General features: G+C 34.9%; 461 protein-coding genes, 3 other RNA genes, 21 pseudogenes, 6 riboswitches and 5 other annotated features (2 of these 496 only partly in view). Of the genes and pseudogenes, 377 read left to right on the plus strand and 108 right to left on the minus strand.

Going from position 1 to position 461,373, the window contains the following annotated elements; all coding sequences use genetic code 11:
* Positions 1–711 carry the 5' portion of an inorganic phosphate transporter gene (locus ACFVQC_RS12070; protein ID WP_002149443.1) on the minus strand. Its footprint begins 288 nt before the window's first position, so the window shows 711 of its 999 coding nt (coding positions 1–711); the start codon lies at positions 709–711; the stop codon falls past the left edge of the window.
* 11 nt (positions 712–722) lie between these two features.
* Positions 723–1,343: a DUF47 domain-containing protein gene (locus ACFVQC_RS12075; protein ID WP_000231445.1), complete on the minus strand. Its 621-nt coding sequence runs from the start codon at positions 1,341–1,343 to the stop codon at positions 723–725.
* A gap of 311 nt (positions 1,344–1,654) precedes the next feature.
* Between ACFVQC_RS12075 and ACFVQC_RS12080 the strand changes: the two genes are divergently transcribed.
* On the plus strand, positions 1,655–3,697 hold the full coding sequence (locus tag ACFVQC_RS12080; protein WP_377898428.1) for a transglycosylase domain-containing protein: 2,043 nt from the start codon (positions 1,655–1,657) through the stop codon (positions 3,695–3,697).
* Between the two features lie 118 nt (positions 3,698–3,815).
* Here the strand turns inward: ACFVQC_RS12080 and ACFVQC_RS12085 are convergent, their stop codons facing one another.
* The 3 genes from ACFVQC_RS12085 to ACFVQC_RS12095 all read right to left on the minus strand — a co-directional run bounded on the left by ACFVQC_RS12085 (position 3,816) and on the right by ACFVQC_RS12095 (position 7,584).
* Positions 3,816–4,244: a hypothetical protein gene (locus ACFVQC_RS12085; RefSeq protein ID WP_016094467.1), complete on the minus strand. Its 429-nt coding sequence runs from the start codon at positions 4,242–4,244 to the stop codon at positions 3,816–3,818.
* A gap of 197 nt (positions 4,245–4,441) precedes the next feature.
* The gene (locus ACFVQC_RS12090) at positions 4,442–6,061 is read right to left on the minus strand and encodes a Gly-Xaa-Xaa repeat protein (RefSeq protein ID WP_377898429.1); all 1,620 of its coding nucleotides are present in this window, start codon (positions 6,059–6,061) and stop codon (positions 4,442–4,444) included.
* Positions 6,062–6,312: 251 nt separating this feature from the next.
* Positions 6,313–7,584 (minus strand): ATP-binding protein, encoded by a 1,272-nt coding sequence (locus ACFVQC_RS12095; RefSeq protein WP_002064486.1) that lies wholly within the window; start codon positions 7,582–7,584, stop codon positions 6,313–6,315.
* 160 nt (positions 7,585–7,744) lie between these two features.
* Between ACFVQC_RS12095 and ACFVQC_RS12100 the strand changes: the two genes are divergently transcribed.
* Positions 7,745–8,593 carry a DUF72 domain-containing protein gene (locus ACFVQC_RS12100; RefSeq protein WP_016094464.1) on the plus strand — a complete coding sequence of 283 codons (849 nt, stop codon included), beginning with the start codon at positions 7,745–7,747 and terminating at the stop codon, positions 8,591–8,593.
* A 210-nt stretch (positions 8,594–8,803) separates the two neighbouring features.
* On the opposite strand, the gene ACFVQC_RS12105 is transcribed toward ACFVQC_RS12100, so the two are convergent.
* The 4 genes from ACFVQC_RS12105 to deoD all read right to left on the minus strand — a co-directional run bounded on the left by ACFVQC_RS12105 (position 8,804) and on the right by deoD (position 12,485).
* Entirely contained in the window at positions 8,804–8,998 is a 195-nt protein-coding gene (locus ACFVQC_RS12105; protein WP_016082292.1) for a DUF3924 domain-containing protein, read from the minus strand.
* Between the two features lie 122 nt (positions 8,999–9,120).
* Positions 9,121–9,651 carry a tyrosine-type recombinase/integrase gene (locus ACFVQC_RS12110; protein WP_000806236.1) on the minus strand — a complete coding sequence of 177 codons (531 nt, stop codon included), beginning with the start codon at positions 9,649–9,651 and terminating at the stop codon, positions 9,121–9,123.
* A gap of 107 nt (positions 9,652–9,758) precedes the next feature.
* On the minus strand, positions 9,759–11,576 hold the full coding sequence (locus tag ACFVQC_RS12115) for a sensor histidine kinase (RefSeq protein WP_242237067.1): 1,818 nt from the start codon (positions 11,574–11,576) through the stop codon (positions 9,759–9,761).
* Between the two features lie 204 nt (positions 11,577–11,780).
* On the minus strand, positions 11,781–12,485 hold the full coding sequence (gene deoD, locus ACFVQC_RS12120; protein WP_002149423.1) for a purine-nucleoside phosphorylase: 705 nt from the start codon (positions 12,483–12,485) through the stop codon (positions 11,781–11,783).
* A 173-nt stretch (positions 12,486–12,658) separates the two neighbouring features.
* Between deoD and ACFVQC_RS12125 the strand changes: the two genes are divergently transcribed.
* A complete protein-coding gene (locus ACFVQC_RS12125; protein ID WP_002149422.1) occupies positions 12,659–13,453 on the plus strand; it encodes a hypothetical protein in 795 nt (264 codons plus the stop codon).
* Between the two features lie 4 nt (positions 13,454–13,457).
* On the opposite strand, the gene mprF is transcribed toward ACFVQC_RS12125, so the two are convergent.
* A complete protein-coding gene (mprF, locus tag ACFVQC_RS12130; protein ID WP_016094461.1) occupies positions 13,458–16,046 on the minus strand; it encodes a bifunctional lysylphosphatidylglycerol flippase/synthetase MprF in 2,589 nt (862 codons plus the stop codon).
* Between the two features lie 186 nt (positions 16,047–16,232).
* Between mprF and ACFVQC_RS12135 the strand changes: the two genes are divergently transcribed.
* The 14 genes from ACFVQC_RS12135 to ACFVQC_RS12200 all read left to right on the plus strand — a co-directional run bounded on the left by ACFVQC_RS12135 (position 16,233) and on the right by ACFVQC_RS12200 (position 29,278).
* Positions 16,233–16,622, plus strand: coding sequence for a hypothetical protein (locus ACFVQC_RS12135; protein WP_002064489.1), 390 nt, complete (start codon positions 16,233–16,235; stop codon positions 16,620–16,622).
* Between the two features lie 22 nt (positions 16,623–16,644).
* On the plus strand, positions 16,645–17,136 hold the full coding sequence (locus tag ACFVQC_RS12140) for a YpuI family protein (RefSeq protein ID WP_002158618.1): 492 nt from the start codon (positions 16,645–16,647) through the stop codon (positions 17,134–17,136).
* A 105-nt stretch (positions 17,137–17,241) separates the two neighbouring features.
* Complete coding sequence (locus ACFVQC_RS12145; RefSeq protein ID WP_002064491.1) at positions 17,242–18,156, plus strand: superoxide dismutase; 915 nt, start codon at positions 17,242–17,244, stop codon at positions 18,154–18,156.
* 112 nt (positions 18,157–18,268) lie between these two features.
* Entirely contained in the window at positions 18,269–19,393 is a 1,125-nt protein-coding gene (locus ACFVQC_RS12150; protein ID WP_377893279.1) for a serine hydrolase, read from the plus strand.
* Positions 19,386–19,982: a spore maturation protein SpmA gene (gene spmA, locus ACFVQC_RS12155; protein ID WP_016094459.1), complete on the plus strand. Its 597-nt coding sequence runs from the start codon at positions 19,386–19,388 to the stop codon at positions 19,980–19,982. Before ACFVQC_RS12150 ends, spmA begins: the two co-directional genes overlap by 8 nt.
* Positions 19,979–20,509, plus strand: coding sequence for a spore maturation protein SpmB (gene spmB / locus ACFVQC_RS12160; protein ID WP_002086660.1), 531 nt, complete (start codon positions 19,979–19,981; stop codon positions 20,507–20,509). The genes spmA and spmB overlap by 4 nt, the downstream gene beginning before the upstream one ends.
* Before the next feature lie 289 nt (positions 20,510–20,798).
* Positions 20,799–21,527, plus strand: coding sequence for a 23S rRNA pseudouridine(2605) synthase RluB (gene rluB / locus ACFVQC_RS12165; RefSeq protein WP_002064494.1), 729 nt, complete (start codon positions 20,799–20,801; stop codon positions 21,525–21,527).
* A 94-nt stretch (positions 21,528–21,621) separates the two neighbouring features.
* Positions 21,622–22,143, plus strand: coding sequence for a thiol-disulfide oxidoreductase ResA (resA, locus tag ACFVQC_RS12170; RefSeq protein WP_002064495.1), 522 nt, complete (start codon positions 21,622–21,624; stop codon positions 22,141–22,143).
* Between the two features lie 124 nt (positions 22,144–22,267).
* The gene (gene resB, locus ACFVQC_RS12175; RefSeq protein ID WP_016094458.1) at positions 22,268–23,890 is read left to right on the plus strand and encodes a cytochrome c biogenesis protein ResB; all 1,623 of its coding nucleotides are present in this window, start codon (positions 22,268–22,270) and stop codon (positions 23,888–23,890) included.
* 14 nt (positions 23,891–23,904) lie between these two features.
* A complete protein-coding gene (gene resC, locus ACFVQC_RS12180; RefSeq protein ID WP_002064499.1) occupies positions 23,905–25,062 on the plus strand; it encodes a cytochrome c biogenesis protein ResC in 1,158 nt (385 codons plus the stop codon).
* A 301-nt stretch (positions 25,063–25,363) separates the two neighbouring features.
* Positions 25,364–26,080 carry a DNA-binding response regulator ResD gene (gene resD / locus ACFVQC_RS12185; protein ID WP_002064500.1) on the plus strand — a complete coding sequence of 239 codons (717 nt, stop codon included), beginning with the start codon at positions 25,364–25,366 and terminating at the stop codon, positions 26,078–26,080.
* Positions 26,080–27,855 (plus strand): sensor histidine kinase ResE, encoded by a 1,776-nt coding sequence (gene resE, locus ACFVQC_RS12190; RefSeq protein ID WP_002064501.1) that lies wholly within the window; start codon positions 26,080–26,082, stop codon positions 27,853–27,855. The genes resD and resE overlap by 1 nt, the downstream gene beginning before the upstream one ends.
* A 141-nt stretch (positions 27,856–27,996) precedes the next feature.
* Positions 27,997–28,578 carry a cob(I)yrinic acid a,c-diamide adenosyltransferase gene (locus ACFVQC_RS12195; RefSeq protein WP_002149412.1) on the plus strand — a complete coding sequence of 194 codons (582 nt, stop codon included), beginning with the start codon at positions 27,997–27,999 and terminating at the stop codon, positions 28,576–28,578.
* A gap of 85 nt (positions 28,579–28,663) precedes the next feature.
* Positions 28,664–29,278, plus strand: a complete 615-nt coding sequence (locus ACFVQC_RS12200) for a peptidoglycan DD-metalloendopeptidase family protein (protein ID WP_377893275.1) — start codon at positions 28,664–28,666, stop codon at positions 29,276–29,278.
* A 163-nt stretch (positions 29,279–29,441) separates the two neighbouring features.
* On the opposite strand, the gene ACFVQC_RS12205 is transcribed toward ACFVQC_RS12200, so the two are convergent.
* Positions 29,442–30,128: a hypothetical protein gene (locus ACFVQC_RS12205; protein ID WP_002149409.1), complete on the minus strand. Its 687-nt coding sequence runs from the start codon at positions 30,126–30,128 to the stop codon at positions 29,442–29,444.
* A gap of 247 nt (positions 30,129–30,375) precedes the next feature.
* Positions 30,376–30,515, plus strand: a riboswitch (FMN riboswitch).
* Between the two features lie 163 nt (positions 30,516–30,678).
* On the opposite strand from ACFVQC_RS12205, the gene ACFVQC_RS12210 reads away from it, so the two are divergent.
* On the plus strand, positions 30,679–31,257 hold the full coding sequence (locus ACFVQC_RS12210) for an ECF transporter S component (RefSeq protein ID WP_377893272.1): 579 nt from the start codon (positions 30,679–30,681) through the stop codon (positions 31,255–31,257).
* Positions 31,258–31,370: 113 nt separating this feature from the next.
* Here ACFVQC_RS12210 and ACFVQC_RS12215 read toward each other — a convergent pair whose 3' ends face one another.
* Positions 31,371–31,619 (minus strand): ferredoxin, encoded by a 249-nt coding sequence (locus ACFVQC_RS12215; RefSeq protein ID WP_001151994.1) that lies wholly within the window; start codon positions 31,617–31,619, stop codon positions 31,371–31,373.
* A 297-nt stretch (positions 31,620–31,916) separates the two neighbouring features.
* Here ACFVQC_RS12215 and ACFVQC_RS12220 point away from each other — a divergent pair, with 297 nt between their 5' ends.
* The 12 genes from ACFVQC_RS12220 (at position 31,917) to ACFVQC_RS12275 (ending at position 41,926) form a co-directional block, all read left to right on the plus strand.
* Positions 31,917–32,978 carry a YpbB family protein gene (locus ACFVQC_RS12220; RefSeq protein ID WP_002149404.1) on the plus strand — a complete coding sequence of 354 codons (1,062 nt, stop codon included), beginning with the start codon at positions 31,917–31,919 and terminating at the stop codon, positions 32,976–32,978.
* Positions 32,968–34,497: a RecQ family ATP-dependent DNA helicase gene (locus tag ACFVQC_RS12225; protein ID WP_377893270.1), complete on the plus strand. Its 1,530-nt coding sequence runs from the start codon at positions 32,968–32,970 to the stop codon at positions 34,495–34,497. The genes ACFVQC_RS12220 and ACFVQC_RS12225 overlap by 11 nt, the downstream gene beginning before the upstream one ends.
* On the plus strand, positions 34,497–35,060 hold the full coding sequence (locus ACFVQC_RS12230) for a CPBP family intramembrane glutamic endopeptidase (protein WP_002149398.1): 564 nt from the start codon (positions 34,497–34,499) through the stop codon (positions 35,058–35,060). Before ACFVQC_RS12225 ends, ACFVQC_RS12230 begins: the two co-directional genes overlap by 1 nt.
* A 22-nt stretch (positions 35,061–35,082) precedes the next feature.
* Positions 35,083–35,562, plus strand: coding sequence for a LysM peptidoglycan-binding domain-containing protein (locus tag ACFVQC_RS12235; RefSeq protein WP_002149396.1), 480 nt, complete (start codon positions 35,083–35,085; stop codon positions 35,560–35,562).
* Positions 35,563–35,631: 69 nt separating this feature from the next.
* Positions 35,632–36,408, plus strand: a complete 777-nt coding sequence (locus tag ACFVQC_RS12240) for a metallophosphoesterase (protein WP_377893267.1) — start codon at positions 35,632–35,634, stop codon at positions 36,406–36,408.
* On the plus strand, positions 36,408–37,283 hold the full coding sequence (locus ACFVQC_RS12245; protein ID WP_377893265.1) for a MerR family transcriptional regulator: 876 nt from the start codon (positions 36,408–36,410) through the stop codon (positions 37,281–37,283). Before ACFVQC_RS12240 ends, ACFVQC_RS12245 begins: the two co-directional genes overlap by 1 nt.
* A 77-nt stretch (positions 37,284–37,360) precedes the next feature.
* Positions 37,361–37,969, plus strand: a complete 609-nt coding sequence (locus ACFVQC_RS12250; RefSeq protein ID WP_002011786.1) for a genetic competence negative regulator — start codon at positions 37,361–37,363, stop codon at positions 37,967–37,969.
* Between the two features lie 372 nt (positions 37,970–38,341).
* Positions 38,342–39,604 carry an NAD-specific glutamate dehydrogenase gene (gudB, locus tag ACFVQC_RS12255; RefSeq protein ID WP_377893312.1) on the plus strand — a complete coding sequence of 421 codons (1,263 nt, stop codon included), beginning with the start codon at positions 38,342–38,344 and terminating at the stop codon, positions 39,602–39,604.
* Between the two features lie 80 nt (positions 39,605–39,684).
* The gene (locus tag ACFVQC_RS12260; RefSeq protein ID WP_377893264.1) at positions 39,685–39,894 is read left to right on the plus strand and encodes a hypothetical protein; all 210 of its coding nucleotides are present in this window, start codon (positions 39,685–39,687) and stop codon (positions 39,892–39,894) included.
* Between the two features lie 94 nt (positions 39,895–39,988).
* Positions 39,989–40,225 carry a DUF3961 domain-containing protein gene (locus ACFVQC_RS12265; protein WP_002149379.1) on the plus strand — a complete coding sequence of 79 codons (237 nt, stop codon included), beginning with the start codon at positions 39,989–39,991 and terminating at the stop codon, positions 40,223–40,225.
* Between the two features lie 80 nt (positions 40,226–40,305).
* The gene (locus ACFVQC_RS12270) at positions 40,306–40,836 is read left to right on the plus strand and encodes a peptidoglycan recognition protein family protein (RefSeq protein WP_002149378.1); all 531 of its coding nucleotides are present in this window, start codon (positions 40,306–40,308) and stop codon (positions 40,834–40,836) included.
* A 109-nt stretch (positions 40,837–40,945) separates the two neighbouring features.
* Positions 40,946–41,926, plus strand: a complete 981-nt coding sequence (locus ACFVQC_RS12275) for a YpdA family putative bacillithiol disulfide reductase (RefSeq protein ID WP_377893263.1) — start codon at positions 40,946–40,948, stop codon at positions 41,924–41,926.
* Between the two features lie 32 nt (positions 41,927–41,958).
* On the opposite strand, the gene ansA is transcribed toward ACFVQC_RS12275, so the two are convergent.
* On the minus strand, positions 41,959–42,933 hold the full coding sequence (gene ansA, locus ACFVQC_RS12280) for an asparaginase (RefSeq protein ID WP_080019176.1): 975 nt from the start codon (positions 42,931–42,933) through the stop codon (positions 41,959–41,961).
* A 212-nt stretch (positions 42,934–43,145) separates the two neighbouring features.
* Here ansA and ACFVQC_RS12285 point away from each other — a divergent pair, with 212 nt between their 5' ends.
* From ACFVQC_RS12285 to ACFVQC_RS12305, 5 genes and pseudogenes are all read left to right on the plus strand, one after another.
* Positions 43,146–43,319 carry a DUF5359 family protein gene (locus ACFVQC_RS12285; protein ID WP_377893261.1) on the plus strand — a complete coding sequence of 58 codons (174 nt, stop codon included), beginning with the start codon at positions 43,146–43,148 and terminating at the stop codon, positions 43,317–43,319.
* Positions 43,320–43,450: 131 nt separating this feature from the next.
* Entirely contained in the window at positions 43,451–44,128 is a 678-nt protein-coding gene (gene cmk / locus ACFVQC_RS12290) for a (d)CMP kinase (RefSeq protein ID WP_002149374.1), read from the plus strand.
* 335 nt (positions 44,129–44,463) lie between these two features.
* Positions 44,464–45,612, plus strand: coding sequence for a 30S ribosomal protein S1 (gene rpsA / locus ACFVQC_RS12295; RefSeq protein WP_002030757.1), 1,149 nt, complete (start codon positions 44,464–44,466; stop codon positions 45,610–45,612).
* A gap of 12 nt (positions 45,613–45,624) precedes the next feature.
* A complete protein-coding gene (gene fni / locus ACFVQC_RS12300) occupies positions 45,625–46,674 on the plus strand; it encodes a type 2 isopentenyl-diphosphate Delta-isomerase (protein ID WP_377891531.1) in 1,050 nt (349 codons plus the stop codon).
* A 411-nt stretch (positions 46,675–47,085) separates the two neighbouring features.
* A pseudogene (locus ACFVQC_RS12305) lies at positions 47,086–47,874 on the plus strand (hypothetical protein).
* A 132-nt stretch (positions 47,875–48,006) separates the two neighbouring features.
* Here the strand turns inward: ACFVQC_RS12305 and ACFVQC_RS12310 are convergent.
* Complete coding sequence (locus ACFVQC_RS12310) at positions 48,007–48,141, minus strand: YpzI family protein (protein ID WP_113937048.1); 135 nt, start codon at positions 48,139–48,141, stop codon at positions 48,007–48,009.
* A 117-nt stretch (positions 48,142–48,258) separates the two neighbouring features.
* On the opposite strand from ACFVQC_RS12310, the gene ACFVQC_RS12315 reads away from it, so the two are divergent.
* The 31 genes from ACFVQC_RS12315 (at position 48,259) to ACFVQC_RS12465 (ending at position 74,534) form a co-directional block, all read left to right on the plus strand.
* The gene (locus ACFVQC_RS12315) at positions 48,259–48,870 is read left to right on the plus strand and encodes a YphA family membrane protein (protein ID WP_377891529.1); all 612 of its coding nucleotides are present in this window, start codon (positions 48,259–48,261) and stop codon (positions 48,868–48,870) included.
* A complete protein-coding gene (locus tag ACFVQC_RS12320) occupies positions 48,863–49,756 on the plus strand; it encodes a YIEGIA family protein (RefSeq protein WP_002135269.1) in 894 nt (297 codons plus the stop codon). Before ACFVQC_RS12315 ends, ACFVQC_RS12320 begins: the two co-directional genes overlap by 8 nt.
* Complete coding sequence (locus ACFVQC_RS12325) at positions 49,753–49,938, plus strand: capping complex subunit for YIEGIA (RefSeq protein WP_002086624.1); 186 nt, start codon at positions 49,753–49,755, stop codon at positions 49,936–49,938. The genes ACFVQC_RS12320 and ACFVQC_RS12325 overlap by 4 nt, the downstream gene beginning before the upstream one ends.
* 124 nt (positions 49,939–50,062) lie before the next feature.
* The gene (gene der, locus ACFVQC_RS12330; RefSeq protein ID WP_002011811.1) at positions 50,063–51,373 is read left to right on the plus strand and encodes a ribosome biogenesis GTPase Der; all 1,311 of its coding nucleotides are present in this window, start codon (positions 50,063–50,065) and stop codon (positions 51,371–51,373) included.
* 18 nt (positions 51,374–51,391) lie between these two features.
* Positions 51,392–52,414 (plus strand): NAD(P)H-dependent glycerol-3-phosphate dehydrogenase, encoded by a 1,023-nt coding sequence (locus ACFVQC_RS12335; protein WP_002149360.1) that lies wholly within the window; start codon positions 51,392–51,394, stop codon positions 52,412–52,414.
* 119 nt (positions 52,415–52,533) lie between these two features.
* Positions 52,534–52,785, plus strand: coding sequence for a stage VI sporulation protein F (locus tag ACFVQC_RS12340; RefSeq protein WP_000369753.1), 252 nt, complete (start codon positions 52,534–52,536; stop codon positions 52,783–52,785).
* A 232-nt stretch (positions 52,786–53,017) separates the two neighbouring features.
* On the plus strand, positions 53,018–53,221 hold the full coding sequence (locus tag ACFVQC_RS12345; protein WP_002117663.1) for a DUF2768 domain-containing protein: 204 nt from the start codon (positions 53,018–53,020) through the stop codon (positions 53,219–53,221).
* 48 nt (positions 53,222–53,269) lie between these two features.
* Positions 53,270–53,983, plus strand: a complete 714-nt coding sequence (locus ACFVQC_RS12350; protein WP_002149356.1) for a hypothetical protein — start codon at positions 53,270–53,272, stop codon at positions 53,981–53,983.
* A gap of 241 nt (positions 53,984–54,224) precedes the next feature.
* On the plus strand, positions 54,225–55,703 hold the full coding sequence (gene spoIVA, locus ACFVQC_RS12355; protein ID WP_098499108.1) for a stage IV sporulation protein A: 1,479 nt from the start codon (positions 54,225–54,227) through the stop codon (positions 55,701–55,703).
* 298 nt (positions 55,704–56,001) lie between these two features.
* Positions 56,002–56,274 carry an HU family DNA-binding protein gene (locus ACFVQC_RS12360; RefSeq protein WP_001043860.1) on the plus strand — a complete coding sequence of 91 codons (273 nt, stop codon included), beginning with the start codon at positions 56,002–56,004 and terminating at the stop codon, positions 56,272–56,274.
* Between the two features lie 121 nt (positions 56,275–56,395).
* A complete protein-coding gene (folE, locus tag ACFVQC_RS12365; protein WP_001151479.1) occupies positions 56,396–56,965 on the plus strand; it encodes a GTP cyclohydrolase I FolE in 570 nt (189 codons plus the stop codon).
* Between the two features lie 271 nt (positions 56,966–57,236).
* Entirely contained in the window at positions 57,237–57,989 is a 753-nt protein-coding gene (locus ACFVQC_RS12370; protein ID WP_377891522.1) for a heptaprenyl diphosphate synthase component 1, read from the plus strand.
* Positions 57,990–58,018: 29 nt separating this feature from the next.
* On the plus strand, positions 58,019–58,732 hold the full coding sequence (gene menG, locus ACFVQC_RS12375) for a 2-heptaprenyl-1,4-naphthoquinone methyltransferase (RefSeq protein WP_002158591.1): 714 nt from the start codon (positions 58,019–58,021) through the stop codon (positions 58,730–58,732).
* A 45-nt stretch (positions 58,733–58,777) separates the two neighbouring features.
* Positions 58,778–59,740, plus strand: a complete 963-nt coding sequence (gene hepT / locus ACFVQC_RS12380; protein WP_002011823.1) for a heptaprenyl diphosphate synthase component II — start codon at positions 58,778–58,780, stop codon at positions 59,738–59,740.
* Positions 59,741–59,864: 124 nt separating this feature from the next.
* Positions 59,865–60,311: a nucleoside-diphosphate kinase gene (gene ndk / locus ACFVQC_RS12385; protein ID WP_002064527.1), complete on the plus strand. Its 447-nt coding sequence runs from the start codon at positions 59,865–59,867 to the stop codon at positions 60,309–60,311.
* Between the two features lie 301 nt (positions 60,312–60,612).
* Positions 60,613–61,785: a chorismate synthase gene (gene aroC, locus ACFVQC_RS12390; protein WP_377891518.1), complete on the plus strand. Its 1,173-nt coding sequence runs from the start codon at positions 60,613–60,615 to the stop codon at positions 61,783–61,785.
* Positions 61,785–62,870: a 3-dehydroquinate synthase gene (gene aroB / locus ACFVQC_RS12395; protein WP_002149345.1), complete on the plus strand. Its 1,086-nt coding sequence runs from the start codon at positions 61,785–61,787 to the stop codon at positions 62,868–62,870. The genes aroC and aroB overlap by 1 nt, the downstream gene beginning before the upstream one ends.
* A gap of 118 nt (positions 62,871–62,988) precedes the next feature.
* A complete protein-coding gene (hisC, locus tag ACFVQC_RS12400; RefSeq protein ID WP_002149344.1) occupies positions 62,989–64,101 on the plus strand; it encodes a histidinol-phosphate transaminase in 1,113 nt (370 codons plus the stop codon).
* Between the two features lie 157 nt (positions 64,102–64,258).
* The gene (gene aroA, locus ACFVQC_RS12405; RefSeq protein WP_002149343.1) at positions 64,259–65,533 is read left to right on the plus strand and encodes a 3-phosphoshikimate 1-carboxyvinyltransferase; all 1,275 of its coding nucleotides are present in this window, start codon (positions 64,259–64,261) and stop codon (positions 65,531–65,533) included.
* A 107-nt stretch (positions 65,534–65,640) separates the two neighbouring features.
* Entirely contained in the window at positions 65,641–66,903 is a 1,263-nt protein-coding gene (locus ACFVQC_RS12410) for a tetratricopeptide repeat protein (RefSeq protein ID WP_377891515.1), read from the plus strand.
* Positions 66,904–66,976: 73 nt separating this feature from the next.
* Positions 66,977–67,513, plus strand: coding sequence for a ReoY family proteolytic degradation factor (locus ACFVQC_RS12415; protein ID WP_002086615.1), 537 nt, complete (start codon positions 66,977–66,979; stop codon positions 67,511–67,513).
* Positions 67,514–67,666: 153 nt separating this feature from the next.
* Positions 67,667–68,125, plus strand: a complete 459-nt coding sequence (locus ACFVQC_RS12420; RefSeq protein ID WP_377891513.1) for a YpiF family protein — start codon at positions 67,667–67,669, stop codon at positions 68,123–68,125.
* Positions 68,126–68,266: 141 nt separating this feature from the next.
* Positions 68,267–68,779, plus strand: a complete 513-nt coding sequence (gene qcrA, locus ACFVQC_RS12425) for a menaquinol-cytochrome c reductase iron-sulfur subunit (RefSeq protein WP_001290417.1) — start codon at positions 68,267–68,269, stop codon at positions 68,777–68,779.
* The gene (qcrB, locus tag ACFVQC_RS12430) at positions 68,780–69,454 is read left to right on the plus strand and encodes a menaquinol-cytochrome c reductase cytochrome b subunit (protein ID WP_000932700.1); all 675 of its coding nucleotides are present in this window, start codon (positions 68,780–68,782) and stop codon (positions 69,452–69,454) included.
* Positions 69,455–69,497: 43 nt separating this feature from the next.
* Complete coding sequence (gene qcrC / locus ACFVQC_RS12435) at positions 69,498–70,265, plus strand: menaquinol-cytochrome c reductase cytochrome b/c subunit (protein ID WP_377891510.1); 768 nt, start codon at positions 69,498–69,500, stop codon at positions 70,263–70,265.
* A 71-nt stretch (positions 70,266–70,336) separates the two neighbouring features.
* On the plus strand, positions 70,337–70,540 hold the full coding sequence (locus ACFVQC_RS12440) for a group II intron maturase-specific domain-containing protein (RefSeq protein WP_377891508.1): 204 nt from the start codon (positions 70,337–70,339) through the stop codon (positions 70,538–70,540).
* Positions 70,541–70,768: 228 nt separating this feature from the next.
* Positions 70,769–71,359, plus strand: coding sequence for a lipoprotein heptaprenylglyceryl N-acetyltransferase LhaT (lhaT, locus tag ACFVQC_RS12445; RefSeq protein WP_377891506.1), 591 nt, complete (start codon positions 70,769–70,771; stop codon positions 71,357–71,359).
* Between the two features lie 25 nt (positions 71,360–71,384).
* A complete protein-coding gene (gene lit / locus ACFVQC_RS12450) occupies positions 71,385–72,071 on the plus strand; it encodes a lipoprotein intramolecular transacylase Lit (protein ID WP_377891504.1) in 687 nt (228 codons plus the stop codon).
* A 107-nt stretch (positions 72,072–72,178) separates the two neighbouring features.
* Positions 72,179–72,964: a sporulation protein YpjB gene (ypjB, locus tag ACFVQC_RS12455; protein ID WP_377891502.1), complete on the plus strand. Its 786-nt coding sequence runs from the start codon at positions 72,179–72,181 to the stop codon at positions 72,962–72,964.
* A gap of 105 nt (positions 72,965–73,069) precedes the next feature.
* Positions 73,070–73,750, plus strand: a complete 681-nt coding sequence (locus tag ACFVQC_RS12460; protein WP_002149330.1) for a zinc metallopeptidase — start codon at positions 73,070–73,072, stop codon at positions 73,748–73,750.
* A 133-nt stretch (positions 73,751–73,883) separates the two neighbouring features.
* Positions 73,884–74,534, plus strand: coding sequence for a uracil-DNA glycosylase (locus ACFVQC_RS12465; RefSeq protein WP_377898430.1), 651 nt, complete (start codon positions 73,884–73,886; stop codon positions 74,532–74,534).
* A gap of 28 nt (positions 74,535–74,562) precedes the next feature.
* On the opposite strand, the gene ACFVQC_RS12470 is transcribed toward ACFVQC_RS12465, so the two are convergent.
* Complete coding sequence (locus ACFVQC_RS12470; RefSeq protein ID WP_002149325.1) at positions 74,563–75,444, minus strand: YitT family protein; 882 nt, start codon at positions 75,442–75,444, stop codon at positions 74,563–74,565.
* Between the two features lie 391 nt (positions 75,445–75,835).
* Here ACFVQC_RS12470 and ACFVQC_RS12475 point away from each other — a divergent pair, with 391 nt between their 5' ends.
* The 17 genes from ACFVQC_RS12475 (at position 75,836) to ACFVQC_RS12555 (ending at position 90,899) form a co-directional block, all read left to right on the plus strand.
* A complete protein-coding gene (locus ACFVQC_RS12475; RefSeq protein ID WP_377891540.1) occupies positions 75,836–76,180 on the plus strand; it encodes a nucleotide pyrophosphohydrolase in 345 nt (114 codons plus the stop codon).
* On the plus strand, positions 76,177–76,977 hold the full coding sequence (dapB, locus tag ACFVQC_RS12480; protein ID WP_033718201.1) for a dihydrodipicolinate reductase: 801 nt from the start codon (positions 76,177–76,179) through the stop codon (positions 76,975–76,977). Before ACFVQC_RS12475 ends, dapB begins: the two co-directional genes overlap by 4 nt.
* 14 nt (positions 76,978–76,991) lie before the next feature.
* Positions 76,992–77,387, plus strand: a complete 396-nt coding sequence (gene mgsA, locus ACFVQC_RS12485) for a methylglyoxal synthase (protein WP_002149322.1) — start codon at positions 76,992–76,994, stop codon at positions 77,385–77,387.
* Between the two features lie 11 nt (positions 77,388–77,398).
* Entirely contained in the window at positions 77,399–78,103 is a 705-nt protein-coding gene (gene bshB1, locus ACFVQC_RS12490; RefSeq protein ID WP_377891496.1) for a bacillithiol biosynthesis deacetylase BshB1, read from the plus strand.
* Positions 78,100–79,245 (plus strand): N-acetyl-alpha-D-glucosaminyl L-malate synthase BshA, encoded by a 1,146-nt coding sequence (gene bshA / locus ACFVQC_RS12495; protein ID WP_002086596.1) that lies wholly within the window; start codon positions 78,100–78,102, stop codon positions 79,243–79,245. Before bshB1 ends, bshA begins: the two co-directional genes overlap by 4 nt.
* A complete protein-coding gene (locus ACFVQC_RS12500) occupies positions 79,232–80,425 on the plus strand; it encodes a CCA tRNA nucleotidyltransferase (protein ID WP_377898431.1) in 1,194 nt (397 codons plus the stop codon). The genes bshA and ACFVQC_RS12500 overlap by 14 nt, the downstream gene beginning before the upstream one ends.
* The gene (locus ACFVQC_RS12505; protein ID WP_377891538.1) at positions 80,410–81,390 is read left to right on the plus strand and encodes a biotin--[acetyl-CoA-carboxylase] ligase; all 981 of its coding nucleotides are present in this window, start codon (positions 80,410–80,412) and stop codon (positions 81,388–81,390) included. The genes ACFVQC_RS12500 and ACFVQC_RS12505 overlap by 16 nt, the downstream gene beginning before the upstream one ends.
* A 341-nt stretch (positions 81,391–81,731) precedes the next feature.
* Positions 81,732–82,568 (plus strand): 3-methyl-2-oxobutanoate hydroxymethyltransferase, encoded by an 837-nt coding sequence (gene panB, locus ACFVQC_RS12510; RefSeq protein WP_002149314.1) that lies wholly within the window; start codon positions 81,732–81,734, stop codon positions 82,566–82,568.
* On the plus strand, positions 82,568–83,416 hold the full coding sequence (gene panC, locus ACFVQC_RS12515; RefSeq protein ID WP_377891491.1) for a pantoate--beta-alanine ligase: 849 nt from the start codon (positions 82,568–82,570) through the stop codon (positions 83,414–83,416). The genes panB and panC overlap by 1 nt, the downstream gene beginning before the upstream one ends.
* A 12-nt stretch (positions 83,417–83,428) precedes the next feature.
* On the plus strand, positions 83,429–83,812 hold the full coding sequence (gene panD / locus ACFVQC_RS12520) for an aspartate 1-decarboxylase (RefSeq protein ID WP_000490176.1): 384 nt from the start codon (positions 83,429–83,431) through the stop codon (positions 83,810–83,812).
* 130 nt (positions 83,813–83,942) lie between these two features.
* Positions 83,943–86,747, plus strand: coding sequence for an ATP-dependent DNA helicase DinG (gene dinG / locus ACFVQC_RS12525; RefSeq protein WP_377891489.1), 2,805 nt, complete (start codon positions 83,943–83,945; stop codon positions 86,745–86,747).
* A gap of 250 nt (positions 86,748–86,997) precedes the next feature.
* Positions 86,998–87,168 (plus strand): YpmA family protein, encoded by a 171-nt coding sequence (locus tag ACFVQC_RS12530; RefSeq protein WP_377891487.1) that lies wholly within the window; start codon positions 86,998–87,000, stop codon positions 87,166–87,168.
* Positions 87,169–87,175: 7 nt separating this feature from the next.
* The gene (locus ACFVQC_RS12535; RefSeq protein WP_078181044.1) at positions 87,176–87,679 is read left to right on the plus strand and encodes a cell wall elongation regulator TseB-like domain-containing protein; all 504 of its coding nucleotides are present in this window, start codon (positions 87,176–87,178) and stop codon (positions 87,677–87,679) included.
* An 18-nt stretch (positions 87,680–87,697) separates the two neighbouring features.
* Positions 87,698–88,885, plus strand: coding sequence for an aspartate transaminase AspB (gene aspB / locus ACFVQC_RS12540; protein WP_377891484.1), 1,188 nt, complete (start codon positions 87,698–87,700; stop codon positions 88,883–88,885).
* A gap of 121 nt (positions 88,886–89,006) precedes the next feature.
* Positions 89,007–89,714, plus strand: coding sequence for a DNA replication protein DnaD (gene dnaD, locus ACFVQC_RS12545; protein WP_000728546.1), 708 nt, complete (start codon positions 89,007–89,009; stop codon positions 89,712–89,714).
* A 15-nt stretch (positions 89,715–89,729) separates the two neighbouring features.
* Positions 89,730–90,377: an endonuclease III gene (gene nth, locus ACFVQC_RS12550; RefSeq protein WP_377891482.1), complete on the plus strand. Its 648-nt coding sequence runs from the start codon at positions 89,730–89,732 to the stop codon at positions 90,375–90,377.
* A gap of 3 nt (positions 90,378–90,380) precedes the next feature.
* Positions 90,381–90,899 carry a YpoC family protein gene (locus ACFVQC_RS12555; RefSeq protein ID WP_377898432.1) on the plus strand — a complete coding sequence of 173 codons (519 nt, stop codon included), beginning with the start codon at positions 90,381–90,383 and terminating at the stop codon, positions 90,897–90,899.
* A 20-nt stretch (positions 90,900–90,919) separates the two neighbouring features.
* Here ACFVQC_RS12555 and ACFVQC_RS12560 read toward each other — a convergent pair whose 3' ends face one another.
* Both ACFVQC_RS12560 and recU read right to left on the minus strand, forming a co-directional pair.
* On the minus strand, positions 90,920–93,613 hold the full coding sequence (locus tag ACFVQC_RS12560) for a PBP1A family penicillin-binding protein (protein WP_377891476.1): 2,694 nt from the start codon (positions 93,611–93,613) through the stop codon (positions 90,920–90,922).
* A 66-nt stretch (positions 93,614–93,679) separates the two neighbouring features.
* Positions 93,680–94,282, minus strand: coding sequence for a Holliday junction resolvase RecU (gene recU, locus ACFVQC_RS12565; RefSeq protein WP_002030800.1), 603 nt, complete (start codon positions 94,280–94,282; stop codon positions 93,680–93,682).
* Between the two features lie 103 nt (positions 94,283–94,385).
* On the opposite strand from recU, the gene ACFVQC_RS12570 reads away from it, so the two are divergent.
* Positions 94,386–95,411 carry a DUF2515 domain-containing protein gene (locus ACFVQC_RS12570; RefSeq protein WP_377891471.1) on the plus strand — a complete coding sequence of 342 codons (1,026 nt, stop codon included), beginning with the start codon at positions 94,386–94,388 and terminating at the stop codon, positions 95,409–95,411.
* Positions 95,412–95,602: 191 nt separating this feature from the next.
* Here the strand turns inward: ACFVQC_RS12570 and ACFVQC_RS12575 are convergent, their stop codons facing one another.
* Positions 95,603–95,749, minus strand: a complete 147-nt coding sequence (locus ACFVQC_RS12575) for a phage portal protein (protein WP_377891536.1) — start codon at positions 95,747–95,749, stop codon at positions 95,603–95,605.
* Between the two features lie 118 nt (positions 95,750–95,867).
* Between ACFVQC_RS12575 and ACFVQC_RS12580 the strand changes: the two genes are divergently transcribed.
* Both ACFVQC_RS12580 and ACFVQC_RS12585 read left to right on the plus strand, forming a co-directional pair.
* Positions 95,868–96,110, plus strand: coding sequence for a hypothetical protein (locus ACFVQC_RS12580; protein WP_002117753.1), 243 nt, complete (start codon positions 95,868–95,870; stop codon positions 96,108–96,110).
* A 15-nt stretch (positions 96,111–96,125) separates the two neighbouring features.
* The gene (locus ACFVQC_RS12585; protein WP_377891462.1) at positions 96,126–96,470 is read left to right on the plus strand and encodes a YppE family protein; all 345 of its coding nucleotides are present in this window, start codon (positions 96,126–96,128) and stop codon (positions 96,468–96,470) included.
* A 25-nt stretch (positions 96,471–96,495) separates the two neighbouring features.
* Here the strand turns inward: ACFVQC_RS12585 and ACFVQC_RS12590 are convergent, their stop codons facing one another.
* Complete coding sequence (locus ACFVQC_RS12590; protein WP_002030817.1) at positions 96,496–96,687, minus strand: YppF family protein; 192 nt, start codon at positions 96,685–96,687, stop codon at positions 96,496–96,498.
* A gap of 177 nt (positions 96,688–96,864) precedes the next feature.
* On the opposite strand from ACFVQC_RS12590, the gene ACFVQC_RS12595 reads away from it, so the two are divergent.
* The 13 genes from ACFVQC_RS12595 (at position 96,865) to pbuX (ending at position 108,509) form a co-directional block, all read left to right on the plus strand.
* Positions 96,865–97,479, plus strand: a complete 615-nt coding sequence (locus tag ACFVQC_RS12595) for a YppG family protein (protein WP_377891460.1) — start codon at positions 96,865–96,867, stop codon at positions 97,477–97,479.
* A gap of 157 nt (positions 97,480–97,636) precedes the next feature.
* Entirely contained in the window at positions 97,637–98,047 is a 411-nt protein-coding gene (locus ACFVQC_RS12600; RefSeq protein ID WP_002149285.1) for a CotD family spore coat protein, read from the plus strand.
* Between the two features lie 56 nt (positions 98,048–98,103).
* Entirely contained in the window at positions 98,104–98,658 is a 555-nt protein-coding gene (locus ACFVQC_RS12605) for an SLOG family protein (RefSeq protein ID WP_002149284.1), read from the plus strand.
* Positions 98,659–98,755: 97 nt separating this feature from the next.
* Positions 98,756–99,091, plus strand: a complete 336-nt coding sequence (gene gpsB / locus ACFVQC_RS12610; RefSeq protein ID WP_377891455.1) for a cell division regulator GpsB — start codon at positions 98,756–98,758, stop codon at positions 99,089–99,091.
* 87 nt (positions 99,092–99,178) lie between these two features.
* Positions 99,179–99,571, plus strand: an RNA gene (gene rnpB, locus ACFVQC_RS12615) — RNase P RNA component class B.
* A 180-nt stretch (positions 99,572–99,751) separates the two neighbouring features.
* Positions 99,752–100,891, plus strand: coding sequence for a THUMP domain-containing class I SAM-dependent RNA methyltransferase (locus ACFVQC_RS12620; protein ID WP_002149278.1), 1,140 nt, complete (start codon positions 99,752–99,754; stop codon positions 100,889–100,891).
* 61 nt (positions 100,892–100,952) lie between these two features.
* Positions 100,953–101,135 carry a DUF3921 domain-containing protein gene (locus tag ACFVQC_RS12625; protein ID WP_000376895.1) on the plus strand — a complete coding sequence of 61 codons (183 nt, stop codon included), beginning with the start codon at positions 100,953–100,955 and terminating at the stop codon, positions 101,133–101,135.
* A 138-nt stretch (positions 101,136–101,273) separates the two neighbouring features.
* Positions 101,274–103,211 carry an ATP-dependent DNA helicase gene (locus tag ACFVQC_RS12630; protein WP_002158552.1) on the plus strand — a complete coding sequence of 646 codons (1,938 nt, stop codon included), beginning with the start codon at positions 101,274–101,276 and terminating at the stop codon, positions 103,209–103,211.
* Between the two features lie 118 nt (positions 103,212–103,329).
* Positions 103,330–104,847, plus strand: a complete 1,518-nt coding sequence (gene ypwA, locus ACFVQC_RS12635; RefSeq protein ID WP_002202592.1) for a carboxypeptidase — start codon at positions 103,330–103,332, stop codon at positions 104,845–104,847.
* A gap of 48 nt (positions 104,848–104,895) precedes the next feature.
* On the plus strand, positions 104,896–105,369 hold the full coding sequence (locus ACFVQC_RS12640; RefSeq protein WP_002201111.1) for a GNAT family N-acetyltransferase: 474 nt from the start codon (positions 104,896–104,898) through the stop codon (positions 105,367–105,369).
* A 154-nt stretch (positions 105,370–105,523) separates the two neighbouring features.
* A complete protein-coding gene (locus ACFVQC_RS12645; RefSeq protein WP_002149273.1) occupies positions 105,524–106,270 on the plus strand; it encodes a type I methionyl aminopeptidase in 747 nt (248 codons plus the stop codon).
* A 116-nt stretch (positions 106,271–106,386) separates the two neighbouring features.
* A riboswitch (purine riboswitch) is annotated at positions 106,387–106,488 on the plus strand.
* Between the two features lie 107 nt (positions 106,489–106,595).
* Positions 106,596–107,189, plus strand: a complete 594-nt coding sequence (locus ACFVQC_RS12650) for a xanthine phosphoribosyltransferase (RefSeq protein WP_377891448.1) — start codon at positions 106,596–106,598, stop codon at positions 107,187–107,189.
* A gap of 3 nt (positions 107,190–107,192) precedes the next feature.
* Entirely contained in the window at positions 107,193–108,509 is a 1,317-nt protein-coding gene (gene pbuX / locus ACFVQC_RS12655) for a xanthine permease PbuX (protein ID WP_377891446.1), read from the plus strand.
* A gap of 15 nt (positions 108,510–108,524) precedes the next feature.
* Here pbuX and ACFVQC_RS12660 read toward each other — a convergent pair whose 3' ends face one another.
* Positions 108,525–109,688 carry a DUF418 domain-containing protein gene (locus tag ACFVQC_RS12660; protein ID WP_377898433.1) on the minus strand — a complete coding sequence of 388 codons (1,164 nt, stop codon included), beginning with the start codon at positions 109,686–109,688 and terminating at the stop codon, positions 108,525–108,527.
* Positions 109,689–109,788: 100 nt separating this feature from the next.
* Between ACFVQC_RS12660 and ACFVQC_RS12665 the strand changes: the two genes are divergently transcribed.
* Together ACFVQC_RS12665 and ACFVQC_RS12670 are read left to right on the plus strand one after the other, a co-directional pair.
* Entirely contained in the window at positions 109,789–110,046 is a 258-nt protein-coding gene (locus ACFVQC_RS12665; RefSeq protein WP_002149265.1) for a hypothetical protein, read from the plus strand.
* Between the two features lie 218 nt (positions 110,047–110,264).
* Positions 110,265–113,924, plus strand: a complete 3,660-nt coding sequence (locus ACFVQC_RS12670; protein ID WP_377898434.1) for a dynamin family protein — start codon at positions 110,265–110,267, stop codon at positions 113,922–113,924.
* Positions 113,925–113,927: 3 nt separating this feature from the next.
* On the opposite strand, the gene ACFVQC_RS12675 is transcribed toward ACFVQC_RS12670, so the two are convergent.
* The gene (locus ACFVQC_RS12675; RefSeq protein ID WP_000369740.1) at positions 113,928–114,182 is read right to left on the minus strand and encodes a DUF3931 domain-containing protein; all 255 of its coding nucleotides are present in this window, start codon (positions 114,180–114,182) and stop codon (positions 113,928–113,930) included.
* Between the two features lie 71 nt (positions 114,183–114,253).
* Between ACFVQC_RS12675 and ACFVQC_RS12680 the strand changes: the two genes are divergently transcribed.
* From ACFVQC_RS12680 to ACFVQC_RS12720, 9 genes are all read left to right on the plus strand, one after another.
* Complete coding sequence (locus ACFVQC_RS12680) at positions 114,254–114,715, plus strand: GNAT family N-acetyltransferase (RefSeq protein ID WP_377898435.1); 462 nt, start codon at positions 114,254–114,256, stop codon at positions 114,713–114,715.
* 27 nt (positions 114,716–114,742) lie between these two features.
* Positions 114,743–115,015 carry a DUF2533 family protein gene (locus tag ACFVQC_RS12685; RefSeq protein WP_002149260.1) on the plus strand — a complete coding sequence of 91 codons (273 nt, stop codon included), beginning with the start codon at positions 114,743–114,745 and terminating at the stop codon, positions 115,013–115,015.
* Between the two features lie 2 nt (positions 115,016–115,017).
* Positions 115,018–115,851, plus strand: coding sequence for a sulfurtransferase (locus ACFVQC_RS12690; RefSeq protein ID WP_377891437.1), 834 nt, complete (start codon positions 115,018–115,020; stop codon positions 115,849–115,851).
* Positions 115,852–115,967: 116 nt separating this feature from the next.
* Positions 115,968–116,150, plus strand: a non-coding RNA gene (gene ssrS / locus ACFVQC_RS12695) — 6S RNA.
* A gap of 21 nt (positions 116,151–116,171) precedes the next feature.
* Positions 116,172–116,355: non-coding RNA, 6S RNA (gene ssrS / locus ACFVQC_RS12700), on the plus strand.
* A gap of 313 nt (positions 116,356–116,668) precedes the next feature.
* Positions 116,669–116,834: riboswitch (M-box (ykoK) riboswitch) on the plus strand.
* 349 nt (positions 116,835–117,183) lie between these two features.
* Entirely contained in the window at positions 117,184–117,909 is a 726-nt protein-coding gene (locus ACFVQC_RS12705; RefSeq protein ID WP_377891435.1) for a P-type ATPase actuator domain-containing protein, read from the plus strand.
* 134 nt (positions 117,910–118,043) lie between these two features.
* Positions 118,044–118,910 (plus strand): 5'-3' exonuclease, encoded by an 867-nt coding sequence (locus ACFVQC_RS12710; RefSeq protein WP_377891433.1) that lies wholly within the window; start codon positions 118,044–118,046, stop codon positions 118,908–118,910.
* 201 nt (positions 118,911–119,111) lie between these two features.
* Complete coding sequence (locus tag ACFVQC_RS12715) at positions 119,112–119,252, plus strand: FbpB family small basic protein (protein ID WP_193645936.1); 141 nt, start codon at positions 119,112–119,114, stop codon at positions 119,250–119,252.
* Between the two features lie 91 nt (positions 119,253–119,343).
* Positions 119,344–120,192 carry a GNAT family N-acetyltransferase gene (locus tag ACFVQC_RS12720; protein ID WP_377891430.1) on the plus strand — a complete coding sequence of 283 codons (849 nt, stop codon included), beginning with the start codon at positions 119,344–119,346 and terminating at the stop codon, positions 120,190–120,192.
* A 42-nt stretch (positions 120,193–120,234) separates the two neighbouring features.
* Here ACFVQC_RS12720 and ACFVQC_RS12725 read toward each other — a convergent pair whose 3' ends face one another.
* The gene (locus ACFVQC_RS12725; RefSeq protein ID WP_377898436.1) at positions 120,235–120,795 is read right to left on the minus strand and encodes an isochorismatase family protein; all 561 of its coding nucleotides are present in this window, start codon (positions 120,793–120,795) and stop codon (positions 120,235–120,237) included.
* 182 nt (positions 120,796–120,977) lie between these two features.
* Here ACFVQC_RS12725 and ACFVQC_RS12730 point away from each other — a divergent pair, with 182 nt between their 5' ends.
* Complete coding sequence (locus ACFVQC_RS12730; RefSeq protein ID WP_001195212.1) at positions 120,978–121,238, plus strand: DUF6123 family protein; 261 nt, start codon at positions 120,978–120,980, stop codon at positions 121,236–121,238.
* A gap of 2 nt (positions 121,239–121,240) precedes the next feature.
* On the opposite strand, the gene ACFVQC_RS12735 is transcribed toward ACFVQC_RS12730, so the two are convergent.
* The 3 genes from ACFVQC_RS12735 to ACFVQC_RS12745 form a co-directional block, all read right to left on the minus strand.
* Entirely contained in the window at positions 121,241–122,146 is a 906-nt protein-coding gene (locus ACFVQC_RS12735; RefSeq protein WP_377898437.1) for a DMT family transporter, read from the minus strand.
* A 13-nt stretch (positions 122,147–122,159) separates the two neighbouring features.
* A complete protein-coding gene (locus ACFVQC_RS12740) occupies positions 122,160–122,546 on the minus strand; it encodes a reverse transcriptase-like protein (protein WP_002149250.1) in 387 nt (128 codons plus the stop codon).
* Between the two features lie 145 nt (positions 122,547–122,691).
* Positions 122,692–123,564 carry an aldose 1-epimerase family protein gene (locus tag ACFVQC_RS12745; RefSeq protein WP_377898438.1) on the minus strand — a complete coding sequence of 291 codons (873 nt, stop codon included), beginning with the start codon at positions 123,562–123,564 and terminating at the stop codon, positions 122,692–122,694.
* Between the two features lie 223 nt (positions 123,565–123,787).
* Positions 123,788–123,832: riboswitch (PreQ1 riboswitch) on the plus strand.
* Between the two features lie 6 nt (positions 123,833–123,838).
* On the opposite strand from ACFVQC_RS12745, the gene ACFVQC_RS12750 reads away from it, so the two are divergent.
* The 3 genes from ACFVQC_RS12750 to ACFVQC_RS12760 all read left to right on the plus strand — a co-directional run bounded on the left by ACFVQC_RS12750 (position 123,839) and on the right by ACFVQC_RS12760 (position 125,300).
* Positions 123,839–124,324 carry a QueT transporter family protein gene (locus tag ACFVQC_RS12750; protein ID WP_002149248.1) on the plus strand — a complete coding sequence of 162 codons (486 nt, stop codon included), beginning with the start codon at positions 123,839–123,841 and terminating at the stop codon, positions 124,322–124,324.
* 127 nt (positions 124,325–124,451) lie between these two features.
* Positions 124,452–125,111, plus strand: coding sequence for a ribonuclease H family protein (locus tag ACFVQC_RS12755; RefSeq protein WP_377898439.1), 660 nt, complete (start codon positions 124,452–124,454; stop codon positions 125,109–125,111).
* Positions 125,112–125,123: 12 nt separating this feature from the next.
* Positions 125,124–125,300: a zinc-finger domain-containing protein gene (locus tag ACFVQC_RS12760; RefSeq protein ID WP_080019173.1), complete on the plus strand. Its 177-nt coding sequence runs from the start codon at positions 125,124–125,126 to the stop codon at positions 125,298–125,300.
* 33 nt (positions 125,301–125,333) lie between these two features.
* Here the strand turns inward: ACFVQC_RS12760 and ACFVQC_RS12765 are convergent, their stop codons facing one another.
* On the minus strand, positions 125,334–125,582 hold the full coding sequence (locus tag ACFVQC_RS12765) for a DUF2564 family protein (RefSeq protein WP_002011905.1): 249 nt from the start codon (positions 125,580–125,582) through the stop codon (positions 125,334–125,336).
* 119 nt (positions 125,583–125,701) lie between these two features.
* On the minus strand, positions 125,702–125,899 hold the full coding sequence (cspB, locus tag ACFVQC_RS12770; RefSeq protein ID WP_002011904.1) for a cold shock-like protein CspB: 198 nt from the start codon (positions 125,897–125,899) through the stop codon (positions 125,702–125,704).
* A 260-nt stretch (positions 125,900–126,159) separates the two neighbouring features.
* Between cspB and ACFVQC_RS12775 the strand changes: the two genes are divergently transcribed.
* The 8 genes and pseudogenes from ACFVQC_RS12775 (at position 126,160) to ACFVQC_RS12810 (ending at position 132,968) form a co-directional block, all read left to right on the plus strand.
* Complete coding sequence (locus ACFVQC_RS12775; protein WP_377898440.1) at positions 126,160–126,888, plus strand: YqcI/YcgG family protein; 729 nt, start codon at positions 126,160–126,162, stop codon at positions 126,886–126,888.
* A gap of 139 nt (positions 126,889–127,027) precedes the next feature.
* Entirely contained in the window at positions 127,028–127,660 is a 633-nt protein-coding gene (locus ACFVQC_RS12780) for a LysE family transporter (RefSeq protein WP_002030886.1), read from the plus strand.
* 19 nt (positions 127,661–127,679) lie between these two features.
* Positions 127,680–127,973 carry a hypothetical protein gene (locus ACFVQC_RS12785; RefSeq protein WP_002149211.1) on the plus strand — a complete coding sequence of 98 codons (294 nt, stop codon included), beginning with the start codon at positions 127,680–127,682 and terminating at the stop codon, positions 127,971–127,973.
* An 83-nt stretch (positions 127,974–128,056) separates the two neighbouring features.
* Positions 128,057–128,686, plus strand: coding sequence for a sterol desaturase family protein (locus ACFVQC_RS12790; RefSeq protein ID WP_377898441.1), 630 nt, complete (start codon positions 128,057–128,059; stop codon positions 128,684–128,686).
* A gap of 349 nt (positions 128,687–129,035) precedes the next feature.
* Entirely contained in the window at positions 129,036–129,377 is a 342-nt protein-coding gene (locus ACFVQC_RS12795) for a DUF485 domain-containing protein (protein WP_377891414.1), read from the plus strand.
* Between the two features lie 2 nt (positions 129,378–129,379).
* On the plus strand, positions 129,380–130,930 hold the full coding sequence (locus tag ACFVQC_RS12800) for a solute symporter family protein (RefSeq protein ID WP_377891412.1): 1,551 nt from the start codon (positions 129,380–129,382) through the stop codon (positions 130,928–130,930).
* Between the two features lie 348 nt (positions 130,931–131,278).
* Positions 131,279–132,628 (plus strand): aspartate aminotransferase family protein, encoded by a 1,350-nt coding sequence (locus ACFVQC_RS12805; RefSeq protein ID WP_377898442.1) that lies wholly within the window; start codon positions 131,279–131,281, stop codon positions 132,626–132,628.
* Between the two features lie 61 nt (positions 132,629–132,689).
* A pseudogene (locus tag ACFVQC_RS12810) lies at positions 132,690–132,968 on the plus strand (DUF3986 family protein).
* 63 nt (positions 132,969–133,031) lie between these two features.
* On the opposite strand, the gene ACFVQC_RS12815 reads toward ACFVQC_RS12810, so the two are convergent.
* Positions 133,032–134,195: a cation:proton antiporter gene (locus tag ACFVQC_RS12815; protein ID WP_377891408.1), complete on the minus strand. Its 1,164-nt coding sequence runs from the start codon at positions 134,193–134,195 to the stop codon at positions 133,032–133,034.
* Positions 134,196–134,464: 269 nt separating this feature from the next.
* On the opposite strand from ACFVQC_RS12815, the gene ACFVQC_RS12820 reads away from it, so the two are divergent.
* Complete coding sequence (locus ACFVQC_RS12820; RefSeq protein ID WP_264540480.1) at positions 134,465–135,295, plus strand: MerR family transcriptional regulator; 831 nt, start codon at positions 134,465–134,467, stop codon at positions 135,293–135,295.
* A gap of 89 nt (positions 135,296–135,384) precedes the next feature.
* Complete coding sequence (locus tag ACFVQC_RS12825) at positions 135,385–136,740, plus strand: MATE family efflux transporter (RefSeq protein WP_033718198.1); 1,356 nt, start codon at positions 135,385–135,387, stop codon at positions 136,738–136,740.
* A gap of 37 nt (positions 136,741–136,777) precedes the next feature.
* Here the strand turns inward: ACFVQC_RS12825 and ACFVQC_RS12830 are convergent, their stop codons facing one another.
* Positions 136,778–137,443, minus strand: a complete 666-nt coding sequence (locus ACFVQC_RS12830; protein ID WP_377898443.1) for a DUF421 domain-containing protein — start codon at positions 137,441–137,443, stop codon at positions 136,778–136,780.
* Between the two features lie 160 nt (positions 137,444–137,603).
* Here ACFVQC_RS12830 and ACFVQC_RS12835 point away from each other — a divergent pair, with 160 nt between their 5' ends.
* From ACFVQC_RS12835 to ACFVQC_RS12855, 5 genes are all read left to right on the plus strand, one after another.
* Positions 137,604–138,182, plus strand: coding sequence for a YdcF family protein (locus ACFVQC_RS12835; RefSeq protein ID WP_377898444.1), 579 nt, complete (start codon positions 137,604–137,606; stop codon positions 138,180–138,182).
* A 147-nt stretch (positions 138,183–138,329) separates the two neighbouring features.
* Complete coding sequence (locus ACFVQC_RS12840) at positions 138,330–138,647, plus strand: magnetosome magnetite crystal formation protein family (protein ID WP_078181280.1); 318 nt, start codon at positions 138,330–138,332, stop codon at positions 138,645–138,647.
* Between the two features lie 199 nt (positions 138,648–138,846).
* Positions 138,847–139,581: an oxygen-insensitive NADPH nitroreductase gene (gene nfsA, locus ACFVQC_RS12845; RefSeq protein WP_377898445.1), complete on the plus strand. Its 735-nt coding sequence runs from the start codon at positions 138,847–138,849 to the stop codon at positions 139,579–139,581.
* A gap of 177 nt (positions 139,582–139,758) precedes the next feature.
* Positions 139,759–140,304 (plus strand): sigma-70 family RNA polymerase sigma factor, encoded by a 546-nt coding sequence (locus tag ACFVQC_RS12850; protein ID WP_377898663.1) that lies wholly within the window; start codon positions 139,759–139,761, stop codon positions 140,302–140,304.
* Position 140,305: 1 nt separating this feature from the next.
* On the plus strand, positions 140,306–140,917 hold the full coding sequence (locus tag ACFVQC_RS12855) for a flagellar motor switch protein FliG (RefSeq protein WP_377898446.1): 612 nt from the start codon (positions 140,306–140,308) through the stop codon (positions 140,915–140,917).
* Between the two features lie 33 nt (positions 140,918–140,950).
* Here ACFVQC_RS12855 and ACFVQC_RS12860 read toward each other — a convergent pair whose 3' ends face one another.
* From ACFVQC_RS12860 to ACFVQC_RS12880, 5 genes are all read right to left on the minus strand, one after another.
* A complete protein-coding gene (locus ACFVQC_RS12860; RefSeq protein WP_377898447.1) occupies positions 140,951–142,171 on the minus strand; it encodes an MFS transporter in 1,221 nt (406 codons plus the stop codon).
* A gap of 182 nt (positions 142,172–142,353) precedes the next feature.
* Complete coding sequence (locus tag ACFVQC_RS12865; RefSeq protein ID WP_042889389.1) at positions 142,354–142,797, minus strand: ArsR/SmtB family transcription factor; 444 nt, start codon at positions 142,795–142,797, stop codon at positions 142,354–142,356.
* A 128-nt stretch (positions 142,798–142,925) separates the two neighbouring features.
* Complete coding sequence (locus ACFVQC_RS12870) at positions 142,926–144,140, minus strand: MFS transporter (RefSeq protein ID WP_377895923.1); 1,215 nt, start codon at positions 144,138–144,140, stop codon at positions 142,926–142,928.
* Between the two features lie 6 nt (positions 144,141–144,146).
* Entirely contained in the window at positions 144,147–144,614 is a 468-nt protein-coding gene (locus ACFVQC_RS12875) for a VOC family protein (RefSeq protein ID WP_377895921.1), read from the minus strand.
* Between the two features lie 192 nt (positions 144,615–144,806).
* The gene (locus tag ACFVQC_RS12880) at positions 144,807–144,923 is read right to left on the minus strand and encodes a YjcZ family sporulation protein (protein ID WP_000007805.1); all 117 of its coding nucleotides are present in this window, start codon (positions 144,921–144,923) and stop codon (positions 144,807–144,809) included.
* Between the two features lie 337 nt (positions 144,924–145,260).
* Between ACFVQC_RS12880 and ACFVQC_RS12885 the strand changes: the two genes are divergently transcribed.
* Together ACFVQC_RS12885 and hfq are read left to right on the plus strand one after the other, a co-directional pair.
* Positions 145,261–145,479, plus strand: a complete 219-nt coding sequence (locus ACFVQC_RS12885) for an aspartyl-phosphate phosphatase Spo0E family protein (protein WP_002149180.1) — start codon at positions 145,261–145,263, stop codon at positions 145,477–145,479.
* A gap of 54 nt (positions 145,480–145,533) precedes the next feature.
* Complete coding sequence (gene hfq / locus ACFVQC_RS12890; RefSeq protein ID WP_002012071.1) at positions 145,534–145,722, plus strand: RNA chaperone Hfq; 189 nt, start codon at positions 145,534–145,536, stop codon at positions 145,720–145,722.
* A 38-nt stretch (positions 145,723–145,760) separates the two neighbouring features.
* Here the strand turns inward: hfq and ACFVQC_RS12895 are convergent, their stop codons facing one another.
* The gene (locus tag ACFVQC_RS12895; RefSeq protein ID WP_219917811.1) at positions 145,761–146,363 is read right to left on the minus strand and encodes an HD domain-containing protein; all 603 of its coding nucleotides are present in this window, start codon (positions 146,361–146,363) and stop codon (positions 145,761–145,763) included.
* 172 nt (positions 146,364–146,535) lie between these two features.
* Between ACFVQC_RS12895 and ACFVQC_RS12900 the strand changes: the two genes are divergently transcribed.
* From ACFVQC_RS12900 to ACFVQC_RS12935, 8 genes are all read left to right on the plus strand, one after another.
* Positions 146,536–147,369, plus strand: coding sequence for a flagellar motor protein MotP (locus ACFVQC_RS12900; RefSeq protein WP_377895918.1), 834 nt, complete (start codon positions 146,536–146,538; stop codon positions 147,367–147,369).
* Positions 147,370–147,391: 22 nt separating this feature from the next.
* The gene (locus tag ACFVQC_RS12905) at positions 147,392–148,069 is read left to right on the plus strand and encodes an OmpA family protein (RefSeq protein ID WP_002012067.1); all 678 of its coding nucleotides are present in this window, start codon (positions 147,392–147,394) and stop codon (positions 148,067–148,069) included.
* A gap of 150 nt (positions 148,070–148,219) precedes the next feature.
* Positions 148,220–148,588 (plus strand): response regulator, encoded by a 369-nt coding sequence (locus ACFVQC_RS12910; RefSeq protein ID WP_000940577.1) that lies wholly within the window; start codon positions 148,220–148,222, stop codon positions 148,586–148,588.
* Between the two features lie 129 nt (positions 148,589–148,717).
* Positions 148,718–150,688 carry a chemotaxis protein CheW gene (locus ACFVQC_RS12915; RefSeq protein WP_377895916.1) on the plus strand — a complete coding sequence of 657 codons (1,971 nt, stop codon included), beginning with the start codon at positions 148,718–148,720 and terminating at the stop codon, positions 150,686–150,688.
* 208 nt (positions 150,689–150,896) lie between these two features.
* Positions 150,897–152,543, plus strand: a complete 1,647-nt coding sequence (locus tag ACFVQC_RS12920; RefSeq protein ID WP_377898448.1) for a flagellar motor switch protein — start codon at positions 150,897–150,899, stop codon at positions 152,541–152,543.
* Between the two features lie 29 nt (positions 152,544–152,572).
* A complete protein-coding gene (locus tag ACFVQC_RS12925) occupies positions 152,573–153,937 on the plus strand; it encodes a transglycosylase (protein ID WP_377898449.1) in 1,365 nt (454 codons plus the stop codon).
* A 27-nt stretch (positions 153,938–153,964) separates the two neighbouring features.
* Positions 153,965–154,681, plus strand: coding sequence for a hypothetical protein (locus ACFVQC_RS12930; protein WP_377895912.1), 717 nt, complete (start codon positions 153,965–153,967; stop codon positions 154,679–154,681).
* A gap of 68 nt (positions 154,682–154,749) precedes the next feature.
* Positions 154,750–156,095, plus strand: a protein-coding gene (locus tag ACFVQC_RS12935) for an IS3 family transposase (protein ID WP_215574701.1) whose coding sequence is annotated in 2 segments (ribosomal slippage) — positions 154,750–155,191 and positions 155,191–156,095 — 1,347 coding nt in all. Because the reading frame shifts where the segments join, the coding sequence is not laid out codon by codon here.
* Positions 156,096–156,195: 100 nt separating this feature from the next.
* Here the strand turns inward: ACFVQC_RS12935 and ACFVQC_RS12940 are convergent.
* Entirely contained in the window at positions 156,196–156,978 is a 783-nt protein-coding gene (locus tag ACFVQC_RS12940; RefSeq protein WP_215574702.1) for a CheR family methyltransferase, read from the minus strand.
* Positions 156,979–157,017: 39 nt separating this feature from the next.
* Positions 157,018–157,515, minus strand: coding sequence for a flagellar motor switch protein FliG (locus ACFVQC_RS12945; protein WP_215574703.1), 498 nt, complete (start codon positions 157,513–157,515; stop codon positions 157,018–157,020).
* Positions 157,516–157,658: 143 nt separating this feature from the next.
* Here ACFVQC_RS12945 and ACFVQC_RS12950 point away from each other — a divergent pair, with 143 nt between their 5' ends.
* The 39 genes and pseudogenes from ACFVQC_RS12950 (at position 157,659) to ACFVQC_RS13140 (ending at position 194,996) form a co-directional block, all read left to right on the plus strand.
* Entirely contained in the window at positions 157,659–158,123 is a 465-nt protein-coding gene (locus ACFVQC_RS12950; RefSeq protein ID WP_000946323.1) for a YaaR family protein, read from the plus strand.
* Positions 158,124–158,138: 15 nt separating this feature from the next.
* On the plus strand, positions 158,139–158,591 hold the full coding sequence (locus ACFVQC_RS12955) for a hypothetical protein (RefSeq protein WP_215574704.1): 453 nt from the start codon (positions 158,139–158,141) through the stop codon (positions 158,589–158,591).
* 17 nt (positions 158,592–158,608) lie between these two features.
* Positions 158,609–159,907 carry a flagellar hook-associated protein FlgK gene (gene flgK, locus ACFVQC_RS12960; protein WP_215574705.1) on the plus strand — a complete coding sequence of 433 codons (1,299 nt, stop codon included), beginning with the start codon at positions 158,609–158,611 and terminating at the stop codon, positions 159,905–159,907.
* Between the two features lie 297 nt (positions 159,908–160,204).
* A complete protein-coding gene (locus ACFVQC_RS12965) occupies positions 160,205–161,068 on the plus strand; it encodes a flagellar hook-associated protein 3 (protein WP_215574706.1) in 864 nt (287 codons plus the stop codon).
* 19 nt (positions 161,069–161,087) lie between these two features.
* Positions 161,088–162,464, plus strand: a complete 1,377-nt coding sequence (locus ACFVQC_RS12970) for a flagellar hook-associated protein 2 (RefSeq protein WP_215574707.1) — start codon at positions 161,088–161,090, stop codon at positions 162,462–162,464.
* Positions 162,465–162,486: 22 nt separating this feature from the next.
* Complete coding sequence (locus ACFVQC_RS12975; protein WP_002135382.1) at positions 162,487–162,855, plus strand: flagellar export chaperone FliS; 369 nt, start codon at positions 162,487–162,489, stop codon at positions 162,853–162,855.
* Positions 162,845–163,117: a flagellar biosynthesis protein FlgG gene (locus tag ACFVQC_RS12980; RefSeq protein ID WP_215574708.1), complete on the plus strand. Its 273-nt coding sequence runs from the start codon at positions 162,845–162,847 to the stop codon at positions 163,115–163,117. Before ACFVQC_RS12975 ends, ACFVQC_RS12980 begins: the two co-directional genes overlap by 11 nt.
* Positions 163,118–163,479: 362 nt before the next feature.
* A complete protein-coding gene (gene flgB, locus ACFVQC_RS12985) occupies positions 163,480–163,887 on the plus strand; it encodes a flagellar basal body rod protein FlgB (RefSeq protein ID WP_001113113.1) in 408 nt (135 codons plus the stop codon).
* A 20-nt stretch (positions 163,888–163,907) separates the two neighbouring features.
* On the plus strand, positions 163,908–164,321 hold the full coding sequence (flgC, locus tag ACFVQC_RS12990) for a flagellar basal body rod protein FlgC (protein WP_000484680.1): 414 nt from the start codon (positions 163,908–163,910) through the stop codon (positions 164,319–164,321).
* A 16-nt stretch (positions 164,322–164,337) separates the two neighbouring features.
* Positions 164,338–164,637, plus strand: coding sequence for a flagellar hook-basal body complex protein FliE (gene fliE, locus ACFVQC_RS12995; protein WP_215574709.1), 300 nt, complete (start codon positions 164,338–164,340; stop codon positions 164,635–164,637).
* A gap of 22 nt (positions 164,638–164,659) precedes the next feature.
* The gene (locus tag ACFVQC_RS13000) at positions 164,660–166,234 is read left to right on the plus strand and encodes a flagellar M-ring protein FliF C-terminal domain-containing protein (protein WP_215574710.1); all 1,575 of its coding nucleotides are present in this window, start codon (positions 164,660–164,662) and stop codon (positions 166,232–166,234) included.
* Positions 166,235–166,247: 13 nt separating this feature from the next.
* Positions 166,248–167,252, plus strand: a complete 1,005-nt coding sequence (fliG, locus tag ACFVQC_RS13005) for a flagellar motor switch protein FliG (protein ID WP_000883357.1) — start codon at positions 166,248–166,250, stop codon at positions 167,250–167,252.
* On the plus strand, positions 167,239–167,928 hold the full coding sequence (locus tag ACFVQC_RS13010; protein ID WP_002135390.1) for a FliH/SctL family protein: 690 nt from the start codon (positions 167,239–167,241) through the stop codon (positions 167,926–167,928). The genes fliG and ACFVQC_RS13010 overlap by 14 nt, the downstream gene beginning before the upstream one ends.
* Complete coding sequence (gene fliI, locus ACFVQC_RS13015; protein ID WP_215574711.1) at positions 167,925–169,229, plus strand: flagellar protein export ATPase FliI; 1,305 nt, start codon at positions 167,925–167,927, stop codon at positions 169,227–169,229. Before ACFVQC_RS13010 ends, fliI begins: the two co-directional genes overlap by 4 nt.
* A 116-nt stretch (positions 169,230–169,345) precedes the next feature.
* Entirely contained in the window at positions 169,346–169,756 is a 411-nt protein-coding gene (locus ACFVQC_RS13020; RefSeq protein WP_088039108.1) for a cytoplasmic protein, read from the plus strand.
* A gap of 10 nt (positions 169,757–169,766) precedes the next feature.
* Positions 169,767–170,876, plus strand: a complete 1,110-nt coding sequence (locus ACFVQC_RS13025) for a flagellar hook-length control protein FliK (protein WP_377898450.1) — start codon at positions 169,767–169,769, stop codon at positions 170,874–170,876.
* A 3-nt stretch (positions 170,877–170,879) separates the two neighbouring features.
* Positions 170,880–171,452: a flagellar hook assembly protein FlgD gene (locus ACFVQC_RS13030; protein WP_215574713.1), complete on the plus strand. Its 573-nt coding sequence runs from the start codon at positions 170,880–170,882 to the stop codon at positions 171,450–171,452.
* Positions 171,453–171,473: 21 nt separating this feature from the next.
* Positions 171,474–172,787: a flagellar hook protein FlgE gene (flgE, locus tag ACFVQC_RS13035; RefSeq protein ID WP_215574714.1), complete on the plus strand. Its 1,314-nt coding sequence runs from the start codon at positions 171,474–171,476 to the stop codon at positions 172,785–172,787.
* Between the two features lie 49 nt (positions 172,788–172,836).
* Entirely contained in the window at positions 172,837–173,172 is a 336-nt protein-coding gene (locus ACFVQC_RS13040; RefSeq protein ID WP_088039111.1) for a DUF3964 family protein, read from the plus strand.
* A gap of 464 nt (positions 173,173–173,636) precedes the next feature.
* The gene (locus tag ACFVQC_RS13045; protein WP_012260675.1) at positions 173,637–174,122 is read left to right on the plus strand and encodes a hypothetical protein; all 486 of its coding nucleotides are present in this window, start codon (positions 173,637–173,639) and stop codon (positions 174,120–174,122) included.
* A 141-nt stretch (positions 174,123–174,263) separates the two neighbouring features.
* On the plus strand, positions 174,264–175,172 hold the full coding sequence (locus tag ACFVQC_RS13050; RefSeq protein WP_219917833.1) for a chemotaxis protein: 909 nt from the start codon (positions 174,264–174,266) through the stop codon (positions 175,170–175,172).
* A gap of 697 nt (positions 175,173–175,869) precedes the next feature.
* Positions 175,870–176,817 carry a DNA-binding domain-containing protein gene (locus tag ACFVQC_RS13055; protein ID WP_002135401.1) on the plus strand — a complete coding sequence of 316 codons (948 nt, stop codon included), beginning with the start codon at positions 175,870–175,872 and terminating at the stop codon, positions 176,815–176,817.
* An 83-nt stretch (positions 176,818–176,900) separates the two neighbouring features.
* Positions 176,901–177,142: pseudogene (locus ACFVQC_RS13060) on the plus strand (Ger(x)C family spore germination protein); the annotation flags it as partial.
* A gap of 448 nt (positions 177,143–177,590) precedes the next feature.
* Positions 177,591–178,823, plus strand: a complete 1,233-nt coding sequence (locus tag ACFVQC_RS13065) for an N-acetylmuramoyl-L-alanine amidase (protein WP_377896329.1) — start codon at positions 177,591–177,593, stop codon at positions 178,821–178,823.
* Between the two features lie 626 nt (positions 178,824–179,449).
* Positions 179,450–182,170: a sensor domain-containing protein gene (locus ACFVQC_RS13070; protein WP_377898451.1), complete on the plus strand. Its 2,721-nt coding sequence runs from the start codon at positions 179,450–179,452 to the stop codon at positions 182,168–182,170.
* Positions 182,171–182,341: 171 nt separating this feature from the next.
* On the plus strand, positions 182,342–183,118 hold the full coding sequence (locus tag ACFVQC_RS13075) for a TerC family protein (protein WP_002012018.1): 777 nt from the start codon (positions 182,342–182,344) through the stop codon (positions 183,116–183,118).
* A gap of 104 nt (positions 183,119–183,222) precedes the next feature.
* Positions 183,223–183,415 (plus strand): annotated as a pseudogene (locus ACFVQC_RS13080) (hypothetical protein).
* The gene (gene fdhF / locus ACFVQC_RS13085) at positions 183,384–186,323 is read left to right on the plus strand and encodes a formate dehydrogenase subunit alpha (protein ID WP_377898452.1); all 2,940 of its coding nucleotides are present in this window, start codon (positions 183,384–183,386) and stop codon (positions 186,321–186,323) included. Before ACFVQC_RS13080 ends, fdhF begins: the two are co-directional and overlap by 32 nt.
* A gap of 15 nt (positions 186,324–186,338) precedes the next feature.
* On the plus strand, positions 186,339–186,821 hold the full coding sequence (locus ACFVQC_RS13090) for a helical membrane plugin domain-containing protein (RefSeq protein WP_377892698.1): 483 nt from the start codon (positions 186,339–186,341) through the stop codon (positions 186,819–186,821).
* Positions 186,822–186,974: 153 nt separating this feature from the next.
* Positions 186,975–187,319: a Na-translocating system protein MpsC family protein gene (locus tag ACFVQC_RS13095; protein ID WP_000041502.1), complete on the plus strand. Its 345-nt coding sequence runs from the start codon at positions 186,975–186,977 to the stop codon at positions 187,317–187,319.
* 16 nt (positions 187,320–187,335) lie between these two features.
* Positions 187,336–188,136 (plus strand): formate dehydrogenase accessory sulfurtransferase FdhD, encoded by an 801-nt coding sequence (fdhD, locus tag ACFVQC_RS13100; RefSeq protein WP_377892700.1) that lies wholly within the window; start codon positions 187,336–187,338, stop codon positions 188,134–188,136.
* Between the two features lie 16 nt (positions 188,137–188,152).
* Positions 188,153–189,169 (plus strand): GTP 3',8-cyclase MoaA, encoded by a 1,017-nt coding sequence (gene moaA, locus ACFVQC_RS13105; protein ID WP_377892702.1) that lies wholly within the window; start codon positions 188,153–188,155, stop codon positions 189,167–189,169.
* Positions 189,170–189,376: 207 nt separating this feature from the next.
* Positions 189,377–190,171 (plus strand): formate channel, encoded by a 795-nt coding sequence (locus tag ACFVQC_RS13110; RefSeq protein ID WP_377892704.1) that lies wholly within the window; start codon positions 189,377–189,379, stop codon positions 190,169–190,171.
* A gap of 43 nt (positions 190,172–190,214) precedes the next feature.
* Positions 190,215–191,231 carry a molybdopterin-synthase adenylyltransferase MoeB gene (locus tag ACFVQC_RS13115; RefSeq protein ID WP_377892706.1) on the plus strand — a complete coding sequence of 339 codons (1,017 nt, stop codon included), beginning with the start codon at positions 190,215–190,217 and terminating at the stop codon, positions 191,229–191,231.
* Between the two features lie 19 nt (positions 191,232–191,250).
* Positions 191,251–192,547: pseudogene (locus ACFVQC_RS13120) on the plus strand (molybdopterin molybdotransferase MoeA).
* Positions 192,528–192,992: a molybdenum cofactor biosynthesis protein MoaE gene (locus ACFVQC_RS13125; protein ID WP_377892708.1), complete on the plus strand. Its 465-nt coding sequence runs from the start codon at positions 192,528–192,530 to the stop codon at positions 192,990–192,992. The pseudogene ACFVQC_RS13120 and the gene ACFVQC_RS13125 overlap by 20 nt, the downstream one beginning before the upstream one ends.
* 4 nt (positions 192,993–192,996) lie before the next feature.
* Positions 192,997–193,233: a molybdopterin converting factor subunit 1 gene (gene moaD, locus ACFVQC_RS13130; RefSeq protein WP_377892710.1), complete on the plus strand. Its 237-nt coding sequence runs from the start codon at positions 192,997–192,999 to the stop codon at positions 193,231–193,233.
* A 48-nt stretch (positions 193,234–193,281) separates the two neighbouring features.
* On the plus strand, positions 193,282–193,803 hold the full coding sequence (gene moaC, locus ACFVQC_RS13135) for a cyclic pyranopterin monophosphate synthase MoaC (RefSeq protein ID WP_377892712.1): 522 nt from the start codon (positions 193,282–193,284) through the stop codon (positions 193,801–193,803).
* Between the two features lie 140 nt (positions 193,804–193,943).
* The gene (locus ACFVQC_RS13140) at positions 193,944–194,996 is read left to right on the plus strand and encodes a P-loop NTPase (RefSeq protein WP_377892713.1); all 1,053 of its coding nucleotides are present in this window, start codon (positions 193,944–193,946) and stop codon (positions 194,994–194,996) included.
* An 80-nt stretch (positions 194,997–195,076) separates the two neighbouring features.
* Here the strand turns inward: ACFVQC_RS13140 and ACFVQC_RS13145 are convergent.
* The 4 genes and pseudogenes from ACFVQC_RS13145 to ACFVQC_RS13160 form a co-directional block, all read right to left on the minus strand.
* Positions 195,077–195,854, minus strand: a pseudogene (locus ACFVQC_RS13145) (flagellin N-terminal helical domain-containing protein).
* A 253-nt stretch (positions 195,855–196,107) separates the two neighbouring features.
* The gene (locus tag ACFVQC_RS13150) at positions 196,108–196,947 is read right to left on the minus strand and encodes a flagellin N-terminal helical domain-containing protein (RefSeq protein ID WP_377898453.1); all 840 of its coding nucleotides are present in this window, start codon (positions 196,945–196,947) and stop codon (positions 196,108–196,110) included.
* Between the two features lie 57 nt (positions 196,948–197,004).
* Entirely contained in the window at positions 197,005–197,841 is an 837-nt protein-coding gene (locus ACFVQC_RS13155) for a flagellin N-terminal helical domain-containing protein (protein WP_377898454.1), read from the minus strand.
* A 77-nt stretch (positions 197,842–197,918) separates the two neighbouring features.
* Positions 197,919–198,761 carry a flagellin N-terminal helical domain-containing protein gene (locus ACFVQC_RS13160; RefSeq protein WP_377896388.1) on the minus strand — a complete coding sequence of 281 codons (843 nt, stop codon included), beginning with the start codon at positions 198,759–198,761 and terminating at the stop codon, positions 197,919–197,921.
* Between the two features lie 256 nt (positions 198,762–199,017).
* Between ACFVQC_RS13160 and ACFVQC_RS13165 the strand changes: the two genes are divergently transcribed.
* From ACFVQC_RS13165 to ACFVQC_RS13245, 17 genes are all read left to right on the plus strand, one after another.
* Positions 199,018–199,809, plus strand: a complete 792-nt coding sequence (locus ACFVQC_RS13165) for a lytic transglycosylase domain-containing protein (protein WP_377892719.1) — start codon at positions 199,018–199,020, stop codon at positions 199,807–199,809.
* Between the two features lie 62 nt (positions 199,810–199,871).
* Entirely contained in the window at positions 199,872–200,096 is a 225-nt protein-coding gene (locus tag ACFVQC_RS13170; RefSeq protein ID WP_000775712.1) for a flagellar motor switch protein FliN, read from the plus strand.
* A gap of 14 nt (positions 200,097–200,110) precedes the next feature.
* Positions 200,111–201,097, plus strand: a complete 987-nt coding sequence (gene fliM / locus ACFVQC_RS13175; RefSeq protein ID WP_002086450.1) for a flagellar motor switch protein FliM — start codon at positions 200,111–200,113, stop codon at positions 201,095–201,097.
* Between the two features lie 10 nt (positions 201,098–201,107).
* Positions 201,108–201,467 carry a flagellar motor switch protein FliN gene (locus tag ACFVQC_RS13180; RefSeq protein ID WP_377892720.1) on the plus strand — a complete coding sequence of 120 codons (360 nt, stop codon included), beginning with the start codon at positions 201,108–201,110 and terminating at the stop codon, positions 201,465–201,467.
* A gap of 12 nt (positions 201,468–201,479) precedes the next feature.
* Positions 201,480–201,800, plus strand: coding sequence for a hypothetical protein (locus ACFVQC_RS13185; protein ID WP_000121176.1), 321 nt, complete (start codon positions 201,480–201,482; stop codon positions 201,798–201,800).
* Positions 201,797–202,555, plus strand: coding sequence for a flagellar type III secretion system pore protein FliP (locus ACFVQC_RS13190; protein ID WP_002135432.1), 759 nt, complete (start codon positions 201,797–201,799; stop codon positions 202,553–202,555). The genes ACFVQC_RS13185 and ACFVQC_RS13190 overlap by 4 nt, the downstream gene beginning before the upstream one ends.
* Before the next feature lie 33 nt (positions 202,556–202,588).
* A complete protein-coding gene (locus tag ACFVQC_RS13195; protein WP_002011993.1) occupies positions 202,589–202,864 on the plus strand; it encodes a flagellar biosynthetic protein FliQ in 276 nt (91 codons plus the stop codon).
* Between the two features lie 15 nt (positions 202,865–202,879).
* Positions 202,880–203,641, plus strand: a complete 762-nt coding sequence (locus tag ACFVQC_RS13200) for a flagellar biosynthetic protein FliR (RefSeq protein WP_001055697.1) — start codon at positions 202,880–202,882, stop codon at positions 203,639–203,641.
* 10 nt (positions 203,642–203,651) lie between these two features.
* A complete protein-coding gene (flhB, locus tag ACFVQC_RS13205) occupies positions 203,652–204,698 on the plus strand; it encodes a flagellar type III secretion system protein FlhB (protein WP_002086445.1) in 1,047 nt (348 codons plus the stop codon).
* A gap of 23 nt (positions 204,699–204,721) precedes the next feature.
* Positions 204,722–206,788: a flagellar biosynthesis protein FlhA gene (flhA, locus tag ACFVQC_RS13210; protein WP_377898455.1), complete on the plus strand. Its 2,067-nt coding sequence runs from the start codon at positions 204,722–204,724 to the stop codon at positions 206,786–206,788.
* A gap of 14 nt (positions 206,789–206,802) precedes the next feature.
* Positions 206,803–208,113, plus strand: coding sequence for a flagellar biosynthesis GTPase FlhF (flhF, locus tag ACFVQC_RS13215; RefSeq protein ID WP_377898456.1), 1,311 nt, complete (start codon positions 206,803–206,805; stop codon positions 208,111–208,113).
* Between the two features lie 43 nt (positions 208,114–208,156).
* Positions 208,157–208,930 carry a flagellar basal-body rod protein FlgG gene (locus tag ACFVQC_RS13220; RefSeq protein ID WP_002064667.1) on the plus strand — a complete coding sequence of 258 codons (774 nt, stop codon included), beginning with the start codon at positions 208,157–208,159 and terminating at the stop codon, positions 208,928–208,930.
* Between the two features lie 170 nt (positions 208,931–209,100).
* On the plus strand, positions 209,101–210,399 hold the full coding sequence (locus ACFVQC_RS13225) for an NtaA/DmoA family FMN-dependent monooxygenase (RefSeq protein WP_377898457.1): 1,299 nt from the start codon (positions 209,101–209,103) through the stop codon (positions 210,397–210,399).
* Positions 210,400–210,577: 178 nt separating this feature from the next.
* A complete protein-coding gene (locus ACFVQC_RS13230) occupies positions 210,578–211,414 on the plus strand; it encodes a TrmB family transcriptional regulator (protein ID WP_283747325.1) in 837 nt (278 codons plus the stop codon).
* Between the two features lie 13 nt (positions 211,415–211,427).
* On the plus strand, positions 211,428–212,132 hold the full coding sequence (locus tag ACFVQC_RS13235) for an AzlC family ABC transporter permease (protein WP_372708546.1): 705 nt from the start codon (positions 211,428–211,430) through the stop codon (positions 212,130–212,132).
* The gene (locus ACFVQC_RS13240) at positions 212,123–212,434 is read left to right on the plus strand and encodes an AzlD domain-containing protein (RefSeq protein ID WP_367963217.1); all 312 of its coding nucleotides are present in this window, start codon (positions 212,123–212,125) and stop codon (positions 212,432–212,434) included. The genes ACFVQC_RS13235 and ACFVQC_RS13240 overlap by 10 nt, the downstream gene beginning before the upstream one ends.
* A gap of 62 nt (positions 212,435–212,496) precedes the next feature.
* Complete coding sequence (locus ACFVQC_RS13245) at positions 212,497–212,667, plus strand: DUF3951 domain-containing protein (protein ID WP_000602235.1); 171 nt, start codon at positions 212,497–212,499, stop codon at positions 212,665–212,667.
* Between the two features lie 24 nt (positions 212,668–212,691).
* Here the strand turns inward: ACFVQC_RS13245 and ACFVQC_RS13250 are convergent, their stop codons facing one another.
* From ACFVQC_RS13250 to ACFVQC_RS13260, 3 genes are read right to left on the minus strand one after another with little or no spacing between them, the layout of a single operon-like run.
* Positions 212,692–213,051, minus strand: a complete 360-nt coding sequence (locus ACFVQC_RS13250) for a hypothetical protein (protein ID WP_377898458.1) — start codon at positions 213,049–213,051, stop codon at positions 212,692–212,694.
* Between the two features lie 11 nt (positions 213,052–213,062).
* The gene (locus ACFVQC_RS13255; RefSeq protein WP_377898459.1) at positions 213,063–213,656 is read right to left on the minus strand and encodes a dienelactone hydrolase family protein; all 594 of its coding nucleotides are present in this window, start codon (positions 213,654–213,656) and stop codon (positions 213,063–213,065) included.
* A 2-nt stretch (positions 213,657–213,658) separates the two neighbouring features.
* Positions 213,659–213,994, minus strand: coding sequence for an antibiotic biosynthesis monooxygenase family protein (locus ACFVQC_RS13260; protein ID WP_377898460.1), 336 nt, complete (start codon positions 213,992–213,994; stop codon positions 213,659–213,661).
* Between the two features lie 216 nt (positions 213,995–214,210).
* Between ACFVQC_RS13260 and ACFVQC_RS13265 the strand changes: the two are divergent.
* A pseudogene (locus ACFVQC_RS13265) lies at positions 214,211–214,321 on the plus strand (class C sortase); the annotation flags it as partial.
* On the opposite strand, the pseudogene ACFVQC_RS13270 reads toward ACFVQC_RS13265, so the two are convergent.
* Positions 214,275–214,636 (minus strand): annotated as a pseudogene (locus ACFVQC_RS13270) (transposase). The pseudogenes ACFVQC_RS13265 and ACFVQC_RS13270 sit on opposite strands and share 47 nt — an antisense overlap.
* A 112-nt stretch (positions 214,637–214,748) precedes the next feature.
* Here ACFVQC_RS13270 and ACFVQC_RS13275 point away from each other — a divergent pair.
* Positions 214,749–215,042, plus strand: a complete 294-nt coding sequence (locus ACFVQC_RS13275; protein ID WP_377898461.1) for a hypothetical protein — start codon at positions 214,749–214,751, stop codon at positions 215,040–215,042.
* Positions 215,003–216,106: pseudogene (locus tag ACFVQC_RS13280) on the plus strand (RNA-guided endonuclease TnpB family protein); the annotation flags it as partial. The gene ACFVQC_RS13275 and the pseudogene ACFVQC_RS13280, both read left to right, overlap by 40 nt.
* An 83-nt stretch (positions 216,107–216,189) precedes the next feature.
* On the opposite strand, the gene ACFVQC_RS13285 reads toward ACFVQC_RS13280, so the two are convergent.
* Both ACFVQC_RS13285 and ACFVQC_RS13290 read right to left on the minus strand, forming a co-directional pair.
* Positions 216,190–216,369: an H-type small acid-soluble spore protein gene (locus ACFVQC_RS13285; protein ID WP_002064678.1), complete on the minus strand. Its 180-nt coding sequence runs from the start codon at positions 216,367–216,369 to the stop codon at positions 216,190–216,192.
* Positions 216,370–216,435: 66 nt separating this feature from the next.
* Positions 216,436–217,650, minus strand: a complete 1,215-nt coding sequence (locus ACFVQC_RS13290; protein ID WP_002064679.1) for a transcriptional regulator — start codon at positions 217,648–217,650, stop codon at positions 216,436–216,438.
* A gap of 118 nt (positions 217,651–217,768) precedes the next feature.
* On the opposite strand from ACFVQC_RS13290, the gene ACFVQC_RS13295 reads away from it, so the two are divergent.
* Positions 217,769–219,037 carry an MFS transporter gene (locus tag ACFVQC_RS13295; RefSeq protein WP_377898462.1) on the plus strand — a complete coding sequence of 423 codons (1,269 nt, stop codon included), beginning with the start codon at positions 217,769–217,771 and terminating at the stop codon, positions 219,035–219,037.
* 109 nt (positions 219,038–219,146) lie between these two features.
* A complete protein-coding gene (locus tag ACFVQC_RS13300; RefSeq protein WP_016094368.1) occupies positions 219,147–219,671 on the plus strand; it encodes a COG3014 family protein in 525 nt (174 codons plus the stop codon).
* A 40-nt stretch (positions 219,672–219,711) separates the two neighbouring features.
* On the opposite strand, the gene ACFVQC_RS13305 is transcribed toward ACFVQC_RS13300, so the two are convergent.
* Positions 219,712–220,605: a LysR substrate-binding domain-containing protein gene (locus ACFVQC_RS13305; RefSeq protein ID WP_377898463.1), complete on the minus strand. Its 894-nt coding sequence runs from the start codon at positions 220,603–220,605 to the stop codon at positions 219,712–219,714.
* 163 nt (positions 220,606–220,768) lie between these two features.
* On the opposite strand from ACFVQC_RS13305, the gene ACFVQC_RS13310 reads away from it, so the two are divergent.
* Genes ACFVQC_RS13310 through ACFVQC_RS13330 form a run of 5 tightly spaced genes read left to right on the plus strand, consistent with a single transcriptional unit; the run spans position 220,769 to position 226,560 of the window.
* Positions 220,769–221,761: an ABC transporter ATP-binding protein gene (locus ACFVQC_RS13310; protein WP_377898464.1), complete on the plus strand. Its 993-nt coding sequence runs from the start codon at positions 220,769–220,771 to the stop codon at positions 221,759–221,761.
* Positions 221,739–222,764 (plus strand): ABC transporter substrate-binding protein, encoded by a 1,026-nt coding sequence (locus ACFVQC_RS13315; protein WP_286098004.1) that lies wholly within the window; start codon positions 221,739–221,741, stop codon positions 222,762–222,764. The genes ACFVQC_RS13310 and ACFVQC_RS13315 overlap by 23 nt, the downstream gene beginning before the upstream one ends.
* A 12-nt stretch (positions 222,765–222,776) precedes the next feature.
* Positions 222,777–224,447, plus strand: a complete 1,671-nt coding sequence (locus ACFVQC_RS13320) for an ABC transporter permease (protein ID WP_377898465.1) — start codon at positions 222,777–222,779, stop codon at positions 224,445–224,447.
* Positions 224,444–225,706 (plus strand): MBL fold metallo-hydrolase, encoded by a 1,263-nt coding sequence (locus tag ACFVQC_RS13325; protein WP_377892749.1) that lies wholly within the window; start codon positions 224,444–224,446, stop codon positions 225,704–225,706. Before ACFVQC_RS13320 ends, ACFVQC_RS13325 begins: the two co-directional genes overlap by 4 nt.
* Positions 225,707–225,726: 20 nt before the next feature.
* Positions 225,727–226,560, plus strand: coding sequence for a hypothetical protein (locus tag ACFVQC_RS13330; protein WP_377898466.1), 834 nt, complete (start codon positions 225,727–225,729; stop codon positions 226,558–226,560).
* A 53-nt stretch (positions 226,561–226,613) separates the two neighbouring features.
* Here the strand turns inward: ACFVQC_RS13330 and ACFVQC_RS13335 are convergent, their stop codons facing one another.
* Complete coding sequence (locus ACFVQC_RS13335; RefSeq protein WP_131231730.1) at positions 226,614–227,036, minus strand: YfmQ family protein; 423 nt, start codon at positions 227,034–227,036, stop codon at positions 226,614–226,616.
* Between the two features lie 41 nt (positions 227,037–227,077).
* Between ACFVQC_RS13335 and ACFVQC_RS13340 the strand changes: the two are divergent.
* The 5 genes and pseudogenes from ACFVQC_RS13340 to ACFVQC_RS13360 all read left to right on the plus strand — a co-directional run bounded on the left by ACFVQC_RS13340 (position 227,078) and on the right by ACFVQC_RS13360 (position 230,113).
* A pseudogene (locus ACFVQC_RS13340) lies at positions 227,078–227,267 on the plus strand (hypothetical protein).
* A gap of 50 nt (positions 227,268–227,317) precedes the next feature.
* On the plus strand, positions 227,318–227,479 hold the full coding sequence (locus ACFVQC_RS13345) for a hypothetical protein (protein WP_002158451.1): 162 nt from the start codon (positions 227,318–227,320) through the stop codon (positions 227,477–227,479).
* Between the two features lie 379 nt (positions 227,480–227,858).
* Entirely contained in the window at positions 227,859–228,950 is a 1,092-nt protein-coding gene (locus ACFVQC_RS13350) for a serine hydrolase (RefSeq protein WP_377898467.1), read from the plus strand.
* 123 nt (positions 228,951–229,073) lie between these two features.
* Entirely contained in the window at positions 229,074–229,649 is a 576-nt protein-coding gene (locus ACFVQC_RS13355; protein WP_377898468.1) for a histidine phosphatase family protein, read from the plus strand.
* 89 nt (positions 229,650–229,738) lie between these two features.
* Positions 229,739–230,113 carry a hypothetical protein gene (locus tag ACFVQC_RS13360; protein WP_000461761.1) on the plus strand — a complete coding sequence of 125 codons (375 nt, stop codon included), beginning with the start codon at positions 229,739–229,741 and terminating at the stop codon, positions 230,111–230,113.
* A gap of 39 nt (positions 230,114–230,152) precedes the next feature.
* Here the strand turns inward: ACFVQC_RS13360 and ACFVQC_RS13365 are convergent, their stop codons facing one another.
* The 3 genes from ACFVQC_RS13365 to ACFVQC_RS13375 are packed head-to-tail and all read right to left on the minus strand — an operon-like array spanning position 230,153 to position 231,748.
* The gene (locus ACFVQC_RS13365) at positions 230,153–231,073 is read right to left on the minus strand and encodes an alpha/beta fold hydrolase (protein WP_377898469.1); all 921 of its coding nucleotides are present in this window, start codon (positions 231,071–231,073) and stop codon (positions 230,153–230,155) included.
* On the minus strand, positions 231,025–231,354 hold the full coding sequence (locus ACFVQC_RS13370) for a DUF3147 family protein (protein ID WP_219917877.1): 330 nt from the start codon (positions 231,352–231,354) through the stop codon (positions 231,025–231,027). Before ACFVQC_RS13370 ends, ACFVQC_RS13365 begins: the two co-directional genes overlap by 49 nt.
* A complete protein-coding gene (locus ACFVQC_RS13375; protein WP_377892758.1) occupies positions 231,338–231,748 on the minus strand; it encodes a MarR family winged helix-turn-helix transcriptional regulator in 411 nt (136 codons plus the stop codon). Before ACFVQC_RS13375 ends, ACFVQC_RS13370 begins: the two co-directional genes overlap by 17 nt.
* Before the next feature lie 124 nt (positions 231,749–231,872).
* On the opposite strand from ACFVQC_RS13375, the gene ACFVQC_RS13380 reads away from it, so the two are divergent.
* A complete protein-coding gene (locus tag ACFVQC_RS13380; RefSeq protein ID WP_377892760.1) occupies positions 231,873–232,700 on the plus strand; it encodes a PP2C family serine/threonine-protein phosphatase in 828 nt (275 codons plus the stop codon).
* Between the two features lie 45 nt (positions 232,701–232,745).
* On the opposite strand, the gene asnB is transcribed toward ACFVQC_RS13380, so the two are convergent.
* Positions 232,746–234,569, minus strand: a complete 1,824-nt coding sequence (asnB, locus tag ACFVQC_RS13385) for an asparagine synthase (glutamine-hydrolyzing) (protein WP_377892761.1) — start codon at positions 234,567–234,569, stop codon at positions 232,746–232,748.
* Between the two features lie 271 nt (positions 234,570–234,840).
* Here asnB and ACFVQC_RS13390 point away from each other — a divergent pair, with 271 nt between their 5' ends.
* Together ACFVQC_RS13390 and ACFVQC_RS13395 are read left to right on the plus strand one after the other, a co-directional pair.
* Positions 234,841–235,407 carry a sigma-70 family RNA polymerase sigma factor gene (locus ACFVQC_RS13390; RefSeq protein ID WP_002149029.1) on the plus strand — a complete coding sequence of 189 codons (567 nt, stop codon included), beginning with the start codon at positions 234,841–234,843 and terminating at the stop codon, positions 235,405–235,407.
* The gene (locus ACFVQC_RS13395; protein WP_377892763.1) at positions 235,404–236,501 is read left to right on the plus strand and encodes a DUF4179 domain-containing protein; all 1,098 of its coding nucleotides are present in this window, start codon (positions 235,404–235,406) and stop codon (positions 236,499–236,501) included. The genes ACFVQC_RS13390 and ACFVQC_RS13395 overlap by 4 nt, the downstream gene beginning before the upstream one ends.
* A gap of 38 nt (positions 236,502–236,539) precedes the next feature.
* On the opposite strand, the gene ACFVQC_RS13400 is transcribed toward ACFVQC_RS13395, so the two are convergent.
* Positions 236,540–237,613, minus strand: coding sequence for a beta propeller repeat protein (locus ACFVQC_RS13400; protein WP_377898470.1), 1,074 nt, complete (start codon positions 237,611–237,613; stop codon positions 236,540–236,542).
* Between the two features lie 189 nt (positions 237,614–237,802).
* Here ACFVQC_RS13400 and ACFVQC_RS13405 point away from each other — a divergent pair, with 189 nt between their 5' ends.
* From ACFVQC_RS13405 to ACFVQC_RS13415, 3 genes are all read left to right on the plus strand, one after another.
* A complete protein-coding gene (locus ACFVQC_RS13405) occupies positions 237,803–238,702 on the plus strand; it encodes a cation diffusion facilitator family transporter (RefSeq protein ID WP_377892766.1) in 900 nt (299 codons plus the stop codon).
* Between the two features lie 193 nt (positions 238,703–238,895).
* Positions 238,896–239,060, plus strand: a complete 165-nt coding sequence (gene fbpA, locus ACFVQC_RS13410) for a Fur-regulated basic protein FbpA (RefSeq protein WP_002149020.1) — start codon at positions 238,896–238,898, stop codon at positions 239,058–239,060.
* Positions 239,061–239,101: 41 nt separating this feature from the next.
* The gene (locus ACFVQC_RS13415) at positions 239,102–239,404 is read left to right on the plus strand and encodes a DUF3784 domain-containing protein (RefSeq protein ID WP_002149019.1); all 303 of its coding nucleotides are present in this window, start codon (positions 239,102–239,104) and stop codon (positions 239,402–239,404) included.
* Between the two features lie 38 nt (positions 239,405–239,442).
* Here ACFVQC_RS13415 and ACFVQC_RS13420 read toward each other — a convergent pair.
* Positions 239,443–239,572 (minus strand): annotated as a pseudogene (locus tag ACFVQC_RS13420) (cobalamin biosynthesis protein); the annotation flags it as partial.
* Positions 239,573–239,787: 215 nt separating this feature from the next.
* Here ACFVQC_RS13420 and ACFVQC_RS13425 point away from each other — a divergent pair.
* From ACFVQC_RS13425 to fumC, 3 genes are all read left to right on the plus strand, one after another.
* Positions 239,788–240,447, plus strand: coding sequence for a class I SAM-dependent methyltransferase (locus ACFVQC_RS13425; protein ID WP_002149018.1), 660 nt, complete (start codon positions 239,788–239,790; stop codon positions 240,445–240,447).
* Positions 240,448–240,843: 396 nt separating this feature from the next.
* Positions 240,844–242,247, plus strand: coding sequence for a Na+/H+ antiporter NhaC (nhaC, locus tag ACFVQC_RS13430; protein ID WP_377898471.1), 1,404 nt, complete (start codon positions 240,844–240,846; stop codon positions 242,245–242,247).
* Between the two features lie 125 nt (positions 242,248–242,372).
* Positions 242,373–243,761, plus strand: coding sequence for a class II fumarate hydratase (gene fumC / locus ACFVQC_RS13435; RefSeq protein WP_377898472.1), 1,389 nt, complete (start codon positions 242,373–242,375; stop codon positions 243,759–243,761).
* 478 nt (positions 243,762–244,239) lie between these two features.
* On the opposite strand, the gene ACFVQC_RS13440 is transcribed toward fumC, so the two are convergent.
* Together ACFVQC_RS13440 and ACFVQC_RS13445 are read right to left on the minus strand one after the other, a co-directional pair.
* Entirely contained in the window at positions 244,240–244,659 is a 420-nt protein-coding gene (locus ACFVQC_RS13440) for a hypothetical protein (RefSeq protein ID WP_377898473.1), read from the minus strand.
* Between the two features lie 133 nt (positions 244,660–244,792).
* Entirely contained in the window at positions 244,793–245,212 is a 420-nt protein-coding gene (locus ACFVQC_RS13445) for a PH domain-containing protein (RefSeq protein WP_377898474.1), read from the minus strand.
* A 132-nt stretch (positions 245,213–245,344) separates the two neighbouring features.
* Here ACFVQC_RS13445 and ACFVQC_RS13450 point away from each other — a divergent pair, with 132 nt between their 5' ends.
* Complete coding sequence (locus ACFVQC_RS13450; RefSeq protein ID WP_377898475.1) at positions 245,345–245,536, plus strand: hypothetical protein; 192 nt, start codon at positions 245,345–245,347, stop codon at positions 245,534–245,536.
* 37 nt (positions 245,537–245,573) lie between these two features.
* On the opposite strand, the pseudogene ACFVQC_RS13455 reads toward ACFVQC_RS13450, so the two are convergent.
* Positions 245,574–245,717: pseudogene (locus tag ACFVQC_RS13455) on the minus strand (MBL fold metallo-hydrolase); the annotation flags it as partial.
* Between the two features lie 247 nt (positions 245,718–245,964).
* Here ACFVQC_RS13455 and ACFVQC_RS13460 point away from each other — a divergent pair.
* The 3 genes from ACFVQC_RS13460 (at position 245,965) to ACFVQC_RS13470 (ending at position 248,377) form a co-directional block, all read left to right on the plus strand.
* The gene (locus ACFVQC_RS13460; protein ID WP_377892775.1) at positions 245,965–246,729 is read left to right on the plus strand and encodes a DUF2087 domain-containing protein; all 765 of its coding nucleotides are present in this window, start codon (positions 245,965–245,967) and stop codon (positions 246,727–246,729) included.
* Positions 246,730–246,791: 62 nt separating this feature from the next.
* The gene (locus tag ACFVQC_RS13465; protein ID WP_002149011.1) at positions 246,792–246,971 is read left to right on the plus strand and encodes a hypothetical protein; all 180 of its coding nucleotides are present in this window, start codon (positions 246,792–246,794) and stop codon (positions 246,969–246,971) included.
* Positions 246,968–248,377 carry an MATE family efflux transporter gene (locus ACFVQC_RS13470; protein WP_377898476.1) on the plus strand — a complete coding sequence of 470 codons (1,410 nt, stop codon included), beginning with the start codon at positions 246,968–246,970 and terminating at the stop codon, positions 248,375–248,377. The genes ACFVQC_RS13465 and ACFVQC_RS13470 overlap by 4 nt, the downstream gene beginning before the upstream one ends.
* Positions 248,378–248,433: 56 nt before the next feature.
* Here the strand turns inward: ACFVQC_RS13470 and ACFVQC_RS13475 are convergent, their stop codons facing one another.
* The gene (locus tag ACFVQC_RS13475) at positions 248,434–249,132 is read right to left on the minus strand and encodes a peptidase E (RefSeq protein ID WP_377898477.1); all 699 of its coding nucleotides are present in this window, start codon (positions 249,130–249,132) and stop codon (positions 248,434–248,436) included.
* A 541-nt stretch (positions 249,133–249,673) separates the two neighbouring features.
* Between ACFVQC_RS13475 and ACFVQC_RS13480 the strand changes: the two genes are divergently transcribed.
* The 6 genes from ACFVQC_RS13480 (at position 249,674) to ACFVQC_RS13505 (ending at position 253,449) form a co-directional block, all read left to right on the plus strand.
* Positions 249,674–250,072 (plus strand): DUF3942 family protein, encoded by a 399-nt coding sequence (locus ACFVQC_RS13480; protein ID WP_377898478.1) that lies wholly within the window; start codon positions 249,674–249,676, stop codon positions 250,070–250,072.
* Positions 250,073–250,179: 107 nt separating this feature from the next.
* Positions 250,180–250,596: a BlaI/MecI/CopY family transcriptional regulator gene (locus ACFVQC_RS13485; RefSeq protein WP_002149004.1), complete on the plus strand. Its 417-nt coding sequence runs from the start codon at positions 250,180–250,182 to the stop codon at positions 250,594–250,596.
* Between the two features lies 1 nt (position 250,597).
* Positions 250,598–251,410 (plus strand): M56 family metallopeptidase, encoded by an 813-nt coding sequence (locus tag ACFVQC_RS13490; protein WP_002148997.1) that lies wholly within the window; start codon positions 250,598–250,600, stop codon positions 251,408–251,410.
* Between the two features lie 54 nt (positions 251,411–251,464).
* Positions 251,465–252,178 (plus strand): cytochrome c-type biogenesis protein CcdA, encoded by a 714-nt coding sequence (gene ccdA, locus ACFVQC_RS13495; protein WP_377892781.1) that lies wholly within the window; start codon positions 251,465–251,467, stop codon positions 252,176–252,178.
* Between the two features lie 18 nt (positions 252,179–252,196).
* Entirely contained in the window at positions 252,197–252,751 is a 555-nt protein-coding gene (locus ACFVQC_RS13500; RefSeq protein ID WP_377892783.1) for a TlpA family protein disulfide reductase, read from the plus strand.
* A gap of 14 nt (positions 252,752–252,765) precedes the next feature.
* A complete protein-coding gene (locus ACFVQC_RS13505) occupies positions 252,766–253,449 on the plus strand; it encodes a prolipoprotein diacylglyceryl transferase family protein (protein ID WP_377898479.1) in 684 nt (227 codons plus the stop codon).
* Positions 253,450–253,508: 59 nt separating this feature from the next.
* On the opposite strand, the gene ACFVQC_RS13510 is transcribed toward ACFVQC_RS13505, so the two are convergent.
* Positions 253,509–254,054, minus strand: coding sequence for a helix-turn-helix domain-containing protein (locus tag ACFVQC_RS13510; RefSeq protein ID WP_377898480.1), 546 nt, complete (start codon positions 254,052–254,054; stop codon positions 253,509–253,511).
* Between the two features lie 143 nt (positions 254,055–254,197).
* On the opposite strand from ACFVQC_RS13510, the gene ACFVQC_RS13515 reads away from it, so the two are divergent.
* Complete coding sequence (locus ACFVQC_RS13515) at positions 254,198–255,532, plus strand: D-serine ammonia-lyase (RefSeq protein WP_377898481.1); 1,335 nt, start codon at positions 254,198–254,200, stop codon at positions 255,530–255,532.
* 929 nt (positions 255,533–256,461) lie between these two features.
* Positions 256,462–257,709 (plus strand): DUF445 domain-containing protein, encoded by a 1,248-nt coding sequence (locus ACFVQC_RS13520; protein ID WP_377893662.1) that lies wholly within the window; start codon positions 256,462–256,464, stop codon positions 257,707–257,709.
* Between the two features lie 30 nt (positions 257,710–257,739).
* Here the strand turns inward: ACFVQC_RS13520 and exsE are convergent, their stop codons facing one another.
* The 4 genes from exsE to ACFVQC_RS13540 are packed head-to-tail and all read right to left on the minus strand — an operon-like array spanning position 257,740 to position 260,741.
* Positions 257,740–258,696 (minus strand): exosporium protein ExsE, encoded by a 957-nt coding sequence (exsE, locus tag ACFVQC_RS13525; protein WP_377898482.1) that lies wholly within the window; start codon positions 258,694–258,696, stop codon positions 257,740–257,742.
* Positions 258,693–259,763: a hypothetical protein gene (locus ACFVQC_RS13530; protein ID WP_377893658.1), complete on the minus strand. Its 1,071-nt coding sequence runs from the start codon at positions 259,761–259,763 to the stop codon at positions 258,693–258,695. The genes exsE and ACFVQC_RS13530 overlap by 4 nt, the downstream gene beginning before the upstream one ends.
* Positions 259,756–260,199: a hypothetical protein gene (locus ACFVQC_RS13535; protein ID WP_377893657.1), complete on the minus strand. Its 444-nt coding sequence runs from the start codon at positions 260,197–260,199 to the stop codon at positions 259,756–259,758. Before ACFVQC_RS13535 ends, ACFVQC_RS13530 begins: the two co-directional genes overlap by 8 nt.
* Positions 260,196–260,741 (minus strand): RNA polymerase sigma factor, encoded by a 546-nt coding sequence (locus ACFVQC_RS13540; protein ID WP_377898664.1) that lies wholly within the window; start codon positions 260,739–260,741, stop codon positions 260,196–260,198. The genes ACFVQC_RS13535 and ACFVQC_RS13540 overlap by 4 nt, the downstream gene beginning before the upstream one ends.
* A 219-nt stretch (positions 260,742–260,960) precedes the next feature.
* Here ACFVQC_RS13540 and ACFVQC_RS13545 point away from each other — a divergent pair, with 219 nt between their 5' ends.
* The 5 genes from ACFVQC_RS13545 (at position 260,961) to ACFVQC_RS13565 (ending at position 266,072) form a co-directional block, all read left to right on the plus strand.
* On the plus strand, positions 260,961–261,599 hold the full coding sequence (locus ACFVQC_RS13545) for a response regulator (protein ID WP_377898483.1): 639 nt from the start codon (positions 260,961–260,963) through the stop codon (positions 261,597–261,599).
* A 4-nt stretch (positions 261,600–261,603) separates the two neighbouring features.
* Complete coding sequence (locus ACFVQC_RS13550) at positions 261,604–262,704, plus strand: sensor histidine kinase (protein ID WP_377893655.1); 1,101 nt, start codon at positions 261,604–261,606, stop codon at positions 262,702–262,704.
* Positions 262,705–262,840: 136 nt separating this feature from the next.
* Positions 262,841–263,779, plus strand: a complete 939-nt coding sequence (locus tag ACFVQC_RS13555; protein WP_002148977.1) for an ABC transporter ATP-binding protein — start codon at positions 262,841–262,843, stop codon at positions 263,777–263,779.
* Positions 263,780–263,815: 36 nt separating this feature from the next.
* Positions 263,816–264,925 (plus strand): ABC transporter permease, encoded by a 1,110-nt coding sequence (locus ACFVQC_RS13560; protein WP_377893654.1) that lies wholly within the window; start codon positions 263,816–263,818, stop codon positions 264,923–264,925.
* 1 nt (position 264,926) lies between these two features.
* Positions 264,927–266,072, plus strand: coding sequence for an ABC transporter permease (locus tag ACFVQC_RS13565; protein ID WP_377893652.1), 1,146 nt, complete (start codon positions 264,927–264,929; stop codon positions 266,070–266,072).
* Positions 266,073–266,116: 44 nt separating this feature from the next.
* On the opposite strand, the gene ACFVQC_RS13570 is transcribed toward ACFVQC_RS13565, so the two are convergent.
* Positions 266,117–267,055, minus strand: coding sequence for an esterase/lipase family protein (locus ACFVQC_RS13570; RefSeq protein WP_377893650.1), 939 nt, complete (start codon positions 267,053–267,055; stop codon positions 266,117–266,119).
* A gap of 118 nt (positions 267,056–267,173) precedes the next feature.
* On the opposite strand from ACFVQC_RS13570, the gene cls reads away from it, so the two are divergent.
* The gene (cls, locus tag ACFVQC_RS13575; protein WP_377893648.1) at positions 267,174–268,385 is read left to right on the plus strand and encodes a cardiolipin synthase; all 1,212 of its coding nucleotides are present in this window, start codon (positions 267,174–267,176) and stop codon (positions 268,383–268,385) included.
* Positions 268,386–268,442: 57 nt separating this feature from the next.
* On the opposite strand, the gene pyrH is transcribed toward cls, so the two are convergent.
* On the minus strand, positions 268,443–269,183 hold the full coding sequence (pyrH, locus tag ACFVQC_RS13580; protein ID WP_377893647.1) for a UMP kinase: 741 nt from the start codon (positions 269,181–269,183) through the stop codon (positions 268,443–268,445).
* Between the two features lie 378 nt (positions 269,184–269,561).
* Here pyrH and ACFVQC_RS13585 point away from each other — a divergent pair, with 378 nt between their 5' ends.
* From ACFVQC_RS13585 to ACFVQC_RS13610, 6 genes are all read left to right on the plus strand, one after another.
* Positions 269,562–270,833 (plus strand): cation:dicarboxylate symporter family transporter, encoded by a 1,272-nt coding sequence (locus tag ACFVQC_RS13585; protein ID WP_377893645.1) that lies wholly within the window; start codon positions 269,562–269,564, stop codon positions 270,831–270,833.
* A 24-nt stretch (positions 270,834–270,857) separates the two neighbouring features.
* Complete coding sequence (aspA, locus tag ACFVQC_RS13590; RefSeq protein ID WP_078180912.1) at positions 270,858–272,297, plus strand: aspartate ammonia-lyase; 1,440 nt, start codon at positions 270,858–270,860, stop codon at positions 272,295–272,297.
* A gap of 74 nt (positions 272,298–272,371) precedes the next feature.
* Complete coding sequence (gene malS / locus ACFVQC_RS13595; protein ID WP_377893643.1) at positions 272,372–274,084, plus strand: oxaloacetate-decarboxylating malate dehydrogenase; 1,713 nt, start codon at positions 272,372–272,374, stop codon at positions 274,082–274,084.
* Between the two features lie 65 nt (positions 274,085–274,149).
* A complete protein-coding gene (locus tag ACFVQC_RS13600; protein ID WP_377893641.1) occupies positions 274,150–275,448 on the plus strand; it encodes a sensor histidine kinase in 1,299 nt (432 codons plus the stop codon).
* Positions 275,449–275,450: 2 nt separating this feature from the next.
* Positions 275,451–276,383 carry a response regulator gene (locus tag ACFVQC_RS13605; protein WP_377893639.1) on the plus strand — a complete coding sequence of 311 codons (933 nt, stop codon included), beginning with the start codon at positions 275,451–275,453 and terminating at the stop codon, positions 276,381–276,383.
* A gap of 119 nt (positions 276,384–276,502) precedes the next feature.
* Positions 276,503–279,709, plus strand: coding sequence for an SNF2 helicase associated domain-containing protein (locus ACFVQC_RS13610; protein ID WP_377898484.1), 3,207 nt, complete (start codon positions 276,503–276,505; stop codon positions 279,707–279,709).
* Between the two features lie 135 nt (positions 279,710–279,844).
* Here the strand turns inward: ACFVQC_RS13610 and ACFVQC_RS13615 are convergent, their stop codons facing one another.
* Entirely contained in the window at positions 279,845–279,976 is a 132-nt protein-coding gene (locus tag ACFVQC_RS13615) for a DUF3934 family protein (RefSeq protein ID WP_000047589.1), read from the minus strand.
* Between the two features lie 408 nt (positions 279,977–280,384).
* Positions 280,385–280,644 (plus strand) — a binding site (T-box leader).
* 70 nt (positions 280,645–280,714) lie between these two features.
* Between ACFVQC_RS13615 and asnA the strand changes: the two genes are divergently transcribed.
* Entirely contained in the window at positions 280,715–281,698 is a 984-nt protein-coding gene (asnA, locus tag ACFVQC_RS13620; RefSeq protein ID WP_377893636.1) for an aspartate--ammonia ligase, read from the plus strand.
* A gap of 143 nt (positions 281,699–281,841) precedes the next feature.
* Complete coding sequence (locus tag ACFVQC_RS13625) at positions 281,842–282,291, plus strand: helix-turn-helix domain-containing protein (protein ID WP_377898485.1); 450 nt, start codon at positions 281,842–281,844, stop codon at positions 282,289–282,291.
* A gap of 189 nt (positions 282,292–282,480) precedes the next feature.
* Here ACFVQC_RS13625 and ACFVQC_RS13630 read toward each other — a convergent pair whose 3' ends face one another.
* Entirely contained in the window at positions 282,481–283,710 is a 1,230-nt protein-coding gene (locus tag ACFVQC_RS13630) for an aspartate kinase (RefSeq protein ID WP_002148936.1), read from the minus strand.
* A gap of 202 nt (positions 283,711–283,912) precedes the next feature.
* Positions 283,913–284,099: riboswitch (Lysine riboswitch) on the minus strand.
* A 192-nt stretch (positions 284,100–284,291) separates the two neighbouring features.
* Here ACFVQC_RS13630 and ACFVQC_RS13635 point away from each other — a divergent pair.
* The 3 genes from ACFVQC_RS13635 to ACFVQC_RS13645 are packed head-to-tail and all read left to right on the plus strand — an operon-like array spanning position 284,292 to position 287,447.
* A complete protein-coding gene (locus ACFVQC_RS13635) occupies positions 284,292–285,200 on the plus strand; it encodes a DoxX-like family protein (protein ID WP_377898486.1) in 909 nt (302 codons plus the stop codon).
* A 4-nt stretch (positions 285,201–285,204) separates the two neighbouring features.
* A complete protein-coding gene (locus ACFVQC_RS13640; protein ID WP_377898487.1) occupies positions 285,205–285,816 on the plus strand; it encodes a DUF4166 domain-containing protein in 612 nt (203 codons plus the stop codon).
* Between the two features lie 5 nt (positions 285,817–285,821).
* A complete protein-coding gene (locus ACFVQC_RS13645; protein WP_377898488.1) occupies positions 285,822–287,447 on the plus strand; it encodes a YndJ family protein in 1,626 nt (541 codons plus the stop codon).
* A gap of 28 nt (positions 287,448–287,475) precedes the next feature.
* On the opposite strand, the gene ACFVQC_RS13650 is transcribed toward ACFVQC_RS13645, so the two are convergent.
* Positions 287,476–287,961: an 8-oxo-dGTP diphosphatase gene (locus ACFVQC_RS13650; protein ID WP_377898489.1), complete on the minus strand. Its 486-nt coding sequence runs from the start codon at positions 287,959–287,961 to the stop codon at positions 287,476–287,478.
* A gap of 223 nt (positions 287,962–288,184) precedes the next feature.
* Between ACFVQC_RS13650 and ACFVQC_RS13655 the strand changes: the two genes are divergently transcribed.
* Together ACFVQC_RS13655 and ACFVQC_RS13660 are read left to right on the plus strand one after the other, a co-directional pair.
* Positions 288,185–289,447, plus strand: a complete 1,263-nt coding sequence (locus ACFVQC_RS13655) for an MFS transporter (protein WP_377898490.1) — start codon at positions 288,185–288,187, stop codon at positions 289,445–289,447.
* A 29-nt stretch (positions 289,448–289,476) separates the two neighbouring features.
* Complete coding sequence (locus ACFVQC_RS13660) at positions 289,477–289,755, plus strand: hypothetical protein (RefSeq protein ID WP_377893629.1); 279 nt, start codon at positions 289,477–289,479, stop codon at positions 289,753–289,755.
* Positions 289,756–289,774: 19 nt separating this feature from the next.
* Here ACFVQC_RS13660 and ACFVQC_RS13665 read toward each other — a convergent pair whose 3' ends face one another.
* Positions 289,775–290,239 (minus strand): hypothetical protein, encoded by a 465-nt coding sequence (locus ACFVQC_RS13665; RefSeq protein WP_377893628.1) that lies wholly within the window; start codon positions 290,237–290,239, stop codon positions 289,775–289,777.
* A gap of 465 nt (positions 290,240–290,704) precedes the next feature.
* Here ACFVQC_RS13665 and ACFVQC_RS13670 point away from each other — a divergent pair, with 465 nt between their 5' ends.
* The 4 genes from ACFVQC_RS13670 (at position 290,705) to ACFVQC_RS13685 (ending at position 295,478) form a co-directional block, all read left to right on the plus strand.
* Complete coding sequence (locus ACFVQC_RS13670; protein WP_002148908.1) at positions 290,705–291,517, plus strand: polyphosphate kinase 2 family protein; 813 nt, start codon at positions 290,705–290,707, stop codon at positions 291,515–291,517.
* A gap of 179 nt (positions 291,518–291,696) precedes the next feature.
* A complete protein-coding gene (locus tag ACFVQC_RS13675) occupies positions 291,697–292,236 on the plus strand; it encodes a PadR family transcriptional regulator (protein WP_042889377.1) in 540 nt (179 codons plus the stop codon).
* A gap of 36 nt (positions 292,237–292,272) precedes the next feature.
* Positions 292,273–294,027, plus strand: coding sequence for an MFS transporter (locus tag ACFVQC_RS13680; protein WP_377898491.1), 1,755 nt, complete (start codon positions 292,273–292,275; stop codon positions 294,025–294,027).
* Positions 294,028–294,209: 182 nt separating this feature from the next.
* Complete coding sequence (locus tag ACFVQC_RS13685; protein ID WP_377898492.1) at positions 294,210–295,478, plus strand: MFS transporter; 1,269 nt, start codon at positions 294,210–294,212, stop codon at positions 295,476–295,478.
* A 55-nt stretch (positions 295,479–295,533) separates the two neighbouring features.
* On the opposite strand, the gene ACFVQC_RS13690 is transcribed toward ACFVQC_RS13685, so the two are convergent.
* Positions 295,534–296,517, minus strand: coding sequence for a ketoacyl-ACP synthase III (locus tag ACFVQC_RS13690; protein ID WP_377898493.1), 984 nt, complete (start codon positions 296,515–296,517; stop codon positions 295,534–295,536).
* 182 nt (positions 296,518–296,699) lie between these two features.
* Between ACFVQC_RS13690 and ACFVQC_RS13695 the strand changes: the two genes are divergently transcribed.
* From ACFVQC_RS13695 to ACFVQC_RS13720, 6 genes are all read left to right on the plus strand, one after another.
* Positions 296,700–297,251, plus strand: coding sequence for a cobalamin biosynthesis protein CbiN (locus ACFVQC_RS13695; protein WP_377898494.1), 552 nt, complete (start codon positions 296,700–296,702; stop codon positions 297,249–297,251).
* A gap of 480 nt (positions 297,252–297,731) precedes the next feature.
* Positions 297,732–298,991 carry a GTPase HflX gene (hflX, locus tag ACFVQC_RS13700; RefSeq protein ID WP_377893619.1) on the plus strand — a complete coding sequence of 420 codons (1,260 nt, stop codon included), beginning with the start codon at positions 297,732–297,734 and terminating at the stop codon, positions 298,989–298,991.
* A gap of 288 nt (positions 298,992–299,279) precedes the next feature.
* Positions 299,280–300,491: an MFS transporter gene (locus ACFVQC_RS13705; RefSeq protein WP_377893617.1), complete on the plus strand. Its 1,212-nt coding sequence runs from the start codon at positions 299,280–299,282 to the stop codon at positions 300,489–300,491.
* Positions 300,492–300,501: 10 nt separating this feature from the next.
* Entirely contained in the window at positions 300,502–301,419 is a 918-nt protein-coding gene (cysK, locus tag ACFVQC_RS13710; protein WP_002158380.1) for a cysteine synthase A, read from the plus strand.
* A 94-nt stretch (positions 301,420–301,513) separates the two neighbouring features.
* A complete protein-coding gene (locus ACFVQC_RS13715) occupies positions 301,514–302,026 on the plus strand; it encodes a GNAT family N-acetyltransferase (protein ID WP_377893616.1) in 513 nt (170 codons plus the stop codon).
* Between the two features lie 93 nt (positions 302,027–302,119).
* Positions 302,120–302,944 (plus strand): DUF4037 domain-containing protein, encoded by an 825-nt coding sequence (locus ACFVQC_RS13720; RefSeq protein ID WP_002158378.1) that lies wholly within the window; start codon positions 302,120–302,122, stop codon positions 302,942–302,944.
* Between the two features lie 38 nt (positions 302,945–302,982).
* Here ACFVQC_RS13720 and ACFVQC_RS13725 read toward each other — a convergent pair whose 3' ends face one another.
* Positions 302,983–304,617: a putative polysaccharide biosynthesis protein gene (locus ACFVQC_RS13725; RefSeq protein WP_377893615.1), complete on the minus strand. Its 1,635-nt coding sequence runs from the start codon at positions 304,615–304,617 to the stop codon at positions 302,983–302,985.
* A gap of 220 nt (positions 304,618–304,837) precedes the next feature.
* Positions 304,838–305,060: a binding site (T-box leader), on the plus strand.
* Positions 305,061–305,366: 306 nt separating this feature from the next.
* Between ACFVQC_RS13725 and ACFVQC_RS13730 the strand changes: the two genes are divergently transcribed.
* The 4 genes from ACFVQC_RS13730 (at position 305,367) to ACFVQC_RS13745 (ending at position 309,101) form a co-directional block, all read left to right on the plus strand.
* Positions 305,367–306,710, plus strand: coding sequence for a sodium-dependent transporter (locus tag ACFVQC_RS13730; protein WP_199660785.1), 1,344 nt, complete (start codon positions 305,367–305,369; stop codon positions 306,708–306,710).
* A gap of 312 nt (positions 306,711–307,022) precedes the next feature.
* Entirely contained in the window at positions 307,023–307,286 is a 264-nt protein-coding gene (locus ACFVQC_RS13735; RefSeq protein WP_002202437.1) for a CD3324 family protein, read from the plus strand.
* Positions 307,287–307,422: 136 nt separating this feature from the next.
* Positions 307,423–308,061, plus strand: coding sequence for a FusB/FusC family EF-G-binding protein (locus ACFVQC_RS13740; RefSeq protein WP_377898495.1), 639 nt, complete (start codon positions 307,423–307,425; stop codon positions 308,059–308,061).
* 143 nt (positions 308,062–308,204) lie between these two features.
* Complete coding sequence (locus ACFVQC_RS13745) at positions 308,205–309,101, plus strand: RCC1 domain-containing protein (protein ID WP_377894472.1); 897 nt, start codon at positions 308,205–308,207, stop codon at positions 309,099–309,101.
* A 90-nt stretch (positions 309,102–309,191) separates the two neighbouring features.
* Here the strand turns inward: ACFVQC_RS13745 and msrA are convergent, their stop codons facing one another.
* Together msrA and ACFVQC_RS13755 are read right to left on the minus strand one after the other, a co-directional pair.
* Complete coding sequence (gene msrA, locus ACFVQC_RS13750; protein WP_128281457.1) at positions 309,192–309,728, minus strand: peptide-methionine (S)-S-oxide reductase MsrA; 537 nt, start codon at positions 309,726–309,728, stop codon at positions 309,192–309,194.
* Positions 309,729–309,818: 90 nt separating this feature from the next.
* Positions 309,819–310,577, minus strand: coding sequence for an SDR family oxidoreductase (locus ACFVQC_RS13755; RefSeq protein ID WP_377898496.1), 759 nt, complete (start codon positions 310,575–310,577; stop codon positions 309,819–309,821).
* Positions 310,578–310,836: 259 nt separating this feature from the next.
* Positions 310,837–311,082: a binding site (T-box leader), on the plus strand.
* Positions 311,083–311,185: 103 nt separating this feature from the next.
* On the opposite strand from ACFVQC_RS13755, the gene ilvD reads away from it, so the two are divergent.
* Together ilvD and ilvA are read left to right on the plus strand one after the other, a co-directional pair.
* A complete protein-coding gene (gene ilvD / locus ACFVQC_RS13760; protein ID WP_016094300.1) occupies positions 311,186–312,859 on the plus strand; it encodes a dihydroxy-acid dehydratase in 1,674 nt (557 codons plus the stop codon).
* A 31-nt stretch (positions 312,860–312,890) separates the two neighbouring features.
* Positions 312,891–314,153, plus strand: coding sequence for a threonine ammonia-lyase IlvA (gene ilvA, locus ACFVQC_RS13765; RefSeq protein WP_377894469.1), 1,263 nt, complete (start codon positions 312,891–312,893; stop codon positions 314,151–314,153).
* A gap of 99 nt (positions 314,154–314,252) precedes the next feature.
* On the opposite strand, the gene ACFVQC_RS13770 is transcribed toward ilvA, so the two are convergent.
* Together ACFVQC_RS13770 and ACFVQC_RS13775 are read right to left on the minus strand one after the other, a co-directional pair.
* Positions 314,253–314,480, minus strand: coding sequence for a hypothetical protein (locus ACFVQC_RS13770; protein WP_377894467.1), 228 nt, complete (start codon positions 314,478–314,480; stop codon positions 314,253–314,255).
* 52 nt (positions 314,481–314,532) lie between these two features.
* Positions 314,533–315,636 carry a CapA family protein gene (locus ACFVQC_RS13775; RefSeq protein ID WP_377894465.1) on the minus strand — a complete coding sequence of 368 codons (1,104 nt, stop codon included), beginning with the start codon at positions 315,634–315,636 and terminating at the stop codon, positions 314,533–314,535.
* Positions 315,637–315,933: 297 nt separating this feature from the next.
* On the opposite strand from ACFVQC_RS13775, the gene ACFVQC_RS13780 reads away from it, so the two are divergent.
* The 3 genes from ACFVQC_RS13780 to ACFVQC_RS13790 all read left to right on the plus strand — a co-directional run bounded on the left by ACFVQC_RS13780 (position 315,934) and on the right by ACFVQC_RS13790 (position 318,917).
* Complete coding sequence (locus tag ACFVQC_RS13780; RefSeq protein ID WP_377898665.1) at positions 315,934–316,653, plus strand: DUF554 domain-containing protein; 720 nt, start codon at positions 315,934–315,936, stop codon at positions 316,651–316,653.
* Between the two features lie 15 nt (positions 316,654–316,668).
* On the plus strand, positions 316,669–317,535 hold the full coding sequence (locus ACFVQC_RS13785) for a GNAT family N-acetyltransferase (RefSeq protein ID WP_377898497.1): 867 nt from the start codon (positions 316,669–316,671) through the stop codon (positions 317,533–317,535).
* Positions 317,536–317,702: 167 nt separating this feature from the next.
* Positions 317,703–318,917 (plus strand): multidrug efflux MFS transporter, encoded by a 1,215-nt coding sequence (locus tag ACFVQC_RS13790; protein ID WP_377894463.1) that lies wholly within the window; start codon positions 317,703–317,705, stop codon positions 318,915–318,917.
* Positions 318,918–318,971: 54 nt separating this feature from the next.
* Here the strand turns inward: ACFVQC_RS13790 and ACFVQC_RS13795 are convergent, their stop codons facing one another.
* Positions 318,972–319,733: a DODA-type extradiol aromatic ring-opening family dioxygenase gene (locus ACFVQC_RS13795; protein WP_377894462.1), complete on the minus strand. Its 762-nt coding sequence runs from the start codon at positions 319,731–319,733 to the stop codon at positions 318,972–318,974.
* A gap of 207 nt (positions 319,734–319,940) precedes the next feature.
* Here ACFVQC_RS13795 and ACFVQC_RS13800 point away from each other — a divergent pair, with 207 nt between their 5' ends.
* Positions 319,941–320,864, plus strand: coding sequence for an alpha/beta fold hydrolase (locus tag ACFVQC_RS13800; RefSeq protein ID WP_377894461.1), 924 nt, complete (start codon positions 319,941–319,943; stop codon positions 320,862–320,864).
* A gap of 56 nt (positions 320,865–320,920) precedes the next feature.
* Positions 320,921–321,526: a pentapeptide repeat-containing protein gene (locus tag ACFVQC_RS13805; protein WP_002148857.1), complete on the plus strand. Its 606-nt coding sequence runs from the start codon at positions 320,921–320,923 to the stop codon at positions 321,524–321,526.
* A 53-nt stretch (positions 321,527–321,579) separates the two neighbouring features.
* Here ACFVQC_RS13805 and ACFVQC_RS13810 read toward each other — a convergent pair whose 3' ends face one another.
* Positions 321,580–322,560 carry a serine hydrolase domain-containing protein gene (locus ACFVQC_RS13810; protein WP_377898498.1) on the minus strand — a complete coding sequence of 327 codons (981 nt, stop codon included), beginning with the start codon at positions 322,558–322,560 and terminating at the stop codon, positions 321,580–321,582.
* A 223-nt stretch (positions 322,561–322,783) separates the two neighbouring features.
* On the opposite strand from ACFVQC_RS13810, the gene ACFVQC_RS13815 reads away from it, so the two are divergent.
* The 4 genes from ACFVQC_RS13815 (at position 322,784) to ACFVQC_RS13830 (ending at position 326,767) form a co-directional block, all read left to right on the plus strand.
* Complete coding sequence (locus ACFVQC_RS13815) at positions 322,784–323,212, plus strand: GNAT family N-acetyltransferase (RefSeq protein WP_377898499.1); 429 nt, start codon at positions 322,784–322,786, stop codon at positions 323,210–323,212.
* A 27-nt stretch (positions 323,213–323,239) separates the two neighbouring features.
* Positions 323,240–323,599 (plus strand): YunG family protein, encoded by a 360-nt coding sequence (locus ACFVQC_RS13820; protein WP_377894456.1) that lies wholly within the window; start codon positions 323,240–323,242, stop codon positions 323,597–323,599.
* Positions 323,600–323,652: 53 nt separating this feature from the next.
* On the plus strand, positions 323,653–324,978 hold the full coding sequence (locus tag ACFVQC_RS13825; protein WP_377898500.1) for a bifunctional S-methyl-5'-thioadenosine deaminase/S-adenosylhomocysteine deaminase: 1,326 nt from the start codon (positions 323,653–323,655) through the stop codon (positions 324,976–324,978).
* A gap of 160 nt (positions 324,979–325,138) precedes the next feature.
* Positions 325,139–326,767 carry a peptide ABC transporter substrate-binding protein gene (locus ACFVQC_RS13830; RefSeq protein ID WP_377898501.1) on the plus strand — a complete coding sequence of 543 codons (1,629 nt, stop codon included), beginning with the start codon at positions 325,139–325,141 and terminating at the stop codon, positions 326,765–326,767.
* 66 nt (positions 326,768–326,833) lie between these two features.
* On the opposite strand, the gene ACFVQC_RS13835 is transcribed toward ACFVQC_RS13830, so the two are convergent.
* Entirely contained in the window at positions 326,834–327,364 is a 531-nt protein-coding gene (locus ACFVQC_RS13835) for a GNAT family N-acetyltransferase (protein ID WP_002148852.1), read from the minus strand.
* 147 nt (positions 327,365–327,511) lie between these two features.
* Here ACFVQC_RS13835 and ACFVQC_RS13840 point away from each other — a divergent pair.
* From ACFVQC_RS13840 to ACFVQC_RS13850, 3 genes and pseudogenes are all read left to right on the plus strand, one after another.
* A pseudogene (locus ACFVQC_RS13840) lies at positions 327,512–328,217 on the plus strand (response regulator transcription factor).
* Entirely contained in the window at positions 328,183–329,283 is a 1,101-nt protein-coding gene (locus ACFVQC_RS13845; RefSeq protein ID WP_377898502.1) for a sensor histidine kinase, read from the plus strand. Before ACFVQC_RS13840 ends, ACFVQC_RS13845 begins: the two are co-directional and overlap by 35 nt.
* Positions 329,284–329,354: 71 nt before the next feature.
* Complete coding sequence (locus ACFVQC_RS13850) at positions 329,355–330,215, plus strand: M23 family metallopeptidase (protein WP_377898503.1); 861 nt, start codon at positions 329,355–329,357, stop codon at positions 330,213–330,215.
* A gap of 59 nt (positions 330,216–330,274) precedes the next feature.
* Here ACFVQC_RS13850 and ACFVQC_RS13855 read toward each other — a convergent pair whose 3' ends face one another.
* Positions 330,275–331,570 carry an Nramp family divalent metal transporter gene (locus ACFVQC_RS13855; protein ID WP_377898504.1) on the minus strand — a complete coding sequence of 432 codons (1,296 nt, stop codon included), beginning with the start codon at positions 331,568–331,570 and terminating at the stop codon, positions 330,275–330,277.
* A gap of 495 nt (positions 331,571–332,065) precedes the next feature.
* Between ACFVQC_RS13855 and trhO the strand changes: the two genes are divergently transcribed.
* A complete protein-coding gene (trhO, locus tag ACFVQC_RS13860; protein WP_377894445.1) occupies positions 332,066–333,025 on the plus strand; it encodes an oxygen-dependent tRNA uridine(34) hydroxylase TrhO in 960 nt (319 codons plus the stop codon).
* A 48-nt stretch (positions 333,026–333,073) separates the two neighbouring features.
* On the opposite strand, the gene ACFVQC_RS13865 is transcribed toward trhO, so the two are convergent.
* Positions 333,074–334,549, minus strand: coding sequence for a hypothetical protein (locus tag ACFVQC_RS13865; protein ID WP_377894444.1), 1,476 nt, complete (start codon positions 334,547–334,549; stop codon positions 333,074–333,076).
* 175 nt (positions 334,550–334,724) lie between these two features.
* On the opposite strand from ACFVQC_RS13865, the gene panE reads away from it, so the two are divergent.
* Positions 334,725–335,669 carry a 2-dehydropantoate 2-reductase gene (gene panE, locus ACFVQC_RS13870; protein ID WP_377898505.1) on the plus strand — a complete coding sequence of 315 codons (945 nt, stop codon included), beginning with the start codon at positions 334,725–334,727 and terminating at the stop codon, positions 335,667–335,669.
* Between the two features lie 62 nt (positions 335,670–335,731).
* Here the strand turns inward: panE and ACFVQC_RS13875 are convergent, their stop codons facing one another.
* Entirely contained in the window at positions 335,732–335,860 is a 129-nt protein-coding gene (locus ACFVQC_RS13875; RefSeq protein ID WP_000038255.1) for a hypothetical protein, read from the minus strand.
* Positions 335,861–336,000: 140 nt separating this feature from the next.
* Positions 336,001–336,146, plus strand: a riboswitch (cyclic di-AMP (ydaO/yuaA leader).
* 144 nt (positions 336,147–336,290) lie between these two features.
* Between ACFVQC_RS13875 and ACFVQC_RS13880 the strand changes: the two genes are divergently transcribed.
* The 5 genes from ACFVQC_RS13880 to ACFVQC_RS13900 all read left to right on the plus strand — a co-directional run bounded on the left by ACFVQC_RS13880 (position 336,291) and on the right by ACFVQC_RS13900 (position 343,207).
* A complete protein-coding gene (locus tag ACFVQC_RS13880) occupies positions 336,291–338,117 on the plus strand; it encodes an APC family permease (RefSeq protein ID WP_377894441.1) in 1,827 nt (608 codons plus the stop codon).
* 601 nt (positions 338,118–338,718) lie between these two features.
* Positions 338,719–339,879 (plus strand): non-hemolytic enterotoxin NHE subunit A, encoded by a 1,161-nt coding sequence (nheA, locus tag ACFVQC_RS13885; RefSeq protein ID WP_377898506.1) that lies wholly within the window; start codon positions 338,719–338,721, stop codon positions 339,877–339,879.
* 43 nt (positions 339,880–339,922) lie between these two features.
* A complete protein-coding gene (gene nheB, locus ACFVQC_RS13890; protein WP_002148834.1) occupies positions 339,923–341,131 on the plus strand; it encodes a non-hemolytic enterotoxin NHE subunit B in 1,209 nt (402 codons plus the stop codon).
* A gap of 135 nt (positions 341,132–341,266) precedes the next feature.
* The gene (gene nheC, locus ACFVQC_RS13895; protein WP_377898507.1) at positions 341,267–342,346 is read left to right on the plus strand and encodes a non-hemolytic enterotoxin subunit C; all 1,080 of its coding nucleotides are present in this window, start codon (positions 341,267–341,269) and stop codon (positions 342,344–342,346) included.
* Positions 342,347–342,580: 234 nt separating this feature from the next.
* On the plus strand, positions 342,581–343,207 hold the full coding sequence (locus ACFVQC_RS13900; RefSeq protein ID WP_377898508.1) for a LysE family translocator: 627 nt from the start codon (positions 342,581–342,583) through the stop codon (positions 343,205–343,207).
* 451 nt (positions 343,208–343,658) lie between these two features.
* Here the strand turns inward: ACFVQC_RS13900 and ACFVQC_RS13905 are convergent, their stop codons facing one another.
* A complete protein-coding gene (locus ACFVQC_RS13905) occupies positions 343,659–344,417 on the minus strand; it encodes an NAD-dependent epimerase/dehydratase family protein (RefSeq protein WP_377898509.1) in 759 nt (252 codons plus the stop codon).
* A 142-nt stretch (positions 344,418–344,559) separates the two neighbouring features.
* On the opposite strand from ACFVQC_RS13905, the gene ACFVQC_RS13910 reads away from it, so the two are divergent.
* The 7 genes and pseudogenes from ACFVQC_RS13910 to ACFVQC_RS13940 all read left to right on the plus strand — a co-directional run.
* Positions 344,560–345,447, plus strand: coding sequence for a LysR family transcriptional regulator (locus ACFVQC_RS13910; protein WP_377894434.1), 888 nt, complete (start codon positions 344,560–344,562; stop codon positions 345,445–345,447).
* A gap of 147 nt (positions 345,448–345,594) precedes the next feature.
* Positions 345,595–345,831 (plus strand): annotated as a pseudogene (locus ACFVQC_RS13915) (GNAT family N-acetyltransferase); the annotation flags it as partial.
* Positions 345,832–346,010: 179 nt separating this feature from the next.
* Positions 346,011–346,685: a response regulator transcription factor gene (locus tag ACFVQC_RS13920; protein ID WP_001142154.1), complete on the plus strand. Its 675-nt coding sequence runs from the start codon at positions 346,011–346,013 to the stop codon at positions 346,683–346,685.
* A complete protein-coding gene (locus ACFVQC_RS13925; RefSeq protein WP_377898510.1) occupies positions 346,682–348,049 on the plus strand; it encodes a sensor histidine kinase in 1,368 nt (455 codons plus the stop codon). Before ACFVQC_RS13920 ends, ACFVQC_RS13925 begins: the two co-directional genes overlap by 4 nt.
* 186 nt (positions 348,050–348,235) lie before the next feature.
* Positions 348,236–349,216, plus strand: coding sequence for an alpha/beta hydrolase (locus ACFVQC_RS13930; protein WP_377898511.1), 981 nt, complete (start codon positions 348,236–348,238; stop codon positions 349,214–349,216).
* An 817-nt stretch (positions 349,217–350,033) separates the two neighbouring features.
* Positions 350,034–350,282 (plus strand): annotated as a pseudogene (locus ACFVQC_RS13935) (transposase); the annotation flags it as partial.
* A gap of 23 nt (positions 350,283–350,305) precedes the next feature.
* Positions 350,306–350,470 (plus strand): annotated as a pseudogene (locus ACFVQC_RS13940) (transposase); the annotation flags it as partial.
* A gap of 390 nt (positions 350,471–350,860) precedes the next feature.
* Here ACFVQC_RS13940 and ACFVQC_RS13945 read toward each other — a convergent pair.
* Positions 350,861–350,962, minus strand: a complete 102-nt coding sequence (locus ACFVQC_RS13945; RefSeq protein WP_000505688.1) for a YjcZ family sporulation protein — start codon at positions 350,960–350,962, stop codon at positions 350,861–350,863.
* Positions 350,963–352,900: 1,938 nt separating this feature from the next.
* Between ACFVQC_RS13945 and ACFVQC_RS13950 the strand changes: the two are divergent.
* Positions 352,901–353,015: pseudogene (locus tag ACFVQC_RS13950) on the plus strand (Holliday junction resolvase RecU); the annotation flags it as partial.
* Positions 353,016–353,167: 152 nt separating this feature from the next.
* The gene (locus tag ACFVQC_RS13955; protein WP_002148824.1) at positions 353,168–354,115 is read left to right on the plus strand and encodes a DNA-binding transcriptional repressor DeoR; all 948 of its coding nucleotides are present in this window, start codon (positions 353,168–353,170) and stop codon (positions 354,113–354,115) included.
* 48 nt (positions 354,116–354,163) lie between these two features.
* Here ACFVQC_RS13955 and ACFVQC_RS13960 read toward each other — a convergent pair whose 3' ends face one another.
* The gene (locus tag ACFVQC_RS13960; RefSeq protein WP_377898512.1) at positions 354,164–354,526 is read right to left on the minus strand and encodes a hypothetical protein; all 363 of its coding nucleotides are present in this window, start codon (positions 354,524–354,526) and stop codon (positions 354,164–354,166) included.
* A gap of 156 nt (positions 354,527–354,682) precedes the next feature.
* Between ACFVQC_RS13960 and deoC the strand changes: the two genes are divergently transcribed.
* The 6 genes from deoC to ACFVQC_RS13990 all read left to right on the plus strand — a co-directional run bounded on the left by deoC (position 354,683) and on the right by ACFVQC_RS13990 (position 359,482).
* Positions 354,683–355,354, plus strand: coding sequence for a deoxyribose-phosphate aldolase (gene deoC, locus ACFVQC_RS13965; protein WP_002012110.1), 672 nt, complete (start codon positions 354,683–354,685; stop codon positions 355,352–355,354).
* 105 nt (positions 355,355–355,459) lie between these two features.
* A complete protein-coding gene (locus ACFVQC_RS13970) occupies positions 355,460–356,641 on the plus strand; it encodes a NupC/NupG family nucleoside CNT transporter (protein ID WP_002035026.1) in 1,182 nt (393 codons plus the stop codon).
* Positions 356,642–356,677: 36 nt separating this feature from the next.
* Complete coding sequence (locus ACFVQC_RS13975; RefSeq protein ID WP_002148821.1) at positions 356,678–357,979, plus strand: pyrimidine-nucleoside phosphorylase; 1,302 nt, start codon at positions 356,678–356,680, stop codon at positions 357,977–357,979.
* A 33-nt stretch (positions 357,980–358,012) separates the two neighbouring features.
* Entirely contained in the window at positions 358,013–358,408 is a 396-nt protein-coding gene (locus ACFVQC_RS13980) for a cytidine deaminase (RefSeq protein WP_002148820.1), read from the plus strand.
* 180 nt (positions 358,409–358,588) lie between these two features.
* Positions 358,589–358,984, plus strand: a complete 396-nt coding sequence (locus ACFVQC_RS13985) for a DUF2871 domain-containing protein (RefSeq protein WP_002148817.1) — start codon at positions 358,589–358,591, stop codon at positions 358,982–358,984.
* Positions 358,985–358,999: 15 nt separating this feature from the next.
* Positions 359,000–359,482 (plus strand): CcdC family protein, encoded by a 483-nt coding sequence (locus ACFVQC_RS13990; RefSeq protein ID WP_002148816.1) that lies wholly within the window; start codon positions 359,000–359,002, stop codon positions 359,480–359,482.
* A gap of 50 nt (positions 359,483–359,532) precedes the next feature.
* Here ACFVQC_RS13990 and ACFVQC_RS13995 read toward each other — a convergent pair whose 3' ends face one another.
* Positions 359,533–359,763: a DUF896 domain-containing protein gene (locus ACFVQC_RS13995; protein ID WP_002148814.1), complete on the minus strand. Its 231-nt coding sequence runs from the start codon at positions 359,761–359,763 to the stop codon at positions 359,533–359,535.
* A 269-nt stretch (positions 359,764–360,032) separates the two neighbouring features.
* Between ACFVQC_RS13995 and ACFVQC_RS14000 the strand changes: the two genes are divergently transcribed.
* Positions 360,033–360,947, plus strand: coding sequence for a hypothetical protein (locus ACFVQC_RS14000; RefSeq protein WP_377898513.1), 915 nt, complete (start codon positions 360,033–360,035; stop codon positions 360,945–360,947).
* 71 nt (positions 360,948–361,018) lie between these two features.
* Here ACFVQC_RS14000 and ACFVQC_RS14005 read toward each other — a convergent pair whose 3' ends face one another.
* Complete coding sequence (locus tag ACFVQC_RS14005) at positions 361,019–361,726, minus strand: alpha/beta fold hydrolase (protein WP_377898514.1); 708 nt, start codon at positions 361,724–361,726, stop codon at positions 361,019–361,021.
* Positions 361,727–361,868: 142 nt separating this feature from the next.
* Between ACFVQC_RS14005 and ACFVQC_RS14010 the strand changes: the two genes are divergently transcribed.
* Positions 361,869–362,744, plus strand: a complete 876-nt coding sequence (locus tag ACFVQC_RS14010) for a LysR family transcriptional regulator (RefSeq protein ID WP_377898515.1) — start codon at positions 361,869–361,871, stop codon at positions 362,742–362,744.
* Positions 362,745–362,794: 50 nt separating this feature from the next.
* On the opposite strand, the pseudogene ACFVQC_RS14015 reads toward ACFVQC_RS14010, so the two are convergent.
* Together ACFVQC_RS14015 and ACFVQC_RS14020 are read right to left on the minus strand one after the other, a co-directional pair.
* Positions 362,795–363,524 (minus strand): annotated as a pseudogene (locus ACFVQC_RS14015) (urease accessory protein UreH domain-containing protein).
* Positions 363,525–363,539: 15 nt separating this feature from the next.
* A complete protein-coding gene (locus ACFVQC_RS14020) occupies positions 363,540–364,526 on the minus strand; it encodes a F510_1955 family glycosylhydrolase (RefSeq protein WP_377898516.1) in 987 nt (328 codons plus the stop codon).
* A gap of 261 nt (positions 364,527–364,787) precedes the next feature.
* Between ACFVQC_RS14020 and ACFVQC_RS14025 the strand changes: the two genes are divergently transcribed.
* Positions 364,788–366,071 carry an aminopeptidase P family protein gene (locus tag ACFVQC_RS14025; protein WP_377898517.1) on the plus strand — a complete coding sequence of 428 codons (1,284 nt, stop codon included), beginning with the start codon at positions 364,788–364,790 and terminating at the stop codon, positions 366,069–366,071.
* A 102-nt stretch (positions 366,072–366,173) separates the two neighbouring features.
* Here the strand turns inward: ACFVQC_RS14025 and ACFVQC_RS14030 are convergent, their stop codons facing one another.
* Both ACFVQC_RS14030 and ACFVQC_RS14035 read right to left on the minus strand, forming a co-directional pair.
* Complete coding sequence (locus ACFVQC_RS14030; protein WP_377895448.1) at positions 366,174–366,809, minus strand: pentapeptide repeat-containing protein; 636 nt, start codon at positions 366,807–366,809, stop codon at positions 366,174–366,176.
* A 282-nt stretch (positions 366,810–367,091) separates the two neighbouring features.
* Positions 367,092–367,637, minus strand: a complete 546-nt coding sequence (locus ACFVQC_RS14035; RefSeq protein WP_377895446.1) for a hypothetical protein — start codon at positions 367,635–367,637, stop codon at positions 367,092–367,094.
* A gap of 438 nt (positions 367,638–368,075) precedes the next feature.
* Between ACFVQC_RS14035 and topB the strand changes: the two genes are divergently transcribed.
* Positions 368,076–370,220 carry a DNA topoisomerase III gene (gene topB, locus ACFVQC_RS14040; protein WP_377895444.1) on the plus strand — a complete coding sequence of 715 codons (2,145 nt, stop codon included), beginning with the start codon at positions 368,076–368,078 and terminating at the stop codon, positions 370,218–370,220.
* Positions 370,221–370,705: 485 nt separating this feature from the next.
* Here the strand turns inward: topB and ACFVQC_RS14045 are convergent, their stop codons facing one another.
* Positions 370,706–371,374 carry a YczE/YyaS/YitT family protein gene (locus tag ACFVQC_RS14045; RefSeq protein WP_002200884.1) on the minus strand — a complete coding sequence of 223 codons (669 nt, stop codon included), beginning with the start codon at positions 371,372–371,374 and terminating at the stop codon, positions 370,706–370,708.
* A gap of 138 nt (positions 371,375–371,512) precedes the next feature.
* On the opposite strand from ACFVQC_RS14045, the gene ACFVQC_RS14050 reads away from it, so the two are divergent.
* Together ACFVQC_RS14050 and ACFVQC_RS14055 are read left to right on the plus strand one after the other, a co-directional pair.
* Positions 371,513–372,388: a LysR family transcriptional regulator gene (locus ACFVQC_RS14050; RefSeq protein WP_002148786.1), complete on the plus strand. Its 876-nt coding sequence runs from the start codon at positions 371,513–371,515 to the stop codon at positions 372,386–372,388.
* A gap of 702 nt (positions 372,389–373,090) precedes the next feature.
* Positions 373,091–374,338, plus strand: a complete 1,248-nt coding sequence (locus ACFVQC_RS14055) for a DUF4153 domain-containing protein (protein ID WP_377898518.1) — start codon at positions 373,091–373,093, stop codon at positions 374,336–374,338.
* Between the two features lie 130 nt (positions 374,339–374,468).
* Here ACFVQC_RS14055 and ACFVQC_RS14060 read toward each other — a convergent pair whose 3' ends face one another.
* A complete protein-coding gene (locus ACFVQC_RS14060; RefSeq protein ID WP_377898519.1) occupies positions 374,469–375,434 on the minus strand; it encodes an arsenic resistance protein in 966 nt (321 codons plus the stop codon).
* Between the two features lie 293 nt (positions 375,435–375,727).
* On the opposite strand from ACFVQC_RS14060, the gene ACFVQC_RS14065 reads away from it, so the two are divergent.
* The 7 genes and pseudogenes from ACFVQC_RS14065 (at position 375,728) to ACFVQC_RS14095 (ending at position 382,911) form a co-directional block, all read left to right on the plus strand.
* A complete protein-coding gene (locus ACFVQC_RS14065) occupies positions 375,728–376,420 on the plus strand; it encodes an FMN-dependent NADH-azoreductase (RefSeq protein WP_002148771.1) in 693 nt (230 codons plus the stop codon).
* Between the two features lie 238 nt (positions 376,421–376,658).
* Positions 376,659–378,017, plus strand: coding sequence for a branched-chain amino acid transport system II carrier protein (gene brnQ, locus ACFVQC_RS14070; protein WP_377894533.1), 1,359 nt, complete (start codon positions 376,659–376,661; stop codon positions 378,015–378,017).
* Positions 378,018–378,101: 84 nt separating this feature from the next.
* Positions 378,102–378,521: a VOC family protein gene (locus tag ACFVQC_RS14075; RefSeq protein WP_085310475.1), complete on the plus strand. Its 420-nt coding sequence runs from the start codon at positions 378,102–378,104 to the stop codon at positions 378,519–378,521.
* Positions 378,522–378,828: 307 nt separating this feature from the next.
* Positions 378,829–379,842 carry a CgeB family protein gene (locus tag ACFVQC_RS14080; RefSeq protein WP_377898520.1) on the plus strand — a complete coding sequence of 338 codons (1,014 nt, stop codon included), beginning with the start codon at positions 378,829–378,831 and terminating at the stop codon, positions 379,840–379,842.
* 60 nt (positions 379,843–379,902) lie between these two features.
* A pseudogene (locus tag ACFVQC_RS14085) lies at positions 379,903–380,010 on the plus strand (glyoxalase); the annotation flags it as partial.
* Positions 380,011–380,453: 443 nt separating this feature from the next.
* Positions 380,454–382,103: a copper resistance CopC/CopD family protein gene (locus ACFVQC_RS14090; RefSeq protein WP_377898666.1), complete on the plus strand. Its 1,650-nt coding sequence runs from the start codon at positions 380,454–380,456 to the stop codon at positions 382,101–382,103.
* Between the two features lie 187 nt (positions 382,104–382,290).
* Entirely contained in the window at positions 382,291–382,911 is a 621-nt protein-coding gene (locus ACFVQC_RS14095) for a YcnI family copper-binding membrane protein (protein WP_377898521.1), read from the plus strand.
* A gap of 123 nt (positions 382,912–383,034) precedes the next feature.
* Here the strand turns inward: ACFVQC_RS14095 and ACFVQC_RS14100 are convergent, their stop codons facing one another.
* Positions 383,035–383,811: an alpha/beta fold hydrolase gene (locus ACFVQC_RS14100; RefSeq protein ID WP_377898522.1), complete on the minus strand. Its 777-nt coding sequence runs from the start codon at positions 383,809–383,811 to the stop codon at positions 383,035–383,037.
* 183 nt (positions 383,812–383,994) lie between these two features.
* The gene (locus ACFVQC_RS14105; RefSeq protein ID WP_377898523.1) at positions 383,995–384,900 is read right to left on the minus strand and encodes a DMT family transporter; all 906 of its coding nucleotides are present in this window, start codon (positions 384,898–384,900) and stop codon (positions 383,995–383,997) included.
* A 97-nt stretch (positions 384,901–384,997) separates the two neighbouring features.
* Here ACFVQC_RS14105 and ACFVQC_RS14110 point away from each other — a divergent pair, with 97 nt between their 5' ends.
* The 4 genes from ACFVQC_RS14110 (at position 384,998) to ACFVQC_RS14125 (ending at position 387,849) form a co-directional block, all read left to right on the plus strand.
* Positions 384,998–385,867: a LysR family transcriptional regulator gene (locus tag ACFVQC_RS14110; RefSeq protein WP_002148756.1), complete on the plus strand. Its 870-nt coding sequence runs from the start codon at positions 384,998–385,000 to the stop codon at positions 385,865–385,867.
* A 120-nt stretch (positions 385,868–385,987) separates the two neighbouring features.
* Positions 385,988–386,419: an Rrf2 family transcriptional regulator gene (locus ACFVQC_RS14115; RefSeq protein ID WP_002148752.1), complete on the plus strand. Its 432-nt coding sequence runs from the start codon at positions 385,988–385,990 to the stop codon at positions 386,417–386,419.
* 103 nt (positions 386,420–386,522) lie between these two features.
* A complete protein-coding gene (locus ACFVQC_RS14120; RefSeq protein ID WP_078173167.1) occupies positions 386,523–387,173 on the plus strand; it encodes a DsbA family oxidoreductase in 651 nt (216 codons plus the stop codon).
* A 73-nt stretch (positions 387,174–387,246) separates the two neighbouring features.
* Complete coding sequence (locus tag ACFVQC_RS14125) at positions 387,247–387,849, plus strand: nitroreductase family protein (RefSeq protein ID WP_002064868.1); 603 nt, start codon at positions 387,247–387,249, stop codon at positions 387,847–387,849.
* Positions 387,850–388,060: 211 nt separating this feature from the next.
* Here the strand turns inward: ACFVQC_RS14125 and ACFVQC_RS14130 are convergent, their stop codons facing one another.
* On the minus strand, positions 388,061–388,477 hold the full coding sequence (locus ACFVQC_RS14130; RefSeq protein WP_016094260.1) for a GNAT family N-acetyltransferase: 417 nt from the start codon (positions 388,475–388,477) through the stop codon (positions 388,061–388,063).
* 207 nt (positions 388,478–388,684) lie between these two features.
* On the opposite strand from ACFVQC_RS14130, the gene ACFVQC_RS14135 reads away from it, so the two are divergent.
* On the plus strand, positions 388,685–388,819 hold the full coding sequence (locus ACFVQC_RS14135) for a hypothetical protein (protein WP_002064871.1): 135 nt from the start codon (positions 388,685–388,687) through the stop codon (positions 388,817–388,819).
* Positions 388,820–389,105: 286 nt separating this feature from the next.
* Positions 389,106–390,125, plus strand: coding sequence for an AI-2E family transporter (locus ACFVQC_RS14140; protein ID WP_377898524.1), 1,020 nt, complete (start codon positions 389,106–389,108; stop codon positions 390,123–390,125).
* A gap of 46 nt (positions 390,126–390,171) precedes the next feature.
* Here the strand turns inward: ACFVQC_RS14140 and ACFVQC_RS14145 are convergent, their stop codons facing one another.
* Positions 390,172–390,456 carry a YesK family protein gene (locus ACFVQC_RS14145; protein WP_377894542.1) on the minus strand — a complete coding sequence of 95 codons (285 nt, stop codon included), beginning with the start codon at positions 390,454–390,456 and terminating at the stop codon, positions 390,172–390,174.
* A 112-nt stretch (positions 390,457–390,568) separates the two neighbouring features.
* Positions 390,569–391,513, minus strand: a complete 945-nt coding sequence (locus ACFVQC_RS14150) for an L-lactate dehydrogenase (protein ID WP_002012312.1) — start codon at positions 391,511–391,513, stop codon at positions 390,569–390,571.
* 200 nt (positions 391,514–391,713) lie between these two features.
* Between ACFVQC_RS14150 and ACFVQC_RS14155 the strand changes: the two genes are divergently transcribed.
* The 7 genes from ACFVQC_RS14155 (at position 391,714) to ACFVQC_RS14185 (ending at position 399,121) form a co-directional block, all read left to right on the plus strand.
* Positions 391,714–393,162 (plus strand): flavin monoamine oxidase family protein, encoded by a 1,449-nt coding sequence (locus ACFVQC_RS14155; RefSeq protein ID WP_377894543.1) that lies wholly within the window; start codon positions 391,714–391,716, stop codon positions 393,160–393,162.
* Positions 393,163–393,266: 104 nt separating this feature from the next.
* Positions 393,267–394,184, plus strand: coding sequence for a CobW family GTP-binding protein (locus ACFVQC_RS14160; protein WP_377894545.1), 918 nt, complete (start codon positions 393,267–393,269; stop codon positions 394,182–394,184).
* A gap of 285 nt (positions 394,185–394,469) precedes the next feature.
* On the plus strand, positions 394,470–395,687 hold the full coding sequence (locus tag ACFVQC_RS14165) for a substrate-binding domain-containing protein (RefSeq protein WP_377898525.1): 1,218 nt from the start codon (positions 394,470–394,472) through the stop codon (positions 395,685–395,687).
* Between the two features lie 92 nt (positions 395,688–395,779).
* Positions 395,780–396,553, plus strand: coding sequence for an ABC transporter ATP-binding protein (locus tag ACFVQC_RS14170; RefSeq protein ID WP_002135736.1), 774 nt, complete (start codon positions 395,780–395,782; stop codon positions 396,551–396,553).
* Positions 396,531–397,235, plus strand: coding sequence for a branched-chain amino acid ABC transporter ATP-binding protein (locus tag ACFVQC_RS14175; protein WP_002200863.1), 705 nt, complete (start codon positions 396,531–396,533; stop codon positions 397,233–397,235). The genes ACFVQC_RS14170 and ACFVQC_RS14175 overlap by 23 nt, the downstream gene beginning before the upstream one ends.
* A 22-nt stretch (positions 397,236–397,257) precedes the next feature.
* Positions 397,258–398,118: a branched-chain amino acid ABC transporter permease gene (locus ACFVQC_RS14180; protein WP_377894548.1), complete on the plus strand. Its 861-nt coding sequence runs from the start codon at positions 397,258–397,260 to the stop codon at positions 398,116–398,118.
* Between the two features lie 49 nt (positions 398,119–398,167).
* Complete coding sequence (locus ACFVQC_RS14185) at positions 398,168–399,121, plus strand: branched-chain amino acid ABC transporter permease (protein ID WP_377894574.1); 954 nt, start codon at positions 398,168–398,170, stop codon at positions 399,119–399,121.
* 137 nt (positions 399,122–399,258) lie between these two features.
* Here the strand turns inward: ACFVQC_RS14185 and ACFVQC_RS14190 are convergent, their stop codons facing one another.
* Complete coding sequence (locus tag ACFVQC_RS14190; RefSeq protein ID WP_377898526.1) at positions 399,259–400,047, minus strand: LysR family transcriptional regulator; 789 nt, start codon at positions 400,045–400,047, stop codon at positions 399,259–399,261.
* A 120-nt stretch (positions 400,048–400,167) separates the two neighbouring features.
* Here ACFVQC_RS14190 and ACFVQC_RS14195 point away from each other — a divergent pair, with 120 nt between their 5' ends.
* The 12 genes from ACFVQC_RS14195 (at position 400,168) to ACFVQC_RS14250 (ending at position 411,771) form a co-directional block, all read left to right on the plus strand.
* Complete coding sequence (locus ACFVQC_RS14195) at positions 400,168–400,713, plus strand: DUF4865 family protein (RefSeq protein WP_377894552.1); 546 nt, start codon at positions 400,168–400,170, stop codon at positions 400,711–400,713.
* A gap of 44 nt (positions 400,714–400,757) precedes the next feature.
* A complete protein-coding gene (locus ACFVQC_RS14200; protein WP_377898527.1) occupies positions 400,758–401,177 on the plus strand; it encodes a tautomerase family protein in 420 nt (139 codons plus the stop codon).
* Complete coding sequence (locus ACFVQC_RS14205; protein WP_377894556.1) at positions 401,167–401,490, plus strand: carboxymuconolactone decarboxylase family protein; 324 nt, start codon at positions 401,167–401,169, stop codon at positions 401,488–401,490. Before ACFVQC_RS14200 ends, ACFVQC_RS14205 begins: the two co-directional genes overlap by 11 nt.
* A gap of 152 nt (positions 401,491–401,642) precedes the next feature.
* On the plus strand, positions 401,643–402,086 hold the full coding sequence (locus ACFVQC_RS14210; protein WP_002148721.1) for a MarR family winged helix-turn-helix transcriptional regulator: 444 nt from the start codon (positions 401,643–401,645) through the stop codon (positions 402,084–402,086).
* A gap of 54 nt (positions 402,087–402,140) precedes the next feature.
* Positions 402,141–403,082 carry a ring-cleaving dioxygenase gene (locus ACFVQC_RS14215; RefSeq protein ID WP_377898528.1) on the plus strand — a complete coding sequence of 314 codons (942 nt, stop codon included), beginning with the start codon at positions 402,141–402,143 and terminating at the stop codon, positions 403,080–403,082.
* Between the two features lie 16 nt (positions 403,083–403,098).
* Complete coding sequence (locus ACFVQC_RS14220) at positions 403,099–404,154, plus strand: LLM class flavin-dependent oxidoreductase (RefSeq protein ID WP_002148719.1); 1,056 nt, start codon at positions 403,099–403,101, stop codon at positions 404,152–404,154.
* A gap of 626 nt (positions 404,155–404,780) precedes the next feature.
* Positions 404,781–406,184: a cytochrome ubiquinol oxidase subunit I gene (gene cydA / locus ACFVQC_RS14225; RefSeq protein ID WP_377898529.1), complete on the plus strand. Its 1,404-nt coding sequence runs from the start codon at positions 404,781–404,783 to the stop codon at positions 406,182–406,184.
* A complete protein-coding gene (cydB, locus tag ACFVQC_RS14230; RefSeq protein WP_002148716.1) occupies positions 406,171–407,187 on the plus strand; it encodes a cytochrome d ubiquinol oxidase subunit II in 1,017 nt (338 codons plus the stop codon). Before cydA ends, cydB begins: the two co-directional genes overlap by 14 nt.
* Positions 407,187–408,908, plus strand: a complete 1,722-nt coding sequence (gene cydD, locus ACFVQC_RS14235; protein WP_377898530.1) for a thiol reductant ABC exporter subunit CydD — start codon at positions 407,187–407,189, stop codon at positions 408,906–408,908. The genes cydB and cydD overlap by 1 nt, the downstream gene beginning before the upstream one ends.
* Complete coding sequence (gene cydC, locus ACFVQC_RS14240; protein ID WP_377898531.1) at positions 408,905–410,629, plus strand: thiol reductant ABC exporter subunit CydC; 1,725 nt, start codon at positions 408,905–408,907, stop codon at positions 410,627–410,629. Before cydD ends, cydC begins: the two co-directional genes overlap by 4 nt.
* 192 nt (positions 410,630–410,821) lie before the next feature.
* Positions 410,822–411,043, plus strand: a complete 222-nt coding sequence (locus ACFVQC_RS14245) for a hypothetical protein (protein ID WP_033718184.1) — start codon at positions 410,822–410,824, stop codon at positions 411,041–411,043.
* Between the two features lie 278 nt (positions 411,044–411,321).
* On the plus strand, positions 411,322–411,771 hold the full coding sequence (locus ACFVQC_RS14250) for a DUF6376 family protein (protein WP_377894566.1): 450 nt from the start codon (positions 411,322–411,324) through the stop codon (positions 411,769–411,771).
* Positions 411,772–411,806: 35 nt separating this feature from the next.
* Here ACFVQC_RS14250 and ACFVQC_RS14255 read toward each other — a convergent pair whose 3' ends face one another.
* The 3 genes from ACFVQC_RS14255 to ACFVQC_RS14265 all read right to left on the minus strand — a co-directional run bounded on the left by ACFVQC_RS14255 (position 411,807) and on the right by ACFVQC_RS14265 (position 413,680).
* Entirely contained in the window at positions 411,807–412,145 is a 339-nt protein-coding gene (locus ACFVQC_RS14255; protein WP_002200850.1) for an EamA family transporter, read from the minus strand.
* A complete protein-coding gene (locus ACFVQC_RS14260; RefSeq protein WP_002086172.1) occupies positions 412,138–412,479 on the minus strand; it encodes an EamA family transporter in 342 nt (113 codons plus the stop codon). Before ACFVQC_RS14260 ends, ACFVQC_RS14255 begins: the two co-directional genes overlap by 8 nt.
* 199 nt (positions 412,480–412,678) lie before the next feature.
* The gene (locus ACFVQC_RS14265; protein ID WP_377894568.1) at positions 412,679–413,680 is read right to left on the minus strand and encodes a S66 family peptidase; all 1,002 of its coding nucleotides are present in this window, start codon (positions 413,678–413,680) and stop codon (positions 412,679–412,681) included.
* Positions 413,681–413,899: 219 nt separating this feature from the next.
* Here ACFVQC_RS14265 and ACFVQC_RS14270 point away from each other — a divergent pair, with 219 nt between their 5' ends.
* Together ACFVQC_RS14270 and ACFVQC_RS14275 are read left to right on the plus strand one after the other, a co-directional pair.
* Positions 413,900–414,853, plus strand: coding sequence for a D-alanyl-D-alanine carboxypeptidase family protein (locus ACFVQC_RS14270; RefSeq protein ID WP_377898532.1), 954 nt, complete (start codon positions 413,900–413,902; stop codon positions 414,851–414,853).
* A 243-nt stretch (positions 414,854–415,096) separates the two neighbouring features.
* Positions 415,097–415,696, plus strand: coding sequence for a nitroreductase family protein (locus tag ACFVQC_RS14275; protein ID WP_377894575.1), 600 nt, complete (start codon positions 415,097–415,099; stop codon positions 415,694–415,696).
* Positions 415,697–415,740: 44 nt separating this feature from the next.
* On the opposite strand, the gene ACFVQC_RS14280 is transcribed toward ACFVQC_RS14275, so the two are convergent.
* Positions 415,741–415,911, minus strand: coding sequence for a hypothetical protein (locus ACFVQC_RS14280; RefSeq protein WP_002158267.1), 171 nt, complete (start codon positions 415,909–415,911; stop codon positions 415,741–415,743).
* Between the two features lie 596 nt (positions 415,912–416,507).
* Between ACFVQC_RS14280 and entFM the strand changes: the two genes are divergently transcribed.
* A complete protein-coding gene (entFM, locus tag ACFVQC_RS14285; protein ID WP_377898533.1) occupies positions 416,508–417,779 on the plus strand; it encodes an enterotoxin EntFM in 1,272 nt (423 codons plus the stop codon).
* A 99-nt stretch (positions 417,780–417,878) separates the two neighbouring features.
* Here entFM and ACFVQC_RS14290 read toward each other — a convergent pair whose 3' ends face one another.
* A complete protein-coding gene (locus ACFVQC_RS14290; RefSeq protein WP_377898534.1) occupies positions 417,879–418,643 on the minus strand; it encodes an alpha/beta fold hydrolase in 765 nt (254 codons plus the stop codon).
* A gap of 240 nt (positions 418,644–418,883) precedes the next feature.
* Here ACFVQC_RS14290 and ACFVQC_RS14295 point away from each other — a divergent pair, with 240 nt between their 5' ends.
* From ACFVQC_RS14295 to ACFVQC_RS14360, 14 genes and pseudogenes are all read left to right on the plus strand, one after another.
* Entirely contained in the window at positions 418,884–420,644 is a 1,761-nt protein-coding gene (locus tag ACFVQC_RS14295; RefSeq protein ID WP_377898535.1) for an ABC transporter ATP-binding protein, read from the plus strand.
* A gap of 86 nt (positions 420,645–420,730) precedes the next feature.
* Complete coding sequence (hitR, locus tag ACFVQC_RS14300; protein WP_377896008.1) at positions 420,731–421,408, plus strand: envelope stress response regulator transcription factor HitR; 678 nt, start codon at positions 420,731–420,733, stop codon at positions 421,406–421,408.
* On the plus strand, positions 421,405–422,484 hold the full coding sequence (gene hitS / locus ACFVQC_RS14305) for an envelope stress sensor histidine kinase HitS (protein WP_377896009.1): 1,080 nt from the start codon (positions 421,405–421,407) through the stop codon (positions 422,482–422,484). Before hitR ends, hitS begins: the two co-directional genes overlap by 4 nt.
* Positions 422,485–423,035: 551 nt before the next feature.
* On the plus strand, positions 423,036–424,475 hold the full coding sequence (tyrP, locus tag ACFVQC_RS14310) for a tyrosine-tyramine antiporter (RefSeq protein WP_377898536.1): 1,440 nt from the start codon (positions 423,036–423,038) through the stop codon (positions 424,473–424,475).
* 207 nt (positions 424,476–424,682) lie between these two features.
* The gene (gene tdc, locus ACFVQC_RS14315; RefSeq protein WP_377896011.1) at positions 424,683–426,566 is read left to right on the plus strand and encodes a tyrosine decarboxylase; all 1,884 of its coding nucleotides are present in this window, start codon (positions 424,683–424,685) and stop codon (positions 426,564–426,566) included.
* Positions 426,567–426,760: 194 nt separating this feature from the next.
* Positions 426,761–428,023: a tyrosine--tRNA ligase gene (gene tyrS, locus ACFVQC_RS14320; protein ID WP_377898537.1), complete on the plus strand. Its 1,263-nt coding sequence runs from the start codon at positions 426,761–426,763 to the stop codon at positions 428,021–428,023.
* Positions 428,024–428,728: 705 nt separating this feature from the next.
* On the plus strand, positions 428,729–429,448 hold the full coding sequence (locus ACFVQC_RS14325) for a 3-ketoacyl-ACP reductase (protein ID WP_377898538.1): 720 nt from the start codon (positions 428,729–428,731) through the stop codon (positions 429,446–429,448).
* Positions 429,449–429,594: 146 nt separating this feature from the next.
* Positions 429,595–429,777: pseudogene (locus tag ACFVQC_RS14330) on the plus strand (hypothetical protein); the annotation flags it as partial.
* A gap of 80 nt (positions 429,778–429,857) precedes the next feature.
* Positions 429,858–430,355 (plus strand): annotated as a pseudogene (locus ACFVQC_RS14335) (IS607 family transposase).
* Positions 430,356–430,379: 24 nt separating this feature from the next.
* Positions 430,380–431,537: an RNA-guided endonuclease InsQ/TnpB family protein gene (locus ACFVQC_RS14340; RefSeq protein ID WP_201039396.1), complete on the plus strand. Its 1,158-nt coding sequence runs from the start codon at positions 430,380–430,382 to the stop codon at positions 431,535–431,537.
* 127 nt (positions 431,538–431,664) lie between these two features.
* On the plus strand, positions 431,665–432,183 hold the full coding sequence (locus ACFVQC_RS14345) for an O-methyltransferase (protein ID WP_377898539.1): 519 nt from the start codon (positions 431,665–431,667) through the stop codon (positions 432,181–432,183).
* A 133-nt stretch (positions 432,184–432,316) separates the two neighbouring features.
* On the plus strand, positions 432,317–433,189 hold the full coding sequence (locus ACFVQC_RS14350; protein ID WP_377898540.1) for an aminoglycoside 6-adenylyltransferase: 873 nt from the start codon (positions 432,317–432,319) through the stop codon (positions 433,187–433,189).
* A 117-nt stretch (positions 433,190–433,306) separates the two neighbouring features.
* Positions 433,307–434,137, plus strand: a complete 831-nt coding sequence (locus ACFVQC_RS14355; RefSeq protein WP_016094238.1) for a peptidoglycan-N-acetylglucosamine deacetylase — start codon at positions 433,307–433,309, stop codon at positions 434,135–434,137.
* A 72-nt stretch (positions 434,138–434,209) separates the two neighbouring features.
* The gene (locus ACFVQC_RS14360; RefSeq protein ID WP_016094237.1) at positions 434,210–434,548 is read left to right on the plus strand and encodes an SdpI family protein; all 339 of its coding nucleotides are present in this window, start codon (positions 434,210–434,212) and stop codon (positions 434,546–434,548) included.
* A 49-nt stretch (positions 434,549–434,597) separates the two neighbouring features.
* Here the strand turns inward: ACFVQC_RS14360 and ACFVQC_RS14365 are convergent, their stop codons facing one another.
* Positions 434,598–435,206, minus strand: a complete 609-nt coding sequence (locus tag ACFVQC_RS14365; RefSeq protein ID WP_016094236.1) for an NUDIX hydrolase — start codon at positions 435,204–435,206, stop codon at positions 434,598–434,600.
* 81 nt (positions 435,207–435,287) lie between these two features.
* Here ACFVQC_RS14365 and ACFVQC_RS14370 point away from each other — a divergent pair, with 81 nt between their 5' ends.
* From ACFVQC_RS14370 to bcbE, 19 genes are all read left to right on the plus strand, one after another.
* Positions 435,288–435,926: a pyridoxamine 5'-phosphate oxidase family protein gene (locus ACFVQC_RS14370; protein ID WP_219302041.1), complete on the plus strand. Its 639-nt coding sequence runs from the start codon at positions 435,288–435,290 to the stop codon at positions 435,924–435,926.
* Positions 435,927–436,160: 234 nt separating this feature from the next.
* Positions 436,161–436,392, plus strand: a binding site (T-box leader).
* Positions 436,393–436,506: 114 nt separating this feature from the next.
* Positions 436,507–436,738: a binding site (T-box leader), on the plus strand.
* Positions 436,739–436,893: 155 nt separating this feature from the next.
* Positions 436,894–438,189, plus strand: coding sequence for a homoserine dehydrogenase (locus ACFVQC_RS14375; protein WP_377898541.1), 1,296 nt, complete (start codon positions 436,894–436,896; stop codon positions 438,187–438,189).
* Positions 438,182–439,240 (plus strand): threonine synthase, encoded by a 1,059-nt coding sequence (gene thrC, locus ACFVQC_RS14380; protein WP_377898542.1) that lies wholly within the window; start codon positions 438,182–438,184, stop codon positions 439,238–439,240. Before ACFVQC_RS14375 ends, thrC begins: the two co-directional genes overlap by 8 nt.
* Positions 439,237–440,130, plus strand: coding sequence for a homoserine kinase (gene thrB, locus ACFVQC_RS14385; protein ID WP_377898543.1), 894 nt, complete (start codon positions 439,237–439,239; stop codon positions 440,128–440,130). The genes thrC and thrB overlap by 4 nt, the downstream gene beginning before the upstream one ends.
* Positions 440,131–440,279: 149 nt before the next feature.
* Complete coding sequence (locus ACFVQC_RS14390) at positions 440,280–440,492, plus strand: DUF6366 family protein (RefSeq protein ID WP_000095426.1); 213 nt, start codon at positions 440,280–440,282, stop codon at positions 440,490–440,492.
* Between the two features lie 215 nt (positions 440,493–440,707).
* A complete protein-coding gene (locus ACFVQC_RS14395) occupies positions 440,708–443,011 on the plus strand; it encodes a glycoside hydrolase (RefSeq protein ID WP_377898544.1) in 2,304 nt (767 codons plus the stop codon).
* 332 nt (positions 443,012–443,343) lie between these two features.
* Positions 443,344–444,345: an LCP family protein gene (locus ACFVQC_RS14400; protein ID WP_377898545.1), complete on the plus strand. Its 1,002-nt coding sequence runs from the start codon at positions 443,344–443,346 to the stop codon at positions 444,343–444,345.
* A gap of 458 nt (positions 444,346–444,803) precedes the next feature.
* Positions 444,804–445,625, plus strand: a complete 822-nt coding sequence (locus ACFVQC_RS14405) for a peptidoglycan-N-acetylglucosamine deacetylase (protein ID WP_377898546.1) — start codon at positions 444,804–444,806, stop codon at positions 445,623–445,625.
* A gap of 15 nt (positions 445,626–445,640) precedes the next feature.
* Positions 445,641–446,297: a YkyA family protein gene (locus ACFVQC_RS14410; protein ID WP_002202330.1), complete on the plus strand. Its 657-nt coding sequence runs from the start codon at positions 445,641–445,643 to the stop codon at positions 446,295–446,297.
* Positions 446,298–446,468: 171 nt separating this feature from the next.
* Positions 446,469–447,149, plus strand: a complete 681-nt coding sequence (locus ACFVQC_RS14415) for an MgtC/SapB family protein (RefSeq protein WP_002200827.1) — start codon at positions 446,469–446,471, stop codon at positions 447,147–447,149.
* An 85-nt stretch (positions 447,150–447,234) separates the two neighbouring features.
* Positions 447,235–447,771: a GNAT family N-acetyltransferase gene (locus ACFVQC_RS14420; RefSeq protein ID WP_377898547.1), complete on the plus strand. Its 537-nt coding sequence runs from the start codon at positions 447,235–447,237 to the stop codon at positions 447,769–447,771.
* A 248-nt stretch (positions 447,772–448,019) separates the two neighbouring features.
* On the plus strand, positions 448,020–449,828 hold the full coding sequence (locus ACFVQC_RS14425; RefSeq protein WP_377898548.1) for an IucA/IucC family protein: 1,809 nt from the start codon (positions 448,020–448,022) through the stop codon (positions 449,826–449,828).
* 67 nt (positions 449,829–449,895) lie between these two features.
* A complete protein-coding gene (locus tag ACFVQC_RS14430; RefSeq protein ID WP_377898549.1) occupies positions 449,896–451,737 on the plus strand; it encodes an IucA/IucC family protein in 1,842 nt (613 codons plus the stop codon).
* On the plus strand, positions 451,724–452,962 hold the full coding sequence (locus ACFVQC_RS14435; protein WP_377898550.1) for an AMP-binding protein: 1,239 nt from the start codon (positions 451,724–451,726) through the stop codon (positions 452,960–452,962). Before ACFVQC_RS14430 ends, ACFVQC_RS14435 begins: the two co-directional genes overlap by 14 nt.
* Complete coding sequence (asbD, locus tag ACFVQC_RS14440) at positions 452,959–453,234, plus strand: petrobactin biosynthesis protein AsbD (RefSeq protein WP_377898551.1); 276 nt, start codon at positions 452,959–452,961, stop codon at positions 453,232–453,234. Before ACFVQC_RS14435 ends, asbD begins: the two co-directional genes overlap by 4 nt.
* Before the next feature lie 24 nt (positions 453,235–453,258).
* Entirely contained in the window at positions 453,259–454,242 is a 984-nt protein-coding gene (locus ACFVQC_RS14445) for a DUF6005 family protein (protein WP_377898552.1), read from the plus strand.
* A 39-nt stretch (positions 454,243–454,281) separates the two neighbouring features.
* The gene (locus ACFVQC_RS14450) at positions 454,282–455,124 is read left to right on the plus strand and encodes a sugar phosphate isomerase/epimerase family protein (protein WP_377898553.1); all 843 of its coding nucleotides are present in this window, start codon (positions 454,282–454,284) and stop codon (positions 455,122–455,124) included.
* A gap of 122 nt (positions 455,125–455,246) precedes the next feature.
* On the plus strand, positions 455,247–455,453 hold the full coding sequence (locus tag ACFVQC_RS14455) for an alpha/beta-type small acid-soluble spore protein (protein WP_000113539.1): 207 nt from the start codon (positions 455,247–455,249) through the stop codon (positions 455,451–455,453).
* A 217-nt stretch (positions 455,454–455,670) separates the two neighbouring features.
* Entirely contained in the window at positions 455,671–456,921 is a 1,251-nt protein-coding gene (gene bcbE, locus ACFVQC_RS14460; protein ID WP_377894359.1) for a bacillibactin exporter BcbE, read from the plus strand.
* Between the two features lie 48 nt (positions 456,922–456,969).
* Here bcbE and ACFVQC_RS14465 read toward each other — a convergent pair whose 3' ends face one another.
* On the minus strand, positions 456,970–457,587 hold the full coding sequence (locus ACFVQC_RS14465) for a LysE/ArgO family amino acid transporter (RefSeq protein ID WP_016104587.1): 618 nt from the start codon (positions 457,585–457,587) through the stop codon (positions 456,970–456,972).
* Positions 457,588–457,709: 122 nt separating this feature from the next.
* Here ACFVQC_RS14465 and ACFVQC_RS14470 point away from each other — a divergent pair, with 122 nt between their 5' ends.
* Together ACFVQC_RS14470 and ACFVQC_RS14475 are read left to right on the plus strand one after the other, a co-directional pair.
* Positions 457,710–459,152: an aminotransferase-like domain-containing protein gene (locus ACFVQC_RS14470; RefSeq protein WP_377898554.1), complete on the plus strand. Its 1,443-nt coding sequence runs from the start codon at positions 457,710–457,712 to the stop codon at positions 459,150–459,152.
* Positions 459,153–459,164: 12 nt separating this feature from the next.
* On the plus strand, positions 459,165–459,332 hold the full coding sequence (locus ACFVQC_RS14475; protein ID WP_000816387.1) for a DUF3933 family protein: 168 nt from the start codon (positions 459,165–459,167) through the stop codon (positions 459,330–459,332).
* A gap of 95 nt (positions 459,333–459,427) precedes the next feature.
* On the opposite strand, the gene ACFVQC_RS14480 is transcribed toward ACFVQC_RS14475, so the two are convergent.
* Both ACFVQC_RS14480 and ACFVQC_RS14485 read right to left on the minus strand, forming a co-directional pair.
* A complete protein-coding gene (locus ACFVQC_RS14480; protein WP_002148634.1) occupies positions 459,428–460,393 on the minus strand; it encodes a patatin-like phospholipase family protein in 966 nt (321 codons plus the stop codon).
* 87 nt (positions 460,394–460,480) lie between these two features.
* Positions 460,481–460,639, minus strand: coding sequence for a YjcZ family sporulation protein (locus ACFVQC_RS14485; protein WP_002118476.1), 159 nt, complete (start codon positions 460,637–460,639; stop codon positions 460,481–460,483).
* A gap of 225 nt (positions 460,640–460,864) precedes the next feature.
* On the opposite strand from ACFVQC_RS14485, the gene ACFVQC_RS14490 reads away from it, so the two are divergent.
* Positions 460,865–461,373 carry the 5' portion of a YwqG family protein gene (locus ACFVQC_RS14490; RefSeq protein ID WP_377894336.1) on the plus strand. 244 nt of this gene lie beyond the right edge of the window, so the window shows 509 of its 753 coding nt (coding positions 1–509); its start codon is at positions 460,865–460,867; its stop codon lies beyond the right edge, outside the window.

Genomic DNA, 461,373 nt, shown 5'->3' on the forward strand with positions numbered 1-461,373 from the left:
CCATCCACCGACAGAAGTACCAAGACCCATTGCGATTGCACAACATAATTGTACCCAGAACGGGATGTCGTCAGAAGTATGATAGTTATTGGCCATAAGAGCCATCGTAATGATTCCCATTGCTTTTTGTGCATCATTCGTACCATGTGTGTAAGCTTGTAATGCTGCAGTGAAGATCTGGAATATACGGAAGTTCTTGTTCGTTTTCGTTAAGTTAAAGTTTTTAAAGACCACTTTGAAAATACTATATACGATGTAACCAATAACAAAAGCGATAATCGGTGAAATGATTAAAGCTTCAAGAATTTTTATAAACCCTTTATAGTTTAATGAGCTAATACCAGCAGCAGCAATTGCTGCACCAGCGATTGCACCAATAATTGCATGCGAAGAACTACTTGGAATGCCATAGTACCAAGTGAGCAAATTCCAGACTATTGCCGCAAGCAAAGCAGCTAAAATTACAAGAGAACCATTTGGCAAGGCAAACGGGTCAACGATATCTTTTGTAATAGTTTTTGCTACACCTGTAAATGTCATCGCACCTAAAAAGTTCATAATAGCTGCCATAACAATTGCATGTCTAGGCTTTAGAGCTTTCGTTGAAACAGCCGTTGCAATAGCGTTTGCTGTATCGTGAAATCCATTGATAAAGTCAAAAGCTAAAGCGCAAATGACTACTAAAACGGTCAGTATCAAGAGTGTATCCATGATCAAACTCCTTACGCGTTCTTCATAATGATTGTTTCTAATACGTTTGCAACGCTTTGACAGCTATCAGCTACTTCTTCAAGCTCTTCGTAAATCTCTTTAAATTGAATAATCTTAATCGGATCTTTCTCACGAGAGAATAAGTGCTTAATCGCATGACGGCGAATATCATCACATTGTGACTCGTAATCCTTAATCTTAATCGCATTTGTACGAATATCGACTAATTTCTTTTTAGATAGTAATTCAACAGAGTTTGCAATTTCAATCGCACATTGATTAATTGCTTCTACAAATTTAATCATGTATTCATCAGCTTCTGTAATAGAATACATTTCGAATAGACCAGCACTATGATCTAATCCGTCTAATACATCATCCATACTCATTGCAAGCTGTAGGATGTCTTCACGTTCAATAGGAGTAATAAACGCTTTGTTTAGCTCCATAATGATTTCGTGAATGAATGAGTCACCTTTTGACTCATACTCTTTCATGCGCATAGAAAATTCTTTTAAATCGCTAGCATTTTTAATTTTATACTCCACGAAAAACTGCGCGCCTTCTTTTAAATTTTCGGAAACATTCATTAGCATTTCAGAAAATTTATCTTTCTTTGATTTAAAGACCATTATTGTTACCCCCACAAAAGTAATATATGTAAAATATATTGGCTAATCAATTCTAACAAAAAACTGTCGTTTTTTAAAACATTTTATCGAAAAGTTTACAAAAACTTAACATAACTCTCATTGTTGTATTAATAATATTAATACTGAATAGTGAATATCTTACTTGTAGAATGTCCTTTTCTTGTGAAAAGTATGAATGTGAAAGAAAAGCTTTACACTATAGGAACGACTACGTTATTATAATGAATTTAAAAGGAGGTATATTCTTCCTTTTAAAAAGAAGAGTGTAAACAAATGAAGGAAGTGAACCAATGAAATTGAAGAACACTCACTTAAAAAAAACGCTTGAGTGGTTCAATAAGAGGAAGAAACTACGCAATTCATTAATTGTATTGGGAAGTTTAGTTGCTACTCTATTTATTGTTGTAAATATAATAATTTCCATTCAAGATATATCTGAATTAAAACAAGCTGTTCCACAACCAACTTTAATTTATGATGCAAATAATGAAGTTGCGACTAAATTAGCTTCTTCTAAAACAGAAGGAGTTAAAAGGAAAGATATTCCTGATATTATGGTTCAAGCAATTGTTGCAGTAGAAGATAAGGAATTTTTTAGTCATCATGGTATTTACTATAGTGGAATCATAAGTGCTGTATTTAAGAACATTACAGCTGGTGAAGTTGTGGCAGGTGGTAGTACAATTACACAACAACTTGCAAAAAATGTATTTTTGACACAAGATCGCACATACTCACGTAAAATAAAGGAATATTTTTTAACAAAAAAAATAGAGCGTACTTATTCAAAAGATGAAATTATAGAAATGTATATGAATCAAATTTATTTTGGTGAAGGTGCTTGGGGGATAAAAAGAGCAGCTAAATCGTATTTTGATAAAGAGGTAAAAGACTTAACAATTTCAGAAGCTGCAACGATTGCAGGATTAATTAAAGCGCCATCTGCGTATTCGCCGTATAAAAATTTTAATAAATCAATTGAAAGACGTAATGTCGTATTAGGTTTAATGAAGGAGCAAGGATATATTTCTGAAGAACAATATAGTCAGGAGAAAGAATCAGGTCTTGTATTACGACGTGGTGTTGACGATAAATATAAGGGGAAATATTCTCAATACGTAGATTATATTGTTAGAGAAGCGATGGACAAGTATGAATTAACACAAAATGAAATTTTAGCAGGTGGTTATCGTATTTATACGGAACTTGACCCGAAAAAACAACAAGCGGTTGAAGATGTTGTGAATAATGATAGTTATTTTAAAGATAGTGGTTCAGATCAGCTTATGCAAACTGGAGTGGTCCTTATGAATCCAAAAACTGGCGGTGTTCCGGCTTTAGTTGGAGGTAGAGGTCCTTATCAATTTTTACAGTTTAATCATGCAACACAATTAAAAAGACAGCCAGGTTCAACGTTAAAGCCTCTTGCAGTGTATGTACCAGCATTAGAGCAAGGATATGAAGTATACGATGTATTAAAAGATGAACCGTTTAATATTAAAGAATATGCACCACAAAATAGTGATCATACGTTCCATGGTAATGTGACGATGTATGAAGCTGTGGCAAAGTCATATAATGTTTCAGCAGTTTGGCTATTAGAGCAAATAGGGTTAGATAAAGGATTGAAATCTTTAGAGCGGTTTGGTATTCCATTAGAGCCTGAAGACCATACGTATCCGATTGCTTTAGGCGGGATGCATGTAGGTACATCTCCATTTGTAATGGCCCAAGCATATAGTACATTTGCAAATGATGGTGTTCAAGTGGAGGCTCATGCAATTAGAGAAATTCAAAACGCTGAAGGTGAAACGATTGGGAAATGGTATAAGAAAGAGACACGAGTGACGAGTGAGAAAATTGCTCAAAAGATGACATATTTATTAAAAGGTGTTGTCGAAAAGGGAACAGGTGAAAAAGCGAAAGTTAATAATGTTGATACGGCGGGTAAGACAGGTACTACTCAAATTGTAAATGGTCCAAGAAATGGTGCAAAGGATTCATGGTTTGTTGGATATACGCCAGATTTAGTAGGTGCGATTTGGGTAGGATATGATAAAACTGATAGCGAGCATTATGTTCCGGGAGGGAGTCAAATTACGACGACGATGTTCCGGGATATCATGAAAAAAGCAAATGTAAATCCAGCTCAAAAAGCATTCCAGTTATCGCTAATACCTGAGGCTGACTACAAAAAACAATTGCAAACAATCGAAGAGGAAAAACGAAGAAAAGAAGAAGAGAAGCGAAGGAAAGAAGAGGAACAACAAAGAAAACAAGAGCAGCAAGAGTGGTTTGATAAAGTGAAAGAGTGGATTCCATCATTTTGGTAAAAGAAAGAGGCGAATAACGAAATTCGCCTCTTTTTCGTATGAAAAATAAAGTGAAACTTCAATCATTAGGGGGGTTATCCACCACTAATGATTAGCCCATACTAATCGGGAAATGATATTACTCGTTTAGTATAATGTTCGTACTGCCAAAGGATTGAGAATCGTATGTGATAATGATTTTGCCTTTACTAATAGGTTCGTAAGGTAATTCTTCTTCATAACTACCATTATTTTCATTATGGATAGAAAGCGTGATTTCATCAATTTCTCTATTTATATACTGATCTTTAATCGTTTCAGCAATTTGAAGTAGCGTTTCGTAACTAGAAGCTTTCGTAATAAGCATTCCTTTTATAACCTTTTTTTCATTATTTGTTGCATTGGAATAAGGGATGTTGCTTTGTTTTGTATACAAAAGCTTGTATGGAACTGTTTTTCTCTCTGCTTTTGATATAGTGGAATATTTTAGAGTTAAAAAAAATCCTACACATAAAATAATGCATACCATAAGAGCAATCCAAATGCGTATCAGTGACATAACTCTCATTTTCATCCCTCTTTCATATCTTTGACTTCACTATTTATCATACAAAATGAGGATTAAGATAGAGTAAATTTGAGGTAAAGAAACGTAAAGAAGGAGCACTTATCCTCCCAAATAAGTGCTCCTTTCTATATAAAAGGAGAAATTTAATCCACAGTCAAATGATGCATATTATTATAAATACGCTTATTTAGTGAAAATTAGTAAATTCGGAAGACAGTTAGTACAGCAGTTGTTTCACCTGTGTTTGGAATAGAGATAGTATTTGCTGTAGGTTGTACAGATATTGTTGTGCCAGCTGTTAAAGTGATAATCGTTGAGAAAGAAACCGCACTACCGATAACGTTAGTTGAAAAATTACGACTAGGTGGTTGGCCGTTAAACGAAAGACCGAAGCCAAATGGTGAAGAACCTGGGAAAGTTGTAGATGCAGAGAAACTAATATCGTATACACCAGTTTCTAAAACAGTTAGAGTATCAGAACCATTATAGGAGATGTTTGTTAATTCGAATGTTTCATTGAATTGTATATTGCTTCCTGGTGATACTGTTTGTGCATTTGTGTTTCCTAATACAGCTGTAGTTACAGGAATTGGAGTACCCGCTGGTCCAGTAGCACCAGTAGCACCTTGAGCACCCGCCGCACCTTGAGCGCCCGCTGAACCTTGAGCACCAGTAGCACCTTGAGCGCCCGCTGGACCTTGAGCACCCGCTGGACCTTGAGTACCAGTAGCACCTTGAGCGCCCGCTGAACCTTGAGCACCAGTAGCACCTTGAGCACCCGCTGAACCTTGAGCACCAGTAGCACCTTGAGCGCCCGCTGAACCTTGAGCACCAGTAGCACCTTGAGCGCCCGCCGCACCTTGAGCACCAGTAGCACCTTGAGCGCCCGCTGAACCTTGAGCACCCGCTGGACCTTGAGCACCAGTAGCACCTTGAGCGCCCGCCGCACCTTGAGCACCAGTAGCACCTTGAGCACCTTGAGCGCCCGCCGCACCTTGAGCACCAGTAGCGCCTTGAGCACCCGCTGGACCTTGAGCACCAGTAGCACCTTGAGCACCAGTAGCACCTTGAGCACCAGTAGCACCTTGAGCACCCGCCGCACCTTGAGCACCCGCTGGACCTTGAGCACCCGCTGGACCTTGAGCACCAGTAGCACCTTGAGCGCCCGCAGAACCTTGAGCACCAGTAGCACCTTGAGCGCCCGCAGAACCTTGAGCACCAGTAGCACCTTGAGCGCCCGCAGAACCTTGAGTACCCACCGGACCTTGAGGTCCAGTCGCGCCTTGAGCACCCGCCGGACCTTGAGGTCCAGTCGCACCTTGAGGACCGGTTGCGCCAGTCGCGCCAGTTGCCTCTCCGCCAAGACAACCAGACCCATATTGAACTAGGATAGTTTGGATCTCTGTAATGAGTTTAACTAGTTTGTCGATAGTACAGCAATCTACTTTGAATAACTTAGCGATATATAATAAATAGTTAAGCAGGATTTGCAGTTCAACGTATAATGCTCCGCATGAGAAAGGTTTTGTTTTTAAAATAGTTAATAAGTTAGCGATAATAGAATTTCCAATCTTTTCTTGACCGGGTGATAAATCTAAGCAATTGAGGAATTTTTGTAGGTTATTTAGGGTATCGATAAGTTTACCGATATTAGCTTGAGAAGGATTTTGGAATACAGCTTGAATATTTTCACCAAGGGCTTGAAGAAGTCGAACAAACTCTTTCAGTCCGGACTTAGAGATGTTAATAAAACTGCAAGCTCTTACTTCGCAACAATCATTACCATAGAATACTTTCCCTTTATTTTTGTTGTTCATCTTTTCATTCCTTTCTATATATAGAGTAAATAGACATTACTATATATATAGAAAGGAATGAAAATTAAACTAAATTTGTAATGGACAATCTACCATTTCCCAAAAAATAAGAAGTTTACCTACTTAGCAAGAATAATTAAGAGATAGAGAAAAATTTATATCATTTCAAGAAGATTAAGTTAAAATAAAAAACTGCAAACCAATTGTTATATATTCCGTAACAATTGGTTTGCAGTTCGTGGAACAGTCCATCATTTGTATTGATTCATTCTTTCATGGTTTGTTTTAGATAAAGTTGGAATAGAAATAGTGAAAGTTGTACCGGCTGGATTACTAGTCATTTTTAATGTACCGTTATGATTTTGAATAATTTTCTTCGTTACTGATAGGCCCAGTCCTGTTCCTGAATCTTTTGTTGAGAAGAATGGGTCAAAGATATATTCTTGAATAGCTGGAGGAATACCAGTTCCGTTATCTGTGAAAGTAATCCGAACAAAGTTATCTAGGCGATAACTAGTGATTTGAATAGAAAGAGGTTTTTCGCCTTGAGCATCAACAGCGTTTTGAAATAGGTTTAAAAACACTTGAACAAGTTCATGGCGATCAATATGGACTAAAATATCATCTAATTCATTAGAAAAATTATAATCAATTGAAATGTTATGCAAGAAGACCTCACTTGCTAGTAGCTGTTGAATATATTCACGTAAAAATGTATTAATGGGAAACGGTTCTCTTTTAAATTCGCGTGTTTTCGATATAGATAAAAATTTTGTAATAATACTATTTGCACGATCTAATTCAGGAATAAGTAAGTTTTTAAATAATTCTTTATTTGATGGAGACACGCTCTCTTGTAAAAATTGTAAGTATCCCCGTACTGTTGTAAGAGGGTTGCGTACTTCATGTGCAATCCCGGCGGCGATTCGTCCTGCTAATGAAAATTTCTCTGCATCACGTTCTGTGTTTAAATAATGAAAAACGCTAATAACTCTAAAAATTTCTCCATTATAATCGCGAATAATTCGATTATTAATAATGCCATAGTTTTTGTCTAAAACCTCTTCATTATATATTTCGATTCCTGTTTTTAAGGTTTCAATAGCTTTAATTTTTTCTTCAGGTAAGTTAAGCAATTGTTGAATTGGCTTTCTAATTATTTCGTTTCGTATTACACCAAAATCATCTGCAGCAGCTTGATTACATAATGTAATATTCCCTGTATTATCAATAAAGGTTACATGATGTGAAAAAGCATCAAAAATATGAACAAAGTGTTTTTCAAGTTGTTCAAATAAAAATAATGAATCGCAAGTAAGTTGAAAATCAGCTTCTTTATTCTCTTTTCGTATGCTTTGAATAAAATGGTTCGTTCTTGTTTTCTTTATTTGCAAACCAATAAGTGGATTTTTATATGTGAAATGATGCGGCAATTGATTCACAAGTTCTTCATAAAAACGTACTTTATTTTCTAGTTCTTCTATTCGTTTTTCATGAGATAAAATATCATCGGTTGGAAGCATAAATAAATAACCCCTCAATTTAAAAATTCTTCCATTTAGTATATCATATTTTTATACAGATACTCTTAAAGAAAGAGCTACTTAATGAATTTGATTAGCCAAGATGATTGGGAAGCCAGTGGAATGAATATCAGATGAAAGTTGAAAAGGAGGAATATGATTGTTTTTCATTGGAGTGACAGGTTGGGGAGATCATGATTCTTTATATATAGATCCCTATGAAAATAAAAATAAATTACGAACATATAGTGAACATTTTCCTATTGTCGAAGTGGATAGTTCATTTTATGCGATGCAACCGGCACGAAATTATACAAAATGGGCGATGGAAACACCGAAAGACTTTTCTTTTGTCGTAAAAGCGTATCAAGGAATGACAGGGCATATGAAGGGAGAAACTCCTTTTTCGACGTTTGATGAGATGTTTGATGTGTATAAACAATCGATTCTTCCTTTAATAGAAGCGAATAAATTAAAAATGATTTTATTTCAATATCCACCATGGTTTGATTGCAAAAAGAAAAATGTAGATTTCCTTCGATATACGAAAGACAAAATGGAGGGTTTGCCGTGTGCTATAGAGTTTCGAAATCAAACATGGTTTTATCCAAAAATGAGAGATAAAACGCTACAATTTTTAGAGAAGGAAAAATGGATTCATACAATTTGTGATGAACCGCAAGCGGGACTTGGTTCGGTTCCGCTCGTATTAGAGGCGACGGATTCAAATATAACATTAATTCGCTTTCATGGTCGAAATATTCATGGCTGGCTGGATAAAGGAGAAAATTGGAGGGCGGTTCGCTGTTTATATCGCTACAATAATAAAGAATTGGAAGAATGGGCAGAACGACTAGAGCAATTAAAAAAGAAGTCAAAGGACATATACGTATTATTTAATAATAATTCGGGCGGGGATGCAGCGGATAATGCGAAACAACTTATGAAAATAATGAACATTACATATGGTGAGCCCAAGCCTGAGCAATTAAATTTATTTGAACGATGATAAACAAGAAAGGCACTGTACAAACAGGGGGAATGTACAGTGCCTTTCTATATGAAAAAGAGGGGTAACAATGTTACTGAGCGTTTGGTTGATTCAATTGTTGGCTTCGTAATAAATGATAATGGTTATCATTATCATTGTCAATGGTTTTTCGGAAAATATGTAAAAAATTTTTTATATTTATTTTTTGAAAAGAAAAAAGAACAGCGATTAATGCTGTTCTTTTCCATTGACGAATTGTTGTAAATCAAAAGGAGTTATCGCTTGGATAAATTCTTTTGAGATAAGTGTTTGAACAAGAGTGCTCTCAGAAATGCTAGCACCTGTTTTCTTTTCATAAGCTTGTTTTAATAAATCGAGTTTTTCAGCCGTTTCTTGCGGTAATTCAATTGTTAATGTGTTCATAATTTCTCCCCCTTACTATTAGAGTACCACTACAGTATAGGAGAGACAAGAAAAGAGAATATGAAACAAAAAAAAGGTTACCAAATTTACAAATGGTAACCTTTTTTTTTGTATAAGAGTTATTAAGCAATACCGATATACTTTAAAGTTTTTGATGGAGTACTGTGATCAAAGAAGTGTTGTAAAAATGCAATATCAACACCTGATTTGTATGCACAATAGCCCCAAGTTTTTCGAAGTGTATGTGAGCTAATCCCTTCTAATCCAACTTCTTTTGCAGCTTTGTTTAAAATGTACCATGCATGTTGTCTCGTAATAGACTTTGTTCCTTTTTGAGACTTTAATAATGGTTCATTACGTTTCCAAGTTTTACGTTCTTTCATGTAGTCTTCGATTGCGTGCTGTAAGTCTTCATTTACAGCAAACCATTTATGTTTCTTTACTTTTTCATTGTAAAATAAAATGGAATGGCGAACATTTTCGTTTTCATCGATTACATCACTAACTTTTAATTGTAAGATTTCACTTACTTTTAAGCCAGAATTTACAGCTAATACGAATAATAAGCCATCACGTTTCGAAGATTGTAAAAGTATATTTTTGATAGTTTCTAATTGTTTTTCATTTTGAATAGGTTGTCCTGCTTGTTTCATTTCACGCACTCTCCTCTTTTATATGTGTAAAGGAAAGGATTAACTTGTTTCTTACTATAAAGGGAGAGTGTGAATTTCATGTGAACTCCTAGTGAAATTAAGACAAATTATTTGACTTCTTTCACTTTTTGTAAATTAAAATAAAATACAACGCTATTAGTGGTATTATACACACCGTATTCGGCGCGATGGAGATCTAAAATGTTTTTCACAATGGATAACCCAAGGCCAGTACCTCCAGTATGACGGCTACGAGAAGCGTCTAAACGGTAGAAGCGATCCCAAATTTTTTCAAGGCTTTCTTCTGGAATAGGATTGCCTGTGTTTTCAATTTCGATTTTTACTGTATCTTCCGTTTCTACAACAGAGACGTGTATTTTTTCACCATCTGGAGTATATCGAATTGCATTGCTAAGTAAGTTTACAACGACTTGCTCAATACGGCTACGATTTGCTTTAACAAATAGAGAAGAGTCAGCATGGATGTCCACTTGTAAATGTTTTTCCTCCATACTAAATAATAATTTTGTATAGACTTGTTGAATTAATTCACCGATCGAGAATGTTGACATTTCTAGTTTGTACGTACCTGATTCTAGTTTTGCTAATTCTAACATTTCAACAATGAGCCTGTTCATATTATCTGTCTCTTCCAAAATAACATTTGTATAATATGTCGTATCTTTACTTACGCCATCTTGAATACCTTCAGCGAAGCTACGAATAACACTAAGTGGTGTTTTTAATTCATGAGATACACCAGAAATGAATTCTTTTCTGGTTTTTTCTAATTGACGTTCGCGTTCAATATCTTGTTGTAATTTTGTATTGGCAACATTTAATCGGTCGATTCGATCTTTTAAATTTACAGAGAGTGTATTAATACTACTTGATAACCCGCCAATTTCATCGTCTGCTGTAACAGGTAACTTCTCGCTAAAATCAAAGTTGGCCATTTTTTTTGTAACGCGATTTATCTTAATTAATGGTTTAACAATGATTTTTGAGTAGTAGAAGGATAACAAAATAATAACGAGAAACACGATAATTAAGGCATAGACATAATAATCTTTTAAAACGAGCATCGCTTCATTAACAGGTTGTAAAGATGCTATCACAAAAGCGTACTCCTTAATTTCTCCGTTTTCCATAATAGGCTTTACAAAGACACTGTTTTTTATATTTTCCCCACTATCTAAAATATACGTGTTTAATTGATTTGAATTAGAAGTACCTTGTCTAATAGTTCTTGCAAAATATTGAACAGCTTGTAATGTTTCAAAATCCTTTGCAAGACGAACCTCAGCCTTGGAAGGAAGCTGTAATTTAGATATTACCCCAGTAAAATGGATTGGAGAACCAGTATTATCATATCGATTTTTAAGTTTATTTTTAGATGGATTACCACTAATGGATTGAAAATCTGAATTGAATTGTTCATTTTCCCATCTAGTATTATTAGTTATTAATTCTTGAGGTGTTATTATATTATTCGGTTGGAGTAGTCCGTCTACATAAATTATTCCATCTTTTTTTAATCCTAAGTTTGCGAATTTATTATATTCTTCTGGTGTTAAAAGATTGTTAAGGGGGATGGAATAGGTTTTATTATTGTTAGGGTTAATCACATCAATGTAAAAACTGTATTCACTTTTAATAATTCCGTTAGAATCTAAAAATTGGATTTCGGCATTTGTTTTATCGTGAAATTCTTGTTTTAATTTTCTAGTTTCCTCAAAGCCTTGGTCGCTTTTCTCGTAATTATCTACGAATTTTTCAAAAGCCGTTTGAACGGTTTTTACTTTCTTATTAATATAGAACTTCTCTAAAAATAGAGATTGTCCAAGGAAAAAAAGGAGAAATATGATTGTAAATAAAGTTGATGTTAATAAAAATAGTTTAAAGACGATGCTTCTGTTCTTCACTGTTTCACCTCGTATGAAAAATACTGTAATATAAATGATTTCTTAATTATAACAAAGGTTACAAAAAAGTAGAGGGGATAAATCTGTCTCTCTCTAAAGTAGTTTTTTATAGAAAGTCACATAAAGAGAAGGTGCAGTGACTGTCGAAGTATTTTAGCATAAAAAAGAACTCGCCAGACGTATGACAAGTTCTTTAATGTACTGTTACTGAATTGCTGCATCTAAAGCGATTTCAATCATTTCGTTAAATGTAGTTTGACGTTCTTCAGATGTTGTTTCTTCACCAGTGAAGATATGGTCGCTTACTGTTAAAACAGATAATGCATTTACACCATATTTAGCTGCTAATGTGTAAAGAGCAGTTGTTTCCATCTCTACTGCTAATACACCGTAATCTCCAAGTTTTTTAACCATGTCCATGCTCTCACGATAAAATACATCTGCTGTTAATACGTTACCAACACGAACGTGTAATCCTTTTTCTGTTCCAGCATCGTAAGCTTTCTTTAAAAGATCAAAGTTTGCAGCAGGAGCAAAATCAAAACCTGGGAATGTTAAGCGGTTCATATTAGAATCTGTACAAGCCGTCATCGCAATAATAACGTCACGTACCTTAACATCTTTTTGAATTGCACCACATGTCCCAACACGAATTAAATTTTTCACTCCGTAGCTTTGAATTAATTCGTTTACATAAATAGAAATAGAGGGAACACCCATGCCTGTACCTTGAACAGATACACGCTTTCCTTTGTAAGTTCCAGTGAAACCTAACATGCCACGCACGTTGTTATAACAAGTAACATCCTCTAAAAATGTTTCAGCAATATATTTTGCACGTAATGGATCACCAGGTAATAGAATAGATTCAGCAATTTCGCCTTGTTTTGCTTCAATATGTACACTCATGAAAAATCCTCCTTATAATGTATTGATAGAAATCAATATCATTTGCATTATACACTACGATTCCTTTCAATTAAAATCTTTTTTATTTGTAATATGTGCAAAAGAGGAGGATTTCATAAATCATAATCTAGAATATATATTTAAGAGGTTTTGCATGGATAAAGACAATAAAAATGGTAGGTGATATTTTGAAAAATCTTGTCATTGGGCTTATTGCACTAGTACTTATTGTGGCAGGAGGATTTTACATAAAAAAATATCAAGAAACTGTAGAAACGACCGGAGATGTTCAAGAAGTGAACTGGGATGTAAAAAATAAAAAGGGAAATGAAAAAGTCGATATTTCGTTTCAATTGCTAAATAAAATGAATAATGAAGTTCGTGGTGTGAACGATCAAATTCGAGCAGTGATAGTGGATGGGAATTTGAAAAACATACAACAAACGAAGCCTATATTTGCTGGAAATGGATCGTATAAGCTATCTTCAGATGTAGCAAAAGGTGAAGAGTACACGATATTTTTGTATGAAGATGAAAACAAGTCCGTGGAATCATTTTCTAAGAAAGATTTTGGTGAAGAAAAAAAGGAGAAAAACAAGGACAAGAATAAAAAGAAACTACCTGTCGATACTGTACTTACAAAAAATATAGGAGAGCATCAAGTGTCTCTTTTATTTGGTGCATTACATCCGAATGAGGCAACGACATTAACATTTCAATTTCAAGCGAAAAAGGGAGAAAAGCTGAAATTAAATTCAGGGAGAGGTGAAGTCAACGCTCTATATATCGTTGATGAAACGAGGAAACATCTTTTATATGCCATTCCTGTTGATACGGATGAACAATTACAATATCGTATTACATTTCCAGAAGAAGGAACATATAAAATATGGGGGGATTTCTATATAAATGGTAAGAAGTATGAAAAGGAGTTTAGTATACAAGTGCAAAAACGAAAAAACAGCTAAGTACTTAGCTGTTTTTTCGTTTTCCTATTAATTTTGTTACAGAGAGCATTGTAATTGGTAAAGAATGATTCTTTCGAAATGCTAAATATTTTCCACTCCATGCAGGTTTGTATTTTTCTTTGAAATGTCGTAAACCGCTGAAGCTATATGTGTAACGAACGTTATTAAATATTGCAGCAGCAACTCGTTCAGACCAGAACGATTGCGTTGATAAACCGACATTTGAGAGTGGTGCCATACCAATATTAAAGGAATGGTATTCATTTTCTTTTGCCCAGTGGAATAAGTGGATAAAAATTGCATCCATAATTCCGCTAGGGGCATCTGGATAATAACGCATTAAATCAACAGATAATATGCCACTTTGATATACTGGCATAAAGGTTGTGAATGCAATGATTTTTCCCTCTGCATCAGATAATGTAGCGATAGGGGCACGACTAATATACTCACGATCGAAGTACCCAAGTGAAAATCCTTTCTCTTTTTTTCCGCCGAGCCAAGCATCAGACACTTTCTTTAATTCCTCGTATAATTCGTCTGAGAATGGTGGCTCATGAATAGAGAATGTATAACCTTCTCGTTCAAAACGGTTGAAAGTAGCTCGCATACCAGCACGTTTTTTTCCTGTTATTGTAAAGGTATTTAAATCAACGACAGCCTCTTCGCCAAGTTTAAAGAAGTTGTAGCCGAAATCGTGGTATAAGCTCATCCATTTGCTTTCAATTTGATAGAATACGCAAATATACCCAAATCGATCAGCCTCAGCTAAAAATTCTTGCAACACAGTGCGGTAGGAGGATGGATCACCAATTGGATCACCTAGTACAACAAGACGTTTTCCAGTAATTGAAAAGAGAAGAAGTGCTTTTCCGTCACTACTGAAGAAGAACTGTTTATCTCCTAAAAAACCTAAATGACTAAGTACGTTCCCACCATGTTCATCTAAGAAGTTTTCTAACCTTTTATCATTTGCTGGTTGCCCGGGAAATTGACTACGGTAACGATTGGCAATTAGTGAACCGATAAGTAAAAAAGTAGGAACGAAAAAGGCTGCTGCTAATGCACTTCGTTTAACTTGTGTAATATTTCGAACGACAAAATCAGGTTGGAATGCTTCTTTTGCACCCGCAAATAAAATACCTAAGTTTTTATATAAATATAACGTAAGTAATAAGAAGATAAAAACTTTTACGATGTCAGAAAGAGAGACTTCCATTTTCTCGCGTGCAAATCTTTTACGAAGCATATACAACACAGCAAGTACGATTAATAAAATAAAGGTTTCTTCAATATCAATTCCTTTTAGGGTATTAAAGATTGCTGCTCCAATTAAAGAAACAATCGTCATATAGTAAGAACGCTTTGTTCCATAATATATGCCTCGCGAAAGAATCAGGAGGAGAATACCGAATGTTAATGATAAGCTAAAAGAAAATTGAATAAGGTGCTTTGGAGCTAAAATATGTAAGGCGTGAGCTCGATTTATACTAGTCGGTAAAATTGTTGATAGAATAACCATTAAGCCAGCGAATACGGTTAAAGCGGCGGATGCCCAGGAACCTAATTTTCCTAAAAAATCACGTTGTAAAGTCCAAATTACACCAGTTGTTTCTAATGCAGGTGCAATAAATGGTTTGTCTTCAATTTTTTTTATGGCCGCTCCTGTCATTTCAAATGCTGCAAAAATGAGACCAAGGCAGAATGGTAAGATGTAATAGACAAGTCGATATAATAACATAGCGGGTAGTAATACGCCTGTATCAACTCCGTATTGTCCTAGTCCGGTTAAGAAAACAAGATCAAATGAACCAAGGCCACCAGGGACAAGGCTTACGACACCAGCTAAAGCAGCAATTACATAAACACCTAAAAACTTTTGAAATTCGATATCAATTCCAAACAATATTAAAATGACGTACATAACGATACCAGCCGATATCCACTCGACTAATGAAACTAATGAATATAAAACAGTTGGATTTTTCTCTTCTTCTTCTTCATCATCTTGTCCGTCTGTCTGTTTTGTTTTTCTATTTTTAATTTTAGAAAACCCAATATATATAGGAACGAAAAGAGCAAAGAAGATAAGAACAGGCCATAACCACGGTTTTTCGTGCAGAATAAAACTAGTGTCTAATATTCCAATAAGGCCGAGGAATGACAGAATGGCTAATCCGTTAATAAAAGCGGTTGTCATCCAAGCAATGCTTTTAATAAGTTTCCCATTCTCTTTTATATGTGGGCGATATAGCATTGTACGTACACCGGCACCAACAAGACCACCAAAACCGATAAATCCATTTAAAGTGTTTGCAATCCATGAGATACGGAAAATCTTTTGTACAGGTATATCTGCTTTTAAGTAACGAAGCATAACAAAGTCATAAAAGAACATTGTTGAAACGGCAAATGCACCGAGTGTAATCGCTAAAAATACCCCACCAGTTGGAATGTTTTTAATTGTTTCAATTGCTTCTAAAAAAGAAATGCCAGCTAATTCTTTTTTAGCTTGAAAGAAAACAATTGTTAAGACAACAAATGGGAAGATTATTTTCCCGATTTGTAAGAAACGTTTCCATGAAAACGACATAAATACAACTCTCCTTGTGTAAGAAAACTGAGACAATAATATTATTATGACAAACTTCAAGAAAAATAAAAAGGTAAATTCCTGTATAGGGAAGCTATTTTTTATATAGGTTATATTTAAAAGAATATTTCGTTTATCGGAAAATTAAGTTAATATAAGATAAAAGAAGGAAGAGAGGGGAAGTAGATGATTATAATAGGTTATGCAGGATATGAGTTAGAAAAAGCAAAACCGAATACATCAGAAGATTTTTTTAATAGATCTGAAGTGACATATATATTAAATAATCAAGAGAAAACCTTTTCTGTCTTATATGTTCGATATTTTGAAGAAATTTTACAAGAAATTATCCCTTTTGAAGGAAATCCAGTTTATAAAGTAGAAGAACAAGACGTATATTTACGAGATATTGTAGCGATTGCTTGTTTAGTGAACAATAAAGAGCTACGGACGCAGAAACGCTTGTATCTCAATGAAGTAACAGACTTTCAACGATACTTTGACGAGGGAACAGTGGTGAAAGTACAAGAAATATTAGCTGAATTACATAAAAATAAAAGAGTAGAAATAGCGTAAAACGGCAAAGGAGAGAGAAGCCATGTCTAATTTGATGGTTGAAAATCAAACAGAACAAGTTTCTATATTTTTAGAAGATGTAATTTCCTTGATAACTAATTATGTGAATTATCATACGTTACCTTCTTTATTGGAGGAGACACCAACAGGAAACGAGCAATATTATAAAGGTATATTAGCATCAATAAGAAGACTTCTTGTTTTTTGTGAAGAAGGACTTGATGCATGTTTTGTTTTGTTGAATGGCCAACCATTTCGAAAGACCGCAGCTGAAAAAGTTTTATATAAGATTTACCATCAAGTAATTGCAGAGTTTTTTTCGCCAAAGAATGATCATTGGTATGAAAATAGTCGTTCTGCTTATACAGGGAAAAATTCTATTGTTTTTCAGCAAATCCCTCCTGGATCTATAGAACGAGTGATGAAGGAGTTAGAAGGGAAATTTCAATTGATGCGTGAAGAACTAGAATATTATGAGACAGATTACCAAACAAAAATGTTGCACAAATATTAATTAAGGAAAAGAAGCTAGGGAGACTTAGCTTCTTTTCCTTTTGTACAGTTATATAAGGGATTTTCATTGAATATATTTAAGTGGATAGCAATAAGGAGGTGTAACATGAGTCAGCAAGGTGTATTTACAGATTACTTTCATGAAGTAGAAAGTTGGTGTGAAAGTGTTCTTCACGTATTAGATAGCCGTGCAATGGAAGTGTATGATGTCCATATGCTTGCTTATAAAATTCAAACGTTATTAGAGCGTATGAAAGAGCATGAATACGACACAGATGCCGAGTTTATGTATGAAATAAGTGAGGATGTAGAACATATTCAACACCATTTACAGGAAGTGTTTATGCAAGAAGGAGAGGAATATGAACTATGTGAAAGAGGGGATAGTGAACGAGCTGTTCCGATTGGGGGGCATACCCTTCCGCCATTACCTTATCCATATAACGCGCTAGAACCGTACATTTCACGAGAAATTATGATGTTACACCATGATAAACATCATCGTAGTTACGTGGAAGGATTAAATAAAGCAGAGAAGATGATGGAAGAAGCGAGAAAAACAAATCAATTTGATTTAATTAAGCATTGGGAAAGAGAAGCGGCTTTTCATGGATCAGGTCATTACTTACACACGATATTTTGGAATAATATGAAAAAAGATGGGGGCGGGGGTCCACGAGGGGCATTATCACAAGAAATTGAGAAGGATTTTGGGAGTTACTTACGTTTCCAAAAACATTTTACAGAGGCGGCCTCGAAAGTTGAGGGGTCTGGATGGGCAATCCTTGTATGGGTGCCTCGGTCCGGAAGATTAGAAATTTTGCAAAGCACGCTTCATCAATTGTTTACACAATGGGATACGATACCGCTCCTTGTACTAGATGTATGGGAACATGCGTATTATTTACAATACCAAAATCGAAAAGATGAATATATTAAAAACTGGTGGAATGTTGTAAATTGGCCTGATGTAGAAAAAAGATTTGAAACTGCGAAACAAATTGAATGGACACCATATTAGACGCAAATTCCCTGCGTCTTTTTTAATGGAAGCAGCAGGAAGATTTCGTTCATATTTTAAAAGGCCAAGCATACACTTGTACAAAAAGTGCCAAAAGGACGTGGGGGGAAATATGAGACGAATTTGTATAATAATTACGCTAATTATAATGTACGCAAGCGTTATACCGATTCCTGCATATGCAAAAATGAACGGTGGTGTCAGTGCTCGTAACGCAGTCTTAATGGAGCAACAATCCGGTCGTGTGCTATATGGAAAATTAGAACATGAGCCACAAAAAATTGCTAGTATAACAAAAATTATGACAGCATTGTTAGCTGCTGAATCAGGAAAAATGAAAGAGTTAGTATCGGTTAGTAATGAAGCGGTACGAGTAGAAGGATCGGCAATTTATTTAAAACCTGGACAAAAAGTGAAGCTAGAAGATTTAGTTTACGGATTAATGCTTAGATCTGGTAATGATGCAGCACAAGTAATTGCTGAAAATGTGGGAGGGAGTATAGAAGGGTTCGTATATTTAATGAATGAAAAGGCGAAAGAAATCGGAATGAAAGATACACATTTCTCAAACCCGCATGGCTTGGATGGGGATGGATCGCATTATTCGTCGGCTTATGACATGGCATTATTAACGAAATATGCAATGGGGAACGAGACCTTTAAGAAGATTTTTGGAACAAAAACGTATAAATCAGATTCTTGGGATTATCCGTGGAAAAATAAACATAAGCTTGTGACATCTTATTATGAATTTGCAACAGGGGGAAAGACAGGTTTTACGAAGAAAGCAGGACGGACGCTTGTCACAACAGCTTCAAAAGATGGACTAGATTTAATTGTCGTAACTTTGAGTGCTTCTAGTGACTGGGATGATCATATGAATTTGTTTGATAAAGGCTTTGAACGCTATAAGCAAGCGAAAGTTTTAGGACAAGGAGCAATCACTGAAATAAATGAAAAGAAATATGCCAATCATGTTTATACGAAAAATAGTTTTTCTGTACCTTTAACTGAAGAGGAAAGAAAGAGCGTGTTATTGAAAGTTGAGCTCGATAAAAGTGAAAAACTTACGGATGGAGTAAAGATTGGGAAGACAGAAATTTATGTAGGGAACGAGAAAGTTGGAGAACGAAATTTGTTTTACAGTAAACGAAAGTTAGTAGCTACAACGGGAATGTATTGGAATAACGTAAAAGAAATCTTCTCTTACATGATAGGTGTTGGGATAGATGGTTAATCTCGTATGGGCAGCGATGGCAGTTATAGGGATTGTGTATGCCATGATAAATGGAACGATGGAAGAAGTGACCAAAGCAATATTTGAAGGGTCAAAAGATGCTGTAACGATTTGTATTGGACTTATTAGTGTTTTAGTATTTTGGCTCGGTTTAATGAAAATTGCTGAGGAAGCTGGATTGTTAAAGAAGTTAGTATCACTTTTTATGCCGATAGTAAAAAGATTATTTCCAGAAATACCGAAGGATCACCCGTCAATGGGATTCATTTTATCAAATATGATGGCGAACTTTTTTGGGTTAGGTAATGCAGCAACACCTTTAGGTATTAAAGCAATGGAACAATTGAAAGAGTTAAATGGTGGAAAGGATTCAGCAAGTCGTTCTATGGTGACGTTTCTAGCATTAAATACTTCAGCAATTACATTAATTCCGACTACTGTCATTTCAATTCGAATGACTTATGAATCAGCAAACCCTACTGAAATCGTTGGCGTAACATTTATAGCACAAGTGTTATCGATGATTGGAGCGATTTGGATTGACCGCTATTTTTACCGGAGAAGGAGTAGAAAGGGGCGGAAAAAATGAGTATTGTAAATACAATTTCATTATGGGTAATTCCTTGTGTAATTGGTTTTATCCTTTTGTATGGCACGATAAAGAAAGTTCCAACGTATGAATCGTTCGTTGAGGGCGGAAAAGAAGGGATTCAAATTGCGGTTTCCATTTTGCCGTTTATGGTTGGAATGCTTGTATCTATTTCTATTTTCCGGGCATCAGGTGCTTTAGATGCGATGATATCGGTAATGAAGCCGATGTTAGACTTTATTCATGTACCAGCCGAAATCGTTCCACTTGCACTTATACGTCCGATTTCGGGATCTGCTGGTTTAAGTATTACGACCGATTTAATCGCTACATATGGGCCAGACTCGTTTATTGGTAGGTTAGCTTCAACGATGCAAGGTAGCACAGATACGACTTTTTATATATTAACAGTATACTTTGGGGCTGTCGGTATTAGAAAAATGGGAGATGCATTAAAGGTAGGACTTTTTGCAGATTTAATCGGAATTATTTGTTCGATTGTGTTTGTTTCCCTATTGTTTCGGTAATGCTATTCATTTTTTGCGCTATTTCGCTTATAATACGTATACGACCACTATTAACGTGTAGTTTAATAGTGGTTTTTTTATGCGGTATTTTTGACAAAATGGTGAACTTTTATCGTGGACAACATGAAAAAGTGTAAATAATAATAAAGGGTGAAAACGTGGTATAGCCTTTATACGTTTATTATCATTGCTATGTTGTTAAAGGTAGGCGAAGTAAATGGCATAAAGCTTAGGCGGTTGCCAAGTCTTTCTAATGTAAGGTAAGATAAATTTGAGGTGAAAAAAAGAAATGGAACGATTACAAAAAGTGATTGCGCAAGCAGGTATTGCATCGAGAAGAAAGGCTGAGGAATTAATTCAGCAAGGGAAAGTGAAAGTTAATGGAAAAATAGTGAAGGAGTTAGGAACAAAAGTAACTCCTCAAGATAAAGTGGAAGTAAATAACATCCCTCTTGAAAAAGAAGAACCTGTTTATTTTTTACTATATAAACCAACTGGTGTAATTTCAAGTGTATCAGATGATAAAGGAAGAAATGTTGTAACAGACTTTTTCCCTGAAATTAGACAACGTTTATTCCCAATCGGACGCTTAGATTATGATACGTCTGGCGTATTATTGATGACAAATGATGGTGAATTTGCAAATGTATTAATGCATCCGAGATATAAGGTTGAAAAAACGTATGTTGCGAAAATTAAAGGGCCATTAACAGGTGATAAAATTCGCATGTTAGAACGAGGTGTTGCATTAGAAGATGGGAAAACAGCACCAGCACAAGTGAAAATTATTTCTTGGGACAAGCGTAAAGAGATGGCGATTGTACAATTAACGATTCATGAAGGACGTAACCGTCAAGTACGCCGCATGTTTGAAGCGTTAGATTGTAAAGTAATGAAACTAAAACGTGAACGTTATGCCTTTTTAGAAGTTGGTAGCTTGCGTCCTGGTGATGCAAGAGAATTGACACCACATGAGGTGAAACAATTACGTGCATTGGCTTCTACAAAGCCTCGTTAATCTATAGTGTGAAACTTTCACCAGTGGAATGCTCCGCTGGTGATTTATTAAAAAATACATATATTTATCACTCGTCGAAGAGAGGGGAGACAATATGAAAAAAAATCGCTTATTATTTCGTGTTATCATTTTGCTCATTTTAAGCGGTGCGGTAGGGTTTACGCTATATCAAGGATTTTTTACTGATAAAGAGAAAATGCAAATTGGAAAAGAAGCACCTAACTTTGTTGTAACTGATTTAGAAGGAAAGAACATTGAATTAAAAGATTTAAAGGGAAAAGGTGTATTTTTAAATTTTTGGGGAACTTGGTGTAAACCTTGTGAAAAAGAAATGCCTTATATGAATGAGTTATATCCGAAATATAAAGAAAAAGGCGTTGAAATTATTGCCTTAGATGCAGATGAAACGGATATCGCAGTGAAGAACTTTGTGAAACAATATGATTTGAAATTCCCAGTTGCAATTGATAAAGGGCAAAAGATCATAGGTACATATGGAGTAGGCCCATTACCAACAACCTTTTTAATTGATAAAGAAGGCAAAGTAGTAGAGCAAATTATAGGTGAGCAAACGAAGGAACAATTGGAAGAGTACTTAAAGAAAATTACTCCATAATTAAGAAAGCCTTTACATAAGAGGTGCTTACGTATAGCGCCTTCGTTTTAAGAATTCTGAGTATTGCGGTAACTCTGAGCTGGAATATACAATAGTACATATAGATAAAAGGGCGGTGAGAGCTTTGAAAGAGATTAAGTGTGAATGTGGACATGTTAATCCGATAGGAACCATTTTTTGTGAAGCATGTGGGAAACCATTTGAAAGTAATGAAAATATGAAATTATTGGATATGAGATATGAGGGGAGTGCCCGGAGATCTCTCACACATACAAAAACGATAGTCGATAAAATTTGGAGTTTTTTCTCTTCTGTAAAAGTAGGTGTATGGTTAATTGTAATAACTTTAGCTGCATCGGCAATAGGAACTATCTTTCCCCAAGAAATGTACATAACTCCAGGAATCGAACCAGCTGAATATTATAAGACCGAGTATGGATTTTTAGGACAATTATACTATCAATTAGGATTTAATAATTTATATGGATCATGGTGGTACATGATTTTAATTGCTTCCATTGGTATTTCACTTGTTATATGTAGTTTAGACCGTGTCATTCCTCTTTATAAAGCTTTAAAAAAACAAGGGGTGAAAAGACACCCAAGTTTTTTAAAAAGACAGAGAGTGCACGGGACTGGTACGCCGCATGAAGGTGACTTAGAACGAGTTCAAATTAATTTAAAGAAACGTAATTATAATGTGAAAGTGGAAGACGGGAACGTTTTAGCGGAAAAGGGACGTTTTTCCCGTTGGGGTCCATATATAAACCATATTGGTCTTATTATCTTTCTATTCGGTGCAATGCTACGTTTTTTACCGAGTATGTATGTAGATGAAGCACTTTGGTTACGTGACGGTGAAACGAAAGAAATACCAGGAACAGATGGTCAATACTATTTGAAAAACGAAAAGTTTATCAAGGAAGTTTATGATAAGAGTAAGGATAAAGAAGTTTTTGATGAAGCAATTGATCGTGTTGGTGATAAAATGATTGCGAAAAACTTCCAAACAAATGCTGTATTATATAAAGCGGTAGGAGAAAATATAGCGGGTCAAAAACCAAAATTAGAAAAGGTAAAAGAAGCTGAAATTCGAGTGAATGAGCCACTGAAATTTGATCAATTTGCTGTTTATCAAGTGGATTACAAAGAAAGTGAATTTAAAAGCATGTCTTTCCATTTGCAAAACAAAGAAAATAATCAAAAGTGGGGACCGATTAAAGTAGATTTAGCGAATCCTACAGAAAAATATGATTTAGGAAATGGGTATTCTCTAGAACTATTAAGCTATTTTCCTGATTTTTATTTTGATGAGAATGGAAGGCCGAATACGAAAACAAAATTACCGAATAATCCTGCATTCGTCTTTAAAATGTTTACCCCGGAAACACCAGATGGTGAAGTTAGTTTCGTCGGTATTCAGCAAAACATAGAGCCTGACGGGAATAATAAATATAAAATGTCATTTGCAGGTGTGGAAATGCAAAATGCAACAGCTCTTACAGTAAGAAAAGATTTGACGCTTTGGATTCTCGGTATTGGAGGATTTATATTTATGGTTGGTGTGATTCAAGGTATGTATTGGAACCATCGCCGTATTTGGATACAACGTGTTAATGATGAATGGTGGGTTGCAGGCCATACGAATAAAAATTGGTTCGGCTTAAAGAAAGATATTGAAAGAGTACTAGAAGGAACAGCGATTCCACAACCACACGATAAAATAAATGATAAAAAAACTAGTTAAGGTGGGGAAACGATATGGTACAAATAAGTAGTAATTTTCTGTTCGCCGCGTTCATCTTATATTTAATTGCAACTTTATTTTTTGGAGGAGCAATTAAAGAAAAAGGTCATAAATGGGCAAATATAGGTATAACTATAGCAATTTTAGGATTTATTGCGCAAATAGTATATTTTGTTACAAGATGGATTGCATCAGGACATGCACCAGTTAGTAACTTTTTTGAATTTGGTACATTTTTCGGCATGATGCTTGTGGGAGCTTTTATCATTATGTACTTTGTATATCGTGTAAGTATTATTGGTTTATTTGCTTTACCGGTAGCTCTTTTATTAATCGCTTATGCAAGTATGTTCCCGAGAGAAATTTCGCCGCTTATCCCATCTTTAAAGAGTAATTGGCTACATATTCATGTAACGACAGCGGCAGCGGGACAAGCAATATTAGCAATTAGTTTTATTACAGGCGTAATGTATTTACTGAAAAATGTAGATCAATCAATAAGAAGTAAGCGTACATTTTGGTTAGAGACAGTAGTTTTTACACTTGTTTGTACAGTTGGATTTATTGGAATCACAACGGTATTTTCTAGTATGAAATACGAAGCGAAGTTTCAATGGGTTGATAAAAATGAACAACAAGTTGAGATGAAGTATAATCTCCCTGCTTTAGTTGGACCGCATGAAGGGAAGTTAATGACAGAAAATAAATTAGAGCCAACAGTTGAAGTCCCCGCGATTGTAAATGCGAAAAAATTAAATACTGTTATTTGGTCAGTGTTAGTCGGAACACTACTTTATATTGTATTAAGACTTGTTTTACGTAAGCGAGTGTCAGCGGCACTTCAGCCGTTAGTAAAGAATACGAATAGTGATTTATTAGATGAAATTGGGTATCGTTCTATTGCGATAGGATTCCCAGTGTTTACATTAGGAGCATTAATCTTTGCAATGATTTGGGCTCAAATCGCTTGGACGCGCTTTTGGGGTTGGGATCCAAAAGAAGTTTGGGCGCTTATTACTTGGCTCTTTTATGCTGCGGTATTACATTTACGCTTATCTAAAGGATGGCATGGAGAAAAATCCGCCTGGCTTGCAGTAATTGGTTTTGCAATCATTATGTTTAACTTTATTGTAGTAAACTTAATTATCGCGGGTTTACATTCATATGCATAGAGAAATAAAATAGGAGAGTGTATGTCACTTTCCTATTTTATTTTTGTCAAATTTTCTTCTTTTTTGAGAAAAACATGACAAAGTAGCGGTTGATTCTGTAAAATGATGTCGAGGACCAAATATACTGTTCAAAAAAAATACATAGTTTTGGAAAAAAAATGAACAAACTTTATTATTCTTGTGAAGCATAATATGGGAAGTAGAACGTTAAAAAATGCTTAATTAAGCGAGGATAGGTGCAACATTATATTGTAGAAGGGTAGGTGTAAACCGTTGTGGTAAAAGTACGCAGCGGGTAGAAATGGAAAATGAATCAAGAATTTTAATTGTAGACGATGAGGATCGTATTCGTCGTTTATTAAAGATGTATTTAGAAAGAGAGCAATACACAATTGAAGAAGCGGATAATGGTGATACAGCTTTAGAAATGGCGTTACAAAATGATTATGATTTAATCCTATTGGATATTATGATGCCTGGTAAAGATGGTATCGAAGTGTGTAAAGGGATTCGTGAGAAGAAAGCGACACCAATTATTATGCTGACAGCAAAAGGTGAGGAAATAAATAGGGTACAAGGGTTTGAAGTTGGAACTGATGATTATATTGTAAAGCCGTTTAGCCCGCGTGAAGTAGTACTTCGTGTGAAAGCGGTATTACGCCGCGCTGTACCAACGACATTCTTTACACAAGATACAACGACGAAAGATGTTACTGTGTTCCCTCATTTAACAATTGATAATGATGCGCACCGCGTTACAGCGGATGGTAATGAAGTAAACTTAACACCGAAAGAATATGAATTACTATTATTTTTAGCGAAAGCACCGGATAAAGTTTTTGACCGTGAGCAATTGTTAAAAGAAGTATGGCAATATGAGTTCTTCGGAGATTTACGTACAGTTGATACGCATGTAAAGCGTTTACGTGAAAAGTTAAGTAAACAATCACCAGATGCAGCGAAGATGATTGTTACCGTTTGGGGCGTTGGTTACAAGTTTGAGGTTGTGAACGACTGATGCTTTGGAGAAGTGTAGTAGGGAAGTTATGGATGACCATATTACTTCTCGTTTCGTTTGTTCTTGGATTTGTTGCTATTTTACTTTCACAGTTTTTTAGAACGTATTATGTTGATATGAGTCAAGCTAGGCTTCAGAAAGTTGCAACAAGTGTCACGGAATTAATTGAAGAAGGTGCCGATGTAAAAACGATTGAGGATATTGCTTACAAATTTTCTGATCCACTTTCAAGGATTATCATTGTAGAAGATGGTAAGGAAATTTCTTCTTCGCCGAAACAAGAAGGATTAGTTACTCTTACAATAGATGATCTGAAAAATGATAAAGAATTAGCAGCTGTTTTTACAGATAAAAAGGATATTAAGAATAATATTAGAAAAGCTTCCAATAGTAGGAAGAATAAGAACACTGAAAATGATATTATGATCGTCGGTAAACCAGTACAGTCAAAAAATCAAAGTGCGGTGTTTGTATATGAATCATTGCAAGTTCCAATACAAGGTATGGAGAGAACGACTGATTTTATTTTCTTATCAGCTGGGATTGCGATTATTTTAACAACTTTCTTTGCATTTTTCTTATCTACTCGAATTACGGCACCGCTTCGCAAAATGCGTGAGGTTGCATTTGAGGTAGCGCGCGGGAAATTTGATACGAAAGCCCCTATGGTGTCGCAGGACGAAATTGGTGAGCTTGCAACTGCTTTAAATCAAATGGGGAAACAGTTGAAGTTTAATATGAATGCCCTGCAGCAAGAAAAGGAGCAGTTAGCTAGCATTTTGAGTAGTATGGCAGATGGTGTTATTACGTTAAACCAAGAAGGTGAAGTCGTTGTTATCAACCCACCGGCAGAACATTTCTTACAAGTTTGGCAAGAAGAAAAAGAAGTGGAGTTAAGTAAAAAACTGCCTTCTGAACTTGTTGAACTATTCCATCTCGTTGTAGAAAGTGAGCAACAACAAGTTGTTGAAATTAATTTGCAAAAAGGTAACTACGTAGTTCTTATGACACCGCTTTACAATCAGACAAAAATTCGTGGAGCTGTAGCAGTATTGCGAGATATGACGGAGGAGCGTCGTCTGGAGAAAATGCGTCAAGACTTTATTGCAAATGTATCACATGAACTCCGTACACCGATGGTAATGCTTCAAGGATATAGTGAAGCAATTTTAGATGATATTGTGCAAACGAAAGAAGAAATTAATGAGTTTGTTCAAATTATTTATGATGAATCTGTTCGTTTAGGTAAACTTGTAAATGAGTTATTAGATTTAGCCCGTATGGAAAGTGGGCATGTAGAGTTACATATAGGTGAAGTAGATATTCATCCATTTGTCGAAAAAATTGGCCGTAAATTCCAAGGGATTGCAAAGGATAAAGAAGTCCAATTAACAGTGGATTTCCAAAGTCCAATTGAACAATATCCGTTTGATGCAGACCGTATGGAACAGGTACTGACGAATTTAATTGATAATGCAATCCGTCATACAAATGCAGGTGGACATGTTACACTTGTAATTAATACGAAAAATAGTGGCCTTACTTTCGAAGTGCAAGATTCAGGTGCTGGTATTCCAGAAGAAGATATTCCGTTCTTGTTCGATCGATTCTATAAAGCTGATAAAGCAAGAACGCGCGGGAAAAAAGTTGGAACAGGACTCGGGCTTGCTATTGCTAAAAATATTGTTCAAGGTCATGACGGAAAGATTTTTGTATCAAGTGTCGTTGGAGAAGGAACTATATTCTCTGTATATTTACCAAATCGTATAATTTAGATGTATAAGTTTTTTAAAGTTGATCATGAATAAAAGCTTTACTGTTTTTTTATTTTTTTGTAAGTGCAATTAAATAAAGAATGGTAAAGTTTTTTTCTTTAATAATCAGAATGAAAATAAAAAGAGAGGTGCCATAATGAAATGAAACTTTATACAAAAACAGGTGATAAAGGGGAAACGAGTGTCATAGGTGGCCGAGTGGATAAAGATCATATACGTGTAGAAGCTTATGGCACAATTGATGAGGCGAATTCTCATATCGGATATGCCATGTCTAAATTACAAGAGGAATGTTTTCGTAACATCTATAACGAACTTGAAAATATTCAACATGAACTATTTGATTGTGGAGGGGATTTAGCAATAGTAGAGAAGAAAATCCCTTATAAAGTAACGATAGAGATGGTCGAGTATTTAGAGAGACGAATTGATTCGTATACAGAAGAAGCGCCGCCGTTAGAGCGTTTTATTTTACCAGGCGGTAGCGAGGTATCGGCTGCACTACACATTGCACGTACAGTTATAAGAAGAGCAGAACGTTGTATAGTGTCATTGCAAAAAGAAGGAGAAACTAATGAAATTGTTCTAAAGTATGTAAATAGGTTATCTGATTATTTATTTGCGCTTGCTAGAGTAATAAATGCACGTTTACAAGTGAAAGATGTGGAATATAACCGCAGTGCACTTGTTTTTCGTAATAAAGAAGAGAAGGAAGTGGAGTAATTCACTTTCTTTTTTTTGTATACTTTTTTCTGTAATATCCCACAATAGAGAAGGTATGACGGTTATTAGAAAACGGAGGATGTATATGAAAGCGTTAAAATGTGGCGTGGTGATATTGAGTATATTATTTTTATCTCAATTACATGTTTACGCTGAAGAGAATCAGTGGTTATGGCCTGTTGATGGGCAGCTAAGTGATTATTTTGGGACAAGACATGGGAAACACTATGGTATTGATATAGCTGCGCCTATTGGAACGCCTGTTGCAGCTATTCAAAATGGTAAGGTGACAAAGTCTTATTTTTCAAGTAGTTATGGAAATGTTGTGTTTATTAAACATGGAGAATATGAGGCTGTTTATGCGCATTTAAATAAGAGATATGTAGTTCAAGGGGATAACATTTCAAAAGGAGAGCTAATTGGAGAGGTAGGGAATACAGGAGAATCGCGAGGAGCGCATTTACATTTAGAAGTGCATCAAGGGAGATGGACGATGGAGAAAAGGAATGCGATGAATCCGTTGCTTGTTTTAAATGAACAAAAAAATCAAGTTGTGTCATCATCGCTATATGTTGTACAAAAAGGTGATACTTTAGTTGGCATTGGTCGGAAATTTAGTATGACAGTTGAAGAAATTAAAGTGAGGAATGGATTGCGACAAGAGCAAATCTATCCGAATCAACAACTATACGTTAAGTAAAGGAAACGTCCCCAAAGCATAACTTTTGAATAGATTTATTTTCTTCTTAGTTAAGATTACGATAGTAAATGAAATTATATCGACTTAATAACAAAATGCGACAATAAGAGCAATCTATTACTAACGAAAAACCGTCCCAAAAGATCTTTTGGGACGGTTTCTTTTACCAAAAAATAAAGACACATATAAATCCAGAAATAGCTAAGTAGCTATATAAGTAAAAGACTTTTGTTCTTGTTTTTTCTTTTGTCCGAAATAGTACGATAGTTGGTTCGATTAGACCAATTGTAAGACAAAGTAAACCAAGAAGCATAAAGCCAATTGAAAGAGAATACAGGGCGATTTGTGGTGCTTGAAATGGAATCATCCATTTTAATAAAAATGCAATAAGTGCAGTGTAACAAATGCTACCGATGTATTTATTCAATGGTGTATCAGAACGGAAACCAGGAAGTTTCTTGGAAAAAGGACGGGAAACAACTTCTGTTTGTAAAGATGTATGTTCTTCAATTATTTTTTGAGCTTCTTTTCCTTTTTGGAAAAGGGATAAAATCCAGTTTCGCTCACCTTGGAAAATAAATTGAGAAGTTGTTAAATAGTGATCAACTTTTACCTTATTCCAACTCTTCCATGGATGACGCTCACACAATTTTAATTTACTTTCTGTTTTTTTATCATACTGATAAATACTTATGCCATCTTGGTCAAAAGTAGCGTAGTATGTCTCTCTTGAGAATGTGCCTAGATCAATTGGACAGTAGAAAAGTAATTCTTTTTTCAAATAAAAGTATTCTTTTCTTAAGTTCTTTTTCATTGCTTCTCGAATAGAGTGTCTTTTATCTTTCTTCATGACATTTCCTCCATAATTCAGAAAATGTTCTTATCTTAACAATTCAACATCTTATCACTTTTGACGACATATGACTAGGGGATTCATAAGAGAAATACCGAATTATAAAAAATATGGGTTGTATTGTAAAATATAGTGATTGCTTCTTTAATAATATAAAATAAATAACTTATTTATAATAAGTTACACTTTTTTTGTTCACAATACGATCATGTTGTTGTATAATGAAGTGGAAAATAGAATATCGGTCTATCTTCGGGGCAGGGTGAAAATCCCGACCGGCGGTGATGAACAGTTAATAATTTCGTTCTAAGCCCGCGAGCCGTTAAGGCAGGATTTGGTGTGATTCCAAAGCCGACAGTACAGTCTGGATGGGAGAAGATGGAGGTTCAAGCGTTCAAAAAAGATAAGTATTTGAACGTCTGTTTGATGTGCCTTAAAATTCTCCCTTTGTGTAAATCACAAAGGGTTTTTTCGTTCTATGAAAAAATGGGCATAGCAGAACCTTTCCACTTTCCATGAGAAGATCGATGGAAAAGGAGAGAGAAAGATGAAACAAAAAAACAGTGTAGTGCAGATGGTGAGTGTAGCGATGCTAAGTAGTATTGCGTATTTACTAATGATGTTGGATTTTCCATTCCCAGGGCTTCCGCCATTTTTAAAGATTGATTTTAGTGATGTGCCAGCTTTAATTGCGGCGATAATTTTTAGTCCAATTGCAGGTGTAATTGTAGAAGCGATAAAAAATATTTTGCATTACGGGATTCAAGGAAGTTTAACGGGAGTACCAGTAGGAGAAGTAGCAAACTTTATAGCGGGATGTTTATTTATTGGTCCAGCAGCATTCTTATTCCGAAAGTATCGCACAGTAAAAAGTTTAACGACAGGATTAATGCTAGGCACAATTACTATGACAGTTATTATGAGTGTGTTAAACTACTTTATTATTTTACCAGCGTACACTTGGTTTTTAAATTCACCAGCTATGTCTAATGATATTATGCGACAAACTATTGTAACGGCGATATTACCGTTTAATGTAATTAAGGGGATTGTTGTAACAATTGTATTTGTAGCATTATTTTCACGCTTGAAAGTATGGGTATTTACAAAAATGAAAAATGCTTAAAAATATTAAACCATTAGCAGTTACGCTGCCAATGGTTTTTTTGTTAGTGAGAATGAAAAAGAGAGCAAAAACCCCCCTCATACTTATGAGGGGGGTTTGAAGTTAATAAAAGACTATTCGAATTTTAAAGAGTCGCCATCAAATGATTCGTCAGCAACTTTAATTGAGTCAGTTGGACAACCTTCGAATGCATCCATCATATCTTCAATTAATACATCTGGAATTTCAACGATACCTTGGTTATCGTCTAATGTTACAAATGCAATACCTTCATCATCATAGTCATAAATGTCTGGTGCAGCAGCACCACAAGCACCGCATGCGATACAAGTATCTTTGTCAACGATTGTATATTTTGCCATCTTTTTTCCCTCCTGATAATATGTATGTGAAAAGTTCGCCAAAAAATTATAACCTTATTGTAAAACGGTTTTTAAAACTTTTCAACATAAAATTATAATGATAATGCTTATCAATTAGAGTGTCAACTTATTTTTGAATTATTTCATAAGATTTTCAAAATACTTAAATGTTATTTCGTTTGATACAATAGAATATATACAAGCATGTAGTGTGAATATGATAAGTTAAATGAATAGCAGTTAATGTGCAATCGTATTGAAAAAGGAATGAAGTTAGACAGAGAGGTGGAAGCGGTAATGCAGCTACAATATACTTTATTATATTGTTTAAAACAATTGAATGGTGAAAGAACCGTTTCTTCGATTTATTATTTATTAAAAGGAAAGAGATCGTCGCAAACATTACAAGATGGGAATATGTTTCAAATTTCTTTTTTGTTTGGGATTTATAAGTCATTAAATAGAGCTGATTATGATCAAGAAGTTGCAAGGTTGTTACGAACGGATTTAGTTCAAGGTATACATGATAATACATATGTGTTAACGACTGCTGGTAACATGCAATTAAACAAATGGGAAGGTGACTTTGCCTTTCCAACGTATTTAAATGGTTTACACTATGGTGAAATAGGTGAAACGTTTTGGAGGAGATTATCATTGATAGTTCAAACCATTTCGAATTTACAACAGGCGAATACGAAATTTATTCCAATTCAACAGGATACAGAAATAATGATGTGGGTGAAACGCTTCCTCACTGGAATACCATATATGAGAAGTGAATTGGCTAAAAGATTATGGAAGGAAATGCATACTCTTTTACAAAAAAATAATCCAGTAGAGGCGACAATCGTAACATATCGGTTAACTGGGTATGAACGCATTGGGTGTACTTTACAACAATTAGCGGAAATTACGAAACAAGATATATTTCGAGTTTATTTTTTATTTTGGGGTACAATTCATTTCCTTATTCAAGAAGTTCGCAATAAAGAAAATGAGTTTCCATTATTAGCTGAAATTATATCTTATCCAAATGAGAAAGCTGATTTATTTAGCTTATCAACGAAAAAAACATATAATCTTTGGAAACAAGGACGCTCTTTAGAAGAAATAGCAACAATTCGGAATTTGAAGGTTGCCACGATAGAAGACCATTTTGTAGAAATTGCTTTACGAGAAAAAGAATTTTCTATTGAGATGTTTATGGAAAAAGAAAAAATAGAAAAAGTAACAAAAGTAATTGAAGCATTACAAACACGTAAATTGCGTGTGTTGAAGCAAGCGGTTGGAGAGGAAATCTCTTATTTTGAAGTCCGTCTTGTATTGGCGCGGATGGAGGGTATAAATGAAGCTTGAGGAATATTTATATAAGTGGTTTGGATATTCTGAATTTCGTCCGGGGCAAAAAGGAGTTATTACGGACTTATTGGAAGGGAAAGATGTTGTAGCGATGCTTCCGACTGGAAGGGGAAAGTCAATGTGTTATCAACTTCCGGGGCTTCTGCAAGAGGGTACGGTGCTTGTTGTATCACCATTATTATCTTTAATGGAAGACCAAGTTACGCAATTAAAGTATGTCGTGAAAAATCGAGTTATTGCATTGAATAGTTTTCGGACGTTAATTGAAAAAAGAGAAGCAATGAAAAAGCTATCTTTTTATAAATTTGTTTTCGTATCACCAGAGATGTTGCAGTCGGAACTTCTAATAAGAGAATTGAAAAAAATTCATATTTCATTATTTGTCGTAGATGAAGCGCATTGTATTTCACAATGGGGCTATGATTTCCGGCCAGATTATAAAAAATTAGATAAAGTAATTGAGAGTATCGGATCTCCGAAAGTACTAGCATTAACAGCAACTGCGACAAAGGATGTACTGCGAGATATAGCGGTAAGTTTAAATCTAAAAAATATCGCTGAGCATGTGTACTCAATTGATCGTCCAAATATTGCGATGGAAGTGCAATTTGTGGAAACAATAGAAGAAAAAAAAGAGGCGCTTTTTGAGCATGTAATGTATTTGCAAGGGCCTGGTATTGTTTATTGTTCAAGTAGGGCCTGGACAGAGCGTTTAACCGAGTATTTAAGAGGAAAAGGAATTACAGGTGTAGCTTTTTATCATGGTGGTATGGAACATGAAGAGCGTATGTTAATTCAACAACAGTTTATGAATGACCAGTTGCAAATTGTAATATGTACAAGTGCTTTTGGGATGGGGGTAAATAAGGCGAATACAAGATATATTATTCATTTTCAATATCCGACAAATGTAGCTTCCTATTTACAAGAAATTGGAAGAGCGGGAAGAGATGGAGAATTGAGTATAGCCATTTTATTATGTAGTCCATTGGATCACGATTTGCCAATTTCAATCATTGAAGATGAATTACCAAGTAAATCGCAAATACAATTTTTATTTTCGTTACTACAAGAAAGAATGTTTCAAACGAAAGTATTACCATTAGAAGATGTAGAAGAAATTTGTTATAATGCAGCAAGATTTAATGAACAGTATTGGCGTTTTACACGTTATCATCTCGAACATCTTGGAATCATACAACAGCGAAATCTCATGCTAGAGAGCTTGTCAGATGAAATAATGCACAGATTAATAGCGGAAGTGGAAGTGAGACTGCGTAATAAATATAGTGAGCTAGAAAATATGAAGTCATGGATACAAGTTCAAGGATGTAGACGTGAATATTTATTACAACAATTCGGTTATAGAAAAGAAAAAGAGATAGAAAACTGTTGTGATTACTGTGGTATTACAAAAACGGATTATAAAAAAAGACGAGCGCAACAGTTAGTTTTCGACTATAATTGGGAAACAGAGTTACAAAAGCTTTTCGGCCTAGGGAAGATGGAGGAATGATGAACATTCAAAGGCATAATGTTGAAGATATGAGTCCGAGAGAAATAAGACTGAATCTCTACATAACACAACTAATCATTATTGGTATCGGTTGTTTACTAGCATATATATTATTTCAAGATAAAAGAGAAGTTTATAGTTTGTGGAAATGGGAACCGGTTTCTATACTTGTAATAGGTAGCTTGTTAGCGATCTGTATTGTGTTATTAGATTATGTTGCAATGCGAGTCTTTCCAGAATCTTGGTTTGATGATGGTGGTATTAACGATAGAATGTTTCAAGGGATTTCTGTCATGCATTTACTCGTTATCACGTTTATTATTGGCTTTGCGGAAGAGTTTTTATTTAGAGGTGTAGTGCAGACTCATTTCGGAATTGTAATAGCGAGTTTAATTTTTGCTGTGTTACATATTCGGTATATAACGAAGCCTTTTTTGTTTTGTTTCGTCTGCTTTATTAGTTTTGTTTTTGGCTATGTATTCGAGTGGACAGGAAATTTATTTATAACAATCTTTGCACACTTTCTTGTTGATTTTATAATGGGGCTCCAATTAAGAAAATAAATGGAAGGTGGTGGTGAACAACGTGAGAAAACGAATTCCTGATTTTGAAGAGGAGTTAGAAGTTGAGCGAGTGGAAGAAGATGAAGGTTTACCGCCGCGTAGTGAAATTCATAGAAATAAAGAGAACAAACCAAAGTTTAAAATGAATCACATTTTCGTCCGAGTGTTAACATTTTTATTCATATTGTTACCTATTAGTATCCTATGGTATACGGATAAGTATATACAGGTAAAAAGTGATAGTAATAATGCTGAGAAAAGTGCGTTTGAAGTGATTTTTTTTGATTCAGCTAAGACTGAATCAAAGAAGCAGTCTGAGAAAGTAGCAACTCATGTTGTGAAAGATGGAGAAACTTTAGAAAGTATAGCGAAGCAATATTTCTCGGATGAAAATGGGATAGAAATAATAAAAAAGTATAATGATTTACAAGAAGACGAAGTGAAAGTAGGACAAGAATTGAAAATTCCTATAGAAGATAAGTCCACGAAGTATGAGAGCTAGCTAAATGAGTGATATAGCTGCACATAAAATTAAGGACTATACTTTACGAGGAGGGAGAGTAAAAAATATATGTCATGGATTATATTATTATGTACTCTCATATGCATTGGTTTTGTATGTCTTCTTGGAATGTATAAAGAAGCGATGCGTAATACAGTGTTGGAACATACTTTAGTATTCGAAGAATTTCCGGAAAGTTTTCAAAAAGTTAATGTTTTTTTTATTTCGGATATTCATAGAAGGGTCATTTCTAGCGCGCTAATTGAACGAGTAAAAGGAAAAGTAGATATCGTAATTATTGGCGGCGATTTAGCTGAAAAAGGAGTACCTTTATCACAAATCTCTTTAAATATTCAAAAATTAAGAGAAATAGCCCCTGTATATTTTGTATGGGGAAATAATGATTATGAAATTGAATATCACGAATTAGATGCTTTATTAATAGAAAATAATGTGAAGGTATTAGATAATACAAGATTTGTATTTGAGTCTGAATTAGGAGAGAAAATTTGCTTACTCGGTATCGATGATGTTGGATTAGAACGAGATCGTTTAGATTTAGCGTTGTCTGATTGTAAAGAAGAAGGTTTTCGCATTTTAATTAGTCACAACCCAGATATAATAAAGAAAATGTCTGGTAACGAACAAATTTCGCTCGTATTAAGTGGACATACACATGGAGGTCAGATTCGGTTGTTTCCATCTGAAAAGTATTTAAAGGGTGGTGTATATAAGCATTCTAATACGACTCTCTTTGTTAGTAATGGGTATGGAACAACATTATTCCCTCTTCGTTTTCGGGCACCTTCCCAAACACATATCATTACGTTATGCGGAGGAAAATAATGCCGACTTTAAATGGGACATATAATATAAAAGCTGTTTCGAATATACTCGGAATTCAACCGAGTACACTTCGCGCATGGGAAAGACGCTATCATATTATTGCCCCAAAGAGAAATCGTGCGGGGCATCGTTTATATACAGAAGAGCATATTCATATTTTGAAATGGTTAATGAATAAAGTTTCTGAGGGGATGATGATTGGACAAGCAGTTCAGTTATTAGAAGGGAATCGGTTGCAGAACAACGTTCAAAAAGAAAAAATTACTGATACAGAAGTTGTTTTAGTGGACGATATACTACAAGCTTTGTTAGAATTTGATGAAATTACAATTTCTGCATTATTAAACGAGGTTTTTAGTATATATTCAACGGAAAAGGTTGTTGCAAGCATCATTCTTCAAGTGGCAAACAAGTTGTTAACTTTAAAAAGTAATAATGAGATTACAATGTCGCAATTCAAATATGTTGTATCATTCTTACAAACACGTTTAGGAATGATCTATCATAATGCGTCGGTGTATTCTTCCGTTAACAAAGTTTTCGTTTTAGAAAATAATATATTAAAAGGATTTATTTTCGCGACGTATTTACGACTAAAAGGATATCAAACAATGTATATGGGGACAAGTTTAGATGAAGAAGGTATTTTACTAGCTATTGAACAATTACAACCTAAATATTTGTTTATATCTTTTGATGATGAACGAGAACTTGAAGAGGCAGTAGAATTTATTGACTTGTTGCAAGAAAAAAATGAAAACATCTCTGGTGGTTTTATAGGAAGAAAAGGCATTGGAGATCAATTAAATCTTCAAAATATCCTAATTGGTAACACGAAAGAAGAATGGGATGGATGGTTAAAGATGTCGGAATAGTCGTTCGAAAAGAACCATCTATTTTCTATTTCATATAATAAAAATTAGATGCAATGGTTACGTAGGGAGGGTATGAGATGAGACTGGAACGTTTAAATTATAATAAGATTAAAATTTTCCTAACATTTGATGATTTATCTGAACGAGGATTAACGAAAGAAGATTTGTGGAGAAATGCACCGAAAGTACAGCAACTATTCCGTGATATGATGCAAGAAGCAAATACAGAATTAGGGTTTGAAGCGGATGGACCGATTGCTGTTGAAGTATTTTCTCTACAAGCTCAAGGTATGGTTGTAATTGTAACAAAAGAAAATCACGAAGTGGACACAGAAGATGAGTTCCGTGACGAGTTTATTGAAATGCAAGTGACTCTTGATGAAAGTGAACATATACTTTACGAGTTTGCTACATTAGATGATGTAATCAATTTGTCAAATCGCTTATATAACCTTGGTGTAACTGATGGGAAGTTGTATACGTGGGATGATCGTTTTTATCTTTGGATAGAAGAAGAAGAGCAATTTCAATTATTGAAGGCGGATTTTATAGCTATTTTAGCGGAGTACGGTAATCCGTCAACAGCAACAATTTACCGCGTAATGGAATATGGTAAAGAATTAATGGATTCTCAAGCGATTGAACAAATATACAATTACTTTGTGAAAAAACAAAACCTCAGCTAATGTAACGTAGCTTGAGGTTTTATTTTTATTCAGCTGAAAATCTAAAATCTATAAAACGAAGTGTAGGTAACAAGACTAACCGATCTGTATGTTAAAATGTAATCAGTATTTCTTGATGAAATAATTGTTTTATCGAATGTATTTTGATGAAAATAAAAAATATTTAAATATTTAAGTATTTTACTTTTCTAAAAGCAATAAAAGGACTATAATAATAGTGAAAACGCTTGCAATGCAAAATAGTTTGTATATATTTGTTAGCGTTTTCTATTGCATTCCAAATTTAACGGTGTATACTAGGCAATGAAGGTTTACTAAACAAGTGAAATTACAGGGGGTTTACTTACTATGGTAGCCGAAAAGGGAACTCAAATGAAAACACAACAACAAGGGGAACAACATTTTGAATTGTTAAATTCAACACAAATTGTAATTAATGAAGCATTAGAAAAATTGGGTTATCCAAACGAAGTATATGAATTATTGAAAGAACCAATTCGTATGATGACAGTGAAAATTCCAGTTCGTATGGATGACGGGACTGTTAAAATATTTACAGGATATCGTGCACAACATAATGATGCTGTTGGTCCAACGAAAGGTGGAATTCGCTTCCATCCAAACGTAACAGAAAATGAAGTGAAAGCACTTTCTATTTGGATGAGCTTAAAATGTGGTATTGTTGATTTACCATATGGTGGAGGTAAAGGTGGAATCATTTGTGACCCACGTGAGATGTCTTTCCGTGAATTAGAAAGATTAAGCCGCGGTTATGTACGAGCAATTAGCCAAATTGTTGGTCCGACAAAAGATATTCCAGCTCCAGATGTATTTACAAACTCACAAATTATGGCATGGATGATGGATGAGTATAGCCGTATCGATGAATTTAATTCACCAGGATTTATTACAGGTAAACCACTTGTATTAGGTGGATCACACGGACGTGAAACAGCAACTGCAAAAGGTGTAACAATTTGTATTCGTGAAGCTGCGAAAAAACGTGACATTGATATTAAAGGTGCACGCGTTGTTGTTCAAGGATTTGGTAATGCGGGTAGCTTCTTAGCTAAATTTATGCATGATGCAGGCGCGAAAGTAATTGCAATTTCAGATGCTTACGGTGCACTACATGATCCGAATGGATTAGATATTGACTACTTACTAGATCGTCGCGATAGCTTCGGTACTGTAACAAAACTATTTAATAATACAATTTCAAATACAGAACTGTTAGAACTTGATTGCGACATTTTAGTTCCAGCTGCAATTGAGAACCAAATTACAGAAAAAAATGCTGATAAGATTAAAGCGAAAATTGTAGTTGAAGCTGCAAATGGTCCAACTACATTAGAAGCAACAAAAATCTTAACAGATCGTGGTATTTTACTTGTTCCAGACGTATTAGCAAGTGCTGGTGGCGTTACGGTATCTTACTTTGAGTGGGTACAAAATAACCAAGGTTACTACTGGACTGAGGAAGAAGTAGAACAACGTTTAGAAAAAGTAATGGTAAGATCATTCGATTCAATTTATGAAACATCACAAGTTCGTAAAGTGAACATGCGCTTAGCTGCGTACATGATTGGTGTTCGTAAAATGGCTGAGGCTAGTCGCTTCAGAGGTTGGGTATAATATATAATGTTTTGAGAAAACGTGATTTCCTTTCGAGGGAATCACGTTTTTTTGTTGAAGTATTAAATGAGGTGTTGTATATGGGGAATGAAATGATGGAACGAGTAGACCAATTAGAAGAAAAGGTTAAGGTGTTAGAGGGTGAACTTGCAAGAGCTAAGAGAGCCCGAAAAACAAGTATCGTTCGGGTGTTCGGTGAAGGATTATTGTTTTTAATATTTGGTGCATTTGTAGTTGGACCAATTATCGCGTTTATATTCACAATTATTACTTGGCTTGTTGAAAAATAGAATAAAAAATAAAAAAGAACGCTTGTTCTACACGAACAAACGTGCTATACTTTCCTTAGATAAGCAAAACGGAAACGATTTTAAGGAGAGATAAATGATGAAAATGACAGTAGACCAAAGATTTATGATGCCAGCAGATGTTGTGGAACGAGTGGAAGTTTTACGAAATAATCATAGTAAGCGTGGATCATTATTACAATCAGTAAATAAGTTTTTCGGTTTAGATACGAAAGAAGATTGTGTTTGGTTTTACGGTTTTTACGGAGTGGCTGTAAGTATTGTATTATTTATGGTATTCACATCAAATATTTTCGATTTTCTCTTCGCATAAGAAATAATGCCATAAGGACATTGCCACCGAATACATATATAAGGAAGTAAGGTAATTTTTTAGAGCGGGAGTTGGTAGTAATGGCGATGTTCCCTATTGAGCGTAATTATATTGGGTATGGAAATTCACGACCAGGAATTCCTCTTTCAAAAGTAAGATTTATTGTAAGTCATGACACGGGGAACCCTGGTAGCAATGCGATAGGAAATCGGGATTACTTTAATGAAATACAACCGAAAGCTTCAGCGCATACATTTATTGATGATAAAACAATATTAGAAATTGTCCCTATAAATGAAGTTGCGTATCATGTTAGATACAATGTGCCAACGGATAATGATTTATTCGGTTATGATGCGAATAAGGCCGCAATTGGGGTTGAACTTTGCTATGGTGGCGACGTAAACTTTTGGGAGGCATATACTCGTTTTACATGGTATCATGCTTATTTATGTCAAAATTTCGGTTTAAATCCTAAAAAGGCTATTGTGTCACACAAAACGTTGGATCCTACTCGGAAAATCGATCCTGAAAATGTATTAGGGCAACAAGGAATTAAATTTCAGCAGTTTTTAGCAGATGTCTATCGGATGTATGTTTCGTTTAGATGACAAATATATGAAAAATGAATACAATAAAGATAGGTGCCTACTGCTGTAAGTAGGTTTTTTCTTGTTTATATAAATAAAGCAGAGGTAGAAGACTAGGAGTGAACCGAGTATGCAAAAAGAAACAGTTATTATTATCGGAGGCGGTCCATGCGGATTAGCAGCGGCGATTTCGTTGCAAAAAGTGGGGTTAAATCCGTTAGTAATCGAAAAAGGAAACATAGTAAATGCAATTTATAATTATCCAACTCATCAAACATTTTTCTCCTCTAGTGAAAAATTAGAAATTGGTGAAGTTGCTTTTATTACAGAAAATCGTAAGCCATTTCGTAATCAAGCGCTTGCGTATTATCGTGAAGTAGTAAAGCGTAAATCTATACGTGTAAATGCATTTGAACGAGTGGAACAAGTTCAAAAAGATGGTGATGTTTTTAAAGTTGAAACGAAGAAGCGTGATGGAAACAAAGAAATATATGTGGCGAAATACATTGTTGTCGCAACTGGATATTATGATAACCCGAATTATATGAATGTACCTGGTGAGAAACTTGAGAAAGTAGCTCATTATTTCAAAGAAGGACATCCTTATTTTGATCGAGATGTCGTCGTAATAGGTGGTAAAAATTCAAGTATAGATGCGGCGTTAGAGCTTGTTAAATCGGGTGCACGTGTAGCAGTTCTATACCGTGGCGGGGAATACTCGCCAAGTATTAAGCCGTGGATTTTGCCGGAATTTGAGGCGCTAGTACGAAATGGGACAATTCAAATGCATTTCCATGCGCATGTAAAAGAAATTACTGAGCATACGTTGACGTATACAGTAGATGGTGAGGCAAATACAATTCAAAACGATTTTGTATTTGCTATGACGGGTTACCATCCAGACCACAGCTTCTTAACAAAAATGGGAGTTCGGATTGATGAAGAAACAGGACGCCCGATTTATACACAGGGTAGTATGGAAACAAACGCTGAAAATATTTTTATTGCAGGTGTAATTGCTGCGGGGAATAACGCAAATGAAATATTTATCGAGAACGGTAGATTCCATGGAGATGCGATTGCGCAAACCATTGCATCAAGAGAAGAATAAAAAGAAGCTGTCGAAATTCGACAGCTTCTTTTTTAATCGTGCATATACATATTTTGGATTGCTTCATGAGAATTTGTATTCTCTAATGCGACTAATAATTTAATACGCGCCTTTTGAGCATTTAAACCGTATGTGAATATAACGCCCATATCTTTCAATTGCTTGCCGCCACCTTCATACGAATATACATCTTGAACGATACCGTTGAAACAGCGAGACACTAATACGACAGGAATTCCTTTGCCTATTAATCGTTCTAGACTTGGAAGTGTTCTTGGAGGTAAATTACCTTGTCCAAGTGCTTCAATAACAATTCCGTCTACTGGTAGTGTTTCAATTGCTGATAATAATGTATCATCCATACCTGCGTATGCTTTTAGAACGACAACGTTTTTAGAAATTTGTCGTACTGTGCATGTTTCGTGATGCACTAAAGCATGATGGAAAACAACACCACGTTTTGTTACCATGCCAATTGGTCCGTACTGTGGACTTTGGAATGTCGCGACATTACTTGTGTGCGTTTTTGTTACATTTGTAGCACAATGTATTTCGTCGTTTAATACGACTAGAACGCCTTTTTTAGCAGCTTCATTACTACTAGCAACTTTTACAGCTGATAAGAAATTATATAGACCATCAGCGCCTAATTCATTACTAGAACGCATTGCTCCTGTCACAACGATTGGGATCGTTGCTTGAACTGTTAAATCAAGAAAATAAGCTGTCTCTTCTAATGTATCGGTACCATGCGTAATGACTACGCCGTGAATATCATCTTGTCTTACTCTTTCGTCAATGATGACTTGTAATTGTAGCATTTCGCTAGGAGTCATGTGAGGAGATGGAAGATGGAACACATCTTCGACAATTAAATCAACATCGCCTTCTAAATCAGGAATAAATTTTAAAAGAGGATTCTTTTCACCTGGTTGTACGACCCCGGTTTCTTTATCTTCCTCCATTGCAATTGTTCCACCTGTGTGTAAAACTAGGATTCTTTTCAATGCTTATACCCCTTTCAAGTTGAAAAATACATTTAGAACATAACATGTTTTGAGTAAATTCGACAATGAAAATGTATAAAAGTATGGTTAGAAAATGACAATAAAATAAATTACTTTAAGTGTGCTTCGGTAAGTGGTTATTAGGTTAGGTTTTGTTTGTGGAAAATTATAGGAGACGATGTGTAAGTGTAGAGAGGGAAGGAGTGAGTTTTTTGAAAAAAGTGGAGAAAATTATAATTCGTATATTACTGATTCAATTTATTTGTCTTTCTGTCGTCCAACTGCTTTTTATACATAAATCTTCAGTGAAATATTTATCGAAAATTGTTTATTACGAAGGTGTCGTCACGCGAAATAAGGCGGAAATCTTACAGGTGAATAAGTAGTTTTCATTTTCTTCTATGATGGATTATGCTACAATAATTGAGGATTTAATGACGTGAGGCAAATGAGAAGAAGCAGGGGGAGAATACCTGCTTTTCGTTTTGTTTTTATAAGTGAAAAATGAGGTGTTACAATGGATAAACAAATTTCGATTGCTATAGATGGTCCAGCGGCTGCTGGGAAAAGTACAGTTGCAAAAGTTGTTGCGAAAAAACTTTCATATGTGTACATTGATACAGGCGCAATGTACCGTGCTATTACATATGCAGCCCTTGAACAAAAAGTGGATATTGAAAATGAAGAAAAGTTAATGGAAGTTGTAAAAAATGTAAATATTGAATTTCAGCAAGGGGAAAATACACAACTTGTATTTTTAAATGGACAAGATGTTTCTGAAGTGATTCGTACGCCAGATGTGACGAATCGAGTATCTATTGTAGCAAAGCATCGTCTTGTTCGTGAAGAAATGGTACGTCGTCAACAAGAGTTAGCTAAAAAAGGCGGCGTAGTAATGGATGGTCGTGATATTGGTACACATGTACTACCAGATGCTGAAGTGAAAATCTTTATGCTTGCTTCTGTAGAAGAAAGAGCGGAAAGAAGACATTTAGAAAATATGAATAAAGGTTTCGATTCTAATTTAGAGCAGTTAAAAGAAGAAATTGCTAGGCGTGATAAATTAGATTCAGAACGCGAAGTTTCTCCTTTGAAAAAAGCTGATGATGCATTGGAATTAGATACAACTTCTTTATCAATTGAAGAGGTTGTCCAAAAAATTATGGGGATTGTTTCAGGAGTGTTTGCGAAATAAAGAAAGGGGGATTATCCTCTTTCTTTTTTTGTTTGTTTAGAATTGTAAAGGATAAGTGAATTATGAGTTGCTTTTCTTGACAAATGAGTCAATTTATTAGAAGTTAGTTAAAGAGGAATGAAACTGTCAGAATATATTCGCTATTATATTTCAAAACATACTTTATTCAAGACGATTTTGCTGTATACTATTTATATAGAATTAATATATTTTCTTATAAAATATATTAAAACTGAGTATGTGATGATAAATTCTTAAACATGCAAATGAAAATATTTGTTTTCATTTCGTATATACATAAAAATGCTTTGTCAATTCTGTAGGGAGGTATTTCCATGGTAGAGAAAATGAATGAAGAAGTTATGAATTCAAAAGAATTACAAGTCGGTGATGTTGTTACAGGGTCTGTAACGAAAGTTGAAGAGAAACAAGTGCTTGTAAATGTTGGATACAAAACAGATGGCGTAATTCCGATTAGTGAATTAGCTAACGTTCATATTGAAAAAGCAAGCGATGTTGTAGAATTAGATCAAACACTTGAATTGAAAATTATTAAATTAGAAGATGATGATCTTGTTTTATCTAAGAGAGCTGTTGACGCAGAAAAAGCGTGGGTAGAATTACAAGAAAAATTTAATTCTGGTCATGTATTTGATGTTACTGTAAAAGATATTGTGAATGGTGGGTTAGTTGTGGACCTTGGTGTTCGTGGTTTTATCCCGGCTTCACTTGTAGAGGTACATTATGTAGAAGACTTTGCTGACTATAAAGGAAAAACATTAGCGGTGAAAATTGTTGAATTAGACCGTGAAAAAAATCGTGTTATTCTTTCACATAAAGCGGTAGTAGAACTAGAACTAGATTCTAAGAAAAAAGAAGCAATCTCTTCGTTAAAAGAAGGGGATATTGTTGAAGGAACAGTACAACGATTAACGGATTTTGGTGCTTTCGTTAACGTTGGTGGTGTGGACGGTTTAGTTCACATTTCACAAATTTCACACGAACGTGTAGAGCAACCTTCTGAGGTATTAGAGCAAGGTCAAAAGGTAAAGGTAAAAGTGTTATCTGTTGATGCTGATACGCAACGTATTTCTTTATCAATTAAAGCAGCTCAGCCGGGACCTTGGGAAAATGTTGCTGGCGAAATAAAGGCTGGAGATATTCGTGAGGGCGTAGTAAAACGCCTTGTTACATTCGGTGCATTTGTTGAAATTTTACCTGGTGTTGAAGGGCTTGTGCATGTATCTCAAATTGCAAATCGTCACGTGAAAAATCCAAATGAAGTATTGGAAATGGGACAAGAAGTAAAAGTGAAAGTACTTGAAGTCCATGTAGCAGAAAAACGTATTTCTTTAAGCATAAAAGAAACGCTTGAAGAAAATAATGTAACAGAAGATTATAGCCAATATGAGCCAAATGCTGATTCTGCTACTTTCCAGTTAAGTGATATTATTGGTGAACAACTGAAAAAATTAAAGAAATAAAGAGGGGTACAAGTGGTAAGGGCAAAACGTAAATTAGATCATATTGAATATGCTCTTTCTACTGGTCAGTCTCGTACGCATGGCTTTCATGATATTGATTTTGTGCATCAAAGCTTACCAAATTCAAGTTATGATACTGTAACATGTGAAACAAAAATCGGCGAACTTTCACTAAGTTCGCCGATTTTTATCAATGCGATGACTGGTGGTGGAGGAGAGCAAACATTACATATTAATGAGCAATTAGCATATGTAGCGAAACATCATAACCTTGCTATGGCTGTAGGGTCGCAAATGGCAGCTTTAAAAAATGAAAGCGAGGCGGCTTCTTATAAGATCGTCAGAAAGGTAAACCCAAATGGTATTTTCTTTGCTAATTTGGGGAGTGAGGCAACTGTCGAACAGGCAGAGCGTGCCGTTGATATGATTGAAGCGAATGCACTGCAAATTCATTTAAATGTCATACAAGAGTTAACGATGCCAGAAGGAGACCGTGATTTTACTGGTGTACTTCGGCGAATTGAACAAATTGTTTTAAACAGTAAAGTTCCTGTCATTGTAAAAGAAGTGGGATTTGGAATGAGTAAGGAAACAGTACAACAGTTAGCGAGTATAGGTATAACAGCAATTGATATTGGCGGACAAGGTGGTACGAATTTTGCTGCTGTTGAAAATGAAAGAAGACAGCGAATGCTTTCTTATTTTAATAACTGGGGCATACAAACAGCTACCTCGATTATTGAAGCAACCTCTACAAATAATAACCTCTCTTTTATTGCATCTGGGGGTATACAAACAGCAATTGACGTGGCGAAGGCAATCGCATTAGGGGCGAATACAACTGCGTTTGCTGGATACTTTTTACGTATTTTAATGCAAGTTGGTGTTGAGAAGTTAGTGGATGAAATCGATCTTTTACATACAGATTTAAAATTTATTATGACAGCTCTTGGCGTGAAGACGATAGAAGAGTTGCAATCTGTACCTCTTGTTGTAAAAGGCGAAACATATCATTGGTTAGCGCAGCGAGGGATTGACACTGCACATTATAGTAGGCGATAAAAAATCAACCGTCCGGTTGATTTTTTTCAGAGTGTTGAGAAACCCTTTAGGGTTTCCAACACTCTGATATCTTTTAAATTTTATTAAATGAAAACAATAATAAATGATAGAAACTAAGAAAATAGCCCTTCACCTGATCCAAAAGGGTCAGGTGAAGGGCTATTTTTTTCATGTTGACACAGAACGGAAAAAGAGGTTAAGACACAGTCTGTAAAAAATCAAGGGTCCGGGCGGGAAGTTATAATTCTATAAATGGAAAAAAGAGAGAATTTATATCGCGATAAATGTATATATGAATATTATACGAAAAAGCTATGATTGAAAAAGGGGTTATAAAAATGAAGAAATGTAGAAAATGTGCTGCTGAATTATTGGAGGGTTCTTACTTTTGCCATGTTTGTGGAGAGAAACATGGCAAAAGTAAGAAAGTATTCCTCTCTATATAGCTGGTTAGCGATAAAACAAGATAAGAGATTGCTATTTAAGAGTCAAAAGAAACAAGAAAAAAATTACGATAATTTAGGGGATGAGGGTGTTAATAAAAAAGGAGATAATATATCTTCAAATAGTAAAAATACGATAGGACGCATTACATATAATAGTGAAGATGTTAATATCCATGCACGAAATATAAGAGAAGATACAGCGATTTCTGCATATAATAAAAAGGTTGAAATTTCATTAACTTCAAATGTAAGAGAAGGGGATTCTAGTTCAACAACAGTACAATCAACAATTAAAACGGCGAATATTGCAATCGCAGTCGGGAATAAATTGTATAGGAATCCAATGGTGAATGCAGGAAGTGGAATAGAAGCACTAATTTTGCCAAGGGAATTAGGAGAAGACAAAAATCCATCGGAAGATTCGCATGTGAATTACTATTTTGATATATCAAGTGAGGTGAGTTTAAGTAATGCTGAAGTAGTATTACTTTCTGATCAAGGAAATACCATTATGAGTCGGGAAATTAAAGAGGAAAAAGAAGATATTGTAGGCGTAAAAAAAAGAGGTTGAGCGAAAGTTAAATGAAATAGGAGAGACGGATTATGTACGTGTTGAGGTAAAGAGTAAAACTCCTTCTCTTCATACGTATTATGTTATTACATATTCTAAAAACCAACAGGCATAGTTACGATTGATGCCTCATCAAGTGATAGGGTTTATAATGCGAAAACAAAAGAATTATATTACGAGTAGAAATAAAATAATTGTGTAAAAAGACGGTTTCGTACATTATCGAAACCGTCTTTTTGTATTGCCCGTAAAAGCCCGATTGGTGTGGGCTAATAATCAGTGGGATGGATCCTACTCACTGAAGTTTCACTTTATTTAATGCTGATTCTGTTTTCGAGCTTGCTCCGGTGTATCAAGACTTGTTGCACCGGGATATTGAAGTGATCGGTCGCGATCAGATTCAACGCGGCGTGATTCTCTTAGTTTTCGTTCTTGGCGATCTTTACCCATTGTGAGTTACACCTCCTTATTAAAAGTTTTGCTGTTATGAGAAAAACTATGCACAAAGAAAAGGGGGATTAACTTTCATAAAAAGTTCCCATAATGGAAAACATAGGAGGTGAAGTGATGGATGGGAGTACTTTTTATTTTGTTGCTTGGATAGGGTGGATTGTCGTGACCTTTTTTATGAAAAAAGAATCTATTCGTTGGAAGATAAGTGCTTGTATATTAATTTTTATTATTTGTTCTCCGTTAAATGTGACGATTGCGTCTTTCACGATATCGGTAAATGCCCTTTTGCTTTGTATTATTTCTTTTGTAGGCATCACGTTATATTCTATTTGGAAAAAATTATATACCTTACTTTCGGCACTTATTATTGCAATGTTATATACAAGCTTTCATTTGTTAGAAGTATATGATCCAATTTGGATTGTGGTTGATAGGTTGTTGCTGTTAAGTGGTGCACTTGTGTATGCATCGGTTTTATTGCACGGGGATCGCATATTACGATTATGCTCCTTATATATAGGGATGTTACAAGGTGAATTGTTGGTGACGCTTATTTTTCGTAAATTACATTTTCCTTATGAATATGGCAGTTTAGCTTTTTTAGATGTTGCTGCTGTTTCCACTTTATTTATGGCGATGTTACTTTGGATTACGAAAGCATCAGTATATATGGAACAATTTAAGAGGAAAACACGTAAAAGAAAGGCGAGGGTAATACATGACTGAATATACACCAGCTATTTTATGTGGCGTAATTGCAGGTACAATAACTAGGTTGTTAATGCTTCGTACCGATACGAGGCAATATCCGACGAGGCTCCACGGGAAAATTATTCATATCGCGATGGGATTAATTGCGGCTGCCTTAGGAGCAATTGCGATTCCGTCTGTTTTGAAAAAAGATTTCTCTGCAATTACATTTCTTACGTTAGCAGCGACGCAATTTCGTGATGTGCGCAATATGGAAAGAAATACGCTTCAACAATTAGATGGATATGAGCTCGTACCACGTGGTAATACATACATTGAAGGAATTGCATTAGTATTTGAAAGTCGTAACTACTTGGCGATGTTAACGTCGTTTGTAACAACGTTTGCGTATATAGGATTCGATTCATGGATTGCCGGGGTAATTACTGGTATAGTAAGTTTTTTCATTGCGAAAAAATTAATGTCAGGTAAAAGACTTCATGACCTTGTAGAAATAGAGCACGTTCCACTTCGTTTTGAAGGAGCGGGACTTTATATTGATAATATTTACATTATGAATATTGGATTGCCAGCAAGGCAAGAAGAAATTATGAAATATGGAATGGGATTTATTTTAAAACCGAAATCGATAGATGCGATGGTTACAATCTCAAACTTAGGACAACGGCAAGCTATTTTACATGATGTTTCGGTTGCTTTAGGAATATATAGAGATTCTGGAACGCCGGCACTTGTACCGTTAGCGAAGCGTGATTTAGAGGATGGGAGAGTTGGGGTTTTTGTTCTGCCGCAAGATCAAGATGCAGAAAAAGCGATAGGGGTAATCGGAAATGTACCAACATTAGAGAGTGCTGTTCATATGTCATCAGAAGCTCCGAAAGGAAGGGGAGATAAGAGATGATGTTAGAAAGTGTTATTCTCGCAGTCATTACAACAACGCCAGAGAAATTTGCAGGTGGTGCCCCTTTATTTATTTGCGAGTCGACAGAGGAACTGGAATTTGTTGCAAATAATTTAGAGGCTATTTTAGATGGTATTGCACATCGCTTACAAGATAATGTATATATTATTGTGAAACATTAGTAACGTGTGGTATAATGTGAGGTGTTTTGATACGTTGAGAAATATTCTGGAATGCAAATCCCTTCTTGCACAAAGAAGGGTTTTTTACATAATAAACAGAAGCAAGTTGAAAGGATGAAAGTATATGCCGAAACCAGTAATAGCGATAGTAGGCCGCCCGAACGTAGGGAAATCTACTATTTTCAATAGAATTGTTGGAGAAAGAGTTTCAATCGTAGAAGATATACCAGGTATAACGCGAGACCGTATTTATAGTGCGGGAGAATGGTTAAATCATGAGTTTAACATTATTGATACAGGTGGAATTGATATTGGAGACGAGCCGTTCTTGACACAAATTCGTCAACAGGCGGAAGTAGCGATTGATGAAGCAGATGTTATCATTTTTATGACGAATGGTCGCGATGGTGTAACTGCAGCAGATGAAGAAGTTGCTAAAATTTTATACCGTTCTAAAAAACCAATTGTACTTGCGGTAAATAAGGTTGATAATCCAGACATGCGTAGTGATATTTATGATTTTTATGCATTAGGATTTGGCGAGCCGTTCCCGATTTCAGGTACACACGGTTTAGGACTTGGTGATTTGTTAGATGAAGCTGCAAATCATTTTCCAAAGATTGAAGAAGAAGCGTATGACGATGAAACAATCCGTTTCTCTTTAATTGGACGTCCAAACGTAGGGAAATCATCACTTGTAAATGCACTTCTTGGTCAAGAACGTGTAATTGTAAGTAATATAGCGGGGACGACACGTGATGCTGTCGATACACCATATAGTAAAGATGATCAAGATTATGTAATCATCGATACAGCTGGTATGCGTAAAAAAGGGAAAGTATACGAAAGTACAGAAAAGTATAGTGTACTTCGTGCACTTAGAGCGATTGAACGTTCTGACGTTGTTTTAGTCGTTTTAGACGGAGAAGAAGGAATTATTGAGCAAGATAAAAAAATCGCTGGATATGCTCATGATTCAGGACGAGCTGTTATTATCGTTGTAAACAAATGGGATGCAGTGAAAAAAGATGAAAAAACAATGAAAGCATTTGAAGAAAACATCCGTGCTCATTTCCAATTTTTAGAGTATGCACCGATTGTATTCTTATCTGCGAAAACGAAAAAGCGTACACAAACGTTATTACCGGTTATCAATGAGGTAAATGAAAGCCATAGCATCCGTGTACAAACGAATGTATTAAATGATGTAATTATGGATGCGGTAGCGATGAATCCAACGCCGACACATAATGGTAGCCGTCTGAAAATCTTCTATGCGACACAGGTTGCGGTAAAACCACCAACATTTGTTATATTTGTAAACGATACAGAATTAATGCACTTTTCATATGAGCGCTTCTTAAAGAATCGTTTACGTGAAGCATTCGGTTTTGTAGGAACGCCGATTCACATTATCGCTAGAGCAAGAGACTAATGGAGAGGATGTGATTTTATGACAAAAATCACAGTAATAGGAGCAGGTAGCTGGGGAACAGCGTTAGCGATGGTATTAGCTGACAATGGGCATGATGTACGTATTTGGGGAAACCGTCCTGAACTCATGAATGAAATTAATACGAAGCGTGAGAACAGTAGATATCTTCCAGGGATTACATTGCCAAGCACAATCGTAGCCTACTCTTCTTTAGAAGAAGCATTAGTAGATGTAAATACAGTACTGCTAGTAGTACCGACGAAAGCGTACCGAGACGTATTGCAAGAGATGAAAGAAATTGTTACAGAGCCAATTACTTGGATTCATGCAAGTAAAGGAATCGAACCAGGTACGTCAAAACGTATTTCGGAAGTGATTGAGGAAGAAATTCCAGAGAGCTTGATTAAGGATGTTGTTGTACTATCTGGGCCGAGTCACGCTGAAGAAGTTGGATTGCGTCAAGCGACAACTGTTACGTCTGCAGCAAAGCGTATGGAAGCGGCTGAGGGAGTACAAGATTTGTTTATGAATAGCTATTTCCGTGTATATACAAACCCAGATATCGTTGGAGTTGAACTTGGTGGTGCTTTAAAAAATATTATTGCACTAGCTGCGGGGATAACTGACGGGCTTGGATTAGGTGATAATGCGAAAGCGGCATTAATGACACGTGGTTTAACAGAGATTGCTCGTTTAGGAAGAAAAATGGGCGGAAATCCGTTAACGTTTGCTGGTCTAACTGGTATGGGGGACTTAATTGTAACTTGTACAAGTGTGCATAGCCGAAATTGGCGTGCTGGAAATATGCTTGGAAAAGGGCACTCTTTAGAAGAAGTATTAGAAAGTATGGGTATGGTTGTAGAAGGTGTAAGAACAACGAAAGCTGCTCATGAATTGGCAGAGAAAATGGAAGTTGAAATGCCGATTACAGCTGCTTTATATGACGTGCTGTTCAATGGGAATAATGTGAAAGATGCAGTAGGCTCATTGATGGGACGTGTCCGAAAACATGAAGTTGAAGCGATACCTGATTTGTTATAAAGGAAGCGGTAGAAGTACATTTCGTACTTCTACCGTTTTTTTTTATTTTTTATGGGTCTTTTCACCAATTTTTCATCTCTGCATAGGATGAAGAGTAACTTGAGGAGAGGGTGAAAAGAATGGATAACAACATTTTTAATAACATTGAAAAAGAAGCGAAAGTGAATAAAGAAGATATTTTTAAATTAGCGTCGTCTGTTCAAAATGCGAACTTACGTGATGAGACAGTGCTTCGCCAATTGATTCATCAAGTTGCTCTAATGGCAGGACGTGAAGTGCCAAAAGAGCAAGAGGATCAAATTGTAAAAGCAATCATTAACAATAATATGCCCGCTGATTTTGGTTCGTTAAGTAAAATGTTTAAAAAGTAAAATATGGGAAACAAAGAGTTTAGCGAATGCATATGATAGTTATGAAAGAATGGGAATAGAGCTGTTAAGGGCATATTTGGTCAACCGAAGTGCGAGAAAACGTGCTTCGGTTTTATTATTTTATTGTATTTAAATTTTGTTAATTCACGGTAAAATGATGATTTCTATTTGTTTAAAGATTTTAATTTGTTAAAATAGTATAAAAATAGTTAGAAAGTAAAGGGGGGTATATATGTCGGAAGGGCTTATAAAAATGTGGTTTTCCTTAGGGGCAATGGGATTTATGTTTGTTGCAGTAGCTTTTATTTTATTAAGTAGACATAAAATGAAGAATAAATTTCTGAAGGGGATTACAGCGTTAGTAGCGTACACCCTCATGATTGTGTCGGGTATTGTTATTTTTCTTGTTGTATTTAGTGGACCTGTGGAACAATAAAGGACGTTATAGGAAACAATCTATACTCGCATGAAAAGGTGATTGTCAGTGAAAAAAATCCATATTATTTTAATATTTTGTTGCATGAGCATTTTAACAGGGTGTATGTACCCGAAAGAAAATATGAAACAAAATGCGATTCCTTATGAAGATCAGTTGCAAGTTGTACAAAAAGCCATTACTACATATAAGGAGCAAACAGATGGTTTATTACCAATTAAGACGCGTGATATGAGTACGCCGATTTATCAGAAGTATCCAATTGATTTTCAAAAAATTGCTCCAAGGTACATACAAGAGGCACCAGGGAATGCGTATGAAAGTGGTGGAGTATATCAATATGTATTAATAGATGTTGAAAAAAATCCGACAGTAAAGTTAATTGATGTGAGAATGGCGGAACAAATTCAAGAAGTGGCATTGAAGCTAAGGATGTATCGTGATGAACATCAATATCCACCTTTTAAAAAAGTGATTACAGATGGTGTTTATGAATTAGACTTCAAAAAACTAGGATATAAAGATGTGCCACAAGTGACAAGTCCGTACTCAGGAAAAGGTCTCCCTCTTGTAATCAATGAAAAAGGAGAATTGTTTGTTGATTATAGAATCGACTTATATGAAGCGTTGAAAAAAAATGAAGGGCAATTTAAAGAAGGTGAAGATATCCGGGGTATACTATCGAAGGATTCCCCGTTTGTTCCTGCATATTCTTTGCCGTACACAGTAAAAAATGGAGAACCAATTTTTTTAAAATCATAAGTCATGAACCTTTCTTTTAGTGAATAAGTTCTAGAAGAAAGGTTTTTTATGTTATACAACTTGCGATGCAAACAAAGGTATTTTTAAATAGTCATATGAAATTGGACAAAATTATATGATATATTGTCCGAACTTCTAGAATACCATTATATTATATCAGATATTATAGGCAACGTTAGAGAAGGTATTAGTTGACTATAGATGTGGAATTATTCCCAAAAATATTGAGGGAGGGAATCACTTGGAAAAGGTAGATATTTTTAAAGATATTGCGGAACGCACAGGCGGTGATATTTATTTTGGAGTTGTAGGAGCTGTTCGAACAGGGAAATCAACATTTATTAAAAAATTTATGGAACTTGTTGTTATTCCCAATATTGAAAATGAGTCAGACCGTCAAAGAGCGCAGGATGAATTGCCTCAAAGTGCTGCTGGTCGTACAATAATGACGACGGAACCGAAGTTTGTTCCAAACCAAGCGGTTTCTATCGAAGTAGATGAAGGTCTTGAAGTGAATATTCGATTAGTAGATTGTGTTGGATATACGGTTCCAGGAGCAAAAGGCTATGAAGATGAGAATGGTCCGCGCATGATTAATACTCCTTGGTATGAAGAGCCTATTCCATTCCATGAAGCTGCAGAAATCGGAACACGTAAAGTAATTCAAGAGCATTCAACAATTGGTGTCGTTATTACAACAGATGGAACAATTGGTGAAATTCCAAGAAGAGATTATATAGAGGCAGAAGAACGCGTTGTAAATGAGTTAAAAGAAGTAGGAAAGCCTTTCATTATGATTATCAATACTGTACAGCCATATCATCCAGATACGGAGCAGTTACGTCAAAGTTTATCAGAAGAATATGATATCCCAGTAATTGCGATGAGTGTAGAGAGTTTAAGAGAAACAGATGTGTATAACGTACTTCGAGAAGCGTTATTCGAGTTCCCGGTTTTAGAAGTGAATGTAAACCTGCCGAGCTGGGTAATGGTGCTGAATGAAAGGCATTGGTTACGCCAAAGTTATCAGGAAGCGGTTCAAGAGACTGTAAAGGATATAAAACGTCTTCGTGATGTGGACCGTGTCGTTTGGCAGTTTAGTCAATATGAATTTATTGATCGAGCAAGTCTAGCTGGCATCGATATGGGGCAAGGTGTGGCAGAGATTGATTTATATGCGCCAGATGAATTGTATGATCAAATTTTAAAAGAAGTAGTAGGAGTAGAGATTCGAGGAAAAGATCATTTATTGAAGCTTATGCTCGATTTATCTCATGCGAAAACAGAGTATGACCAAGTGGCAGATGCCCTGCGTATGGTAAAACAAACCGGATATGGAGTAGCAGCGCCTGCATTAGCTGATATGAGCTTAGATGAACCGGAAATTATTCGTCACGGTTCAAGGTTCGGTGTTAAATTAAAAGCGGTTGCGCCGTCTATTCATATGATTAAAGTGGATGTAGAATCAACATTTGAACCAATTATCGGTACTGAAAAACAAAGTGAAGAACTAGTTCGCTACTTGATGCAAGATTTTGAAGATGACCCGCTATCAATTTGGAATTCTGATATATTTGGGCGCTCTCTTAGCTCTATTGTTAGAGAAGGAATTCAAGCAAAGTTATCTCTAATGCCAGAAAACGCTCGTTATAAGTTAAAAGAAACGCTAGAAAGAATTATTAATGAAGGATCTGGCGGATTAATTGCGATTATATTATAAGAAAAAAATCCCTCTAATTGCAGAGGGATTTTTTTCTTTTTGAGTACGTAATAGAAAAATAAACAGTCATTATCTAATATTTTGTTGTAAATTGTCAAGTTTCATCAGAATTTCACATTTTAAGAGTAACAATTTCCTTAAAAATATTGAATTATAAAGGAGAATCGTATAATATAGGCGTTGATAATGATTTATCTACATCTTTGTAGTATAGAATTTGTAAAAATTGCCTACAAATGAAAGTAAGACTCATTTTATGATCATTATACAGTCTTATCTTTGGGAGGAGGTGAATGGCATGAACAAGACAGATTTAATCAATGCTGTTGCAGAAGCAAGTTCCCTTTCTAAAAAGGACGCAACAAAAGCAGTGGACGCTGTTTTTGATTCTATCTTAGAAGCTTTAAAACAAGGTGATAAAGTACAACTAATCGGATTCGGTAACTTCGAAGTTCGTGAGCGTGCGGCTCGTAAAGGTCGTAACCCACAAACAGGTGAGGAGATTGAAATCGCTGCAAGTAAAGTACCTGCATTCAAACCTGGTAAAGCGTTAAAAGATGCGGTTAAATAATCCTTACATATTAACAGGGAAGAAGAGTTTCCTTTTTGGAAACTCTTCTTTTTGCTTTTAAAAACATAAATATGCTAGAATGTGTTCGTATCACTTTTAGGTTTTTCGGGAGGGCTAGCGGATGGCAAAAGTTAATTTAGAACAAATTGAACATGCAGTACGTCTTATTTTAGAGGCAATCGGAGATGACCCAAATCGCGAGGGAGTACTTGATACACCGAAACGTGTTGCGAAAATGTACGCAGAAGTATTCTCGGGGATGCATGAGGATCCGAAAGAGCATTTACACAAAGTATTCGGAGAAGACCATGAAGAGCTTGTACTAGTAAAGGATATACCATTCTATTCGATGTGTGAGCATCATCTTGTTCCGTTTTATGGAGTTGCTCACGTTGCATATATTCCGCAAGGTGGAAAAGTAACAGGGCTAAGTAAATTAGCCCGTACTGTAGACACAATTGCGCGTCGTCCACAACTACAGGAACGAATTACATCAACAGTAGCTAACTCTATTATGGAAGTACTAGAGCCGCATGGTGTAATGGTAGTAGTAGAAGCAGAGCATATGTGTATGACGATGCGTGGTGTGAAAAAGCCTGGTGCGAAAACAATAACGACTGCGGTGCGCGGCGTGTTAGAAAATGATGCAGCAGCACGTAGTGAAATTTTATCGTTTATTAAGACGAAGTAAAGAAAAGCGGGAAACTGCTTTTCTTTTTTTTATATACAAAAAAATGATATAGTTTTAGTGTTAAAGAGCAAGAATATAAAGGTTGGAAATTACTTCTGCCTTTTGTGGAAATGAATGTTTGTAGTTGTTAGAGACGAAGATAACTCGTATGAATGAAAGGTGAGGCTTTATTCGGGGACAGTTTGGCAGAAGTAGCCAAGTTTTGATTATAGAAAATAGAATGTATGTGTTATAATAAATTTTATGAATTAGAAAACAAGGGTGATTTTTTGTGTGTGACATCTACGGAGGGTATGCGGGTATTAAAGAGAAATTGATGGAGAAATTACGCCATCCTTATTTTATAAACTATATTGAAGAACCATTTATTGATGAAGAAAAAATAGCGCTGTTATACGGTGCATTAAAAGGTGCAAATATACATAAAGAACAAATTGATCATTATGTAGTAACGATTATGCTTGTACAAATTGCTCTTGATACACATGAAAAAGTATCAAATAAAGCAAACGAAGAGACGAGTGGATTCCATAAGCGTCGTCAATTGACAGTTCTTGCAGGGGATTATTATAGTGGTCTATACTATTACTTATTGTCAATGAATTGTGATATTATCTTAATTCGTGCACTTGCTGAAGGAATTAAGGAGATTAATGAACATAAAATTATGCTATATCAAAAAGCACATGTGGCGATTCAAGACATAATGGAAAGTGTAGTAATAATTGAATCTGCGCTTTTGCAAAAAACATGTGATCATTTTCATTTATCTAATTGGAAACCATATATAACTTATGTGTTAGGAAAAAATCGTCTTCAAAAAGAGTGTCAATTGTATGCTGATAAACAAAATTCACCTGTTTTTCAAGCGGTCCAAAAAATCTCATTGGATGACGATAAAAATCTAGAAACAGTTATTAATGGATGGCTTATGGAAATGAGAAAGCAGGAAGAAAGTTTTTTAGAGAATCATACAGAAGTTAATGAGATAATTTCTATGTTAAGAGATAAATCAAGGACATAAGCAACTTTACATTGGAAGAAGGTACGAGCATGCAACAATCAAAAGAAGAAAGAGTACATGACGTATTTGAGAAAATTTCTGATAAATACGATGTGATGAATTCTGTAATTAGTTTTCAAAGGCATAAGGCATGGCGTAAAGAAACGATGCGAATTATGGATGTGAAACCTGGGAGTAAGGCACTTGATGTATGCTGCGGGACGGCAGATTGGACAATTGCACTAGCGGGAGCTGTAGGGGAAGATGGGAAGGTTTACGGTTTAGACTTTAGCGAAAATATGCTAGCTGTCGGTAAACAAAAGGTAGAAGCTTTAGAATTAAAGCAAGTAGAACTTATGCATGGAAATGCAATGGAACTTCCTTATGAAGATAATACGTTTGATTATGTAACGATTGGTTTTGGGTTACGTAACGTTCCGGATTACATGCAAGTATTAAAAGAAATGACGCGTGTAGTAAAGCCTGGTGGAAAAGTAATTTGCCTGGAAACATCCCAACCAACGATGATAGGTTTTCGTCAAGGATATGTCTTATACTTTAAATATATCATGCCGTTATTTGGAAAGATGTTTGCGAAAAGTTATAAAGAATATTCATGGCTTCAGGAATCTGCTAGTACATTCCCAGGGATGAAAGAGTTAGCAAATATGTTTGAAGAAGCTGGGCTTAAGAATGTGCAAGTGAAACCATTTACTTTTGGTGTAGCAGCTATGCATTTAGGTATTAAACCAGAATCAAAATAGAAAAAAGAAAAAAGAAAAAAGACGTTTTAGGTTAAGGTGAACAATATGAAGTTACAACTTATGTACTCTTTTTTACGATCGGATATTAATGTTATAGAAAAAGAATTGAAGAAGACAGTTGCTTCTGAGCAGCCGTTAGTAGAAGAAGCGGCATTACAGCTTATTGAAGCAGGTGGGAAGCGGATTCGCCCTGTTTTTGTTTTGCTTGCAGGGAAATTTGGGGATTATAAGTTAGATGCAATTAAGCATGTTGCGGTTGCATTAGAACTTATTCATATGGCTTCGCTTGTTCACGATGATGTCATTGATGCTGCGTTTTTACGACGCGGTAGCGCAACAGTGAATGCGAAATGGGGAGATCGTATTGCAATGTATACAGGAGACTACTTGTTTGCGAAGTCTCTTGAATGTATAACAAATATAGAAATTCCAGATGCACATCAAGCGTTGTCTCATACAATTTTAGAAGTTTGTAAAGGTGAAATCGAACAAATTAAAGATAAGTATAACTATGATCAAAATTTAAGAACGTATTTAAGAAGGATAAAACGAAAAACAGCATTGTTAATCGCCGCGAGTTGTCAGTTGGGAGCGATTGCTGCTGGTGCTAATCGTGATACTGTAAATCGTCTATTTTGGTATGGATATTTTGTTGGTATGTCTTATCAAATTATTGATGATATTTTAGATTTCGTATCGACAGAAGAGAAGCTTGGAAAGCCTGCTGGTGGTGATTTATTACAAGGTAACATTACATTACCTGTTTTGTATGCTATGGAAGATCCAGTTCTTCGTCAGAAAATTACATCTGTGCATGAAAATACAACAGCAAGTGAAATGAAAGAAATTATTGATGATATTAAAGCGAGCGAAGCTATTGATAAAGCATTTTCGTTTAGTGAACGTTATTTACATAAAGCATTAGAAATAATAAAACCACTCCCTCGTGGACAGGCGAAGTACGCATTGCAAAATGTTGCAAAGTATATTGGAAAACGAAAATTTTAGTGATTTTTCTAAAAAATAAAATAATCTCTCTATTTCAAAACTATTGCACAATTGTGATAAGGGTGTTACTATGTGTGTGGGGATATACAATTACATACATAATTCAGAAGTGGAGAGATTTTTTATGGAAAAAACATTTCTAATGGTAAAACCAGACGGTGTACAACGTGCCTTCATTGGGGAAATCGTAGCTCGTTTTGAGAAAAAGGGCTTTCAATTAGTTGGTGCAAAATTAATGCAAGTTACTCCGGAAATTGCTGAACAACACTACGGTGAGCATAAAGAAAGACCTTTCTTTGGTGAATTAGTAGACTTTATTACATCTGGCCCTGTATTCGCAATGGTATGGCAAGGTGAAAATGTAGTAGATACAGCACGCAATATGATGGGTAAAACACGACCACATGAAGCTGATATGGGAACAATTCGCGGAGATTTCGGTGTAACTGTTGCGAAAAACATAATCCACGGTTCGGATTCTTTAGAAAGTGCAGAGCGCGAGATTGCTATTTTCTTTAAGGAAGAAGAATTAGTAGACTACTCAAAATTAATGAATCAATGGATTTACTAATTATTTTGAAATAATTTGTAAACGCTTTAATAACTGTGATAATAGTAAAAAGTGCAAGAAGAATAGGGGTATTCTTCTTGCACTTTTTTTTATTTCGATCAGTTACGAAGTTAGGACTGTTATGATATATTGGTATGTAAAGTAAAAGGTCTACTATTATGAAAATAATAGAATAATTACAAGTAGGGAAAGCAAATACTCGATGTACTATATAATTTCTTTGTATTTTAAAGAGTGATGGAAGATAATATAGCTACTTTATGTAGCGGTATAAATACATATGCGAAAAGAGGAATAACGTATGCGATATATTACAGCTGGTGAATCCCACGGTCCGCAACTTACGACAATTTTAGAAGGTGTTCCGGCAGGATTATCTTTAGTGGCGAATGATATAAATGAAGAATTAGCTAGAAGACAAAAAGGATATGGACGCGGTAGACGCATGCAAATTGAGAAAGACCAAGTGCAAATTGTAAGTGGTGTTAGGCATGGGAAGACGATGGGGTCCCCGATTGCACTTGTTGTTGAAAATCGTGATTTTACACATTGGACAAAGGTTATGGGTGCAGAGCCATTAACTGAGCAGGAAGAGAAAGAAATGAAAAGGCAAGTTACGAAACCTAGACCTGGACACGCAGATTTAAATGGTGCGATTAAATATGGTCATAGAGATATGAGGAATGTATTAGAGCGTTCTTCCGCACGTGAAACGACAGTTCGTGTTGCAGCTGGTGCAGTTGCAAAAAAAATATTAGCGGAATTAGGTATACAAGTAGCGGGACATGTTGTTGAGATTGGTGGTGTCCAGGCAGAAAATATTAAATATAACTCTATTGCGGAATTACAAAGTACTACAGAAGCATCTCCTGTACGTTGTTTAGATGAAAAGGCCGGTAAAAAGATGATGCAAGCAATTGATGATGCGAAGGCAAATGGTGATTCTATCGGCGGTATTGTTGAAGTAGTTGTAGAAGGAATGCCAATCGGAGTAGGTAGCTATGTACATTATGATAGAAAATTAGATGCAAAATTAGCAGCGGCAATTATGAGTATTAACGCTTTTAAAGGTGTTGAAATTGGAATTGGTTTTGAAGCAGCACATAGACCTGGAAGTGAAGTGCATGATGAAATCCTTTGGGATGAAGTGCAAGGGTACAGAAGAAAAACGAACAATGCAGGTGGATTAGAAGGTGGCATGACAACTGGTATGCCGGTTGTTGTGCGCGGTGTTATGAAACCGATACCGACATTATATAAACCACTTCAAAGTGTTGATATTGATACGAAAGAACCTTTTACAGCGAGTATTGAACGTTCAGATAGTTGTGCAGTGCCAGCAGCTAGCGTTGTGGCTGAAGCTGTTGTGGCTTGGGAGCTCGCGACAGCTTTAATTGAACAATTTGGATTAGATCGTATCGATCTTATACGTGAAAATATTGAGAAACATAATGAATATGCGAGGGGATTTTAATGGAGAACATACATATTCAAACGAAATCAAAAGAATATGATGTACATGTTGGAAGGGAGGCGTTGTTACATTTAACAACGCTTATTCAAAAAATGAATCCTGCGGTATCTAACATAATGATTATTTCTGATGAAGCTGTTGCATCACTGCATTTACAGACAGTTGTTGATGCATTGCAAGTAGAGCAAAAAGTGTTTTCGTTTGTTGTACCGAGTGGCGAAAAAGAGAAGTCTTTTGAAAATTTCTATGAGGCTCACACTTCGGCCCTTGAAAATAAATTAGATAGAAATTCTTTAATCATCGCACTTGGAGGCGGAATGATTGGAGATTTGGCTGGATTTGTTGCCGCGTCGTTTATGCGTGGTATTCGCTTTGTCCAAGTTCCAACGACTTTATTAGCTCACGATAGCGCAGTAGGCGGGAAAGTAGCAATTAACCATCCACTAGGAAAAAATATGATTGGAGCGTTTCATCAGCCAGAAGCTGTTGTATATCATACGCCATTTTTACATTCACTTCCTGAAAAAGAGTGGCGATCAGGTTATGCAGAGGTGATAAAGCATGCTCTTATTGGTGATGTAAAGCTATATCATTGGTTAAAAGAAGAAGTGCAAACGTTAACGGATCTTCGTGATGAAAAGTTAATTCATATATTAATGAAGGCGATTCCTGTGAAAGCGAATATTGTGTCGCAAGACGAAACAGAAAAAGGTGTACGTGCCCATTTAAATTTTGGGCATACGTTAGGACATGCTCTTGAAAAAGAGTTAGGATATGGAAATATTACTCATGGTGATGGAGTAGCGGTTGGTATGCTATTTGCCATGTTTTTAAGTGAGCAAGTGTACAAAATTGATCTTTCTTATGAAGCAATGAAGCAGTGGTTCTTGAAATACGGTTATCCAAAAATGCCAAGCGACTTGAATGTAGAACGTCTCGTTCAGTTGATGAAACAAGATAAAAAAGCAAATGCTGGAACAATTCATATGGTGCTTATGCAGGAATATGGGGGAGTGAATGTCGTATCTATTTCAGATGAGACTGTTCATATTGCGTTAGAAGCATTTCAAAAGGATATGGTCTAAAAAAGTTGGTAGAACAGGTATGAAATGCATATTTAAAGGTATTCTCGTAATGGTGACGGTTATGATTAAAGATGACAGTAAGGAATTATAAATCATATCAATGACTGGGGGAAGAAAAGTGAGAGTAAAAGAGCAATTGTTAACTTTGAGAGCATATGTACCTGGGAAAAATATTGAAGAAGTAAAAAGAGAATATGGATTGTCAAAAATTGTGAAGTTAGCATCGAATGAAAATCCGTTTGGCTGCTCTGCGCGTGTGACAGAAGCATTAACTTCGTTAGCCAATCAATATGCACTCTACCCGGACGGGGCGGCTTTTGAGCTTCGTGAGAAAGTAGCAGAGCATTTAAGTGTAAAAGCGGAACAACTTTTATTTGGTAGTGGGTTAGATGAAGTCATTCAAATGATTAGTCGCGCTTTGCTACATAACGGAACAAATGTTGTAATGGCGAATCCTACGTTCTCACAATATTATCACCATGCTGTTATTGAAGGAGCGGAAGTTCGGGAAGTACCACTTGAAAATGGTATTCACAATTTAGATGCAATGTTACAGCAAGTAGATGAGAAAACGAAGATTGTATGGATTTGTAATCCGAATAATCCGACAGGTACATATGTAGAAAAACAAAAATTACTTTCATTTTTAGAATCAGTTCCAAAGTCAGCGCTCGTTATTATGGACGAAGCATATTATGAATATGCTGGGGCAGAAGATTATCCGCAAACATTACCTCTTCTTGAAAAGTACGAAAATCTTATGGTGCTACGCACATTCTCAAAAGCATATGGATTAGCTGCTTTTCGTATTGGATATGCGATTGGTGATGCAAAGCTTATTGGGCAGCTAGAGGTAGCAAGACTACCATTTAACACATCAACTATCGCCCAAGCGGTAGCATTAGCGGCAATAGAGGATCAACAGTTTTTACAAGAGTGTGTGAAGAAAAATGCCGGAGGATTAAATCAATATTATGCATTTTGTAAGGAATATAACGTATTCTACTATCCATCTCAAACGAATTTCATTTTCTTGAAACTTGGTATACCTGGTAATGAAGCTTTCGAACGATTAATGAAAAAAGGATATATCGTTCGTTCTGGTGCAGCATTTGGTATGCATGATGGTATTCGTATTACTGTTGGATTAAAAGAAGAAAATGATGAGATTATTGAATTACTTACGGAACTTGTAAAAGAACAAGTGAAGAAAGAAGAAACGTATTCTTAAGAAATGGTGAAGGCTCCTGTTATAGGAGTCTTTTTCATTTGAACTGCAATAAGGGGAGTTGTTTGCACGTTCAAGAAAGAAAACGTTACAATAGAAGTAGACGTATAAGAAGAACTATTGTACATATAACTTATTTAAAATGTGAGGAGGATACAGTTTGAAACTAGTAGGACGAAAAAATAGTTTGAATGGGAAAATTGTTGTTCCAGGAGATAAATCTATTTCGCATCGCTCTGTTATGTTTGGAGCGATAGCGGAAGGGACGACGAAAGTATCAAATTTTTTATTAGGCGAAGATTGTTTAAGTACAATTGCATGTTTTCAAAAACTAGGTGTCCAGATTGAACAGAGTGGTAACGATGTCACGATTTACGGTAAAGGATTAGCAAATTTGCAAGAACCGAAAGAAGTATTAGATGTGGGGAATTCAGGGACGACTATTCGTCTTATGCTTGGAATTTTAGCAAATACGCCGTTCCATAGTACGATAATTGGGGATGCATCAATTGGAAAACGTCCTATGAAACGTGTTACAGACCCGCTTAGTAAGATGAATGCTCAAATTGATGGTAGAGAAAACGGACAATATACACCTTTATCTATTCGCGGTGGTAAGGTAAAAGGTATGCATTATCATTCACCAGTAGCAAGTGCACAAGTGAAGTCAGCGGTTTTACTTGCGGGTTTGCAAGGGGAAGGCGTAACTACAGTAACAGAGCCTATGCAATCTCGTGATCATACGGAAAGAATGTTACGTGCATTTGGTTGTACCGTAGATGTTAATGGACGGACCGTTTCATTACAAGGCGGACAACAACTTAAAGGTGCAGACATAGAAGTTCCAGGAGATGTTTCTTCGGCGGCATTTTTCTTAGTAGCTGGTGCAATTGTCCAAAATAGTAAGCTTGTATTGGAAAACGTTGGTTTAAATCCGACGAGAACAGGGATTTTAGATGTATTAACAAAGATGGGTGCACGTATTTCTATCAATCATATTAGAAATGAAGAGTTTGAGCCGTGCGGAGATATTACGATTGAAACATCTAAACTAAAAGGAATAGAAATTGGTGGAACTCTTATTCCAAGATTAATTGATGAAATTCCTGTAATTGCTTTATTGGCAACGCAGGCTGAAGGAATTACTGTTATTAAAAACGCTGAGGAGTTAAAAGTAAAAGAAACAAATCGTATCGATACGGTTGTAGATGAATTAGGCAAATTAGGTGCGAAGATTGAAGCTACACCAGATGGTATGATTATATATGGTAAACAAAGTTTAAAAGGAAATACTGTTAATAGTCACGGAGATCATCGTATTGGGATGATGCTTGCAATCGCATCGTGTATTATAGATGGAGAAGTGAAAATAGAGAATAGTGATGCGGTCGCTGTATCGTATCCGGAATTTTTCGAACAATTAGCTGCGCTATAAGAGCAAGTATAGGAAGAGGCAGTTCACTCAAAAGGTTGCGTTCTTACACCTAGTTGCTTATGATAAATGAACAGAAGAGAATATTTTTTGAATTAAAGGAGACGTTTATGCAAAAGTTTGAACAAGCTGTTTCTTATATTGAAAACGGTGAAGCAGAAAAAGGATTACAATTATTAAAAGAACAATTACGAGTTGCTAATGATGAAGAGAAGTATGATATCGCTCGTTACTATCATACACTTGGGTTTATGGATGAGGCGTTAGCAATTATTGATGATTTACGCTTGTTATATCCAGAAGAAAGTGAATTTACATTATTTTTAGCAGAATTATATATTGATTTAGATAAAGAAGATGAAGCGATTGAAGCGCTTCATGATATTCCAGAAAATGATGATCTATATGTTCAATCGCTATTACTTGTTGCAGATCTATTCCAAATGCAAGGTTTTGATGATGTAGCAGAACAAAAACTATTAAAGGCGAAAGAAATGATGCCAGACGAACCTGTTATTACGTTTGGATTAGCAGAATTATATAGTAGTAAAGGTGAAGAGAAAAAGGCGATCACTTATTATGAATCGTTACTAGCAGACCATAAAGTTATGGGCGGTGTTGTCATTGCGCTTCGTCTAGCAGAAACTTTAAGTGCTATTGGAAACTGGGAAGAGGCAATCTCTTACTATGAGGCGGGGTTAGAAGAGCAAAAAGATATTCACTCACTATTTGGATATGCCTTCACATTATACCAAGGGGAAGAATATCAAAGAGCAATTGGTGCTTGGCAAGAATTAAAAGAATTAGATCCTGAGTACGCATCGTTATACATGTATTTAGCGAAAAGCTATGAAAAAGAAGGCATGCTTCAAGAAAGCTATGAAACACTTCAAGAAGGAATTAAAGTAGATGAGCTTTCTGTTCCTTTCTATGTAGAATTAGCGAATATTGCGGCGAAATTAGGTAAAATAGCGGAGGCAGAAGAAGTGCTTCAAAAAGCGCTGGAGCTAGATCCGGGACATTTAGGTGCGACATTAAAATATGCGTATATCTTAAAAGAACAAGAGAAATACGAAGAGCTAATTGCAGTTGTAGAGCGTACAATTGACAGTGGAGAACCAGATACACAACTACTTTGGGATCTTGCATTTGCAAAAAAACAATTAGAAATGTATTCGGATGCATTAAAACACTATGAAAGTGCATATACTTCTTTTAAGAATCATCCAGATTTCTTGGAAGAGTACGGTTATTTCTTATTAGAAGAAGGAATGCGAAAAGAGGCGAAAGAAGTATTTACGCAGTTAATACAACTAGACCCGACACAAATTCATATTGAAGAATTGTTATATAATTTAGAGGATTTTTCGTAAGTTGGAAGGAAACTGAATGCCGCTTCTTGAATCTAAAAAGAAAAGAGAAAGACAGAGGAGGGACTTAATCGCTATGAATACCCCTGTTTCTGTAAACGAGAAGAAGGATTTTGTAAAATGGTTTTTGAATAATTACCAACTGAAACAGCGTGAATGTGTATGGATTTTGAATTATTTAATGAGTCACGATCAATTAATGCATAAAGTCCACTTCGTAGAACATGCAAAATATTGTCCGCGTGGCTTAGTAATGTCAGCGAATTGTGTGAAAGACACACCGTTTCACTTTTTTAAACAAAATGTAATGACAACAGATGCAGAAAAGTCGTTTCATGATATTCGTTTGAATCGAGATGAGGATATTTATATTCAGCTTAATTTTAAATCATCGTTCCAAAATGCAAACTATGTAGCTGTATTAGAAGAAAATCCATATTTACCAAAGCATATTGAAGTGAATGAAAAAGATCGATTGCTTGCAGAACGATTTTTAGAAGAAAGTGTATTCTCATTTAGAAGAGAGCGTCTTTTGAAACAAATTGATGAAGCTTTGGATAAGCAAGATAAGGAAGCATTTCATAGGTTAACAGCAGAGTTGAAAATTTTATAGAATTCATTTTGATTATGTAATCTTTACGAATTTCAGACTTTTTAAGAAAAACTACTTAATAATAGGTAGTTTTTCTTTTTTTACCTCTTTTAGTATGGTTTAATATATATAAAGTGAAAGTTCTGTCATTTAAGGTGAAGGAGGGGAGAAAAGGTGAAATGGATTGTAAAAGATGTGGAACAGTTTGAGCAAGCGAGGGAGTATGTAGATACAGGGATTATCCCCCTTTTGTCTATTTCGGCAGCAAAAGAAATGAAAATGGTTGTAGAGCAAGGTGAATTTATTGAGGCTTTGAGTATGGAGTTGGAAAGGGAGTATAAAGGAAGAGTGCTTTTACTGCCCGCATTTACGTATTTGGTAGAGAGCCAAAAGAATGAAAAAGACCGTTTGCAAGAATGGACAGAACATTTGCAAAGGCAAGGTTTTAAGCATATTGCCTATGTGACAAGTGATTTTTCATGGAAAGAAGATATGCAAGAGTTGCAGGGTGATTTATTTTGGTTTCCATCGTTATCATTAGAGCAGTTTAGTGATCAAGGGAAAAGGGAAGTTATTCGTGCTCACATAAAAAATATTATGGTAATGTTGGAAGAAAGATGGATAAATAATTAATAAGCAGAAAGTTCTTATTATTATGAGTAGTATGATATTGACCTATACAAGAGGGTATTATATCATGATAGTGTCCTAGTATTTATTTTTTATATAATTTTTTCACGAGGGGACAATTTCTGATAGAGGGGGGAAATTTTCGTGAGCGAGAAAGAACATCGTGTGTCAAGAAGACAGTTTTTAAATTACACACTTACAGGGGTAGGAGGCTTTATGGCGGCGGGTATTTTAATGCCGATGACGCGGTTTGCACTTGATCCGGTGTTAAGAAAAGAAGCGGGAACAGATATGGTTGCTGTTGCACAAGTGAAGGATATTACAACAGAACCGAAGCGTTTCGACTTTAAGGTGAAGCAGGTTGATGGTTGGTACAAGTCTGACGAGCCAAAATCAGCTTGGGTTCATAAAGATGAAAGCGGAGACATTGTTGCGTTCTCTCCAGTATGTAAACATTTAGGATGTACAGTGAACTGGAATTCAGACAAAGCACATCCGAATCAATTCTTTTGCCCGTGTCACGGGGGGCGTTACACAAAAGATGGGGTTAACATTAAAGGCACACCGCCCCTTGCTCCGCTTGATGTGTACGAGTCTAAAGTGAAAGATGGAACATTGTATTTAGGAAAAGCGAAGCCAAGAGGGGGTGCAAAGTAGATGCTAAATAAAATTTATGATTGGGTAGACGAGCGGTTAGATATTACACCAATATGGCGCGATATCGCTGATCATGAAGTACCTGAACATGTAAACCCGGCACATCACTTTTCTGCATTCGTCTATTGCTTTGGAGGGCTTACCTTTTTCGTTACTGTAATTCAAATTTTATCTGGAATGTTTTTGACAATGTATTATGTGCCTGATATTAAAAATGCTTGGGAATCGGTTTACTATTTACAAAATGAAGTTGCGTATGGACAAATTGTTCGTGGTATGCACCACTGGGGTGCTAGTCTTGTAATTGTAATGATGTTTTTACATACACTCAGAGTTTTCTTCCAAGGTGCATATAAAAAGCCTCGTGAGCTAAACTGGATTGTTGGTGTTCTTATTTTCTTTGTTATGTTAGGTCTTGGTTTTACCGGATATTTATTACCGTGGGATATGAAAGCGTTATTTGCTACGAAAGTAGGGATTCAAATCGCAGAGCAAACGCCGCTCATTGGTCCTTATATTAAAACATTACTTGCTGGCCATTCCGAAATTGTTGGCGCTCAAACATTAACTCGCTTCTTTGCTATTCACGTCTTCTTCTTACCAGCAGCACTTCTAGGTTTAATGGCCTTCCACTTCATCATGATTCGCAAACAAGGTATTTCCGGTCCGCTATAAGAGATTGCTAAATTAAAGGGGAAAGAACAAAAGGAGGGAGATTATGCATCGCGGCAAAGGGATGAAGTTTGTAGGAGATTCTCGGGTACCAGTAGCCCGGAAACCAAATATTCCAAAAGATTATTCTGAATATCCAGGGAAAACAGAAGCGTTTTGGCCGAATTTCTTGTTAAAAGAATGGATGGTTGGTGCAGTTTTTTTAGTCGGTTATTTATGTTTAACAGTGGCGCATCCGTCACCGCTTGAGAGAATGGCGGATCCTACAGATGCAGGATATATACCACTTCCAGATTGGTATTTCTTATTCTTGTATCAGTTATTAAAGTATTCGTATGCTTCAGGCTCATTTACTGTAATTGGTGCGTTTATTATGCCCGGGATTGCGTTTGGAGCGTTACTATTAGCTCCATTTCTTGATCGAGGCCCAGAAAGACGCCCTTTGAAGCGTCCTGTAGCAACTGGATTTATGCTTTTAGCAATTGCATCGATTATCTTTTTAACTTGGGAATCTGTAGCACACCACGACTGGGAAGCTGCAAAAAAACAAGGAGCAATTGTAAAAACAGCACCAGTTGATAAAAATGATGACGGTTATAAATTAATGCAAAAAAATACTTGTTTAACATGTCATGGTGACAACTTACAGGGCGGGGCAGCAGCACCAGCTTTGCAAAACTTAACTTTAAAGCCAGAAGAAATCGCTAAAATTGCGAAAGATGGAAAAGGTGCAATGCCTAAAGGCGTATTTAAAGGAACGGATGAAGAACTGAAAAAACTTTCGGAATTCGTTGCAAAGTATAATAAAAAATAATAGAAAAGCTGACTACAAAATCTGTAGTCAGCTTTTTATTTTGCGTGCCCAGCTAAGCTGGGCACTGTTTGATGGTGAAAGGTTTAAATAGAATTCTACAAGGATTCAAAAATTATTATAGCCTATCTTCAATTGGACAGAAGTGGCTCGGTAAAATAGATTGGTACGTCTTAGAACGGCTCTGGAATAAGAAAAGAAATGTTCGAAAGAAACATGGTCGTATCAAGGACTTGATGAAGAAAATAACATACACACTCGTGAAAGTAGGAAGCTAGAACAAACTGAAAGCTAAAGAAGGAAGAGCATCGGAAAGCCGGATGCGGGAAAACCTCATGTACGGTTTGATGAGGGGAAGCTGAAACAGAAAAGGGATAGCAAAGCCATCCCTAAAGAAAATTTAATCTGTTTCAGTTTTCTACTCTACGATGACGGAAAGTTTGCTATATAATAGAGTAGAGTTCGATGAAAGAATTACTTTGTTTGAAAGGTGTTGGACATACAGCTTGGTTTACTTGTATGCAATGTTAAGGCAACGTTCGGTACTATTATTTTTATTGGTTGTTAACATATTAGGTACAATTTACGGATTCATATGGTATGGAAATCAATTAAAAGAAACCTCACCTATATTTTGGCCGTTTGTACCAGATAGCCCTATAGCGACTCTCTTTTTTGTCTTTGTTTTAATTGCTTTTTTGATGAAGAAGAACTGGGGGTTAATAGAAGCGTTAGCGATAGTTACTTTAATAAAATATGGTGTTTGGGCTGTTGTTGTAAATGCAATTACGATTTATGTAAAAGGTCCTATTGGCCTTATGGGATATATGTTAATGTTATCTCATTTTGCGATGGCAGTGCAGGGAATGTTATATGCTCCGTTTTATCGGATAAAAAAATGGCACTTCACTGTAGCTGGCATATGGACATTACATAATGATGCAATTGATTATTTATTTTGGCAAATGCCGAGATACGGGATTATGCATTTGTTTGTAGAGAAAATTGGTTATTTTACGTTTTGGTTAAGTATTGCTGTACTGTGTATTACATATTATTATTGCTTACGTGAGAACCGAAAACAGTTTTCTTTATGATGGTGAGGACATTTAGGGGGAGAAAATGAAGAAAAATAAGAGTGGTATAAACATATTGGATCGATTGATCACTTTAGTAGTTTCCTATAGCATAGCATTTTCTGTTTTCGCTCTCGCGACAACGGTAGTTGTATATGGAAAATGGTTGTATTATTTTGAAATTGATTTTTTAAATATTCCAGATTTAGCGGATATGACGAAAGATGAAATTAAGAGAAACTATGACGTGCTTATTACATATTTATCGCCGTTTTATGAAGGTGCATTACAATTGCCGACATTAGATATGTCCACAAATGGACGCATTCATTTTGTGGATGTTAAAAATATTTTAGTAAAGATTCAATATATAATGTATGGAACGATTGTAATTGCTGTATTAGGAGGAGTGTATTTATTAAAAAAGAAAAAAGAAAAGTTTTTACTTCACGGAGCGATTCTTACAATTATTTTTCCAATAGCTCTTACGTTACCAATTGCTATTAATTTTGAAAAGAGTTTCGTATTATTTCATAAGCTTTTATTTAGCAATGATTATTGGATGTTTGATATTGAAACAGATCCGGTTATTTTAATGTTACCGGAAGAATTCTTTATGCATGCTGCATGTGTTATTTTATTATTGATTTTAGGCAGTAGTATACTTTGTTACGGTGTGTATAAATATTTAGTGAAAAAGAAAAGGGTTTCAAAGGAAAAATTCTCTGTTTAAAGAGAATTTTTTTGTTTTCATAGAGATAATATATTTTTTGATTTTGTTCTGTTCTATTCTTGTCCAATTCCACATATTTTGTACTAGTAGTTATAGGGGGGACCGGGATGAAGAGAACATTAATTGGACTGATAGCATTTCTAATTATAATGTTTCCAGTACGTATATATGCTGAAGAGTGGAGTGAACTAACTGGATTGCTAGATGACTCTTTGCAGTTAGTGAAGAAAAAAGAAGATGAGAAGGCAATGCAAGTACTGCACCATTTCTCAGCGCAGTTTCTATCAAAGGAAAATGAAAATAATTCAAAAGTAACTCCGGGACAAATTAGAGTCGTTTCTTTAGCATATGATAAGGCGAAACAATCTCTCGCGGAAGATTTAGATAGGCAAGTTAAAGTTGATAATATGTTAGCGTTACAACTTGCTGTTGATGCACAAGTATCTAAATATCAGCCACTTTGGATGGAAAGAGAAAGAAAGATAATGAATGCTTTTTCTCAAGTAGAAAAAGCGATGGAAAAAGACGATGATGGACAGTTCCAACAGACGCTAAATACACTTTTAAATGAATTTAATATTATTTATCCTAGTTTAATGATTGCTCTGCCAGAAAACGAAGCGCAGCGTGTAAATGCACATTTATCTTATTTGGATGAATTTCGTAACGTTATGTTAAAAACGAAAGGTGGACAAATGCAACTAGGGATTATTAAAGGTGATTTGCAAAAAATATTTCATACAGTAAAAAAAGATGAGATAGCTCCCTCTCTCATTTGGTTTATGACAATTACTGGAGGACTTATTTTGTTCACTTTAACGTATGTTGGATGGAGAAAGTATAAAGGGGAGAGAGAAAAGCGGAGAAGTAGCTTGCATTCTAAAGATAGATAATGCGTATAAATAAAGATACGGATTGTAAGGTTTATTTATTGACAACGGTGGAAGAAAAAAATAGAATGAGAAGTACTATAATTAAAACTTCACTGGAGGTTTATGATGTTTTATTTAATTTACTTCGCGATCATTTTGATCATACCGTTGTATGCACAGTCAAAAGTACGTAGTGCCTATAGCAAGTATTCACAAGTTTATTCAACATCAGGTATGACAGGAGCGGAAGTGGCTCGGAAAATTTTAGATGAAAATGGATTGTACAATGTAGCCGTAGAAGAAACGCCAGGTCATTTGTCAGATCACTATGACCCGCGTGTAAAGACGGTTAGATTATCGACAGATAACTATTATGGTCATTCAGTTGCTGGTACAGCTGTAGCAGCACATGAAGTAGGACATGCAATTCAAGATGCAAAAGATTATAACTTTATGCGTGTTCGTCATTCATTAGTGCCAGTTGCTAATTTTGGCTCGAATATGTCTTGGGTTTTTGTCCTAATTGGTGTATTTGCACAAATGTCTGGTTTGTTGTTACTAGGAATTATTTTAATGGCAGCAGGTGTTGTGTTCCAACTTGTTACATTACCAGTTGAGTTTGATGCATCAAAACGTGCAATGCAACAAATTGAAGCGCTTGGTATCGTATCGACAGATGAGTACGGTCAAGCTCGTAAAGTATTAAATGCAGCAGCATTAACATATGTAGCAGCAGCTGCTGTAGCAGTATTTGAATTATTACGTCTCGTATTAATTTATACTGGTATGCAGCGTAGCGACGATTAAAGACTATCAATTATGATAGTCTTTTTTTGTTTTGTGGATTGAATCTTATAATATGTTACAAATGGAAATAATAGAGAGAATATGGGGTATAGAACTAGTTAAAATAAAGGTAAGTATGGAATGATGAAAGAAGGTGACAGACATAGAATATCCAGAGCATTTAGTTAAACAAGTGAGGGAGCGAAGTGCTACATACCAATTAGAAGGTTTTTTAAGTGGACAGGGCCCTAGAAGTCCGAAATTAATGCTTGTTGGAGAAGCACCTGGTGAAACAGAAATTCATAATGGGATTCCGTTTAGCGGGAAAGCTGGAAAACATTTAATGGAGTTTTTAGAACGTATTCACGTTACAAGGGAAGAAGTATATATTACGAGCGCGGTTCGGAGTAGACCTTATAAATGGAGAGAGAAAAGGGAACGAAATGGCGAAATAATACAGAAGAAGTACAATAGAACACCGAATCAAGGTGAGATACTTGCCCATGCACCTTTGTTAGATTATGAACTGGAATTTATACAGCAGTCGGTTATTGTCACACTTGGTAATATTGCATTACAGCGTTTAGTTGGTAAAAATAATAAAATTACGGATGTTCATGGAGAATTGTTAAAGCAACCTGTGCAGCGATTGAAAGATAGCAGCGGTACAGAATTTATATGGACTGAAAAAGAATATAATATATTTCCTACTTTTCATCCGGCTTCAATTTTTTATAATCGGAGTTTATTGGAGCTCATTTATGAGGATTTGGAGAAACTTAAAAGATATGTAATAAAAAACTAGAAAAGCTAAAGAGCTTTTCTAGTTGAATTTAATTATGTAACGGATTTTTATTTTCATCTAGTGTAAATCCTTCGCCGACGACATCATGTACATCACTAACAGCAACAAAGGCGTGAGGGTCTACAGAAGTAATGATATTTTTTAATTTCACGATTTCGTTTTTTGCAACAACACAATATAGTACATTTCGTTCAACTTTTGTATAGGATCCAACTGCTTTTAAAAAGGTTGCTCCGCGCTCCATTTCGGATAAAATTTTTGACGCAATTTCATCGTTTTTATCAGAAATAATAGTTGCTCCTTTTGCTGCATAAGCTCCTTCTTGCATAAAATCAATAACCTTAGCCCCGATAAATACAGCAACTAACGTATACATGCCTTCTCGATATGATAAATATGTAAGAATAGAGACAATGATAACGACGGCATCAAACATAAACATCGTTTTTCCCATACTCCAGCCAACATATTTGTGAGCTAGCCTTGCGATAATATCAACACCGCCAGTAGTCCCGCCGTATTTAAATATAATTCCAAGTCCAATACCAATAAATGCCCCAGCGAATAAAGCAGCCAGTGTCATATCATTTTGCAAGTTTAAATGTAAGTTAAGTACTTCGTAGCGCTGGAAAATCCATAGGAATAGAGAGACGCTAAATGTACCGATTAATGTGTATAAAAATGTTGTTCGGCCGAGTAACTTCCAACCAATAAAAAATATAGGGATATTTAAAATTAAGTTTGTATAGGAAGGGTCAAGCGAAAATAGAAAATATAATAATAGCGTAATGCCGGTAAATCCACCCTCTGCAAGATGGTTTTCAATATTGATATTTACAATACCGAAAGAAAAAATAGCGGAACCGATTAAAATGAAAATGATATTTCGAATCTTCAAGTTTGCTTTCATATAGAAATCCCCCTAGTTACGTAATGATTTGGAATTGCTCCGCTTAAACGGTAAGACATAATAATAAGTTATTTCTAGTTGCTAGTAAAAATAGAGAATAGTATAAGGGCCTAATTAGTTCAGGCTAATCTTTTGCAAAAATCACGCAAAAGAAGTTTCACTTTACCCCGCTCAAACGGCTGGTAGGAGATAAAGCAGAGAAGACAGAGCAAACCAGCGGTAAGAGCCCGATTGGTTCAGGCTAATCTTTTGCAAAAATCACACAAAAGAAAGTTTCACTTTATTATAGTCTATCCCAAAAAGAGTCGTAAATAGTGATATGAGAGAATAATATTTGTCAAATCGCGATGAATTGGCTAACATGAAAGAGGAAGGAATAGAGGTGACTAGTATGGAAGCAAAAACGATGAAAGATATGCAGAAGGAAGTAGATGCATATATCGGTCAATTTAAAGAAGGTTATTTTAGTCCGCTTGCAATGATGGCCCGTTTAACTGAAGAAATGGGAGAGCTTGCAAGAGAGGTTAACCATTATTATGGTGAGAAACCGAAGAAGACGACTGAGAAAGAACGCAGTATTGAAGAAGAGCTTGGAGATGTTTTATTTGTTATGATTTGTATGGCAAATAGTTTAAATATTGATTTAGAAACAGCACATAACATTGTTATGGATAAATTTAATACACGTGATAAAGATCGCTGGACACGTATTGATGAGGGAGAGAAAGAAGCATGAAAGAAATTAAAGTAATTATTGCTGGACCAAGAGGACGTATGGGACATGAAGCAGTTCTTCTAATGGAAAGAACAGAACATTTCAATTTAGTAGCAGCAATTGATTATAAGCATGGCGGAGAGAAAATAGCTGATTTACCTGGAATGCCAGCGCTAGATGCACCTATTTATGCGGATTTACATACTTGTTTAGATGAAGTAGAAGCGGATGTATTGTTAGATTTAACAACACCAGAAGTTGGAAAGAAACATGTGACACTTGCAGTTGAACGTGGACTTCGATCTGTTATTGGTACAACTGGATTTACTGAAGAAGAACTAAAGCAATTAACAGAAAATGCAAAAGAAAAAGAAGTAGGAACAATTATCGCTCCAAACTTTGCAATTGGTGCAGTTCTTATGATGAAATTTTCACAAATGGCAGCAAAGTACTTCCAAGATGTTGAGGTAATTGAATTACACCATGATCAAAAATTAGACGCACCATCTGGTACAGCTGTAAAAACAGTAGAATTAATCCGTCAAAATCGTGTGCCAAAAGAGCAAGGACACCCTAATGAAACGGAACAATTAGAAGGAGCACGTGGTGCAAATGTGGATGGTATTCACATTCATAGCGTACGTCTACCAGGGCTTATTGCACACCAAGAAGTAATGTTCGGCGGAGATGGACAAATGTTAACAGTTCGTCATGATTCATTCAACCGTGCATCATTTATGTCAGGTGTCAAACTATCAATTGAAACGGTAATGAACCTTGATCATCTTGTGTATGGTTTAGAAAACATTATCGACTAAAGGGGAGACAACGGATGAAAATTGCCTTAATCGCACATGACAAAAAGAAAGATGATATGGTTTCGTTCGCGTACGCATATAAACCAATCTTTGAAAAATATGAACTTTTTGCAACAGGAACGACAGGACTTCGTATTATGGAGGCAACTGGTTTAGTTGTAACAAGATATCAATCTGGTCCTCTTGGTGGCGATCAAGAAATTGGTGCAATGATTGCAAAAAATGAGATGGATATGGTGATTTTTTTCCGAGATCCACTAACAGCGCAGCCGCATGAACCTGATGTCAATGCGTTACTTCGTTTATGTGATGTATATGCCATCCCACTAGCAACGAATATGGCAAGTGCTGAAATGCTAATGCATGCATTAGAGCGGGGAGATTTAGATTACCGAAAGTTAAGAAAATGAGGGGAACAATTATGAGTGGATTACATATATTAGCGTTTGGTGCTCATGCCGATGATGTTGAAATCGGCATGGCAGGTACCATTGCAAAGTATACGAAACAAGGATATGAAGTAGGCATTTGCGATTTAACAGAAGCTGATCTTTCTTCAAATGGAACGGTAGAACTGAGAAAAGAAGAAGCAAAGGCTGCAGCTCGTATTATGGGAGTAAAAACGAGAATTAATTTAGCGATGCCAGACCGTGGTTTGTATATAAAAGAAGAGTATATACGTGAAATTGTAAAGATTATTCGTACATATAAACCAACACTAATTTTCGCACCATATTACGAAGATCGTCATCCAGACCATGCTAATTGCGCGAAACTTGTGGAAGAAGCCATCTTTTCAGCGGGAATTCGTAAATATATGCCTGAACTTCCGCCGCACCGTGTAGAGTCTTTTTATAATTATATAATTAATGGTTTTCATAAACCGAATTTTTGTATAGATATTAGTGAATACCTTTCTAAAAAGGTGGAAGCGTTAGAAGCGTATGAAAGTCAGTTTTCAACAGGGAGTGATGGTGTTAAGACGCCATTAACTGAAGGATACGTTGAAACTGTAATCGCTCGGGAGAAGATGTTTGGGAAAGAAGTTGGAGTGCTGTATGCCGAAGGATTTATGAGTAAGAAACCCGTTTTAATACATGCTGATTTAATAGGGGGATGTAAATGAAATTGAAAATAGGTATTACATGTTATCCTTCTGTAGGTGGTTCTGGGGTTGTTGGGACAGAGTTAGGAAAGCAATTGGCGGAACGCGGGCATGAAATTCATTTTATTACATCGGGTGTACCATTCCGGTTGAATAAAGTGTACCCGAACATTTATTTTCACGAAGTAACAGTAAATCAATATTCTGTTTTTCAATATCCACCTTATGATTTAGCATTAGCGAGTAAAATGGCAGAGGTTGCTCAAAGAGAAAACCTTGATATTTTACATGTGCATTATGCAATCCCTCATGCTATTTGTGCATATTTAGCAAAACAAATGATTGGGGAGCGTATTAAAATTGTTACAACCTTACATGGAACGGATATTACTGTGTTAGGTTCCGACCCTTCGTTAAATAATTTAATTCGCTTTGGTATTGAACAATCTGATGTTGTTACAGCTGTGTCACATTCGTTAATTGAAGAAACAAATGAACTTGTAAAACCAGATAAAGAAATTGAGACGGTATACAATTTTGTAGACGAACGTGTTTATTTCAAACGTGATATGTCTCAATTAAAAAAAGAATATGGTATACGAGAAAATGAAAAAGTATTGATTCATATTTCAAATTTCCGAAAGGTTAAGCGTGTACAGGATGTTGTGCAGTCATTTGCCAAAATTGTAAAGGAAGTAGATGCGAAATTGCTTCTTGTTGGTGATGGACCAGAGTTCTGTACTATTTTACAATTGGTGAAAAGTTTACATATTGAGGAACGTGTCTTATTCCTAGGAAAGCAAGATAATGTTGCAGAGCTTCTTGCGATGAGTGATTTAATGCTACTTTTATCAGAAAAGGAAAGTTTTGGTCTCGTTATATTAGAAGCAATGGCGTGTGGTGTGCCTAGTATCGGAACGAGGGTTGGGGGCATTCCAGAGGTCATTCAACATGGTGAAACAGGATATATATGTGAAGTTGGAGATACAGATGGAATAGCTAAGCAAGCAATTCAACTACTAGAAAATGAAGAACTTCACCGTAATATGGGAGAGCGAGCGATGAAATCTGTATATGAGCAGTTTCGTTCGGAAAAAATCGTTTCACAGTATGAGGCGATTTATTATGACATACTAAGGGATGACAAGAATGGAAAGATTTAAAAAAGCTAGTTCAATTATTGAGGTATTAAAACAGCACGGACATGAGGCTTACTTCGTTGGTGGAAGTGTACGAGATCTTATTATCGATAGACCGATTGGAGATATCGATATCGCAACATCTGCTTTACCAGAAGAAGTAATGGCTATTTTCCCAAGACATGTTCCGGTTGGTCTTGAGCATGGAACTGTAATTGTTATAGAAAATGGTGAACCGTATGAGGTAACTACTTTTCGAACAGAAAGCGAATATGAAGATTTTCGGAGACCTAGTAGTGTTCAATTTGTCCGTTCATTAGAAGAGGATTTAAAACGACGTGATTTCACGATGAATGCAATTGCAATGACAGAGGAAGGCGAAATGGTTGATTTATTTGCTGGGAAAGAAGCGATTCGTCTGAAGGAAATTACAACGGTTGGAGATGCTGCAGACCGTTTTCAAGAAGATGCACTGCGAATGATGCGTGGTATTCGGTTCGTAAGTACGTTAGGTTTCTCTTTGGAAATAAAGACGAAACAAGCAATTGAAACGTATGGGCATTTGCTCGAACATATAGCGATTGAAAGAATTACAGTTGAATTTGAAAAGTTGTTGACCGGTACATATTGTGTGAATGGTCTTCAAGAGTTAGTAGAAACGAAGTTATTTTCTCATCTGCCATATTTGCAAATGTCAGAAGAAAGACTCTTGAAAGCTACGCAGTATAAATGGGATTCTTTCGAAACAGATGTTGAGGCGTGGGCATTTTTCTTATATTGTATCGGAGAAGAGCATCCATCTGTCTTTTTGCGTCAATGGAAGTTCTCGAATAAAAAGATCAAAGATATCGTAGCGGTTTTATTAGCAATTCGTTCTAGAAAGGAGAAGGAGTGGGATACAATCCTTCTTTATAAAACTGGGATTCGCATCGCTGAGATGGCGGAAAGAGTATATGAAGCGATAATAGAAAGTTATAATAGTGCGTCTGTTAAGCAAGTACAATCATTATTTCATGCATTGCCGATAAAAAATCGTCAAGAAATGAATGTGACTGGTAATGATTTATTAAGCTGGGCAGATAAAAAGCCAGGTCCGTGGGTTGCCGAAATGCTTCAAAATATTGAAGAAGCAATCGTACAAGGAGATTTAGTTAATAAGAAAGAGGATATAAGGGAGTGGCTACAAAGATGCAATCTACTATAAGAAAGCAGTTATTACAAGTTTTTTCTGAAGCAGATGGTGCATTTGTATCTGGTCAAATACTTAGTGACAAACTTGGTTGTTCGAGAACCGCTGTATGGAAGCATATGGAGGGTCTTCGTAATGAAGGGTATGAACTAGAAGCTGTACGCCGCTTAGGTTATCGAATTGCTAGTAAACCAGATAAAGTAACTGCGAATGAGATTCAATTAGGATTACAAACAGAGCGTATCGGTAGAACGGTTTATTTTGAAGAATCGGTTGAGTCTACTCAGCATATTGCAGCGAGACTTGCTTATGAAGGCGCAGAAGAGGGAACAATTGTCGTTGCTGAAGAACAAACAGCAGGTAGAGGACGTTTAAGTAGAAAATGGTATTCCCCAAAAGGAACAGGAATTTGGATGAGTATTATTTTGCGTCCCTCGATTCCAGTTCATCATGCACCACAGCTTACTTTATTAGCAGCTGTTAGCGTAGCGCAAGCAATTGAAAAATGTACCGGTGTAAACGTAGGGATTAAATGGCCGAATGATATTTTAATTCAAGGTAAAAAAGCTGTCGGTATATTAACGGAGATGCAAGCTGATCCAGATAAAATTAATGCTGTTATTATGGGAATTGGCATTAATGCAAATCAGAAACAAGAACATTTTGATGAGGAAATTCAGCAAATTGCAACTTCATTAGCAATTGAATCGGGTAAGCCGATTGTTCGTGCGGAACTTATGCAACAAATTTTCTTGCAACTAGAGAAATTGTATGAAGAGTATTTAAAAAATGGCTTCTCTGTTATTAAAATTCTTTGGGAAAGTTACGCAGTAAGTATCGGAAAAGAAATTACAGCTCGAACGATGAGGGAAACTATTAATGGGCTAGCAAAAGGGATTACGGAGGATGGTGTATTGTTACTTGAGGATCATCAAGGACAAGTGCACCACATTCATTCTGCTGATATAGAAATTAAGTAAAAGAAGTTCCTATTTTGGAGCTTCTTTTTGTCATTTAGATACTAATAAATTTCACATACCGTAATAGGGATAGAAAATTATTTTTTCGAAAAAATGTAGCAATTCCTTTTCAGAGTTTGCTATAATTAGTTCGAATATGGGCAGTATCAAAGCGAACTGCACCATTATTTTACGCAGTATGAAAAAAATAATTTGGATTCTGCCTTGATCCAATAACGGACTGGGACAGAGGGATGAATAATGCCGACTAACACACAACCCTTCTGCCCTTTTATGGCCAGAGGGGTTTTTTTATATGATTTCGGCCATCTCCTCTCTCCTGCATAAAGGAGGAGTAGTTTTTGAAAACAAAAACAGATTTTTTGAAAATGAAAGAGCAAGGTGAGCCGATTACAATGCTAACGGCGTATGATTATCCATCTGCTAAATTAGCAGAAGAAGCTAAAGTCGATATGATTTTAGTAGGTGATTCTCTAGGAATGGTTGTACTTGGGTATGATTCAACAGTTCCAGTAACTGTAGAGGATATGATTCATCATACGAAAGCTGTACGCCGCGGAGCGAAAGAGACGTTTATTGTAACTGATATGCCATTTATGTCTTATCATGTTTCATTGCAAGATACGATGGTTAATGCACGTCGCATTGTTCAAGAGAGCGGGGCACATGCATTAAAGGTAGAAGGTGCTGGAGAAGTTATATCAACTATTCACTACTTAATGAATGCGGGAATTCCCGTTGTGGCGCATTTAGGTTTAACTCCTCAATCTGTAGGAGTGCTAGGTGGGTATAAAGTACAAGGGAAAGATGCTGAAAGTGCAAAAAAATTAATAGAAGATGCAAAGAAATGTGAGGAAGCTGGTGCGATAGCACTTGTGTTAGAGTGTGTGCCAATGCAATTAGCAGAACTTATTTCAGCGCAGTTAACAATTCCTACAATCGGAATTGGAGCAGGACAAAAAGTAGATGGGCAAGTTCTTGTATATCATGATCTTATCTCGTACGGCGTAAATCGTGTTCCGAAATTTGTGAAGCAATATACGTCTGTTCAAGAGGAGATTGTGCGAGGGATTTCACAATACGTTACTGAAGTAAAGACAGGACAATTTCCTGAAGAAAAACATTCATTCACAATGAAAGAGGAAGAGTGCTTAGCGTTATACGGAGGAAAACAATAATGAAAATCATAACTACAGTGCAAGAGATGCAGCAAATTACAAACGAACTTCGTACAAATGGAAAAAGTATCGGTTTTGTTCCAACGATGGGGTATTTACACGAAGGCCATGCTACGTTACTACGTAAGGCAAGGGAAGAAAATGAAATTGTAGTGTTAAGTGTATTTGTAAATCCACTACAATTTGGACCAAATGAAGATTTAGATCGATACCCACGTGATATTGATAGAGATGAAAATGTAGCAAAAGAAAATGGTGTTGATTATTTATTTTATCCGAGTGTAGAAGAGATGTATCCAGCAGAACAAACGACAACAGTAGAAGTTTTGAAGCGTACCGACGTATTATGTGGTAAACAAAGACCTGGTCATTTCGCTGGTGTTGCGACTGTACTAATGAAACTATTTAATATTATATTGCCAACGCGTGCTTATTTCGGTATGAAAGATGCACAGCAAGTAGCTGTAATTGAAGGATTCGTAACTGATTTTAATATTCCCGTTACGATCGTACCAGTTGATATTGTAAGGGAAGAAGATGGATTAGCGAAAAGTTCTCGTAATGTGTATTTATCACAAGAAGAACGCGAAGAAGCTCTTCATTTATACGGCAGTCTATGTATAGCGAAAGAACGAATTGAGGCAGGCGAACGTAATCCGGAAATCATTATGAATCTTGTGCAAGAGCATATTGAGAAGTATACGAAAGGCACTGTAGATTATGCTGATTTATATGCATATCCTTCATTAAAAGCAATAGATAAAATTGAAGGAAGAATCATTTTAGCGATTGCAGTTAAGTTTGAAAATGTACGATTAATTGACAATATAACATTAATGGGGAAATAAGGGGGAGCATCTATGTTTCGCACAATGATGAGAGCGAAGTTACATCGCGCAACTGTTACAGAAGCAAATTTAAATTATGTAGGTAGTATTACAATTGATGAAGATTTAATGGATGCGGTAAATATTGTAGAAAATGAAAAAGTACAAATTGTAAATAACAACAATGGAGCTCGCTTAGAGACATATGTTATTAAAGGAGAGCGCGGTAGCGGTGTTGTGTGTTTAAATGGTGCAGCTGCAAGGCTTGTACAACCGGGTGATAAAGTTATTATTATTTGCTATGGTTTAGTGGCAGAAGAAAATATTCATAAACAAGAGCCGAAAATTGCAGTATTAGACGATGATAATCAAATTATTGAAATGTTAGGTGCTGAAAAAGCTGGCACGATATTATAAGTAGGAAGGCTATCTCTAATTAAGGAGATAGCTTTTTTGTGCATCTTTTCATTAAGATGAGGTAAAACGTGGTATAGTAACATTATATAATTTTTGTGTTTGATAGGTAAGAAATTGAGGTGTTACATATATGAGTAAGCGTTATGTCGTTGTTGATTTAGAGACGACAGGGAACTCCTGGAAGGATGGGAAGGATAAAATCACCCAAATTGCAGCTGTTGTAGTGGAAGATGGAGAGATATTAGAGATTTTTTCATCTTTTATTAATCCGAAGAGAGAGATTCCCCTATTTATTACAGAATTAACTGGGATTGATGCAGATCTTGTAAAACAAGCCCCGTTATTTCGAGATGTAGCCCCGATGATTGTTGAGCTATTACAAGGTGCGGCTTTTGTTGCACATAACGTTCACTTTGATTGGAATTTTTTAAATGAAGAATTAAGGCAGGCTGGATATACAGAAGTATATTGTCCTAAAATTGATACAGTTGAATTGGCGCAAATTCTTTTGCCGACAGCTGATAGTTATAAATTACGTGATTTAGCTAAGCAACATGAACTAGAGCACGATCAACCACATCGTGCGGATAGTGATGCTCTTGCAACAGCGGAGTTGTTTTTACAATTTTTAAGTGAAATTGAAAAGTTACCACTTGTCACATTACAGTCGCTTTATGAATTAAGTGATGTTTTCCAAAGTGATATAGCTGATGTACTTTCTGAAAATATTTTAAAGAAAATGATGCATGGTAAAGAAATGGCAGAGGAGTATGAAGTGTATCGAAATATTGCGCTTCGAAAGCGGAATTATTCTTTAAGCCTCAGTGAAACATGCGCATCTAAATTTGATGCTTTCTTACATAAAGCAATGGATAAACTTGAATTGAATATGCCAAAGTTTGAAAAAAGAGAAAGCCAACAAATTATGATGAAGGAAATATATACAGCGCTAAGAGATTCTAGGTTTTCACTGATTGAAGCAGGAACAGGTACGGGGAAGACGCTTGCATATTTACTTCCAAGTATTTATTTCGCAAAGAAAAAAGAAGAACCTGTCATTATAAGTACACAGACTGTACAATTGCAACAACAAATACTAGAAAAAGAAATTCCATTATTACAGAAAATAATGCCATTTTCATTTGAAGTGGCTCTTCTGAAAGGAAGAAAGCATTATCTTTGTCTACATAAATTTGAATATGCTTTGCAAGAGGAAGAGAAAAATTATGATATGGCGCTCACAAAGGCAAAAATTTTAGTATGGTTATTGCAAACGGAAACCGGCGATCGTGATGAATTAAATATTCCTGAGGGCGGAAAGTTACTTTGGAACCGTATTTGTAGTGATGCATATAGTCCAGGCGGGATGCAAAGTAACTGGTTTAGTCGTTGTTTTTATCAACGAGCGAAGAATAAAGCATTGTTTGCAGATATTGTTATTACAAATCATGCGTTATTATTTCAAGATTTTTCAAGTGAAGAACCACTGTTTGCTTCATGTGAACATATTATTTTTGATGAAGCTCATCATATCGAAGAAGCGGCGAGTAGAACATTTGGTGAACAGTTCTCATGTATGTATTTTCAATTAGCTTTATCTCGTCTTGGTACGCTAGAAACAGATGATGTGCTTTCTAAAGTATATAAAATGATGAAAAAATCAGAGCAAGCCTCTCGTTCGACTTTCCGTATGGTGAGTCATAGTTTGAAGGAACTTAAATTTGATGCGGATGAACTATTCCAAATGTTACGTGCTTTCATATTTAAACAAACAAAGCAGGAACAAGGGATGAGCAATATGCCGCTCATTTATCGATATAACACGGAAGTAGAGACAGGTAAGTTATGGGATAGCATTACCGAGTTAACAAATCGTTTTGTATATGATGTAAGAAAATTAGTGACTACACTTGAGAAGCAAGTTGATATATTGCAAAGTAAATTAGAATGGGAGATGCATGTTGTTACAGGTGAATTTATGCACTTAATTGAGTTGTTGAGAAAGATGGTACAATCTTTACAATTACTCATTTTAGAAAAAAATTCATACGTGACATGGATGGAGACTGAAACGAAGGGGACGATTCATTCAACAGTTTTATATGCGCAGCCTGTTCATATTAGTGAAAGATTTGCTGATGAATTTTTAACAGAAAAAAAGAGTGTTATTTTCACATCAGCAACGTTAACAGTTAGTGATTCATTCGACTATATAAAAGAAGAGCTAGGTTTGCATGATTTTGCGCCCAATACATTAAAAGTTCCATCACCATTTCGTTTTGAAGAACAAATGAAATTAATGGTTTCAACTGATGTGCCTTTTATTAAGCAAGCAAGTAATGAGGAATATATTGAATCTGTATCGGCACATATTGCGAAAATAGCGAAAGCTACAAAAGGTAGAATGCTTGTTTTATTTACTTCGTATGAAATGTTGAAAGAAGCGTATACGAATTTGAAAAGTGATGATGCATTAGAAGGATATTTATTATTAACACAAAGTGTGAATAATAAGAGCCGAAGTCGCCTCATTCGTAAATTTCAAGAGTTCGACAAATCGATTTTGTTAGGAACAAGTAGTTTTTGGGAAGGGATAGATATACCTGGAGATGCTCTGAGTTGCCTTGTCATTGTCCGTCTGCCCTTTACGCCTCCTAATCAGCCGATGATGGAAGCAAAAGGAGAGTGGCTAAAAAATCAAGGAGAAGACGTATTCGCTAAGTTAGCGCTCCCACAAGCGATATTACGTTTCAAACAAGGATTTGGTCGTCTTATTAGAACAAATACAGATACGGGAACGGTATTTGTTCTAGATCGCCGTTTGACAAGTTCTTCCTATGGAAAACGTTTTTTACAATCAATCCCAACTGTCCCGCTCTATGAAGGACCTTTAGAAGAATTGTTAGAGCAATTAAAGGAACGACCAAATAAATAAAATTGGAAGAAAAATACGCCTGAAGTACACTTAAACTTCAGGCGTAAAAAATGTGGGTAGGAGGAATTTTATTTTTCTTACTTCTTGTATACAAAATATATTGCTTTTCGATTTGAAACCTTTTTTTGCTGTACATGTCCTGCTATAATAGATGGGTGATGAAGCAGGGGTTGTAAAGAATGTACTCTTATTGTAACCGTATTGCGTTCTTCTATAATTAGAAATTTTTGTGTAACGGAGGAGTTTTTTCATGGATAATAAAATCGAAGTCCTATCAACGACGCGTATTAAATATTCGTCTGACTTGTATAAAATTGTTGATAGCTTGAATCGTACGTTAAAAGAGCAGGACCTCATGTTCGGATTAGCATTAGACGAAAAAGATAAAGAAATAGCTGTATTTACGATTTACAGAACGTAGTGATTCAATGAAAAAGTGGATCTTTGCAATCATTATCGTAATCGTTGCTAGCGGAATATATGGGGCGTATGTTTATAATAAAGCGATGGAAAAGAAAATTCCCAAAGAGTCAAAGTCTGTAGAAATTGCAAAAGAAAAAGCAAAGCTTACAAATGTGAAATCTGTAGATTATTATAACGGAAAATCTTCATATACAGTCGTGCAAGGTGTAGATGAAAAAGGAGAACAAATTATTGTTTGGGTGCCTGATAAAAAAGGAAATGTCCTTGTGAAGAAAAAGAGTGAAGGTATTTCTGAAAAAGAAGCTTTGCAAAAATTGGCTGAACAGGCGACTGGAGAAGGTGCTGAACCTAAGCCGAAGCCAAAACAAATTGTAAAAGTAAAATTAGGTGCTGAAAACGATATTCCGTTGTGGGAAATTACATATATTGATCAGGAAGATCGTTATACGTATTATTATCTAGAAGTTCAAAATGGTGCATATGCTGGACACTACAGCATTGAAAAATAGATGTAGGGGGAACTACAAATGAAATTAGCAAAGCGAGTAGCTGCTTTAACACCGTCTTCAACTTTAGAAATTACAGCAAAGGCACAAGCATTAAAAGCAGAAGGTCATGATGTAATTGCATTAGGGGCAGGAGAACCTGACTTTAATACACCAGAACATATTATGGATGCTGCGCATAAAGCGATGTTAGAAGGACATACGAAGTATACACCAACAGGTGGATTGCAAGCGTTAAAACAAGAAATTGCGAAGAAGTTTACTCGTGATCAAGGAATTGCGTATGATCCATCTGAAATTATTGTATGTAATGGTGCCAAGCATGCATTATATACATTATTCCAAGTGTTACTTGATGAAGGAGATGAAGTTATCATCCCAACTCCTTATTGGGTAAGTTATCCTGAGCAAGTAAAGCTTGCTGGTGGTAAGCCAGTTTATGTAGAAGGTCTAGAAGGCAATGAGTACAAAATTACAGCAAAGCAGCTGCGTGAGGCAATTACAGAGAAAACGAAAGCAGTTATTATTAATTCACCGAGCAATCCAACAGGGATGATTTACAGCAAAGAAGAATTACAACAGCTTGGAGAAGTATGTTTAGAGCATGATATCTTAATCGTTTCAGATGAGATTTATGAAAAATTAATTTATGGTGACGCGGAATATACTTCAATTGCCCAGCTTTCTAATGTATTAAAAGAACAAACACTTATTATTAATGGTGTATCTAAATCACATTCTATGACAGGTTGGCGTATTGGATATGCAGCAGGAAATAAGCAGCTTATTAAAGCGATGACGAACTTAGCGAGTCATAGTACGTCAAACCCTACTTCAATTGCTCAATACGGTGCAATTGCTGCGTATGCAGGCTCACAAGAACCTGTAGAAACAATGCGTCAAGCGTTTGAAGAAAGATTGAACATTATTTATGATAAATTAATTCAAATTCCTGGTTTCACTTGCATTAAGCCACAAGGTGCTTTTTACTTATTCCCAAATGTAAAAGAAGCCGTAGCGTTAGCTGGGTATGATACAGTTGATGAGTGGGCAAAAGCATTATTAGAAGAAGAAAAGGTGGCTCTTGTTCCAGGTACAGGATTTGGTGCACCAAATAATGTTCGATTATCGTATGCGACATCTCTTGAGCAAGTTGAGAAAGCATTAGAACGAATTCATACGTTCATGAAAAGTAAAGTACAGGCTTAATCGTCTGTTTCTTGTAGTAAATGGCAAAAAACCTCCCTATATATAGGGAGGTTTTTTTGACGAATTGTGGCAAAAAGAAATGGCTAAAGGTGTGTTATACTAGAAAGCGAGGTGTTTGGTGATGAAAAAGAAAATGATGTTACAATGGTTTGAACAGGGAAGCATAGCGATTCCTAAATTGCTTATGATGCATTATAAAAAGCTAGGTTTAAATGAGACGGAATTTATGGTAGTACTTCATGTACACACATTTTTAGAATCAGGTAATTCGTTCCCGACTCCTTCAGAGATTTCAGAACGGATGACGATAACAGAAATGAAATGCATGGAAGTGATTCAGACTTTAATCCAAAAAGGTTTTTTAGCACTAGAAGGTGGACGAAGATCTGAAGCGATGATGTGTGAAAGTTATTCTTTACAACCACTGTGGGAAAAAATATTGCACTTTTTAATGAATGAATCTATAGAGGAAGAGCAAAAAGAACAAAAACAAATTCAAGTAAATTTATATACAGTATTTGAAAAAGAATTCGGAAGACCACTTTCGCCATTTGAATGTGAAACATTAGGGATGTGGGAAGATCAAGATCAACACCATCCGAATTTAATTCAAGCGGCTCTTCGTGAAGCTGTTATGAGTGGCAAACTTAATTTCCGGTATATTGATCGTATTTTGTTTGAGTGGAAAAAGAACGGAATTAAAACGGTAGATCAAGCGCAAAATCAAGGCCAGAAATTTAGAGCGAATCAACAACGCACACAACAAACGACAAAACAAGAGACGAAATTTACTGGGAAAGTACCTTTTTATAATTGGTTGGAGCAGTAGTGTAGGAGGAAAGATATGTTGAACAAAACGCAAATTCGTTATTGTTTAGATACAATGGCGGATATGTATCCAGAAGCGCATTGTGAATTAATTCATGATAATCCATTTGAACTTGTAATCGCAGTGGCATTATCTGCACAATGCACAGATGCACTTGTGAATAAAGTGACGAAAAACTTATTTCAAAAATATAAAACACCAGAAGATTATTTAAGTGTGTCTTTAGAAGAATTACAACAAGATATACGTTCCATCGGATTGTTTAGAAATAAGGCGAAAAATATTCAAAAATTGTGCCGGATGTTACTAGATGATTATAACGGGAAAGTTCCAGAAGACCGTGATGAGCTGACGAAATTACCAGGAGTAGGGAGAAAGACAGCGAATGTAGTTGTTTCGGTAGCGTTTGGGATTCCAGCGATTGCTGTTGATACGCATGTAGAGAGAGTGAGTAAACGGTTAGCAATTTGTAGATGGAAAGATTCTGTGTTAGAAGTGGAAAAGACATTGATGAAGAAAATTCCAATGGATGAGTGGGGAGTTACACACCACCGTATGATTTTCTTTGGACGTTATTACTGTAAGGCGCAGCGACCACAATGTGAAGGGTGTCGATTACTAGAAATATGTCGCGAAGGAAAGAAACGAATGAAGGGGAAATAAAGGATGGAGCGAGTTATAGAAATACCGAAAGAGTTTCGGTGCGTACCATTTTTTAAAGAGAGTGCAAATTCGATTACGTATCACACAGACCAATCTTTTGAAGAAATAATACAAAATACTTACTTTATATTTGATATTGAAAGACAATATGAGCCATGGAATGAAATTGAAACAAGTATTCCAGCGGTGTTAAATATATGGAAAAGCAAGCATGAAGAAATTGCTATACTATTTCGGAACAGAAAAAAACAAGAAGCTGAGGGTCCGATGATTCTTTTTGCAGCTCATATGTTATCAGTCGTATATTGGTTAAATGAACAACCTGTGCCTAGTTTGCATGAGATACAAAAACATATAGATAAATTAGAAATGAAACCTGTTAATTTTATGGAACGATATTCATTTGTTATAAAGAAACCAGGACATTATCATTCTTATATTCAATTAGCACAGTTATACATCGAAGTAGAAAAGCTATATGCGAAGAAAATCATAACAAAAAAGAAGTCCATTTCTCATTAGGAGAAATGGACTTCTTTTTATTATGATTCTGTTGTAACAACATTTCCATCTGCGTGCGGAGTAGTATCTCCGCCGTGATTCTGTTGTTCTTGTTGGTGATTCTGTTGTTCCTGTTGTTTACGCTCTTCTTCAGCTTTCTTTTTAGCTTCTTCTTCAGCTTTTTTTCTAGCCTCTTCTTCAGCTTTTTTCTGAGCCTCTTCTTGCTGCTTACGCTGTTCTTCTGCAGCTTTCTTTTGAGCTTCGTCTTGTTTTAATTTATCTTCTGCAGCCTTTTTCTGAGCTTCGTCTTGTTTTAATTTATCTTCTTCAGCTTTTTTCTGAGCTTCGTCTTGTTTTAATTTATCTTCTGCAGCCTTTTTCTGAGCTTCTTCTTCAGCTTTTTTCTTAGCCTCTTCCTCAGCTTTTTTCGCGTCTGGAGTTCCTCCAGGAGCGGTAAAGGATGCACCGACTGCTGGACTTGTTCCAGTACCTTTTTTCGCTACTACAGAGAAGCTGTAAGTAACACCTGGTTTAATGCCTCCAAGAGTAGCTGTCGTACCGCTTACTGATAAGCTACCACTACTACCGTCAGTAGCTTTATAGCTTGCAGCATACGCATCAACCTCTGATGGTCCAGACCAATTTAGTGTAACTGTGCTAGCGCCATCGAAAGCGACATTAAGGCCGCTTGGCGAATCTACTTTAATTTCTTTAACTGCATCTTTTTTCGCGCCTTTAATGTACAGTTCTCCATTTAATTCTTGTACAGAAGAAGGGCGCTCGAAACGAGATTTATCCGTAGCAAATTTGCTCATCATTGTTTGGAACATTTGCTGAGCAATTCTAGTAGAACGATCTCCAATGTAATTTTCTGGGCTATCTTTTTCATAACCAGTCCATACAGCCATTGTATATTGTGGTGTATATCCTGCGAACCAACTATCTCTGTTGGCATCTGCTGGAATACCGTATTTTTTAATAACAGATTCATCAAAGTTTTGTGTTCCTGTTTTACCTGCTACGTCTACTCCTGGAACATACGCTGTCGGACCTGTACCACCAGAGCCAGGTTTTACTACGTCGCGAAGAACATCAGTAATCATGTAGGCCGTATAGTCATGCATCGCACGTTGTTCTTTCGGCTTAAAGTTTTTCTTTTTCCCATCTGGGAAGATAACTTCTTTTACGAAGTGAGGTTTATTATAAACACCGTCATTTCCGAATGCTGCATATGCACCAGCTACTTCTAATGGAGAGCTGTCATTACTACCAATTGCAGTAGATTCATATACCTTGCCCTCTTTAAATGTCATTCCTAAGCCTTGAGCAAATTCTTGTGACTTATTGAGGCCAACTGCTTGAGCTGTCTTTAAAGCAGGAATATTTAATGATTTTTTCAATGCTTCACGAAGTGAAACGTCACCTTTATAACTATTTGTTGCATTTCGTATTTTTTTACCGTTGGAATACGTATACTCTGAGTCGTTTAATTGATGATACGTAGACCATTGTAGGTTTTCTATTGCTGGACCATAGTCGAAAATTGGCTTCATTGTTGAACCTACTTGGCGTTTTAAATCGATTGCCATATTATGACCTTTGAAAGTAGATTTACTTTCTTTACGACCAGCGCCGATTGCTCGAACTTCTCCAGACTGAGTATCCATAAATACGAATGATCCTTGGAATTGATCGTTTGGATACTTGATGAGATTCCCATCCATTATTTTATCAGCATAGTCTTGAGCATCAAGATCAAGAGTCGTTTGGATCGTTAAACCGTCCGAACCGATATTTATATCAGGAATTTCTTTTTCAACTTCTTTTACAACTGCATCTAAAAATGCTTGGTATTTCATTTCAGTTACTTCTGAAGAGGGAAGAAGTCCTTGTGTTACAGGGATTTGCATTGCATCATTCATTTCTTGTTTCGTTATATACCCGTGTCGGTTCATTAATGTTAATACGATATTACGACGTTTCGTTGCTCTATCAACGTTATCTGGTTTTGTTGGATCATAAATGTTAGGACCTTGGGGTAAACCAGCGAGCATTGCGGCTTCGTGTAGTTGTATGTCTTTTAAATCTTTGCCGTAATATTTTTTGGCAGCTGTGGAAATACCATAAGAGCGATTACCTAAGTTAATCTTATTTAAGTACATTTCTAAAATTTCATGTTTTGAGTACTGTTGCTCTAACTTATAAGATAAGTACCATTCCTGCACTTTTCTTTTTGCAGTTTTGTCCATCGTTAGAAAATAGTTTTTAACTACTTGCTGTGTAATCGTACTACCACCTTGTGAGCCAAAGCCACCAGTGACATTTTCCATGACTGCCATTCCAGTACGTCTAAAATCAATTCCATTATGATCGTAGAAACGAGCATCCTCAGTCGCAAGGAATGCACTTTCAATTACTTTTGGAATTTGATCGTATGTAACATGGGTTCGTTTTTCAGCACCGTATTCATAGAAGAAATTCCCGTTTTTATCAAGGAATTTTGTTGATAAAGGATTGACTAGCTTTGATTTGTCTAGTTTTGGAGCGTCCTTTACCATAACAAAGAAGGCCGAAACGCCAGCTACGAGACCGACGATACCAAGAAGTAGACAACCTATAAGAAATCTCTTGAAAAAGGAACCTTTTTTCTTTGGTTTTTCTTCTTTATTATTTGTTTCTTTCGTTTGATTTTTTACATGATTTCGTTCTGTACGAGAACGATAATTATCTGACATTATACTTTCTCCTACCTTTCATTCTCTCCCCCAAAAGTCGAAAAAAGAGCCTTAGTGATGACTCTATCACGAAAAATAAACCGTGTCTAGTACGCGGATATAATCAATTCGAGGGTGATAACCGCATGATAATAAAGACCCATGCTCTTCTATTTCTTGTTTTGTAATCGATTTACGTCCACCAGTATTTTGACGATTCCAAAATGCAATAATATGTTTTGCATCTAATAAATAAAATTCATCAAAAAGTGTAAATTTAATAATAACAAATGCAATTCCATTATGAGCGACTACTTGCTTCATATGTTCAATTTGATGAAGGTGGAAGTTTTGAAGTGGAAAACTGGTTTTATTTTTAGTTTCTTTCGCTTCAAAATCGATGTATTTCCCTTTGTATACACCGTTGTAATCTGTTGTAGAAGGTTGTTTGAAATACGCTTCTTTTACCACTGCAGCACTTCGAGCGGGGTAATCTACTTTTACAATTTGAAGAGGTGTAGGTTTTTTATGTACGCATGCAATATTATGGGTTAAGTAATATTGATTGGTGTCATTCAATTCCTCTTCAAGGGACATACCTCTATTACTGTAAGTATGTTTTTTTATTGGTGTTTTATGAGGTTGTGAAGCTTGATCGTACCTTTTTCCATTTGGGTAACGAATGGTCATATTTTGTCCACTCCCAACTTGATAAGATTTACTTACAAAGGTGATTATATCAAAAAATGAAAAAAGATGTGACCTTTTTCAAGAAAGGTATGGTGACTTACTCATGTTTCGATGGAATGATTACGAAAAAATTAAACAGACCCGTAATGATATTTTTTGTACAGAAGAGGAAAAAGCTATAGTTCTTAATATTAAGGAGAGCACGGATGTAGCTAACGTAGATAATATTTCACGTACACAATCTTACCAAGAATATTATTTGAGAAATAGAGAAATTAGATGGTCTTTTTTAGCAAGCATGGTTTCAAGGAATGGGGGATGGAACATGACAGATTTAGAAGGAGAATATTATTCTAATCTTTTATCTCAAACAGTTAAGAGACGATTATTTCATTTGTATGAGAAAGCCAATTGGCTCATCTTCTTAGATGCATTTCCTCAACTATTACTGTATGAGGAAAGTAAAAAGAGATGTGCGCCGCTCTTCCATTTGTTACAATTTTTCAACATATCAATTTTTATGGAAAAAGAATGGGTCGCGTTTTGGGAGAAAAAAGATATAAATAGGCTTATGACGGCACTTATTATTAATGAACAAAATAAAATTCAAAAACCAGTAATTGAGAATGCATACTTTCAAAAACATGTATTTGATACTGCACTATTCAAATTTCAAGAAATATTTCACGTTAGTGCAGTTATTTTTCCAATGGTGGAAGGGGAAATGTATGGATTTTCAGTTTATCAATTTGAAACGTTGCAAAAACGTATAGAACTTGGGAAGCAATTAGCTTGGTTATTATTTCATTTAAAGTATAAGGCTTCTTTTTATAAATTTGCAGTGCAAACTAGGCATACAGGATCAAGGATGGATTATGAATGTAATATAAGGGGAATTAGAAAATCATGTACGCCGGCTCTTCGGGATGTGTATTCTATTGTCACTCATGAAAAATTAATTGAAAAAGATTGGTTTAGTGAAGGGTTGGAAATAGATTCATTATTTTTACTTGAAAAACCTAAGGGGGAAATTAATATAACAGAATGGTATAGAAAGAAGAGGGAGCAAATACATACTCTTTCTATATTAAGTAGTTTTGTTAAAAGAATAGATGAGTTCATGATATAATAAAGAAGTCCCGCCTTCCTAAATGAAGGCGGGGCTTCTTTATTAAAAGTAATATGCTCTACAACAAATTACTTTCTAATCCGCTATTTGCCGGCAGTACGACTTTAGCTTCAACACTTATCGAAAGCGAAGAGGTAAAGTTAGACTAGAAAATAGCTGTTTGTAAAAGCCACTTTGATTAAAGTTTCACTTTATGTAGCGGGGAAATTTGGACCATCAAGCTTTGGATTACCAGTCTCAGGTTTGTTTTGTTGTTTGTTTTGCTTTTTATTTTTTTCGTTTTTATTTTTTGCCATCGTAATACACCTCCTTTTTGTATTGTTACCATTTCTAAAAATGGCATACTAAATGATTTCTTTGACGAATATCAACTAGTTTTGTCATGTGAGAAGGAGTAATCAATCAATCGGCGAAATTACATGACAAAGGAAAGGCAAAGAAGGGGGCGTTTTAAATATGGCGATGGTTCAGAAGGAAGATGTTATGAAAAAAATGGATCAAATGTTAAGTTCTCTCGATTTGCTGGAAATGAATATTGGGATTAGAATGAATCATGCATTAAAGGATAAAGGTGAAAAAATATGCAATAAGATAGAAATAACAGAAATGCATATAGAACATATGGAAAATAAATTAGTGCATCACGAAGAAAAAGGGAGCTGGGTAAAGACATTTCAAAACGTCGTAGTGAGTGCATAATAAGGTGGGAACAAAATGGGATATGAAGCATTAATCCAGTCCTCGGAGAAGTTAATGCAGTATAATGATGAAGCGAATGTGAACAAAAGAGAAATGGTTGAATATGATTTTTATAAGGATATGAAGCCATTTGTTGATATTGTAGATGCGGAGTTAGAGATGTGGAAAGAATTAGCTTATAGGTGGATAAAGGAAGAACGACCTAAGTATATACATGTACAACAAATTGATCAAGTGTATGATAATTTACAAACTAATGTGCTACAATGTTTTGTTAATAAGGGAAAAGGTAAACGTTTCTTTGAAACACATCAGGCTATTTCGTATACTTTGCAAAATATCGTAGATCAATGTAAGTAACAAGAGGGAAAACCCTCTTGTTTTTTTATGCCTCTGTCACTGTTGTAGGTTTTGTTGCACCGTTTATTTCTAACTCTCGTATTAATGTTCGGTAATCTGATATGCATACTTTTCCTTCAAGATAACAATGTCTCGCAAAGTCTAACAGTTCATTCGAATTTTCTGTGTAATACCCCTTTTTTTGAGAAAACGCTTGTTTTAAATCCCCTAATACCATGTTGATTCCTCCCCAATGAGAATCTTCTTCCTTATTATCATAGCATGGAAGGGTTTACTTTCTAATTTTTTTAAAAATTTAAACTTCCGACAAAAAAAGACAGATACTCCGTCACACATTTTATTTTATAGGTACATATTCTATATGTAGAAACTTATGCGAAGGAGGAGAGAATGCATGTTTCAACAACCTAATGTATATCAGCAAGCAAATCCATATGCACAGCAAAATATGTACCAATATAATGAGGATACATATTTACGATATAATATGTATCCTTTCGAGCCTCATTATGGAAACCAAAATTATTATCAACCATTTGAAGTGTCGTTTGGGAATCAACCGCAACAAGCGTATACGAATCAACCGCAGCAACCGCATATGAATCAGTCGCAACAAGCGTATACGAATCAACCACAGCAACCGTACATGGATCAGTCGCAACAACCACATATGAATCAACCGCAACAACCGCATATGAGTCAGCCGCAGCAAATGTATACGAATCAACCACAGCAAGCGTATATGAATTCACAAAACTACATGTCACCAGCTCAATATGTAAATCAACAAGCTATGTTTTATCCACCAAAACAACCATATCCAACGATGAATAAACAAAAGCAACAGCAACAGCAACCAAGTCAGTTTTCTAGTTTTGTTTCACAATTTAAATCATCAGATGGTAACTACGATGTAAATAAAATGATGAACACAGCTGGACAAATGATGAACGCGATGAATCAAGTAACAGGAATTGTTAAGCAAGTCGGGGGCTTTTTTGGTAAATAATAGTAGGGGGTTGTCTATAATAGGTATTACGTATGAAATTGGATACTAGACAAATTTCCATGAAATAAATGGGTGTATATAACAAGCGTCTTTACCTCTTTTCTCATATTGTAAAGTGTAGTCAGATTTTTTTAAATGAGAGAGGAGAGAAAAAACTATGCATCATTGTCATCCTTGCTTTGGAGGGCATAAGCCTGTAGGACCTATTTGTACAACTGCTCCTGTCATTCATCCGACAAAACAATGCGTAACACATTCTTTTTCAACAACGGTGGTGCCACACGTTTTCCCAACGCATACAACACACGTACATCATCAGCAAATTCAAAATCAAAGCTTCTTCCCACAAACAAACTCGAACGTAAATGTTGTAGACCCTGGTGATCCAGGATTTGTTGGTGGATTTGGCGGCGGGTGTGGACCATGTGGTCATGGCCACCACCACCACGGGCATCAAATATCTCCATTTGGACCAGGACCGAATGTATCCCCATTTGGACCAGGACCGAATGTGTCACCGTTTGGACCGAATGTAGGACCAAATGTTGGTGGAATGTTTAAAAGGTAAATGATATGTTAGAACTAGCGAAATGCTAGTTCTTTTTTTGTAATTGGAGTGTTGATATGAAGGTCGTTGCTGTAACAGGGTATAAGCCATTTGAACTTGGAATATTTAAAAATGATCACCCAGGAGTAGAGTGGATAAAAAAGTTGTTGCGTCGTAAATTAACTGCTTTTGTAGAAGAAGGTTTGGAATGGGTTATTATTAGCGGCCAGTTAGGAGTAGAGCTATGGGCTGCTGAAGTTGTTTTTGAAATTCAAATAGAATATCCAGATTTAAAATTAGCGGTATTTACTCCTTTTTTAGAACAAGAAGAAAATTGGAAGGAAGATAACCGTGAATATTACGAATTTATTCTTTCGCAAGCAGATCACATTGATAGTATTACGAAACGGAAGTACGAAAGCCCAGAGCAATTTAAATTAAAGAATCAATTTTTTATTGAAAAAAGCGATGCACTTTTAGCTGTATATGATGAAGAAAAGCCTGGGAGCCCTAAATATATTGTAGAAGCAGCTAAGAAAAAAGGAGAAATAGAAAATTATCACAGTTATTTCATTCTTTTTTCTGATTTACAAGATATAATGGAAGAGGAACAGTGGAATAATGCAGAGTAATATGTAATATAGTACTCGTATATTTGATTGACAAAAGGCATTGTTTCTGAAAAAATTTAGTTAATGAAAGCTTTGGCAAAAATTTGAGGTGAAGAAAATGATTTCGGATAAAATTAAATTAACAGCGAAAGATATTTTAGAAAAAGAATTTAAAACAGGTATGAGAGGTTATCAACAAGAAGAAGTAGATAAGTTTCTTGATATGATTATTAAAGATTATGAAGCGTTTCATAAGGAATTTGATCAATTAAAACAACAAAATGCTCGTTTGAAACGTGAATTAGAAGAGCAGAAAGTAGCGGCAACACAAGTTCCGCAGCAACCAGTACAAACACCAGCTGCACAACCAGTATATAACAATACGAATACGGATATTTTAAAACGTCTATCTAATTTAGAAAAAGCTGTATTTGGAAGTAAGTTATACGAATAAATTAAGGTAACAAAAAGATTAAAGCATTTTACATAGAAAAAAACATTGCAAAATCTTTTTGTTTCCACTATACTAATGGATGTCATAACGTTTGGGTAATCGCTGCAACGCCAACGTTGTAGAGGAAAGTCCATGCTCGCACAGCCTGAGATGGTTGTAGTGTTCGTGCCTAGCCAAGTCATAAGCTAGGGTATTCTGGCTGTGAGGCTGGTTTAACGGCAGGGAAAAAACCTAAGTCCTTTCGGATATGGTTTGACTACCTTTAAAGTGCCACAGTGACGAAGTCCTTGAAGAAATGATAGGAGTGGAACGAGGTAAACCCCACGAGCGAGAAACCCAAATAATGGTAGGGGAATCTTTTCCAAGGAAATGAACGATGGGAAAGGACAGGTTTTCATTAACCTGTAGATAGATGATTACCACCGGAGTACGAGGCGTGGGCCGTTTGCAGTACAAAGGAACAGAACATGGCTTACAGAACGTTATGAACCAACTATGAAATAACTCAGCTCTCCTTTGTTAGAGGAGGGCTTTTTATTTGTATGAAGTTATAAATTGTGAGTTAAAATGGTAAATGAGAATATTCTTCGTAATATGTGATAATTAATAGGACAACATGTTATTAATTATTGTTTGATTATACATAAGAGGTGAATGCAAATGGGAAAAGTTACTTTAATTGCAACAGCGGCAATGGGTATTGAAGCGTTAGTTGCCCGAGAAGTTCGCGATCTTGGTTATGAATGTGAAGTGGAAAACGGAAAGGTGACGTTTGAAGCGGATGAAAAAGCGATTTGTCGTACGAATTTATGGTTACGTACTGCAGACCGTGTGAAAATTAAAGTCGGCGAATTTAAAGCAACAACATTCGATGAGTTATTTGAAAAAACAAAAGCGTTAAACTGGGGAGATTATATTCCAGAGAACGGAGAATTCCCTGTTATTGGGAAATCTTTAAAATCAACATTATTTAGCGTTTCAGACTGCCAACGTATTGTTAAAAAGGCTGTTGTTGAAAAATTAAAAACAACGTATAGACGCACAACTTGGTTTGAAGAAGATGGTCCGTTATTCCGTATTGAAATTGCAATGCTCAAGGATATTGCAACGTTAACAATCGATGCGAGTGGTGTAGGTCTTCATAAACGTGGATACCGTCTTGAGCAAGGTGAAGCGCCTTTAAAAGAAACATTAGCTGCGTCTTTAATTAAGTTAACAAACTGGAAGCCGGATCGTCCTTTCGTTGATCCTTTCTGTGGATCTGGTACAATTCCGATTGAAGCTGCATTAATTGGACAAAATATCGCACCAGGATTTAACAGAGGCTTTGCATCGGATGAATGGGGCTGGGTTGGTAAACAAAATTGGCGCGAAGCTCGTCAAGAAGCTGAAGATTTAGCAAATTATAATCAACCATTGCAAATCATTGGATCAGATATCGATCACCGTATGATAAGAGTTGCCCAAGATAACGCAGATGAAGTTGGATTAGGGGATCTTATATCATTTAAACAAATGCAAGTAAAAGATTTCACGACAAAAGAGGAATATGGCTATGTTGTAACGAATCCTCCATACGGAGAACGTTTAAGTGAAAGAGCGCTTGTTGAAAAATTATATAAAGAAACGGGAGAGGTATTCCGCCCATTAGATACGTGGTCAATGTATTTATTAACAAGTTATGAAGCATTTGAGAAGTGTTACGGAAAAGATGCATCGAAAAAGCGTAAACTGTTTAACGGATTTATCCGTACAGATTACTATCAATACTTCGGAAAACGTCCACCGCGTAATTCATAGTATAAAACTCCTCCAGCGCGCATATACTGGCTATTATGTAATGCGTAAAGGAGGAAGTGGTATGGATAGTTTCCAATTATCAATGATTCAAAAAGCTATTCACCGTACGTATGATGAGCTCGGAAAAGAAGTGGATAGTCAAGGTGCGATTGTAGATGAAATACAAAAAGCGCAGGAAGAATATTTGTCAGCTCTTTCACATGAAACAGCGATTGATAAACGGTATTTAAAGTCATTAATATAGAAAAAAATTTTCCTTTTTCGAAAGGGAAATTTTTTTTCGTGTATTTCTATGTATTGCAACAGGGGAAAGTGGCTGCACACATGTGAGTAGCAGTTGCTATATCTTTTTATAGAAAAACTGTTTGGTTGGAGGCTAAGGATGTTTACTGAGAATAGGTTACCATTTGAAGTAGGAAAACAAGATAATTTTTATGATAAGTTGAATGAGTGGATTGGAGATGTGTTTTACGACATTCTTCCGGAAAAAGGCTTTGAAGAGCGTGATGAACAGATTTTTATGGCGTTTCAGTTAGAGCGCGCTTTCCAAGAGAAGAAAGTTATGTTTGCAGAAGCAGGTGTAGGAACAGGGAAAACAATTGTATATCTTCTATATGCAATTTGTTATGCACGTTATACAGGGAAGCCAGCTATTATCGCTTGTGCAGATGAAACGTTAATTGAGCAGCTTGTGAAAGAAGAAGGAGACATTGCTAAGTTATCTGAAGCATTAGGGCTATCTGTTGATGTTAGACTTGCAAAATCAATGGATAATTATTTATGTTTGCGTAAACTTGAAGATGTTATGAGTGGACGAGCTCCAGAAGTAATTGAAGATGTATATTACGAATTACCTCAGTTCGTATTCGATCATGGTACGATGCAGAACTTTACTCACTATGGTGATAGAAAAGAATTTCCACTGTTAAATGACGAGGAATGGTCAAAGGTAAACTGGGATTACTTCCAAGATTGCTTCACTTGTGATTCTCGTCATCGTTGTGGTCAAACACTTTCTCGTGAACATTATCGTAAAGCTGCAGATTTAATTATTTGTTCTCAAGATTTCTATATGGATCATATTTGGACATATGATGCACGTAAACGTGAAGGGCAAATTCCGTTATTACCAGAAAGTAGCTGCGTTGTATTCGATGAAGGACATCTTGTAGAGTATGCAGCTCAAAAAGCTTTAACGTACCGTTTAAAACAAACGATGATGGAGCAACTTTTAACGAGATTATTACAAAACGATATTCGTGAAGAGTTCGCACATTTAGTAGAAGAAACAATTTGGCAAACTGAACAATTCTTTGGGGTACTACAAGAGAATAAAAAGGAAATTGAAGGTTCTGATCGTTTAGAAATTACTGTGACAGAAAAGGTAACTGCAGAAGCGAAAAGACTTTATGCGAAAATCGGTGAAGTCGGTGATGCATTAGTATTTGAAAGTGAAATGCATACAGTAAACACATACGATTTAAATATTGTTGATGAGCATTTAGATGTGTTAGAGCATTCACTTCGTCTTTTCATGCACGAGAAAAATGTAATTACGTGGGGTGAAGAAAGTGATGGTGCTTTCACGTTAGTTATTATGCCACGTGCAGTTGAAGAAGTGTTACAAGAAAAAGTATTCTCGAAGAAAATTCCGTACATTTTCTCATCTGCAACATTATCGGATAACGATTCGTTCGCATTTACAGCAAATAGTCTAGGGGTAAAAGATTATTTATCATTCTCAGTTGCCTCACCGTTTGATTATGAAGAGCAAATGGCAGTAAACTTACTATCGCATACGAAAGAAAATGAATGGGAAAGAAAGTGTCAATATACACTTGAAAATATCCAGAAAACAAATGGACGTACGCTTGTATTATTCCGTACAATGCAAGAACTTGCAGCGTTCAAAGAGTATGTAAGTAAAGAGCAAATGTCGGTTCCGTTCTTATATGAAGGGGATCAGGAAATTAGTCAGCTCGTTTCTCGTTTCCAAAATGAAGAAGAGACTGTACTTTGTGCTGTGCATTTATGGGAAGGTTTAGATATTCCTGGTTCATCATTATCACACGTTATTATTTGGTCATTACCATTCCCTCCAAACGATCCTGTGTTTGAAGCGAAACGTAAACATGTAAATGATCCGTTCTGGGATGTAGATGTGCCTTATATGATTTTACGTCTTCGTCAAGGAATTGGACGTTTAATTCGTACAAGTGAAGATAAAGGTGCTATATCATTATTCTTATCAGATAATGAAGATGAAAAAGTGATAGAAGCAGTGAAGAAAGTGCTTCCGGTAGAAGGAAAAGTACTTTAAGCGAAAAAATGTTGTAGGGAAAAGTTTGGCACTTGCCAAGCTTTTTTTCTATTAGAAAAGGAATTTATGTTTTAATGTCGAAATAAGGTTGAGGTAGAAAAAGGAGGTTTTTTATACTATGACAGTTGCTACATATGAAGTAGAAAAACAATTTTTAACATATGTGAAGAAGATAGAGAATTACGGAGAAGCATTAAGCTTAATGTTTTGGGATTTAAGAACAGGTGCACCAAAGCAAGGAGTAGACCAGCGTTCAGAAGTAATTGGAATGCTTTCATCCGAAGTGTTTGCGATGTCGACTTCAGATGAGATGGGGAACTATTTAACTGAACTAGAATCTTTAATTGTTGAAAATAAACTTTCTGAAACGACAAAGAAAATGGTTGAAGAGTGTCGGAAAGAATATGATAGAAATAAGAAAATTCCACAAGCGGAATATGAAGCGTATGTGAAATTAGAAGCGAAAGCGGAAAGTGTATGGGAAGAAGCTCGCGAAAAATCTGACTTCGAAATGTTCCGTCCGTATTTAGAAAAAATTGTTGAATTCAAAAAGAAGTTTATTACATATTGGGGTTACGAAACGTACAAATATAACACGCTATTAGACATGTATGAGCCGGGAATCACAGTAGAAGTGTTAGATCATGTATTTGGTCAACTGCGTGAACGTATCGTTCCGCTTGTGAAAGAAATTTCTGAGTCTAAAAAAGAATTAAAAACAAATGCTTTAGCTGAACATTTTTCAAAAGAAAAACAAAAGAATTTTACTTTAGAGTTATTAAAACAATTGAACTATAACTTTGAAGCGGGTCGTCTTGATGAAACGGTACATCCTTTTGAAATTACATTAAATAGAGGGGATGTTCGTATTACGACTCGTTACGATGAGAAAGACTTCCGTATGGCTGTTTTCGGCACGATTCATGAATGTGGTCATGCTGTATATGAGCAAAATGTTGCAGAGGAACTAGAAGGAACACCGCTTTGCAGTGGAACATCAATGGGAATTCACGAGTCACAATCGTTATTCTTTGAAAACTTCATTGGCCGTAATAAGTCGTTCTGGAAGAAAAACTATGATTTGTTAAAGCGATATAGTGACGGTCAATTTGACGGCGTATCAGTAGACGAGTTTTATGATGCGATTAATGAGTCAAAACCATCCTTTATCCGTATAGAAGCAGATGAACTTACATATCCGCTTCATGTTATGGTTCGCTATGAGCTGGAGAAAGAATTATTTGATGGCACACTGCAAGTAAAAGACTTACCAGCGGCATGGAATGATAAGATGGAAACTTATTTAGGTATTCGTCCAGAGAATGACGCACAAGGTGTATTACAAGATGTTCACTGGGCTGGTGGTTCGTTTGGATATTTCCCATCTTATGCGCTTGGTTATATGTATGCAGCGCAATTTAAACAAAGGATGCTAAAGGATATTCCAAACTTTGATGCATTACTAGAAGAAGGAAACGTGACGCCAATTCGTGAATGGTTAACAGAGAATATTCACCAATACGGCAAAACGAAAAAACCACTTGAAATTTTAAAAGATGTGACAGGTGAAGGTTTAAATGCAAACTACTTAGCTGATTATTTAGAAGCTAAATATAAAGAGATTTATGAGTTATAAAACAGGAGCTGCTTAATTGCAGCTCTTTTTTATGAGGGAGTGAGAGAAATGGGCTATATGTTTACAGTAATGTCGCAAACGGAAGCGGAAGAAATTGCATACAACTGGCATTATGAAGGGGAGTATTCTTTTTATGATATAGAGGCAGATCAAGAAGATTTAGTGGAGTTTTTAAATGCTCATATGAGAGGAAATACTACATTTGTCGTGAAAGAAAACGATAGTATAATTGGCTTCTTTAGTTTTGGTAAAATAAATAATCAAACGATTGATATAGGGCTTGGAATGAGACCTGATATAACAGGAAATGGATTAGGTTTACAGTTCGTAAAAGCTGGGTTAGATTTTAGTAAAGAAAAATATAAATGTGACTATATAACATTATCAGTAGCGGCATTTAACGAAAGGGCAATCAAAGTATATAAAAAAGCAGGGTTCGAAGCAGTTGGAACGTTTATTCAGAAAACAAATGGTAGTTGTTTTGAGTTTCTGAAAATGAATTATATATGTAAAAATGATTAAGAAACAGAAGGGGGCTTCTGTTTTTTTATTTTGATGTAGAAATAAATGATTTTTGTTTTTGTACTTGTTGTAATTAGAAGTTTTGAAATTTTGGAAGAGGGTGTGTATGATTGAAGTTTAGTAGCAAATAGCAAGTTTAGTAAGGAGAGGTAGTATGATTACAATTAAAACGAAAAATGAAATAGATTTGATGCATGAATCTGGGAAGTTACTAGCTTCTTGTCATAGAGAAATTGCAAAAATGATGAAACCAGGTATCACTACACAAGAAATCGATACGTTTGTTGAAGCATATTTAGAAAAGCATGGTGCCAGGTCCGAACAGAAAGGGTATAACGATTATCCATACGCAATATGTGCATCTGTGAACAATGAAATGTGTCATGGGTTTCCAACAGATGTTCCTTTAAGTGAAGAAGATATTGTGACAATTGACATGGTAGTAAACTTAAATGGTGCGCTCTCGGATTCTGCATGGACGTATATAGTTGGAGATATTTCTGATGAAGCAAAAAGGTTATTGTTAGTAGCAGAGAGTGCTTTATATAAAGGAATTGAGCAAGCGATAAGTGGTAACCATGTTGGAGATATTGGATACGCAATTGAAAGTTATGTAGCTTCTGAAGGGTTTTCTGTTGCAAGAGACTTTACTGGACATGGAATTGGTAAAGAAATTCATGAGGAACCAGCAATTTTTCATTTTGGTAAGCCAAGGCAAGGGCCAGAATTACAAGAAGGAATGGTAATTACAATTGAACCTATTGTAAATGCCGGTATGCGATATTCTAAAGTAGATTTAAACGGATGGACTGCACGGACGATGGATGGAAAATTATCTGCACAATATGAGCATACAATTGCGATTACGAAGGATGGGCCTATCATATTAACGACGTTGTAATATGATAGGTAAGAGTTTGTAAAAATCGAACGAAAACGGTGTTTTCATAAAATTTGTACGTGTTTTTACGATAAATGCTTTTCAAAGTGAAAAAAGTGCGTTATAATCCTTCTATAAATAAATAAGTTAGCTACACTCATATAATCGCGGGGATATGGCCTGCAAGTTTCTACCGAAGTACCGTAAATACTTTGACTATGAGTGAGGACGAATATATTTGCTTGTTTAGCATTCTTTTTTGCGAAACTCCAAAAGCACGTCTCTCACTTGTAACGAGTGGTGGCGGCTTTTGGAGTTTTTTATTTGCATAAGAGGAGGAACTAACATGAAAGTATTACAAGAAAAGATTTTGAACGAAGGAAAGGTTTTATCTGGTGATGTATTAAAGGTAGATGCATTTTTAAATCATCAAATTGATCCAGTACTTATGCAAGAAATCGGAAAAGAATTTGCTAAGCGTTTTAAAGAAGAGAACATTACAAAAATCGTAACGATTGAATCTTCAGGCATTGCACCAGCGGTTATGGCTGCTTTAGAGCTTGGTGTAAAAGTAGTTTTTGCAAGAAAGCGTAAATCGTTAACGTTACAAGATAATATGTATGTTGCGAAAGTATACTCATTTACAAAACAAGAAACGAACGAGATTTCATTATCTCGAAATCATATCGATGAAAATGATCATGTACTAATTATTGATGACTTTTTAGCAAATGGTCAGGCTGCTTTAGGTTTAATGAGCTTAGTAGAGCAAGCCGAAGCAAGTATTGCGGGAATTGGCATTGTTATTGAAAAAGCATTTCAAGATGGAGGAAAGAAGCTGCGTGAACAGGGTGTTCGTGTTGAATCACTAGCAGAAATTGCATCACTTGATAACGGCACAGTTACATTTGTACAGCAAGAAACTGCGGAGGTGAAATAAGCGATGAAGCAACATCCATTTAAAATCGCATCGCTAGGTATGCAGCATATGCTTGCTATGTATGCGGGTGCAATTATCGTTCCACTTATTGTGGGCGGCGGACTTGGCTTAAATCAAAAAGAGTTAACATATTTAGTCTCAATTGATTTATTAATGTGCGGCGTTGCAACAATTTTACAAGCATTATCAAATCGCTTTTTCGGTATTGGACTTCCAGTTGTACTAGGTTGTACATTTACAGCGGTTGGGCCGATGATTGCAATTGGGAAACAATACGGCGTGTCTTCTATTTATGGAGCAATTATTGCTGCCGGTTTGTTTGTTGTTATTTTTGCGAAATTATTTGGAAAGCTTGTAAAATTATTTCCCCCTGTCGTAACAGGGTCTGTTGTTACCGTAATTGGAGTTACACTTGTTCCAGCAGCGATTAATGATATGGCTGGCGGAGTAGGAAGCAAAGATTTCGGAAGTCTTGAAAACTTAGCGTTAGCATTTGGAGTATTATTATTTATTATCATTATGTATCGTTTCTTTGACGGATTTATCCGTTCAATCTCTATTTTACTAGGTCTTTTGTTCGGTACAATCGTTGCAGCTTTTATGGGGAAAGTAAGTTTGCAAGCGGTTGGAGAGGCTGATTGGTTTCATGGTATTCAGCCATTTTACTTCGGTACACCAACATTTGAATTAACGCCAATTATTACGATGATTCTCGTTGCTTGCGTAGGGATTGTGGAAGCAACAGGTGTATATTTTGCATTATCTGATATTTGCAATAAAAAGATTGGTGAAAAAGAATTAACAAAAGGATATCGTGCAGAAGGATTAGCGATGGTGTTAGGTGGTATTTTCAACGCATTTCCATATACAACATACTCTCAAAACGTAGGACTTGTTCAATTAACTGGAGTTAGAAATCGCGTTATTATTTATACTTGCGGCGGTATGTTAATTGTTCTTGGGTTCATTCCAAAAATCGCAGCTATTACAACAATCATTCCGAAATCAGTACTTGGTGGTGCAATGCTCGCAATGTTCGGTATGGTTATGGCGTATGGCATTAAAATGTTAAGTAGTGTTGATTTTGGTAAACAAGAAAATTTATTAATTGTTGCATGTTCTGTCGGAATCGGACTTGGTGTTACAGTCGTTCCAACTTTATTCTCACAGCTTCCTGAAAACATTCGAATTTTAACAGATAACGGGATTGTACTTGGAAGTGCATCAGCAGTACTTTTAAATATTGTATTTAATATGGTGCCGCAGCGTAAAGTGAAAGAAGAGCCAGTTCCGATGCAAAATGCAGTAAGAGAAGCATAGAAAAGCAAGGTCTCATTAGGAGACCTTGCTTTTCTTTTTAAGTGGCATCATTTTACCGTACGTACCAAGGCGCCAAATGTACTCAAGTGGCCCGTATTGGTAACGTGAAAGCCACCAACGGCTAATAAAAATTTGTAATATGTAGAAGCTAATGCAAAATAGTGGTCCCACCCATAATGGAGCAGGATAATAATTTTTGAACACTAGACCGAATACAAGTAATGTAATAATTGTATGTGAGATGTAATTTGTTAACGCCATTCGTCCAACGTATTGGAATGGACGTAATAATGCTTGCCATTTTTCTTTTTGTAATAAGCGCATCAGCGTGAAAATGTAGAAGATGAATAATGTTTTCCCGCTAAACATTGTAAAGGCCTGCATATAAAATGGTTCATAAGATGGTTTTGATAAGAAGTAACGGACCATGAAGAACCACATTGGTAATGTCAAAATGAACATAATGATTTGCCATTTTTTAAGCTTTGGATCTAACTCTTTCGTGCGGCGGAAAATATCTTTTTTGCCGGCGTATAAACCAAGTAAAAATAGTCCAACTGTTTCTGGGAGCATGAATACATTTAGTCCAATTCCTTCAGAATAAAATGCATGGAAACGATTTTGTATTTGTGACACCCAGTCTTCAAGTGGCATGATCGGTAAGGAAAACCCTAACTCTGCCTTTGGTACTAATGCAACCACTATACTAGCGATTAGCATGAAAAATTGAAAAATACTTAGTAAAACTAATGCCCAAATCAAAATAGTACGAGGTTCTCTCTTATAAAATAACAATAAGAAAAATCCAGCGATTGCATAACTATGTAAGATGTCTCCGTCCCATAAAAGAACGTAATGCAAGAAACCAAATAATAATAAAATGAGCAAGCGGCGAACAAATAAAGTTTTCGGACGATCTGTTTTCGCCTCAGCACGATTCATAAAGATATAAAAACCTAATCCGAATAAAAATGAAAAAATAGTATAAAACTTCGTTTGAATAAACATGTCATAAAATAAGCGAATATAGCTGTCTAATCCATCATAAACGCCGGAAATGTCCCGAGAATCAACACCAGCGATAACTGGCCAGTTAACAAGAAAAATACCGAGTACAGCTATTCCTCTAATAATATCAATTGAGTGTATCCTCTCGCCTTGCGTGAGATTTTGTGTCATTATTTTCCTCCTTGTTAAGTAATTCCCTTTTATTATACAAAATGTAAAGGAGAGGGTATATAGGTTATTTCCAATTTTTAAAACTGTTAAGATGTGTATTATGAGATATAATAAGAGTGCACAGCAAGTTTTAAACTTCTTTAAAACAGGCAGTAAAGCTCCTTTTCCCGAAGGAGCTTTCTTTTTTAGAAAATTGTTGATAATGATTCTCTTTAATGATAAAATGTATTCAAAAGTGATAATCATTATCAAAAAAGGTTGGTGTGTTAATATGGTGTATGCACTTGTTGCAGGAACGATTGCTATATATGTTGGTGTTACAAAGTATGTATTAAATGGAGTAGGAACAACAAAATGAATAATATTACATAAAATCCCTTTCATTTGTAAAAAGAATGAAAGGGATTTTTTATTTTTGATGTGAATATGCTGAAAATTTAGTATGATAATAAAGTGAAACTTTAATCAGCGGGGAGGTCTATCCCTCACTGATTATTAGCCTGCACGAAACGGGTTTTTACTGCCCACAAATAGCGGGATAAAGTATATACATCTTGGATAAAGGGGAACAAGGGGATGACAAACATAGTACAGACAAACGGTATGAAAAAACTTGTTTGTTTTTATGAAGAGTGGCAAAAAAACGGCGATGTAGAGAATAGTTTGAAGTTGTTTGAAGTGATTCAAAAATATAAACAAGAGCAGCTTATGCTAGCTTTTTGTGGTCATTTTTCTGCTGGGAAATCGACAATGATGAATCACCTATATAAAGCGCAATTATTACCGACAAGTCCGATTCCAACGAGTGCTAACGTTGTTAAAATTGAAAGAGGATCTGATCGCGTAGTTGTAACGATTAAGTCTGGAGAACAGTATGAATATGACGGCGCATATTCAGCAGAAGAATTAAAACAAATATGTAAAGACGGTGATGAAGTAATTGGTGTTCATATTTATCGAAATGATGCGCCAATTCCTGATGGGGTTATGTTAGTTGATACGCCCGGAATTGATTCTACGGATGATGCCCACCAATTAGCGACAGAATCAACACTGCATCTAGCAGATGTTATTTTCTATATGATGGATTATAACCATGTCCAATCAGAGGTTAACTTACAATTTGTTAAAGAATTGAAACAACGTAATAAAACGGTTTATCTCGTTGTAAACCAAATAGATAAACATAAAGCAAATGAGTTATCGTTTGAAGAGTATAGAGATAGTGTAAAACAGTCTTTTTCTAACTGGGATATTGAAGTAGATGGGATTTTTTATACATCATTGCGAATGATGAACCATCCATACAATGAAATTCAAAGTTTAGAAGCATTAATCTTTTCTATCATGAAAGAAAAAGAGCAGTATGTAAGAAAGGGAATGGAGCGAGAAACAGAATATTTACTGCAAGAACATTGTTCGTTTATTCTTTCTGAAAATGAAAAATATCTCATGAAATATGAAGAAGAATTAACATCACCATTGTCACTTTCAGAGATAGTTGAAAAAAAGGAAGAGTTAACTGAAAATAAAAATCGCGTGGCTAGTAAAGAATCTGATGTGAGAAATGAATTTATAAAAGGTTTACAAGCCATATTAGATAACGCGTATTTAATGCCATTTGAAATGAGAGAATTGGCAAATAAATATTTAGAAACGAAATTAACGAAGTTTAAAGTTGGTTTGTTATTTGCGAAAGGCAAGACGGAGCAAGAAAAACAGAGACGTGTAGATGCTTTTTATTCTGCTCTTCAAAAGACTGTTGAAACGCAACTTGATTTTCATGTGAAAGAATTTATTGTAGCCTTCTTAAAAGAAGAAGGGTTATTTACAGAAGAAATAGGGAAAGACATATATGCGTTAGAGATTGCTTTCGGACCGGAAGTGTTGGCTGAAACAATTAAACAAGGGGCTGGATTTACCGGTGATTACTTACTTCTTTATACTGCTGACGTTGCAAATGAGTTAAAGAAAAGATACTTTATGAAATCTCAGCAAATCTTTGGGAAAAGTACGGGTATATTGCAGAAGAAAGTGAAGATAGAGATTGCTCGTATTGAAGAAGAGATTGAAAAATACACGATGTTACAAACAGCCAAAGAAACAAAACTACAATACATTAAGACATATGAGGAATATGAGAGCTATTTAGGAGATATTTGGAATGAACATGTTTCTATACCAGATGGATTGCAAATAGACGAAATATTACAAAGTAAAAAACAAGTTGTTAGTGAGAAGTTTACACTACAAGAGCAAGAAATTGTAAATGATAACGTAGCGGCTAGTGAAGAAGAGATTAAAGGAACGAAAGTTTTAAATATTCAGCGTATATTAGAAAAAGTGAAGAAAGCTGAAACGATATTAGATCCATTGCCTACACTGAAACATTTACAGCAAGAAGTAGTTGGAAAAAGACAGCGTGTAGAAACGAAGCAATTTACAGTAGCGTTATTTGGAGCTTTTAGTGCTGGAAAATCATCATTTGCTAACGCATTGCTCGGTGAAAAGGTACTTCCTGTATCGCCAAACCCAACGACAGCAACAATAAATCAAATTTTGCCAGTTACAGAAGAGAAACCACATGGAACGGTAATTGTCCAGTTTAAGTCAGAGCAAGCGCTGTTAGAAGATATGAAAGCTGTTTATAAAATGTTTCACTATGAAATTGCCACATTGGAAGAAGCGTTAACGCAAATTGATAAAATTATGAAATATCCTTCACCAAGCGGGAAGCAAAAAACAACATTTAGCTTTTTACGAGCGGTACAAAAAGGATATGAGGCAGTTGCTGATCATTTAGGGGAACAAGTACAAGTTACGTTAGAGGAGTTCTCTGATTATGTAGCTAATGAAGAAAAATCATGCTTTGTTGAGTATATGGAGCTTTATTATGATTGTGCTTTAACAAGGCAAGGAGTAGCTCTTGTAGATACACCAGGGGCGGATTCTATTAACGCGCGCCATACGGATGTTGCATTCCAGTATATTAAAAACGCAGATGCTATTTTATTCGTAACATACTATAATCATGTTTTCTCTCGTGCAGATCGTGAATTTTTAATTCAGCTCGGTCGTGTAAAGGATACATTTGCACTTGATAAAATGTTCTTCTTAATAAATGCTGCCGATTTAGCACAATCCGAAGAAGAACTTGAAATGGTAAAAGGCTATATTGCGGATCAACTCTTGCAATACGGTATTAGAAATCCACGTTTATTTGCAATTTCAAGTTTATGTGCGCTTGAAGAAAAGCAAGGGAAAAGTATTGATAAAGAAAAATATGGTATTTTACAAAACTCTGGGATTGCTAAGTTTGAAGAATCATTTACGTCCTTTATGATGAGGGATTTAATGCTTGTATCTGTGCATGCTTTATATGGTGCATTGCAAGGAGCGAATCAGCTTCTTGTAAATATGATAAATGGCGCGAAGCAGGGAAATGATGAGAAAGAGAAGCAAACAAAAAAATATGAAGCAGAGCGTGATCAGCTACTTCATATTATTTCATCATATAGTGTACTTGCTGAAGAGCAAGCAATGCAAAATGAAGTGAAAGAATTGCTTTACTATGTACACCAACGTCTATTTTTACGCTATAACGATGTGTTTACTGAATTTATTAATCCGGCTTCGTTACGAACAGATGGAAATGTGAAAATGCAGTTGCAACAATGTGTAATGGAATTAGTTTCATTTATTCAACATGATTTATTACAAGAAATGCGTGCGACATCATTACGTCTTGAAAAATGGATAGATGAAGCGATGAAGTGTGCAAAGAATGAAATTGTTGTGAATTGCAAAGTGGAAAATGAATCGATTTCTCTGGGTGGAACAGTGGATTATGAATATAAAGTTATTACACATAAAGAGCCGTTTCCTTCAATAGAAATAAAAGATTTTAAAAAGGCACTAGCACATTTTAAAAATGAGAAAAGCTTTTTTGAAAAAAATGATAAAGCTTTTATGCAAGAAGACGCTAAAGGAGTGTTAGAACCTTTCGTATCAAACTATGTAGTTGATGAAGAAGATTTATTCGTTCATCATTATAAGCAAGAGTGGGATGCAAAATGGAAGCTACTCCAAAAAGTGATGCAGCAAGATGTTGAGAATTATTATGAAAGTATATTATTCGCTTTAGCTGAAACAATTGATGTATCACTATACGAACAAAGTAAAGAAGAGCTACAAAAGCAGTTAGTAGAAATTGAAAAAGAAATTTATATTAAATAGCTGTTATGAAAAAAAGATTCGTTCAATTTTCTTTTGTAGTACAGTATCTAAAGATTTTACAAACCCTGCAAACTCATCAGTAGAAATCATATGGGTAAGAACTAAGCGTCTGCCGTCTGGTGTTTCACCGCATAAGACGAATGAAGAAAACTCATACGTTTTGTTTTCTACTACTAATTTTGGATAGGAATATGTGTCGCTCTTCTTTTTCTTTCCATCAATAGAGATGACGTTGCATTTTTTCTCATTGTTGTCCATGGTGAATCCCTCCTTTCTATTATCTATGGTAGACAAGGGGGGTTTAGAACAATAGAGAAGGAGGAATTTTTATGGATGTTGTATTAGATCGTGTTTCCAAAGATAATGTGCCAAAGTCTTTACTCTTGCTTGCTGATCCAAGCGAGCGACAAATTGCTACATATATACAGAGAGGAATGATATATGTAGCCAAAGTAGAGGGGAAAGTGGTTGGTGTATATGTGCTTTTGGAAACAAGACCAAAGACAATGGAAATTATGAATATTGCGGTTGTAGAACATATGCAAGGAAAAGGTATTGGTAAGGGGTTATTGTTGCATGCAATAGAAAAAGCTAAAGAATATAATATGTACAAGCTTGAAGTTGGTACAGGTAATTCTAGTATTTCACAACTTGCGTTATATCAAAAATGTGGATTTCGTATTTTTTCTATTGATTTTGATTACTTTTCAAAGCATTATGAAGAAGAGATTATTGAAAATGGAATTGTATGTCGTGATATGATTCGGCTTGCAATGAAATTAAACAAATAAGTATAAATTATTTAGGGGGAAGAGAAGATGGAAGTACATAAAGCAATTACAGCACATTCTCGTAAACAAAATGAGATTGTAAAAATATTTTTACAATTAGATGCGCAACGCGAAGCAGCGATTGAGGCTGCGATCGCACTTGCATCAAATGGAAAACATTTCTCAGTTGATGCAATTAATATGGTAACAAAGCAAATTAATGACCTTGCAAAACGCGGCGTTGCGCCGCAGCGTAAACTTGTTACAACAGATATGGTTATGGAGTATGTAGGTCGCGTGAACGAGAAAGAAGGGCGTTAAGGATGATTGTTACAGTCGAATGGTTGCGTGAGCATTTAGAAGATGAACATGTCCGTATAGTCGATTGTCGTTTTGATTTAGCGAATCCAAATTGGGGTAAAGAGAAGTATGAGGAAGAACATATTCCTCATGCGTTATATTTTGATTTAAATTTAGATTTATCAAGTTCTGTAATAGAGCATGGTGGTCGCCATCCATTACCAAATATAGAGCAGTTTGCAGACAAGCTTTCACAAGCCGGGATTGATGAACATACGACAGTGATTGCGTATGACAGTCAAGCTGGTGCAAATGCTTCTCGTTTATGGTGGTTAATAAACTATGTAGGACATGAGAAAGTATATATACTAGATGGTGGCTTTCCTGCTTGGAAAGAGAATGGATTACATACAACAACGGAAATTCCTGTTGTTGCACGAAAAACATTCAAAGCAAACATACAAGATAATATGCTTGTAACGATGGAAACGGTCAAAGCGAATATTCATGCAGGTGCAGATATTACGTTAATTGATTCTAGAGAGCCAAAACGTTATGCTGGTGAAGAAGAGCTTGTTGATCCGAAGGCAGGACATATTCCGACAGCAGTAAACTGTTTTTGGAAGGATGGAATTCTAGAATCAGGACAATTTAAAAATGAAGCCCAGCAACAAGAACGTTTCAAAACTCTTTCGAAAGATAAGGAAACAATTGTATATTGTGGCTCTGGTGTTACAGCATGTCCAAATATAGTTGCATTAAAATTAGCTGGTTTTCAAAATATTAAATTGTATGCAGGTAGCTGGAGTGATTGGATTTCTTATCCAGAAAATCAAATTGCAAAAGAAGAAGATTAATCACTTGCATGCAAAAATAATTTGTATTAAAATAAGGTCACAAGCAAGAGATTGCTTCAAAAATATTATATTTTACACATTGGAAACAATGTGATAATATAACGACAAGTAAATAATACATCCTGCGGTGTGCGTAACTTATTTATGTCTAAAACCGATGTTAGTTTTACGGAAGCTCAATATTTAGTGACCATTATCAAGCCTTCCTTGTGGAGGAAGATATACGGTAACTGTGAGGGCATCCACCTGCGAGTAGCGGGTTTTTGGACATTTACGAGGGACGGCACTTGCGGGGGTCTTATTTCAACTAACATTATATAAAATTCCTACGGTGTACGTAGCTTGTGTATGTCTTAAACCAATAAGTATAATATGGAAGTTCAATATTTAAATGTAGATAGCAGGCCATCTTTTTAAGAAGGAAGTTACAAACATTTGTGAGAACATCCACCTGTGAGAGCAGGTTTATGGACATCTATAGATAACGGCATATGTGGGACTATATAAAAAACCTTACGTTTTATACGTAAGGTTTTTTTGTTGAATAAATATGCTCATGTTATCTCGATTTACCTGTAAAGTTCCCATAATAAATATAGCACTTGCGGTCTTCATCAATTTCTCTTGAATCTAGGGTGAATTCCAAATGTATTCCATCCCGTTGAATATATATAATATCTGAATGGAGAGAGGGTAAGGTTTCCTCGTAATTCCACACATCTTTACTTTCTGTCATAATTGAACTTGTAAGGAAAAGTTTCCATACAAAGTGTTGACATCTATTTTAAATAAGAGTAACATTTTCTATGTAATTAAAATAAGTCTCTGTTAGGTGAGGCTCCTGTATAGAGAAATGCTACTGCCCAAAAATGTCGAGAGACGCCAATGGGTCAACAGGAATGATCGAATTAAGGTTTTTCTTAACGTAGCTGGTAATGAACCTATGCTATACAGTGCTAAAACTCGGCGAGGGAGAGGTCCGTAGATTTCTAATTATATTAGGAATCGCTTATTTGTGTATGCAATGACCTTTGCTCTCTTATGAGTAAGGGTCTTTTTTGTTAGCAAGCTATGAGTAATTTCATAGTATAGATTATAACTAAAAAATAAACGAGGAGGTGAGGAGCATGTCAAATTCTGACTCGGTTCCGTTACCCATATGCTTCAAATCAAAAATATATGATGTAGGCAGGAAACGACTTGTTCCTCCCTCTATATTTATCATGATGTAGCGGTCATTCGAGTATTTGAGCGCTAGACATTTTCACGGTAAAGTGGATAAATCGAGAAACAAAGCGTTTCTTCCTATGTTATAAAGGAGGAGACGATAATATGTTATATGCAAACAAAACTGTGGGTAACACGTCATATAAACTAAGTAAAAAATCAATAAAAGAACAAATAATGCTCCAAAAAAATAAAGATTTATTAATTGAAATTGCAACGAGAGATGTAAAATCTGTATTTGCGTATTTTAAAACAACAAGAGACGGACTATCTGTGAAAGAAGCACAAAAACGTATTCAAGTATACGGCCGAAATGAATTAATTTCAAAAAGAGCGCTTCTTGCAGAAGTGATGATAAAGCTAAGTGGAATGATTCCAGGTCTTTCTAAACAAAATGTACGTGATGAATTACAATGTGAAACAGTTACTGTTTCTAGAGTAGAAGCCTCTAGCGTAACAGGGTTAAACAGTGAATTAAAAATGATGAAATTGCCAGTACAAGAGCTTGTACCTGGAGATATGATCTTTCTTGCAGAAGGTGAGATAGTACCGGCAGATGTACGTATTATTTATGCAAATGATTTATTAGTAAATGAATCTGTGCTGACAGGAAACGATGCGAGTATTGAGAAATTTGAAAGTTGCTATCATATTGAACGTAAACGATTTATTCCATTAAAACGGATGAAAGACTATAATCCACTGGAGCTTGAAAATGTTTGTTTCAAAGGTACGTATATTGTTGGTGGCAATGCAAAGGCTGTCGTTGTTTCGACAGGTAAGAATACGTATTCAGGAATACTTCATACTTGTTGTGGTAGAACGTCTTAATGTGTTAATGATGCTAAATATACAAAAACAATGTATAATAGACAAAGTTGAGCAAAAACGTAGAATGGTAATCTATTTATGTAACCTTACGTGATAACGTGAGGTTATTATTTTTTGTTAGTAGGAGAGGAATTATGAAAAAAGTATTATTAGTTGATGGTATGGCACTATTATTTCGTGCTTTTTACGCAACAAGTGTATATGGACAATTTATGAAACGACAAGATGGTACCCCGACGAATGGGATTCATGGTTATATGAAGCATTTATTAACAGCAACACAAGCAATTAAACCAACGCACATTGTAACGTGCTGGGATATGGGAAGTACGACATTTAGAACGGAATCGTTCTCGAATTATAAAGCGAATCGTGCAGCACCGCCAGAGGAATTAATTCCGCAATTTGATTTAGTGCAAGAAATGACTGCGAAACTATCTATGCCTGTCATCGGTATGAAAGGTTACGAAGCGGATGATTGTATCGGTACGCTTGCAAAACAATATTGCAATGAAGCGGAAGTTTATATTTTGACAGGTGATACAGATTTACTTCAACTTGTTGATACGAATGTTACAGTTATGCTTCTTCGTAAAGGAATTGGAAATTACGAGTATTACACACCGGAAAAAATCATGGAAGAGAAAGGTGTAGAACCTTGGCAAATCGTGCATGCGAAAGCTTTCATGGGAGATACAAGTGATAATTATCCAGGTGTAAAAGGTATTGGTGAAAAAACAGCGTATAAGCTTATTCAAGAATACGGCACAGTATCGGCAGTACTAGAAAATATAGCATCATTAACGAAAGCGCAGCGCACAAAAATTGAAAGTGATCTAGAGAATTTAAATATCTCTTTACAATTAGCGCAAATTCATTGTGAAGTTCCAATTACATGCTCGTTAGAAGAAGGGTTACACACAATGGATGAAGAAAAACTACGATTCGTTTGTAACGAAATGAATTGGGGAAGACCTGAAATATTAATAAACATGTTATAAATACTAGAAAGACCGATTTAGAATGAATCGGTCTTTCTTTTTTTGTTCACAAAGTTGTCAGAAAATAGACGGAATTTTCATGTGAAGTTCAAATGGAATTCACAACAATCAATTATTATAAGTCTACACAGATAATTACTTATCTTTTAAATAAACCATCCTTTGATAAGTTATTTGTAATCGTTAAGGAGGAAACTAACAATGAGAAAAAAAGTGAGAAAATCTTTCAAACAATTATTAATAGAAAATAAACAATCACTATTAAGTAATAAAGAAAATATGAAAGAAATTGAAGAACGGATTGAGAAACGGCATGTGTCGTATAGTGGATCTAGTAATTGAATGAAGAGTGAGTTATAACACCCCTCCAAGTTGTGAGGGGTGTTATATTGTAATTGAAAGAGTAGGGTTTAAAAAAGGAGGCTGTTGCTATATGAATGTAGTGGAGAGGCTTGGAGCAAACGATATACCATGTCTTGTTGGCCTATCTGAAGTAATAGGCTGGGATTATAGTTTAGAAGAAATTGAAATAATATTAAATTCAGGTATTATATATGGCGTGCGGAATGAAAAAGGAGAAGTTATTGCTAGCGCGGCAAGTATATTATATGGGGAGACATTAGCATCTATTGGTATGGTTATTGTTCATCCTAAGTATAAAGGGAGAGGAATTGGCAAAATGATAACGGAGGCGTGTATAGGAAGTGTTTCAGAAAAGACACCTATTATGCTTATTGCTACGGAAGAAGGAAAGTATTTATATGAGAAATTAGGATTTCAAGTTGTGAGTCATGTTTCTAAATACATATGTATTGAGTATAATTCAGCCTGTAAGGGTGGAGAGGACAAAGAGTATATTTTCAATTATGAAGAAAAGGATTTAATTGAGATTATAAAAATAGATAAAGCCGCATTTGGAGCAAATAGAAGTGGTTTTTTGAAGAACAGAATTGAGCAAAGTCAGCAAAGTATAGTTTTAAAAAATAAAGAGAACCGTGTAATCGGCTATGGAATGCGTATACAAACGCCAGAAAATAAAATAATAGGACCAATCGTTGCTGAAAATGACACAATGGCAATGGAAATTGTTCATTCTTTAGCAAAAGGGCATAATGGAAAATTAAGAATTGATGTACCAGAAGGAAAGAAAGATTTCATGAAAGAATTAGAGATTACTGGTTTTCAAAAGGTTAATAAACCGCCAATAATGATGAAAAATAGTGATCAATTATTAAAAAGGAATAATGGGCTCTATAGTATTGCGGCGCAAATTTTTGGATAAAAAAGAATCCTTTCGTGAAAAGGATTCTTTTTTATAGTTAATTTAATCACGATATTGGTCATGGGTTGGTTGAAAGAGGTCTTCCTCGATATCTCTCACTATAGAAAAATGATCAACATTATAATGACCGTGTAGAGTTTTATTATGATGCTCGATAATTTGCTCTGCCGCCAACACGTTAGAATCAGTTGTTGAATGACCATTTTTAATTAATGTAACGTCAAAGCCTTGTACAGTTGCTGTTCTAACGGCAGTGTCAATACAATGTTCTGTTTTACATCCACCTATAACGAGATGATTCATTTTTTCTTCTTTTAAAAGTTCAAGTAAAGAAGTGCCATAGAATGAATTCGTTGCCGCTTTATTAATAAGGATTGCAGACTGAGGTACTTGAATTTGATTATGTACCTCAAAGCCCACGCCGCTACCAGAAGCAACATCGGTATCTCTTACGAAAACAATAAGGGCATTTGAATCAATTGCTTTCTGTACAGCTGTATTTAGTGTAGCTAATAACTCGGTTTTACGGAACACTTCATTTTCTTGTTCATTTCCATCAATAAGTTCTTGCTGAGCATCTATAATTAATAGTGCTTGTTTCATCGTGTCTCCCCTTTAATATAAAATAAGTGCCACTGTACATATTCCTTCATGTTGTAAGGAAATCCTCCATTGTTAACGAAGTAGACGATTGCTTTACAAAGTTGTCAAAGAAATTTCATTCTCATAGCATGTAAAAACATGTATGATAAGAAGTGGAGAATTTTTGAGTAGGTGGGAATATCATGCAAACAGTAGAAGATTATCTTTCATTCTTACATACGAAAGGATTTAAATTATCAGAGGAAGCACAAGGGTTTATTATGTTCGGACAAGGATATACTGGTGCATCTGATGGAATTGTGAACGCAGCAATAGAAGCGACAATTAAACATCAATTACAGTTTGATGGCAGTTATTTTGTTGCGTTATTAGAACGATTGAAAGAAGAAGAAATTACAGATAAAAAAAGCGCTAAGGCTTTTATGCGGAAGTTACAAGCGTAACTTCACGCAGCCTGCGCTTCTGTTTTTGTTTTGGAAGGTAGTTCAACAAAAAACATACCTAGGAAAATACATAAACATCCGATAATAGCAGAAATAGAAAGTTGTTCGTTTGCAACGAGAACGCCTGTTAATGCAGCGAAAACGGGCTCCATTGCGAAAATAATTGCTACTCTCGTTGGCGAAGTATGTTTTTGTGCCGATGTTTGAATGAAAAAAGCAATGGATGTCGCAAACAGAGAAGTTAGAAAGAGAGCGAATAAAAAGGAATGATTCGTCCATAGTGATACTGAAAATATTTTTTCCCAATCTTCAAACAAAAAAGCGCAAATAGAAGAAAATATACCAACAGCTAATACTTGAGATGTGCTTAATAATAAAGGAGAGATTCTTTTAGAAAAGAAGCCGTTAACAAGAATATGGGCAGCGAAAGCGACTGCGCAACCGAGAACGAGTATATCTCCAATGTTTAATTGGAAAGAATCGCCAGCAGTTAATAAATACAAACCTGCTGTCGCTATAGCAATACCAAGTACGATGAAAATTGTAGCTCGCTGTTTTAAAAAGATAAAAGACAGGATTGGAACCATAACGATACTAAGTCCAGTTAAGAAACCAGCTTTTGAAGAGGTTGTATAAAGTAAGCCGAATGTTTGTAATAAATAGCCAACACACAAAAAGAATCCAACAATCAATCCAGCAAGACTACTCTGTTTTATATCTTGTTTTGAAGTTTTTTGTGAGAAAATCATTTGAACGAATAATAAAATAATTCCGGCGAATAAAAAGCGAATAGCATTAAAAGTAAATGGTCCAACAAAAGACATAGCATTTTGAACGACAACAAACGTAGCTCCCCAAATAAAAGAGACGAATAATAATGCGAGAGGAGCAATCCACCCTTTTTTCACACTCATACCCCCGTTAATTTTGTGAAATAGCTTTTCTAGCTAATTCATCAGCGACTTTATTTTGACTACTTGGAATCCACTTAATAAAAAAGAGATCGAAATTTTTTATGTACTGCAGTGCTTCTTCTAGAAGCGGTGCAAACATTTTATTTTTTGCGTATTCTTTTTCAACAGCCCGCTCAACAAGTTGGGAATCTGTACGAAAAGATACAATGCTATAATTATGCGCTGCGCAATACTTTAATGCTGCAAGTAAAGCGTGGTATTCTGCTTCATGGTTTGACATTGTCCCAAGTGGTAATGACAATTGTACAGGTGGCTGTACCCCTTTAATAAAAACTCCGGCACCAGAAGGTCCAGGATTTCCTTTTGATGCACCATCGATATATACTTCAATCAAAATGAGAAACCTCCAGTTATAAGGTTATCCCCTACTTGAAAATGGTTTTAGAAGTAGGGGATAGAGTACTTATCCCGCGTTAACGCCCGATTGGTGTGGCTAATAATCAGTGGGGATGAACAACCCCACTGATTAAAGTTTCACTTTATCCAATTGTAATGCTATAACGACATGTAAATGTTTCATTCGCTTGTAAAGATTGAATTCCTTTTTTTTCCTTAAAATCTTTTGCTGGATTTATTTCATCAGCAATTCCGTACCAAGGTTCAATACATAAGAAAGGTGCGTTATCTCCTGGTGTCCATACGCCGACAAAAGGGAATCCATCAAATGCTACTTTTACAAATTTATTATGTTTATGTGAGCGAATAGAAATTTCATTCGTATTCATATGTTCAAAAATAAGCGCGTCATTTTTGAACAAATCATATGTAAGTGGCAATTCTTTCGTATTTTCAGCGATTAGTTGCTTTTCATTTGAAAGAAAAGGACCTTCTAATATGCTAGTTTCTAAACGTTCAGATCCGTTAAATGATAGATGATAATCTGTAAATGATTCACCTTCTAATAAAGGACAGTTGAATCCAGGATGTGCTCCGATTGAAAAGAACATCTCTTTTGATGAAGGGTTGTTTACTTCATATGTAACATGTATATTTTGTTCGTCTACTTCATAAAAAACGAGTAATTCAAATTCATATGGATATTTTTGTAACGTCTCTTCATTACTAGTAACGACATAAGTGATTTTTGTTTCACTTTGTTCTTTAACAGAGAACGAAAGGTCACGGGCAAAACCATGCTGTGTTAAAGAATATGGTTTACCATCTACGTAGTATGTATTATCTACTAATCGACCGACGATTGGAAACAAGATTGGTGCACGACGTCCCCAATAAGTAGAATCACCTTGCCATAAATATTCTGTGTTATCTTCTTTTAAGCGAACGCTTTGTAATTCTGCACCTTTGTCAGAAATGGAAACGATCACTTTTTTATTTTGAATTGTTGCTGTCATGAAGTGAAACCTCCTAAATCTTTCATATGTTTTATCCAGTAGTAACTGTCCGTAAAAACCCGATTGGTGCGGGCTAATAATCAGTGGGGAATGGACAAAACTCCCGCTGATTAAAGTTTCACTTTATTATACGTTGTCTAAAAGAAAAAAGGTAGTAAATGATAGGAATCTATTGACGAAAGAGCGCCTATTGCGTAAAATATAATCTTGTTGCTTAAAAACGAATAACGTGGTTCGAAACCATCCCACGTAAAAAAACTAAGGAGATTTTGTCATGAATATAAGAACATTAGTCGGTAATGGTATTTTAGCGGCATTATATATTGCTGTTTCTATGCTTATTCAGCCATTTGGCTTTACGAGTGTACAATTTCGTATTTCAGAGATGTTTAATCATCTCGTTGTATTCAATAAGAAAGCAATTTACGGGATTGTATTAGGTGTATTTTTGACGAATCTCTTTTTCTCACCTATGATCGCTTATGATTTAGTATTTGGAGTAGGGCAATCAATTCTTGCACTACTTGCAACTATTATTTCTATGCGCTTCATTAAAGGTGTTTGGGCTCGTATGATTTTTAATACAGTTATTTTTACAATTACAATGTTTATGATAGCAATTGAACTTCATCTTGCATTTGATCTGCCATTTTTATTGACATGGCTAACTTGTGCAGTTGGTGAATTTGTTGTAATGACAATTGGTATGCCTGTAATGTACTGGATTAATAAGCGAGTGCAATTTGAAAGATTTATGTAATAGATGAAAGAGCCGTCCTTGTTTAGGATGGCTCTTTTTGTATGTGATTATATTGAATATAATGCTGTGACTCTTGATAAAATATAATAAAATAAATATAAAAAGTCTTATAAAAGGGGAATCTAGTATGAAATATAAGATACATTGGTTGTATAAAACGAAGCGTGGTTTACAAACTGAATTAACAACAGATTATATGAACATAGAAGAAGTGCTTCAATTTGCGGAGGATTTTGAGAAAACAGGTAGGGTGAAAGAACTTTTATTTTACGATGAAATGGATGCAGAATGGTCATTAAAAGAAATGAAAAAACTGAGTAAGCAAGTGGAGGAAGATCTTCAAGAAATTCAAGTTTATTTTGATGGTGGCTATGATGTGCAGACGAAAGAAGCTGGGGTTGGCATATGTGTATACTACAAAAAAGGAAATACAAATTATCGAATTCGTCGCAATGCATACATAGAAGGCATATATGATAATAACGAAGCGGAGTATGCCGCATTATTATACGGGATGAATACACTCGAGGAATTAGGAATTAAGTATGAAGCAGTTACACTTCGTGGAGATTCTCAAGTTGTACTGCAACAACTAGCTGGTGAATGGCCTTGCTATGATGAACATTTAAATCATTACTTAGACAAAATTGAACAAAAAGCGAAGCAAATGAAATTAAAACTTGTTTGTGAACCGATATCTAGAAAACAAAATAAAGAGACACATCAATTAGCAGCGCAAGCATTAGAAGGGACGACAATTGATAGTCATAAAGAAATAACCGAATAGAGAGGTGCACACGTGAAGAAGAAGCAACTCATTACAGAGGTAAATGACTTATTAGAGACGTATTGTGAAGGATGTTTCCTGCAGGAACATAATCGGAAAAATCATAGTAAATACTATGCCCATTCTTTTTGTATACGGCAATGTACGGTTGGAGAGACGTTGAAAAAGTATGGGGAGCAATTGTCATAAAAAACATCCAGAGAATTTTCTCTGGATGTTTTTTTAGTGCTTCGCTTCGTGTAATTGATGCTCGCATTTACTTAATTTTTTTTCTTCATTCATTAGAAATGGCTCATCTAAATCCGTTGCAACGGATTTCATGATTTCAAGCTGAGAACGAGCCGATTCTACTGCAGTAGTGGCATGCTCTAATGTGTCTGGATCCATTGAAATTGTTGCAGAACCTACCATTTTTTGTGCAGTTTCTACACGGAATTTTACTTCTTCAAAATCATTTACATGTGACCCCATTGTTATTGCCTCCTTTGTATTTTGCGCATTTCACATAGTTTTTGCTCTGTAAAACGGAAATATACAAAGGAATAACAAAGGAGGTTACCAAGAAAGGTAACCTCCTGTCATATGTGGGATTAAAGTTTTGCTACGTTAGCAGCTTGAGGTCCACGGTTTCCTTCAGTAATGTCGAAAGATACTTCTTGACCTTCCTCTAAAGCTTTGTAGCCGTCGCTTTGAATAGCAGAGAAATGTACGAATACATCTTCAGAGCCTTCCATTTCGATAAATCCAAAACCTTTTTCATTGTTAAACCATTTTACTTTTCCTTGCATGTCACAATTCCTCCTAAAAACGATTCCTTTTTTCATTTAGTGAAATTCATTAAAAAATAATATAAATAAAAAATGCTATATTCTCGAATATTCTGCCAAATGATTAATTTAAATATACATGAATTGGTAGAATTTAGTCAAGTGAACGTTTTGAAAATTTAGTATTTTAAATTAATTTTTTCTCGAATTTTTAAAAAGGTATAGGACAAGCCGAGTATGTAATATTCTTAAGTGAATGCTGTACATAATGAGGTGAAAGAATGGATGAGTCTTATTTATTAGATAATGAAGGAATGAAAAATAGAGTCGACATACCGAATTGGGTTGCAAAAGAATTTCATGATTTTTCGAGTATTGTGTTAGAACCAACCTTCCCGTGTTATTTCGGTTTAACAGCATTGAAGAAGAATGAACTTCGTTATTCATTTCTCTCTCATAATGATTGGGGTCATTTGCCCAATACAATGTTAACTTTTTTGGAGCTAATGAAAGAGCGGCCGATTGTAAGAAGGGGCTTTTTTCTTTTTGTGGAACCAGAATGTGAAGAAAAATCATTGGAATATTCCCGTGATTACTTTTGGAAAGTACTACAGTATTTACATGAAAATGATAACCAAACATGGCCGAAGCAAATTCCAGCAGATCCTGACCATCATTTATGGGAATTTTCATTTGGTGGTGAACCAATATTTGCATTTGGGAATGCGCCAGCTTATAAACAGCGAAAGACTAGGCATTTAGGAAATTCTCTCGTTATTGGATTCCAGCCACGAACTATTTTCGATGGACTAGAAGGAGATCGTCCTAAAGGGTCGTATTCAAGACAAATGGTTCGTGAACGAGTTGAAAAGTGGGATCAGTTGCCGACGCACCCTAACATTAGTCACTACGGCGATCCTAATCATCGTGAATGGAAACAATATTTCATAGGAGATGATATTGAGCCGATTAAAGGTAAATGTCCTTTTCATCATAAAGTAGAGAAATAAGAGCCATCAACTGGATGGCTCTTTTGCATATTTTGGATAAAAAAGGGTATTGTATTAGTGAATAATTTTTATGAAAGCTAGTCTATTTTCTATATTTGCATCATTACTTAATAGTAAAAGAAGTAGAAAGGATAGAGCGATGTTTGGAGCAATTATACAACAAATAGTATTAGGTATTTCATTAGCTGCACCTGTAGGTCCGATTAATATTGAAATGTTAAAACGAGGGATTGAACGTGGATTTTGGCATGCGTGGATTGTTGGAATCGGAGGAATGACTGCTGATATTTTGTTTATGCTGCTTATTTATTTTGGTTTATCTTCTGTGTTTATGTATACATATGTACAAGCTTTTATGTATTGCGCTGGTTTTTTCTTGTTGTTTTATTTAGGGTTTCAAAGTGTAAAACAAGGAATTTCTCACTCTAATATGGAATATAAACAAGAAGAGATAGGTGGACTTAAACAATCGTTTATGGCAGGATTTCTAATTGCGATATCCAATCCATTAAATCTCGTTTTTTGGTTTGGTATATATGGAAGTACACTTAGCTCGTTGCTTACAAAGGTAACGAAACAAGAAGCTTTTTTGTACAGTCTTTGCATTATTGTTGGTATTATTTTGTGGAATTTAAATATTGCTTTTTCTGTACATTTTGGAAGAACTTTATTAAAGAAAAAAGCACTTGGCTATATTACAGCCGGAGCAGGTATTATTTTAGTAGGATATTCTATCCATTTTGCATACAAAGCTTTACAGTTGTTCATATAAGATTGAAGGGGAGATTTTTATGTATCGAACCACTATTGACGGAAAAGAAATTATCATCACTTTAGCACCAAAAATCCGAAAAGAAATTACTGATAGGAATCCACTATATGAAGCGGTATTTAAAAATGCAGCAAGGTTACTGGAAACGAAACAACCAACGTTTGCGGTAAATCATGAAGTATTTGGGCTCATTATTGGAGAAGTACAAAGGGGTGAAGTAACAGTGTTTGCAGTAGAACACATTATCCCGAAGCAAAATATATTTGGTCCGAACACTTTTTTCTCGACAATAGAACAGCAGGCAAATTTGTAAAGTGAATAGAATAAGAATAAAATAGAAAAGAAATGGTCGTAACGATATGTTGCGGCTGTTTTTGGGGAGAAGGGGGAAGAAAGATGAAGAGAGTGGGGAAAGAGTTCTTTTTACAACATGATATTGTTATTATGTATAGTGTTCTATTAATTTTTATTATTATTTTAAAAATGCAATTTTTCACATTGATTGGTATGTTAGCGTGTATGTTTGGGATTGTTTTTTATACGTTTAACGAATATATGACGCACCGTTTTTTATTCCATTTAAAGCCGCCTAAAAACGCATTTTTATTAAAAATGTTAAGAAGATTACATTATGATCATCACGTATATCCAGATGATTTAAAACTTTTATTTTTGCCTGTATGGTTTAGTATACCTAGCTTTACTATATATTTACTTATATCATATGGTATTACAAAAAGCGTTACTGTTACACTTTCATTCGGAATCGGAATGATTATCATGCTCCTCGTTTATGAATGGAAACATTATATTGCACATAAACCGATTCGTCCCTTCACTAAGTTTGGAAGATGGCTAAAAAAACAGCACATATTACATCATTATAAAAGTGAAAAGTTTTGGTTCGGAGTTTCAAATCCAGTATTCGATTTTATATTTGGAACGCTTAAAGATGGAAAAGACGTTGAATTAAGTGAAACAGCTCGTAATTTAGAAAAAGAGACAAAGACAGAAGTAGTGCGATAAGCGCTACTTTTTTTATCCCGCTATTTGCGAGCAGTAAGACCCCCACTTCAAAATTCGGCGAATACGAGGAAGTTAGGTGGGAGTCGGGCTGCCCGTAAAACCCCCACTGATTAAAGTTTCACCTTATTCTGTTTTAACGGGAATAAAAGTTTAATCGAATCAATCAAATTTTATGTTGAAAAAGTATATTGAAAATTTAGGAGAAAATGACGAAAAATGTCTATCGAAAAATCTTTGCAGGAATGTACGGATTGTCTAAAATGAAAATAAATTTCTGAATATTTATAAAATTTAGTCTTTAGGTATGCAAGGTTGAATTGTATTTTAAGTTAAGAGAGGGGACCAGAGAATGAAACGAGATGATACGTCAGCACGTAAGTTACAAAATGAGGTGAATTATACAGAAGTTGTTCAGTCTGAAGAGTTTCAATTGTTATTAAATACGAAAAAGAAGTTTATCATTCCGATGAGTATTTTCTTTTTTAGTTTTTTTATTACATTACCTATTTTAACATCGTATTCAAAGGTGCTTAATACACCGGTATTTGGTGATGTTACATGGGCGTGGGTATTTGCTTTTGCGCAATTTATAATGACATGGGCATTATGTATGATTTATAGCAAAAAAGCAGAATCCTTTGATGAAATCTCGCAAAAAATTCTGCAAGATATGCAACAAGGGAGGGGCTGACTTTGAATACAACCGCTTTTGCGCTATTTTTAATTATCGTCCTTGGTACACTTGTTATAACTTATTTCGCATCGAAAAAAACGAAAAATGCGAGTGAATTTTATACGGCTGGAGGGGGATTAACTGGTTGGCAAAATGGTCTGGCTATTGCCGGGGATTACATGTCTGCTGCGTCATTTCTTGGTATAGCCGGAGCGATAGCATTAACAGGGTTTGATGGATTCTTTTATAGTATAGGTTTCTTAGTTGCTTACTTAGTTGTATTATACCTAGTTGCAGAACCGCTTAGAAATTTAGGGAAGTATACGTTAGCGGACATGATTGCGGCGCGTTTTGATGCAAAAAAAGTTCGCGGTATTGCAGCACTTAATACGATGACGATTTCGATTTTTTATATGATTGCACAATTAGTTGGGGCGGGTGCACTTATTAAATTATTATTAGGAATTGAATATACGACATCCGTATTAATTGTTGGTACACTTATGACCGTGTACGTTATTTTTGGAGGTATGACTGCTACGAGTTGGGTACAAATTGTGAAGGCTGTACTACTTATGGCAGGTACATTTATTATTTCTGTTATTGTTTTCGCAAAATTTGATTTTAGTGTGACAGAAATGTTCGCTCAAATGAAAACAGCTACTCCATTGAAGGAATCGTTTTTAAATCCAGGAGTAAAGTATAAAGATGGTCTTGATACACTTTCTTTAAATTTAGGACTAGTTCTTGGTACGGCAGGATTACCGCATATTCTTGTCCGTTTTTTCACAGTACGTGATGCAAAAACTGCACGTCAATCAGTTGTGTACGCTACGTGGTTAATTGGTGCATTTTATATTATGACGATTTTCTTAGGATTTGGTGCGGCGGCGTTTGTAGGGAATGAGGCAATTATTCAAGCAAATCCAGCCGGTAATATGGCTGCACCTTTGTTAGCTAAAGCGTTAGGTGGTGATTTCTTATTCGCATTCGTATCGGCGATTGCTTTTGCAACAATTTTAGCTGTAGTAGCAGGTCTTGTATTAACAGCGGCTTCCGCATTTGCTCATGATTTTTATAACGAGATTATTCGAAAAGGAAAATCAACGGAAAAAGAACAAGTTTCAATGGCTCGTTATGCGTCTATTGGAGTAGCGATAGTATCTATTATACTTGCTTTATTTGCTCAAACATTAAACGTAGCATTTTTAGTATCACTAGCATTTGCCGTTGCAGCGAGTGCAAATTTACCAGTTATATTATTTACAATATATTGGAAGCGTTTTAATACAACGGGTGCAATTTGTGGTATGATCGTTGGTCTTGTATCAGCAATTGTTCTTGTTGCATTAAGTCCAAACGTTTGGAATCCTGTGGCAGGGAAAGCTATATTTGTTGGAGAGGCGATATTCCCATATACGACACCTGGAATTGTTTCTATTCCGCTTGGATTCCTTGCAGCATATTTAGGAACTGTTTTCTCTAGTAAGAAAGAAGATGCAGCGAAGTTTGATGAAATTCTTGTGAAATCTAATACTGGTCATGGTATTAGTGATACTTCTTCACATTAAAAAAAGAGGAGCTTTTCGAATTAAAAGAAAAGCTCCTCTTTCTTTTGACATTTTCTTATAAAGTGAAACTTTAATCAGTGTGGGGGATTGTTCGTCCCCCCACACTGATTATTAGCCCTCACCAATCGGGCGTTTATGGGCAGTTAATCTCCCACCTAACTTCTTTGCTCCAGCTGAATTTTTGGGTGGGAGTTTTACTGCTCGCAAATAGCGGGATAAATATTACTTTATTTTTGGTAGGATTTGTCTTGTATTTGTGGAATGAAAATAGGCAGGGAGAAATTTAACTCATCATGGCACCAGCGCAGCTTTGTGAAAAATAAGTTGTTATGGAAGGTGGAAGAAATGATGAAGACAAAACAAACCGATGAATTATTAGCAAAAGATGAGCAATATGTTTGGCACGGAATGCGTCCTTTTAGCCCGAGTAGTACAATGGTAGGGGCAAAAGCAGAAGGGTGCTGGGTTGAAGATATACAAGGAAAAAGATATTTAGACGGTATGAGTGGTCTTTGGTGTGTAAATAGCGGATATGGAAGAAAAGAGCTCGCAGAGGTAGCTTATAAGCAATTACAAACGTTATCGTACTTTCCGATGTCACAATCACATGAACCAGCAATTAAGCTCGCTGAAAAGTTAAACGAGTGGCTTGGTGGAGAGTATGTTATATTCTTCTCTAATAGTGGATCAGAAGCGAATGAAACAGCTTTTAAAATAGCAAGACAATATTATGCTCAAAAAGGTGAACCACATCGTTACAAATTTATGTCACGTTATCGTGGTTATCACGGAAATACAATGGCAACGATGGCGGCAACTGGCCAAGCACAACGTAGATATCAATATGAGCCATTTGCTTCAGGTTTTTTACACGTAACGCCTCCAGATTGTTACCGCATGCCAGAAATGGAATCGCAAAATATTTATGATGTAGAATGCGTAAAAGAAGTAGATCGCGTTATGACATGGGAATTAAGTGAAACGATAGCCGCATTTATTATGGAGCCAATTATTACAGGCGGAGGTATTTTAATGCCGCCACAAGACTATATGAAAGCAATTCACGAAACATGTCAAAAACACGGAGCACTACTTATAAGTGATGAAGTCATTTGTGGTTTCGGGCGTACAGGAAAAGCATTTGGGTTTATGAACTATGACGTTAAGCCTGATATCGTTACGATGGCAAAAGGTATTACGAGCGCATACTTACCATTATCAGCAACAGCTGTAAAAAAAGAAATTTATCAGGCATTTAAAGGAACAGGAGAATATGAATTCTTCCGTCATATTAATACATTTGGTGGAAATCCAGCGGCTTGTGCATTAGCGCTTAAAAACTTAGAGATTATGGAAAATGAAAATTTAATCGAGCGATCCGCACAAATGGGTTCCCTTTTACTAGAGCAATTAAAAGATGAAATCGGAGAACATCCACTTGTTGGAAATATTCGAGGGAAAGGGCTATTAGTTGGAATCGAACTAGTAAATGATAAAGCGACGAAAGAACCAATTGATAACGACAAAATTGCAAGTGTTGTAAATGCTTGTAAAGAAAAAGGGCTTATTATTGGGCGTAACGGTATGACAACAGCGGGGTATAATAACGTTTTAACATTAGCGCCGCCGCTTGTTATTTCAAGTGAAGAAATTGCCTTTGTTGTTGGAACGTTGAAGACAGCGATGGAACGTATTTAATAAATAGGAGAGGAGCGAGCTGTAATATAGGCTCGCTTTTGTTTACTAGGAGGAGCTTTTAATGGAGAAATATGATCCTAATAAACATTATCATATCGGATATTATGAAGACTGATATGATTTAGAAATAACAGCTTACAAAAGAATAAAAAAACCAGTTTGGGATACTTATATTCCACACTATGAGGTAGACAATTTTTATAAAAAGGTGGAGAAAATGAAGCTAGGTGAATATATAGATGATTATGGCATTAAAGTATATTCATTTAGTGATGATATCGATGATGAAGAAGCACGGACTATTTTTGAAAAATGGTTAAAGACGAATGAGATTGTTTAAAGAGAAAATGAAAAAGGAGATTACTATTTTATAAAATAGTAATCTCCTTTTATTATAGTAAACTTATTTACTTGCTTTCATTGCTTTATCTTTTGCACCAAAAGTGTATTTTAACATTGGTGGTGTAATCATCGTAGTTAAAATAACGACAATAACGATTGCTGTAAAGTAATCTTGTGCTAATAGGCCAGAAGAAAGTCCTGTTCCTGCGATGATAAGTGCAACCTCACCACGAGAAACCATACCAGCACCGATAATTGCAGAAGACTTTGCATCAAATCCAGTCATTCGTGCACCAAATCCACAACCGATTAGTTTCGTTAATACAGCGATAACTGTTAACGCTAAGATGAACCAAATTTGATTACCAATACCATCAAATGTAATATTCATACCGATACTAACGAAGAATACTGGAACGAACATAGCGTAAGCAATCGGTTCTACTTTCTTTTCTACTTCATGTTTGTAGTTCGTTTGAGAAATTGCGATACCAGCTGCGAAAGCACCGATAATACCAGCAATTCCTAATAATTCGCCGAAATATGCGAATGAGAAACAGATAATAAGAGCTGCGCTCACGATAGACTCAGATACGCGTAGTGGTGATAACCAACGCATAATTGCTGGAACACCTTTCCATCCGATTAAAATAATAGAAGCAAAGAATACTACTTTTTTCAAGATAACCATTGTTAAGTTAACGTCATCTGTACCTAAGAAGCTCATTGCAAAGGCTAATAAAATAACAACAAGAATGTCATCAAATACAGCTGCTCCAAGCATCGTCGTACTTTCACGTGTTTTCATCTTACCTAAATCACGAAGTGTTTGTACGGAAATACTAACACTTGTCGCACATAGAAGTAATCCTAAAAAGACAGCGTTCCCTTGTTCCATTCCCATAACAAGACCGGCAACGTAACCACCTACGAATGGAAGAACGATACCTCCGAGTGCAACTGCTAAAGAAGAATTACGATTTGCATTTAATTCTTCTAAGTCTGTTTCAAGTCCAGCCATAAACATTAAAAGAATAACCCCGACATTACTTAATTGTGTTAGAAGCTCTGAATTTTCAATCCAACCTAATATAGCTGGACCGATAACGATACCGACAATTAATTTACCGAGTACAGAAGGTTGCCCTAATCTAACGCTAAGGTCGCCAGCAAGCTTTGTACTTAATAGAATTAGTGCAATTTGAAAGAAAAATTCGAATTCCATCTGATCCTCTCCTCATCATTTTTAGTTTTATCATACGATTTCTCGGAATTTGCCTAATGAAAATATGTAAAAACCCATTAAACAAAGGGTCTTATTACAAGTTCTTTTGAACTCGTAATTTGAACCTGTAATCAATATATAATAAAATTTATAAAAAATCAATGAAAAAATAGCAGATTTTCATGATAGGATTCGATTTAGGGATGAAGGGAATCACTATATAATAAGAAGAAATAAGGTTACATTTTTAACGAATTGGAGAAGGGAATATGTTATTAAATAAACGCTTTACAATTGGAGAAATGGCAAAAATGCATAATATAGCGGAATCTACATTACGCTATTATGATGAAAAAGGAATTTTTCATCCGTCCATTGTGGACCCGCAAACGAAGTATCGCTATTACACAATTGATCAGTTTTCACTATTAGACACAATTAAATTTTTACGCCAGTTAAATATTCCGTTAAAGGAAATAAAGAAATATATTGATGAACGAAATCCATCATATGCGCTGAATTTACTTGAAAAACAACAAGAAATGATGCTGAAAAAGCAAAGAGAAATCGAGTATGCTTTGGCAAAAATGCAACATAAAATCCATTTAATGAAGAAAGCGACGAAATCAGAAGCGAACCAAATTATTTTTAAAAAGATACCGAAGCGAAAAATAACAGCGATTGCAGTTGCACCTAATACAACGGATGATATGTTTGAATATTATATCCATTCACTGCAAAAAAATATGAAGCAAATTGATAATAGTTTATTTTCAGGAGATATCGGTGTAACAGTTTCAAAAAAAGCATTAATTCAAAATGAGTTTCAAGCGTATAATAGTGTGTTTATTTTATTGGATTATATGCCTTTTCAAGTGCATACTTCAGATGAAATAAAAGAAGGGATATTTGCTTGTTCTTATCACCATGGATCATATGAAGAAACGGATGAAACGTATACGAAATTATTAAAACACATTGATAAGGAAGGATACGAAGTATGCGGAGATGCAATTGAGATTGCGTTAATTGATTGGTCTGTAACGGAAAATCCGAAGGAGCAAGTAACGGAAATTCAAATACCTGTTGTTAAAAAATAGGCTTATATATTTTTCGATTCTCTATTGACCTTCAAGTAACTTTAAGGTTTAAACTGTGAACAGAGCATTGAAAAAGGAGCATTTATATGATGGAAACAACAGAGAAATTAAGAGGAACACCTATTAAAAGCTTATTTATTACTTATTTAATACCAGCTGTTCTTGGGATGGTATTAATGTCGGTTAATATTGTGATTGATGCAGTCATGATTAGTAGAGGAGTTGGCGCAAACGGTTTGGCTGGAGTGAACGTAGCTATTCCAGCGTTTTCAATTTTCTTTTCTATTTCATTATGGATTGGAATGGGCGGAGCAACGTTATATTCCATTGCATTAGGGGAAAACAAACTGGAAAGAGCAAGGTCTATCTTTACTCAATCTATGACAGTGGCAGTTATTATCGTAGGCATTTTAGCGGCTATTTGCTTATGGAGAATAGAAGATTTAGCATATCTATTCGGTGCAAATGAAGTGATTTTGCCATATGCGTTAGACTATTTACAAGTGTTATTAACATTTGGAATGATATACGTTTTAGAAAATATTTTAAGTACATTTATACGTAACGATGGAAATCCTAATTTAGCAATGGCAGGCCTTGTCGTAACGGCTGTATTGAACATAGTGTTTGACTATATCTTTATTTTTATCTTTGGATGGGGCGTAACAGGTGCTGCCTCAGCAACTATTCTTTCGGCGGCAATTGGTTTCCTTGTATTATTAACTCACTTCTTTAGAAAAAGTAGTGTTTTAAAGTGGACGAAATTCCATTTTGAATGGGATACGGTTAAACAAATTATGGTGATCGGTTTCCCAAGTTTTACAGCAGAAAGTACAGTTGCAATTGTAACGATCGGTTTTAACATTGCGTTCGTTCAATATGCAGGAGAACTAGGTGTAGCTTCTTATGCGATGGTGAATAGTATTCATGCAATGACATTACTATTATTCTTCGGTGTTGGTGCAGCATTACAACCAATTGCTAGTTTCCATTACGGTGCAAATTTATCAGAAAGATTGCGTGAAGGATTGCAGTTTGCTGTAAAAATTGCGGTTGTACTCGGGGGCGTTGCGATAATTGTCGGATTATTCTTCGGGAAATATATCATTGGTCTATTTGATGTCCAATCGCCAGAACTATTGGAGTTAACGTTAACAGGTATTAGTTTATTCTTTATTCAATATGTATTTTTAGGCTATAACATTGTGTATGGAGAGTACTTCCAATCAGTGCGACAAACAAAGAAATCCGTACTTATTATAATGAGCCGAGGGTTACTATTTATTATTCCATTGTTATGGATTATGCCAAAGTTATTTGGGATAAACGGAATTTGGCTCGTTATGCCAGTAGCTGAAGTATTGACAGCAATTATCGTATTTACGATGAATCGTATGAAACATCCTGTTCCGTTAAACATGGCGAGAGAGAAAGAAGCAATATAGTGAAGAAAATCCCCTTGAACAAGTTAAGGGGATTTTCTTATTCTTTTAAACTAATCGCAAAAGATCCATCTGTCTCCTGCACAGAAGCGAAAGCCACATTTTTAATGTTTGTGATGCCTTTTTCTTTTAACTCTTTATATAACCACTTTTCGTCTTTATGGATCAACTTTAAGTTATCGTATTGAATTTGTGAATCGACAATAAGGGTGATTGGTAATCCAGCATACTTAACATCTATATTCATATCTTTTGGAGTCAATGGTACAAGTTCTCGCTTTGGTAAAATGCTAATGGCTCCATTTGCTTCTAAAATAGCGTATTCAATTTCATGAACACTTGGATATCCGGCGACGCGAAGATTAGAAAGCAATTCAGGGATCGGATATCTACTTTTTTGTAAGTTCTCAAAAATAATATCACCATGTTTAATTAAAATAATGGGGTGTCCGAGAATGAAACGATTTAATTTATTGAATAAGCTTAGTTTTGTAAGAAGTAGATGTAAGCATGTAATGGTAACCATGCCGAAAAATGCTTGTAAAGCACCGGCGACTGGTATCGCTTGAAAGGCTAAATAAGATAAAAAAATAATAGCCCCAAAATCATGAGGGGTTAGTTGTGCTAATGCAGATTTACCAAGTAGCTTAAGTGATAGTAAAAATAAGATAAAAAAGAACGATACATTAAATAAAAAGAGAAGCAAGAGGGACACTCCTTCGTGTGAAGTTGTACTTACTATTCCCAAAAGTAATATAAATATTACCTTTTATAGGATAAATTAGGGTGAATTGGAATTTGGCTGTATACAAACAAATAAATGGATATTATGATGAAGGAAGTAAAGGGAATAGGAGTATATGGATATGAGAAAGAAGAAAATAATTAAGTACATTTTAGTTGTTATAATGATATTCGCCGTGTATGCGGGGTTTTTACAATATAACATCTATAAGCATGGGCATATGAATGCAATTGACGATGCGGATTATATAATTGTACTAGGATCGAAAGTAAATGGAACGAAACCATCTTATTCATTGCAATATCGTATTGATAAAGCAGCTGAGTATTTAAAATCACATGATAAAACAATTGCTATCGTATCTGGAGGCCAAGGAAAAGGTGAAGATATTACAGAAGCATTAGCGATGAAACAAGGGTTAATGAAACAAAATATTGCAGAAGACCGCATTATAATGGAAAATCGTTCGACGAGCACAGATGAAAATATTAAATTTTCAAAACCTCTTATCCCTGAACATATGAAAAAAGGGATGATTGTAACGAACGATTTTCATATGTTCCGAGCAAAAAAGATTGCAGAAAAACAAGGATTGACATTAGAAGGTCTTCCGGCGAAAACACCGAAGCCAATTATTATTCAATCGAACGTTCGAGAATATTTAGCGATTACGCAATATTGGTTTATGAATCGAATATAGTGAAAGTGATCCCGCCTGAAATTCCAGGCGGGATTTATTTTGAGGGAAATCTTACAAATATGTCATGTTTATGAAAGGTAAAGCGATAGTTTCTAAAGTGGTTTCCTGACATAATGAAGGTAACAAAAAACTTTAGAGGTGAATCGGATGAAAGGAAATAATATTTTATCTTCGTTATGTTACTTTAGTATCTTTTTTGCACCGTTTTTACTGCCAATTATCGTTTACTTCGTTGCGGAAGATGAAGTAAAACATCATGCGAAAAAAGCATTTTGGTCACATGTTTTTCCATACGCAATTTTATTTGGAGGATTAGCATTATCAGGGGTATACGGTTTAAGTTTCAATCAGTCTGAGAGCGTTGGAATTGGGATGGTTATAACGTATGCAGTGTTTATTCTTGTAGGAATTTATTACTTCATTTGGAATATCGTAAAAGGTATTAAAGTTTTGAAAGCAGCTTAACAAAATTGAATTACAGGAATTAACATTGCATTATTCTGTTGCTATTTGTCTACAGTCGATATAATTTCATATACCATATTAATATGTATAAAAAAAAAGGGCAATTCGCAAAGAATTGCTCTTTTTGTGCTTATAAGTTGTGAATAATGAAAAAGATATGTTAATTTTTCATTATGAAGAGAAAGAAGGAGTGATTTTCATGAATGAGATGATACATAAAATGGAGCAACACGTTTCAGTTCGTAAATATAAAGAAGAACCAATTTCAAAAGAGATAGTTGAAAGAATGGTGCAAGCAGCACAACATGCGGCTTCCTCACATTTTGTACAGGCGTATTCTCTTATATATGTAACAGATCAGGAACTAAAGGCTAAACTAGCTGAATTATCCGGGAATCGTCACGTGAAAGACTGTGCAGCATTCTTTGTATGCTGTGCGGATTTAAAACGTTTAGAAACTGCATGTGAGAAACATGGAACAGAAATTAAACATGAGGGAGTAGAGGACTTTATTGTAGCAACAGTAGATGCCTCATTATTTGCACAAAACTTAGCACTTGCAGCTGAATCTTTAGGATACGGCATTTGTTATATTGGCGGAATTCGTAATAACCCGAAAGAAGTGAGTGAATTGCTTCATTTACCGGATAAAGTATATCCGGTATTCGGAATGACAGTCGGCGTACCAGATGAAGATCATGGAGTAAAACCACGATTACCAGTAGCAGCAATTCTTCATGAAAATGGATACGATGAAAAGAAATATGATGAATTATTAAACGAATATGATGAAACGATGAGTGCGTATTACAAAGAAAGATCGTCAAATCAAAAAAACGTAACATGGACAGAATCAATGAGCACATTTATGTCCAAAGAGAAGAGAATGCATATGAAAGAGTTTTTAAGTGAGAAAGGATTAAATAGAAAATGATTGAAAAGACAAACCTGAGATGTGGGTTTGTCTTTTTTTTTGAGGAGAAATATATTTTGTTTGCTATCATATATGTAGAAATGAAAATTAATAAATTTTTACAAAAGTGATAGAAAATGAGAATGAAATGCCAATAGTAAGTAAAAGCAGCTGCTAAAGGGGAACTGAGGAAGGATGATGTTTATGATTTTCAATTCTGAAGAGGATTTAATTATAGCTATGAAAAAACGCGATCAAGATGCTTTGAAAGAAGTGATTGATCAATATGGAAAATTAATTTTATACATTATTCATAAATCATTAAGTACCCCTATTGAGAAACAATATGTAGATGATTGTTATAACGATGTATTTACTGTCATTTGGTTTCATATCGACCAATTTGATATAGAAAAGGGAAACTTAAAATCTTGGATGATTGGTATTACTAAATTAAAGGCATTGGAATATAAAAAGAAAGTATATAGAGAGAACAAAATGGATAAAGACGTAGAAATAGATACAGGTATCCATGATAGGTATGAAATAGAACAAGAAGAAGAGATTATGGAAATAGTGCAAGATTTAAATGAAAAGGATCGATATATCTTTTTAAAGAGGTATATTGATGGATATTCCATTGACGATATTGCAAAAGAATTAAAAGTAACAGCGGATTATATATACAACCGAATTTCTCGAGGGAAGAAAAAACTTCAAAAACTGTGGAAGGGGAGTGTGTAATATGGATAAAAGACTATTATCGATGTTAAACGAACTCCAATATTCAGATGAAGAAATTAAACGTTTAGAGCAAGAAGCGGAAGTTTCTATAAATATAGATAAGTATTATGTGAGAAATGGTGAACTGCTAAAAAAATTAACTTTACAAATGCTTGAAGAATCAATTCGCGAAGAGTTACAAGAAGATGAAGAAATCGAGAATGAACTGTTAGTAGAAGAGGGATGCATGGTAAATACAAAAGTAATACCGAATATTTATACTGTAGGTGCAACTTTTTACTATTATATCGTTTTAACAAATAAAAGGTTGCTGATGAAAGGATTAGATTGTTATTTTAAAAAGGTAAATGAATACAGTATGTTAATAGAAAATATTCAAGCAATTTCACAACATAAAAAAATGAAAAACGTATACGGGATTAAATATAATAAAAAATATATACAATTTGGAAGTATAGAGCACGAACAAGAACTAGCTATGATTATTATGAAATTAAAACAGCATGGAGTAAAAGAAGAGAAATATAAAGATTTTGAGAAAGGCTGGATGATTTATTTCAATGTTCTTGTCATAGTAACATCCGGTCTTTTATTTTTAAAATATTTAATGTAAAAAGCGGCATAATAGCCGCTTTTTATCGTGCAATTAATATTCTAGTGAAGATTCTGTAGTTTTAAAATATTTTTCTCGTGAAGGAGTCATTACCCGGATTGCTAATAAGCAGGAAAGAGCAAAAATTAATAATGAACTGCTTATTACAGCAATTTGAATTGAAATAAATTGTGCGGATGCTCCAATTGCTAAAATGAAAAAGATTTGGATGAAATTTTTTATTGAATCAAATACGCTATCGATACGTCCTATCATATGTACTGGGATGTTATTTTGATAAAATGTTATAAATCCAGTACCAGCAAATGATGAAGCGATCCCAAGTAAAATGAAACCACTTGCTGCGACCGTAAATGAATTTGAAAAGGCGAAAATCACATAGCCTATTGCTGTGAAAATCATACCTAAACCGATGCAATATTGAATCGGTAATCGTTTTGCAAAGAGAGAGACAAGAAATGAACCACAAACGTAAGCTGCCCCGGTTATACTAACAAGCATGCTATATTCTACATCGGATAAAAACAGTACTTGTCGTGTAAAAACAACTTCTTGTGAATCAAGTGCCATAGAGACAAGCATTGTAGCTTGAAATAAAACGAATACGAGAATAATGTAAGTTTCAGTTCGTGCGAATGAAAAAACTTGTTTCCAATCACTTCGTAACGTTTGTACGAAAGTATTTGCAACCTCTTCGTTTTGCTTTGTTTGTAATGTGATGTTTGGCAAGAAGTAAATGAGAATGGTAGAAAGTAGAAAGGAAATTGAGTTGCAGTAAATAACAAAAGCTGCCGAGTATGTAGTGAGAAGTATTCCAGCAAGAGCCGGACCGATAATAAAAGCCCCATTTGTACATAGGCTATTCCAAGCATTAAATTGAGCACGTTCTTCAGCTGGTATGAGCAGTGTTTTATAAGTGAATGAAGCTGGATCGAAAAATGATGTAGCAATGCGAGTCAAAAAGATAAAAATATAAATTGCCCAAATAGAATCAAATAGTGGAATACAGCCAATGAGAGCGGCTCGAATAATATCTGTGATGAGCATAATTGACCGTTTATTTAATCGATCTACAATACTACCAGACCATGTTTTTGTAACAACGGTGGCAATTGGCCCGACAATCCATAGGCCTGCTACAGCAGCGGGAGAGTTTGTACTATTTAACACCATTAAGTTTAGAGCTATGAGGTACATAAAATCACCTAAACGAGAAATGCCTGTGCCCGACAATAATAATAGTTTATTTTTCATGTGTATATGGACCTTTCTTTCATTGTTTTTTTATCCCGCATTAACGGGCAGTAAGACTCCCACCTCAAAATGTGGCTGTAAAGCAAAGGAGTTAGGTGGGGGAGATCAACTGCCCGTAAAAGCCCGATTGGTGAAAGCTAATAATCGGTGGGGGATGAACAAAACCCCCACTAATTAAAGTTTCACTTTATCCGGCAGGAAATAGCGTATTCTTCCTCTGAGGCTGATTGACGAGCGGTTTTGCTTTCCCAGCGTAATAAAACTTGTGAGATCTCCCAAGTGAGTTGTTGTAATTCCTCTGGAGTTAAAAATAAATGAGATACAATATGGCTCCCTGTATTTGTTCCTTCCGTGCCTGCTTCTTCAATATAGAAGTGAGCAGATTTTGCTTTATAGTACTTTTCAATAATCCCCCGTTTTTCCTTTGTATCTACTAATTCAAGTAAGCCTCCGTCAAATAAAATTTGGATGTGATAGTGAACGCTACCAGCAGATTTATTTAGTTTAGTAGATACTTGTTTTGCAGTGAGTGTTTCGTCTTTTAAAAGGTGAAGAATTTGAATGCGAGTTGCATTGGAAATTAGCTTTTGTTGTTCTGCTGAAATGGTAAGTCGATCCTCAAACATTTTGTTAGCTCCTTTCTTATAATCTAAATTTATTGTACGTTCTAAAAAATTAGAATGTAAGAGAAATAAATCGCCTTTTTCTTGTAAATTTCGACATAAATAAAAATGGCATGTACATATACATGCCATTAAGTGATAGTAGATTCTTCACTAAGCTCCCCATGATAAAACAAGAAAAGCCATATAAAACTAACGGAAATACAGCATATAGCTAACAGGCTACCAATAACTTGCGGAGAAAGAATTTCTAAAAGCCATCCTGTTATAAACATAGATAACTGAATAAGAGATCCGTAAATGGAATAATGAAATGAAAAAACTTTACCAATCATGTTTTCTTCTGTATACATTTGTAGCAATGTCGTATCAAGTGGAACGATGATTCCTCCTGCTATACGCATACAGAGTAATGTAATGATACCGATAATAAGTTGATCGGATAGAATGAATCCGAGAAAGAAAATTCCTTGTAGTAAATAGGCCCAACCAAATGCTCTTTTCATTTTGTCTTCATTTTTAGATATATACAGGTTAACGAGAAGGCTACCAATCATAAGGCCAGCCCCTTGAACCGTATATAAAATTCCAATGTTAGAGTGGAAAATTCTTTCGGCATAGATTGTTAAGAGTAGTTGATAAGCACCTCCAATAGTTCCCCATGAAATTCCGACGAGAATTAATGATAAAATAATTTTTCTTTGTAATATGTATGTATAACCATCTTTTATATCAGTAAAAAATGCTTTTTTCGTGCTAAAAGCGCCACGAGAAGGGAACTTTATTTTATAAATAATATAGGCTGAAATAAAGTATGATAGGCTATTAATAAAAAAGGCAATCTCGATACTTAAAGATTGTGCAATGAGCCCACCTAAAGAGGCTCCCATAATAGACATAAAACTATTGATTGTACTAGAAAGAGAGTTAGCGGTTACTAAATGCTTTTGATGTACGATATTTTTTAGGGTTGATTGCTTAGCAGGCTCGAATAAGCAAGAGAGTACCGCTAAACATATATTAGAAACGAAAATAATTTCAATCTTGTAGAATGCTAATAAATAAGTGAGGACGATAATTCCTCGTAAAATATCGGTAAAAATCATAATTTTCTTTTTTGAAAAACGGTCTACAATTCCGCCTATGAATGGGCTCAGAAGAAGTTGAGGTAACCCTTTGCTCATAAAGGTGAGTGCTAACATAAATGAAGATTCTGTTATGCTATAGACGAGTGTTAATAAAGCGACAGTATGAAACCAATCCCCAAGTACACTTAATGTTTGACCATAAAATAGTCTTTTGAAGTTTGTATTTGTTTTAAGAAGCCTGTAATAAGAAATTGACATGAAAAATTAAACCTTATCTATAAGTGATGCCTGTACTTGTTTTTTCCATTCACTTAAATACATTTTCTCTGCTTTAGGTAGTCCAACAGGTAATTGTGCAATGAATTCTAAACTATTTCCATCAGGATCATTAAAATATATAGAGGCGTGTGCTAGCTCGGGAAAAACGATTGGCTCAATTGGCTCCATTCCAAAGTCTTTTCGCACTGGAATTCCTTTCTGTTTGAGCCAGTGTATCGCGTTTTCTAAATCGTGTAAGCTTACTTGGAAAGCGATATGTCGTAAGGATGGATGATAATTAACTTTGTATTCTTTTCCTTCCCAAAGACCAATCCAACTTTCATTTTCTACAATCCAAAAGAATGCGATATCTTTGTCTCTTTTATATAATTTTAGCCCTAGTGATTTATAAAAAGGTATCGAAAATTCTAAATTACAGACAGGTAAATGTGCTTCATAAAGACCTTTAATCATTATAATCCTCCTTAGTAAAAATGTTTCTTATTCAATAGTAAACGATGTTTTGTTTATTGAAATCGCAAATAAGAGGGATATAAATTCATACGAAAGTATGAAAAAACAGCTCAAATATGAGCTGTTTTCATATAGTTTTTAGTTAACATATTTCATTCATTTAGGGTCTAGCGAAAAGGATACGTATTATATTTAAAACCCTCCGCCGCCACCCCAACAGCTACATCCGATAATAATTAGAAGGATGAATAGCACGATGAGTAAAGCAAATCCACCACCGAAACCAGCGCAACTACCACCAAAGCTCATGTTTTTTCCTCCTTTTTTATTAAATTAATCTATATAACCAATGGATTACTTTATAGGATATGTTTTTATTTGGAAAAGGAGCAAGTCTTACTTTTAATTAGACAAGAGCCTGGGAGCTAATTTAGATATGATACTTACTTTGTTTTATAGTGCTTTTTTGAAAAGGGTGTATTACTGATTACAAATGTGGGGAATATGGTAAAACAATATGGAAGTGTATACTAGGTGAATGTATTGTAAATGAAAGGGGTATGTAACTTACAATTACATTAAAATTTCTTTTCATAAATATAAAATTTGTAAAAAAAACCATTTTTTTATTTTTTTACGAGTAAAAATGTACTATAATTTTACAAGTAATATTATGGGAAAAGGGAGTTTTAGTATAGAGATGGAGATGGGACAATTACACAATAAAATAGAACACAAAAAGAAAGAGTTAATGCAACTTGTTGCTAGGCATGGATTAGGTCATAATAAAGTTTTGTTATTTAGTCGAGATTTAGATATACTAATTAATAAGTTTATGAATATAAAAGACAAAGTATATAAGTGATTAATCTTTATTTTTTCATATTAAGATTATTTATTTGTAAAGGGGAAAACAGTTATGGAACACTTACAAGAAGAGTTGTATAAACAAATAAAAGAAGAAAAAGGTGCAGTTACTATATTTTTAAAGAGCGGAGTAAGAATAGTAGGGGAAGTAGTTGGAGTAGATAGATTTACAGTATTAATATTAGTAGATGGAAAACAACAACTTATTTATAAGCAGGCAATATCAACAATTATGAAATAAGACACTCAAGATGAGTGTCTTATTTCATAATTAAATGGTTACTTTTTGCATGCTTCAACATCAATGCCGGCAGCGATCAATTTTTTTTCTCCGTCTTGTTCAATGATTTTTTGTAATTTAGACAAGAAAGAGTCAAAATCTGTATGTTTACCAACTTGGAAAGTCATTTTATGCTCAATTGGTAACCAAGTATCAATATCAGCTTCGTTATGCTGAATTTTCACTTCAAGTTTATCAAGTGCGTTAGCAACTTTTGCTTCATACGTTTCTTTCGCTTCGAACTCCATCCATAAATCGTATAATTCCACGCCGAGAGAACCTTCTAGTGTATGTTTAATATTTAAAATAGCCTTTTGCTCATTTTTTTGTTTTTGTAATTGTAATTCACGGCTATTCATCGTATCAAAGGCAGGAATATCACCAGCTTCTGCTTCGACAAGGTCATGAATAATAACCATTTTAAGTAATTTTTCTATATTTACTTTTTGATCTAAATAAGGCTCAACTAAGATAGCCATTAGGGACATACGCCACGTATGTTCAGCAACACTTTCTTGACGTCCGTTAGAAAGCCAACTATGTCGCATTTCATATTTTAGTTTTTCTGCTAATGCAATGACTTGTAAAATGTTATGTTCCATCGTGATCCTCCTCATATTTCCATACTATAATTCTAATATAGAAATGAAATGTGTCAATTTAATGAGTATATTGCGATAAATAGATGATACGCGTATAATGATTGTTATATGTGAAAACGCATTATTAAAATAAAAAAATGTTTTACGAAAACGAAAAAGGAAGGGCAGGAATATGGGAGACGAAAATCAAGGATTAGCTAGACCGCAAAGGAAAAAAAGGAAGTTTGATATTTCTAGCCCCTTTGGCATTGTAGTAGGTTTCGTTATTTTAATTGCAGCGATCATGCTTGGCGGTGGTGGAATAAAAGCTTTTAAAAATTTCTTAGATGTTTCATCTATTTTGATCGTTATAGGGGGAACAACAGCGACAATTGTTGTGGCATATAGATTTGGAGAAATAAAAAAATATACGAAAAGTATTTTTGCTGTTTTACATAGAAGAGAAGAAGATTTAGAACAGTTAACGGATTTGTTCGTTGATTTTTCGAAAAAGTCTAAAAAACACGGCTTACTTTCTTTAGAAGTTGATGGAGAGCAGGTAGACAATCCTTTTATTCAAAAGGGAATTCGTTTAATGTTAAGCGGTTATGATGAAGCGGAATTAAAAGAAGTATTAATGAGAGATGTTGAAACAGAAGTGTATGAGTTAAGAAAAGGAGCGACATTATTAGATAAGATTGGTGATTTTGCTCCAGCATGGGGTATGATAGGAACGTTAATCGGTCTTATTATTATGTTGCAAAACTTACAAGATACTGCACAAATTGGTACAGGGATGGCCGTTGCAATGTTGACGACTTTATATGGATCTATTATTGCAAATATGATTGCAATACCGCTATCTGAAAAAGTGTATCGTGGCATTGAAGATTTGTATACAGAGAAGAAGTTTGTAATAGAAGCAATTTCAGAGCTGTACCGAGGACAAATTCCTTCTAAATTAAAGTTAAAACTTGATACATATGTATATGAAACGAAGATAAAAAAAGAAAAACGAGCAGCCTAATATTTCAAGGAGTGGTATGGTGATGATAAAACGACCGCAAAAAGGATCGCCTCGTTGGATGACGACTTTTACTGATTTAACGATGTTGTTATTGACTTTTTTTGTACTATTAGTTGCTACATCAAAACAAGATACAGTAAAATTATCGAAGATGCTTGAAAAGTTTAGTGATGCAGAACAAGTGGATGCGAAAGTAATGGAAGGTACAATACCAGATATTTCACATGAAAAAAATGATGAAAAAGCAGTTTCAAAAAAACGAATGGATGAATTGTATAAAAAGTTAAAAGCATATGTAGATAATAATGGTGTTAGTCAAGTGAATGTATATCGAGAAGATACAGGTGTTAGCATCGTTATAGTAGATAACTTAATATTCGATACAGGTGATGCGAATGTAAAGCCGGAAGCAAAAGAAGTAATTAGTCAATTAGTAGGGTTCTTTCAATCGGTACCAAACCCAATTGTTGTAGAAGGACATACAGATAGTAGACCGATTCATAATGAAAAATTTCCTTCCAACTGGGAATTATCTTCAGCACGAGCAGCTAATATGATTCACCACTTAATTGAAGTGTATAATGTAGATGATAAACGATTAGCAGCGGTAGGATATGCGGACACAAAACCAGTAGCATCAAATGATTCACCGCAAAATTGGGAGAAAAACCGGCGCGTTGTAATATATATTAAAGAATAATATATTACTATTTTATTAATAAAATAATAAAAATACAGAAATTCTTTTAAAAAAATATTAAATTTTCTCGTTTTATTTTGTATAATGAGTGAGAATGATAAGGTGAAATATTAAGATATATTTATACATAAAAGGAGAGAACCGAAAAGAATGGCACATAAAATTTTAGTTGTAGACGATGCGATGTTTATGCGAACAATGATTAAAAACTTATTAAAAAGTAATTCTGAATTTGAAGTTATCGGTGAAGCAGAGAATGGGGTAGAAGCGATTCAAAAGTATAAAGAACTTCAACCTGATATTGTAACACTAGATATTACTATGCCAGAAATGGACGGACTTGAAGCATTAAAAGAAATTATGAAAATTGATTCGAGTGCAAAGGTTGTTATTTGTTCTGCAATGGGACAACAAGGTATGGTATTAGATGCAATTAAAGGCGGGGCAAAAGACTTTATTGTAAAGCCATTCCAAGCCGATCGTGTTATTGAAGCTTTAACAAAAGTAGCAAATAGCTAATATAGAAGGGATGCCACAAAGAATCAAATCAATGATAGCGGATAGACGTGTGGCCCCCTTTTTTCTCGTTATAAAACACTAAATTGTTATACATAAATGAAATGTTTGTTAGACAGGTAGGGGATTAAAATGCAAACAGATCTATTAAATATATTTTTTGAAGAAGCAGAAGAACATTTACAGTCGCTAAATGAAAATGTGCTAAATTTAGAACAGAATCCTGCCGATATGGGTGTTGTAGGAGAAATATTCCGCTCAGCTCATACATTTAAAGGTATGTCTGCGAGTATGGAATTTACAGAAATGGCAGATTTAACCCATAAGATGGAAAATGTTTTAGACGAAATCCGTCATGGAAATATGATGGTGAATGCTAATATTATTGATGTTATTTTTGAGTGCATTGATAATTTAGAAAAGATGGTTGCAGATGTGCAGCAGGGCGGAATGGGTAATATTGATGTTGTATCTACAAAGCATAAATTAGAAGCGTTATTAAATGGGAATGTAGAAGCTTCTATGGAACAAGTAGAGCAAAGTAGTATAAACAATGATGATACAGTTTCACATGAAGTATATATAACCGTCGAACAACAAGCCATTTTAAAAGCAGTACGTGCCATTATGTGTATTGAAGCATTACAAAATGTAGGGGATATACAAAAAACGGTTCCAAGCATTGAAGAAATCGAAGCGGATGCTTTTGGATTTGAGTTTACAGTATATATGGATACTGATCGTAGTGTTGAAGAATTGAAACAGGTAGTGCTTCACGTTTCTGAAATTGAGAAAGTAGAAGTGAAGCAAGGAAATATAGCTGAAGAAGGAATCGTACAATCTATTGCAGCAACGCAGCTGGATCCATCTCTAGAGGCACGAACTACAACAGCTAGTACTACACCGGCTAAAAGTACTACAAAAACGAAAAATGCTAAAGTAGAGAATCGTTCTATTCGTGTTCAGTTAGAAAAAATCGAAAGATTAATGAATATGTTTGAAGAAAGTGTAATTGAGCGTGGACGGATTGATGAATTAGCAGAAACGATTCAAAATAAAGAGTTAATCGAGCATTTAAATCGATTAGGGGATATTTCAAAAGATATCCAAAATGTATTGTTAAATATGCGTATGGTACCGATTGAAACGGTCTTCAATCGTTTCCCGCGTATGGTACGTATGTTAGCGAAAGATTTAGGTAAAAAAATCGATTTACAAATTAAAGGTGAAGATACTGAAGTTGATAAAATTGTTATTGACGAAATTGGTGATCCACTCGTTCATTTAATTCGTAATGCAATTGATCATGGTATTGAAACTGTCGAAAACCGACGTGATGCCGGGAAGAATGAGACAGGTACTATTAAATTAGAGGCGTTTCATAGTGGAAATCATGTCGTAATTCAAATTACTGATGATGGAAATGGTATTCATAAAGGAAAAGTATTAGAAAAAGCGATAAAAAATGGTGTTGTAACGGAATCAGAGGCAAATAAATTAACGGATCGTGAAGTGTTTGATCTTATTTTTCAACCGGGATTTAGTACAGCGGAAGTTGTATCTGACCTTTCTGGACGTGGAGTTGGATTAGATGTTGTTAAACATACGATTCATAGTTTAGGTGGGCATTTAATTATTGATTCTGAAGAAGGAAAAGGAAGTACATTCAGAATTGAACTTCCTTTAACATTGTCTATTATTCAATCAATGCTTGTTCAAACAAGTGATAAGCGTTATGCGTTGCCTCTTGGCAATATTGTTGAAGCCATTCGAATTAAGAAAGAAGACATACAATCGTTACAAGGAAAAGACGTTTTAAACTACCGCAATCAAATTATTGAAGTGAAACATTTAAGTACTGTATTTGGTGAAAAAACAGTAGATGAGGCGTTCGCATCATATGATAGTCAAATGGTTCCTGTGTTAATTGTTCGTAATACACATCGTAGCTATGGACTTATCGTAAACACAATTATCGGTCAAAGAGAAATAGTCTTAAAGTCATTAGGTGATTTCTTTGCAGAGAGCTCTAACTATTTCTCTGGTGCGACAATTCTCGGTGATGGACGAGTGGTCCTCATTTTAAACCCAGAAGGTTTATAATAGGAATGAAGGAAGCTCCCCACTTGTATACAATTGGGGAGCTTTTTGGATAGAACTAATAATATAAGTATATGAAAACCGTCGTTTACACATATTGTGGAAATAAATACATGTTCACAATTCGGATGATAAGTTTGGTAAAATATAACGAGTGTAATAGAGAGTTTAAATCATTTGATAGAAAAACAAAAATGAGGAGGCAGGAAAAATGCCTGAGCAACACACAAAAGGGGATACTGGCACAATTGTGCTAGAAAAAGAAAATGAACATTTAACGCCTCAAGAATGCGATATTCTTGGTGAGATTGCTAATATATCATTTGGTTCAGCTTCGACTGTATTATCAACAATTTTAAATAGGCAAGTAAGTATTACTGCTCCTCAAGTAGAATTGGTAGATTTATATGATACAAGTGATGTTGAAATTCCACATGTTGTATTAAATATCCATTTCACAAAAGGATTAGATATGGAAAATCTTCTTGTTTTAAAGCAAGATGTTGCTTTATCTATTGCTGATTTAATGATGATGGGAACAGGTGAAGTTGAAGAGGGAAAAGAGCTTGGTGAATTAGAGCTAAGTGCAGTACAAGAAGCTATGAATCAAATGATGGGATTCGCAGCAACATCTATGTCAGAATTCTTCCAAGATACGGTAGACATGTCTCCGCCAACAATTAAAGTTGTGCAACTTACAGAAGAGATGGAGAAGATTTCTGGTATTAATGGGAATAATATGGTTGTTAAAGTATCGTTTGAATTAAAAATAGATAATCTTGTGAATTCTCAGCTTGTACAGGTTGTTTCAGTTGAACATGCGAAGCGAATGATAAATAAATTGTTACAATTATCTGGTGGTGTGGAAGAAGGAATAGATGAGCAGGCGGAAGTGCAGGAAACTGAGATTGTAGAAGAGCATGTGGAAAAAGAACAGTTAACACAAGAAGAGAAAGATGTACTTGGTGAAATTGCGAATATTTCAATTGGTTCGGCTTCAACAGTACTATCGACGCTTTTAAATCAGCCTGTCACTATTAGTACACCAAATGTAGAGGCGATTAATGTTCGTCATTATGAAGGAGTACCGGTTCCGTTTGTTATTTTAAATGTCGATTTTGTTGAAGGACTAAAGAATGAGAACGTATTCGTATTTACGAAAGATGTTGCTTTAACAATGGTAGATTTAATGATGATGGGAACGGGTGAAATTGATCCGGAGAAAGAGCTAAGTGAATTAGAGTTAAGTGGCATTAAAGAAATTATGAACCAAATGATGGGGCATGCTGCAACAGCAATGTCAGAAATGTTTAAAGAAAAAATGGATATGACACCACCAGACGTTAAATTTGTTTCTTTAAAAGAAGAAATGGAATATTTGGGAGAGTCGATGGCAGTTGACGAACTCGTTCAAATTACTTTTAATCTTGAAATTGGTGATCTCCTTCAATCAAAGATGTATCAAATACTACCAATATCAGAAGCGAAAGAGATGGTTAGACGACTTCTATATCCGATGGTGGAAGAGCAAGAAGAAATAGTTGAGGAAGTTGTTGAAGAGGAAGAAATTCCTGCACCAGTCGTACAGCCAATTGAATATAAAGAAGTCAAGCAAGTTGAGCCAGTATATATGGATGCATCTATTCTACAAAATGTAGAAATGAATGTTAAATTTGTATTTGGAAGTACAGTGAGAACAATTCAAGATATTTTAAGTCTACAAGAAAATGAAGCGGTCGTACTTGATGAAGATATTGATGAACCGATTCAAATTTATGTGAACGATGTATTAGTGGCGGATGGAGAACTTGTAAATGTAGATGGATTTTTCGGAGTAAAAGTGACGAAATCGCTATAAGGCGTCAAAATAGGAGTTTGAACAGATAGATGAAAAACGTAAAGTTTTTTCTAATTAGTTGGCTATTCTTACATATATGTATATTTTTCCCATTACAAGGGCAGGCAGAAGAAAAAAGTGTGCAAAATCAAAATATAAGCGAAGTGAATGACCAAGAGGGAAAAAATAAAGAAGTTCAGGAAAAGCCGGAACAAGTGAAAATGCCCTCGGTTGAAGATGAAAAAAAAGCAGTAGAAAATGAGCAAGGGAAAGAACAAAAAGAAGAAAGAACGATAGAAACAGACCGAGGGGTTATTACAGTTAATAAGCAGGAGCTAAAGGTTGGCGAAGAAGTGTGGATTGCTGTAGAACCAAATGAAAAAAACATTCAAAGTGTAAAAGGTATATTACAATTACAAAAAAATGGTGAGCAGTACAGACAAGAGAGAATAATATCTTTTGAGTATGAAGAAGAAACGAAGCGATGGATCGCTAATTATAAGGCCGGAATATATGATTTACAAGGTGATTGGAACCTTAGGCTCGTTGAAAGCTATAAAGAAGATGAGAAGGAAGAAGTAATAGAGAACGAATTAAATGTCCCGCTCATTCGTATAAACAATGAAGCACCAACTATAGATAAAGAATTGCCAAAGTTAGAGAAAGTTAGTATTGATGAGGCAAAAGGGAACTTAATTGAACGGAAAAAGGGAGAATCCGTTCATATACGAGTACAAACGGTAGATATAGAATCGGTTGTTAAAGAAGTGCGCGTTATATTAAAAGGAAAAGAAGACGGTAACGATATTACTTTTTTATTAGACTATAATAAACACGACATGGATTGGCAGAAAATATTTGAAATAACAGAAGCTTTACCTGTTGGGCCGCATCAACTTATTGTGGAAGTAACAGATGGGGCAGGTAACAAACTTGTGACAGAGAGTGAATATATCGTTTCTATTATCGAACAAAAAGTGAAAGATGATGAAAAGATAGAAGAACATGAGAATGAAAATGAAGTAGAAGATAAGAAAGAAATTGAGAAGCAGGAAGATCCGAAAATAGAGATGCCGCTTCCAGAAGAAAAACTTCCAGTTGTTCAAATTCCAAAGCAAGAGGAGAAAGTGAACTCTTATATAAAAGAGCCGTTGAAAGAAAAAGAGGAAATCAACTACGTTATAAAAGAGTCGTTAACAGACAATAAGGAAGTAAATAATGTGAAGGTTCATAAAGAGAAAAAAGGCGAAAATGACAATCAAGTCGTTTCTAAAAAGAAAGAGAAAATAGAAGAACAACAAGAAAAGAAAGAGGAAAAAAGTGAGCAGGGAGTACAGGCTTCTAATGTGTTTGCTGTTATGTCAGGATTATTTGTACTGTTTTTAGTTTTAAAGAGTAATAAAGAATGGGGCTAATAATTTGATAGTAGTGGAGGCGCTTAAATGGAAATTAAACGTACGACAATTGAAAATAAGACGCTACAACCATTAAAACAGCCTGCAGCTATTTCAGAACATGAAATTCAGAAAGAACGAAAGCATAGTAATTTAGTGTTTAGTGGGCAGTCTAAAATTATTTCGAAAAATAATGAAATAGGCATTTTACTTGCAAGTTTAGGCGATGGAAAGATTATGAAGGAAATACTTTCTAAAGAGATGGATACAGTGTTACAACTCTTTAAAAAGTTACATACGTTATCTGGAGAAGGTAAGCAAACAGAAAAAATATTTGAACAAGTAATTAGAAGCTTACAAGGACTTGTTAAGCAGGCACATATAAAAGATCTTCCTTTATTAGATGGAACGTATGATTTCGCTGAAGTACAACTATCATTTGGTAGAAAGGTACATATTCCGTTACTAGATGTAAGTGCACTTATCTCTAGAGTGGAGAGTGATTCTTCAGAAGGAAATATAAATTTAATGGTAACGGTTATTACTGCTTATATAACGAAATTGTCTAACGAAACCATGTTAATTAGCGTTACAGACCGCACGGCAAAAGATCGGGATGTCAGTGTATGGAGAGCGCTCGCAGAAATGAATATGACACAATTGTCCCAGACGTTGAAACGTACAATGCAAGAACATAAATGGTCTATGACGTTTCTTTTTCTCTTTATATGGATTGTTGGTATCATTTTAATTCGAGTTATATAAAAGGTCGTCACTTCATGAAGTGCACCCCAATTGTTAGACATGGTCTAACAATTGGAGGTGCATTTTTTATGGCTAAATTTTCTTCAAAAGAAAAAATCCAAGCGGTGAAACGATATTTAGATGGTTCAGAGAGTGGAAAAACAATTGCTAAATCTATAGGAGTTACTCCTGTTTTAATTCGTGAGTGGATTAGACGATATGAATCTTCAGGTGAAAGGGCCTTTGACAAGTGCTATACATTATACCCAGCTCAGTATAAACTAGATGTACTTTATTATATGAATGAACACGGGACATCTATCAGAGAAACAGCGGCGCTTTTCAATATTCCGTCTTATGAAACACTTCGGAAATGGAAAATAGCCTATGAAACAGGAGGATTGGATGCCCTACAATCAAAGAAAAAGGGGCGTCCAACCATGAAAGATAAAAAAATAAAACCAGTAGTAGAAGGTTCAATAGAAGCACTACAAGCCGAAAATGAGCGTTTACGGATGGAAAATGCATATTTAAAAAAGTTGAATGCCTTAGTTCAAAACAAGGAAAAATCACCAAACAAGACAAAGCGCAAGTAATCTATGAGTTAAGGCATGAATTTCCTGTCAAGGAGTTACTTCAACTCGCAAACATTCCACGTAGTACGTACTATTACTGGATGAAACAGTTCAATCGTCCTGATCCAAATGCGGAGGTAAAAGAACTGATTCAAGCTATTTATAATGAACACGATGGGTGTTATGGGTATCGTCGTATTCGTGATGAACTTATGAATCGTGGACACAAAGTAAATCATAAAAAAGTGTATCGCCTTATGAAAGAATTAGGGTTAAAATGTCTTGTTCGTATGAAAAAATATCGCTCTTACAAAGGGACAGTTGGGAAAATTGCGCCAAATATTTTAAATTGCAACTTCCAAGCTGTAAAACCAAATGAAAAGTGGGTTACAGATATTACGGAGTTTAAGTTATTTGGGGAGAAGTTATACTTATCACCAATGTTGGATTTGTTTAATAGTGAAATTATTACCTATACAATTGGTTCAAGACCGACCTATTCCCTTGTTTCAACGATGTTAGATCAAGCTTTTGAACGTATAACAGATCAGGATAAACTCCTCATTCATTCTGATCAAGGTTGGCACTATCAAATGAAACAATACCGTCATTCACTTAAGAATTGTGGCATTACTCAAAGTATGTCTCGCAAAGGAAACTGTTATGACAATGCCGTTATTGAAAATTTCTTTGGTATCATGAAATCAGAATTTCTGTATCGAAAAGAATTTGAAAGTATAACACATTTCAAACAAGAATTAGCAAAGTATATAGAATACTATAATCATAAAAGAATTAAGGCAAAATTAAAGGGTATGAGCCCGGTACAATACCGGGCTCATACCCTAGAGGCTGCCTAATGAAACGACCTGTCTAACTTTCAGGGGTCACTTCATTCATTGTGACGACCTTTTTTATCCCGTAAAAGCCCGATTGGTATGGGCTGATTAAAGTTTCACTTTATATTTTTTCATAGAAGAATGTATCGAATCGCTGAAGATTGTAACGTTCGGGTGTTAAAATTTGTTCAGTACTACCAACAAATAATACGCCACCTTTTCGTAAGGAACGACTAAACTTTTCATAAAGTTTTACTCGTGCTTCTTCTGTAAAGTAAATCATAACATTGCGACATATAATTAAATCGTAATTTGTATCAAATGACTGCATTAAGAGGTCATGTTGTTTGAACGTAACGTTTTGCTTAATGTTTTGATGCAATGAATATGTATCATTATCTTTTGTGAAATGACGCTCTTTCAAATCGATAGGTAATTCTTTTAAAGAACGTTCTGCATAACGACCACGTTTTGCAGTTTCTAAAATATGAGAATCAAGATCTGTTGCTTGAATTTCATAGCGAAATGGAGATAGATGTTTCGATAAAATTAAAGAGAGTGTATATGGTTCTTCACCGGCAGCGCAAGCAGCACTCCATACTTTTAATTTCCCATTATTTTGTTCAAGTAATTTTGGTAGTGCTTTCGTCTCTAACGTTTGCCAGCGTTCTTTATTTCTGAAAAACTCTGAAACGTTAATTGTAATATAGTCTATAAAACTTAAAAATAAATTTTGATCGGCACGTAAATGATTTAAGAAATTTGCGTAGTTGTCAAATCCTTTTCTTGAAATGAAAGCATCGATTCTACGGCGCATTCTATCTTGTTTATACGAAGCGATATCCATATTGAATTGTTGTTTAAAACTCGCGATAAAATGATCATAATCTTGTTCAATTATCATATTTATAATAGGCACAATAACGATATTGTGCCTCCCCCTTTACATCATACGAATTTTTTGTTCAAAGCTTTTTTTCATCTGCTTTTCATGTAAGCCTGGTAAATCATAAATAACAGCATCAATTCCTGCTTCTTTTGCAACGTCAACGGGAATGACAGATGTATGTTTGTCCCCGTTATAAAAACAGAGAACTAAATCGGTATCTTCAATAATTTGTTTTACAAAAAACATAAAATCTGATCGATAAATGGAGTCGGAAGGGTGATCAAAAGCAACATACTCGGCTCCGTGTTTTTTTAAGTAATGAACGACTTCTTGAAATTCATCTGTTAATGCTTGTAACGGTTGTAGCGTGTAAAGGCATAAATTTTGAGCGAGTCTTTCGTTTTCGATGAAAAAACGAAGAACTTCATTTTCGATAGATTTATAACATAATATGTAAATTTTATGTTTGTGAGCATAGTCAGTTAAAAATTTTTTAATTTCATCTTGATCTAATGCTGTTAATTGATTTGAACCACAAAGAAAAATATTCATAGAATTGTGCCACCTCATGCTAAATTGTAACATATCTTTTATAAAAAATAACTGCAAAATATTACTGTTCAGAGTATAATTATAAATAACTGGATTTTACGATTAAGTTTAGGAAGAAATAAAAAAATAAATAGGTGATATATATGCTACGTTCTATCTCGCATAATCCAATTTTATCGCATATACCGCCTGCTACTCAAATGCCGAAAGAAGCAAATGTCAGGACAGGACTTGCATTTTCGGATAATTTGCATGCAGATCCGAAAAAAGATAAATTGCTAGAACAAATGGAAGCGTTTGTCGATAATATTGGAGAAATAAAAGAGAAAATTGAAATGGAATTAACGCTTGATAATGTCATGGAATACAAAAATACAGTGAAATCATTTTTGAATTTTTACGTAGATAATGTATTGCAATATAAAGACGTTATGTCTCGTCATCCGCGTTACGGATATTCACAGAAAATGACGATTGTGAAACAAGCAGAAATGGGATTAAATGAATTAGAAGATGTGATGAACTTAATTAATACAAAAACTGGACATTTAGAAATGTTAAATCAAATTGGAGAAATCCACGGTTTAATTGTAAATTTAGTCTTGTAAAAGGAAGGAAGCTATATGTACATACAATTATATGAGAAGCTCGTTATTATTCAAAAAGCATTTGAAAACATTCAAACGCTTGGAGAACAAATATATGAGAATTTAAAACATAAAAATGTAAATGCAGTTCAAAAATTGCAAGTAGAGCAATTGCAGTACATTGATGGTTTAAAAGGATTATCGAGCTCATTTGAAGAAATGGTTATTCAGTTTTGTAAAGAAAAGAGCGTTGAACCATCTCGCGTGAGTACATTATTTTCGTATTTTTCTCATGAAGAAATTGAAAAAATGGAAAAAACACAAAAAAACTTAGTTGAATTAGAAGAGAGTGTAAAAATGATTCTTTTAAAAAATCAATATTACTTAAACGTACTATTAAAAACTACAGAAAGTATTGTGGATTCCGTTTCTGAATATAATTTGGAGAGAAACAATAATTCGCAAATCTTTATGAACGTACTATTGTAAAGGAGAAGTGAAGCTTTATGAGATTATCTGATTATAATACGCCGTTATCTGGTTTATTAGCAGCTCAAATGGGGTTACAAACGACAAAACAAAACTTATCTAACATTCATACACCAGGTTATGTGCGTCAAATGGTGAATTACGGATCTGCTGGGGCAAGTAATGGGAGTTCACCTGAACAGAGAATTGGTTACGGTGTGCAAACATTAGGCGTTGACCGTATTACAGATGAAGTGAAAACGAAACAATTTAACGAGCAAGTATCTCAACTCTCGTACTATAATTATATGAATTCTACTTTATCGCGTGTAGAGTCTATGGTCGGGACGACAGGAAAGAATTCATTAGCTAGTTTAATGGATGGATTCTTTAATGCGTTTCGGGAAGTAGCGAAAAATCCAGAACAGCCAAATTACTACGATACATTAATTTCTGAAACTGGAAAGTTCACAAGCCAGGTAAATCGTCTTGCGAAAAACTTGGATACAGTGGAAGCACAAACGAAAGAAGATATTGAAGCGCATGTAAATGAATTTAATCGTCTCGCAGCTAGTTTAGCAGAGGCGAATAAAAAAATCGGACAAGCTGGTACACAAGTGCCAAATCAGCTTTTAGACGAACGTGATCGCATTACTACAGAGATGTCTAAGTACGCCGATATAGAAGTATCTTATGAATCAATGAATCCAAATATTGCAAGTGTTAGAATGAATGGTGTTTTAACAGTAAATGGACAAGATACATATCCACTTCAATTAAATAAAGAAAAAGAACCAATGTCTGTCGGGATTTATGGCTCGGTTATTCCTTTAACTAGCGGAGCTATTTTATCAGCGATAGATACGAAAGCCAAGGTTGCTAGTTATAAGAAAAACCTTGAAGAATTAATGAGTTCTGTAAAAAATCAAGTGAATACAGTGATGGGAAAAGAGTTCTTCGTTGTAGATCAAGCGAAAGATATTAAGTTAAACCCTGAATTCGCAAAAGATATTTCGAAAATGAAAATTTCTGCTGAAACGGCAAATGAACTGGCAGGGATTACAGATGAAAAGTATAAAGAGGGCCTTTCTTATAAACAAGCATTAGATCAATTTATCGTTGGGGTAGCTTCTGATAAAAGTGCAGTGAATGCGTATCAAAATATCCATAAAGATTTATTAGAAGGTATTCAGCAAGAAAAAATGAGTATTGAAGGCGTCAATATGGAAGAGGAAATGGTTAATTTAATGGCCTTTCAGAAATACTTCGTGGCGAACTCTAAAGCTATTACAGCGATGAATGAGATGTTTGATAGTTTGTTTTCGATTATTAGATAATGAGGAATAAAAGCGCCCCCTCTTTCTTTTATGGTTGGAGAGAGGGCCTGCGAAGGATAGAGGCGGTCGGTGCCTATTAGTGGCCCAATCGATGTGAGACCAGAGATGGTTGAAGGGTAAGTTAGCTGAGAGGAAAGCCATGTTTAGTAAATGTATCGCCCTCGTGTTAAATAAAAATGACAAAGCTCTCTTTTATGAGGGAAAAGAGTATCCGTCGTAGGGTGGAAGCGGAGAGCCGTATATAGTTGCGGTTTCTTCTTCACGCCAATTCAAATATAGATAAAGGAGAAGATGGAGATGAGAGTATCTACGTTTCAAAATGCAAACTGGGCAAAGAATCAGATGATGGATTTAAATGTGCAACAGCAATACCACCGAAATCAAGTAACTTCAGGGAAGAAAAACCTTCTTATGAGTGAAGACCCACTTGCAGCAAGTAAATCATTTGCGATTCAACATTCATTGGCAAATATGGAACAAATGCAAAAAGATATAGCGGATTCGAAAAATGTGTTAACACAAACTGAAAATACTTTACAAGGTGTTTTGAAATCTTTAACAAGAGCAGATCAATTAACAGTACAAGCATTAAATGGAACAAATAGTGAAAAAGAATTGAAGGCTATTGGTGTAGAAATTGATCAAATTTTAAAACAAGTTGTATATTTAGCGAATACGAAAGAGCAAGGCCGTTATATTTTCGGTGGTGATAGTGCAGAGAAGCCACCGTTTACAGAAGATGGTACATACCAAGGTGGAAAAAATGATGTGAACTGGCAACTAAATGACGGTTATGAATTCAAAGCGTTCCGTAACGGAGAAGCATTATTATCCCCAGTTATAAAAACGTTAAAACAGATGAGTGAAGCGATGCAAAACGGTGACCCAAAAGCGTTAAAACCGTTATTAGAAGGAAATAAGCAAAACTTAGATGGCATCATTAATCGTACAACTGAAGTTGGTTCGACAATGAACACAATGGAGACGTTTAAAACAATTTTAAGCGAGCAAAATGTAGCACTTCAAGAAAATCGTAAAGAAATTGAGGATGTTGATTTAGCGGTCGCAATTTCTGATTTAGCTTATATAAACGCAACGTACGAAGCAACATTAAAAGCTGTTAGTACGATGAGTAAAACGAGTATTTTAGATTACATGTAAATGATAAGGAGTGAAAAATATGGCAGGGACAATATCTAATTATGGTGACAGACAGCAAATATGGAATTTAGGAAATAATATGATAGATACAAAGAAGTTAGTAGATTTAGAGTTACAAGCATTGGAAATGAAAAAATCACCATATACTACACAAAAACAAACGTTAACAAATGAAAACAAAGTGTATGCGAGCATGAAAAAAGAGTTTGCAAATTTTGTGCAAGTATTCAAAGATTTAAACACATTTAAAGGTGATGAAAAGAAAACAACTCTATCCAAAGATGGTTTTATGACAGCACAGGCGGATGCTGCTGCAATTCCTGGAACATACACAATTACAGTAGAGCGAGTAGCAGAAAGGCATCAAATAACTACAGCTCCACTTACTCCCCCAAAAACTCCTGAAGGTACGGAGCAAAAATTCAGTTTAGATTTAAAGCTTGGAGTAGATGATGTATTTCAGATAAATGGAAAAGAAGTTAAAATTTCGGAAGATATGACGTATAAAGATCTTGTCAATAAAATTAATAATGGAAATTATGGTGTATCCGTATACACATTAGGGGATCAACTATTTTTCACATCTACTATTGCAGGAAAAGAGGGAGAGCTGAAATTAACGGATGGTGCCAATGGCTTTTTACAAAATATAGGGCTGGTTACTTCTGCGAAAAATACGGATGGAACGAATGCCATTGCACATCAAGTGACAGGAGCAGTAAATGCAGAATATACAATAAATGGAATTAAGGGAACTAGTAAAACAAATAAGATTGATACAATTCCAGGATTAACTATTAACTTAGAAAAGGTAACTACAGAGCCAATTAAATTAACTATCGAAGATTCAGATATAAAAAATTCGATAGATTTAATCAAAAAAATGAAAGATGAGTATAATAACGCTGTTAAAAGTTTAGATTTGTTTTCTGGTGAAAATGGAGTAATGCAAGGGAATAATGTTTCATTTGCTATCAGTAATGCAATGACAAGCATTTTTAGATTTTCCCAAGATGATAAGTATTTATTTTCTTTTGGGATTCAAATTGATAAAACAGGAAATATGACTCTTGATGAAGAAAAATTGAAAATAGCTTTTAAAGAGAATCCAGAATCTACAAAACAATTTTTCTTTGGTTTTGATGGCATTGGTCATGATATAGATAAAAAGCTCGAGGGAATCTTTGGAGATGAAGGGATTATTGGAAAACGCTCTAAAAGTATTGAAAAGCAAGTAACTGATTTAGAGAGAAAAATTCAAGATATTGATACAATTAATAAGAAAAAACAAGAATCAATTATTGATAAATATGCAAAGTTGGAAAGCCAGCTAGCATTGCTTGATAGTCAGCTGCAGACAATCAAAGCAATGACAAAAACAAAAAGTGATGATTAATGAAAGCTGAGGAAGTGATTATATGCAAGCATGGCAACGTTATATGCAAAACGATATTATGACGAGTAATCCGATTAAAAATACAATATTTATTTATGAAAGATGTATCGTGGAGTTTCGTAAATTAGAAGAACTTTTAAATACATTTAAACTTCAAGAAGGAGACGACCTTCTTGAAAAGTTAGAACGTATATTTGAAGAGTTGAAGCTTCAATTAAATCCTGATATTTCGAAAGATTTATATGACAGCCTATTCGGTTTATACGATTGGGTTAGCATTCAAATTCAAACGATGAAAGTAACGCGTGAAGCAAAAGACATTGATGCGATTGTACAAGTGTTACAAGATTTAATAGACGGTTACCGTGGAGCGCTCGAAAATGAACAATGATATTTATCGAACGTTTGTCAGTTGTTTTAATAGAATCGGTGAATTGCAGGTTTCAGATGAAGAATTTGCTGAGAAAAGTGAGATGTTAAATCGTTGGATGATGACATTGGATGAAGAAACGCGCACGCAAGTTGCAACGGAGGTTACCCCGTGGATTATTAAGGCAGCGCAGCATATTCGAGATAAGCAAAAGATTTTGGAAGAAATGATTATGGAAAATGATGGGCGAATGAAAGCTAATTCATTTTATGGTAAATATTAATGATAAAGTATGGAAACGGATTCCCCTTTTTAAAAGGGAATCCATTCCTTGTTTAAATAAAGAGTTCCGCTGATTGAGGTTTCACTTTATGCCTGTAATGAGAAAGTAATCTAAAAAATATAAAAATTGACTTTGATTTGTATTTCATATATCGAAATATTTCATGGATTACTACGTGTATACATTTTTTTGTATTCTTTTTTATATTTTTGTATTTTTCTAAAGACAACAATGGAAAAATGGAATAAAATATGTAAGGGTACATGATAGTTAATATTTTAATAAACACATATAAGAAAATAAATAATGAAGTGAAACTTCCATCAGTGGATCATTAAGGTAGAAAAGGAAGGGTGTGGAATATGCCAGATTTAGTGAGTGATGTAAGCCATTATATGAATTATTTAGTGACGAAACGAAATACTGTTTCTAGTAATATTGCAAATGCGAATACGCCTGGCTATAAAGCACAAGATGTAACATTTGCTGAGCAGATGAGTAAGAGTAGTGCGTTATATAAGAACAATGCGGCTGATTTAAAGAGTAATCCAGATTTATATCAAACGAATGAAATGCACTTACCGACAGTAAATATGAAAAATACATATGCAAAGATTCAAACGAAATCAATGCAAACGAATCAAGATGGAAATAGTGTGGATGTGACGACAGAAATGCTAGATTTAATGAAAGCAAATCAGTTATACGGTATTTCAATTAATGCAATTAATACACAATACGCAATTAACCAAGCAGCACGTGGACGTTAAAGGTAGAAGGAGAGACAACGATGTTTCAGGCAATCAATGCAAGTGGCTCAGGCCTAACGACAGCGAGAAAGTGGATGGAAGTTACTTCAAACAATATTGTAAATGCGAATACGACAGCGGCTCCGGGGGCAGATTTATATGAGCGTCGTAGTGTGGTGCTAGAATCAAATAATAGTTTTGCAAGTATGTTAGACGGGGCTCCTACTAACGGAGTGAAAATAAAAAGTATTGAAGCAGACAAAACGGAAAACTTAGTGTATGATCCGACGCATCCGCACGCAAATGAAGAAGGATATGTACGTTATCCAAATATTGATGTAACTGCTGAAATGACGAATGTTATGGTTGCTCAAAAAATGTATGAAGCAAATACAAGTGTATTAAATGCGAACAAAAAAATGCTCGATAAAGATTTAGAAATTGGACGAGGATAAGGGGGAAGATAGGGATATGAAAATTCAACCAATGTTAAATACACAGCCATTTGGAGCAATTCAGTCAATTGGTGCACCGAAAACTTCGGAAAATTCTGTGGTTGAGGGAAAAAAGTTTATTGATTTATTGGAAGATATGAATCAAACGCAAAATAATGCGCAAACAGCAGTATATGATTTATTAACAAAAGGGGTAGGAGAAACACATGACGTTTTAATTCAGCAAAAAAAAGCTGAATCTCAAATGAAAACGGCTGCTCTCGTACGTGATAATCTTATTGAAAATTATAAGTCACTAATTAATATGCAAATTTAGGAAAGTGGACGGGTGTGTTTAAATGGAAAAGATAAAAAATGTTATCCAATCGTTAAAAACGTGGCATAAGTTAGTAATCGGTGCTGCACTTTTAGCGGTTGTAACAGGAGCACTTTTATACTTCACCTTGCCAGATAAATATGTTGTTGTATATCAAAATTTAAATGATGCAGATAAGCAAGAGATTACAGCAGAATTATCGAAGTTAGGTGTCGATTACCAATTAGCGGCCGATGGTTCAATTCGTGTGCAAAAGAATGATGCTCCATGGGTTCGAAAAGAAATGAATGGAATGGGCTTACCGTTTAACTCTAAGAGCGGCGAGGAAATTTTATTAGAAAGCTCACTCGGGTCAAGTGAGCAAGATAAAAAAATGAAGCAAATTGTCGGTACGAAAAAACAATTGGAGCAAGATATTGTACGAAATTTTGCGACGGTTGAAACGGCAAATGTTCAAATTACATTACCTGAAAAAGAAACAATTTTTGATGAAGAAAAAGCAAAAGGAACAGCGGCGATTACTGTTGGTGTGAAGCGTGGACAATTATTAACAGCTGATCAAGTTGCTGGTATACAGCAAATGATTAGTGCGGCAGTTCCTGGCGTGAAAGCAGAAGAAGTAAGTGTTATTGATAGTAAAAAAGGTATCATCTCAAAAGGAGCAGATGAAGCGCATTCTAACAGTTCCTCTTCTTATGAAAAAGAAGTAGAGATGCAGCATCAAATTGAAGGTAAATTAAAACAAGATATTGACGCAACGTTAATGACGATGTTTAAGTCAAATGAATATAAAGTGAATACGAAAGTGTCTGTAAACTACGATGAAGTTACACGTCAGTCAGAAAAATATGGTGATAAAGGTGTACTTCGTAGTAAACAAGAGCAAGAAGAAAGCTCTACTGCGCAAGAAGGAGCAGATACGAAGCAAGGTGCTGGTATTACAGCAAACGGTGAAGTGCCGAACTACGGTACGAACAATAATCAAAACGGTAAAGTTGTCTACGATAATAAAAATGGTAACAAAATTGAAAACTATGAAATAGATAAAACAGTTGAAACAATTAAGAAACATCCAGAATTAACGAAAACAAATGTTGTTGTATGGGTAGATAATGATACGTTAGTAAAACGAAGAATTGATATGACTACATTCAAAGAAGCGATTGGCACAGCAGCTGGGCTTCAAGCTGATCCGAATGGAAACTTTACAAACGGTCAAGTTAACGTTGTAACTGTTCAGTTCGACCAGCCGAAAGTTGAAAAAGAGAAAGAGCCAGAAGAAAGTGGTATGAACTGGTGGTTATTCGGTGGAATTACAGCTGGCTTGTTAGCGTTAATTGGCTTAATATGGTTCTTCTTAGCAAGACGTAAGAAAAAGAGAGAAGAAGAGGAATATGAAGAATACTTAGCAGAAGAGGAAATTGCTGCAAGCAATGAAAGTATCCTGGAAATTCCTGAAGAAAAAATAGTGCCAGAGCCAACACCGGAACCAGAAGAACCGAAAGAACCAACGTTAGATGATCAAGTGCAGGAAGCTACGAAAGAACATGTAGAAGGTACTGCAAAAGTAATTAAAAAATGGTTAAACGGACAGTAAGGGAGGAACAACGATGTTAGATGAAATCTCCTCCAAAGAAAAAGCTGCCATCCTCATTCGTACATTAGACGAAGGGGTGGCAGCAAAAGTCATTGAATATATGACAGCTGAGGAAAAAGAAGTATTACTTCGTGAAATTGCGAAGTTTCGTGTATATAAACCAGAAACGTTAGAAAATGTGCTAGGGGAGTTCTTGTATGAATTAAATGTAAAAGAATTGAACTTAGTCACTCCAGATAAAGAGTACATTCGTCGCATATTTAAAAACATGCCAGAAGACGAGCTGGAAAAATTATTGGAAGACCTTTGGTATAACAAAGATAATCCGTTTGAGTTCTTAAATTCACTTACAGATTTAGAACCACTTCTTACAGTGCTCAATGATGAATCACCGCAGACGATTGCGATAATTGCTTCTTACATTAAACCGCAACTTGCTTCTCAATTAATTGAGAGATTGCCAGATCATAAACGAGTAGAGACGGTAATGGGTATTGCAAAACTAGAACAAGTTGATGGTGAATTAATTAATCAAATTGGTGAGTTGTTAAAAACGAAATTAAATAATATGGCATTTAGTGCAATTAATAAAACTGATGGCTTGAAAACGATCGTGAACATTTTAAATAATGTTTCACGAGGTGTTGAAAAAACAGTCTTTCAAAAGCTGGATGAAGTCGATTATGAGTTATCTGAAAAAATTAAAGAAAATATGTTTGTCTTTGAAGATTTACTTGGTCTTGAAGATCTTGCGCTTCGCCGTGTATTGGAAGAAATTACAGATAACGGTGTTCTTGCGAAAGCACTTAAAATTGCAAAAGAAGAAATTAAAGAGAAATTATTTACATGTATGTCTTCAAACCGTAAAGAGATGATTCTAGAAGAATTAGATGGCTTAGGACCGCTTAAGATGACGGATGCTGAAAAAGCGCAGCAAACGATTACAGGTACAGTTAAAAAGCTAGAAAAAGAAGGAAGAATTATCGTTCAAAGAGGTGAAGGGGATGTCCTTATTTAAAAACAGAATTCCGAAGAATTCTGTTTCTTTTTCTGAAGAAACGTATGAATTACAATTTCCAAAACTAGCTTCAGTCCAAATAGAAGAGGAAGAATTACAAGCTGATCATGCAGAGCTTCGCGCCCAGCAAGAATCATTACATATGGAAATGAATCAGTTAAGACAAGGGCAGCAAATGCTAGAACGAGAGCGTCAGCAGCTAGTACAAGATAAAGAACAATTTCAAATGCATATTCATGAACAAATGGAACAGATGGAAGCAGCACGTATGCAGTTTCAAAAAGAACAGCAAGAAACAGCATACGAATGGACAGAGTTATTGTGGGATCAATCTTTTCATCTAGCAGAAAAAATCGTAAACCAAGCGGTAGATTCACGATTACTTGATGTGTTACCAATTTTAACTGGCATCGTTCAAACGTTGCCTACTTCATTTGAAAAATTAATAATAACAGTACATCCAGAAACGTTTGAACGTATTCAAGAAGAGAAGGAAAATACGAAAGAGTATTGGTTACTACAATTAGTAGAATGGAAATATGATTTCTCCCTGCAGTTCGGTGAATTTGTTTTGGAGGAAGAGAAAGAGTTTTTTGAATTTAAATTTGCACCTATATTTGCGAAACTTCGTCAGAAATGGGAAGAAGAGAAGTTGTTTGAGGAGCAAAATGTATGAACAACAAGCTCATAAATGAACAGTATAAGTGGAATACGTTTATCGAAACACCGTTTTATACGAAAATTGGTAAAGTTCATAGTGTACAAGAACAGTTTTTCGTAGCGAAAGGACCGAAAGCAAAAATTGGAGATGTTTGTTTCGTTGGAGAACATAATGTTTTATGTGAAGTAATTGCGATTGAAAAAGAGAATAATATGTTACTGCCATTTGGACAGACAGAAAAAGTATGTTATGGGGATTCAGTTACATTAATTGCAGAAGATGTTGTTGTACCTCGTGGTGATCATTTACTTGGAAAGGTGTTAAGTGCGAATGGTGAAGTGTTAAATGAGAACGCTGAAAACATTCCACTACAGAAAATAAAATTAGATGCCCCTCCTATTCATGCATTTGAGCGTGAAGAGATTACTGATGTATTTGAAACGGGAATAAAATCAATTGATTCTATGTTAACAATTGGTATCGGTCAAAAGATTGGTATTTTCGCTGGATCAGGTGTTGGTAAATCTACTTTACTTGGAATGATTGCAAAAAACGCAAAAGCGGATATTAACGTTATTAGTTTAGTAGGAGAACGTGGCCGAGAAGTAAAAGACTTTATTCGAAAAGAATTAGGCGAGGAAGGAATGAGGAAAAGCGTTGTTGTTGTGGCGACGTCAGATGAAAGCCACCTTATGCAACTTCGCGCGGCAAAGCTTGCAACATCTATTGCTGAATACTTCCGTGATCAAGGTAACAACGTACTACTCATGATGGATTCTGTCACTCGTTTTGCTGATGCGCGCAGAAGTGTTGATATTGCAGTGAAAGAGTTACCGATTGGTGGTAAAACACTGTTAATGGAAAGTTATATGAAGAAGTTGTTAGAGCGATCTGGTAAAACACAAAAAGGATCTATAACAGGTATTTATACCGTACTCGTTGATGGAGACGATTTAAACGGTCCTGTACCAGATTTAGCACGTGGTATTTTAGATGGACATATTGTATTAAAGCGTGAGCTTGCTACGCTTAGTCATTACCCTGCTATTTCAGTGTTAGATTCAGTAAGTAGGATTATGGAAGAAATTGTGTCGTCTAACCATTGGCAACTTGCAAATGAAATGAGAAAAATCTTATCTATTTATAAAGAAAATGAATTGTACTTTAAATTAGGGACGATTCAAGAAAATGAAGAAAATGCTTATATTTTTGAATGTAAAAATAAAGTAGAAGATATAAATACGTTTTTAAAGCAAGGTCGATCGGATAGTTTCCAATTTGATGATATCGTTCAAGCGATACACCATATAATATAAGGCCTCGTACGCGGAGGCCTTATTTTTTTGTTTTTTAATATTTCACAGATTTTTTTAGAAAAAAACTATATAATAGAAAAAGAGAGCGTTATAATAGGAAGGGGCTATGAAAACAGGTGGATAAACAGCAGTACGACACGATAAAATTGCAGATTAATCAAGAAAAAGAACATATTTTAAAAGAAGTGTACGAATTAACAGCTGAAAAAAGAAAAATAGAACAAAAAAAAGAATATGATTTATATGTTGTGAAATCACGTAGCAAAGTCGTACAAACTGGGCAACGTATTATGGCTGGCATGCTTTCTTCACATACGTTTTCACCTGAAAGAATAGAAGAATGGAATCGAAAAATTAAAAAAACAGAAGGTTTTATTCAAAAAAATGAAAGCCTTTTAGAACAAGTAAAAGAAAAAGAACGTGTCATTGATGAAATGTATCAAGAAGATTGTAAGAAGCTTGCGAAAGTAAAAGAAAAGCTGGAAGAAAAAATGCTTCTTGATTTAAAAATGTGTATGAACGGATGAGGTGGATGTAGTGATACAGTTTGTATTACCGGTGCAGCAAAGTTTACCTCCGCAAAAAGAAAAAGGGCTAGAAGTACAATCGAAAAATGAAAATTCTTCATTCGATAATACAATGAGAATTGAAAATAAAAAACAGCCGAAAACGGAGAAACCGAAACGAGAAGAAGCACCAGAAGAAGAGAAGAAAGAATATATTCTCGCAAAAAAAACGGTAACGAAAGAAGAGCCGATTGTAAAGAAAGAAGAAAAGAAAGAGACAGAACAGTTATTGTTAGCTGTATCTGAGCAGATGGTTGCAATTGAGCAATTACGTGTGCAGCCAGAATTGTTATATCAATACATACAAAAAATACAAGAGTTGTATAAAGAATATGGAAATATAAAACTTAACGAATTGCCTGCAGCTGAATTACAACAATTACAAGAGCTCCTTTCAAACATGAATATTAAAAATGCCATATGTTTAGAAGATACAATGCAAATGGTGTTAGACAAAGTGAAGATGCCGGAGCAAACGATGCACGCATTGAAAGTTGTAGAAACAGAAACTTGTAATATCGCAAAGAAACAAGAAGAGTCTAAAGACGTAGACCTTCCGAAATCAGAGAGTGATGATGTAAAGATAGAGTTGCCAGAAGTTGATTCGTTAAACGATTCGAATTCTGCGGGTGCGGAATTATTAAATAAAGCAACGAATACCGATCAAATAGGAAAATCAAATAGTGGCGCTGAGAAGGTTTCGTTGCCTGACTTAGGAAAGAAAATGGAAGCGCAAGTAGAAGCACTGCAAAAATTTGTAGTGAAACAAGAACGTGTTTTATTCCAGCTAAATCCAGAAAAACTTGGTACGTTAACTGTGTTTATGAAAAAGCATGGAGATCAAATTGATGTTCACGTAGAAATGGAAAAACACGATGCGAAAAAACGTGTTGAAATCATTTTTGATGAATTGAGGCTAAAGTTAAAAGAAAAAGAAATTAATATTCAAATTAGCTATTCTGATAAAGATGAAAACCGTAAAGAACAGCGAGAACAAGAACAAAGGCAAAAGCAGAAATCAGTAAGTACGCAACATGAGAAACAACAATCAAAAGAATTTGCGGGATTATTGGAGGAATAAAGCGTGCCAACAGTTGGGTTAAATACAACGAGTACAAATCATATTCCGTTACAAGCAGGAGCACAAACAAAAAACGCATCTGTTAATGGTGTGCAATCGCCAGTTCAACAAACAAACGGAGTTTCAGCAGGAGAGCAAAAGACTCCTGGGATAATGGGGAAAGATGATTTCCTAAAATTGTTTTTATCGAGTTTCCAACATCAAGATCCATTTAATGCAATGGATATGAATCAAATGATGAACCAGACAGCGCAACTATCGCTTATGGAGCAAGTACAAAATATGACGAAAGCAGTAGATAAACTGCAATCAACGATGTATACGACAGCTCTTGATGGCGGGATGAAATTTTTAGGGAAGTATGTTAGAGGTGTAAACAATAAGGGAGAGCAAGTGACTGGTCAAGTGGAAACAGTTCGACTTGCCGAAAATAACGATGTACAACTTATTGTTGATAATCAAGTTGTCACACTTCGTTTTGTAGAAAGGGTTTCAGATAAACCGATAGCAGAAACAAATCCAGAAGATGAGAAGAAAGATGATATAGAAAAGAATGAAGAGGTTAAGAAAAATTAATAAAAGGAGTGTACATAGATTATGATTAAAGCGTTATATACAAGTATTACAGGGATGAATGCAGCACAAAATGCATTAAGTGTTACTTCAAATAATATTGCAAATGCACAAACAGTTGGATATAAAAAGCAAAAAGCTATTTTTGATGATCTGCTATATAATAATACGGTTGGTTCACGTGGTGACGGTGCTTATGCTGGTACGAATCCAAAGAGTATTGGTAACGGTGTAAAGTTTAGTGGGACATCTACAGATTTTAGTGATGGTTCTATTACTTTAACTAGTGATAAGATGGAGACAGCCATAGAGGGAAACGGCTTATTTTTAGTTGGGGATCGTAATGGTGGAAATGTAGAGTATACGAGAAAGGGGTCTTTTGGTGTATCGAAAGATAACTATGTTACAACTACAGGTGGACAGTATGTGCTAGGTTATGGTGTGAAAACAGGAACACAAGAAATAGATTTTTCTTCACGACCAAGTCCAATTCATATTCCGATGGGATCAGCTGTTGGTGGGATTCAAACAGATAAGGCAACAATAGGTGGAAACCTTCCTAGAAACCAAAATGCATTAGCTCACGAATTCACAGTTTTTGATGAGGAAGGAAACTCGTTAACGTTACGTGTAAATATTAAGCAAAAGACTACAAAAGAGACTGTAGACGGAAAAGAAGTTGAGAAGCCGGTGCCAGGTGAATATACATATACAGTTTCTGTAAGAAATGATTCTAAAAACGAAAAAGAATTTAAGCCTGTTGAAGGCATGACGGGCGAAAAAAATCTTAAATTTGATACATTAGGAAATTTAAAGGAGACAGATGAATCTGTACAAAAAGATCCAGTAACTGGTGAAATTACTAAAGGTGGAACGGTTAAAATTCCTTTTGGTAAGGGACTGACACTGGATTTAAGTGGTTTAACAAATTATCCGACAGGGAAAACTATTTCTACAACAGAAGTAACGGGGCGTCCAGCTGCAATTGCAAATGACTATTCTATTTCTGACGGTGGTTTTGTTATGATGAGATATTCGGATGGTAGTATGAAGGTTGTAGGACAACTAGCTGTAGCTACATTCCCTAATTCAGGTGGATTAATGAAAACTGGGAATGGAAATTACATTGCCACACCATCAGCGGGTATTCCAGGGGTAGGTGTTGCTGGTGAGAATGGTGCAGGTAATGTACGGGGGTCAGCAAAAGAAAGTTCAAACGTAGATTTATCTGTAGAATTCGTTGACTTAATGCTGTATCAACGTGGATTCCAGGGGAATGCGAAAGTAATTAAAGTGTCAGATGAAGTATTAAATGAAGTTGTAAACTTAATTCGATAATATAGTATAAAGAAAAATTGTAATGTAGTAGAAAGGGTTTTTTATTCGTATGACAAGACAAGAGCGAATTTTACAATTGCCTTTTTTCGAAAATAAACGTGAACTTGCCGAGCAAGTGTTAAACATGGAACGAGAAGAGCATGCATATTTACCGGATCAATTTGAAATTAAGCAAGTGCCTCCGTATTCATTTGGTGAAAAGGAAGCAATCATTGGTCGTATTCATGAGTTTTATTTCGTAAGTGTTGGTAGTGATGGTGTTTGGAAGTATCAACTGTTTAAAGATGAGATGAAGTGCCGTGAGTTTTTCGTTATGTTGCCGGATATTACGGATCAGCAGCTTGCTTTTTGGTTCAATAACATTGAGCTGTTGAAAGGGGCGTAAAAGCTTTCTTTTTAGGTTTTGAGAGAGGGCGCGATGAGTAGTAGCGGTCAGTGCCTATGTGTGGTTCGTGCATTGTGAGACCAGAGATATGGAGTGGTACTAGGTTAGCTTAAGATGTGTGAAACGATAGTTTAGATGAATAACGATTGTAGTTGTGTTCATTTAAAGTTTTGAGAGAGGGCCTAGCGATGAGTAGTAGCGGTTAGTGCTTATGAGTGGCTCGCATGTTGTAAGACCAGAGATATGGAGAGGTTCTAAGGTAGTTGAAGAGGCGAGGAGCCATGAATAAGATTGATAGGTTCTAGGTTAGTTGAGGAGGCCGAAAGTCAATTGTGGTGGCGCCTCTTCTCTTTTTGAAGATAGGGTCTATAAGTAGTGATTTGAAATAGAGTTAGATTAATTTAAGATAGTTGTGCTATATTGTACAATTAGACTAAGTTTATATAAAAGGAGAGGTGAGGAGGATGGCGCAGAATAAGTATCGCGTTACATTCATTTCGCCAAGTGAGGTTGAGCAACGTACTGTAATGGCGGCGAGTAGTTTACCTAATTTAATACGTCAAGTAGAGAGTATTATTGCAGATCCGAACGGTTATTTTGTAAATGATAAAAAAAATAATTGCTATTTTAAAGTTATTAAAGAAAATGTTACGTATATTCAATATGAGTTACTATTTTCTGATAAGGAAATTCACATTGAAAAATTAAAGCATATGGCGCCTAGTGTACTGAAGAAATTATTTGAGAAAATAAATGATCCTGAACTATACGCTCTTTCGCTTATCGATGTTGATATAGCGACGAAAGAATATGTGCTAGGAGAAATGGGTCCAGAGCTAAGAATGAGAGTGGAAACAGAGCTTTCAAAAAAGTGGGAAGCGATGCCGACAGAAATTGTAGGAGCACAAGAAGTGTTACTAGAGGCACTTGCTTCGTTTATACAAGATTAAGTTTTACCGGTAGTATTTCTACTTTAAAACTGTGAGGATCACTCAACTATCTATATTTTTCATATAGGTAGTTGACTTTTTGATTTTAATAAAGCTTAATAATTAAATATACGGAATTATTGGAAGGGGAGCGACACCTTTATGTCACAAGCACAAAGTATTTTATTAGAAAGCGGAACAAACGAATTAGAAATCGTAACGTACACTGTTGGTGAAAATTTATTTAGTATTAATGTAATGAAAGTGCGTGAAATTATTAATCCATTCCCTGTTACAACTGTGCCAGAAGCTCATCATGCAGTTGAAGGTGTTGTTCAAGTACGTGGTGAAATTTTACCTGTTATTAACTTAGCAACCGCTCTTAATTTAAGATCGACAAAGCCACTTGATCAAACGAAATTTATCATTTCAGAATTAAACCAAATGAAGGTTATTTTCCGTGTTGATGAAGTACATCGTATTCAACGTATTTCGTGGGAACAAATTGATGAACCAGCTTCATTATCTATGGGACTAGAAGAAACGACATCTGGTATTGTAAAACTAGATGGGAAAATCATTTTACTATTAGATTATGAAAAAATTGTATGTGAAATTAGCGGTACTGGTTATGACAATAAATCACTTGCAGGATTAGAGCAAAAAACAGATCGAGCTGAAAAGGTGATTTATATTGCGGAAGATTCAGCGATGCTTCGCCAAATATTAGAAGAAACATTATCATCAGCTGGATATACGAAAATGAACTTCTTCAGCAATGGTGCAGAAGCGTTAGCACAAATTGAAAAACTAGCAAAAGAGCAAGGTGAAAGAATGTTTGAACATATTCATCTGCTTATTACAGATATTGAAATGCCAAAAATGGATGGACACCATTTAACGAAAGTAATTAAAGATAGTGAAGTAATGAAGCAATTACCAGTTATTATTTTCTCTTCATTAATTACGAATGAGTTGTTCCATAAAGGTGAGGCAGTTGGAGCGAATGCTCAAGTGAGTAAGCCTGATATTCAAGAGTTAATTGGTTTAGTTGATAAGTTAGTGTTGTAAAGAGGTTTTGAAAAGCTCTTTTTTAGTTGGGAGAGAGGCTCCAGCCAAGAGAGGAAGCGGTTAGTACTTAAAAGTGCCCTGTGCGTAGTAAGAACAGAGATATGAAGTGGGTTTTAGGTAAGTTAAAGAAGAGGGAGGCCGAGTTGTTGATGAACAGGCTTACATTCTTTTCTTATTAGCTAAAATTGAGGAACTAGCCATTGTAGTAGTACTGGTTAGTTCCTTTTTAGTATCCCATGTTCTATAAAGGCAGAAAAATTGAACGTTTCTAATGTAGTCGCGGCTGTGTATATTCATAGTTTCTTTCGTCTTTTTAGTTGTTTTTATATTTGGAAATATAGATAGGTTTAATTGTTTTTCTCATCTTTACTACTTGAAAATATAAGAGATAATGTCACTGGATTGTAGAGTGAGATTTCGTGATAGCGCAAACTTTTTCGGTGAAATTAAATTGGGAATACCATATAATATAATTAAACATATTTTATCAATATAATATTATGTTGTATTGCATTTTTTAATATTTTCTCAAAAAATTTTTCTATTATTTATAGACTTTTCATACCTTTTTGTATGTTAATTATTTGACAGATAATTTCGAAATGTTATAATATGGATATGTAGAAATTTCTATTTTCTTAAAAGACATGGGAGTCAGATGAGAATTGTGAAAGGATGAGGGGGAGTGACACATATTATGTATCACCACACAGCAATCAATGTATTAAGTCTTTTACAAAACATGTCAAATAATAAAACGAACGATATGAAATTAGAGGCGGAATTTAAAAAAATAGAGAAACAATTCCAAATCGGGTATGAAGAGCTAATCGATTTATATAATAGAATGGTATTATTTCAAATAGATATAGAAAAAAATGGCGGTATGCGAGAATATGAAAAATCAGCGATTACTTGGTTGAAGTCTGAACTAGAATTATTGTATGAAGTGTATCAATTTTGTCAACGTCATGGCTTAAACATCGCAAATATTTCAAAATATGTTAGTAAAAATGAATTGAATCTTTTTCGAAAAACGGAAAGTCAATTGCAAAATACGTATTATAAATTAAAAAAACAAGAAATCCCGTTTGAAAATATTGAAAAACAAAAGCCGGGGCGAAAACGTAAATATGCACCTGTAAAAGAGACAATTGCTGAGACAAAACAAGAAAGTAAGCAGGAAGTAATTGAAGACGTTCGAAATGAAGATGATGAAAAAAGCCTCGTAACAGTTATATCTGGCATCGTGGATAACTTTGAAACAATTAGTCAATGTAGTGACAAGAAAGAACACGAATTGCATCAGTTCATGGAGGGAATCTATAAGCTTTCCAGTATGGCAGCAGAGCGTTCAAAAGATGAAAAGAATGCACGTGGTCTTGAAGGTGAATTACATTCATTACGAGCTGAAAATGAAAGATTAAAACGAGAGAAGGAAGAACTCGTTCATGATATTAAAGAGATGACGCATCATTTAATTCATTTTATTACGAGCTCTGATATCGATCAAATTCGCACATTGCCTTACTTTGTAAAAGAATGCAAACAAGATCTACATAAGCTAGGGTTATATAACGCTCAAGACGGAAAAATGAAAATTATGGTTGACCGTAGTGGACAAGTTATGACCGTAACACAATAAAAAAATTGGGTACAAAATAAAAGGGAGATACATAGTGTATATGTATTTCCCTTTTGTTTTGTATGGAATTGTTTCGGACAGAGGAAAAGTTACAATTAATTTTAGTAAATCAAAAATTTTTACAAAAGGAAGGAGCTAGGTCTTACTTTGTAGTATTGTCATCAGAAAAATACTGGGAATATGCGTATTGTCACTGTGAAAGGACTTAATACATAATGATTTTAAAGATAAACCGACTCTTCCTCAATATTTAACTGATTTAATTGAGGTGAATAAGTTGTATAATCGTACAGTTGTTATTACATTTCATCAACAAACTTTTAATACGGAGAATTGAAGAGTAAAGTAGGATTCCAAAGCATAGCCAAAAAGGTGGCTGTTATAAGTTATTTGCCTACCAAGATAATTAATATTTGTTTAAAATATAAGATTACTATTTTATTATACCGAGTAATTATTCACGTTATATAATAATTACTTACTACATAATTAACATGGTTATCTTACAAAAATGTAAGTTTTTTTTAATTGACACTCGTACATATAAGTAACTATACTGGTTACACGACGTTGGTGAATATATTTAATAGTTTCTATCTATAAGTGTATGTCTCAGGATTCTTTTCGGAATAATAGTTCGATTTGTATTTGGTATCTTTAATATAGGGATAACGCGGATTTAATCTATTCTTTATTCTAAGTCGTATTATTTAAAGATTAACTATAAATGATATATTTACCAAGTTGTAATAATTTTTTAGAGGTGTTACATTTTGAAATACAAATTAATTGCTACAGGAATTCTTGCTGGAAGTCTACTATCCTACTCATCTAGTGCATTTGCAAATACTCATAAATTCCCAGATGTTCCTGCATGGGCTGACAAATCCGTTAATTATTTAGTTGATAAAAAAGTATTGAGTGGTTATCCAGATGGAACTTTTGGTTCAAGTGATACATTAGATAGGGCTTCTGCGGCAACAATTATGACAAAGGCCCTTGGTATACATATTGACTTAAATGCAAAACCATCTTTTACAGATTCACAAAACCACTGGGGAACGCCGTATATTGCTGCTGCTGAAAAAGCAGGAATAATTAAAGGTGAAGGAAATGGAATATTTAATCCTTCTGGAAAAGTTACTCGTGCTGCAATGGCAACAATGTTAGTAAATGCATATAAGCTACAAGATAGAACAAATAGTAATGGACAAAGTAAATTTGAAGATTTAAAAGGACATTGGGGTGAAAAGTTCGCCAATATTTTAATTGATTTAAAAATTTCAGTTGGTACAGATAACGGTTGGCAACCAAATAAATTCATAACACGTGCAGAAGCCGCACAACTTACTGCAAAAACAGATACCCTTCAATACAGTCCGAAAAACCCTTTAGAAAGTAAAACAATCATTATTGATCCTGGACATGGTGGTGCAGATCCTGGAAAGTCCACAAAAGGATTGCCTGAAAGTAAAATCGTATTAGACACTTCCTTACGCCTACAACAATTGCTCGAAAAACATACACCATTTACAGTTTTACTAACTCGTGAATCTGATACTAGACCTGGACATGACCAAAAAAGCTCTTTACAGGAACGTGTTAAATTTGCTAAGCAAAATGAGGGGGATATCTTTATAAGCATTCATGCAAATGCTTTTAATGGTAATGCAAAAGGGACAGAAACATACTACTATAAATCTTCTGAATCCGAAAAAACAAATCCTCATGTGGAAGAAAGTCGTGTGTTAGCGGAAAAAATTCAAACACGTTTAGTAGAGGCTCTTCAAACACGTGATAGAGGCGTTAAACATGGAGATCTTCATGTTATAAGAGAAAACGACATGCCAGCTGTGTTAACGGAACTGGCTTTTATAGATAATGGTATCGATTACAGTAAACTATCTACGGCAAAAGGCAGACAGATTGCAGCAGAAGCCATTTATGAAGGGATTTTAGATTATTATGAATGGAAAGGAAATAATGTATCTGAATATAGATTGTAATAGGTAAAAGAAAGTTTAGTAATTCTAGGAATATGAAATTTATAAATTGCTAAAGTATAGTTTTGTTATTTGTAATGTGTTTTAGTTTTATAGTGTATACTGGTGCCGACTTATTAAGGATTATAAATAAGTCGGTGTTTTAATTAGCATCCTTAATAAATACTATAGAAAGTTATGAATAAAAAACGATAAATAGTTACTATTAGAAATTTTGTAGGTACTTTCATGTCTAAATAATTTAGGGTTTTTTTCTTTGTTTAACATCACAAAAAATAGATAGAGGCATACACCTACATTCATTATTTTTACGTGAAATTTTAATTTGAAAATAGTTAAGCTATATGATTCAGATGGGCAGTATCTAATTAGTTCAAAGAAAACATTCGTTAAACTAATTAGCTATTAAATCAACTTGTTGCATAAATAGTTCGTATAACAATAATTGATATTGTTAAGGACATAGCTGCAGATATTTGTTGTAATTCCTGTTATGGAATTTTTAAATATCTGCAGATGTAATATAAGGGTGCTTTATTTTGAAAGAAATCTTTTGAAATGGTCATAATATGAATAATAATTAGATACAAATTTTTAAAAATGATGAAAGACTTAAGAAGGTGAATATATTGCTTAAACATTCACATTGGCAATTTATCTTATTAACAATAGCTCTAATATTCTATATAAGCTTTTGCTATATATTTTTATTTGTTTTTCCAAATCAATATTTCGTATCAGATTTTAATATCCGACTATCATCCTTAGTTGTTGAAACTACTGTATTTATCTCATTACTGTATTCTATATTATCCAGAAAAATTAAGTTAGGAGTATTCTGGGTTTGCGTTACTATTGCAATAGGGTGTTTCTTGATAGGGAATTTTATATCCGCTTTTCAAGTGCTTAATGTAGAATTACCAATACAAAATTTTAATATCTCTGATGTGTTTTTGTTGTTTTTCTTATTCTTCTTTCTCTTTGCATTCTTTTATAAAATCATTATGGAATGTAACAAGTGGGAAAAGGCGTATTTACTTTGTGATTTATGTATTGTTGTTACTGCTATTTTTACATTAGAGTGGTACCTATTTAATAAACCTTCTGCAAATATCTTATTCTTATCAATTGGAGATGTTTTTCTTTCATTTATTTTTCCGATTATAGATTTATTGCTTCTTTTACTAGGAATTAGCCTGATCTTTCGACCAGCTATTTTTAATGCGAAAAGTAAATTATTTATTTTTATTCTCGTATTAACTGGATTGGCTATTACGGACTACTTGTATTTTTACTTACAAGATGATTTGTCAGATCGTTCACTTATATTATTAAGGTGTTTGTATAGAGTTTTCCTATTATTAATTGCTATTGCTGCTGCTATACCGAAGAATGCTTCTTCTAGAAGAAATTATTTTATTATTGATCCGACATTCGGAAAGAAACTTCTTGTCATATTTCCTTATCTTGCAGTTGCAGTCTTAATTGGTTTTACTCTTAAAGAGCAAACTTCCTCGGCTACACTTATTACTGGAAATTGTATTGCATTTGTATTTGTGCTGATTCGTCATACAATCGTACGAATGCAAAACAGAGATTTAACCGAGATGTTAAAAGTGTTTAATAATCAATTAGAACAAAAAGTATCTCAAAGAACAGAAGATTTAATAAACAAATCCAATGACTTGGTCAAAAATCAAGAGAGATTTAAGTCATTATATGAGTATCATCCGGATCCTATATTAACGATTGATTCAAATGGTACTGTGTTAAATATAAACCAGGCTGGAAGTATGTTATTAGGAAAAAACAGTGATGAATTAATAGGTAAAGAGTGCTTCTCAATTTTTTTAGATGAAGATAGATCTGAATTGGAAGCGGCTCTACAGGAAGGGAAACGATGCAGTTCGGCTTCGTTACAATTACGTGTGAAAAATAATAATGAGAAGGACATTCATTTTTGGTACGTCACCATTGTTCCTATTATGATAGAAGGGCAAACTTTTGGGAGTTATGTAATGGTAAAAGACATTACGAGAATGAAGCAACAACAAGATGAGATAAACTATCTAGCATTCCATGATACAGTGACGGGGATTGGAAATCGAATATTCTTCCAACAAGAATTAGAAAAATCCATTGGGCGTGCACAAAAAACGCAGGATGAATTTGGACTCTTGTATATAGATTTAAATCGTTTTAAGACTATTAATGATACACTGGGACATTCAATTGGTGACAGTGTTTTAAAAGAAGTTGCTAAACGTTTTAGGACATGTCTGTTACCGGCTATTCCTCTAGCGAGAATAGGGGGAGATGAGTTTGCAATCATAGTCCATAACCATACAGAGCAACAGCTATTGGATTTGTGTGAAACTCTGTTTCGTATAACTGAAGAAGCATTTGTAGTAAATCAGCATAGCTTTTACTTATCTCTTAGTATAGGAATAGCAGTGTATCCGTTTGGAGGAATAAATACTACTACACTTTTACAACATGCTGATATTGCTATGTATAGTGCAAAGGAAAAAGGTAATAATGCTGTTTGCATGTATGACGAGACATTATCAAAAAAAATAACAAGACGATTACGATTAGAACAGGATTTACCTAATGCATTAGAAAATAATGAGCTGTTTCTATTATATCAACCACAAGTTGATAGTAAGGCTGGTATGGTTATTGGTGCAGAGGCTTTAATACGTTGGCAACATCCAGAGCTGGGGCTGATTTCACCTTTTGAGTTTATACCTATCGCGGAAGAAACATCGCAGATTATTTCAATTGGGAAATGGACGTTACAGGAAGCGTGTCGACAACTGAAAGAATGGCATTCTGCGGGCTATTCAAATCTAAAAATGGGGATAAATTTATCAGCTATAGAGTTTGAACAGAAGGACTTTGTTCAAACAATCATATCTACTATAGAAGAAGTAGGGGTACCTGCTAGTTCGATCGATTTAGAATTAACTGAGCGGATAGCAATGGTAGATGAAAAAGAAACGTTAGCGAAGTTAAAAGCATTAAAATCATATGGTGTACATTTATCAATTGACGATTTTGGCACAGGGTATTCTTCATTAGCATATCTCCCTTTGTATCCAATTGATACCTTGAAAATCCCAAGAGAATTTGTTAATAGGATCGGAAATTCTACTGATGGAAATGAAATTATTCATACCATTATTTCACTAGCGCATACTTTAAACATGAAAGTGATCGCAGAAGGGGTAGAAACGAAGGAACAATTAACAGTGTTACAACGTAATGCATGTTATCTAATTCAGGGCTATTACTACAGTAAACCTGTAAGTGAAGATGAATTCATCAAATTTTTAGGCACAATGTAGCGTCACCCTGTCTAAGAAAAATACAATCTAGACTTGTTTTTTGTTGAAATTATAACAAATAGAGGACAGCAAATTAACTGTCAAAATGTTTTAGCATTTAATTTGTCTCAATAGGAAATTCTATTGAGCAAAGACCTTATCTGATTTTAGTTTTAGAAAGGAGAGAAGCGGATGGATTCAATATGGCTAGAGTATGCGTGGGCATTATTAATTTTAATCGGATTAGAAGGTTTGTTATCAGCTGACAATGCCCTTGTACTAGCAGTTATAGCGAAACATTTACCCGAAGAAGAGAAAAAAAGAGCTATAAATTACGGAATCATTATGGCCTTTGTTTTTCGATTTGCAGCTCTGTTTGCCATATCATTTATTGCAAATGTTTGGCAAATACAAGCGATAGGAGCAGCCTATCTTCTTTATTTAGGATTGAAGCATGTCATTCAGGCGCAATTCGGAAAAGACAATCAAAATATTCATAAGGACGATGAAAAGGAAGCGGCAGGTAAAAGCTACTGGTTCACAGTAGGAAAGATTGCATTAGCTGACCTTGCTTTCGCAATCGATTCAATATTAGCCGCAGTTGCTCTTGCCCTTGGTCTTCCAGATTCACCGCTAGAAGATTTCGGTGGTATGGATGGAGGCCAGTTCATAGTTGTACTTCTCGGAGGGATTGCCGGGCTTATTTTAATTAAATTTGCGGCAACTTGGTTTGTACAATTACTTGAGAAACGTCCAGCATTGGAAACGACAGCATATGCAATTGTTGCCTGGGTCGGTGTAAAACTCGCTGTAATTACACTTGCCCACGAGGATATTGGTATCTTAGACCATGATTTCCCGCACAGTACAACTTGGACTTTAATCTTCTACGGAGTATTAGTTGCTATTGCACTTATTGGTTGGTTTGCACCGGGAAGTAAGTCATCTCAGAATAATTCTAAAATGTAATACAAAGGTCAGAGCATTATGTGCTTTGTCCTTTGTAATGATATTTATATTGTGTATTTTTGGATTTAACGCTATAATTATAGTGTTAAAGATGGAATCGTGATATGACCTGTTATGAATCTATCATTTTATTTATGAATAAATGGACTGGTATTTTAGCAAGATGTGCTAATAAACTACTCCACCATGATGATAACGTGCCAAAAATGTGGTGCGTATATTTTCGTGGTGGAGTTTTTTTTATTCTCAAAAAGGGGGAGTAACCATGAACGACAGCATGGTTCATATTACAATTAACGGCAAAGAATATAGTGCTGAGCTTGGTTCAACTATACTAGGCATTATTAATGAGAACGAAATTGAACATCCACAAATTTGTTACGTGCCGGAAGTGGATCCTATTCAAACGTGTGATACTTGTATTGTAGAAGTAAATGGAAAGCTAGTGCGATCGTGTTCTACAGTAGTGACGGACGGCATGAATATCGAGTTGTCCTCTATTAGTGCGAAGGCAGCACAACATGAGGCGATGGACCGTTTACTAGAAAATCATTTACTGTACTGTACGGTATGTGACAACAATAACGGGAATTGTAAATTGCATAATACGGCAGAATTAATGGAAATTGAGCATCAAAAATATCCTTATGAGCCAAAAGTTGATGTAAGTGAAGTTGATATGTCTCATCCATTTTATCGCTATGATCCGAATCAATGTATCGCGTGCGGTCAATGTGTAGAAGTGTGTCAAAACTTACAAGTAAATGAAACGTTATCTATTGATTGGGAGGCAGAGCGCCCGCGTGTTATTTGGGACGAAGGAGTAGATATTAACGATTCTTCATGTGTAAGCTGCGGTCAATGTGTAACAATTTGTCCTTGTAATGCATTAATGGAGAAATCGATGCTTGGTGAAGCTGGATTTATGACTGGGCTGAAGCCGGATATTCTTGAGCCGATGGTCGATCTTATTAAAGAGGTTGAACCTGGATATAGCGGTATTTTCGCTGTGTCAGAAGTAGAAGCTGCAATGCGAGACACTCGTACGAAGAAGACGAAAACAGTATGTACGTTTTGTGGTGTAGGTTGTTCATTTGAAGTGTGGACGAAGGGCCGTGAAATTTTAAAAGTGCAACCATCTTCTGAAGCACCAGTTAATGCGATTTCTACTTGTGTAAAAGGAAAGTTTGGTTGGGATTTCGTGAATTCCGAAAAACGAATTACGAAACCTTTAATTCGTAAAAATGGAGTGTTCGTGGAATCAACTTGGGAAGAAGCGCTTCATGTAGTAGCGAATAAATTGGGCTCTATTAAAGAAGAGTACGGTAAAGGTTCTATCGGCTTTATTTCTTCTTCTAAAATTACGAATGAAGATAATTATGTTATTCAAAAATTAGCACGTCAAGTGTTCGAAACGAATAACGTTGATAACTGTTCACGCTATTGTCAATCACCAGCGACAGATGGATTGTTCCGTACAATTGGTATGGGCGGAGATGCGGGGACGATTAAAGATATTGCGCAATCCGGTCTCGTTATTATCGTTGGTTGTAATCCAACAGAAGGTCACCCGGTATTAGCGACTCGTGTGAAACGCGCGCATAAACTTCACGGTCAAAAGCTAATTGTTGCAGATCTTCGTAAAACTGGAATGGCAGAGCGTTCAGATATCTTTATTAGTCCAAAGCAAGGAACAGACCAAGTATGGTTAATGGCCATTACGAAATATATGATCGATCAAGGTTGGCATGATGAGCAGTTCATCGACGAGAATGTAAACTTCTTTGAAGATTTCAAAGAAAGTCTTAAAGAATATACGCTTGAATATGCAGAAGAGATTACAGGTATTTCAAAAGAAACTCTCGTTCAAATGGCCGAGATGATTCGTGATGCAGATGGTACGTGTATTCTTTGGGGTATGGGTGTAACGCAAAATACGGGTGGTTCAGATACTTCCGCTGCGATTTCAAACTTACTTCTTGCAACAGGAAACTATCGCCGCCCAGGTGCTGGTGCATATCCACTTCGAGGTCATAATAACGTACAAGGTGCTTGTGATATGGGAACTCTCCCAGGTTGGCTTCCGGGATATCAACACGTTACTGATGATGTAGAACGTGCGAAATTTGAAATAGCTTACGGAGTAAAAATTGATAACAAACCAGGTCTTAATAACATTGAAATGCTTCACGCAATTGATGAAGGTAAAATGAAAGCTATGTATCTTGTTGGAGAAGATATGGCTCTTGTAGACTCTAACGCAAATCACGTACATGAAGTGTTATCAAGCCTTGAATTTTTTGTCGTTCAAGATGTGTTTCTTTCTAAAACAGCTCAATACGCTGATGTAGTATTACCAGCAGCGCCATCTCTTGAGAAAGAAGGTACTTTTACAAATACTGAGCGTCGTGTACAAAGGTTATATCAAGTGCTTCCAACGCTAGAAGATGCGAAACCAGACTGGTGGATCGTGCAGGCAATTGCGAATAAGTTAGGCGCGAACTGGAACTACAGTCATCCAAGTGAAATATTTGCTGAAATGGCAAATTTATCTCCTTTATTCGCACACGCAAACTATGAAGTGCTTGAAGGATGGAACAGTTTCCACTGGGGAAGTTTTGATGGAACGAATACGCCGCTTCTATTCAAAGATGGATTTAACTTCCCAGACAAAAAGGCTCGTTTTGCGATAGCTGATTGGGTACGTCCTGCTGCATTCCCAGCAGAATACGATCTTCACATTAATAACGGTCGTATGCTTGAACATTTCCATGAAGGGAACATGACAAATAAATCAACTGGTATTCAATCGAAAGTACCAGGTGTTTTCGTTGAAGTTTCTCCAGAACTTGCAAGGGAACGTGGAGTGAAAACCGGATCGTTAGTACGCCTTGTTTCTCCATTCGGAGCACTTAAATTACGTGTACTTGTAACGGATCGTGTAAAAGCGAATGAACTGTATTTACCGATGAATTCGACTGATAAAGAATCGGCAATTAATTTCTTAACAGGTCCTGCCGTTGACTTGCGTACAAACACGCCTGCATATAAACAAACGAAAGTGCGTATGGAAGTGTTACAAGTAGAAGGTGAAAATCCGATGCCAAAAACGAACCCACGTAATAAAAAGCGTCACCCTCAAAACGGCATTGAGGTAAATCGCAAGTGGACTCGTCCAGGATACGTACACTTAACGGATAACTAAGGGGGAGAAAAGAATATGGCAGCACCTATTCAAGCGATCCAGAAGCAGGAGCTAACCGAGGAAGAAATTAAACAACAAAAACTCGAAGACTTAAAAGAACTGCTAGCTAATAATGAAGATGCTTTAAATCAAATGTTTAATATAGTAGGTGAACTAAATGACATCGGGATGCTGGAAGCTGCAAATTCTATGCTGAAAGCGAAAGAACCAATCGCAAAAATCGTTCTAGGTCAAGTCACTCGTGAACCAGTTACAAATTTAATTAATAATATGATGGGCGCTGCAGGAGCTTTAACAGAACTTGATCCGGAACTTACTAAAAAACTTATAGGTAGTGTATTAATAGGTATGGATGAAGGGAATCAGCATCTGCAAAGTAATAAGAAAGTAGGAATATTAGACCTTATGAAAGTACTGAAGGATCCAGATATTAATCGTGCTATCGGATTCGGTCTTCATTTCTTAAAAGGTATGGGTAAAGGGTTAAAAGAAGAATAGATAAGCAACAATAATAGTATTTCATATGTTGTTTGCGTACTTGAGATAATTGTCTAAGATGATCCATTTCGTCTCATTATTAAATAGTTTAGGCGACGAAATGGTCATTTTGTTAAAATAGTTGTGATGGAATAACTAGGAAGGAATGAGAGTATGTCAAAAATGGTACATGAATTTAATGATATGATCCGAAAGCTTCGCAAAGAGTTGTTCGGGAAAGGACCGGAACGAATTCATACTGTATTTACTGAAAACATGGCGATTGCTACACTTTATGGGAATTTGACACCTACAGAGAAATTTATTTCAGGAACTATGGATGGGGCGGAAATGGTTCATATGGCTCGAACAAAAATGATTCAAGAAGTGTATGCGGCTAATCCTCATGAACATTTAGAAGAACTTGTTGGGGCGAAGTTAGTTCATCTATTTTCTGATATGAAAGTAGATGAAGATATTGCAGTTTCCGTGTTTGTTTTTGATAAAAATATAACGTGAGAGAAGGATGCTCATCGTGAAATCGATTCAGGTGGAACGGGAAATTTTTAAATATGAGCAAGGGGAATTTAAACTTATAGAGGACAGCATTGTAACAGAGTTTCCTGTTACGGTTAAAATTAACGGCCAGGAATTTGTTACAATGGTTAGTACTCCAGAGTATATTGAAGATATGGTAATTGGCTTTTTAGCTTCGGAAGGCATTATCCGAAAGTATGAAGATATTGATGAAATATGGGTGCAAGAAAAAGAAGGCTATGTACATGTGAAAACGACGAAAATCAACCCTTATTATCGTGACATGCAAAACAAACGTTATATTACTTCGTGCTGTGGAATGAGTAGGCAAGGGTTTGTTTTCGCAAACGATGCGCTGACTGCGAAAAAAATGAATGATATTCGCGTAAAAATCTCTGCCGAGGATTGTTTTCGGTTAATGAATGATATGCAGCAATCTGCGTCTACGTTTCAACATACAGGCGGCGTTCATAATGCAGCTTTATGTGATGTGAACGGAATTGTTTTAAGCCGCATGGATATAGGAAGACATAACGCTTTAGATAAAATTTACGGCTATTGTTTAAAAAATAACATTTCGATTGGTGATAAAATTATTGTTTTTAGCGGACGTATCTCTTCTGAAATTCTATTAAAAGTTGCGAAAATTGGCTGTGAAGTAATATTGTCAAAATCAGCTCCAACTGAGTTAGCATTAGAGCTAGCGGAGCAGTTAGGGATTACTACAATAGGCTTCATTCGTAATAAATCTTTAAATGTATATACGCATCCAGAGCGAATTGTAAATATAAATAAGTAGAAACGAGGCAATAAATATGAAATCTGTTACATTAGACAAATTGGATCGTCCTTTAAAGGACTTGCGTATTTCTGTTACTGATCGTTGTAATTTTCGCTGTCGATATTGTATGCCGGAGGAAATATTTGGTCGTGATTATTCTTTTTTGTCTAATGATAAAATTTTATCTTTTGATGAAATTGAAAGGATTACACGTATTTTCGTTTCTTTAGGTGTAAGAAAGTTACGCATTACTGGGGGAGAGCCTTTACTCCGAAAAGGCCTACCTGAACTCATACAACGGTTAAACGAAATTGAAGGAGTAGAGGATATTGGTTTAACGACAAATGGATCATTACTTAAAAAATTTGCTCCGGATTTATATAAGGCGGGTTTATCTCGTGTGACAGTTAGTTTAGACTCGTTAAATGAAGAGCGATTCTCTTATTTAAATGGGAATAGAAGTAAAGTGAAAACGGTTCTTGCAGGAATACAGGCTGCAGCGGAAGCCGGAATGAAAATTAAAATGAACATGGTTGTTCAAAAAGGGAAAAATGAACAAGACATCGTTCAGATGGCAGAGTACTTTAAAGAGAATAAGCATATCCTTCGGTTCATTGAATATATGGATGTCGGAAATTTTAACGGCTGGGAATTAGGCGAAGTAGTTTCTAAACAAGAAATAGTAGAGATGATTCATAAAGTTATGCCGCTTGAACGTATTGAAGCGAACTATCCTGGTGAAGTTGCGACACGTTATCGCTATATCGGTAGTGATGAAGAAATAGGAATTATTTCATCTGTAACAGATTCGTTCTGTTCATCATGTACAAGAGCACGTATTTCCGCAGAAGGAAAATTGTATACATGTTTGTTTGCTTCTAAAGGAAACAATCTTAAAGAATTACTTCGTTCTGGATATACGGATGAGGAAATTACTAATATTATTCGTGACATTTGGAATAATCGTTCAGACCGTTATTCAGATGAACGGTTAAGCAATACGAATAAAAAAACATCTCGAAAAATTGAAATGTCGCATATCGGTGGCTGAGAAACTACTATAAATGTAGATTCTCTTTGTTAAAGTAAATAGTGGACAGTGTGCAAATTTTGTACACTTTCTATGAGTATAGTAAAAATGATGATTGATATTTCTGTAAGAGATATGCAGAGAGATTAAGCAGCATTCAAAAATCCTTACGATGTTAAGGTTTTTTGGTGCTGCTTTTTTTAGATGAGAAAAATGGAGGAATTGGTTATGGCATTTCATAAACCGGAACAAATCGCGGCGCTTGTGATTGAATCCGGTGTTCAAAAGGTAAGGCAACCGCTATCCGCAATGCTTATTCTTGGTTTTTTAGGAGGAGCATTCATTTCGTTAGGATTTTTACTTAATATTCGGGTTCTAGGTAATGTACCGGAGCAATGGGGGAGTTTAGTCAATTTTATAGGGGGAGCGGTTTTTCCTATTGGACTTATGCTCGTTGTTTTAGCAGGAGGAGAATTAATTACGGGAAATATGATGTCAATGGCTATGGCCCTTTATGCGTGGAAAATTTCATTGAAGCATGTGTTAAACAATTGGGCTTGGATCACTTTGACTAACTTTGTAGGTGCGCTTTTCGTAGCGTATTGTTTCGGTCATCTTGGTGGGCTAACTGAGGGTGCGTATTTAAATAAAACGATAGCGATAGCTCAAGATAAGTTACATGAATCTTTCGGGAGAACGTTAATTTTAGCAATTGGTTGTAACTGGCTCGTTTGCCTTGCGATTTGGTTAGCTTACGGAACGAACGATTTGATCGGGAAGATTGTTGGAATTTGGATTCCGATTATGGCCTTTGTCGTAATTGGATTTCAGCAAGTGGTAGCGAATATGTTTGTCATTTCGGCAGTTATTTTTGCGGGACACCTTACATGGATGGATCTTGCGAAAAACTTTGTTCCTGTCTTTATCGGAAATGTAATTGGCGGAGCTGGATTTGTTGGATTCGCTTATTTTTCTTGTTATCAGAAACAAAGTGCTACCGAAGAAGATGTATTGAAAAAATAATAGTAATTGAAGCGGATTTTCTAAATGAAAGGAAGGATACCTCATGATAGAACGGTATTCACGACAACAGTTGTTCACTCCTATTGGAAAAGAAGGGCAAGAGAAGATTAGAAATAAGCATGTATTAATAATAGGGGCAGGTGCATTAGGAAGTGCCAGTGCAGAGGCGTTTGTACGTGCAGGTATCGGGAAATTAACGATTATTGATCGTGATTACGTAGAATGGAGTAATTTACAGCGGCAACAACTTTACGCTGAAAGAGATGCGATAGAAAAGTTGCCAAAAGCAATTGCAGCGCAGAATCGTCTCAAACAAATTAATTCAAACGTGCAAATTCAAGCTCTTGTAATGGATGCAAGAGTAGATAATATGGAAGCTTTATTAGATGGTGTTGATGTCATTATTGACGCAACAGATAATTTCGATATTCGTTTTGTGATCAATGACCTATCACAAAAACACAATATTCCTTGGATTTACGGTTCTTGTGTCGGATCGTATGGCATGAGCTATACGATTATTCCAAAGAAAACACCGTGCTTACATTGTGTGCTGAAAAGTGTTCCTGTTACAGGAGCGACATGTGACACAGTTGGAATTATTAGTCCAGCTGTGCAAATTGTCGCAGCCTATCAAGTAGCAGAAGCATTCAAAATTTTAGTAGAAGATTACGCAGCAATTAGAAAAACTTTTTTAATGTTTGATATATGGAGTAATCAACATCATTCTATCAAAGTAGGAAAAATCAAAACAGAAGACTGTCCTTCGTGCGGAACAAATAGAACTTATCCTTATTTATCTTACGAAAACCAAACGAAGACAGCTGTTTTATGTGGAAGAAATACAGTTCAAATTAGACCGGTGCATAATAGTCATTACAACTTTGATGATTTAGAAAAAGTATTAAAAAAACACGGGAAAGTAGAGCGGAATCCGTATTTGCTCTCTTGCCAATTAGAAGAGTATCGCATCGTCATTTTTCATGATGGTCGTGTATTTATTCATGGCATGAATGAAATTCAAAAAGCGAAACAACTATACTATCGGTTATTAGGGTAATAGAGAGGGATTGGTAATGATGGAAAGAAGAGTGCCAATTACAGTTGAAGAGGCTGTTCGTAAATTGTGGTGTAAAAGAACTAGTACCACTGGAATTAGCATACGGACGTACGTTAGCAGATGATTTAATAGCGGATCACGATGTCCCTTCCTTCGATCGCTCGCCATATGATGGATTTGCTATTAGGGCAGAAGATACGAAGTGGGCAAGTCGTGAGAATCCAATTGTATTTGAAGTAATTGGTGAAATTGGAGCAGGTTCTGTATTCGATAAAGAAGTAGAAGCGTTGCAAGCAGTTCGAATTATGACAGGGGCACAAATTCCGAAAGGATGTAACGCGGTTGTCATGCTAGAACTCACTCGTCATCGTCAATATGAGAATATCGGAAAAAGCTATATGGAAGTGAGGCGCTCATTTAAAGAAGGGGACAATATGTCCTTTCAAGGTGAAGATGCATGTAAAGGAACCGTTCTCGCAAAAAGGGGTTGTTACATTAATCCAGGTATTTCTGCTCTTCTTGCTACATTCGGTTATAGCGAAGTGCCAGTAGCGAAAAAGCCTGTAATCGGACTATTAGCGACAGGGAGTGAACTTCTCGATGTAAATGAAGAACTACAACCTGGGAAAATTCGAAATAGTAATACGTATATGATATCGTCTCAAATTCGAAGAGCTGGTGGAAGAGTAAAATACTTCGGGAAGTTTAGCGACGATTTGAATACGTGCTATGAAGCAGTGAAAAGAGCGTTAAGCGAAGTTGATATGCTAATTACAACTGGCGGTGTTTCAGTGGGAGATTACGATTATTTGCCAGTGATATACGAAAAATTAGGTGCATCAGTTCTTTTCAACAAAGTTGCCATGCGGCCGGGAAGCGTCACAACAGTAGCGCAATTAAATGGGAAATTGTTATTCGGATTATCAGGTAATCCATCTGCTTGTTACGTAGGTTTTGAGTTGTTTGTAAAACCTAGCATTCGTACGTATATGTTTAGCGAAACACCATATGTAAAACGAGAAAAAGCAATGCTCGGAGAAGATTTTCTAAAACCTAATCCATTTACAAGATTTGTACGAGCGAAGCTGAAGTATAACGAAGGACGACTAGTCGCTTATCCTTCAGGGTTTGATAAATCTAGTTCCGTTTCTTCATTAGCAGAATCAAACATTTTTATTGTACTACCGGGCGGTACGAGAGGATATGAGAAAGGGATGTTTGTAGACGTTCTTTTATTAGAAGATAACGAAGGTAGTGAATGGCCTTGGACATTCCGAAAAGTGGGGAGAGGTTTTGATGGGACAAGCACAATTTGAAATTGTAGATACTCCGATTGTAGTGGAAGAAGTAACGAATAAAGTAGCAAGACGAGAAGCAGGAGCCATTACAGCTTTTATTGGAACGGTTAGAGAATTAACGAAAGGAAAAAGAACGTTACACCTTGAGTATGAAGCATATAAACCGATGGCGGTAAAAAAGCTTACTGAAATTGGAGAAGAAATTAAGAAACAGTGGCCGGATGCGAAAATAGCAATCACGCACCGAGTAGGCCGACTAGAAATAATGGATATCGCAGTTGTCATTGCAGTATCGTCGCCACATCGTAAAGTGGCATATGAAGCGAATGAATACGCAATTGAACGTATAAAGAGAATCGTCCCAATTTGGAAAAAAGAATTTTGGGAAGATGGAACGGAGTGGATTGGAGATCAACTTGAAAATACTCCCTATCCAGAAGGAAAACCAAAGAAAGAAGAATGAGAGAATGATTACAATTTTACTGTTCGCAAATTTACGAGAAGAAGTCGGCTCAGAGAGATTAGTAATAATAGAAAAACGAGAGATGAATGTTCAGCAATTGAAAAAATGGCTGAAAGATCACTATCAATTACAGACGCTAGATAAAGTTATGGTAGCGATTAATGAAGAATTTGTAACGGACGAAGATATCGTAAAAGCCGGAGATACAGTAGCGTTTATCCCCCCTGTAAGTGGAGGTTAATTCTTTCTATTTGAATATCAAATCTTTCATACGTTAAGGAGGATTATTATGAGTGAGTTTTCGCACTGGAACGAAGAAGGAAGAGCAAAAATGGTTGATATTTCTCAAAAAGGTATTTCAACACGTACAGCTGTTGCGCAAAGTACAATTTCTTTATCAAATGAACTATTTGAAGCAATTCAAAGTGGTGGATTGAAAAAAGGAGACCCGCTCCAAGTAGCACAAGTAGCTGGAATAATCGGTGCTAAAAAAACAGCGGATATTATTCCGATGTGTCACCCGATATTAATCCAAGGAACAGACTTTACGTTCCATTATGAAAAGAAAACTGATGGCTATGAATTAATCATACGAGCGACAGTAACATGCAGCGGTAAAACAGGTGTAGAAATGGAAGCATTAACGGCCGTATCAATCGCCGCCCTTACTTTTTACGATATGTGTAAAGCTGTTGATAAAACGATGGTTATGAAAGAAACATATTTAGTTCAAAAAACGGGCGGGAAAAGCGGAGACTTTTTTCATCCCGCATTAACGGGCAGTAAGACTCCCACCTCCAAATTCGGCTGAAGCAAAGAAGCTAGGTGGGAGATCAACTGCCCGTAAAAGCCCGATTGGTTCAACTAATAATCAGTGGGGGATGGACAAAAACCCCCACTGATTAAAGTTTCACTTTATAACGTGAAATAATTACAATGGAAGGAATGTGTATGATGATTACTCACGAACAAATTATGAACGCGTTAAGCCATGTAGACGATCCAGAGTTACACAAAAGTATTGTGGAATTAAACATGGTCAGAAATATAAAGATAGATGGTACAGAAGTTGGGCTAGAAGTAGTTTTAACGATACAAGGTTGTCCGCTAAAGGCGAAAATTCAACAAGATATTGAAGACTCACTTCGAAACATTGGAGCATCGAAAGTTTCTTTAACATTCGGCTCGATGACACCGGAAGAACGAGCAACATTAACAGCATCGTTAAAAAAAGAGGCTAGAACAGAAACAGGTATGCCTAGTATGCTCCGACCTGATTCAGGGGTGCATTTTATTACTATAACGAGCGGAAAAGGGGGAGTCGGAAAATCAACTGTGACGATTAACCTCGCTACTGCGTTAGCTCGTATGGGGAAAAGGGTTGGGATTTTAGATGCAGATATATACGGATTCAGTATCCCAGCTATGATGGAAACGAATGAAAAGCCAATAATGATTGATCAAACAGCAATTCCCGTCGTTAGTCACGGTGTTAAAATTATGTCGATGGGATTCTTTACAGAAGGTAATAACCCAGTAATGTGGCGCGGACCGATGTTAAACAAATGGATACAAAACTTCCTTGCGAACACGCACTGGGGAGAATTAGACTATCTCCTTCTTGATTTACCACCTGGAACAGGAGACGTTGCAATAGATGTCGCTGCAATGATTCCGCAGGCAAAGGAAATTATCGTTACAACGCCTCACAATGTAGCTTCATTTGTCGCGTCTAGAGTAGGAGTCATGGCAAAACATACGAAACACGATATTTTAGGTATCGTTGAAAATATGGCATATTACGAAGAACAAGATGGCTCAAGAAACTATCTCTTCGGAAAAGGCGGTGGTGAAATGTTAGCAGAACAACTGCAAACAGAAGTAATCGTCCAAATACCGTTTGCGAAGCGTGAAGAAAATAATGGCTCATGTGTATATGATGAAGATTCACTCGTTGGAGAGATGTTTACTTCTTTAGCGGAAGATCTCATTTATAATGGCTAGGTTGATAGAAAAGAGGGATACATAGTACGCATGTATCCCTCTTTTTATTTTTTATGGAGTTATTTCAATAGTTTTAAAGATTATATTAAAGACTGCAATAACTTCGAAACCATTTGCGGAATTTGATTTGCTTGTGAAACCATAGTAAGTGCAACTTCAGTTAATAATTTAAACTTTAAAAAGTCGCTCATCTCTTGCGCCATATCCGCATCTTCAATTCGAGAAGCAGCATCTATTAACGCTGTACTTTGGCTATTTAAATTTTCTATATTAAACTGTAAACGGTTCATCATAGCGCCAAGATCGGCACGATGAAGTGATACATTTTGCAAAGCCTCTTCAATTTTACAAAACACCGTTCTTGCATCTTGTTCTGTTGAAATGTTGATGTCATGTTGTGTAGGGGAAGGGGGAATATGTTTCGTGATATCTACTGTATGACCAATATCATCTAACGTAACAGGACGGTTTTGACCGTCAAATACAGATAATTGCCTCACCAATACAGCCAATTTGTTCAGTTAAAGATTGAAACTCTTTATTCAGTGCATCCCGGTTTGTATTTGAATTTGTACCGTTCGCAGATTGAACAGCTAAATCACGCATCCGCTGCAAAATATTCGTAACAGTTTGAAGGGCATCTTCTGCCATGCGAAGCATCGATATCGCATTCTCATTATTACGAATCGCCACTTGTATACCACTCGCTCCCGCATGCATACGAGTCACAATAGCTACATTCGCTGGAGTATCAGAAGCAGTATTTAACTTCTTACCAGTCGCCATCTTCATGCGCTTCTCATTCTCATACAACGACTGGCTAGCATTCATACTCAAAACATTCGTACCAATACGCATAATAGACACTCCTTATAGATTGATATAGTTAGTGTTCTAAAAGTAATAAACGGCTATGGAAGGATAAGAAGACTTATGCTTATTTTATCTTTTTGTTTTAATACAAGGGATGAGGGTAAAGTAAGCCCTGGCCGCTACTAAATATGGCTAGAGCTTCTATTTAAGCAAAAGAGAAGTCTTTAATCTGTTTATATAGAAAAAATAAACCTCTCCGCAAGCAGAGAGGTTTATTCATGAAACTAATTCAAATGGCTTATTGTAATAATTTAGAAACCATTTGTGGAGTTTGATTTGCTTGAGAAAGCATGCTGATGCCTGCTTCGTTTAAAATCTTGAACTTGGTCATGTTAGACATTTCTTTTGCCATATCAGCATCTTCAATTTGAGAAGCAGAAGATGCCATATTAGTAGCTTGGCTCGTTACGTTGTTTAAGTTATGGTCTAAACGGTTTAATTGAGAACCGAAAGTTGCTCTTGCGTCAGCAATACCTTGAATAGCAGTGTCAAGAGCTGTGATTTCAGCTGCTGCAGTTGTAGCAGTTAAATTCTTAACTGCATCATCTGGATCAGGTCCAACTGCTAACTTATCAGTTGTTATAGACTTTGTTTGGATAGCTGCGATTGTCATTGTATCACTTGAAGCATCAGAAAGTTGAATCGTGATATCTTTCCCACCAGGACCACCTAAAAATGCGTTACCATTGAAATTTGTTTTATCAGCAATATGATTAATTTCTTGTGCTAATGCTTGATACTCTTTGTTCATAGATTTGATATCTTTATCGTTGTTAGTACCGCTTGATGCTTGTGTTGCAAGATCACGCATACGAAGTAAGATGTTTGAAACTGAACCTAATGCAGCGTCACCAGTACGTAAAGCAGACATAGCGTCTTGTGTGTTACGTGCTCCAACGTTTAAGCCGCCTTCTTTCGCACGCATACGAGTAGCGATAGCTAAACCAGCTGCATCGTCAGCGGCACTGTTAATTGATTTACCGCTAGATAAACGGTTCATAGATGTATTCATTTTGTCTTGGTTTTGTCGCATGTACTCTTGTGTACGCATGCTGTTAATGTTTGTGTTAATTCTCATGTTAAGAACCCCCATTAGTTTTTAATTGTTTATAAGAAATCTCTCTTTTTAAATGGCTTATTGTAATAATTTAGAAACCATTTGTGGTGTTTGGTTAGCTTGAGAAAGCATGCTAATACCAGCTTCGTTCAAGATTTTAAACTTTGTCATGTTAGACATTTCTTTTGCCATATCAGCATCTTCAATTTGAGAAGCAGAAGATGCCATATTAGTAGCTTGGCTCGTTACGTTGTTTAAGTTATGGTCTAAACGGTTTAATTGAGAACCGAAAGTTGCTCTAGCGTCAGCAATTTCTTGAATAGCAGTGTCAAGAGCTGTGATTTGAGCTGGTGCAGAAGCTGCATTTAAAGCCTTATCTGTGCCTGTAGCTGTAGGTGTAGCTAAAGTTGCAGTTGTTATAGCTTTTGTATCGATAGCTGTGATTTTCATTGTATCACTTGAAGCATCAGAAAGTTGAATCGTGATATCTTTCCCACCAGGACCACCTAAAAATGCATTACCATTGAAATTTGTTTTGTCAGCAATATGATCAATTTCTTGTGCTAATGCTTGATACTCTTTGTCCATAGATGCGATATCTTTATCGTTGTTTGTACCGCTTGATGCTTGTGTTGCAAGGTCACGCATACGAAGTAAGATGTTTGAAACTGAACCTAATGCAGCGTCACCAGTACGTAAAGCAGACATAGCGTCTTGTGTGTTACGTGCTCCAACGTTTAATCCGCCTTCTTTCGCACGCATACGAGTAGCGATAGCTAAGCCAGCCGCATCGTCAGCTGCACTGTTGATTGATTTACCGCTAGATAAACGGTTCATAGATGTATTCATTTTGTCTTGGTTTTGTCGCATGTACTCTTGTGTACGCATGCTGTTAATGTTTGTATTAATTCTCATGATAAGAACCCCCATTAATTTTTAATTATTTAAAAGAAAACTCTTTATATACTACAGAGAGTATATGTTCAAATGGCTTATTGTAATAATTTAGAAACCATTTGTGGTGTTTGGTTAGCTTGAGAAAGCATGCTAATACCAGCTTCGTTCAAGATTTTGAACTTCGTCATTTCAGACATTTCTTTCGCCATATCAGCATCTTCAATTTGAGAAGCAGAAGCTGCCATATTAGTAGCTTGGCTCGTTACGTTGTTTAAGTTATGGTCTAAACGGTTTAATTGAGAACCGAAAGTTGCTCTAGCGTCAGCAATATTTTGAATAGCATCGTCAAGTTTTGTGATTTCACTTGCTGCATTTGTAGCATCTAATTTCTTTGTTCCATCAGTTGAAGCTGCTAACTTATCAGTTGTTATAGACTTTGTTTGGATAGCTGCGATTGTCATTGTATCACTTGAAGCATCAGAAAGTTGAATCGTGATATCTTTACCCTCATCAGGATTCGTACCTTTATTTAAAAATGCATTACCATTGAAATTTGTTTTGTCAGCAATATGATCAATTTCTTGTGCTAATGCTTGATACTCTTTGTCCATAGATGCGATATCTTTATCGTTGTTTGTACCGCTTGATGCTTGTGTTGCAAGGTCACGCATACGAAGTAAGATATTTGAAACTGAACCTAATGCAGCGTCACCAGTACGTAAAGCAGACATAGCGTCTTGTGTGTTACGTGCTCCAACGTTTAATCCGCCTTCTTTCGCACGCATACGAGTAGCGATAGCTAAGCCAGCCGCATCGTCAGCTGCACTGTTGATTGATTTACCGCTAGATAAACGGTTCATAGATGTATTCATTTTGTCTTGGTTTTGTCGCATGTACTCTTGTGTACGCATGCTGTTAATGTTTGTATTAATTCTCATGATAAGAACCCCCATTTTTTTATATTGATTTTTCTGTTAATTGATAAACGTAAATATGCAAAAAAATCAATTTCGAGATTAATTGTAATCCTTGGTATATATCGTGTCAACGATTAATTGTAATTATTGAATATAAAAAAATGATAATTTTCTATTTGTTCATTTTTTTATTACAATATTATCAAAAGGATTATTGCAAACTTTTAAAAAAAACTCTAATATATAGAATATCTTTGTTTACTGAAAAGGTGATATTATGGTAGTTGGAAATATAGTAAAAGAAGTTCTTGCATATAAAAAAGGACAAATTCAGCAGAAGCTAAGCAGTCCACAAGCATTCGTTAGTAGTCGTTTTCAAGAGAAGTTGCAGAGTGAACCTGCGAAGGAGTCGAAGGTTACTACGCAGCCGGCAAAAGTAGAAGATATGAGTCAGCCGGTACAATCTATGAAAATAGAAACGGTTGTTAATAAACCAGAAGAATCTATTAATAAAGTAGAGGAAGCGAGTAAGCCTGAGGAGACGGAGAAAGCTGAAACGAAGCAAGTAGATGAAGTGCAAGTTGCACAAAAAGAGTTTGAACGACGTTTCCCAGAAACGAAAAATGAGCCTGCTGATATGTGGGAATTAACGAAGAAGTATAATATTCAAAAAATACGTTCTTCCAATGAAGGTAAGTATGAGGATATTATTGATCGTGTAAGTAATACATATGGAATTCCGAAAACGTTAATTCAAAAAATGATTGAAGTGGAGTCTAATTTTAATCCGAAAACGGTGTCACATGCAGGGGCGATGGGGTTAATGCAGCTTATGCCAGCGAATGTGAAAGAGATGGGTATAAAAAATCCATTTTCACCAGCTGAAAGTATTGAGGGCGGTGTGAAAGAGTTAAGTGGTTATTTAAAGAAAAATAACGGTGATCTCGTATTGGCGCTTGCTTCTTATAATGCTGGTCCTGGTAATGTGAGAAAGTACGGAGGCGTACCGCCATTTAAAGAAACGCAAGGATATATTAAAAAAATATTAAATATCGACGTTTCAAAATAAGAAATTTCATATATAGAGAGAACATGAAATTTTTGTGAACATGATATGGGAGTTGGCTAGATTTGAAATTACAAGATGATATTCCGTTAACAATTTATTTTGAAATCGGAAATACGAAAAAGAAAATTGAAGATCTGCTTCATATTACGAAAGGTACATTGTATCGTCTTGAAAATTCAACGAAAAATACGGTGCGTCTTATGCTTGAGAATGAAGAGATTGGAACCGGAAAGATTTTGACGAAGAATGGGAAAATGTATGTCGAAATCGTTGAATTGAAAAGGTAGGGAAGGGGATTATCATGAGTGGCGAAAAATTAAGCCAAGAGCAAATTGATGCCCTGCTGAAGGCGGTAAATGAAGGCGAGGAAATGCCAGCTTTCGCACAAGAAGCAGGGAAGCAAGATAAATTTCAAGAGTATGATTTTAATAGACCGGAGAAGTTCGGTGTTGAGCATTTACGTAGTTTGCAGGCGATTGCGTCTACATTTGGAAAGCAGACGTCACAGACGTTGTCAGCTCGTATGCGTATTCCAATTGAACTCGAGCCTTCAACGGTTGAGCAAGTTCCATTTACGAGTGAGTATGTAGAGAAAATGCCGAAAGATTATTATTTATATTGCGTGATAGATCTAGGTTTACCAGAACTTGGAGAAATTGTTATTGAGATTGATTTAGCGTTCGTTATATATATTCATGAATGCTGGCTTGGCGGAGATAGTAAGCGTAACTTTACGATGCGCAGACCGTTAACGGCGTTTGAGTTTTTAACGCTTGATAATATATTCTTGCTACTTTGTAAAAATTTAGAGCAATCATTTGAAAGCGTTGTTGCGATTGAACCGAAGTTTGTAACGACGGAGACAGATCCGAATGCGCTGAAGATTACAACGCCAAGCGATATTATTTCATTACTGAATGTAAATATGAAAACAGAGTTTTGGAATACGACGGTTCGTATTGGTATTCCGTTCTTATCTGTTGAAGAGATTATGGATAAGTTAACGTCTGAAAATATTGTCGAACATTCTTCAGATAAGCGTAAAAAATATACGTCTGAAGTAGAAGTGAAAGTAAATCAAGTGTACAAACCTGTTCACGTTGCGATTGGTGAGCAAAAGATGACGATTGGTGAGATTGAGAAAATTGAAGAAGGCGATATTATTCCGCTTCATACGAAAGTTTCAGATCAACTACGTGGTTATGTAGATGGGAAACATAAATTTAATTGTTTTATTGGGAAAGATGGAACGCGTAAGGCGCTCCTATTTAAAAGTTTTATAGAGTAGGAGGATCCATATGAAGCATGAAGTATCTCCTGTGTCATTAATGGGATTAGAAGAATTTGCAGGGAAGCGAAATGAAGCGGGTAAAGCGCATATTGATACCGTTTCGGATATTTTGATTGAACTTGGTGTAAAGCTTGGGAAGTCATCGATTCAGCTTGGCGATGTGAAACAATTAAAAGTTGGCGATGTTCTTGAAGTAGAGAAAAATTTAGGACATAAAGTAGATGTATATTTAAGTGATATGAAAGTCGGTATTGGTGAGGCAATAGTAATGGACGAGAAGTTTGGCATTATTATTTCTGAAATTGAAGCTGACAAGAAACACGCGGCGCTTATGAAGGCGCAAAATCAAATGCAGGATAAAGAGTAGAGGAGGAGTCATATGTCGTATATGACGACCTTATTTCAAGTCGTTTTACTGTTTGGTGCGCTCGGCTATGGTGCATATTATATGACGAAAAAGACGCGCAAACAGCAGTTTTTTAAGCAAGGTGAAAACGGCCATATTCAAGTGAAAGACGGTGTTTATTTAAATCATCAAACGAGCGCCTTTTTATTTGAAGTGGACGGGAAGCAAGTGTTTACTGTTATAAGTAATAACGGTGTACAATCTGTGCAATTAACAGGAACAGGAAATCAGTTTCAACAAGCGCTAGAAGACGCGGTGAAGAGTGAAACGAAAAAAGTAGAGGATCCATCATGAGAATAAAGAAACAGTTATCGTTATTTGCCGTTATTTTCGTATTTTCTATTATTTTTTCAATTGTTTTTGTAAATCCAGCGTATGCAGCCCCGAACGGTTTTATTAATTTCGAAAATGGAAAAGAGTTTACGAGTAATTCAAGTGTACAACTATTCGCACTCGTTACCCTTCTATCATTATCTTCTTCTATCGTTCTTTTATTTACGCATTTTACTTATTTTATGATTGTTCTTGGGATTACTCGTCAAGGGCTTGGGGTTATGAATTTACCACCGAACCAAGTGCTTGTTGGACTCGCATTATTTTTATCGCTGTTTACAATGCAGCCAGTGCTTGGTCAATTAAAGAGTGATGTGTGGGACCCGATGACGAAAGAAAAAATAACAGTAAGTCAAGCTGCGGAGACGACAGCTCCGATTATGAAAGATTATATGTCGAAGCATACGTATAAGCATGATTTGAAAATGATGCTGAAAGTGCGTGGAGAAGAGTTGCCGAAAGATTTAAAGGATCTTTCATTGTTTACGCTTGTGCCATCCTTTACGTTAACGCAAATTCAAAAAGGGTTACTTACAGGGATGTTCATTTATTTAGCGTTTGTCTTTATTGATTTAATTATTAGTACACTTTTAATGTACCTTGGGATGATGATGGTACCGCCGATGATTTTAAGTTTACCATTTAAAATACTCGTTTTCGTATATTTAGGTGGATATACAAAAATCGTCGATATTATGTTTAAGACGGTCGCCTGAAGCGTTTGATGCTATGTGATAGGAGTCATATAAATGAATACGTCACCAATTATAGATATTTTCCAAACCTTTTTTTATAAAGGGGTTATGATTTTAATGCCGATTGCCGTTGTAAGTATGATTGTCGTTATTATTATCGCGGTTATTATGGCGATGATGCAAATTCAAGAGCAAACGCTGACGTTTTTACCGAAAATGGCGAGTATTGTGCTCGTTATTATCATTTTAGGTCCGTGGATGTTTCAAGAGTTAACGATGCTTATTTTAGATTTATTTGATAAAATCCCATCGCTATTGCGTTCGTACTAAGATAGGTGAACTGAAATGAATATGGAATTATGGGCGGCGACGTTTTTTGCGTTTTGTCGCATTACTTCATTTTTATATTTTCTACCGTTTTTCTCAGGCCGATCAATTCCGGCGATGGCAAAGGTTACATTTGGACTCGCTCTTTCGATTACAGTGGCAGATCAAGTGGATGTCTCTCACATAAAGACAGTTTGGGATGTAGCAGCTTATGCAGGAACGCAAATTGTAATTGGGTTATCACTTTCAAAAATTGTAGAGATGCTGTGGAACATTCCGAAAATGGCAGGGCATATTTTAGACTTTGATATCGGTTTATCACAGGCGAGTTTATTTGATGTAAATGCAGGGTCACAGTCCACTTTGCTATCAACAATTTTTGATATATTTTTTCTTATTATTTTTATTTCACTGGGCGGCATTAACTATTTCGTTGCCACGATTTTAAAGTCGTTTCAATATACAGAGGCGATTTCAAAATTGTTGACGACTAGTTTTTTAGATAGTCTACTTGCAACGTTATTATTTGCAATTACATCAGCGGTTGAAATTGCTTTGCCACTTATGGGCAGTCTATTCATTATTAATTTCGTCCTTATTTTAATCGCAAAAAATGCACCGCAATTAAACGTTTTTATGAATGCGTACGTAATTAAAATAACGTGTGGTATTTTGTTTATTGCGATGAGTGTACCGATGCTCGGTTATGTGTTTAAAAATATGACAGACGTATTACTGGAAGAGTATACGAAACTATTTAACTTTTTCTTAACGAAGTAGGGGGACACGCATGGCAAAGGATAATAAAACAGAAAAGGCCACCCCGCAGAAGCGTAAAAAATCGCGTGAAGAAGGGAATATCGCCCGGAGTAAAGATTTAAATAATTTATTTTCCATTCTTGTATTAGCAGTTGTCGTTTACTTTTTCGGAGATTGGCTCGGTTATGAGATCGCACATTCCGTAGCGGTACTGTTTGATCAAATTGGAAAAAATACAGATTCGACCGAGTATTTTTATTTAATGGGCATATTACTTCTGAAAGTATCGGCTCCTATATTAATACTTGTATATGCTTTTCATTTGTTCAATTATATGATTCAAGTTGGTTTCTTATTTTCTTCTAAAGTACTTAAGCCGAAAGCATCACGTATTAATCCGAAAAACTATTTTACGAGATTGTTTAGTCGTAAAAGTTTAGTAGATATTTTGAAATCACTGTTTTATATGGGATTAATCGGTTACGTTTCGTACGTTCTCTTTAAAAAGAATTTAGAGAAGATTGTTAGTATGATTGGATTTAACTGGACAGCGTCACTTACTGAAATTATTAGCCAAATTAAATTTATCTTTTTAGCCATTTTAATTATTTTAATCGTTCTTTCTATTATTGATTTCATTTATCAAAAATGGGAGTACGAACAAGATATTAAGATGAAAAAAGAAGAAGTGAAAAGGGAGCATAAAGATAATGAAGGGGACCCACAAGTAAAGGGGAAACGAAAAAACTTTATGCATGCCATCTTGCAAGGGACAATCGCGAAGAAGATGGATGGTGCAACGTTTATTGTGAACAACCCGACGCATATTTCAGTGGTGCTTCGTTACAATAAACAAGTTGATGCGGCGCCTATTGTCGTTGCAAAAGGGGAAGATGAGCTCGCATTATATATACGAACGCTTGCCCGTGAACAAGAAATACCAATGGTAGAGAACCGTCCGCTCGCTCGTTCTTTATATTATCAAGTCGAGGAAGATGAGACGATTCCAGAAGATTTATATGTAGCTGTAATTGAAGTTATGCGCTATTTAATTCAAACGAAAGAACTTGAAGTATAATAGCGCGTTTGGAGGGGATCTCTTTGTTTAAGATGGATTCTGCAAGAACCTATTTTTCTATCTTTTTAGCAGCGTCATTCGTTGTGGCGCTCTTAATTCCACTTCCACCATTTATACTTGATATCGTTATCGTTTTTCTACTAAGTATGTCAGTGCTTATTTATATGCGAGCTACAAGTATTAACGAGTGGGATGAATTAAAGTCATTTCCGACGATGTTGTTATTAATCGGGATTTTCCGTGTATCGATTAACGTTTCGACGACGCGAGCGATTTTAACAGACGGAAATGCGGGTCATGTTATTGAAGAGTTCGGCCAGTTCGTAATTGGCGGGAACTTATTAATTGGTATCGTTATTTTTATAGTATTAATCATATTCCAGTTTATCGTTGCAAACGGTGCGTCTCGTACAGCTGAAGTAGCAGCTCGTTTTACACTTGATTCTTTACCAGGGAAACAAATGTCTATCGATGCTGACTTGAATCAGCGTCTTATTACAGAAAAAGATGCACAGACGAAACGAAAAAAATTAAATATGGAAACAGAGTTTTACGGAGCGATGGATGGTGCCGGAAAGTTCATTAAAGGGGACGTTATTTTCGGGATTGTCATTTTATTCGTAAACATTATTTTCGGTTTAATTGTCGGTATGATGCAGCAAGGAATGAGCTTTGCAGATGCGGCTATTCACTATACACAGTTAACTGTCGGTGACGGAATTGTAAACCAAATCGGTTCGTTAATGCTTGCGATTTCAACAGGTATTATCGTAACGCGTGTATTTGACGGTTCAGCTGATACAGTAACTGAAGGAATCTTTAAAGAGTTATTAGCGCATGAAGTTGTTGTATATGCACTCGGTGGTTTATTTATCGCAATGGGTGTTTTTACACCGCTACCATTTTTACCATTTGCTCTCGTTGGAGGCACGATTATTTTCTTAGGAGTTCGTAATAAAAAGCGAATAAAGAAAGAAAAAGAAGACGAGCTTCAAAAAGAATTAGAAATGATTCAAGGCGATGAAGAGCAACTGCAACAAGTGGAAGATTCATTCGGAGTCTTTACAGATAAATATCCAATTATTGTAGAGCTTGGTTTAGATTTAGCGGCACTTGTAAAGCAGAAGATAAACGGGGAAACAGCTCGTGATAAAGTTGTTCTTATGAGGAAGTCGATTATTACCGACCTCGGTATTAACGTTCCTGGAATTAACTTTAAAGATAATACGAGTTTTAGACCGCGCGGACGTTACATTATTCGTATTAAAGGTGCGAAAGCTGCTGAAGGAGTTTTAAAATCAGGTTATTTACTAGCACTGAAAACACCGAACGTAATGGCTGATTTAGATGCAGAACCAGCGAAAGATCCAATTTTTGGTGAAGATGGATATTGGATTTTGGAGCATATGGTACAAGATGCACAAATGAAGGGCTATCAAGTGTTAGAGCCGCTTAGCATTTTAATTACGCATTTAGATGTTGTCGTTAGACGTAACCTTCATGAGTTAATTCAGCGTCAACATGTGAAAGACTTGATTCACTCGCTTGAAACTGATAATGGCGTTTTATTAGAAGAAATTAAAAAGAAAGAAATCGATTTATCACTTGTTCAAAATGTTATTAAACAACTGCTGAAAGAAGGAATTTCAATCCGTGATTTACCAACGATTATTGAAGGTATTATTGACGGGAAAGAAATTTATCAAAACCATGTTGATGGTGTAACGGCGTTTGTTCGTGAATGTATTTCAAAAGTTATTTGTGAGAGTGCGAAAAATCCGGATGGGAAAATTTATGCGGCACTCTTCGCTGATTCGCTTGAGTTAGATGCAGATGTTGTTAATAATTCATACCAAGGTTATTTATTAAACTGGGATTTAGATTTAGAAACGCGAGTAGTAGAGCAAGTACAGCGCGTTTTCAAACAAGCCCGTTTAATGGGAAGAGAGCCAGTATTATTAACGCGTAGAAAAGATTTCAGGTTTGCGATTGTGAGACTTCTTGAACGTTATCAAATAGAAGCTAAAGTATTATGTATTAGTGAATTAGCACCAGAAATTGTTGTAGATCAAATTGCTTATATTGAATAGTAGGGGGTGAAGTAATGGAAAGTACAGAAAAAAAAGAAGCGTTAATGCGAATAAAAGCAGCTTCGAAAAATGAATTGTATCGAAAGTTATTTGACCAATATGGTACAGATTATTACTACGTTGTCGATGAAAGTGTAAAACGAAACATTCCGTTTTTTTGGAAAAAGAATTATGAAATGTTAGTCGCTTTTCCTGAAGATAAACAGGCTGAAAATAGCGAAGGAACAACTCAATTTCATGAGCAATTAATGGATGTTGTAGGTGAACCTTCAGAAGAAATCGTGAAGGTGAATGGAATTCAATCAGTCTTGCACAATTTAGAAAACGTAACGACTTCTATGTCGTACGCAGCGATGCAAACAGGAAATAGTGAAGAATGGGCAAGAAAAAAAGAGAAACTATTACAACTGTTTGAAAAAGGAATCGTCGTTGTGAAACGTACGGAGGAGACGAAAGTAACGAAAAAACAGCCTGCTGTGAAACAAGCTATTCCTGTAAAGAAAGAAGAAGTAGCTATAAAAAATGAAAAGCAGGAATCTGTACCGTTTATTATTCAAAAAGTAATTCGGATGCTAGAACAAAACGATGTAGAACAATATTTCATTCATGCATATGCTGAAAAATTAAAAGTGAAGTTTGAGAATGCAACGATGATTACAGAAGAAGAAGTCATTGGATACATATTGGAAGATATGAGATCTCATTTCAATACTGAAAACGTATTTGAAAAAGAGGTACAAACAATTGCATTAATCGGTCCAACTGGCGTTGGAAAAACGACGACACTTGCGAAAATGGCGTGGCAGTTTCACGGTAAGAAAAAAACGGTTGGTTTTATTACAACAGACCACTCTCGCATTGGAACAGTACAGCAACTGCAAGATTACGTAAAAACAATTGGAGCAGAAGTAATTGCTGTGCGAGATGAAGCCGCAATGGCAAGGGCGCTTACTTATTTTAAAGAAGAAGCACGTGTCGATTATATATTAATAGATACAGCTGGGAAAAATTATCGTACGTCAGAAACAGTTGAAGAAATGATTGAGACGATGGGACAAGTAGAGCCAGATTATATTTGCTTAACGTTATCAGCTTCTATGAAAAGTAAAGACATGATTGAAATCATTACGAACTTTAAAGATATTCATATTGATGGTATTGTGTTTACGAAATTTGATGAAACAGCGAGTAGTGGTGAATTGTTGAAAATTCCAGCAGTTTCATCGGCTCCAATTGTATTAATGACAGACGGACAAGATGTGAAGCAACATATACATATCGCTACAGCTGAACATTTAGCAAAACAAATGTTACAAACATCGTAAGAAAAGAGGTGAAGAATAAGGCGCTTGCCTTATTCAAACGAGTATGAACGGTCTTTATATAGGTTCTATGGGTATGATGAATTACATGCAGCATATTAATGTTCATTCGAATAACGTTGCAAATGCCCAAACGACAGGATTTAAAGCAGAAAATATGACTTCTAAAGTATTTGATGTACAAGACACATATCGCCGCGGTGACGGTGCGATGACAAATATCGGTTCGGTTGATTACGCTGTAGTACCAGCTGCGACGCATGTGAACTTAGTGCAAGGAAATATACAAATGACAAATAGTGCTACAGATTTCTTTTTAGACGACGGTGCGGCTGGCACATCATCATTTTTCGTTACATCTAAAAATGATGAAACATTTTTAACGAGAGACGGTAGTTTTACATTAAATAGTGATCGTTATTTACAAACAGCATCTGGTGCTTTCGTAATGGGTGAGAATAATGAACGTATTCGTATTCCAGAAGGAGCAAAGGTAGCTGTACAAGCAGACGGTACATTATACGATGAAGTAACACAAAATAATATTGGCCGCTTGCAAACGAAAACAGTAGATGCAGAAACGAATGCTCGCCTTGTGCAACGAGAAAATAAAAGTTTTACACTAGCAGAAGGTAACCTCGCTGATTTACCGAACGGAACAGGAATAGTAAAAAATCATATGCTAGAAAATTCAAATGTGGATATGACGAAAGAGATGGCAGATCTTATGTCGAGTCAAAAAATGATTCAAGCATCGCAACGTATTATGACTTCATTTGATAAAATTTATGAAAAAGAAGCAAATGAAATATTGAGATAAAAGACTCCCGATAGCGGGAGTCTTTTTTTGTTCTTGCTTTTGTTTCAGTTACATCATAAAATGATAATGATTATCAATATCATTATTAAGTTTAAAAATAATGGAATCTGTTATGTTAGCGGCACTTGTTTAACTAGGTGAATTAAAAACTAAGGGGAAGGTGTGTATATATGTCTACAAAAAAACAACTTTGCATTGGGTTATGTTTGATTTCTAGAAAGAAAGAACAAGAGAATAAGTTTGATTCAGGAATCGATGAACAAGTAGAGTTAGCACAACTGGCAGAGAAAGCTAAGTTAGATTTTGTTTTTAAAGCGGATTATTTAGTGGCACATCCAGATTTAATTGCACGTAATAAGGGGAATGTAATTTTAGATCCAACATTACTTTTTACTGCTATCGCTTATGCAACAGAAAAAATTGGAGTCGTTACGACAGCTTCAACATCATTTTATCCACCATACATACTAGCGAGGCAACTACAATCTTTAAATTGGATTAGCAATGGCCGAGTAGGATGGAACATTGTCACATCAATTGACGGTGCTGAAAACTTTGGTGAGGCAGGGATGCCACCATCTGAGGAACGATACGCGAAAGCAGCAGAATGTACAGAGTTAGTAAGAAAACTTTGGAGGAGCCATCCTTTTGAAGTTTTAAAAGAAGACAACGCAGATGTAATTAGAGAGATGGTACAGCCAATTGAGCATAGTGGTGAACACTTTGAGGTGAAAGGTCCACTTAATGTTCCGCAACATATTTCTGGGGAAATGCCTTTATTTCAAGCGGGTGCTTCAGAGTCAGGCCGGAATTTCGCTGCTTCTGTTGCGGATGCAATTTTCGCCGCGATGCCAGATGTAGAGTCAGGTATTGAACTTCGTCAAGATTTAAGAAGAAGAGCAGAAAAGCATGGCCGAAAGCAAGAGGATATACGTGTATTGCCTGGTTTATATTTCTTTATTGGTGATTCATATGAAGAAGCACTAGAAATGCACAGGCAAGCTCATCAACATCTTACAAAAGAGAAGAGGTACGCTTTACTTGAAATGGTTCTCGGGTTAGACGTTAGAGGGCTTCCATTAGAAAGTAAGGTTACTGAACATATGCTACCAAGTAGAAATCAAACTGTACGTAGTAAAACACATGCCGAATTATTACGGAATTTCATCATAAAAAATGAACCAACTGTTGAGCAAATACTAGAACGACCAGAAGTTGTTGGTTCTGCTCATTGGGTAGCGGTTGGTACACCACAAGACGTTTGTAAGCAAATTATGGATAGGTTTGAAGCCGGAGCATTAGATGGATTTATTGCAATTCCAGGGGGGCCTCCAAAATCATTGGATTTGTTCTTTAGTGAAGTCATTCCTTTATTCGTGAGAGCAGGTGTGTTTAGGGAAGAGTATACAGGTTCAACCTTACGTGAGCATCTGGAGGGGAACATATCAAATACTTTGCAGTTAAAATAAGTGGAATAGTATGTACAAAAAGCCTTTCACAAGAAGGCTTTTTATTTCGTTTTAAAATTTCAGAATTATCAATTGACTTTATAAGTCTTCTTTTTTATATTGGTAGGTATAGTAATAACTACTAATATAAAATGCATCGTTTTGAAATGAGAGTTATTTAGATTGTGAGGGATTACCGATGGATGAAATTATAAAAGAATTACAAAAGTTAGGTTTTTCTCAATATGAATGTAAAGCGTATATTGGTTTATTAAAACATTATCCAGTAACAGGTTATGAAGTTAGTAAACAAACAGGTGTACCCCGTTCAATGATTTATGAAGTACTTGGCAAGTTGATGGATAAAGGTGCAGTACATTTAGTTCCTTCTGAACCAGTGAAATATGTACCAGTACCAGCTACTGAATTAATGGATCGAATGCGAAAAGACTTTGAAAAATCATTTGAATTTTTAGACCGAAAATTAAATTGTTTAGAGCAGGAGCGACAAATTGATGTAATTTCGCATATTCGCTCAAATGATCGTGTTTTGAAAGAAATATGCAATATAATTAGTAGAGCAAAGGAAGAGTTATGGATTTCTGTATGGGAAGATCAAGTGCATGAGATTGAACCGCTTATTCATAAAAAGGAAGCGGAAGGAGTACATATATTTTCAATCTTATTTGGTGCCCCAGAAACAAAAATAGGAGCGACATTTCATCATAATTATATGACGCCTCACGTTGTTGAAAAGAGAATGGGTGGTCATTTAACTGTTATCGCACGTGATGGGGAAGAAGTGTTAATTGCCAACTTCTCAAATGATAGCACTTCATGGGCGGTTACAACGTACGATCCAGCTTTAGTTCTCGTTGCTACGGAGTATGTGCGGCATGACATTATGGTGGAAGAGATTACGAAGGAATTTGGAGCTGATAAGTTAGATACGTTATGGCGAGAGAATATAGATTTAGTTCACGTCGTAACAGGAAAACGTAGTATGGAAGAAATGGAGGGAGAGAAAGGTGAATAAAGCTCAGGCACATATGACATTGCAGAGCGAGGATACATTTCAACAAGGTGTAAAGGATTGTTTACCAACTGTATTTGGATATTTGAGCATTGGTATAGCGGCTGGTGTAATTGCGAAAACAGCTGGTTTCTCCATCATTGAAATTGCTTTTATGTCCACTTTAATTTATGCAGGTTCTGCCCAATTTATATTAGCTGGTATGTATGCAGCTGGTGCTCCTGCTTCCGCAATTATTTTTACCGTGTTCTTTGTTAATTTACGCCACTTATTAATGAGTGCGGCACTCGCACCTTACTTCACAAAGATTCCTCTATTTAAAAACTTAATAATTGGTTCGCAAATTACAGATGAAACTTTCGGTGTTGCAGTGCAACAAGCAGCGCAAAAAGGCTATTTAGGCGAGAAATGGATGATGGGGCTTAATGTAACAGCATATTTAAATTGGATTATCGCTACGATTATCGGCGGGCTTTTTGGTGAATGGATACCAGATCCACATACGTACGGGATGGATTATGCATTACCAGCAATGTTTATCGGACTATTTGTTCTTCAGCTTATAAGTAGCAAACCGAAACTAGCAATTCATCTTACTGTTGCAATTGTAGCTATTATTATTGCATATGTTTCACACTTATTTATGCCAGATAGTATAGCAGTTATCATTGCAACCTTATTAGCTGCGACGATTGGAGTGGTGATTGAAAAATGGAAATGAGATTAGACGTATTATTACTTTTACTAGCAGCAGGAGCTGTCACACTCGTGCCACGTATTTTACCTCTACTCGTATTTAGCAAACTACAAATTCCAGACTGGGGTTTAAAATGGTTAAATTACATACCAATTGCGATATTAGCAGCACTTTTAGCTCAAGTACTATTTATGCACGAGACGGTGCAGTGGGATTACCTTATCGCAGCAATTCCAACATTTCTTGTTGCAATATATACTCGTAGTTTATTAGGAACAGTATTAACAGGAGTCATTGTAATTATTTTGTTACGTTTATTTTTCTAAAAAGGATTCAGCTCATATAATAGCGAAAGGTGTAATAACATGAAATATATAGGGGTGGTGTTATGATACTTTTAACGATAGGAGCAATTTTATTAACGTTATTTATTTTCTTTATTATCGGCTTCATTACGTTTATGATGTTTGTGGATAAGGCGACACCTCAAATTTATTACACACCTTGTGAATCAGTGACAGTGAAATCTAAAGGTAAAAATAGAAGGAAGAAAAGTTGATGTTTGGCTTTTCTTCCTTCTATTTTACATTCCCGAAAGAAATAACAACAATAATCCAAATAGAAAACTAATAGAAGAAAGGAAACCGATAGATATGGAAAAAATACGATTGTTCTTCCATTCGCGCCAGAAAACGATACATCCTAAAATACAGAGGAAAAACCAAATAGGTAGAAATATAAATCGACTAACCTTCTCAGGTAGCAATGAATAAAAATTTGTTAAATATAATATCCAATTCGCAAAAAATAGAGCACATACGATGAATGATTGTAAGTATGGTCGGTTTAGAAAAATTCCTTTTTTAACCGTCATAAAAATGAGAGCTAATGCTGAAAGAAAGGAAATTATTATGAAAATGAGTAATAGTAATGTTAGTGACATATGAAGCTCCTTTATAAGATTGTCTTCATAAGAAACGAATCTATTATTTTGTATGCTTGCTTTGTAGATTCCTTGTTATATTTTTCAGTGTATGGATTTAAAAATCCATGTTCACCTTGTAGTTGTTTTATTTCTAATAAAGGATTATCTTGTTGCTGTAATGTTTTCATTAAGGAGCATACTGAAAAATTAGTTTCTTTTTCAGGGAAAATAAGTAATGTAGCACACGAAGGTTTCACGTGAACATAGTCGCGTATACGAGAACCGTAACACCCAATGATAAAATCTATTTTTGAATTGGTACTACAGAGCCAAGCGATTGTTGCCCCAACGCTAAAACCGAGAAGTCCTATATGTGTGTAACTATTGGAAAGGGTAGTAATGAGGTCCTCAATTTGCTCTTTTCCATCATCAAATCCAATGTGATTCATAAAATGTTGATATGCTTTTTCTTCATTACTATAATGAAATGCCTGTTGTAATTGTAGAAGATTAGGACAGAATACATCTATATGAGATGAAGTGAAGCGGTCTATAACATGATGCATATGATCGTTCACACCGTATATTTCATGAACAGAAACGAGAGCTAATTTTTTCTTCATAGTTACAATGTACCTCTATGAAACTTATATTCTTTCTCAACAAGGCAGATGCGCAGGTGGAAGTTTTCATACCATTGCTCACGGCCTCTTTTTTTCGCTTCTTTATGTAAGGCGTTCCTTTTCCAATTTTCAATTGCTTCAAGTGACTCCCAATAAGAAATTGTAATTCCGAGTCCCGAATTATCACGTGCACCTTCGACACCTAAAAATCCAGGTTGCTGTTTCGCAAGGTCTTCCATTTTTTCAGCAACGGCATTATAGTTTGTTGTATCATTCGATAGATTAGAAGTGAATATAACTGCATAATAAGGATTAATTTTTTGTGGATTCTTTTCCATACAATTTCCCCCTTGAATAGTAGTTCATAGTTTGTATTTTAGCATGTAATAAAAAGAAAAAAAGCATGCGGCTTTTTTTCTTCCTCTAATTGATGCATAAAGAAATATTGTTCAGGGATTAACATAATAAAATACTTACGGTGCTTGAACAAACACAACATTATTTTTAGAAAAATAGCCAACTGTTCGCTAAATAAAATAAATGACATTACTAAAGAAAAAGAAATGATTACAAAACCTTTCTTTTTAGAAGATTGGATGATCGTTTTTCTTATTGTTATTATTTGTATCGTTCTTCTAATGATCTATTTGAAAAAACGAAAATAGTATGTATTGAGTGTGTGAGAAGAGGATTTATAAGTTTATTATTGTTCTTCGTAGGGCTTGCATTAGTTATATACATAATTGTATAAACAATTATGTATATAAAACAAGAGTAATACGGTTTCCAGTAAAAAGGTTTCAATTCATCTGGGAACTCTTTTCGTATATAGCGGGAAGTGACGGTTTTAAAATTATTCACAACAGTAGCTAAGTGAATTTGTGGCGGAATATCAAAGAGATATGTATGTAATCCTCTTCACCGTTCATTTCAATCATTATATAATTCCACTTTGTAAATAGGTTGTGGGCAATTTCCACGAGCCTATTTTTTATGTTTTCATTAATACAAGATGCATATATTTTACAACTAAATTAATATAGGTTACATTTTTAACATACTCAAATACGAAAAGGAAGGAGGGTTTGTTGGATGTGCGCGACAAAATCTAAAACGTTAAAACATAAAATAACAAATCAAACAAACATATTTGAACTAACGATTCAAATTTTTAATGAAGCCCTTTCGTATTTTATGAATGTGATTGATAAAGAATTTTTAAGTTTGGACGATTGGAATACAAAAGGAATCGTACCGGCCGTTGAAAGGTTGCGCATACGACGAAAACAAACCCACTTCCTAAATATAAAGAGTTCAACCAACAGTTTTACAAGTTCCCTAGTTATTTCAGGCGCGCGGCTATTGCTTCCGCCTTCGGAAAAGTGAAAAGTTATCGTTCCTTACTCCGAAACTGGATAGAAGAAAAAGAACAAGCGAAACAAGAGGGGAAACGTTTTTCAAAACGGCCACCTTTTTTTCAACTTGAACACAATGAATTTCCTGTTTTCTACCGCGGTAATATGTTTAAAAAAAGAAGTAACCATGAGGCGAAATTAAAGTTATTTATAAAAAAAGATTGGGTTTGGGTAGATATTACATATAAACCAATGGATTTAGAAAAGAGAGGCGTTTCAGGTTGGAAAGAATGCAACCCAAAGCTGATAAAAAGTGGGAAGAAATACTACCTAGCTATCTCCTATGAGAAGAAAATTCCGTTAAATAAAATAAACATAAAAGACCAAACGATTATTTCTGTGGACCTTGGAATGACCAATTCTGCGGTATGTTCTGCCATTCGTCCAGATGGAACTGTCATTGGACGTACATTTATTAACCAGCCAATAGAAAAAGACCGGATGGATCGAATGAGTAAGAACGTAAAAATCGCACAAAATAAATATGGGTACATTTCCGCTCCTAACCTTTGGAGAAAGATAAATGGTCTACAAAAGCACATCGTAATAGATACAGCTCGTCGCATCGTAAACTTTGCGGAACAGCACCGTGCTGATGTGATCGTATTTGAATTTTTAGGGGAAATGAAATTTCCACCTAACACTTACGGAGCCAAACGACTCAAACAAAAATTACATCGTTGGTGCAAAAATGGCATTCAAAATAAAGTACAACAAATGGCGCACTACCGAGGAATTCGTATTCGCCGAGTAAATGCTGCAAATACTAGTAAACTAGCCTATGATGGCTCAGGTGAGGTTGTACGTAATCATAAAAAAGACCTCGCAACATTCCAAAATGGCAAGGTCTACCATGCTGATTTAAATGCAGCTTACAATATAGGTGCACGTTATTTCTTACGTGAGCATCTTAAAGCTTTTTCTGAAAAGAAAAAGTTGAAACTCGAGGCAAAAGTACCTCAAGTTTTAGCCAGAACACAGCAATCCTTATCTACATTCATTAGTTTTCTTCAGGCGGTCGCACTAGTGGTGTGAAAATGCTTGAGTTAACCGTATTTATGATGAAGGATGCTCCATCAAAATCTATGATTTAGGTGGAGAGGTTCACGTGGCGTTGCTTATATTTCCTCTAAGCTATTAACTGGAACTGTTAATTCGCGTCTTGGATTTGTTACTTCATATATGCGGGCGGTTTCGTTGTTTTCGTCAACGTGTTGAATCATAACAGGCATGCCTTGAAAACTGACATTGGCTTCTTCTGATGACTCTGAAAGCTCTTTTGCGCGTTGTATATTCATTTATATTCCTCCCATTATTATTATCTTTGCTAAAAAGGAGGAATAATATACCATTTCGAGACATTCTTAAAGTTTTTGTATTATTTGTAATGTTTCTTTAATAAAAGAAGAAAAGATGGAATCCGGATAAGGTTGTATCTTTTGAGCTGCTTCTGTTGCTTCTTCAAGAGCTCTTTGCTTATCGTTAAGTTTTACATAACAAAGGGCACGATATGCACCTGCCGTTGTAAGCCATGCTTGATCAAGTGGATGCATCATATAATCTGGTATTTTAGCATGTTGAAAAGCTTTCAGAGCTTCCTCGTATTTTTTTAATCCGTACAAAGCTTTTCCGGTTTCGAGGTAATACAATCCATCCTCTTGGAAAATCGGTTCGTCTTTTAGTTTTTCTCGAAATTGTTCTACATGTTCTAATGCAATTGTATATTCTTTAGTAATCGTGTTGTAGTAATACGCTTTTAATATATCTACGATCGCAACGGATAAAGTGTCTTCAGTAAAAATGGCGAATTGCTCAGATTTCTTAATGTAATGTAAATACTGTTCTTTATCAGCCGTCATGACTTTTTGATAAGATAATATGCGATAAAATTCATCTGTTTTATAATACACTTGATGTTTTTTTGAAAATGCTAATGCTTCTAATATGATTTTTTCACATTCCTCATATTTGCCACATGCGAGTAAAATAATGGCTTCTTTTAAGCACAATCTGATATGTATAATAAGATCCATTTCTAAATGGTTCGCTTCATAATCATCTCGAATACGAGCAATAAGTTGCAAACATTCCTCATACTTTTTACGTGAGAATAACGTATAAGAGAATGTTAATTTTGTTTCAGTACTGTCTCTGTATAAAGTATATTTTTCAAAAATAGAAGTTGCTTTTTCAACGAAAGATTCAATGTTGCAATCTTTCATTATAGCTGCTCCAGTAATAAATTGTTTATATAATCGGGCAGTATTTAAAGTGAGAGGGAGTTCCTTTTGAACGATAGGAAGTAAAGTTTCATACACCTTATCACATTTATTAGCTTTTATAAGTTGCTCCATTTTTTGAATAAGTTCTACGATTTCTGCATCATCTTCTTCTAGTAAAAAACTCGTTTCACATCCAAGTTTATTAGCGATATATTGTAATGTTTTCATAGAAGGTGTAGCTTTTCCATTTTCAATTTGACTAAGCATACTTTTTGTCAGTTCCGAACCTGCTAGCTCGGTTTGCGTAAGCTTTTTTTCTTTTCGTAACGCCTTAATTTTTTCGCCGAGAGTTGCCATAACATTGCTCCTTTATAATTAAAAAGTTAAATATAATTTAACTTTTTGTTGTGAAAATTGGAAAGTTGATTATATAATAAGTTTAACACAATTTAACTTTTAAGGGGAGAGTGTCATAATGGAAGATGTAAGTATAGGTCAAAATGATTGGAAAATGAAGATTGCAACGAGAAATATTATTTTAATGATGATTGGAAAGATGACGTCTTTGTTAGGGGCGGGTATTTATACGTTTGCAATGGGGTTATACGTATTAAAGACAACGGGCTCAGGAATGGGATTTGCGATTACGCTTATTTGCGGATCAATACCAAGAATGATTTGTGGACCGATTGCAGGTGCTGTAGCTGACCGCGTCAATCGAAAATGGCTTGTCATTGGCACTGATTTATTAAGTAGCTTAACGATGCTTATTATGTTTATTCTTACAATAATGCTTGGACCATCACTCCTTTTTATTTATGTATCAGCAGCATTATTATCAATTTGCGCAAGTTTTTATTCTGTTGCGTTTACTTCATCTATTCCTAATTTAGTTGATGAAGGGCGTATTCAAAAAGCGAGTGCTTTGAACCAGACGGCAGCTTCTTTATCAAATATTTTAGCGCCGATTATTGGCGGAGTTGTATTTGGTTTCTTTTCAATTAAGTCGTTCTTTCTGTTAAATAGCATTACATTCTTTTTAGCAGTTATTGTGCAATTATTTATCGTATTTGATTTATATAAAAAAGAAGTGGCTGAGAGTAAAGACCATTTCTTGACGAGTATAAAAGAAGGTTTTTCATATATAAAACGACAGCATGAAATATATGGTTTAATGAAAATTGCGCTATGGGTAAACTTTTTTGCGTGTGGGCTAACCGTTGCACTTCCATACATTATCGTCCAAACATTGCATTTATCTTCAAAGCAACTCGGTACTGTAGAGGGAATGCTAGCAGTCGGGATGCTAATTGGTGCGATTGCTTTATCAGTGCGTAAAGAAGTGAATAATCCGTTTCGTTCTATTTATATTGGGCTGTTTTTATTTGCGGGTTTGAGTTTATGTACAGTCTTCCCGTTGTTAGTTACCATTCCGAAAGTAGCAAGTTTTATTTACTATATGGTTTTTATGATGTTAACTGGTATGTCAATGATGATCGTAAATATCCCGATGCAAGTACATATGCAAAAGACGACAGATCCAAGCTATTTAGGGCGTGTATTCGGCCTACTTGAAACTATTGCTACTGCAATCGCGCCGCTCGGTATGATTGTATATGGATTATTATTAGATATGTTGCCAACTAGCATTGTTATGATGACATTAGGTGGAGGATTATTGTTAGTTGTATTAGTTGGAGTAAAGCAGCATATGGCGAAAAAACAAGTGGATGTATCGGCTTAAAAGAAAATTTTAACAATATAAAAATGACCAAATTAGTATTTTAGTTTTTGAAACTCCTTTTCATGTATGTTACAGTAAAGTGAGCAGGCAAAGAAAAGGAGAAAACATCATGAAAAAATTAAGTTTTGTTATGCTTTTTCTGTTAGTCGTAATGACTGGATGTAGTAATTATGACACGTATATTGAAACAGGTATGCAATCATTGAAAAATGAAAAATATAGTGATGCAATTATGTGGTTTGAAAAAGCGGAAAAAGAAAAATCAGGAAATGAAGCGAAGGCGTATAAAGAAGTCGCTCAGTTACTAGATCACGGTGCAACAGCATTAAAAGATGGTAAGTATTTAGAAACGAAAGACGATGCGAATGAAGTGTTGCAAAAGAAAAAAGATGATGCACTTGAAAAGGCTGTGAAATCAAATGCAGAAAATATGCTTCAAAAAGCAAAAGACGTTGAAGAAAAAGTAAATGAAAGAGTAGCGAAACGAAAAAAAGTAAATGAAGAAGGAATCGATAAACTAATTAAAGCTGTCGATAGTATAGATGAAGTAAAAGAAAAAGAGAAAAAAGTGTCAGAAGCATTAGATAAGGCTGAAGAGGCACAAGTGAAAATTGAGGAAAAGAAAAATAAATAGAGATATAGTTAAAAAGGCTGTCGTGTATAACGACAGCCTTTTAACTTTTTGCTGCAAAAGAAGTGATACTTTGTAGTAAAAAAGAAATTATTTTTGAATTCCACCTGTCCTCATGATGAATGGTATAAATATTACGCTGAAATTCAAATCCTGGGATCGGTATACAGCATAGCTCATTTCGCTCTACTTCTTGTTCAATAGCAAGTTTAGAAATAAAGGCAACCCCATTACCATATTTTAAAATTTGTTTCATCGTTTCTAATGAATCAAGTTCAATTTCAGATTGGAAAGTAATGTTATGTGATAACATCCATTGTGTAAGTAAATCTCTCGTTGTAGATGGATTACGATGCAATAATATACGTTCTTTTTCGATATCTTGTAAGGATACACTTTCTTTTTTTGAAAAATGATGTTCTTTGGAAAAAGCAAGAACAAGTGTATCAGGTATTATTTTTGTTTGTTTTAAAAGTGGTTCATCAAACGGCGCCGCAGAAATTACCCCGAGATCAATTTCATGATTTTGTAGCATCGTCCGAATTTCAGGCGCAGTTTTTACCATGAGTGTTATTTTTATATTTGGAAATTCGCACTGAAATTGGTGAACAACTTCTGGTAAAAGGTAAGTTGCTGGTACATAACTAGCGCCAATTGTTATAGCTCCTTTATTAAAATCTTTAAATTCTTGTGTCACCCGTCTAGCTTCTTTCATAAGTGCATCTATTTTGCAAGCATAATGATGCAACGCCTCGCCAGCCTCTGTTAAGAAATATCTTCCGGAACGTAATTCAAATAAAGACACACCGAGTTCCTCTTCTAAGCTTTTTATATGAAATGTAATAGTAGGTTGTTTAACACCAAGTTTTTCTGCAACAATCGTAAGCTTTTTGTATTTCTTAATAAGCACTACAATTTCTAATTTTAAGAGATTCATTATGAGTTACCCGCCTTTTTTATTTTAACTATAGAAAAAATCTATAGAAATAAATAGTTTATTAGAAGTTTTTTAATTTAATCTTTACAGTACATTAACATTCAGTATAAATCTTCCATATAGAATGAAAGCAGGTTAAGAATGAGGGGAGAGAGGTGAAACGATGGATATTAAAATTCATGGATTAGAAAAGACATTTGGAGAAATGCAGGCGTTAAAACCGTTACAAATTGTAATGGAAAAAGGAGAGTTTACCACACTTTTAGGACCTTCGGGATGCGGGAAAACGACTTTGCTTAGAATGATTGCAGGACTTGAAGAACCGGATAAAGGAGAAATATATTTTGGAGATAAGTGTATGTATTCGTCTACAAAAAAGGTAAAAACATCTCCTCATGAACGGAATATCGGTATGGTATTTCAGGATTTTGCTTTATGGCCGCATATGACTGTTTTTGAAAATGTTGCATTTGGTTTAAGGGCTACAAAGCAAACGAATCATTTACGCGAAAAGGTAGAAGATGCGATAAAGCGAGTTCGCTTGCAAGGTATGGAGAAAAGATATCCACACGAACTTTCTGGCGGACAGCAGCAACGTGTCGCATTTGCTAGAGCAATCGTAACAAAGCCTCATTTTATTTTGTTTGATGAACCGTTAAGTGCACTCGATGCAATTTTACGAGAAGAAATGCGCTTAGAGCTTATGGATATCGTTCATTCCATTGGTTTAACGGCATTGTATGTAACACACGATCAAACAGAAGCTATGTCAATGTCAGACCAAATTATTGTAATGAAACAAGGGGAAGTATTACAAAAAGGAACGCCAGAAAATATTTATGTGAAACCGTCTCATGAATTTGTTGCAAAGTTTGTTGGTAAAGCAAATTGGCTTGTAGAGAATAAACAAATGATTCGCCCAGAGCACGTGAGCTGGACAAAAAATGACGCGTGCGACATGTATACAGGTGAAATTCAGCACGTTACATATGTAGGAGAACGTTATGAAGTGAAAGTAAATATGGGGACACTCGGTGTATGGACAGCTTATAACAATAGTAAGCTAAGCATCGGTAAACCGGTATCGTTATATGTACCAAAAAAATGTATTCATCATATAGGGGGAGAATCGTATGAAGAAATTCAGTTCGCTTAAGTCTTTATTTGTATGTACTTTACTATTTTCTGCTGTAGTAACAGGTTGTAGCTCAAAGACAGGTAATGTAGATGCAAAAAATAAAAATTCTAATGAAAAGAAAATTGTTGTATATAGTGCAGGACCAAAAGGATTAGCAGAAAAAATTCAAAAGGACTTTGAAAAGAAAACCGGTATAAAAGTGGAAATGTTTCAAGGAACAACAGGTAAGATTTTAGCGAGAATGGAAGCTGAAAAGAAAAATCCAGTCGTTGACGTTGTCGTGCTCGCTTCTTTACCAGCTATGGAAGGATTAAAGAAAGATGGTCAAACGTTAGCTTATAAAGAAGCGAAACAAGCTGATAAGCTTCGTTCTGAATGGTCGGATGATAAAGGACATTATTTTGGATATAGTGCTTCAGCATTAGGAATTGTGTACAACACAAAAAATGTGAAGACAGCGCCTGAAGACTGGAGCGATATAACAAAAGGAGAATGGAAAGGGAAAGTGAATCTTCCAGATCCAGCGCTTTCAGGTTCGGCTTTAGACTTTGTAACAGGATACGTGAAAAAGAATGGACAAGATGGATGGAAGTTATTTGAACAGCTTAAGAAAAATGAAGTTACAGTAGCAGGGGCAAACCAAGAAGCGTTAGATCCAGTTGTAACAGGTGCGAAAGATATGGTAATTGCTGGTGTTGATTATATGACGTACAGTGCAAAAGCAAAGGGTGAACCAGTTGATATCGTATATCCAAAAAGCGGAACAGTCATTAGTCCACGGGCAGCAGGCATTATGAAGGATAGTAAAAATGTAGAAGGTGCAAAAGAGTTTATTGATTATTTATTATCAGATGATGTGCAAAAACAAATTTCTAAAGCGTATTTATTGCCTGGTAGAAAAGATATAAAAGCTGAAAATAGACCAAATGTAGAAGAGATCCCAGTATTAAATATTGATTGGAAAACAGTTGAGAAAGAACAAGATGAAATAGGAAAACAATTTAAGAAAGTATTTCAATAAGATGGTGATTACATGGTAAATCGATTCGTATCAGTAAGACAAGTTGGAATGACAGTAGCATTGTTACTTGTGGTGATGTTAATCGTCATTCCGCTTTTTCTCATTTTATTTTCTAGTGTATATGAAAATAGCAGTTGGAATTTTTTAAAGCCTTTTGAAGTCATGCAGAGTGGTGGATTAGCTGGGATTTTTCTGAATTCAATATTGCTAGGTGTACTCGTTGTACTAGGAGCTACAATATTAGCATTTCCATTAGCGTTCATTATGAGCAAAACAGATGTTGGAAAGCATAGTAAATTGGACATTGTTTTTATGATTCCATTTATGACGCCGCCGTATATTGGATCGATGGGCTGGATTTTGTTCATGCAACCTAACGGCTATTTTGAACAATTTTTTCCGATGCTAAAGACGATTTCATCTTCGTTTTTTAGTTTAGGAGGTATGGTTCTAATTATGAGTCTGCATTTATTCCCATTCCTTTATTTCATGTTAAAGAACACGTTACTTCAGATTGGGAGTAGTAAAGAAGAAGCTGCAGCAGTTCATGGTGGTGGATTCTTCTATCGTTTAAGAAAGATAATATTACCGTTATTATTATCAAGTTATGTAATGGGTGCTTTACTTATTTTCGTAAAGACGATTGCAGAATTTGGAACACCAGCTACATTTGGACGTAGAATTGGTTTCCATGTGTTAACATCTGAGATTCATAAATTTATTTCGAGTTGGCCGATTGATTTTAGTAGTGCAACAGCATTATCTTCTTTATTACTTAGTGCGTGTATGCTCATTTGGTATATGCAAAATGTATTGAATCGAAAGTACTCATATGCAATGGTTAGTGGAAAAGGTGTGAAATCTAAAAGGTATACTTTGTCTACATTTACACGTTTTATAGCATGGGTTTATGTAATTACTTTACTAATAGTAGCAATTGGAATCCCATACTTTTCTATACTTATTGCTTCTTTGTCAAAATTAAGAGGCGGTGGCTTACATTTAAATAACTTTACAACAAGCCATTATGAAGCATTGTTTACAATAGGTTCTCCAGGATTAGAAGCTTTATGGAACAGTTTTATTTTTTCACTCGTAACAGCGATTGTTGCTGTAATTGTTGGGGTCTTTTTGGCACTTATGATTCGGAAGGGGAAAAAGTCCTCTGAAAAATGGCTTGATATGTGTGGTATGTTACCGAATATGGTACCAGGAATAGTGATGGTTGTAGGGCTTATTTTATTTTGGAATTCACCATATATGCCTATATCAATTTACAATACGCCTGTCATGGTTATAGTAACGTATGTTGTTCTTTTTTTACCTTATACGGTGCAGTATGTAAAAGCATCGCTCGGACAAATTGATGATTCTCTTGTACAGGCAGGGAGTGTTTTTTCTGGAAATTATATTTATATTTTTAGAAAAATAATATTGCCTCTTATTATCCCAGGCATTCTTGCTGGATGGGCGATGACATTTACGATTTCGATAAGAGAGTTAGTAGCATCGCTTCTCGTACTACCTCCATCAGTAGAAACATCAGCAACGTTTATTTTTGCTCAATTTGAACAAGGGGAAGTATCTATAGGAATGGCGATGGCCGTTGTTTCTGTTGGGCTTACAACAATGTGCTTATTACTTCTGCAACATATGGAGCAAAAACGAAAAGGGGTAGCATGATGAGGATGGAAGTATGGGGAGGAGCGGGAGAATACGGTCGTTCCTGCTATTTTGTAAAAAATAAAGAGATGAGAATAGTATTTGATTGTGGTATTAATCGATCCTATGAGGAGAGTTATCCAAAAATAGAAAGAGAAATAGTTACATTTTTGGATGCGGTATTTTTATCACATATTCATGAAGATCATACGATGGGATTACCTTTATTGACGAAGTATGGATATAAGAAAAAAATTTGGACGACTCGTTATACGAAGGAGCAACTGCCAGCTTATTTTGAAAAATGGAGAAACTACAATCTTTCAAAAGGGTGGGATTTACCTTATAACGACCAAAATATTAAAGATTTAAATTATGTATGTATTGATGAGATTAGTAATCCAAATGAATGGATACAGATTACACCGACGTTGCGGTTTCAATGGGGGTATAGTGGGCATGTATTAGGAGCTGTTTGGTTTTTAGTGGATATGTGTAATACATACGTATTTTATTCTGGTGATTATTCAGCAGAATCTAATATACTACGAGCTAATTTACCTGAAAATTTGCGAAGCGATATAAAAATTGCAATTGTAGATGCCGCTTACCACACTGATGATGTTTCGCAAAATGAAAGATTAGACGATCTATGTACAGAAATTGAACGAGTTATGCAAAATAAAGGAATAGCATTACTACCGCTGCCGCAACTTGGTAGGGCGCAAGATATAGTATTGTATTTATATGAACGATATAAAGAATTTCCGCTTATAGTAGATAAAGAAATTTTGGCTGGATTTGAAGAGATGTTCATATATAAAGATTGGCTAAAAAATAATGAAGGACTTCAATGGATTATGGAGAGTTTGAAAAGAAACATAATAGTTATGGATAATGACATTAGTATGCAAAATAGTTACGGAATAGTTGTAATGAGTGATGCGAATATGCAAACGAAAAGAGCACAGTTATACTATGAACAACTTCGGCATGAAGAACGGAATTCCATTATTTTTACAGGACATATTGCTAAAGGGAGTTTTGCAGAAAAAGTTATGAAAGAGCATGTAAGGAATACATGTAGGGTGAATCGAGTTCCGTATAAAGTTCATCAAAGTATAAGTGATGTTAAGGAAATGTTAAATACATTATTACCAGAACATACGGTGTTAGTGCACGCTCTTAAAGAGGATACGGATCGATTACAACAAAAGCTAAGTACAGCAGGATATGAAAATATATATTCACTTGCAATGGAACGTATAGAAGTAATTTAAAATGTAAAGGGGATAGGTATATGAAAAAAGTATTTGTATTCGTAAGCATTTTCTTTTGTTGTTTCCTTTATAACGTTAAGGAAGGGTTTGCTGCTAGTCCAATGAAACCTAGTTTTGAAGTGAAGTTATTATTAAAGCCAGAACAAGTATTAGGTTATAACAAAGAGATGAAGCAAGAGGTACTAGAACATTTCCAGGCTGGTACAAATTATGAAAGAATACAAGTGCAATTTTTAGATATGGCGAATAAAAATTTAAGTAATGAAGGTTGGTTTGCTAGAATTCGAAAGAAAGAATTTAGTAAAGATTTTGAGCTAACATATAAAAAGAGATACCCTATTCAAAGTGGTGTAATTCAAGAGGCACTAGAAGTAGCTAAAAAAGATGGATTTGATAGTAATACGGATAGTTATGAGGCAGAAATAGATTGGGGATTTGAGAAGAAAACATTAAGTATTTCAAACAAGAAAAGTTACAGTGCTAAAGGATATGGGATACTTGATTTACCAAATGAACAAGCTGCTCAGAACATGTTAATAGAAAAGTTACCAGGGAAAATGAACAAATGGTTGTATACGAATTGGGGAGAAGAGATGTTAAGGGGTTCCCGTATTTACGGTCCTGTATTAATGAAACGGTATACAGGTGAATTTGAAAATATAAAAACGAATATTGAAATTTGGCCATTAAGTAATACCGGGAAAATAGAAGATGATTTCGTAATAGAAGTGTCGTTTAAAACAAATGAGGAAAGTATTGCAACAAAACAAAGAGAATTATTAATGGCGAGTATAGAGAAAAAAGGATGGCTGTTATCGAAAGATAGTTTGAAGACAGAGCTGATTTTTCAGTAAATAAGAAAGAAGGAATCCATATGCCATGGATTCCTTTTTCTAATATATGAGCATTAAGCTAAATCAGCTGATACGAACATATCACTATTTTGTAGGTTTTTAGAGCGTAAACTATAAGCAACTACTTTCTTTTTATGTTGTTTTACAACATCAACATGCTCTTCATGACTATAAATATAAAATGTAAAATCTTTTTTGCCACGTATTGCATTAATAATTAATGGAGTGCTCTCATTTTGTGGTGGTGCATAATAGCGATCTAAAAATAAACCTTCATTAAAATCATTAATAATTTGAGATTTCTTTTCACCTTCTAAGCTATTTCCATTGATTGTAACAGTCACATTCTCTTCATCAAGTTGCGGATGTGTTTCGTACCTGCTAATAATGGATTCAATAACAGAGTTAGGAAGGCTAGAAACGATAATTTTAAATGCCCCAAATACAACTAACAGTACAATAAACCAAGTCGTCATATTGTATCATCCCCTTTACACTATTAAATAATATAACCCATATGGTAATAGTACATATGGTGAAGTTTTGTATATTTTGTGAAAAATTTTCCTTTTTCGAACGTTTTTTAACAAATGGAGATGTTTAAAGAATATAAGGTGATATTTGGTAGGATAAAAATATAAAGTCTTTTTATTTATTTGTTAGAAAAATCAATTTTGTTACAAAAAGTTGAAATCGAAGTATTTTAAAAGAAAAAGGTTTATAATAAAAACATAACTAATTACAAGGAAGTGTAACTATGAGTACTGTAGCTATCGTGTATGGTATTATTCTTTCCACAATTATTATTTTATTTTTCGTTGGGGTTTCACGTTATATTCATAAATGGAAAGAAGGCGTTGCGAAATTAAATCACATTGAAGAAGAACTCAGTGATTTAATGTTACATCATGGTAAGTAAAAGGTTTATTTTTTAACTAAACAATGTGAAAAAAATCACAAAACATGCTCTCATAGTGAAAGCATGTTTTTTTGTTATGTAAATGATGAGCAAATCACGAATTTTCCTATACGATATAGAATAACTCTTTCAAGTGTAAGGAAGAGTTATTCTATTTTGTGAAATTTTGTAATTTCACTCGGTGTAACGATTATATAGAAGGGAATTTATCCCGCATTAACGGGCAGTAAAACTCCCACCTCAAAATTCGGTTGGGGCAAAGAAGTTAGGTGGGAGATCAACTGCCCGTAAACGCCCGATTGGTTCAACTAATAATCAGTGGGGGATGAACAAAACCCCCACTGATTATAGTTTCACTTTATTAGAGGGGGGGCATATTGTGAATATATTAAAGATTATAGGGATTATTGTGGGAGTTATTATAGTAGGCATTGTAGCTTTCTTTGTAATTATGAAATATTATTTGTCAAAAGAAGATCCAAAGTATGTTTTAAATTACATAAAAGAACATAAAAATAATGAAACATGCTCATTACTTATTAGAAGAAATGGCGAAGTATTAACATCGATAAATGAAAATAAAAAATTACCATTAGCGAGTATGGCAAAAATCGTAATAGCGGTTGAATTTGCTAAACAAGTGTCAGAAGGAAAGATAAGTCGAGATGAACAAATTTCATTACATGAATTAGAAAAATATTACGTAAAAAACACTGATGGTGGAGCGCATCCTGCCTGGTTAGAAGATGCCAAAGCTAAAGAGTTAGTGAAAAATGGACAAATCACTTTAGAAGAAGTTGCCAAAGGGATGATTCATTATAGTTCTAATGCAAATACAACATATTTGTTAGAGAAGCTTGGCATAGAAAGAGTAAATGAAAGTATAAAAGAGTTAGAGCTTACTAGTCATGACAAGTTCACTTCTTATACTGCTTCACTATATATGAGAGGATACGTAGAAAAAGAGCTTCATGAGTCAGAAGATCAATCGTTAGAAATGATACGTAACATGTCAAACGATGAATATAATAAACATGTGTTACAAATTCATGAATGGATGAAAGATGAAGAAGAATGGAAAAAGCGTGAAATTCCATTAAAAGTAGATATGGAATTTCAACGTATTTGGTCAGATCGATTAGTGAGTGCAAATGCTAAAGATTATATGAGTATAATGGAAAAGATAAATAGTAGAAATTATTTTCCAAAATTAATGCAAGATGAAATTGAGAATGTTTTTAAAGGAACAGTTGAAAATAGTAAGTTTGAATATGCTGGGCAAAAAGGTGGTTCTACCGCATTCGTATTGACAAAAAGTTTGTATACTACGGATAAAAAGGGGAACAAGGTTGAGGTTGTAATAATGTTTGATGATATAGATAATCAAATTACATACCAAAAGCTTAGAAATAATATAGATTACTTCATTCGAGATGTTATAACAGATGAAGAATTCATAATAAAATTATAATGAAATAATTTTATTATGTAAACAACGGGCACTTATTAGAAAGCGTCCTTTTCTTTTAACGATACAGGATTTCCTATGTACTCCATTGAATATTGATTGAAACTAAGAAAGGAAGTTGAATAAATGACTACAATATATTTCGTTCGCCACGCTCACTCTACATATACAAAGGAAGAAAGGGAACGTCCCTTATCTGAGAAGGGTTGGTTAGATGTACAAAACATAACAAGCTTGTTAAAAGATGAGAAGATTGATGTTGTTATTTCTAGTCCATACGAAAGAGCGATTCAGACCGTTGAAGGAATTGCGAATGCAAATAAACTATCAATACAATTGGAAGAAGATTTACGGGAAAGGTTATTAAGTAAAGAACCAGTACAGGATTTTAATGATGCTATTCAGAAGGTGTGGGAAGACTGGACTTTTGCATACGAAGGCGGGGAATCAAATGATGTAGCACAAAGACGTGCTGTATTATGTATGCAAAATATATTGGGAAAATATAAAGGAAAGAATATTGTAATAGGTACTCATGGGAATATTATGGTATTACTAATGAATTATTTTGATTCGAAATATGATTTTCAGTTTTGGAAAACACTTCATATGCCCGATGTGTATAAATTGATTTTTGATAATAATGATTTCATTTCTGCTGAAAGAATAGAAAAAACCGGTCATCAGATAAACATTTTGTAAAAGTTTATCAAAAAAAGAGGAAAGAGAGAAGGTATTGTAGAAGTATGACTTTGTAACATAAAAAATATTGGTTAAAGGAGGCTGTTTACATGTTTGAAAAAGAGAAAGAAGGGCTTATTGAAGTTCACAACGTATATGAAATCGCACCAGCAGATGGAGCAATTATAGGTATGGCAACGGAAGAAGAAATGGAGATTGCTGCTGAACTAGAGTTACAGTACTATGCCCATTCTCGTTTATTAGAAGCAAATATTCAGTTAGACGGTTCCTCCTATAAAGAGTTACTTCAGGAGTTCCAGGAGTACGAAAGAAAATCAATGAATTTTTGGAGAGCAATACATAAACGTTTAGCTGTGCCATGGGCATGGGTACTACGTATTGATGTTGCGAATGGTCCTATATATGTAAGCAATGGGAGTTCGTATTATGAAGAAGTTGATGATGACGAAGAAGACTATGAATAGATAAGTAAGGAAGCAGCTTTAGTTGCTTCCTTTTTTTATTTACAATAAGTGAATGGCTTCAATGATAGCATCTGGACGATCGTTTGCTATCCCGTGACTAGCATGTTCAACCAAAATGTATTGGCTGTTTATTGAGAGATTTAATTGTTCACGAATAAGTTCTTGCCACATATCTTCAAGTTGTGTAGCTTCTTCTTTTGGCATACCGCCCTCAATCAATTGAGCAATAGAATATTGAGAATCTCTACCGATAACGATTAATGGCATTTCTAATGTTTTATGTTGTTTTTTTATTGAGCGAGCACAATTTTTCCACTCGGACAGTTCAGAAGCTGTCGCTTTATATAATGAAGGAGATGTAGAAAATTTGATATGCTGTTTTGTTGTATTGACGAGCATAGGTTTTAGTTCAGTATAAAGTGCATCTGCATCCATGTTGGGGTAAGTATGATATTTCTGTAGCCAAATATCATCAGAATCAGTTTGATCAGAAACTGGTAAATGAAGTTCATCTAATCGGTGTAAGTTCATGGAAGTAGAATCAACTAAAATAAGTGCTTTAATTTGATCCTCATGTAATATCGCAAAATGTTGTGCGCATAAACCTCCATAGGAATGATCGATTAAAATGATAGGCTCGTAAATATCTAGTTCATGTAGCAGCATATGTAGTTCCTTTGCAGCTTGTATTGTTGTACGTGGATTAGTTCCTAGCTCACTTTCTCCGTAACCTGGGCGATGATATGAAATGACTGTAAAGTTTTGTGAAAGCTTTTCTATAATAGGAAGCCAATCATAAAATGAGCATCCCATTCCTGTTTGAATGACTATAGTTTGTTTACTATTACCTCTCATATATACTTCTACATTTTGTCCAAATATCTCTACTGATCTATTAATAGTAATTCCCCCTAAGCTTGAAATAATTTTTGGCAAGTAAAGACGATACACCAGGCACATATGCCAAAGAGTACAGACGTATTAAGTGAAAAGGAGTTCTTTAAACCGATATAAACAATAAATAATAGTAATGCTGATGCAGGAAATCCATATAATACGCCCATAGCGAATTGACTTAACTCCTGTTTACTCCCACCTTCGAAAGAAATCCAAAATAAACTAAGTAAACTCACAAGAGGAAGGGCAGCAATAAAGCCGCCTATCGTACTATAATGTTTAGCGACTTCAGTAATAACGCCGATAATAAGTGCAGAAACGATGACCTTAACGAGGAAATGCATATTTTGCCTCCTTAGCTAATAACGAAAAGGCTTTTGCTATTAATTGTTGCTCTTCTTTTGATAACTGTGATTCTAATATTTGTATTTTTTCTTTATCTAGCAAAGTATGCTTTTCTAATGCTTCAATTCCTTCTGCCGTTAATGTAAGGTTCACAACTCTTTCATCTTGTTTATTTCTTTCTTTCATGATAAATCCTTTTTGAATAAGACGTTTTACATGTTCGGACGCTGTGTTATGAGATAAACCAAGTTCAGAAGCAATTTTTCCAATTGTTATATCTTTTTCCCGAGAAGTGATTTGTAAAATACGAATTGCTTGATGAGAAAGATTGTCTTCATATTCATAGCGTAAGTGGTAGTATATTGTCTCCCAATGTGGATTAATGTCTTTCATATTATAATTCCCCCTAATTTTTATATCGTATTATAAGATATATTCGTCTTGTAAGAATTAAAATCCTGTTATTTTCATAATAAATGTTGAAAAAGTTTATTTTTATTGAAATATAAGGTAATCTATGTGTAAAGGTATACATTTAGCAAGAGAGAGGATGATAGCTGTGAATACATTTAAATGGATTAGTCATGAAAAGATGTATGTAGATCAAATACATGTTGAAAAATGTGGTCCTCTTTCAGTCGGCGTATATGGAGGGAATCAAGAGAGTGATGCATATGAAAGAGGAGATGCAGTACTAGCTTGGTGGGATCCGAAATTAGAATTTGAATTTGTTATGATTTTTGATACACATCATAAAACGAAAAATATACATTATATAATAGAAGCTATTTCAGAAAGAGAAGAAAAACTAAAAGAGCTATTTTCATATCCAATCCATCTAGCTTTTCATCATACACATATGTATTTATTAGCGTTATTTACAGATGAGCTATTTATCAAGAAATGTGACCAAGATGATGAGGAACTTGCATGTTTAATTTGTTTAAGAAAAGGCGAGTTCTTATATTGGCTATCAGTTGGTGATTGCTTCGCGTATTTATTCCATTCAGAGAAAACGAAAAACGGAAAAGGTAGGCTAAATAAGCGTAAAAACTATGAATATATAGGAAGAAAAAATGTTTTTGCAGCGAATACACCTTGCTTTACATCAGGGATAAGGGGATTAGAAAAAGGTCAGAATCACATTGTAATGGCAACAGATGGTATTTTAGAATGTGATAAACGAAAGTTTGATGATGATCAATCTTTAGTAGAAATATTACACGACGGAACTTCTTTACAGATTGAGCCTGTATTAACAAATGTACTGCAGTGGAAAGGTAGAGATTGTGCCACGATTATTGGATGGTCCATTGATACTGAAAATAAACAATGTGCCAATTAATACATGAAGAGGAGTTCAAGGGTTTTGTCCTTGAACTCCTTTTTGTTAAGCGATATGAATGTGGTACGTTTTCAACCATTCATTTACTTGGAGCATGTACTCCATTGCACTTCTTGCTTCAAAATTGTTAATCTCTGTATTACTTTGATCAGCAATTGCAAGTAATATGGAATGGTTAATAAGTGAGAAAACAGGATTGTTTTTATTGCTGCACATATCAAGTGTTAAATTGCGGATTGTTTGTAAATAGTGTGGATCTTGTGAAGTAGGATAAGCGCTTTTTCTTCTATTTCGCACATCATCAGGTAAAGCAGGTTTCAGTGCTCTACGCAAAATACCTTTTTCAATATTATCAATACTTTTGATGTTAAAAGGTACGTTCCATAAATATTCAACTAGTCTATAATCGCAAAACGGTACACGAACTTCAAATCCTACAGCCATACTCATACGGTCTTTACGGTCGAGTAAGAACGGAAGGAATCGTGTTAAAAATAAATAAAACATTTGCCGTTGTTTCGCGGGTTTTTTACTTTCACCTTCAAGAGTAGGTACTTCAAGAGCAGCCTCATGGAATCGTTTATTAATATAATGCTCAGGATTACATTGCTTTGTTACGTCGTTTAATAATAGAGAAGATGTGTTTTTCCAGTTTGTTAACCACGGAAACTTATCCACGTATAATAGTTCTTCTTGGTGAAACCAAGGATACCCCCCGAATACTTCATCAGCCGACTCCCCAGATAAAGCCACGGTTGCATCTTTTTTCATTTCGCAAAATAGTAAATATAGTGAAGTTTCCATTTCGCCTGCACTAGGTAAATCCTTCGCATGAAGGGGAACGAATAAGTGATTTGCTAATTCTTCTGCATTAACAACAATGTCATGATGCGATGTCCCTACATGCTCAGAAACACGTTTTACCCAAGGAGCATCTAGACCAGTTCGAGCAAATGTCAGTTCGAAATCTTTCGCACTATTTAAAAAGTCGATTGAATATGTGTGAAGTGTTTTGTTTCCCTCTCTAAATTCTTTACCCGCCAGTGCAGTAATACCACTAGAATCTAATCCGCCTGATAACATACATACGAGGGGAACATCGGCAATTAGTTGTCTTTTTACTGTATCTTGTAAAATAGATAAAATATGCGAAGATGTGTCTTCGATAGAGTCGGTATGGATCTTACTTTCTAAATTCCAATACTTCTTAACTATTTTTTTATCACGTGTGAATGTTATAGAATGTCCAGCACGAACTTCTTGAATATGTTTAAAGACACCACATCCTGGAGTTCGAAATAAGCCTAATCCAAATACTTCATTTATTCCGTCCGTATCAATTTCAGCAGGAACAGATGGGTGAGCTAATAATGCTTTTATTTCAGAACCGAAAATAATACTGCCATTTCTTTCTGTATAAAAGAGTGGTTTTACACCTAAATGATCGCGTGCTAAAAACAATTGCTGCTTCTGATCATCCCATAAGGCGAAAGCGAAAATTCCGTTTAAATGTTGTACGCAGTCTTCTTTCCATTCTAAATAAGCATGTAGTAGCACTTCTGTGTCTGAGTGTGTTTCAAATGCATGCCCACATTTTTGAAGTTGCTCTCTCAGTTCACGAAAATTATAAATTTCTCCATTATAAGTAAGAGCATACGTATAATCACCAGCACGGAATGTCTTCGGCTGTGTCCCGCCTTCTGGGTCAATAACAATTAAACGCCGGTGTGCAAAAGCCGCGTGAGGTGAAAACCAAAATCCTTCAGCATCCGGACCGCGATGCTGAATACTACTTGCCATCTTTTCTAAAATAACATGTTCATTGGAAAGATCCTTTTTCCAATCTACCCAGCCTGTAATTCCACACATACACATCTCATCTCCTAATTTAAAATAATTAAAAGTAGATTAATAAAATAAAATGTACACTAAGTTAAAGAAAGGCTACATAAATAGTGTACTACATGAATTAAATTGTAGACTTGAGAAAATTTTCTTCAAATTCAAAGTTATATGAGACAATGGGAAAGGAAAAGTATTCCATTGCATACAAAAAATAATAAAAAGATGAGAGAAAAATTTTTTCTGGACGTTATATAGGGTGTAAAAGCTTTTACCAAAAAATAAGGGGAATCGCTACATGAAATCAAATGAGAAAAATTATATAAAAAGATTACAGCGGCAAAAAGAAGATGCGCTAGAATTTGTTGTTGATACATACTTACCGCTCATAAAGGGGATAACGCACAAAGTTCTTCTCCCAGTTCAAAATGATGGATTGATAGAGGAATGTGTAAATGATATATTTCTTTCCATTTGGAATAACGCAAATAAATTTCATGGAGAGCCGAGTGATTTTAAAAAATGGATTGCGGCGATTGCAAAGTTTAAGGCAATTGATTATTACCGGAAAGCGACTAAAAAAGTAGAAATCATTTCAGATGAGTTTCATATAAGTACGGAAAAATCGGCAGAAGACGAATTAATTCTTATGGAAGATAGGGAAGAGTTATTGAAGCTTATTAATCAATTGGAACCTTTAGATCAAAAGGTGTTCGTTATGAAATATCTCCTCGGTATGAAGACAGAGGAAATAGGAGATAAATTAGGATTAACCCGAGCGGCGATAGATAATCGTGTGTATCGCGGGAAGAAGAAACTACAACAAAATGCTACGAATATTAGTTTTGGAGGTAGTGTAATATGAAAGACATTTATGAACTATTAAATGATATTGATATAGATGAAAAAGAACTTGAGACTTCTGAAATTGAAAAAGAAAAAGTGAAACGTAATTTAAAACGATCTATACGTACGAAGAAAAAGATGAAAACTTGGAAAAAAGGTGTCGCTGCTGCATCTATTTTAGTAGGATTATCAGTTGCAACACTCGGTATCGGATTTCCTACATATGCTGGGGGATTGCCAATTGTAGGTGACATATTCCGCTTTTTAGATAACGGTAGAACAGGATTATATGAAAATTATAAAGAGTTTTCGACTGAATTGAATATGACGAGAGAGAGTAATGGGGTTAAAGTTACAATTAATGATGCTGTGTTTGATGGGAGAACAATTACAATCACATATTCTATTGAGAGTGAAAAAGATTTAGGAGAGAAACCGTTCCTATTTGGAAGTCCGCAAGTTATGGGCTTTAATGGCGGGGCAGGTAGTTCGAAAGTTACAAAAGTTGGAGAGGGAAAATATGTAGGTATGACCACTATGAGTGATACTGATAATGAAAGGCTTGATGTTGCAAATGTTTGGTGGGATATAGAAGCAATTGAGTTGGATTATGAAGGTAATGTAATAAAGGGGAACTGGAATTTCGCACTTAGTTTAAAAGCAATGGATAGTAAGGAAGCAAAGGTTAATGGGGTTTCTGAAAATGAATTAATAAAAGTAAATATAGACAAAATGGAAGTAACCCCGATGTCCTTTATCGTTTTTTACAATCAAGAAGAATCTAAGGCATTAAGAAGTATATGGGATAGCGCTGATGTGGAATTAGAAATAAAAGATGATATAGGAAATAAATATGCAGGTAAAGGAAATGGTGGAAGCAGTAAAGTAGCAGAACCGCATAAAAGTAGTTGGAGTGCTACCTTCCAAAAGTTGAACGAAAATGCTACAAAGCTTATTGTCACACCTCACGTGCACTTGCGAGTTCATACACCTGAAAATCATGGTGGAGTGGAGTATGTGAATGGGAAAGAGAAGAAAATTGAAGTGCCGAAAAAAGAAGCGAAGAGTAAAGATATTGTGTTAGATGATATTGTGATTGATTTAAAGAAATAAATAGAGAGCCTGCCTTAAATGAAGGCAGGCTCTTTTTGTTAAGAACTAGTAACGAGCAATGCATGCGGATGTTGCGTTTTATATTCCTCTTTCCATGTAATGTTTAGTTGTTCCCACGTTTCACCGCTATCAGTGGATTGAAAGATGCCATTGTTATTTAAAGTGTAAAACCTATGTGGTTCGGCTGGATTTGTAGCAAACATCGAAATGACTGTACCGATTGCTGATGGTAGTCCTTGCTGTACTTGCTGGAAAGGAGTATCTTTCGTTTTTCGATAAATATAAGATTCATAAGGAATGCGGTGATGAGCGAGATCAGCACTCGGTGCAGCAGAAACGAGAATCGTATTACAATCAGCTGGATCGATAGCCATGCTGTATAAATAATGATGTTCAAGTCCTTCACTACATGAGATCCAGCTGTTTCCACTGTTATAACTTTCAAGATATGCACGATCAGGGCCGCCCATAAATCCGTCACCGCATGATGCATATAGGCGATTTGGTGCGTCAGGATGCATGAGTAATTGATGAGCATCGATAGGAGCACCGAATTTTTTATCAATCCATGTATGCCCTTTATCGTTGCTTTGAATAACAGCACCAGCTTCGATGGAAACGTGGATTGTATTTGGATTGTTTGGATCAACTGTAATCCAGCGTACGTGATGAGTAAAAGGTCTGGGCGGGAAAGCCCACGTATAGGAAGATAATAATGATTTCATATTTTTAAGTTCAGTCCACGTTTCACCACCATTTTCTGAACGGAATAAAGCACTAGGTTCTGTGCCTACATAAACGACGCCATATCCGTTAACTTGTTCATTAGAGCTGATCGTTATGGAAGTGATCGAAGAATGTAAAATACCATCTTCTTTCGGAAAATCAAAGTAACGATAAGAATCCCCAATGGGTCTCCATGAATCCCCACCATCATCGCTTAACCATAAACCTCGTCCGAATGTGCCACAATATACACGATTCTTTTGAAATGGATCAACAGCAATACAAGTAGGCTGGATATTTTGTAAGTGAGATGCTGTTTCATAGTGACCATATTGTTCTTTGACTACAACAAGTTCACGCTCCATACAGAGAAATAAACGTTTCATTTTAGTAACCTCCTTAAAAATTCTTTCATTAGTAAACAATATGAAAATAAAAAAGAAGTAGTCTTGTTTTTAGTTGAGAAAAAGGACTTGTTTGAAAAGTAGCGAAGTTTGTATACAGAGGAAGCGGGATAAAGGTGGGGAGTTTGTTTCATACTAACATACAGATATTGCACTTAAAGGAGCATTTGTATGGGACATTCACATGATCACGGACATTCTAAAAATAAAAAGGCGTTATTACTTGCCTTCCTATTAACAACAAGCTTTATGATTGCTGAAGTTATTGGGGGATTTGTAACAAATAGCTTAGCACTATTATCTGACGCAGGACATATGTTAAGTGATGCGGTATCCTTAGCTTTAAGTTTACTTGCGTTCAAGCTTGGAGAGAAAACAGCAACAACCGCGAAAACATACGGATATAAGCGAGTCGAAATGTTAGCGGCATTATGTAACGGTGTTGTACTTATTGTCATTTCTATATACATTTTTATTGAAGCAATTCGTCGTTTTCAAGAACCAGTTGAGATTGCTAGTAATGGAATGCTCATTATTGCTGTACTTGGTCTGCTTATTAATATTTTATCAGCTTGGATATTAATGAGAGGCGGAGATGTGAAAGGTAATTTGAATTTAAGAAGTGCGTTCTTACACGTACTAGGTGATCTATTAGGGTCAGTCGGAGCGATTATTGCAGCGTTACTTATTAAATTTTTCGGATGGACTGCTGCAGATGCGATTGCTAGTATTCTTGTGTCTATTTTAGTCATTATAAGTGGATGGCGTGTAACACGTGATACGGTTCATATATTAATGGAAGGTGCACCGCAGCATATAGATGTTGAAGAAGTAAAAAACACATTATTAAATATTACGATTGTAAAAGAAGTCCATGATTTGCACATATGGTCTGTCACATCGGATTTTCAAGTATTAACATGTCACCTTATTATTAAAGGGAATGAAACGCAAAGTGTATTAAGGGAAGCTACCGATGTATTAAAGAGGGAGTTTCATGTAGAACATGTCACCATTCAAGTAGAAATTGAAGGTGAATTTAATCATAGTGAGACAACTTGCAAAGTATGAAAGAAAAAGGATTAGAAAAAGTGTCATAACATTTTTCGCATGGCATACATATATATAATGTGGCCACAAATACTTTGTAAGGTAAATATTTCATAAGATTACTTTACTTATTAAGAATCATCTTTTATAATCAAAAGTGGTAATTGATAAAGATTATCATTTTCAATGATCGTAGAAAGGAGTTTTTTAAAAGATGAGTAGTCAACTCCGTTTTGCTGTTGAAAATCGTAAGAGGCATTTAATTGATGAGTTAATTGGAGCAGGGGTGTTTAAGATTCGCGACCGACAATTATACGAGCTGTCTTTAGAGGAATTGGAAAAAGAGTACGAAGATATTGAAGATTACGTAAATATTTAGGCATAGCATATAGATTATTAAAGAAGGAGCTGGTTACACTTTTGTGTAACCAGCTTTATTATTCTTTCATAGAAATCATTTTTTTAGGGTATCAAATGCATGTGAAAAAGAGATTGTTTTTGTTGGCAGGATATCAAGAAGAAACGTTTGTTGGAGATAAAAATAAATTAGCGAAGCTTTCAGGAGTATTTTCCTATATAGTCGGAGTTGTTACTATAATATTACCGTTTGGCTTAGAAAAAATAGGTGATGTAGTTGGTATCGTATATGCTATATTAGTTGTTTTAGGTACAATTATGTTTCTTATTAAAGCAAATCTGTTAAATAAGAGTACTACAAAATGAAAAAAGGCTTCATTCTACGGAAGCCTTTTTTCACTTTGTTATGAAGTATAAGTAAAAGCTGGAATAGGATCAACAAAGATATTCCAATCTTGTTTCATTTCTTTTTCTGTTAATGCCAATAAATACGAGCTCAGTTATTTGATCTCCATATCGTTCATCCCAGTTTCTTCATAACTAAATAAATTTGTGTTGTAGTAGGAATCATTTGGACAATCATCCAGTTAAATATAAATATAGTGAAGGAGAGAAAATTGATCTTTAATTGAATTTCAAAAGAATAAATTCTGCATATTTTTATGAAATATAATCATAATCGCGACGCCCAAAAAATAAAAATAAGAGTAATTTGGTTTGTTAAAAATATGTGTATAAGGAGATATGAGATGAACTGGGTTACTCATAAACCATCGTTTGAATTTGATAATTTTAGCCATATTATTCGATCGCAATCTGCTTGGAGTGGGCATTTGGATTTCGCATATGATTTAGTACGATTTGAAAAGCCAGGAACTTTAGTTGAGCTAGGCACACATTTAGGTGCTTCCTTTTTTAGTTTTTGCCAGGGGGTAAAAGACGGAGGGTTGTCAACTAAGTGTTTTGCTGTAGATACTTGGGCTGGAGATGAGCATACAGGTCCATATGGAGAAGGGATTTTTCATATAGTAGAAAAAGTTGTGAATATTAGTTACCCTAATATAGGAAATCTAATTCGATCTACTTTTGATGGGGCTCTGGATCAGTTTCAAGATGAAACGATAAATCTTTTGCATATTGATGGCTATCATACGTATGAAGCTGTTTCTCATGATTATAAAACATGGTTACCTAAAGTTGCGAAAAACGGTATTGTATTATTTCATGATATCGAAGTTAAAAACGGTGATTTCGGTGTGTATAAGTTTTGGGATGAGGTCAAGGTGAAACACCCTCATTTTCAGTTTGGGCATTCATATGGACTCGGAGTTTTATTTCCGAAAGGTTGTAGCGATAAATTTTCGGAAATACTTAAAAATAAAGAAGAGATACAAAATATGTATAAATAAAAGAGGGGCATGCATCGATTAAATGATGTGTGCTCTTTTTTTATGTGGAAATATATTATTACATATGAGGTGAAAGCGGTAGTGAAAAGTTTTGTTGAGGCAAATATTAAAAAGGTTATTATGGGTTAATAATTAGTGGGGGATGGATAAAACCCTCATTGATTAAAGTTTTATTTCATTAGGTGTTTTTATCTAAATAAATAAAAATACAATATTTTTTATATTTTTCATTGCGAAAAGAGTCATCTACTTTTACAATAGAAAGGGTTGTGAATATATTATACTGGAAAAATAAATCGAAATAATATGAAAATTTTGTTTTGTCTTCGCTAATTGTATACTACATACACGTAAGACTACATACATCATGTTATCGACTTGTAAGGAGAGAAAAAAATGAAAAGTGTAAGATTACCATCGATGCTAGAAATTATTATTCTTTTATGCCTATTTCTTGCTGTCGTTTTTTCCTTCCAAACGATTTTTGATCTCCCAATTCAATTAGCGCTATTTATTTCATGGTTTTTAGTTATTGCGCTTGGATTAAGATTAGGATTTCGTTATCAAGAATTGCAAGATGCAATTACGAAAGGGATTTCTAATGGATTAGAAGCAATTCTTATTTTAGTTGCAGTTGGGGCTTTAATTGGAACGTGGATTGCTGGTGGGGTTGTACCTACATTAATTTATTATGGATTAGAATTCATTCACCCTAGCATATTCTTGTTGGCAACTTTAATTATTTGTTCAATCACTTCTATCGCGACAGGAACATCATGGGGAACAGTTGGAACTGCAGGTATTGCTATGATGGCGATAGGTGAAGGGCTTGGATTACCACTTCCGCTTGTTGCGGGTGCAGTCCTTTCAGGAGCTTATTTCGGAGACAAATTATCACCACTTTCTGATAGCACAGTTCTTGCAGCTTCTATGGCGAAAGTAGATGTTATTGCTCACGTTCGAGCTATGCTCGTATTAGACGTTCCAGCTTATATTATCACTAGCATTATGTTTACTGTTGCTGGATGGATGTATGGCGGGGATAATGTAGATTTAAATAGAGTAGAGTTTTTAAAAGAATCTTTATTAAAGCACTTTGATATTAAAATATGGATGCTTGTTCCAGCGGTCATTGTTATTGTGCTATTGGCGATGAAGAAACCGTCTATGCCAACAATTGCTATGGGAGCTTTAATTGGTGCAATTTGGGCAGCTCTTTTCCAAGGAATGAACTTTGGAGAGGCGATTGGAACAGCATATAACGGATTCTCAATTCAATCTGGTGTTGAGTTTGTCGATAAGTTATTAAACCGTGGTGGAATTAACGGTATGCTCGGTTCAGTAGCCGTTATTATTTTCGGCTTAGGTTTTGGTGGACTACTTGAAAAGTTAGGTGTTCTTAAAGTAATCGTATCAAAATTTGAGAAGAAATTAAATTCTGCAGGTAATGTAACATTGTCTACATTAATTGTTGCGTTTTTAGCAAATATATTTGGTTGTGCGATGTACGTATCACTTATTTTAACACCAAAAATTATGGAAGATAGCTATGATAAATTAAAAATAGACCGCCGCGTATTAGCACGTAACTCAGAAGTAGGTGGAACGTTAACTTCTGGTATGGTTCCGTGGTCTGATAATGGTATTTTTATGGCTGGTATTTTAGGTGTATCAACGTTATCATACGTGCCATTTATGTGGCTAAGCTTCGTATCACTCATTTTAGCAGTTATTTATGGATATACAGGCAAGTTCATTTGGTATGTAGATGATGCGGATAAAGGAAAGCAAGCATCATAAAAAATTACCTTCTGCGGTGGCGGAAGGTAATTTTTTTTATACACAAGAGTGAGAATTCTTATCATTTGGGTGAAAGTCTGTTAAAATGAGAAATGTAGGTATTTTATTTTCAAGGGGATGAAAAAATGGAGTACAGAATTGAAAGAGATACATTAGGAGAAATGAAAGTTCCAGCTGATAAATTATGGGCAGCACAAACGCAGCGCAGTAAGGAAAACTTTCCAATTGGAACAGAGCATATGCCACTTGAAATTGTAAAAGCATTTGCGATTTTAAAGAAGAGTGCAGCGATTAGCAATCAAAAATTAGGAAAGCTATCAGAAGAGAAGACGCAAGCAATTGTGGAAGCTGCTGATGAAGTTATTGCAGGGAAATGGAATGAACATTTTCCACTTGTCGTATGGCAAACGGGTAGTGGTACACAATCGAATATGAATGTAAATGAAGTAATTGCAAACCGCGGTAATCAAATTTTGAAAGAAAAGGGATCTGACGTACATATTCATCCGAATGATGATGTGAACATGTCTCAAAGTTCAAACGATACATTCCCAACAGCGCTTCATGTAGCGTGTGTAATCGCGGTAGAAAATCATGTATTACCGGCTATTACGAAATTAAAAGAAACCTTAGCAGAAAAAATAACTGCATTTGAACATATTATTAAAATCGGTCGTACGCATTTACAAGATGCAACACCTTTAACGTTAGGGCAAGAAATTAGCGGTTGGCACCGTATGCTTGAAAAAACAGAGCGTATGATTGCAGATAGCAATACATATATGAAAGAATTAGCAATTGGTGGTACAGCGGTTGGAACAGGAATTAATGCGCACCCTAAATTTGGCGAGATGGTAGCAGAAGAAATTAGTCTGTTTACAGGTAAACAATTTGTTTCTGCACCAAATAAATTCCATGCGTTAACGAGTCATGATGAAGTTGTATTTGCACACGGAGCATTAAAAGCATTAGCTGCTGATTTAATGAAGATTGCTAACGATGTGCGCTGGCTTGCAAGTGGTCCGCGTAGTGGTCTTGGGGAAATTATTATTCCTGCAAATGAACCAGGAAGCTCTATTATGCCAGGTAAAGTGAATCCAACGCAAAGTGAAGCATTAACAATGGTTGTAGCACAAGTTATGGGGAATGACACAACAATCGGATTTGCTGCGAGCCAAGGTAATTTTGAGCTAAACGTATTCAAACCAGTTATTGCTTACAACTTCCTGCAATCTGCTCACTTATTAGCTGATGCAACTGTTTCATTCAATGATAAATGTGCAGTTGGTATCGAAGCGGATGAAGAAGTAATTAATGAGAATGTGAATCGTTCATTAATGCTTGTAACAGCGCTAAATCCGCATATCGGATATGAAAATGCAGCGAAAATTGCGAAGCATGCTCATAAGGATGGATTAACTTTAAAAGAAGCAGCACTGCAATCAGGATTACTAACAGAAGAGCAATTTGATGAAATTGTAGATCCGAAAAAAATGATTGCTCCGAAAGAATAATAGAAGAGGCCAAGGTTCTTAATTTAGAATCTTGGCTTTTTTTGATATTCATTTATAATGCCTTGTGGGAAAGTAAATATACTTAAAGGGTTATGCATATTTTGTAATAATTTAACTGTTAATTCTCCATGACTTAGCTTATACATACGAAGCACTGTTCATTATTTTAGAGTAACAGTTCGCCTTTGTATGTTCATATTGTTTGTTATAGGAATATAGGGGGAGCTTTATGTCATGAAAATAGGCTAACTTAGAATTGAGTTAGCCAGAGTAAGCAATTAATATTTAAACGCAGGTTCTGTTTGTAGATAATATCCATTTCTTACATGACCAGTCCAATTCGCAAAAAATTGTCTCCATGAAACACTACTAAAAAATGAATCTATAGATTGTGTGTCGGAATTCCAGTCTAAAATTAAGAATGGTGCATTTCCTATTTGCCAAATCCCTCTATTTACATCGGTTCCCGTTTCACGAATTAATAGGAGGGGAAGTCCGTATTGGACCCCATAGCTGGCTCGATTTGAGAAAAAGGAGTCCCTTCCCAAAATGGTGTGTCTGGTAAAAATGGACCTACATTTGTTTTCACGCCTTGTACAAAAAAACGCTGAAAATCTACAGCCACGAGGCCATAACTTGATAAAATCATTCTTCTTATGCTTGTTAAAGGTGATTCAGGATATTGATCGTTTCGTGGAATTGTGCGAGGAAAAAGAAGAGCTTGCTCCAGTTCAAAAATGAGCCTGTCTAAAAATTGCTGTTGTAGTTGATTAAGTGTATTTACAGTACTTAAAAATACAGGAACTCGAAAAGCTTGATCCATAGCTACTTGAAGTTTTTGAGAGGTAAATACACCTTGCTCAGTGTTGACAAATAGTTTGCTATTTGTATTCTCCATTGTTGTTCCTCCTTTCATCATTATTAACAATATATGTAATTTAATTGTAGGAGTATGGACATTAGGATAAAAAAATAACTCGTAAATTTATTAACGAACTTTTAATATAACTTTACTCCACTATTGGTATGAATTAGTGGGGTGTTCGATTCATTACTTTCATATTCGGACAGTTCTCTTTTAAGAGTAAAATGAATTTTTCTTCTTCTTGTGGTACGAAAGTTGTCACTGAGTCAAATAAATTATAATCAATTTCTAATTGCTGCCTAGTCCATTTTTCTGAACGGAGTGTTTTGCCAGAGTATTTAATGTGACGAATATCTTCAAATGGAATTTCAGTACGTAGTATGAAACCGTTTTTTATTATGAGAGAAGATTCCGCTATGTTGTAGTGAGAGAAATAGAATGAAGAAAGATTTACGATATTTAACAGCATCATAAGAGTGAAAAAAATAGAATTTTCATTTTGGAAGAATAGCGAAATGAAAAAAATAATTATAAATAATGTAATGAAAATGACATGAAATGGATTTTTTTTCGCTTTAAACTTCAAGTTAGTCACCTCGTTATACGTGTTCATTAACTAAATTAAATCATAACATCGTAATAAAACGTAGGAATATGCAGAATTGCATATTTTTTCGGTTTATTATTCGTGTAAAATTTTTTGATAGGATAAATTTAAATGAAGTTTTTAGTAGTGGAGTGGCATAAAGTGACTAACAAGAATAGAAGTGTAGTGCTAGTCATAATTAGTTGTATGATGATTATGAGTGGCTGCTCAAATAGATTCGTTGAGGATGGAAAGCGAAAACATGTACTTGTACAAGCGAGTAAAGTTTTAGTGAAAGTTGTTTATAAAATATATAAAAGGTAAAAAGGTGTTTCTATATGTGGAAACACCTTTTTTGTAGTTAAAATTGAATGCTGAAGTTTTGGAATGAGTGAGTGCCGGTTCCATGTTGAACGAGGTTGTTATCACTTAAATATTGAATAGCGTATTTTACTTCTTTCAATATAGTAGGAGAAAGACCAAGTGTATGATGTGAACCGTAAACCAAGGGTCTTGAAGAATAATCATGCTCTATTTCACATCCTATAGTAATTAATTTATATAAACACATTCGCTTTTCGTTGTTTTAAGTCCTTTTTAAGATTTGTTAATAGATGTTTTAATTAAAGTTTATAAAATAGGTAAACGAAACATTGAAATGTTTACTTTTTATATGTTAAGATGATGTAGTGATAATAAACGTTATTGTAATTTGTTTGTTTTTAAGTAAACCTTTTAAAGGAGTGTTTAGTATGAGTGATATTTCAGAGAAGTTTTGGGATGCGTCGGTAGAGGAATTAAAGAAAGGGTATGTATTTGACGAGGCAGCAGAGGAGTATATTTGTTTAGCTTGTGGAGAAACGTTTATTAAAGGGGTTATTTATCAAGAAAATCAAGTTTTGTATGAAGCAGAGAAGTTTGTACAGTTGCATATTCAAAATGAGCACACGTCTATGTTTGATTATTTATTAAATCTTGATAAGAAGTTTACAGGTTTAACTGATTTGCAAAAGAAAATGGTTCAGTTTTTCCATATGGGACTTAACGATAAAGAGATTGTAAAAGAAATGGATGGCGGGAGTACGTCGACGATTCGCAATCATCGATTTACATTACGAGAGAAAATGAAGCAAGCGAAAGTATTTTTAGCGTTAATGGAATTGTCAGAAGAAAAATCAAAAGTTCAAACTAAATTTGTACCGATTCATAGAACAGCTACGATGGTGGATGATCGATACAATATTACAGAGGAAGAAAATGCTGAAGTTTTAACAGCGCATTTTACAGAAGGTTTGGATGGACCGCTTTCTAAATTTCCGAAAAAGCAAAAGCGTAAATTAATTATATTGCGTCATTTAGTGAAGAAATTTGATAGCAATGAAAAGTATACGGAAAAAGAAGTAAATACAGTTTTAGAAAATGTATATCCGGATTTTGTAACTTTAAGAAGATATTTAATCGAGTATGGTTTTTTAGATAGAACAGCTGATGGAAGCCAATATTGGGTGAAGTTATAAGTGTGAAGCAAAGAAAATGAATAGAAGCACAGAATAAAAACAACTATACAAAGAGATATGGATTGAAATATGTAGCGCATTATAAATACAAAAAAATGTATGATGAACTTGAAGCATCAGAGGTCTCAAAAAGAAAGGGACTGGGCATTTCAATATCGAAAGTAGAATTGGAAAAGTTGGAACAGTACGGAGCGCACGGATATAACCGTGCAGAAATTAATAAAAGGGGAAATGAAATTTGAAACCACCTACAGATAACAATAAAGAAGGTGTAGAGTCACAGCAGTCAGAAACGGAACATAAGCCGATATGGAAATCGATGTCCATGTTTTTAGTACCGTTACTTTTAAGTAATGTATTACAGTCAGTTGGACAGTTATTTGGAATGGTAGTAGTAGGAAGATGGCTTGGCGTAAATGATCTAGCAGCTATATCGGCATTCTTCCCGTTATTTTTCCTGCTCGTTTCATTTGTAATTGGAATTGGTTCTGGTAGTTCAATTTTAATTGGTCAGGCATTTGGTGCTAAAAATGAAGAGCGCTTAAAAGCTATCGTTGGTACGACGCTTACGTTTACTTTTATTATCGGAGTCGTGTTGGCGATAATAGGCAGTATTTTTGCGATGGATATTATGCGCCTTATGGGAACACCCGAAAATATTATTGAAATAAGTGTGCATTACGCAAGAATTTTATTTATATCTATGCCAGTATTATTTTTATATTTTGCATACACAACATTTATGAGAGGTACAGGAGATTCTAAAACGCCATTTTACTTTTTAATCGTAAGTACAGCGCTAAATATGATCTTATTACCAATTCTTATTTTTGGCTGGTTAGGAGCTCCGAAATTAGATGTTTATGGAGCAGCGTATGCTTCTGTTATATCCACAGTTATTACGTTTATTGTCATGCTAGTGTATTTAAAGAAGAAAAATCATCCACTGCAATTAGACGCTACAGTAAGAAAATATCTTCGTATGGACTGGGAGTTATTAAAGTTATTGTTACGACTTGGTATTCCAGCGAGTATTAATATGATATTAGTTTCATTATCAGAAATTGCGGTAATTGCATTTGTGAATCGCTATGGATCAGATGCAACAGCGGCGTATGGTGTTGTGAACCAAGTTGCAAGTTATGTACAAATGCCGGCAGTTAGTCTCGGCATTACCGTATCAATTTTTGCGGCGCAATCAATTGGTGCGAACCAATTTGATCGATTGCAGAAAGTTGTTAAGGCCGGAATCATCATGAATTATATTATTGGTGGTGTATTAATATCTCTTATTTACTTGTTCTCAAGAGATATTTTAGCACTATTTTTAACAAGTCAAAATACAATTGACATTGCTCATAGTCTAATCATGATTACATTATGGAGCTACTTAATTTTCGGTCATGCACAAATTATTAGTGCGACAATGCGAGCAAGTGGTACAGTACTATGGCCAACTGTAATCAGTGTTGTATCAATTTGGCTTGTTGAAGTACCTGTGGCGTATTATCTTTCTTACCATACGAGCCTTGGAATAGAAGGGATATGGATTGGGTATCCAGCTGCATTCATCGTCAGCTTAATATTACAGTATGCATATTATAAGCTTTCATGGCAGAAGAAACGAATTACACGATTAGTGAGTTAAAAGATGAAAATGTCCCTAAGTCATTATACTTAGGGACATTTTTCGTTAATGAATGCTTATAAATAACTTTTTAAAGTTATGTCAAAATGTTGTCTAATGAGTTTTCCATTATTTATATAAAACTCCCAAGCTGTATCTGGCTCACCGATAATTTCAAATGAACCTTCTGTAATATATAAAGCGCAATTATCTTCTAATGCAATGCCTTCTATATTACCTTGGTGAGTTTGTAAAAACGTATGGAAAGCATTCATTCTATTTAATTGATTGTAATGAGGGCAAAATCTTTTGTTAACAATACTCCAGCCACTACTTTCTATATAACCAGAACCTTCATAATCTGAACGTAGGCTAGATGTGAACCAGCACATAGCGCCGGCACTATATCCTGCAATAAGTGTTCCACGTTTTAAAGCAAATAGTAACTTTTCATCTAGTTTATGTTCTTTCCATTGTTCAAGCATGTGAACGTAATTTCCACCGCCAAGATAAATTAAATCGGCAGAATGAATCATCTCATCTATTTCATATTTAGTAGGTGTTTCGGTTATAATGCGTAAAATTTGAACCTCACAATGTAATTGCTTTTCAAACGTTTCTAAAAATAACTTTATATATCCTTCATCATCACGACTAGCTGTTGGAATGAATAATACTTTTGGGTATTGTTTATTTGTTAATTCTATAAGTCGTTCATTAATATGCAAGTGATTTGGATCTTGTAAATCACCGCCACCAATGACAGCTAATTTCATAGTAAAGCACCACCTAATAATATTTGTTATGTAAAAATTCGATAGCGGGGAGTTACATTCCTTCTGTGATTTAATGAATAAGGGGAAATAAAGTGAACAATATATTGGAATAGCATAAGGAGTCGATAGCTGTGGATAGAAAGGAATTAGAAGCAGTTTATCCCGCATTAACGGGCAGTAAGACTCCCACCTCAAAATTCGACTGGAGCAAAGCGGTTAGGTGGGAGTCGGACTTCCCGTAAACGCCCGATTGGTTCAACTAATAATCAGTAGGGGATGAACAAAACCCCACTGATTAAAGTTTCACTGTATTGATATATAATACTGGATAATATTGTTTTAAAGTATGGAAACAATATGTTTAAATGAATATAACGGCGTACTAATTAATATTGAAAGAGTGTTTATATTTAAAAAGTGCGGGGAATACCAGAGGTTTTACAAAAGTGGTTTTTACTTTTTATAGGAAGTTATTTTATAATATGGTAAAATTATATTAATATATTTATTAGCGTAAACTGAAAAGAGGGAGCGTGAAAGAGTGGATTTTCGATTTGAGTTCGCAGCGAAGGTAAAAGAATATTTAGATGATGAAAAAGATGAAAAAATAATAAAAGATGGGCACAGAGAGATAATTTATAAATATTTATATCCGTTAGAGAGTGAAATTGGAATTTTTAAAAATCCTAACTTTACTTTTTTTGCATCAGGAAGACGTTCACATATAGTATTAGAAAATATTGAATTTAAAACAGAAGTAAACGTAGAAAGTAATATAATTGAAATTACAAAAATAGTGGATAATGTGTTGATTCCATTAGATACTATCGTAGCTAAAGATCGGGAATTATTTGCACTCGGGCGTAATGAGAAGTTTAGTGTGCAAATATTAGAGTATTACCTCTTCGCTACATTTGGAGAGAAGTTAGGTTTACAATGAATGGAACGGAGTACAGATTTATAATTAGTGGATATTAGTTTATATTATTCGAGTTTGACCTTTCATTTAATTCATACTACAATCTGTAGTGTGGAAGGAGCCGTACTATGTTTACTCAAAACTATAAGTTAAATGAGCAAGGGTTAAATCACTTCTTTGGACCGCTTGAAGCGAAAATTATGGAGATTGTTTGGTCTACTGAGGGTATTGCGATTAAAGAAGTGCAGCAGAAATTAAGTGAAGAATCGCCTGTGAATTTTAATACTGTTATGACAGTTATGAACAGGTTAGTAGAGAAATTACACTTAGAAAAACAGACTGTGAAAAGAAGTGGCATATATCGTGCTGTACAAACAAAAGAAGAATTCTTATCCAATCAAACGAAGAAAATGACACAGGAATTAATGGGGGAGTTTGGAGATTTAGTTGTAAATCATATGCTAGATGAGTTAGAGCAGGCTGATCCGACTTTAATAAAAAAATTAGAAGACAAATTGAGTCAATTAAAAAAAGAGGATCGATAAAATGAAATGGCAAATGCGTAAAATCGTATTGTTAGCAGTAATTGTAAGTACTCTCTTTTTCAGCATGTTAGTGTATTACGTTTCATATCCATTTCTTTTTCAAAATAAGGCGTTCTTTCTTTCAAAACTTTGCTTGTTTGAATTAGAAAAACATATGAAAGAACTATCGCTGATTCGTATTATAATAGCTGGATTATTATTACTTACTGTATTGATAGTGTGCAAAAGACTTTGGCGGCAATTTTTCTATAGTAAAAAATTGCAAAAAGTAATTTTCCCTTTCATTAGAAAAGGAAAACAAATATATATACTGCCGACTATGGAAGTTGCAGCATTTACAATTGGATTATTTCGTCCGAAAGTTGTTATGTCAGAAGGAATACTTCAGACGTTTTCAGAGGAAGAAATTGATGCGATTGTATTCCATGAAGAATATCATCAAAACAATCTGGATCCGCTAAAATTATTTTGTTTTACGTTGTTAGCAGAGGGAATGATGTATATTCCGATATTAAAAGGGTTGCTACAACGATATCATACGTATCAAGAGTTAGCAGCAGATAAATATGCGATGCAAAAAATGAAATCTTCATTTGAGCTAGGTAGTGCATTATTAAAATTAATTAAAATAAAGACGATGGAAAATCAATGTATTACAGCTTCGTTTGCGAAAACTGCAATTAATTTACGGATTGAGCAAGTGTTGAATGAGAAAGTTATTAAGCTGAATATACCATTACATACGAATTCAGTATATGTAACGTTAGGGCTATTTTGTATGTCGATTGTACTTATTGTTGGAGAGTGCATATAGCCTCTTTTTTTAATAGTTAACACTACGATTTGTAGTGTGGTTAGGAGGAATAAAATGAATGCAGCCGATTTAACAATTTGGCTTGTAGTAGGGGCGGGGGTACTGTCATTTATATCACCATGTTCTTTACCGCTATATCCATCTTATTTATCATATATTACAGGTGTTTCCATTCAAGATTTAAAAGAAAATCGTGGAATTATGCAAAAGTCAGCGATTATACATACAGTATTTTTTATGATCGGTTTCTCGGTTATATTTTATGCGTTAGGTTTATCGGTGAGTTGGATTGGGATTACTTTTTCATCTAATCAAAGATTGATTCAGCAAATTGGTGGGATTTTTATTGTTTTGATGGGGTTATTTATGACCGGATTGTTTCAGCCTAAGTGGCTTATGGCAGAGAAAAAAGTGCAGTATAGAAGTAAATCGACAGGATATATTCGCTCAGTTTTGGTCGGCATGACATATGCAGCAGGATGGACACCGTGTGTTGGTCCGATATTTTCTGCAGTGCTTATGCTCGGGGCGACCAATCCTGAAAGTGCGCTTCTTTATATTACGGCATATACTCTTGGCTTTGCAGTTCCGTTTTTCGTGATGGCATTTTTTATTGGAAAGGTAAAATGGATTGTTACTTATGCCAATGTCATGATGAAAATCGGCGGTGGAATGATGATTTTAACAGGGGTTTTATTATATACGAATCAAATGACGAAAATTACAGCGTTCTTTATTCGTCTATTCGGCGGATTTACGGGATTTTAGAAATGAGGAGGAAGAAAAGTGAAGAAACTAATTGCTATTATACTGACCGGGGCACTAATTTGGGCAGGGGTTAATTTTTATAATACAAAGAAAGAAGAAAAAGAAAGAAAAGCGAAACAAGCGGAGCTAAAAGAGAAAGAAGTATTACCACAAGTGGGATTTAAAGCACCAAACATAACATTAAAAGGATTGGACGGGAAGCTGTATTCGTTAAATGATGCAAAGGGAAAACCATATGTTATTAATTTTTGGGCATCGTGGTGTGGCCCATGTGAAATGGAGGCTCCTGACCTAGTTCGTTTGTATGATAAATATAAGGAGGATGTTGAAATCTTTGCGGTAAATGCAACAATCGGTGATCCAGTACAAGAAGCGAGCGCATTCGCAGATCGTCACGGATTTAAATTTCCTGTTCTATTAGATATGGACGGAGTAGCTGGATTAGATTATAAAGTATTCTCTTTACCAACGACATTTTTTGTTAATAAAGATGGAATTATTGTAGATCATGCACGAGGTGTATTACCTCCAGATCAATTAGAAGAGAAGTTTAAGAAAATAATTGAGAATTAAGAGGGGATTTCATAGTGATGGAGTGGATGGTGAGGTTACAACCAGTTTCTATTATAATAGGAAGTCTATTTGGATTTACTCTGATGAAACTAAGGATGAAAAAGCAAAATATTCAATATGAAAAAATGATGGATGCAGTAACGAATGGTCTTCTCATCATTGTATTCATATGGAAATTCGCACCGGCAATTTTAAATCCAGTATGGGCCATTGGGGCGCCAATGCAAGCTTTATTAGCTGTAGGAAGTATTCAACATATTATAGTAGGTTTTATTATGGCTAGTATATACATTGTTTGGAAAAGTAAAAAAGAGCAATTTTCTCTTCGAATTTTACTTGATACATTACCCTTTGGATTGTGTGTGTGTATTATCTTTTATTTTCTATTCCATCAAGAAGTAGGTATACAAACGACACTGCCATGGGGGATGAAAATATATGAATCAAAATTTTTGTATCATCCTATTTTCATGTATGAGATTATACTCGCACTGGGTATAATTGGTTCGTTATGGATTAAAAATGAAAGATTAGGAAATGGAAAGAATATAAGCTTCTTTTTAATTTCCGAGGGAATTGCTCATATCATTATTTCACTTATTAATGAACAAAATTCAGTTCTATTTGGTCTTTCAATACAGCAAATACTCAGTTTTTGTGTTATTAGTTTAGGGATTTTGTTAGTACCAAAAAAATAAAAATAGCCATGTACGGAGAGCATCCTCCATGCATGGCTATTTTTTTATCATCATATGAATTAAAAAATCGGCGGAGTAACAGAAAATAAAACAATCGCATTTTTCTCGAATTGATTTACCCATTTATGTTTTAAATAAGCTGGTATTTTTACGCTATCACCAGTTTCTAATGTGTACTCTTCTTCATTTAAGTGCAATGTGATTTTCCCGTCTAATACAAATGCTAGCTCTTCTCCTTTATGTTCTAGAACATTTTCTGATGAAGCAGTATTTGGAGGAACAGTCATAATTACTGTTGCTAAATTTCCTGTGAAATCAGGTGATAGCATTTCATATGATAAATTATCGATAATCATTTTCTTACGTTTATGAGAGCGTACGATTAAATCATCTGTATTTGTTTCTTCAAGTAAAAAGCTAAACGTTGGAACATCAAGTGCTTTTGCGAGTACCTTTAATGTTTGAATAGAAGGGTTAGCAGAACCACGTTCAATTTGACTTAACATAGATGGTGTGATTTCAGCCATATTTGCTAGTTCTTTACTAGTTAAACCTTTTGCTTTTCTTTGCTTTTCAATTTTTTTGCCAATATCTATATTTTCCATAGAAGATTCTCCTTAATGATTATTAAATTAAATTTAAATAAATTAAATTAAAATTAACTAAAACTACATTTTATGTTAAACTATATTAAAATTAATTATAATTTATTGTATGACGAGCTACAAGGATATGAGGAGGAAACAGAATGAAGGAAATAGGGGCATTAAAAGCAGAGTACCCATTAGTTAACAAGCTTATTGCAACAGAAGAAGTATTTTGGGTAAACCCGAATATAGAAAATTATGAAACAGCGATAAAGGGTTCACCACTAAATGAAGAAAATGTAAAAGATGCGGAAGAGAGGTTAAAGCGCTTTGCATCATATATTGCAAAAGTTTTTCCTGAGACGAAAGAGACGAGCGGCATTATAGAATCACCTTTAGTGAAAATACCTGCTATGAAGCAGTCTTTAGAGAAGAAATACGGGCAACCTATATTAGGGGAATTATTATTAAAGTGTGATAGTCAACTTCCGATATCAGGATCAATTAAAGCTAGGGGCGGCATTTATGAAGTGTTGAAACATGCTGAGCAATTGGCACTTCAGCATGGAATGTTAACAGAGAAAGATGATTATTCAATTTTAGATAGTGATAGATTTAGAGGTTTTTTTGCGAAGTATTCAATTGCAGTAGGTTCTACTGGAAATTTAGGGCTTAGCATCGGTATTATGAGTGCGAAATTAGGTTTCAATGTGACGGTTCATATGTCAGCAGACGCCAAAGAATGGAAAAAAGATTTATTAAGAAGTAAAAATGTAAATGTTATTGAATATGAAGCTGATTATAGTAAAGCAGTAGAGGAAGGAAGACTGCAAGCAGAAGCTGATCCTAGCTGTTATTTTGTAGATGATGAAAATTCACATGATTTATTTTTAGGATATGCAGTAGCAGCGTCTCGTTTACAAAAACAATTAGAAGAGTTAGAGATTGTAGTAGATGAAGAACACCCTTTATTCGTTTATCTCCCGTGCGGGGTAGGTGGTGGGCCTGGCGGAGTAGCATTCGGCTTAAAGTTATTGTACAAAGACAATGTGCATTGTTTCTTTGCTGAACCGACACATTCCCCGTGTATGTTACTCGGTTTAATGACAGGGCTTCACGATAAAATTGCCGTTCAAGATATCGGTATTGATAATGTAACGGATGCGGATGGGCTTGCAGTAGGAAGACCGTCTGGATTTGTCGGTAAAACGATGGAACCATTTTTGAGTGGAAATTACACAGTAAGTGATGAAGAGTTGTATAGATTATTAAAAGAACTGGCTGATACTGAAAATATTTATTTAGAGCCTTCGGCGTTAGCGGGTATGATAGGACCGTTGAATGTATGTAAAGCTGAAAATGAGTATTTACAAAAACAACAGTTAACAGAGAAGGTGAAGAAAGGTACTCATATTGTGTGGGGAACTGGTGGGAGTATGGTTCCGGAAGACGTGATGAATGGGTATTATAAGAAAGGTTTTGAATTAACAATATAAGAAAAATGAGGCTAGTTGTAGCCTCATTTTTTATTTATATGGTATATCTAAAAAGTCATGGATGAAAATAGGGAGGAGTAAATTATTATTCCGAGTGTAAATAAAAGCGGATAGCAAATGTCCAACAAGACCAGAGTTTACCCAGTCACCTATTCCTTAAGGAGTGTCTCCTAAAATTATAGGGATAAATGAATGAGCAATCCCGAAAAATTGGCCAAAGGTAGCCTCTAAATATAATTTCCTCTTCGAAACCAATATTAATTAAATAGTAATAGAGGTAATAGAACATTTCTAATTGAAATCCATTTTCTTTTATTTATATACGTATATAAATAAAAGAAATACACCAATTAAGAGGGAAGATTTCAATCCCTTTTTTCTAAAACCAATACTTGATAACGTTTGTTTCGATTTTTTCAAGATGAAGAGTAATAAGATTACGATAGGTATTTGATGTAAAGTAATTCCTAAAATCGCATAGAGACACGGGTGTGAGATCGAAAAGTGTGAATGTTTCATTGATGGAGAATGCCAAAAGTTCATTAGAAAATAAAAGTATGCCAAATAAATAGCGATAAAGAAAATAGCAATTAAACCATCTTTTTTGTTTGAAAACTGAAATGTTTCACCTTGGAATATACTTTTTTTGAGAATAGATAATTTGTTGGAAAACATCTTCAATCGTTCCTATCTATTATGGGATTATATAGATAGTTTAACGTATAGAATTATGCAGAGGGTGTTATGATTTTGAAAAAAATGTAAAAATTTAACCTGAATGATTTTAAGGTATGTGAAAGGTAGGCTTGAAGTATTATAAATTCTTTGTTATTTTCACAATAGTTCTTTATAGTATATATAAAGGATAACTAATATCAAATAAATATAACAAAAAGCTTTATTTTACATAATAAGAGGATGTGTATACGATGTCATTGCAGACTAAATATATAGCGGGTATTTCGCTTGGGGTTATGGGCGTAGGTTTTGCGGCTTCGATCCCTTTTCAAGGAACGGTAGCTGGGGAGATTATTCAAGGGGGATTTGAAGCTGGGTTAGTTGGTGGACTTGCGGATTGGTTTGCGGTTACAGCTTTATTCCGTCATCCGTTGGGAATCCCAATTCCGCATACAGCTTTATTACCTAAAAATCGGAAGCGGGTAACAAAGGGGCTCGTTTCTACGTTAGAAAATGAATGGCTGACGAAGGAAAGTATTACAAGTAAAGTGAAAGAAATGCAGTTAGCACAAATGGTGCTGCAAATTGCTGAGAAAGAGTTACAATCAGATGCTGTGAAAAAAGGAATTGTAACAATTGCGGAGAAAGCGATTCTTCAAATAGATACAGAAAAATTAGCTGTTATTATTGAAAAAGAATTAAAAACGTATTTGCATACAATTAACACAAGTAACATTTTACAAGTGCTTGTTGATCAATTAGTTGTGCAAGAATATGATGAAAAGACACTTGATTACATACTAGTAAAGGTGAAAGATTGGACAGCGCAAGATGAAGCTCGTTATCAGCTCGGAAGCTTAGGAATGAAGGCGATGGAAAATATAAAAGTAGATGGATTCTTGCAGTTTACTTTGAAATCATTTATGAATATTGTAGATGAAGATAAAATTGGAGGCATTTTGCAGAAATTTATTATTAGCAATATTAACAGCTTACAAGATGCTGATAATAGCACAAGACAACTTATATTAGCGAAGATTCGTCAAGAAATTATAAATGTGAAAGAAAATGAAGCTTTACTACAGGAATTAGAAAATTGGAAAGAAAAGTGGATTGCAAATTGGGATGCTACTGACAAAATAAAAGAGATGCTGGAGCAAGTACAACAAAGAGCAGTTACCTTTGTAAACAATGAAGAATTTGCTGATAAATATGTTATTCCATTTTTAAAAACACAAATGAATAAAATAAAAGAAGACGAAGTGACGGTTCAAAAAATAGAAGATTGGTTACAAAAGCAAGTTGTCACACTTGTTGAAAAGAATCATTCGAAAATCGGAAAACTTGTGCAAGAAAACCTTGATAAACTAGACGATAAAACATTAATTGAAATGATTGAAAATAACGTCGGTAAAGATTTGCAGTGGATCCGAGTGAACGGGGCTGTGTGCGGATTTATGATTGGGTTAATTTTAGAAGGAATTAAAGCGATTATATGAGAAAAACCTTCCACAATTGTGGAAGGTTTCTTATTTTTCGATAACACTCATATTTATATTGTAAGCTTTCTCAATATTTAATTTGTACGTCCCATTTCCTGTTTTTATCGAGTTTTTATACCAATGCTCTTGCCCGTTTAATTCTGGATTTTCTTCTGAAGAATTATTTTCTTTTTTCGTTAAATCTTCTACTTGTTCCCAAGGTGTGTTCCCGTGAGCTTCTTTTTTGTTTGTTATGGCGATTAAAGATACATCACTTTCTTTTACTAAATGAACAGATACATTTGAACTTTCTTGTACAAACCAATTATTTTGTAATTGACCTGGATAAAGAGATAGCTCGTTATTTGAAGCTCGAATCTCTACATTTTTATTTTGCGGAAGAACGAGTGTTTGTTTCACCTGTGGTGCTGAGTTAAATAACGTATGCTGAACTGGTAATGATTTTAAAGTTACATACATCGTTTCTCCAGCTGTTTGAATTGAAAGGAAATCCTCTTGTTTTAAATTGATTTTTTCATTTGCTTTCGTCGTCATTTCATATGTTCCAAGAAGATGAATTTGATTTGTATCATTTCCCTCTATTGTTAGAGGGTGATGCCCCGCATCCACTACGATTTTTTTGATAGATTCAGGTATATCAAGTTGTCCGTCTGGAATATTACTCGTTTGCCTAGTTGTGTTAATAGAATGACGAACTTCTTCTAGTAATCCAGTTGATAATAAACAGTAAAAAGCAATTCCAACACTTCCTAAAACTCCGATAAAGAAAATACTAAAAATATCATATTTAATAAATGAATGTTCCTTCTTAGCAAATAGAAGGTATAGTAAAATTTCAGCGCCAAGTATGATAAGTAAAACAGGCCACCATGCTGTTAATGTATCCAATACTTGAGTGCCCTTAATGACTGAAAATAGTAAGAAACAACCTAATGTAATAATGGAAAGCCCCATTGAGAATGTTCCAACGCGCCATGTTCTCATTCTTTTGTACCACCTTTGTTTTCTTTATTTCCAAGTAATAATTTAAAGCCGCCACCAATTAAAAGGAGAGCAACGATAGAGGTTTGGAAATAGCGATAATATATTTCGCTAAGATGAATATTAAATATAGTTACAAAATAATCATTCAAAATAGGAAGGACTGTTTGATCTAATAAATAATAACCACCGAGTGTAATTAACCCAATGCCGATCCATCTTTGATGATTTATAAAATAATCGATAATTGGTTCGTCATGAACTCGTTCTTTTCCGTATTTTGCTGTTTGCTGTAAAGCATCAAAAAAGCTATAAAACCAAATGATTGGTACTAAAAATAAAAACGCAGAGAGTCGTAATAAATCGAGTAAATAAATAGATAGTAAAAAGGCTGCCATAAGCTGAAGGCCACGACGTTGTAAGCCTAAATACATATGTCCTGCTCCAGGAAACATCGCTAAAATAGAAGCGAATGTTTTACTTTTCTTTCCTTGTTCTCGATGCTCTTCAAAGTCTTCAAAAATAGTACGATCAACTAATTGCTCGCCACGTTCTTTTTTCTGAAGTTGTTGAACAACGTCGAAGAAGTTATAAATCCATAAAACAGGTAACGTAATAAGGAAGATAAGGAAACTTCCTTGAGATGTTAATAATGTAACAAATATAATCATGCTGCCTAAGCCTGCGCAAGCGACTAAAAATGTAAGACCTCGTTGCATAAGCCCTAATTGGAAATGTCCAAGTCCAGGGATGACGGATAAGAGAATGATATAAAATCGTTCGCTCTCTTTAGAGGACTCTGTAAATTGTCCGGCTGCTTGTTTTTTCGATTGATTTATAATAGTGAAAATTAAATCCATTAAGTTGATTACCCATAACATTGCTAGTAAAAATAAAGAAAGAAAAGCAATATTACGCTCTCCTAATGCTATTGTACAAAATGCTGCAAAGATAAATAGAAATAAAGATCCTCCGCTATATAGAATGAAACGTCCAATCTTCTTTAAATATAGATGTCCAAGCCCAGGAATTAGCCCTAACACAAGCGCTAAAAAAGGGTTTTTATTCATGCTTTAAACCTCCGTCCTTTTTTGATGTGTGCACTGTTTTGTTTACAATTTGTTGTGAGATGGAAGTCTCATTATGTCTCGAAGATTTTTCGAAATTAGATGTCGCTGTGAAAATATAATGAAATAAACCACTTACCATAAAAATAATTGTAGCCGCAGTCGCAATGATGTAATGAATGATTGTGCGCTTTAGCTGGTTCGATTTCATAGTTTCATTAGATTGTAGCGTTTCAAAATTAATTTGTGCCATAACTTCGTTTGCAAATGAATCATCATTTATCATTGGAAGGTTTTCATTTTGTTCATCAATACTTTCCATATAAATTGCTAAACAATGATCACATTCATAGAGATGTTCTTCCATAGATTCACGTTTATTGTTTGATATAAAATCTAATGTATAATTGCGCCAATCTTCTTTTGAATAATGCATCATAGAAACTCTTCCTCCTTCCAATGTTTTTTAATCCATTTTCTTGCCCTATACAGTTTCATTTCGACTGTTTTCACTTCGATGTTTTCTTGCAATGCAATTTCTTGATAGCTTTTTTCCTCTAAGTAATGTGCGAGAACGACGTCACGGTAATTCTCAGGAAGTTCTCTTAGTTTTTGAGCAATCAATAGTCTTTGCTCTTTCGTCAATAATAAAGCTTCGATATTATGAGAAGACTTTATATTTTCTTCAGTTTCTTTACATAAGGAGAGTTCGTCGTTTTCTCTAGCGTTCTTCCTCTTATAATCAATAGCGTGATTGGTAGCAATACGTGCCATCCACGTTTTTAATCCGCGAAATTGATAATTAGGGAGAGAGGCGTGAATTTTTACGAATACTTCTTGTGTCACATCTTTAGCATCTTCTTCATGTCTTAAAATAGAAAATATAACTTGGAAAATATAATGACGATACGTTTGTACAAGGATGCGAAAAGCATGCTCACTTCCTTGCTGTGCTTTTTCAATTAATTGTTTTTCCTCAATCGCTTTCTCCCTCCTTTTTGACGCATTCTATTATATAGACGTAAGAAACGATAAGTCACCCTACACATGTTATAAAAAAAGAATAATATATTTTTAGCAGGAGGGCTATATGAAAAAGGTGTGAAAAAATGGTAAAGAGAAGTATATAATGAGCAAGAAGGAAATGTTACACAGAGAAAGGATGTGAATGTTAGTAGGGGAAAGGCCATACTAACAAACATGAAAATTAAAATATTAATAGCCGATGATAATTCTTTTATTAGAGAAGGCATGAAAATTATTTTAAATACATACGAAGAGTTCGAAGTGTTAGATACTGTAAATGATGGAAAAGAGGCTGTAGCGTATTGTAAAAAGCATGAAGTTGATATTGCTCTTTTAGATGTTCGTATGCCAAACATGAACGGGGTAGCGGCGACGAAGTTAATTTGTGAAGAGACAAAAACGAAGCCTCTCATTTTAACGACATTTGATGATGATGAATATATTTTGGACGCAGTAAAAAACGGAGCGAAAGGTTATTTATTAAAAAATAATGATCCAGAGCGTATTCGTGATGCAATAAAAGGTGTATATAACGGCCAAACTGTTATGCAAGATGTAGTGCTTGATAAAATTAAGTCTAATTTAATGGAAAGTAAAGAGGAAGAATCTAAAATTGATAAGAGTCTTTTTACAGAAAGAGAGCTTAGTATTATCGCACTAATTGCGAAAGGTTTCTCAAATAAAGAAATTTCGAAGCAACTTTTCATATCTGAAGGAACAATCGCAAATTATATTACATCAGTTTTGGGGAAAACTGGACTAGAACATCGCACGCAAATTGCGATTTATTACTTAACAGGGAAAGTAGATTAATGTTATGGAATTTTGGTTAACTGTAAGTAAATTAATTGTCTTTTTATATATAGTGTTCAGCTACATTCATTTAAATGTTACGAACTTACCATGGATTATACTTACTTTACTTATATACCTTTCTATAAATGTGATGATTTCTATATTGAAAAAAGATACGTACAATAAGATTTTAATCTGCGTATCAGTTGGCGTAGTTATGTTATTTACGTGGAGGGTTCATCCGTTTTTTATTTTGTTTTTACCTTTGAACTTATATGAAATTGCAAATTATTATATAGAAAAGAAATGGTTAATCTTTTTCATTATGGTCCTTCCTATTATTTTTATAGGTGAAGGTATTCAAATGACGTATGGACTTATTAGTGTATTTTGTTTTTTTTCCTTAACGATAGCCCACTGCTATATAGCGCGATTATTAAAACTCGAAATGCAAAATGATAAAATGAGAAAAGACATACAAAGACTTACGAAAAGTTTAAATGAAAATAAAGATTACATAAGGCAATCAGAATACACATTTAAGTTAGAGGAGAGAAATCGATTATCTCAAGAAATTCATGATAAAATTGGTCACTCGATGACGGGTGCACTTATTCAAATGGAAGCAGCAAAGAGATTAATGGAAATAGATAAAGTGAAATCTGCTGAGTTATTACAAAATGCAATTCATATTTCGAAAGATGGGATTGAAAGCATTCGGATTACATTAAAAAATATGAAGCCACCAACAGAGCAAATTGGCATTCATCGTATGAAATTGTTCATAGAGGAATTTGCCGGTAAGCATGATGTGAACATTCCTTTCGTATATAAAGGAAACTTAGATATGATTTCTCCAATTCAGTGGAAGATTATCGGTGAAAATGTTACGGAGGCGTTAACAAATACGATGAAATATGCTGACGCGACAGTCATCTCAATAGATATTCATGTACTTAACAAGGTGGTTAAAGTACAAGTGAAGGATAATGGTAAGGGGGCAGCTCTTATTAAAAAAGGCCTTGGTATTATGGGGATGGAGGAGCGAACAGCGTCTGTAAACGGTAAAATTATTGTAGATGGGACAAGTGGTTTTTCAGTAACAATGTTGTTGCCGATATAAGGGAATGGGGCGAGGATGAATCATCTCATATGAAAAAAGTGAATAATCTCATGTGAAAAGAATGAACTTCTGCACTGAGCAGGTTCATTCTTTTTGTTTATAATAACAGTAGAGAAACCGAAATAGGGGTGAAATGATGAACACATTGGAAATTAAAAATTTAACGAAAAAATTTGGTGATTTCATCGCGGTAGATAATATGTCTTTATCTATTAAAGAAGGAGAAATATTTGGATTTTTAGGGTCGAATGGTGCTGGTAAGAGTACAACAATTAATATGATTGCTGGCTTGTTAAGAAGTAATGAAGGTGAAATTAGCATACTAGGAAAAAATATAAAGAAACATAATCGATTTGCGAAAATGAACATCGGTATTGTTCCGCAAGATATAGCAATATACGAAGAGCTAACTGCCTATGAAAATGTGAAATTCTTTGCCGGATTGTACGGATTGAGAGGTGCTGAACTAAAAGCGAGAGTAGAGGAAGCACTTCAATTTGTGGGGCTTAGTGATAAACATAAAAGTTACCCGAAAAACTTTTCTGGCGGGATGAAAAGAAGGCTGAATATCGCTTGTGCAATCGCTCATAGACCGAAGTTAATTATTATGGATGAGCCGACAGTTGGAATCGATCCGCAGTCAAGAAACTATATTCTTCAGTCTGTCCGAAAACTAAATGAAATGGGAAGTACAATTATTTATACGAGTCACTACATGGAAGAGGTAGAAGAAATTTGTACGAAAATTGCAATTGTTGATCACGGTAAAGTGATTGCAGAAGGAACGAAAGAACAGTTAAAAGCGATTATTACCGATACGAAAGACATTTGGATTGAAGTGAAGTCAGTAGAAAATCTAGACGTTGAAAAATTAAAAGAGATAAACGGTGTGAAAGCTGTTCAAATTGAAGAGAACGTAATTAAAGTAAATTCTGATGCAGGATTAAATAATTTAAATAAAATTATTCAACACTTTATTAATCATGATATTGAAATTCGTTCATTAGAAGAGCAGGCTCCGAATTTAGAAACAGTATTCCTTACATTGACCGGAAGAAACTTACGAGATAAATAAAGTGATTGTAAGAATAGGAAAAGGGAGGTTCATCGATTGAACATCTTCAATATTGCAGTTATGCACATTAAAAGAGATTTCAGGGACGTAAGAACTTTAGTTTTTATGTTAGCATTTCCGATTGTGCTTATGCTTGTATTAGGAACAGCGTTAAGTAACGCATTTAATAGCGATAGTCATTCGATTAAAGATATACAAGTGCTTTATAAAGATAAAGCGGGAAGCACGTTTTCTCAATCATTTGAAGCATTTACGAAAGAGGTCGATAAATCGGGTATCCATTTTAAAAAAGCTTCCGAAGGTATAGATGGGAAAGAAGAAGTGAAGCAAAATAAATATGCTGCATATGTAGAATTGAATAAAGATGGTGCGACATTTTACGGAAGCGACAGAAGTAGTATTGAAGGAAGTATTGTTGAAGGAATGCTTACGACATTTGTTGATAAGTACAATGTAGCGGCAGAAGTTGCAAAAGTAGATCCAAGTAAGGTTAGCACAGTTATTTCAAATGGAAATCATAATGATTATATTAAAGAAACATCTTTACAAGCTGCTAAAAAACCAGGTTCTATGGATTACTATGCGGTTGTAATGACGACGATGATAGCACTGTATGCTGCAATGGGGGCGAGTTTTTTAATTCGAGGAGAACGAGTACGTAAAACAGGAGATCGTTTAATTGCAGCACCTATAAGTAAGGCTGAAATTTTCATTGGGAAAGTGCTCGGTAGTCTTGTAGCAAATGCACTTTGTCTATTACTCGTCGTTATATTTAGTAAATTTGTTTTTCAAGCGAATTGGGGCGACCATCTTGGAATTATATTTATTATTTTACTAACAGAAGTCTTTCTAGCAATTAGCTTCGGTTTAGGGATCGGATATATTACAAAAACAGGTGAGGCATCTAGAGCAATTATTATGGTTGTTGTGCAATTAGCTTCTATTTTTGGTGGTGCTTATTTCGTAGTGGAAGAAAATGTCGTTACGAATTTATCGCCATTAACGTGGGCCAACACAGCCATTATGAAAATTATTTATGCAAATGACATAGGAGCAGCACTGCCGGTTATTTCTTTAAATCTTGGAATTTCAGCAATCTTTTTATTAATTGCGATTATCGCATTACGTAGACGGGAGGGGCTGTAATATGAAAGATATTTTATGGCTCATACGAAAAACATTAGCTGCGCTTTTAAAAAATAAAAAAGGATTATTGCTTATTGTAAGTTTGCCGATAATAGGAACACTCATTTCTTTTTCAATATATGGGAATGTAGGGCAAGGAACGTTAAATATTGGGGTTATAAATAAAGAAAATCAGCCTATCGCAAATGATACAGTGAAATTTTTAGAAGGACTCAATCATGTAAATATTAGTAAAATTAAGGAATCTGAAGTGGAAGATAAACTCACTTCAAAAAAACTTGATGGTGTTGTTACATTACAGTCTGGTTTTTCCGAAAGTGTTCGAGCAGGGAAACCGAGTCATATTGAAGTTTCATCGATTAAAGGTGATCAAGTAACAGTATTTATAAAATCATATTTATATAACTATGTTGATAATATCACTGCGATTAGTAAAGTGGCAGGGGCGGATCAAAGTACGTTTGATAGTATGTACGCTGGTTATCAAAAAGGTTCATTTAAAGTAAAAGCAGAGACACTTGAAGATACTTCGAAAAATAAGGATATGACAAATCAAACGATTGGTTATCTTATCATGTTTATGCTATTTTCGGCAGCGAATTTATCTGGAATTATTTTAAAAGAAAAAGAGAACAGAACGTATTTTAGATTATTATCGACACCGATAGATGGAAAGAAATTTATATTATCTAATGTCGCGGTGAATATGATTATACTAACAGTGCAAATTGTAATTGCCGTATTATTTATGAAGTATGTTTTTCATACAAATATAAATATGCCTTTCACAGTGATGATTGGTGTACTCATGATATTTGCTTTAATCGCAATTGGTTTATCTTTAGTAATTGTGTCTTTTGCGAAAAATTCAACTGCTTCAAATGCGATGCAAAATGTCGTCATTGTACCGACATGTTTATTAGCGGGATGCTATTTCCCATATGATATCATGCCGAAAACGGTACAAAAAATAGCTAATTTTTTACCGCAACGCTGGCTAATGGACACGATTACGAAATTACAGCAAGGAATTCCGTTTTCAGATTTGTATTTAAATATTTTAATCTTATTCGCCTTTGCGATAGCATTCTTCTTAATTGCGATTTATAAGTTTGGAAGAAATAATGATGCAAGGAACTTCATTTAATGAAAAGGTGTGGCGCAATGCCACACCTTTTTTGTATTCGTAATTTAAAGTATCTTTTGTAATATAGGAATGCTTTTGTAGAGCACTTCGTTATGTGAAGCATGCACAACATATCTATTTCCCTCTAGAAGAAAAACGCTATGTAGAACAGCGTTACCATCACCATGTTTTGTAAGTACATCACCGACGACTTTTCCGTCTGTCCATTCCAGTTTTGAATGTGAAGGGACGACTTGTAAATATTGAATCGTTTCTACTCCATCTCCTGCAATGAGTGTAGTTTCAATATTTCTTTTCTCTATAATAAATCTATTTGCATTTAATGTATCGAGGAATGGATTTTTCGTTTTCATCTTGTTATAAGGAAGAAATGTAATAGAAGAGCCGGATCTTATAAATAAATAATTTCCGTAATCTTTACAAGGAATAACATCTTGTAATCCTGGAAAGTAACGGTGTATCGCTTCAACTCTATTCATTTTGTGTAAGGTGCTTACGTAGTGAATGTATTGTTCCATATAAAAATGAACGATATTTATTTTAGAAGATGTATGTACTGGGAGAGCACCTCCAGTCCAATAACTATAATTGGGGGGAGATCCAGCGTTTGGTGTACAGAGTATAATAAGTTGCTCCACATCATTTTCATATTCTTCACTTTGAACGTAAGAACGTGCAAGAAGTCCACCCATACTATGACAAACTAAATTTAGTTTGTCGCACCCTGTAAATTTTTTAACATAGGCAATTGTTTTTAATAAATATTTTTGAGTGGAAAAAGCAATACGCTGACGCCAGTCATAAAAACAGATAAACAAGTTTTTATTTCGTTCATAGCCGATACTTTCTAACATCATAATGAATGGTTCATAAATAAACGAAGAAAGCCCAAAGTTCCAATTACCGGTACCAGGAATAATAATATTACTCATTGAACCGAAAAGTCCTGGGATAAAAACAATAGGGATTTTTCCTTTTCTCATACTCTTCTCTCCTTTACCTGTTTAACATCGATAAAAATTAAGAACTACATTTCGTATGAAAACATATTTAAATGAAACACTACGGAGTAGAACGTAAATTGAGCGGAAGGAAATTAAAATGATTAAAAAAATATTGCGAGTTACTTCTATTATTATTGCTATTTTCGTTTTTATTTTAATTTGGATGCATATCGATGTTATCCTCGGCAGGAAAATGGAAGTTGGGAAAAATATGCCGACAGAGTATGCACCTCATTATAGTGACTTTCAATTATATGTAGAAGGAAAGTCGTTTTATAAACAGTTGTTTACGGACGTAAAGGAAGCAAAACAATCTATTTATACTTACTTTTATATTCTCTCTGATGACAAAAGTAGTCATACATTTTTAAACTTATTAAAAGAAAAAGCGAAAGAAGGAGTAAACGTATACTTATCGGTGGATTTAATTAATGATTTATCTTTTGAAAGAAAGATGAAAAACGAATTGCGGGAAAGTGGTGTACATTTTACATATAGTAGAAAACCTGAATTACCATTCGGATTTTATTCTCTTCATCATCGGAATCATCGCCGTATTACAACGATTGATGGGGAAATTGGTTATACGGGTGGATTTAATATGGGAGATGAATATTTAGGGAAAGATAAACGATTTGGATATTGGCGTGACTATCATGTGCGGATAAGAGGAGAAGGAGCAAAAGATTTAGAAGAACAGTTCGCTTTAGATTGGAAACGAGATGCGAAAGAAGATATAAAGAGAAGTACAAATAAGCCTAGTAAAGGGAATACATTACATACTATGGCCAGTTACAATGGGCATCATGTTGCTGAAAAATATGTAGAGTTAATAAAACAAGCGAAGCATTCGATTGTCATTACAACACCTTATTTTATAGCGAGAAATAAAGAATTAATGAATGCTCTAATTGGAGCACAAAAACGTGGTGTTACAGTAAAAATCCTTTGGTCATATAAACCAGATATTCCTCTCATTAAAGAGGCGGCATATCCATACATACGTCAAGCTGTTAATAATGGGATTACGGTATACGGTTATAAAAAAGGGATGTTTCACGGAAAGTTAATGCTAATTGATAATGAATTAACTGTTATCGGTACAACAAACATTACTGCACGTAGTTTCTATATAAATGATGAGATGAATTTATATATTCATGGTGGACAAATTGTAGCACAAGTTAACGAAGCGCTAACGCAAGACTTTCATGATTCGAAAAAGATGACAAAAACGTTTTTTGATAACTTATCTTTTTGGGAGCGGTGTAAGGAGAAAGTGGCGGGATTGGTGGATTTTTATTTATGATGATTAATGAGGAAAGGGTGTCTACAAAAGACACCCTTCTGTTGATAGGAAAAATTATTATTCATGCACAAGCATCGAAGCATCATCATTAATCAATGTCCCTACATGTTCTCCTAAACATATTTTCTTCATCACTCCAGGCTCATCAAAGTTAAATACATGTGCCGGCAAATTGTAGTCCCGAGCAAGTAATAAAGCCGCCTGGTCCATTACTTGTATGTTCTGCCTAACAACATCGTTATAGTTCAGTTTTCTATACATTTTCGCTGATTTATTATGTTTTGGATCACTTGTAAAGACACCGTCTACTCCTTGTTTTGCTACTAAAATGGCGTCACTATTCATCTCAATGGCTCTTTGTACACTTGGGTAATCTGTCGTAACGAATGGCTGCCCGTTACCGCCTCCAAAAATGATGATATAACCGTTATCTAAATGGTGGACTGCGCGTAGGCGAATATAAGGCTCAGCTACTGCATTAAAAGGGATGGAAGTCATAACGCGTACTTCTTTATCAGTTTTGCTAGTTAGAACGCCGCGAAGCATTAAACTATTAATAATTGTACCTAAAGTACCAATATTATCAGCTTCTACACGGTCAATTCCCCATTCCTCAGCTAGATGCCCTCTAAAAATGTTACCGCCGCCAATGACGATGGAGACCTCGATACCTAAATCAACAATCGATAAAATTTCATTTGCAATATGTTCTAATCGTTTGGAGTTAAAGCTATTTCCCGATTGATCGGCAAGTGCTCCGCCGCTTAATTTAATTAAGACACGTTTATATGGCTTCATAACAATTCCCCCTATATAGATTGCAATAAAAAAGGAACAAAGGCGAATGCCTTTGTTCCTTTTTAAGAAAATGAAATAGAAAAGAAATAGATATGATGAACTTCTTCACGTGATTTTTCATAACATCCACTCCTTTTCATCTCCATTTATTTTGAATACGTATATCTTTTAGATTATACGAAATAATCTGATGTTTTATCAAGGTTATTTTATTTCTTTTTTATAAAAAGTGTCAATGAATATTATAAGAAAAAAATTCGAATTTTTTGTGACAAACTTGTAGGTTTTTGTATGATTTTGTAGGTTCGCCTATATGATGTGTCAGTAAGCTTTTATAAATACGAAATGAAAGCGTTCGCATGAAGGGGATGAACATAAATGAAAAAATTCGGATTGGCAACACAAATTTTTGTCGCACTTGTTTTAGGGATTGTAGTAGGGGCAATCTTTTATGGCAATAAAACGGCGATTTCTTATATCACACCAATTGGGGATATATTTATTCACTTAATTAAAATGATTGTAGTACCGATTGTTATTTCAGCATTAATTGTTGCGGTAGCTGGTGTAGGAGATATGAAAAAGCTTGGGAAACTGGGCGGTAAGACAATTCTTTATTTCGAGATCATTACGACGATTGCTATTTTAATGGGATTACTCGCAGCGAATATATTCCAACCAGGTACTGGCGTTGATATGGATAATTTACAGCAAAGTGATATTTCTTCTTATAAACAAACAGCAGATGCTACAGAGAAGAAAGGTTTTGCTGAAACGATTGTTCATATTGTACCGAAAAATATATTTGAGTCTATTACACAAGGTGACTTATTACCGATTATATTCTTCTCAGTACTATTCGGTTTAGGAGTTGCGGCAATTGGAGAAAAAGGAAAGCCTGTTTTTAACTTTTTTGAAGGTGTACTCGAAGCGATGTTTTGGGTTACAAATCAAGTTATGAAATTTGCACCATTTGGTGTATTCGCATTAATTGCTGTTACGGTTGCAAAATTTGGTGTGTCCACACTACTTCCTTTAGGAAAACTAGTGCTAGCTGTATACGTAACTGTTATACTATTCGTTGTGATTGTATTAGGTATTAATGCACGAATGGTAGGAGTAAACATTTTTACATTAATGAAAATTTTAAAAGAAGAACTTATTCTTTCATTTACGACAGCAAGTTCAGAAGCTGTTTTACCTAATATAATGAGAAAGATGGAAGAGTTCGGTTGTCCAAAGGCAGTTGCCTCTTTCGTAATTCCGACAGGTTATACATTTAACTTGACTGGGTCAGCTATTTATCAAGCGTTAGCGGCATTGTTTGTTGCACAAATGTACGGTATACACATGTCACTGACAGAGCAAATAACGTTATTATTCGTTCTCATGTTAACATCCAAAGGTATGGCAGGAGTTCCAGGGGCATCATTCGTTGTTGTATTAGCAACGTTAGGATCAATGGGATTACCGCTAGAAGGCATCGCATTAATTGCGGGAATTGACCGTATTTTAGATATGATTCGCTCAGCTGTCAATGTATTAGGAAATGCATTAGCTGCCATTGTTATGTCGAAGTGGGAAGGCGAATTCGATGATGAGAAAGCAAAACAATATGTAGAAACAGTCAAACAAACAAAAGCAGCATAAGAAATCGTTAAGGAGTGAAGAATCATGGCAACATTAACTGAAGCTAAAAATGGAGTACGAATTGAAAAAGATTTTTTAGGTGAAAAAGAAGTGCCAAATTATGCGTACTACGGTGTACAAACAATGCGTGCAGTAGAGAATTTCCCAATTACAGGATACAAAGTCCATGAAGGTTTAATTAAAGCGTTAGCAATTGTAAAAAAGGCGGCAGCACTTGCTAATGCAGATGTAGGAAGATTGGAATTGAAAAAGGGTGGTGCTATCGCAGAAGCATCACAAGAAATCCTTGAGGGGAAATGGCATGATCATTTCATCGTTGATCCAATTCAAGGTGGTGCAGGAACTTCAATGAATATGAACGCAAATGAAGTCATTGCCAATCGTGCCCTTGAATTATTAGGAATGGAAAAGGGAGACTATGATTATATTAGTCCAAACAGTCATGTAAATATGGCACAATCAACAAACGATGCATTCCCAACAGCGATTCATATTGCAACATTAAATGCATTAGAAGGCTTATTACAAACAATGGGTTATATGCATGATGTATTTGAATTAAAAGCAGAACAGTTCGATCATGTTATTAAAATGGGTCGTACACATTTACAAGATGCTGTGCCAATTCGTCTTGGACAAGAATTTAAAGCATATTCCCGCGTACTTGAACGTGACATGAAACGTATCAAGCAATCACGTCAACATTTATATGAAGTGAATATGGGAGCAACTGCAGTTGGTACAGGCTTAAATGCAGATCCAGAATATATTGAAGCAGTTGTAAAACATTTAGCTACAATTAGTGAACTACCACTTGTTGGTGCAGAAGATTTAGTAGATGCAACCCAAAATACGGATGCGTACACTGAAGTATCTGCAGCACTTAAAGTATGTATGATGAATATGTCTAAAATTGCGAACGATCTTCGTCTAATGGCATCAGGTCCACGCGTTGGATTAGCAGAAATTATGTTACCAGCTCGTCAACCAGGTTCATCTATTATGCCAGGGAAAGTAAACCCTGTTATGCCAGAAGTAATTAATCAAATTGCGTTCCAAGTAATTGGTAACGACCATACAATTTGCCTTGCTTCAGAAGCAGGACAATTAGAATTAAATGTTATGGAACCAGTACTTGTTTTCAACTTACTTCAATCTATTAGCATTATGAATAACGGTTTCCGTGCCTTTACAGATAATTGCTTAAAAGGAATTGAAGCGAATGAAGATCGCTTAAAAGAGTACGTTGAGAAGAGTGTAGGAATTATTACAGCCGTGAACCCTCATATCGGCTATGAAGCAGCGGCTCGCGTTGCGAAAGAAGCAATTGCGACAGGGCAATCAGTTCGAGAACTATGTGTGAAAAATGGTGTATTGTCACAAGCAGAATTAGAGTTAATTCTAGATCCATTCGAAATGACACACCCAGGGATTGCAGGAGCAACTCTTTTAAAGAAAAATTAAAAGAAGAGGGGGACAATCCCCTCTTTTTTGTTTACAATATAGAAATGTTATATATGAATAGAGGTAGGGATGTTATGAGTAAGTTTACAGTGGATTCTAATGGTTCGTTAGAAACGACATTAAGAGGAGCAGAAGTATTATCAACACCACTTTTAAATAAAGGGGTAGCTTTCACGCAAGAAGAAAGAGAAGAATTAGGTTTAAAAGGGTTATTACCGCCAGCAGTTTTAACGCTAGATGAACAAGCGCGTAGAGCGTATGAGCAATTTTGTTCTCAGCCGGATGATTTATTAAAGAATGTATACTTAACAGCGTTACATGATCGAAATGAAGTATTATTTTATCGTATTTTAACAGAGCATTTACGTGAAATGTTACCAATCGTATATACACCTACTGTTGGTGTAGCAATTCAAAGATATAGCCATGAATATCGTAAACCACGCGGTGTTTATTTATCAGTTAACGATCCTTCAGGTATTGAAGAAGCGTTCTCAAATATCGGTGCAACAGCTGAAAATATTGACTTAGTCGTTGTAACAGATGGAGAAGGCATATTAGGAATTGGTGACTGGGGTGTTGGTGGTATTAACATTGCGATTGGAAAGTTAGCTGTTTATACGGCCGCAGTTGGAATCGATCCTAGTCGCGTGTTACCTGTAATTTTAGATGTAGGTACAAACCGTGAGGATCTATTAAACAATCCGTTTTATATTGGAAATCGCCATCCACGTGTAACTGGTGAAGATTACGATGAATTTATTGATACATTTGTACAAGCTGTAGGCAATAAGTTCCCGAAAGCACTTTTACATTGGGAGGACTTCAGTTCTCGTAATGCACGAAAAATTTTAGATAAATATCGTCATGACGTATGTACGTTTAATGATGACATTCAAGGTACAGGTGCAGTTTCACTTGCTGCAGTATTATCGGCAGTGAAAGCTTCTGGTGTACCTTTAAATGAACACCGAGTAGTTGTGTTTGGTGCGGGTACAGCTGGAATCGGTATCGCAGATCAAGTGAGAGATGCGCTGGTTCGCGTAGGATTATCAGAGCAAGAAGCACATGAGCGTTTCTGGTGTATTGACCGTAACGGGTTAATTACAGATAATATGGAAGATCTTCTTGATTTCCAAGTTCCATATGCAAGAAAAGAAGCTGAAGTGAAGGATTGGAAACAAAGTGATGCTATCGGACTTGCTGAAGTTGTGAAACATGTAAAACCGACAATTTTAATCGGTACATCAACTGTTGCTGGTGCATTCAAAGAAGAGATTATTAAAGAAATGGCTTCTCATGTAGAAAGACCAATTATTTTACCAATGTCGAATCCAACGCCACTTGCTGAAGCGAAACCAGTAGATTTAATCGAGTGGACAGAAGGAAGAGCGTTAGTTGCAACAGGAAGTCCGTTTGATCCAGTTACATACAATGGTGTAACGTATGTTATAGGGCAATCAAATAACGCACTTATTTTCCCAGGGCTTGGTCTTGGTACAATTGTTGTGCGTGCAAGCGTAATGACAGACGGTATGTTTGCGGCGGCAGCAGAAGCGGTTGCAAGTATGGTAGATACAAGTCAGCCAGGTGCACCGATCTTACCAGAAGTGGAAGAGTTACGTAATATCTCTGAAATGGTTGCAATTGAAGTAGCGAAAGTTGCAGTTGCAGAAGGTGTTGCTAGAGAGAACTTAAGTGATAACGATATCAAAATTGCAGTGAAAGAATCAATATGGAAGCCTGAGTATCGTCAAATAAAAGCGGTAGAAAAGGTTAGAATATAGAAAAAAAGCCCGTTTATTATAATAAGCGGGCTTTCCGTTTACATTCTTGAAAAAATACATAGGAAGTGGCATCTTTGAATTGGAATCAATTATGGAAGAAAGATATATCTCTTTTAATTATTTTAATGATTGTTGTCCCAATTGCTGGAGAGCTAAATTTTCATCCTTTCAACGATACGTTTCGCGTTAGCTTTGGGACACCGCTTTTCTTCTTTTTATTACTATTTTTAAGAAGAATACCAGCGGCGGTTGCAGGTATTCTGGCCGGAATATCTGTAGTCTTATTCCGTGTATGTCTTGACTGGGTGTTGCAAGGGTCTTTTTATATGACAGAATCATTTTATTTGCGCTATCCTGTGTTCTTTTATTATTTTATTTATGGAAGTCTTTTTTCGCTTTGTAGGGTGAATAAGTTCCATCAGAAGCCAATTATAATTGGCTACCTTGGGATTACAATTGAAATTATTGCAAGTATGTCAGAACTTGCAATTTATCATATGGTAGTACTTGGTACCACGATAACAATTTCTGAAGTGAATAAGCTAATCATTATTGCTATTTTCCGTAGTTTCTTTGCGCTTGGTTTTTTAAATATGATGAATTTATATGAAACGAAATTAAAAGAATCACAAGTTCGAAAAGAAAATGAAAATATGTTGATGCATCTTTCTAACTTATATGTGGAATCTGTTCATTTGAAAAAAACGTTACAAAATGCGGAGTTAATTACACAAGAAGCGTATCAATTATATCGGAATTTACAAGCGAACGATGATTCAAGTAGTAAAACAGCATTGAAAATAGCGGGAGAAGTGCACGAAATAAAAAAGGATAATCAAAGGATTTTTGCGGGATTATCTAAACTGTTATTAGATAAAAATGTAGCTGAGTATGTAGAAGGACATGAGCTTGCGGAAATGATTGTGAGAATAAATGAGAAGTACGCTGAAATGTTGGAAAAAGAAATACGTTTTTCTAAACATATTGAAGGTGAGCATGCAGAATATCATGTGTATACGGTCTTATCAATTTTTAATAATTTAGTTGCAAATGCGGTTGAAGCAATTGAGGGTAGTGGTGCTATCATTATTAAGTTATATAAACTTGATAAACGTATATTTTTTGAAGTAATTGACGATGGGCCTGGTATTGTACAAAAATATAAGAAATTAGTATTTAAACCTGGATTTACTTCGAAGTATGATCAAACGGGAACACCATCAACAGGAATTGGACTTTCTTACATAAACGAAATGGTAACAGAGCTCGGAGGAGAAGTAAGATTGGAAGACCTGGAAACTGGCAGAGGGTGTAAGTTTGTAGTTTGTTTACCGGAGTGCAGTTTAAAGCAGGAAGGGGAATAAAGGTGTTTTATTATATCGTAGATGATGATGAAGTTTTCCGATCCATGCTTTCACAAATTATTGAAGATGGCGATCTTGGGGAAGTAATTGGAGAATCGGAAGACGGAGCTTTTATTGAAGCAGATCAACTAAATTTTAAAAAAGTAGATATTTTATTTATTGATTTATTAATGCCCATGCGAGATGGGATTGAAACAGTTCGCCATATTGCATCCTCTTTTTCAGGGAAAATCATTATGATCTCTCAAGTTGAATCGAAACAGCTTATTGGTGAGGCGTATACACTTGGTGTTGAATATTATATTACAAAACCATTGAATAAAATTGAGGTTATATCTGTTGTACGTAAAGTAATGGAACGTATTCGTTTAGAGCGCTCTATACATGATATTCAAAAATCATTGAATAACGTTTTCAAGTGGGAACAGCCGCAAGTTCGAAATGAGCCAATGCAAGAAGGAAAAAGAATAGCAGATTCAGGGCGCTATTTATTATCAGAACTTGGTATAGCGGGAGAGAATGGGAGTAAAGATTTACTTAGTATGCTGGAATATTTATATGGACAAGAAAAAGCACAAACATTTGAATTTGGATTTCCTGCTTTAAAAGATATCTTTCACCATATAACTATAAGGAAATTAGAGAGTATAGCTTCAGATACACATATAGATAAGGAGAGAAAAGCATCTGAACAAAGGGTACGTAGAGCGATTTATCAATCGTTAAATCACTTAGCTTCCCTTGGATTAACAGACTTTTCAAATCCGAAATTTGAAAGCTATGCTCCGAAATTTTTTGATTTCACTGTAGTTAGAAAACGAATGACAGAAATGACAAAGGAAGAAGTAGCAACTTCTGGACATACGCGAATTAATACGAAAAAGTTTATTCAAGTGTTGTATTTTGAGGCGAAACGGTTGATGGAGATAGAGTGAAAAAAGGTGCTTATAAATGAGCATCTTTTTTTATTAAATCTACATTTTATATTTTCTCGTAGAGCATGTAAAATGTTAGTTAAGAGAAACTGGTTTTAAATTAAGGAAGTGTCAAAACAATGGGTTTTACATTAAATAAATCGATTATTAAAGAAGTATGCGGAGAGACCTCATATAAAAGAGGCGAAGCTTATTATAAATCAAATAAAGTAATAATAAATCATTATGATGAAAATAAAGAAATTTGCGAGGCGACGGTAAAAGGGAACGAAGATTTTCATGTTACAGTAGAAAAAGCTAAAAAAGGTGATGTTGTTGCGAAATGTAGTTGTCCTTCATTAGCGTCTTTTCAAACGTACTGTCAACATGTTGCGGCAGTATTGATACAAATAAATTATAATCAGCAAACCGGTGGAATGTTGCCTATTAGTAGCGGAAACATGAGCAAAAATGAACAATTAACAAGCGGGATGTTTCAGTTGTTTGCAGAACAACCACTGAGGCCAAAAAGTAAACAACACCGTTTTGATACACGTGAAATACTTGATATTGAGTTTAATTGTACACCAGTAGTTACGAAAAATGGTGGGGCACTTCTTGGGGTTCAGTTGAAGATCGCCAAAACGTATTTCGTAAATCATATTAGAGAATTTCTTTCTAAAGTGGAGAAAAGAGAGGCTTTTAATTGTTCTAATGAATTTACATACACACCAGATGTACATAGCTTCAAGCAAGAAACGGATGCGATTATTCAGCAACTTATTAAAATGTATCATAATGAAAAAATGTATGAAGATACACTAGAAGTACACGCAAAACAAGATGATAGCATGATTTTAATACCGCCAGCTTCGTGGATGGATATGCTTTCTTTACTTTCTAAAACTGTGTGTGTGAGACTTAATCAAGATGGACAATCTTTTCACGGTTTACAAATTTCAAAAGGACTACTGCCTTTACATTTTGAGTTTAATAAAGGGAGTAACGGTGGGTTTACACTTTATATTGACGGCTTACAACAAGTAGAAGTAATGGATACGTATAGTTATGCTCTATTTGGAGGGAAACTGTATCAGTTGAATGCTGAGGATTGTAAGCGGCTTATCGAATTACAAAAAATGATGAATCGTTCTAGTAGTAACCAATTGTATATTCCAGCAGATAAGATGGAACACTTTGTAGCAAAAGTTGTACCAGGATTAATGAAGCTTGGTACTGTGCGAATTGATGAAGTAATATCAAATCGTGTTGAAACGCCTTCGCTAAAAGCAAAATTATATTTAGATCGAGTGAAAAATCGCTTGTTAGCAGGTCTCGAATTTCATTATGGAAACGTCGTGATTAATCCGTTAGAAGAGGATGGGCAGCCATCTGTTTTTAATCGTGATGAGAAAAAGGAAAAAGAGATTTTAGACATTATGAGTGAAAGTGCCTTTGCAAAGACAGAAGGCGGTTATTTTATGCATAATGAAGAAGCTGAGTATAACTTTTTATATCACGCTGTTCCAACGTTAAAAGGTTTAGTTGATATTTATGCGACGACAGCAATCAAATTACGAATTCATAAAGGAGATACAGCTCCTCTTATAAGAGTTAGAAGGAAAGAGAGAATTGATTGGTTATCATTTCGCTTTGATATAAAGGGTATTCCGGAGGCAGAAATCAAAGGGGTATTAGTCGCTCTTGAGGAGAAACGAAAATATTATCGTTTAGCAAGTGGTGCTCTACTATCACTTGAGAGTAAAGAGTTTAATGATATTAATCAGTTTATAAAAGAATCTAGTATTCGAAAAGAATTTTTAAAGGGCGAAGAAATAGATGCCCCTCTTATTCGTAGTGTGAAATGGATGAATTCATTGCAAGAAGGAAACGTATTAAGTTTAGATGAGTCTGTTCAAGAATTGGTAGAGAACATTCAAAACCCTAAAAAGCTGAAGTTTGCGGTGCCAAGTGGCTTAGATGCGATAATGAGAGAGTATCAAACATACGGATTCCAGTGGATGAAAACACTTGCCTATTATCGTTTTGGCGGCATTTTAGCTGATGATATGGGACTAGGGAAAACGTTGCAAAGTATTGCTTTTATAGACTCTGTTTTGCCGGAGATTCGAGAGAAGAAACTGCCTATATTAGTTGTTTCTCCGTCTTCCCTTGTCTACAACTGGCTTAGCGAGTTGAAAAAATTCGCTCCGCATATTAGAGCAGTTATTGCCGATGGAAACCAAGTAGAGCGCCGAAAACTTTTAAAAGATGTAACGAAATTTGATGTAGTGATTACGTCATATCCTTTACTTAGAAGAGATATAAGATTATATGCAAGACCGTTTCATACGTTATTTCTTGATGAAGCACAGGCGTTTAAAAATCATACGACGCAAACTGCGAAGGCAGTAAAAACGATTCAAGCAGAGTACCGTTTTGGATTAACGGGAACACCTGTAGAGAATTCATTAGAAGAGCTATGGTCTATCTTCCACGTTGTCTTCCCAGAATTATTACCGGGAAGAAAAGAGTTCAGTGATTTAAGACGTGAAGATATTGCGAAGCGCATAAAGCCTTTCGTGTTAAGAAGGTTAAAGGGAGATGTATTACACGAACTCCCAGAAAAAATAGAGCACTTACAATCATCAGAACTATTACCGGACCAAAAAAGGCTCTATGCCGCTTATTTAGCAAAGTTAAGAGAAGAAACGTTAAAACATCTGGATAAAGATACGTTACGTAAAAATAAAATTCGGGTTTTAGCTGGTTTAACGAGGCTTCGGCAAATTTGTTGTCATCCTGCTTTATTTGTTGATGATTACAAAGGAGGTTCAGCTAAATTTGAGCAGTTGTTAGAAATTTTAGAGGAATGCAGAAGTACAGGGAAGAGAATTCTTATATTTTCTCAATTTACGAAGATGCTTTCAATAATCGGACGTGAATTAAATCGTCAAGCAGTTTCATACTTTTATTTAGACGGGAGTACACCAGCGCAAGAACGTGTAGAGCTATGTAATCGGTTTAACGAAGGAGAAGGGGATCTATTTCTTATTTCGTTAAAAGCTGGTGGCACAGGACTAAATTTAACAGGTGCAGATACAGTTATATTGTACGACTTGTGGTGGAATCCAGCTGTTGAACAACAAGCAGCGGATAGAGCGTATCGAATGGGACAAAAAAATACAGTGCAAGTGATTAAGTTAGTAGCACATGGAACAATTGAAGAAAAAATGCACGAGTTACAAGAGAGTAAGAAAAATTTAATCGCTGAAATTATCGAGCCAGGAGAAGAGAAGTTATCTTCTATTACGGAGGAAGAAATCCGTGATATTCTTATGATTTAGTATGGAAAAAGCTATGCTTTCACAGAGATGAAAGCATAGCTTTTTTGTTGTAATAATTATATTTTGTTTTGTACAAAGTAAAGAGATAAAGTGAAACTTTAATCAGTGGGAGTTGTTCATCTCCCACTATTTATTTTATTTCTTTGTACCTTTACTTTTGTATGGTTTTGCAGCTTTCTTTTTCGCACTTGATTGCCAACGGTTCCATCCTTTACTTCCTGTACCTTGTCCTACACCTTTTTTCGGTTTTGCTTTCGTTTTACTCATATGATCACTCCGTTATATAAAAAATCTGATTTGATAATAGCCAATGTTTTAGAAAAATACTATCGATAAATGACTATGTTTGCTTTAAGTAAAAACAAACTGCTTGAATGCTATAGTATATCATGAAATTGCAAATAAACTGAAAGGAATTACAAATAAAATGAAAATAATAAGAAATACTGCGGATTCTATTTTTCGAACGATCACATTACTGGTTGTATATATGTTAGTTTCAGTTAGTGAAATGTTTTTTGTATTGAAGAGACAAAGGAAATAAAAATGTTATATTAAGAACAGTCGGTAAAGACATAAAATAAAGAATTGAAAAATATTTTAAAACTTTTTGTTGACTTTATCTATTTTTTGTATAGAATAATCATTAATAAAATGTTTCAGAGATGTGACAATAAAACGACTATGAAAGGACGAGTAGTAGTAGGATGTAGTTTAAGCGAGTCAGGGGCGGTGTGAGCCTGATACGAAGCCTATTATGAAGAACCTCCTGGAGTCGCTAACCGAAATCCTATATAGGAAAGTAGACTTAGCCGGGAACTTCGCCGTTACAAGAAGAACAGTATCGAGATTTTTTAATCTCCGTACTGTATAAGTGAGCAACCTCTGTTGCTAATTTGGGTGGTACCGCGGAACCAAAGTCTTTCGTCCCAGTTTTTTGGGAAAGAAGGGCTTTTTTTGTTGGCTTTTTTCCACAACATCCAAACATTTTAGGAGGAAACAAGCATGTATCAATCATTAATGACAGTAAGAGAGACTCAAATCGCAATTAAGGAAGTTAAAACATTTTTCGAGGATCAATTAGCAAAACGCCTTGAACTATTCCGTGTATCTGCACCATTATTCGTAACGAAGAAATCAGGATTAAACGATCACTTAAACGGTGTAGAACGTCCAATTGAGTTTGATATGTTACATTCAGGAGAAGAATTAGAAATTGTGCATTCACTAGCGAAGTGGAAAAGATTCGCATTACATGAATACGGATATGAAGCTGGTGAAGGTTTATATACAAACATGAACGCGATTCGTCGTGATGAAGAACTTGATGCAACACATTCCATTTATGTTGACCAATGGGATTGGGAAAAAATCGTTCAAAAAGAATGGCGTACTGTCGATTACTTACAAAAAACAGTACAAACAATTTATGGAATATTCAAAGAATTAGAAGATCACTTATTTGAAAAGTATCCGTTCCTTGGAAAGTATTTACCAGAAGAAATTGTTTTCATTACTTCTCAAGAACTGGAAGATAAATATCCAGAATTAACACCGAAAGATCGTGAACATGCAATTGCGAAAGAACACGGTGCAGTCTTTATTATTGGAATTGGTGATGCACTCCGTTCAGGTGAAAAGCACGATGGACGCGCATCCGATTATGATGATTGGAAATTAAACGGTGACATTTTATTCTGGCACCCAGTACTACAAGCTTCATTCGAATTATCATCAATGGGAATTCGTGTTGATAGTAAAGCACTTGATGAGCAATTAACGAGAACTGGTGAAGACTTCAAACGTGAGTATGATTTCCATAAAGGTATTTTAGAAGACGTACTACCATTAACAATTGGTGGTGGTATTGGACAATCAAGAATGTGCATGTACTTCTTACGTAAAGCGCATATCGGTGAAGTTCAATCTTCTGTATGGCCTGACGATTTACGTGAAGCTTGCAAGAAAGAAAACATTCATTTGTTTTAATATAAGTAAGAGGGAGAGTAGCTCAGGAATAGAGCTATCCTCCCTTTTTTATTGTTTAAACGAGTGGTTTACAGTGAGCTTTACTAATGGTTTCTTTCTTTTTATATCCTTTTATGTAATAATTTGTTAAAGGAGGGGACGTTATGGGCTTAGGAGAACAATTAAAAAAATTACGAGAATCAAAAGGGTTTTCACAAGAGGATGTTGCTAAAAAGATTGAGGTAACGAGGCAAGCGGTGTATAAGTGGGAAAACGATAAAAGCTGTCCTGATATTGATAATTTAATTTTACTTAGCGAAATGCACAATGTTACGCTTGATGAGTTAATAAAAGGGAATCAAAACTTTAAAGAGAAAGTACATATTGATGAAGAAGATGAAGAGTTTGAGAAAGAGAATGAGTTTGGTTTTTATATTGGTTTCGGTTTATTAATTATTAGCGCTTTTATTGATTATGAAGGAATTCAAGAGATTTTATTAGGAATTGCACTATTCATGATGGTTTTTTACTCTGGTGTGAAGAGAGTTATTTTGAATGAATATAGATCGTTTTTTCAAGGGAAAGAGCGAAAGGGTATATGTGATAAGAAATAAGAAGAGTCATTTATATTTCCTAGGAAAGGGTATAAAGAATAATCTAATTGTTTTATAATGATCTTCGGATATCGATAACAAGATAAAAAGCTGTCTGCATAGATTTTTAAAATTCTATGTGGACAGCTTTCTATTTATATAGGAAGGAAATAGATTAATATAATTTGTTGTAAGTTTTACTGGCGGAAATTAAATCATTTGCACTAAAGGCTCAATTTTCGCCATAAATGATTGATGGAGTGCTTCAACGCCATCTACTAAGTGAATACGGTCAATGACAACTGATACTTTAATTTCAGATGTACTTACCATTTTAATATGAATACCGCCTTCTTTTAAAGTAGTGAACATATTCGCAGCAACTCCTGGGTTAGATACCATACCAGATCCTACAATTGATACTTTCGCTAAATGATTTTCATGTTCTACAGATTCATAGTGAAGTGCCTCTTGATTTTGTTCTAACACTTCTAATGTTTCTCTTAAATCATTAGAATGAATCGAGAAGGAGAGGTGAACAGTTCCTTCATTTGTAATACTTTGAATAATAATATCTACATTAATATGTGCCGCTGCTAATGTAGAGAAAACTGTTGAAAGTGCACCTTGTTCTAATCCTTTAATTGTGACGCGTGTAATATTATCCTCAAATGCGATACCTTTAACGATTGATTGTTGTTCCATGTTACATTCTCCCCTTACAATTGTTCCGTTTTCTTGTTCCATGCTTGATCGTACTTCTAAAACGACATTATGATTTTTAGCAAATTCAACAGCACGTGGGTGTAATACGCCAGCACCGAGATTTGCAAGCTCTAACATTTCGTCATAAGAAATTTCATCTAATTTATAAGCAGTTTTTACAACTCGTGGATCAGTCGTATATACGCCTGACACATCCGTATAAATATCACATTTTTTTGCTTTTAGTGCCGCAGCTAATGCGACAGCAGTCGTATCGGAGCCACCGCGGCCAAGTGTTGTAATTTCATTTTCTTCACTTACTCCTTGGAAACCAGCTACTATAACAATCGTGCCTTCAGTAAGGTGAGACTGAATACGACCAGTATTAATGTCAGTAATCCGTGCACTACTATGTACAGATTCTGTCGTAATACCAGCTTGCCATCCTGTTAATGAAATTGCGTTATAACCTTTTGTTTGTAGTGCCATTGTTAATAATGAAATGGTTACTTGTTCTCCTGTAGATAGGAGCATATCCATTTCACGTTTACTTGGATTTTCCGCAATAGCGTTAGCAAGTACTACAAGTTTATCCGTACTTTTTCCCATTGCTGAAACGACAGAGACAATACTATGTCCTCGTTCATATTCTTCAATAATTAAATTTGCTACATGTTGAATGCGTTCGACGCTTCCGACAGAAGTACCGCCAAATTTTTGTACAATCGTTTCCATTACGAATTCCTTCTTTCGTCCATTTTTAAGAATAGGTTAGGACATATACAAATCCCAATATTCCTGTAGTTACCAGAGAGAAAAACAAAAAACACCATCTCAAATAAGTGAGGATGGTGCTGTTACAGGAAAAGGGAAACAGAAAACGGAGCTAATAAAAAAACCGCCAAAAAAGGAATATCATAAAAAATGATATCTCTTTTTTGTAGATAGCTCTTCATACGTACACGTCTGTACATATGACAGTTCTGTTTCTATTCGAAAACAGCCCCAATTGATAAATGCAGAGAAATTTATCAATTTCGGCAACACTTCCTTTCCTCTAAATTCATAGACATCTCTGTGTCTCCTTTAGAATACTTATAAGCGTTGCAACCTCTATCTCACGTTTTAGGCGAGAGTGTTTGATTTATGAAGTTGTTGGTAACATTTGTTTTATAATAATTTAAATTTTTCAGGGAATCAAGTGTTTTATATATATTTTTAAAATTCTATCTTTTATTCAGATTAGTTTGTGAAAAATGTAGCAAAATCAATTCATTGCATGTACATTAAAAATATAGAGTATAGGAGGTGGAAGGATGGGGAAGATACAGCCTATTTATGTAGCAACAAAAATGAACACAACAATGGAGAAACTATGGGCATATACACAAGAGCCTGATATACATACAGAGTGGGATGCCCGTTTTACGGAAATCTCGTATTTGGAGAAAAGAGAAGGAGAACCACAGAAGTTTTTATATAAAACAAAGATCGGATTTGGACTTGAAATAGCCGGAGAAGGGGAATCGATTGGTGAAATAAGAAAAGACACTGGGGAACGCATTTCGTCTTTGAAATTTTGGACAGACAATAAGCTATCACTTATACAAATAGGACGAGGTTATTGGAAGTATACACCGAATGGAGAACATATTCATTTTGAAACGCAATATGATTATGATACAAGGTTTGGTCATATAGGGAATGTGATAGATTCATATGTTTTTCGCCCTTTATTAGGTTGGGCGACAGCATGGAGTTTTGATGCCCTTAAATTATGGTTGGAAAAAGGGTTTCATCCTCGCTTGTTAATTAGAAGAACGATGACATATTGGCTCGTTTGTTTTTTAGTTGCTTTTGTATGGATATATCAAGGAATCTTTCCAAAAATAATTTTCACTCATCCAGAAGAGATGAAGATGCTTTCTGTGATTATTGGTTCAACTGAAAACAGTGTTTTGATTCTTAAAATAATTGGGTGGTTAGAAATTATTTTTGGTGTCATATGGCTATTGCCGCGTCCAAAACGAAAATTATTTATATTACATATTTTTATGTTAATAGCCCTAACAATAGCGGCAGGATTTACGAATATCGAAAGCTTTACAGAGCCGTTTAATCCAATTACATTAAATTTTCTTCTAATAGGGTTATCAATTGTCGGTTATATGAATAGCACTAATTTGCCGAGCGCAAAAAATTGTAAGAGGACGAGAAAGGGATAAGTATATGGTTAATATTTATGAAAGATTATTAGGGGATTCTTATAAAAGGCTTCATCCAAAATTGCAGGAACGATATGCGATAACAAAGGAAAATAGCTTTATTGGGGAAGGGGAAATGGATGAAATTTACGGTGGCTCTTTTTTCGTTAAATTGATTTTGAAAATTGCATCGAAGTTCCGCATATTTTTCTCTGAGCGAGGGAAAAAAGTTCCGTTTGTGATACATAATACCGCTGAGCGAGATGCATATGGGAAAGAATTTGTAAGATGGAATCGTACTTTTTATTTTCATAATAAGAAAAGGTATTTTAACGCTGTTATGCAGTTGGATGAAGAGAATAATGAAATTGTAGATTATTTTGGCGAACCGCATATGCTCGTTTCTACATTGAATTTTTATATTGATGAAAAAGGCGGGATGCATATTTCTTCAAAGAAACAATGGTTTTTTATGTTTGGAAGAAAAATACCGTTACCAAAATTTTTATATGGAGAGGCAAAAATTGTTGAAAGTTATGATGATGCACGGCAATGTTTTCGAATTCATGTACAAGTACGGAATCCGTTAATTGGTTCACTATTTTCATATAAGGGAACATTTGTGGAAAGGGAATAAACGATATGAAAAATATACTATTTGGGCTTGCTTGTTATATTGTATTTCTAATATACGAGTGGTCTAATATAAATCCTGTTGAAGCAATTATTTTGTTATCTATTTTGTTATTTATACCGATGTCATTTTGTATTATTGACAAAAAAACGCGGAATGGATCGTATTTATTATTTTATAAATTTGTATCATTTTTATATCCAATAGCAGCAGTTAGTGCGATGCTAGCTTTCGTAACAAATCATTTCGTTTTTGCTCTTCTTTGGTTTATGTATACAGGGGTTCTTGCATTATTTGGTGTAAGTAGATTGCTAGAAAGAGGATGGAAGCCTCTAGAAGAAACAGCTATAGATAGTGCGTTTATTTATTTGTTTCTAGGTGGTTTTTGGTTCTTTGCTTCTGTAGCAAAACTTTCAATTATGCACTTTAGTTCTGACATTGTTTTACTCACAGCTGCACACTTTCATTACTCGGCATTTCTATTGCCGCTATCAGCGGGTTTACTTGGAAGAAAAAAAGAACGGGGAAGTAAGTTATATGACACTATTATGTTTATCATCGTCATTTCTCCAATGACAGTTGCAATAGGAATTACGTATTCGAGGGTGTTTGAATTCTTTGCAGTGTTCATATATTTATTTGCCATTTATGGATATGGAGTTTACGTGTGGAGAACGAAATTCAATACTATAAGTGCGAAGGTACTTTTAGTTCTTTCTTCTAGCACACTTATGGTAACAATAATGTTTTCACTCATATATTCATACGGAAATTTCAAACAAGTAATGACGATTACAATTGCACAAATGGTTTGGATCCACGGTGTTGTCAATGGAATTGGAGTAGCGTTACCAGCATTTGTTGGCTGGATGATTGAAAAGAGTACTCCGAATTATAAATATTACGGGAAACCAATGAGCAGGTTAAGAGGAAATGCGACAGTTGGTGAAGCATTTTTACATAACAGAAATTTAATAGATAGCAAGGAATACAAAGGTTTAGTTGATAAAATGAATGATTTTCATAGTGAGGAATTTGACATGGCGAAGATTCCTTTAAGTATTATTCGTTTTTATGAAAATACAAAAGAGTATCAGTTACAATCGCATATTAAATGGACTCGTTGGTTCCGCCCGGTTGCATTTTGTTATGAGAAAATGAGTAAGCGTGTAGGACAAATACATTTAGGAATGGGCGGCAAGTGGGAAACGATGCATGGCTCTATCATTGGGATAATAGATGAGAAGGATGGAAGAGAGAATGTAAGGGCTTGGCTAAGAAAAAATGAAGCAGGAGAATCTATTTTTGTAGCTCTTTACTCAAAACATACACATAAGAATGAGACATATATGAATATCGGATTATCTTTACCATATTCGAATATGACGGGAGTTTTGAAATTATGTAATAAGAGTAATGATTTAATCATTACTAGTAAGCTGAGAAGAAATGGTAAGGGAGATGAGGGGATTTATTTACATACTCGTTTCTTTACAATACGTTTACCATTAGCAGAGACTTTTATTATTAAAGAGAGCAAGGATCAAATATTAGAAGCTAACCATAGAATGTGGATATTCGGAGTTAAGTTTTTAGAAATTGATTATGAGATTAAGAAAATAGAGGGAAAGTAAGAAGAGCTTGGAGAGATTCCAAGCTTTTTTACGTATGGGTAATTGTCATAGCAACTTGTTTATCCAAGTCTCGGTCCCAAACACGTTGAATTTCAAACGTACCTTTTTCAAAAAATAATGGGAATCTCTCTTTAAACCAATCTTGCATAGGAAGATTGAGTGCTGTATCAATTGGCACCCATAATAATTCGCCTTCAGGAGGATTCAAAAGGAGTTCACCTTCAAATGAATCTGTCCAATAGTTAAATACCATATATCGAACATTTTCTTTCGGATTTACGTATTCATCTAATCCCTTAAAAGTTAAATTTGAAACAAGTAATCCAGTTTCTTCTTTTACTTCTCGTTTAGCAGCTTGAACGATACTTTCTGGAAAATCTACTTTACCGCCAGGAGCGATGTAACCAGGGAATCCTAGATGATCGGGGCGCTGTATTAGCAATACTTGGTTATTCCGCTGAATCATACACATTGTATAAATGCGGTGTTCGATACTTTTCCAATTCGTACTCATACGAATCTCTCCTCTTATAAAATGAGTCTCTTATAGTTTAACTATAGTTATTAGTTCTAAAAAATACAATAATAATACAAAATTATACAAAATACAATTGACTATTACTAATTGATATTTTTACCAAGAATTTAATAGTTTCATATATAATTAAAAGTAACGAAGAATGAATTTTCTGTATTTAAATTCAGAGATTAAGGTCATTTGAAAAGAGGAGAGAGATATGCGAGGAGAAATACCAACAGAGAAAAATTTAGGCTATGTCGGTAAATTGTTATTGCCAGTTAAAGTGTCACCACACTTTAAGTTTTTATGGATTGGGCAACTACTTTCAACTTTAGGTAGTTCGATCACGATGGTCATTCTCCCAGTCGTTGTGTATTCATTGACTGGTTCAACAGTTGTAATGGGAATGACTATGGCAATGTACATGCTTCCTAATATTCTTGCGTTACCGTTTGCTGGATTGGTCGTGGATCGAATTAACCGGGTGAAATTGATGTTATTTACAGATATAATCCGCTGCATATTAATGCTATTACTTGCAACACTTATATTTATGGACGTTTTAACGATTCCACTTTTATATGTACTTGTTGCATTATATGGACTTATGGAAGGTATATTTCAGCCGGCATATTCAGCTGTAAGAGCGAAAGTATTTGTACCGGAAATTCGAAATGCAGCTAACGCATTAACGCAAATGAGTAATCAGGGTATACGATTAATTGGACCGGCTCTTGGAGGATTAATCGTTTCAGTTACATCCGCCGGAATTGGGTTTGGATTGGATGCAGTAACGTACTTGCTATCATTTGTATGTTTATTATTTTTAAAAGAAATAAAGTTTAATAAAGTACAGAAATTTGAAAGAAATAAAGTCAATTACAAACAAGATTTTATGGAAGGGATTCTTGTTCTAAAAGGCCATCCGTGGTTGTGGATTACTATTCTAGTCTTTTCTTTCGTTAATATTTGTTATGCAGGCATTATCGTTGTATTAATTCCATGGTTGTTTAATGTTCATCATCATTTTGAAGCTTACGTATATGGATTGGGTATGTCTGCTTCTGGTGCTGGAGCTGTAATTGCAGCGCTAATTTTTGGTGGGAGGCAGCAGTGGCATAAGAGAGGATTACTTGCATATGGCGGTGTGTTAATAAGTGGAATGGCACTATTAATTATGCCTTTCGTTTCTTGGGCACCTGCTTTAATTGGATTAATGGCAATTGAAGGATTCGGTATAATGATATTTGGGCTCATTTGGGAAACGAGTTTACAAGAGCTTGTACCAGAAGAAGCATTTGGAAGAGTGGCAAGCCTTGATATGTTAGGTTCATTTGCTTTATTACCATTAGGATATGTGGTTGTAGGCTGGTTAGCTACTGTAATAGGTGGAAAGATAACAATTATAATGCTAGCTATTTTAGTAATCATAACAATTGGAATAGCATTGTCTGTACCGAGTATTCGGCGGTTCGATTGATTATGTAGGCTAAAAGGGGGATATGGTATATGACTATAGAAAGCTTAAATGGATTAGTAGTAGATAAGTTGGGATGTAAATACGTTTTGGGAGAAAAGGTATTTAAAGCAAGGAATTTTACTGTGTATATTGCGACTTCTATAGAAAATAAAATGACATATAATCGATTCATCTTAATTAAGCATTTGTCTAATGAAGTGCCTTCCGTACATGTTTGGGACAAAAAAATTTGTGTAGACGATACAAAAATAGATATTGCAAAAGAAGTGACAGAAGCAATTCAATCGGGTTTTGTAAATAAAGAGTAAGCCCTAAACAAATTAGGACTTACTCTTCATTAAACACAAATGTTTGCTTCATTTTTTTACCCTCATTTACTGGATGGCCGTTGTAAGAGAAATTCTTTTCTTCCCAAGTAATGACGACTTTAAAATTATGGCTATTAAAGTCTAATGGGAATACCATGTAGTCAAAGCTTGTATGACTTTTTGAAACGTTGTTATTTGATGTAGTAGGATTAAAGGTAGCTTTAGATGTAGGGTTATTATCAAGTATTTCCACGGATACATTTGCTACATCATTACCAATATTTTTTAAGAGTAAACTATACGTATCATATACACCTTGTTTTGGCTGCACCGCTTGCTTGTTTGAGTTATGAGATTTGTCAATTTCGATATACCACTGTTTAGACTTTGACGCAATTGGTAGTGATTGAAATGTGTATGCATTAGCTTGTATTGGTAGTGCTAAGCAGATAAGGGAAAAAAGAGATATTATTTTTCGTTTCATTTTGAAAAACTCCCATTCTTTAACAAAGTTATTTGTTATTATTCGCTCTGTTTGAGAAAATATACCATATAATGTAAAGGGGTAGGGGGATGAGTCTCGGCTTAGGAATCATTATAGTATTCGCTACGGTTATACTTGGCACGTCTGCTTAATAGCTGGTATTCCGCCGGTAATTAGTTTGTAGTATAAGTGGATGTGTCAAAGGATAAATGCTATTAAAGTGAGGATAAGTAGTATATTAAGGGGAATTAGATAAGGAAGCTGTTTAGAGATTTTTCTACACAGCATTTTTTATGTCTAGCGTTCAATTACATATGTTTGTTGGTACGTATATCGCGCCTTTGTATCAATTTATTAAACTAAAGATGTAGAGTCTTACGTATGAATCAAAAGAATATTAATATGAAAAAATTACCAATGAATATGTTAAAATAACATTGTCATATAACAAGGGGGATTTGTTTGATGGAAAAAGAGCATCTTGCTAAAGTAGATTTAACGAAAAGAATTGATTCGAAATCTAAGTACAATAAGAAACTCGAAAAATATCAAATGCGTTTATTAGCACTACAGCAAATTTTAAAAGAAGAGAAAATAGCCGTTATGCTCGTTATGGAAGGTTGGGATGCGGCAGGTAAAGGCGGAGCGATTAAGCGAGTGACTGAACATCTTGATCCACGCGGATTCCAAGTAAATCCAATCGGAGCGCCTGCTCCCCATGAAAAACGGTATCATTATTTGCAACGTTTTTGGCGGAAAATTCCTCAATATGGGCAAATTACTATATTTGATCGTTCATGGTATGGGCGTGTATTAGTTGAGCGTGTTGAAGGATTCGCCACAAAGGATGAGTGGACGAGAGCATATGATGAAATCAATGATTTTGAGAAACTATTAACAGATGATCATTACATAATAGGAAAGTTTTTCTATCACATTAGTAAAGACGAACAGTTAAAGCGATTTAAAGAAAGAGAGAACAACCCTCTTAAAAAATGGAAAATTACAGATGAAGACTGGCGAAATCGTGAAAAATGGGATGAGTATGTAGAAGCAATGGAAGATATGTTTGAAGAAACAGATAAGCCGAATGCTAAATGGAATATTATTGCGAGCAATGATAAATTATACGCTCGTTTGAAAACATTGAAAGTAATTATTTCGTTAATTGAGGATTATTTCTTAGAACATAATATGGAATTACCTTCGTATTATTATGAAATAAAAGAAGGTAAGAAAAAGGAAATTAAATCTATGCAAGATGTAGGGGTTAAATAGTAAAAAGGTTTGTATAGGAAATATGAAGAGAAGCTGTCCTGTAATTTGGCAAAACCAAATTACAGGACAGCTTTTTTAGTTAGAAACATTTTACAATTTACAGAATAAAGTATATAATCAATAATCATATTAACAATGTTAATATGATTATTGATTATATACTATGTGGGGGTCTTATTTTGAAGGGAAGAGATGTTGTTTTAGGTTTATTAATGGAAAAAGAATTGTCTGGTTATGATATTAAAATTGTGTTTGAAGATGTATTTACTCATTTTTTTGATGGAAGCTTTGGAATGATTTACCCAACTTTAAGACAATTAGAAAAAGAGGGGAAAATAAAAAAAGAGGTTGTTATGCAAGAAGGGAAACCGAATAAGAAAATGTACTTTATTACAGATGAAGGGCGTGAAGAGTTTTATCAATACATGCAAACGGATGTAGAGAAAGACGTTTTACGTTCAGATTTTTTAATGAGGATGTATTTTGGCAATTATAGTGATGATAAGGCGATAAAAAAATGGATTGAAGACGAAATTGAAAGGAAAGAAGCGTACATTGCAGATCTTCGTTTGAAATATGAACAATGGAGAGAAGGTATTACTTTCGTTGAAGAAATTTCGCTCGATGTAGGTATTGCATCATATAGTGCACAAGTAGAGACGTTGAAGAGGAAGTTAGAGCAGTTAGAAGCGAAAGAAAATAATAAAACAGAAGAATGAAAAACACGTTCACAATAAATAAAGGGGTAGATGAACATGGAGCAATCAAAGGGACTGAAAATTGTCTTTTTAATGTGCTTAGGTATTTTTCTTTGTATGATTGATACAACGATTATGAATATAGCTTTACCAGCTATACAAACAAGTGTGAATACTTCATTAGAAAAGATGTCATGGGTATTAAATGTATATACAATGACTATTGCGGTACTCGCAATTCCGCTAGGACGGATAGCTGATATTTTTGGAAAAGCAAAGATGTATATTCTTGGTTTGGTGATTTTCGGTGGTGGGTCAGTACTTTGTGCTTTTGCTAATACAGGTGACTTCCTCATTTTTTCTCGTTTTATACAAAGTGTTGGAGCAGCAATTTTATTTCCGACAAGTATGGTAATTGGTGTATCAGCTATGCCGTTAGCAAAGAGGCATGTTGCACTTGCTATTTTAGGAGTAACGCAAGGATTGTCAGCTGCACTTGGTCCGGTAATAGGCGGAATTATTACGCAAAATGTAGGATGGAGATGGGTGTTCTTCGTCAATGTTCCGATTTGTATTCTGGGAATCATTTTATGCTGTATTATGTTACAAGTAAAAAATGAAGAACGTATTATTTCAAAAATTGATTGGATTGGACTTATATTAAGTAGTTTAGCGATTTTTTCTTTTACTCTCGTATTAGTGAAAGGCAATACGTGGGGATGGCAAAGTAATATCGCTTGGTCTTGTTATGCCATTAGCACTATTTCTCTTATTCTATTTGTTTTAGTGGAACGAAAGATTCATAATCCGATGGTGAATTTAAAATTATTTAAAGATCGAATGTTTGTAGGAGCGTCTATCGTTGTTGTATTAAGTAATTTATTTTTAATCGGAGTAACTGTGTTGCTTCCAACATTCTTGACAAAAATACAATACCGAACGGAAATTGAAGCTGCTTTTTTAGTGACACCTATTTCAGCTATGATATTTTTTATCTCACCTGTTGCAGCAACTTTAATTAAAAAACTTGGAAAAGTAACTATTATTTTGTCAGGGTTTCTTGTTATGGGCCTATCCTACTATTGGTTGCAAATGATTGACGTTAACTCAACAAATATAGAAATTATTATTCCATGTATGATATTAGGTGTTGGATATGGTTTAGTAGTGGGGCCAATTACAGTTTTAAGTGCATCTTCGTTTGAAGGGGAATTATTAACTGCTTCTCAAACTGTCGTATCGATGTTACGTCAAGTAGGTATTGTATTAGCAGTAGCGATATTTGTATCTAATTTAACACACAACTTATCTGTAAATAAAGAGAATGTATATCGTTATGCAGAAGAAAAAGTGCGTAATATTCATGTGGATAGTGCTCAGCAAGATGAGATATTACAAATGACTAAAGAGAAAATAGAGAATCAAAGTTTAGAGTCGAGTATAAATAAGAAACAAAATGCAATTACGATGGGATTAAGTAAAGAGAAAAAGGAAGAATTGATTCATAAAAAGACGGATGAAATATTAAGCGGGATTCCAGTAGAATATCGGGATATGAAAAGAGAAGAAGTAATAATTCAAGTAACAAAAGAAGTTGAAAAGGAGGAGGAAAGTATAAAGAAAGAAGTACTAGCATTTTCAAATGATGTAAGTCAGTATGCCCAAAATAAGATGGCTATGAGTTTTACAGATTTATATAAAGCAAGTGTTCCAGTTATTTTAATTTGTGCTTTAATAAGTTTGTTCTTTTGGGAAGGGAAAGCTTTAAGTAAGAGAAGAGGGGAAAAGAGTAGTAGAGGAATTGTGCTCTAGTGATGGAACGTTGGCTGTCAAAAAATTAGTATAGTTATTTTGGGAACTCCTCGGTAATGGGCGAAACATAAACCGTGGGGTTCTTTACATGGATAAAAAAATTGTAGCATTTTAAATTTGGGGATTTTGTTGTTCTATAGTACATTAACAAGAGATATTAGTTTTATAGAGAGGGTGAGAAAATGATAGATACAGCAGATGCTTCAATAAGTAATCATATGTACACAGAAGAAGAGCAACAAAAATTATATAAACGAACGTTAATAATCGTAAGTATTTCACAAATGTTTGGCGGAGCGGGATTAGCTGCTGGAATTACAGTAGGTGCACTTCTTGCACAGCAAATGCTTGGAACAGATGCATATGCAGGATTACCGGCCGCTATGTTTACATTGGGATCTGCGGTAGCGGCTTTCTTTGTTGGGAAGTTATCGCAAAAATATGGTCGCCGAATAGGACTTGCAACAGGGTTTATAGTAGGGGGACTAGGAGCTATTGGAGTTGTATTGGCTGCGTTAACAAATAGTATTATTCTATTACTAGTCTCTTTACTCATATATGGTGCGGGTACAGCGACGAATCTACAAGCTCGTTATGCTGGTACTGATTTAGCAGATAAGAAGCAGCGAGCAACTGCTGTTAGTATTACAATGGTCATGACGACTTTTGGTGCGGTAGCTGGTCCGAATTTAGTAGGCGTAATGGGTGATTTTGCCCATTCAATTGGAATTCCTGAACTAGCTGGTCCGTTCATATTATCGGCAGCGGCATTTATACTTGCGGGCCTTGTCCTTTTTGTTATGCTTCGTCCAGATCCATTAATTATTGCTAACATAATAGAAACATATAAACAAGAACATACATATAAAGGGCAACCAGTAACAGAAGAAATGATAGAAAATAAACGTGGTGTTACTGTTGGAGCAATCGTAATGATACTTACTCAAATAGTGATGGTTGCGATTATGACTATGACTCCAGTACATATGGGACACCATGGTCATGGATTAAGTGCAGTAGGTCTCGTGATTGGTTTTCATGTAGGTGCAATGTACCTTCCATCACTTGTTACAGGAATGTTAATTGATAAAATTGGCCGTACTAAGATGAGTATAGCTGGTGGGGTGATTTTACTTGCAGCGGGTGTCATAGCTGCGATAGCACCGAGTGATTCTTTAATATTATTAATTGTTGCTCTTTCTTTACTTGGATTAGGATGGAATCTCGGATTGATTAGTGGTACAGCACAAATTGTTGATTCCACAACTCCTTCTACACGTGCTAAAACACAAGGGAAAATAGATGTTTTTATTGCGTTAGCCGGAGCTTCAGGTGGAGCGATGTCAGGAATGGTAGTAGCTAATTCCAGTTATGCGGCATTATCATTAGCGGGAGGCGCTGTAGCCTTATTACTTATTCCTGTTGTGATATGGTCTCGGAAAGGTAAATAAATTTCATGAAATTAAAAAGAGGTTCTAGTTATTTCTAGAACCTTTTTTCATACATTTAATTCAAATCCCACTCCACAATAAGTCCTAAATGCGTAAGTCCACCGCCAAACCCGTACAGTAAAAGTGTATCTCCATTATTTAATTTTCCTTCTTTTCTAGCTAAATCTAAAGCGAGTGGAATGGAAGCTGAAGATGTATTCCCCATGTATTTTACACTGGTTAAAGTTTTTTGAATTGGAATTTCGGTTTTCTCGCAAATAGATTCAATCATTCGTAAGTTAACACTGTGTGGTACGAACCAGTCTATATCATCTATTTGCATATTTGTGGTATGTAATAGTTCTTTTATACCTGCTGGTACTGTGCGTGTTGCCCATTTATATACTTCTCTTCCGTTTTGAACGATTTTTTCATTTGTTTGCAGTGGTGTGTCATTCATAGTAGTAGATAAGTTTGTTCTGTATAGATGAATGCCGCCTTCCCCATTTGTTCCCATGTGAGTAGCGATAAAGCTTGGTTTGATTTCATCTCTTTCTAATAAAATAGCTCCAGCGCCATCACCGAACAAAATACAGGTCGTTCTATCGGTGTAATCAGTAACTTTAGATAATGTCTCTGTCGCTATGACGAGTACTTTTTGATGTGATCCAGAAGTGATTAAGCTATTACCGACATGCAGTCCGTATGTGAAACCAGCGCAAGTTGCATTTAAATCAAAAGCTAGTGTATGAGGTATGTTGAAGTATTGTTGTATTTGGCAAGCAACACTAGGAAAAACATAATCAGCAGTAGTTGTAGCGACGATGATACAGTCAATATCTTCTAAGTTTTTCTTATATGTTGTACATAAATTTTCGATGGCTTTAATGGCTAAGTGTGAGGAGTATTCGTCTTCGTTAGCAATTCTTCTTTCTTTCATGCCTGTTCTTTGTACAATCCATTCATCATTCGTATGGACCATCTTTTCTAAATCGTTATTAGACAATACTTGATCTGGAACATAAGTACCAATTGCGGTAATACGAGATTTAGAATTCATAGGGACATCTCCTGATTTTTATTTTTATAACCTGATACTAATATCAGGTTATAAAAATGTCAATAAATACTTTTATTCTATGGGAACGATAATGTTTAATTTACTCTGGAGGAATTTGGCGAGTAGCGTAAAAATAATATACGAGAAGCTTTTGAAATTGATAATGAAGGGAGTGGGGCTCCTTGAAAAGAATTTTGCACATGTTGCCTGTTGTCATTATTTGTAGCTTTATTCTTATTGTTTTTTCAGATAAATCTTATGCTTGTGACTGTATTAAAAAATCTCCAGAGGATGCATTTCAAAAAAATGATGTGGTGTTTGAGGGGAAAGTAATTGAAATTGGAAGGAAAGAGGGAGTTGGAACTGAAGTATTATTTGAAGTGAAGAACATTTGGAAAGGGACAAGTTCTTCGCAAATTATTATATATACAAGTGTTAGTAGCTGTGCATTTCCTTTTGCAAAGGGAGGAGAGTACCTAGTCTTTTCTTCTTACAGAGGAGAAGAAAAGTTAGAGACATCTATCTGCAGTGGAACGAAGAAATTAGATGAGGCAGAGATAGAAAAAACGGCTTTAAGTCATATTGCAAAAGAGTCTGTTCCGACGAAGAAAGTGGATTTAAAAGGGGGTATGGTTAACGGTTTTAGATGGGGACAGCTTGTTATCATTTCTATAGGTCTGTTATTGATAATTGCTGTTGTTATTTTTATTGTGAGAAGAATTCGCAAAAAATGACGATTAAAGTAAAAATACAAAGATTTTCTTTCTGTTTCTATAGGTGGTTTAATCTTGTGAAAGCGAATTACTTATGCTACACTTTATGTAACTTAAAATGAACGGAGGGGCTTCCTTTGATCTTAATCAGATTACGTCTCAATACTTTGTGCCGATAATTGAATAGCGCTCAAAGGCTCTGTCTGTGTACAGAGTGAACGGGATTGGTCTGCCTATTTTAAAGGAACCCTTTATTAAGCTTATATGTGAAAAAGAGGGAGGGACGAATACGCCCTCTTTTTGTTTTGCCTTTATAAATAGAATGGGATAGTATAGGTGAACACTTGTTGGATACGTATACCATCTTGGGACTTTTTGACCATGTATAGGACGAAAGCACTGCTTTCTTCTATTTCTTTGGTGAACCCTTATCCGTTTACGAAAACACAGGCAGTGACCTGTGTTTTTTATTTTGCGTAATCGAAATGGAGGAATAAATATATGGAAGAATTATTACAAAGAGCAATATTAGTTGGAGTAAATTTAGGTAAGGAAGCTGATTTTGCATATTCGATGGAAGAGTTAGCAAATCTTACGGAAGCTTGTGATGTGGAAGTAATCGGTCAAGTGACACAAAATTTACAACGAGTAAATCCGTCGCATTATATTGGAAAAGGGAAGATTGAAGAAGTAGCAGCGTATGTGAAAGAAGCAGATGCAAATATGGTCATCTTTAATGATGAATTATCTCCTTCACAAATTCGGAATTTAGAAGAAGATTTAGATTGTAAAGTAATTGATCGTACCATTTTAATTTTAGATATCTTTGCGCAACGTGCGAAAACGAAAGAAGCACAGTTGCAAGTAGAGGTGGCCCATCTTCAGTACATGATGCCTCGTTTAATCGGTCTTCGTGAATCTTTAGGAAGACAAAGCGGGGGAGTTGGCACGAAAAATAAAGGTGTCGGTGAGAAAAAGTTGGAATTAGATCGTCGTAAAATTGAAGAACAAATTGCAGCTCTAAATAAAGAATTAGAAGCACTTGTTGCGCAGCGCCAAACGCAGCGTAAACAACGTAAGAAAAATGAAATTCCAGTTGTGTCATTAGTAGGATATACGAATGCAGGTAAATCAACGATAATGAATACGATGCTTGAAATTTTTAATGGTACTGTAGAGAAACAAGTATTTGAAAAAGATATGTTATTTGCGACGTTAGAAACATCTGTACGAAATATTGATTTGCCAGATAATAAATCATTTTTATTAACGGATACAGTTGGATTTGTAAGTAAATTACCGCATCATCTTGTGAAAGCATTCCGTTCAACGCTAGAGGAAGTGGCGGAAGCAGATTTACTCATTCACGTCGTAGATTACTCAAATCCCAATTATGAGCAATTAATTGATATTACAAATGAAACGTTAAAGAAAATTGGCGTGAAAAATATCCCGACGATTTATGCATATAACAAATCAGATTTGATAGATGTTGAAATTCCAAAAGTACAAGAAGATCGCGTTTATCTATCTGCGAAGAAACATGTTGGAATTGAAGAACTTGTAGAAATGGTTCGCTCACACATTTATAAAGAGTATACGAAGTGTGAAATGTTAATTCCATATGATCAAGGGCAAGTAGTTTCGTATTTCAACAATCATGCACACGTTTTATCTACGAGTTATGAAAACGAAGGTACGAAAATGGCACTAGAATGTAAGACGAGTGATTACGAGAAGTATAAGCGTTTTGCTATTTAATAGAAAAGGCGATCCTAATATGTTTTAGGATCGTCTTTTTCTTCATAGTTGCATGCATTCCTTTCGTCTGTCCCAGTATAAAAGAAAATACAAAGAGTTCATAAAAATAAATCTGATAAAACAGATAGAAAAAATATATTATTTTAGAAGTGATATTTCTGGAAAAAGAAATGAAACCAGTATAGAATAGAAATGTTTCAAAACTCAGAATTTATTCTAATTAAAGTCTTAATTTATTACACTAACTGTAATAAATATATATTTTGTACAGGAAGGAGAGGTTCGTATATGCAGGCAGTTTCACAAAAAAATACAGTAGAAACACCGACAATATATCGAATATTATTTGCGATTAGTTTCGGGCATTTTTTAAATGATTCGATGCAAGCAGTTGTGCCAGCGTTGTTTCCTATTTTGGAAAAAACGATGAATTTATCCTACATGCAAGTAGGTTGGATAGCGTTCGCGCTAAATATGACGTCATCGATTATGCAGCCGGTTTTTGGTATGTATTCAGATAAGAAGCCGTCACCATTTTTATTACCACTCGGTATGTTTTCGAGCATGCTTGGGATGATTGGGCTCGCGTTTGCCCCGAATTTTATTATTGTTATTATTTCTGTTTTATTTATTGGATTAGGTTCGGCAGTCTTTCATCCAGAAGGTGCCCGAGTTGCTTATATGGCAGCAGGTGCCAAACGTGGTTTAGCACAAGCGATTTATCAAGTGGGGGGGAATACAGGGAATTCGCTAGCCCCTATTTTTACAGCGCTCATTTTCGTTCCACTAGGTCAAATTGGTTCTCTAGGTTTTACTGCTTTCGCAGCGGTAGGGATTGTATTGTTACTTTTTGTTTCAAAATGGTATAAAGATGAATTAGCGACTGGTGCTGTAAGAAGGAAAAAGAGGGCTGCACTTGAGGCTGAAAATGCGATTGTAAGTACGCACATTAAATTTGTTATTATACTTCTTGTTTTTCTAACATTCGTACGTTCTTGGTACGGTGCTGGTATCGGGAATTTCTATCAATTTTATTTAATTGAGCATTACGGTTTATCGATAAAAAATGCACAGTATTTCGTCTTTGCTTTTATGATTGCTGGTGTATTAGGTACTTTCTTTGGTGGTCCGCTAGCGGATCGATTCGGTAAGAAAAAGATCATTGTCTTTTCGATGCTCGGTTCAGCGCCGCTTGCGCTTTTACTACCTCACGTTTCGCTCGTATGGGTAGTACCGTTATTTTTATGTATCGGTTTTATTAGTTCAAGTAGTTTTAGTGTAATCGTTGTATATGCACAAGAGCTTGTTCCAGGTAAAGTTGGAATGGTATCGGGATTAATTGTTGGTCTTGCGTTTGGCCTTGGAGCATTAGGTGCTGTAGTTCTTGGGAAATTAGCTGATATGTATAGTCTTCAGTTTATTATGCTATTATGTAGTTGTTTACCATTAATTGGACTAACTTCATGGTTACTGCCAAATGATAAGAAAACGATAGAATAGGAGATGCACTATGAAAGTATGTGAAAACGTTACAGAATTAATAGGAGATACACCTGTCGTTCGATTATCTAAATTTATTCCAGAAGACGCAGCGGATGTGTATGTAAAATTGGAAATGTTTAATCCGTCACGCAGTGTGAAAGATCGTGCTGCTTATAATTTAATTCATATTGCTGAGGAACACGGTCTCATTAAGCCGGGGGATACAATTATTGAACCGACGAGCGGAAATACAGGAATTGGCTTAGCGATGAATGCGGCTGCTAAAGGGTATAAAGCTATTTTAATTATGCCAGATAATATGTCCAAAGAGCGTATTAATTTATTGAAGGCATACGGAGCAGAGGTAGTTTTAACACCGGCAGAACAAAGAATGCCAGGAGCAATTGCAAAGGCGATAGAGTTACAAAAAGAAATTCCAAATAGTTTTATTCCGCAGCAATTTGAAAACCCAGCAAATCCGGATGTTCATCGTTATACGACTGCACTTGAAATTTATGAACAAATGGATGGAGAGCTTGATGCATTTGTAGCAACCGCAGGAACAGGTGGAACAATTACAGGGACCGGTGAAACATTAAAAGAGAAACTACCAAACTTATATATTGCAGTAGTAGAACCGAAAGGATCACCAGTGTTATCTGGTGGTGTTCCAGGCCCTCATAAACTAGTCGGAACAAGCCCAGGGTTTATTCCCAAAAACTTAAATACAGAAGTGTATAACGAAATTATGCAAATTGCAGATGAAGAGGCATTAACTACAATGAGGAACTTAGCAAGACAAGAAGGTTTATTAGTAGGGCCGTCTTCAGGGGCTTCTGTGTACGCAGCGATTATGATAGCGAAGCGCCTAGGTGTTGGTAAAAAAGTTTTATGTATTGCGCCTGATACCGGTGAACGTTATTTAAGTATGGGGCTATTTGAATAAAAGTGATGAAAACACCTTAATAGTAAGGATGGAAATCCTCTATTAAGGTGTTTCTTTTAGAAAAATAGAGAATGGATGAGTGGGGAGAATGACAATGAAACTATTGAAACTGACATACGAATATCGCGAACAAATTATGGAGTATAGGCAGGCGTTTTTAAATTCAGGAGAACAACCACACGGTAGTAGTTCTTTACAAAATTTTGATTCTCTTGATGAATGGTTTGAAAAAGTGAGTATACAAGAAGTAGGAGAAAACTTACCATCTAATCGAGTACCATCTAGTCAATTTTTAAGTTTTGAAAAAGGAGAACTTATAGGTTTTGTGAATATTAGACATCGATTAAATCCAGAATTATTGCTGGAAAGCAGTCATATCGGTTATAGTGTGCATCCTAATAAACGTCGCCAAGGATATGCTACTAAACAACTTCAACTTTCATTGGCTGAAGCGCAAAAATTAGGATTGAAGAAAGTGTTAATAACTTGTGACAAAGAAAATATTGGTTCTGCTAAAACGATTCAAAAGGTTGGCGGTGTGTTAGAAAATGAAGTAGTTTCTACTCATACTGGCGAAATTGTTCAGCGTTATTGGGTAGAAATATAATTTAGTAGGAATTTGAAAAGGTAATGTAATGCGGAATATTGAAATAGATAAATGAAAAGTAAGGGGAGTACTGCAGTTTTAGGGGGAAATGAAATGGGATTAAAAGAGAAAGCGATAAAAATGTCGGAGATTTATAGGCAAAACCCGAAAGTCGAAGCTATTATTTTAGCAGGATCTGTAGCTAGAAAGTTAGAAGATGAACATTCAGATATTGAATTACATATTTTATGGTCAGCACCGCCAGAGGATGAGGATCGTCAAGGACCTATTAACAATATTGGTGGAACGATTTTGTCATATCATCCTTACGAGGAAGAAGAATGGTCGGAAACATATTTGACGAAAGAAGGAATTAAACTAGAGATTAGTAATTTTTTAACAGTGACAGTAGAAAAGGTTATTTCAGAAGTTATAGAGCAGCATGATATAAATTATGAGAAACAATGTATTGTATCATCGGTTCATGATGGTGTGAGTTTGTATGGAGAAGTGAAAGTACATGCTCTAAAAGATAGAGTTGAAGCATATCCAGAAGAACTGGCGAAAAGGATGATTTCAGAAAACCTTTGGTTAAGCAATCGTTGGCATAATCGAGAGGCTCTTTTGAAACGAAAAGATTGGCTTATGCTTTATGATGTTATTTGTGAAGTACAAAGAAATATATTTGGGGTCTTGTTTGGAATGAACCGAATGTACGTGCATCATCCTGCATTTAAATGGATGCCAGATAATGTGGAACGAATGAGTATTAAACCTGAAAATCTATATGAGCGTCTGGCAAATACGCTGATAGGGGAACCGGAGTATAGTGTACAGGAGTTAGAAGTGTTAATCGAAGAGGTATTACATTTAGTAGAACAATATGCTCCAAAATTAAATATTGTTGAACAACAAAAGCATATTCAATATGCGAAGTAAAAAGAAGAGATGTAACAACAAGTTACATCTCTTCTTTTTTATTTAACTAATTTCCCTAGTACAGGTAAACGTTGAATACGATCACCGAGAATATGTGAAGCAAGTCCACTTGTTAATACGAATAAAAGATAAACAAATCCTCCTGCTGAGGCGCATATAAACACAATAATCAGTGATTCTACATAAGATTGACCAGGAATAATCCAGCTTATAAATGCTCTTAATGCGATTACAACAGCAGACATTGCCGCGGAGTAAACCGTAATAAGAAATACTGTTTTTGCTGTTTCGCCAATGTTAAATTTCGCAAATTTAACGATGCAGTACAACATAATAATATTTGAAACGAGGTATCCAAGAATTGTTCCAAGCACAGCGCCATGTCCACCGAATAAGTGTAAAAGTGGTGTGTTCAACAGAATTTTAACGAGAATACCGACTGAGAATGCAATCATTGTTTTTCTTTGATAATCAATTCCTTGTAATATAGCTGCTGAAACGGTGAAAATCGCACTTAATATAGCAGACGGTGCAAATGAAATTAAATATTGTGATCCATCAAGTGCAATTTCAGGATTTACATAAACCATGCGGAATGCATCGTAAGCGATACTAGCTAGACCGAATGCGGCTGGGATAGTGAAGAATAACAATACTTGAAATATCTTTGAAATTTGTCCTTGTAATTCATCTAGCTTCCCGCTTGTAAATGATTTCGTAATAGCTGGAATTATCGTTAATGAGAATCCGGTTGCAAGTGAAGCTGGGATCATAATTAACTTTTGGGCATAGTTCGTTATATAAGCGAAAACTGCATTAGCGGTTTCTAAAGGCTCACCCATTGCTCTAAGGACATCAGCAACGGTATATTGATCTACTAACGTATAGAGAGGGATTGCAATGCCTACAAATACAATTGGAATTGCATAACGCAGTAATTCCATATAAATACTTCTTAACGGAATGTTTGATGATCTTGTTTTTAGCTCACCTTCAGGAGGTTTTAATCCATTATATTTTTTCCAGTACATCATTAAAATAGAGACGCTTGCAAGTGCCCCGATAACAGCACCAAACGTAGCAACTGCAACAGAAGAAGCTACTGAACCTCCTAATAGTTTTGAGACGATAAAACTACCAACTAAAATGAAAACAACGCGTGCGATTTGTTCTACAACTTGAGAAACAGCACTTGGTTTCATATGTTGAAAACCTTGGAAATAACCACGTGTAACACTCATAGCTGGTACGATAATAAGCGCGAAACTTAATGCTCGCATCGTAAGTGTTACGTCGGCGATAAATTGTGGATCTGGCGTTTTCGAGCGAATAATAAATTGTGATATGTACGGTGCTCCAATAAATAAAATTAAAAATCCTAAAAAGCCCATAAACAACATCAATTTTACGCTAGAGTTGTATAATTTTTTACTTGTACTATAATCACCAAGTGCATTATGTTTTGCAACAAATTTGGAGACGGCAATAGGAATACCAGCTGTTGAAAAGCTTAATAAAATACCGTACCAAGAGTATGCATATCCATATAAAGCGACCCCTTGCGTTCCAACTAATAATTGAAAGGGGAAAAAGTATATAAAACCTAAAATTCGTGAAATCATTGTTGCACCGCTTAATAAAGCAGTACCTTTTAAAACTTTTGCAGTAGACAAAATTCTTTCCTCCTACTCGTGCTGCCTTGCATTTATCGTATACTACTATAAACCTGTTAGAGAAGTTAATACAGTATAAACCATAAATGTTCTAATACTATTCATTTAAAAGTCATATTTTGAATTTTTAAATAGAATGTAATACATAAAAATTCAAAATATAAGTTGACACTATTTTTAATGTATGATAAAAATGATAGTAATCAATTCGGAAAATAATATTTGGGCAATGAAAGGGTATAGTAGTGAAAATCTCCCTATTTCAGAGAGCTGATGGTTGGTGTGAATCAGTATATAGATTATTCATGAAGTTCGTCCTGGAGCATCTTTCATAAATTTCACATTGTGAGGAAATGAAAGACGGTAGTTCATACCGTTATCAAATAAAGTGGTGAAGATTTTTTCACAACTAGGGTGGTACCGCGATATATATCGTCCCTACGTATTTTACGTAGGGACGTTTTTTATTTAGGTCCTAACTTTGTTGTGGCTTCATAACTAGGGTGGTACCGCGATATTTTATCGTCCCTACGTATTTACGTAGGGGCGTTTTTTATTTAGGTCTTACTTTTGTTGTATCTTCATAACTAGGGTGGTACCGCGATATTTTTTGTCGTCCCTACGTATTTGCGTAGGGGCGTTTTTTATTTGAGAGGAAGTGGTTGGATTAGAACGGGCTAGTAATAGAACAATATGAACATAGAGCGAATTATAATGAAAAGAAATAGAAAAAGAGAGGAGATAAAAAGATGAATTCACAGCAATGGACATCGAAATTAGGTTTCGTATTAGCTGCAGCAGGTTCAGCAATTGGTCTTGGGGCGATTTGGAAATTCCCATATATGGCCGGTATTGGAGGAGGCGGGGCGTTCTTCCTTATTTTCATCGGTTTCACATTATTAATTGGTTTACCGCTATTATTAGCTGAATTCGTTATTGGAAGAAGTACACAAAAAGAGGCTGTTGATGCGTATAGAGAGATTGCTCCTAAAACGCTATGGCCGTGGTTAGGTAAATTAGGGATTGTAACATGTTTCATACTACTTTCTTTCTACAGTGTTGTAGGAGGGTGGATTTTATTATACTTATGGAATGCAATTACAGGTAGACTATGGGAAGGAAATGGTGCATACGAAGCTACGTTTGGTGAAATCATTTCCAATCCGTATTTAGCAGTAGGATCACAGCTATTATTCATCCTTATTACTATTTTTATCGTAAGTAAAGGCGTGCAAAATGGTGTTGAAAAAGTAAATAAATATTTCATGCCAGCACTATTCGTTTTATTCTTTGTATTAATTGTTCGTGCACTTACGTTAGACGGTGCTGGAGAAGGAGTTCGTTTCTTCTTACAACCTGATTTCTCAAATGTAACATCAGAAATCATTTTATATGCAATGGGGCAATCGTTCTTCTCGCTATCTGTCGGTGTAGCCGTTATGGTAACGTATAGTTCATACTTACCGAAAGAAGAAAGTTTACCGCGTTCAGCATTTTCTATCGTAGCTTTAACACTTGTTATTACATTACTTGCAGGACTTGCAATTTTCCCAGTTGTGTTCGCATTTGGAATGGAACCATCTCAAGGACCAGGACTATTATTTATCGTATTGCCAGCTATTTTCAGTAAAATGGCGTTCGGAAAATTATTCTTCATCGTGTTCTTATTACTATTTTTCTTTGCTACTATTACATCAGCAATTTCGATGTTAGAAATTAGCGTTGCATCTTTAACAACTAAAGGTAAAAGTAAAGGAAAACGTGAAAAAATGGCCTTAATCGTAGGATTATTAATCTTCGTTGTTGGGGTACCATCAGCATTATCATTCGGTTTGTTAAGCGATGTGAAACCATTTGGAAAAACAATTTTTGATTTAGCAGATTATGCGGTTAGTAACATACTAATGCCACTTGGTGTTTTATTAGTTTCCATCTTTGTTCCGTTGAAAATGAAGAAAGATGTATTAATGAAAGAGCTTGGTGTAAGTAAAAATAAAGGATACAAACTATTCGTATTATGGTTATTCTTACTTCGCTATATTGCACCAATTGCGATTATTATCGTATTCCTAAATGTATTAGGAATCATTTAGTCTAAAGCGCTAGTCTATCGTTTTAACGAAAAGACTAGCGCTTTTTCTTTAAAAGATTATGAAGATGCAAGGCGAGAAAAATTAGCATATAATAAAATGTAAAAGGTATATTAGGAGGTGTTTAGATGGCGATTACAATTCAATTGCCAGACACTGCAGCGTCTCATGCAAAGCCAAGTATGGAAATGGCGATACTTTGCGTGAGGTAGACAAGTAATATACAATCAATCGCCAAAATGAGCTCGTATCATTTTTTATATTTGGCTTTGCACCTTATTGAAATGAACCATAAAAAATAAGGGGCGAGCAGAAATGAAATACGTAAAAGCTGCGACTGTTTTACCGGAAAGTTTAATTGCTGAAATTCAAAAGTATATACAAGGTGAAACAATTTACATTCCAAAACAAGAAACAAAACATTATAAATGGGGTACACGATCTGGCGGAAGAAAACAACTGGATGAAAGAAATAAAGCAATTAAAGACGCTTTTAAAAGTGGAATTGCAATTCATCAATTAGCAGAAGAATATTTTCTGTCTGGAGAAACAATTAAGAAAATCGTGTATTCTAAATAAGGAAGCCGCCTCTAATTGGAAACTTAGAGGCGGTTTTGTTATGTAAAGTTCTTTTGTAAATCGTCTTTTACATACCGTAAAAGATAATTATTGTGTACAATAAAACTAGATCAACAATTTGTATGGAGTGATAACGATGGAAGCTTTTATTAGAAGTGATCAATATAATTTTATAAAGTCACAAGCTTATATTTTAGCAAATGGACACGCGACAGCGAATGATAGAGGTGTTATTGCTGCACTAAAATCTCTTGCTATTGAGAAAGTACTACATGTTTTTGGGAATTTAACAACTGAACAAAAAGAACTAATTGATATGGTAATAACAGTTGAAAATAGAGAAGATGCAGAATCGTTTTTACTGAAAATAAATCCGTATGTAATACCGTTTCAGGAAGTTACAGCACAAACGTTAAAAAAATTATTTCCTAAGGCGAAAAAATTAAAACTTCCTGATATGGAAGAGATTAATATGAAAGAAACGTCTTATTTAAGCTGGATTGATAAAGGAACGAGCAGGAAATTTATAATTGCAAAAAACAATAATAGGTTCGTTGGTCTACAAGGAACGTTCCAAAGCATAAATAAAAAAAGTATTTGTTCATTATGTCATGGGCATGAAGAAGTAGGGATGTTTTTAGTTGAAATAAAAGGAAAGATCCCAGGAACGTTTGTTAAAAAGGGGAATTATATTTGCAAAGATGGTGTTGCTTGTAACCATAACATGAAATCGCTTGATAAATTACAGGATTTTATTGAGAGATTGAAGAAATAAATAGAAGACCTCTAGTACTTAAACTGGAGGTTTTTATTTTTTGAAGAAGTAGTAATAGATTTCCTTTGTAGATGTAGATTAAAAATAAAGTTTGATAAAAATATCTATTTCGATACAGTTGCTTATTTTGAAGGAGGTAAAACATGGATTACATTTCACCGAAAGATGAGGTGTTAAAGGTGAAACGGTGGCCTAAAGATACGATAGCGGCCGGTCGTGGTCATACCGTTGGTCTTAAATCGGATGGCACGGCGGTAGCAGTGGGGCGAAATAAAGAAGGTGAATGCAATGTAAGCGGCTGGCGTGATATTGAAGCGGTCACGGCGGGTAATGTTCATATGGCGACGAACACGGGTAATGCTCATACAATCGGTCTTAAATCAGACAGTACGGTGACAGCTGTGGGCTGGAATAAGCATGACCAATGCGATGTAAACGATTGGCGCGATATTGTAGCGATAGCGGCGGGGTGGCGTCGTACTATTGGTCTTAAATCGGATGGTACGGTGGTAGCAGTGGGACGAAATAAAGAAGGTGAATGCAATGTAAGGGGCTGGTGTGATATTGTGGCGGTCGCAGCAGGCGACTGGCATACTATCGGCCTTAAATTGGACGGTACGGTGACGGCTGTAGGTAATAATCGGTATGACCAATGTAATGTCAGTGGCTGGAGGGATATTGTGGCGATAGCGGCAGGCTATCTTCATACAGTTGGTCTTAAATCAGACGGTATGGTGACGGCTGTGGGTAATAATAAACATGGTCAATGTGATGTCAGTGGCTGGAGGGATATTGTGGCGATAGCGGCAGGGAGTAATCATACAATTGGTCTTACATCTGACGGCATAGTGACGGCTGTGGGTAATAATAAACATGGTCAATGTGATGTAAGTGATTGGCGCGATATTGTAGCGATAGCGGTGGGTTGTGCCCATACAGTCGGTCTTAAATCAGACGGCACGGTGGTAGCGGTGGGTGATAACGAATATGGCCAATGTGATGTAGGCAGTTGGCGCAGCATTCGACTGCCTAGTAATTAGTTTTAACAGCAATTGTTTTTTTATTGTATGGTACTTTTTTCAAAGATAAAAACGCATCGCACTTTGAAAAGAAAGCACGATGCGTTTTTATTATTTTTTTTGCCAATTTTCTTTAATAAAATCTTCACGACCAGATTCCTTTTGCTCAGTAGCATATTTCTCTGGGTTCTTTTTATAAAAGTGTTGATGGTATTCTTCAGCCTCATAAAAAGGTGCAGTCGGACGAATTTCAGTCACGATTGGATCTTTAAACATACCGCTTTCTGCAAGAGTTTGCTTCGATTTTTCTGCAAGCTCTTTTTGCGCTTCATTATGATAGAAAATAGCGGTGCGGTAAGAGGGGCCACGATCGAAAAATTGTCCATCATCATCAGTCGGATCGATTTGTGGCCAATATAAATCTAATAATTTTTGATACGGGAAAATAGAAGGATCGAATGTAATTTGAACGACTTCTAAATGTCCAGATGTTCCAGCCTTTACTTGTTCATATGTTGGGTTTTCTACATGACCGCCTGCATAGCCGGAAAGCACTTTATGAATACCAGGAAGTTCATCAAACGGCTTTACCATGCACCAAAAACAACCACCTGCGAAGGTTGCGAGTTCGTATGTTTTTTCGGACATTGCTGTAATCCTCCTAAATTTATATGTTTTATATAGTATTATACAATTTGTTTTGTTGCGCAATAAAAAAGATTTGAAAATATATGTTTTTTATAAACAAGATCCTCCGCTCACATCAATCAATTGGCCAGTAACCCAACGACTATCAGGGGAAGCGAGAAATGCAGCGGTATCGGCAATGTCTTCTACTTCACCTAATCGATTGAAAGCTGAAATGTTAGTAGCATATCGTTTCATCATTGGATCGCTCAAGAGTTCCGCGTTCATATCTGTTTTGATAAAGCCTGGAAGTATTGCATTCACCGTTATTCCTCTTGCTCCAAGCTGCTTTGCAAGCGTGAAAGTCATTGTGTTAATTGCACCTTTCGTCATACTATATGCAACGAAATCAGGTAAAGAAATGCGAGTTGCGGCTGATGAGATATTAACAATCCGGCTATTGTCACGTAAACGCGGTAGAGCTTGTTGGATGATGAAGAATGGTGCTTTTGCATTTACTGAAATGATTCTATCAAAAAATTGTTCAGTCGTTTCTTCAATAAAAGCACCAGGTCCAATTCCAGCGTTGTTTATTAAAATATCAAATTCCGTTCCACCAGTTCGCTTTTGCAATTCAGTATCTAAAGAGTTATATAGATTTTCTACACCGTGTAAAGATTCAAGATTTGCACCGATAGAAAAAGCTGATCCGCCATTTGATTGAATTTCATGAGCAGTTTCTTCAGCATCTTCTTTTCGGTTACCATAATGAACAGCAACTAATGCACCGTCGTTTGCTAAACGCTTTGCGATAGCACGTCCAATTCCTCGGCTTGCTCCAGTAACTAATGCTATTTTACCTTTTAACATAGTTCTCTCATCTCCTCATAAATTTTTTATATGTTTTTAAGTTGTTTTTCTTTATGTAGAAAAGCAAACATACTTAAGCAATATATGAGTACATGTAAGGAGGTCATTCCGATTTTGTTTTGAGAAAAATAAATATCCTTCTAGTGAATGAATTGAACTTTTTAAAAAAATGAAAAATATATTGACAATGAAAAGGACAAAGTCCTATAATACGTTTAACAAATAAAAGTTAATTGAGAATTTTCTGAATTAATATTTTGTATATGCAAAGAAGAGGAAAGTAGATGATTATGATCGTTTCAGAGAGCTACTCCAAGGCTGTGAGGGTAGTAACAATCGAATCATTGAATATCACCTCGGAGCATCGCTTGCGAAAGGGAAACTGAGTAGAGGGCGGCGGCATCGTCTCCGGTAAAAGGACGGGGGTCTGATTGGACCTACAGAGCTTATATTTCGTGAGAAGTGTAAGGAAGCTGAGTGGTAACGCGAAACTCTCGCCTCAGCAATCAAAGCTACTATTAAGTAGTAGTTGATTGCTGAGGTGAGAGTTTTTATTTTAACAAATAGATTAAGTAAGAGAAAAAATGTGTAAGAAGGGATTTGACAAGATGAGAAGTGACATGATTAAAAAAGGTTTTGATAAAGCTCCGCATCGTAGTTTATTAAAAGCAACTGGTTTAAAAGATGAAGATTTTGATAAACCATTCGTAGCAATTTGTAATTCTTTTATTGAAATTATTCCAGGTCATAAGCATTTAAATGAGTTTGGAAAACTCGTAAAAGAAGCAGTACGTGCAGCAGGCATGGTTCCATTTGAATTTAATACAATCGGAGTAGATGATGGAATTGCGATGGGCCATATCGGTATGCGTTATTCGCTTCCGAGTCGTGAAATTATTGCGGATTCAGTAGAAACAGTTGTAAATGCACATTGGTTTGATGGAATGATTTGTATTCCAAACTGCGACAAAATTACGCCAGGTATGATGATGGCTGCACTTCGTGTAAACATTCCAACTGTTTTTGTTTCAGGTGGACCGATGGCAGCGGGGAAAACATCTAAAGGGGAAGTTGTCGATTTGAGTTCTGTTTTTGAAGGGGTAGGAGCCTATCAATCTGGGAAAATTACAGAAGAAGAATTAAAGGATATTGAAGATCATGGCTGTCCATCTTGTGGCTCTTGTTCCGGTATGTTTACAGCGAACTCTATGAACTGTTTATGTGAAGTGTTAGGCTTAGCTCTTCCTGGTAACGGGAGTATTTTAGCGATTGATCCAAGACGTGAGGAGTTAATTAAACAAGCAGCAGAAAAATTAAAAATTTTAATTGAAAGAGATATTAAACCACGCGACATTGTAACAGAAGAAGCAATTGATGATGCGTTTGCACTTGATATGGCGATGGGTGGATCAACGAATACAGTATTACACACGTTAGCACTCGCACAAGAGGCGGGGTTAGATTACGATATGAACCGCATTGATGCAGTTTCAAGGCGTGTACCGCATTTATGTAAAGTAAGTCCAGCTTCTAATTGGCATATGGAAGATATTGATCGAGCAGGCGGGATTAGTGCAATTTTGAAAGAGATGAGCCGAAAAGAAGGGGTACTTCACCTTGATCGAATAACCGCTACTGGGCAAACGTTACGAGAAAATATCGCTCATGCAGAGATTCAAGATAAGGAAGTGATTCATTCTCTCGAAAATCCTCATAGTGAAGAAGGGGGATTACGTATATTAAAAGGAAACCTTGCGAAAGACGGAGCGGTTATTAAAAGCGGAGCAACAGAAGTAAAACGATTTGAAGGACCTTGCGTTATTTTTAATTCACAAGATGAGGCGCTTGCCGGCATTATGCTTGGGAAAGTTAAGAAAGGGGATGTAGTTGTTATTCGTTACGAAGGACCAAGAGGCGGACCTGGTATGCCGGAAATGTTAGCACCAACTTCAGCAATTGCTGGTATGGGATTAGGAGCTGATGTTGCACTTTTAACTGATGGTCGCTTCTCTGGTGCTTCACGTGGTATTTCAGTAGGGCACGTTTCACCAGAAGCAGCTGCTGGCGGAACGATTGCACTGCTTGAACAAGGAGATATTGTATGTATTGATGTTGAGGAACGCTTGTTAGAAGTAAGAGTTAGTGATGAAGAATTAGATAAGCGTAAAAAAGAATGGAAACGACCGGAACCAAAAGTGAAAACTGGCTGGCTTGGACGTTATGCGCAGATGGTAACATCGGCGAATACAGGTGCAGTTCTAAAAATCCCGAATTTTGATTGAGCCAATTTAAAAGAGATAAGGATGATATGGAATGGTGCAAAAGGTAAAGGAGAGAGTGAAAATTGAAGATATCTTAATGGCTCATAATTGCATGAAAGATATCGTTATTAAAACACCGTTACAACGAGATTCAGTTTTATCTGAGAAATATGAATGTGACGTATATGTTAAGCGAGAAGATTTACAAGTTATTCGTTCTTTCAAAATTCGTGGTGCGTATAATTTAATTCAAAGTTTACCGAAAGAAAAGTTACAAAATGGTGTTGTTTGTGCGAGTGCTGGTAATCATGCACAAGGAGTTGCTTATACGTGTAATTTATTGAAGATTCCGTCAATAATTTTCATGCCCACAACGACACCTAAGCAAAAAGTATCACAAGTTGAATTTTTTGGTGGTGATTTCGCAGAAATTGTATTAGTCGGTGATACATTTGATAGTTCTTTCCAAGAGGCGCAGCGCTATTGTGTGGAAAATAGGATGACATTTGTACATCCGTTTGATGATCCGTATGTCGTTGCTGGTCAAGGAACAGTCGCTGTTGAAATTATGCATGATATGGAGAAACCAGTTGATTATATATTTACAGCAATTGGCGGTGGTGGATTAGCATCTGGTATTGGTACATATGTAAAGGGGGTTAGTCCTACTACAAAGGTAATAGGTGTAGAACCGATGGGAGCTGCATCTATGAAAGAAGCTTTTCTTCAAAATGAAAATGTTGCATTAGATAAGATTGATAGTTTTGTTGATGGAGCAGCTGTTAAGAAGGTAGGAAAGTTAACTTTTGAAACTTGTAAAGATGTAATTGATGACATAGTTTTAGTACCAGAGGGAAAGGTTTGTACGACGATTTTAGAACTGTATAAGAAAAATGCGATTGTAGCAGAGCCAGCTGGTGCGCTTTCTATTGCGGCACTTGATCTATACAGAGATGAAATAAAGGGAAAAACAGTTGTATGTACGTTGAGTGGTGGGAATAATGATATTGATAGAATGCAAGAAATGAAAGAACGATCTCTTATTTATGAGGGATTAAAGCACTATTTCATCATTGAATTTCCTCAACGTTCAGGAGCACTACGAGAGTTTCTGGATAAAGGATTAGGACCAGAAGATGATATTACTCGCTTTGAGTATATTAAGAAACATAATAAAGAAAATGGTCCAGCTTTAGTGGGGGTAGAATTAAAACATAGGGAAGACTATGAAGCTTTAATTACTCGCTTTCAAGAAAATAACATTCAATTTGTGGAGCTTAATAAAAATCCTGTGCTGTTTGATTTACTTATTTAATAAAAGAAAAGAGTTAACATACAATTCTACTTGAAATAAAAAAGATAGATACAAGCGGAGAGAAATCCTGCTTGTTCTATCTTTTTTATTCTTTGAAAGTTAAACGAAATACGCTCCATATTCAAGAAGGATAAAGCTAGTTAACCAAAAAAGTATTGCAATACGAATGATTATGTACATTGTAAATTCAAAGGGAGAAAGTTTTCTCTCTCGCTTTATTTTTCTTAGAAGTCTAACAGAAAAAACGGAACATAAAAGCAGGATCGCTATAGATATTTCATACACGTTTTCTAACAGACTTATATTTTCTAATAAGTTTTTTAGCATATTCATTACCTATTCCGTAATGTATGTTACAGAGAAATGAATCTCACGCTGTTTAGTTGCGTTTGTTAATTATTTTCCCAGTAGCATTAATTTCTACATCAGTTGAAACGGTTTGTAAATATTGTAGTGCTTTTTTCTTTTCTTCTTCATTTACAGGAGAAATTTGATTGTTTCGTATTATGTAGGGATTGAACGACATTTGAACATCTTCCCCTTTAAATGTTAAGGTCAAAACGCCTGTTTCGGCACTCTTTCCGTTTACGTAGCTCGGGAATAAAAAGTTTCCTAACGAGTATGCGATAGGAACTTTATTGTAATACTCAAATCCTTGTAACCAATGCGGGTGACTTCCAACGATTGCATCAGCACCCGCCTCTACCATTTTCGGAACATATTGTTTCTGGTATTCTATTGGGCGATTAGATTTTTCGACGCCCCAATGCATATAGACGATTACATAATCAGCATCTTTCTTTTGCTCTTGAATCGTTTTTGTTACAAGATCTAGATCATATCCGTTTGCAACGCCAGGTTTATTGTCACCAGCTACCCAATTAAAGTTAGGCATAAAGCGTACAAAGGAAAGAAATTTAAACTTTTTTCCTTTTACAGTTAGTTCACGAGCAGTATAAGCATCTTCAGCATTTTTTCCGGCGCCAGTGTAAGGGAGTTTTAATTTTTCGACGTGAGAAATGGTGTCTAGTAGTCCATCTTGTCCATAATCAAGCGTATGGTTATTGCCAATATTGACAATATCGTATCCAGTATTTTTTATTGCTTGTAGTGTAGATGGATCGCTTTTAATCCAAAATTGTTGCCCAGGCACTCTTTTTTCTTTTGTTGTAAATGCAGACTCTAAATTAATAAAGGAAATATCAGCTTTCGTTATTTCCTCTTTTACATGTTGAAACGGATAATCAGCCCCATTTTTTTCAATTACGGGACGTAATTGCCAATCGAACATCGTATCACCAGAGAAGGTGAGTGTAATTTCAGGGTCTTCGGTATTCTTTTCGGTCGTTGAATTTGCTTTACTTGATGTGTTTTGTGTATCTGGTTTATCTTTTGCTTTTGAAATGTAAGTGTAATTGATTAATAAAACAATTGGTGTAATGAAAAAGGCTATTAAAATAAGTCGTTTTAATAAAGTTTTCATAGCTACCGTCCCTTTTGGTTTTATCCCGCTTTATTCAACTGGTGATTAGTGGGAGGTAAAAAACGCCTCCGGACTAAAGTTTCACTTTATAACGTAATTGTGAACTTCCACAATGGTGCTAACAATGAATGTAGTAAAAATAAGTTATAGCTAGATTCATTGATGCAAAAAAAGCGAGTATTAATAGTGAAAATCATTTGTTAATATTCATAATATTAAGTTAACATATAGATAACCTTTAAATCAATGTGTAATCCAGAATGTAGTAATAAAGAATTCAGAGGGTGGAGAATGAAAATGGTTATATTAGGAGCAGTTGTAAATGGGGTTTGTATTATAGTTGGTACTCTACTTGGTAAATTATTTAGTAATATTCCAGAAAGTATGAAAGGGACGATTATGCATGCAATTGGCTTAACGGTTGCTGCACTTGGGCTTCAAATGGCATTGAAGAGTGAAAATTTTCTCGTTGTGATTTTAAGTTTAGTTATTGGTGCGGTAATTGGGGAATGGCTACAATTAGAAGAAAGGTTAACACATTTAGGAGATTGGCTAGAAAGTAAAGTTGGATCGAAAGGTAAAGGGAGTATATCAGAAGGTTTTGTAACAGCTACTCTTATTTTTGCAATTGGAGCAATGGGGATACTTGGTGCATTAGACAGTGGTATTAGAGGGAATCACGATGTTTTATTCACAAAAGCGATTATTGATGGATTCATTTCGATTATATTGACGACAACTCTTGGAATTGGAGTGGTATTTTCAGCAATTCCCGTTATTTTATATGAAGGTGCCATTGCAATTTTTGCAACACAAATTAATAGTTTTGTACCAAAAGAATTAATGAATCAATTTATAGTGGAAATGACAGCTACGGGCGGTATTATGATATTCGCCATTGGATTAAACTTACTTGGATTTATTAAAATTAAAGTGGCGAATTTACTTCCAGGTATATTGGTGGTTGGAATAATTGTTTCAATTATATATGGTTACGGTTTGATATTTAGTTTTTAGGGGGAAGGGATATAGATGGAGGAGTTTCAATTTACAAAACGTGCATATAAAATATTGGAGATTGCAGCAGGAGAGGCTGAGTGTAATAAAGGAATTATTCATCCAGGTCATCTATTTATAGGAGCTTGTAAGGAAGGTACTGGAGTTTGCGCGGAGTTACATATGTATTTATTTCACACGGTGGGTATGGATTTTTTAGAAAAAATATCGTTACTCCAACAATATTATGCAAATGAAATAGAATACATAAATGTTGGGGAGTTTAAAGTTTCAAATAAGACGATAGAAGTTTTAAAAGTAGCGAAAAAACGGATGGAACGTTTTCAGCAAGTATTAATAAATGAAGGACATGTTTTATATGCGATTTTTCAAGGGGATACAGTTATTGAAAAGGCTTTAAGTAAAAATGTGCAAAAAGATGTATTGCAAATTACATCTGAGCCAAGAGACTTAACCGTTGCTTTAAAAAGATTTAATCCTATTTATAATAATTTAAGCTGTAATATTAGAAGAGCGATTTTTTCTGATTTTGAAAAGTTAGCACATTTTGTTAAGGATGAATTTGGTGAGCGTTGGTTAAAATCTTTAGATTATGGATTTCGGACATATAAAGAAGAGTTACCTATTTTTATTGCTGAGGAAGGAGGAGAAATTATTGGTTTCGCTTGTTACGATGTTGTGAGAGGAAAAAAAGGGTTGTTTGGCCCGATGGGTACAGCGAAACATAATCGTGTGAACGGTGTTGGGAAGGAATTGTTACATCATTGTTTATATAGTATGAAGCAAGATAGATATGAATATGCAATTATTGGACAAGCAGGTCCGATTGAGTTTTACGAGAGAAGTTGTAATGCGAGTTTAATACAGATAGAGAATAATTAACCAACTTCATATAGGGGAGTTGGTTTTATTATGAAAACGTTGTAGGAATGTAGTGATTCTTACTAGAAAATAGCGGGTTTTATAGTAAATCTTACATGTAAAGCAAATTACTAAACTTTTTCTAGAAAACGGTGTAGAATGGGTATCGAATGAAAGAAGGTGTGAAAATGGCCAGCTGGAAACGAAATTTAATGATTTGTTGGCTAGGTTGTTTTACCACTGCAGCCGGTATGAGTTTAGTAATTCCTTTTTTATCTTTTTATATTGAGGAATTAGGAGTGACCGGCACTTCTAGTATTGCACAGTGGTCGGGACTTGCATTTGGTGTAACATTTTTAATGGGTGCGATCGTATCACCAATATGGGGCAAGCTTGGTGATATACATGGACGGAAATTGATGCTTATACGTGCTAGCCTTGGTATGGCGGTAATTATGACGCTTATGGGGTTTGTGACGGACGTGTATCAACTAGTCGCACTTCGGTTTTTAATGGGAGCGGTATCTGGTTTCCTTTCTACAGCGATGACATTTATTGCTGCAGAAACTCCGCAAGAACATTCAGGTTGGGCAATTTCTACAATCTCAACTGGAGGCGTGAGCGGTTCATTACTTGGGCCGATACTCGGAGGTTATTTGTCAGAGTTAATCGGAATGCGCCATGTTTTTCTAGTTACAGGAGCTTTCTTATTCCTTTCCTTTCTTATCGTCTTTTTCTTCTTACATGAGGAGAATCATTCTGCTAAAGCAAGAAAGGCACAGCCGAAAAAAGTATGGACGATGGTCCCGGCAAAACATTTAATAATAAGTTTATTTGTAGCAACGTTTATTATTCAGCTTGCAAATATGTCAATTCAACCTATTATTACGTTGTACGTAAAGCATTTGGCAGGACCAGGAACAGATCATATTGAAATGATTGCAGGCGCCGTTATGTCTGCGACAGGATTAGCAGTTATTTTAGCAGCCCCTAAGCTAGGAAGATTATCAGATCGTATTGGACCTCAAAAAACGTTAGTTGTAGCGTTGTTTGCTGCAGGAATTATTTTTATTCCGCAAGCATTTGTAACCTCAGCTTGGCAACTATTAATTCTTCGCTTTTTATTAGGTATTGCACAAGCAGGACTATTACCTTCCGTACAAACTCTACTAAAACAACATACGCCAACCCATGTAACGGGACGAATATTTGGATATAATCAATCGTTTCAGTTTTTAGGAAATATGATTGGGCCAGTACTTGGTGGACAAATTGCAGCTCATGCGGGATTCCAATATGTTTTCTTATCTACATCATCATTATTATTTATTGCATGTATTTGGGTTTATTTTCATAGTAAGAATGCAGAGGTATCAGAAAAACAACATTTGGAAGTTAGTTAATTAGGTGAATGAACAGTAAAAAGGATGAAGCAATATTTGCTTCATCCTTTTTCATTAAAACTGAAAGCAAAGATAACTTAATGTACCAAGTTCGTAGCTACGGTGAATGACTTTCCCTGTCTGTTCACCACTACCCATTGCGATAAATAAAGGAACAAAATGCTCTGCTCGTGGTACTGCTAATTGTGCATGAGGAGCATTCTTTTCCCAATTAAACAATGCATCTTTATCATTAGTCTGCATATGATTTATAATCCAATCGTCAAATTCAATAGCCCATCTTTCAGGTGTAGTTTGATTCCATTTTAAAGCTCGTAAATTATGAACGGTAACCCCGCTACCGATTACTAAAATATCTTCTTGTCCAAGTCCTTGTAGTGCTTCTCCAATTTCATATTGCTCTTTTGCAGGAAGGAAAGGATTTACTGATATTTGTACGACAGGAATATTTGCTTCTGGATACATGCGATGCAGGAGAGTCCAAGAGCCATGATCTAAACCTCTCGTCATATTATGATGGACGGGAATGCCTTTATTTTTAAGTTTTGTTTCTAGCATAGATGCAATGCTAGAAGAACCTTTAGCTCGATATTTAATTTCATATAACTCAGGAGGAAATCCACCGAAATCATAAATTGTTTCATATTCATCATCTGATGAGGAGATTGTTAATAGTTCACTTTCCCAGTGAGCGGTAAAAATAACAATTGCTTTCGGTTTATATGTTTCTCCGAGTGTTTTTAAAAAACTTGTATAATCTGTATCTTGGATAGCGAGCATTGGTGAACCGTGTGCTAAAAATAGTGATGGCATCATATTGAAAACCTCCTAAAAATATATTGATTACTTTATGTAAGTAACTATATAATTTTTATTTTAGTTCGTCAAGAAAGTATTTTTAAAGCGAGTCTGAAAAATAGATTATTTGTTATAATGAAAGCAATTACATATAATATGTAATAAGAATAATGAATGTATATTCATTTTTAAAATAGATACATAATAGATTTGGGGGCTGACGAAATGAACGTACAGGAAAGTTTCGTTACGGCATTGGATGAATCGGAAATTTATTTGCGTAAATGGTTACCAGAAGGCAATCCGCGGGGGATTGTCCAAATTGCACATGGTATGACAGAACATGCAGGGGTGTATACAGAATTTGTAGATGCTTTATTAGCGGTAGGGTATGGTGTTTATGCGCATGATCATAAAGGGCATGGGAAAACAGTGAAAAGAGAAGAAGACTATGGTCATTTTGAACCAAATGTAGGGTGGAATCAGGTTGTGTCTGATGTTATTTTTGTATCAGAAACGATAAGGAAAGAACAAACATGTCCATTGTTTTTACTTGGACATAGTATGGGCTCTTTTTTATCAAGACGAGCTGTGCAACTTCGAGGTGAATTATATGATGGATTTCTTATTTCAGGAACTGGGGGAAATCCAGGGGTTTTAGGCAGCATTGGCCATAAAGTAGCAACAATCGAAATGAAACTACGCGGAGCGAAAACGAAAAGTCCGATGTTAAACTTTTTATCTTTTGGTAATTTTAACTCAAAGTTTAAGCCGAATCGTACAAAATTTGATTGGTTATCTTCAGATAACAGCCAAGTAGATAAATATATTAAAGACCCGTTATGTGGCTTTATATGCACAACAAGTTTTTATCGAGAATTATTTCATGGTGTATTAGAAGTAAATAAATTAGAAGAATACAAGAAAACGCCAAAAAGTCTTCCTATACATATATTCTCTGGAAATCGTGATCCTGTTGGGGATATGGGGAAAGGTGTAAAAGAAGTATACGAAAATTATAAAAAATGTGGTGTGAAAGATGTAACACTTCGTTTATATGAAAATGGTAGACATGAAATGTTCCATGAAGTGAATAGAGATGAAGTGTTTAAAGATTTGATTTCTTGGTTAGATGGACATATTGTATGAGAAGAAACCTCACTTTTTCTGAAGTGAGGTTTCTTTGAGGAAATGGAGGAATGGTTATGAGTGGATTTGTAAATAAAGAATATATAGAAATAGATTTTAAATATGATTTGATTAAAGAAGAGGAATTGAAAAATTGTACCTTCATAAAATGCCGTTTTAGAGGGATAGATGCATCAGAAGTTTTTACTAAAAACTGTAATTTCATAGAATGTGATTTTACTGGTGCTCTTTTTAATGCTTCTATCCATCAAGGAACTACATTTGCTAATTGTAAGTTTTTTGGTGCGAATTTATTTGTATCCAAATTTGAAGAATGTAAAATGACTGGTTCTGATTTTGAAGAGGCGAATTTAGACGGAATAACAATTATTTCCGGCGATTGGTCATATACGAATCTAAGGTTTGCGAATTTAAGTAAACAAATGTTAAAGGGGATTCGTTTAATTGAAGCTGACTTATATGAATGTAATTTAGAAAAAGCAGATTTACGTGAAGCGGATCTAACAGGTGCACAATTAGGTAAGGCAAAACTTAGCGGTGCAGATTTAAAAGGAGCTGTAGTTGATAGAATCGACTTTAAAAGTTTTGATTTGAAAAATGTGAAATTGGATATAGCGCAGGCGGTTGCAGTAGCAAGATGTTATGGAGCTAAGGTGAACTGAATTGTTTGTAAAACCGTTCAAATTGCTGAACGGTTTTACAAATCATAATAGTTTTAAAAATTATTTTCTATATAAGAAGCTATTTCATTAGCAAGAGTCGATGTTAATAGTGTAGATACATTACTTAAAATAATGAGTGTAGCCTCTTTGTCAATTAACCGTAAATAAGAGGATGTAAAACCGTTAATTCCGCCGTGATGGAATACGAGTTTATTATTTTTTTCTGTCATAGCAATGTTCCAACCATAACCATATCCATATAATCTTGCAGTAAACATGCGAGACGTCATTTCACTTGATAATAAACGATTTTCTTTTATCGCTTGATCAAATCTATATAAATCTTCGGCTGTAGAAAATAATCCGCCAGCTGAATATGAATTAGACATATGAATAAATGATGCATTCTGTAGATCATGGTTTGGATGTAACTCATACCCAGTTGCTTTATGTTTTTGAATGGTGTGATTCAAATCAACACCTGTGTTTATTATAGAGATTGGGTAGAAAATCTTCTTTTTAAGAAATTCCTCATAAGAAATCCCACTTATAACTTCAATAATTTTTCCTAATATAATATAACCTGAATTCGAATAATTGAATTTTTCACCAGGGCTAGATTCAAAGGGACACGAAATAATCCATTGTATTAAATCATCCGGTGTTCGAGGTTGATAAGACTGAAATAAAAAGTCATGTTGAGCAGTAATATTCCCAACACCAGCAGTATGACTTAATAGATGCTCAATCATAATTTGATTTCCTTTTGGGAAAGTTGGAATGAATTGATCCAATGTATCATGGAGCTGTAATTTTTTCTCTTCCACAAGCATTAAAATAGCAACTGCAGTGAAGATTTTAGTTATTGATCCGATACGAAACTTCGTTGTAGCTGTATTAGGTATGTCCCAATCGTAATTAGCTTTTCCAAATGACTGTTTATAAAGAGTTTGTTCTTTATGGGCTACTAAAATTGTACCATTGAATTTTTCAGTATTTTTATATAAGAATGAATTGATATGTGAGTTTAGCAAATTTCAGGCACTCCTTCAAATTTTGGAATATTAGTTACCTGAAATGTAATCCAACGGCATAGGCAATTCCCCCTAAATGAAATGTTTTTTGAATGCTTTTCTATTTTATAATGCAAGTTATAAAATAGGCAAGTTGATTTAAATTCTATGAAAATAAAGGTTCTTGGAGTTGCTTTTCGAAATGTTTTAGTAGTTTATATATTGAAAGTGGAGAGAAACAATTATGAAAGTAATTGAAGCTGGTGAACTAAGTGAACTTGCATTATTTTCAAAAGCATCTTGGGATTATAGTGAAGAATTCATACTTTCTTGTAAGGAAGAGTTAACAATTACAGAAGAGTACATAAAAAATAATTTTGTATATGTTTTAGAAAATAATAATATGAAGATTGGATTTTTCTTGTTTTTACGCAATGAAAATGCTCTCGATTTCCTATACATTCATCCTTGTTTTAAAGGGAAAGGCTACGGGAAAATACTTTGGGAGTTTGTAATAGAGCAAGCAAATGAATTAGGAATAAAAAGTTTTACGATTGATAGTGATCCGAATGCAAAAGGCTATTACTTGAAAATGGGAGCAAAGCTAATCGGAGAGACACCATCAACGGTATTTAAGAATCGACTTTTACCTCTTTTGCAATATGATGTGTAAAACTATTAATGTCAGGGGAAGATGAGAGTGGATAATGTGAAGAAAAAACAAATATATGACATGTTAATAAAATCGTGGTCGATTGAAACAAGTTCAAAGTGGACGAGTGGAAATCCGGCAAAGGGACAATGTGGTGTAACAGCTCTAGTCGTTCAAGAAATATACGGAGGAAAAATTAAAAAGACAAAAGTAGGAGAGGTGTGGCATTTTTATAACTTTATAGACGGGCAGAGGGTTGATTTTACAGAGACGCAATTTAATGAAAAATTGAATTATATGGGCGTGGAATCAAATCGGGAAGAAGCATTTGTAGATACAGATGAAAAGCAATATGGCATTTTGAAGGAAAAGATAACGAAAGAATTAAAATTATCTTTTGACTCTTAATCTTTAATAAGTTACTATAATGGTGGTAACTTATTAAAGGGAACTTCATAGAGTTGAAAGGGGAAATACTTTTGAAAACAACTTATGTAAACGCTACAATTGCAACGATGAATGAAAAAAATGAAGTGATAGAAAATGGATATATCATTGTAGAAAATGATCAAATTATAGATGTAAATAGCGGAGAATTCGCTAACGATTTTGAAGTAGATGAAGTAATTGACATGAAAGGAAAGTGGGTTTTACCAGGGCTTGTAAATACACATACACATGTTGTTATGAGTCTTTTGAGAGGTATTGGCGATGATATGTTATTACAGCCATGGCTTGAGACGAGAATTTGGCCACTTGAAAGTCAGTTTACTCCAGAGCTTGCGGTTGCTAGTACGGAATTAGGATTACTTGAAATGGTGAAAAGTGGTACAACATCATTCTCTGATATGTTTAATCCAATTGGAGTAGATCAAGATGCAATTATGGAAACGGTGTCAAAAAGCGGGATGCGAGCTGCTGTTTCAAGAACTTTATTTAGCTTCGGAACGAAAGAAGATGAAAAGAAAGCAATTGAAGAAGCGGAGAAATATGTAAAGCGATATTATAAGGAAAGTGGTATGTTAACTACGATGGTTGCACCGCATAGTCCATATACATGTTCCACAGAACTGTTAGAAGAGTGTGCACGTATTGCAGTAGAAAATCAAACTATGGTTCATATTCATCTTTCTGAAACAGATCGTGAAGTACGTGATATTGAAGCACAGTACGGAAAACGTCCAGTAGAATATGCGGCAAGTTGCGGATTGTTTAAACGTCCAACAGTTATTGCGCATGGAGTAGTATTAAATGAAAATGAGCGTGCATTTTTAGCAGAACATGATGTTCGAGTAGCTCATAATCCGAATAGTAATTTAAAATTAGGTTCGGGTATAGCGAATGTAAAAGCGATGCTAGAAGCAGGGGTTAAAGTAGGGATTGCTACAGATAGTGTTGCGTCTAACAATAATTTAGATATGTTTGAAGAAATGCGTATTGCGACTTTATTACAAAAAGGTATTCATCAAGATGCAACAGCATTACCAGTTGAAACGGCTCTATCTCTAGCGACAAAAGGAGCTGCAGAAGTAATTGGGATGAAACAAACGGGATCACTTGAGGTTGGAAAGTGTGCTGATTTTATTACGATTGATCCATCTAATAAGCCGCATTTACAACCAGCAGATGAAGTGTTATCGCATCTTGTATATGCAGCTAGTGGAAAAGATATAAGTGATGTAATTATTAACGGTAAACGTGTTGTTTGGAATGGTGAATGTAAAACATTAGATGAAGAGCGTATTATATTTGAAGCGAGTCGTTATAAACGAGGTTTACAAAGATAGGTTAGGTATTTACATGTTGGCTGAAAAAGCTGTCCTTTTTTTAAAAGGACAGCTTTTTTCTTGAACGAATAAATATTCAATATAATGTCGCATCTTTCTATTCATATTTCTGTTATAATATATAACGTTTATAATATTTTATTTTTAAGGAGAACAATTCATGAAACGAAAAAAGAGCCATTTAATGGTAATGGCACTTGTTACATCTTTATTTTTAACAGCTTGTAATAATAAAGCGAATAAAAGTGATACAGAGGCTCAAAAACAAGTGTTAAATGTAACAGTATCAGAAGAAATTCCTTCTCTTGATACTGCGAAAACGATGGATGGTACGTCAGCTCATGTTATGCAAAACATATTTGAAGGGTTGTATGTGCTAAATGATCAGGATGATCCTATTCCGGCAGTAGCAAAATCATTTACAAGAAGTGAAGATGGTAAAAAATATACATTTGATTTGCGTAAAGATGCAAAATGGTCAAATGGAGACAATGTAACAGCAAATGACTTTATGTATGCATGGAAACGTGCAGTTAACCCGCAAACGGCATCTCAATATGCATACATGCTCTTTCATGTGAAAAATGCGAAAGAAATAAATAAGGGAACAATGTCACTTGATGAACTTGGGGTTAAAGTTATAAATGATTATAAGTTAGAAGTTGAACTAGAACAGCCAATCCCCTATTTTTTACAGTTGTTAGCGTTACCTATATACTTACCACAGCATGAATCATTTTTGAAAGAACAAGGAAATAAATACGGATTGGAACCTAGTAATCTCATATATAACGGCCCATTTGTATTAGAAAAATGGAAGCATGAACAAGAATTTCAATTAAAGAAGAATGCTACATATTGGAATCAAAAGAAAGTGAAATTAGACGAAATAAACTTTCATATCGTAAAGGATACAATGACGGCTGTAAATTTATATGAGGCTGGCGATTTGGATCGAGTACCTATTAATTCTCAAGTTGTAGACAAGTATAAAGGGAATAAGGAATTACATATGTCAAGTGATCCTGGGATCGCTATGCTACGTTTTAATGAGAAAAATAACGCGTTAGCAAATAAGAAAGTACGTCAATCTATCTCGTTGGCATTAAATAAAGATGATTTCGTCGCTCACTTTATAAATAACGGGGCAAAACCTGCAAGTGGACTTGTACCAGCTGGTCATATAACTGAAGAGACTGGCAAAGATTTTAGAAAAGAAAACGGAGATCTTTCTCCATATGATTTACAAAATGCGAAAAAGGTTTGGGAAGAAGCGAAAAAAGAACTTGGAGTAGAACAAGTAAAACTCGAGTTTTTAACGTTTGAGCAAGATAACGCAAAACTTATGGCGGAATATATAAAAGGTGATTTAGAAAAGCATTTGCAAGGATTAACGATACAAATTAAACAACAGCCATTTAAGCAAAAATTACAATTAGAACAAACAGGTGATTACGATATATCTATGGCAAATTGGGGACCTGACTATAAAGACCCAATTAGTTATTTAGAGTTATTTACGACGGGTAATCCGAATAATAAAATGAATTATTCTAACCTTCACTACGATGAACTAATAAAAAAAGCTAAAAGTGACCTAGTACTAGATCAAAAGAAAAGGTGGGAAACTCTGCAAGAGGCTGAGCGTATTCTATTAGAGGACGCTGCGGTAGCACCGCTTTACCATATTGGTTCAGCTTATGTACAAAAGGATTATGTAAAAGGAATTGAAAAGCATCAATTTGGTGGCGTTTATACTTATAAGAATGCTTATATTGATAATAAGTAAAATTATTTATATAAAAAAAGAAACCTTACTTTTAAGAGTGAGGTTTCTTTTTTTATATAATTTCTATTAAACCGATTTTAATAAAGAATAAAAATTCGTATCATATGGAATATCATCTTGATACATATAATTTTTCAGAACACCTTCTTTTTCAAATCCTAATTTTAAAAGCACTTTATTTGACGCTTCGTTTTCAAGGAAGACAATTGCACCGATTCGTTTTAAATGTAGCGTGTGGAAACCATATGATATAACTTCAGAAACCGCTTCAGTGGCATATCCATTTCCCCAGTGTTCAGGGAGAAAGGCATAACTTATATTTGCTCGTTTATGCTCAGAAGACCAATCGTGAAAACCAATTGTTCCAATGAGCCCTTTCTTGTCTTTTAATTCGATGCCCCATTTAATACCGCTTCTTGCGTTGTAACTCAACTTAAAATTATTAATGATTTGTTTTACTTGATCCAAATTTTGTAATGGCTTTTGGCCATAATGGCGCAGGACATCGGTATTCGAAAAGCAATGTAATATACCCGGTTCATCTTCTTCAGTAAGTTCTCGTAAAATAAGTCGCTCAGTTTTTAATATAGGAAACATGCCTTCACTCCTGTTCATATGAAACTAGAATGTATTTGTTATTATATAATTTAATCTGAAAATAAAGATTATTCAAGGGGTAATAAGGGTAAGTTTGATTTATGTTAAAATTGAATGTGGAATATATTTCAAAAAAGAGGTTTAGAAATGGAGAAAAACTCAATTTTAATCGTAGACGATGATCAAGATATTATTCAATTTATTAACATGAATTTAATACAAGAAGGTTTTATTGTTTTTAGTGCTGATAACGGAGAAGAGGCTTTAGAAATAATAAATAATAAATAATAACAGTATTCAACTTGCTATTTTGGATATTATGATGCCACAAATGGATGGTATAGAATTGTGTAGAAGAATTAGAGAGAAACATAGTTTACCAATTATGTTTTTAAGCGCGAAATCATCAGATGTAGATAAGGTAATTGGATTGAGTACTGGAGCAGATGATTATATTGTGAAGCCGTTTAGTACAATTGAATTTATAGCAAGAGTGAAAGCTCAATTAAGAAGGTATACATATTTTAATCAAAATGCTGTCCAAGTAATGGAAAAGAAAATAAACATTAAAGGTTTAGAAATAGATGAAATTTCTAGAGTAGTAAAGATATATGGACAAACAATTAATCTTACAAAAACTGAATATGATATTTTGCACTTAATGGCAGCTACAAAGAACCGTGTGTTCACTATTGAAGAAATATATGAAAGTGTTTGGAATGAAAGGGCTTATGAAAGTAATAATACGGTAATGGTTCATATTGCTAGGTTAAGAAATAAAATTGAGGATAATCCAAAAGAGCCGAAGTTTATACAAAATGTTTGGGGAGTCGGGTATAAAATTGGAGATTAAATTATTACAAGGAATTAGAGCTAAATTCTTTTTCGCATTTATATGTAGTATTTTGTTAGCTACGGTAAGTATCATATTAGTTCAACTTTTATTTGGAAGTATATATAGTGATGTTGTCGAGCTAGAGGAAAGATATTCATTTTTTTATTTTATGTTTTTTCTGCTGTTAACCACTATATATTTTGCATTACTGACAAAGACAACTATAAAAAGATTGAATGAGATCAATAAGAACGTGAAGGAAATAAGCAATGGTAATTTGGAAATACATATACCTATTTCGAAAAGCGATGAGATTGGTGAGTTAGCGACGAATGTCAATAGAATGGCCAAAAGTTTAAAAGAGTCTATTGAAAATGAAAAAAAATCACAGGAAATGAAAAATGAAATGATTAGTAATATTTCACATGACTTACGAACGCCTGTAACATCTCTAATCGGTTATGCAGACCTACTAGGAAATAAGCTTCATTCACATGGAGAAGAATGTGAACAATATGTAAGCATATTAAAGCGAAAAAGTTATGAATTAAAAGATCAAGTAGATGATTTATTAGAATACTGTCAAATAAATTATAGAGAGATCGAATTACATAAAAATGTAGTAAATATAAAAGCATTAATTGAACAAATCATGATTGATTTTGTACCACAACTAGATAATGCCAATATGAAATTTTATATTAAAAGTGATGAGGAGCTACATGTAAAAGTTGATGTAGCACTTATAGTGAGACTATTTGAAAATGTAATTAGTAATAGCATTATGTACGGGAAAGATGGAAAAGAAATTTCAATTCGAATTTCCAAAAGAGAAAGGAATGTTGAAGTAGAAATTAAAAATTTTGGACAATGCATTCCGAAAGAGAACCTTCCTTATGTTTTTGAGAAGTTTTATCGTGGTGAAAAATCACGTAGTTCTCATACGGGTGGGAAAGGAATGGGACTTGCAATTTCGAGAAGTATAGCTCAGCTCCATAAAGGAGATATAACTGTATGTAGTAACGATAAAGAAACAGTTTTTACTGTAAATTTACCGCAGTATAAAAAAGTAAGAAAGTCGTAAGTATTTCTTTCATATGTCGTAATTTTTACTTCGTATCATGAGAAACAAAGATATGAGAGTAGGGATACAGTATGTGGAAGAAAAGTTTGTTAGCAATTATAGTTTCTTTTTTAATTATAAGTTGGAGTGTAGTTTATTTGGCTAATGGTACTATATCAGTCGTTGTTTGGTGGAGTATACAAGCATTTAGCGTAGTTTCGATTTTTGTTTTGATAGGCTCAGCAGTAATGTTTGTTTGGAAAGGTATTTTTAGAAAGCGAATAGATAGAACGCTACTTTTCATAGTTCTTTTCTCTATAATTGGAGCTTGGCCCTTAGGATGGTACGCTAACATAGGTAGAATTGCATACCCAGCAAATGTACAGTCCATGAGCCCTAAAATAGTCGTTCGTTTTCCTTTGAATGAACGAGCTCTAATAGGATGGGGTGGTAATCGATTAGAAACGAACTATCACATTATAAAACCAAATGAAAGATGGGCATATGATATTCTCATTCCGCCTGCGGAAGTGAGAAGTAGTAGGTTAGAGGATTATGGAATATATGGAGCGAAAGTAATGGCACCAGCTTCTGGAACAGTTGTATCAGTTAATAATGATGAAAAAGATTTAGTTCCGGGAGCAGATGATTTTCAGTCAATGGCGGGGAATCATATTTATTTAAGGTTAGATGAAACAGGGACATTTTTGAGTCTCGCTCACTTAAAGAAAGGGTCAATTAAAGTTAAAGAAGGACAACACGTAAATGAAGGAGACGTTCTTGCTCAAGTCGGCAACTCAGGAAGTTCCAGTGAACCACATTTACACATCCATCATCAGAGACAGGATCCATCCAATACGAGTATGTTTCTTACGGAAGGATTGCCACTTTACTTTCGAACGGAAGAAGATGTGATGATGCCGGAAAGAGGTACATACATAAGTGGTAATTAGAAGAAATTTATTTCGCTGAAAAAGGGTATTCCAAATTAAAATTGGAATACCCTTTTTCATTAACCAACAAATGTTTGATACAGTAAGAAAATATTTAAAACGATAACGAGTGCAGCGATTAACCATGCGATGAATGTTGTTATACGGTGGTTAACGAGTGCGCCCATAATCTTTTTATTACTTGTAAACATAATAAGTGGTACTAATGCAAACGCAATACCGAATGATAATACAACTTGGCTCATTACAAGAGCGTAAGTTGGGTTTACGCCTAAAGCGATAATAACGAGAGGCGGAATCATCGTTATAAATCGGCGTAAATATAACGGAATATGCATTCGAATGAATCCTTGCATAATAATATCACCGGACATTGTACCGACAGAAGAGCTAGATAATCCGGCTGATAAGAGTCCAATTCCAAATAAAGCAGCGGATACAGGACCGACTAAATTACTAAATTGATTGAAAGCAACATCAAGATCTTCAACATGTAGACCATTTTTAAAGAATAGTGCAGCAGCAACAATTAGCATACTTGCGTTAATAGCTCCAGCGATAACCATCGCAATAATAATGTCAATGAATTCGAAGCGGAAAATCTTTTTCTTTTGTTCATCATTTGTTCCGACTACGCGGCGCTGCGTTAAGGCTGAATGTAAATAAATTGCGTGCGGCATTACTGTCGCGCCTAAAATTCCAGCTGCTAATAAGATGCTATCCACACCTTGGAATTTTGGAGTAAATAGTCCTGAAAGAAGAGGGCTTAATTCCGGTTTTGCGTAAAAGACTTGGATACCAAAAGCGATAACAACGATAAAAATCATCCCTGTAATAATAGCTTCTAATGGACGAAAGCCTCTGCGTTGAAATTCAAGAATAATAAATGATCCAACCGCTGTAATTAAAGCAGCTGGTAACATCGGAATTCCAAATAGTAAGTATAAGCCGAGTGCTGCCCCGATAAATTCAGCTAAATCTGTAGCCATAATAACGAGTTCCCCTTGTATCCATAAACCGATGGAAACTGGTTTGGGGAAGTTTTCGCGAGCTACTTCAGGAAGGTTTCTTCCAGTAGCGATTCCTAATTTAGCTGATAAAGTTTGGATTAATACAGCCATTAAATTAGAAGCGAGTATTACCCAAAGTAATAAATACCCATATTGGGATCCAGCAGCAATATTCGTTGCGAAATTCCCAGGATCAATATAAGCAACTGATGCGATAAAAGCAGGTCCTAAGAATGGTAATAGTCTCTTTAAGCCTTTCGTTTGTCCGCTTAATGCTAAATGTGCGGATTGAACAGTTGTACTTTGAGAACGGACTTGTTCATCTTTTGATATATCTTTATTCATAGTAGTGTTCCCCTTTGAAATGTTAACTTGATGAAATTATTGTATTTGCTCTTATTCATTATTTCAATACATTTAAATATATTATGTGGCAATTTCATTTGAACACAAAAGTTTCCTTAATGCAAATTATATGACTTCGTGCAAAGAATGGTGTGACGATGTGAAAAATATTTTGGGAGTTTATGGATGCTGAATAAGGGAGAAGATAATAAATTATAGGGTTGTTTTTGAAATTTATGTGAACATAGAGCCTATATTACAGCATATTAATTGATGGAAATGAAATTGTATGATATATAATATATTGGGATTACAACATAACCATAGTGTTTTGTGATGTAATCTTGTTTTTATTTTTGTTAACTTATAGAAAAAATTGTAAATAGAAGAAAATAGGCTAAGTACAATTTAGTATGTATTTTCTTATTATATATGTTTTGATATGAACGTTAACTTATACAGGATGTTAAAATTTAGATAGGTGGTAGAAATACATTGGCAACTACAAAACCATATAGAGTATTACTGTATTACATGTACACAACAATTGAAAATCCAGAAGAATTTGCTGAACAGCATTTAGAATTTTGTAAATCACTTGAGTTAAAAGGAAGAATTCTTGTAGCGACAGAAGGAATTAATGGAACTTGTTCTGGAACTGTTGAGCAAACAGAAAAATACGTGGAAGCGATGAACAATGACCCACGTTTTGCTGGAATCGTTTTTAAAATTGATGAGGCAGATGAACATGCATTTAAGAAAATGCACGTACGCCCTCGTCCAGAGTTAGTTACACTTCGCTTGGAAGACGACATTAACCCAAAAGAAATGACTGGGAAATATTTAGAACCAACAGAATTCTATGAGGCAATGAAACAAGAAAATACAGTTATCATTGATGCACGAAATGATTATGAGTTTGATTTAGGACACTTTAAAGGTGCGATCAAACCAGATATTGAATCATTCCGTGAATTACCAGATTGGATTAGAGAAAACAAAGAAACACTTGAAGGTAAAAAGATTTTAACGTACTGTACAGGCGGAATTCGCTGTGAAAAATTCTCTGGTTGGTTAGTTCGAGAAGGCCATGAAGATGTAAGTCAGCTTCACGGCGGAATTGTAACGTACGGAAAAGACCCAGAGGTACAGGGTGAACTTTGGGATGGTCAATGTTACGTATTTGATGAGCGTATCGCTGTACCAGTAAACCAAAAAGAACATGTTATCGTTGGTAAAGATCATTTTACAGGCGAACCTTGTGAGCGCTATGTAAACTGTGCAAATCCAGAATGTAACAAGAAGATTCTATGTTCTGAAGAAAGTGAAGCAAAACATTTACGTGCATGTTCTCATGAATGTCGTGTACACCCACGTAATCGTTATATAGTGCAACACGAATTAACAGAAGAGCAAGTAGCTGCTGCATTAGAAAAAATCGAAGCAGGAAAGTAAACATAATAGAAAACAGATGGTAGCATCGTGCTGCCATCTGTTTTTTATTTACGTTGTACCATCCTTCTCTTTCACAGCAGACAAAACAGTTTGTTTTACCCATGCTTTTCGATTTTTATGTTGTATAGCCCATTGGTATAAACCTTGCACACCTAAAATAAGTGAAATGACTATGCCACTAACTGCAATTAAAAGAGCAAAATATTCAAGGGGTGAAGATATATGAGTTGCATCGGTATTTCTTAAAAGGTCAATCATAGTAAACCCTAACATTTGGCCCATTACAGAGTAGAGCGTTAAAATTAATAATAAAAGGCTATCTTTTTTAGAAGCAACATTTTCTTGATATTTAAACAAACTATCAAGATTTTGCTTGGCATTCGTATATAGTATTTCAATGTTAAAAAGTTTTCTTAAGCGGAAGAAAATATCTTCACTTTGTGATTGAGATACTAATTCTAAAGAAAAATAATTAGCTGTAAACGAATTGATAGAGTAAATTAACTTCTCTATCTCATTTGTATCTTGTTCAATATTTAGTTCAGCATAAGCGTTTGCCATTTTTAATAAAACAATTTTATGAAATAGGTTTAATAATAAAGCGTAATAAAACTCCCCATACATTTGACTAGCAAGTTTAGCTATTTTATCGTCACCTTCGTTTGTGATACACGTGAAAATATGCTCTTCCATTATGAAATAACGATTAGGAGCCCACCTTTGATAAGAATGTTTTGTTAAATAATCGTGAATATAAGGAACATTATTTGCGCTAATATACGGCTTACCATCGTCTGTTAATCCGGAAAGACTGGAAGCTCGATATACATCAACTACATGAAGGTCTGACTCTTTGTTTATGGATAATAAAGTTTGTACATACATTCGTTGATCTTCAAAGAATGGAAATGTTTGAAAGTAAGAACTCCGCAATCTCTTTTTCTCAAAGAAGTCTGTTAAGCCATGAAATAAATCGCCGAATATAAGTTTTTCTACTTGTGAATATTTTTTTCCATCACATTCAATACAAATAGTCTCAGTTGTATCATTTCTAGTTTCAAGTACACGGAATCGAGAAGCGAATTCGATTGCTTCTGATAATGTCATGTTTGGAGCGGTTTTGACTTCTGTTCGAATTGTTAAGAAGCCAAGCTCAAAAGGACAAAGTGTTACATCAATAGAATGTATCTTGAATGGAACGGAAATAAGATTTGTTGTTAAATGTCCATTTAAATTAAGGTCTTTAGAATAGCGCTGTAATCCTTTTTGATGTTCTGAATGAGGAAAGAGAATTTTATTTGTAAATGAAAGATAATATGCTTCCATATTTCGATGTGAAACTTGAAACTTCCCGTAATATGTATTTTCATTTGCAAGATGATCGAGTCGAAAAGGACGGAAATTATTTTTTTGTAAGAAAGGGAACATATTTTGTTCATATCCAGTTTTAAACGAAAACGGGAATATAAATTGAAATATAGCTGTTGTTACATCTTTTTCTTCGATTGTTTGTATTGCCTCCATTTACATTGTTTCCTTTCCATATAAGCTATAGAAACAACATGCCCAATTTCCCTTGAAAATAACCTCTCGTTTTCACTAGATTGAGAATGAAAATTCAGCTTATTTAATAGGAGACATGTATAATATTATGTATACTAAAACTAGTGTGATTGTTTTATGAAAAGGGGGATGTTGTATGCGCATTTTAGTATTAGGAGCTGGTGGTGTCGGTGGATTTTTTGGTGGCCGATTAGTAGAAAAGGGAGAAGATGTTACATTTCTCGTTCGCAGCAAAAGAAAACAGCAATTAGAGGAAAAAGGACTTGTTATTCGTAGTGTTAATGGAGATTTTTCATTTCAACCGAAATTGATAACGAAAGAAGATAGAACTTCTCCATTTGATGTGATTTTATTTTCAACAAAGGCGTATCATTTAAATGAGGCGATCATAGATTTGAAGCCTTTCGTAGGAGAAAATACTGTAATAATCCCGCTGTTAAATGGTATCGCTCATTTATCACTATTACAAAAGGAATTCGGCGGGGAAAAAGTAATGGGCGGTTTATGCTTTATTGAGACGACGTTAAATGATCAAGGAGAAATTGTTCAAACTAGTGCTGCAAACAGACTTGTATTTGGAGAAATTAAGCCTCAAGATTTAGAGAGAATAAAGCGTATTACTAAAGCATTTATAGGTACGAAAGCTAGTTTTGTTTTAAGTGAAAATATTACGCAAGATATGTGGCATAAATATTTATTTATTACTGTAATGTCAGGTGTGACAACATTAATGCGTGCACCGATAGGACCGATTCGTGAAAGTGATGGAGGACGAGAATTTATTCAGAATTTATTTGCAGAATCTGTGCAAATCATGAAAGCCATGGAGGCTCCAGTTAAGGATAATATTATCGAGGAACATATGAAAACGATTGATAAAATTTCGTATGACATGAAGTCATCGATGCAGCGTGATATGGAAAAAGGTTCGTTTATTGAAGGGAAGCACTTACAAGGATACTTACTGAATTTAGCAGAGCAATTTTCTTTAGAAGCACCATTACTAGGAGCGGTATATCAAAATTTGAAGGTGTATGAAGAAATGACATTTAACAAATCCGTAATAGAATTAGATGTATGAAATAATAAAAAAGATAGCAATATATAAGTGTATTGCTATCTTTTTTATTTGAGTATGACAAATTATTTGTTTCTTTTAATTCTTTCTGTCAAATTTATTTCCTGTTCACGTTTACCATATAACTGATTAATTTCATTTGCTACTGCATCTAAATATGAGTCAGAAAAAAGCGGTTTCTTCTTTTTAGACATACGGGTCTCCTTTAAGGGTTTTTTAGTATTCATTATGTATATTTATCGGCGGATTATGCGCAATCATTTTAAATTTTTTATTTTTAAAAATTTTTGTTTACATTTTGAAAATAAAGGAGTATTATAATCCACAGTTTCAATTTTCTAAATCGCTTAAACCGCATGGTGCGGGGGACCCGTTTAATGAATTAGTGCATAATTCAATGGGGTGAATCCTTGAAAAAGGTAGGGCTACTCAAAGGCCCGAATCCGACAGCTAACCTCGTAAGCGTTATATTGAGAAGGAAGGTGGAGCTTGTGCGACAAAAAAAATAATGTCTACAAGTCTATTTCGTTATGGCTTATAGGCATTTTTTGTTTTCTGAAGAAATAGTTTATCCGCTGTAATTAGCAGGAAAATTCGTGTAAAATTATTGGAGAGTGGACAGCGTTGGTTTCATCTATCAAAAGGTTTTTAATTGGAAGGCCGTTAAAATCAACTGAGTTAGGAGAGCAAAAGCTCAATAAAACGAAGGCGCTAGCAATTTTGTCTTCTGACGCATTGTCATCGGTTGCATATGGTCCAGAACAAATATTAATTGCTTTAGCAGGACTTGGAGCAATAGCTTATTGGTATTCCATTCCGATAGCTGTTGGGGTACTAGTATTATTGACAGCTCTTATTTTATCTTATCGTCAAATTATTTTTGCTTACCCTCATGGTGGGGGCGCATATGTTGTATCAAAAGAAAACTTAGGGATGAATCCAGGCTTAATAGCAGGAGGATCTTTATTAGTAGATTATATTTTAACCGTTGCAGTAAGTGTATCTGCGGGTACAGATGCGCTCACATCTGCTTTTCCTAGCTTACATGCACATAATGTAATCATTGCGATTGTATTTGTCATATTGATTACCATCTTAAATTTAAGGGGCGTAACGGAATCAGCTTCCGTTTTAGCATATCCGGTTTATTTATTCGTTTTTGCATTATTTATATTAATTGGTGTAGGAATATATAATATTTTAACTGGGCACGTTTCACCTACTTTACATGCGCCAATTGGAACACCAGTTGCGGGGATTAGTTTGTTTTTACTGTTAAGAGCATTTGCTTCAGGAAGCTCTGCTTTAACAGGTGTTGAAGCGATCTCTAATGCAATTCCAAACTTTAAGGATCCTGCACCTAATAATGCAGCAAAAACATTGCTTGCAATGGGTGCATTACTTGCAGTTTTATTTTCAGGAATTGTCTTTTTAGCTTATTATTACGGAATTACTCCAAGTAAAGAAGTAACAGTTGTTTCACAAATTGCTGAACAAACATTTGGACGTAATTTCATGTACTATTTCATACAAGGTACAACAGCTTTAATATTAATTCTTGCTGCTAACACTGGTTATTCTGCATTTCCATTATTAGCGGTTAACCTTGCGAAAGATAAATTCATACCAAGAATGTTTACGATTAGAGGAGACCGTCTAGGTTATTCAAACGGTATTATTATACTTGGAATTTCTTCAATTATTTTAATTGTAGCTTTCCAAGGGCGAACAGAACATTTAATTCCGCTATATGCGGTAGGGGTATTTATTCCGTTTACACTTTCTCAAACTGGAATGGTATTAAAATGGCTTCGTGAAAAACCTGAAGGATGGGCTTTGAGATTAACGGTTAATTTAATTGGTGCAGTCATTAGTTTTATCGTAATGAGCATGTTCTTTTTAACTAAATTTGCACAAGTTTGGTCGATCCTTATTTTCTTACCTGCTATTATCTTCTTGTTCCATCGAATTAAGAAACATTATGATGCAGTGAGCGATCAATTAAGTTTAAAAACTTGTGAACGGATTGTTCCGATAGAGGGGAATGTAATTGTCGTTCCTGTAGCTGGTATGACTCATGTAGTAGAAAATTCATTGAACTATGCTAAAGCTCTTTCTGCAGATCAAGTTATCGCTGTATATGTTGCTTTTGACAGAGAAGAGGAAAAGAAATTTGAAGAGAAATGGGAGAAGTGGCAACCTGAAGTAAGGCTTGTTACATTACATTCTCATTATAGAAGTATTATTCAGCCGCTAACAAAGTTTATTGATACAGTGCAATATAAAGCGAGTGAATCAAATTACCGAGTTACGGTCGTTATACCACAGTTTATTCCGAAAAAAGGCTGGCATAACATTCTTCATAATCAGTCTAGTTTACTCATTCGTGCGTATTTACTCTATAAAAGAAATGTTGTTATTACGACAGTACCATATCATTTGAAAAAGTAAGGAAATTTTTTAAGGATAACTTCACAAAAGTGAAGTTATCCTTTTTGTGTATACGCTATGCATTATTGCATATTTAACTAAAAATTATATCGATATAATTTTATCCGTTGTGAGTAAGTAGCGTTTTCTGTTGTGATATATGGATATTTTAATCGGGGAAGTGAAACGAATTTTATTTTGGGATAAGGACATGAGAGCTTGAAAATAAAGGGAATGAAAATACTTCTTTACGTTATATAAATAGCTGTGTTTAAATGACCTTACAGTACAAAACTTACTTGAAAACAACACGAAATTTCATACTTTTATACGTGAATTAGTTTAAAGTGAATAATATTTTTATGTAATATATTCACTGTATGAATGTGGAAATAGCAATGGAATAGAAAATTCATACAACTGTATTCATACTAAGCACATATGAAAAGTTATGGAATGTTTTATAACAATAAGTAAGTACTGTAGAAAAAAGTTAGGAGAGATGGTTCGTACATGAATCACGGTGAGAACGTTCTCTATTTTAACCATCTCAAATCAATTGCAAGAAAATAGAATAATAAAATGCGATAGTAATAGTTGCTAATACATAGGAGGAGTTAAAGTGAAAAAGACTTTAATTACAGGGTTATTGGTTACAGCAGTATCTACGAGTTGCTTCATTCCTGTAAGCGCTTACGCAAAAGAGGGGCAATCAGAAGTGAAAGTATTAAACGTGCAAAATGTAATTGCTCCAAATACATTATCAAATTCAATTAGAATGTTAGGGTCACAGTCACCACTTATACAAGCATACGGATTAGTTATTTTGCAACAACCAGACATTAAGGTAAACGCTATGAGTAGTTTGACGAATCATCAAAAGTTTGCAAAGGCGAATGTACGAGAGTGGATTGATGAATATAATCCGAAGTTAATCGACCTAAATCAAGAGATGATGAGATATAGCACTAGATTTAATAGCTATTATAGTAAGCTATATGAACTAGCAGGAAAAGTAAATGAAGATGAACAAGCAAAAGCAGATTTCACAAGCGCATATGGAAAATTGCAAGTGCAAGTACAAGGCATCCAAGAGAGTATGGAGCAAGATTTGTTAGAACTAAATCGATTTAAAACGGTATTAGATAAAGATAGTAACAATTTATCTATTAAAGCTGATGAAGCAATAAAAACAATGCAAGGATCAAGTGGAGATATTGTGAAATTAAGAGAAGATATAAAAAGAATTCAAGGGGAAATTCAAGCTGAACTAACTAATATTTTGAATAGACCACAAGAAATTATTAAAGGTTCTATTAATATCGGTAAACAAGTATTTACAATCACAAATCAAACTGCACAAACGAAAACAATTGATTTTGTTTCTATCGGTACTTTAAGCAATGAAATTGTAAATGCTGCAGATAGTCAAACGAGGGAAGCAGCCCTTCGTATTCAGCAAAAGCAAAAAGAGCTACTACCACTTATTCAAAAGTTATCACAAACTGAATCAGAGGCGACTCAAATCACATTCGTTGAAGATCAAGTAAGTAGTTTTACAGAACTAATTGACCGCCAAATTACAACTTTAGAAACGTTATTAACGGATTGGAAAGTTTTAAATAATAATATGATCCAAATTCAAACAAATATTGAATCTGGCACGTATACAGACAGTAGTTTACTTCAAAAACATTTCAATCAGCTCAAAAAAATAAGTGATGAAATGAATAAGCAAACGAATCAATTTGAAGATTACGTTACAAACGTTGAAGTACATTAAAAAGAAAATCATTAATAACTCATGATATAGGGAGAGAAGAAAAATGACAAAAAAACCTTATAAAGTAATGGCTCTATCAGCACTTATGGCAGTATTTGCAGCAGGGAATATTATGCCGGCCCATACTTATGCAGCTGAAAGTACAGTGAAACAAGCGCCAGTTCATGCTGTAGCAAAAGCTTATAATGACTATGAAGAATACTCATTAGGACCAGAAGGCCTGAAAGATGCAATGGAAAGAACAGGTTCAAACGCTTTAGTAATGGATCTGTACGCTTTAACAATTATTAAACAAGGTAATGTTAACTTTGGTAATGTATCGTCAGTTGATGCAGCTTTAAAAGGAAAAGTGATTCAGCATCAAGATACAGCTAGAGGAAATGCGAAACAATGGTTAGATGTAATGAAGCCACAGCTTATTTCAACGAATCAAAATATCATTAACTACAATACGAAGTTCCAAAACTATTATGATACTTTAGTTGCTGCGGTAGATACAAAGGATAAAGAAACTCTTACGAAAGGTCTAACTAGATTATCAAGTAGTATTAATGAAAATAAAGCGCAAGTAGATAAGTTAGTAGAAGACTTGAAGAAATTCCGAAATAAAATGACTACAGATACTCAAAATTTCAAGGGAGATGCAAATCAAATTACATCTATCTTAGCTAGTCAAGATGCTGGAATTCCGCTTCTGCAAAATCAAATTACAACGTATAATGAAGCAATTAGTAAATATAATGCAATTATTATCGGCTCATCTGTTGCGACAGCTTTAGGACCAATTGCAATTATAGGTGGTGCAGTTGTTATTGCTACGGGAGCAGGAACGCCGCTAGGAATCGCACTAATTGCAGGTGGTACAGCAGCTGTAGGTGGTGGAACAGCTGGAATCGTATTAGCGAAGAAAGAGCTTGATAATGCACAAGCTGAAATTCAAAAAATAACTGGACAAGTTACAACTGCCCAATTAGAAGTGGCGGGACTAACTAACATTAAAACGCAAACTGAGTATTTAACAAATACAATTGACACTGCAATTACAGCGTTGCAAAACATTTCAAATCAATGGTATACAATGGGATCGAAATACAATTCTTTACTTCAAAATGTAGATTCAATTAGTCCAAACGACCTTGTTTTCATTAAAGAAGATTTAAATATTGCGAAAGACAGCTGGAAAAATATTAAAGACTATGCAGAAAAGATTTATGCTGAGGATATTAAAGTAGTGGATACGAAAAAAGCATAATAGTAACTAAACTGTTACAGCATTACGTCTAGATTGATGGTTTTTATAAAATAGTGAGCTCCTGTTCAGTAGTGAGCAGGAGCTTTTTTTTACCTCTAACGTTTCATATCCTCATAAAAAGAATAGGTGATAAGTATGCGTAATAATTTCTATAAAAAATGTCTTTTAACGATAATGATTGCTGGAGTCGCAACGAGTAATGCGTTTCCTTTACATCCTCTTGCAGCAGAACAAAACATAAAGATACTACAAGAAAATGCGAAAAATTATTCTCTCGGTCCAGCAGGCTTCCAAGATGTAATGGCGCAAACGACATCAAGTATATTCGCAATGGATTCATATGCAAAATTAATTCAAAATCAACAAGAAACTGATTTGAGTAAAATAAGTTCAATTAATAGTGAGTTTAAAGGGAATATGATTCAGCATCAAAGAGATGCAAAAATTAACGCGGCATATTGGCTAAATAATATGAAGCCTCAAATTATGAAAACGGATCAAAATATTATTGATTTTAATAATACGTTTCAGATATACTATAATCGTTTATTAGCAGCGATTGATCAAAAAGATAGCGTGAAGTTACAAGCGGATTTAGAAAAGTTGTATGCGGACATTTTAAAGAATCAAAATGAAGTAGATATTTTATTAGGGAATTTAAAAGCATTTCGCGATAGAATGGCGAAAGATACAAACAGTTTTAAAGAAGACACAAATCAATTAACCTCGATTTTGGCGAGTACGAATGCTGGTATTCCAGCATTAGAGCAACAAATAAATACATATAACGATTCGATTAAAAAGAGTAATGATATGGTTATCGCTGGTGGTGTACTTTGCGTAGCATTAATAACATGTCTTGCTGGCGGACCGATGATTGCGATTGCGAAAAAAGATATCGCAAATGCAGAAAGAGAAATAGCCAATTTAAAAGATAGAATTTCTGGAGCGCAAGCGGAAGTCGCAATTTTGACAGATGTGAAAAATAAAACAACAAATATGACAGAAACAATTGACGCAGCAATTACAGCACTGCAAAATATATCAAATCAATGGTATACGGTAGGTGCAAAATATAATAATTTACTACAAAACGTAAAAGGGATCAGTCCTGAAGAATTTACCTTTATAAAAGAAGATTTAAATACAGCGAAAGATAGCTGGAAAGATGTAAAAGATTATACAGAAAAATTACATGAAGGCGTGGCGAAATAAACAGTGGACTAGTTCTACTGTTTATTTTTTTATCCCGTTTTTTGTGAGAACCGGGTTTGTAATTTTACCTATAAGCTTGCCATGTGTTTTATCAATGTAGCCTTGGGGTAATGTTTGGTCAAATTGATACTAATAACCTTGATAAACTTCTGATCAAGCCTTTTATATTTATTGTTTTAAGGAAAAAAGCTATACTGTAAGAAAAATTAAGAATTGGAAAGGAAATACTAGAACATGGAAAATTATTTATTATTTATCCTTACTGCAATCCTAATTATAATAATGCCTGGTCCCGGTTTTGCCTTAGTTACAAAAAACACTATCTCGCATGGTAGAAATGGTGGGATAAAGACCGTCTTAGGAACGGTATCTGGAATGATGATTCATACAATAATGGCTACACTAGGACTCTCTGCTATCCTAATGAAATTTGCTATGCCATTTACATTAATAAAATATGCTGGGGCTTTTTATTTAATTTACTTAGCTGTAAAGTCAATTAAAAGTGCCTTTTCTAAAAAAGAAGATATGCCAGGTTCAGTGGAAATGAACTCTAAGGATATTGGTACGATTAAAAGTTTTAGACAAGGATTTACCACGGCAATCTTAAATCCAAAAACGGCTGTATTTTTCCTAAGTTTTCTACCCCAATTTATTGTGAACAATCAAAGTCATCTTTTCCAATTTCTTTTGTTAGGACTTACATTTACGACTTTGACAGCAATATGGTATTTGCTTTATATCTCACTAATACGTCAATTAAGAACTTTTTTAAGAAAAGAAAAAGTGAACCGTACAATAGAGGGTATTACTGGCACAGTATTATTAGCATTTGGAGTTAGGCTATTTTTCCAAAAATAAATATGTATATGAAAAGAGAAATAATCAATGGTGGTTATTTCTCTTATTTACTTATTCTAAAACTACCATTTTACAATTGATTTCACACCTTCATACTAATTTTATATACATATCTAACATATAGTGGGATCGCCATGTGGCGGTACCCCATTATGTTTTAAACAACTTTATTGTCACTTAACATAACCAATACAAATGTTGTGGTAAATGAGGTCATTTATAGTACAAAAAAAGGATAGAACATACAGAATTATTCTGCCTGTCACTATCCTCTCTTATATAATGTGTAACATTATATGTCTATACTTGTTAAAACGAAGATTGATTCAAATTTCTTGAATCTAAATAAAACGTTCGTTTGTGGGACTTTTTTGTAATAGAGAAGAGATTGTGAAGAAATGTACTTAAGCTAAATAACAATAATATAATCTCTTTTCTAGATATGCCTTTATCAAGAATCAAAGAACTTAATACCACTTAGTACAAAAGCATCAGAACTTGGGTTATAACCAACTAACTTTCTTGTTCCTTCAATATCAATTCGTTTAAACCTGTTGTTAGATACACCATGTAAAATTGAAAATGGAGGTAAGTTCTTTGCCGTCATCGACTTTAAGAGAAGGTCCATAAAATCTTCTGGGCTTAAGTATGCACTCATATCTCTAGCTGTTAGTGGTTTACCATATGGATTATAATCATCATATGCACCTATACGAATAGCAAGGCTTTGTAACCCTTCTTCATAAGCAAAATAAGAAGCAACAGCCTCTGCAAAACACTTACTTACCCCGTACATATTTTTGGGTCTCGTGGGTGAATAAGCATGTGGTTGATAATCCAAAGGATAGCCTTCAATTGTTTGAGCACTGGAAGCAACTATCACTTTGGATACATTATTATCACTAGCAGCTCTAAAAATATTATAGGTTCCCTTTATATGATTTTCTAATAAGGAGCCATAAAAATCAGCATTTGGCGAAGGATTACCTGCCAAGTGTATAACTATATCTATACCTTTCGTAAATTCTTGACAAGCAGCTAAATCAGAAACATCTAAATATATGATTTCATGATTTGTATCTTTAAAAGTTTCTAAAGCAGATAAGTTAATATCTGCTAGCCGTAACTGGTAATTCCCTTGCTTATCTAGGAACCTTGTAACATCTTGGCCAATCTTACCTGCAGCACCTGTAACTAAAATTTTTTGCATTTCACTTCATCCTTCCATAAAAAATACATCCCTTGTCAAGGGTCATATAATAGAGCATGCACTTATTGTATATTGGTAATGGCATTAAATAAAACGAAGAAATATAATGGAAACATGAATAAAATTCATGAGGAGGACCATAGTGACTTTAACAAAATATGAAATATTTAACAAAGTGGCAGAACTCAATAGTTTTACAAAAGCTGCAGAAGTGTTAGGTTTCACCCAATCTGCTGTAAGTCATGCAATTAGCAGTTTGGAAAAAGAGTTTTCCTTTCCTTTATTTATTCGTAATCACTCTACTTTAACATTGACCAAAAATGCAGAGGAGCTTTTAATTACCGTTCGGAAAATTTTATACTATAACAACATGCTGAAGCAGGAAGTATCCGCTATCAATGGGCTCCAAAAAGGAACAGTAAGAGTGGGGGTTTTTTCGAGTATTTCTAAAAACTGGATTCCTGGTATTCTTAAAAAAATGGAGGAGAAATTTCCAAATATTGAAATCGAATTACTGGAAGGAAACTATGCTGAGGTTGAGAATTGGTTACAAAACGGGAGATTAGATTGTGGATTTATTAATAATGATACTTACTTTGAATCATTTGAAAAATCCTTTGAAATCGTACAATTGAAGAGGGATCGACTTTTATGTGTTGTATCTAACCAATCCCCATTATGTAAGGAAAACCAAGTATCAATGCAACAAATAGAAAATGTACCTTTTATTATGCCAACATATCAGTGTTATGATGATATTCAAAAAATATTTAGGGAGAATAAAGTTAGCCCCAATATTCGATTCGAAAATATGAATGAATACTCAGTGATCTCCATGGTGGAGAATAATCTAGGAATTAGTATATTGCCAGAAATGATTATACCGACATCAAAAATTTCTTTTGCAGCCATTCCACTTGAAAGTGATAGCTATCGAACTATTGGATTAGCTATAAGAAAACCAACCTCACTCGCGACTAAGAAATTTTCTGAGATTACTAAAAGGTGGGTATCATTTGAATCAATTTAATTTTTCCAAAATCTGAGTTATTTAAACTGATGTGGTTCTTCTTGAACGGAGCAGATTAGTTCAATAAGCAATGAGAAAAAGTTATATATCATGTGTCGATGTAGAACTATAATATACAAAAATCAGGAAGTAATTATATGGTAATATATAAATTATAAGACAGAACACCCTAATAACTTTGACTAATTACTAAACCTATATGAATCTTTATGATGGAATTCACTTAAATTAACAAGTAATGATTTGGAACGAATGTGCAATCAAAGTTGATACGCCATTTACGCATTTGATGAAAAATAATTAGTGGGTATGGGACGTGTTATTTCAGATGGTGTAATTACTGGAGTAGTTTGGGGAGTGCTTGTCATTTGCAGGTTTCACACGCCTGTTTCTTTGTGAAGCCTTGTCAATTGAGTGGCAAATTAGTTTAAAAGAAATACTTGAATTCTACAGGTCGATAAATCAAGAAACTGTATTACTTTGGTTAATCAACATACGTGTTAATTTATAGTATAATGATTACTTGAAATAATGCGGTGGAAAACAGGGAAAAGAGGGAACCGATGCCTACTATACTAGTTGCTGACGACGATGCGAACATTCGCGAACTCGTCTGTTTATTTCTACGCAACGACGGATTCGCAACAGCTGAAGCAGCGGACGGCAAGGAAGCACTGGCCGTCTACATCTCAACGAATGTCGATCTTGTCGTACTTGACATTATGATGCCGATTATGGATGGTTGGACGTTAAGCAAGGAGCTCCGAAGAGCCAATCCTGATCTACCTTTACTTATGCTGACTGCGAGAGGAGAAACATGGGAGAAAGTGAAAGGTTTCGAACTTGGGACGGACGATTATTTAACCAAACCATTCGATCCGTTAGAGTTGACGGTTCGTGTTAGGGCACTCCTCAAACGATACAAGATTGGCTCCACGCAGACGATCCATTTAGGGAACGTCATCCTTGATCGACAGACCTATAAGGTGATGAAAGGGACGGAGTCGCTTACGTTGCCGCTAAAGGAGTTCGAATTGCTGTATAAGCTCGCTGGAACACCCGGACAAGTCTATACGCGCGTGCAGTTGATCGATCAGATTTGGGGTATCGATTACGCCGGAGATGATCGAACGGTAGACGTACATATTAAACGGCTGCGTGAACGGTTCGCGACAACACCCGATTTTCGGATCGAAACGGTGCGCGGGCTTGGGTATCGGCTTGAGGTTTATGAATGATCAGATCCTTATATATACGTGTTGTCCTGACATTTTTAGTCTCCATCATCGGGGGCACGATCATTTCTTTTTTTGTGTCAACTTGGATATTCGAAGATAAATTGAACGAAAATGCTCAAATCAACTTACGTAACTTTGGCCAAGACATCGTCCGGATTTACAAGACCCTTCCGTTACGTGAAGCGGACTTGTTCGTAAGTGAAATGAAGCAGCTCGATTCTTATTATATTCGAATTTACGAAGCAACGGGTCAGTTCAAGTCTTACGGTAAACTTCACGGACACAAACCTGCGCCTGTGACGATGGAGCAACTAAAGAAAGTATTAGATGGAGGTGTTGTTCAGGACACTCCTAATGGTATTGCCACGGTCCTCTTAGGGTTGCCGTTGAAAACGGAAATGGGAACGAAAGCGATATTTTTGGAATCGCTCGCCCCTCCTTCAGCCTCTTTTGTCACAAAGTGGGCATTGGTCTTTGCAACATGTTCGTTGATTGCAGGAAGCTTATTGATTCTAGTTGCCTCTGTATTCCTGGTAAGACCGATAAAAAAGCTGACAAAAGCGACCAAGCGGATAGCATCTGGAGATTTCAACGTCAAGTTGAATATTAAGCAAACGAGTGAGCTGGGTACTTTGGCTCGCAGCTTCGAAGAAATGATGCACGATCTACAGCAACTTGAGCAGATGCGCAGGGAATTCGTAACGAACGTGTCGCACGAGGTTCAGTCTCCGCTCACTTCGATATCCGGTTATGCTCTAGTGCTTAAGCAAGTTGACCTTTCAGAATACGAACGAAGCCGTTATCTTGATATTATCATCGCTGAAGCGAATAGGATGTCCAAAATGAGCGATAGCCTGCTAAAGCTGAGTTTGCTTGAATCGCAGTCAAAGCAACTGCGGCTCGTCACGCTCAGCCTCGATGAACAAATCCGACGGATAATCGTGACGCTCCAGCCACAATGGTCTGCTCGCGATATACATTTCGAGCTTGATTTACAGACAGTTAAAGTAACTGCTGATCATGACCTGTTAAATCAGGTATGGACGAATATCCTCAGAAATAGTATCAAATTTTCCGAGGATGCCGGCGTGATTAACGTAAGCATCAAACAAGATATCAAAAACGTGACAATCCTAATATCCGACACTGGTATTGGTATTCACCTTGACGACCAGAAGCGTATATTCGAGCGTTTTTTTAAGGCCGATCGTTCCCACAGTCGTAAGTATGACGGAAGTGGTATGGGACTCGCTATCGTTAAACAGATCGTGTCGCTTCATCAAGGTGACATCCGAGTGAAAAGTGAACCTGGTCAAGGAACGACCTTCATTGTCACCTTGCCAATCACTACACCAACAGATTAGTTAGATTCATTCTCTATGCTACGACTCATATGCAAGCTTACTTGCATATAGAGCCGTAGTATTTTTTTTGACCGTTCATATTCAGTTCATATTGTCGTCATGGGGAGTACATCTTCATTGGTTAAGGTTTCATTACAGGCACATGAAGGAAGGCAAACAAACAGATTAGGACAGGAGAAGATGACAGTGACACAACAAGAGGAAAAGAAAACGCTGAGTGGAATGAAAATAAAGAAAGTGCGAAACATCTTACTTAAAATCATAGGAGCAATCGTTCTAGCCATTGTACTTTTTTTAGGTATTGTTTATATCGCAAATGTGATGAGTAGTCATTCGGAGAAAAAACGAATAGTGCCCTACGGGCAGCACGTATCTGTAGACGGGAAAAATATGAATGTGTTAATTCAAGGCGAGGGCGATGAAACAATCGTGCTCCTGCCTGGTTATGGAACAGCTACTCCAGGGCTTGATTTTAAGCTTCTTATCGATGAATTATCTCCATTTTACAAAGTTGTTGCGGTAGAGCCTTTCGGTTATGGATTAAGTGATGAAACTGTAAAAGAGCGAACCACGGAGAATATGGTAAGTGAAGTTCATGAAGCTCTACAGCAGCTTAATATTAACAGATACATGCTCATGGGCCACTCCATTACAGGCATTTATGGAATTGATTATGTGAACAAATATCCAAACGAGGTGACTGCATTTGTCGGAATCGATAGCAGTGTTGCAACACAACCGGGTATGGATATCAATTTCCCATTAAAAACGTTTGCATATCTCAAAAAATCAGGTCTCTTAAGATTGGCTATGAAAATCAGTGCTGACCCCTATGCTGGACTGGCATTTGATGAAAAAACCGTAGAGCAAATGAAAATGATTTCGAATAAAAACATGTATAATGACACAACCTTGAATGAGATGGACCATATTTCGTCTAATTTTAAAGGTGCTCAAGGTTTAACCTTCCCTAAATATCTTCCACTTCTTCTCTTTGTACAAGCGAATAATGAAGGTGTAGCAGGATGGATACCTCTGCATGAAGGGCAGATCAAAGACTCGGTACATGGAAAAGTAGTAACCATGGATGGATCACATTATTTACACCATACCAAATTCAAAGAAATCGCTGAAAACGTTAGACTATTTATGAAAGAAGTAAAGTAAGTGTTCAGAGAAAGGTTCATCCGTTATTTTATGGATTTGTCTACAGTCTGCAAGACCATCGTTTCGATGGTCTTTTTTATGTCCAAACAGTTGTATATTTCCAAACCAAGATTATACTTTCGCCTGAAAGACATTGGGTTTCATTTTCATATTAACTAACGAGGCAGGTGTGCGGCCGAGCCTAGGTCGTATCATATAACGGGTGGGATTCCCGTCGAGTAAGAACTAGCCATTCGCTCGTAGCGAGTCTTGGAGGGCTAAAGGTAACTTTAGTCTTTAAGCGTAGACAGTTAGGTGGCGGGCCGAAAGCCAAATGGTTGAAGGGATTGAGCTCCATAATGTTAGTAAATCGAGAGGGCTGATGCTTTACCTGCAGCAGAAAGCTACATTTTATCCTTCGTTTAAGGAAAGATGGATAAAACCTCTCTGGAGTCAGAGACCTTGGCACGTTACACATTGATATGATACGGCAACTCGGGAGACCCTATCGGTCTTTTCTTGTTAGGAGAGTATGGTGTACAAGCGATAAAAAGTAAGGAAACCAAATGCCGGTGTAGGGAGTCGGATAGCAGCGTAGTACCAATGAAGTTGGGTAATGCCGATGGAGGAAAGGCTAGCTACCAGTTATCACCCTTGCTAGGGACACATTTACTACACACAGAGGTAGGAATAATAAATGGAGACAAAACTAGTAAGGATAGCAGAATTAGCAAAATCTGATTCTAAGAGATTAGCAAGGTTGGATAGGCTACACTTAGTTGGACAGAAATTTTAAGGTCAAGTAGACTACAGAAAACACATTTGAGGAGAATCTACTATGGCTAAAAAAGAACGTCGAACATTTACCACGGAATTCAAACAACAGATCGTGCAGCTTTATCTGAATGGGAAACCAAGAAAAGATATTATAAGGGAATACGATCTAACACCCTCATCATTGGATAAGTGGGTGAGTCAAAGTCAAACCTCCGGTTCGTTCAAGGAAAAAGATAACTTATCTCCAGAAGAACAAGAGCTAATCAAATTAAGAAAAGAAAATAAGCAGCTTCAAATGGAGAACGATATTTAAAAGCAAGCCGCGTAAACTTATTAGTTACCAACACTCCTTCAGAAATATTGCCAGCTACAGAGGTTTACGCTTTTTATTCCTTACGATGGCAAGTAGAAATTGTATTCAAAACATGGAAATCTATATTTAGCATTCATGTAAACAAACGGATGAAACTAGAACGGTTTCAATGTCACTTATATGGGAGAAACATAGAAAAGAAATGAGTGAGCTGAAATGCACTTATACGGTACAAATCTATCTAAAAAAAATACACACCACACTTTTTTGTACTTTCCAACATCCTGGTTCAGTGCTTAGCAGGCTCTTTCAAGATATTAGTAAGAATGGGAAAAAAGCGCGGCGGTACCGAAAAACAACGCCGTTTGAAATCCTAGGCTTAATAGAGGTATTAACGGAGCAACTTCCAGTGGCTTCATAAAATATGAACCAAGGGAAGTTCTATTTGAGTATGCCCAAAATACAGGATTTTACTCAAAGATTGTAAAAAAGTGTCTCCGATGCCTTTGGCATCGGAGACACTTTTTTAAAGTTGATGGCTATGCCCCTATAAGAGTGTCTTTTCCAATAGTTTTTTAGCAGAAGCAGCTAGCTCCAACTATGATTAATAAAATAAATAATACAACTAATAAAGCAAAGCCGCCGCCACAACTACTACAACTACCACCAAAGCCCATTTTAATCTCTCCTTTGAGTAGGAGGGGAAAATTAAGGTCACTCATGTATTTTAATGGATTCGCTTTACTTTATGTTTTTACTCATTAATTGAGCAGGTCCTAAAAAAAAAGACGCCATAAGGCGTCCCCCACAATTGGGTAGATAAGGTTTAGTTTTCCAATCTAAAGAAATTATGTATCACACCTTGAGAGTATATCATAATATCTAATCGATTTAATATGCAATATTACATATCCTTTTCCAAGCTTCTAATTTTTATAAAAAAAAGACACCTTAAGGTGCCTCCCTCCGAGTTTAAATGAAGTAGTATTGATGTTAACTCGACTTCAAATAATTTACTTTCAAGTTCACTAAGTGCAATCATTGATACAGGGTATGGAGATGTATTAGACAAAACTTGTGATGAAATAGGTTCTCCTGATGATGAGAAAAATGTAACAAACACTTGTGAAAGTGGAGGGACCATAATGATAATACGGTCAGTTTTTTGTAACGTATTAACCAACTCCAAAATTATATAGTTTTATAAGAATTCAAAACTATATTCGATAAATATACAGATATTTTTATTGATGCTTTTCCATTAGTGAATTGAGAAAATTAATAAACTCTATATTTCATTGTAAACAATCTAAGAGCACGCATATATGCGTGCTCTTAGAATAGAAAGATAGTTTTCTATGAGTGGGGCCCATACAATAGCATATGCTTGTCCAATTTATATGTGAGAAGCTTTTTAATAAAACCGCTATTTGGTAAGTACATGTTAAAAAAGAGCGCCTTGCAAAGGCACTCTTTACAAAGTGTTTTTTCTACTTTTGTGATTTTTGAAAAGCGATGAAAGCTGTTATCCCACTTATGAAACTAGGCGGTAGGCTCCAAAAAAAGAAATCCCATCGAGCAGTTACAAGAGTGACAGTTAAGAAAAATAGGGGGACTAAAATAATAATCATTAAAGATATTCTTTGATATAGATTCATATAAACACGCCCCTTTATAGATATGTAGTAGTGTATTTATATTTACAATTCAGTAGCTTTGAAAGTTCATTATTTATAACAAAAATTTCATTTTGTATTAGTTTAAAACCTAAAAAAGAGCACTTTATTAAGTGCTCTCGTGACGAGATCTATTTTGTAAAGACTACTTTATTTTATAAAGAAAGGAACACAAAATATTATATCTAGTCCAGGTGATTGTGTGCATTATTATAAACAAAGAGCAGCTAGCAAAAGCTAACTGCACCCTACAAGGAGATACAGAGAAAACTACTTTAAATGAGATTTGGCATACAGCCTATTAACAGTATTGACGGAATATTGAGTTTCATTCAAGGGGGATTATATTTTACAAATTAGATTATGATAGTCGATATTCTCCATATTGACCAGAAAAGAACCAAAAATTCTATTGAAATTCCAAGTGTTCTTTTCCTAGTTTTTTGAAATTCTTTTATTAAATAGCCAACAGCACTAATTGCTATAAGAATGAAAAGAATAAGTTCTAGTGTAACTGGCATTTGATCTACTCCTAATCCTTTGATTTATTATATAACGATTATAAGATATTTTTTTGTGGTTAGTGGTGAAAAATTAAACAAAACCATCTCTTTACGAAAAAAGGTCCTGTTGTCTCCAACAGAACCTCTCCTAAAATGGCAAAGAGTAACTCTTATCTTACTCTTCTGCTATATAATACATAAAACACGTAAAGATGTGTAGAACAAAATATTACAATATAATTATTTAAATAAAGTGTTTAAAAGTATTTTATCAGAGCTTAGTATAAGGAATTAAATTACAAATGCTGATTTATCAATGGATATTAATGATGCGCTAGTAAACGATAGTTAATAAATAAATATTACAATAACAAAATAAGAAATATTGCATATTCAATTGAAATAGAAAATTACAAGTGGAAAGTGAGGAATAACAATAGGACTAGGAAATCGTGTTATGGCATTTGAAATGCTTATTAATCTAGCAAATGGAAATGTATCAAAGAAGGGGAGTGGCGCTTATAAACAAGCGTCCAACTCCTATAAAGGTGTAAAAAGTAAGCTACACAATAAAGTTTCATTGTAAATACTAAGTGGAGTAGAAGTTTAGGCTGATAAATAAGGGAGTCGAAATTTCTTGCATAAAGCTGTATAATGCTTGTAACGAAAGGGAAATACAGGAAAGGATTTGTAATGAGTTACTATGGAAAAAGATAAACAACAATTAAGCGTTGAAGTTGCAAGATTATATTATCAATCAGATTATAGTCAGCAAGAAATTGCTAACAAATTAAATATTTCAAGACCGACGATCTCTAGATTATTAAAATACGCGAAAGAAAAAGGATTTGTTCAAATTAGTATAGCTGATCCATTTGCTGACTTAGATAACGTTGGGAATTTACTTAAAGAAAAGTACAACCTGTTAGAAGCACATGTCGTATTTTCTCCAGTACCAGAATATGCAACGATTACGGAGTATATTAGTAAATATGCTGCTGAGTATATGGAAAAGACAGTGAAAACTGGTGATATCGTTGGTGTAAGCTGGGGAATGACGATGTATGAAATCGCTAGAAAAATCGTGCCACAACATGTAAAAGGCGTAGAGGTTGTCCAATTAAAAGGTGGCATTAGTCACTCCAGTGTAAATACATATGCGAATGAGACGATTGCTTTATTTGCAGATGCTTTTCAAACGACGCCAAGAAATCTACCCCTTCCAGTTATATTTGATAATGCGGTGACAAAAGAGTTAGTAGAGCAGGATCGACATATTCATCACATTATTGAAATGGGGAAACAAGCAAATATTGCAATTTTCACTGTTGGTACAGTGCGTGATGAAGCGTTATTATTCCGATTAGGATATTTAGATAAGGATGAAACGAACATCCTGAAAAAACAAGCTGTCGGTGACATTTGTTCACGTTTCTTTGATGGAGACGGAAATATTAGTAGCGAAGAAATTAATAAGCGTACAATTGGAATTGAGTTAGAGGAACTTAAATTAAAGAAACGCTCTATTTTAGTTGCAGGTGGTAATAGAAAAATAAAAGCAATTGATGGTGCGTTACGTGGTGGGTATGCAAATGTATTAATTATCGATCAGCATACAGCAAAAGAATTGTTACATTATCAAAAAGGTTAGAAATAAAAGGCTTTCTCAAAATATTAATTTTGAGAAAGCCTTTTATTTTTAGTATGAATAAATCAATGTGTAGTACCTTGTAAAGTATTTGTAAGGAACGCTCTTTGATTGATCTCCTTTTTCAAAAATTAATGAGTTAGCCATAATATCTCTATCCACAAAAGTCCATCCATCTTGCTCCAGCATATTGATAAAAGGTTCCATTTTTCCGCGCTTTACTAAGTAGGGGTATTGATTATCTATCGGTTCTACTTCCGCCATTTCTTTATTTTGAATAACCATCTTAGACATAGCTAAAGCAAATGGAATGGGGTTTCCTTCTTGGAAAATAACATCCCTTTTATAAAAAATAAATATGGATAGTGAGGTGCATACTAGCAATGTGAATATAAAGAATTTTGACTTAAACAAGTGGTTCACATCCTTTATTTACAAGCTTATACTACTTTCAATGTATTACAAGAAATGCCCTTCTAAAAAAGAATGAACAAAATTTCAAAAGTGTATTTACATTTGTTCAACTAAGAGTTAGAATGAAGTTGTTAAAAGATATGAGGAGTGATGATAATGAATATTGCAAAGTTAATTGACCATACAATTTTAAAACCAAATTCTACTAAAGAAGATGTTATGAAAGTAATCGAAGAGGCAAAGCAATACAAATTTGCTTCAGTTTGTATTAATCCTACATGGGTAAAGCTAGCTGCTGAAGAATTAGCTGGACATGATGTAGACGTTTGTACTGTAATCGGTTTCCCATTAGGAGCAAGCACTACTGAAACAAAAGCATTCGAAACAAAAGATGCTATCGCAAAAGGTGCAACTGAAGTTGATATGGTAATCAACGTAGGTGCTTTAAAAGATGGCGACAATGAGTTCGTTGAAAAAGATATTTATGAAGTAGTACAAGCAGCAAAAGGAAAAGCTCTTGTAAAAGTAATCATTGAAACTTGCCTTCTAACAGACGAAGAAAAAGTTCGTGCTTGTGAATTATCAGTAAAAGCTGGCGCTGATTTCGTAAAAACTTCAACTGGATTCTCAACTGGCGGAGCAACTGCAGAAGATATCGCATTAATGCGTAAAACAGTTGGACCAAACGTTGGCGTGAAAGCATCTGGCGGCGTTCGTACACGTGAAGATGCAGACAAAATGGTAGAGGCTGGAGCTTCTCGCGTTGGAGCAAGTGCTAGTGTTGCAATCGTATTAAATGATGCAAAAGGTGCTACAGATAACTACTAATCAATAAAGAGTGAAGAGCAATAGATACACGTTTAAAGTAAAGTGTATCTATTGCTTTAACAATTGAAAAGAATGTAAGCGGATACGAATGGGAGGAGACGGCTTATGAAATACTTAATCGGTGTTTTAGGCCTCGTATTGATTTTAGGTATCGCTTGGCTTGCTAGTAATGATAGAAAGAAAGTCAAATATCGCCCAATCATAACGATGGTTATATTACAATTCATTTTGGGGTTTTTATTATTAAATACAAGCGTAGGGAATATATTAATTAGCGGAATAGCAGATGGTTTTGGAGAATTATTAAAATATGCCGCTGATGGTGTGAATTTCGTATTTGGTGGATTAGTAAATCAAAAAGAGTTTTCGTTCTTTTTAAGTGTATTGATGCCAATCGTATTTATATCAGCTTTAATAGGTATTTTGCAACACATTAAAGTATTACCTATTATTGTGAAATCTATCGGTCTAGTATTAAGTAAAGTAAATGGAATGGGGAAATTAGAATCATATAACGCTGTTGCTTCTGCGATTTTAGGGCAATCTGAGGTGTTTATTTCAGTTAAGAAACAACTAGGATTATTGCCAGAAAAGAGAATGTATACATTATGTGCATCTGCAATGTCTACCGTTTCTATGTCTATCGTTGGATCGTACATGGTGTTATTAAAACCACAATATGTTGTAACCGCTTTAGTACTTAACTTATTTGGTGGTTTTATTATCGCTTCTATTATTAATCCGTATGAGGTTACTGAAGAAGAAGATATGTTAGAAGTACAAGAAGAAGAGAAAAAGACCTTTTTTGAAGTATTAGGGGAATATATTATAGATGGATTTAAAGTTGCAATTACAGTAGCAGCTATGTTAATCGGTTTCGTTGCCCTTATCGCTTTTATTAATGCAGTATTTAAAGGTGTAATTGGTATCTCATTCCAAGAAATTCTTGGCTATGTATTTGCACCATTTGCATTTATCATGGGTGTTCCTTGGCATGAAGCAGTTAATGCCGGTAATATTATGGCGACAAAACTTGTATCAAATGAATTTGTAGCGATGACAGATTTAGCGCAAGGAAACTTTAATTTCTCAGATAGAACGACAGCGATTATATCTGTATTCTTAGTATCATTTGCAAACTTCTCTTCAATTGGAATTATTGCAGGAGCGGTGAAAAGCTTAAATGAAAAACAAGGAAATGTAGTCGCAAGATTCGGCTTGAAATTACTTTTCGGTGCAACGTTAGTAAGTTTCTTATCAGCAACAATCGTTGGCTTATTATTTTAAAAGATTCATATAATATGAAAAGGAATGGTGATTGTAATGAGAATGGTAGATATTATTGCGAAAAAACGTGATGGAAAAGAATTAACGACTGAAGAAATCAAATTCTTTATTAATGGATATACAGATGGAAGTATTCCTGATTATCAAGCGAGTGCACTTGCAATGGCAATCTTCTTCCGAGATATGACGGATCGTGAACGTGCAGATTTAACAATGGCAATGGTTGAGTCTGGAGAAACAATCGACTTATCAGCAATTGAAGGCATTAAAGTAGATAAGCATTCAACTGGCGGTGTTGGTGATACAACAACATTAGTATTAGGACCATTAGTTGCTGCTTTAGATGTACCAGTAGCAAAAATGTCTGGTCGTGGTTTAGGACATACGGGCGGAACAATTGACAAATTAGAAGCAGTGGAAGGGTTCCACGTTGAGATTACGAAAGAGCAATTCATTGATATTGTAAACCGTGATAAAGTGGCTGTTATCGGACAAACAGGAAACTTAACACCTGCTGATAAAAAAATCTATGCACTTCGTGATGTAACAGGAACAGTAAACTCGATTCCTCTAATCGCAAGTTCAATTATGAGTAAAAAAATTGCAGCTGGTGCTGATGCGATCGTACTTGATGTAAAAACAGGTGCTGGTGCATTTATGAAAACAGAAGAAGATGCAAAAGAATTAGCTCATGCAATGGTACGTATCGGAAATAATGTTGGACGTCAAACGATGGCAGTAATTTCAGATATGTCACAACCTCTTGGTTTTGCAATTGGTAACGCTCTAGAAGTGAAGGAAGCAATTGATACTTTAAAAGGCGAAGGTCCAGAAGATTTAACAGAATTAGTACTTGTATTAGGTAGCCAAATGGTTGTACTTGCGAAAAAAGCTAATACATTAGAAGAAGCTCGTGAAATGTTAATTGAAGTTATGAAAAACGGAAAAGCAACTGAGAAATTTAAAGAGTTCTTAAGCAATCAAGGCGGAGACAGCTCGATTGTAGACAATCCAGAAAAAATGCCACAAGCGAAGTATGTAATTGATGTACCAGCTAAAACTTCAGGTGTTATTTCTAACATTGTTGCGGATGAAATTGGTATCGCTGCCATGCTACTAGGTGCAGGTCGTGCTACGAAGGAAGATGAAATTGATTTAGCTGTAGGTTTAATGTTACGTAAAAAGGTTGGCGATGCAGTAAAAGAAGGCGAGCCGTTCGTAACGATTTATGCAAATCGTGAAAATGTAGAAGATGTAAAAGCAAAAATTTATGAAAACATTTCTATCTCTGAAACAGCAGTGGCTCCTAAATTAGTTCATACAGTTATTACTGATTAATCATAATTACATTTACTTTGAGGAGGAAATAATATGGATAAGAAAAAATATATTGAAGAAGCAAATAAGATGTTATCAAAAGCATATATTCCGTATTCAAAATTTCCTGTTGGCGCAGCGTTAGTTACGAAAGAAGGTAAAATCTATACGGGTTGTAATATAGAAAATGCTTCTTACGGCTTATGTAACTGTGCCGAAAGAACGGCGATCTTTAAAGCAGTATCAGAAGGTGAGCGCGACTTTAGTTATTTAGTCATTACAGGCGAAACGGACGGACCGATTTCACCATGTGGTGCTTGTAGACAAGTTATTGCTGAATTCTGTGATCCGAAAATGCTTGTTTTACTAACGAATGTAAAAGGCGATGAAAAAGAAGTGACGGTTGAACAATTGTTGCCGGGTGCTTTCTCAATTGAAGATTTAAAATAAGTTAGAAGGCCATTCCACAATTAATAGTTGTGGAATGGCCTTTTTATTTTCAAGAAATAAAAAACCAAAATAACAATGTAATACTCTGTTCATATTCCGTTCATAAACTTTGCGTAAAATGATTGCAGTGAATATGGAAAGTGCCGATATTAATTGTCGTTCTACAGCAGGAGGAATATAATGAAGAAATTATATAATGCAGCATTCATTTACTTAATTATTGGTTTATTATCAGGTGTATTTGCTAGAGAGTATACAAAAGCGCAAGGAATTAAAGGATCCACTATGTTGCAATTAGTGCATACACACGTATTAGTGCTCGGCTTCGTATTCTTTTTGGTCGCTTTGGCTCTATTTAAAGTATTTAATGTCCGTGAAACAAAAAGTTTTCGTGTATGGTTTGTTGTGTATAACATAGGATTAATTTTTACAATCGCTACAATGGTATTTAGAGGTATTTTACAAGTAAACGGAACAGACTTTAACGGTTTAAGCCATATGGCTGGATTAGCTCATGTCATTATAAGTGTCGGGCTTGTTTGGTTTATGATTTTGCTCAAAAAGTCTTTTAAATAGATAGGGGTGGAGAGTATGAGTTTAGCACTTTTATCAAGTATCGTAGCAGTTTGTATGGCTGTTGGTGTAATGTTTCTTCGAGTTAAGTCAGCGAAAAAACCGGTAACGAAAAAGAAAATTATATTACCGCCAATCTTTATGAGTACTGGCGCATCGATGTACTTCTTACCAGAGTTTCGGTTAACATCGTTAGAAATAGTAGAGGCAATTAGTATAGGACTTATTTTCTCTATATTTCTTATTAAAACATCTAAGTTCGAAATAAAAGGTGAAGACATATATATGAAACCGTCAAAAGCGTTCATATTTATTTTAGTTGGATTATTAGCTGTACGAGTAGGACTTAAATCATATTTAAGTCAATCGATTGATTTAGCACAATTAAGCGGGATGTTTTTCTTACTTGCCTTTGCGATGATCGTATCGTGGAGAATTGCTATGTATCGCTCGTATACTAAATTAGAAAAGACAATAAAAAGAGCTGGAATTTCTATATAGGAATTTCAGCTCTTTTTATGTTTTATTGAATGTATTCTTTAGCACGGAGCTCATTCGCTAAATTTCAAACGGTCTTGGGCATGCTGTAAAGCAAGTGGAGTAATATTTTCTCCGCTAGAATCTACAATTGTTGTATTTAGTAAAATGGAATCTAAACTTCCGCGGAATTCTTTCGTATAGCTTTTTCTTAGCATTTGTTGCTCTTGTTTTTCTGCACTATTTAATCCTAAAGTTTTTTCTTTTTTTGCTAATTCATTAATACGGAATAAAATGTTTTTCATTTCTTTCACCTCTAAGATTTTTATTTTAAATTAGTAACTTACTAATTTATAGTTATTGTAACCTATCTTTTATAAGGTGTCAATGCCTGTAAAAAATCAACTCTTTATACTGTATATAAAATAGTATGGAGAAACTAAGTAGATAAGTAATACTTGAAATATGAAAATTATTTGTATACAATACCTAAGTAGGGTATACAAAGATTCTTTGTATTGACCGCATTTATACAAGCATAATGAAAAGAGATAATAAAAAGGAGTATGTAATAATGGATTCAGTAATTTCAAGGAAAGAGACAATTATTTCATATAGCATTGCAATTCTATTTATTTTAGCAATGGTCGCAGCTGGTGTACTATTAGATAATCCAGAAGTAATTTTGCCGGAAATAGCTGCGATGGCAATAGCTTTATGGGCATATCGTGAGCCGGGATGGCTAAGACAACCAGAAAAAATCTTTATTGCGCCGTCAATAACAGCTGTTATTGGTTTTGCAGTGAATCAAATGGATATAGCGTATATAGGAAAAGTTAGCTTAACACTTATATTCATGATGCTGTTTTTACGTGTTATACAATCAAATTTAGCACCGTCTATTGCAACTGGTTTATTACCATTAGTAACAAATGCGACTGAATGGTCATTTGTTATTTCTGTCTGCATTTTGACATTTATATTGATGCTAGGTGTTCTTATATTTAAACTGAATAATGGTATTGAGAGAAAAGTGAAAATACAATATAAATATATGTTTGTATTTTTAATACTAAATTTTGTATGGATAAGTATATGTTGGATCACTGGTTATGAACAATTAGCGGTTATTCCGCCAATATTAGTTGTTGTATATGAATCGCTTCAAAAACCAATGTACAATGAAAAAATGGCATTTAAACAAATAGTAGTATTAACTATATCGGCGACTGTTGGAACTTTATTGTACTTTGCAATCGATTCATGGATTGTAGTTACTTTATTAAATATGATATTGATGTTTATTTTGTTGAAAATCGTTGGAGTACGTATTCCAGCAGCGTATGCATTTCCCTTACTTCCACTCGTATTTCCTGATGAAATGATAAAAATGTTACCAGTAAGTTCATTCATTGCAGGGGTATTCTTATTTGGGGCAGTATTACTGTATAAAAAGTGGGAGATGAAGCAAAAGGGAATGCAAATGTAGAGAAGAAAATACAATCCTTAGTTAGCATGAAAAATAGACACCCGCGGGTGTCTATTTTCATTAAATGAAATTTAGCTTAATTCATTTAAGTAATTAACAAGTTCTGTTGTTTTAGAAAAGAATGGTGAATGATCAGCTTCCAAAGTAATTATTTTCGTGCAAGGAGTTTCTGTATTCATTCGGCGCTGAAAATCAATCGGAATCGCTCTATCTAGAGTTGTTTCAATATAAATGCGATCTATAGTTCCGAAGCTTTCTTCAGAAATTTTTAGCTCTTGCTGGAATGGTCCTAACGGTTGAGGACGCATTTGTTTGAAAGAAGCTTCTTTAATCGCTTCGTCTTCTGTAGCATTTAAAAATGTTTGTTCAATCAGATTAGGTATAAGTTTTGCAGTCATGTCATTCTCATTTACAGAGAATTGTGGGCCAGCCTCTCCGGCTAGTTTACTACCAAGGCTTTCTCCATTTTGCGGTAAGAATGCACAAAGGTATACTAATTTATCGATTTTATTCGGTATATATTCAGCGGTTTGGGTAATAACGATTCCACCCATACTATGTCCAACAAGAATAACCTTTTCATTTTGTTGCTTTATAGCATCTGTTACTGCATCAACATAGGAATCTAACGTTACATTTTGGGAGGGAGTCATATCTTTTCCGCTTCCAGGTAAATCTAGTGCAACAACTGTGTGACCTAAAGCTTCTAATTGAGGTTTCACTAATTTCCATGCCCATTCACCTTGCCATGCTCCATGCACTAAAACGTAAGTACTCATTTAATCAACACTCCTCTAATGTTTATATGCTTTATTTTTTGTAAAATTGATGATGTATACTTAGTGTATAGGAAGTGGTTTGATAAATATAATGAAGGTTATTTATAGATGATATAAATATCTTTTATATAAGGAGAACAGAATGAACGTTTTTGATTTTAAAGTTTTTAAAAATGTGGCTCGGTTGAACAGCATTAGTTTAGCAGCTAAGGAATTACATATGACGCAACCAGCAATAACCCATATTATAAACAAACTAGAGAAACGATATGCTTTAACTTTATTTGATCGCTCTAGGCAAGGAACGATGTTAACTGAAAATGGAAAAGAATTTTTAGTTTGTGTAGATCGACTTCTAATGGAGTATGAAAATCTTGAAGAAACAGCTTTACAATTGAAAAATAAAAGTTCGTATAAGATTGTATTAGCTACGTATCCTTCCGTTACTGTATATTGTTTGGCGGAGTGTATCCAATTAGGTAATATTGATCAAAGTCAGTATGTGCTTGCAGTTAGAGAGGGAAGCTATCAAGAAGTTTTAGATTGGCTGTCTGCTGGAAGTGCTGATTTTTCTATTTCTATAAAAGAAAATCTAATACCAGGATTTCACTATGAAGTTATTGGTGAAGATCCTTATGTTATAGTTTCTTCAAAGACTATTCCACCTAACCTTACTAGTAAAGAGTTGAAAAATTATCCTTTTATTATGCCACTTTCTGGTTGTAAAGAAGTACTTGAACCATATTTGATGAAAAATGAAATAACAGTTAATAAAGTGATGGAGTCAGAGTCAATTAGCTCGGCATTAGCACTTACTTTACAAGTTAACGGTATAACAATCGTTCCGTTATCAGGACTTCATAAACAAATCATTCATGACTTTATCGTGCAACCGATAGAAATTAAAATCTCGCGACAACTCATTATGCAGTGGTCGCCTAAAAAAGAGAAAGATCCATTGTTTCTCGCATTTGTTACGAATTTGTTAGCGCAATTACAACAAAAGAAAAATGAATAAAATGATACAAAAGGTAAGCTCATTTCACTGAAGCTTACCTTTTGTATGTATTACCAATATAGAGCGGTATCATAAAGTCCGATTAAAATGAGAAGTACACCAGCTATACGCTGAATATTTTTTCCTATTTTTCGGCTCTTTTTAAGTAGTGTCCCATTTAAGCCTAGGTAGGAGATGATGGACATTAATACAATGATAGGTAGACCAGTTCCTATAGAGAAAAAGGTAGGATAAAAATCCCTGTAATTAGATGTTAAAGAGAGTGGTATTAATGTTCCGAAAAATAGCACAAACATAGTAGGGCAGAAAGCTAACGAAAAGAAGAACCCAAGCAAAAATGAGCTGACTTCATTTTGTTTTCGTATAAATGTGATAGGGAAGATGGTAGAGAAGAAATTTCTTCCTATTATCATGCCTGATAATATTAGCCCCATTAAAATTAATAAAGGTCCGATTAGTTTGCGTAACCATGGGAAATACAAAGTTAATGTTTGCTGAATTCCTTTTCCTAAAATGAATAACAGTATATGTTTCCAGGCATGCCCCTTTTGTAAAGATTGATTTCCATAAAGTGAAACTTTAATCAGTGGGGGTTTTACTGCCCGTTAATGCGGGATAAAGTGTAATAGCGCTAATGTTTCCTGTTAATTGGCAAGGAGCAAGGGTACCTACTATGCCTAATAAAAACGCAAATAAAAGAGGAGTTGATTTCGTAGCATTCGCGACATCCATTAAAGGAGACATGAGTTGATAACTCCACTCGCTAATTGTTGAAAACACGTTATATTCACCTTTCTAATTAAATTGTAATGTGCCATTTTTAGTAATCTGTTTCCACGTTTTACCGTCATCTGTGGAGAGGAATACATTTGCTTTCATTGTAGCAAATACCATTTCAGCTGAATTTTGAGGGTTTTGTGAAATATATATAATTGTATCTTTAGGATCTAAAGATGGAACTTGTATGTTTGTCTCTTCATTTGTAGCGATAGATTGCTTCGTTATCATTTGTTTGTTTTCCTTATTAATAGAGGCATAAATGACATCTTCATCGCTAAATGTAACTGCGGTCGATTCAAGAGATTTAGAGAATAATTTAAAAGTATTCCCGTAATCTGTAGATAAATAAACGCCGTCTTTAGCACTTACTGCTACAACACTAGATTGATCCGGATGCACTGAAAAGGAGTGGATAGTACTCGAAAGGCCCTTTAACTTACTATTTTTCCATTCTTGTCCACTGTTTGTGCTGACATAAAAACCTTGTTGTAATTTAGAATTAGGACGTTCGTTGTATAAATAAATCGCTTCCGTATTATATCCGACAGCAAGGTTATGAAAATCAGATTTTCCATAGAATGCTAGCTTTTCAAGGTTATTGCCGCCATCAGAACTTTTCATTAATCCTAAAGGGTTTTTTAAATTTGCACCTAGTTCCGGATGCCCACTAGCAAAAAATCCATTTTTCGTTGCTTGAAAGCCCATATAATCGTGTAGCTGTGTAGCGGTTTCAAACCATTTGCCATTTTGATAAACTTTTATACCACTATGAGTTGCGATAGAAATCCCTGGCATATTTCCTGCATAGCCAATTCCATGAATGTGCGCGATTTTTCCGGATGTAATTTCTTTATAGAAGTTTTGCGGAATCGTATTTGCTTTTTCTTTATTTTTTGGCTGAGACTGAACCGTTTCTTTTTTTACTTGTTGTGTTTCTACATTATTAGAGCATCCTGTAATTATAAATAATGAAGTAATGGCTAGTCCTACGTAATGTTTCACGTTTGTAGGCTCCTTTCCTATATGTATGAGATTTTAAGTATATGGAATAAATGTCAAGAAATTGTGGAGTGGTATGCATAATCTCAAGTGGAATAGTAATGAAGATTTTATCCCGCATATATGTGCGGTAAGAAACTCATTAATGAAAGTTTTATTTTCAAAATGAACACTATTAATTGACGAAAAATTATAACAATAATAGAATGAATTGTATTGGATAATTAGTTTGAAAAACATACATAGAACGCAAGGGGGATTATTATGAAGTCAACATTTTTTGCTCAAAATAGAGAACGATTAGTAAACACATTACCAGATGAATCGATTACTATCTTATTTGCTGGACAGTCACCTCATATGTCAGCTGATGCACATTATAAATTTGTGCCGAATCGCAATTTTTACTATTTAACGGGAATCGATGAGCCGAATATTATTTTCGTGTTGAAGAAGTTTGGGAATAGTGTGGAAGAAACTCTTTTCATTGAAAAATCAGATCCAGTACTTGAAAAGTGGGTTGGAAAAACAGTTTCTAAAGAAGAGGCAGAACAAATTTCAGGTATAAAAAAAGTTGTATATATAGAAAGCTTTGAAAAGACAATGACAAATACACTTTTCGCAGAAAATGTGAAACATGTGTATTTAGATTTAGAGCGTCGTGAGTGGAAGGGTACTGAGACGAAACCGTTAGCGTTTGCTAAACATGTAAGAGAACAATATCCACACATTACAATCGGTAATGTATACCCGGACATTTGTGAATTACGAGTGTTTAAAACAGAGGAAGAAATTGAAAAAATTAAAGAAGCAATAGTGGTTACTCAAGAGGGTATTTATAATGTGCTGAAACAAGCGAAAGCAGGCATAATGGAATATGAATTAGAAGCCCATTTTGACTTCACATTAAAATCATCAGGTATTAAATATCATGCATTCGATACAATTTTGGCGAGTGGTAAAAATGCGACTGTACTGCATTATGAAGACAATGATGCACAAATTCAAAGTGGCGATTTAGTACTGCTTGATTTAGGTGCTCAAAAAGACTATTACAATGCTGATATTAGTTACACATTCCCAGCTAGCGGAACGTTTTCGAGTCGCCAAAAACAAATATATAATATCGTGTTAAAAGCATTGAAAGAAACAACTGAACTTATTAAGCCAGGATTAAAGTTTGCTGCATTAAATGAGCATACAAAAAAAGTATTAGCAGAAGAGTGTAAAGCAATTGGTTTAATTCAAGAAGACGAGGAATTATCTAAATACTATTATCATGGAGTAAGTCACTTCCTAGGTTTAGATACGCATGATGTAGGAACGTATAAAGATAGAGTATTAGAAGCAGGTATGGTCATTACGATAGAGCCTGGCCTTTACATTGAGGAAGAATCAATTGGTATTCGTATTGAAGATGATATTCTTGTAACGAAAGACGGGTATGAAAACTTGTCAAAAGATATTATTAGATCAGTTGAAGAAATCGAAGAGTTTATGAGCGAAAATAATGAACATATAAAGGGAAATCAGGCCGTAGTTAAATAATAAGAAAAAGGTAACCACTAATGTATTTGAACTTCACCTCGAATCGTGGACACTTAAAAAAGTCCATGATTCGGGATAGAGTTCTGTGCTACCTCCGAAATACTAATCTTTAATTATTAATCCTAATAGAGTTGCGAACTGAACAGCTTGATATGTTGATACTTTACATCCTCTTAAATCGTTCACTGAAACTGTAAGTGTATCAAAATTAGAAGAACTAATATCTATCCCCTTCAGTGATGTTTGATCAAAATTAGCTTCGTCAAGGCTACATAATTGGAATTCAACTTTTTTTAGTTTACAGTCAAAGAAATCTGCATTATTTAATGAAGTTTCATTAAATATAATTTTTTCTAGTTTAGAATTTCCAAATGCCGCTAAATTCAAAATTGAATTCTCAAATTTAACATTTCCTAAGCTAGATTCTGTAAAGTTAACTCCAATTAATTTACTATTTTTAAATTCAACTCTGTGAACAGAAGAATTGCTTAAATTAACATTTGATAAATCGCAGTTTTCAAAACAAACATCTGTGATATCAATATTGCTAAAGTCTGTATTAGTGAACTTACAATTCTTTATCACTGCATTATATAAGCGCACTTTATCTACAGATTCATTTTCGAAAGTGGAGTCTATAATTTCACACATTTCTAATGTTGGATCTTCTTCATAAAAAACATCTTGAAAATTCCGTGAAGATAACTCTGGTGAAATTTTTGGTCTATCAATTTTCATAGTATATCAATCCTCTTCTTTTTGATATATGAGTGTAATTCAGGTTTAGTGTCTTTCTAGAAAGAACATTAGTTCTTATTATACACAAACCTACCTTTTTTTGTGAAGAGCATTGCAGCTAATTTTTTCTTATTTAGAAGTCACAGTGTTATTTTTTCTTAAGAAACAACGTCATAATAAATACGAGAATTGCTAATACAGTCGTTACAAGGAAAGCATCTTGCATACCTAAAATATTCGCCTCTTGTAAAGCGTCTGCTTTATTAATTTTGTTTGCAAGTGTTAATGCATATGTTGATTGTGTCCGGATGAAGGTGGAGGAGCATAATCTGGGAATGTTATAAATACAGAAACAATGATTACTACGCCAATTGAGAGCAATAATAGAAACCCACGATGGATATAAGTAGAGAAGGTTTCAGATAAAAGCTGAATCATACATGACATAGTTATCGTTATAGTAAGTAAGAGGCTAATGAACAGTATACTATGAGCTTGTTGAGCGTTTAACATTTCTGTAATCATAGCTCCCATCATACTTGCCATTAATCCAGAGAACATTCCTTCTAAGGCAGTATACAGGTGAAAACGTAGACCGACTAAAAAACCAATAAAACCACTAATCAAAATAGCAAGCAAAGTAGAATATAGTAATTCTCCTTTAAATAGAATACCTAAATAAAAACCAATGCTTAAACCGATACTCATACTAAAAGACATAATAAATACCATATACTCCATTAGGGTACCCTTACGTTTAGAAATATATGATGTAATAATAATCGAGATACAACAAAGTGTTAAGGTAGTTAACGTATAAGCAAGCATCATGATACCTCCCTGTCCTATCGTTCATTTCATCATATGTTCAAATGGAGAATACTTATGCTTATTTATATCTGCAAATTATCTGCACAATTTAAAAAAGGTAAGTTCAATATAATTTTCAAATAATGATGGTTATCTTTGCAGACGATACTTCATAACGAATTGTTATATTTAAAATTTTATAGAATATATGAAAGCAAATAGTAGTGAATGGAAAGGACGCTCGATTTTTGGACGTCTTTTTTGTTTGTGAGTATGCGAAAGAGGTTGTTATATAATGAGTTTCTATTGTGAAGCTCTTAAGAATAAGCGTATAATATTATAGGTCTCACATTTGTGAGGCAAACCGTGAATGATAAATAAGATTGTTGTTTTATCATCGCTTCTAAACATATAGACAATGAAAGTAACACTGGAATACAGATAGGGAGTTATAAAATGAAATTAATTATCGCCGAGAAACCAGATCAAGGTTTGGCTCTTGTTTCACAGTTTAAATATCGCCGGAAAGATGGGTATTTAGAAGTAGAAGCAAATGAGTTATTTCCAAATGGAGCGTACTGTACATGGGCAATTGGTCATTTGACGCAGTTATGTAATCCAGAACATTATCATGCAGAGTGGAAAAAATGGTCACTTAATACGTTACCAATGATTCCAGAACGTTTTCAATTTGAAGTAACAAAGTCAAAATATAAGCAATTTAACGTTGTGAAACAGCTGTTACATAATCCTCAGGTAACAGAAATTATTCACGCGGGCGATGCTGGTCGTGAAGGGGAATTGATCGTACGAAACATTATTAATCTTTGCAACGTGCAAAAGCCAATGAAGCGTCTTTGGATTTCATCTTTAACGAAACAAGCTATTTATCAAGGATTTAAAAACTTACTAGATGAAGCAGATACGATTAATACGTATTACGAAGCATATACAAGATCTTGCGCTGACTGGGTCGTTGGTATGAATGCATCGCGTGTCTTTAGTATTTTGCTAAAGAAAAAAGGAATGAACGATGTATTTTCCGCTGGTCGTGTACAAACACCAACATTAGCACTCATTGTAAAGCGTGAAAAAGAAATAGAGAACTTTAAGTCAGAGCCGTTTTGGGAAGTATTCGCAACCTTTAATATAGAAGGAAAGAAGTATGAGGGGAAATGGGAGAAAGATAATGAGTCCCGCTTAAATGATCCTGATTTGGCAAATAAAATTGCAGCGTTTTGTCAAAATAAACCGGCTGTAGTAAAAGAAATGAAAACGGAGCGTAAAGAGTTTCAGCCGCCGTTTTTATTTAATTTATCAGCACTGCAAGCGACAGCGAATAAAGCCTTTAAATTTTCACCGAAAAAGACGCTTGATATAACACAAGCACTATATCAAAAAGGGATAGTCTCTTATCCTCGTTCGGATTCTAACTATGTTACACAAGGAGAAGCAGCGACATTCCCTGATATTTTACAGAAGTTAAGTCAGTTTGATGAATATAAAGGTTTATTGCCAGCACCAATTGAATCGATTATGAACAATAAGCGTTATGTGAATGAAAAGAAAGTTACAGATCACTACGCAATTATACCGACAGAGCAAGTTACAAATCCAAGCAAACTATCAGGTGATGAAAAGAAAATTTACGATATGATCGTAAGAAGGCTGATTGCGGCGCATTATGAAGTAGCAATCTTTGACTATACAACAATTACAACTCTTGTAGACGAACGTGCTGCGTTCATTTCGAAAGGAAAACAGCAAATACAAGAAGGTTGGCGTAAAGTTATTTTCCAAGACGATAAAGATGACGAAACGATTCTTCCGATTGTAGCTGAAGGTGAACAAGGAAAAGTTGTAAAGGTGAAAGTGAAAGAAGGAAAAACACAGCCACCGAAGCGTTATACAGAAGGACAACTTATTACGTTAATGAAAACAGCCGGTAAGTATTTAGAGAATGAAGAGCTTGAGAAAGTATTAAAGAAAACAGAAGGTTTAGGTACTGAGGCAACTCGTGCAGGTATTATTACAATGCTGAAAGATCGTAAATATATAGATGTGCAGAAAAACCAAGTGTATGCAACCGATAAAGGTAAAGTATTAATTACAGCAATCGGTGATAAAATACTGGCTTCACCAGAAATGACTGCAAAATGGGAGCAACGCCTTGCGGAAATTGGAGAAGGCACAGCTTCACCAGCTACTTTTATGGAACAAACGAAGAAGCTATCAGCTAAAATTATTGAAGACGCGGTAGAAATGTCGGAGAAATGGGATTTCACTGGATTACATGTTGAATCGATTGAACGAAAAGGATCGAAATTTACAACAGGTAAAAAGGTCGGGAACTGTAAAAAATGCGATGGCGATGTTATTGATAAGTCCACATTTTATGGGTGTTCCAACTACAACACAACACAGTGTGACTTTACCATTTCGAAGAAGATATTAAGTAAATCAATTTCGCAAAAAAACATGACAAAGCTATTAAAAGGTGAGAAGACCGATTTAATAAAAGGCTTTAAAAAAGGTGAGAAAACATTTGATGCGAAGTTAGAGTGGAAAGATAATAAGATTAATTTTGTGTTTGAGAATTAAGTGTGTCAATGAATAAAAAAGTCATTTACTAAATAAAAAAGTTCTTTCCTGAGTAAAAGGTTCTGCCAGGTTAGGTTTGAAAAAATTATTTATAGAAATAAAAAAGCATGACAATTTTATGTCATGCTTTTTTATTTTGTAATTACAGAATTTTGTGTACTAATATTAACAATTATTTAAAATAATTGTTTGAAAAAATGGTATGAAATAGGGTTAAGTAGCAATAAAGTTATTTAATTTACAATAAAGTCTTTTAAAATATAAAAAAGTTGTTTAAAGATCCTTCTTTAACTAAACGGCAGGTTAGTTTTAATACAATGTTTGTTTTATCATTTAACCAAAGTGATAGAAGGTCAAAGAAAAGGCAGTAATAAAGAAATGCCATTCCTAATGTGGACTGGCACCTGGTAAGATGCAAAATTCATTATTTGATTTCGGCTGAGGAATTTGATTCATCTATTTTTCCTGTACTTTATTATGATTCCTTAGGCAGCCTTCTCTGTTTTAAATACCCATTGTTGGAGAGTTGGTTGATAATACGGTATCATCCACCCTAAAATTTTGCCGATAAAATAGGCGGCAATTAGTGTGCCGATTCCGATTGAGCCTAATGATTGAATGAAAACTATACAGATTGCACCAGCCACACAAATGTTTATTAAATCGCTCAAAATTTTTGCTTTACCGAATTTCAAATTGAATTTTTCACTAATTGCATAAGTTAACGCATCATACGGCATTAATGGCAGTTTCGCTGTTGTATAGCCCATTAAACCGACCGCTATAACAAATAAACTAACAATCAAATATACACTTCGAGCAAGGAGAGTTTCAGGTGCAGGGAAAAGTTGTACAAGGAAGAGTGTTGCATCCATGAAAAACCCAAATAAAAACGAAATAATGAATTGACTCACAAATTCATTTAACTCCATTCGTTTACTTAATATCACTTGAATAATAATGTATAAAACATTTGCAAGGGCCATTGTCACACCAACCGATAAACCAATCGTTAGCGTACTTGCATATGCTAATGATGACACAGGCGATACACCAAATCCTGCTTGAATCGACATGCTAATGCCAATCGACATAAAAAATAACCCGAGCACGTATAAGATGATGCGCTTCAAGGTTCTGTTCCAATGATTCATAGTATCTCTCACTTTCTAGTTAATATTATCAATATAAAGACTATAGCTATAGAATTAAATATAACGCCAAATTCGACATATGAAAAATATATATATGATAAACTAATCATATCAAAAAACATATGACGGAGAGATACAATGGATTTCAGGCAATTATATTACTTTAAAGAAATTGTGAAACAAGGAAGCATTTCTAAAGCAGCAGAAGTGCTCCATATCGCGCAGCCCCCACTTAGCCAATTATTAAAAAAGCTTGAAACTGATCTTGGCACAACTTTAATTCATCGATATCGTCAAAAATGGGAGCTTACAGCAACAGGTGAAATACTATACCAATATGCCAATCAAATGTTAATACAAATTCAAGATGTAAAGCAGCAAATTCAAGAAATTGAACAAGGTATAGGAGGAACAGTAAGTATCGGTGTATCATCTGCATGTTCGAATATGCTCATTGACTATGTTAGTACGTTTAGAACACAATACCCTAATGTTAAAATAAATATAGTAACTGGAAATTCAGAAGAATTATTAAAAAGACTAGAACAAAGAGAAATTGATGTTGCCTTACTTTTACGATTGGGCAATAGTGAACAATATGAGATGAAAATATTAAAAAAACAACCAACCGCTGTGATTATTCCATCAAGTTGGGCAACATCGTTTTCATCACAGCATGTGACGATTGAACAGATTGCCCAGTTCCCATTCATTATGCTAGGAGCAATGGAAGGACTCTCCTTCAATGAAGACCTTTTCAAAGTGTTTGATGAACATCAAGTCAAGCCAAATATCATTATCGAGTGTAAAGATATAAGGATGGTTGTAGCACTTGTTAGTAGAGGACTAGGATTATCCGTTATTCCAAGAATGGATTACACATCATCATTTTTAGAACATACAACGCTTTTTGAATTGAAACAATTTGATTTTCATTTAGAGCCTGTAATAGTAAAATTAAAAGACCAAAGAATTTCCAAAGTAGCATCTCAATTTTGGGAAATGGTTGATTAGGAGATATGAACAAAGCAAAAATAGCCTTCAATCAAGTAATATAGACATCTTACGAAAAATTGAGCCGGGATAAAAAAGTTCTTTACTTGAGGAAGTTTCAAAACTGACTGTAGCTATATAAATAAAAGATAAAAAAGTTCTTTACTAATTTGAAAAACGCAGTAATTATACTACTTATTAGTAAAGAACTTTTTATACAAGGACATAAGTGGTTTCAACATATAAAAAAGCTCTTTCCCGAGTGAAATGTTCTGTATTAGGTTTGAAAATATAGATAGAAAAAAGCATGACAATTTTAAGTCATGCTTTTTTATTTTATAATTACAGAGTTTTGTATACTGGCACTAAAATTTATTTGAAATAATTGTTTGAAAGGATGCTATTAAATTGGACGTTTATATCATTTTGATCATTTCTTTTATATAAAGGAAAAATAAGAAATTAGAAAATGGAAACAAGCAATGAAGAGAACAACTGAAAGTAGCTTACACAGATGGTTATAAAAAGTTATAGAGCATTTCTTTGAATGAGGAATGCTTTTTGTTTTTGCTTGGAACAAAAATATACAACAAAAATATTATCTAAAATAATAAAAATTTATTGTAAAACAATAAATTTTATATTAAAATCATAATAAATAAGAGAGGTGCTTTTTATGGAAAAGGTAACAACGTTGTTTTTAAAATTAGAGGAGGTATAACTATGGACATTAACAATTTGATTGTTGAAAATATTGATAACCCTCATGAGTTGGAGAGAATGTATAGAAAAGACCCGAAAGCCTTTAAAAAGTCATTCTCACAAGCATGGGACCAAAACCCGGATTCTCAGGTTCTAGGTGCTTGGTATGAAAGGTTGCATTTTAAGGAGATGGCAAATGCAGAAAAAAAATCTTTGTTTCAAAAAGGTTTCTTATTTATGGGCATTCTAGCTATTCTAGCCGGGTTAAGCACCAGAATCATTTTCCACTTTGTCGAACAGGAAGCAATTGCTCCGATTAACCTGGCTTTTGGTATAATTCCCTTTATTGCTGCCTATTTTGTTTACAATAATACTCCGAAAAAAAGTGTTATTTATTCCCTTGCAGCGTTGTTCCTAATTTCTGGGCTTTATCTTAATATGCTGCCATTAAATTATAAAGACAGTATTATCCTTGCTTATTTCCACCTTCCTATATTCTTATGGGTAGTGGTAGGGCTTGCGTTTACAGGAAATGAATATTCAAAAGGCAGTACAAGATTAGCTTATATTAAATTTAATTTGGAATATTGTATTCTCTACGCCAGCATGGCAGTTAGCGGAATGATACTAGCAGTATTAACCATGCAGTTATTTAGGTTTGTTGACTTGAATATAGAAGACTTCTATTTTAGTAATGTTGTTTTATTTGGTGCTGCCGCTCTTGCTATTGTGGCTGCATACCTGGTATCAATGAATCTGAAACTTGCTAAGAATATTACACCATATATAGCTAAAATTTTTAGTCCTCTTGTCCTGATCACATTGTTGCTCTATCTAATAACGGTTATATGGGTCGGAAAAAATCCATTCTTGGACCGCAATTTCCTGATAGTCTTCAACGGAATACTCCTTGGTGTATTGGCCGTTACCATATTTTCCATTATCGAGAGCGACTCAGACGAGAAAAAGAACATTTCAGATTATATAAATTTTGCCTTAATTGTTCTTGCGCTTATCGTTGACAGTGTGGCTTTGTCAGCCATCGTGTTCAGACTTTCTTCTTATGGGATTACGCCTAATAGACTTGCTGTTTTAGGAGTAAACATACTTATTTGGGCAAATCTAATTTGGATTATGCTCTCCTATATGCGTTTTCTACAAAACAAATCCGGACCTTCAGCTATCCAAGATGCTGTTACGAAGTATTTGCCAATCTACGGACTTTGGGCAGCGTTCGTTATATTTACTTTTCCTATAATTTTTAATTAGAAAGGATCTGTTAATATAACGAAAAGTCAATCTTCTATAACGTATAAAATCTTTAGAGCCGATAATTCAATTTTGCATTTATAGAATTTCTCGACAATAAAAAAATGTCCCAAAGTGGGACGTTTTTTTATTATGCGTATTGCTGCTTTTTCTTAATAAGCAACAACACTTGTGAAACACAAGCAAGTACTGGCAACTCAATCAACGGTCCGATAACGAGTGCAAGTGCGATAAGAGGCTCGTCTGGAAAAGCAGTCACAGCAATAGCGAGCGCAACAGGCGAGTTTCTTGCTAATGTTGTTAAGCTTAAACTTACTGTATCTTTATAAGATAAATGCAGGATGCGCCCGATAAATTGTCCTAGTAAAAAATTAATGATGAAGAACAATAGAACAGGAATGAGTAATAATAAAACAACATTCATATTTTGGAGTAAATATTTACCTTGTGATGCAAACATCGCTACAATTGCCAAACTTAAAAATACAATTTGAGCAGAGCTGAAAAACGGAATAATTTTATTCTCGAGTGTTTCAGCTTTTTTCATTTTATTCATAATGAATTTTGTAGCATGTGCAAGTAAAAATGGTAAGACAATTACGATAACGATACTTTCTACTAAAACAGAAAACGCTACAGTCTTCATTACACCGGCAAATAAAAATAAATATACGGGTAGCAATAATACTTGTAAAATTAAATTTACAGGCAAAATTGCTGTGGAAAGTGCTGCGTTTCCTTTCGCTATTTCAGTAAATATTAAGTACCAATCTGTACATGGAGTAACCATTAACATAATAAAGCCAACCCAAAGTGCTGGGTGATCTGAAAGAAATAACGCGCCTAATCCCCAAGCGAGAAAAGGTGTCCATATAAAGTTAATACCTAGGCTTGTTCCGGCGAATTTTAAATTGCGAAATCCGTTTTTAATTTCTTTCAATGGGATGCTTAGGAATAATCCATATAGCATGAAAAATAAGAAGGGGACAATAAATTTGTCTGAATACATATGTATGATATTAAATTGTCCGAGTACAATGCCGCATGTAACAGCAAAAAGAATAATAAAAGTTTGAATCTTTTCTATAGTGCTCATGAATAAATCCTTTCTAAATATAAATTTCCCTCTCTAAGTTTATTATACAAGTAATAAAGTTGTATTGGCTGTTTAATTGTATTTTAGTTATTGTTTTTAATCCGAGATGTTATATTTAATTAAAAGTTGCTTGACTAAAGTAAGTTGCTATATTACAATCACTTACATAAGGTAATTAAATAATAAAAAGTTTTAGGTTCCTTAAATGAAGGTATCTATTGGAACTTTTTCTTAGAATAAGAATTTTTATGATGATGAATAATGAATATGAAAAGAAAGATTAGGTGAAGGAAATGGGATTATTTAGCTCATTATTTGGTAAAAAAGAAGAAATTACGAAAGTAGAGGAGAATAAAACAATGTCAAAAGTATTATTTGTAAGAGCAAACGATCGTCCAGCGGAGCAAGCAATTAGTTCAAAAATGTATGAAACATTTGTAAGTACTTATAAAGAAGCGAACCCAAATACAGAAATTACAGAGTTAGATTTATTTGCATTAGATCTTCCTTATTACGGAAATATCGCAATTTCAGGTGGATATAAACGTAGTCAAGGAATGGAGTTAACAGCTGAAGAAGAGAAGGCCGTTGCTACAGTAGATCAATATTTAAATCAGTTTTTAGAAGCTGATAAAGTTGTATTTGCGTTCCCATTATGGAACTTCACAGTACCCGCACCATTAATCACATATATTTCATACCTTTCTCAAGCCGGAAAAACGTTTAAATATACAGCGAATGGTCCAGAAGGTTTAGCTGGTGATAAGAAAGTAGTTGTACTAGGTGCTCGTGGTTCAGATTACTCTTCAGAGCAAATGGCTCCTATGGAAATGGCAGTTAATTATGTAACAACTGTACTTGGATTCTGGGGAATTACAAATCCAGAGACAGTTGTAATTGAAGGACACAATCAATATCCAGATCGCTCACAACAAATTGTTGAAGAAGGTTTAGAAAACGTTAAAAAAGTAGCTGCGAAATTTTAATTAATGATAGTAAATGGAAAAACCAACATGGATGACCATGTTGGTTTTTTAGTCTATATTCTATGTTAAAAAATGTATATTTATAAAGTAAAAGAAAAGTTTGAAAATAGTATTGCAAAATATTATATATCAAACTATAATGAGTTCAAGAATAGTTAATACTTAAATTAAATATTCAGAAAATTCAATTAGTTAAAATTGGAAAATGAGATAAGGAAATTTGAATGGGGGTTATATTATGGCGAATAAAGTACCGTTTTCGTTCATAGTAGTTATTGGATTAATGTTGTTTGCACTATTTTTTGGAGCAGGGAATTTAATATTCCCAGCGATGCTTGGTCAATCGGCAGGCGAAAATGTTTGGATTGCTAACGCTGGATTTTTAGTAACAGGAGTGGGGTTGCCACTACTTGGTGTATTAGCATTTGGGATTTCAGGTAAAGACGATTTACAGTCATTGGCAGGTCGTGCTCACCCAGTATTCGGGATTGTGTTTACAACAGTTTTATACTTAGCGATCGGTCCGTTATTTGCAATACCAAGAACGGGTAATGTTTCTTATGAAATTGGTCTTAAGCCGTTCATGCCAGAGGGGTTAGGTTCTACACCTTTAATTCTTTTTACAATTATATTCTTTAGCATCACTTGTTTTTTTTCGCTAAATCCTGCGAAAATTGTCGATATTGTTGGGAAAATATTAACGCCAATTAAATTGACATTCATCGGTATTTTAGTAGTCGTTGCTTTTATTAATCCGATTGGAGAAATGCAAGCACCAGTTGAAGGATATACATCACATGCATTTTTCAAAGGATTCCAAGAAGGATACTTAACAATGGATACGCTCGCATCATTCGTATTCGGAATCATCATCATTAATGCAATTAAAGAAAAAGGTGCGAAAACGAAAACACAAATTATGGTCGTTTGTGCAAAAGCGACAATCATTGCAGCATCTATTTTAGCAATTATCTATACAGCTCTTTCTTATATGGGAGCTTCAAGTGTTGCGAAGCTTGGACATTTAGAGAACGGCGGAGAAGTATTAGCGAAAGTTTCTAACTACTATTTCGGATCATATGGCGGAGTATTATTAGGGTTAATGATTACAGTTGCTTGTTTAACAACTAGTGTGGGACTTGTATCAGCATGTTCTTCATTCTTCCATAAGTTATTCCCAAATATTCCTTACAAAGCAATTGCAATCACGCTATGTGTATTTAGTGCAATTGTTGCAAACGTAGGATTAACACAATTAATCGCAGTTTCTGTTCCAGTATTAACAGCAATTTATCCGCTAGCAATCGTGCTGATTTTCTTAACATTCTTCCACTCGTTATTCAAAGGTAGAGCTGAAGTTTATCAAGTGAGCTTAATCGTAACATTTATCATCAGCTTATTTGATGGATTAAGTGCAGCTGGAGTTAACATTGAAGTGGTAAGCCAAGTGTTCACTAAATTCCTTCCGATGCAGGAAGTAGGATTAGGCTGGATCTTCCCAGCGATTATCGGTGGATTTATCGGATATGGCATTAGCGTTTTAAAAATGAAAAATCAAGTTCAACCAGCAGCTAGAGCAAATAAGAAAATAGGTTGAATTTAAAAAGTTATAGAATTTGATTCTATAACTTTTTTTGTTACTATTAATAATGAGAAAAAATAAAGTAGTAGGGGAAATAAAATGAAAAAAACAATTGATCATATCGGCATTGCAGTTCGAGATATAGATAGTACGATACATTTTTATGAAAAGGTTTTATCAGGAACTTTAATAGATCGATACGTAAGTGAAGCACCAGGTGTGGAAAGCGAAGTAGCTATTCTTGAAGTTGATGGTGATAGAATCGAATTACTTGCGCCAACGAATAATACAACTTCGCCAATAGCACGATTTATAAAGCAAAAAGGGAAAGGTGTCCATCACGTTGCGTATCGTGTAGATGATTTAGATGTAGCTTTAGAAGAATTAAAGGAACAAGGTATTCGAACGTTAGAACATACGCTTCGAATGAATAAACATGGTAGAAGGTTAATTTATCTTAACCCAGCGGATACGGAAGGGACAATTATTGAATATTGTGATTATCCGGAAGTGAAATAAAGGAAGTATATTTTTGTGAAAGGTGTTACGTACTAATGTAACGCCTTTTTATTTGTATACTTTTCAATATTTCGACGAAAGTATTTCGGAATGTTGAATATATATTATGAGAAGCTATCCACTATCCTGTAGGAGTGGGCATGATTTTTTTAGTATTTGCGAGCAAATGGAGCCGACTATAGGGTAAGAAATCCTCATTTTGCACAGTAATATATGAAAGAAAAAGAGTGCTTTATAACCAACTATATATTTTATGTAATACATATAATATAAATTGTGAATTTCATGTATTGGAGAGTGGTTATCTGTGGAGATTTCAAATAGTACTGAAAATTTTAACGTATTATTTGTTACATCTAGTGTTCCTGTCTATTTTCCGGTGCTAGAGGAATCTATATATAATAGTTTGAAAAAGGCAATTCGTAATGTAACGATGGTAACATACGAAAACTTGGTGAAAACGGCTTTAAAGATAAAACCGGCACTCATTATTGTATTTCATGGTTTTGAAGAGGGGATAATTAAGGGAATTCAAGATTTAAAACAATATAACTTTAAAACTGCACTCTGGCTTACAGATGACCCTTACTTTACAGATGTGACGAAAAACTTAGTGCTTGATTATGATTATGTGTTTACGCAAGATACAGGATGTATTGATTTTTATAAAGATTTAGGTTGTGATAATGTATATTATTTGCCTTTAGCAGCAGAACCTCCTGCATATACGCCGATACTTAGGGAAGAGGAATACATATTTGATATTAGTTTCATAGGGACTGCTTTTGATAATCGGCTCGCACTTATTGATTCAATTGCAGAGTACTTAGTGACTAAAAACACTCTAATTATAGGTTGTAATTGGGATAGACTAAAAAGTTATGAGTTATTGAAAGATAAAATTTTACTTTTACCATTTTTGGTTTACGAAAACAGTATAGGATATTACAAAAAAAGTAAAATCAACATGAATATACATCGCTCCATAGAGGATTTAACATTTAATAGAAATAGAGTAAAAGTAAATGCTTGTTCTATTAATAATCGTACATTCGAAATAGCTAGTACAGGTTCTTTTCAAATGACGGATATTCGTTCAGATTTAGAAAAGTGTTATATTCCAGGGGTACAAATTGAGACATTTACCTCAGCGGTTGATTTTATAGAGAAAGCTGAAAGATATTTATCGAACCCGGCACAAAGAAAGAAAATTGCGATGGAAGGGCTGAAGAGAACGCTAATCGAACATACATATGATAAAAGGGTACAACAGCTGTTAAAAATAATTGAAATGAACCCTAAAAAAGAAAATGAAATTTAAAAATAAGGAAAGAATGTGTTGAAACACAACATATTTAAAGAACAAGGTATTTGAATGGAAGAGCATACACTTCGAATGAATAAGCATGGTAGAAGATTAATTTATCTAAACCTAGCGGATACAGAGGGCACGATCATTAATTATTGTGATTATCCGGAAGAGAAGTAAAGGAAGTGTATTATGGAGAAAGGGTGTTGCGTAATAACGTAATACCTTTTTTATTTAACCCGCTATTTGTTGGCAATAAGATTCCCAATTCAAAAGTCGGAGAATGCGAGGGAGTTAGGTGGGAGATCGAATACCAGTAAAAGTCCCACTGAGTAAAGTTTCACTTTATGTATTTCACATTTTCTTCACAAATGATTCACGATAACTTTTCTTATGCGGGAGCTAACATAAATATATTTTATGTTATAATAACAATCAGCTTTAAAAATATAAGTTATATATATGAAAGTAGTTACTATTATATTAGAAGTTCAGAGGTGAGGGGTAACGTAAGAGTCGAACTGTATAGAAATTTATACTTAATCAAGTTAATATTTTGCCCGGGATTCAAACTTGAGAAGTAAAAGTAATGAAAGTGTAGCAATGACGAAGAAAGAAGTGAAATAAGTGTGAAAGTAATGCAAAGGTTAGGGGCATGGTTGCTAATCGCGTGCGTGTTTATCATATTGATACCAAAAAGCGCATCTGCTCATGCGTATGTTGTGAAATCAAATCCTACGGAAAATGAAAAGTTGAAGAAAGCACCATCTGTTGTGAAAATTGAATTCGATGAGGATATTCAAGTTTCACATTTTAATACATTGTACGTAAGAGATACCTCAGGTAAAAGAGTAGATTTAAAAGATGCTCATATTGATAAAAGAAATAAAAAATTATTAGAAGCTGGGTTAAAAGAGAATCTCCAAAATGGTCTCTACTCTATTCAGTGGAAAGTTATTTCAGCTGACGGACATCCAATTCAAGGGGTTATTCCGTTCCAGGTTGGATTAGCCGAATCGGGAGCAGAAGATGTACAAGTAGAAGAGATGGGGTATATCCCGCAGGTCGATATGATTATGGGACGTGGGATTCTATATACAAGCTTCGCACTATTTTTAGGAGTTCTATTCTTTAATCTTATTATGTATAAAGAGAATGCAATAGAAGTCCGATCGAGAAGTAAAAAGATAATTTGGATATCATTATTTGGTATATTCATTAGTTTACTATTCAATCTACCATTGCAAGCGAAAATAAATGCTGATGTTTCATGGTTAGAAGCATTCGACCCTTTATTATTAAAAGAAACATTACAGCTTTCTGTTTTTGGTTATGTATGGAAAACTCAAATGGTTCTTATTAGTATGCTTATGATTGTTACATATTTTGCGGTGAAGCGTGAGAAGCTTTCGTCGTTTAAAGTATGGAGCCTTCCAATTGTATTGTTTATTGGGTTACTCGTTATGAAAGCCTTTAATAGTCATGCATATGGTTCAAAGTTTAAAGATGTTGCTGTCGTTATGGATTTTCTACATTTATTCGCAGCGTCATTATGGATTGGTGGTCTATCATCGATTATTCTTCTTTTACGTAAAGAAGATGATAAGTGGACTAAGTATTGGGATGCGATTAAGCGTTTTTCACCATGGGCAACAGGTGCTGTTATTGTGCTATTAATAACGGGCCTTTTTAATAGCACATTTTTCATTCCTGCAATCCATTCCCTATTTGATACGAAGTATGGGTTAGCTTTATTAACAAAGATACTTTTATTCGTTTGCATGGGGATATTAGGGATTTTTCATTATGTGAAAGGGAGAATGGGAGCTCAGAAAAAACTAGGAGCTACGCTGAAAGTAGAGTTTATTGTCGGAATGATCGTTTTCGTAATCGTAGCCTTTATGACAAATGTACAAACCCCGCCGATGCCCCCTACTGGACCATATACAGAGAGTAAGCAATTAGATAATGGCTATGAACTTACTCTAAATGTAAGTCCTAATAAGGTAGGACAAAATACATTCCATATTACTTTAAAGGATGAGAACGGACAGCCTGTTACTGATATGGAACAAATTGTATTGACGACTCAATCGTTAGATATGAATATGGGCAAAGGTTCATTTAAAGTTTCGGTAGTTACACCGGGAGAATATGAAACGGAAGGGATGTATATTAACATGACAGGAAACTGGAATATACATGTTCATGGATTAACAAAATCTCTTGATAGTTTCGATACAGATTTTAAATTTATTGTAGGCGGCAGATAAAGTGAAACTTTAATCAGTGGGGGGTTTGTCCATCCACCACTGATTATTAGCCTTCACCAATCGGGCTTTTACGGGCAGCCCGACTCCCACCTAACTTTTTTGCTCCAGCCGAATTTTGAGGTGGGAGTCTTACTGCCCACAAATAGCGGGATAAACAGAAGTTATGTATGAAAAGGAGTAAAAGAAAATGAGACGTATAAAAAAATTAGGAACAACAATGATAGCGACAATAATTGCAATGGGGATTTTTTCGTTACCTGTTAGTGCTCACGTAACTGTGCAACCAGCAACTTCGGATGCTAACTCATGGGAAACCTACACAATAAAGGTACCAGTTGAAAAAAATGTGGCAACAACAAAAGTCACACTAAAAATACCGTCCGGCGTTGAGTTTCAACAGTATGAACCAGTGTCAGGATGGAAAGTGGAAGAGCAAAAAGATGGAGCTGGAAAAGTTAAAACTGTAGTATGGGAAGCGACAGGGGAAGGGATTTTATCTGGTCAGTTCCAACGATTTACTTTCGTTGCTAAAAACCCAGATAAAGAACAAAAAATAGCTTGGGATGCATATCAACAATATAAAGACGGAGAAATTGTTGAATGGACAGGCGATGAGAAAGCTGAAAAACCGCATTCAGTTACTACAATTACAAAAGGTACGTCCTTAACTGGAGAACATGGAGAAGTATCTAGTGTGGGAAAAAATGAAGGTACAAGTAATATATCAACAATAGCAATTGTGTTATCAGTTTTAGCGATTGTATCTTCGGTGGGTACGTTTGTTTTTGTAGTACGTCGTAAAAGATAAGTCACATTGAAAGGTCTCATAGAAAATAATGAGACCTTTTTTATTAGTTTTAGGGAATAGCGAAAATGAGGATAGCGACATTGTTGTAGTCACTATATAACAAAATTTATTGATGCATGGAAATCAAATGATGGTCATTACTTCTTCTGGCAGGAAATCATGTTCAAGCCATCTTTCAATTAAAGTATTAAATAACTTGGGGTTCGCTAAAGGAATTCCATGACCGATTTTAGAAATAATAATACCTGTGCAATTAGGGTTGTTTTTAAGAATTTCAGTCACCGATTTTTTCATGATATTTTTTTCTTTTTCTCCAACCGTTACTAATATGTTGCTATTAGCATTTTCAAAACCTTGTGGTATTGTAAACGACATATTTTCTTCTAATATCCTCATAAATGTATTTTTACTTATTTGACAACTGTCATGATAATAGTTGTCAAAGTATTTTTCATCTATGTACATTGATTTTGCTTGTATTTTGGAAAATGTCTTACTTTTTATAAGGGAGTAGGTTAAGCCAAGGGAGCTTATTAATGTTTTAGCAAAAGGAATGGGTTTGACTAAGGCACTATTTATCATGGCATATTGGATTAAGTCAGGTTTCATGCTAAGCATGGCAATTAACACTTGAGCACCTAATGAAAATCCAATTACTATAACAGTTTTACCTTGTCCTTTTTCTTCAATTAGTTCAATGATTTTTTTAGCACTAAAATTTATTGAGAAATGATCTTTATTGCTGTTTTTCCCTTGCTCAGGTAAATCAGGAACAAGGCAGTGAAAGTTAGTAAAATGTTTAATTTGTTTGTCCCACATCCATCCACTGACTCCGCCTCCATGAATAAAAACTATAAGTGGAGAGCTTGTATCTCCAAATTCTCTATAATGTAAAACCATATAACTCCCCCTTATAATTGGAATTGTAAGTCCATCCATGTGCACTAGAGATAATATTTTTACTACTTAATTATCATCATACAACAAAAAAGAAAAAATTTCCTTTTGTTAAAACTCTAAGTGACTGTACTCATGAAATGATAAAAAAGAGCCTACAAATAGTAGGCTCTTTTTCACGTTTATTTATTTCACTTTAACTTGCTGCCTTACAGCAAGTGTTTTCGGCTTTATATTCACAAAACAAATACTCACCACAATAAATAATAGTCCGATGAATAAGCTAATTGTAATGGCCTCATGTAAGAAAATTGAACTTACAATAATAGCGATAAGAGGGATAAGGAATGTGTAAGCCCCAACTTTACTTGCCTCACCAGCTCCTACAAGTGTGAAGTAAGCAAGCCACCCCATTGCAATAACGAAGAATGAAATAAAGAGTAGTACACTTACAAATGGTATACTCCAAGCGATGTTAGACCAGCTCTCAAATTCTGAACCAAATCCGATTAAGCAAAATCCGCCAATAATAAGCTGAAGTGTTACCATCCAAATGGCATTAACGCGGTGTCCGGTTTTCTTAATAAATACTGTGCCGAGTGCCCAGCCGATAGCGCATCCTAAAGCAAGTAGTACACCGATAATAGAAATATGTCCAGTTAAACTACTAGAGCTAATAACCCCAACACCAATAAATCCAAGAATAAGTCCGAAAATTTTCAAGCCATACATTGCCTCTTCAAGCCAAATCCATGAGAAAATGCCGAGTAAGACAGGTTGGAGAAATACGATTGCGGAGAAGAGTCCGGCGGGCATGTATTGAAGTCCGACAGTTTGTAGTCCGTAAAACAAAATAATATTGAGTAAAGATGAAATAAAGTATAAATGCCAAGTTTCCTTTAAATTTAATTGTTTGTATTTCGGTAATGCGAAAATAAGTAAGATAAATCCTCCTATTAAAGTTCTAATCCCTGCAAAGAGTACGGGTGGTGTGTAATGCAGAGCGAATTTAGATAACGGCCAATTAATTCCCCACATAATAACGAGAAATGTAAGGATTATTGTCGCTTTAGTTCGAGAAAGCTGTGTCACTGTAAGACCTCCTTGTTGTAATTCATTTCCCTATGATATGATATCGAGTGTAATAAATAAAATGAATCTTTTTTATGGGGAGTATAAGTAATTAGTTATGACCATTACACAACTTCAAGTTTTAATTAAAACGGTTGAATTAGGAAGTTTTACGAAGGCTGCTGGGATGTTGAATATGACGCAACCAGCTGTAAGTCATGCAATTTCAAGCATTGAGTCAGAATTAGGGGTTACCATTCTTATACGTGATAAACGAAAAGGGCTAATCGTTACAGAGGTGGGAAACCGAATTCTTGTACATATTAGAGAAATTTTGAACGGTGTGGAGAAGATTGAGCAAGAAGTTGCGATGGAGAAGGGGCATGAAGTTGGAACGATTCGAATCGGGAGTTTTCCGAGTGCTTCAGCATATTTCTTACCTAAAATGATTAATATCTTTCGTGAAAAGTATCCGAATTTAGAATTAGTTCTTTGCGAAGGTACACTTAAAGAAGTAGAAGATTGGCTATTATCACGAGTAATTGATATCGGAATTGTTATTTTGCCTAATAAAGATATGGAGATCGTGCCCTTAACGAAGGGGAAAATGGTTGTTGTCTTAAGAGAGGATCATCCTTTGTGTAAGAAGAAATCTATTACAATAAGTGATTTAGAGAATGAACCAATCATATTATGTAAGGGTGGATATGAACCTCCCATTATTGATATGTTTAAACAAGCGAACGTACCACTTCGGGCTGAATATGTAATTTCGACAGTTACAACAGCTTTAAATATGATTCAAGAAGGATTGGGAATCGCAATTTTGGCTGAGTTATCTTTAACGAGTTTACCAAAGAATATACAAACGAGAGAATTGGAACCACAAGTATGGAGAGAAATTGCTTTAGCTGTTCCTTCATTAAAGGATTCTTCACTCGCTGTACAGCTATTTATTGAAGAATTCCAAGAGTTATTTGCAGAATAAAAAGAGGTGTCTCATATATCATAATGGGACACTTTTTTAATTTGCTTATAAAAAATCTATAAAAAGGATTGACTTATTTTTCGGTTGTAACTATAATGATTACATCGGGTGGTGATTACGATGAAAATTAGTAGCCGCTTTTCTATAGCTGTTCATATTTTATCTATTTTAAAAAACAATCCATCTTCAGTTTGCACTTCGGACTATATGGCCGAAAGTGTAAATACAAATCCGGTAGTCATTCGTAAAATAATGTCTTACTTGAAACAATCTGGATTTGTTTACGTAAATCGCGGACCAGGTGGCGCGGGATTATTAAAGGATTTACATGAAATCACATTGTTAGATGTGTACCATGCAGTGAATGTAGTAGAAGAAGACAAACTATTTCATTTTCACGAGCAACCGAATCCAGATTGCCCAATTGGAGCGAATATTCAAGCGGTGTTAGAAGTTATTTTAATTCAAGCACAATCCGCGATGGAAGAAGTTTTGAGAAATATTACGATGGGGCAGTTATTTGAATCTTTACAACAAAAAATGAATGCATAATATGATAATCGCAAGTCTCTAAAAGAGAATGCATATTTTTTTCTTAAAATTGTAACTGTTATGGTTACATCTGAAAATAAAAAGAAGGTAAGGTGCAAATAATATGGCTGTGAAAATGAAAGTATACTCAGATTTTATATGTCCGTTTTGCTTTTTAGCAAAAGGTCCATTAGATGAAGTAGCGAAAGAGAAAGATGTGGAAATCGAATGGATGCCATTTGAATTGCGTCCAAGTCCATATTCTAAAATAGATCCTTGGAACGAGCCAGATAAGTTGGGTTCATGGGATTCTTTCATTCTTCCTACTGCAAAAAAATTAGGGGTTGAAATGCGTCTGCCACGTGTTTCACCGCATCCATATACACATTTAGCTTTTGAAGGATGTGAATTTGCGAAAGAACGTGGACTAGGAAATGAGTATCATCACCGCGTATTCACCGCATTTTTCCAAGAAGAACAAAACATTGAAGATATTGATGTGTTAACAAAACTAGCGGTAGAAGTAGGGCTTCCTGAAGCTGAATTTAAAGATGCTTTAGTAACTCGAAAATATAAAGAAAAACATCAAGAAGCAATTCAGCATGCATATGATGAAGCGAATATTATGGCGGTACCAACTGTCATGATTGGTGATGAAGTCATTCAAGGGCTTGCTAGTAAAGAAACGTTACAAAGAGTAATTGATAAAGAAATCGAAAAGGATAAAACAAATTCATTTGAAGGTATGCAATGTAATACGGATGGATATTGCTAATTCGTTTTGCATGAAAGAATCAAGTTGATTTGTTTAAATAAAAATAATAAAACATATATTTGGAGGAATTAAAATGTCAGCAACTACAACAAACTTAAAAGAAGCAATCGTGAACCGTCGTTCAATTCGTAAAGTAACAAAAAGCGATGCAATTACGAAAGAAAGAATTGAAGAAGTTTTAAAAACAGCTTTACATGCACCAACATCTTTCAATATGCAAAGTGGCCGTATGGTCGTATTAATGGATGGAGAGCATGAAAAATTTTGGGATATCGTAAAAGAAACGCTTAGATCACGCGTACCAGCAGAAAACTTTGAAGCGACTGTAGAAAGACTAAAAGGCTTCCATGCAGGTGTAGGAACAGTACTATTCTTTGAAGATCAAGCAACAGTAGAAAAAATGCAAGAAAATGCACCATTATATAAAGATCAGTTCCCATTCTGGTCTCATCAAGGAAATGCAATGTTACAACATACTGTATGGATGCTATTATCTGCTGAAGGAATTGGAGCGTCATTACAACATTACAATCCAATCGTAGATGCTGAAGTGAAAGCAACTTGGAACATACCAGCAGAGTGGAGCTTAGTAGGACAAATGCCATTTGGTGAGCCAAATGAACAACCAGGGGAAAGAACATTCTTACCTACTGAAGATGTAGTGAAATTTTATTAAGAAATTCAATATGTAACAAGAAGGGATTTGTTACATACTTATCCAATTTAAAGGACAGCCCATATTATAATATGGGCTGTCCTTTAGCATAATAATGAAAAAGTTGTTATAGGAACAAATTTTTAAATATGGATTGATGACTTAAAATAAAAAATCTATTGTGTTTATCCCACTATTTGAATGCAGTCCCACTGATCAAAGTTTCACTGTATTATTTTGAAATGACAGTAAACATCCCAGTCATGTTTGGTGAGTAATCTTTAAAATCATATTTTTCATAGAACGATTCTTTACCTTGTGATGCAAACAAACCGACAAACGCCTTATCAGGGGCATTCTGATTTAAGTATTCAACCAAAATATGCATTATTTCTTTCCCAATACCATTTTTCTGATAATCTGGATGGACCACTATATCTTGAATATAGAAATAGATAGCCCCATCACCAACAATTCTCCCCATACCCACAATTTGTTCATTATCCTTGACTGTGATGCAATGGATAGAATTCTTCAGTGATGTTTCCACCACTTCAAAATTCATAAAATTAGTCCATCCAACAGACTTGCACAAATACTTGTACTCTTCCAATGTTGGAATGTTATTTTTAAACTCATATTTCTTCAAAATGTATCCTCCAAGTTCTCAATTTCAACAAATAAATAAATTCGACATTTTTTTATCTATTCCTCTTATGCAACTAAACTCCCTTTATCTATTGAACATAATACCCTCTGTTTAGTCTATTTAATTTAGTACAGCTTATTTGTGTTAATTTATAAGAGTTTAGGGAAGAAATATAAGAAATGATCTGGTGAAAAAGGGAGTGGAAATATGAGTGATGCGAAAAAATATACAGTGGTAGGTACTGATGTCGAGGAAGTAAAACGTTTAAACAGAAATTCAGGGTTAACGTATAACCAAGTGAAGGAATTGTTAGCGAAGCAATTGCAAAAAAGAAATGATTAGATTGAAATAATTAAGCTTTCATTTAGCATTTTTCTAGAGAGAGTTAAGTAATAGATAACTCTCTTTTTTCAATATGAAAAATCTACTAAGGAGCAACAGTTTAAAAATAGACGTTCTCCTAAAATATAGAGTGGAAAAATAGTTTTTAGAAAAGTATTAGATGAAAAATCAGACATAAAAAAAGAAAAAAAGGATTCTTCCTAATTAGTAAGAAAGATTGTCTATAGAAGTTCATAAAATGTAATATATCCAATTTCCATCCATTGAAGGGGGAGGTTAATTTTTAATGAATGAAGTGAAAAATTTCTTTCGAAGTAGAGGGTTTCAACGGTTTCTCGTTTTAATAATATTAGTGCTTGTATTGTATGGATTAAAAAGTATGATTAATTTAATATTAATTACGTTTATTCTCACGTTTTTGATGGATCGATTTCAAAAGTTTATCTCAAAAAAATTGAAAGTAAATAGGAAAGTGGTTATTGCTGGTTTATATATTGTGTTAGTGACGTTTATTGTAACTACACTATATAAATATTTACCTGTACTAACGATACAAATTTCACAATTAATTTATCAATTTAAATTGTTTTTTCAAAACCCACCTGATAACGAGATAATTAAATATGCACTTTCAATAATTAATGGTATGGAAGTATCGAAATACATCGAACAAGGTGTAGATGTCATTTATCAATCGATAGCAAACATAGGAAAAGTTAGTTTACAAATACTACTTTCTCTTATTTTAAGCTTATTTTTCTTATTAGAAAAAGAACGCATTATAGCATTTACTTCGAAAATTAAAGATAGTAAGCTGAAAATTTTTTATGAGGAGATTGCATATTTCGGTGAAAGGTTTGCAAGATCGTTCGGAAAAGTGATTGAAGCACAGTTTTTAATTGCGGTTGTAAATTGTGTGCTCACTGTAATTGCACTTGTCATTTTAGGATTTCCACAGCTTCTTGTATTGGCTGTCATGGTCTTTCTACTCGGTTTGATTCCAGTTGCTGGTGTTATTATTTCCTTGTTTCCACTTTGTATAATTGCCTATAACGTCGGCGGGGTTATGTATGTTGTATACATACTAGTGTTCATTACAGTGATTCACGCTCTTGAAAGTTATTTTTTAAATCCAAAATTTATGTCTGCAAAAACGAATTTGCCAGTATTTTATACATTTATGATTCTTATCTTTTCAGAGCATTTCCTCGGAATATGGGGGCTTATTATCGGAATACCAATCTTTATCTTTTTATTAGATGTACTTGATGTAAATAATGATGAACCGATTAAAGACAATAAATGATAGAAAATGACCGATGTTTTCTCTTGATGAAAACATCGGTCATTTATTATTTTTTCTTTGGCGGAGGTAGCTTAATGAAGGTATTTGCAATTAAAGCTATAATAACAGCAGCAAAAATAAACAATGCAATTACGCCAACTCCCATACCTGCCCATCCGCCTATAAGGAAGATACTTATCGGTATTGCTAACAAGCTTAAAATAATTAGAATCAATCCGAGATTCTTATCATATTTTTTAGTTGGAAATAGCGTTCTGATGATTAAGAAGAGGAAAAGTATTAAGGATGCTACAGCTAGCAAGAGGATTGCAATTGTCCAAGAACCATTCATGAAATCACTCCTTTTTATAGATAATATTACCGTTTAAATTGAGGGGGAACTATAAAAATATAAAAAAGCAATCCAATATAAATCGGATTGCTTTTTTGATTGAAAAATATGATTAAAGAACAGGGGCCATTGTTTCTTTCAATACTTGAACAGAGTGATCGAATTTTAATTCTTCCTCTTCACTTAGTTCAACTTCTAAAATTTCACGAACACCGCCGCGGTTTAAAACAGCAGGTACGCCGATATAAACATCTTGTTGGCCGTATTGACCTTCAAGATATGCTGATACAGTTAATACGCTGTTTTCATTGCTTAAGATTGCTTTCGTAACACGTAAAAGTGACATGCCGATGCCGTAGTATGTAGCACCTTTTCGTTCAATAATGTGATAAGCTGCATCACGAACGTTTACGAAAATATCATCTAAATCTTTTTGGTTATATGTGTTGTCTTTTTCAAGAAGCGTTTGTAGTTTTTGAATACCAATTGATACGTGACTCCACACCGGAAGTTCTGTATCACCGTGCTCTCCGATAATATAAGCGTGAATGTTATGAGGTCCAATATCGAAGTACTCACCTAACATATAGCGGAAACGAGCAGAATCAAGAGTTGTACCAGAACCGATTACGCGTTCTTTCGGTAATCCAGATTCTTTCCAAGTTACGTAAGTTAAAATATCTACAGGGTTTGTTGCAATTAAGAAGATACCGTCAAAGCCGCTATCCATAATGCTCCGAACAATTTGCTTGAAAATTTTAGCGTTTTTCTCAACTAAATCTAAGCGTGTTTCACCTGGCTTTTGTGGTAATCCAGCTGTAATTACAACAAGATCTGCGTCTTTACAATCTTCATAACTACCTTTCCAAACCTTTGTTGGAGCAGGTGCGAAAGGAACGGCATGGCTTAAGTCCATTGCTTCTCCTTCAGCTTTTGCTTCATTTACATCAACTAAAACAAATTCTTCAGCTACAGCTTGGTTAATCATACAGTAAGCATAACTACATCCAACTGCTCCTGTTCCTACTAATACAACACGGTTAATACCTTTTTTCATTTCAAAATTCCTCGCTATTTCATAAATTTTATTATGTAAGATAATACGTCTTACTTCTATAGTTTCATATCTATTTTATTACATTTTATAAAAGATATTCAAGTGATTGAAAATGTATCCACTCAATTACTTGAATGAAACATAGGAATTCTGCTAAACGAATATAATTCAGTAAAATCCTTCGTAAAAGGGGAATTGGCATGGGGAATCCATTATCGATGGAAAAAATGCTTCAAATTATTCATGAAGGGCTTGCCAAAACGAATAACCCCAAACAAATTACAGTTGCCGGTGCAGGGATATCTGGATTAGTTGCAGCATCTTTATTAAAAGAGGCTGGGCACGAGGTAACGATTATAGAAGCAAATAACAGAATAGGTGGCAGGGTGTATACGATTCGTGAACCATTTAGCGCAGGATTATATTTTAACGCAGGTCCTATGCGTATTCCGGATACTCATGATTTAACTTTAGCCTATATTCGTAAATTTAAACTACCGTTAAATCTTTTTATTAATAAAACTTCTTCAGATATAATTTATACGAATAACATTAAAACGAGATTGAATGTGTTTGAAAATGATCCAAGTGTACTTGAATATCCGCTTTTGGATAAAGAAAGAGGAAAAACGGCAGAAGAGCTAATGCTTGAGGTATTAGAACCAATACTAAATTATATTAAGAAGGACCCTAATAAAAACTGGCTTATCGTTGAAAAAAAGTATAAAACGTATTCGCTCGGTGCATTTTTAACCGAGTATTATTCAGATGGAGCAATAGATATGATCGGAGTACTTCTTGATATGGAAGCATATATGGGAATGTCTTTAATTGAAGTATTACGAGAAATGATTTTTTTTACTTCAACGGCGAAATATTACGAGATAACGGGCGGGATGGATGCATTACCAAATTCATTTTTGCCGCAGCTAAAGGATAATATTTTTATGTCCTATAAAGTAGAAAAAATAATACAAGAAGATAATAAAGTAATGATGCAAGTAACACATGAACAAACGTTAAATTCATTTATAGTAACTGGTGACATCGCTATTGTCACAATTCCATTTTCAGCTTTGCGATTTGTAGAAGTCCAGCCATATCATTTATTCTCTTATTATAAAAGGCGGGCGATTCGTGAATTAAATTATATTGCAGCGACTAAAATTGCGATAGAGTTCAAAAGTAGATTTTGGGAAAGAGTGGGGCAGTGTGGTGGGAAATCTATTACGGATTTACCGATACGTTTTACATATTATCCGAGCTATGGCATTCAGTCACCAGGGGCAGCTATCGTTATAGCAAGCTATACGTGGGCAGATGAAGCGTTAACGTGGGATAGTCTCACGTATAGAGATCGTATTCGTTATGCATTGAAAAATTTAGCGCAAATTTATGGGAATGTGGTCTATAGTGAGTTTATTACAGGGGAATCTTTTAGCTGGAGTAAGAATCCGTATTCTTGCGGAGCATTTACAGCTTTTGAACCAGGGCAAGAGCTTGAATTATTTCCATATATTACGCCGCCAGCTGGCAGGGTGCACTTTGCAGGAGAACATACGACGTTAACACATGGATGGATGCAAGGAGCGATTGAGTCTGGAATTAGAGTTGCTCATGAAGTGAATGAAAATGAAACGATAATCTAGCAGTTTTGTTTACAAATAGGTATTCTTTTAATAAAATGATAAGTATAAATCGTAATAATTACGCTTTGAAGAAATTTGAAGTAGAGAAATGGATGGTCGGTCGAATGAGTAAAGTAGAAATTCATATATTAGGTGGTTTTTTAGGTAGTGGAAAATCAACATTGCTGCAAAATTTATTATTAGCAGAAAAGAAGAAAAATCGAAAAGTTGCCGTGTTAATGAATGAAATCGGTGAATACTCGGTAGATACAGATATTATTGGAAAAGAGAATGTGTTAAGGGAACTTCTGAAAGGATGTATTTGTTGTACGTTGAAAGAAGAGCTTGAAATACAATTACATTCTTTATATCAACAAGAAAGACCAGATGTAATTTATATAGAAACAACAGGTGTCGCACATCCAATTGAAGTGTTAGATGCATGTGTATCACCAATTTTAGCTCCTTTCCTTGAAGTGAAATCCATAGTAGTCGTATTAGATGCAGTAAGATGGTTAAACCGAAGTATATTAAGTGCAAATGTACAACAGCTATTACATGAGCAAATGAAATATGGAAGTCATATTCTTATTAACAAATCAGATTTATTAACAGATGAAGATAAGAGAAAAGTATTTGAAGATGTAAAAGCAATAAATAATCATGCGAAATTGTTTGAAACAAAGTATTGTAATATATCTTTAAATGATATAGAAGAAGCTGAATTTGCGAGTGGTGGAGAACATGAGACACTTCATGTTAAACAGCATTTACATATACAAACAATGACGTATCAATTTACGAAATCGATTGATCAAGACAAATTATATGAATGGCTTTCGAATTTACCAGATAGTATTTATCGTGTGAAAGGTTTTGTGAAATTCCATGGAGATAAATACCCTCACCTATTCCAATATTCATTTGGGGTACCGACTTTATTGGAACAAGACTTCGGTTACCCGACAAACTTGGTAGTAATAGGGGAAGGGTTAGATAAGAAGCAATTGGTTGAGGGGTTAGAGAAAGTCGAAAAAAATTAATCATTTTTTTAGGTAAGCTGCAAATAATTGACTTAATGAATTAAGTTAATTATTTGCAGCTTTTTGCGTGATGATTACTGTAATGAAACAGTAATTTCATTTGAACAACGGAATATATATTGATTGTATGTCCGTTTCCATTTAATAGGAAGGTGATTATAGATTTGTGCCGAATGTAGAGGTTACTACAAGAGTTTTCCATTACCAATTTTAAAGACATGATTACAGACAAGGGAATTTGTCGTGTTTGATTCTATCAGAAAGTAAAGTATGGGGAGGATCACAATGTCGATGAAAAAACGTAAATGGCAAAGAACGGTGGTTACTGGTTGTGTTTTAGGGTCGTTATTAGTAACAGCAGCTTGTTCAGGAAAGAAGACAAGTACAGAAGATGAAAAAACGATTAAGGTAGGGGTTCTTGCTTCGTTAACAGGTCCACTAGAATCGTATGGAAAACAAACGGTAAATGGATTTGAATTAGGGTTAGACTATGCAACTGGTGGAACAGGAAAAGTAGAAGGAAAGAAGATTAAGTTTGTTGTAGAAGATACGGAAACGAAAGCAGATGTAGCGGTTAAGAAGGCTACGAAATTATTAGAAGAAGAGAAAGTTGACTTTTTAGTCGGATCATCTAGTTCAAGTGATACATTAGCAGTTTTACCACTAGCTGAAGAGTATAAAAAGATTATGGTTGTAGAACCGGCAGTTGCTGATAGTATTACCGGGAAGAACTGGAATAAATATATTTTTAGAACAGGAAGAAACTCTTCGCAAGATGCGATTGCTGGGGCTGCCTCAATTGCTAAAAAAGATGTAAAGATTGCGACGTTTGCTCCAGATAATGCTTTCGGTCGTGAAGGAATTGCAGCATTTAAAGCGGGAGCGAAGAAATTAGGGGCGAATATTGTAAACGAGCAATACGCAGATACAAATTCAACTGATTTCACTGCAAATATTCAAAATATTATTAGCTCAAAACCGGATTATTTATTTATCGTTTGGGCAGGTGCGAATTCACCGTGGAAACAGTTGAAAGATATGAATGTGGAAGCACAAGGTATTAAAATTTCTACTGGTGCACCTGATATACCAGCATTAAAAACGATGGATGCGCTAATAGGGATGCAAGGGTTTTCCGTTTATTATCACTCACTTCCAAAGAATAAGGTGAACGATTGGCTAGTAGAAGAACATAAAAAACGTTTTAATGGTGCTGTTCCAGATCTGTTTACAGCAGGAGGAATGTCAGCGGCAATTTCTATCGTCGAAGCTGTAAAGAAAACGAAGGGCGATACAGATGTAGATACACTTATTAAGAAAATGGAAGGGATGGAATTTGAGACACCGAAAGGAAAGATGAAATTTAGAGAGAAGGATCATCAAGCATTACAAACTCTATATTCTATAACGCTGAAAAAGCAAGATGGTGTTGATTATCCAGTACCGGTGTTAGAGAGAGAATTAACGATGAAGGAGACAGAACCGTCAATTCAGAGTAAATAGACTGAATTTTCTGTTGTTTTTTCATATAAAGAGGGGACACCCTCTTTATACTTATTTCTTTCATAAACATGGCTTTCAGTGGGAGGGATTTCATGACACATTTGTTAGAGACGAAAAATCTTTGTGTATCTTTTGGGGATCATCATGTTATTAAGGATGTTAATTTAACGGTACAAAAAGGAAAGCTCATTTCAATTATTGGACCGAATGGTGCTGGAAAGACAACACTATTCAATTTACTAAGTGGGCAAATTTCTCCGACGAAAGGTGAAGTTTATTTTAAAGGGCAGGATATTACAAAATTATCAATTTCAGATCGAACGCGCTTGGGGATTGGTCGCTCTTTTCAGTTGACAAATATTTTTCCAGAGCTAACAGTACTTGAAAATGTGCGTCTAAGTGTGCAATCGTTTGTTCAGGATTATTACAGTTTCTTTCCGAATGCAGCCAAGTTAAAGCAGCAAACTGGAGAAGCGAGACGTCTTTTGAAGACAGTACTCCTTCACGAGAAAGGGGACGTATTAGCTAAAGACTTAGCTCACGGAGAAAAAAGAAAGTTAGAGCTTGCTATGTTGTTAGCATTAAAGACAGATGTATTACTACTAGATGAGCCGACGGCAGGTATTTCAGTTGAGGAAGTTCCGGCTATATTACAAGTAATCGAAAATATTAAAAAGAATCCAGAGAGCACAATCGTACTTATCGAACACAAAATGGATATGGTGCTAGATTTGTCAGATCATCTTATCGTTTTATTTCATGGCGAGTTATTGGCTGAAGGATTGCCGGAAGAAATGATGAAAGACGAGCGAGTACAAAGTGCTTATTTAGGGGGATTATATAGTGGCACTACTACAAGTGAATAATATAGAGACGTATTTAGATCAGTTTCATATTTTACAAGGAGTGTCCCTTTCGGTTGAGAAGGGAACGATTACAGTATTGTTTGGAAGAAATGGAGCTGGAAAAACAACAACATTGCGCTCAGTTATGGGGTTTCACCGGATAGCAAATGGAGAAGTTTATTATGATAACACAAAAGTAAATGGATTATCTACACATTTAATTTCCAGAAAAGGTATAGGTTATGTACCAGAAAATCAAGGTATTTTTCATGATTTAACAGTAGAAGAGACATTCGCACTTGCTAGGGGGAAAAATGGGGAAGAAGCTGAAGAGAAGATAGAATGGATGCTCGAACTATTTCCAGATTTAAAGCAATTTTGGTATAAAAAAAGTGGGCTATTAAGTGGGGGACAAAAACAAATGCTGGCAATTTCAAGAGCATTTATTAATAGTGATGGACTATTGCTTATTGACGAGCCGAGTAAAGGGCTATCTCCAATTATGATAGAAAAATTAATGGTAGCTATTTTGAAAATGAAGGAAAAAACGACTGTTTTACTTGTTGAACAAAATTTTATGATGGCTAGTCAAATCGGTGATTATTTTTACATTATGGATAATGGGCGTATTGTGCATAACGGTTTCATGGAGGAACTGCGAGAGGATAAGGAAACATGTCATAAATATTTAGGTATTTCTTAACATTGATACGGGGGGATAGAACGTGGATGTGCTAATTAACTTATTTGTAAACGGCGTTTCGACAGGGATGCTTATTTTTTTATTAGCGTCTGGTCTATCGCTTATTTTCGGTTTAATGAGCGTACTAAATTTTGCGCATGGCGGTTTATTTGCATGGGGAGCATTTACAGGCGTTTGGTTATTTAATATGACAGATAGTTATTTATTAGCGCTAATTGGCGCAGTCGCTATGGGTATGTTTCTTGGTTTCATTTTAGAAAGATTTCTTATTAGACCAGTGTATGGAAACCATGTTCGGCAGCTTCTCGTTACACTCGGAGGAATGCTCGTTCTTAGCGAGTGCATCAAAATATTTTGGGGCCCTAATCCAATTGCTGCAAAATTACCGTTATGGCTTCAAGGAAGTTTTACATTTGGAGGAGTTATCTTAATAAAATATCGCCTATTCGTTATTTTAGTTGGGATACTAATTTACATCGCTTTACTATTGCTGCTGAAAAAAACAAAGATAGGACTTATGATTCGCGCTGGTGTAATGGATAAAGAGATGGTTCAAGCTCTCGGAATTAACGTAAAAGCGATATTCTCGTTTGTTTTTTTATTAGGAGCAGGGATGGCGGCGTTAGGTGGTTTTCTACTAGCACCATATTCAGGAGTTATTTTCGCTGAGATGGGTATGCAGTATGCAATTTTAGCCTTTATAGTAGTTATCATTGGAGGATTAGGTAGCGTACAAGGTTCAGCGCTCGCTTCTTTAATCGTCGGATTAGCCGGTGCTTTTACAGCGTATTATGTGCCAGATTTATCTCTTGCAATCAATATGTTAATGTTACTATTTTTCTTAATAGTGAAGCCAACGGGACTCGTTGGTGAAAAGGGGTGACATGGTGAACAGCATATCGGGTCGAATTAAAGTATACTTCGGAGTATTTATGCTCATTTGTTTAAGTGTATTTCCATTCGTAAATGATTCACGGAGCTTGTTAATTTTGTTTACTCAAATCTTCATCTTTGCTATTTTCGCTATGAGTTTTGATGTTCTCCTTGGATATACAGGTATTGTTTCATTCGGTCATTGTATGTTCTTTGGTATAGGGGCGTATGGGGTGGCACTCTTGTTTGATCGGCAAGGAGTATCCATAATGAACTTTTTCATAGGAATAGTAGCCGCAATTATTGTATCAGCCATCGTTAGTTATATAATCGGTATGCTTTCATTACGCTTGAAAAGTCATTTTTATGCAATGTTAACGCTCGCTATTTCTCAGCTGTTTTTTGTACTTGCTGAAAAATGGCGTTCGCTGACACACGGAGGAGATGGATTTACATTTCGTGTACCAGATATATTCCGTGATCGTTTTACATTTTATTATATAACATTTATATGTCTAATCGTCATTTTCATCTTGTTACGTCTTTTCACAAAGTCTTCAATTGGAAAAGTATTAAAGGCCATTTCACAAAATGAACAACGTGTTGAAGCACTTGGATATAAAGTTCTTCATTATAAAATTATCGCAAGTGTAGTGGCAGGGGTAGTAGCGGCAATTAGCGGTGGTTTATTCGTTATCACATTGCGTTTTGTAAATACGACGGTATTTTCAATTGAAATGACGCTAAACGCATTATTGATGACAATGATCGGGGGAGTAGGAACGTTAATCGGAGCAATTGCTGGAGCTGGGATTATTGAATCACTGAAATACTATTTATCAGAACTGGCAACGGAATATCCGATTTTTGAAAGATGGACGATTATTCTAGGGTTATTATATATTATCGTTCTACTAGTTTTTCCGAAAGGATTAGTTGGAACGATTAAGAAGTTGAAAAATTTTAAAAGGGGTAAGAAGGAGAAGAGTGCAGGAGTGGAGCAAAACGTGTGAAAAATCGATAGAAGAGAATGTAAGTGGAGTAAGAAAATAAAAATCCCTCCTTTAAGTAAAAGGAGGGATTTTTATTTTCTAGAAAAGTTATAACATATATAATTCGTGAAATTGTTATTTTGTAAAAAAACATTGTTCTAGTTGAATAGTTCAATTGGAATCTTTTTATCGAACTCTCGATTTGTAAAAAAATGAACAGCTAATTTCTCTATTGGAACATCTTCAATTGGAACTAATTTATCATTTCTAATCGGTAAAAAAGCTATCCCATTTCCCTCAACAATAAACTCTTCAATAAGCGAATAAGAATCTAACTGTTGAAGTTGATGCTGGGATAGATTGTTTTCTTTTAGAAATTGTATTGTCATATTTCTAAAAGGGCACTTTTTATCGTTACTAACAAAGAAAAGTTCTTTCGAAAAGTCAATGTTACACTGTTCTTTCGCTTTTAATAAGCCTACAGAAATTGAAGTGGTGAATACTTTTTTAAACGCTGCGTCGGGATAATCCTCATAAGTTATGACCATATCAACTTTTTGTTGCTGTAGTAGTTTTTGTAAATGGCTACTACTTTCTATATATATTTGATAATTCCTGAAATTTTCTTTAATACGCATACTTAAATAATTAGTCAAAATAGATTGTGACGTCGCTATTACATAAGAAGAAGCACTTGTTTTAATTTCATCTTTGGCTTCTTCTAAAAGAGCTAATATTTTATTCGTGTAGTCTAATAAAATGTCACCAGAAGGTAACAGGGAGACACCTTTGTTATCTCTATGTAGCAAAGGTGTTTCTAATTCTTGTTCTAATTTTTTGATTCGCTCAGTTACATTTGGTTGAACATAACCTAACTCTTTAGCAGCTTTACTTATAGAGCCTTCATTTGCTACGGTTTTAAATATAATAAGATCATTTATTTCCATCCATTTCAACCCCTTACTGGGTATCATTATAAATGATATCAAGCATAATTTATACCTATTTTACACGGATTAAACATTGATTTATCATTATGTATATAATATCGAAAGCGAGTGATAAATATGATTGGGATGCAATATAAGGTCAGTTTGCCAAAAGATTATGATATGGAAATTATTAAAAAAAGGGTAAAAAAGAATGGGTATAAAACAGATGGTTTTCAAGAATTGAAATTTAAGGCCTATTTAATTGCTGAGGCTGGTAAGAATGGAAATTTTTATAATTGTTATGCACCTTTATATATTTGGAATGAGCATGAAGGTATGAACAAATTTATCTTTGAAGGCTATTACGATAATATTTTACAATCGTTTGGATGGCAACAAATAAATATAGGCGTTCCTTTAGTTGTCAATCTAAGTGATGATTTTAAGAAAAGTATATATGTTGTTGAATGTGCAGGAAGTATTTCTCAAAGTAAATCATTAGTTGGGACTCAGTTAAATACAATGAACCAAAAGGTACAAAATACAGAAAAATGTGTAGGGAATGTAGTAGTTTATAATCCAGATAAATGGGGTTATAGTCAATTCAGCTTTTATGAAGAGAAGCCTGAAGTTGAAGCGATGAAGGATGTTACAATATATGAGGTTTTACACATTTCATAATAAAATCTTGTTGAATGCTAAAATAAGAAAAAGGAATGAAATGTATGCCTTTTGTGAACGTGTATTATCCAGAGAATATATTAAATAAAGAAGAGCTGAAAAAGATAAGTGAATGTATCCATCATTCATTAATTGATCATTTTAAAATCCCTGAAAATGATTATTTTCAAATGTTTTTACCTTATCGACTAAACGAATTTTTTTATAATCCATATTATTTGTTAGAACAAGAAGAAAAGAGAACAGAGAACATAATGCATATTTCTATTACATGTGGACCAGGAAGAACGATAAAGCAAAAAAAGGAGTTGTATCAATCGATATCCTTTAGAATTTCGGAACATTCAAATATTAAGAGTGCTGACATTTTTATTACACTACATGAGACAGCTGCTGAAAACTGGTCATTTGGTCAAGGGGTGGCACAACTGGTGAAAATAAAGAGGGAGGAAAATGATGAATGAACCAATTGAATTTTATATTCAAAAGAAAATGAGAGAAATGGCACCTGCATTTGCTCATTATAGTGAAGAGATATTGTTTGAGGAAGTGTGGCGGGATGCCAATTTAACATTAAGAGAAAGAAGTTTATGTACAGTGTCGGTACTAATCAGTCTTGGTAATACAGAACAATTACCATTTCATTTGCGGCTAGCTAAACAACATGGGATTGCGGAAAATGAAATGATTGCATTAATAACACATATGGCTTTTTATGTTGGTTGGCCAAAAGCTGTAGCAGCTTTAAATATAGCAATGAATGAAATTAAAGGTTAAGAATAATCATAAGAAAGAATTCATTTTTAGATGAATTCTTTCTTATGATTATTTGAAATATATACTGTTGTGATATTTAAATCTTTATACTTGCTTTTTTATCACTTGAGTGGTAAAGTGATAGTAAGATTCACGATAGGAAGTGACAATATATGCGTGAAAATACGATAGGATCGTTAATCTGGTTACGTTTAATACGGTTTACAAACCAAAGTAATCAGATGTCAAATGAGTTTTTGAAACGTTTTGATTTGACGACAGCTCAATTTGATGTACTTATGCAAATACGGATTTATCAGCCACTTACACAAATGGAGTTAGCAGAAAAAGTTACTGTGACGCAGGGTGGTATTTCTAGAATGTTAACACGCCTTGAAAAAGAAGAGTATATAGTACGTAAACAAGATTGGAAAACGAAAATGATTAGCCTTACTGAAAAGGGTGAAGCAGTGTTAGAAAGAGCATTACCAGAGCAACTTGCATTCCAATCATCCTTTTTTGATGATGTATTAGATGAGGAAGAACAGAAAATACTATACGCGTTAATGACAAAAGTTCATAAGCATAGTGAAAAAAAAGAATTACCACATGAGTAATTTTTTTTACACAATCAATTGACTAATCAAGTGATAGTTAGAGGGGGAAATATTATGTATACAATTCCAGGACATCACCACATTTCTATGGTGACGAAAAATGCGAAAACAAATAATGATTTTTATCAAAAAGTATTAGGATTACGCCGAGTGAAAAAGACAGTCAATCAAGATAATCCATTTATGTATCATTTGTTTTATGGCGATTTAACAGGGAGTGCTGGAACTGAATTATCATTTTTTGAAATGCCGAATGTAGGAAGAACAATCCGTGGTACAAATGCAATAACACAAATAGGCTTGCTCGTACCTTCAATAGAAAGTCTTACATTTTGGAAGAGACGTTTTGAGTCGCTCCAGGTGGCTCATGGGGAAATTACAACTTACGCCGGAAGAGACGCACTGCACTTTGAAGATCCAGATGGCCTACGGTTAGTGCTGTTAAATAATAACGGTGAAGAGGTGCCTGAATATTGGACTGCATGGGATGAATCTTCTGTAGAGCAGAATCATCGTATTTTAGGTATGGGAACAGTTGAAATGACAGTGCGCAGTTTAAATAAATTATCAAAAACATTAACAGGCTTGTTTAGTTATAAAGAAGTATCTCGTTCAGACGATGAGGGGATTTATCAATCTATTACTGGTCAATCATTTGGAGAAATTTTGGTGAAACAGCAAGAGGGAGAGAGTGAAAGACCTGGAAAAGGAAGTATTCATCATTTAGCTATTCGTGTAAAAAATGATGAAGAACTGAGTTATTGGAATGAAGCGGTGAAAGATAAAGGGTTCCAATCAACAGGGATTATCGATCGCTTTTATTTTAAAAGTTTATATTTCCGTGAGTCAAATGGCATTTTATTTGAGATTGCGACGGATGGACCAGGATTTACAGTAGATTCAGCAGTTGAAGAATTAGGAAAAGAGCTGGATTTACCACCATTTTTAGAAGAGAGAAGAAAAGAGATTGAAGAGAAATTAATACCACTTGATTAAAAGGGAGAGAGCAAATATGGAAAAATACCGTATTGATACAAGTAAAGGAATTGAATTTGGATTATATTCAATTGGAGATCATATTTTAAATCCACATAATGGTTCGAAAATAAGTGCAGAAAAAAGAATTCATGAACTAATTGAAACAGCCAAGTTAGCAGATGAAGCTGGAATTGATGTGTTTGCTGTCGGTGAAAGTCATCAAGCGCATTTTACGACGCAAGCTCATACAGTTATTTTAGGAGCTATTGCACAAGCTACGAAAAATATTAAAATCGCGAGTTCTGCAACAGTATTAAGTACGTCAGATCCGGTTCGTGTATATGAGGACTTTGCCACAATCGATTTAATTTCTAATGGTCGTGCTGAAATCGTTGCTGGTCGTGGATCTCGTATTGGAGGATATAGTTTACTTGGTTACGATGTAAATTATTATGAAGAACTATTTGAAGAGAAGCTGGATCTTTTATTAAAAATAAATAAAGAAGAAAGTGTAACATGGAAAGGGCAGTTTAGAACACCACTTGAACATTCGGCAATTATACCAAGAGCTAAAAATAACAATATGCCAATTTGGCGTGCTGTCGGAGGGCCACCTGCTAGTGCAATTAAGGCAGGACGCGCAGGTGTACCAATGATGCTTACGACACTTGGTGGCCCAGCTATTAATTTTAAAGTTTCGGTTGATGCATATCGTGAAGCTGCTGAGCAAAGTGGTTTTGATCCAGCGACATTACCAATTGCGACAACAAGTTTATTTTATACAGCAGAAAATTCACAAGATGCACTGAGTGAATATTATCCTCATATTAATGCTGGTATGCTTGCACTACGCGGTGGTGGGTATCCAAAACAACAATTTACTAATGCAGTAGATCATCGTGATGCGTTAATGATTGGTAGCCCACAACAAATTATTGAAAAAATGCTTTACCAATATGAATTATTTGGACAGCAACGTTTTATGGCACAAATTGATTTTGGCGGTGTACCATTTGATAAGATTGAGAAAAACATTGAATTAATTGCTACTGAAATTATGCCGGCTGTTAGAAAATATACAACGAAATAATGATAAAAGTACCGGGGATATAATCTATTCTCGGTACTTTTTTATTTAGTCAGTTTGGAAAAATGACGAAAAAATGAATTTTTAGTCTAAAAAAAGGAAAGGATTTTTCTATTTGTGAATAACAATATTGTTGATTTGAATTTTGGAAATACATTTTTCACTTGACAAAAATATAGCGTATTTTCGGATTTGATTCGAGGACATTTTTTAAGAGGAAAGTCAAGCGTATGAAGAGGAAAACGTAATAATAATTGATATAAGAGTATGTTATATGTTTGAAAAATACGTTTTTCAAATGTAAGAAATCAAATTCAAAAAAATTACAAAAGACATATTTCAGACAAAATCCTGTCAATAATACGTCAAAAATCACCTGAATTTATTATGTAAGTATATTATACAATTCGATTAACGAATAAAACACTACTGAAATAGTGAAAAGGTAAATCGTATGAAGAAAGTTCTTTTGTAATTATCTAAAAAACTGACAATCTATATTTTCAGAAAGTACATAAACGAATTTATCTTTTTGTATTTCCAAATGATTGAATTGTTCGTTATGAAGTGAATTCATACAATTCAATCGATATTACGATATAAAAAATTATAAAGGAAGTGACTTTAGCATGGAAACGCTCGAATTGGCACGAATACAATTTGCATCTACAACGATTTTTCATTACTTTTTCGTTCCGCTATCTATTGGTTTAGCTTTTATCATTGCGTTAATGCAAACGTTGTATGTGGTAAAGGGACAAGAAGTTTATAAGAAAATGACAAAGTTTTGGACACAAATATTCCTTGTTAACTTTGCAGTAGGTGTTGTAACAGGTATTTTACAAGAATTTCAGTTTGGTATGAACTGGTCAACATATTCACGTTTTGTTGGTGATGTTTTCGGACCGTCACTGGCGATTGAAGGTTTATTAGCATTTTTCATTGAGTCTACATTCCTAGGTTTATGGGTATTCGGTGAGGATAAACTTCCGAAGCGAGTTCACCTTTTATGTATTTGGCTCCTCTCAATAGGAACAATGTTATCAGCATTTTGGATTTTAACTGCAAGTGCATTTATGCAGTCCCCAGTAGGATATGAAATGGCTGCAGATGGACGTGCGCAGATGAATGATTTCTTGGCGATTATTCAAAATCCACAACTATGGGTGCAATTCCCGCATACAATTACAGCTGCACTTGCAACAGGCGCATTCTTTATTGCTGGTGTTAGTGCATGGAAAATCGCAAAACAACAAGAGACTGAGGTGTTTAAGAAGTCTTTCCGAGTTTCTATCGTTGTTGGAACAATTTCAACAGCATTGGTATTATTTTTCGGTCATGCACAAGCGCAAAATTTAATTAAGACACATCCGATGAAAATGGCAGCAGCTGAAGCATTATGGAATACGAGTGAGGATCCAGCGCCATTTACAGTATTTGCAAAAATTGATACAGAGAAGAAAGAAAATTCGTTTGAAATTCAAATCCCTTATATGCTAAGTCTATTGTCATACGATAAATTTAGCGGTCAAGTAGAAGGGATGAATCAAATTCAAAAACAATATGAAGAAAAATATGGACCTGGAGATTATATTCCGCCAGTACATACTATGTTCTGGAGTTTTAGAGCGATGGTAATGAGTGGAACACTCATGCTTCTTCTAGGAGTGTACGGCTGGTTCTTATCAAGAAAAGATCGTTTAGCTGAAAAAACTTGGTATTTAAAATTAATGGTATATGCAATTGCACTACCGTTTATCGGAAATACAGTAGGTTGGATTATGACTGAAATGGGACGTCAGCCTTGGGTTGTCTTCGGTGTTATGAAAACAGAAGATGCAGTATCTCCAAATGTTTCATTTGGAGAAGTATTATTCTCTCTTGTTTCATTCACATCACTATATGTAATTATTGGAGGCATTACTGTTTACTTATTCGTTCGTATCATTAAAGGACATGCGAATAAGAAAACGAAAAAGGATTATCAGAGCCATGATCCATTTGATAAGGAGGAAGAGTATGTTATCTCTTAATGAGTTGTGGTTTCTAATTATCTCAACCTTATTCGTTGGCTTCTTTGTACTTGAAGGTTTCGATTTTGGTGTAGGAATCGTTTCAAGGTTTTTAGGAAAGAATGATTTGGAAAAGCGTATATATTTAAATACAATTGGACCGTTTTGGCACGCTAATGAAGTATGGCTTGTTTGTGCTGGTGGCGCTATGTTTGCGGCATTTCCGCATTGGTATGCAACTTTATTTAGTGGGTTCTATATTCCGTTTGTGTTTATGCTTCTTGCATTAATTATAAGAGGTGTTTCCTTTAAATTCCGTGCGAAAATAGAAAACCATAAGTGGAAAAGTTTCTGGGATTGGGGCATGTTTATTGGAAGCATGCTACCTCCTATACTTTGGGGAGTTGCAATTGCAAACTTTATGACAGGTGTACCAATTGATGAAAGTAAAAATATGGTAGGCGGATTCATGAAATTACTTCACCCATTTGCATTACTTGGAGGAGTTATGTTTCTTCTTCTATGTATTGTTCATGGTTTGCAATTTCTTACTATACGTACAACAGGAAAATTACGAGAACGCGCACGTATTGCCGCAGCAAAGATTGCACCTTTTGCATTAATAACACTTCTTGTTTTTGCAGCTGTAGGGTTATGGAAAACAGATATTTTCACTGCACATGGTTCAGAGTGGCTAATGGTTCCGATTGGAGCTTTTGTAGCACTATTTGTTTCTACTTTATTAAATAAAAGAAGAAGAGATGGTTGGGCCTTCTTTATGACGAGCTTAACAATCATTTTGCTCAGTGCAAGTGTGTTCATCGGTATGTTCCCGCGTGTCATGATTAGCTCATTAGGAGCGGTAAATGATTTGACAATTTATAATGCGGCATCAGGACCTTATGCATTAAAACTGATGAGCTATTTTTCTCTTGCTATTTTACCATTTGTTATCGGTAGTCAAATATGGAGTTTCTATGTATTTAGACAACCTGTTAAGTCAGACAAAGATTTGGAGTACTAATGAAAAGAAAAAGAGGACTTCCGTCGTATCCTGGTAGCCGAGCTTTATATGTGACTTTAAGTCTTATTAGCATTTTAGAGGCGTGTAGTATTATTGCACAGACAGTGTTTTTAGCACGAGCGATCACATTTTTATTTCATGGAGAAACAGTGCAAGCTGTGCTAAATGAAACTGTTTATTTTGGGATCACGTTTGCAGCACGCCAAATGTTGGTGCGAACATCGCAAATATTGGTTGAGCGTTTCGCTGAAAAAACAGGATTTGCATTACGTAAACAGTTAATAGAAGCATATTTTACGTTAGGACCGAGATTTGTCCAAACGAATGGGACTGGTCATCTGGTTACTTTATCGATAGAAGGTATTGAGAAATTTAAAACATATATTGAATTGACAATTCCTAAAATGATTAGAAGTAGTATCGTACCAGTAATAATCGTTCTATATGTTTTTACACTGGACATTGAGTCTGGAATCATTTTAGTTGTAACGATTCCAATCGTGATTATATTTATGATCCTTCTAGGATTAGCAGCGCAGAAAATGGCGGATAGCCAATATGAGACATATCGTGTACTTTCTAATCATTTTGTAGATACGTTAAAAGGATTAGAAACATTAAAGTATTTAGGGAAAAGTAAACAGCACGAAGGAAAGATTGAAAAAGTAAGTAAACGATATAGAAAAGCAACGATGCGTACTTTGCGAGTTGCTTTTCTTTCTTCTTTTGCATTAGATTTCTTTACGAGTTTATCAATTGCATTTGTAGCAGTCGGATTAGGGATACGGTTAATAGATGGAACGATAATACTATTACCAGCCCTTACGATTTTAATTTTAGCGCCGGAATATTTTCTGCCGATAAAACAAGTTGGAGCGAATTATCATGCTACATTAGATGGACAACTTGCAATGGAGCAAATAGAAGAAATTTTACAGAAACAAAAAGAAATAGAAAAGAAAGATTCAAATGTAGATATAGTATGGAATTCTTCTAGTAGCTTGAAATTACAAGATGTAAAAGTAAATAATGATGAATCTGAAAAGGCTATATTAGAGGGAATTGATTTTACTTGGCAAGGTAACGGTGCTATAGGTATTATTGGTGAAAGTGGGGCAGGGAAATCAACGTTAATCGATGTGTTAGCAGGATTTCTACCTCCTTCGGGTGGGAAGATGCTAGTAAATGGTGTGGAAATTGGTGAATCTACTCGAGAAGATTGGCAAAAAAATATTGCTTATATTCCGCAGCAACCGTATATTTTTCCGCTTTCATTAAAAGATAATATTTGTTTCTATGAAACGAATACAGCTGATGAAGAAGTCGAGAGAGTTATTAATGAAGTTGGTCTTCGTTCGCTCGTTGCATCATTACCACATGGGATGTACGAAAGAATTGGAGAAGGTGGACGTATGCTTAGTGGTGGACAAGAACAACGTGTCGCTATGGCACGTGCACTTTTAAGTAAAAAGCCAATCATTTTATTAGATGAACCTACAGCACATCTTGATATTGAAACTGAATTTGAAATAAAGCAATCGATGTTACGTCTGTTTGAAGGTAAGCTAGTATTTCTTGCAACGCATCGTCTCCATTGGATGAAGAAAATGGATCATATTCTTATTTTAAATAAAGGGGAAATTAAAGAAAGTGGAACATATGAAGAGCTTTTAAAGAATGAGACATTACATTTTCATAGGGAAGAGAGGGGAGAGCGATGAGTAACTGGATTAAACCTCATATACAGCAAAATAAAGGTAGAATGACGTTGACTATTTTCCTCGGGCTTCTTGGAGTTAGTTCAGGTGCGATGTTACTTTTCATTTCAGGTTATTTAATTTCTAAATCTGCTCTCAGACCAGAAAATGTAATGGTTGTATATGTTCCTATAGTTGCAACGCGTGCGTTTAGTATAGGGCAAGCTGTCTTTCATTATTTAGAGCGTTTAGTAGGGCATGACGTCGTTCTACGAATTTTAGAAAAAATGAGGACAAAACTATATAGAATTGTAGAACCACAGGCGTTATTTTTGCGCTCAAGATTTCAAACTGGTGATGTACTAGGTGTATTGTCTGATGATATAGAACATTTACAGAATCTATATTTACGTACAATATTCCCTAGTATATTAGCGTTAGTTGTATATAGCATTTTCGTACTTGTTATCGGTGCATTTGACTTAGTATTTGCACTTATCGCAGCTTGTATGTTAGCTGTTATTGTTTTTCTTCTTCCATTCGTATCACTACTTTTGATGAAACGACATCATGTTGCTTTGAAGCGAGGAAGAAATCGTTTGTATCAACAATTGACAGATGCTGTATTTGGGTTATCTGATTGGCAGGCGAGTGGTAGAAAAGATGAATTTATTAATGCGTATGTAGAGCAAAATATCCAGCTGTTAAAGACAGAAAAGGGAGTGAAACGCTGGTACCATATTCGGGATAGTATCATTCATTTAATAGTAGGTATTGTAGTTATTTCGATGATTTTGTGGACTGGCAATCAAGCGGCAAGTGAACAAATTGCACCTACAGTTATCGCAGCATTCGTATTAATGACATTATCTGTGACGAATGTGCTTATTCCTGTATCAGATGCTATTGATCGAATTCCATCTTATATAGAATCTGTTCATCGGCTTAATGGCGTAGAAAGTGATAGCTCTTTAGATGATGGAAAGGAGTTACCTGGAAATAAAGAATACGTTGTACCAAAACATGTAGATATTGAACTGAGTAATGTGTCGTATAATTACCCGAATAGTAATGAATCCGTATTAAAAGACGTATCATTGCAAATAAAGGCAGGAAAGAAAATTGCTATTTTAGGTAGAAGTGGAACAGGGAAATCTACTTTATTAAAATTGTTAACTGGGGCACTACGTCCGGTGAATGGCCAAGTTATATTGAATGGTGAACAAGCTCATACGGATTTTTTGTCAAAATATATTTCTGTATTAAACCAAAAACCACATTTATTCGATACGACAATTGGAAATAATGTGCGGATTGGTAAACCAGAGGCTAATGATGAAGAGATATGGAAGGCTTTAGAGAAAGCACAGCTAGCGCCGCACATTGCTTCTCTTCCTGATGGATTACAAACAAAAATGCATGAAATGGGAAAGAGGTTTTCTGGCGGAGAAAGGCAAAGGGTAGCATTTGCAAGAACTCTTATGCAAGAAGCGCCGGTCATTGTACTTGATGAACCGACTATCGGTTTAGACCCTAAAACGGAATTAGCCTTAATAGAAACAATGTTTTCTGCAACAGAAGAAAAGACTGTTATTTGGATTACACATCATCTTGTAGGAATTGAACATGTAGATGAAGTGATTTTCCTTGATAGTGGCCAAATCGCTATGCAAGGTAGTCACGAACAGCTACTGAAAGAAAATGAGAAATATCGTAGATTATACGAGCTTGATAAAGGTATATAAGAATGAAATGCAAAAAAACACAAATTATTGATAGTTCAAGGTTTGTGTTTTTGTATTTGTGGTGAAATCATATAGACCGTATAAGCTAGTTGAGCATGAAATGGTATATATTTGTTAGAAAGGGTGTTTAAAACCTATCCTTTCAAGGCAATACTGAGCCATAGTGAATGGATTGTTGGAAGGCGTGATTATATGTTTGAAGAGGATGGCATTGTTTTAATTCTGGAGCCTGCTGATGAACGGAATATGAGGAAATTTATTTTTACAGTACCGAAGTCAGTTTATGAAAAAAAAGAGATTTTACTACATTACGGAACACCTTTAGGCCAAGGATATACGGACATTATAGAAGATATTATTAGTGTACATATAGACATAGATATTGTAACGGTAATAGGGCATGTGAGAGGATAAAGAGAAACTTTAATTAGTGGGAATCATACTGACCTTGAAAACAGACGTACTTAAAATAAGTATGTCTGTTTTTATATTTACATGAAGATAGTTTTGAGGTGGAAATGAAAAAGTATATGATAAATTGTTCGAGGTACATGTTGAACAGGATAATAATGATTTCTCTAGAATGTATAAGAGGAAGATTAAAAAGTAAGATATGATGTGATAAGGTGTATAAGAAGAAAACAAAGTGTTTATAAATGAATAAAAGTATGACAATTATTTAGGAGGTAAAAATGAAGTTTATAAAAATAATGTTATTTTCAATTGTAGTTTCAATTGGTTTGATGGGATGCTCGATAGTGGAGGAAGGGAAAAACTCCCTAGATTATGCTCAAAAAGCGACAGACTATGTGAATAAAATAAGTGCATTTGCAAATGAAGCGCCAGCATTAGCTGAAAAAGCTGTTAATGATGGAGAAGCTCGAAAAGAACTAGAAACGAAACTTACTGAAATTAAACAAGATATACCAGCTTTTAATGAATTAACACCACCGGATGTAGCGAAGGATCTTCACCAGCAAATCGTCGGATATAATGAAAAGTTAAATACATTAATTGATACATCTATGCAAAAGATAGAGGAAGGAAAAATGAATGTAGAGCAGTTTAAAAACTCTGAGCTTATGCAGACGATAGAACAAGTTCGTGATTTGAAAGAGAAGGTTCAAAATTTAGGGCAATAATAAAAAGATCCGTTTTTCATAAACGGATCTTTTTATTATTGTATACAATAGACGATCACACCAATGACAATAATAATGTTGCCAATGATTTTCCGTTTCGTTATTTTTTCACCTAGGAAGTACCAACTGAAAATTAATATAATAATATAACTTAATGATTCTAATGCAGATGCTTGCTTTAATGCCAAGCCTTTTAAGGCAATCACATTTAATCCGGCATTAATTACAAATAAAAAGTAGCCGATGATAACATAAGGATTCACATATTCTTTTATTCTAGAATCGTATTGTTGTAAAGTAGCCTTTTTTAATAATATTTGTGAGTAATTGGCTAAAATTATCCCAAATATCAATAATAACATATAACTATTCATCTTTTGTCACCACCACAATTCCGACGATAATAATAGCTGCGCCAAGTATGTGATTCCACTGTATCGTATCTCCAAATAGGAATACTGACCAAAGCATTGACCATAGTATTATTATCCCACGGTGTGAATATGCTCTAGAAATTTCAAAATTCTTAATGACTTGTTGCCATAGAATTGCATATCCGAATAAAAGTACAACAAGTCCGAAGTAAGCAATAAAAAATGAAATTGATGCAATAGGGAATTGAGATGCCCATTTCATGTAAACCATAATGATAGAATATATCAAGAAGGCCACATGTAAAAATACATAGTTTTTAATAGTTGGTTTCATATATTCACTCTCTTTTACATTTATATACATGTATGTAAACTCGATGTATATAATCAATAGCTTCTTATTATATATAAAAGGCATATTGAAATGATTTTTGTTTATTCCTTCACATTCCAAAATATATAGTATCATGTCTTCTAATGTAAAACAATAGAAGGTCCTACGTAGCTATAGAGTTGAAATAGAGGTAGTAGAGTTAGATTTTCCATCGCTCTATAATTTGTATCGTTTTATTTGTTGCATCCATCTCTACTTGAATACCTATTGGCAAAGTAATCATTGGATGCGTATGACAACAATCAAAATCGGCTAGAAAAGGAAGTTTTTGATTTTGTAATACTTCTAATAATATTTCGTAAGGTTTTCGATTTGTACCACAATCATCGAACTGCTCATGTTTTCCAAGGATGATACCTGAAACTTTATCAAAAACGCCGTTAATTTTAAGTGATGAAAAACTTCTTTCGATAGTAGATGCATCTTTTGAGCTATCTTCAATAAAGAGAATGTCACCTTCTTGAATATGCGGCATATAGGGGCTACCCCAAATACCTTGTATAGTATTTAAATTCCCACCAATAATACGTCCAGTAGCTTTCCCACCAATTACTGAAATCCAATTGTTCGGTCGAAGATCTTTTTCTTTCGTTTTTTCTTCCCAATTAATAAATTCATCTGACCAAAATAACGGCTGGTTTATGTTGTAAGGAAGGTGTTGATCAGTTAATAAAGTATCCGCAAAATATTTGTACGTGCAATCTACGAAAGGCTCAAATTCACCAAAAGAGGGAACGAGTGCTGGACCATAAAATGTAGGGATTCCTGTTTTTGCATAAATTCCTAGTAATAACGCTGTTGCGTCTGAATAGCCAATCATTATTTTAGAGTTTTTTTGAAAAGAAGCATAATCAATATAAGGTAATAATGAATTTGAATTCATTCCCCCAATTGTCGACATGATACAAGAAACGTTAGGGTTTCTAATCAATTCATTTAGTTCCTCAGCGCGATCTTTAATGCTCCCTGAACGATAATAATCATATTGACCTGTTAGTGAACCTTCTAATATATGAAATCCTTTCTTTTGTAAGTATAATTTTGCTCGCTCAAATCGCTTTGGAGAAGTATTGGTTACTGGTGAAGAAGGAGAGTAGATGCCAATTGTATCGCCATATTTTAATGCTTTTGGAAGTATCATTTATATAAATCCTTTCTACTATATAGTGTTTTTTCACTTAGATGTTATTGAATATTCTTATATTTCGTTATTTTTAGTGTAACACATATGAAAAAGAGAAAGAGGTTGAAATTATAATTGCTGTAGATGAATAAATATACTTTTTACCTTGACGATATAAAGTAATTGTTGTTATGGTTAAACATGAGTGTATAAAAGGTTTGCTAAAGGAGTTTTAGAATGAAGCGGTTAAAATGGGGAAGATTAACAATCCTATTAGTAGTAATTCTAGGTATATGTTGGTTCTTTTTCCAAGGAGTTCAAAAGAGTGAAACAAATGTAGATACTCAGCCTTTACAAGTGGCAGAGCTACCTAAAACAGGGCTATCTGAAAAAGTAGTTCCACCAAAATATATACCACCAGAAATTGATGCAAAAGCAGCTATTATTATCGATGCGAGTAATGGAGAAGTTATTTATCAAAATAATGAAAATGAAGCTGTTGCCCCTGCTAGTATGTCAAAAATGATGACAGCATATCTCGTTTTAGAGAGTATACATAATGGGAAAGTCCGCTGGGAAGATCCAGTGAAAATAAGTGCGAAATCGGCACAAACAGAGGGTGCAAAAATCCCAATGCAAGTAAATGATACATTAACTGTTAAGGACTTATATCAAGCGTTAATGATTGAATCGGCTAATAATTCGGCTGTCGCTTTAGCAGAATATATAGCTAAGACGGAAAAAAACTTTGTTCAACTTATGAATGAAAAAGCCCAGCGGTTAGAAATGTCAGATAAAGCTAAATTCGCGAATGCTTCCGGATTACAGGAGCCCGACGGAAGTGAAACAAAAATGACAGCAGCTGACGTAGCAAAATTAGCGTATCATCTTATAAAAGACTACCCAGAGATATTAGAAGTGACTCACTTAAGTCAAAGTCAGTTAGCATTTAATAATGTTAATGTTACAAGCACAAATGAGATGTTAAAAAAAAATAATAAAGCTTTATATATAGAAGGAATAGACGGATTAAAAACAGGATTTACAGATAGCGCAGGGTATTGTTTTACAGGTACTGCAAAACAAGGCGATAATCGCATTATTACAGTTGTTATGGGGACAAAAAGTAAAACAAAACGTTTTACAGAAACACAGAAGCTGATGTCCTATGCTTTTCAATTGGTTAATTAGGTGAAGAAGTAAGTTAATTGCTATAAAAAAAGACAGACAGTTTATTTGAACCTTGATTTTGGTGATAATAAGCTGTTTTTTAAATTTTGGGAGTATGAGGGGGAAAACTCAAGTGATATCATTTGAGTTTGTTTTTGTTTGTTGATATTATTAAGTTAAGAACTTATTAATAATAAGTTCAAGGGGTATTATATGCTTCGTACATATGATACTGCCTCAAATGAAAAATTGGAGGGAATTGTAATGGCAAAAGATTTTTACTCAGCAATTGAAGACAGAAGATCTATTTACGCGATTAGTAAAGAGCAAGTAGTTTCTGATGAAAGAATTCAAGAAGTGATTTATCATGCTGTGAAACATACACCTTCGGCTTTTAATTCTCAAAGTGCAAGAGTTGTTGTATTACTAGGTGAACAACACGACAAATTATGGGACGTTACGAAAGAAACGTTACGAAAAATTGTACCTGAAAATAATTTTGCACCTACTGAAGAGAAAATGAATGCATTTAAAAATGGCTATGGAACAGTTTTATATTTCGAAGATAGTAAAGTAGTAGAAAGTTTGCAAGAGAACTTTGCACTATACAAAGATAATTTTCCTACATGGTCTCAGCAATCTTCTGGAATGTTGCAATTTGCGATTTGGACAGCATTAGAGATTGAAGGTTTTGGTGCTACATTGCAGCATTATAATCCGTTGATTGATGAAGAAGTAAGGAAAGAATGGGATGTACCTGGAAACTGGAAGTTAACTGCGCAAATGCCATTTGGTAAACCGGTAGTTTCTGCAGGAGATAAAGAATATCAGCCATTAGAAAATCGTGTGAAAATTTTCAAATAAAATAAAAAATAAAAGGTGAACAGAGATATAATCTGTTCACCTTTTTATACATGGTATGAGTTTTTATGCTGAATTGTTTTCATTTGCTCTTTTAGTTCGTTTTTCTTTGTTTCAATGATTGTTACCTGTTTAAATGTTGTAAACGATAATAAGTGAGTAAGAGCAGAGTAAAGTTCGATATTATTATTTATGTGATCGTCTATTATTTTTTCCACAAATGCAACTCCTCTTTTTATGTGATTATACATATTCTGTCAATAAAACCCTAACAATTCCATATTTAGTAGGGAAACAAAATAGTCAATTGTGTTTTTGGGATGGGAGTGCTCTCGAGGGGGGCGTGAAATCTTACAAATCATCACGTTGTTTAAAATCATACATAGTATAGAGAATTCATTTTCTTAAAATATTATACTATTGATTAATAAAGTGTTTTTTGTCATGATAAGAGTGTGCCTCATGAAAAAGAACTTTCTAGAAAAATATATTGTGTTTATGTATTAGATTAATGGAATTTTCATATTAGATAGAAAGTGTAAAATCTATATTGAAATAACGTATGAAATTTTAAGTTTTGATGTAATACATAAGGAATTTGAAAAAATCGTTGCAAAAACACACTGTTTAATGATAAAGTTCACATGAAGTTCACACTAAATTCACTTCAATCGTTTAAAATAAACGATGTGTGAAAAATAAAACTCTTGCTAAAAAATGGAACTGGATGAATATTTTGCTTTGATAATATTGTAAAGTACTAAGTTTATAGTTTTCTCAAGAGGATAGTAGGGAAAGGAAGTAAAGACAACTTATGAAAAAAGTAATCGCAGGTTTAGCAGCAGCATCTGTAGTAGGCGTAGCAGTTCCAGGAATGGATTCTGCTCATGCACAAGTTTCAAATGATGCGCTAAAAGAAATTAATGGACAAACTCAAACTCAAACGACTGTAACTGAAACAAAAAAGGTAGAAACAACTTCTGAATTAAAATACACGGTAACAGCTGATGTATTAAATGTACGTTCAGGTGCTGGTACAGGACATAACGTTATTTCTAAAGTAAAAGCAGGTCAAGTACTTCAAGTAATTGGACAAGAAAACGGTTGGTTCAAAGTTAGTGTAAATGGTCAAACAGGTTATGTAAGTGGGGACTTCGTAACAACTGGTGGCAATAAAGGAACTACTGTTCAACAAGGAACAGGTACTTACACAGTAAACGTTTCTTCACTAAACGTACGTACAGGCCCAAGTGCATCTCATACTGTTTTAGGTTCTGTAAATAAAGGGAAAACAGTTCAAGTTGTAGGTGAAGTTCAAGATTGGTTTAAAATTAACTTCAATGGTGGAACTGGATACGTAAGTAAAGACTTCGTAACAAAAGGTGGTTCAGCTGTATCTAACGAAACACAGCAACCAACTACAAACAACAACAATACTACTACAGTTCAAACTGGTGGTTCATATGTTGTTAACACGGGTGCTTTAAAAGTACGTACAGGCCCAGCTACATATAACGCTGTAATTGGTGGGGTAACGAACGGTACAGTATTAAACGTTACTGGCGCTGAAAACGGTTGGTACAAAATTAACCATAACGGCCGTACAGGCTACGTAAGTGCAGACTTTGTTAAGTTTGTAAAAGGCGGAGTGAACAATGTAGTTACTGGTGGTAACCAAGGTACTAACCAAGTACAAAAACCAACAGCGCCAACAGGTGGAGATACATCTTCAATCGCTGGATTCGCTAGATCTTTAAATGGTTCAAAATATGTATTTGGTGGTCAAACTACTGCTGGTTTCGACTGCAGTGGATTCATTCACTACGTATTAAATCAAACTGGTCATTCAGGCGCTCGTCAAACAGTTGCTGGATACTGGAGCTCTAAAACAAAAACTAGCAATCCACAACCAGGTGATTTAGTATACTTCTCTGACACTTATAAACCAGGTCTTTCTCACATGGGTGTTTACTTAGGAAACGGTCAGTTCATTAGTGCAGAAAATGAAAGTGTTGGTGTAAGAATTAGTTCAATTAATAACTCTTACTGGGCTAAACACCTAACAGGTTACACAAAAGCATACTAAGAAAAAGTATTTTTTATACTTTTCGTATAGAGAAAAGGCTTTCCAGGGAAACTTGGGAAGCCTTTTTCATATTTGGATAGATTACAAATATAGAAGCATTTATTTTAATTTCCCATGTAAAAATTTAGCATATAAATCATGAAAATAGTTTGGACGGAATAAGTTTGCTGCATGACCTGCTAATGGAATTTCTTTATATAAAACGTTCGGAAGAATGGACTTCAAATCAAAGAGACACGATTTATAGAGATGATCATGTTCTCCCATCACCCATAATATAGGGTGATGAAGTGCTTTTAATTTAGATTTCAAGTCGAATTCTAAGCGGTGTCGTAATGACTCAGCAATAATGGACGAGTGTAATTGTAATCCGAAACGGTAATAGATATTTCGTGAAATAACAGCGAACGGATTTGCCCTTAGTATTCCACTTGGAAAAATAGTACTAGCATACTGAGAAAGCCAAGATGAATATTCATCACCACGTTTTTCCCAAAAATTCTGAAAAACATTATATAAACGGGAAGGGTTATTATAATGTCCACCAATATGACAAATGCTCAATACTTTTTCTGGATGCATTTGTGCAAATGTCGTAGAGATATAACAGCCATAGCTTAGAGCACAAATATGAGCCTTTTTAATTCCCTCTTTTTCATACAAGTTCAATAATTGATCTACGAGGCGCTGTATTGAAAAGTCGATAGCTTCTCCTTTATCGTCGCCGTGACCTAATAAATCATAAGTTATAATGTTGTAGGATGCAGAAAATCGTTTATGCTCTTTTTTGAAGGCGCGGCGATTTCCAACTAATCCATGAATAAAAATGATTGTTTCCTTTTCGGAATGTGTATTTGTTTGCAAAAAGGATACTCCTTTCAATAACTGGAGATTTATATAGTATTTTAAATTAGTTATCTATAATTCACATAGAATAATAATAAGTACCAGGTAATAATATCAGATGTTTACACTTGTTGTAAAGATGAGTTTATATGTATATTTTGTAAAAATAGAAAAAGTGTGTTTACATTCAGTTTACATTTATAGCGTATTCTAGTTTTAGAGATAATAGTTTTGTTTATAACGAGGAGATGGACGACAATGGAAGTTAGGAAGACAGAAAAGAAAAAAGGGAATTGGAGGCAGTTTTTACGTCTTATTCAAGATACAAATCCACCGAAAGGCATTCTTATTTTTGCATTACTAATGAGCTTACTTTCTACTGGAGCGGGTTTGTTTATTCCAATGCTGACAAAAGGCTTAGTTGATAATTTTTCACTTTCCTCAATTAGTACGGGACAAATTATTGGATTAATTGCATTCTTTATTATTCAAACAATTGCTGCAGGGTTGTCTATTTATTTACTGAATTATATTGGACAAAAAATTGTGGCTGGACTTAGGGAACGATTATGGAAAAAGGTACTTATTTTACCAGTGTCTTATTATGATCAAAATAGAACGGGAGATACAATTAGTCGTATGACAAATGATACAGGTGTTGTTAAAACATTAATTTCTGAGCATTTGTCAAACTTATTAACAGGCGGTATCTCAATTATTGGGTCATTAATTGTATTATTTGTTTTAGACTGGAAAATGACAATTTTACTTTTAACGGTTATTCCGTTATCGGTACTAATTTTAGTTCCACTGGGACGGAAAATGTATAAGATTTCAAAAGCGCTTCAAGATGAAACAGCTTCGTTTACAAGTGTGTTAACACAAGTGTTATCAGAAATTCGTTTAGTGAAATCTTCAAATACGGAAAAAAGAGAATATGAAACAGGGAATACAGGTATCCAAAAATTATTGCAATTTGGTTTGAAAGAAGGAAAAGTACAAGCATTAATTTCACCAGTTATGTCGTTTGTTTTAATGGCATTACTTGTTATTATCGTAGGGTATGGCGGGATGCGAGTTTCGAGTGGTGCATTAACAACAGGTGAACTTGTAGCATTTATTTTGTATTTAGTTCAAATTATTATGCCGATGAGTCAGTTATCTATGTTCTTTACTCAGTTCCAAAAAGCAATTGGTGCAACCGAAAGAATTAATACGATTTTAGAATATGAGGTAGAAGATCATGAAACAGGTATGAATGTTACAAATGCGAAGCAGCCGATCGTTATTGAAAATGTACATTTTGAGTATAACGAAGAAGAGAAAATATTGAAAAATATCGACTTCACGATTGAATCTGGAAAAGTAACAGCGATTGTAGGACCAAGTGGTAGCGGGAAAACAACTTTATTCTCGCTGTTAGAACGTTTTTATGAGCCGACTAGTGGTTTCATAAAATTAGGGAAAGAACCAATTACAGCCTATTCATTACAGTCATGGCGACGTCAAATTGGTTACGTTTCACAAGATAGTCCGTTAATTGATGGAACGATCCGTGATAATATTTGCTATGGTGTTGAGGGCGAAGTGACTGACGAAGAGATTGAAAAAGTAGCAGCAATGGCGTATGTTGATGCGTTTATTCATGATTTACCAAGTGGATACGCAACAGAAGTTGGAGAGCGTGGTGTGAAGCTTTCTGGAGGGCAAAGACAAAGAATTGCGATTGCTCGAGCGTTACTACGAAATCCGCAAATCCTGATGTTAGATGAAGCGACTTCAAGTCTTGATAGTAAATCGGAATCGGTTGTTCAGAAGGCGTTAAATAACTTAATGAAAGGTAGAACAACTTTAGTTATTGCGCATAGACTTTCTACTGTTGTCGATGCAGATAAAATTATCTTTATTGAAAAAGGGAATCTTACAGGAAGTGGCTCGCATGATGAGTTGTTACGGACACATGACATGTACCGTGAATTTGCAATGCAGCAGTTGAAAATTAAAGAAGGTGCCTTATAGAATGAAAACAATCAGTGAGAGGAAACTTCACTGATTGTTGATTTTAGAGTGCTAAAAAGTATGTTAAGCAGAAAGGATATGATTCCTTGATACCCCAAATTTTAATTGTAGATGATGATCCGCATATTAGAGAACTTGTTTCTGTATTTTTGGAACGAGAAGGTTTTCAAACATATGAGGCCGTTGATGGATTAGATGCTCTTCGAAAAATAGAAGAAGTGAAAGTCGATATGGCGATTCTTGATATTATGATGCCAAATATGGATGGGTTTGATTTGTGCTTTGAATTAAAAAAATACTATGATATTCCGATTTTGATGCTAACTGCTAAAGGAGAAACATCTCAAAAGATAAAAGGGTTTCACCTCGGAACAGATGATTATCTTGTGAAACCATTTGATCCTTTAGAATTAGTTGTGAGAGTGAAGGCATTATTGAAACGTTACCAAATTACAGTATCGCAATCTATTCAAGTTGGGAATGTACTGTTAAATCGTAAAACATTTGAAGTTAACGCCGGAGAACAAGCGGTCACGTTGCCGTTAAAAGAATTCGAGTTGCTCTTTACATTAGGGTCTAAAGCTGGAAGAACGTGTTCAAGAGAGCAATTAATTGAAGACGTATGGGGATATGATTTTGAAGGGAATGAACGTACATTAGACGTTCATATAAATCGGTTACGTGAAAAGTTTCAAGAAGAGCGATCAAAGTTTAGTATAAAGACGATAAGGGGCTTAGGGTATCGCTTAGAGGTAAGTAAATGAGAAGAAGAGAACGAATGAGTAAGTTGAAGATGTTGAAAGTAATTGGAGCGGTAATAGCACTCTTTTCTTTTCTCACTATAATCTGGTCTATCGCATTTTTTGTATCATCTAGTGTATTGAAAGCTCTTGAAATAAACGTATCGCCTTTTGTTACTTTTCTAATTAGTGACATGGTCGGCTTTGTATTTATTGTTCTTATTTGGACATTGATCGGAATATTAATGAGACCAAAACGAGAGGCGATGATTTGGACTATTATTGAACCGATACAAAAAATTGCAAAAGGAGACTTCTCCGTAAAAATACGAAATGAAGAAAAGTATGATGGAGAAATTGGTGTACTCGTAAAAAGTATAAATGATATGACAGAAGAGCTTAATGCAATGGAGAAAATGAGGCAAGAATTTGTATCGAATGTTTCTCATGAAATACAGTCACCTTTAACTTCTATAAAAGGTTTTGCTAGAGCGCTACAAGAGGATAATCTTTCAGACGAAAAAAGAAAGCACTACCTTACCATTATTGAAACCGAATCAACGAGATTATCTAAATTAAGCCAAAATTTATTGAAGCTAACCCTTTTGGAATCGGAAGAGTATGTACCAGAAAGAGTTACTTATCGATTAGATCAACAGTTAAAGCAAATTGTGTTAAATAGTGAACCACTCTGGGCTGAAAAAGAAATTGAGTTAGATCTTGATTTAGAAAAAGTGCATATTACTGCTGACCAAGAAAGTATGAGTCAAGTGTGGATTAATTTAATTCATAATAGTATTAAATTTACTCCGAGTAGTGGTACGATTACAATTCAGTTAAAAGAACATGAGGAATTAGTGGAAGTACGTATTCATGATAATGGAATTGGTATATCAGAGGAACAGAAGCAGCATGTTTTTGAACGTTTTTACAAAGCAGATTCTTCACGGAATCGCGCTCATGGAGGTAGCGGATTGGGATTGGCGATTGTAAAAAAAGTAGTAGATCTTCATCAAGGGGAAATTAAAGTTAAGAGCACGGAAGGAAATGGTGCGGAATTTATTGTACGTATTCCTTATTATAAAGAAAAACAGTGTTAGGGAAGTTTCCGCATGCCCATCAACCTAAAGAATCAAAATCCTCCCATAACTAAATTTTTATTCATTATTGACTACTGACTACTGACTACTGACTACTGACTACTGACTACTAATGGGTTATGTTAATTAGAATATTTCAGATTGTTAAAGAGTACATTTGAAAAATAGGTTTAAGTTGATGATTTTATAAAATAAAAGAAGGCGTTCCATATTTGGAATGCCTTTTCTTGATGTTTTGTTGCTAATGTGGGTTGCTAAGTTATTTCTATTCGCTTAATTCTCGTTTTTTCTTGATGAGGAGTAATTGGCGCATTTGAAATATGGTGGAGGAACAAAGAAGGGTACACATTGGATATTCAACTTCGTAAAAACGAGATTATCAGGCTGTATATGCCTTTATGAAAAGACACCTATTAAAGAAATTTACCTAGTTATTAAAATTTGCCAAATCCTTTTCTTACATAAGTATTAATTGATATGCCTATTTTAAAAAGGGTACATCTAATATTTTTTATGAATTAGTTTAAATATGGAGAAGAAAGGGATTTTTTATGTCCAATATGAAAAAATTGACACTTTTTGGGTTAATTGGTATTACAATGGCCTTTTTTGGAACGGTACGAAGTGTGCCGACTCTTTCAATTACTGGTTGGACCCAAATCTTCTATATGTTGATAGCTGCGTTTGCATTTGCTCTACCTATCGCGTTAATGTCAGCTGAGCTTTCTACGGCTTTCCCTGAAGAAGGTGGACCTCAAGTTTGGGTGGAAAATGCATTAGGTGAGAAATGGGGATTTGTCACCTCATGGTTATTATGGGTTCAAATGTTTTTTGGGATGGTAATGGTTGCGTCAACTGTTGGTATTCTATCGGGTTACGTTATTAATAAGCCAGAACTATCTTCAAACAACTATTTTATTTTTGCCATAATTTTAATTTCATACTGGAGTGTGACTTTATTAAACCTTAAGTTTGATATGGTAAAAGTTGCGGGTAACTGGGGTGCTGTTATTGGTGTGTACATTCCGTTTGTCATTCTTGTTGTTCTAGGTGTCATTTATATGATAAAAAACGGGATTCAATCGAATAGTTATTTAGGCGGATTTAAGCCAAGGGATCTTATTCCTAATTTTAAGGACTTAGGAAGTTTAACTTATTTATCAGGAATTATCTTTATTTTTGCAGGAGTAGAAATTTCGTCTGTACATGCAAATAATATTGATAATCCAAAACGTAACTATCCAATTGCTGTTATCACTTCAGTAATTTTATTAGCAATTTTTAATATCATTGCTGGGTTAACTGTTTCAAATGCGGTACCAAAAGGTAAATTGGAGCTTGCGAATATAACACAGCCATATATGATTTTCACTAAAAATCTAGGGATTCCATCTATCTTTGTTAACATTATTTCTTTAATGATTTTAATTGGGGTTTTAGTTCAGCTAAGTGCATGGGTACTTGGACCAAGTAAATCTATGATTAAAGTGGCAGATGAAGGGAATTTGCCGAAGTTTTTTCAAAAGAGAACAGAGAAAGATATTCCAATCACTTTTGTGATGATTCAAGCAATTGTAATTTCATTAGTATCTATCTTATATATAGTAGTTCCAGATGTAAACAGTGCATTCTTAATAATAACAATTACAACAACAATTTTGTATTGTATTGTGTACTCTTTAATTGCTATTTCAGCTGTTCGCTTGCGTTATAAGATGCCAGACGTTAATAGACCATTCAGATTAGGGAGTAAAGGGAATGGATTAATATGGACGGTCTCTATTCTTTCAATGATAAGTATTGTTTTTACGATTATTGTAAGTATTATTCCGCCATCTATTTTAAAGCCAAGTCAATATACTGGATATGTTATTTATCAAGTGGTCGTTACATTAGCAATGATTGGTATAGCACTTATCATCAACAAATTTAAAAAACCAGAGTGGAAGAAAGATAATAGCTCACCTGAGGATATAAGGAAATCAAGCTAAAGAACAAATAAATATTTGGTACGTATTCCTTAAGTTTTGTTATCAAATGAGTTGGCTTATTTGATTAACAGTGTTTTATATCCCGTTTTTGAGGGCAGATATTAATTTATGTGTGAATTTTTTGTGCAGAAAAAACCAAAAAATAATAACGTATTTTGTATCGAGGTTACTTAGGGAATATTTGTGATAATTTGGAGGAAATGAAAAATGAACTATAAAATACCGGATATTAATTTAAAAGCATTATTCTTAGGTGATAAAGGTGAAAATGCCGATTTATTTAAAGAGCTGTTAATTAAAATGGTAGATGAACATGTAGGTTGGCGTCAAAATTACCAACCACAAGACCTACCAATTATTACTCCGCAAGATAAAAGCTCGAAAAAATTCGTAGAAACTGCTGACCATATCCGCAGTGTAATGGATGTGTTATCTTCAAAACTTCGTACCAATTCATTACCATGGCATTCGGCAGGGCGGTTTTGGGGACATATGAATTCAGAAACATTAATGCCGGCTATTATTGCATATACAGCTGCAATGTTATGGAATGGGAATAACGTGGCATATGAATCTTCTCCAGGCACTTCTCAAATGGAAGAAGAAGTAGGGCATGAATTTGCTGCTCTTATGAGTTATAAAAAAGGTGAGAGTTGGGGGCATATTTGTGCGGATGGTTCTATTGCTAATCTAGAAGGCCTTTGGTATGCAAGAAACATGAAATCCCTTCCTTTAGCTATTAAAGAAGTAGCTCCTCAATTTGTAGAAGATAAATCAGAATGGGAATTATTAAATATGTCTACAGAAGAAATTTTAGATCTTTTAGAAAGAATACCTGGAAAAATTGATGAAATTAAAGCACATTCTGCGCGTAATGGTCAACATCTACAAGAGCTGGGCAAATGGTTGATTCCACAAACTAAACACTATTCTTGGCTAAAATCAGCGGATATTATTGGTATAGGCCTTGATAATGTGGAAACAATTGATGTTGATCATAACTATCGCATGGACATTGATAAACTTGAAGAAAAAATCCGAGAATTAGCTGCAGAAAAAATACCTATTCTTGGTGTGGTAGCTGTTATTGGTACAACGGAAGAAGGACAAGTAGATCGTATTGATAAGATTGTTGCGTTGCGTGAAAAATTAGCGCAAGAGGGTATTTATTTTTACATTCATATAGATGCTGCTTATGGTGGGTATGCTCGAGCGATTTTCTTAGATGAAAACAATGAATTTATTGACTATAACAAAATCGATGAAACATATGTAAAATATGGTATTTTCAATTCGGAAAATGAATGGTTGACAGAAGATATTTACAATTCTTTCAAGGCAATAGACCAGGCTGAAACCGTTACAATTGATCCGCATAAAATGGGGTATATACCATACTCTGCGGGTGGGATTGTTGTAAAAGATATTAGAATGCGTGATGTAATTTCTTACTTCGCAACATATGTGTTTGAAAAGGGAGCTGATATTCCTGCATTACTTGGTGCATATATGCTTGAAGGTTCTAAAGCAGGGGCAACTGCAGCCTCAGTTTGGACAGCCCATAAAGTATTACCATTAAACGTGACTGGTTATGGTAAATTACTAGGTGCAAGTATTGAAGGAGCTTACCATTTTTATCATTTTTTACAGGATAAACAATTTAAAGTTGGAGATAAAACTATTCATGTTTATCCATTAACAAAGCCTGATTTTAATATGGTTGACTATGTATTTAATGAAGAAGGAAACACAAGTTTAGCAAAAATGAACAAATTAAATCATGATTTTTTTGGTCAATCTTCTTATGTAAAAGGAAATATATACTACAATGAATTTCTTACTTCTCATACAGACTTTGCTATCCCTGATTATGGAAATAGCCCACTTCCATTTGTGAAAAGTCTTGGATTTAGTAAAGAAGAATGGGATAAGGAAAGAAAAGTAACAGTACTACGAGCTTGTGCATTATCTCCGTACGCTCATGATAAAGATGTATTCGATGAATACGCTAATAAGATTGAAAGCGCAATTCGAGAAAAACTTGAAATAATTTACAATGTGAAAAATAAAAATAATGATGAATCTGTTTAAGGTGTAGTATACGATAAACGTTGAAGAAGTGCAGCGCAGTAGTTATAGATACAGTTGCTGAGAGTAATATTAATGGTACAATCTGGGCGGCAATACGATTAAGAATGGTCCTTATGTATTTTTTAGACATAGGGACCTTTGTTTTCAGACACACTAAAAAGCGAATTCTTAAAAATGAAAGGGGTTAGAAAAGCATGAACATCATTGACGAATTAGAATGGCGTAATGCTATCAATCAACAAACAGATGCAGAAGGGTTACGTGAGTTAGTAGAAGAGAAAAAAATTTCCCTGTACTGTGGGGTAGATCCAACGGGCGATAGTATGCATATTGGACATTTAATCCCATTTATGATGATGAAACGTTTCCAATTAGAAGGGCATCATCCAGTAATTTTAATTGGAGGAGCTACTGGGACAATTGGTGATCCAAGTGGACGTCAAACAGAACGTCAATTACAGACGTTAGAACAAGTACAGCATAATGTTGAGGCATTGACGACACAAATGAAAAAGCTATTTGATTTTGGTGGTAATAGTAAAGTGAAGATGGTAAATAACTATGACTGGACACATCAGGTAAATATTATTGAATTTTTACGTGATTACGGTAAGAATTTTAGTGTGAATACGATGTTAGCAAAAGACATTGTAGCAAGTCGATTAGGGAGCGGGATTTCTTTTACAGAATTTTCATATCAAATTCTACAAGCTATGGACTTCCATCATTTATACAAATACGAAGGAGTACAACTACAAATTGGTGGTAGTGACCAATGGGGCAATATAACAAGTGGGTTAGATTTAATACGTAAATTAGAAGGGGGAGAGGTAAAAGCATTTGGATTAACAATCCCCTTAATGCTAAAAGCAGACGGCACAAAGTTTGGTAAAACAGCAGGTGGGGCGATTTGGTTAGATTCAGAAAAAACAACACCATTTGAATTCTATCAGTTCTGGGTGAATACAGATGATCGCGATGTAATTAAATATTTAAAATTCTTCACTTTCTTAACGAAAGATAGAATTGATGAATTAGCGGTCAAGGTTCAAACAGAACCTCATAAACGTGAAGCACAAAAAGTATTAGCAGAAGAAATGACGAAATTTGTTCATGGTGAGCATGCGCTTTCGCAAGCATTAAAAATTACAGAAGCGTTATTTAGTGGGGATATTCAATCATTAACTGCAGATGAAATTGAACAAGGATTTAAAGATATGCCAACTTTCCACGCTTCAAACGAAACAAAAAATATTGTTGAGTGGTTAGTTGACCTAGGGATTGAACCTTCTAGACGTCAAGCAAGGGAAGACATTAATAATGGAGCTATTTCTATGAATGGTGAAAAGGTAACGGATGTAAATACAGATGTTACAGTTGGAAACTCATTCGATGGAAGGTTTATCATTATTCGTAAAGGTAAAAAGAATTACAGTTTGGTGAAATTAGGGAAATAGATTCTGTTGATGGTAACAGTTCACTTCCATTCGAGAAGAGCTTTGAATTTAGTGACGAAGAATAGGAACAGCACTATGAGCTTGTGCGGCATCTTCATATGCTCATGATAAGAATGTACTTGAAGAATATGCTGTGAAGGTGGCAAAAGTAATTCAAGAGAAACTCGAAACCAACTATAATGTAGTGAATAAATTTAGTAGAAAATCATTTATCTACATAATTTATATTGTTACCGAATCCTAGCTAGGCAGTATACTTACTCCCTCAAAATTTAGCGGTGTTGAATATCCCCCATTTGTTTATATTATTTCGCGGTTTACCGGAAATTCCAAAAGTGAATCTAAAGAATTTAAAAAAGTTGATTAAATCCTATAATATTTTGTAGTTTATAAAACAACGTTGTTTGAGACTATCCCCTTTAAGTAGTAATTCAAAAACTTCTGGTAATGTGGAGAAAAGAATGAGACTTAGAGAGGACTTTTTTATGTTGAAAGGAGAGGTATTCATAATTATCTTATTGTTTTTTATGAAGAGAAGATTAGTTATTGATTTATTACTTTAGTTTTTCTTTAAATATGCATTTACCATTACTATAGTTACCTACAAGTAACCTACGCACATGAAAGTGCATCATTGCCTTTTTACATAAACATAGATACACTTTTAATATAATAAACAACTGAGAAGATTAAGGAGTGTTATACTTGGCAGAATTATTACAAGGTAAAAATGCTTTAATTACAGGAGCAGGTAAAGGTATTGGTCGTGCTGTAGCGATCGCATTAGCGAAAGAAGGCGTAAATGTAGGTCTTTTAGCTCGTTCAGAAGAAAACTTAAAAGCTGTAGCGAAAGAAGTGGAAGCAGAAGGCGTAAAAGCTGTTATTGCGACTGCTGATGTATCTTCGTATGAAGAGGTAACTACTGCAATTGAAACGTTAAAAACTGGTTTAGGATCTATCGATATTTTAATTAATAACGCTGGTATTTCTAAGTTCGGTAAGTTTTTAGAATTAGACGTTGCTGATTGGGAAAAAATCATTCAAGTAAACTTAATGGGTGTATACTATGCAACTCGTGCCGCTTTACCAAGCATGATTGAACAACAATCTGGTGATATCATTAATATTTCATCTACAGCAGGACAAAAAGGTGCACCTGTAACAAGTGCATATAGTGCTTCTAAATTTGGTGTTCTTGGTTTAACAGAATCGTTAGCAATGGAAGTTCGTAAACATAACATTCGTGTAACGGCTTTAACTCCAAGTACAGTAGCAACTGATATGGCTGTAGATTTAGGATTAACTGATGGAAATCCGGATAAAGTTATGCAAGCAGAAGATATTGCAGAGTTTATCGTAGCGCAGCTGAAGTTAAATAAACGTACATTTATTAAATCTGCTGGACTTTGGTCTACTAATCCGTAAGGGATAAATTTATAAAAAAGAGGGATATCTATTCTGTAATGGAGTGGGTGTCCCTTCTTTATTTTTTGTATTTGAAACTGAATTTTCGGTATAATCAAATGTGAATGGTAGAAAAGTATTAAAAAATTGAAGGGGATGGTATTTTCATGAGTACGATTGAGAAATGGACGGCTGTTGATCAATATATGAGTGATGTATTAATACCGAAAGATTCTATATTAGAAGAAGTTCTTCAAGCAAACGCTGTAGCTAATTTGCCAGCACATGATGTATCGCCGACTCAAGGGAAGTTTTTACAACTATTAGTACAAATTCAAGAAGGAAACAACAGTAAGTGAAAACACAGACAAATATATATATATATTAAAATATAAACATTAAATGATATGTATCGAAAGAGTTTTCAGAGATGATTAATGTGTCTGTTAAGACATTAAACAGATGGGATAATCAAGGTGCTTTAATTGCTTACCGAAACCCAAAGAGAAGAAGATACTATACAGAAGGACTGTATAGAAAATATATGGAAAATAAAGTAGGTAAAACAGTTATTTACACAAGAGTATCAAACCAAGGACAAAAAGATAAATTAGAGAATCAGATTGAGTGTTTGAAAGCATTCGCAAATGCATGAGGGATGATAGTAGATGAAGTTATCAGAGATAGTGTTAGTGGATTAAACTACAAAAGAAACAAGAGGAATAAATTGCTTGATGACTGCATGGAGAGAAATGTTTCAACCATCATCATCGCACACAAAGATAGGTTTGTTCGTTTTGGTTACGACTGGTTTGGGAGATTCCTTCATAAGATGGGAATCGAAGTTATCATTGTTACTAATGAAAAGTTGTCCCTACAAGAAGAACTTGCTCAGTATTTTATATCTATCATTCATGCTATAGATTGAGAAAATGTCGGAGGATGAAGAGCTATGAAAAAAGCCTATCTAATAGAGATTAAGCCGACAAATGAACAAATAACCAAGATTAATCAAACGATTGGAGTGTGCAGGTATGTTTACAATCTATACCTATCTAAAAACAAAGAGATATATGAATCCGAGGGGAAATTTCTTAGTGGCTATGACTTTTCTAAATGGCTAAACAACATTCATACGAAAGAGTGCGACCAGTGGATAAAAGAAGTATCAAGTAAAGCCGTAAAACAAGCGATTATGAACGGTGATAAAGCTTTTAAGCGATTTTTTAAGGGTTTATCTAAGTTTCCACGCTACAAGAAAAAGAAAAATGAAGATGTAAAATGTTATTTCCCTAAGAACAATAAAACAGATTGGACAGTGGAAAGACATAGAGTAAAAATCCCTACGATTGGATGGATGAGATTAAAAGAGCATGGATATATCCCGAAAGATGCGGTTGTAAAAAGCGGAACGATATCTAAAAGAGCAGGAAGATACTTTGTATCTGTGCTTTGCGAATTGGAAGAAACAAAAGCGAAGTCAACACTTAATTCAACAGGTTTAGGGATTGATTTAGGGGTGAAAGATTTCGCTGTACGTAGCGATGGAAAAACTCACAAAAATATAAATAAAACAGGGAAAGTAAAAAAGATAGAAAAACGGTTAAGACGTGAGCAACGTTCTTTATCACGTAAATTTAACAATATAAAAAAGAGAGGTGAACAATCAGTTACTAATAAAAGAGCGAATATAGATAAAAATATTCTTAGGGTACAAAAGTTGCACGCTCGATTAGCGAATATTCGACTAGAGTATGTAAAGTCTATTGTAACAAATGTGGTGAAAACCAAGCCAATGTTTATTACAGTGGAAGATTTGAATGTGAAAGGTATGCTGAAGAATAAACATCTATCTAAAACAATTGCCAAGCAGTCTTTTTATGCTTTTAAAACGTGGCTTTTGACTAAATGTGAGGAATATGGAATTGAATTACGTCAAGTAGACCGGTTTTATCCATCGTCAAAGTTGTGCTCATGTTGCGGTCAAAAGAAAGTAGACTTAAAGCTATCCGACCGAGTATATGAATGTGACTGTGGAAATGTAATGGATAGAGATTTGAACGCGTCAATCAACCTGTTACAAGCAAAAGAATATACAGTACTAACGTAAATAGACTGTATATATGTACGGTGGGCTACATCGGAATTTACGCCTGTGGAGTGTTAAATCAAACTGTAGTAGCAAGTAATTAGCGAAACAGGATACATAGAAGCAGGAATACTCTAAGAATATATATTTGTCTATATTTTTAGTAGCAGCTCGTAACATTTTAGAAATTGGCACTCTAGGCGGATATAGTACTATATGGCTTGCAAGAGCATTGCCATCTGGAGGACGAATTGTTACATTAGAAGCAAGTGAAAAGCATGCTGAAATTGCACGTAGCAATATTGAGCGTGCCAATTTGAATGATAGAATTGAAATACGAGTAGGATTAGCGTTAGATTCTTTAAAACAAATAGAAAATGAGAAGTATGAACCATTTGATTTTATTTTCATAGATGCTGATAAACAAAATAACCCTGCTTATTTTGAATGGGCACTGAAACTATCACGCCCTGGTACTGTAATTATTGGGGATAACGTAGTACGTGAAGGAGAAGTTATTGACAATACTAGTAACGACCCTCGTGTACAAGGGATACGCCGTTTTTATGAGCTAATAGCTGCGGAGCCTCGTGTAAGTGCTACAGCGCTTCAAACTGTCGGAAGTAAAGGGTATGATGGATTTGTAATGGCAGTCGTAAAAGAGTGATGTAAGGAGGTAAAAGGGATGAAAAAGAAGTTTCAAAAATTATAACATGTATTGTGTGCAACGCAGTTAGCTCGTGGACCTCCAACATACATAACAATATAAGTTTATATAAAAAATTGGAGGTTAGGAATAGATGAGAACTGAAAAAGAAATGCTAGACTTAATTATAAATACAGCAAAAGAGGATGAAAGAATTCGAGCAGTCATCATGAATGGATCACGTGTAAATCCAAATGTGAAAAAAGACTGTTTTCAAGACTATGATATTATTTATGTTGTAAAAGATATACAATCTTTTACGTGTAATCATAGTTGGATTAATAGATTTGGAGAAATAATGATTGTGCAAATGCCGGAAGAAATGTCGTTAGTTCCAGCGGATGAAGACGGGAAATTTCCGTATTTAATGCAGTTTATGGATGGAAACCGGATTGATTTAATGCTAGTTCCAGTGGATTTAATAAATAAATTTATTGGACAGGATAGTTTAAGTAAATTGCTACTTGATAAAGATAATTGTATTGGCGAGTTTGCACCAGCAAACGATAATGATTACATGATAAAAAAGCCTACAGAAAAAGAGTTTTTGGATTGCTGTAATGAATTTTGGTGGTGCAGTACAAATGTAGGAAAAGGATTGTGGCGCGAGGAACTTTCTTATGCGAAAGGGATGCTTGAAGGCCCTGTACGAGATATGTTGGTTGTAATGCTAGAGTGGCATATCGGTATGAAAACAGAGTTTACAGTTAATGCTGGGAAGTTTGGAAAGCATTTCGAACAATATGTTGAAAAAGATGTCTGGGAGCAGTTTAAAAGGACATTTTCAAATGCAGAATATGAAAACATTTGGGATTCATTTTTCGTAATGGGTGATTTATTTAGGAAAGTTGCGAACGAAATTGCTAACACTTATGAATATCAATATCCGCAAGATGCCGATGACAAAGTGTCGAGTTATTTAAAGCATGTAAGAAAATTACCGAAAGATAGTAAAGTAATTTATTAAGTATATAAATCAGTAAGACTGTCCTAATTACGGACAGTCTTATTTTTGTTCATGAATAAGAATTTCTCTAACAAAGTGCAGCTGAATCACATATGAAATTTTAGGGAGGTTTTTATCATGTATTATTTTTATTCACCAGAAATGTTCGTTCCATTTCCTTTGGGGCTAGAACGCAATATTTCGTATGCTTATATGCCATATCATTCATTTTATTATGGAGACTATGTAAATGCGATGCCATACGCATTACATGTTCCTCAAAATTATGAAGCCGAAATGAAAGAAGAGGATCGAGGGTCATGGACACCATTTTCGTGGGCCGAAAAATATGCGTATGCATTTTCAGGACCATACAATAAAGCAGAAGTGGCTCTTACATTTGATGATGGACCAGATTTAGTATTTACGCCAAAAATTTTAGATAAGTTAAAACAACATAATGTAAAAGCTACTTTTTTCCTGCTTGGTGAAAATGCAGAAAGGTATCCAAATGTAGTAAAGCGTATCGCTAATGAAGGGCATGTAATTGGTAATCATACGTATAGTCATCCGAATTTAGCGAAAGTAAATGAGGCTGAGTACCATAATCAAATTATAAAAACGGAAGAAATATTAAATCGTTTAGCTGGTTATGCACCGAAGTTTATACGCCCGCCGTACGGTGAAATACTTGAAAATCAATTGAAGTGGGCGACAGAACAAAATTTTATGATTGTACAGTGGAGTGTTGATACGGTTGATTGGAAAGGTGTAAGTGCTGATACAATTACAAATAATGTGTTAGGGAATTCATTTCCAGGTAGTGTTATACTTCAACATTCAACTCCAGGTGGACATTTACAAGGATCAGTAGAGGCGCTAGACAAAATCATTCCACAGTTAAAAACGAAAGGAGCGCGTTTTGTAACACTTCCAAGTATGTTCCAGACATCTAAAGAGAGAAAGTGAAAATGTTAATAATTGGAACATGTAAAGTTGTATAGTATAATGAAAGTGTAAGTTAGGAGGTGGATATGATTGATGTATGCACTAGTAAACATAGGAATAAGCATATTGATTGGTATTATATTTATACTTGCCGCACTTATTCTTCAAAAAAATCCACCAACGGATATTAACGCAGCATACGGTTACCGTACGAAACGATCAATGAAAAATAAGGAATTATGGGATGCGGGTAACAAGTATAGTGCAGAAGTGATGAATCAAAATGGATTTATTATGATGTTAATTGGAAGTGTTATTAGTATATTGTTTAGATATCCCCATACAACAGCAGTGATTATGGCTGTCATGCTATTGTTAATTATACGTTTAATCATACGAGTAGAGAAAAGGTTAAAGAAACTTGAGAAATAATGGAAAAAATATGACTCCCGAGTATTATTAGCTGGGAGTCATATTTTATTTACAAACTATTATTTTTTAGCAATTCTTTGCCTTGTTCTACAACAAATTCATAGTATTCAAGATCATACGGATAAATATCTTCAAATGTTATTGTTATCGGTTTACTGTTTAGAGCAGAAATAGTCGTTATAGATGAAATATCCCTTTTTAATAGTTGTAGAAAAGAAGTTGCATGTACTTTCATCACATCGTCTACTTCTTCACCTGGTGCAAATGGAAGTGGCTTTATTACATTGTGAAAATACATATGACAAAACTCACGATCAGTAAGGTTTGAAATTTCATAATCTATTTTATAGATTCCTTTGTATGTTAAATCAGCCGTTTGGAAGGAAAGACCCAATTCTTCCTCAATTTCACGTAGACCGCCAATTTGTACATCTTCATCATGCATAATATGTCCGGCGGATGTAATATCCCATATACCTGGAGCTTCTTTTTTATTTTTAGAGCGTAATTGGAAATATAAGAACATATCCTCAGCATCTTTTTCTACAAACCAGCAATGAAATGTTTCGTGCCAATCACCGTCACGATGCACGTCATCACGTAATTTCTTTCCAAGTGTATTTCTTTCAGGATCAAATATTGTTAACCACTCTGTCATTTAAATTCCCCTTTCTGCAAATTTTATTATACAATATTTGTATTGAATTTTGGAAAAAAAAAGAAAAAGGAGTGATTATTAGTGAAGATAGAGAGTAAGAAAATAAAATCAATAATTTCAACTGAGGAAGAATTACGACAAATATTAGGGCAACCAAGTGAGCGAGCTTTGAAAAAAGTTATTTCATCACTAGATCACCATTGCGTAGATTTTCTGTCTAAATCTCCTTTTCTAGTATTATCTACTGCAAATAAATTAGGAGAGTGTGATGCTTCGCCGAGAGGAGACGCACCTGGATTTGTATATGTATTAAATAATAATAAAATTATCATTCCAGAAAGGCCGGGCAATCGTCGTATAGATTCAATTTTAAATATTATTTCAAATCCAAATGTAGGGTTAATCTTTTTTATTCCTGGTCTTGGGGAAACACTCCGAATAAACGGTACAGCATATATTACAAACGATGAAGAAATTTTGAAAGAAATGCAGGCGAATGGACGTAATCCGTTACTTGGAATTGTTGTTGAGATAGAGGAGTGCTATATCCATTGTGCAAAAGCTTTTATACGTTCAAAAATGTGGGATCCAGAATCGTGGTTAAATAAAAAAGAGCTACCTTCAGCAGCGAAGATGTTATTAGAGCATGCGAAAGTGAATGCTTCAGAAGAGGATGTTGCGCGTTCTTTAGAAGAAAGTTATACGAAAAGATTGTATTAAAAATATTTTATAAATATAGTTTTAGGAAGTGGGAGGCTTCTCGTTTTAGAATGAATTATTTATATATGAACTGCTGATTTACAAGTTAGAAATTTAAAATATAGGTAATAAGAGAAGTCTTTATAAAATGTTATTGTGAAATATAATAAAAAAGTATCTTTAAAATAGTGAGTGAAAATAGGCTTGCTTTTTAAAATTTTCATAACTATAATAAGTTAACAAATAGACATGAACGAAAAAGTAATGACAAGGACATGAAATCATTTTTACGGTTTACAGAGAGGGAAGTCAAGGGTGTGAGCTTCCTAACACGAAAAATGATTTTACCACCTTTGAACTTCAATAGTGAACGAGTAATCTAGTAATTATTGACGGTATCAGCCGTTATCTGAACTTGAGCAATCTAGAAGGAAATAAGTCTAGGTTGGAGCAAGGGTGGAACCACGAAAACACATTCGTCCCTTTCCTAGGGATGAGTGTGTTTTTTTATAACTTTAGAGATTGAAAATTTAAAATAATTAAAAAATATATTGATTTTGTTTTTTATGCGAGTATAATGAGTTAGCAAATATATATGAACGAAAAAGTAACGATAAGGACATGAAATCATTTTTACGGTTTACAGAGAGGGAAGCCAAGGCTGTGAGCTTCCTAACACGAGAAATGATCTTACCACCTTTGAACTTCAATAGTGAACGAGCAATCTAGTAATTATTGACGGTATCAGCCGTTATCTGAACTTGAGCAATCTAGAAGAAAATAATTCCAGGTTGAAACAAGGGTGGAACCACGAAAACACATTCGTCCCTTTCCTAGGGATGAGTGTGTTTTTTTATTACTTTGAAAGGAGGTGCGGTAACATGAAACGATTAGTACGTACGGAAATAACCACCACCTGCATGATTAAAAAGCAGAGTAAGGTGATTCATAGGTGTAACAATTAAACTATTTAGGAGGAGATTAGAAGATGAATAATGTTATTAATGTTGGGCTATTAGGATTAGGTACTGTCGGAAGTGGTGTTGTCCATATTTTGAAAGAACATTATCAAAAAATTACTCTTGATACAGGATGTGAAGTAAAGGTAAAGACAGTCGTTGTACGTGATTTGGAAAAAGAACGTGATGTTTGCATTGATGGAATCGTAGTAACAAGTAATGTTGATGAAGTTCTAAATGATTCAAATATTGATATTGTAGTAGAGGTAATGGGCGGAATTGAAGAAGCGAAAGAACATATTGTGAAGGCTTTACAAAGTAAGAAACATGTCGTAACAGCAAATAAAGATTTAATGGCCGTATACGGTGCGGAGCTTTTGCAATTAGCAAATAAAAATGAATGTGACTTATGTTACGAAGCGAGTGTAGCTGGTGGGATTCCGATATTACGAGGATTATCAGACGGGCTAGCGTCAGATCAAATTGAAAAAATAATGGGAATCGTAAATGGAACAACAAATTATATGTTAACAAAGATGAGTCAAAATGGATGGTCGTATGAAGAGGCTTTACAGGAGGCACAAAAATTGGGTTTCGCAGAATCAGATCCAACAGCAGATGTAGATGGGCTAGATGCGGCGAGAAAGGTAGCAATTCTTGCAAATTTAGGATTTTCGATGAATGTTGCATTAGATGATGTGCAAGTAAGAGGGATTCGAAAGGTCGAAAAAGAAGATTTACAAATGGCTGAAAAGTTAGGATTTACTATGAAGTTAATTGGTAAAGCAGAGAAACAAGGATCATCCATTCACTTAAGTGTAGAACCGACTTTATTACCAAACCATCATCCGTTATCAAATGTTAATAATGAATTTAATGCGGTGTATGTTCACGGTCAAGCAGTAGGAGAAGTGATGTTTTACGGACCTGGAGCTGGGAAGTTGCCGACTGGTTCTGCTGTAGTAAGTGATATTATTTCAATCGTTAAAAATATGAATCAAGTTCCGAAAAATAAAAGTGTGTTAAAAGAACCAGAGCCGTACGAATTACAAGGAGATGAAGAAGTAGTTTCGAAATATTTCTTACGTATTTCATTACGAGATGAGCCTGGGATGTTGCAGAAAATAACAGAATGTTTCGTTAGTTATTCTGTAAGTTTAAAAGAGGTTATCCAATTACCTTTGAATCGTGAACTTGCAGAAGTCGTTGTTGTGACACATCACACTTCAAAATATCAATTCGAACGAGTTTTAGGAGCGATAGAAGCTGTCGCAAGTGAAATAAACAGCTACTACATTATTGAGGAGGAAAAACAATATGTATAAAGGATTATTAAACCAGTATGCTTCTTATTTACCAGTGAATGAAAACACACCTGATGTTAGCTTAATGGAAGGGAACACACCTCTTATTCCATTATTAAATATATCAAAACAATTAGGGATTCAGTTATACGGTAAATATGAAGGAGCGAATCCGACAGGTTCTTTTAAAGACCGTGGCATGGTAATGGCAGTTGCAAAGGCGAAAGAAGAAGGGGCGGAGGCAATCATTTGTGCATCAACAGGTAATACATCAGCATCAGCTGCCGCATATGCGGCACGCCTCGGAATGAAATGTATTATCGTAATCCCAGAAGGAAAGATTGCGCATGGGAAATTAGCGCAAGCGGTCGCCTATGGAGCTGAAATCATTTCAATAGAAGGGAATTTTGATGATGCACTTAAAGCTGTAAGAAATATTGCTGCAGAAGAGCCGATTACATTAGTAAACTCAGTGAATCCGTACCGAATTGAAGGGCAAAAAACAGCAGCATTTGAAATTTGTGACCAGTTGCAAAGTGCACCAGATGTTCTAGCTATCCCTGTTGGGAATGCAGGGAATATTACAGCATATTGGAAGGGCTTCTGTGAATACGAGAAAGAAAAAGGTTATAAGAAACCAAGAATTCACGGCTTTGAAGCGGAAGGAGCGGCGGCAATTGTAAAAGGACATGTAATTGAAGAACCTGAAACAATTGCAACAGCGATTCGCATCGGTAATCCAGCAAGTTGGTCGTATGCAGTAGAGGCAGCCGAACAGTCTAATGGTGAAATAGATATGGTGTCAGATGAGGAAATATTACATGCGTATAGATTATTAGCAAAAACGGAAGGGGTTTTCGCTGAGCCAGGATCAAATGCTTCATTAGCGGGGGTAATTAAACATGTTCAATCTGGAAAAATCAAAAAGGGAGAAACAGTTGTTGCAGTATTAACTGGAAACGGTTTGAAAGATCCTGATATTGCTATTTCTTCTAATAAATTAGACATTGCAAGTGTTTCAAATAATATAGAACAAATTAAAGATCATATAAAAGGGGTGATTATGTCGTGATACCATTAAGCGTTCGTGTTCCTGCTAGTACAGCAAATGTTGGACCAGGATTTGATTCTGTTGGAATAGCTTTGTCATTATATTTAGAAGTGAGTGTAAAGGGAGAAGCTGATAAGTGGCAAGTTATACATTCCTTTGACGATTCAATTCCAAAAGATGATAAAAATTTAATTGTTAGCACGGCATGTAAAGTATGTCCTTCTTTATCACCCCATATAATAGAAGTTACTAGTAATATTCCACTGACAAGAGGGCTAGGAAGTAGCGCATCAGCGATTGTAGCAGGAATAGAGCTTGCGAATCAACTTGGAAATTTACATTTAACAACTGATCAAAAAGTCCAAATTGCTACAAATTTTGAAGGACACCCAGATAATGTTGCTGCTTCTATTCTAGGTGGGACTGTAATCGGAGCACTTGATGGAAAGAATGTTTCGGTCGTAAGAATTGAAAGTAAGGAATTAGGCGTAATTTCTCTTATTCCGAATGAAGAGCTAAATACGGATGAAAGTCGATCTGTATTACCAGTGATGTTTCCGTTTCATGAAGCGGTTAAGGCTAGTGCGATAAGTAACGTATTAGTAGCTGCGTTATGCCAAAAGAAGTGGGAAGTTGTAGGTGAAATGATGGAAAGAGATCATTTCCACGAGCCATATCGTTTAGAACTTGTACCGTTATTACCATCAATTCGTAAATGTGCAAAAGAATTCGGAGCATATGGCACAGCACTTAGTGGTGCGGGACCATCCATTTTTATTCTAACTCCGTATGAGAAGCGTCAAGAAATTGCTGACCAATTAGCGAGAGTATTTGCAGCTATGAAAGTATGTGAGCTTGAAATTGATCATAAAGGGATTACTGTAAATAAGGAAGAACATATTGGATTATAAAGAAAGCTAGCATCGCTAGCTTTCTTTAAGTTATAGATAATCTATTTTTAACAGGGATTTTTCGGGAGAAATAATGTTTTAAAAAGAGAATATTAAAATGAATATTAATTTTGTATATTTGAGTAAAGAGCGATTTTGGAGGTGATTATATGAGTTCAAAAGAGTCACCAGAAGAAAAAAGAGAACACATAAGACAAAGTGAGTTGAAAAATAACCCTACCGGTTCTTTGAATGATGGGCTCAATAGAGCGGAATCAGGTAGCCCTGTTGATATGACAGGGGGCATGAATTGGAAAGGTACAGGGATATTAATTTTAGTGCTAGTTTTAGGATATATTATATACACTTACTTTTTCAGTTAAGGAAGGCTTGTTAAAACTTTGATTTATTTGGTTTCATAATTAGTGAGAAAGAAAAAACACAGTTATTGTATTACATATCTTCTAAGCAGGTTATAGTTGTTCATATAAATTTATTTTTAATACTCCAAATAGAGCTAGCGTTATGCTAGCTCTATTATTTTTTGCCACATTCCTGTAACAAAGCACCTGTATATTTAGTGGTGGAGGTGCAGAAGATGAAAAAAATGATAGCAATATGTCTTCTTACTACTATGTCATTTTCGACTTTAGTCGGGTGTGATGTAAAAGGTAGTAATGCGGTACAAGGGTCTAAAATAAAGAAAGCGACGTATAAAGATTTTACTTACGATGTAAATCCTGAGACTTTTACGTTAACTGTAGAACATGATGGTGTAAAAGAACAGGCATCACAACCGTTACCGAAAATGAAGGTATCGAATTTGAAAAAAGACAAGGATCATACATCATGGGAATATCCGGATCAAAAAATAAAAGTAAATTTAGAAAAGAAAAAAGATCACTTGAATATTGAAGTGGAATCGACTGGTGCAGAAAGTTTTACATGGCCAAAAGTGCAAGCTGAAAATTATACACTTCCGTTATGGGAAGGTAAGCAAATTCCAAGTAATGATGAGAATTGGAAGAATTTTTTAAAGGATGATGCATATTCATTTGCTGAATCATTTTCTATGAAGTTTTTTGCATTAAATGGTTCTAAATATTCGATTGTATATATTGCGAACAATATGTTTAATAATGAATTGAAATTTCATTCAGATCCGAAAATAGGGTTTGATTTTACACATGAATTCCCGAGTATAAATAAAAATAAAACATATGGCTTTCAATTATATGTGACAAATAATGATGCAGTAAGTATTGCTAAACTGTACAAGGATAATATTGTCGAAAAAGGTGAATTTAAAACATTACAAGAAAAGGCAAGAAAAAATAAAGAAATTGAAAAACTTTACGGAGCGGCTCATTTTTACTTTTGGAATCAAAATGGTTTATCAGAAAGTAACGTAAATTGGCCGAAGTTAAGAGAGCAAATAAATAGCCCAGTGTTTAGCCATATAAAAGAGCTTATTCAAAAGAATAGTTCAGAGCCTGGGGAATTGAATGTATTTGAGCAAGTGAGTAAACAAGACTTTATCGATAAGTACCAAAAAAATGTTATTTTACGCTATACAAACGAAGTATTATCTATGAAGGAATTGTATAAAGAGGATATTTTCCCGAAAGTTGATCAGGAAGCTAGTGTGTTATTAAAGAAAGGTGTAGATCACTTATCGAAGACAGAGCTGTATAGCTTAAATAAACATTTATTAAAGTCAGTACTCGGTGATGCAGTTGAAGAAGTAAGTAAATGGGGTAAAGCAGATGGGACGGATATACTAAAGGAAATGAAAGAGGCCGGGATAGAAAAGGCGTGGATTGGTTTACCGAACTGGGAACAAGGGTTTATGCAGCCTAATTTCGTTACAGAAGCGAAGGAAATGGGATATTTAGTTGGTCCGTATGATTCTTATCATTCTATTCACGAAAAAGGGGATAAAAATTGGAACACAGCTTCCTTTACTGATCCATCGTTATATGAAGAGGGTACTGTAACGAAGAAAAACGGTGAAAAGGTACAAGGGTTTTTAGGTAGAGGGCGAAAACTAAATCCAACATTATCACTTCCTAGTGTAAAAGAACGAATGAACGATATATTACAAAATGGTCCTAAATATAATTCATGGTTTATTGATTGTGATGCGACAGGTGAAATTTATGATGACTATTCAGAAAAACATATAACGACACAAGAACAAGATTTACAAGCCAGATTAAAACGAATGGATTATATTGCACAAGAAAAAGGGATGGTAGTTGGATCTGAGGGTGGAAATGATTTTGCGAGTAGTACGATTGCATTTGCTCATGGAATTGAAACGCCAGTTATTAAATGGGACGATGAAGATATGAGAAAAAACAAAACAAGCCCGTATTATGTAGGTGGATATTGGTCACCAAATCAAAATGTTCCCGAAAAATATGCAAAACAAGTACCGTTGAAAGAAGAATATAAACAAGTATATTTAAATCCAGTATATTCGGTACCATTATATAAATTAGTATACAACGATTCCGTTATTACAACGCACCATTGGGAATGGGGAAGTTTGAAGGTGAAAGATGAAGTTGGAAATCGTATGTTATATGAGTTATTGTATAATGTTCCTCCGTTGTACCATTTAGATGAAGTAGAGTGGAATAAGCATAAAAAAGAAATTACACAGCATCTGAAAGTTTGGAATGAAGTTCATGAAAAAGCAGTAAAAGAAGAAATGACGAACTTTGCATATCTGTCAGAAGATAAGCTAGTACAATCTGCTTCATATGGAAAAGATATTAAAATTATTGTGAATTTCTCAAATGAAGATGTAGAAATAGAAAAAATGAAAATAAAAGCAAAATCAGCTTTAATTAATAATAATGGGAAGCAAATGATATACACACCAAATGAGAAATAATAAGGTGAAACTTTAATCAGTGGGGGTGTTCATCTCCCACTGATTATTAGCCTTCAATCGAGCTTTTACGGCAAAAATTTGACTCTTTATTCTTACTACCTGCAAATAACAGAATGATAAATCTGTGAATTTGAATGTTTTGAAGTGTTAAATTTTTGAAGTTGATAAACAGTGACTTGCCAAAAATAAGCACGAGAGTATAATGTGAAATGGAATACATATTGGCTTCATGATGTAACCTTACAAAAATGTAAGGTGATTGAAAGGAAATTCAATATGAAGATTACTAGACATATATTATACTAGGAAAAGAGAAAGAGAGGAGAATGAACATGAGCTCTGAATTAGAACAAAACACGAGAAGCAATAAAAAACGTTCTAAACGAAAGTCAATAAAATGGTTCATTTTAATTCCATTTTTCCTACTTATTTTTGGAGGAGTAGGATATGGATCGTTTATATATAACAAAGCAAAAGCTGTTGTAAGTGATGCATATGCAAAAATTGATAAGTCATCAAAACGTGATAAAGAAGTTGAACCTTTAAAGGATAATATCTCAATTTTAATCATGGGTGTAGACGGAAGTGAAATGAGAAAAAGCCAATATGGCGAAGCAGTTCGGACAGATGCACTTTTATTAGCGACAATTAATAAAGATGATAAATCCGTTAAATTAGTAAGTATTCCGCGTGATTCACGCGTTTATATTCCATCTAGAAAGAAATTAGATAAAATTACACACGCACACGTATTTGGTGGTGTTGAAAGTACACGAGATACAGTGGAACGATTTTTAAATGTTCCAGTTGATTATTATGTGAAGTTTAACTTTGAGTCATTTGTACAAATTGTAGATTCAATTGGTGGTATTGATATTGATGTACCGGTTACTTTCACAGAACAAGATAGTAAAGACCAAGCAGGTATGATTCATTTAGAAAAAGGTTTCCAACATTTAAATGGAGAGCAAGCACTTGCACTTGCGAGAACGCGTAAAATTGACAGTGATACAATGCGCGGTCAAAGACAACAACTTGTAATTGAAGCAATTGCGAAAAAAGCTATGTCTGTTCAATCAATTAGTAAAATGGGCTCTTTACTTGATGCAGTTGATAAAAATATGAAAACAAATTTAACATTTGATGATATGCTTGCTATTACGAAAAATATGGCAGGATCGGATCTGCAAATGGAAAAGATGCAAATAGAAGGAACGGATAAACGTATTGGTGGTATTTATTATTACATTCCAAACGAAAAAAATGTGAAAGATATTTCGAATAAGTTAAATGAGCATTTAGGTGTTACACCAAAACCAACTCGAAATGAATAAGTATAAAAAAAGGTTGGCCTCAGCCAATCTTTTTTTATGGAAATGGATTGCTTTATTTGTTTTTTTAGTAGAAAAGCTACTAGGTGTTTCAAGTCTACATTCAAATCATTTAAATTTATATAAACAAAAGGTGTAATTGTACGATATACTAGAGGAGAATAATTGGTAATTAACTCCCAAAGTAGAGAAAATAGATTTATCTCATTGCAAATTGAAAGCGAATTGAATTGATGGAAGATCAAACAGGTTAAAACAAATCTTCTTGAAAGTTGTACATAGTGCAATCAAGAATTGGTATGAAAAGAATAAAGAGTTTGTTGAGGCAGGAACAACAATTTTGATAAAGCTCCCACTATAATTCATATATTGTTTGTTTATATAGTGTAATAAAATAAATAGATGTATAATTATATTGGGTGATTTATATATAAGATTAATAGGGAGAGGAATTCGATAGAATGGAAAAGGCTTTTAAAATTAAACGAGTTGTAGTTGTTTTAATAGCGATTGCAATAATAGCTATTGGGTATTTCATGTTTCAATCTATTACTTCACCAGCAAAAGCTGTTGCGAAACAAGAAAATGTAATACAGCTTGCAAGTGAACAACCGAAAGTTGAAATGAATAAAACGGCACCAAGTCGTTTTAATGGACAGGAAAGAAAAGTTGCTTACCTTACATTTGATGATGGGCCAGGAAAATATACGGCTGAATTATTGAATATGTTAAAACAGCATGATGCGAAGGCGACATTCTTTTTAATTGGTGCGAATGTGAAACAGTTTCCTGATTTAGTAAAACGCGAAAATGCAGAAGGACATTATGTTGGAATGCATAGTATGACACACAATTTTGCGAAGTTATATAAAAATGGCGAGTATGTTAATGAAATGAAAGAAGATCAAGGCTTAATCGCAAATATTATTGGGAAAGCCCCTAAATTAACACGTCCTCCATACGGATCGATGCCTGGTTTAAATGAAGGTCTCCGAAATAAAGTAGTTGAGGATGGTTTAAAAGTGTGGGACTGGACAATTGACTCTTTAGACTGGAAATACAATAAAGTACCAGTTGATGCAGCGGCAGCGCAAATCGCTCAAAATGTACTAGCTGGTGCAACAAAACCGCAAGAAGTCATTTTAATGCATGACATTCACCCGCAATCAGTTGCTGCTGTGCCAGCAATTTTAAAGGGTCTAAAAGAAAAAGGTTATGAATTTGAGGCATACCATGAAGAGAATCACTTCCCAGTGAATTTCTGGCACGATAATCGTATGTAATTGGAGGAATTGAAGTTGAAGTATGGAAAAGTAGCAGTAGTTGGAGCATTATCAGTAGGATTATTATCAGGTTGTTTCGGTGAAAAACCAGAAGAAAATTTATATACGGCTTTTGAAACAGCAGCGACACAAGAAAAATCGTTAGCTGATGATACGAAAAAGTTAGAGCAATTAGAAAAGCAAGGGCAAGAACTATATTCTCAAATTTTACAAGAAGGTAAAGAACATAATGAAGCAGTCACGAAGAAGATAGAGGAAGCTACTGCAAATGTAAATGAGCGTGAGAAAGTATTGAAAAACGAGAAAGAACTGTTAGAGAAAGCTCAGAAGGAGACGAAATCAGTTCAAAGCAATATAGAGAAGCTTGAAGATAAGAAATTACAAAAACAAGCTAAAGCAGTAGAAGAGTCGTATAAAAACCGTTATGCTGCATTCCAAAAAATGAATGAAGATTACACGAAGGCGTTAGCGAATGAAAAAGAGCTGTATGAAAAATTAAAAGTAAAAGAAACGAAGTTAAAAGAAATTGGTGAAAAAGTTAAAACTGTTAATGAGTTAAATGTGGAAGCTCAAAAGGCGAAAGAACAATTTAATAAACACACAAAAGAGTATAATGACAGTAAATTAGCATTTTACAAAGATGCACAGATTAAGACTAAAGAACAAAAATAAATAATGATCTTAATCCTAATAAAAAAGCTATAGAAAAAGCCGGAGAAACATTGCAAAAAGTGTTTTTTCGGCTTTTGTCGTTAAATGAATAGAAAAGACTGGAATTGATATCATAAAAGAGTTATAGTGTATTATTCGAAGGAAAACATTGTAAAGTAAGGAGAATGAAATATGTCATATGAATTTTTATTCAAATTAGGTTTAGCACTCTTTTTAGGATTATTCATCGGGATAGATAGGCAGCTAAAGAATAAACCGCTTGGTGTGAAAACAAGTATGGTTATTTCTGTAGCAAGTTGTTTAATTACAATGGTTTCAATTGAATCTGTAAATGTATATTCTGTACCGGGTCATACGAATATGGATCCAATGCGATTAGCTGCCCAAATTGTTAGTGGTATTGGTTTTCTTGGAGCGGGGGTAATTTTACGAAGAAGTAATGACGTTATTTCTGGATTAACGACAGCTTCAATGGTATGGGCTGCTTCAGCTTTAGGTATTGCGATTGGAGCAGGATTTTATATACAAGCGACGGTTGCTATGGTTTTAATTATATTAGCAATCAATGTACTTCCTCACCTTGTGAAAATTGCAGGCCCATATTCATTGAGACAAAAGGACTTGTCTATCAAAATTACTGTAAATGAGCATCGAGAGTTAGATGGGATTTTTAAGCAAATTAAAAATTTAAATATGCAAGTGAAGCGAGTGAAAATTAAAGATATTGATAATGGAGCATCTCAGCAATTAGAAATGGTAATTTTAGCTCCAGAAGATTTATATACAACTGAGTTATATAGTTCTCTAAAAGAAATCGATCATGTCGTATCTGTTGAAGTTGAAAGTAGATAAAAAAGATTGAAAAGGGTGATGAAAATTCACTCTTTTTTTAATGAAAAAAACATTTTGCTATAATTAATTACAAAGGGGGATATAAGTGATGGAGATACATGTTCGAAGGGCAACGAAAAATGATATTGCAAGTATAGTAAAAGTGCATGTAGAAAGCTGGAAAACAACGTATAAAGGGATATTTTCTAACGGGGTTTTAGACAATATAACGTATGAACAACGAGAAAACCTGTGGAAAAGCATCTTCCAAAAAGATGATAAGAACGAATATAGGTTTGTAGCAGAGACGTTAAATGGGGAAATTATCGGATTTATCGATGGTGGAGCTGAAAGAACGGGGGCATATAATTGTGATGGGGAATTATATGCAATATACATTTTACAAGAGTATCAAGGAATGAAGATAGGACAACGTTTATTTCAAGCTTTACTATCAGATTGTAAAAAAAATAATATGCAATCTCTTTTAGTTTGGGTTGTCTCTAATAATCCTTCTAAAAAATTTTATGAAAAATATAATCCTGAAAAAATTGATACAAAATTTTTAGAAAGACTACATATAGAAGAAATAGCATATGTGTGGCGAAATATGGATTGTTTATACAAAACATTATTAATTTAGGTATGAATAATTATATTATGTAAATTAAACTTACGGATATTAAAAAACATCAATAATTATATTGATGTTTTTTTACATACGGATTTAATGTTGTGGAAAAGACAAAAGGTTTAGTCAGATAAAAAAATTCTGAAATATATATTGAAATGATTATCATTATCAATTAAAATTGTGATTGATAATGAAATTCAATTATCGATAGTTTTATGGAAATTTTAATAGTGTTCGTCTAAAAGAGGAGGACCAGTATGCAGCATGCGAAACAAATCGCAGAACATGCAACAATACAAAGCTTTTTAAACTGTTATTTAAGAGAAACAGGGAGTGGAGAATGGATTACAGAGGATGAAAGAATAGAAAGTATCTTCAGTAATACGTTGAATAGAAATATAGTCCCCACATATTTATGTTGTCGGCTATCGGCACAGAATGTTACTTTGTATGGAGAAGTTATATATAAATCATCAACAGATCGCCATTTGTTTGGAGAACAGTTTTATTATCAAATCGGAGAAACTAAAACTGTTATAAAAGCAGATTACGTTACAGTTATTACATTTTTAATAAAAGAGATGTCTATCAACTATGGAGAAGGAACTAACCCTGCTGAACTTATGCTTCGAGTTATTCGTAGTTGTCAAAATATTGAGGAATTTACAAAAAAGAGAGCAGAAGATACATCTGCATTATATGGTTTCCATACAACTTTTATTGAGGCGGAGCAATCTTTATTATTTGGGCATTTAACTCATCCTACCCCAAAGAGTAGACAAGGTATATTGGATTGGAAAAGTGCAATGTATTCTCCAGAATTAAAAGGAGAATGCCAGCTTCATTATTTTCGAGCACATAAAAGTATAGTAAATGAAAAATCATTATTATTAGATTCTACAACAACGATTATAAAAGAAGAATTAAGTAAAGATGAGATGGTAAGTAAGGAATTTATAGTGAAATACTGTAAGGAAGATGAATATTCATTAATTCCAATTCATCCGCTTCAGGCAGAATGGTTATTACATCAACCTTATGTACAAGAGTGGATAAATCAAGGAGTACTTGAGTATATGGGTCCCGTAGGTAAGTATTATATGGCAACATCATCACTTAGGACGCTATATCATCCTCATTCGAAATATATGCTTAAGTTTTCATTTCCGGTGAAAGTAACAAATTCAATGCGCGTTAATAAGTTGAAGGAACTTGAGAGTGGCCTTGAAGGGAAGGAAATGTTAAATACGTCAATTGGTGAAGTACTAGAAAAGTATCCAGGTTTTGATTTTATTTGTGATCCAGCCTTTATTACCTTAAATTATGGAGCAAAAGAGTCTGGATTTGAAGTGATTATTCGAGAGAATCCTTTTTATAGTGAACATGCAAATGACGTTACTTTAATTGCTGGACTAGTTCAAGATGCTATACCGGGAGAACATACTCGTTTATCGAATATTATTCATCACTTAGCAGATTTAGAAAATAGAAGCTGTGAAGAAGTAAGTTTAGAGTGGTTTAGACGGTATGTAAATATTTCTTTAAAGCCGATGGTATGGATGTATTTACAGTATGGAGTTGCATTAGAAGCTCATCAGCAAAATAGTGTTGTTCAGCTAAAGGATGGTTATCCAGTAAAATATTATTTCCGTGATAATCAAGGGTTTTATTTCTGTAATTCAATGAAAGAGAAGCTTAATAATGAGTTATCTGGTATTGGAGAACGTACTGGAAATTTATATGACGATTATATTGTAGATGAAAGGTTTCGTTACTATTTAATTTTTAATCATATGTTTGGACTTATTAACGGTTTTGGTACAGCAGGATTAATTAAGGAGGAAATTCTTCTCTCTGAATTAAGGTCTGTACTTGAATCATTCCTTCCATATAACCGTGAACCTTCTACATTTTTAAGAGAATTGTTGGAAGAGGATAAGTTGGCATGCAAAGCAAACTTGCTAACGAGATTTTTCGATGTTGATGAACTGACAAATCCTTTAGAGCAAGCAATTTATGTACAGGTAGATAATCCACTCGTTAGAGAAGTGGCTGTTCGTTCATAAGTAGTGCTAAAATTTCACGTAATACAAATAATGGAATTCGATATTCCGTATTATAGCGGAGGGATTTATGAAAGAAGAAGTTTATCACATAAAAATATTGAAGGCACTCCAATCAAAAGAGTACATTTCAGTAAGAAGAAGAGTATTCCGGCAATTAGTAGAATCGTTAATTTATGAAGAAATCATTACGCCGATTCGTATACAAAAGGGAGAGCAAATCCTTTTTATTATACAAGGTCTTGATGAAAAGAATCAAAATGTAATGTACCAATGCTATGGACAAGAACGTATGACATTTGGGCGTATTTGTTTGCATGACTCATTAATAATGAGAGTTCAAGATGAGGAAGAAGAAATACAATCAGTTTCACAATTTTTACAGGAGATTTTTCGAATTGTTCAAGTGGATCGAACGAAATTGGATTCTTTTATTCAAGAATTAGAACAAACAATCTTTAAAGATACGATTGCACAATATGAGAGAAGTAGTGAAGAAGACTATCTTGCGAAATCTTATGATGAGCTTGAAAGTCATTTGATAGATGGACATCCATATCATCCTAGCTATAAAGCACGCATTGGATTTCAATATCGTGACAATTTTCAATATGGATTTGAATTTATGCAACCAATGAAAATTATATGGATTGCAGTTCATGAGAAATATACGACTGTAGGATATGAAAGTGAAGAGAGCTATAACTGTACCTTTAAAGAAGAAATTGGTGAAAAGAAAATCGAAGAGTATATGGATCGTATTCGAAAAATGGACTGTGATTCGAAGAAGTATATGTTTATACCTGTTCATCCTTGGCAGTGGGAGAACTTTATTATTCCGAATTATACTGACCATATACAGGATAAATATATTATTTATTTAGGGAAATCAGAAGATGATTATTGCGCGCAGCAGTCGATGCGGACATTAAGAAATGTTACGAACCGAGCGAAACCATATGTAAAGTTACCAATGAATTTACTCAATACTTCAACTATCCGTACATTAAAACCACATTCGGTTGTGAGTGCACCTGCTATATCGAATTGGTTAAAAGATATAGTAGATCATGATCCTTATTTAAGGGATGAATCGCGTTTAATTTTGTTAAATGAATTTTCGAGTGTTACGTACGATGCGAATAAAAAAGCTACATATGGCTCATTAGGATGTATTTGGCGCGAAAGCGTTCACAAATATTTAGATAAGAAAGAAGAGGCAATCCCATTTAACGGTTTATATGCCAAGGGAAAAGATGGGACACCAATTATTGATTTGTGGTTAAAGAGATATGGAGTAGAAAGCTGGTTACAACTGCTTATTCAAAAAGCAATTGTCCCAGTTGTACACTTCGTTGTAGAGCATGGAGTCGCATTAGAATCACATGGACAAAACATGATTTTAGTTCATGAAGAAGGAATACCAGTCCGTATTGCACTAAAAGATTTTCATGAAGGACTGGAGTTTTATCGTCCATTTTTGAAAGAACTCGGAAAATGTCCGGACTTTACTAAAATGCATAAAACATATGCGAATGGTCAAATGAATGATTTCTTTGAAATGGACCGTATTGAATGTTTGCAAGAAATGGTTTTAGATGCGTTGTTCCTATTCAATCTAGGTGAACTGGCTTTCGTGCTGGCAGATGAGTATCAGTTGGAAGAGGAACAATTTTGGCTCATTCTTGTTGAAGAAATAGAAAATCATTTTGAAAAATTTTCGCATTTGAAAGAACGTTTTGAAGCATTACAATTATATGCACCTACATTTCATGCAGAGCAATTAACGAAGCGACGTTTATATATGGATGTGGAATCGCTTGTTCATGAAGTTCCAAATCCATTGTATAGAGCAAGGCAACTTACAATACAAAAATCAGTTGTTACAGGGGGAAATCATGCTAATCGTTAATAAACAAGAATTTAGCAAAAATGATTTTGAATCGAGATTACAAGTTTACGAGGAAATGGAACAATTTCAAGAAGCAAAAGGAAATAGATTTGCACTTTGTCTGAAAGATCCATTTGATATTATTACGCTTGTGTTTTTCTTAAAAGAAAAAAAAACATCTGTATTACTTATTCATGAAGAGACACCGATGGATACAGCTATTGAGATGGCAAGGCGTGCAAATTGTGCGGGGCTCTTATATGGGGAAAGTAACGAATTTATAAAGTTAGAAGTTATAAATCTATTACAAGAAGAACCGTCTTTATTGCAATATAGTTCTGGAACAACAGGAGAACCGAAACTGATTCGTAGAGCATGGACGGAAGTTGAAACAGAAATTACTGCTTATAATGCAGCTTTAAAATGTGATGAAGATGAAGTACCAATTGTTATGGCTCCTGTTTCACATTCGTATGGATTAATTTGTGGTACGTTATCTGCAATTATGAGGGGTAGCAAGCCTATAATCATTACGAATAAAAATCCTAAATTCGCATTAAATATAGTTCGAAATACAGAAAAACATATTATATATGCAGTACCACTTATGCTACATATTATGGGTAGTTTTCCACAAGGTACGTTTCAGTTTCATAAAATTATGACGTCAGGCTCACCTTTGCCAGAAACGTTATTTTATAAACTGAAAGGAATGACAAAATACATGATGCAACAATATGGTTGTTCTGAAGCAGGATGCATTAGTATATGTCATGATATGGAAACCCATTTGGATTTAGGAAAGCCACTGCCTCATTTAAGTATAAACATAGGATCAGATGAAAACGAGCCTGAAGAAATCGTAGCGAAAATTGCTGAAAAGGAAATTTATACGAAAGATTTAGGGTATGAATCTGAGCGTGGCCTTCATTTTATGGGGCGTATGGATGATGTAATCAATGTTTCAGGATTAAAAGTTTTCCCTATAGAGGTGGAAGAAACGATGCTTCGGTTAGAAGGTATTCAAGAAGCAATTGTATACCGAGGGAAGCATCCTGTAATGGGTGAAATCGTAAAAGCGAAAGTGATCTCTCGTATTGCCCCGGTGAAAATAAGAGAATGGTGTATTCAGCACTTACCGTCTTATAAAGTTCCGCATGAAATTGAAAGTGTAACTGAAATTCCGAAAAATAAAACCGGAAAAGTAAGTAGAAAGTTACTAGAGATGGGAGAGGTTACAACATGAGTCGTGAAACGTTAAAGGATGCTGTATTAAGCATTATGATAGAAAAAATGGAACTGAAAAATGTAACGTATTTAGAAGAAACGATGCGTTTAAATCAAGATTTATATATAGATTCGGTAATGATGTTACAGCTTATAGTATACATAGAAATAGATTTAAAACTATGCGTTCCAGAGGATGAGATAGACCCAAAGGCGTTTCTTACTGTAGGATCTTTGCTTGACTTTATGGAAGAGTTGCAACCGTTACACGAAGTAAATGTGAATAACTAACCTTTTAGGAAAGTGGATGAGAATATGACTTCAATTAAAGTTCACTGTTTAGTGAGTTGTTTTTGTGAAATTATAAAAAGGCGTAGCGATATAGATTTCCGGCCATTTTATTTCGGATTATGGGATGGAGATTTTGATATAACAGAAGGCGGGATTATTTCTTATCATTCCGAAAACATTAACCATGATAACTACTTACTCTGGTATGAAAAATTGTATGGTATTAAAGTGAACGAATGGTACGATCATTCAAAAGATAAAAATAGCAATGTAGAAAAATTTTTAGAATTAGTAGAAAATAAGCCGGAAAATCGTCACGTAATTGTAATGGTTGATATGTCTTTATTGCCTGAGAGAGAAAATAAGTTTCATCAAAAACCGTTTCCGCATTACTTAATGATATCGAAGACAGAGAAAGAAGATGAATGGTTCATGCTTGATCCTGATTTTCGCTGGGAAGGGAATATGGAAAGAGAAAAAGTGCTCCATTCTGTTAAAGACAACCCATTTGGTGGAGGCTATTTCATTGATATAGAAGGAATTCAGGAGCCAACACAAGAGATGGTAGAAAGTTATTTCATGGAAACATTCAAAAAGAATGATAACAAACTAACTATGGAATTAAAAAAATTAATAATAAAAATGGTAAATGAAGAGGATGGGTATTCACTTTCCAGGCTCGTAATGGCAGTAAAGCAAATACCCGTATTGGCAATACGGAAATATAGCTATGAACATGCCCTTGCATACTTCCGTGAAACGTTACAATATTCGGAACAAGAATTTGATTATTGGTGTGATCGAGTGGAAGACATTGTACAAGGATTTACAAATGTACAGTACCGCGCAATCAAAATGGCAATGACAAAAAATAAAGATATGTTAATAACATTTGTTGAGAAGCTTGATGAAATGAATACAATTGAACTGCAAATTAAGGATGAATTAGAGAGACAGTTTCTGTCATGGAAAGATATGAAAACAAATCAGTCTGTCTTAACTTTTTAAAGCAATCTAACTGAATTTAAGATAAGGGAGTTCAAACCTATGAAATATTCACTATGTACAATTTCATTTCGCCATCAACTAATTTCATTTACTGATATTGTTCAATTTGCATACGAAAACGGTTTTGAAGGGATTGAATTATGGGGGACTCATGCACAAAATTTATATATGCAAGAGCGTGAAACGACAGAGAGAGAGCTGGATTTTTTAAAGGATAAAAATTTAGAAGTTACGATGATAAGTGATTATTTAGATATATCATTATTAGCAGATTTTCAAAAAACGCTGGAAAAATGTGAACAACTGGTAACACTAGCTAATTGGTTTAATACAAATAAAATTCGTACGTTTGCTGGGCAAAAAGGTAGTGAGGATTTCTCGGAACAAGAGAGAAAAGAGTATGTGAAGCGAATTCGCATGATTTGTGATCTATTTGCTCAGCACAATATGTATATACTATTAGAAACACATCCAAATACGTTAACGGATACTTTACCGTCTACTTTGAAATTGTTAGAAGAAGTAAATCATCCATATTTAAAAATAAACCTAGATTTTCTTCATATTTGGGAGTCTGGTGCAGACCCGGTAGATAGTTTCCAGCGACTAAAGCCGTGGATACAACATTACCATTTTAAGAATATATCATCAGCGGAGTATTTACACGTGTTTGAACCAAATAATGTATATGCTGCTGCTGGAAGTCGTATAGGAATGGTCCCATTATTTGAAGGTATAGTAAATTATGATGAAATCATCCAGGAAGTGAGCGATACTGAACAGTTTGCTTCACTTGAATGGTTTGGACATAATGCGAAAGATATATTAAAAGAAGAAATGAGAGCATTAACAAATAGAAAATTAGAAGTAGTAACCTCATAAGATGGAATGATGTAAGGGTCTCGTTTAAGAGACTCTTTTTTTACGGAATAAATAACCAAAAATTACCATGTATTTAATTTCGGATTTGATACAATTTAATATATATAAGGAGGTGATCGGTAATGGCTAGAAATCGTAACGCTAATCAATTAGCATCACATGGAGCACAAGCAGCTCTAGATCAAATGAAATATGAAATTGCACAAGAGTTTGGTGTACAGCTTGGAGCTGATACTTCTTCACGTGCAAACGGTTCTGTAGGCGGTGAAATTACAAAACGCCTTGTAGCGATGGCAGAACAACAGCTTGGTGGCGGATATACTCGCTAAATGTAGAAGGTTATAGGAGAAAGGAAGGATTCTTCCTTTCTTTTTTATTTTCAATTAATTGGTATGGATATATTGTGAACAGGATTCAAAGAATAGGAGTAATGCTATATTTTACCCAATTTCTTTTGTTGTAAATGGAAAGTAGTAAAGATGAAATAGCCCTGGTGGAATGCAAAATTAAGTTCCAGCAGGGCTATTATATGGTAAGAAATATATGATGAAAGGTTCCGAAATCAACATGTTAAAAAAAGAAAACTGTTGTTTAATTGCACTTGCATCAGTTCCACTTGTTATGACGTTAGGTAATTCAATGCTTATTCCAATCCTGCCAACCATTGAAAAGAAATTACATATTTCATCTTTCCAAGTATCCATGATTATTACAATTTATTCTATCATTGCAATTATACTTATACCGATTGCTGGCTATTTATCAGATAGATGGGGACGAAAGATGGTAATGGTTCCAAGTTTATTAATTGCAGCTATTGGAGGAGCGATAACGGGCTGGGTATCATGGAAAGTTGATAACCCTTACGTTTGGATTCTTATCGGAAGAGCAATTCAAGGGATAGGTGCTGCTGGTGCTATGCCAGTTGTCATACCATGTGTAGGTGATTTATACAAAGATGAAAAACAGGTTAGTGCAGGTTTAGGAATCATTGAGACGTCAAATACATTTGGAAAAGTATTGAGTCCCATATTAGGATCAGCTCTTGCAGCTATTGTATGGTTCTTACCATTTTGGGCGATTCCAGTTTTATGTTTAATATCGATTGTTTTACTACTGGTACTAGTAAAGGCGAAGAAACAAGAAGAAGAAGTCCCACCACTTAAAGAATTTATTCAATCTATTATCTCTACGTTTCGAGAAAAGGGAAGATGGTTAATTGCCATTTTTATACTAGGTGCAATTATTATGCTTATTTTATTCGGAATACTTTTTTATCTGTCAACTATACTGGAGTCGAAGTACGACATTCATGGTATATGGAAAGGGTGTGTACTCGCTATTCCTTTACTTGTACTATCACTTAGCTCATATATGGCTGGTAAAAAAATTGGAGATAAACAAGATATTATGAAAAAGTGTATTTATATTGGATTTTTACTGGCTGCTGCATCTGTCTTCTTACCTTTATTTCTAAAAGGAATTTATTTGCTACTTCTTTGTCTCGTTATTATGGGGGGAGGAATTGGTATGGCGTTACCGTGTCTAGATGCTCTTATTACACAAGGGATTGAAAAAGAGCAGAGGGGGACAGTTACGTCATTTTATAGTTCAATGCGATTTATCGGTGTAGCAGCTGGACCACCCCTGTATTCTTTTTTTATGAAAGGGGCGGACCATGAAGTATTTTATTTAACGAGCATCTTCGCTGCTATTGGTGCGGTCATAGCAATTATTTGGATTAAACCAGCAAAAGATACAATGATGGTAAAACAGAAGCCGGAACCAACGTCATAATCCGAAAGAGAATTGCATGTTAATTACACAACATGCAATTCTCTTTAATTAGTTAGGAAAAATAACTTGTTTTAACATATAAAGTGCGACTCCCCATATGATTAGCCCTGAAAATTTATTTAATACTGTAATCGTTTTTCCTGTCGAGTCTAATCCTTTTAGAAATTTTCCAGCAAAAGCTAAACTAATAAACCAAATCCAAGAAACTATAATTGTTGCAAAAGTGAAAGCCCATTTCTCACTTCCTATGTACTGTATAGAGTTTGTTCCGATTACACCAATTGTATCTAAAATTGCGTGTGGATTTAGTAATGAAACCGATGCGGTGAAAATAATTTGATTTTTTAAAGGCATGCTTTTTTCTTGCTTTACATCATTTGAAGGATCGCTTCTCCAAATAACCCAGCCCATATACATAAGAAAGAAAAATCCAATCATATACAGAGTGGTTGTTAACCAAGAAAAAGTAAGGAGTACAAGGGATACACCTTGTACAGCAATTAATATTAATAATGTATCACATATAGATGCAGTCAAGACTACAGGAGCAGCTCGCCAAATATTTGGTTGACTCGCGCCTTGATTAAAGACGAAAACATTTTGGACACCTAATGGAATGATAAGACCAAATGCAAGGATGATACCGTGAATAATTGCTTCACTCATCATATTACCTCCTACTTAATGTGATTAGTTATGATAGTGTATATTGTATAGAAGAAATGAAAATTTGTATCCATCCATATGGTTGGATAGGTTACCAACCATAAAGTATGTGAGGTGATATAGTGGAAAGGCTCGTTTGGAAACCTAATATGTTTTCGTCTATTCCTTTATATAAACAAATAGAATCTTATATAAAAGAAAGAATTGTTAATGGGGAATGGACAGTTGGAACTAAATTACCTTCACAAAGAGATTTGGCGCATACGTTTGAAGTGAATCGAAGTACAATTGTAATGGCTTTCGATGAATTAGTAGCAAAAGGGTACATTGAGGGGAATGGCCGGAAGGGAACAATTGTTATAAATAATAGTGAGAGTACTTCTACATATGCCCCGCCTCCAAACTGGCAGTCTTATGTAGAAACAGGACTTCATTATCCGAATCTTCCTGCTGTACAAGAGATTAATCAAGCTGAATTTACTCCCAATGTAATTCGATTAGGAACAGGTGAACTTTCACCGAGTCTCTTGCCTGAGAAAAAGATGAAGGGTATTATTGGTAAAATTTTACAATCAAATGTTACACTTGGGTATGAGGAACCGAAAGGAAATCTCCATTTAAGAAAAAAAATTGCGGAATATTTAAAAGGGCATGGGGTATATGTATCTCCTGACTCTATTTTAATTGTTTCGGGGGCAATTCAAGCATTGCAACTTATTTCTATGGGTCTTCTTCCGAAAGGAGCGTCAATTTTATTAGAAAAACCATCATATTTATATTCGCTTAATGTATTTCAATCAGCAGGAATGCGCTTGATTGGAATACCAATGAATGAGAATGGTATAAATACTTCATATATTACAAAATATAAGAAACAATTTAACGCATCTATTTTATATACAATCCCATCTTTTCATAATCCGACCAATTTTAGTATGAACGGTAAGAAGAGGGAAGAAGTGATGGAGATATGTAATGAAATTGGATTGCCTATTATTGAGGACGCGGTATATCAAGATTTATGGTTCGATGCACCAGTTTCAAAGCCTTTAAAGGCATATGATAAAAATGGTATCGTGCTACATATTGGAAGTATGTCCAAAGTCATTAGTCCTGGTTTAAGAATTGGATGGGTTGTTGGATCAGAATCCGTTATTCAAAGATTAGCAGATATAAAAATGCAAACTGATTATGGTTCAAGTTCTATATCCCAGCAGATTGCAGCGGAGTGGTTTGAAAATGGATTGTATGATGAACATTTACAGTTTGTAAGAAGTGAATTGAAAAAACGTAGAGATTTTATGATAAGTATGTTAGAAAAGTATTGTAGTGGCATTGCAACTTGGCATGAGCCAGTAGGAAGCTTTTACATTTGGCTACATATAAATCTACCAATTTCGAATCGTAGTTTATTTGACAAAGCTTTGCAAGAAAAGGTGTTATTAAACCCAGGCACTTTGTATGATAGAAGTGCTAACCAATTTTTACGTCTTTCTTATTCCTATGCAACTGTAGAAGAAATTGAAGCTGGAATAAAAAAGATCGCGCAATTAATTAAAGGGTAAAAGGAGAAAACCATGAAGCAATATGTGATTTGCCAAATGATTGATGGAGATAAATATTTAGCTGCTTATGCGGAAACAAAACAGGATGCAATTGAAAAAGCAGAATTATTAGGGTTAAGAACTGGAAATCGTTACATAGTAATTACTGCAGAAGAAGCAGAGGGGTTAACTTATCCTTAAACAATAGGGGAGTACATAAGAAGTAAATAAGCCTAATAATGTACTATATTATTAGGCTTATTTACTATTAAAGTGTGACAGGGAAAATAATATAATTATGAGTCAAGTTGACGGAAATACCGATTTGTTTTTCGATCCTGATTTCCGTCTCTATATTCATCAACATATTGCCTGAAGTTCCAAGATTGCAAAAACTTATTAGCGGCATTATAACCAGATTTATAGAGCCATTCTTTCTCTTTTTTAGTTAATTGAAAATTAGTACTTGTAATGGTTCCTGTTGGAATTGTAATAGTTCTAGCCTTTGATTCTTTATCTAAATGACGTAAATCATGAGCTTGCATCATTGTTTTAAATAGTCCTTTGAACATGGAAATAGGTTCTTCATAGTGGGCGGGATCAGCTTGAATCTCATCTTTTACAAAATGAAATCCAAAGGTAGGCCAGCGAGGAGAAGTCGGTGAATCGAAAATCCAAATTGGATAATTACTTAAGATACCGCCATCAACCATATAACAAGGTTGTTTCCATTTTGGTGTTCTCCATTTCACTGGTTCGAAGAAGAAAGGAATGGTTCCACTCATTCTTACTGCTTTAGCGATAGGGAAGCGATAATTTAAAAATCCGTAGTTTGGCAAGTCATCGGGAAAAATAACCATTTTACCATTGCTTATATCTGAAGCGATAATTTTGAGTTTATTCAAATCTGGTAAGTCTGTAAACAAATGAATTCCTTTTTTTCTAAGCAGGTCTTCTAGCCATTCTTCGAGAAATACATTTGAATAAATGCCTAGAGTAGACCAAGCGCTTAATCCTTTACCAATAAAGGGGATTCTATCAAGAAAAGTTTTTTTAGTGAATTTTTCATAATCAATGTCTGTTACAATAGTTTTTAATTCGGAACAAGAATATCCTGCTGCTAGAAGCGCTGCAATAATAGCACCGGCTGATGTTCCAGCTAAACGTTCCCATTCATAACCTTTTTCGGCTAACGCGCAAATTGCCCCTACATGAGCAATTCCGCGTACACCGCCTCCCTCGAAAACACCATCAATCTTCATTAAACATACTTCCTTTCAGATGGAAAATTTGAAAATGGCAAAAAAGCACGTATTGTACGCGCTTTTTTACAATAGTTTTTAAGTTTACTAGCAGCCGAATCCGCCGCCCCAACAGCTAGCTCCAATGATGATTAGAAGGATAAATAAAACGATTAATAAAGCGAAACCTCCATAACCACATCCACCACAACTACCGCCGTAACCGTAACCACCGCCGTAACCGCCGCAACTATATCCGTAACCCATGTGGAATTCCTCCTTAAATTAAAAATAAAAATGAACGAGGGGAAAATATACTGGAAGAAATAAAGAACTATCGTGTTTGTAGGAACAATGTATACTATGCTTTTTTAAACTTGTTCGCGTACGAGGGATAAGCCCGTTTTTTTGGAAGGCTTGTTGATTTTACAATGAATGGAGTATAATCTTTGTGCTATGATACAAATAAGTATGTAAATGTAAGGAGAATTTATGAGACAGCAAATTGAAGTGTTAATTGATAAATATGGACTGACACATTTAAAAGAGGAACTTATTAATACTATATTTCCTTGTGTAAAAGTTGTGCCCGAGCAGCAAGAAACGGTTGCGATAGGTAGTTCGAAAATGGGGGGAGTTCCTGATTTACCGGATTCATTTGAATATCCAACATACAAAGAGAATCCGTTACGTTTTATTGCACAGTTTAATTTAAGTGATCTACAAAACGTTGGTATGGATCACAATCTTCCTAAGACAGGGATGTTATATTTCTTTAATATTGAAAATTACTTTGAAGAAGATGTAAATCCAAACGAAGCTGGACGTGTACTTTATTATGATATCCCTGTAGAGCAATTACGTAGAGCAGATGAAATACAAGCGAAATATAACCAGTGTGCAATTACTTTTGAACTGACGTATAAATTACCGGAGCTTTTCATTGAAGATGAGGCAGATTCAGATCGTTTCTTGCAATTACTTGAAGAGCTAATCCCAGA

The organism is Bacillus sp. NPDC057893, from assembly GCF_042796455.1.
Taxonomy (GTDB): domain Bacteria; phylum Bacillota; class Bacilli; order Bacillales; family Bacillaceae_G; genus Bacillus_A.

Excerpts from the sequence above, each read along its gene's own strand:
- ACFVQC_RS12075 (WP_000231445.1), bottom strand. The coding sequence starts at position 1,343 with ATGGTCTTTAAATCAAAGAAAGATAAATTTTCTGAAATGCTAATGAAT.
- ACFVQC_RS12080 (WP_377898428.1), top strand. The coding sequence starts at position 1,655 with ATGAAATTGAAGAACACTCACTTAAAAAAAACGCTTGAGTGGTTCAAT.
- ACFVQC_RS12085 (WP_016094467.1), bottom strand. The coding sequence starts at position 4,244 with ATGAGAGTTATGTCACTGATACGCATTTGGATTGCTCTTATGGTATGC.
- ACFVQC_RS12090 (WP_377898429.1), bottom strand. The coding sequence starts at position 6,061 with ATGAACAACAAAAATAAAGGGAAAGTATTCTATGGTAATGATTGTTGC.
- ACFVQC_RS12095 (WP_002064486.1), bottom strand. The coding sequence starts at position 7,584 with ATGCTTCCAACCGATGATATTTTATCTCATGAAAAACGAATAGAAGAA.
- ACFVQC_RS12105 (WP_016082292.1), bottom strand. The coding sequence starts at position 8,998 with ATGAACACATTAACAATTGAATTACCGCAAGAAACGGCTGAAAAACTC.
- ACFVQC_RS12110 (WP_000806236.1), bottom strand. The coding sequence starts at position 9,651 with ATGAAACAAGCAGGACAACCTATTCAAAATGAAAAACAATTAGAAACT.
- deoD (WP_002149423.1), bottom strand. The coding sequence starts at position 12,485 with ATGAGTGTACATATTGAAGCAAAACAAGGCGAAATTGCTGAATCTATT.
- ACFVQC_RS12125 (WP_002149422.1), top strand. The coding sequence starts at position 12,659 with ATGGTAGGTGATATTTTGAAAAATCTTGTCATTGGGCTTATTGCACTA.
- mprF (WP_016094461.1), bottom strand. The coding sequence starts at position 16,046 with ATGTCGTTTTCATGGAAACGTTTCTTACAAATCGGGAAAATAATCTTC.
- ACFVQC_RS12135 (WP_002064489.1), top strand. The coding sequence starts at position 16,233 with ATGATTATAATAGGTTATGCAGGATATGAGTTAGAAAAAGCAAAACCG.
- ACFVQC_RS12140 (WP_002158618.1), top strand. The coding sequence starts at position 16,645 with ATGTCTAATTTGATGGTTGAAAATCAAACAGAACAAGTTTCTATATTT.
- ACFVQC_RS12145 (WP_002064491.1), top strand. The coding sequence starts at position 17,242 with ATGAGTCAGCAAGGTGTATTTACAGATTACTTTCATGAAGTAGAAAGT.
- ACFVQC_RS12150 (WP_377893279.1), top strand. The coding sequence starts at position 18,269 with ATGAGACGAATTTGTATAATAATTACGCTAATTATAATGTACGCAAGC.
- spmA (WP_016094459.1), top strand. The coding sequence starts at position 19,386 with ATGGTTAATCTCGTATGGGCAGCGATGGCAGTTATAGGGATTGTGTAT.
- spmB (WP_002086660.1), top strand. The coding sequence starts at position 19,979 with ATGAGTATTGTAAATACAATTTCATTATGGGTAATTCCTTGTGTAATT.
- rluB (WP_002064494.1), top strand. The coding sequence starts at position 20,799 with ATGGAACGATTACAAAAAGTGATTGCGCAAGCAGGTATTGCATCGAGA.
- resA (WP_002064495.1), top strand. The coding sequence starts at position 21,622 with ATGAAAAAAAATCGCTTATTATTTCGTGTTATCATTTTGCTCATTTTA.
- resC (WP_002064499.1), top strand. The coding sequence starts at position 23,905 with ATGGTACAAATAAGTAGTAATTTTCTGTTCGCCGCGTTCATCTTATAT.
- resD (WP_002064500.1), top strand. The coding sequence starts at position 25,364 with ATGGAAAATGAATCAAGAATTTTAATTGTAGACGATGAGGATCGTATT.
- resE (WP_002064501.1), top strand. The coding sequence starts at position 26,080 with ATGCTTTGGAGAAGTGTAGTAGGGAAGTTATGGATGACCATATTACTT.
- ACFVQC_RS12195 (WP_002149412.1), top strand. The coding sequence starts at position 27,997 with ATGAAACTTTATACAAAAACAGGTGATAAAGGGGAAACGAGTGTCATA.
- ACFVQC_RS12200 (WP_377893275.1), top strand. The coding sequence starts at position 28,664 with ATGAAAGCGTTAAAATGTGGCGTGGTGATATTGAGTATATTATTTTTA.
- ACFVQC_RS12205 (WP_002149409.1), bottom strand. The coding sequence starts at position 30,128 with ATGAAGAAAGATAAAAGACACTCTATTCGAGAAGCAATGAAAAAGAAC.
- ACFVQC_RS12210 (WP_377893272.1), top strand. The coding sequence starts at position 30,679 with ATGAAACAAAAAAACAGTGTAGTGCAGATGGTGAGTGTAGCGATGCTA.
- ACFVQC_RS12215 (WP_001151994.1), bottom strand. The coding sequence starts at position 31,619 with ATGGCAAAATATACAATCGTTGACAAAGATACTTGTATCGCATGCGGT.
- ACFVQC_RS12220 (WP_002149404.1), top strand. The coding sequence starts at position 31,917 with ATGCAGCTACAATATACTTTATTATATTGTTTAAAACAATTGAATGGT.
- ACFVQC_RS12225 (WP_377893270.1), top strand. The coding sequence starts at position 32,968 with ATGAAGCTTGAGGAATATTTATATAAGTGGTTTGGATATTCTGAATTT.
- ACFVQC_RS12230 (WP_002149398.1), top strand. The coding sequence starts at position 34,497 with ATGAACATTCAAAGGCATAATGTTGAAGATATGAGTCCGAGAGAAATA.
- ACFVQC_RS12240 (WP_377893267.1), top strand. The coding sequence starts at position 35,632 with ATGTCATGGATTATATTATTATGTACTCTCATATGCATTGGTTTTGTA.
- ACFVQC_RS12245 (WP_377893265.1), top strand. The coding sequence starts at position 36,408 with ATGCCGACTTTAAATGGGACATATAATATAAAAGCTGTTTCGAATATA.
- ACFVQC_RS12250 (WP_002011786.1), top strand. The coding sequence starts at position 37,361 with ATGAGACTGGAACGTTTAAATTATAATAAGATTAAAATTTTCCTAACA.
- gudB (WP_377893312.1), top strand. The coding sequence starts at position 38,342 with ATGAAAACACAACAACAAGGGGAACAACATTTTGAATTGTTAAATTCA.
- ACFVQC_RS12260 (WP_377893264.1), top strand. The coding sequence starts at position 39,685 with ATGGGGAATGAAATGATGGAACGAGTAGACCAATTAGAAGAAAAGGTT.
- ACFVQC_RS12265 (WP_002149379.1), top strand. The coding sequence starts at position 39,989 with ATGATGAAAATGACAGTAGACCAAAGATTTATGATGCCAGCAGATGTT.
- ACFVQC_RS12270 (WP_002149378.1), top strand. The coding sequence starts at position 40,306 with ATGGCGATGTTCCCTATTGAGCGTAATTATATTGGGTATGGAAATTCA.
- ACFVQC_RS12275 (WP_377893263.1), top strand. The coding sequence starts at position 40,946 with ATGCAAAAAGAAACAGTTATTATTATCGGAGGCGGTCCATGCGGATTA.
- cmk (WP_002149374.1), top strand. The coding sequence starts at position 43,451 with ATGGATAAACAAATTTCGATTGCTATAGATGGTCCAGCGGCTGCTGGG.
- rpsA (WP_002030757.1), top strand. The coding sequence starts at position 44,464 with ATGGTAGAGAAAATGAATGAAGAAGTTATGAATTCAAAAGAATTACAA.
- ACFVQC_RS12310 (WP_113937048.1), bottom strand. The coding sequence starts at position 48,141 with ATGGGTAAAGATCGCCAAGAACGAAAACTAAGAGAATCACGCCGCGTT.
- ACFVQC_RS12315 (WP_377891529.1), top strand. The coding sequence starts at position 48,259 with ATGGATGGGAGTACTTTTTATTTTGTTGCTTGGATAGGGTGGATTGTC.
- ACFVQC_RS12320 (WP_002135269.1), top strand. The coding sequence starts at position 48,863 with ATGACTGAATATACACCAGCTATTTTATGTGGCGTAATTGCAGGTACA.
- ACFVQC_RS12325 (WP_002086624.1), top strand. The coding sequence starts at position 49,753 with ATGATGTTAGAAAGTGTTATTCTCGCAGTCATTACAACAACGCCAGAG.
- der (WP_002011811.1), top strand. The coding sequence starts at position 50,063 with ATGCCGAAACCAGTAATAGCGATAGTAGGCCGCCCGAACGTAGGGAAA.
- ACFVQC_RS12335 (WP_002149360.1), top strand. The coding sequence starts at position 51,392 with ATGACAAAAATCACAGTAATAGGAGCAGGTAGCTGGGGAACAGCGTTA.
- ACFVQC_RS12340 (WP_000369753.1), top strand. The coding sequence starts at position 52,534 with ATGGATAACAACATTTTTAATAACATTGAAAAAGAAGCGAAAGTGAAT.
- ACFVQC_RS12345 (WP_002117663.1), top strand. The coding sequence starts at position 53,018 with ATGTCGGAAGGGCTTATAAAAATGTGGTTTTCCTTAGGGGCAATGGGA.
- ACFVQC_RS12360 (WP_001043860.1), top strand. The coding sequence starts at position 56,002 with ATGAACAAGACAGATTTAATCAATGCTGTTGCAGAAGCAAGTTCCCTT.
- folE (WP_001151479.1), top strand. The coding sequence starts at position 56,396 with ATGGCAAAAGTTAATTTAGAACAAATTGAACATGCAGTACGTCTTATT.
- menG (WP_002158591.1), top strand. The coding sequence starts at position 58,019 with ATGCAACAATCAAAAGAAGAAAGAGTACATGACGTATTTGAGAAAATT.
- hepT (WP_002011823.1), top strand. The coding sequence starts at position 58,778 with ATGAAGTTACAACTTATGTACTCTTTTTTACGATCGGATATTAATGTT.
- ndk (WP_002064527.1), top strand. The coding sequence starts at position 59,865 with ATGGAAAAAACATTTCTAATGGTAAAACCAGACGGTGTACAACGTGCC.
- aroC (WP_377891518.1), top strand. The coding sequence starts at position 60,613 with ATGCGATATATTACAGCTGGTGAATCCCACGGTCCGCAACTTACGACA.
- aroB (WP_002149345.1), top strand. The coding sequence starts at position 61,785 with ATGGAGAACATACATATTCAAACGAAATCAAAAGAATATGATGTACAT.
- ACFVQC_RS12410 (WP_377891515.1), top strand. The coding sequence starts at position 65,641 with ATGCAAAAGTTTGAACAAGCTGTTTCTTATATTGAAAACGGTGAAGCA.
- ACFVQC_RS12415 (WP_002086615.1), top strand. The coding sequence starts at position 66,977 with ATGAATACCCCTGTTTCTGTAAACGAGAAGAAGGATTTTGTAAAATGG.
- qcrB (WP_000932700.1), top strand. The coding sequence starts at position 68,780 with ATGCTAAATAAAATTTATGATTGGGTAGACGAGCGGTTAGATATTACA.
- qcrC (WP_377891510.1), top strand. The coding sequence starts at position 69,498 with ATGCATCGCGGCAAAGGGATGAAGTTTGTAGGAGATTCTCGGGTACCA.
- ACFVQC_RS12440 (WP_377891508.1), top strand. The coding sequence starts at position 70,337 with ATGGTGAAAGGTTTAAATAGAATTCTACAAGGATTCAAAAATTATTAT.
- lit (WP_377891504.1), top strand. The coding sequence starts at position 71,385 with ATGAAGAAAAATAAGAGTGGTATAAACATATTGGATCGATTGATCACT.
- ypjB (WP_377891502.1), top strand. The coding sequence starts at position 72,179 with ATGAAGAGAACATTAATTGGACTGATAGCATTTCTAATTATAATGTTT.
- ACFVQC_RS12460 (WP_002149330.1), top strand. The coding sequence starts at position 73,070 with ATGTTTTATTTAATTTACTTCGCGATCATTTTGATCATACCGTTGTAT.
- ACFVQC_RS12470 (WP_002149325.1), bottom strand. The coding sequence starts at position 75,444 with ATGAAAGCAAACTTGAAGATTCGAAATATCATTTTCATTTTAATCGGT.
- ACFVQC_RS12475 (WP_377891540.1), top strand. The coding sequence starts at position 75,836 with ATGGAAGCAAAAACGATGAAAGATATGCAGAAGGAAGTAGATGCATAT.
- dapB (WP_033718201.1), top strand. The coding sequence starts at position 76,177 with ATGAAAGAAATTAAAGTAATTATTGCTGGACCAAGAGGACGTATGGGA.
- mgsA (WP_002149322.1), top strand. The coding sequence starts at position 76,992 with ATGAAAATTGCCTTAATCGCACATGACAAAAAGAAAGATGATATGGTT.
- bshB1 (WP_377891496.1), top strand. The coding sequence starts at position 77,399 with ATGAGTGGATTACATATATTAGCGTTTGGTGCTCATGCCGATGATGTT.
- bshA (WP_002086596.1), top strand. The coding sequence starts at position 78,100 with ATGAAATTGAAAATAGGTATTACATGTTATCCTTCTGTAGGTGGTTCT.
- ACFVQC_RS12500 (WP_377898431.1), top strand. The coding sequence starts at position 79,232 with ATGGAAAGATTTAAAAAAGCTAGTTCAATTATTGAGGTATTAAAACAG.
- ACFVQC_RS12505 (WP_377891538.1), top strand. The coding sequence starts at position 80,410 with ATGCAATCTACTATAAGAAAGCAGTTATTACAAGTTTTTTCTGAAGCA.
- panC (WP_377891491.1), top strand. The coding sequence starts at position 82,568 with ATGAAAATCATAACTACAGTGCAAGAGATGCAGCAAATTACAAACGAA.
- panD (WP_000490176.1), top strand. The coding sequence starts at position 83,429 with ATGTTTCGCACAATGATGAGAGCGAAGTTACATCGCGCAACTGTTACA.
- dinG (WP_377891489.1), top strand. The coding sequence starts at position 83,943 with ATGAGTAAGCGTTATGTCGTTGTTGATTTAGAGACGACAGGGAACTCC.
- ACFVQC_RS12530 (WP_377891487.1), top strand. The coding sequence starts at position 86,998 with ATGGATAATAAAATCGAAGTCCTATCAACGACGCGTATTAAATATTCG.
- ACFVQC_RS12535 (WP_078181044.1), top strand. The coding sequence starts at position 87,176 with ATGAAAAAGTGGATCTTTGCAATCATTATCGTAATCGTTGCTAGCGGA.
- aspB (WP_377891484.1), top strand. The coding sequence starts at position 87,698 with ATGAAATTAGCAAAGCGAGTAGCTGCTTTAACACCGTCTTCAACTTTA.
- dnaD (WP_000728546.1), top strand. The coding sequence starts at position 89,007 with ATGAAAAAGAAAATGATGTTACAATGGTTTGAACAGGGAAGCATAGCG.
- nth (WP_377891482.1), top strand. The coding sequence starts at position 89,730 with ATGTTGAACAAAACGCAAATTCGTTATTGTTTAGATACAATGGCGGAT.
- ACFVQC_RS12555 (WP_377898432.1), top strand. The coding sequence starts at position 90,381 with ATGGAGCGAGTTATAGAAATACCGAAAGAGTTTCGGTGCGTACCATTT.
- ACFVQC_RS12560 (WP_377891476.1), bottom strand. The coding sequence starts at position 93,613 with ATGTCAGATAATTATCGTTCTCGTACAGAACGAAATCATGTAAAAAAT.
- recU (WP_002030800.1), bottom strand. The coding sequence starts at position 94,282 with ATGACCATTCGTTACCCAAATGGAAAAAGGTACGATCAAGCTTCACAA.
- ACFVQC_RS12570 (WP_377891471.1), top strand. The coding sequence starts at position 94,386 with ATGTTTCGATGGAATGATTACGAAAAAATTAAACAGACCCGTAATGAT.
- ACFVQC_RS12580 (WP_002117753.1), top strand. The coding sequence starts at position 95,868 with ATGGCGATGGTTCAGAAGGAAGATGTTATGAAAAAAATGGATCAAATG.
- ACFVQC_RS12585 (WP_377891462.1), top strand. The coding sequence starts at position 96,126 with ATGGGATATGAAGCATTAATCCAGTCCTCGGAGAAGTTAATGCAGTAT.
- ACFVQC_RS12590 (WP_002030817.1), bottom strand. The coding sequence starts at position 96,687 with ATGGTATTAGGGGATTTAAAACAAGCGTTTTCTCAAAAAAAGGGGTAT.
- ACFVQC_RS12595 (WP_377891460.1), top strand. The coding sequence starts at position 96,865 with ATGTTTCAACAACCTAATGTATATCAGCAAGCAAATCCATATGCACAG.
- ACFVQC_RS12600 (WP_002149285.1), top strand. The coding sequence starts at position 97,637 with ATGCATCATTGTCATCCTTGCTTTGGAGGGCATAAGCCTGTAGGACCT.
- ACFVQC_RS12605 (WP_002149284.1), top strand. The coding sequence starts at position 98,104 with ATGAAGGTCGTTGCTGTAACAGGGTATAAGCCATTTGAACTTGGAATA.
- gpsB (WP_377891455.1), top strand. The coding sequence starts at position 98,756 with ATGATTTCGGATAAAATTAAATTAACAGCGAAAGATATTTTAGAAAAA.
- ACFVQC_RS12620 (WP_002149278.1), top strand. The coding sequence starts at position 99,752 with ATGGGAAAAGTTACTTTAATTGCAACAGCGGCAATGGGTATTGAAGCG.
- ACFVQC_RS12625 (WP_000376895.1), top strand. The coding sequence starts at position 100,953 with ATGGATAGTTTCCAATTATCAATGATTCAAAAAGCTATTCACCGTACG.
- ACFVQC_RS12630 (WP_002158552.1), top strand. The coding sequence starts at position 101,274 with ATGTTTACTGAGAATAGGTTACCATTTGAAGTAGGAAAACAAGATAAT.
- ypwA (WP_002202592.1), top strand. The coding sequence starts at position 103,330 with ATGACAGTTGCTACATATGAAGTAGAAAAACAATTTTTAACATATGTG.
- ACFVQC_RS12640 (WP_002201111.1), top strand. The coding sequence starts at position 104,896 with ATGGGCTATATGTTTACAGTAATGTCGCAAACGGAAGCGGAAGAAATT.
- ACFVQC_RS12645 (WP_002149273.1), top strand. The coding sequence starts at position 105,524 with ATGATTACAATTAAAACGAAAAATGAAATAGATTTGATGCATGAATCT.
- ACFVQC_RS12650 (WP_377891448.1), top strand. The coding sequence starts at position 106,596 with ATGAAAGTATTACAAGAAAAGATTTTGAACGAAGGAAAGGTTTTATCT.
- pbuX (WP_377891446.1), top strand. The coding sequence starts at position 107,193 with ATGAAGCAACATCCATTTAAAATCGCATCGCTAGGTATGCAGCATATG.
- ACFVQC_RS12660 (WP_377898433.1), bottom strand. The coding sequence starts at position 109,688 with ATGACACAAAATCTCACGCAAGGCGAGAGGATACACTCAATTGATATT.
- ACFVQC_RS12665 (WP_002149265.1), top strand. The coding sequence starts at position 109,789 with ATGAGATATAATAAGAGTGCACAGCAAGTTTTAAACTTCTTTAAAACA.
- ACFVQC_RS12670 (WP_377898434.1), top strand. The coding sequence starts at position 110,265 with ATGACAAACATAGTACAGACAAACGGTATGAAAAAACTTGTTTGTTTT.
- ACFVQC_RS12675 (WP_000369740.1), bottom strand. The coding sequence starts at position 114,182 with ATGGACAACAATGAGAAAAAATGCAACGTCATCTCTATTGATGGAAAG.
- ACFVQC_RS12680 (WP_377898435.1), top strand. The coding sequence starts at position 114,254 with ATGGATGTTGTATTAGATCGTGTTTCCAAAGATAATGTGCCAAAGTCT.
- ACFVQC_RS12685 (WP_002149260.1), top strand. The coding sequence starts at position 114,743 with ATGGAAGTACATAAAGCAATTACAGCACATTCTCGTAAACAAAATGAG.
- ACFVQC_RS12690 (WP_377891437.1), top strand. The coding sequence starts at position 115,018 with ATGATTGTTACAGTCGAATGGTTGCGTGAGCATTTAGAAGATGAACAT.
- ACFVQC_RS12705 (WP_377891435.1), top strand. The coding sequence starts at position 117,184 with ATGTTATATGCAAACAAAACTGTGGGTAACACGTCATATAAACTAAGT.
- ACFVQC_RS12710 (WP_377891433.1), top strand. The coding sequence starts at position 118,044 with ATGAAAAAAGTATTATTAGTTGATGGTATGGCACTATTATTTCGTGCT.
- ACFVQC_RS12715 (WP_193645936.1), top strand. The coding sequence starts at position 119,112 with ATGAGAAAAAAAGTGAGAAAATCTTTCAAACAATTATTAATAGAAAAT.
- ACFVQC_RS12720 (WP_377891430.1), top strand. The coding sequence starts at position 119,344 with ATGAATGTAGTGGAGAGGCTTGGAGCAAACGATATACCATGTCTTGTT.
- ACFVQC_RS12725 (WP_377898436.1), bottom strand. The coding sequence starts at position 120,795 with ATGAAACAAGCACTATTAATTATAGATGCTCAGCAAGAACTTATTGAT.
- ACFVQC_RS12730 (WP_001195212.1), top strand. The coding sequence starts at position 120,978 with ATGCAAACAGTAGAAGATTATCTTTCATTCTTACATACGAAAGGATTT.
- ACFVQC_RS12745 (WP_377898438.1), bottom strand. The coding sequence starts at position 123,564 with ATGACAGCAACAATTCAAAATAAAAAAGTGATCGTTTCCATTTCTGAC.
- ACFVQC_RS12750 (WP_002149248.1), top strand. The coding sequence starts at position 123,839 with ATGAATATAAGAACATTAGTCGGTAATGGTATTTTAGCGGCATTATAT.
- ACFVQC_RS12755 (WP_377898439.1), top strand. The coding sequence starts at position 124,452 with ATGAAATATAAGATACATTGGTTGTATAAAACGAAGCGTGGTTTACAA.
- ACFVQC_RS12765 (WP_002011905.1), bottom strand. The coding sequence starts at position 125,582 with ATGGGGTCACATGTAAATGATTTTGAAGAAGTAAAATTCCGTGTAGAA.
- cspB (WP_002011904.1), bottom strand. The coding sequence starts at position 125,899 with ATGCAAGGAAAAGTAAAATGGTTTAACAATGAAAAAGGTTTTGGATTT.
- ACFVQC_RS12775 (WP_377898440.1), top strand. The coding sequence starts at position 126,160 with ATGGATGAGTCTTATTTATTAGATAATGAAGGAATGAAAAATAGAGTC.
- ACFVQC_RS12780 (WP_002030886.1), top strand. The coding sequence starts at position 127,028 with ATGTTTGGAGCAATTATACAACAAATAGTATTAGGTATTTCATTAGCT.
- ACFVQC_RS12785 (WP_002149211.1), top strand. The coding sequence starts at position 127,680 with ATGTATCGAACCACTATTGACGGAAAAGAAATTATCATCACTTTAGCA.
- ACFVQC_RS12790 (WP_377898441.1), top strand. The coding sequence starts at position 128,057 with ATGAAGAGAGTGGGGAAAGAGTTCTTTTTACAACATGATATTGTTATT.
- ACFVQC_RS12795 (WP_377891414.1), top strand. The coding sequence starts at position 129,036 with ATGAAACGAGATGATACGTCAGCACGTAAGTTACAAAATGAGGTGAAT.
- ACFVQC_RS12805 (WP_377898442.1), top strand. The coding sequence starts at position 131,279 with ATGAAGACAAAACAAACCGATGAATTATTAGCAAAAGATGAGCAATAT.
- ACFVQC_RS12815 (WP_377891408.1), bottom strand. The coding sequence starts at position 134,195 with ATGGAATTCGAATTTTTCTTTCAAATTGCACTAATTCTATTAAGTACA.
- ACFVQC_RS12820 (WP_264540480.1), top strand. The coding sequence starts at position 134,465 with ATGTTATTAAATAAACGCTTTACAATTGGAGAAATGGCAAAAATGCAT.
- ACFVQC_RS12825 (WP_033718198.1), top strand. The coding sequence starts at position 135,385 with ATGGAAACAACAGAGAAATTAAGAGGAACACCTATTAAAAGCTTATTT.
- ACFVQC_RS12835 (WP_377898444.1), top strand. The coding sequence starts at position 137,604 with ATGAGAAAGAAGAAAATAATTAAGTACATTTTAGTTGTTATAATGATA.
- ACFVQC_RS12840 (WP_078181280.1), top strand. The coding sequence starts at position 138,330 with ATGAAAGGAAATAATATTTTATCTTCGTTATGTTACTTTAGTATCTTT.
- nfsA (WP_377898445.1), top strand. The coding sequence starts at position 138,847 with ATGAATGAGATGATACATAAAATGGAGCAACACGTTTCAGTTCGTAAA.
- ACFVQC_RS12850 (WP_377898663.1), top strand. The coding sequence starts at position 139,759 with ATGTTTATGATTTTCAATTCTGAAGAGGATTTAATTATAGCTATGAAA.
- ACFVQC_RS12855 (WP_377898446.1), top strand. The coding sequence starts at position 140,306 with ATGGATAAAAGACTATTATCGATGTTAAACGAACTCCAATATTCAGAT.
- ACFVQC_RS12860 (WP_377898447.1), bottom strand. The coding sequence starts at position 142,171 with ATGAAAAATAAACTATTATTATTGTCGGGCACAGGCATTTCTCGTTTA.
- ACFVQC_RS12865 (WP_042889389.1), bottom strand. The coding sequence starts at position 142,797 with ATGTTTGAGGATCGACTTACCATTTCAGCAGAACAACAAAAGCTAATT.
- ACFVQC_RS12870 (WP_377895923.1), bottom strand. The coding sequence starts at position 144,140 with ATGTCAATTTCTTATTACAGGCTTCTTAAAACAAATACAAACTTCAAA.
- ACFVQC_RS12875 (WP_377895921.1), bottom strand. The coding sequence starts at position 144,614 with ATGATTAAAGGTCTTTATGAAGCACATTTACCTGTCTGTAATTTAGAA.
- ACFVQC_RS12880 (WP_000007805.1), bottom strand. The coding sequence starts at position 144,923 with ATGAGCTTTGGTGGTAGTTGCGCTGGTTTCGGTGGTGGATTTGCTTTA.
- ACFVQC_RS12885 (WP_002149180.1), top strand. The coding sequence starts at position 145,261 with ATGTACTATAATTTTACAAGTAATATTATGGGAAAAGGGAGTTTTAGT.
- hfq (WP_002012071.1), top strand. The coding sequence starts at position 145,534 with ATGGAACACTTACAAGAAGAGTTGTATAAACAAATAAAAGAAGAAAAA.
- ACFVQC_RS12895 (WP_219917811.1), bottom strand. The coding sequence starts at position 146,363 with ATGGAACATAACATTTTACAAGTCATTGCATTAGCAGAAAAACTAAAA.
- ACFVQC_RS12900 (WP_377895918.1), top strand. The coding sequence starts at position 146,536 with ATGGGAGACGAAAATCAAGGATTAGCTAGACCGCAAAGGAAAAAAAGG.
- ACFVQC_RS12905 (WP_002012067.1), top strand. The coding sequence starts at position 147,392 with ATGATAAAACGACCGCAAAAAGGATCGCCTCGTTGGATGACGACTTTT.
- ACFVQC_RS12910 (WP_000940577.1), top strand. The coding sequence starts at position 148,220 with ATGGCACATAAAATTTTAGTTGTAGACGATGCGATGTTTATGCGAACA.
- ACFVQC_RS12915 (WP_377895916.1), top strand. The coding sequence starts at position 148,718 with ATGCAAACAGATCTATTAAATATATTTTTTGAAGAAGCAGAAGAACAT.
- ACFVQC_RS12920 (WP_377898448.1), top strand. The coding sequence starts at position 150,897 with ATGCCTGAGCAACACACAAAAGGGGATACTGGCACAATTGTGCTAGAA.
- ACFVQC_RS12925 (WP_377898449.1), top strand. The coding sequence starts at position 152,573 with ATGAAAAACGTAAAGTTTTTTCTAATTAGTTGGCTATTCTTACATATA.
- ACFVQC_RS12930 (WP_377895912.1), top strand. The coding sequence starts at position 153,965 with ATGGAAATTAAACGTACGACAATTGAAAATAAGACGCTACAACCATTA.
- ACFVQC_RS12940 (WP_215574702.1), bottom strand. The coding sequence starts at position 156,978 with ATGATAATTGAACAAGATTATGATCATTTTATCGCGAGTTTTAAACAA.
- ACFVQC_RS12945 (WP_215574703.1), bottom strand. The coding sequence starts at position 157,515 with ATGAATATTTTTCTTTGTGGTTCAAATCAATTAACAGCATTAGATCAA.
- ACFVQC_RS12950 (WP_000946323.1), top strand. The coding sequence starts at position 157,659 with ATGCTACGTTCTATCTCGCATAATCCAATTTTATCGCATATACCGCCT.
- ACFVQC_RS12955 (WP_215574704.1), top strand. The coding sequence starts at position 158,139 with ATGTACATACAATTATATGAGAAGCTCGTTATTATTCAAAAAGCATTT.
- flgK (WP_215574705.1), top strand. The coding sequence starts at position 158,609 with ATGAGATTATCTGATTATAATACGCCGTTATCTGGTTTATTAGCAGCT.
- ACFVQC_RS12965 (WP_215574706.1), top strand. The coding sequence starts at position 160,205 with ATGAGAGTATCTACGTTTCAAAATGCAAACTGGGCAAAGAATCAGATG.
- ACFVQC_RS12970 (WP_215574707.1), top strand. The coding sequence starts at position 161,088 with ATGGCAGGGACAATATCTAATTATGGTGACAGACAGCAAATATGGAAT.
- ACFVQC_RS12975 (WP_002135382.1), top strand. The coding sequence starts at position 162,487 with ATGCAAGCATGGCAACGTTATATGCAAAACGATATTATGACGAGTAAT.
- ACFVQC_RS12980 (WP_215574708.1), top strand. The coding sequence starts at position 162,845 with ATGAACAATGATATTTATCGAACGTTTGTCAGTTGTTTTAATAGAATC.
- flgB (WP_001113113.1), top strand. The coding sequence starts at position 163,480 with ATGCCAGATTTAGTGAGTGATGTAAGCCATTATATGAATTATTTAGTG.
- flgC (WP_000484680.1), top strand. The coding sequence starts at position 163,908 with ATGTTTCAGGCAATCAATGCAAGTGGCTCAGGCCTAACGACAGCGAGA.
- fliE (WP_215574709.1), top strand. The coding sequence starts at position 164,338 with ATGAAAATTCAACCAATGTTAAATACACAGCCATTTGGAGCAATTCAG.
- ACFVQC_RS13000 (WP_215574710.1), top strand. The coding sequence starts at position 164,660 with ATGGAAAAGATAAAAAATGTTATCCAATCGTTAAAAACGTGGCATAAG.
- fliG (WP_000883357.1), top strand. The coding sequence starts at position 166,248 with ATGTTAGATGAAATCTCCTCCAAAGAAAAAGCTGCCATCCTCATTCGT.
- ACFVQC_RS13010 (WP_002135390.1), top strand. The coding sequence starts at position 167,239 with ATGTCCTTATTTAAAAACAGAATTCCGAAGAATTCTGTTTCTTTTTCT.
- fliI (WP_215574711.1), top strand. The coding sequence starts at position 167,925 with ATGAACAACAAGCTCATAAATGAACAGTATAAGTGGAATACGTTTATC.
- flgE (WP_215574714.1), top strand. The coding sequence starts at position 171,474 with ATGATTAAAGCGTTATATACAAGTATTACAGGGATGAATGCAGCACAA.
- ACFVQC_RS13040 (WP_088039111.1), top strand. The coding sequence starts at position 172,837 with ATGACAAGACAAGAGCGAATTTTACAATTGCCTTTTTTCGAAAATAAA.
- ACFVQC_RS13045 (WP_012260675.1), top strand. The coding sequence starts at position 173,637 with ATGGCGCAGAATAAGTATCGCGTTACATTCATTTCGCCAAGTGAGGTT.
- ACFVQC_RS13050 (WP_219917833.1), top strand. The coding sequence starts at position 174,264 with ATGTCACAAGCACAAAGTATTTTATTAGAAAGCGGAACAAACGAATTA.
- ACFVQC_RS13055 (WP_002135401.1), top strand. The coding sequence starts at position 175,870 with ATGTATCACCACACAGCAATCAATGTATTAAGTCTTTTACAAAACATG.
- ACFVQC_RS13075 (WP_002012018.1), top strand. The coding sequence starts at position 182,342 with ATGGATTCAATATGGCTAGAGTATGCGTGGGCATTATTAATTTTAATC.
- fdhF (WP_377898452.1), top strand. The coding sequence starts at position 183,384 with ATGAACGACAGCATGGTTCATATTACAATTAACGGCAAAGAATATAGT.
- ACFVQC_RS13090 (WP_377892698.1), top strand. The coding sequence starts at position 186,339 with ATGGCAGCACCTATTCAAGCGATCCAGAAGCAGGAGCTAACCGAGGAA.
- ACFVQC_RS13095 (WP_000041502.1), top strand. The coding sequence starts at position 186,975 with ATGTCAAAAATGGTACATGAATTTAATGATATGATCCGAAAGCTTCGC.
- moaA (WP_377892702.1), top strand. The coding sequence starts at position 188,153 with ATGAAATCTGTTACATTAGACAAATTGGATCGTCCTTTAAAGGACTTG.
- ACFVQC_RS13110 (WP_377892704.1), top strand. The coding sequence starts at position 189,377 with ATGGCATTTCATAAACCGGAACAAATCGCGGCGCTTGTGATTGAATCC.
- ACFVQC_RS13115 (WP_377892706.1), top strand. The coding sequence starts at position 190,215 with ATGATAGAACGGTATTCACGACAACAGTTGTTCACTCCTATTGGAAAA.
- ACFVQC_RS13125 (WP_377892708.1), top strand. The coding sequence starts at position 192,528 with ATGGGACAAGCACAATTTGAAATTGTAGATACTCCGATTGTAGTGGAA.
- moaD (WP_377892710.1), top strand. The coding sequence starts at position 192,997 with ATGATTACAATTTTACTGTTCGCAAATTTACGAGAAGAAGTCGGCTCA.
- moaC (WP_377892712.1), top strand. The coding sequence starts at position 193,282 with ATGAGTGAGTTTTCGCACTGGAACGAAGAAGGAAGAGCAAAAATGGTT.
- ACFVQC_RS13140 (WP_377892713.1), top strand. The coding sequence starts at position 193,944 with ATGATGATTACTCACGAACAAATTATGAACGCGTTAAGCCATGTAGAC.
- ACFVQC_RS13150 (WP_377898453.1), bottom strand. The coding sequence starts at position 196,947 with ATGAGAATTAACACAAACATTAACAGCATGCGTACACAAGAGTACATG.
- ACFVQC_RS13155 (WP_377898454.1), bottom strand. The coding sequence starts at position 197,841 with ATGAGAATTAATACAAACATTAACAGCATGCGTACACAAGAGTACATG.
- ACFVQC_RS13160 (WP_377896388.1), bottom strand. The coding sequence starts at position 198,761 with ATGAGAATTAATACAAACATTAACAGCATGCGTACACAAGAGTACATG.
- ACFVQC_RS13165 (WP_377892719.1), top strand. The coding sequence starts at position 199,018 with ATGGTAGTTGGAAATATAGTAAAAGAAGTTCTTGCATATAAAAAAGGA.
- fliM (WP_002086450.1), top strand. The coding sequence starts at position 200,111 with ATGAGTGGCGAAAAATTAAGCCAAGAGCAAATTGATGCCCTGCTGAAG.
- ACFVQC_RS13180 (WP_377892720.1), top strand. The coding sequence starts at position 201,108 with ATGAAGCATGAAGTATCTCCTGTGTCATTAATGGGATTAGAAGAATTT.
- ACFVQC_RS13185 (WP_000121176.1), top strand. The coding sequence starts at position 201,480 with ATGTCGTATATGACGACCTTATTTCAAGTCGTTTTACTGTTTGGTGCG.
- ACFVQC_RS13190 (WP_002135432.1), top strand. The coding sequence starts at position 201,797 with ATGAGAATAAAGAAACAGTTATCGTTATTTGCCGTTATTTTCGTATTT.
- ACFVQC_RS13195 (WP_002011993.1), top strand. The coding sequence starts at position 202,589 with ATGAATACGTCACCAATTATAGATATTTTCCAAACCTTTTTTTATAAA.
- ACFVQC_RS13200 (WP_001055697.1), top strand. The coding sequence starts at position 202,880 with ATGAATATGGAATTATGGGCGGCGACGTTTTTTGCGTTTTGTCGCATT.
- flhB (WP_002086445.1), top strand. The coding sequence starts at position 203,652 with ATGGCAAAGGATAATAAAACAGAAAAGGCCACCCCGCAGAAGCGTAAA.
- flhF (WP_377898456.1), top strand. The coding sequence starts at position 206,803 with ATGGAAAGTACAGAAAAAAAAGAAGCGTTAATGCGAATAAAAGCAGCT.
- ACFVQC_RS13220 (WP_002064667.1), top strand. The coding sequence starts at position 208,157 with ATGAACGGTCTTTATATAGGTTCTATGGGTATGATGAATTACATGCAG.
- ACFVQC_RS13225 (WP_377898457.1), top strand. The coding sequence starts at position 209,101 with ATGTCTACAAAAAAACAACTTTGCATTGGGTTATGTTTGATTTCTAGA.
- ACFVQC_RS13230 (WP_283747325.1), top strand. The coding sequence starts at position 210,578 with ATGGATGAAATTATAAAAGAATTACAAAAGTTAGGTTTTTCTCAATAT.
- ACFVQC_RS13235 (WP_372708546.1), top strand. The coding sequence starts at position 211,428 with ATGACATTGCAGAGCGAGGATACATTTCAACAAGGTGTAAAGGATTGT.
- ACFVQC_RS13240 (WP_367963217.1), top strand. The coding sequence starts at position 212,123 with ATGGAAATGAGATTAGACGTATTATTACTTTTACTAGCAGCAGGAGCT.
- ACFVQC_RS13245 (WP_000602235.1), top strand. The coding sequence starts at position 212,497 with ATGATACTTTTAACGATAGGAGCAATTTTATTAACGTTATTTATTTTC.
- ACFVQC_RS13250 (WP_377898458.1), bottom strand. The coding sequence starts at position 213,051 with ATGTCACTAACATTACTATTACTCATTTTCATAATAATTTCCTTTCTT.
- ACFVQC_RS13255 (WP_377898459.1), bottom strand. The coding sequence starts at position 213,656 with ATGAAGAAAAAATTAGCTCTCGTTTCTGTTCATGAAATATACGGTGTG.
- ACFVQC_RS13260 (WP_377898460.1), bottom strand. The coding sequence starts at position 213,994 with ATGGAAAAGAATCCACAAAAAATTAATCCTTATTATGCAGTTATATTC.
- ACFVQC_RS13275 (WP_377898461.1), top strand. The coding sequence starts at position 214,749 with ATGTGCGCGACAAAATCTAAAACGTTAAAACATAAAATAACAAATCAA.
- ACFVQC_RS13285 (WP_002064678.1), bottom strand. The coding sequence starts at position 216,369 with ATGAATATACAACGCGCAAAAGAGCTTTCAGAGTCATCAGAAGAAGCC.
- ACFVQC_RS13290 (WP_002064679.1), bottom strand. The coding sequence starts at position 217,650 with ATGGCAACTCTCGGCGAAAAAATTAAGGCGTTACGAAAAGAAAAAAAG.
- ACFVQC_RS13295 (WP_377898462.1), top strand. The coding sequence starts at position 217,769 with ATGGAAGATGTAAGTATAGGTCAAAATGATTGGAAAATGAAGATTGCA.
- ACFVQC_RS13300 (WP_016094368.1), top strand. The coding sequence starts at position 219,147 with ATGAAAAAATTAAGTTTTGTTATGCTTTTTCTGTTAGTCGTAATGACT.
- ACFVQC_RS13305 (WP_377898463.1), bottom strand. The coding sequence starts at position 220,605 with ATGAATCTCTTAAAATTAGAAATTGTAGTGCTTATTAAGAAATACAAA.
- ACFVQC_RS13310 (WP_377898464.1), top strand. The coding sequence starts at position 220,769 with ATGGATATTAAAATTCATGGATTAGAAAAGACATTTGGAGAAATGCAG.
- ACFVQC_RS13315 (WP_286098004.1), top strand. The coding sequence starts at position 221,739 with ATGAAGAAATTCAGTTCGCTTAAGTCTTTATTTGTATGTACTTTACTA.
- ACFVQC_RS13320 (WP_377898465.1), top strand. The coding sequence starts at position 222,777 with ATGGTAAATCGATTCGTATCAGTAAGACAAGTTGGAATGACAGTAGCA.
- ACFVQC_RS13325 (WP_377892749.1), top strand. The coding sequence starts at position 224,444 with ATGATGAGGATGGAAGTATGGGGAGGAGCGGGAGAATACGGTCGTTCC.
- ACFVQC_RS13330 (WP_377898466.1), top strand. The coding sequence starts at position 225,727 with ATGAAAAAAGTATTTGTATTCGTAAGCATTTTCTTTTGTTGTTTCCTT.
- ACFVQC_RS13335 (WP_131231730.1), bottom strand. The coding sequence starts at position 227,036 with ATGACGACTTGGTTTATTGTACTGTTAGTTGTATTTGGGGCATTTAAA.
- ACFVQC_RS13345 (WP_002158451.1), top strand. The coding sequence starts at position 227,318 with ATGAGTACTGTAGCTATCGTGTATGGTATTATTCTTTCCACAATTATT.
- ACFVQC_RS13355 (WP_377898468.1), top strand. The coding sequence starts at position 229,074 with ATGACTACAATATATTTCGTTCGCCACGCTCACTCTACATATACAAAG.
- ACFVQC_RS13360 (WP_000461761.1), top strand. The coding sequence starts at position 229,739 with ATGTTTGAAAAAGAGAAAGAAGGGCTTATTGAAGTTCACAACGTATAT.
- ACFVQC_RS13365 (WP_377898469.1), bottom strand. The coding sequence starts at position 231,073 with ATGTGCCTGGTGTATCGTCTTTACTTGCCAAAAATTATTTCAAGCTTA.
- ACFVQC_RS13370 (WP_219917877.1), bottom strand. The coding sequence starts at position 231,354 with ATGCATTTCCTCGTTAAGGTCATCGTTTCTGCACTTATTATCGGCGTT.
- ACFVQC_RS13375 (WP_377892758.1), bottom strand. The coding sequence starts at position 231,748 with ATGAAAGACATTAATCCACATTGGGAGACAATATACTACCACTTACGC.
- ACFVQC_RS13380 (WP_377892760.1), top strand. The coding sequence starts at position 231,873 with ATGTGTAAAGGTATACATTTAGCAAGAGAGAGGATGATAGCTGTGAAT.
- asnB (WP_377892761.1), bottom strand. The coding sequence starts at position 234,569 with ATGTGTGGAATTACAGGCTGGGTAGATTGGAAAAAGGATCTTTCCAAT.
- ACFVQC_RS13390 (WP_002149029.1), top strand. The coding sequence starts at position 234,841 with ATGAAATCAAATGAGAAAAATTATATAAAAAGATTACAGCGGCAAAAA.
- ACFVQC_RS13395 (WP_377892763.1), top strand. The coding sequence starts at position 235,404 with ATGAAAGACATTTATGAACTATTAAATGATATTGATATAGATGAAAAA.
- ACFVQC_RS13400 (WP_377898470.1), bottom strand. The coding sequence starts at position 237,613 with ATGAAACGTTTATTTCTCTGTATGGAGCGTGAACTTGTTGTAGTCAAA.
- ACFVQC_RS13405 (WP_377892766.1), top strand. The coding sequence starts at position 237,803 with ATGGGACATTCACATGATCACGGACATTCTAAAAATAAAAAGGCGTTA.
- fbpA (WP_002149020.1), top strand. The coding sequence starts at position 238,896 with ATGAGTAGTCAACTCCGTTTTGCTGTTGAAAATCGTAAGAGGCATTTA.
- ACFVQC_RS13425 (WP_002149018.1), top strand. The coding sequence starts at position 239,788 with ATGAACTGGGTTACTCATAAACCATCGTTTGAATTTGATAATTTTAGC.
- nhaC (WP_377898471.1), top strand. The coding sequence starts at position 240,844 with ATGAAAAGTGTAAGATTACCATCGATGCTAGAAATTATTATTCTTTTA.
- fumC (WP_377898472.1), top strand. The coding sequence starts at position 242,373 with ATGGAGTACAGAATTGAAAGAGATACATTAGGAGAAATGAAAGTTCCA.
- ACFVQC_RS13440 (WP_377898473.1), bottom strand. The coding sequence starts at position 244,659 with ATGGAGAATACAAATAGCAAACTATTTGTCAACACTGAGCAAGGTGTA.
- ACFVQC_RS13450 (WP_377898475.1), top strand. The coding sequence starts at position 245,345 with ATGAAGTTTTTAGTAGTGGAGTGGCATAAAGTGACTAACAAGAATAGA.
- ACFVQC_RS13460 (WP_377892775.1), top strand. The coding sequence starts at position 245,965 with ATGAGTGATATTTCAGAGAAGTTTTGGGATGCGTCGGTAGAGGAATTA.
- ACFVQC_RS13475 (WP_377898477.1), bottom strand. The coding sequence starts at position 249,132 with ATGAAATTAGCTGTCATTGGTGGCGGTGATTTACAAGATCCAAATCAC.
- ACFVQC_RS13485 (WP_002149004.1), top strand. The coding sequence starts at position 250,180 with ATGTTTACTCAAAACTATAAGTTAAATGAGCAAGGGTTAAATCACTTC.
- ACFVQC_RS13490 (WP_002148997.1), top strand. The coding sequence starts at position 250,598 with ATGAAATGGCAAATGCGTAAAATCGTATTGTTAGCAGTAATTGTAAGT.
- ccdA (WP_377892781.1), top strand. The coding sequence starts at position 251,465 with ATGAATGCAGCCGATTTAACAATTTGGCTTGTAGTAGGGGCGGGGGTA.
- ACFVQC_RS13510 (WP_377898480.1), bottom strand. The coding sequence starts at position 254,054 with ATGGAAAATATAGATATTGGCAAAAAAATTGAAAAGCAAAGAAAAGCA.
- ACFVQC_RS13515 (WP_377898481.1), top strand. The coding sequence starts at position 254,198 with ATGAAGGAAATAGGGGCATTAAAAGCAGAGTACCCATTAGTTAACAAG.
- ACFVQC_RS13520 (WP_377893662.1), top strand. The coding sequence starts at position 256,462 with ATGTCATTGCAGACTAAATATATAGCGGGTATTTCGCTTGGGGTTATG.
- exsE (WP_377898482.1), bottom strand. The coding sequence starts at position 258,696 with ATGAGAACATGGCGCGTTGGAACATTCTCAATGGGGCTTTCCATTATT.
- ACFVQC_RS13530 (WP_377893658.1), bottom strand. The coding sequence starts at position 259,763 with ATGAATAAAAACCCTTTTTTAGCGCTTGTGTTAGGGCTAATTCCTGGG.
- ACFVQC_RS13535 (WP_377893657.1), bottom strand. The coding sequence starts at position 260,199 with ATGATGCATTATTCAAAAGAAGATTGGCGCAATTATACATTAGATTTT.
- ACFVQC_RS13545 (WP_377898483.1), top strand. The coding sequence starts at position 260,961 with ATGAAAATTAAAATATTAATAGCCGATGATAATTCTTTTATTAGAGAA.
- ACFVQC_RS13550 (WP_377893655.1), top strand. The coding sequence starts at position 261,604 with ATGGAATTTTGGTTAACTGTAAGTAAATTAATTGTCTTTTTATATATA.
- ACFVQC_RS13555 (WP_002148977.1), top strand. The coding sequence starts at position 262,841 with ATGAACACATTGGAAATTAAAAATTTAACGAAAAAATTTGGTGATTTC.
- ACFVQC_RS13565 (WP_377893652.1), top strand. The coding sequence starts at position 264,927 with ATGAAAGATATTTTATGGCTCATACGAAAAACATTAGCTGCGCTTTTA.
- ACFVQC_RS13570 (WP_377893650.1), bottom strand. The coding sequence starts at position 267,055 with ATGAGAAAAGGAAAAATCCCTATTGTTTTTATCCCAGGACTTTTCGGT.
- cls (WP_377893648.1), top strand. The coding sequence starts at position 267,174 with ATGATTAAAAAAATATTGCGAGTTACTTCTATTATTATTGCTATTTTC.
- pyrH (WP_377893647.1), bottom strand. The coding sequence starts at position 269,183 with ATGAAGCCATATAAACGTGTCTTAATTAAATTAAGCGGCGGAGCACTT.
- ACFVQC_RS13585 (WP_377893645.1), top strand. The coding sequence starts at position 269,562 with ATGAAAAAATTCGGATTGGCAACACAAATTTTTGTCGCACTTGTTTTA.
- aspA (WP_078180912.1), top strand. The coding sequence starts at position 270,858 with ATGGCAACATTAACTGAAGCTAAAAATGGAGTACGAATTGAAAAAGAT.
- malS (WP_377893643.1), top strand. The coding sequence starts at position 272,372 with ATGAGTAAGTTTACAGTGGATTCTAATGGTTCGTTAGAAACGACATTA.
- ACFVQC_RS13610 (WP_377898484.1), top strand. The coding sequence starts at position 276,503 with ATGGGTTTTACATTAAATAAATCGATTATTAAAGAAGTATGCGGAGAG.
- ACFVQC_RS13615 (WP_000047589.1), bottom strand. The coding sequence starts at position 279,976 with ATGAGTAAAACGAAAGCAAAACCGAAAAAAGGTGTAGGACAAGGTACA.
- asnA (WP_377893636.1), top strand. The coding sequence starts at position 280,715 with ATGTATCAATCATTAATGACAGTAAGAGAGACTCAAATCGCAATTAAG.
- ACFVQC_RS13625 (WP_377898485.1), top strand. The coding sequence starts at position 281,842 with ATGGGCTTAGGAGAACAATTAAAAAAATTACGAGAATCAAAAGGGTTT.
- ACFVQC_RS13630 (WP_002148936.1), bottom strand. The coding sequence starts at position 283,710 with ATGGAAACGATTGTACAAAAATTTGGCGGTACTTCTGTCGGAAGCGTC.
- ACFVQC_RS13635 (WP_377898486.1), top strand. The coding sequence starts at position 284,292 with ATGGGGAAGATACAGCCTATTTATGTAGCAACAAAAATGAACACAACA.
- ACFVQC_RS13640 (WP_377898487.1), top strand. The coding sequence starts at position 285,205 with ATGGTTAATATTTATGAAAGATTATTAGGGGATTCTTATAAAAGGCTT.
- ACFVQC_RS13645 (WP_377898488.1), top strand. The coding sequence starts at position 285,822 with ATGAAAAATATACTATTTGGGCTTGCTTGTTATATTGTATTTCTAATA.
- ACFVQC_RS13650 (WP_377898489.1), bottom strand. The coding sequence starts at position 287,961 with ATGAGTACGAATTGGAAAAGTATCGAACACCGCATTTATACAATGTGT.
- ACFVQC_RS13655 (WP_377898490.1), top strand. The coding sequence starts at position 288,185 with ATGCGAGGAGAAATACCAACAGAGAAAAATTTAGGCTATGTCGGTAAA.
- ACFVQC_RS13660 (WP_377893629.1), top strand. The coding sequence starts at position 289,477 with ATGACTATAGAAAGCTTAAATGGATTAGTAGTAGATAAGTTGGGATGT.
- ACFVQC_RS13665 (WP_377893628.1), bottom strand. The coding sequence starts at position 290,239 with ATGAAACGAAAAATAATATCTCTTTTTTCCCTTATCTGCTTAGCACTA.
- ACFVQC_RS13670 (WP_002148908.1), top strand. The coding sequence starts at position 290,705 with ATGGAAAAAGAGCATCTTGCTAAAGTAGATTTAACGAAAAGAATTGAT.
- ACFVQC_RS13680 (WP_377898491.1), top strand. The coding sequence starts at position 292,273 with ATGGAGCAATCAAAGGGACTGAAAATTGTCTTTTTAATGTGCTTAGGT.
- ACFVQC_RS13685 (WP_377898492.1), top strand. The coding sequence starts at position 294,210 with ATGATAGATACAGCAGATGCTTCAATAAGTAATCATATGTACACAGAA.
- ACFVQC_RS13690 (WP_377898493.1), bottom strand. The coding sequence starts at position 296,517 with ATGAATTCTAAATCTCGTATTACCGCAATTGGTACTTATGTTCCAGAT.
- hflX (WP_377893619.1), top strand. The coding sequence starts at position 297,732 with ATGGAAGAATTATTACAAAGAGCAATATTAGTTGGAGTAAATTTAGGT.
- ACFVQC_RS13705 (WP_377893617.1), top strand. The coding sequence starts at position 299,280 with ATGCAGGCAGTTTCACAAAAAAATACAGTAGAAACACCGACAATATAT.
- cysK (WP_002158380.1), top strand. The coding sequence starts at position 300,502 with ATGAAAGTATGTGAAAACGTTACAGAATTAATAGGAGATACACCTGTC.
- ACFVQC_RS13715 (WP_377893616.1), top strand. The coding sequence starts at position 301,514 with ATGAAACTATTGAAACTGACATACGAATATCGCGAACAAATTATGGAG.
- ACFVQC_RS13720 (WP_002158378.1), top strand. The coding sequence starts at position 302,120 with ATGGGATTAAAAGAGAAAGCGATAAAAATGTCGGAGATTTATAGGCAA.
- ACFVQC_RS13730 (WP_199660785.1), top strand. The coding sequence starts at position 305,367 with ATGAATTCACAGCAATGGACATCGAAATTAGGTTTCGTATTAGCTGCA.
- ACFVQC_RS13735 (WP_002202437.1), top strand. The coding sequence starts at position 307,023 with ATGAAATACGTAAAAGCTGCGACTGTTTTACCGGAAAGTTTAATTGCT.
- ACFVQC_RS13740 (WP_377898495.1), top strand. The coding sequence starts at position 307,423 with ATGGAAGCTTTTATTAGAAGTGATCAATATAATTTTATAAAGTCACAA.
- ACFVQC_RS13745 (WP_377894472.1), top strand. The coding sequence starts at position 308,205 with ATGGATTACATTTCACCGAAAGATGAGGTGTTAAAGGTGAAACGGTGG.
- msrA (WP_128281457.1), bottom strand. The coding sequence starts at position 309,728 with ATGTCCGAAAAAACATACGAACTCGCAACCTTCGCAGGTGGTTGTTTT.
- ACFVQC_RS13755 (WP_377898496.1), bottom strand. The coding sequence starts at position 310,577 with ATGTTAAAAGGTAAAATAGCATTAGTTACTGGAGCAAGCCGAGGAATT.
- ilvD (WP_016094300.1), top strand. The coding sequence starts at position 311,186 with ATGAGAAGTGACATGATTAAAAAAGGTTTTGATAAAGCTCCGCATCGT.
- ilvA (WP_377894469.1), top strand. The coding sequence starts at position 312,891 with ATGGTGCAAAAGGTAAAGGAGAGAGTGAAAATTGAAGATATCTTAATG.
- ACFVQC_RS13770 (WP_377894467.1), bottom strand. The coding sequence starts at position 314,480 with ATGCTAAAAAACTTATTAGAAAATATAAGTCTGTTAGAAAACGTGTAT.
- ACFVQC_RS13775 (WP_377894465.1), bottom strand. The coding sequence starts at position 315,636 with ATGAAAACTTTATTAAAACGACTTATTTTAATAGCCTTTTTCATTACA.
- ACFVQC_RS13780 (WP_377898665.1), top strand. The coding sequence starts at position 315,934 with ATGGTTATATTAGGAGCAGTTGTAAATGGGGTTTGTATTATAGTTGGT.
- ACFVQC_RS13785 (WP_377898497.1), top strand. The coding sequence starts at position 316,669 with ATGGAGGAGTTTCAATTTACAAAACGTGCATATAAAATATTGGAGATT.
- ACFVQC_RS13790 (WP_377894463.1), top strand. The coding sequence starts at position 317,703 with ATGGCCAGCTGGAAACGAAATTTAATGATTTGTTGGCTAGGTTGTTTT.
- ACFVQC_RS13795 (WP_377894462.1), bottom strand. The coding sequence starts at position 319,733 with ATGATGCCATCACTATTTTTAGCACACGGTTCACCAATGCTCGCTATC.
- ACFVQC_RS13800 (WP_377894461.1), top strand. The coding sequence starts at position 319,941 with ATGAACGTACAGGAAAGTTTCGTTACGGCATTGGATGAATCGGAAATT.
- ACFVQC_RS13805 (WP_002148857.1), top strand. The coding sequence starts at position 320,921 with ATGAGTGGATTTGTAAATAAAGAATATATAGAAATAGATTTTAAATAT.
- ACFVQC_RS13815 (WP_377898499.1), top strand. The coding sequence starts at position 322,784 with ATGAAAGTAATTGAAGCTGGTGAACTAAGTGAACTTGCATTATTTTCA.
- ACFVQC_RS13830 (WP_377898501.1), top strand. The coding sequence starts at position 325,139 with ATGAAACGAAAAAAGAGCCATTTAATGGTAATGGCACTTGTTACATCT.
- ACFVQC_RS13835 (WP_002148852.1), bottom strand. The coding sequence starts at position 327,364 with ATGTTTCCTATATTAAAAACTGAGCGACTTATTTTACGAGAACTTACT.
- ACFVQC_RS13845 (WP_377898502.1), top strand. The coding sequence starts at position 328,183 with ATGTTTGGGGAGTCGGGTATAAAATTGGAGATTAAATTATTACAAGGA.
- ACFVQC_RS13850 (WP_377898503.1), top strand. The coding sequence starts at position 329,355 with ATGTGGAAGAAAAGTTTGTTAGCAATTATAGTTTCTTTTTTAATTATA.
- ACFVQC_RS13855 (WP_377898504.1), bottom strand. The coding sequence starts at position 331,570 with ATGAATAAAGATATATCAAAAGATGAACAAGTCCGTTCTCAAAGTACA.
- ACFVQC_RS13865 (WP_377894444.1), bottom strand. The coding sequence starts at position 334,549 with ATGGAGGCAATACAAACAATCGAAGAAAAAGATGTAACAACAGCTATA.
- panE (WP_377898505.1), top strand. The coding sequence starts at position 334,725 with ATGCGCATTTTAGTATTAGGAGCTGGTGGTGTCGGTGGATTTTTTGGT.
- ACFVQC_RS13875 (WP_000038255.1), bottom strand. The coding sequence starts at position 335,860 with ATGTCTAAAAAGAAGAAACCGCTTTTTTCTGACTCATATTTAGATGCA.
- nheB (WP_002148834.1), top strand. The coding sequence starts at position 339,923 with ATGACAAAAAAACCTTATAAAGTAATGGCTCTATCAGCACTTATGGCA.
- nheC (WP_377898507.1), top strand. The coding sequence starts at position 341,267 with ATGCGTAATAATTTCTATAAAAAATGTCTTTTAACGATAATGATTGCT.
- ACFVQC_RS13900 (WP_377898508.1), top strand. The coding sequence starts at position 342,581 with ATGGAAAATTATTTATTATTTATCCTTACTGCAATCCTAATTATAATA.
- ACFVQC_RS13905 (WP_377898509.1), bottom strand. The coding sequence starts at position 344,417 with ATGCAAAAAATTTTAGTTACAGGTGCTGCAGGTAAGATTGGCCAAGAT.
- ACFVQC_RS13920 (WP_001142154.1), top strand. The coding sequence starts at position 346,011 with ATGCCTACTATACTAGTTGCTGACGACGATGCGAACATTCGCGAACTC.
- ACFVQC_RS13925 (WP_377898510.1), top strand. The coding sequence starts at position 346,682 with ATGATCAGATCCTTATATATACGTGTTGTCCTGACATTTTTAGTCTCC.
- ACFVQC_RS13945 (WP_000505688.1), bottom strand. The coding sequence starts at position 350,962 with ATGGGCTTTGGTGGTAGTTGTAGTAGTTGTGGCGGCGGCTTTGCTTTA.
- ACFVQC_RS13955 (WP_002148824.1), top strand. The coding sequence starts at position 353,168 with ATGGAAAAAGATAAACAACAATTAAGCGTTGAAGTTGCAAGATTATAT.
- deoC (WP_002012110.1), top strand. The coding sequence starts at position 354,683 with ATGAATATTGCAAAGTTAATTGACCATACAATTTTAAAACCAAATTCT.
- ACFVQC_RS13970 (WP_002035026.1), top strand. The coding sequence starts at position 355,460 with ATGAAATACTTAATCGGTGTTTTAGGCCTCGTATTGATTTTAGGTATC.
- ACFVQC_RS13975 (WP_002148821.1), top strand. The coding sequence starts at position 356,678 with ATGAGAATGGTAGATATTATTGCGAAAAAACGTGATGGAAAAGAATTA.
- ACFVQC_RS13980 (WP_002148820.1), top strand. The coding sequence starts at position 358,013 with ATGGATAAGAAAAAATATATTGAAGAAGCAAATAAGATGTTATCAAAA.
- ACFVQC_RS13985 (WP_002148817.1), top strand. The coding sequence starts at position 358,589 with ATGAAGAAATTATATAATGCAGCATTCATTTACTTAATTATTGGTTTA.
- ACFVQC_RS13990 (WP_002148816.1), top strand. The coding sequence starts at position 359,000 with ATGAGTTTAGCACTTTTATCAAGTATCGTAGCAGTTTGTATGGCTGTT.
- ACFVQC_RS13995 (WP_002148814.1), bottom strand. The coding sequence starts at position 359,763 with ATGAAAAACATTTTATTCCGTATTAATGAATTAGCAAAAAAAGAAAAA.
- ACFVQC_RS14000 (WP_377898513.1), top strand. The coding sequence starts at position 360,033 with ATGGATTCAGTAATTTCAAGGAAAGAGACAATTATTTCATATAGCATT.
- ACFVQC_RS14005 (WP_377898514.1), bottom strand. The coding sequence starts at position 361,726 with ATGAGTACTTACGTTTTAGTGCATGGAGCATGGCAAGGTGAATGGGCA.
- ACFVQC_RS14010 (WP_377898515.1), top strand. The coding sequence starts at position 361,869 with ATGAACGTTTTTGATTTTAAAGTTTTTAAAAATGTGGCTCGGTTGAAC.
- ACFVQC_RS14025 (WP_377898517.1), top strand. The coding sequence starts at position 364,788 with ATGAAGTCAACATTTTTTGCTCAAAATAGAGAACGATTAGTAAACACA.
- ACFVQC_RS14030 (WP_377895448.1), bottom strand. The coding sequence starts at position 366,809 with ATGAAAATTGATAGACCAAAAATTTCACCAGAGTTATCTTCACGGAAT.
- ACFVQC_RS14035 (WP_377895446.1), bottom strand. The coding sequence starts at position 367,637 with ATGCTTGCTTATACGTTAACTACCTTAACACTTTGTTGTATCTCGATT.
- topB (WP_377895444.1), top strand. The coding sequence starts at position 368,076 with ATGAAATTAATTATCGCCGAGAAACCAGATCAAGGTTTGGCTCTTGTT.
- ACFVQC_RS14045 (WP_002200884.1), bottom strand. The coding sequence starts at position 371,374 with ATGAATCATTGGAACAGAACCTTGAAGCGCATCATCTTATACGTGCTC.
- ACFVQC_RS14050 (WP_002148786.1), top strand. The coding sequence starts at position 371,513 with ATGGATTTCAGGCAATTATATTACTTTAAAGAAATTGTGAAACAAGGA.
- ACFVQC_RS14055 (WP_377898518.1), top strand. The coding sequence starts at position 373,091 with ATGGACATTAACAATTTGATTGTTGAAAATATTGATAACCCTCATGAG.
- ACFVQC_RS14060 (WP_377898519.1), bottom strand. The coding sequence starts at position 375,434 with ATGAGCACTATAGAAAAGATTCAAACTTTTATTATTCTTTTTGCTGTT.
- ACFVQC_RS14065 (WP_002148771.1), top strand. The coding sequence starts at position 375,728 with ATGGGATTATTTAGCTCATTATTTGGTAAAAAAGAAGAAATTACGAAA.
- brnQ (WP_377894533.1), top strand. The coding sequence starts at position 376,659 with ATGGCGAATAAAGTACCGTTTTCGTTCATAGTAGTTATTGGATTAATG.
- ACFVQC_RS14075 (WP_085310475.1), top strand. The coding sequence starts at position 378,102 with ATGAAAAAAACAATTGATCATATCGGCATTGCAGTTCGAGATATAGAT.
- ACFVQC_RS14095 (WP_377898521.1), top strand. The coding sequence starts at position 382,291 with ATGAGACGTATAAAAAAATTAGGAACAACAATGATAGCGACAATAATT.
- ACFVQC_RS14100 (WP_377898522.1), bottom strand. The coding sequence starts at position 383,811 with ATGGTTTTACATTATAGAGAATTTGGAGATACAAGCTCTCCACTTATA.
- ACFVQC_RS14110 (WP_002148756.1), top strand. The coding sequence starts at position 384,998 with ATGACCATTACACAACTTCAAGTTTTAATTAAAACGGTTGAATTAGGA.
- ACFVQC_RS14115 (WP_002148752.1), top strand. The coding sequence starts at position 385,988 with ATGAAAATTAGTAGCCGCTTTTCTATAGCTGTTCATATTTTATCTATT.
- ACFVQC_RS14120 (WP_078173167.1), top strand. The coding sequence starts at position 386,523 with ATGGCTGTGAAAATGAAAGTATACTCAGATTTTATATGTCCGTTTTGC.
- ACFVQC_RS14125 (WP_002064868.1), top strand. The coding sequence starts at position 387,247 with ATGTCAGCAACTACAACAAACTTAAAAGAAGCAATCGTGAACCGTCGT.
- ACFVQC_RS14135 (WP_002064871.1), top strand. The coding sequence starts at position 388,685 with ATGAGTGATGCGAAAAAATATACAGTGGTAGGTACTGATGTCGAGGAA.
- ACFVQC_RS14140 (WP_377898524.1), top strand. The coding sequence starts at position 389,106 with ATGAATGAAGTGAAAAATTTCTTTCGAAGTAGAGGGTTTCAACGGTTT.
- ACFVQC_RS14145 (WP_377894542.1), bottom strand. The coding sequence starts at position 390,456 with ATGAATGGTTCTTGGACAATTGCAATCCTCTTGCTAGCTGTAGCATCC.
- ACFVQC_RS14150 (WP_002012312.1), bottom strand. The coding sequence starts at position 391,513 with ATGAAAAAAGGTATTAACCGTGTTGTATTAGTAGGAACAGGAGCAGTT.
- ACFVQC_RS14155 (WP_377894543.1), top strand. The coding sequence starts at position 391,714 with ATGGGGAATCCATTATCGATGGAAAAAATGCTTCAAATTATTCATGAA.
- ACFVQC_RS14160 (WP_377894545.1), top strand. The coding sequence starts at position 393,267 with ATGAGTAAAGTAGAAATTCATATATTAGGTGGTTTTTTAGGTAGTGGA.
- ACFVQC_RS14165 (WP_377898525.1), top strand. The coding sequence starts at position 394,470 with ATGTCGATGAAAAAACGTAAATGGCAAAGAACGGTGGTTACTGGTTGT.
- ACFVQC_RS14170 (WP_002135736.1), top strand. The coding sequence starts at position 395,780 with ATGACACATTTGTTAGAGACGAAAAATCTTTGTGTATCTTTTGGGGAT.
- ACFVQC_RS14185 (WP_377894574.1), top strand. The coding sequence starts at position 398,168 with ATGCTCATTTGTTTAAGTGTATTTCCATTCGTAAATGATTCACGGAGC.
- ACFVQC_RS14190 (WP_377898526.1), bottom strand. The coding sequence starts at position 400,047 with ATGGAAATAAATGATCTTATTATATTTAAAACCGTAGCAAATGAAGGC.
- ACFVQC_RS14195 (WP_377894552.1), top strand. The coding sequence starts at position 400,168 with ATGATTGGGATGCAATATAAGGTCAGTTTGCCAAAAGATTATGATATG.
- ACFVQC_RS14200 (WP_377898527.1), top strand. The coding sequence starts at position 400,758 with ATGCCTTTTGTGAACGTGTATTATCCAGAGAATATATTAAATAAAGAA.
- ACFVQC_RS14205 (WP_377894556.1), top strand. The coding sequence starts at position 401,167 with ATGATGAATGAACCAATTGAATTTTATATTCAAAAGAAAATGAGAGAA.
- ACFVQC_RS14210 (WP_002148721.1), top strand. The coding sequence starts at position 401,643 with ATGCGTGAAAATACGATAGGATCGTTAATCTGGTTACGTTTAATACGG.
- ACFVQC_RS14215 (WP_377898528.1), top strand. The coding sequence starts at position 402,141 with ATGTATACAATTCCAGGACATCACCACATTTCTATGGTGACGAAAAAT.
- ACFVQC_RS14220 (WP_002148719.1), top strand. The coding sequence starts at position 403,099 with ATGGAAAAATACCGTATTGATACAAGTAAAGGAATTGAATTTGGATTA.
- cydA (WP_377898529.1), top strand. The coding sequence starts at position 404,781 with ATGGAAACGCTCGAATTGGCACGAATACAATTTGCATCTACAACGATT.
- cydB (WP_002148716.1), top strand. The coding sequence starts at position 406,171 with ATGTTATCTCTTAATGAGTTGTGGTTTCTAATTATCTCAACCTTATTC.
- cydD (WP_377898530.1), top strand. The coding sequence starts at position 407,187 with ATGAAAAGAAAAAGAGGACTTCCGTCGTATCCTGGTAGCCGAGCTTTA.
- cydC (WP_377898531.1), top strand. The coding sequence starts at position 408,905 with ATGAGTAACTGGATTAAACCTCATATACAGCAAAATAAAGGTAGAATG.
- ACFVQC_RS14245 (WP_033718184.1), top strand. The coding sequence starts at position 410,822 with ATGTTTGAAGAGGATGGCATTGTTTTAATTCTGGAGCCTGCTGATGAA.
- ACFVQC_RS14250 (WP_377894566.1), top strand. The coding sequence starts at position 411,322 with ATGAAGTTTATAAAAATAATGTTATTTTCAATTGTAGTTTCAATTGGT.
- ACFVQC_RS14255 (WP_002200850.1), bottom strand. The coding sequence starts at position 412,145 with ATGAATAGTTATATGTTATTATTGATATTTGGGATAATTTTAGCCAAT.
- ACFVQC_RS14260 (WP_002086172.1), bottom strand. The coding sequence starts at position 412,479 with ATGAAACCAACTATTAAAAACTATGTATTTTTACATGTGGCCTTCTTG.
- ACFVQC_RS14265 (WP_377894568.1), bottom strand. The coding sequence starts at position 413,680 with ATGATACTTCCAAAAGCATTAAAATATGGCGATACAATTGGCATCTAC.
- ACFVQC_RS14270 (WP_377898532.1), top strand. The coding sequence starts at position 413,900 with ATGAAGCGGTTAAAATGGGGAAGATTAACAATCCTATTAGTAGTAATT.
- ACFVQC_RS14275 (WP_377894575.1), top strand. The coding sequence starts at position 415,097 with ATGGCAAAAGATTTTTACTCAGCAATTGAAGACAGAAGATCTATTTAC.
- entFM (WP_377898533.1), top strand. The coding sequence starts at position 416,508 with ATGAAAAAAGTAATCGCAGGTTTAGCAGCAGCATCTGTAGTAGGCGTA.
- ACFVQC_RS14295 (WP_377898535.1), top strand. The coding sequence starts at position 418,884 with ATGGAAGTTAGGAAGACAGAAAAGAAAAAAGGGAATTGGAGGCAGTTT.
- hitS (WP_377896009.1), top strand. The coding sequence starts at position 421,405 with ATGAGAAGAAGAGAACGAATGAGTAAGTTGAAGATGTTGAAAGTAATT.
- tyrP (WP_377898536.1), top strand. The coding sequence starts at position 423,036 with ATGTCCAATATGAAAAAATTGACACTTTTTGGGTTAATTGGTATTACA.
- tdc (WP_377896011.1), top strand. The coding sequence starts at position 424,683 with ATGAACTATAAAATACCGGATATTAATTTAAAAGCATTATTCTTAGGT.
- tyrS (WP_377898537.1), top strand. The coding sequence starts at position 426,761 with ATGAACATCATTGACGAATTAGAATGGCGTAATGCTATCAATCAACAA.
- ACFVQC_RS14340 (WP_201039396.1), top strand. The coding sequence starts at position 430,380 with ATGAAAAAAGCCTATCTAATAGAGATTAAGCCGACAAATGAACAAATA.
- ACFVQC_RS14350 (WP_377898540.1), top strand. The coding sequence starts at position 432,317 with ATGAGAACTGAAAAAGAAATGCTAGACTTAATTATAAATACAGCAAAA.
- ACFVQC_RS14355 (WP_016094238.1), top strand. The coding sequence starts at position 433,307 with ATGTATTATTTTTATTCACCAGAAATGTTCGTTCCATTTCCTTTGGGG.
- ACFVQC_RS14360 (WP_016094237.1), top strand. The coding sequence starts at position 434,210 with ATGTATGCACTAGTAAACATAGGAATAAGCATATTGATTGGTATTATA.
- ACFVQC_RS14365 (WP_016094236.1), bottom strand. The coding sequence starts at position 435,206 with ATGACAGAGTGGTTAACAATATTTGATCCTGAAAGAAATACACTTGGA.
- ACFVQC_RS14375 (WP_377898541.1), top strand. The coding sequence starts at position 436,894 with ATGAATAATGTTATTAATGTTGGGCTATTAGGATTAGGTACTGTCGGA.
- thrC (WP_377898542.1), top strand. The coding sequence starts at position 438,182 with ATGTATAAAGGATTATTAAACCAGTATGCTTCTTATTTACCAGTGAAT.
- ACFVQC_RS14390 (WP_000095426.1), top strand. The coding sequence starts at position 440,280 with ATGAGTTCAAAAGAGTCACCAGAAGAAAAAAGAGAACACATAAGACAA.
- ACFVQC_RS14395 (WP_377898544.1), top strand. The coding sequence starts at position 440,708 with ATGAAAAAAATGATAGCAATATGTCTTCTTACTACTATGTCATTTTCG.
- ACFVQC_RS14400 (WP_377898545.1), top strand. The coding sequence starts at position 443,344 with ATGAGCTCTGAATTAGAACAAAACACGAGAAGCAATAAAAAACGTTCT.
- ACFVQC_RS14405 (WP_377898546.1), top strand. The coding sequence starts at position 444,804 with ATGGAAAAGGCTTTTAAAATTAAACGAGTTGTAGTTGTTTTAATAGCG.
- ACFVQC_RS14415 (WP_002200827.1), top strand. The coding sequence starts at position 446,469 with ATGTCATATGAATTTTTATTCAAATTAGGTTTAGCACTCTTTTTAGGA.
- ACFVQC_RS14425 (WP_377898548.1), top strand. The coding sequence starts at position 448,020 with ATGCAGCATGCGAAACAAATCGCAGAACATGCAACAATACAAAGCTTT.
- ACFVQC_RS14430 (WP_377898549.1), top strand. The coding sequence starts at position 449,896 with ATGAAAGAAGAAGTTTATCACATAAAAATATTGAAGGCACTCCAATCA.
- ACFVQC_RS14435 (WP_377898550.1), top strand. The coding sequence starts at position 451,724 with ATGCTAATCGTTAATAAACAAGAATTTAGCAAAAATGATTTTGAATCG.
- asbD (WP_377898551.1), top strand. The coding sequence starts at position 452,959 with ATGAGTCGTGAAACGTTAAAGGATGCTGTATTAAGCATTATGATAGAA.
- ACFVQC_RS14445 (WP_377898552.1), top strand. The coding sequence starts at position 453,259 with ATGACTTCAATTAAAGTTCACTGTTTAGTGAGTTGTTTTTGTGAAATT.
- ACFVQC_RS14450 (WP_377898553.1), top strand. The coding sequence starts at position 454,282 with ATGAAATATTCACTATGTACAATTTCATTTCGCCATCAACTAATTTCA.
- ACFVQC_RS14455 (WP_000113539.1), top strand. The coding sequence starts at position 455,247 with ATGGCTAGAAATCGTAACGCTAATCAATTAGCATCACATGGAGCACAA.
- bcbE (WP_377894359.1), top strand. The coding sequence starts at position 455,671 with ATGAAAGGTTCCGAAATCAACATGTTAAAAAAAGAAAACTGTTGTTTA.
- ACFVQC_RS14465 (WP_016104587.1), bottom strand. The coding sequence starts at position 457,587 with ATGAGTGAAGCAATTATTCACGGTATCATCCTTGCATTTGGTCTTATC.
- ACFVQC_RS14475 (WP_000816387.1), top strand. The coding sequence starts at position 459,165 with ATGAAGCAATATGTGATTTGCCAAATGATTGATGGAGATAAATATTTA.
- ACFVQC_RS14480 (WP_002148634.1), bottom strand. The coding sequence starts at position 460,393 with ATGAAGATTGATGGTGTTTTCGAGGGAGGCGGTGTACGCGGAATTGCT.
- ACFVQC_RS14485 (WP_002118476.1), bottom strand. The coding sequence starts at position 460,639 with ATGGGTTACGGATATAGTTGCGGCGGTTACGGCGGTGGTTACGGTTAC.